This is a genomic window from Burkholderia cenocepacia, from assembly GCF_014211915.1.
In the GTDB taxonomy this organism is placed as follows: domain Bacteria; phylum Pseudomonadota; class Gammaproteobacteria; order Burkholderiales; family Burkholderiaceae; genus Burkholderia; species Burkholderia orbicola.
Genome location: NZ_CP060039.1, coordinates 1885807 through 2339719, shown reverse-complemented (window position 1 = coordinate 2339719; position 453913 = coordinate 1885807). Strand labels below are relative to the sequence as shown.

Annotated in this window: 425 protein-coding genes, 9 tRNA genes and 16 pseudogenes (2 of these 450 running past the window's edge); 159 read left to right on the top strand and 291 right to left on the bottom strand. The window is 66.6% G+C overall.

Annotated features, from left to right (window positions below; genetic code table 11):
- The 10 genes from SY91_RS11230 to SY91_RS11185 form a co-directional block, all read right to left on the bottom strand.
- Positions 1-1231: the 5' portion of an MFS family transporter gene (locus tag SY91_RS11230; protein WP_006476063.1), read on the bottom strand. Its footprint begins 74 nt before the window's first position; only the first 1231 of its 1305 coding nucleotides appear in the window; it begins with the start codon at positions 1229-1231; the stop codon falls past the left edge of the window.
- Positions 1232-1465: 234 nt separating this feature from the next.
- Positions 1466-3142, bottom strand: a complete 1677-nt coding sequence (locus tag SY91_RS11225; protein WP_185920906.1) for a SpoVR family protein — start codon at positions 3140-3142, stop codon at positions 1466-1468.
- Positions 3139-4407 carry a YeaH/YhbH family protein gene (locus SY91_RS11220; protein ID WP_006476064.1) on the bottom strand — a complete coding sequence of 423 codons (1269 nt, stop codon included), beginning with the start codon at positions 4405-4407 and terminating at the stop codon, positions 3139-3141. Before SY91_RS11220 ends, SY91_RS11225 begins: the two co-directional genes overlap by 4 nt.
- A gap of 125 nt (positions 4408-4532) precedes the next feature.
- Positions 4533-6455, bottom strand: coding sequence for a PrkA family serine protein kinase (locus tag SY91_RS11215; protein WP_006476065.1), 1923 nt, complete (start codon positions 6453-6455; stop codon positions 4533-4535).
- 542 nt (positions 6456-6997) lie between these two features.
- Positions 6998-8761 (bottom strand): methyl-accepting chemotaxis protein, encoded by a 1764-nt coding sequence (locus SY91_RS11210; protein WP_185920905.1) that lies wholly within the window; start codon positions 8759-8761, stop codon positions 6998-7000.
- Between the two features lie 298 nt (positions 8762-9059).
- Positions 9060-9995, bottom strand: a complete 936-nt coding sequence (gene rbsK, locus SY91_RS11205) for a ribokinase (protein WP_185920904.1) — start codon at positions 9993-9995, stop codon at positions 9060-9062.
- Positions 9992-11023, bottom strand: coding sequence for a LacI family DNA-binding transcriptional regulator (locus SY91_RS11200; RefSeq protein ID WP_006476068.1), 1032 nt, complete (start codon positions 11021-11023; stop codon positions 9992-9994). The genes rbsK and SY91_RS11200 overlap by 4 nt, the downstream gene beginning before the upstream one ends.
- Before the next feature lie 35 nt (positions 11024-11058).
- On the bottom strand, positions 11059-12078 hold the full coding sequence (locus SY91_RS11195; protein WP_006476069.1) for an ABC transporter permease: 1020 nt from the start codon (positions 12076-12078) through the stop codon (positions 11059-11061).
- Entirely contained in the window at positions 12075-13688 is a 1614-nt protein-coding gene (locus tag SY91_RS11190; protein ID WP_023474660.1) for a sugar ABC transporter ATP-binding protein, read from the bottom strand. The genes SY91_RS11195 and SY91_RS11190 overlap by 4 nt, the downstream gene beginning before the upstream one ends.
- Before the next feature lie 145 nt (positions 13689-13833).
- Positions 13834-14784 carry a sugar ABC transporter substrate-binding protein gene (locus SY91_RS11185; protein ID WP_011545349.1) on the bottom strand — a complete coding sequence of 317 codons (951 nt, stop codon included), beginning with the start codon at positions 14782-14784 and terminating at the stop codon, positions 13834-13836.
- A 207-nt stretch (positions 14785-14991) separates the two neighbouring features.
- Here SY91_RS11185 and SY91_RS11180 point away from each other — a divergent pair, with 207 nt between their 5' ends.
- Positions 14992-15249, top strand: coding sequence for a hypothetical protein (locus tag SY91_RS11180; RefSeq protein ID WP_185642945.1), 258 nt, complete (start codon positions 14992-14994; stop codon positions 15247-15249).
- A gap of 268 nt (positions 15250-15517) precedes the next feature.
- Here SY91_RS11180 and SY91_RS11175 read toward each other — a convergent pair whose 3' ends face one another.
- The 5 genes from SY91_RS11175 to SY91_RS11155 all read right to left on the bottom strand — a co-directional run bounded on the left by SY91_RS11175 (position 15518) and on the right by SY91_RS11155 (position 20593).
- Positions 15518-16444, bottom strand: coding sequence for a CysB family HTH-type transcriptional regulator (locus SY91_RS11175; RefSeq protein WP_006476072.1), 927 nt, complete (start codon positions 16442-16444; stop codon positions 15518-15520).
- Between the two features lie 75 nt (positions 16445-16519).
- A complete protein-coding gene (locus SY91_RS11170) occupies positions 16520-17578 on the bottom strand; it encodes a sulfate/molybdate ABC transporter ATP-binding protein (RefSeq protein ID WP_012328435.1) in 1059 nt (352 codons plus the stop codon).
- A gap of 13 nt (positions 17579-17591) precedes the next feature.
- A complete protein-coding gene (cysW, locus tag SY91_RS11165) occupies positions 17592-18536 on the bottom strand; it encodes a sulfate ABC transporter permease subunit CysW (RefSeq protein ID WP_006476074.1) in 945 nt (314 codons plus the stop codon).
- Positions 18536-19432 carry a sulfate ABC transporter permease subunit CysT gene (gene cysT, locus SY91_RS11160; protein ID WP_023474663.1) on the bottom strand — a complete coding sequence of 299 codons (897 nt, stop codon included), beginning with the start codon at positions 19430-19432 and terminating at the stop codon, positions 18536-18538. The genes cysW and cysT overlap by 1 nt, the downstream gene beginning before the upstream one ends.
- Positions 19433-19555: 123 nt before the next feature.
- On the bottom strand, positions 19556-20593 hold the full coding sequence (locus SY91_RS11155; protein WP_023474664.1) for a sulfate ABC transporter substrate-binding protein: 1038 nt from the start codon (positions 20591-20593) through the stop codon (positions 19556-19558).
- Positions 20594-20857: 264 nt separating this feature from the next.
- On the opposite strand from SY91_RS11155, the gene lexA reads away from it, so the two are divergent.
- The 3 genes from lexA to SY91_RS11140 are packed head-to-tail and all read left to right on the top strand — an operon-like array spanning position 20858 to position 22618.
- Positions 20858-21505: a transcriptional repressor LexA gene (gene lexA / locus SY91_RS11150; protein WP_006476077.1), complete on the top strand. Its 648-nt coding sequence runs from the start codon at positions 20858-20860 to the stop codon at positions 21503-21505.
- Positions 21506-21530: 25 nt separating this feature from the next.
- Positions 21531-21866 (top strand): hypothetical protein, encoded by a 336-nt coding sequence (locus tag SY91_RS11145; RefSeq protein WP_006476078.1) that lies wholly within the window; start codon positions 21531-21533, stop codon positions 21864-21866.
- Positions 21867-21895: 29 nt separating this feature from the next.
- Positions 21896-22618, top strand: coding sequence for a DUF2939 domain-containing protein (locus tag SY91_RS11140; protein WP_023474665.1), 723 nt, complete (start codon positions 21896-21898; stop codon positions 22616-22618).
- Between the two features lie 87 nt (positions 22619-22705).
- Here SY91_RS11140 and SY91_RS11135 read toward each other — a convergent pair whose 3' ends face one another.
- Positions 22706-23203, bottom strand: coding sequence for a universal stress protein (locus tag SY91_RS11135; protein ID WP_006476080.1), 498 nt, complete (start codon positions 23201-23203; stop codon positions 22706-22708).
- A 331-nt stretch (positions 23204-23534) separates the two neighbouring features.
- Between SY91_RS11135 and nodI the strand changes: the two genes are divergently transcribed.
- The gene (nodI, locus tag SY91_RS11130; protein WP_023474667.1) at positions 23535-24449 is read left to right on the top strand and encodes a nodulation factor ABC transporter ATP-binding protein NodI; all 915 of its coding nucleotides are present in this window, start codon (positions 23535-23537) and stop codon (positions 24447-24449) included.
- Positions 24450-24455: 6 nt separating this feature from the next.
- Positions 24456-25289: an ABC transporter permease gene (locus SY91_RS11125; RefSeq protein WP_023474668.1), complete on the top strand. Its 834-nt coding sequence runs from the start codon at positions 24456-24458 to the stop codon at positions 25287-25289.
- Between the two features lie 44 nt (positions 25290-25333).
- Here the strand turns inward: SY91_RS11125 and SY91_RS11120 are convergent, their stop codons facing one another.
- The 4 genes from SY91_RS11120 to SY91_RS11105 all read right to left on the bottom strand — a co-directional run bounded on the left by SY91_RS11120 (position 25334) and on the right by SY91_RS11105 (position 29066).
- Positions 25334-25756 carry a hypothetical protein gene (locus SY91_RS11120; RefSeq protein WP_006484198.1) on the bottom strand — a complete coding sequence of 141 codons (423 nt, stop codon included), beginning with the start codon at positions 25754-25756 and terminating at the stop codon, positions 25334-25336.
- A gap of 106 nt (positions 25757-25862) precedes the next feature.
- Positions 25863-26921 carry a permease gene (locus tag SY91_RS11115; protein ID WP_027809855.1) on the bottom strand — a complete coding sequence of 353 codons (1059 nt, stop codon included), beginning with the start codon at positions 26919-26921 and terminating at the stop codon, positions 25863-25865.
- Positions 26918-28048: a tRNA 2-selenouridine(34) synthase MnmH gene (gene mnmH, locus SY91_RS11110; protein ID WP_023474669.1), complete on the bottom strand. Its 1131-nt coding sequence runs from the start codon at positions 28046-28048 to the stop codon at positions 26918-26920. Before mnmH ends, SY91_RS11115 begins: the two co-directional genes overlap by 4 nt.
- Before the next feature lie 64 nt (positions 28049-28112).
- Positions 28113-29066 carry a LysR substrate-binding domain-containing protein gene (locus SY91_RS11105; RefSeq protein WP_023474670.1) on the bottom strand — a complete coding sequence of 318 codons (954 nt, stop codon included), beginning with the start codon at positions 29064-29066 and terminating at the stop codon, positions 28113-28115.
- Between the two features lie 163 nt (positions 29067-29229).
- On the opposite strand from SY91_RS11105, the gene SY91_RS11100 reads away from it, so the two are divergent.
- The gene (locus tag SY91_RS11100) at positions 29230-30651 is read left to right on the top strand and encodes a M20 family metallopeptidase (RefSeq protein WP_023474671.1); all 1422 of its coding nucleotides are present in this window, start codon (positions 29230-29232) and stop codon (positions 30649-30651) included.
- Between the two features lie 36 nt (positions 30652-30687).
- Positions 30688-31974 carry an MFS transporter gene (locus tag SY91_RS11095; protein WP_023474673.1) on the top strand — a complete coding sequence of 429 codons (1287 nt, stop codon included), beginning with the start codon at positions 30688-30690 and terminating at the stop codon, positions 31972-31974.
- Between the two features lie 88 nt (positions 31975-32062).
- Here SY91_RS11095 and SY91_RS11090 read toward each other — a convergent pair whose 3' ends face one another.
- Together SY91_RS11090 and SY91_RS11085 are read right to left on the bottom strand one after the other, a co-directional pair.
- On the bottom strand, positions 32063-33115 hold the full coding sequence (locus SY91_RS11090) for an NADP(H)-dependent aldo-keto reductase (protein ID WP_012328428.1): 1053 nt from the start codon (positions 33113-33115) through the stop codon (positions 32063-32065).
- Between the two features lie 147 nt (positions 33116-33262).
- Positions 33263-33700, bottom strand: coding sequence for a PaaI family thioesterase (locus tag SY91_RS11085; RefSeq protein ID WP_011545334.1), 438 nt, complete (start codon positions 33698-33700; stop codon positions 33263-33265).
- Between the two features lie 194 nt (positions 33701-33894).
- Between SY91_RS11085 and SY91_RS11080 the strand changes: the two genes are divergently transcribed.
- Together SY91_RS11080 and SY91_RS11075 are read left to right on the top strand one after the other, a co-directional pair.
- Positions 33895-34383: a winged helix-turn-helix transcriptional regulator gene (locus SY91_RS11080; RefSeq protein WP_043886424.1), complete on the top strand. Its 489-nt coding sequence runs from the start codon at positions 33895-33897 to the stop codon at positions 34381-34383.
- A gap of 344 nt (positions 34384-34727) precedes the next feature.
- A complete protein-coding gene (locus SY91_RS11075) occupies positions 34728-35351 on the top strand; it encodes a phospholipase D family protein (protein WP_043886426.1) in 624 nt (207 codons plus the stop codon).
- Between the two features lie 144 nt (positions 35352-35495).
- Here SY91_RS11075 and SY91_RS11070 read toward each other — a convergent pair whose 3' ends face one another.
- The 5 genes from SY91_RS11070 to SY91_RS11055 form a co-directional block, all read right to left on the bottom strand.
- Positions 35496-35723, bottom strand: coding sequence for a hypothetical protein (locus SY91_RS11070; protein ID WP_011545331.1), 228 nt, complete (start codon positions 35721-35723; stop codon positions 35496-35498).
- 443 nt (positions 35724-36166) lie between these two features.
- Positions 36167-36640 (bottom strand): VOC family protein, encoded by a 474-nt coding sequence (locus tag SY91_RS11065; RefSeq protein WP_023474678.1) that lies wholly within the window; start codon positions 36638-36640, stop codon positions 36167-36169.
- A 160-nt stretch (positions 36641-36800) separates the two neighbouring features.
- Positions 36801-37343, bottom strand: a complete 543-nt coding sequence (locus SY91_RS11060; protein ID WP_023474679.1) for a hypothetical protein — start codon at positions 37341-37343, stop codon at positions 36801-36803.
- A gap of 103 nt (positions 37344-37446) precedes the next feature.
- Complete coding sequence (locus SY91_RS35475) at positions 37447-37695, bottom strand: hypothetical protein (protein WP_124477254.1); 249 nt, start codon at positions 37693-37695, stop codon at positions 37447-37449.
- 40 nt (positions 37696-37735) lie between these two features.
- Positions 37736-38044 (bottom strand): phosphatidylserine/phosphatidylglycerophosphate/cardiolipin synthase, encoded by a 309-nt coding sequence (locus tag SY91_RS11055; RefSeq protein WP_023474681.1) that lies wholly within the window; start codon positions 38042-38044, stop codon positions 37736-37738.
- A 190-nt stretch (positions 38045-38234) separates the two neighbouring features.
- Between SY91_RS11055 and SY91_RS11050 the strand changes: the two genes are divergently transcribed.
- A complete protein-coding gene (locus SY91_RS11050; protein WP_043886427.1) occupies positions 38235-38978 on the top strand; it encodes a DUF695 domain-containing protein in 744 nt (247 codons plus the stop codon).
- A 767-nt stretch (positions 38979-39745) separates the two neighbouring features.
- Here SY91_RS11050 and SY91_RS11045 read toward each other — a convergent pair.
- The gene (locus tag SY91_RS11045) at positions 39746-40156 is read right to left on the bottom strand and encodes a hypothetical protein (protein ID WP_234620463.1); all 411 of its coding nucleotides are present in this window, start codon (positions 40154-40156) and stop codon (positions 39746-39748) included.
- Between the two features lie 286 nt (positions 40157-40442).
- Here SY91_RS11045 and SY91_RS11040 point away from each other — a divergent pair, with 286 nt between their 5' ends.
- Positions 40443-40907, top strand: a complete 465-nt coding sequence (locus SY91_RS11040; RefSeq protein ID WP_023474685.1) for a plasmid fertility inhibition factor family protein — start codon at positions 40443-40445, stop codon at positions 40905-40907.
- A gap of 94 nt (positions 40908-41001) precedes the next feature.
- Here SY91_RS11040 and SY91_RS11035 read toward each other — a convergent pair whose 3' ends face one another.
- A complete protein-coding gene (locus SY91_RS11035; RefSeq protein WP_043886429.1) occupies positions 41002-41517 on the bottom strand; it encodes a GNAT family N-acetyltransferase in 516 nt (171 codons plus the stop codon).
- Between the two features lie 406 nt (positions 41518-41923).
- On the opposite strand from SY91_RS11035, the gene SY91_RS35585 reads away from it, so the two are divergent.
- On the top strand, positions 41924-42373 hold the full coding sequence (locus SY91_RS35585; RefSeq protein WP_124591995.1) for a hypothetical protein: 450 nt from the start codon (positions 41924-41926) through the stop codon (positions 42371-42373).
- Positions 42374-42789: 416 nt separating this feature from the next.
- Here the strand turns inward: SY91_RS35585 and SY91_RS11025 are convergent, their stop codons facing one another.
- Positions 42790-43557 carry a hypothetical protein gene (locus tag SY91_RS11025; RefSeq protein WP_185920903.1) on the bottom strand — a complete coding sequence of 256 codons (768 nt, stop codon included), beginning with the start codon at positions 43555-43557 and terminating at the stop codon, positions 42790-42792.
- A gap of 143 nt (positions 43558-43700) precedes the next feature.
- Positions 43701-44408, bottom strand: a complete 708-nt coding sequence (locus tag SY91_RS11020; protein WP_023474687.1) for an SOS response-associated peptidase family protein — start codon at positions 44406-44408, stop codon at positions 43701-43703.
- A gap of 52 nt (positions 44409-44460) precedes the next feature.
- On the opposite strand from SY91_RS11020, the gene SY91_RS11015 reads away from it, so the two are divergent.
- Positions 44461-44952: a hypothetical protein gene (locus tag SY91_RS11015; RefSeq protein ID WP_043886431.1), complete on the top strand. Its 492-nt coding sequence runs from the start codon at positions 44461-44463 to the stop codon at positions 44950-44952.
- Between the two features lie 83 nt (positions 44953-45035).
- A complete protein-coding gene (locus SY91_RS11010) occupies positions 45036-45425 on the top strand; it encodes a hypothetical protein (protein WP_023474689.1) in 390 nt (129 codons plus the stop codon).
- A 25-nt stretch (positions 45426-45450) separates the two neighbouring features.
- Here the strand turns inward: SY91_RS11010 and SY91_RS11005 are convergent, their stop codons facing one another.
- From SY91_RS11005 to SY91_RS10985, 5 genes are all read right to left on the bottom strand, one after another.
- Complete coding sequence (locus SY91_RS11005) at positions 45451-45927, bottom strand: DUF2514 family protein (RefSeq protein ID WP_023474690.1); 477 nt, start codon at positions 45925-45927, stop codon at positions 45451-45453.
- Positions 45924-46472 (bottom strand): hypothetical protein, encoded by a 549-nt coding sequence (locus SY91_RS11000; RefSeq protein WP_023474691.1) that lies wholly within the window; start codon positions 46470-46472, stop codon positions 45924-45926. The genes SY91_RS11005 and SY91_RS11000 overlap by 4 nt, the downstream gene beginning before the upstream one ends.
- Before the next feature lie 65 nt (positions 46473-46537).
- Positions 46538-47314, bottom strand: a complete 777-nt coding sequence (locus SY91_RS10995) for a phage antirepressor KilAC domain-containing protein (RefSeq protein ID WP_023474692.1) — start codon at positions 47312-47314, stop codon at positions 46538-46540.
- The gene (locus SY91_RS10990) at positions 47314-47514 is read right to left on the bottom strand and encodes a hypothetical protein (protein WP_023474693.1); all 201 of its coding nucleotides are present in this window, start codon (positions 47512-47514) and stop codon (positions 47314-47316) included. Before SY91_RS10990 ends, SY91_RS10995 begins: the two co-directional genes overlap by 1 nt.
- A 90-nt stretch (positions 47515-47604) precedes the next feature.
- Positions 47605-47793 (bottom strand): Arc family DNA-binding protein, encoded by a 189-nt coding sequence (locus tag SY91_RS10985; protein WP_023474694.1) that lies wholly within the window; start codon positions 47791-47793, stop codon positions 47605-47607.
- A gap of 106 nt (positions 47794-47899) precedes the next feature.
- Here SY91_RS10985 and SY91_RS35580 point away from each other — a divergent pair.
- Positions 47900-48049, top strand: a pseudogene (locus SY91_RS35580) (Arc family DNA-binding protein); the annotation flags it as partial.
- Between the two features lie 472 nt (positions 48050-48521).
- Here the strand turns inward: SY91_RS35580 and SY91_RS10975 are convergent.
- Both SY91_RS10975 and SY91_RS10970 read right to left on the bottom strand, forming a co-directional pair.
- Positions 48522-49019 (bottom strand): lysozyme, encoded by a 498-nt coding sequence (locus SY91_RS10975; RefSeq protein WP_043886433.1) that lies wholly within the window; start codon positions 49017-49019, stop codon positions 48522-48524.
- Complete coding sequence (locus SY91_RS10970; protein WP_260632408.1) at positions 49012-49176, bottom strand: hypothetical protein; 165 nt, start codon at positions 49174-49176, stop codon at positions 49012-49014. Before SY91_RS10970 ends, SY91_RS10975 begins: the two co-directional genes overlap by 8 nt.
- Before the next feature lie 151 nt (positions 49177-49327).
- Here SY91_RS10970 and SY91_RS10965 point away from each other — a divergent pair, with 151 nt between their 5' ends.
- Complete coding sequence (locus tag SY91_RS10965; protein WP_043886436.1) at positions 49328-50380, top strand: phytanoyl-CoA dioxygenase family protein; 1053 nt, start codon at positions 49328-49330, stop codon at positions 50378-50380.
- Positions 50381-50564: 184 nt separating this feature from the next.
- Here the strand turns inward: SY91_RS10965 and SY91_RS35005 are convergent, their stop codons facing one another.
- From SY91_RS35005 to SY91_RS10940, 5 genes are all read right to left on the bottom strand, one after another.
- Positions 50565-52418, bottom strand: a complete 1854-nt coding sequence (locus SY91_RS35005; RefSeq protein ID WP_023474697.1) for a hypothetical protein — start codon at positions 52416-52418, stop codon at positions 50565-50567.
- Positions 52419-52479: 61 nt separating this feature from the next.
- Positions 52480-53142 carry a DUF2612 domain-containing protein gene (locus SY91_RS10955; RefSeq protein ID WP_023474698.1) on the bottom strand — a complete coding sequence of 221 codons (663 nt, stop codon included), beginning with the start codon at positions 53140-53142 and terminating at the stop codon, positions 52480-52482.
- On the bottom strand, positions 53142-54323 hold the full coding sequence (locus tag SY91_RS10950) for a baseplate J/gp47 family protein (protein WP_023474699.1): 1182 nt from the start codon (positions 54321-54323) through the stop codon (positions 53142-53144). Before SY91_RS10950 ends, SY91_RS10955 begins: the two co-directional genes overlap by 1 nt.
- On the bottom strand, positions 54320-54673 hold the full coding sequence (locus SY91_RS10945) for a hypothetical protein (protein WP_023474700.1): 354 nt from the start codon (positions 54671-54673) through the stop codon (positions 54320-54322). The genes SY91_RS10950 and SY91_RS10945 overlap by 4 nt, the downstream gene beginning before the upstream one ends.
- A 7-nt stretch (positions 54674-54680) precedes the next feature.
- Complete coding sequence (locus SY91_RS10940; RefSeq protein WP_023474701.1) at positions 54681-55430, bottom strand: Gp138 family membrane-puncturing spike protein; 750 nt, start codon at positions 55428-55430, stop codon at positions 54681-54683.
- Between the two features lie 9 nt (positions 55431-55439).
- Here SY91_RS10940 and SY91_RS10935 point away from each other — a divergent pair, with 9 nt between their 5' ends.
- Positions 55440-55985 (top strand): hypothetical protein, encoded by a 546-nt coding sequence (locus SY91_RS10935; protein WP_043886439.1) that lies wholly within the window; start codon positions 55440-55442, stop codon positions 55983-55985.
- On the opposite strand, the gene SY91_RS10930 is transcribed toward SY91_RS10935, so the two are convergent.
- The 22 genes from SY91_RS10930 to SY91_RS10830 all read right to left on the bottom strand — a co-directional run bounded on the left by SY91_RS10930 (position 55982) and on the right by SY91_RS10830 (position 73579).
- A complete protein-coding gene (locus SY91_RS10930) occupies positions 55982-56950 on the bottom strand; it encodes a phage protein (protein WP_023474702.1) in 969 nt (322 codons plus the stop codon). The two genes, SY91_RS10935 and SY91_RS10930, sit on opposite strands and share 4 nt — an antisense overlap.
- Positions 56947-57264, bottom strand: a complete 318-nt coding sequence (locus SY91_RS10925) for a phage baseplate plug protein (protein WP_023474703.1) — start codon at positions 57262-57264, stop codon at positions 56947-56949. The genes SY91_RS10930 and SY91_RS10925 overlap by 4 nt, the downstream gene beginning before the upstream one ends.
- Complete coding sequence (locus tag SY91_RS10920; RefSeq protein WP_023474704.1) at positions 57264-57839, bottom strand: phage baseplate protein; 576 nt, start codon at positions 57837-57839, stop codon at positions 57264-57266. Before SY91_RS10920 ends, SY91_RS10925 begins: the two co-directional genes overlap by 1 nt.
- Positions 57836-59923 carry a flagellar protein FlgJ gene (locus SY91_RS10915; protein WP_023474705.1) on the bottom strand — a complete coding sequence of 696 codons (2088 nt, stop codon included), beginning with the start codon at positions 59921-59923 and terminating at the stop codon, positions 57836-57838. The genes SY91_RS10920 and SY91_RS10915 overlap by 4 nt, the downstream gene beginning before the upstream one ends.
- Positions 59916-60047 carry a DUF6889 family protein gene (locus SY91_RS35575; protein ID WP_009927600.1) on the bottom strand — a complete coding sequence of 44 codons (132 nt, stop codon included), beginning with the start codon at positions 60045-60047 and terminating at the stop codon, positions 59916-59918. The genes SY91_RS10915 and SY91_RS35575 overlap by 8 nt, the downstream gene beginning before the upstream one ends.
- Before the next feature lie 59 nt (positions 60048-60106).
- Positions 60107-60670, bottom strand: coding sequence for a phage tail assembly chaperone (locus tag SY91_RS10910; protein WP_023474706.1), 564 nt, complete (start codon positions 60668-60670; stop codon positions 60107-60109).
- Between the two features lie 2 nt (positions 60671-60672).
- A complete protein-coding gene (locus tag SY91_RS10905; protein ID WP_023474707.1) occupies positions 60673-61113 on the bottom strand; it encodes a phage structural protein in 441 nt (146 codons plus the stop codon).
- A gap of 15 nt (positions 61114-61128) precedes the next feature.
- The gene (locus tag SY91_RS10900; protein ID WP_023474708.1) at positions 61129-62604 is read right to left on the bottom strand and encodes a DUF3383 domain-containing protein; all 1476 of its coding nucleotides are present in this window, start codon (positions 62602-62604) and stop codon (positions 61129-61131) included.
- Between the two features lie 9 nt (positions 62605-62613).
- Positions 62614-63204, bottom strand: coding sequence for an LIC_12616 family protein (locus SY91_RS10895; RefSeq protein ID WP_023474709.1), 591 nt, complete (start codon positions 63202-63204; stop codon positions 62614-62616).
- Between the two features lie 4 nt (positions 63205-63208).
- Complete coding sequence (locus tag SY91_RS10890) at positions 63209-63580, bottom strand: hypothetical protein (RefSeq protein ID WP_023474710.1); 372 nt, start codon at positions 63578-63580, stop codon at positions 63209-63211.
- Between the two features lie 61 nt (positions 63581-63641).
- Positions 63642-64121: a hypothetical protein gene (locus SY91_RS10885; RefSeq protein ID WP_023474711.1), complete on the bottom strand. Its 480-nt coding sequence runs from the start codon at positions 64119-64121 to the stop codon at positions 63642-63644.
- 28 nt (positions 64122-64149) lie between these two features.
- Positions 64150-64533, bottom strand: coding sequence for a DUF4054 domain-containing protein (locus tag SY91_RS10880; protein ID WP_009927900.1), 384 nt, complete (start codon positions 64531-64533; stop codon positions 64150-64152).
- Positions 64534-64596: 63 nt separating this feature from the next.
- A complete protein-coding gene (locus SY91_RS10875; RefSeq protein ID WP_023474712.1) occupies positions 64597-65064 on the bottom strand; it encodes a hypothetical protein in 468 nt (155 codons plus the stop codon).
- A gap of 1 nt (position 65065) precedes the next feature.
- Positions 65066-66157, bottom strand: a complete 1092-nt coding sequence (locus SY91_RS10870) for a DUF2184 domain-containing protein (RefSeq protein ID WP_023474713.1) — start codon at positions 66155-66157, stop codon at positions 65066-65068.
- 69 nt (positions 66158-66226) lie between these two features.
- On the bottom strand, positions 66227-66733 hold the full coding sequence (locus SY91_RS10865; RefSeq protein ID WP_023474714.1) for a hypothetical protein: 507 nt from the start codon (positions 66731-66733) through the stop codon (positions 66227-66229).
- Positions 66734-66742: 9 nt separating this feature from the next.
- A complete protein-coding gene (locus SY91_RS10860) occupies positions 66743-68203 on the bottom strand; it encodes a DUF2213 domain-containing protein (RefSeq protein WP_023474715.1) in 1461 nt (486 codons plus the stop codon).
- A gap of 171 nt (positions 68204-68374) precedes the next feature.
- Positions 68375-68659: a DUF6527 family protein gene (locus SY91_RS10855; protein ID WP_260632407.1), complete on the bottom strand. Its 285-nt coding sequence runs from the start codon at positions 68657-68659 to the stop codon at positions 68375-68377.
- A 10-nt stretch (positions 68660-68669) separates the two neighbouring features.
- Positions 68670-69425 carry a phage head morphogenesis protein gene (locus SY91_RS10850; protein WP_023474717.1) on the bottom strand — a complete coding sequence of 252 codons (756 nt, stop codon included), beginning with the start codon at positions 69423-69425 and terminating at the stop codon, positions 68670-68672.
- Positions 69422-70888, bottom strand: a complete 1467-nt coding sequence (locus tag SY91_RS10845) for a DUF1073 domain-containing protein (protein WP_023474718.1) — start codon at positions 70886-70888, stop codon at positions 69422-69424. The genes SY91_RS10850 and SY91_RS10845 overlap by 4 nt, the downstream gene beginning before the upstream one ends.
- 20 nt (positions 70889-70908) lie before the next feature.
- Complete coding sequence (terL, locus tag SY91_RS10840) at positions 70909-72462, bottom strand: phage terminase large subunit (protein ID WP_023474719.1); 1554 nt, start codon at positions 72460-72462, stop codon at positions 70909-70911.
- Positions 72413-72892, bottom strand: a complete 480-nt coding sequence (locus tag SY91_RS10835) for a DUF2280 domain-containing protein (protein ID WP_023474720.1) — start codon at positions 72890-72892, stop codon at positions 72413-72415. Before SY91_RS10835 ends, terL begins: the two co-directional genes overlap by 50 nt.
- A gap of 18 nt (positions 72893-72910) precedes the next feature.
- The gene (locus tag SY91_RS10830) at positions 72911-73579 is read right to left on the bottom strand and encodes a putative metallopeptidase (protein WP_043886446.1); all 669 of its coding nucleotides are present in this window, start codon (positions 73577-73579) and stop codon (positions 72911-72913) included.
- Positions 73580-73629: 50 nt separating this feature from the next.
- On the opposite strand from SY91_RS10830, the gene SY91_RS10825 reads away from it, so the two are divergent.
- Positions 73630-73992 carry a DUF6173 family protein gene (locus tag SY91_RS10825; protein ID WP_043886448.1) on the top strand — a complete coding sequence of 121 codons (363 nt, stop codon included), beginning with the start codon at positions 73630-73632 and terminating at the stop codon, positions 73990-73992.
- A 287-nt stretch (positions 73993-74279) separates the two neighbouring features.
- On the opposite strand, the gene SY91_RS10820 is transcribed toward SY91_RS10825, so the two are convergent.
- The 12 genes from SY91_RS10820 to SY91_RS10760 form a co-directional block, all read right to left on the bottom strand.
- Positions 74280-74939, bottom strand: a complete 660-nt coding sequence (locus SY91_RS10820) for a hypothetical protein (protein ID WP_023474722.1) — start codon at positions 74937-74939, stop codon at positions 74280-74282.
- A complete protein-coding gene (locus tag SY91_RS10815; RefSeq protein WP_023474723.1) occupies positions 74936-75262 on the bottom strand; it encodes a hypothetical protein in 327 nt (108 codons plus the stop codon). The genes SY91_RS10820 and SY91_RS10815 overlap by 4 nt, the downstream gene beginning before the upstream one ends.
- A gap of 11 nt (positions 75263-75273) precedes the next feature.
- Positions 75274-75744 carry a RusA family crossover junction endodeoxyribonuclease gene (locus SY91_RS10810; RefSeq protein WP_023474724.1) on the bottom strand — a complete coding sequence of 157 codons (471 nt, stop codon included), beginning with the start codon at positions 75742-75744 and terminating at the stop codon, positions 75274-75276.
- 163 nt (positions 75745-75907) lie between these two features.
- Positions 75908-76168, bottom strand: a complete 261-nt coding sequence (locus tag SY91_RS10805) for a hypothetical protein (RefSeq protein WP_023474725.1) — start codon at positions 76166-76168, stop codon at positions 75908-75910.
- Positions 76165-77268, bottom strand: coding sequence for a YdaU family protein (locus SY91_RS35000; protein WP_260632406.1), 1104 nt, complete (start codon positions 77266-77268; stop codon positions 76165-76167). The genes SY91_RS10805 and SY91_RS35000 overlap by 4 nt, the downstream gene beginning before the upstream one ends.
- Positions 77265-78242, bottom strand: a complete 978-nt coding sequence (locus SY91_RS10790; protein ID WP_185920902.1) for a phosphoadenosine phosphosulfate reductase family protein — start codon at positions 78240-78242, stop codon at positions 77265-77267. The genes SY91_RS35000 and SY91_RS10790 overlap by 4 nt, the downstream gene beginning before the upstream one ends.
- Positions 78239-79345, bottom strand: a complete 1107-nt coding sequence (locus SY91_RS10785) for a DNA-methyltransferase (RefSeq protein ID WP_023474728.1) — start codon at positions 79343-79345, stop codon at positions 78239-78241. Before SY91_RS10785 ends, SY91_RS10790 begins: the two co-directional genes overlap by 4 nt.
- Entirely contained in the window at positions 79342-80211 is an 870-nt protein-coding gene (locus SY91_RS10780) for a hypothetical protein (protein ID WP_023474729.1), read from the bottom strand. Before SY91_RS10780 ends, SY91_RS10785 begins: the two co-directional genes overlap by 4 nt.
- Positions 80208-80498: a hypothetical protein gene (locus SY91_RS10775; protein ID WP_023474730.1), complete on the bottom strand. Its 291-nt coding sequence runs from the start codon at positions 80496-80498 to the stop codon at positions 80208-80210. The genes SY91_RS10780 and SY91_RS10775 overlap by 4 nt, the downstream gene beginning before the upstream one ends.
- Complete coding sequence (locus tag SY91_RS10770; RefSeq protein ID WP_023474731.1) at positions 80495-80722, bottom strand: hypothetical protein; 228 nt, start codon at positions 80720-80722, stop codon at positions 80495-80497. Before SY91_RS10770 ends, SY91_RS10775 begins: the two co-directional genes overlap by 4 nt.
- On the bottom strand, positions 80716-80940 hold the full coding sequence (locus tag SY91_RS10765; protein WP_023474732.1) for a hypothetical protein: 225 nt from the start codon (positions 80938-80940) through the stop codon (positions 80716-80718). Before SY91_RS10765 ends, SY91_RS10770 begins: the two co-directional genes overlap by 7 nt.
- Positions 80937-81311: a hypothetical protein gene (locus SY91_RS10760; RefSeq protein WP_023474733.1), complete on the bottom strand. Its 375-nt coding sequence runs from the start codon at positions 81309-81311 to the stop codon at positions 80937-80939. Before SY91_RS10760 ends, SY91_RS10765 begins: the two co-directional genes overlap by 4 nt.
- A gap of 374 nt (positions 81312-81685) precedes the next feature.
- Here SY91_RS10760 and SY91_RS10755 point away from each other — a divergent pair, with 374 nt between their 5' ends.
- From SY91_RS10755 to SY91_RS10680, 16 genes are all read left to right on the top strand, one after another.
- A complete protein-coding gene (locus SY91_RS10755) occupies positions 81686-82159 on the top strand; it encodes a helix-turn-helix domain-containing protein (RefSeq protein ID WP_260632405.1) in 474 nt (157 codons plus the stop codon).
- 965 nt (positions 82160-83124) lie between these two features.
- Complete coding sequence (locus SY91_RS10750; RefSeq protein ID WP_023474735.1) at positions 83125-83496, top strand: hypothetical protein; 372 nt, start codon at positions 83125-83127, stop codon at positions 83494-83496.
- 43 nt (positions 83497-83539) lie between these two features.
- The gene (locus tag SY91_RS10745) at positions 83540-83977 is read left to right on the top strand and encodes a hypothetical protein (protein WP_023474736.1); all 438 of its coding nucleotides are present in this window, start codon (positions 83540-83542) and stop codon (positions 83975-83977) included.
- 2 nt (positions 83978-83979) lie between these two features.
- On the top strand, positions 83980-84297 hold the full coding sequence (locus tag SY91_RS10740; RefSeq protein ID WP_023474737.1) for a hypothetical protein: 318 nt from the start codon (positions 83980-83982) through the stop codon (positions 84295-84297).
- On the top strand, positions 84294-84608 hold the full coding sequence (locus SY91_RS10735) for a hypothetical protein (RefSeq protein WP_023474738.1): 315 nt from the start codon (positions 84294-84296) through the stop codon (positions 84606-84608). Before SY91_RS10740 ends, SY91_RS10735 begins: the two co-directional genes overlap by 4 nt.
- A complete protein-coding gene (locus tag SY91_RS10730) occupies positions 84601-84951 on the top strand; it encodes a hypothetical protein (RefSeq protein WP_023474739.1) in 351 nt (116 codons plus the stop codon). The genes SY91_RS10735 and SY91_RS10730 overlap by 8 nt, the downstream gene beginning before the upstream one ends.
- A complete protein-coding gene (locus SY91_RS10725) occupies positions 84948-85193 on the top strand; it encodes a hypothetical protein (protein WP_023474740.1) in 246 nt (81 codons plus the stop codon). Before SY91_RS10730 ends, SY91_RS10725 begins: the two co-directional genes overlap by 4 nt.
- Positions 85193-85369 (top strand): hypothetical protein, encoded by a 177-nt coding sequence (locus SY91_RS10720; protein ID WP_023474741.1) that lies wholly within the window; start codon positions 85193-85195, stop codon positions 85367-85369. The genes SY91_RS10725 and SY91_RS10720 overlap by 1 nt, the downstream gene beginning before the upstream one ends.
- A complete protein-coding gene (locus SY91_RS10715) occupies positions 85366-85533 on the top strand; it encodes a hypothetical protein (RefSeq protein WP_185920901.1) in 168 nt (55 codons plus the stop codon). Before SY91_RS10720 ends, SY91_RS10715 begins: the two co-directional genes overlap by 4 nt.
- Positions 85530-85673: a hypothetical protein gene (locus SY91_RS10710; protein WP_185920900.1), complete on the top strand. Its 144-nt coding sequence runs from the start codon at positions 85530-85532 to the stop codon at positions 85671-85673. The genes SY91_RS10715 and SY91_RS10710 overlap by 4 nt, the downstream gene beginning before the upstream one ends.
- 133 nt (positions 85674-85806) lie before the next feature.
- On the top strand, positions 85807-86106 hold the full coding sequence (locus SY91_RS10705) for a KTSC domain-containing protein (RefSeq protein WP_023474743.1): 300 nt from the start codon (positions 85807-85809) through the stop codon (positions 86104-86106).
- Complete coding sequence (locus SY91_RS10700; RefSeq protein WP_043886455.1) at positions 86103-86912, top strand: RecB family exonuclease; 810 nt, start codon at positions 86103-86105, stop codon at positions 86910-86912. The genes SY91_RS10705 and SY91_RS10700 overlap by 4 nt, the downstream gene beginning before the upstream one ends.
- 159 nt (positions 86913-87071) lie before the next feature.
- Positions 87072-88214, top strand: coding sequence for a hypothetical protein (locus tag SY91_RS10695; protein WP_260632404.1), 1143 nt, complete (start codon positions 87072-87074; stop codon positions 88212-88214).
- Positions 88215-88268: 54 nt separating this feature from the next.
- Complete coding sequence (locus SY91_RS10690) at positions 88269-89126, top strand: DNA translocase FtsK (RefSeq protein ID WP_260632403.1); 858 nt, start codon at positions 88269-88271, stop codon at positions 89124-89126.
- The gene (locus SY91_RS10685; protein WP_023474747.1) at positions 89123-90889 is read left to right on the top strand and encodes an AAA family ATPase; all 1767 of its coding nucleotides are present in this window, start codon (positions 89123-89125) and stop codon (positions 90887-90889) included. Before SY91_RS10690 ends, SY91_RS10685 begins: the two co-directional genes overlap by 4 nt.
- Positions 90886-91509 (top strand): hypothetical protein, encoded by a 624-nt coding sequence (locus SY91_RS10680; protein ID WP_023474748.1) that lies wholly within the window; start codon positions 90886-90888, stop codon positions 91507-91509. Before SY91_RS10685 ends, SY91_RS10680 begins: the two co-directional genes overlap by 4 nt.
- Positions 91510-92220: 711 nt before the next feature.
- On the opposite strand, the gene SY91_RS10675 is transcribed toward SY91_RS10680, so the two are convergent.
- Positions 92221-92865, bottom strand: a complete 645-nt coding sequence (locus SY91_RS10675; protein WP_185920899.1) for a hypothetical protein — start codon at positions 92863-92865, stop codon at positions 92221-92223.
- Between the two features lie 137 nt (positions 92866-93002).
- On the opposite strand from SY91_RS10675, the gene SY91_RS10670 reads away from it, so the two are divergent.
- Positions 93003-94784, top strand: coding sequence for a hypothetical protein (locus tag SY91_RS10670; protein WP_023474749.1), 1782 nt, complete (start codon positions 93003-93005; stop codon positions 94782-94784).
- A 282-nt stretch (positions 94785-95066) separates the two neighbouring features.
- Here the strand turns inward: SY91_RS10670 and SY91_RS10665 are convergent, their stop codons facing one another.
- Positions 95067-95303, bottom strand: a complete 237-nt coding sequence (locus SY91_RS10665) for a hypothetical protein (RefSeq protein WP_043886461.1) — start codon at positions 95301-95303, stop codon at positions 95067-95069.
- A gap of 74 nt (positions 95304-95377) precedes the next feature.
- On the opposite strand from SY91_RS10665, the gene SY91_RS10660 reads away from it, so the two are divergent.
- The 3 genes from SY91_RS10660 to SY91_RS10650 are packed head-to-tail and all read left to right on the top strand — an operon-like array spanning position 95378 to position 96430.
- Positions 95378-95680 carry a hypothetical protein gene (locus SY91_RS10660; protein ID WP_185920898.1) on the top strand — a complete coding sequence of 101 codons (303 nt, stop codon included), beginning with the start codon at positions 95378-95380 and terminating at the stop codon, positions 95678-95680.
- Positions 95677-95952: a hypothetical protein gene (locus SY91_RS10655; protein WP_023474751.1), complete on the top strand. Its 276-nt coding sequence runs from the start codon at positions 95677-95679 to the stop codon at positions 95950-95952. The genes SY91_RS10660 and SY91_RS10655 overlap by 4 nt, the downstream gene beginning before the upstream one ends.
- A complete protein-coding gene (locus SY91_RS10650) occupies positions 95945-96430 on the top strand; it encodes a DUF551 domain-containing protein (protein WP_023474752.1) in 486 nt (161 codons plus the stop codon). Before SY91_RS10655 ends, SY91_RS10650 begins: the two co-directional genes overlap by 8 nt.
- Here SY91_RS10650 and SY91_RS10645 read toward each other — a convergent pair.
- Together SY91_RS10645 and SY91_RS10640 are read right to left on the bottom strand one after the other, a co-directional pair.
- A complete protein-coding gene (locus tag SY91_RS10645) occupies positions 96415-96693 on the bottom strand; it encodes a hypothetical protein (protein WP_023474753.1) in 279 nt (92 codons plus the stop codon). The genes SY91_RS10650 and SY91_RS10645 overlap by 16 nt on opposite strands.
- A gap of 14 nt (positions 96694-96707) precedes the next feature.
- Positions 96708-96917, bottom strand: coding sequence for a hypothetical protein (locus SY91_RS10640; RefSeq protein WP_023474754.1), 210 nt, complete (start codon positions 96915-96917; stop codon positions 96708-96710).
- A 36-nt stretch (positions 96918-96953) separates the two neighbouring features.
- Here SY91_RS10640 and SY91_RS10635 point away from each other — a divergent pair, with 36 nt between their 5' ends.
- From SY91_RS10635 to SY91_RS34995, 8 genes are read left to right on the top strand one after another with little or no spacing between them, the layout of a single operon-like run.
- On the top strand, positions 96954-97514 hold the full coding sequence (locus tag SY91_RS10635) for a hypothetical protein (RefSeq protein ID WP_043886465.1): 561 nt from the start codon (positions 96954-96956) through the stop codon (positions 97512-97514).
- Positions 97511-97747 (top strand): hypothetical protein, encoded by a 237-nt coding sequence (locus SY91_RS10630; RefSeq protein ID WP_023474756.1) that lies wholly within the window; start codon positions 97511-97513, stop codon positions 97745-97747. Before SY91_RS10635 ends, SY91_RS10630 begins: the two co-directional genes overlap by 4 nt.
- Positions 97744-98124, top strand: a complete 381-nt coding sequence (locus tag SY91_RS10625; protein WP_023474757.1) for a hypothetical protein — start codon at positions 97744-97746, stop codon at positions 98122-98124. The genes SY91_RS10630 and SY91_RS10625 overlap by 4 nt, the downstream gene beginning before the upstream one ends.
- On the top strand, positions 98121-99101 hold the full coding sequence (locus SY91_RS10620) for a phage Gp37/Gp68 family protein (RefSeq protein WP_023474758.1): 981 nt from the start codon (positions 98121-98123) through the stop codon (positions 99099-99101). Before SY91_RS10625 ends, SY91_RS10620 begins: the two co-directional genes overlap by 4 nt.
- Complete coding sequence (locus SY91_RS10615; protein WP_023474759.1) at positions 99098-99295, top strand: hypothetical protein; 198 nt, start codon at positions 99098-99100, stop codon at positions 99293-99295. Before SY91_RS10620 ends, SY91_RS10615 begins: the two co-directional genes overlap by 4 nt.
- Complete coding sequence (locus tag SY91_RS10610; protein WP_043886467.1) at positions 99292-99990, top strand: hypothetical protein; 699 nt, start codon at positions 99292-99294, stop codon at positions 99988-99990. Before SY91_RS10615 ends, SY91_RS10610 begins: the two co-directional genes overlap by 4 nt.
- Positions 99987-100232, top strand: coding sequence for a DUF4224 domain-containing protein (locus SY91_RS10605; RefSeq protein WP_023474761.1), 246 nt, complete (start codon positions 99987-99989; stop codon positions 100230-100232). Before SY91_RS10610 ends, SY91_RS10605 begins: the two co-directional genes overlap by 4 nt.
- Positions 100229-101350, top strand: a complete 1122-nt coding sequence (locus tag SY91_RS34995; RefSeq protein ID WP_023474762.1) for a hypothetical protein — start codon at positions 100229-100231, stop codon at positions 101348-101350. Before SY91_RS10605 ends, SY91_RS34995 begins: the two co-directional genes overlap by 4 nt.
- A 10-nt stretch (positions 101351-101360) precedes the next feature.
- Here the strand turns inward: SY91_RS34995 and SY91_RS10595 are convergent, their stop codons facing one another.
- The 9 genes from SY91_RS10595 to ssuD all read right to left on the bottom strand — a co-directional run bounded on the left by SY91_RS10595 (position 101361) and on the right by ssuD (position 107231).
- A complete protein-coding gene (locus SY91_RS10595; protein WP_185920897.1) occupies positions 101361-101984 on the bottom strand; it encodes a hypothetical protein in 624 nt (207 codons plus the stop codon).
- A 144-nt stretch (positions 101985-102128) separates the two neighbouring features.
- Positions 102129-102204 (bottom strand) — tRNA-His (locus SY91_RS10590).
- 54 nt (positions 102205-102258) lie between these two features.
- The gene (gene dusA / locus SY91_RS10585; RefSeq protein ID WP_043886470.1) at positions 102259-103245 is read right to left on the bottom strand and encodes a tRNA dihydrouridine(20/20a) synthase DusA; all 987 of its coding nucleotides are present in this window, start codon (positions 103243-103245) and stop codon (positions 102259-102261) included.
- Between the two features lie 129 nt (positions 103246-103374).
- Positions 103375-103620 carry a hypothetical protein gene (locus SY91_RS10580; RefSeq protein WP_043886471.1) on the bottom strand — a complete coding sequence of 82 codons (246 nt, stop codon included), beginning with the start codon at positions 103618-103620 and terminating at the stop codon, positions 103375-103377.
- Positions 103621-103675: 55 nt separating this feature from the next.
- A complete protein-coding gene (locus SY91_RS10575; protein WP_185920896.1) occupies positions 103676-103903 on the bottom strand; it encodes a hypothetical protein in 228 nt (75 codons plus the stop codon).
- Between the two features lie 112 nt (positions 103904-104015).
- Positions 104016-104231, bottom strand: coding sequence for a molybdopterin-binding protein (locus SY91_RS10570; RefSeq protein WP_006476104.1), 216 nt, complete (start codon positions 104229-104231; stop codon positions 104016-104018).
- Positions 104232-104288: 57 nt separating this feature from the next.
- Positions 104289-105248: an ATP-binding cassette domain-containing protein gene (locus SY91_RS10565; protein ID WP_023474766.1), complete on the bottom strand. Its 960-nt coding sequence runs from the start codon at positions 105246-105248 to the stop codon at positions 104289-104291.
- Positions 105245-106057 carry an aliphatic sulfonate ABC transporter permease SsuC gene (gene ssuC, locus SY91_RS10560; protein ID WP_011545311.1) on the bottom strand — a complete coding sequence of 271 codons (813 nt, stop codon included), beginning with the start codon at positions 106055-106057 and terminating at the stop codon, positions 105245-105247. The genes SY91_RS10565 and ssuC overlap by 4 nt, the downstream gene beginning before the upstream one ends.
- Positions 106058-106073: 16 nt before the next feature.
- The gene (gene ssuD, locus SY91_RS10555; protein ID WP_011545310.1) at positions 106074-107231 is read right to left on the bottom strand and encodes an FMNH2-dependent alkanesulfonate monooxygenase; all 1158 of its coding nucleotides are present in this window, start codon (positions 107229-107231) and stop codon (positions 106074-106076) included.
- Positions 107232-107572: 341 nt separating this feature from the next.
- Between ssuD and SY91_RS10550 the strand changes: the two genes are divergently transcribed.
- On the top strand, positions 107573-108001 hold the full coding sequence (locus SY91_RS10550; protein ID WP_006484223.1) for a hypothetical protein: 429 nt from the start codon (positions 107573-107575) through the stop codon (positions 107999-108001).
- A gap of 134 nt (positions 108002-108135) precedes the next feature.
- Here the strand turns inward: SY91_RS10550 and SY91_RS10545 are convergent, their stop codons facing one another.
- From SY91_RS10545 to SY91_RS10535, 3 genes are read right to left on the bottom strand one after another with little or no spacing between them, the layout of a single operon-like run.
- Positions 108136-109290: an enoyl-CoA hydratase/isomerase family protein gene (locus SY91_RS10545; protein WP_023474768.1), complete on the bottom strand. Its 1155-nt coding sequence runs from the start codon at positions 109288-109290 to the stop codon at positions 108136-108138.
- Between the two features lie 31 nt (positions 109291-109321).
- Positions 109322-109654 (bottom strand): DMT family transporter, encoded by a 333-nt coding sequence (locus SY91_RS10540; RefSeq protein WP_371090929.1) that lies wholly within the window; start codon positions 109652-109654, stop codon positions 109322-109324.
- A 9-nt stretch (positions 109655-109663) separates the two neighbouring features.
- The gene (locus tag SY91_RS10535; RefSeq protein WP_006476110.1) at positions 109664-110161 is read right to left on the bottom strand and encodes a heme-degrading domain-containing protein; all 498 of its coding nucleotides are present in this window, start codon (positions 110159-110161) and stop codon (positions 109664-109666) included.
- A gap of 197 nt (positions 110162-110358) precedes the next feature.
- Here SY91_RS10535 and SY91_RS10530 point away from each other — a divergent pair.
- The 7 genes from SY91_RS10530 to SY91_RS10500 all read left to right on the top strand — a co-directional run bounded on the left by SY91_RS10530 (position 110359) and on the right by SY91_RS10500 (position 115662).
- Positions 110359-110435, top strand: a tRNA-Met gene (locus SY91_RS10530).
- A gap of 195 nt (positions 110436-110630) precedes the next feature.
- Positions 110631-111176 carry an NUDIX hydrolase gene (locus SY91_RS10525; RefSeq protein WP_006476111.1) on the top strand — a complete coding sequence of 182 codons (546 nt, stop codon included), beginning with the start codon at positions 110631-110633 and terminating at the stop codon, positions 111174-111176.
- An 11-nt stretch (positions 111177-111187) separates the two neighbouring features.
- On the top strand, positions 111188-111952 hold the full coding sequence (aat, locus tag SY91_RS10520; RefSeq protein ID WP_006476112.1) for a leucyl/phenylalanyl-tRNA--protein transferase: 765 nt from the start codon (positions 111188-111190) through the stop codon (positions 111950-111952).
- A 33-nt stretch (positions 111953-111985) separates the two neighbouring features.
- The gene (locus SY91_RS10515) at positions 111986-112816 is read left to right on the top strand and encodes an arginyltransferase (protein WP_006476113.1); all 831 of its coding nucleotides are present in this window, start codon (positions 111986-111988) and stop codon (positions 112814-112816) included.
- A 98-nt stretch (positions 112817-112914) separates the two neighbouring features.
- Positions 112915-113952 carry a quinone-dependent dihydroorotate dehydrogenase gene (locus SY91_RS10510; RefSeq protein WP_027807358.1) on the top strand — a complete coding sequence of 346 codons (1038 nt, stop codon included), beginning with the start codon at positions 112915-112917 and terminating at the stop codon, positions 113950-113952.
- A gap of 100 nt (positions 113953-114052) precedes the next feature.
- The gene (locus SY91_RS10505) at positions 114053-114847 is read left to right on the top strand and encodes a cystine ABC transporter substrate-binding protein (RefSeq protein WP_006476115.1); all 795 of its coding nucleotides are present in this window, start codon (positions 114053-114055) and stop codon (positions 114845-114847) included.
- Between the two features lie 122 nt (positions 114848-114969).
- Positions 114970-115662: an amino acid ABC transporter permease gene (locus SY91_RS10500; RefSeq protein ID WP_012328406.1), complete on the top strand. Its 693-nt coding sequence runs from the start codon at positions 114970-114972 to the stop codon at positions 115660-115662.
- A 61-nt stretch (positions 115663-115723) separates the two neighbouring features.
- On the opposite strand, the gene SY91_RS10495 is transcribed toward SY91_RS10500, so the two are convergent.
- The 6 genes from SY91_RS10495 to rnr all read right to left on the bottom strand — a co-directional run bounded on the left by SY91_RS10495 (position 115724) and on the right by rnr (position 122964).
- The gene (locus tag SY91_RS10495; protein WP_023474770.1) at positions 115724-116710 is read right to left on the bottom strand and encodes a Gfo/Idh/MocA family protein; all 987 of its coding nucleotides are present in this window, start codon (positions 116708-116710) and stop codon (positions 115724-115726) included.
- A gap of 101 nt (positions 116711-116811) precedes the next feature.
- On the bottom strand, positions 116812-117528 hold the full coding sequence (locus SY91_RS10490) for a FadR/GntR family transcriptional regulator (RefSeq protein WP_006476118.1): 717 nt from the start codon (positions 117526-117528) through the stop codon (positions 116812-116814).
- Positions 117529-117810: 282 nt separating this feature from the next.
- Positions 117811-118506, bottom strand: coding sequence for a ribose-5-phosphate isomerase RpiA (rpiA, locus tag SY91_RS10485; RefSeq protein WP_006476119.1), 696 nt, complete (start codon positions 118504-118506; stop codon positions 117811-117813).
- Positions 118507-118598: 92 nt separating this feature from the next.
- Complete coding sequence (locus SY91_RS10480; protein ID WP_023474771.1) at positions 118599-119468, bottom strand: N-acetylmuramoyl-L-alanine amidase; 870 nt, start codon at positions 119466-119468, stop codon at positions 118599-118601.
- A 120-nt stretch (positions 119469-119588) separates the two neighbouring features.
- On the bottom strand, positions 119589-120332 hold the full coding sequence (gene rlmB / locus SY91_RS10475) for a 23S rRNA (guanosine(2251)-2'-O)-methyltransferase RlmB (RefSeq protein ID WP_023474772.1): 744 nt from the start codon (positions 120330-120332) through the stop codon (positions 119589-119591).
- 148 nt (positions 120333-120480) lie between these two features.
- Positions 120481-122964 carry a ribonuclease R gene (rnr, locus tag SY91_RS10470; protein WP_023474774.1) on the bottom strand — a complete coding sequence of 828 codons (2484 nt, stop codon included), beginning with the start codon at positions 122962-122964 and terminating at the stop codon, positions 120481-120483.
- Between the two features lie 249 nt (positions 122965-123213).
- Here rnr and SY91_RS10465 point away from each other — a divergent pair.
- The 9 genes from SY91_RS10465 to SY91_RS10425 all read left to right on the top strand — a co-directional run bounded on the left by SY91_RS10465 (position 123214) and on the right by SY91_RS10425 (position 131298).
- Positions 123214-123300, top strand: a tRNA-Leu gene (locus SY91_RS10465).
- A gap of 187 nt (positions 123301-123487) precedes the next feature.
- A complete protein-coding gene (locus SY91_RS10460) occupies positions 123488-124477 on the top strand; it encodes an aliphatic sulfonate ABC transporter substrate-binding protein (protein ID WP_023474775.1) in 990 nt (329 codons plus the stop codon).
- 111 nt (positions 124478-124588) lie between these two features.
- A tRNA-Leu gene (locus SY91_RS10455) sits at positions 124589-124675 on the top strand.
- 263 nt (positions 124676-124938) lie between these two features.
- Positions 124939-125025, top strand: a tRNA-Leu gene (locus tag SY91_RS10450).
- A 292-nt stretch (positions 125026-125317) separates the two neighbouring features.
- Entirely contained in the window at positions 125318-126565 is a 1248-nt protein-coding gene (locus SY91_RS10445; RefSeq protein WP_012328402.1) for an ROK family protein, read from the top strand.
- Positions 126552-128105, top strand: a complete 1554-nt coding sequence (locus SY91_RS10440; RefSeq protein ID WP_023474776.1) for a sugar ABC transporter ATP-binding protein — start codon at positions 126552-126554, stop codon at positions 128103-128105. The genes SY91_RS10445 and SY91_RS10440 overlap by 14 nt, the downstream gene beginning before the upstream one ends.
- Before the next feature lie 43 nt (positions 128106-128148).
- Positions 128149-129186: an ABC transporter permease subunit gene (locus tag SY91_RS10435; RefSeq protein WP_006476124.1), complete on the top strand. Its 1038-nt coding sequence runs from the start codon at positions 128149-128151 to the stop codon at positions 129184-129186.
- 86 nt (positions 129187-129272) lie between these two features.
- Complete coding sequence (locus SY91_RS10430; RefSeq protein WP_023474777.1) at positions 129273-130217, top strand: ABC transporter substrate-binding protein; 945 nt, start codon at positions 129273-129275, stop codon at positions 130215-130217.
- A gap of 142 nt (positions 130218-130359) precedes the next feature.
- On the top strand, positions 130360-131298 hold the full coding sequence (locus SY91_RS10425; protein ID WP_043886490.1) for a carbohydrate kinase family protein: 939 nt from the start codon (positions 130360-130362) through the stop codon (positions 131296-131298).
- A gap of 22 nt (positions 131299-131320) precedes the next feature.
- Here the strand turns inward: SY91_RS10425 and SY91_RS10420 are convergent, their stop codons facing one another.
- The 3 genes from SY91_RS10420 to SY91_RS10410 all read right to left on the bottom strand — a co-directional run bounded on the left by SY91_RS10420 (position 131321) and on the right by SY91_RS10410 (position 134367).
- On the bottom strand, positions 131321-133051 hold the full coding sequence (locus SY91_RS10420) for a SulP family inorganic anion transporter (RefSeq protein WP_023474779.1): 1731 nt from the start codon (positions 133049-133051) through the stop codon (positions 131321-131323).
- 23 nt (positions 133052-133074) lie between these two features.
- Positions 133075-133701, bottom strand: coding sequence for a ParB-like protein (locus SY91_RS10415; RefSeq protein ID WP_023474780.1), 627 nt, complete (start codon positions 133699-133701; stop codon positions 133075-133077).
- Positions 133702-133824: 123 nt separating this feature from the next.
- Positions 133825-134367 carry a GNAT family N-acetyltransferase gene (locus tag SY91_RS10410; protein WP_023474781.1) on the bottom strand — a complete coding sequence of 181 codons (543 nt, stop codon included), beginning with the start codon at positions 134365-134367 and terminating at the stop codon, positions 133825-133827.
- Positions 134368-134647: 280 nt separating this feature from the next.
- Here SY91_RS10410 and SY91_RS10405 point away from each other — a divergent pair, with 280 nt between their 5' ends.
- From SY91_RS10405 to SY91_RS10390, 4 genes and pseudogenes are all read left to right on the top strand, one after another.
- Positions 134648-135868 (top strand): MFS transporter, encoded by a 1221-nt coding sequence (locus SY91_RS10405; RefSeq protein WP_011545290.1) that lies wholly within the window; start codon positions 134648-134650, stop codon positions 135866-135868.
- A gap of 215 nt (positions 135869-136083) precedes the next feature.
- Positions 136084-136904 (top strand): annotated as a pseudogene (locus SY91_RS10400) (TetR/AcrR family transcriptional regulator).
- 157 nt (positions 136905-137061) lie between these two features.
- Positions 137062-138816 carry a long-chain-fatty-acid--CoA ligase gene (locus tag SY91_RS10395; protein ID WP_023474782.1) on the top strand — a complete coding sequence of 585 codons (1755 nt, stop codon included), beginning with the start codon at positions 137062-137064 and terminating at the stop codon, positions 138814-138816.
- Positions 138817-138845: 29 nt separating this feature from the next.
- Complete coding sequence (locus SY91_RS10390; RefSeq protein WP_023474783.1) at positions 138846-139763, top strand: DUF1571 domain-containing protein; 918 nt, start codon at positions 138846-138848, stop codon at positions 139761-139763.
- Between the two features lie 26 nt (positions 139764-139789).
- On the opposite strand, the gene SY91_RS10385 is transcribed toward SY91_RS10390, so the two are convergent.
- Positions 139790-140071 carry a PXPV repeat protein gene (locus tag SY91_RS10385; protein ID WP_043886491.1) on the bottom strand — a complete coding sequence of 94 codons (282 nt, stop codon included), beginning with the start codon at positions 140069-140071 and terminating at the stop codon, positions 139790-139792.
- Positions 140072-140366: 295 nt separating this feature from the next.
- Between SY91_RS10385 and hfq the strand changes: the two are divergent.
- A pseudogene (gene hfq, locus SY91_RS10380) lies at positions 140367-140944 on the top strand (RNA chaperone Hfq).
- 80 nt (positions 140945-141024) lie between these two features.
- Here the strand turns inward: hfq and SY91_RS10375 are convergent.
- The 14 genes from SY91_RS10375 to SY91_RS10310 all read right to left on the bottom strand — a co-directional run bounded on the left by SY91_RS10375 (position 141025) and on the right by SY91_RS10310 (position 154484).
- On the bottom strand, positions 141025-141735 hold the full coding sequence (locus SY91_RS10375; RefSeq protein WP_023474786.1) for a DUF2968 domain-containing protein: 711 nt from the start codon (positions 141733-141735) through the stop codon (positions 141025-141027).
- Between the two features lie 54 nt (positions 141736-141789).
- Positions 141790-143181, bottom strand: a complete 1392-nt coding sequence (locus SY91_RS10370; RefSeq protein ID WP_011545284.1) for a sigma 54-interacting transcriptional regulator — start codon at positions 143179-143181, stop codon at positions 141790-141792.
- A gap of 13 nt (positions 143182-143194) precedes the next feature.
- The gene (locus SY91_RS10365; protein ID WP_023474787.1) at positions 143195-145021 is read right to left on the bottom strand and encodes a TadG family pilus assembly protein; all 1827 of its coding nucleotides are present in this window, start codon (positions 145019-145021) and stop codon (positions 143195-143197) included.
- Positions 145022-145033: 12 nt separating this feature from the next.
- Positions 145034-145360, bottom strand: a complete 327-nt coding sequence (locus SY91_RS10360; protein ID WP_023474788.1) for a DUF3613 domain-containing protein — start codon at positions 145358-145360, stop codon at positions 145034-145036.
- Positions 145361-145383: 23 nt separating this feature from the next.
- Entirely contained in the window at positions 145384-146211 is an 828-nt protein-coding gene (locus SY91_RS10355) for a Flp pilus assembly protein TadD (RefSeq protein WP_023474789.1), read from the bottom strand.
- Positions 146212-146240: 29 nt separating this feature from the next.
- Positions 146241-147239 (bottom strand): type II secretion system F family protein, encoded by a 999-nt coding sequence (locus SY91_RS10350; protein ID WP_023474790.1) that lies wholly within the window; start codon positions 147237-147239, stop codon positions 146241-146243.
- A gap of 4 nt (positions 147240-147243) precedes the next feature.
- On the bottom strand, positions 147244-148224 hold the full coding sequence (locus SY91_RS10345; RefSeq protein ID WP_023474791.1) for a type II secretion system F family protein: 981 nt from the start codon (positions 148222-148224) through the stop codon (positions 147244-147246).
- A complete protein-coding gene (locus tag SY91_RS10340) occupies positions 148217-149569 on the bottom strand; it encodes a CpaF family protein (RefSeq protein WP_006483500.1) in 1353 nt (450 codons plus the stop codon). Before SY91_RS10340 ends, SY91_RS10345 begins: the two co-directional genes overlap by 8 nt.
- 3 nt (positions 149570-149572) lie before the next feature.
- Positions 149573-150811 carry a fimbrial protein gene (locus SY91_RS10335; protein WP_043886472.1) on the bottom strand — a complete coding sequence of 413 codons (1239 nt, stop codon included), beginning with the start codon at positions 150809-150811 and terminating at the stop codon, positions 149573-149575.
- Positions 150812-150886: 75 nt separating this feature from the next.
- Positions 150887-152218: a type II and III secretion system protein family protein gene (locus SY91_RS10330; protein WP_027807341.1), complete on the bottom strand. Its 1332-nt coding sequence runs from the start codon at positions 152216-152218 to the stop codon at positions 150887-150889.
- A 22-nt stretch (positions 152219-152240) separates the two neighbouring features.
- Positions 152241-153146, bottom strand: coding sequence for a Flp pilus assembly protein CpaB (gene cpaB / locus SY91_RS10325; RefSeq protein WP_023474794.1), 906 nt, complete (start codon positions 153144-153146; stop codon positions 152241-152243).
- A gap of 95 nt (positions 153147-153241) precedes the next feature.
- Positions 153242-153736, bottom strand: a complete 495-nt coding sequence (locus SY91_RS10320; RefSeq protein WP_023474795.1) for a TadE/TadG family type IV pilus assembly protein — start codon at positions 153734-153736, stop codon at positions 153242-153244.
- The gene (locus tag SY91_RS10315; protein ID WP_023474796.1) at positions 153733-154227 is read right to left on the bottom strand and encodes a prepilin peptidase; all 495 of its coding nucleotides are present in this window, start codon (positions 154225-154227) and stop codon (positions 153733-153735) included. Before SY91_RS10315 ends, SY91_RS10320 begins: the two co-directional genes overlap by 4 nt.
- Before the next feature lie 86 nt (positions 154228-154313).
- Entirely contained in the window at positions 154314-154484 is a 171-nt protein-coding gene (locus SY91_RS10310; protein ID WP_023474797.1) for a Flp family type IVb pilin, read from the bottom strand.
- Positions 154485-155161: 677 nt separating this feature from the next.
- Between SY91_RS10310 and SY91_RS10305 the strand changes: the two genes are divergently transcribed.
- From SY91_RS10305 to SY91_RS10290, 4 genes are all read left to right on the top strand, one after another.
- Positions 155162-156850, top strand: coding sequence for a collagen-like triple helix repeat-containing protein (locus SY91_RS10305; RefSeq protein ID WP_043886473.1), 1689 nt, complete (start codon positions 155162-155164; stop codon positions 156848-156850).
- A 40-nt stretch (positions 156851-156890) separates the two neighbouring features.
- Positions 156891-158315 (top strand): collagen-like triple helix repeat-containing protein, encoded by a 1425-nt coding sequence (locus SY91_RS10300; protein ID WP_011545271.1) that lies wholly within the window; start codon positions 156891-156893, stop codon positions 158313-158315.
- Positions 158316-158459: 144 nt separating this feature from the next.
- Complete coding sequence (locus SY91_RS10295; protein WP_043886474.1) at positions 158460-160145, top strand: ShlB/FhaC/HecB family hemolysin secretion/activation protein; 1686 nt, start codon at positions 158460-158462, stop codon at positions 160143-160145.
- 174 nt (positions 160146-160319) lie between these two features.
- A complete protein-coding gene (locus SY91_RS10290) occupies positions 160320-160781 on the top strand; it encodes a DUF2147 domain-containing protein (RefSeq protein ID WP_011545269.1) in 462 nt (153 codons plus the stop codon).
- Between the two features lie 99 nt (positions 160782-160880).
- Here the strand turns inward: SY91_RS10290 and SY91_RS10285 are convergent, their stop codons facing one another.
- The 6 genes from SY91_RS10285 to typA all read right to left on the bottom strand — a co-directional run bounded on the left by SY91_RS10285 (position 160881) and on the right by typA (position 170574).
- The gene (locus SY91_RS10285; RefSeq protein WP_006476154.1) at positions 160881-161291 is read right to left on the bottom strand and encodes a transposase; all 411 of its coding nucleotides are present in this window, start codon (positions 161289-161291) and stop codon (positions 160881-160883) included.
- Positions 161292-161439: 148 nt separating this feature from the next.
- Positions 161440-162537, bottom strand: a complete 1098-nt coding sequence (gene zapE / locus SY91_RS10280; RefSeq protein ID WP_006476155.1) for a cell division protein ZapE — start codon at positions 162535-162537, stop codon at positions 161440-161442.
- Between the two features lie 100 nt (positions 162538-162637).
- A complete protein-coding gene (gene lpdA, locus SY91_RS10275) occupies positions 162638-164068 on the bottom strand; it encodes a dihydrolipoyl dehydrogenase (protein ID WP_023474802.1) in 1431 nt (476 codons plus the stop codon).
- Between the two features lie 81 nt (positions 164069-164149).
- On the bottom strand, positions 164150-165430 hold the full coding sequence (gene odhB / locus SY91_RS10270; protein ID WP_011545266.1) for a 2-oxoglutarate dehydrogenase complex dihydrolipoyllysine-residue succinyltransferase: 1281 nt from the start codon (positions 165428-165430) through the stop codon (positions 164150-164152).
- A gap of 135 nt (positions 165431-165565) precedes the next feature.
- Entirely contained in the window at positions 165566-168430 is a 2865-nt protein-coding gene (locus SY91_RS10265) for a 2-oxoglutarate dehydrogenase E1 component (protein ID WP_023474804.1), read from the bottom strand.
- A 317-nt stretch (positions 168431-168747) separates the two neighbouring features.
- The gene (gene typA, locus SY91_RS10260; RefSeq protein WP_023474805.1) at positions 168748-170574 is read right to left on the bottom strand and encodes a translational GTPase TypA; all 1827 of its coding nucleotides are present in this window, start codon (positions 170572-170574) and stop codon (positions 168748-168750) included.
- Positions 170575-170904: 330 nt separating this feature from the next.
- On the opposite strand from typA, the gene SY91_RS10255 reads away from it, so the two are divergent.
- The 4 genes from SY91_RS10255 to SY91_RS10240 all read left to right on the top strand — a co-directional run bounded on the left by SY91_RS10255 (position 170905) and on the right by SY91_RS10240 (position 175835).
- Positions 170905-171396, top strand: coding sequence for a MarR family winged helix-turn-helix transcriptional regulator (locus SY91_RS10255; protein ID WP_011545265.1), 492 nt, complete (start codon positions 170905-170907; stop codon positions 171394-171396).
- Positions 171397-171483: 87 nt separating this feature from the next.
- Complete coding sequence (locus tag SY91_RS10250) at positions 171484-172980, top strand: efflux transporter outer membrane subunit (protein ID WP_011694271.1); 1497 nt, start codon at positions 171484-171486, stop codon at positions 172978-172980.
- A 52-nt stretch (positions 172981-173032) separates the two neighbouring features.
- Complete coding sequence (locus SY91_RS10245) at positions 173033-174247, top strand: HlyD family secretion protein (RefSeq protein WP_006476162.1); 1215 nt, start codon at positions 173033-173035, stop codon at positions 174245-174247.
- 28 nt (positions 174248-174275) lie between these two features.
- On the top strand, positions 174276-175835 hold the full coding sequence (locus SY91_RS10240; protein ID WP_012328384.1) for a DHA2 family efflux MFS transporter permease subunit: 1560 nt from the start codon (positions 174276-174278) through the stop codon (positions 175833-175835).
- 96 nt (positions 175836-175931) lie between these two features.
- On the opposite strand, the gene truB is transcribed toward SY91_RS10240, so the two are convergent.
- The 9 genes from truB to SY91_RS10195 form a co-directional block, all read right to left on the bottom strand.
- On the bottom strand, positions 175932-176864 hold the full coding sequence (gene truB / locus SY91_RS10235; RefSeq protein WP_023474809.1) for a tRNA pseudouridine(55) synthase TruB: 933 nt from the start codon (positions 176862-176864) through the stop codon (positions 175932-175934).
- A 13-nt stretch (positions 176865-176877) separates the two neighbouring features.
- Positions 176878-177276 (bottom strand): 30S ribosome-binding factor RbfA, encoded by a 399-nt coding sequence (rbfA, locus tag SY91_RS10230; RefSeq protein ID WP_011545262.1) that lies wholly within the window; start codon positions 177274-177276, stop codon positions 176878-176880.
- Positions 177277-177390: 114 nt separating this feature from the next.
- Complete coding sequence (gene infB / locus SY91_RS10225) at positions 177391-180306, bottom strand: translation initiation factor IF-2 (RefSeq protein WP_012328382.1); 2916 nt, start codon at positions 180304-180306, stop codon at positions 177391-177393.
- Positions 180307-180397: 91 nt separating this feature from the next.
- The gene (gene nusA, locus SY91_RS10220; protein WP_006476166.1) at positions 180398-181873 is read right to left on the bottom strand and encodes a transcription termination factor NusA; all 1476 of its coding nucleotides are present in this window, start codon (positions 181871-181873) and stop codon (positions 180398-180400) included.
- On the bottom strand, positions 181873-182331 hold the full coding sequence (gene rimP, locus SY91_RS10215) for a ribosome maturation factor RimP (protein ID WP_006476167.1): 459 nt from the start codon (positions 182329-182331) through the stop codon (positions 181873-181875). Before rimP ends, nusA begins: the two co-directional genes overlap by 1 nt.
- A 453-nt stretch (positions 182332-182784) precedes the next feature.
- On the bottom strand, positions 182785-184545 hold the full coding sequence (gene rluB, locus SY91_RS10210; protein WP_185920895.1) for a 23S rRNA pseudouridine(2605) synthase RluB: 1761 nt from the start codon (positions 184543-184545) through the stop codon (positions 182785-182787).
- 60 nt (positions 184546-184605) lie between these two features.
- Positions 184606-185643 (bottom strand): SMC-Scp complex subunit ScpB, encoded by a 1038-nt coding sequence (gene scpB / locus SY91_RS10205; protein ID WP_043888376.1) that lies wholly within the window; start codon positions 185641-185643, stop codon positions 184606-184608.
- 272 nt (positions 185644-185915) lie between these two features.
- Positions 185916-187118: a pyridoxal phosphate-dependent aminotransferase gene (locus SY91_RS10200; RefSeq protein WP_043888374.1), complete on the bottom strand. Its 1203-nt coding sequence runs from the start codon at positions 187116-187118 to the stop codon at positions 185916-185918.
- A 76-nt stretch (positions 187119-187194) separates the two neighbouring features.
- Entirely contained in the window at positions 187195-188097 is a 903-nt protein-coding gene (locus SY91_RS10195) for a LysR family transcriptional regulator (RefSeq protein WP_012328377.1), read from the bottom strand.
- 430 nt (positions 188098-188527) lie between these two features.
- Between SY91_RS10195 and SY91_RS10190 the strand changes: the two are divergent.
- A pseudogene (locus SY91_RS10190) lies at positions 188528-188923 on the top strand (transposase); the annotation flags it as partial.
- A 201-nt stretch (positions 188924-189124) separates the two neighbouring features.
- Entirely contained in the window at positions 189125-189376 is a 252-nt protein-coding gene (locus SY91_RS10185; protein ID WP_023477379.1) for a hypothetical protein, read from the top strand.
- A gap of 196 nt (positions 189377-189572) precedes the next feature.
- On the opposite strand, the gene SY91_RS10180 is transcribed toward SY91_RS10185, so the two are convergent.
- Entirely contained in the window at positions 189573-189890 is a 318-nt protein-coding gene (locus tag SY91_RS10180) for a hypothetical protein (RefSeq protein ID WP_011545254.1), read from the bottom strand.
- Between the two features lie 160 nt (positions 189891-190050).
- Here SY91_RS10180 and SY91_RS10175 point away from each other — a divergent pair, with 160 nt between their 5' ends.
- From SY91_RS10175 to SY91_RS10165, 3 genes are all read left to right on the top strand, one after another.
- Positions 190051-190767 (top strand): YdcF family protein, encoded by a 717-nt coding sequence (locus SY91_RS10175; RefSeq protein ID WP_043888367.1) that lies wholly within the window; start codon positions 190051-190053, stop codon positions 190765-190767.
- A gap of 221 nt (positions 190768-190988) precedes the next feature.
- Positions 190989-191264, top strand: a complete 276-nt coding sequence (locus tag SY91_RS10170) for a hypothetical protein (RefSeq protein WP_006486101.1) — start codon at positions 190989-190991, stop codon at positions 191262-191264.
- 136 nt (positions 191265-191400) lie between these two features.
- Positions 191401-191658 (top strand): hypothetical protein, encoded by a 258-nt coding sequence (locus SY91_RS10165; RefSeq protein ID WP_006476176.1) that lies wholly within the window; start codon positions 191401-191403, stop codon positions 191656-191658.
- A gap of 47 nt (positions 191659-191705) precedes the next feature.
- Here SY91_RS10165 and SY91_RS10160 read toward each other — a convergent pair whose 3' ends face one another.
- From SY91_RS10160 to SY91_RS10145, 4 genes are all read right to left on the bottom strand, one after another.
- The gene (locus tag SY91_RS10160; RefSeq protein ID WP_006495355.1) at positions 191706-191996 is read right to left on the bottom strand and encodes a putative quinol monooxygenase; all 291 of its coding nucleotides are present in this window, start codon (positions 191994-191996) and stop codon (positions 191706-191708) included.
- A 534-nt stretch (positions 191997-192530) separates the two neighbouring features.
- Entirely contained in the window at positions 192531-193739 is a 1209-nt protein-coding gene (gene bamC / locus SY91_RS10155; protein WP_023477377.1) for an outer membrane protein assembly factor BamC, read from the bottom strand.
- A 140-nt stretch (positions 193740-193879) separates the two neighbouring features.
- Positions 193880-193956: transfer RNA gene (locus tag SY91_RS10150), tRNA-Pro, on the bottom strand.
- Positions 193957-194087: 131 nt separating this feature from the next.
- Positions 194088-194801, bottom strand: coding sequence for a class I SAM-dependent methyltransferase (locus SY91_RS10145; RefSeq protein WP_023477376.1), 714 nt, complete (start codon positions 194799-194801; stop codon positions 194088-194090).
- A gap of 393 nt (positions 194802-195194) precedes the next feature.
- Here SY91_RS10145 and SY91_RS10140 point away from each other — a divergent pair, with 393 nt between their 5' ends.
- Positions 195195-197405: a lipoprotein gene (locus tag SY91_RS10140; protein ID WP_043888400.1), complete on the top strand. Its 2211-nt coding sequence runs from the start codon at positions 195195-195197 to the stop codon at positions 197403-197405.
- A 96-nt stretch (positions 197406-197501) separates the two neighbouring features.
- On the opposite strand, the gene SY91_RS10135 is transcribed toward SY91_RS10140, so the two are convergent.
- The 13 genes from SY91_RS10135 to SY91_RS10075 form a co-directional block, all read right to left on the bottom strand.
- Positions 197502-197915 carry a MerR family transcriptional regulator gene (locus tag SY91_RS10135; RefSeq protein ID WP_043888365.1) on the bottom strand — a complete coding sequence of 138 codons (414 nt, stop codon included), beginning with the start codon at positions 197913-197915 and terminating at the stop codon, positions 197502-197504.
- Between the two features lie 55 nt (positions 197916-197970).
- Positions 197971-198357, bottom strand: a complete 387-nt coding sequence (locus tag SY91_RS10130) for an integration host factor subunit alpha (RefSeq protein ID WP_006486093.1) — start codon at positions 198355-198357, stop codon at positions 197971-197973.
- A 72-nt stretch (positions 198358-198429) separates the two neighbouring features.
- Positions 198430-200859: a phenylalanine--tRNA ligase subunit beta gene (gene pheT / locus SY91_RS10125; RefSeq protein ID WP_023477372.1), complete on the bottom strand. Its 2430-nt coding sequence runs from the start codon at positions 200857-200859 to the stop codon at positions 198430-198432.
- Between the two features lie 98 nt (positions 200860-200957).
- Positions 200958-201971, bottom strand: coding sequence for a phenylalanine--tRNA ligase subunit alpha (gene pheS, locus SY91_RS10120; RefSeq protein WP_006486107.1), 1014 nt, complete (start codon positions 201969-201971; stop codon positions 200958-200960).
- 149 nt (positions 201972-202120) lie between these two features.
- Complete coding sequence (rplT, locus tag SY91_RS10115; RefSeq protein WP_004192938.1) at positions 202121-202480, bottom strand: 50S ribosomal protein L20; 360 nt, start codon at positions 202478-202480, stop codon at positions 202121-202123.
- Between the two features lie 30 nt (positions 202481-202510).
- A complete protein-coding gene (gene rpmI, locus SY91_RS10110; protein ID WP_004191477.1) occupies positions 202511-202708 on the bottom strand; it encodes a 50S ribosomal protein L35 in 198 nt (65 codons plus the stop codon).
- 190 nt (positions 202709-202898) lie between these two features.
- Positions 202899-203423, bottom strand: coding sequence for a translation initiation factor IF-3 (infC, locus tag SY91_RS10105; RefSeq protein ID WP_071734130.1), 525 nt, complete (start codon positions 203421-203423; stop codon positions 202899-202901).
- 49 nt (positions 203424-203472) lie between these two features.
- Positions 203473-205380, bottom strand: coding sequence for a threonine--tRNA ligase (gene thrS / locus SY91_RS10100; RefSeq protein ID WP_006486105.1), 1908 nt, complete (start codon positions 205378-205380; stop codon positions 203473-203475).
- A 272-nt stretch (positions 205381-205652) separates the two neighbouring features.
- Positions 205653-205729, bottom strand: a tRNA-Val gene (locus SY91_RS10095).
- Between the two features lie 84 nt (positions 205730-205813).
- On the bottom strand, positions 205814-208051 hold the full coding sequence (locus SY91_RS10090; protein ID WP_023477371.1) for a RelA/SpoT family protein: 2238 nt from the start codon (positions 208049-208051) through the stop codon (positions 205814-205816).
- A gap of 49 nt (positions 208052-208100) precedes the next feature.
- Complete coding sequence (locus SY91_RS10085; RefSeq protein ID WP_006486103.1) at positions 208101-208454, bottom strand: RidA family protein; 354 nt, start codon at positions 208452-208454, stop codon at positions 208101-208103.
- A gap of 80 nt (positions 208455-208534) precedes the next feature.
- Positions 208535-209431, bottom strand: a complete 897-nt coding sequence (locus tag SY91_RS10080; RefSeq protein WP_043888338.1) for an alpha/beta fold hydrolase — start codon at positions 209429-209431, stop codon at positions 208535-208537.
- A 126-nt stretch (positions 209432-209557) separates the two neighbouring features.
- Entirely contained in the window at positions 209558-210466 is a 909-nt protein-coding gene (locus tag SY91_RS10075; RefSeq protein WP_023477368.1) for a LysR family transcriptional regulator, read from the bottom strand.
- A gap of 135 nt (positions 210467-210601) precedes the next feature.
- Here SY91_RS10075 and SY91_RS10070 point away from each other — a divergent pair, with 135 nt between their 5' ends.
- Genes SY91_RS10070 through SY91_RS10060 form a run of 3 tightly spaced genes read left to right on the top strand, consistent with a single transcriptional unit; the run spans position 210602 to position 212933 of the window.
- Positions 210602-211159 carry an ester cyclase gene (locus SY91_RS10070; protein WP_023477367.1) on the top strand — a complete coding sequence of 186 codons (558 nt, stop codon included), beginning with the start codon at positions 210602-210604 and terminating at the stop codon, positions 211157-211159.
- Positions 211160-211170: 11 nt separating this feature from the next.
- Entirely contained in the window at positions 211171-212181 is a 1011-nt protein-coding gene (locus SY91_RS10065) for a polysaccharide deacetylase family protein (protein ID WP_185920894.1), read from the top strand.
- Between the two features lie 38 nt (positions 212182-212219).
- The gene (locus tag SY91_RS10060) at positions 212220-212933 is read left to right on the top strand and encodes an SDR family oxidoreductase (protein WP_023477365.1); all 714 of its coding nucleotides are present in this window, start codon (positions 212220-212222) and stop codon (positions 212931-212933) included.
- Positions 212934-213007: 74 nt separating this feature from the next.
- On the opposite strand, the gene SY91_RS10055 is transcribed toward SY91_RS10060, so the two are convergent.
- Positions 213008-213649, bottom strand: a complete 642-nt coding sequence (locus tag SY91_RS10055) for a CoA transferase subunit B (RefSeq protein WP_023477364.1) — start codon at positions 213647-213649, stop codon at positions 213008-213010.
- Position 213650: 1 nt separating this feature from the next.
- On the bottom strand, positions 213651-214355 hold the full coding sequence (locus tag SY91_RS10050; RefSeq protein WP_011545238.1) for a CoA transferase subunit A: 705 nt from the start codon (positions 214353-214355) through the stop codon (positions 213651-213653).
- Positions 214356-214575: 220 nt separating this feature from the next.
- On the opposite strand from SY91_RS10050, the gene SY91_RS10045 reads away from it, so the two are divergent.
- A complete protein-coding gene (locus tag SY91_RS10045; RefSeq protein ID WP_012328362.1) occupies positions 214576-215121 on the top strand; it encodes a LuxR C-terminal-related transcriptional regulator in 546 nt (181 codons plus the stop codon).
- 117 nt (positions 215122-215238) lie between these two features.
- On the opposite strand, the gene SY91_RS10040 is transcribed toward SY91_RS10045, so the two are convergent.
- Both SY91_RS10040 and SY91_RS10035 read right to left on the bottom strand, forming a co-directional pair.
- Positions 215239-215679: an acyl-CoA thioesterase gene (locus tag SY91_RS10040; RefSeq protein WP_011545237.1), complete on the bottom strand. Its 441-nt coding sequence runs from the start codon at positions 215677-215679 to the stop codon at positions 215239-215241.
- Between the two features lie 32 nt (positions 215680-215711).
- Complete coding sequence (locus SY91_RS10035) at positions 215712-216494, bottom strand: SDR family oxidoreductase (protein ID WP_011545236.1); 783 nt, start codon at positions 216492-216494, stop codon at positions 215712-215714.
- A gap of 179 nt (positions 216495-216673) precedes the next feature.
- On the opposite strand from SY91_RS10035, the gene SY91_RS10030 reads away from it, so the two are divergent.
- Positions 216674-218347 carry an electron transfer flavoprotein-ubiquinone oxidoreductase gene (locus SY91_RS10030; protein WP_027810268.1) on the top strand — a complete coding sequence of 558 codons (1674 nt, stop codon included), beginning with the start codon at positions 216674-216676 and terminating at the stop codon, positions 218345-218347.
- Between the two features lie 148 nt (positions 218348-218495).
- On the opposite strand, the gene aroC is transcribed toward SY91_RS10030, so the two are convergent.
- The 3 genes from aroC to SY91_RS10015 all read right to left on the bottom strand — a co-directional run bounded on the left by aroC (position 218496) and on the right by SY91_RS10015 (position 222415).
- The gene (gene aroC / locus SY91_RS10025; protein ID WP_185920893.1) at positions 218496-219596 is read right to left on the bottom strand and encodes a chorismate synthase; all 1101 of its coding nucleotides are present in this window, start codon (positions 219594-219596) and stop codon (positions 218496-218498) included.
- A 289-nt stretch (positions 219597-219885) separates the two neighbouring features.
- Positions 219886-221820, bottom strand: coding sequence for an MFS transporter (locus SY91_RS10020; protein WP_185920892.1), 1935 nt, complete (start codon positions 221818-221820; stop codon positions 219886-219888).
- A 139-nt stretch (positions 221821-221959) separates the two neighbouring features.
- Positions 221960-222415, bottom strand: a complete 456-nt coding sequence (locus SY91_RS10015; RefSeq protein ID WP_006488504.1) for a CBS domain-containing protein — start codon at positions 222413-222415, stop codon at positions 221960-221962.
- 157 nt (positions 222416-222572) lie between these two features.
- On the opposite strand from SY91_RS10015, the gene SY91_RS10010 reads away from it, so the two are divergent.
- Complete coding sequence (locus tag SY91_RS10010) at positions 222573-222890, top strand: Mpo1-like protein (protein WP_006476203.1); 318 nt, start codon at positions 222573-222575, stop codon at positions 222888-222890.
- 16 nt (positions 222891-222906) lie between these two features.
- On the opposite strand, the gene SY91_RS10005 is transcribed toward SY91_RS10010, so the two are convergent.
- On the bottom strand, positions 222907-224235 hold the full coding sequence (locus SY91_RS10005) for a YihY family inner membrane protein (protein WP_124477979.1): 1329 nt from the start codon (positions 224233-224235) through the stop codon (positions 222907-222909).
- Positions 224236-224380: 145 nt separating this feature from the next.
- Between SY91_RS10005 and wrbA the strand changes: the two genes are divergently transcribed.
- From wrbA to SY91_RS09985, 4 genes are read left to right on the top strand one after another with little or no spacing between them, the layout of a single operon-like run.
- On the top strand, positions 224381-225001 hold the full coding sequence (wrbA, locus tag SY91_RS10000) for an NAD(P)H:quinone oxidoreductase (RefSeq protein ID WP_006476205.1): 621 nt from the start codon (positions 224381-224383) through the stop codon (positions 224999-225001).
- Positions 224998-225390, top strand: a complete 393-nt coding sequence (locus tag SY91_RS09995; RefSeq protein ID WP_074800057.1) for a DUF2069 domain-containing protein — start codon at positions 224998-225000, stop codon at positions 225388-225390. The genes wrbA and SY91_RS09995 overlap by 4 nt, the downstream gene beginning before the upstream one ends.
- Positions 225391-225408: 18 nt before the next feature.
- Positions 225409-226830 (top strand): FAD-binding oxidoreductase, encoded by a 1422-nt coding sequence (locus SY91_RS09990; RefSeq protein WP_053524007.1) that lies wholly within the window; start codon positions 225409-225411, stop codon positions 226828-226830.
- 25 nt (positions 226831-226855) lie between these two features.
- Entirely contained in the window at positions 226856-227686 is an 831-nt protein-coding gene (locus SY91_RS09985) for a metallophosphoesterase (protein WP_124477978.1), read from the top strand.
- Between the two features lie 58 nt (positions 227687-227744).
- On the opposite strand, the gene SY91_RS09980 is transcribed toward SY91_RS09985, so the two are convergent.
- Positions 227745-227897, bottom strand: a complete 153-nt coding sequence (locus SY91_RS09980) for a hypothetical protein (RefSeq protein ID WP_006476208.1) — start codon at positions 227895-227897, stop codon at positions 227745-227747.
- Positions 227898-228014: 117 nt separating this feature from the next.
- A complete protein-coding gene (locus SY91_RS09975; protein WP_006485634.1) occupies positions 228015-228956 on the bottom strand; it encodes a LysR family transcriptional regulator in 942 nt (313 codons plus the stop codon).
- 157 nt (positions 228957-229113) lie between these two features.
- On the opposite strand from SY91_RS09975, the gene SY91_RS09970 reads away from it, so the two are divergent.
- Genes SY91_RS09970 through SY91_RS09955 form a run of 4 tightly spaced genes read left to right on the top strand, consistent with a single transcriptional unit; the run spans position 229114 to position 233998 of the window.
- Positions 229114-230691: an efflux transporter outer membrane subunit gene (locus tag SY91_RS09970; RefSeq protein ID WP_185920891.1), complete on the top strand. Its 1578-nt coding sequence runs from the start codon at positions 229114-229116 to the stop codon at positions 230689-230691.
- 14 nt (positions 230692-230705) lie between these two features.
- Positions 230706-232910, top strand: coding sequence for an FUSC family protein (locus SY91_RS09965; RefSeq protein ID WP_185920890.1), 2205 nt, complete (start codon positions 230706-230708; stop codon positions 232908-232910).
- A complete protein-coding gene (locus SY91_RS09960) occupies positions 232907-233110 on the top strand; it encodes a DUF1656 domain-containing protein (RefSeq protein WP_006476212.1) in 204 nt (67 codons plus the stop codon). Before SY91_RS09965 ends, SY91_RS09960 begins: the two co-directional genes overlap by 4 nt.
- A 12-nt stretch (positions 233111-233122) precedes the next feature.
- Positions 233123-233998, top strand: a complete 876-nt coding sequence (locus SY91_RS09955) for an HlyD family secretion protein (RefSeq protein ID WP_006476213.1) — start codon at positions 233123-233125, stop codon at positions 233996-233998.
- 21 nt (positions 233999-234019) lie between these two features.
- Here SY91_RS09955 and SY91_RS09950 read toward each other — a convergent pair whose 3' ends face one another.
- Entirely contained in the window at positions 234020-235693 is a 1674-nt protein-coding gene (locus tag SY91_RS09950) for a methyl-accepting chemotaxis protein (protein WP_185920889.1), read from the bottom strand.
- Positions 235694-236098: 405 nt separating this feature from the next.
- Between SY91_RS09950 and SY91_RS09945 the strand changes: the two genes are divergently transcribed.
- Positions 236099-237337, top strand: a complete 1239-nt coding sequence (locus SY91_RS09945) for an MFS transporter (RefSeq protein WP_053524010.1) — start codon at positions 236099-236101, stop codon at positions 237335-237337.
- A gap of 72 nt (positions 237338-237409) precedes the next feature.
- Here SY91_RS09945 and SY91_RS09940 read toward each other — a convergent pair whose 3' ends face one another.
- Both SY91_RS09940 and SY91_RS09935 read right to left on the bottom strand, forming a co-directional pair.
- Positions 237410-238207, bottom strand: a complete 798-nt coding sequence (locus SY91_RS09940) for a 5'-methylthioadenosine/adenosylhomocysteine nucleosidase (RefSeq protein ID WP_124477975.1) — start codon at positions 238205-238207, stop codon at positions 237410-237412.
- Positions 238204-240567, bottom strand: coding sequence for a UvrD-helicase domain-containing protein (locus tag SY91_RS09935; protein ID WP_124477974.1), 2364 nt, complete (start codon positions 240565-240567; stop codon positions 238204-238206). Before SY91_RS09935 ends, SY91_RS09940 begins: the two co-directional genes overlap by 4 nt.
- Positions 240568-240802: 235 nt before the next feature.
- Here SY91_RS09935 and SY91_RS09930 point away from each other — a divergent pair, with 235 nt between their 5' ends.
- Positions 240803-243670 carry a valine--tRNA ligase gene (locus SY91_RS09930; RefSeq protein WP_185920888.1) on the top strand — a complete coding sequence of 956 codons (2868 nt, stop codon included), beginning with the start codon at positions 240803-240805 and terminating at the stop codon, positions 243668-243670.
- Positions 243671-243757: 87 nt separating this feature from the next.
- Positions 243758-244642: a UTP--glucose-1-phosphate uridylyltransferase GalU gene (gene galU, locus SY91_RS09925; RefSeq protein WP_006476218.1), complete on the top strand. Its 885-nt coding sequence runs from the start codon at positions 243758-243760 to the stop codon at positions 244640-244642.
- Positions 244643-244694: 52 nt separating this feature from the next.
- Here galU and SY91_RS09920 read toward each other — a convergent pair whose 3' ends face one another.
- The 8 genes and pseudogenes from SY91_RS09920 to SY91_RS09890 all read right to left on the bottom strand — a co-directional run bounded on the left by SY91_RS09920 (position 244695) and on the right by SY91_RS09890 (position 252078).
- Entirely contained in the window at positions 244695-245309 is a 615-nt protein-coding gene (locus tag SY91_RS09920) for a DUF4136 domain-containing protein (protein WP_011545219.1), read from the bottom strand.
- Positions 245310-245346: 37 nt separating this feature from the next.
- Positions 245347-245721 carry a sensor histidine kinase gene (locus tag SY91_RS35570; protein WP_409557529.1) on the bottom strand — a complete coding sequence of 125 codons (375 nt, stop codon included), beginning with the start codon at positions 245719-245721 and terminating at the stop codon, positions 245347-245349.
- 1152 nt (positions 245722-246873) lie between these two features.
- Positions 246874-247733, bottom strand: a pseudogene (locus SY91_RS35565) (CHASE2 domain-containing protein); the annotation flags it as partial.
- A 10-nt stretch (positions 247734-247743) separates the two neighbouring features.
- A complete protein-coding gene (locus SY91_RS09910; RefSeq protein WP_124477971.1) occupies positions 247744-249105 on the bottom strand; it encodes a FecR domain-containing protein in 1362 nt (453 codons plus the stop codon).
- A complete protein-coding gene (locus SY91_RS09905) occupies positions 249102-249806 on the bottom strand; it encodes a response regulator transcription factor (RefSeq protein ID WP_006490421.1) in 705 nt (234 codons plus the stop codon). Before SY91_RS09905 ends, SY91_RS09910 begins: the two co-directional genes overlap by 4 nt.
- Before the next feature lie 266 nt (positions 249807-250072).
- A complete protein-coding gene (locus tag SY91_RS09900) occupies positions 250073-250507 on the bottom strand; it encodes a hypothetical protein (RefSeq protein ID WP_011545215.1) in 435 nt (144 codons plus the stop codon).
- Positions 250508-250791: 284 nt separating this feature from the next.
- Positions 250792-251019 carry a sulfurtransferase TusA family protein gene (locus tag SY91_RS09895; protein WP_006402122.1) on the bottom strand — a complete coding sequence of 76 codons (228 nt, stop codon included), beginning with the start codon at positions 251017-251019 and terminating at the stop codon, positions 250792-250794.
- A 123-nt stretch (positions 251020-251142) separates the two neighbouring features.
- A complete protein-coding gene (locus tag SY91_RS09890; RefSeq protein ID WP_011545214.1) occupies positions 251143-252078 on the bottom strand; it encodes a LysR family transcriptional regulator in 936 nt (311 codons plus the stop codon).
- Positions 252079-252187: 109 nt separating this feature from the next.
- Between SY91_RS09890 and SY91_RS09885 the strand changes: the two genes are divergently transcribed.
- Positions 252188-253708: a CoA-acylating methylmalonate-semialdehyde dehydrogenase gene (locus SY91_RS09885; RefSeq protein WP_185920887.1), complete on the top strand. Its 1521-nt coding sequence runs from the start codon at positions 252188-252190 to the stop codon at positions 253706-253708.
- A 57-nt stretch (positions 253709-253765) separates the two neighbouring features.
- Here SY91_RS09885 and SY91_RS09880 read toward each other — a convergent pair whose 3' ends face one another.
- The 8 genes from SY91_RS09880 to SY91_RS09845 form a co-directional block, all read right to left on the bottom strand.
- Entirely contained in the window at positions 253766-254650 is an 885-nt protein-coding gene (locus SY91_RS09880) for a MurR/RpiR family transcriptional regulator (RefSeq protein WP_077180236.1), read from the bottom strand.
- Between the two features lie 282 nt (positions 254651-254932).
- Positions 254933-256105, bottom strand: a complete 1173-nt coding sequence (locus SY91_RS09875; protein ID WP_011545211.1) for a Gfo/Idh/MocA family protein — start codon at positions 256103-256105, stop codon at positions 254933-254935.
- 32 nt (positions 256106-256137) lie between these two features.
- Positions 256138-257064: a TIM barrel protein gene (locus SY91_RS09870; RefSeq protein WP_185920886.1), complete on the bottom strand. Its 927-nt coding sequence runs from the start codon at positions 257062-257064 to the stop codon at positions 256138-256140.
- Positions 257065-257093: 29 nt separating this feature from the next.
- Positions 257094-258107, bottom strand: a complete 1014-nt coding sequence (locus SY91_RS09865) for a Gfo/Idh/MocA family protein (RefSeq protein WP_185920885.1) — start codon at positions 258105-258107, stop codon at positions 257094-257096.
- A gap of 70 nt (positions 258108-258177) precedes the next feature.
- Positions 258178-259089 carry a sugar phosphate isomerase/epimerase family protein gene (locus SY91_RS09860; RefSeq protein ID WP_185920884.1) on the bottom strand — a complete coding sequence of 304 codons (912 nt, stop codon included), beginning with the start codon at positions 259087-259089 and terminating at the stop codon, positions 258178-258180.
- Positions 259090-259132: 43 nt separating this feature from the next.
- A complete protein-coding gene (locus tag SY91_RS09855) occupies positions 259133-260158 on the bottom strand; it encodes an ABC transporter permease (RefSeq protein WP_006476229.1) in 1026 nt (341 codons plus the stop codon).
- Positions 260159-260185: 27 nt separating this feature from the next.
- Positions 260186-261760, bottom strand: coding sequence for a sugar ABC transporter ATP-binding protein (locus tag SY91_RS09850; protein WP_077219990.1), 1575 nt, complete (start codon positions 261758-261760; stop codon positions 260186-260188).
- A gap of 68 nt (positions 261761-261828) precedes the next feature.
- Positions 261829-262755 (bottom strand): sugar ABC transporter substrate-binding protein, encoded by a 927-nt coding sequence (locus tag SY91_RS09845; protein ID WP_074800106.1) that lies wholly within the window; start codon positions 262753-262755, stop codon positions 261829-261831.
- Positions 262756-263072: 317 nt separating this feature from the next.
- Between SY91_RS09845 and iolC the strand changes: the two genes are divergently transcribed.
- From iolC to SY91_RS09820, 5 genes are all read left to right on the top strand, one after another.
- Positions 263073-265028 (top strand): bifunctional 5-dehydro-2-deoxygluconokinase/5-dehydro-2-deoxyphosphogluconate aldolase, encoded by a 1956-nt coding sequence (gene iolC, locus SY91_RS09840; protein WP_124477966.1) that lies wholly within the window; start codon positions 263073-263075, stop codon positions 265026-265028.
- Positions 265029-265074: 46 nt separating this feature from the next.
- Complete coding sequence (gene iolD, locus SY91_RS09835; RefSeq protein WP_185920883.1) at positions 265075-266958, top strand: 3D-(3,5/4)-trihydroxycyclohexane-1,2-dione acylhydrolase (decyclizing); 1884 nt, start codon at positions 265075-265077, stop codon at positions 266956-266958.
- 60 nt (positions 266959-267018) lie between these two features.
- A complete protein-coding gene (gene iolE, locus SY91_RS09830; RefSeq protein ID WP_027807884.1) occupies positions 267019-267948 on the top strand; it encodes a myo-inosose-2 dehydratase in 930 nt (309 codons plus the stop codon).
- Positions 267949-268004: 56 nt separating this feature from the next.
- Entirely contained in the window at positions 268005-268823 is an 819-nt protein-coding gene (gene iolB, locus SY91_RS09825) for a 5-deoxy-glucuronate isomerase (protein WP_124477964.1), read from the top strand.
- A gap of 125 nt (positions 268824-268948) precedes the next feature.
- Complete coding sequence (locus tag SY91_RS09820; RefSeq protein ID WP_053523995.1) at positions 268949-269443, top strand: heme-degrading domain-containing protein; 495 nt, start codon at positions 268949-268951, stop codon at positions 269441-269443.
- Positions 269444-269489: 46 nt separating this feature from the next.
- Here SY91_RS09820 and SY91_RS09815 read toward each other — a convergent pair whose 3' ends face one another.
- From SY91_RS09815 to SY91_RS09780, 8 genes are all read right to left on the bottom strand, one after another.
- Positions 269490-270236, bottom strand: a complete 747-nt coding sequence (locus SY91_RS09815) for an SDR family NAD(P)-dependent oxidoreductase (RefSeq protein ID WP_011545200.1) — start codon at positions 270234-270236, stop codon at positions 269490-269492.
- Positions 270237-270420: 184 nt separating this feature from the next.
- Positions 270421-271125: an ABC transporter ATP-binding protein gene (locus SY91_RS09810; RefSeq protein ID WP_124477962.1), complete on the bottom strand. Its 705-nt coding sequence runs from the start codon at positions 271123-271125 to the stop codon at positions 270421-270423.
- Positions 271122-271874, bottom strand: a complete 753-nt coding sequence (locus SY91_RS09805; RefSeq protein WP_124477961.1) for an ABC transporter ATP-binding protein — start codon at positions 271872-271874, stop codon at positions 271122-271124. Before SY91_RS09805 ends, SY91_RS09810 begins: the two co-directional genes overlap by 4 nt.
- The gene (locus SY91_RS09800; protein WP_185920882.1) at positions 271874-273100 is read right to left on the bottom strand and encodes a branched-chain amino acid ABC transporter permease; all 1227 of its coding nucleotides are present in this window, start codon (positions 273098-273100) and stop codon (positions 271874-271876) included. The genes SY91_RS09805 and SY91_RS09800 overlap by 1 nt, the downstream gene beginning before the upstream one ends.
- Positions 273093-274028, bottom strand: a complete 936-nt coding sequence (locus SY91_RS09795) for a branched-chain amino acid ABC transporter permease (RefSeq protein ID WP_078040879.1) — start codon at positions 274026-274028, stop codon at positions 273093-273095. Before SY91_RS09795 ends, SY91_RS09800 begins: the two co-directional genes overlap by 8 nt.
- Before the next feature lie 9 nt (positions 274029-274037).
- Entirely contained in the window at positions 274038-274475 is a 438-nt protein-coding gene (locus SY91_RS09790; RefSeq protein ID WP_027787751.1) for an acyl-CoA thioesterase, read from the bottom strand.
- Between the two features lie 145 nt (positions 274476-274620).
- Positions 274621-275157, bottom strand: a complete 537-nt coding sequence (locus SY91_RS09785; RefSeq protein WP_027805645.1) for an NUDIX domain-containing protein — start codon at positions 275155-275157, stop codon at positions 274621-274623.
- A 122-nt stretch (positions 275158-275279) separates the two neighbouring features.
- Positions 275280-276542, bottom strand: a complete 1263-nt coding sequence (locus tag SY91_RS09780; RefSeq protein WP_185920881.1) for a YbfB/YjiJ family MFS transporter — start codon at positions 276540-276542, stop codon at positions 275280-275282.
- 123 nt (positions 276543-276665) lie between these two features.
- Here SY91_RS09780 and SY91_RS09775 point away from each other — a divergent pair, with 123 nt between their 5' ends.
- Positions 276666-277580: a LysR family transcriptional regulator gene (locus SY91_RS09775; protein ID WP_185920880.1), complete on the top strand. Its 915-nt coding sequence runs from the start codon at positions 276666-276668 to the stop codon at positions 277578-277580.
- Positions 277581-277727: 147 nt separating this feature from the next.
- Here the strand turns inward: SY91_RS09775 and alaS are convergent, their stop codons facing one another.
- Complete coding sequence (gene alaS / locus SY91_RS09770; RefSeq protein WP_124701191.1) at positions 277728-280352, bottom strand: alanine--tRNA ligase; 2625 nt, start codon at positions 280350-280352, stop codon at positions 277728-277730.
- Between the two features lie 254 nt (positions 280353-280606).
- Between alaS and SY91_RS09765 the strand changes: the two genes are divergently transcribed.
- Positions 280607-281827 carry a CaiB/BaiF CoA transferase family protein gene (locus SY91_RS09765; protein WP_124477954.1) on the top strand — a complete coding sequence of 407 codons (1221 nt, stop codon included), beginning with the start codon at positions 280607-280609 and terminating at the stop codon, positions 281825-281827.
- A 96-nt stretch (positions 281828-281923) separates the two neighbouring features.
- Here SY91_RS09765 and SY91_RS09760 read toward each other — a convergent pair whose 3' ends face one another.
- Both SY91_RS09760 and SY91_RS09755 read right to left on the bottom strand, forming a co-directional pair.
- The gene (locus tag SY91_RS09760; RefSeq protein WP_027806370.1) at positions 281924-282472 is read right to left on the bottom strand and encodes an RBBP9/YdeN family alpha/beta hydrolase; all 549 of its coding nucleotides are present in this window, start codon (positions 282470-282472) and stop codon (positions 281924-281926) included.
- A 195-nt stretch (positions 282473-282667) separates the two neighbouring features.
- A complete protein-coding gene (locus SY91_RS09755) occupies positions 282668-282877 on the bottom strand; it encodes an ornithine acetyltransferase (RefSeq protein WP_006476248.1) in 210 nt (69 codons plus the stop codon).
- 254 nt (positions 282878-283131) lie between these two features.
- Between SY91_RS09755 and SY91_RS09750 the strand changes: the two genes are divergently transcribed.
- Entirely contained in the window at positions 283132-284841 is a 1710-nt protein-coding gene (locus SY91_RS09750) for a glutamine--tRNA ligase/YqeY domain fusion protein (RefSeq protein ID WP_011694261.1), read from the top strand.
- Positions 284842-284978: 137 nt separating this feature from the next.
- Here SY91_RS09750 and SY91_RS09745 read toward each other — a convergent pair whose 3' ends face one another.
- The 3 genes from SY91_RS09745 to SY91_RS09735 form a co-directional block, all read right to left on the bottom strand.
- Positions 284979-285449 carry an NUDIX hydrolase gene (locus SY91_RS09745; protein ID WP_011545186.1) on the bottom strand — a complete coding sequence of 157 codons (471 nt, stop codon included), beginning with the start codon at positions 285447-285449 and terminating at the stop codon, positions 284979-284981.
- Between the two features lie 11 nt (positions 285450-285460).
- A complete protein-coding gene (locus SY91_RS09740; RefSeq protein ID WP_011545185.1) occupies positions 285461-285847 on the bottom strand; it encodes a hypothetical protein in 387 nt (128 codons plus the stop codon).
- Positions 285848-285969: 122 nt separating this feature from the next.
- Positions 285970-287319 carry a cytochrome-c peroxidase gene (locus SY91_RS09735; RefSeq protein ID WP_185920879.1) on the bottom strand — a complete coding sequence of 450 codons (1350 nt, stop codon included), beginning with the start codon at positions 287317-287319 and terminating at the stop codon, positions 285970-285972.
- A gap of 220 nt (positions 287320-287539) precedes the next feature.
- Here SY91_RS09735 and SY91_RS09730 point away from each other — a divergent pair, with 220 nt between their 5' ends.
- Positions 287540-289126 carry an acid phosphatase gene (locus SY91_RS09730; protein WP_185920878.1) on the top strand — a complete coding sequence of 529 codons (1587 nt, stop codon included), beginning with the start codon at positions 287540-287542 and terminating at the stop codon, positions 289124-289126.
- 112 nt (positions 289127-289238) lie between these two features.
- On the opposite strand, the pseudogene SY91_RS09725 reads toward SY91_RS09730, so the two are convergent.
- The 6 genes and pseudogenes from SY91_RS09725 to SY91_RS09700 form a co-directional block, all read right to left on the bottom strand.
- Positions 289239-290743 (bottom strand): annotated as a pseudogene (locus tag SY91_RS09725) (alginate export family protein).
- A complete protein-coding gene (locus tag SY91_RS09720) occupies positions 290740-291438 on the bottom strand; it encodes a YoaK family protein (protein ID WP_185920877.1) in 699 nt (232 codons plus the stop codon). The pseudogene SY91_RS09725 and the gene SY91_RS09720 overlap by 4 nt, the downstream one beginning before the upstream one ends.
- On the bottom strand, positions 291435-292349 hold the full coding sequence (locus SY91_RS09715) for a glyoxalase (protein ID WP_185920876.1): 915 nt from the start codon (positions 292347-292349) through the stop codon (positions 291435-291437). Before SY91_RS09715 ends, SY91_RS09720 begins: the two co-directional genes overlap by 4 nt.
- A 26-nt stretch (positions 292350-292375) precedes the next feature.
- Positions 292376-292828 (bottom strand): DoxX family protein, encoded by a 453-nt coding sequence (locus SY91_RS09710; RefSeq protein ID WP_185920875.1) that lies wholly within the window; start codon positions 292826-292828, stop codon positions 292376-292378.
- Position 292829: 1 nt separating this feature from the next.
- Positions 292830-294719, bottom strand: coding sequence for an amidohydrolase (locus SY91_RS09705; RefSeq protein ID WP_185920874.1), 1890 nt, complete (start codon positions 294717-294719; stop codon positions 292830-292832).
- Positions 294720-294736: 17 nt separating this feature from the next.
- Positions 294737-294904: a DUF1427 family protein gene (locus tag SY91_RS09700; protein ID WP_011545177.1), complete on the bottom strand. Its 168-nt coding sequence runs from the start codon at positions 294902-294904 to the stop codon at positions 294737-294739.
- A gap of 98 nt (positions 294905-295002) precedes the next feature.
- Here SY91_RS09700 and SY91_RS09695 point away from each other — a divergent pair, with 98 nt between their 5' ends.
- The gene (locus SY91_RS09695) at positions 295003-295926 is read left to right on the top strand and encodes a LysR family transcriptional regulator (RefSeq protein ID WP_124478537.1); all 924 of its coding nucleotides are present in this window, start codon (positions 295003-295005) and stop codon (positions 295924-295926) included.
- A 74-nt stretch (positions 295927-296000) separates the two neighbouring features.
- Here SY91_RS09695 and SY91_RS09690 read toward each other — a convergent pair whose 3' ends face one another.
- Entirely contained in the window at positions 296001-296687 is a 687-nt protein-coding gene (locus SY91_RS09690) for a hydrolase (RefSeq protein WP_011545175.1), read from the bottom strand.
- 276 nt (positions 296688-296963) lie between these two features.
- On the opposite strand from SY91_RS09690, the gene SY91_RS09685 reads away from it, so the two are divergent.
- From SY91_RS09685 to SY91_RS09670, 4 genes and pseudogenes are all read left to right on the top strand, one after another.
- Positions 296964-297224 carry a XapX domain-containing protein gene (locus SY91_RS09685; RefSeq protein ID WP_124477476.1) on the top strand — a complete coding sequence of 87 codons (261 nt, stop codon included), beginning with the start codon at positions 296964-296966 and terminating at the stop codon, positions 297222-297224.
- A 25-nt stretch (positions 297225-297249) separates the two neighbouring features.
- Positions 297250-298832, top strand: a pseudogene (locus SY91_RS09680) (cation:proton antiporter).
- Positions 298833-298876: 44 nt separating this feature from the next.
- Positions 298877-299269, top strand: a complete 393-nt coding sequence (locus tag SY91_RS09675; protein WP_124477478.1) for an OsmC family protein — start codon at positions 298877-298879, stop codon at positions 299267-299269.
- A gap of 44 nt (positions 299270-299313) precedes the next feature.
- The gene (locus tag SY91_RS09670; RefSeq protein WP_185920873.1) at positions 299314-300195 is read left to right on the top strand and encodes a pirin family protein; all 882 of its coding nucleotides are present in this window, start codon (positions 299314-299316) and stop codon (positions 300193-300195) included.
- A gap of 237 nt (positions 300196-300432) precedes the next feature.
- On the opposite strand, the gene SY91_RS09665 is transcribed toward SY91_RS09670, so the two are convergent.
- The 11 genes from SY91_RS09665 to bcsB all read right to left on the bottom strand — a co-directional run bounded on the left by SY91_RS09665 (position 300433) and on the right by bcsB (position 316369).
- The gene (locus SY91_RS09665; protein ID WP_260632402.1) at positions 300433-301080 is read right to left on the bottom strand and encodes a hypothetical protein; all 648 of its coding nucleotides are present in this window, start codon (positions 301078-301080) and stop codon (positions 300433-300435) included.
- Positions 301081-301105: 25 nt separating this feature from the next.
- Positions 301106-301426 carry a hypothetical protein gene (locus SY91_RS09660; protein WP_124477481.1) on the bottom strand — a complete coding sequence of 107 codons (321 nt, stop codon included), beginning with the start codon at positions 301424-301426 and terminating at the stop codon, positions 301106-301108.
- Positions 301427-301611: 185 nt separating this feature from the next.
- Complete coding sequence (locus SY91_RS09655) at positions 301612-301809, bottom strand: hypothetical protein (protein ID WP_011694257.1); 198 nt, start codon at positions 301807-301809, stop codon at positions 301612-301614.
- Positions 301791-303347 (bottom strand): cellulose biosynthesis protein BcsG, encoded by a 1557-nt coding sequence (gene bcsG, locus SY91_RS09650; RefSeq protein ID WP_124477482.1) that lies wholly within the window; start codon positions 303345-303347, stop codon positions 301791-301793. Before bcsG ends, SY91_RS09655 begins: the two co-directional genes overlap by 19 nt.
- A 27-nt stretch (positions 303348-303374) precedes the next feature.
- A complete protein-coding gene (bcsA, locus tag SY91_RS09645) occupies positions 303375-305912 on the bottom strand; it encodes a UDP-forming cellulose synthase catalytic subunit (RefSeq protein ID WP_124477483.1) in 2538 nt (845 codons plus the stop codon).
- Positions 305909-306688 (bottom strand): cellulose biosynthesis protein BcsQ, encoded by a 780-nt coding sequence (gene bcsQ, locus SY91_RS09640; RefSeq protein ID WP_185920872.1) that lies wholly within the window; start codon positions 306686-306688, stop codon positions 305909-305911. Before bcsQ ends, bcsA begins: the two co-directional genes overlap by 4 nt.
- Entirely contained in the window at positions 306685-306921 is a 237-nt protein-coding gene (locus SY91_RS09635) for a hypothetical protein (RefSeq protein ID WP_185920871.1), read from the bottom strand. Before SY91_RS09635 ends, bcsQ begins: the two co-directional genes overlap by 4 nt.
- Positions 306918-308888 carry a cellulose biosynthesis protein BcsE gene (bcsE, locus tag SY91_RS09630; RefSeq protein ID WP_185920870.1) on the bottom strand — a complete coding sequence of 657 codons (1971 nt, stop codon included), beginning with the start codon at positions 308886-308888 and terminating at the stop codon, positions 306918-306920. Before bcsE ends, SY91_RS09635 begins: the two co-directional genes overlap by 4 nt.
- Positions 308889-308897: 9 nt before the next feature.
- Entirely contained in the window at positions 308898-312806 is a 3909-nt protein-coding gene (locus SY91_RS09625) for a cellulose synthase subunit BcsC-related outer membrane protein (protein ID WP_185920869.1), read from the bottom strand.
- The gene (gene bcsZ / locus SY91_RS09620) at positions 312791-314020 is read right to left on the bottom strand and encodes a cellulose synthase complex periplasmic endoglucanase BcsZ (RefSeq protein ID WP_043888683.1); all 1230 of its coding nucleotides are present in this window, start codon (positions 314018-314020) and stop codon (positions 312791-312793) included. Before bcsZ ends, SY91_RS09625 begins: the two co-directional genes overlap by 16 nt.
- Before the next feature lie 3 nt (positions 314021-314023).
- Positions 314024-316369, bottom strand: a complete 2346-nt coding sequence (gene bcsB, locus SY91_RS09615; RefSeq protein WP_023478078.1) for a cellulose biosynthesis cyclic di-GMP-binding regulatory protein BcsB — start codon at positions 316367-316369, stop codon at positions 314024-314026.
- Positions 316370-316668: 299 nt separating this feature from the next.
- Here bcsB and SY91_RS09610 point away from each other — a divergent pair, with 299 nt between their 5' ends.
- On the top strand, positions 316669-317862 hold the full coding sequence (locus SY91_RS09610) for a sensor domain-containing diguanylate cyclase (protein WP_185920868.1): 1194 nt from the start codon (positions 316669-316671) through the stop codon (positions 317860-317862).
- A 54-nt stretch (positions 317863-317916) separates the two neighbouring features.
- Here SY91_RS09610 and SY91_RS09605 read toward each other — a convergent pair whose 3' ends face one another.
- From SY91_RS09605 to SY91_RS09590, 4 genes are read right to left on the bottom strand one after another with little or no spacing between them, the layout of a single operon-like run.
- Positions 317917-318369: a hypothetical protein gene (locus tag SY91_RS09605; protein ID WP_185920867.1), complete on the bottom strand. Its 453-nt coding sequence runs from the start codon at positions 318367-318369 to the stop codon at positions 317917-317919.
- The gene (locus tag SY91_RS09600; RefSeq protein ID WP_185920866.1) at positions 318369-319784 is read right to left on the bottom strand and encodes a phosphatase PAP2/dual specificity phosphatase family protein; all 1416 of its coding nucleotides are present in this window, start codon (positions 319782-319784) and stop codon (positions 318369-318371) included. Before SY91_RS09600 ends, SY91_RS09605 begins: the two co-directional genes overlap by 1 nt.
- Positions 319781-321550, bottom strand: a complete 1770-nt coding sequence (locus SY91_RS09595; protein ID WP_023475564.1) for a bifunctional alpha/beta hydrolase/class I SAM-dependent methyltransferase — start codon at positions 321548-321550, stop codon at positions 319781-319783. The genes SY91_RS09600 and SY91_RS09595 overlap by 4 nt, the downstream gene beginning before the upstream one ends.
- A gap of 59 nt (positions 321551-321609) precedes the next feature.
- On the bottom strand, positions 321610-322215 hold the full coding sequence (locus SY91_RS09590) for a CDP-alcohol phosphatidyltransferase family protein (protein WP_023475563.1): 606 nt from the start codon (positions 322213-322215) through the stop codon (positions 321610-321612).
- A gap of 123 nt (positions 322216-322338) precedes the next feature.
- Between SY91_RS09590 and SY91_RS34990 the strand changes: the two genes are divergently transcribed.
- The 3 genes from SY91_RS34990 (at position 322339) to SY91_RS09575 (ending at position 324285) form a co-directional block, all read left to right on the top strand.
- Positions 322339-322581 carry a hypothetical protein gene (locus tag SY91_RS34990; RefSeq protein WP_260632401.1) on the top strand — a complete coding sequence of 81 codons (243 nt, stop codon included), beginning with the start codon at positions 322339-322341 and terminating at the stop codon, positions 322579-322581.
- A gap of 102 nt (positions 322582-322683) precedes the next feature.
- A complete protein-coding gene (locus SY91_RS09580; protein WP_012328301.1) occupies positions 322684-323316 on the top strand; it encodes a lysophospholipid acyltransferase family protein in 633 nt (210 codons plus the stop codon).
- 39 nt (positions 323317-323355) lie between these two features.
- Positions 323356-324285 (top strand): phosphatidate cytidylyltransferase, encoded by a 930-nt coding sequence (locus SY91_RS09575; protein WP_012328300.1) that lies wholly within the window; start codon positions 323356-323358, stop codon positions 324283-324285.
- Between the two features lie 227 nt (positions 324286-324512).
- Here SY91_RS09575 and SY91_RS09570 read toward each other — a convergent pair whose 3' ends face one another.
- The 4 genes from SY91_RS09570 to SY91_RS09555 form a co-directional block, all read right to left on the bottom strand.
- A complete protein-coding gene (locus SY91_RS09570) occupies positions 324513-326273 on the bottom strand; it encodes a ShlB/FhaC/HecB family hemolysin secretion/activation protein (RefSeq protein ID WP_043887094.1) in 1761 nt (586 codons plus the stop codon).
- A gap of 72 nt (positions 326274-326345) precedes the next feature.
- Positions 326346-326669 (bottom strand): Imm45 family immunity protein, encoded by a 324-nt coding sequence (gene imm45 / locus SY91_RS09565; protein WP_043887092.1) that lies wholly within the window; start codon positions 326667-326669, stop codon positions 326346-326348.
- Between the two features lie 119 nt (positions 326670-326788).
- Complete coding sequence (locus SY91_RS09560) at positions 326789-327259, bottom strand: hypothetical protein (RefSeq protein WP_043887090.1); 471 nt, start codon at positions 327257-327259, stop codon at positions 326789-326791.
- The gene (locus SY91_RS09555; protein WP_023475559.1) at positions 327256-327468 is read right to left on the bottom strand and encodes a hypothetical protein; all 213 of its coding nucleotides are present in this window, start codon (positions 327466-327468) and stop codon (positions 327256-327258) included. Before SY91_RS09555 ends, SY91_RS09560 begins: the two co-directional genes overlap by 4 nt.
- Before the next feature lie 167 nt (positions 327469-327635).
- Here SY91_RS09555 and SY91_RS09550 point away from each other — a divergent pair, with 167 nt between their 5' ends.
- Complete coding sequence (locus SY91_RS09550; RefSeq protein WP_185920865.1) at positions 327636-328730, top strand: IS5 family transposase; 1095 nt, start codon at positions 327636-327638, stop codon at positions 328728-328730.
- A 157-nt stretch (positions 328731-328887) separates the two neighbouring features.
- Here SY91_RS09550 and SY91_RS09545 read toward each other — a convergent pair whose 3' ends face one another.
- The 5 genes and pseudogenes from SY91_RS09545 to bcpA all read right to left on the bottom strand — a co-directional run bounded on the left by SY91_RS09545 (position 328888) and on the right by bcpA (position 342410).
- Entirely contained in the window at positions 328888-329757 is an 870-nt protein-coding gene (locus SY91_RS09545; protein WP_260632400.1) for an ATP-binding protein, read from the bottom strand.
- Positions 329758-330181: 424 nt separating this feature from the next.
- Positions 330182-331867: a ShlB/FhaC/HecB family hemolysin secretion/activation protein gene (locus tag SY91_RS09540; protein ID WP_185921151.1), complete on the bottom strand. Its 1686-nt coding sequence runs from the start codon at positions 331865-331867 to the stop codon at positions 330182-330184.
- Between the two features lie 74 nt (positions 331868-331941).
- Positions 331942-332124 carry a CDI system lipoprotein BcpO gene (gene bcpO, locus SY91_RS09535; RefSeq protein WP_226809489.1) on the bottom strand — a complete coding sequence of 61 codons (183 nt, stop codon included), beginning with the start codon at positions 332122-332124 and terminating at the stop codon, positions 331942-331944.
- 70 nt (positions 332125-332194) lie between these two features.
- A complete protein-coding gene (locus tag SY91_RS09530; protein WP_038712731.1) occupies positions 332195-333004 on the bottom strand; it encodes an immunity 49 family protein in 810 nt (269 codons plus the stop codon).
- A 9-nt stretch (positions 333005-333013) separates the two neighbouring features.
- A pseudogene (gene bcpA, locus SY91_RS09525) lies at positions 333014-342410 on the bottom strand (contact-dependent inhibition toxin BcpA).
- Positions 342411-342622: 212 nt separating this feature from the next.
- On the opposite strand from bcpA, the pseudogene SY91_RS09520 reads away from it, so the two are divergent.
- A pseudogene (locus tag SY91_RS09520) lies at positions 342623-342808 on the top strand (phosphatidate cytidylyltransferase); the annotation flags it as partial.
- A gap of 42 nt (positions 342809-342850) precedes the next feature.
- Here the strand turns inward: SY91_RS09520 and SY91_RS09515 are convergent.
- Positions 342851-343654: a hypothetical protein gene (locus tag SY91_RS09515; protein ID WP_023475554.1), complete on the bottom strand. Its 804-nt coding sequence runs from the start codon at positions 343652-343654 to the stop codon at positions 342851-342853.
- 51 nt (positions 343655-343705) lie between these two features.
- Positions 343706-344461 (bottom strand): hypothetical protein, encoded by a 756-nt coding sequence (locus SY91_RS09510; RefSeq protein WP_023475553.1) that lies wholly within the window; start codon positions 344459-344461, stop codon positions 343706-343708.
- A gap of 117 nt (positions 344462-344578) precedes the next feature.
- Here SY91_RS09510 and SY91_RS09505 point away from each other — a divergent pair, with 117 nt between their 5' ends.
- Entirely contained in the window at positions 344579-344710 is a 132-nt protein-coding gene (locus SY91_RS09505; protein WP_023475552.1) for a hypothetical protein, read from the top strand.
- A gap of 54 nt (positions 344711-344764) precedes the next feature.
- On the opposite strand, the gene SY91_RS09500 is transcribed toward SY91_RS09505, so the two are convergent.
- Genes SY91_RS09500 through SY91_RS09490 form a run of 3 tightly spaced genes read right to left on the bottom strand, consistent with a single transcriptional unit; the run spans position 344765 to position 347773 of the window.
- Positions 344765-345076, bottom strand: coding sequence for a hypothetical protein (locus SY91_RS09500; RefSeq protein ID WP_023475551.1), 312 nt, complete (start codon positions 345074-345076; stop codon positions 344765-344767).
- Positions 345076-346434, bottom strand: a complete 1359-nt coding sequence (locus SY91_RS09495; RefSeq protein ID WP_043887085.1) for an acyclic terpene utilization AtuA family protein — start codon at positions 346432-346434, stop codon at positions 345076-345078. Before SY91_RS09495 ends, SY91_RS09500 begins: the two co-directional genes overlap by 1 nt.
- Before the next feature lie 40 nt (positions 346435-346474).
- The gene (locus tag SY91_RS09490; protein WP_006476273.1) at positions 346475-347773 is read right to left on the bottom strand and encodes a CitMHS family transporter; all 1299 of its coding nucleotides are present in this window, start codon (positions 347771-347773) and stop codon (positions 346475-346477) included.
- Positions 347774-347870: 97 nt separating this feature from the next.
- Between SY91_RS09490 and SY91_RS09485 the strand changes: the two genes are divergently transcribed.
- The gene (locus SY91_RS09485; protein WP_023475548.1) at positions 347871-348767 is read left to right on the top strand and encodes a LysR family transcriptional regulator; all 897 of its coding nucleotides are present in this window, start codon (positions 347871-347873) and stop codon (positions 348765-348767) included.
- A gap of 37 nt (positions 348768-348804) precedes the next feature.
- Here SY91_RS09485 and SY91_RS09480 read toward each other — a convergent pair whose 3' ends face one another.
- Positions 348805-349395: a flavin reductase family protein gene (locus SY91_RS09480; protein ID WP_023475547.1), complete on the bottom strand. Its 591-nt coding sequence runs from the start codon at positions 349393-349395 to the stop codon at positions 348805-348807.
- Positions 349396-349526: 131 nt separating this feature from the next.
- A complete protein-coding gene (locus tag SY91_RS09475; RefSeq protein WP_023475546.1) occupies positions 349527-349952 on the bottom strand; it encodes a VOC family protein in 426 nt (141 codons plus the stop codon).
- 112 nt (positions 349953-350064) lie between these two features.
- Here SY91_RS09475 and SY91_RS09470 point away from each other — a divergent pair, with 112 nt between their 5' ends.
- Positions 350065-350952, top strand: coding sequence for a LysR family transcriptional regulator (locus SY91_RS09470; RefSeq protein WP_043887073.1), 888 nt, complete (start codon positions 350065-350067; stop codon positions 350950-350952).
- Between the two features lie 15 nt (positions 350953-350967).
- On the opposite strand, the gene SY91_RS09465 is transcribed toward SY91_RS09470, so the two are convergent.
- From SY91_RS09465 to SY91_RS09450, 4 genes and pseudogenes are all read right to left on the bottom strand, one after another.
- On the bottom strand, positions 350968-351717 hold the full coding sequence (locus tag SY91_RS09465; RefSeq protein ID WP_023475545.1) for a hypothetical protein: 750 nt from the start codon (positions 351715-351717) through the stop codon (positions 350968-350970).
- Between the two features lie 56 nt (positions 351718-351773).
- Positions 351774-353950: pseudogene (locus SY91_RS09460) on the bottom strand (TonB-dependent siderophore receptor); the annotation flags it as partial.
- Positions 353930-354137, bottom strand: a pseudogene (locus tag SY91_RS09455) (FecR/PupR family sigma factor regulator); the annotation flags it as partial. The pseudogenes SY91_RS09455 and SY91_RS09460, both read right to left, overlap by 21 nt.
- A gap of 3 nt (positions 354138-354140) precedes the next feature.
- Positions 354141-354650, bottom strand: coding sequence for a sigma-70 family RNA polymerase sigma factor (locus SY91_RS09450; protein ID WP_023475542.1), 510 nt, complete (start codon positions 354648-354650; stop codon positions 354141-354143).
- Between the two features lie 494 nt (positions 354651-355144).
- Here SY91_RS09450 and SY91_RS09445 point away from each other — a divergent pair, with 494 nt between their 5' ends.
- The gene (locus SY91_RS09445; RefSeq protein ID WP_043887071.1) at positions 355145-356305 is read left to right on the top strand and encodes a porin; all 1161 of its coding nucleotides are present in this window, start codon (positions 355145-355147) and stop codon (positions 356303-356305) included.
- 413 nt (positions 356306-356718) lie between these two features.
- Positions 356719-357944 (top strand): annotated as a pseudogene (locus tag SY91_RS09440) (transglycosylase SLT domain-containing protein).
- 137 nt (positions 357945-358081) lie between these two features.
- Here SY91_RS09440 and SY91_RS09435 read toward each other — a convergent pair.
- Positions 358082-358417 (bottom strand): hypothetical protein, encoded by a 336-nt coding sequence (locus tag SY91_RS09435; RefSeq protein WP_011694254.1) that lies wholly within the window; start codon positions 358415-358417, stop codon positions 358082-358084.
- Between the two features lie 272 nt (positions 358418-358689).
- Positions 358690-359436 carry a MipA/OmpV family protein gene (locus tag SY91_RS09430; RefSeq protein ID WP_011694253.1) on the bottom strand — a complete coding sequence of 249 codons (747 nt, stop codon included), beginning with the start codon at positions 359434-359436 and terminating at the stop codon, positions 358690-358692.
- 245 nt (positions 359437-359681) lie between these two features.
- On the opposite strand from SY91_RS09430, the gene SY91_RS09425 reads away from it, so the two are divergent.
- On the top strand, positions 359682-360407 hold the full coding sequence (locus SY91_RS09425) for a response regulator (RefSeq protein ID WP_011545135.1): 726 nt from the start codon (positions 359682-359684) through the stop codon (positions 360405-360407).
- Positions 360408-361793: an ATP-binding protein gene (locus SY91_RS09420; RefSeq protein WP_011694270.1), complete on the top strand. Its 1386-nt coding sequence runs from the start codon at positions 360408-360410 to the stop codon at positions 361791-361793. It abuts the gene before it with no gap.
- Between the two features lie 46 nt (positions 361794-361839).
- On the opposite strand, the gene SY91_RS09415 is transcribed toward SY91_RS09420, so the two are convergent.
- The 6 genes from SY91_RS09415 to SY91_RS09390 all read right to left on the bottom strand — a co-directional run bounded on the left by SY91_RS09415 (position 361840) and on the right by SY91_RS09390 (position 369685).
- The gene (locus SY91_RS09415) at positions 361840-362880 is read right to left on the bottom strand and encodes a FecCD family ABC transporter permease (RefSeq protein ID WP_023475538.1); all 1041 of its coding nucleotides are present in this window, start codon (positions 362878-362880) and stop codon (positions 361840-361842) included.
- The gene (locus tag SY91_RS09410) at positions 362877-363869 is read right to left on the bottom strand and encodes an ABC transporter substrate-binding protein (RefSeq protein ID WP_043887069.1); all 993 of its coding nucleotides are present in this window, start codon (positions 363867-363869) and stop codon (positions 362877-362879) included. The genes SY91_RS09415 and SY91_RS09410 overlap by 4 nt, the downstream gene beginning before the upstream one ends.
- Positions 363866-364651 carry an ABC transporter ATP-binding protein gene (locus tag SY91_RS09405; protein ID WP_043887068.1) on the bottom strand — a complete coding sequence of 262 codons (786 nt, stop codon included), beginning with the start codon at positions 364649-364651 and terminating at the stop codon, positions 363866-363868. The genes SY91_RS09410 and SY91_RS09405 overlap by 4 nt, the downstream gene beginning before the upstream one ends.
- A gap of 11 nt (positions 364652-364662) precedes the next feature.
- On the bottom strand, positions 364663-366753 hold the full coding sequence (locus SY91_RS09400) for a TonB-dependent receptor (protein WP_023475535.1): 2091 nt from the start codon (positions 366751-366753) through the stop codon (positions 364663-364665).
- A gap of 419 nt (positions 366754-367172) precedes the next feature.
- Complete coding sequence (locus SY91_RS09395) at positions 367173-367613, bottom strand: nuclear transport factor 2 family protein (protein WP_011545128.1); 441 nt, start codon at positions 367611-367613, stop codon at positions 367173-367175.
- A 47-nt stretch (positions 367614-367660) separates the two neighbouring features.
- On the bottom strand, positions 367661-369685 hold the full coding sequence (locus SY91_RS09390) for an FAD-dependent oxidoreductase (RefSeq protein WP_023475533.1): 2025 nt from the start codon (positions 369683-369685) through the stop codon (positions 367661-367663).
- Between the two features lie 151 nt (positions 369686-369836).
- Between SY91_RS09390 and SY91_RS09385 the strand changes: the two genes are divergently transcribed.
- Positions 369837-370403, top strand: coding sequence for a PadR family transcriptional regulator (locus SY91_RS09385; protein ID WP_043887067.1), 567 nt, complete (start codon positions 369837-369839; stop codon positions 370401-370403).
- A gap of 160 nt (positions 370404-370563) precedes the next feature.
- On the opposite strand, the gene SY91_RS09380 is transcribed toward SY91_RS09385, so the two are convergent.
- From SY91_RS09380 to wecB, 5 genes and pseudogenes are all read right to left on the bottom strand, one after another.
- On the bottom strand, positions 370564-371544 hold the full coding sequence (locus tag SY91_RS09380) for an NADPH:quinone oxidoreductase family protein (protein ID WP_043887066.1): 981 nt from the start codon (positions 371542-371544) through the stop codon (positions 370564-370566).
- Positions 371545-371685: 141 nt separating this feature from the next.
- A complete protein-coding gene (locus SY91_RS09375; RefSeq protein WP_043887065.1) occupies positions 371686-373512 on the bottom strand; it encodes an acyl-CoA dehydrogenase in 1827 nt (608 codons plus the stop codon).
- A 206-nt stretch (positions 373513-373718) separates the two neighbouring features.
- Positions 373719-376042 (bottom strand): annotated as a pseudogene (locus SY91_RS09370) (molybdopterin cofactor-binding domain-containing protein).
- A complete protein-coding gene (locus SY91_RS09365; protein WP_023475530.1) occupies positions 376039-376500 on the bottom strand; it encodes a (2Fe-2S)-binding protein in 462 nt (153 codons plus the stop codon). The pseudogene SY91_RS09370 and the gene SY91_RS09365 overlap by 4 nt, the downstream one beginning before the upstream one ends.
- Before the next feature lie 453 nt (positions 376501-376953).
- Positions 376954-378171 (bottom strand): non-hydrolyzing UDP-N-acetylglucosamine 2-epimerase, encoded by a 1218-nt coding sequence (gene wecB / locus SY91_RS09360; RefSeq protein WP_023475529.1) that lies wholly within the window; start codon positions 378169-378171, stop codon positions 376954-376956.
- A 1178-nt stretch (positions 378172-379349) separates the two neighbouring features.
- Here wecB and SY91_RS09355 point away from each other — a divergent pair.
- The 7 genes from SY91_RS09355 to glmS all read left to right on the top strand — a co-directional run bounded on the left by SY91_RS09355 (position 379350) and on the right by glmS (position 389249).
- On the top strand, positions 379350-380921 hold the full coding sequence (locus SY91_RS09355) for a glycosyltransferase family 2 protein (protein ID WP_023475527.1): 1572 nt from the start codon (positions 379350-379352) through the stop codon (positions 380919-380921).
- Positions 380922-380924: 3 nt separating this feature from the next.
- Positions 380925-381920 carry a polymer-forming cytoskeletal protein gene (locus SY91_RS09350; RefSeq protein WP_023475526.1) on the top strand — a complete coding sequence of 332 codons (996 nt, stop codon included), beginning with the start codon at positions 380925-380927 and terminating at the stop codon, positions 381918-381920.
- Positions 381921-381930: 10 nt separating this feature from the next.
- Positions 381931-382944, top strand: a complete 1014-nt coding sequence (locus SY91_RS09345; protein WP_023475525.1) for a YaiO family outer membrane beta-barrel protein — start codon at positions 381931-381933, stop codon at positions 382942-382944.
- A 13-nt stretch (positions 382945-382957) separates the two neighbouring features.
- Positions 382958-383728 (top strand): hypothetical protein, encoded by a 771-nt coding sequence (locus SY91_RS09340; RefSeq protein ID WP_011545113.1) that lies wholly within the window; start codon positions 382958-382960, stop codon positions 383726-383728.
- Positions 383729-384062: 334 nt separating this feature from the next.
- Complete coding sequence (locus tag SY91_RS09335) at positions 384063-386201, top strand: polysaccharide deacetylase family protein (RefSeq protein WP_023475524.1); 2139 nt, start codon at positions 384063-384065, stop codon at positions 386199-386201.
- A 92-nt stretch (positions 386202-386293) separates the two neighbouring features.
- Entirely contained in the window at positions 386294-387382 is a 1089-nt protein-coding gene (locus SY91_RS09330) for a hypothetical protein (RefSeq protein WP_023475523.1), read from the top strand.
- 49 nt (positions 387383-387431) lie between these two features.
- Positions 387432-389249, top strand: a complete 1818-nt coding sequence (gene glmS / locus SY91_RS09325) for a glutamine--fructose-6-phosphate transaminase (isomerizing) (protein WP_023475522.1) — start codon at positions 387432-387434, stop codon at positions 389247-389249.
- Between the two features lie 51 nt (positions 389250-389300).
- Here glmS and SY91_RS09320 read toward each other — a convergent pair.
- Positions 389301-389377 (bottom strand) — tRNA-Arg (locus tag SY91_RS09320).
- A gap of 160 nt (positions 389378-389537) precedes the next feature.
- On the bottom strand, positions 389538-390368 hold the full coding sequence (locus SY91_RS09315) for an undecaprenyl-diphosphate phosphatase (RefSeq protein WP_011545102.1): 831 nt from the start codon (positions 390366-390368) through the stop codon (positions 389538-389540).
- A gap of 479 nt (positions 390369-390847) precedes the next feature.
- Between SY91_RS09315 and SY91_RS09310 the strand changes: the two genes are divergently transcribed.
- The 5 genes from SY91_RS09310 to SY91_RS09290 all read left to right on the top strand — a co-directional run bounded on the left by SY91_RS09310 (position 390848) and on the right by SY91_RS09290 (position 396362).
- On the top strand, positions 390848-391759 hold the full coding sequence (locus SY91_RS09310; RefSeq protein ID WP_023475521.1) for a galactose mutarotase: 912 nt from the start codon (positions 390848-390850) through the stop codon (positions 391757-391759).
- Positions 391760-391890: 131 nt separating this feature from the next.
- On the top strand, positions 391891-392592 hold the full coding sequence (locus SY91_RS09305; RefSeq protein WP_006476318.1) for a peptidoglycan DD-metalloendopeptidase family protein: 702 nt from the start codon (positions 391891-391893) through the stop codon (positions 392590-392592).
- Positions 392593-392959: 367 nt separating this feature from the next.
- Complete coding sequence (locus tag SY91_RS09300; RefSeq protein WP_023475520.1) at positions 392960-394579, top strand: acyl-CoA synthetase; 1620 nt, start codon at positions 392960-392962, stop codon at positions 394577-394579.
- Between the two features lie 72 nt (positions 394580-394651).
- A complete protein-coding gene (locus SY91_RS09295) occupies positions 394652-394972 on the top strand; it encodes a DUF2288 domain-containing protein (protein ID WP_012328256.1) in 321 nt (106 codons plus the stop codon).
- 10 nt (positions 394973-394982) lie between these two features.
- Entirely contained in the window at positions 394983-396362 is a 1380-nt protein-coding gene (locus SY91_RS09290) for an MATE family efflux transporter (RefSeq protein ID WP_023475519.1), read from the top strand.
- A 19-nt stretch (positions 396363-396381) separates the two neighbouring features.
- Here SY91_RS09290 and SY91_RS09285 read toward each other — a convergent pair whose 3' ends face one another.
- Positions 396382-396564, bottom strand: coding sequence for a hypothetical protein (locus SY91_RS09285; RefSeq protein WP_023475518.1), 183 nt, complete (start codon positions 396562-396564; stop codon positions 396382-396384).
- Between the two features lie 136 nt (positions 396565-396700).
- On the opposite strand from SY91_RS09285, the gene SY91_RS09280 reads away from it, so the two are divergent.
- On the top strand, positions 396701-396871 hold the full coding sequence (locus tag SY91_RS09280; RefSeq protein WP_006476323.1) for a hypothetical protein: 171 nt from the start codon (positions 396701-396703) through the stop codon (positions 396869-396871).
- 204 nt (positions 396872-397075) lie between these two features.
- Here SY91_RS09280 and SY91_RS09275 read toward each other — a convergent pair whose 3' ends face one another.
- Together SY91_RS09275 and sixA are read right to left on the bottom strand one after the other, a co-directional pair.
- Positions 397076-397882: a GNAT family N-acetyltransferase gene (locus SY91_RS09275; protein WP_012328253.1), complete on the bottom strand. Its 807-nt coding sequence runs from the start codon at positions 397880-397882 to the stop codon at positions 397076-397078.
- A 170-nt stretch (positions 397883-398052) separates the two neighbouring features.
- The gene (sixA, locus tag SY91_RS09265) at positions 398053-398514 is read right to left on the bottom strand and encodes a phosphohistidine phosphatase SixA (RefSeq protein ID WP_043887064.1); all 462 of its coding nucleotides are present in this window, start codon (positions 398512-398514) and stop codon (positions 398053-398055) included.
- Between the two features lie 160 nt (positions 398515-398674).
- Here sixA and SY91_RS09260 point away from each other — a divergent pair.
- A tRNA-Pro gene (locus SY91_RS09260) sits at positions 398675-398751 on the top strand.
- 218 nt (positions 398752-398969) lie between these two features.
- Positions 398970-399407, top strand: coding sequence for a hypothetical protein (locus tag SY91_RS09255; protein WP_023475517.1), 438 nt, complete (start codon positions 398970-398972; stop codon positions 399405-399407).
- A gap of 123 nt (positions 399408-399530) precedes the next feature.
- On the opposite strand, the gene ppx is transcribed toward SY91_RS09255, so the two are convergent.
- Positions 399531-401045: an exopolyphosphatase gene (gene ppx / locus SY91_RS09250; RefSeq protein WP_011545094.1), complete on the bottom strand. Its 1515-nt coding sequence runs from the start codon at positions 401043-401045 to the stop codon at positions 399531-399533.
- A gap of 282 nt (positions 401046-401327) precedes the next feature.
- On the opposite strand from ppx, the gene ppk1 reads away from it, so the two are divergent.
- Positions 401328-403391: a polyphosphate kinase 1 gene (gene ppk1 / locus SY91_RS09245; protein WP_006476331.1), complete on the top strand. Its 2064-nt coding sequence runs from the start codon at positions 401328-401330 to the stop codon at positions 403389-403391.
- Positions 403392-403485: 94 nt separating this feature from the next.
- Here the strand turns inward: ppk1 and phoR are convergent, their stop codons facing one another.
- From phoR to SY91_RS09190, 11 genes are all read right to left on the bottom strand, one after another.
- Complete coding sequence (phoR, locus tag SY91_RS09240) at positions 403486-404805, bottom strand: phosphate regulon sensor histidine kinase PhoR (RefSeq protein ID WP_006476332.1); 1320 nt, start codon at positions 404803-404805, stop codon at positions 403486-403488.
- Positions 404806-404862: 57 nt separating this feature from the next.
- Positions 404863-405564, bottom strand: a complete 702-nt coding sequence (gene phoB / locus SY91_RS09235; RefSeq protein ID WP_006750313.1) for a phosphate regulon transcriptional regulator PhoB — start codon at positions 405562-405564, stop codon at positions 404863-404865.
- 29 nt (positions 405565-405593) lie between these two features.
- Entirely contained in the window at positions 405594-406298 is a 705-nt protein-coding gene (gene phoU, locus SY91_RS09230; protein WP_006476334.1) for a phosphate signaling complex protein PhoU, read from the bottom strand.
- 18 nt (positions 406299-406316) lie between these two features.
- A complete protein-coding gene (gene pstB, locus SY91_RS09225; protein ID WP_006490515.1) occupies positions 406317-407165 on the bottom strand; it encodes a phosphate ABC transporter ATP-binding protein PstB in 849 nt (282 codons plus the stop codon).
- A gap of 15 nt (positions 407166-407180) precedes the next feature.
- The gene (pstA, locus tag SY91_RS09220; RefSeq protein WP_011545091.1) at positions 407181-408074 is read right to left on the bottom strand and encodes a phosphate ABC transporter permease PstA; all 894 of its coding nucleotides are present in this window, start codon (positions 408072-408074) and stop codon (positions 407181-407183) included.
- The gene (gene pstC / locus SY91_RS09215) at positions 408071-409057 is read right to left on the bottom strand and encodes a phosphate ABC transporter permease PstC (protein ID WP_023475515.1); all 987 of its coding nucleotides are present in this window, start codon (positions 409055-409057) and stop codon (positions 408071-408073) included. Before pstC ends, pstA begins: the two co-directional genes overlap by 4 nt.
- Before the next feature lie 94 nt (positions 409058-409151).
- Entirely contained in the window at positions 409152-410186 is a 1035-nt protein-coding gene (gene pstS / locus SY91_RS09210; RefSeq protein ID WP_023475514.1) for a phosphate ABC transporter substrate-binding protein PstS, read from the bottom strand.
- Between the two features lie 442 nt (positions 410187-410628).
- Positions 410629-411984, bottom strand: a complete 1356-nt coding sequence (gene glmM / locus SY91_RS09205) for a phosphoglucosamine mutase (protein WP_023475513.1) — start codon at positions 411982-411984, stop codon at positions 410629-410631.
- Between the two features lie 31 nt (positions 411985-412015).
- Positions 412016-412957, bottom strand: coding sequence for a dihydropteroate synthase (gene folP, locus SY91_RS09200; RefSeq protein ID WP_043887053.1), 942 nt, complete (start codon positions 412955-412957; stop codon positions 412016-412018).
- A gap of 28 nt (positions 412958-412985) precedes the next feature.
- Positions 412986-414881, bottom strand: coding sequence for an ATP-dependent zinc metalloprotease FtsH (gene ftsH, locus SY91_RS09195; protein ID WP_011694248.1), 1896 nt, complete (start codon positions 414879-414881; stop codon positions 412986-412988).
- A gap of 166 nt (positions 414882-415047) precedes the next feature.
- Complete coding sequence (locus SY91_RS09190; protein WP_006476343.1) at positions 415048-415710, bottom strand: RlmE family RNA methyltransferase; 663 nt, start codon at positions 415708-415710, stop codon at positions 415048-415050.
- Positions 415711-415903: 193 nt separating this feature from the next.
- Here SY91_RS09190 and SY91_RS09185 point away from each other — a divergent pair, with 193 nt between their 5' ends.
- On the top strand, positions 415904-416428 hold the full coding sequence (locus tag SY91_RS09185) for a YhbY family RNA-binding protein (RefSeq protein WP_012328238.1): 525 nt from the start codon (positions 415904-415906) through the stop codon (positions 416426-416428).
- Between the two features lie 49 nt (positions 416429-416477).
- Here the strand turns inward: SY91_RS09185 and SY91_RS09180 are convergent, their stop codons facing one another.
- The 8 genes and pseudogenes from SY91_RS09180 to gloB all read right to left on the bottom strand — a co-directional run bounded on the left by SY91_RS09180 (position 416478) and on the right by gloB (position 426974).
- A complete protein-coding gene (locus SY91_RS09180) occupies positions 416478-416936 on the bottom strand; it encodes a DUF4149 domain-containing protein (protein ID WP_006497614.1) in 459 nt (152 codons plus the stop codon).
- 14 nt (positions 416937-416950) lie between these two features.
- A complete protein-coding gene (greA, locus tag SY91_RS09175) occupies positions 416951-417427 on the bottom strand; it encodes a transcription elongation factor GreA (protein WP_006476345.1) in 477 nt (158 codons plus the stop codon).
- A 118-nt stretch (positions 417428-417545) separates the two neighbouring features.
- Positions 417546-420800, bottom strand: a complete 3255-nt coding sequence (gene carB, locus SY91_RS09170) for a carbamoyl-phosphate synthase large subunit (RefSeq protein WP_023475511.1) — start codon at positions 420798-420800, stop codon at positions 417546-417548.
- 49 nt (positions 420801-420849) lie between these two features.
- A pseudogene (gene leuE / locus SY91_RS09165) lies at positions 420850-421508 on the bottom strand (leucine efflux protein LeuE).
- A gap of 36 nt (positions 421509-421544) precedes the next feature.
- On the bottom strand, positions 421545-422690 hold the full coding sequence (gene carA / locus SY91_RS09160) for a glutamine-hydrolyzing carbamoyl-phosphate synthase small subunit (protein ID WP_023475510.1): 1146 nt from the start codon (positions 422688-422690) through the stop codon (positions 421545-421547).
- A gap of 366 nt (positions 422691-423056) precedes the next feature.
- Positions 423057-424274 carry an MFS transporter gene (locus tag SY91_RS09155; protein WP_023475509.1) on the bottom strand — a complete coding sequence of 406 codons (1218 nt, stop codon included), beginning with the start codon at positions 424272-424274 and terminating at the stop codon, positions 423057-423059.
- A 150-nt stretch (positions 424275-424424) separates the two neighbouring features.
- Positions 424425-426001, bottom strand: a pseudogene (locus SY91_RS09150) (transglycosylase SLT domain-containing protein).
- Positions 426002-426152: 151 nt separating this feature from the next.
- On the bottom strand, positions 426153-426974 hold the full coding sequence (gene gloB, locus SY91_RS09145; RefSeq protein ID WP_011545080.1) for a hydroxyacylglutathione hydrolase: 822 nt from the start codon (positions 426972-426974) through the stop codon (positions 426153-426155).
- 18 nt (positions 426975-426992) lie between these two features.
- On the opposite strand from gloB, the gene SY91_RS09140 reads away from it, so the two are divergent.
- The 3 genes from SY91_RS09140 to dnaQ are packed head-to-tail and all read left to right on the top strand — an operon-like array spanning position 426993 to position 429020.
- The gene (locus SY91_RS09140; RefSeq protein WP_011545079.1) at positions 426993-427805 is read left to right on the top strand and encodes a class I SAM-dependent methyltransferase; all 813 of its coding nucleotides are present in this window, start codon (positions 426993-426995) and stop codon (positions 427803-427805) included.
- A complete protein-coding gene (rnhA, locus tag SY91_RS09135) occupies positions 427802-428245 on the top strand; it encodes a ribonuclease HI (protein WP_023475507.1) in 444 nt (147 codons plus the stop codon). The genes SY91_RS09140 and rnhA overlap by 4 nt, the downstream gene beginning before the upstream one ends.
- A gap of 40 nt (positions 428246-428285) precedes the next feature.
- Positions 428286-429020, top strand: coding sequence for a DNA polymerase III subunit epsilon (gene dnaQ, locus SY91_RS09130; protein ID WP_011545078.1), 735 nt, complete (start codon positions 428286-428288; stop codon positions 429018-429020).
- Between the two features lie 37 nt (positions 429021-429057).
- Here the strand turns inward: dnaQ and SY91_RS09125 are convergent, their stop codons facing one another.
- Positions 429058-429390 carry a YnfA family protein gene (locus SY91_RS09125; protein ID WP_011545077.1) on the bottom strand — a complete coding sequence of 111 codons (333 nt, stop codon included), beginning with the start codon at positions 429388-429390 and terminating at the stop codon, positions 429058-429060.
- Between the two features lie 538 nt (positions 429391-429928).
- Here SY91_RS09125 and proP point away from each other — a divergent pair.
- Positions 429929-431418 (top strand): annotated as a pseudogene (gene proP, locus SY91_RS09120) (glycine betaine/L-proline transporter ProP).
- Between the two features lie 108 nt (positions 431419-431526).
- Here proP and SY91_RS09115 read toward each other — a convergent pair.
- Both SY91_RS09115 and SY91_RS09110 read right to left on the bottom strand, forming a co-directional pair.
- Complete coding sequence (locus tag SY91_RS09115; RefSeq protein WP_006476356.1) at positions 431527-431733, bottom strand: hypothetical protein; 207 nt, start codon at positions 431731-431733, stop codon at positions 431527-431529.
- A 172-nt stretch (positions 431734-431905) separates the two neighbouring features.
- Positions 431906-432535 carry a glutathione S-transferase family protein gene (locus SY91_RS09110; RefSeq protein WP_023475183.1) on the bottom strand — a complete coding sequence of 210 codons (630 nt, stop codon included), beginning with the start codon at positions 432533-432535 and terminating at the stop codon, positions 431906-431908.
- A gap of 172 nt (positions 432536-432707) precedes the next feature.
- Between SY91_RS09110 and SY91_RS09105 the strand changes: the two genes are divergently transcribed.
- Positions 432708-433925 (top strand): Intracellular PHB depolymerase, encoded by a 1218-nt coding sequence (locus SY91_RS09105; protein WP_023475184.1) that lies wholly within the window; start codon positions 432708-432710, stop codon positions 433923-433925.
- Between the two features lie 7 nt (positions 433926-433932).
- On the opposite strand, the gene SY91_RS09100 is transcribed toward SY91_RS09105, so the two are convergent.
- The 11 genes from SY91_RS09100 to madL all read right to left on the bottom strand — a co-directional run bounded on the left by SY91_RS09100 (position 433933) and on the right by madL (position 442894).
- Positions 433933-434580 carry a phosphoribosyltransferase gene (locus SY91_RS09100; protein WP_023475185.1) on the bottom strand — a complete coding sequence of 216 codons (648 nt, stop codon included), beginning with the start codon at positions 434578-434580 and terminating at the stop codon, positions 433933-433935.
- Positions 434581-434704: 124 nt separating this feature from the next.
- On the bottom strand, positions 434705-435226 hold the full coding sequence (locus tag SY91_RS09095; RefSeq protein ID WP_043886766.1) for a phospholipase D-like domain-containing protein: 522 nt from the start codon (positions 435224-435226) through the stop codon (positions 434705-434707).
- Positions 435227-435343: 117 nt separating this feature from the next.
- Positions 435344-436276 (bottom strand): acyltransferase domain-containing protein, encoded by a 933-nt coding sequence (locus SY91_RS09090; RefSeq protein WP_023475187.1) that lies wholly within the window; start codon positions 436274-436276, stop codon positions 435344-435346.
- Complete coding sequence (mdcB, locus tag SY91_RS09085) at positions 436273-437139, bottom strand: triphosphoribosyl-dephospho-CoA synthase MdcB (RefSeq protein WP_185920864.1); 867 nt, start codon at positions 437137-437139, stop codon at positions 436273-436275. Before mdcB ends, SY91_RS09090 begins: the two co-directional genes overlap by 4 nt.
- Complete coding sequence (gene mdcG, locus SY91_RS09080; RefSeq protein WP_023478183.1) at positions 437136-437804, bottom strand: malonate decarboxylase holo-[acyl-carrier-protein] synthase; 669 nt, start codon at positions 437802-437804, stop codon at positions 437136-437138. The genes mdcB and mdcG overlap by 4 nt, the downstream gene beginning before the upstream one ends.
- Entirely contained in the window at positions 437791-438498 is a 708-nt protein-coding gene (gene mdcE / locus SY91_RS09075; protein WP_185920863.1) for a biotin-independent malonate decarboxylase subunit gamma, read from the bottom strand. The genes mdcG and mdcE overlap by 14 nt, the downstream gene beginning before the upstream one ends.
- A 198-nt stretch (positions 438499-438696) precedes the next feature.
- Positions 438697-439620, bottom strand: coding sequence for a biotin-independent malonate decarboxylase subunit beta (locus SY91_RS09070; RefSeq protein ID WP_023477914.1), 924 nt, complete (start codon positions 439618-439620; stop codon positions 438697-438699).
- Complete coding sequence (mdcC, locus tag SY91_RS09065; protein WP_006485317.1) at positions 439617-439931, bottom strand: malonate decarboxylase acyl carrier protein; 315 nt, start codon at positions 439929-439931, stop codon at positions 439617-439619. The genes SY91_RS09070 and mdcC overlap by 4 nt, the downstream gene beginning before the upstream one ends.
- Before the next feature lie 10 nt (positions 439932-439941).
- On the bottom strand, positions 439942-441588 hold the full coding sequence (gene mdcA / locus SY91_RS09060) for a malonate decarboxylase subunit alpha (protein ID WP_043888612.1): 1647 nt from the start codon (positions 441586-441588) through the stop codon (positions 439942-439944).
- A 131-nt stretch (positions 441589-441719) separates the two neighbouring features.
- Positions 441720-442487 (bottom strand): malonate transporter subunit MadM, encoded by a 768-nt coding sequence (gene madM / locus SY91_RS09055; RefSeq protein WP_023477912.1) that lies wholly within the window; start codon positions 442485-442487, stop codon positions 441720-441722.
- Positions 442488-442498: 11 nt separating this feature from the next.
- Positions 442499-442894: a malonate transporter subunit MadL gene (madL, locus tag SY91_RS09050; RefSeq protein WP_006485307.1), complete on the bottom strand. Its 396-nt coding sequence runs from the start codon at positions 442892-442894 to the stop codon at positions 442499-442501.
- A 329-nt stretch (positions 442895-443223) separates the two neighbouring features.
- Between madL and SY91_RS09045 the strand changes: the two genes are divergently transcribed.
- Together SY91_RS09045 and SY91_RS09040 are read left to right on the top strand one after the other, a co-directional pair.
- Positions 443224-444072 carry a LysR substrate-binding domain-containing protein gene (locus SY91_RS09045; RefSeq protein ID WP_012328224.1) on the top strand — a complete coding sequence of 283 codons (849 nt, stop codon included), beginning with the start codon at positions 443224-443226 and terminating at the stop codon, positions 444070-444072.
- 161 nt (positions 444073-444233) lie between these two features.
- A complete protein-coding gene (locus SY91_RS09040) occupies positions 444234-444515 on the top strand; it encodes a DUF4148 domain-containing protein (protein WP_006476367.1) in 282 nt (93 codons plus the stop codon).
- Positions 444516-444560: 45 nt separating this feature from the next.
- On the opposite strand, the gene SY91_RS09035 is transcribed toward SY91_RS09040, so the two are convergent.
- Positions 444561-445478: a 3-hydroxyacyl-CoA dehydrogenase NAD-binding domain-containing protein gene (locus SY91_RS09035; protein WP_023477911.1), complete on the bottom strand. Its 918-nt coding sequence runs from the start codon at positions 445476-445478 to the stop codon at positions 444561-444563.
- 246 nt (positions 445479-445724) lie between these two features.
- On the opposite strand from SY91_RS09035, the gene SY91_RS09030 reads away from it, so the two are divergent.
- Both SY91_RS09030 and SY91_RS09025 read left to right on the top strand, forming a co-directional pair.
- On the top strand, positions 445725-446165 hold the full coding sequence (locus SY91_RS09030; protein WP_023477910.1) for an Hsp20/alpha crystallin family protein: 441 nt from the start codon (positions 445725-445727) through the stop codon (positions 446163-446165).
- A gap of 17 nt (positions 446166-446182) precedes the next feature.
- Positions 446183-446593 carry an Hsp20/alpha crystallin family protein gene (locus SY91_RS09025; RefSeq protein ID WP_023477909.1) on the top strand — a complete coding sequence of 137 codons (411 nt, stop codon included), beginning with the start codon at positions 446183-446185 and terminating at the stop codon, positions 446591-446593.
- Between the two features lie 112 nt (positions 446594-446705).
- On the opposite strand, the gene SY91_RS09020 is transcribed toward SY91_RS09025, so the two are convergent.
- A complete protein-coding gene (locus tag SY91_RS09020; protein WP_023477908.1) occupies positions 446706-447008 on the bottom strand; it encodes a zf-TFIIB domain-containing protein in 303 nt (100 codons plus the stop codon).
- A gap of 90 nt (positions 447009-447098) precedes the next feature.
- Positions 447099-447854 carry a TerC family protein gene (locus SY91_RS09015; RefSeq protein ID WP_012328220.1) on the bottom strand — a complete coding sequence of 252 codons (756 nt, stop codon included), beginning with the start codon at positions 447852-447854 and terminating at the stop codon, positions 447099-447101.
- A gap of 110 nt (positions 447855-447964) precedes the next feature.
- On the opposite strand from SY91_RS09015, the gene SY91_RS09010 reads away from it, so the two are divergent.
- Positions 447965-448858, top strand: coding sequence for a LysR family transcriptional regulator (locus tag SY91_RS09010; RefSeq protein WP_023477907.1), 894 nt, complete (start codon positions 447965-447967; stop codon positions 448856-448858).
- Positions 448859-448974: 116 nt separating this feature from the next.
- Positions 448975-450126, top strand: coding sequence for a DUF2242 domain-containing protein (locus SY91_RS09005; protein ID WP_185920862.1), 1152 nt, complete (start codon positions 448975-448977; stop codon positions 450124-450126).
- A 252-nt stretch (positions 450127-450378) separates the two neighbouring features.
- Here the strand turns inward: SY91_RS09005 and SY91_RS09000 are convergent, their stop codons facing one another.
- Positions 450379-451299 (bottom strand): pyridoxal-phosphate dependent enzyme, encoded by a 921-nt coding sequence (locus SY91_RS09000; protein WP_023477715.1) that lies wholly within the window; start codon positions 451297-451299, stop codon positions 450379-450381.
- A gap of 161 nt (positions 451300-451460) precedes the next feature.
- On the opposite strand from SY91_RS09000, the gene SY91_RS08995 reads away from it, so the two are divergent.
- Positions 451461-452372, top strand: a complete 912-nt coding sequence (locus SY91_RS08995) for a LysR family transcriptional regulator (protein ID WP_023477716.1) — start codon at positions 451461-451463, stop codon at positions 452370-452372.
- A gap of 752 nt (positions 452373-453124) precedes the next feature.
- Positions 453125-453913, top strand: the 5' portion of a protein-coding gene (locus SY91_RS08990; protein ID WP_023477717.1) for an MFS transporter. 417 nt of this gene lie beyond the right edge of the window; the window shows 789 of its 1206 coding nt (coding positions 1-789); it begins with the start codon at positions 453125-453127; its stop codon lies beyond the right edge, outside the window.

Sequence of the window (453913 nt, the reverse complement as noted above, 5' to 3'; positions counted from 1 at the left end):
ACAGCACGGTCACGTACCAGTAGAAGGTTTCCTCGCTGCCGATCGACTTGAACCACAGCGCGACGTACTCGGCCGAGCCGCCGAAGATCGCGTTCGCGACCGCATACGACAGGCCCACGCCCATCGCGCGCACTTCCGGCGGGAACATCTCGGCCTTGATCAGGCCGCTGATCGACGTGTAGAAGCTGACGATCGCCAGCGCAACCGTGATCAGCACGAACGCGGCCACCGGGCTCGTCACGCCCTTCAGCGCATGCATCAGCGGCACCGTGCCGATCACCGCGAACGAACCGAACAGGATCATCGACGTGCGGCGGCCGATCTTGTCCGACAGCGCGCCGAACACCGGCTGCATCAGCATGTAGACGAGCAGCGCGACGGTCATCACGTTGCTGGCCGTCTTCGCGTGCATGCCGGCGGTGTTCACGAGGTACTTCTGCATGTACGTCGTGAACGTGTAGAAGATCAGCGAGCCGCCGGCCGTGAAGCCGACCACCGTGAAGAACGCGCCCTTGTGCTGCCACACGCCGCGGATCGTGCCGGCGTCCTTCTTGTCGCGCGATGCGCTCGTCGACGTCTCGTCGAGCGATTTGCGCAGGTACAGCGAAATCAGCGCGGCCGCCGCGCCGACCACGAACGGAATGCGCCAGCCCCACGCTTTCAGTTCGCCGGCCGACAGCGTCTGCTGCAGGATCACGAGCACCAGCAGCGCGCACAGCTGGCCGCCGATCAGCGTCACGTACTGGAACGACGCGAAGAAGCCGCGACGGCCCTTCAGCGCCACTTCACTCATGTAGGTCGCGCTCGTCCCGTATTCGCCGCCCACCGACAGGCCCTGGAACAGGCGCGCGACCAGCAGCAGCGCCGGCGCGAGCGCACCGATCTGCGCATAGGTCGGCAGCACCGCGATCACGAGCGACCCGCCGCACATCATCAGCACCGAGATCATCATCGCCGCGCGACGGCCGTGACGGTCGGCAATGCGTCCGAACAGCCAGCCGCCGATCGGACGCATCAGGAAGCCGGCCGCGAACACGCCGGCCGTGTTCAGCAGCTGCGTCGTCGTGTTGCCGCTCGGGAAGAATGCCGGCGCGAAGTACAGCGCGCAGAACGAGTAGATGTAGAAGTCGAACCACTCGACGAGGTTGCCCGATGAGGCGCCGACGATGGCGAACACGCGCCGCCGGGTGTCATGCGCGGACAGCGCAGCTTGGTCGGTCTGGACGTCCATGGGTTGGTCTGTTCCTTTTAGTGCTTTCTGGGCGAGACGGCCGGGGCCGCCGCGTGCGGTCGCACGTGGCACCGGTTCCGGCGCACGGCGCTACGGGATTTTAGCGAAATGTAAAGTAACAAGCGCTCCGGGTTCGTCCCGATGTAGAAAATTTTTCTCCCGGCGCGCGTTCGTCATATGAAAACGCCAGCCCGCAGGCTGGCGTCCGATGCAAACATTTCCGGCGTGCGGCGATCACAAGCGCACTTCGGGCGGCACGTAGCGGCACTCGTAGCGCTTGCGCACGGTGCCGGCCTCGTCGACGCTTTCCAGGTACACGTCGAACTGCCAGAGCCGCGCCATGTGCTTGAGCACTTCCTCGCTGTCGTTCGACAGGTGGCGGTTGTCGGTCATGAAGTGGCGCAGCGTGAGACTGCGGTCGCCGCGCGTGTTGACGGCCCACACCTGGATGTTCGGCTCGCGGTGATGGATGTCGTACTGCCGCGACAACGCCTGCCGCACGTACTGGTAGCCGGAATCGTCGTGGATCGCCGATACCTCGAGCGAATCGCGCATGTCGTCGTCGAGCACCGAGAAGAGCCGCATCTCGCGAATCAGGTTCGGCGACAGGTACTGCGCGATGAAGCTCTCGTCCTTGAAGTTGCGCATCGCGTAGTGCATCGCCGGCAGCCACGGCGTGCCCGCGATCTCCGGAAACCACTTGTAGTCCTCCTCCGTCGGCGCTTCGCAGATCCTTCGGATGTCGCTCATCATCGAGAAACCGAGCGCATACGGGTTGATCCCGCTGTAATACGGCTTCGTGACGGGCGGCTGGTAGACCACGTTGCTGTGCGAGTGCAGGAACTCCATCATGAAGCCGTCTTCCAGCTTCCCCTGGTTGTACAGCGTATTGAGCAGCGTGTAGTGCCAGAACGTCGCCCAGCCTTCGTTCATCACCTGCGTCTGCCGCTGCGGATAGAAATACTGGCCGATCTTGCGCACGATGCGGATCACTTCCCGCTCCCACGGTTCGAGCAGCGGCGCATTCTTCTCCGCGAAATACAGCAGGTTCTCCTGCGGCTCGGACGGATAGCGGTCGTCCTGCTCCTCCGTCAACTCGGGCTTCTTGCCCGGCAGCGTGCGCCACAGTTCGTTCACCTGCGATTGCAGGTACGCCTCACGCTCGCGCCGCAGCGCCGCTTCCTTCGACAGCGACGGTTTCTGCGGCCGCTTGTAGCGGTCGACGCCGTAGTTCATCAACGCATGGCACGAGTCGAGCAGTTCCTCGACGCGATCGAGGCCGTAGCGCTCCTCGCATTCCGCGACGTAGTTCTTCGCGTACACGAGGTAGTCAATGATCGCGTGCGCGTCGGTCCACAGCCGGAACAGGTAGTTGCCCTTGAAGAACGAGTTGTGCCCGTACGCCGCGTGTGCGATGACGAGCGCCTGCATCGTCATCGTGTTCTCTTCCATCAGATACGCGATGCACGGATTCGAATTGATGACGATTTCGTAGGCCAGGCCCATCTGGCCGCGACGATAGCTCTTCTCGGTCGCGAGAAAGTGCTTGCCGAACGACCAGTGACGGTAGTTGACGGGCATCCCGACCGACGCATACGCATCCATCATCTGCTCGGCGCTGATCAGTTCGAGCTGGATCGGGTAGATGTCGAGCTCGTATTGTTCGGCGACCTGCGAGATGTGCGTGTCGTATTCCTCGAGCAATTCGAACGTCCAGTCGGACGGGCACGGCAACGGCTTGCGTTCGGCAACGTTCATACGCGCTTCCTTTTGCCCGGAACCGGGCAAGTCGGCGGCCGGCGGCGGTTCGGCCTGCCCGCGTTGCTGCGGTGCGGCAGGGCCGGCCGTGTCGTCGCCGGAAGGGCGCGGCGCGTAGCCGCGCGACTCGTTGTGCAGATGGCGGGTCGTCATGACATTTCCACCTGCTTTTCGAACAATTCGCGAAACACCGGGTAAATGTCCGCAGCCGATTCCACTTTTTTCATCGCGAGATGCGGTTGCGACAAGGCCAGTTGCGCGTATTCCAGCCACAGATTCTGCTCTTCCGGCGCGACCTGGATATACGCGAAGTAACGCGTCTTGGTGAGGATATCCTCTTCCAGGATTTTGCGACACTTGGGCGAATCGTCAGTCCAGTTGTCGCCGTCGGACGCCTGCGCGCCGTAGATGTTCCACTCGGTCGGCGAGTAGCGCTCGTCCATCACCTTGCGCATCAGTTCGAGCGCGCTCGACACCACCGTGCCGCCGCTTTCGGTCGAATGGAAGAAGGTGTCCTCGTCGACTTCCTCGGCCCGCGTGTGGTGGCGAATGAACACCACTTCGATGCGCTCGTAGTTGCGCTTGAGGAACAGGTAAAGCAGGATGAAGAAGCGCTTCGCGAGGTCCTTGCGCTGCTCGTCCATCGAGCCCGACACGTCCATCAGGCAGAACATCACGGCCTGGCTCGACGGTTGCGGCTGCTTCACGCGGTTGATGTAGCGCAGGTCGAACGGATCGATGAACGGAATCCGCCAGATACGCCCTTTCAGGTGATGAATCTCGGCCTCGAGCGTCGCGATTTCCGCGCGGCGGTCCTCGGGGTCGCTCTTCAGCGCTTCGAGCTGGGCCTCGAGCTCGCGCAGCTCGTTGACGAGCGGCGAGCCGAGCGCGATGCGCCGGCCGAGCGCGCTGCGCAGCGAACGTACGACGTCGATGTTGTTCGGCGTGCCTTCCGCCGACCAGCCCGCGCGCACGTTCTTCCAGCTCGGCACCGTCAGCAGGTGCGTCTTCACGAGGCGCGGCAGTTCGAGATCGTCGAAAAAATACTGCATGAACTCGTCGCGCGACAGCTCGAACACGAAGTCGTCCTGCCCTTCGCCCTCGTTGCTCGCCTGACTGCCGCCGCCGCCCGAGCCGCCCTGCGGGCGCGGGATCTTGTCGCCGCGCACGTAGTCCTCGTTGCCGGGGTGCACGTACTCACGACGCCCGCCCGGCGCGTGCCGGAAATTCGGCTCCGCGATGTCCTTGCGCGGGATCGTGATGCTCTGCGTGCTCTGGATATCCTTGATGCTACGGTCGCGCACCGCGTCGGACACGGCACGACGAATGTAGTTCTTGACGCGACGCAGAAAGCGTTCGCGATTGGCGATGCTCTTGTTCTTGCCGGCCAGCCTGCGGTCGATGATTTGATGAAGCACTCCCGGTCTCCCGCTCGAAAGTCGATCTGCCGGGGCACTCGCCGCGCATGCCGTCTGCCGTCATGCGGGCGGCGCCTCTGAAAGCACCCGTACGGACTCGCCGTACGGGCGCGATACCGCGCGTGTCATGACGACTTGCGCACGCGCAGGTACCAGTCGCAAAGGAGCCTCACCTGCTTCGGCGTATAGCCCTTCGCGACCATCCGGTTCACAAAGTCCTCATGCTTGCGCTGCTCCTCCGCCGAACCCTTCGCGTTGAACGAAATGACCGGCAACAGTTCCTCGGTATTCGAGAACATCTTCTTCTCGATCACGACCCGCAATTTCTCGTAGCTCGTCCACACGGGGTTCTTGCCGGCGTTCGCCGCCCGTGCGCGCAACACGAAGTTCACGATCTCGTTGCGGAAATCCTTCGGATTGCTGATTCCGGCCGGCTTCTCGATCTTCTCCAGCTCCGCGTTCAGCGCGGCGCGATCGAAGCTCTCGCCGGTATCGTGATCGCGGAATTCCTGATCCTGGATCCAGAAGTCCGCATACGTGACGTAGCGATCGAAGATGTTCTGCCCGTATTCCGAATACGACTCGAGATACGCGGTCTGGATCTCCTTGCCGATGAACTCCGCGTACCGCGACGCGAGCACGTCCTTCACGAACGACAGGTACTTCTGCTCGGTTTCCGGCGGGAACTGCTCGCGTTCGATCTGCTGTTCGAGCACGTACATCAGGTGCACAGGGTTCGCCGCGACCTCGCTCGTATCGAAGTTGAACACGCGCGACAGGATCTTGAACGCGAAGCGGGTCGACACGCCGGTCATCCCTTCGTCCACGCCCGCGTAGTCGCGATACTCCTGGTACGACTTCGCCTTCGGATCGGTGTCCTTCAGGTTTTCGCCGTCGTACACCTGCATCTTCGAGAACAGGCTCGAATTCTCCGGCTCGTGCAGACGCGACAGCACCGAGAACTGCGACATCATCTTCAGCGTGCCCGGCGCGCACACGGCCTCGGCGAGCGACGAATTGCGGATCAGTTTCTCGTAGATCTTGATCTCTTCCGATACGCGCAGGCAGTACGGCACCTTCACGACGAAGATCCGGTCGAGCAGTGCCTCGTTGTTGCGGTTGTTGCGGAACGCCTTCCACTCCGACTCGTTCGAGTGCGCGAGAATCACGCCGTCGAACGGAATCGCGCCGAAACCTTCGGTGCCCTTGAAGTTGCCTTCCTGCGTGGCGGTCAGCAGCGGGTGCAGCACCTTGATCGGCGCCTTGAACATTTCGACGAATTCGAGCAGGCCCTGGTTCGCCAGGCACAGGCCGCCCGAGTAGCTGTATGCGTCGGCATCGTCCTGCGCATACTGTTCGAGCTTGCGGATATCGACCTTGCCGACCAGCGACGAGATGTCCTGATTGTTCTCGTCGCCCGGCTCCGTCTTCGCGATGCCGACCTGCCGCAGGATCGACGGAAAGCGGCGCACCACGCGGAACTGGCGGATGTCGCCGTTGTATTCGTGCAGGCGCTTGACGGCCCACGGACTCAGGATGCTCTTCAGGTAGCGGCGCGGAATGCCGTACTGTTCCTCGAGGATCGGACCATCCTCGTCGTAGTCGAACAGCCCGAGCGGCGATTCGTTGACGGGCGAGCCCTTCAGCGAATAGAACGGCACGCGCTCCATCAGTTGCTTCAGGCGCTCGGCGATCGACGACTTGCCGCCGCCCACCGGGCCCAGCAGATAGAGGATCTGCTTCTTCTCTTCAAGACCTTGCGCAGCGTGGCGGAAATATGCGACCACCTGCTCGATCACCTCCTCCATTCCGTAGAACTCACGGAATGCCGGATATACCTTGATGACCTTGTTCGCGAAGATCCGCGACAGGCGCGGGTCGTTGCGGGTATCGATCTGTTCAGGTTCCCCGATTGCTTCCAGCATGCGTTCACCCGCCGTCGCGTACGCGGATGGATCGTTCTTGCAGAGCGCGAGATACTCCTCCAGCGAGAGCTCTTCCTCTCGCGTTTTTTCGAAGCGGTTCGCGAAGCTGCTGTAAATATCCATGCTACCTCCCTCGCCTGAGTCTGAAGACGTGCCTGCCTTCGTATGACTGCGCAGAAGCAAGCGCGTTCGAATTCATCCTAAACCCTTTCTTATTTTTTTTCACGAACTCTTCGTATGAAGTTCGTCATTCTCGACAACACCGCTTGGACAACGCATTTCGTCGTTTTACAATCGACCTCCCGAGCCGCAGAAACTGCATCCGCCGCGTCTCGTCGAACATCGAAACGTCTCGTGCGTTGGACACCTCCGACGTCGCCACTTCCTCCCCTCATCCCTATACGTTCGAGCGGTCGCGTGCGATGACACGCCGCGTGCACCGTTACAAATTTTTTTCGCAGTCCCTTACGGACATACCCGTACGACGAACGCGGGAACGTGACGTGCACGCAGCGTCGCCGCGTATGCGTCGGTGCGCGGCGCAGGTGACGACGCACGATCGATCGTCCGCGCTGTCACATTTCGTCCATCGCTGAAACGACGACGCCCGCTAATCGCGGGCGTCGTTCGTCACCAAATGGGGATAGATACGCAGTGCCTGCGGATCAGAACGTCTCCCAGTCGTCGCCGGCGGTCGCGGCTACCGGCGCGGGGGCGGCCGATACGGCGGCGGGCTTGCGCGCCGGCGTCGCAACTGGTGCGCGTTTCGGCGCGGCGTCGCGTTCGACGCGCGCGGCAGCCGGTGCTGCGGGCGCCGCAGCCGGCGCGGAAGGCGCACGCGGCGCATGACGCGCCACCGCAACGACGGTGCCCGCGCGTGCTGCTTCGTCGTCGAGCTGGAATACCGCCGCCGTTTCGCGCAGGCGGGCCGCCTGTTCCTCGAGCGACTGCGCGGCGGCCGCGGCTTCCTCGACGAGCGCGGCATTCTGCTGCGTGACCTCGTCCATCTGCGCGACCGCGCGCGCCACCTGGTCGATCCCGCTGCTCTGCTCCTCGGACGCCGCCGCGATCTCGCCCATGATGTCCGTCACGCGCTGGACCGCGCCGATCACGTCGCTCATCGTGCGCCCGGCTTCGTCGACCAGCGTCGAGCCCGTCCGGATACGCTCCACCGACGCGTCGATCAGCGCCTTGATTTCCTTCGCCGCGCTCGACGAACGCTGCGCGAGGCTGCGCACTTCGCCGGCGACCACCGCGAAGCCGCGGCCTTCCTCGCCCGCCCGCGCGGCTTCGACGGCCGCATTCAGCGCAAGAATGTTGGTCTGGAACGCGATTCCCTCGATGATCGCGATGATGTCGGCGATTTTGGCCGAGCTGTCGTTGATTTCGCCCATCGTGCCGACCACATGGCCGACCACCGTATTGCCCTTGTTTGCAATGTCGGACGCATTCGCGGCCAGCGAGCTTGCCTGGCGCGCATTGTCGGCATTCTGCTTCACCGTGCCCGTCAGTTGCTCCATGCTCGACGCGGTTTCCTGCAGCGCGGCAGCCTGTTCCTCGGTGCGCGACGACAGGTCGGTGTTGCCGGCCGCGATCTGGCGGGCCGCGGTCGCGATCGACTCGCTGCCGCCGCGCACGGTGCGCACCGTGTCGACGAGCCCGCGCTGCATCCTCGCGAGGCCTTCCAGCATCTGGCCCATCTCGTCGCGCCGGTCGACGACGATCGGCCGGCGCAAGTCGCCTGCGGCAATCGCGTCGAAATGCGACAGCGCGTCGGCGATCGGGCGGCCGATCGCGCGGCTCAGCGTCAGCCACGACAGCACCGCTGCGCCGATCCCGGCCAGCAGCACCACGATCGACAGCACGCGCATCGTCTCGAATACCGATTCCGCCTGATCGAAGCGCGCCTGCGCATTGGTGAACTGGAAGCTGCGCAGCGCTTCACCGGCCGTGGCGAGTTCGGTATAGCGCGCCTGAAGCTGCTTCGCGCCGCCGCCGATCCGGTCGTGATCGCCCGCCCCGACCGCACTCGCGAACGCATCGCAACTGTCCTGCAGCACCTTGCGCCGGGCGGCGACGTCCTGTGCGAGCCGGTCCTCGTCGGCGTCGCGCGGCAGCGCAAGGTATTTCTGCCACCAGGCGTCCGATTGTGCCCGCATCGCGCGGCTGCGCTCGATGGCCGCCGCCGAGTCCGGCGTGCCGGCCAGCAGCGCCGCACGGTCGAGTGCGAGGCGCTCGCGCGCGGCGAACATTTCCGCCATCGCCACGTTGACCGCGCTCGGCATCTGGTTCGTGAAAATCTCGCGCGTCGAATCGTTCGCACGCGTCATCCCGTACAGACCGAGCACGCCGGTGACACCCAGCAGTACCGCCAGAAACGCCATCGTCAAACCGATGCGCGCACGAATCGTCAGGTTCCTGAACACCATCATCCATCCTGTGTTGCGTCGTCATGAACGGGCCGGGCCCGTTGGCTCGAAGCATTGCTTCGCTTGATTTATTTACGACCGCGCAACGCACAACTTGACGGATTTCAGACCATTTTTTCGAATTATTAGTCTGAACATTACAAATCACTGAACAAAATGGCGTAAATTCGGGCCAGTTCGACAACGGAAGAAAAAAGACCGGCGAGGCACCGGCAGGTTCAGGCAGGTGCGGCCGGCGAGGTGCGGCCGGCCGTTTCGTGCGACGAACCGGCCACGAGACGGAACCGCGATCCTGGGGTCAGGCCTGATCGGCCAGTTCGGAGCGCGTCGGAATCGACGGCTGAGCGCCCGCGCGCGTGACCGACAGCGCCGCCGCGCGTTGCGCGAAGCGGATGGCCGTGTCGACGTCCGCGCCGGCCGCGAGCCGTGCGGAAAAGCCGCCGATGAAGGTGTCGCCGGCAGCCGTCGTGTCGACCGCCTGCACGGCCGGCGCCGGATAGTGCCGCGCGGTGCCGTCGGCCGTCAACGCGAGCACGCCGCGTGCGCCGAGCGTCACCAGCACGTTGCGCGCGCCGCGGGCCTGGAGCGCCCGCGCGGCGGCTTCGGCTTCTGCCGGATCGCGCACGCGCAGCCCCGTCAGCGCGGCCGCCTCGACCTCGTTCGGGATCAGGTAATCGACGAGCGGCAGCCAGCCGTCCGGCAGCGGTGCGACGGCCGGAGCCGGATTGAGCACCACCGTGCGACCCAGCCGGCGTCCGGCCGACAGTGCCGCGAACACCGTGTCCGGCGGCGTCTCGAGCTGGCAGATCAGCACGTCGGCCGCCGCCAGCGCGGCCTCGTGCCGCGCGATCGTGTCGGTCGTGACCTCGCCGTTGCCGCCCGCGACGATCACGATCGCGTTCTGGCTCCCATCGTCGACGACGATCAGCGCGACGCCGGTCGACGCCGACGCGCTCGTCGCGAGCCCCGCGCAGTCGATGCCCTCGGCCTCGAGGCCCGCGCGCAGTGCCGCGCCGTGCGCATCCGCGCCGACGCAGCCGATCATCGCGACCTGCGCGCCGAGCCGGGCGGCGGCGACGGCCTGGTTGCCGCCCTTGCCGCCCGCGGCCTGCGCGAAGGCGTGCCCGGCGAGCGTTTCGCCCGGCAGCGGCAGCCGCGGCGCCCGCACGACGAGATCCATGTTGAGGCTCCCGACCACCGTCACGCGGCCGGCGCCCGTTACGGTCGCCGTCATGCGCGAGCGGCCGGCGCGGCCGGCTCACGGTAGATGGCCGTCGATTCGCGCAGCACGAGGCGCGGCGACACGACGCGACGGCGGCTCGGCACGGCGCTCGAACCGCCGCCGATCCGTTCGATCAGCGTCTGCGCGGCCATTTCGCCGAGCGCGCGCACCGACTGGCCGACCGTCGACAGCGCCGGATACGTGTAGCGGGAAAATTCGATGTCGTCGAAGCCGATGATCGAGCAGTCGTCGGGTACGCGCATCCCGCGCTCGGCCGCCGCGCGCAGCGCGCCGACGCCCATCAGGTCGTTGCCCGCGAAAATCGCGCTCGGCCGCACCGATTCGAACAGCCGCGACGCCGCGTGATAACCGCCCAGGCACGAGAAATCGCTTTCGGCGATCGCGCCCGGCACGATGTCGACGCCGCGTTCGGCCATCGCGCGGATGAAGCCGTGCACGCGCATCGCGCTGACGGCGGTGTCGGTCGGCCCCGTGATGCAGCCGATCTTCGCGTGCCCGAGTTCGAGCAGGTGGCGCGTCGCGAGATACGCGCCGCGCTCGTGGTCGATCTGCACGAGATCGGCCGCGAGCCCCTCGATGTTGCGGTCGACCACGACGAGCGGCGCATGGATATCCGCGAGCGTCTGCGCGAGCACCGCGTCCTCGCCCGCCGACGCGACGATCAGCCCGTCGATGCGCTTTTCCTGCAACACGCGCAGGTAGTTGCGCTGCTTCACGGGATCGTCGTCCGAATTGCAGAAGAACACGCAATAGCCGTTGGCCGCGCACTGATCCTCGATGCCGCGCGCAAGCTCGGCGAAGTACGGATTCGTGCTGTTCGGCACGACGAGGCCGATCGTCGCCGTCGCGCGCGCCTTCAGCGAGCGCGCCACGGCCGACGGCACGTAATTCAGCTCGCGGATCGCGCCCTCGACCTTCGCACGCACATCCGCGGACACCGGCCGCGAATTGTTCACCACGTGCGAGACGGTCGTAAACGACACGCCCGCCATGGCCGCCACATCCTTGATCGTCGCCATTTCCCGTTTCTCTCTGGTCTGTTCTGTCTGTCTTTTTACCGCACGCGCGTGCGCCGGCTGCGATACGTATCGAGCACGACCGCCACCACGATCACCGCACCCGTGATGATCCGCTTCGTCGGCTCGTTCGCCCCGATCTGCGCCAGCCCCGCGGCCAGCACGGAGATGATCAACACGCCGAAGAACGTGCTGATCACCGAGCCGCGCCCGCCCATCAGGCTCGTGCCGCCGATCACGACGGCGGCGATCACCTGCAGCTCGAGGCCCGCACCCGCGTTCGGATCGGCCGCCTCGAGCCGCGAAATCTGGAACAGCGACGCGAGCCCCGCGAGCGCGCCCATCAGCGCGAATACGAGGATTTTATACGGCCTCGGGTTAACCCCTGCAAGTCGCACCGCTTCCTCGTTCGTGCCGATCCCGACCAGATAGCGCCCGAACACCGTGCGCGTGAGCACGAACTGGGCCGCGATCATCACCGCGACCGCGATCAGGAACGCCGGCGAAATGCCCAGCGCGATCGGGTTCGACAGGAAATCGAACGCGTCGCCGATATACGCGGTGCGCGAATTCGTCAGCTGGTACGCGAGGCCGCGCGCGGCCTCCAGCACGCCGAGCGACACGATGAACGACGGAATCCGCCAGCCCACCGTGACCGCGCCCGTCAGCGCGCCCGTCGCGGTCGCGACCGCGATCCCGATCAGCGCGGCCGGCAGCGGCCCCCACTGCCATTTCAGCGCGGCGACGCTGACCATCGACGCGGCGAGCGCGAGCACCGAGCCGACCGACAGGTCGATCCCGGCGATGATCAGCACGAAGGTCATCCCGACCGACATCACGACGAGATCGGGAATCTGGTTCGCGATCGTGCTGAACGTGTCGTAGGTCAGGAAATGCGAGCTCAGCACCGAGAACAGCGCGATCATCGCGGCCAGCGCGCCGGCCAGCCCGAGATAGTTCGACAGGCCGAGCCGCGTGCCGGACAGCGTGCGCGCGCGGCGCCCCGTCACGTCCTGCTGCGCGCCTGCGTCGGTCGGGGATACGGGAGGCTGGGTCATTGCTGTGGTCCTGTCGTCGAAGTGCCCGGAGCGGCGCCGCGCGCCTGCCCCGCGTCCGGATGCTGCATGGCGGCCGCCGGCGTCTCGCGGCCGAAGCCGGCGAACGCCGCGGCCAGCAGCGCATCCTGGGTCCAGTTGCCGCGCTCGAATACGGCGGTCATGCGCCCGGCCGACATCACGCCGATCCGGTCGCAGATCAGCATCAGCTCGCGCAGGTCGCTCGATACGACCACCAGCGCGCGGCCTTCGCGCGCGAGCGCGCCCATCAAAGTGTAGATCTCGAATTTGGCGCCGACGTCGATCCCGCGCGTCGGCTCGTCGAACAGCAGCACGCCCATGTCGCGCGCAAGCCAGCGGCCGATCACGACCTTCTGCTGGTTGCCGCCCGACAGTTCGCCGACGGGCTGTGCCGCCCCGTGCGTACGGATTCGCAGCGCATCGATCTGCTGCTCGGCGAGCGCCGTTTCGCGTGCGGCATCGACGATGCCGCCGCGCGCGAGCCGGTCGAGCTGGCCGAGCGACACGTTCGCGGTGATCGACTGCGACAGCAGCAGCCCTTCGCCCTTGCGATCCTCGGTGATCAGCGCGATGCCGAGCTTCACCGCGTCGACCGGCGACGCGATGCGCGCCGGCTTCAGCGGCTGGCCGACCGCGATCGTTCCGGCATCCGGCGTATCGGCGCCGTAGATCAGCCGCAGCAGTTCGGTGCGTCCCGCGCCGATCAGCCCCGAGATGCCGAAGATCTCGCCCGCGCGCACCTCGAGCGACACGTCGCGCACCGCCGTGCCGCGCGTGAGGCCCGAGACCGCGAGCCGCGGCGCGCCGAAGCGGCGCTCGCCGAGATCGATGTGTTCGCCGACCTCGCGCCCGACCATCAGCGTGACGAGCCCGTCGGACGTCGTCGCCGCCATGTCCCCCGCGTGCACGAGCCGGCCGTCGCGCAGCACCGCGACGCGCTCGGCGACGCGCGCGAGCTCTTCGAGCCGGTGCGAGATGTAGACAATCGCGACGCCGCGCGCCTTCAGCCGGTCGATCTGCTCGAACAGCAGCTCGACTTCGCGCGCGGTCAGCATCGCGGTCGGTTCGTCGAGAATCAGCACGCGGCAGTCGCCGATCAGGTTGCGCGCGATCTCGACCATCTGCTGATGGCCGATGCCGAGCGCGCCGACCGGCGTATCGGGATCGACCGCATCGAGCCCGACCTGCGCCATCGCGGCACGCGCGTCGTCGCGCAGCCGCGCGCGATCGATGATCCCGAAGCGCCGCGGCAGGCGGTTCAGGAACAGGTTTTCGGCGACGCTCAGCGTCGGCAGCAGGTTCAGCTCCTGCATCACCATGCGCACGCCGAGCGCCTCGGCCTGCGTGCGGCTCGCCGGCGCGTACGCCTCGCCGCCGAGTTGCATCGTGCCGGTGGTCGGGTCGACGAGCCCGCCGATGATTTTCGACAACGTGCTCTTGCCGGCGCCGTTCTCGCCCGTCAGCGCGAGCGCCTGGCCCGCGTCGAGCGTCAGCGTGACGTCGGCGAGCACGGGTTCGGCATAGGTCTTGCCGATGCCGGATACGGACAGCACGGGATGGGCTGAACGGGAGGGTTGGAAGGTCGGTTCCATCGCGATCCTGGTTGCGGCCGCGCGCACGGGGCGCGCGGGTATGACGCTCACTAGTGCATGTGCATGCAGTGGCCGTGATCGCGCTCACACCGGATAACGGCCGCCGCGCCGGATTCTTGAGGGCGGCGGCCGGACCGGTGCGGCGTTACTTCGTCACGAGATCCACCGGCGTCTCGACCACGCCGGACATGTCGGCCTGCTTGCGATGCTCGGCGATCGCCTTGAGCGCGGTGTCGATGCCGAACACGGCCTGCTTCGCCGCGTACTGGTCGGCGGTCGCGAGCACGCGGCCGTCCTTCAGCATCGGCTTGATCGCGTTGATGTTGTCGTAGCCGACCACGAGCACCTTGCCCTGCTTGCCGGCTGCGCGCACGGCCGACACGGCGCCGATTGCCATGTTGTCGTTGCCGCACAGCAGCGCCTTCAGGTTCGGGTATTCGTTGAGCATCGCGGCGGCCACCGCATTGCCCTTGTCGATCTCCCATTCGCCCGACTGCACCGACACGACCTTCATCCCGCCCGCCTTCATCGCGTCCTGGAAGCCGGCCGTGCGCTGCTGCGCGTTGGTCGTCGTCGACACGCCTTCGACGATGCCGACCTGGTCGCCCGCCTTCAGCCGCTTCGCGAGGTAATCGCCGATCTTGCGCGCGCCTTTGCGATTGTCCGGGCCGACGAACGGCACGTTCAGGTTCTTCGACTTCAGCACGTCGGGATCGAGCCGGTTGTCGATGTTCACGACGACGATGCCGGCGTCCACGGCCTTCTTCACGACCGGCACGAGCGCCTTCGAATCGGCCGGCGCGAGCACGATCGCATCGACCTTCGAGACGATCATCTGCTCGACGATGCGGATCTGGTTCGCGGTGTCGGTCTCGTCCTTGATGCCGTTGGTGATCAGGTCGAACTGGTTCGCGTTGTGTTTCTGGTATTCCTTCGCGCCCGTTTCCATGGTCAGGAAGAACTCGTTGGCGAGCGACTTCATCACGAGCGCGACCTTCGGCTTGGCCGCGGATTGCGCGTGGACGGCCGGTGCGGCGGCCACCGCGACGGCGGCGAGCGCGGCGGTCAGGAAGCGACGGCGAAAGCGGACATTCATACACATCTCCTGGCGACTGGCCCGAAGGCCGGATTGTTATTCGACTGTTGTTTTAATGTGAGCAAACGTTTGCGCCACACTACCCGGGCAATGGCCATCGATGCTGCTGTCGGTACCACGGAATGGAAGCGAGGCAGACGGCCGACTGCCTGGCGCGTGCTGTCGTCGACGCGCCACCGCCGGCGGGACGCCGGCGGAGTGAAGGCTATGCTGTACCGATTCGCTTCGGCGCGCAACCTGTCTGATCAATATTTAAGGGTTTATTCGGAGCGCGCGAGCGCGCTTCACGACGCGCAAATACGACACTCGCAACGCCGACGGCGGATCGTCGAAGTGCTTCGTAGCAGGCTTGCCGGTGATGAGCGGGTCGTGCCGGATAGCGTGATCGCGTCGACGATCGGCACGAAGCCCGGCCTCGTTCGCCGTCGCGATATGTCGTCGACTGTGACGGAACCGGTGATTTGAACGCGCAGCCTTGTGAACGAGGACGACTGCCGATTGTGCGTTTCGCGCCGAGGTTCGGCGTCGCAGGTTGTTCTTGTTTTTCTGTTGGCTGAAAACATCGGCGATCGTCACCTGACGCGACGCACCTTGCGTGTTATCGCTCGGCGGATGCTTCAGCCGTGATGGCGGCAATCCCCTGCCGCCGCCCGGTGCCGTATGCGGCAACGCACACGTGCTGCAAGTCGCGCCATCCGCGGCAATGGCCCGGACGGCGCGCGAAGTACACCGGTCAAACGGCTTCGCGCAACAGCCCCGCGATTTCCGCTTCGTTCAGGTGCGGCGCGAACATTTCGATCAGTCGGTACGCATACGCACGCAGGAACGCACCCTTGCGCAGCCCGACCCGCGTCGTGCTCGCCTCGAACAGGTGTTGCGTATCGAGCGCGACGAGCCCCGTGTCGCGCTGCGGATCGTAAGCCATCGCCGCGACCACGCCGATCCCCATCCCGAGTTCGACGTAAGTCTTGATCACGTCCGCGTCGATCGCGGTCAGCACGACGTCGGGCACGGCGCCCGCCTGCGTGAACGCCTGGTCGATGTGCGAGCGGCCCGTGAAGTCCTGGTCGTACGTGATGATCGGGTACTCGGCGATTTCCTCGAGCGTCAGGTTCGCGCGGCCGACGAGCGGATGGCCCTTCGGCACGACGACCGTGTGGTGCCACGAATAGCACGGGAACGTCACGATGTCCGGATAGCGGTCGAGCGCCTCGGTCGAGATGCCCAGATCGGCCTCGCCGTTCAGGATCATCTGCGCGATCTGCTGCGGGCTGCCCTGGCGCAGCGCGAGATGCACCTTCGGGAACACGTCGGTGAACTGCCGGATCACCTTCGGCAACGCGTAGCGCGCCTGCGTGTGCGTCGTCGCGACGACGAGATGGCCGCTGTCCTGATCGGCGAACTGGCGCGCGACGCGGCGCAGGTTCTCGGCGTCGAGCAGCATCCGCTCGATCAGCTGGTGCACCGCCTTGCCGGGCTCCGTGAGCCCCGTCAGCCGCTTGCCGCGCCGAATGAAGATGTCGACGCCCAGCTCATCTTCCAGATCCTTGATCTGTTTCGACACGCCCGACTGCGACGTGTACAGCACGTTCGCGACTTCCGTCAGGTTCATGTTCTGGCGCACCGCTTCGCGCACGAACCGCAATTGCTGAAAATTCATGGGTATGCCTCTTAGGCTGTCGTTGTTTGATTGTTCAATCGGAGCGAAACCCGCCCTCTGCCCTGCTTTGTCTCGTCAACGCGCGGGAAATACCCGCACGGCGCGCGGCACGGCCGTTGCGCCGTCGCCGACCTGCAGCGACAGCGCCCGCCATGCGTCGCGATCGAGTTCCGCCTCGAGCGCGCCGCCCGCGCGCGCCTCGAGCTCCACCCGCACCGAACCGCCGAGCGGAATCACGCGCCGCACGTCCACCGCGATGCCGTCGCGATGCCCTTCGCCCGCCGGCCACAGCTGCAGATCGTGCGGCCGGACGTACGCGTTCGCGGGGCCCGCGAAATCGGCGTCGACCTCGATCGGCGCAGCCGCGCCCTCGGCGACGAAGCCGCGCCCGGCGACCGTACCCGGCAACCGGTTCGCCGCACCGAGGAACTCGTACACGAACGCGCTTTGCGGATGATCGTAGACGTCCTGCGGGCTGCCGACCTGCTCGACGTGGCCGCGATTGAGCACGACGATGCGATCGGCCACTTCGAGCGCCTCTTCCTGGTCGTGCGTGACGAAGATCGTCGAGATGTGCAGGTCGTCGTGCAGGCGACGCAGCCAGCCGCGCAGCTCCTTGCGGACCTTCGCGTCGAGCGCGCCGAACGGTTCGTCGAGCAACAGCACCTTCGGCTCGACCGCGAGCGCGCGGGCGAGCGCGATGCGCTGGCGCTGGCCGCCCGACAGCTCGGACGGATAGCGCTGCGCGAGCCAGTCGAGCTGCACGAGCTTGAGCAGTTCGTGCACCTTCTCGCGAATCGCGGCTTCCGACGGCCGCTCGCGGCGCGGCTTCACGCGCAGCCCGAACGCGACGTTCTCGAACACCGTCATGTGGCGGAACAGCGCGTAGTGCTGGAACACGAAGCCGACCTGGCGATCGCGCGCGCCGACCGACGCGACGTCGAGCCCCTGCAGCACGACCTGGCCGGCGTCCGCGTGCTCGAGGCCCGCGATCACGCGCAACAGCGTGGTCTTGCCGCAGCCGGACGGCCCGAGCAGCGCGACCAGTTCGCCGGGCGGGAAGTCGAGCGAGACGTTGTCGAGCGCCGTGAAATCGCCGAAGCGCTTCTGAAGGTTACGGACGGTGATACCCATTCTGGTTGCCTCTTTACGATTTCGACGAAACGGCGCCGACAGGGCCGGCATGTGCGGGAACGGCGTCGTGCGCGTCGGCCAGTTCGGCCGCCAGATGACGCTCGGCGATCAGCTTCAGCGCGAGCGTGACGAGCGCAAGCAGCGCCAGCACCGACGCCACCGCGAACGCCGCCGCGAAGTTGTATTCGTTGTACAGGATCTCCACGTGCAGCGGCATCGTGTCGGTCACGCCGCGGATGTGGCCGGACACGACCGATACCGCGCCGAACTCGCCCATCGCGCGCGCATTGCACAGGATCACGCCGTACAGCAGGCCCCACTTCACGTTCGGCAGCGTCACGCGGCGGAAGATCTGCCAGCCCGACGCGCCGAGCACGCGCGCGGCTTCTTCCTCGTCGGTGCCTTGCGCCTGCATCAGCGGGATCAGCTCGCGCGCGACGAACGGGAACGTGACGAAGATCGTCGCGAGCACGATGCCCGGCACCGCGAAGATGATCTGCACGTCGTGATCCTGCAGCCACGGCCCGAACCAGCCCTGCGCACCGAACAGCAGCACGTACACGAGGCCCGAGATCACCGGCGACACCGAGAACGGCAGGTCGATCAGCGTCGTCAGCAGCGCCTTGCCGCGGAATTCGAACTTCGCGATCGCCCACGATGCGCACACGCCGAACACGAGGTTCAGCGGCACGGCGATCACGGCGACGGTCAGCGTCAGCTTGATCGCCGACCACGCGTCGGGATCGGCCAGTGATTCAAGATAGAAGCCGATGCCCTTGCGCAGCGCCTCGACGAACACCGCGGCGAGCGGCACGACGAGGAAGAACGCGAGGAACGCCAGCGCGATGCCCGTGAGCAGCCAGCGCACGACGCGCGACTCGCTGACGGGGTCGAGCCGCTTCGCGGTACGCGCGGCCGGCGACGGGGTTTTCAGCACGACGGTGGCCTCCTGGGTCATTACTGGCCTCCTGCGGCGGCAGCAGCGGCGGTGATGGTGGCGGGCGCCGGACCGCTCGCGCCCTTGCTCGTACGACGCTGCAGATACCACTGCAGCGTGTTGATCAGCAGCAGCATCAGGAACGACACGACCAGCATCACGACCGCCAGCGCGGTCGCGCCCGCGTAGTCGTACTGCTCGAGCTTCGTGATGATCAGCAGCGACGTGATCTCGGATTTCATCGGCACGTTGCCGGCGATGAAGATCACCGAGCCGTATTCGCCGAGCGCGCGCGCGAACGCGAGCGCGAAACCGGTGAGCAGCGCCGGCAGCACGGCCGGCAGCACGACGCGGCGGAACGTCAGCCAGCGCGACGCGCCGAGGCACGCGGCGGCTTCTTCCTGCTCGCGCTCGAAATCCTCGAGCACCGGCTGCACGGTGCGCACGACGAACGGCAGCCCGATGAAGGTCAGCGCGACCAGCACGCCGGCCGGCGTGAACGCGATCTTGATGCCGAGCGGCGCCAGATACTGGCCGACCCAGCCGTTGGTCGCGTAGACGGCCGCGAGCGAGATGCCGGCCACCGACGTCGGCAGCGCGAACGGCAGGTCGACGACCGCGTCGACGAGACGCTTGAACGGGAACGTGTAGCGCACCAGCACCCATGCGACGAGGAAGCCGAACACGGCATTGATCAGCGCGCCGCCGAGCGCGGCCGAGAACGTCAGCCGGTACGACGCGAGCACGCGCGGCGACGTGACGGCGGTGACGAACTGGTCCCACGACAGCGTCGCGGTCTTCAGGAACGTGGCGGCGAGCGGAATCAGCACCACGAGGCTCAAATAGGCCACCGTGATGCCGAGTGTCACGCCGAAACCGGGCAGCGCGCTCGGCTTGCGAAAGGTGTACGTCGTCATCGGATGCTCTTGCTGGGTCGATGCTGCTCACGGGTCCGACGCAAACGCCGGCGCAGTGAATCGCGCCGGCGGCCCGTCGGGGGTGCGGCGCGCTGTCGTGGCGCGCCGCTTGTCGTTATGGCGTTACTGCGGCTTGTAGATCGAATCGAACACGCCGCCGTCCGCGAAATGCGTCTTCTGCGCATTCGTCCAGCCGCCGAACGTGTCGTCGACCGTGTACAGCTTCAGCTTCGGGAACTGCTTGGTCAGCTCCGCCGGCACGTTCTTCGAACGCGGCCGGTAGTAGTTGCGCGCCGCGATTTCCTGGCCCTGCGGGCTGTACAGGTAGTTCAGGTAGGCCTCGGCCAGCTTGCGCGTGCCCTTCTTGTCGACCACCTTGTCGACCACCGCGACGGGCGGCTCGGCCAGGATGCTCACCGACGGCACGACGATCTCGAACTTGTCGGTGCCGAATTCCTTGACCGACAGGAACGCCTCGTTTTCCCAGGCGATCAGCACGTCGCCGATCCCGCGCTGCACGAAGCTCGTCGTCGCGCCCCGCGCGCCCGAATCGAGCACGCCTGCGTTCTTGTAGAGCTTCGTGACGAATTCCTTCGCCGTCTGCTCGTTGCCGCCCGGCTTGTGCTGCGCGTAGGCCCATGCGGCCAGGTAGTTCCAGCGTGCGCCGCCCGAGGTCTTCGGGTTCGGCGTGACGATCGAGATGCCCGGCTTGGTCAGGTCGTCCCAGTCCTTGATCCCCTTCGGGTTGCCCTTGCGCACCAGGAACACGATCGTCGACGTGTACGGCGATGCGTTGTCGGGCAGGCGCTTCTGCCAATCCTTGTTCACGAGCCCCTTGTTCGCGAGCGCGTCGATGTCGTACGCCAGCGCCAGCGTGACGACGTCGGCCTGCAGGCCGTCGAGCACCGAGCGCGCCTGCGCGCCCGAGCCGCCGTGCGACTGCTTGAAGTTGACGGTTTCGCCCGTCTTCGCCTTCCACTCCTTGCCGAACGCCTGGTTGAAATCCTGATACAGCTCGCGCGTCGGGTCGTACGACACGTTCAGGAAGGTCGTATCGGCCTGGGCATGCGTCGCGACGCCCAGCGCCGCCGCCGCGCCCAGCGCGAGTGTTGCGATCAGGCGGCCCGCTCCGCCCACCAGCCCCGTATTGCGCTTCGCCATCCTTGGTTCTCCAGTGTTGTCGGTATTGCGATGTCGGGCCAGTCTATCGAACGGGTTACATGATTAAAAATAATCGTTCCTTATTTTTTAATACTCAAAAGTGCTAACGCAGACGGGATGGACGGTTGCGGCGGACGAACCGGCGTCAGGGCGTCGCGAAATCGCGCCGGAACCGCCGCGATCGCGTCGAACCTCAAGTAACACTTGAAATTCGCCAAGTACTGTATAAAAATACAGCTCACTGTCTATCCATACAGTTGAGCCATGACCAAACTCACCGCCCGTCAGCAGCAAGTGTTCGACTTGATCCGTCGCGCGATCGAGCGCTCCGGATTCCCGCCCACCCGTGCCGAGATCGCGGCCGAACTGGGCTTCAGCTCGCCGAATGCGGCCGAGGAGCACCTGCGCGCGCTGGCTCGCAAGGGCGTGATCGAGCTGGCCGCCGGCGCATCGCGCGGTATCCGGCTGCTCGGCATCGACGACGCCCCGCACCAGTTCACGCTGCCGCATGCCGGCCTGATGCAACTGTCGCTGCCGCTCGTCGGCCGCGTCGCGGCCGGTAGCCCGATCCTTGCGCAGGAACACATCTCGCAGCACTACGCGTGCGATCCCGCGCTGTTCACCAGCAAGCCCGACTACCTGTTGAAGGTGCGCGGCCTGTCGATGCGCGACGCCGGCATTCTCGACGGCGACCTCCTCGCCGTGCAGAAGCGCACGGAAGCGAAGGACGGCCAGATCATCGTCGCGCGTCTGGGCGACGACGTCACGGTCAAGCGGCTGATGCGCCGGCCCGGCGGCCTCGAGCTGATCGCGGAGAACCCGGATTACGAAAACATCTTCGTCAAGGCCGGCAGCGCGGATTTCGCGCTGGAAGGCATCGCCGTCGGGCTGATCCGCTCGGGCGAACTCTGACATTCCGTCTCTCCAGGAGAACATCATGGAACGCCTTGCCCGCCTGCTGCCTTTCCGTCAATTCGGTCGCCTGCGTCATCTGCGCGGCCGCACGCCCTGCGCACCGCTGTCCGCGGCGGCGCCTGTGCAAGAAGAAGTCGCAGTCGAACGGCAGGCCTCCCTGCTGCCGTCAGCGCTCCCCGCGTTCGCGCGGGTATCGCTGAACGCCGGTCTCAATCACGCGGAGCCCGCGCGCCGCGCGCCGGTGCGTGTCTATCACGGCCGGTCGCGCCTGATCATGGTGGGCACGATCGATGCCGTGTGCCGGATGATCGATCGCTGCATCGCAGAGGAACGATCGGCCACGCCGGGCGGTCTCTGATTGCGGAACCTTCCCGCACCGGAGGCAACGTGACTGGATCGTCGCGCCGCGCATGGCGACTCAAGCCCCTCCTGATCGTCGCGCTGGTCGTCGCCGTCCTTGCGACGCTCGGCTATGCATACGCGTCGCCGTATGTCGCGCTCGGTCGCCTGAAATCGGCGATCGATGCGCGCGACGCGCAGGCGATCAGCGAGTATGTCGACTTTCCGTCGCTGCGCATCAGCCTGAAGCAGCAGGTCACGGAAGAGTTGATGCGCCGGATCGACGCAGTGAAGAAGGACAATCCGTTCGCGGTGATCGGCGCACTGATCGGGTCCGCGCTGATCGGCCCGCTGGTCGATGCTTACGCGACCCCGGAAGGCGTCGCTGCGCTGATGAGCGGATTGCCGCCGCGCGGCAATCCGGGCGAGCGTCCGCCAGAGTGGTCGAATCAGCCGCCGGCGGGGAATGCCCCCGGCAACACACCTGCCGCGCCGCCCGCCGCCAATCCGGCGCCGGCAAGTGCTGCCGTACCGGGCAGCAATCCGGCCGTTCCGGCGGCATCGTCGCCGGCACCCGTGCCTGCCGCACCGGCCAGCCCGAGCGAAGCAACCCAAGCGCCGCACCAGCAGCAAACCAGCGCGGGCTACCGAAATATCGACGAATTCGTCGTGACATACCAGCGCAGTGCCGACGGCACGCGCTATGCGGCGATTTTCCACCGCTTCGGGCTGTTTTCGTGGAAATTGTCCGGGATCGACCTGCATGCATAGCAGGCCGCGTTCGATGCCCGCACTGCTGATGCAGCGCGCCGCCTGACCGGCCCGCATCGCCGGTCGGGCAGTCATCGAGCCTTTAGATCATTTGCCGTTCGCCGTAGCCGCTTCACGCTCGCGCGCGATTTCGGCCTTCTGCTCTTCCGCCGACGAACACGCCACCAGGATGCTGCAGTTCACGCGATCGAGCAGTTGCGTATTGCCCGACCCCATCCACCATCTCGACAATCCGCTGCGGCACCGGTGGCCGACGACGACGAGGTCGACCTTCAGCTCCGATGCGAGATTCGCGATTTCGTCGATCGGATAACCGAATGCGAAATGGCCTTCGGCCTGCACGCCGCGCTCGCGCAGCCAGTTCACGCCTTCCTGCAGGATTTCGCGCGCCGTTTCCTCGAAGCGTCCGCATGCGACATCGGTCAGCAAACCTGCACTTTGCGCAATGCTCGAACGCATGTCGACGACCGACAGCAAATGCGTTTCGGCCTTCAGGTCCATTGCGAGATTGGCCCCGTAACGCAGCGCCTTGCGCCCTTCGAGCGTGCCGTCGTAACACAGCAAAATCTTGTTGTAGCTAGCCATGAAGCCTCCCTATCGCGACAACGAGCCTACGCATTCATCATGGTGCGCCGCAATTCAAGACGCAAGGGATGGAAAACGCTGATTCGCCCCGCACGGCGCGTGCGCGATGATGCGGCGCACGATCGGTGCGCAATTGCATCACACCGGGCAGACATGCCCTGAAGCGATGCGGCCAATGCACTAGAATGGCCCGCTCGACCTCCAGCGGGCCACCGCGCGCCGGCGTCGTGCGCTTCGGTCATGCTCGTGTGACACCCCTGCGCCCGATCCGTTCGCAAACCGGCCACACACCGGGCAGCAGAATGCGCCCGCTTGAAACGACAACACGCCCATGTCCGTCGCACCGATCGATTTCCGCAATGTCGAAAAGCGCTATGGCGACAAGCTCGTCGTCAATGGTCTGTCCTTCAACGTGAAGGTCGGCGAATGCTATGGCCTGCTCGGGCCGAACGGCGCCGGCAAGACCACGACGCTGAAGATGCTGCTCGGCCTCGCGCATCCCGATGCAGGCACCATTGCGCTGTGCGGCGAACCGATTCCATCGCGTGCGCGACATGCCCGCCGGCGGGTCGGCGTCGTTCCGCAGTTCGACAACCTCGACCCCGACTTCACCGTGCGCGAGAACCTGCTCGTGTTCAGCCGCTATTTCGGGATGTCGGCGCAGGCGGCCCGCGCGCTCGTCCCGTCGCTACTCGAATTCGCGAAGCTGGAAAACAAGGCCGATGCGAAGGTCGGCGAGTTGTCGGGCGGCATGAAACGCCGCCTCACGCTCGCCCGCGCGCTCGTCAACGATCCCGATGTGCTGGTGCTCGACGAGCCCACGACCGGCCTCGATCCGCAGGCGCGGCACCTGATGTGGGAACGGCTGCGTTCGCTGCTCGCGCGCGGCAAGACAATCCTGATCACCACGCATTTCATGGAGGAAGCCGAGCGCCTGTGCGATCGGCTGTGCGTGATCGAGGAAGGCCGCAAGATCGCCGAAGGCGCGCCGCACGCCCTGATCGAATCGGAGATCGGCTGCGACGTGATCGAGATCTACGGGCCCGATCCGGCCGCGCTGCGCGACGAATTGTCGGCATTCGCGAAGCACACCGAGATCAGCGGCGAGACACTGTTCTGCTATGTGATCGATCCCGAACCGCTCACCGCACGACTCAAGGGCCGCCCGGGGTTGCGCTATCTGCACCGCCCGGCCAATCTGGAGGATGTGTTCCTGCGGCTCACGGGCCGCGAGATGCAGGACTGATCGACCATGGACGTTCGCAACTATTCCGCCACCACGCCGTCGGCCCCGCCGCGCGAGTCGCGCTTCGCGATCGCGATGCCGGCGAACGCAAGCAACTGGGTCGCCGTCTGGCGGCGCAACTATCTCGTGTGGCGCAAGCTCGCGCTCGCGTCGATGTTCGGCAATCTCGCCGATCCGATGATCTATCTGTTCGGGCTGGGTTTCGGGCTCGGGCTGATGCTCGGCCATGTCGACGGCGTGTCGTATATCGCGTTCCTCGCGGCCGGCACGGTCGGCTCGAGCGTGATGATGTCCGCGAGCTTCGAGTCGATGTATTCGGGATTCTCGCGGATGCACGTGCAGCGCACGTGGGAAGCGATCATGCATACGCCGCTCGCTCTCGGCGACATCGTGCTCGGCGAGATCGTGTGGGCGGCCAGCAAGGCGCTGCTGTCGGGCGGCGCGATCATGCTCGTCGCGGGCGGGCTCGGCTATGCGCAGTTTCCGTCGATGCTGGCCGCGCTGCCGGTGATCGCGCTGGCCGGCCTCGCGTTCGCCAGCATCGCGATGATCGTCACGGCGCTCGCACCGTCCTACGATTTCTTCATGTTCTATCAGACGCTCGTGCTGACGCCGATGCTGCTGCTGTCGGGCGTGTTCTTCCCGATCACGCAGTTGCCGCCGATTGCGCAGCACGCGGCGCAGGCGCTGCCGCTCGCGAATGCGGTCGAACTGATCCGGCCCGCGATGCTCGGCCGGCCGGCGACCGACATCGCGCTGCACGTCGCGGTGCTCGCCGGCTATGCGATCGGCGGATTCCTGCTGTCCGCGTGGCTGTTCCGGCGGCGGATGATGCGCTGACGGCCGGCGCGCCGGACACCGGGCGCCGGCTTCATGCGACGACGTTACTCGTCGTCGTCGCTCCACGGAATTTCGACGTCGGTCAGGAACGCGACGGTCGCGAGCGGACCGCCTTCCTGGCGGCCGAGCTTGCCGTCCGCGCGATGCCATTCCACACGGAACTGCGTGCCCGGATCGTCGGCCACCAGATAGACCGTGCGCAGTTCTTCCTTGTCGGCTTCGTCCACGGGGCCGTCGAACGACACCAGCATCTTCTGCGGCCACAGTCCGTTGACCGGATCGTAAATGCGATCGCCTTGCGGAATGTCGATGCTGGCCTCGACACCGATCGTTGCGGAGGCCTCGATGATCATCGTGCCGAGTGCTTGCAGCACGGCAGTCGCCCGCGCGGAATTGGCCTGGCGGATCGCGAGATCGCCGCGCGTCAGCGCCTTTTCGAGTCGAGGATGAATCTTCGGTTGGGTCATGCGTTTTCCTGTTTGCTTCTTGTAAAGGGCGCCGCACACGTGAAGCGGCGGCGCCGGATGAATACGAATGCGACGATTGCGCCGGGCCGGCGTGTCGCCCGCGTTGTCAGAACCCGAACGCGATCGCGAGCAAGCCGCTCACGATCCCGAATACGACGACGAGCGTCGCGACGATCGCCAGCATGTAAGGCTTGAACGAACGCGCGAGCATCGCCAGCGACGGCACGCTGATCGGCGGCAGCGTCATCAGCAGCGCGGCGGCCGGACCGACGCCCATGCCGAGCGACAGCATCGCCTGGATGATCGGCACCTCGCCGGCCGTCGGGATCACGAACAGCATGCCCGCGACCGCGAATGCGACGATCCAGCCGAGGTGATTGCCGATGTCCGGGCCGATATGCGGGAACAGCCACGCGCGCGCGGCGCCGAGCAGCAGCACCAGCACGATGTATTCGGGCACGAGCCGCACGGCCATGCGCGCGAGCAGCTTCATCCAGCGGACGAACGGATTGCCGGCCGCGGCCTGCTCGGCTGCCAGCGCGGCAAGCTGCGCATCGTCGATGCTGCGGTCTTCGGGACGCGCGATGCGGTTCAGCAGGTAGCCGATCCCGAACACCATCGCGATGCCGAGCACGAGGCGCAGCGCGCTCCAGTGCCAGCCGAGTACGAAGCCCATGAACACCAGCGCCGCCGGGTTCAGCACCGTGTTGCCGAGCCAGAACGCGACCGCGCCGCCCGGCGACGCGTGGCGCGCCCGCAGGCCCGCGACGACCGGCGCCGCGCAGCACGTGCACATCATCCCGGGCAGCGACAGCAGCCCGCCCGCGGCGACGCTGCCGAACCCCGTGCGGCCGAGCACGCGCGCCACCCAGTGCGCGGGCAGCAGCGCCTGTACGGCCGAGCCGAGCAGCAGGCCGAGCACCATCGCCTGCCAGATCGCCTTGCCGTATGCCCACGCGTAGTCGAGCGCCGCCTTCAGCGACGGCTCGGGCGCGGCTGCCGACGTGCCCATCAGGATCGACTGGCCGATCGAATGGTGCTCGGCGGCAACGAACGCCTTGTTGTAGTACGGGAACCATTTCACATAGAACAGTCCCGCGACCGCGATCAGCAGGAAGGTCATCCAGCCGAGGGCCGGATTCGGTTGAGTGCGTGTGGTCGTCATCGTGTGGTGGTCGTTGATGGATCTTTGTCGGTTTCGGATGTCGTGCCGGCGGCGAGCGCGGCCGATGCGGGCAACCCGGCTTGCGCAAGTTCGGCCAGCAGCAGGCGCGCCTGATCGCGCACGTCGGCCGCGTTGGGCCGGAACGTGAAGGTCAGCGCCCGGTTCGGCTTGTTGTACGTCGCGCGGTAAGTGCGCGCGTAGGCGGGATCGTAATGCCTGTCGATCAGTTCGGCGAACAAATCGGCCCGCGCGCCGGCATCGATCAGCCCCTTCCAGCGCGTCACCTCTTCGCGGCTGTGCAGGCCGATCAGCCGATGAAGCTGTGCCTTGAACGCATCCGGCTCGTCGAACAGGTGCGCGTAATCGTCGAGCAGGAACGCGATCCGCTCGTCGTGGGCCGCTTCGACCTGCACCCATGGGCCCGCGTGAAACGCTTCGATCAGCGCGATCGGCAGCTGCACGAGCCCGATCCTGCGGCTTTCCGACTCCACGAATACCGGCCATTGAGGGTCGAAACGCCCGAGCGCCTCCACGAGCCCCGAATCGAACCCCTTCTGCGCCGGTTGCGGCTTGCCCGGCAGCGCGCCGAGCAGCGAGCCACGATGGCACGCGAGCGCTTCCAGATCGAGCGTCTGCGCACCCACGTCGCGCAGCGCGTTCAGCAGGCGCGTCTTGCCGCAGCCCGTATGGCCGACGAGCGCGATGTAGCGAAAGCGTGTCGGCAGCGAGTCGAGCGTCGCGCATACCGACTGGCGGTACGCCTTGTAGCCACCGTCGAGCTGGCGCGCCTTCCAGCCGATCAGGTTGAACCAGGTCGTCATCGAGCCTGAGCGCTTGCCGCCGCGCCAGCAGTAGATCAGCGGCCGCCAGTTGCGCGGCCGGTCGGCGAACGTCGTGTCGAGATGGCGCGCGATGTTGCGTGCGACGATTGCCGCGCCGACACGCGTCGCCTCGTACGGCGACACCTGCCGGTACATCGTACCGACGAGCACGCGCTCTTCGTTGCTGAGCACGGGCGCGTTCAGCGCGCCGGGGATATGGTCCTCGGCGAACTCGAGCGGCGTGCGCACGTCGATGATCTCGTCGAACTCGCCGGCGCGATCGAGGGTGACAATCAGGTTCTTCAATTTGGCGTCGAACAGGGGCGATGCGGCTCGAGGAGCCGCATGGGCACGGAAGGCGGATTGACGATTATCTCACGGGCCGGCGTCCCGAGCCTCGCGCGGCGGTCGGCGGCGGCGAGGCGGCCTGCATCGCGTCGATCAGGTGGTCGCGAAATGCGCGTACCGACGCGGGCAGATCGCGCCCCGCCATCGTCTGCACCTGGATGCTGCGTTCGCGCAGTTGCGGGTTCGTCATGGGCACGACGACGAAGCCGTCCGCATCGGCACGGTCGCGCACCGACAGCAGCCCCGTGAACATCACCGCGCCCGTGCGCCGCGCGTAGCCGTACATCGCCGCGGTGTTGTTGCTCGTCAGCTCGGGCTCGAGCAGCAGCCCGTCGAGCGCGCACGCGATGTCGATCAGCTGGCGCACCGTCGTGCCGGCCTCGGGCAGCACATGCGCGTACCGCGCGACATCGGCAAGCGACACCGCGTCGCGCGCCGCGAGCGGGTGATCGTGGCGGACCAGCGCAAAGACCGGCGCGCGCTCGGTGTGGTCGACACGCACGCCCTTCTCCGGCGCGAGGCTGAAGGTCAACGCGATGTCTGCATCGCCGTCGCGCACGCGCCGGGTCGCGTCCGCTGGCGACACGACCCACACGATGAAATCGACGCCCGGGTGGCGCGCCTTGAAGCTCGCGAGCACGCCGGGCAGGAAATCGATCGCGAACCCTTCCGAGCACGCGATCTTCAGCAGGCTGCCGTGCAGCGCGTCGAGCCCGCCGATGTCCTTCATCACGTGCTCGGCCTCCAGCAGGCTGCGCTGCGCGAACGCCAGCAATCGCTCGCCAGCCTCCGACAACGCCATCCCGCGCGGCCGGCGCTCGAACAGCGGCGCGCCGAGCTCGCTCTCCAGCTTCGCGATCTGGCGGCTGATCGCCGACACGGCCACGTGCAGCCGCACGGACGCGTCGCTGATCGAGCCGGTACGCGCCACCTCGACGAAATACCGCAATGCCAGGCCGTGCAGGAAAGCCGCCATCGTCGTGTCTCCGCGCCGCATCCGGCCGCGCTGCTTTGCCTTTTCGGCAAAGAAAGGTTCGAAATTCGATCATTGTGACAAAAAAACCGGCTTTCTAGAATCGATCGCACTTCACGTTGCCTGCGCGGCCCGCGCACGGCGAACCCGACCGAGGAGACCCGATTTGAGCCGTACCGCCGCCATCCAGCACGCGCTGAACCAGTTCGAGTCCGGTGCGTTCTTCACGACCCTGAGTCGCCGCGTCGGCCTGCGCACCGAAAGCCAGGACCGCGGCAACGAAGCCGCGCTGCGCGCCTACCTGACCGACGAGATCGCGCCGGAGGCCGCCCGCCTCGGTTTCGCGTCGCGCATCGTCGACAACCCCGTCGACGGCGGCGGGCCGTTCCTGCTCGCGTCGCGCCACGAAGACGACGCGCTGCCGACCGTGCTGATCTACGGCCACGGCGACGTCGTGCGCGGCTACGACGCGCAGTGGCGCGCGCCGCTGTCGCCGTGGACGCTGACGGCCGACGGCGACCGCTGGTACGGCCGCGGCAGCGCCGACAACAAGGGCCAGCACACGATCAACCTGGCCGCGCTGGCGAGCGTGCTCCACGCTCGCGGCGGCCGGCTCGGCTTCAACGCGAAGCTGCTGATCGAGATGGGCGAGGAAACCGGCTCGCCGGGCCTCGACGCGCTGTGCCGCCGGGAGCGCGACGCGCTCGCGGCCGACGTGCTGATCGCGTCCGACGGCCCGCGCATCGCCGCCGCGCGCCCGACGGTATTCCTCGGCTCGCGCGGTGCGGTCAATTTCAAGCTGAGCCTGCGCGCCCGCGACGGCGCGCATCACTCCGGCAACTGGGGCGGACTGCTGCGCAACCCGGCGATCGTGCTCGCGCATGCGCTCGCGAGCCTCGTCGACGCGCGCGGCGCGATTCGCGTCGCGGGGCTGCGCCCGCCGCCGATCCCGGTCGCGGTGCGCGACGCGCTCGCCGATCTGTCGGTCGGCGGCGGCCCCGGCGACCCGGCGCTCGACGCCGACTGGGGCGAGCCCGGCCTGTCCGCGGCCGAGCGCGTGTTCGGCTGGAATACGTTCGAGATCCTCGCGTTCAAGGCCGGCAATCCGGAGCATCCCGTCAATGCGATCCCGCCCGCCGCGTATGCGCACTGCCAGTTGCGCTTCGTCGTCGGCACCGACTGGGAAGCGCTGCAGGCGCACCTGCGCGCGCACCTCGATGCGCACGGCTTCGCCGACGTCGAGATCGACGTCGAGCGCGGCGCACCGGCGACGCGCGTGCCGCCGGACGATCCGTGGGTGCGCTGGGCCGTCGCGTCGCTCGCGCGCACCACCGGCAAGAAGCCCGCGATCCTGCCGAATCTCGGCGGCACGCTGCCGAACGACGTGTTCGCCGACACGCTCGGGCTGCCGACGCTGTGGGTGCCGCACTCGTACCCGGCGTGCTCGCAGCATGCGCCCGACGAGCACCTGCTCGCGAGCGTCGTCAGCGAGGGGCTGCAGATGATGGCCGGCCTCTTCTGGGATCTCGGCGACGACGCGCCGCCCGTTCGCCGCGCGGCATCCGCCGCGGCCGGCGCCGCCCTGTAACGCGCTCCGCCCCTTTTCACGGGACCTGCACACACGATGAATACGACCACCCTGACCTCGCAGGACGCCGCGCGCCCCAGCGCCGCGAAGATCCGGCGCATCATCTTCGCGGCGTCGATCGGCAACGCACTCGAATGGTTCGACCTGATCGTCTACGGCTTCTTCGCGGTCACGATCGCCAAGCTGTTCTTCCCCGCCACGAGCGAAGCGACGTCGCTGATGCTGACGCTCGGCACGTTCGGCCTGTCCTACCTGATCCGGCCGATCGGCGGCTTCGTGCTCGGCGCGTACGCGGATCGCGCGGGCCGCAAGGCGTCGCTGCTGCTGTCGATCGCGATGATGATGGCCGGCACGCTGCTGATCGCGCTGATGCCGACCTACGCATCGATCGGCATTCTCGCGCCGCTCGGGATCATGCTGTCGCGGCTGATGCAGGGCTTTTCCGCCGGCGGCGAATTCGCGAGTTCGACCGCGTTTCTCGTCGAGCACGCGCCGCAGCGGCGCGGCTTCATGTCGAGCTGGCAGTTCGCGAGCCAGGGCCTCGCGACGTTGCTCGCGTCGGGCTTCGGCGCGCTGCTGACGGCCACGCTGACCACCGCGCAACTCGAAAGCTGGGGCTGGCGCGTGCCGTTCCTGTTCGGCCTCGCGATCGGCCCGGTCGGGCTGTACATCCGCCGCTACGTCGACGAAGGCGTCGAGTTCAAGACGCAGGCGCGCTCCGAAGCGCCGGTGCGCGAACTATTCGCGGACCAGAAGGTGCGCCTGCTGCTGTCGGTCGGCGCGCTCGTGATCTCGACCGCGATCAACTACATGATCCTGTACATGCCGACCTACGCGATCAAGCAGCTCGGGCTGCCCGCATCGACCGGTTTCGCGGCGACGCTCGCGACCGGCTTCGTGCTGACGCTCGTCACGCCGGTCGTCGGCCATCTGTCCGACAGCACCGGGCGAATCCGCATGATGGCGGCCGCGGCCGTGCTGATGCTCCTCACCGTGTGGCCGACGTTCGCCTGGCTCACGCGCCACGCGTCGTTCGCGACGATGCTCGCCGCACTGGTCTGGATCGGCGCGCTGAAGGCGATGTACTGCGGCGCGCTGCCGGCGCTGATGGCCGAACTGTTCCCGTCGCAGACCCGCGCCACCGGGCTCGCCGTCAGCTACAACACCGGCGTCACGCTGTTCGGCGGCTTCGCGCCGTTCGTCATCACCTGGCTGATCAGCACGACCGGCAACCGGCTGTCGCCGGCGCTCTATCTGATGGGGTGTGCGCTGCTGAGCCTCGCCGCGCTGTTCGTCGCGCGCACGCGGCTGAAAATGCGCTGACGCGAGAAACGACGGCGCAACGATGCTGCCGCCGAAACCGCCCGACTCGGCCCGTCGCGGCATCGCTGCCGCGCGGGCCGCGCGCCGTTTACGGCGCCGGGTTCGGCTGCCGTTCGTGCAATGCGTCGATCTCGGCGAGGATCTCGTCGGACAGCGTCACGTCGACGCTGCCGATGTTTTCCTTCAACTGCTCGAGCGACGTCGCGCCGACCAGGTTGCTGCGCACGAACGGGCGGCTGTTGACGAACGCGAGCGCCAGTTGCGCGGGCGACAGCCCGTGACGCTGCGCGAGCGCGACGTAACGCGACGTCGCCTCGACGGCCTGCGGCTTGCTGTAGCGCTGGAAGCGCTCGAACAGCGTGATCCGCGCGCCGGCCGGACGCGCGCCGTTCTCGTACTTGCCCGACAGCCAGCCGAATGCGAGCGGCGAATACGCGAGCAGGCCGACGCCGTCGCGATGCGTGAACTCCGACAGCCCGTTCTCGAACGTGCGGTTCAGCAGACTGTACGGATTCTGGATGCTCGCGATGCGCGGCAGCCCGAGCCGCTCGGCCGCGCGCAGGAACTGCGCGACACCCCACGGCGTTTCGTTCGACACGCCGATCGCGCGCACCTTGCCGGCCTTCACGAACTCCGCGAGCACGCCGAGCGTTTCCTCGATCGGCACCGTGTACGCGTCGTCGACCCACGGATACGCGGGACGGCCGAAGGTGGTCGTGCTGCGATCGGGCCAATGCAGCTGGTAGAGATCGACGTAGTCGGTCTGCAGGCGCTTGAGGCTGCCGTCGAGCGCTTCGGTCAGGTTCTTGCGGTCGAACTGGTTGCCCTCGCCGCGAATATGACGCGGATTGTGCGGCTGCCGCGCCGGCCCGGCGATTTTCGTCGCGAGCACGATGCGGTCGCGCTGCGCGCGATGCTGCGCGATCCAGGTGCCGATGTACTGCTCGGTGCGGCCCTGCGTGTCGGGCTTCGGCGGCACCGGATACATCTCCGCGGCATCGATCAGCGTCACGCCGTGTCCGAGCGCGTAGTCGATCTGCTCGTGCGCGTCGCGCTCCGAATTCTGCTCGCCCCACGTCATCGTGCCGAGACCGATCAGGCTGACCTCGATGCCCGAATCGCCGAGTGTGCGGTATTCCATGCTGTTCCTGTCGCGTCGGTGGAAAGCAGGAACGCTATCACATTGAAGCCACTGCTTCAGATGGGCCCCGCGCACGCTTACAAGCGGCCTTCGGCGCTGCTCCCCACGCTCACGCGCCCGCCCGGACGGGGGTGTCGCCCCCTCCCGTCACTGCGGCCGCTGGATGAAGCAGGTCGCCGACGCATGCGCGACGATCTTGTCGTCCGGCGTCTTCAGCGTGCCCTCCGCGACACCCAGCGAACGCGACAGGTGAATCACGCGCCCTTCCGCGATCAGCTCGACGTCGCGCGGCACGGGCCGCAGCATCTTCACGTGCAAATCGACGGTGCCGTAACCGACGCCCGCGTCGAGCATCGAATGCACCGCGCACCCGGTGACGGAATCGAGCACCGTCGCGGCGAACCCGCCGTGCACGCCGCCCAGCGGATTCAGGTGCCGACCGTCCGCCCGCGCCGAGAACTTCACGTAACCGAGTTCGACGTCGAGCGGACGCATCGGGATCGTCTCGGAAATCGATGCCAAGGGCGCGTCGCCCGACACGGCGGCGCGCAGCAGATCGAGACCAGACAGGGAAAGCGGGTTCATCGGGTTGTCTCCGGGTTGAAAGCGCGTCGCCGCGCGAGTAAGTTCTAAATTGGAACTCATTATTGTCAACGATGCCGGCCGTTGTCAACGCGGCCGCGCCCGTTGCGACCGAAGGCGGGTTCTATAATCGAACCCGCTATTTCGCTGAACCGCCGCACGACCGCCGCAAGAGGCAAGAGACAAGAGACTCGACGATGAAATGGGATGACATCGGCACGCTGAACTGTTCGGTCGCGCGCACGCTCGCCGTGCTCGGTGACCGCTGGACCATGCTGATCCTGCGCAACGCGTTCCTCGGCTGCCGCCGCTTCGATGCGTTCCAGACCCAGCTTGGCCTGACGCGCCACGTGCTGGCCGAACGGCTGGCGCGACTCGTCGACGAAGGCGTGCTCGTCAAGCGCGCGTACCAGGAGCGCCCGCCGCGCTTCGAATACCGGCTGACCGAAAAGGGGCTCGACCTCTACCCGGCCCTGCTCGCGCTCATGGCGTGGGGCGACCGCTGGAAGGACGACGGCCAGGGGCCGCCGGTGCAATTGCGCCACCGAACCTGCGGGCAACTGATGCACGCGGTGACCGTGTGCTCGGCCTGTGGCGAACCACTCGACGCACGCGACGTGCAGCCGGAGCCCGGGCCCGGGTGGATCGTGTCCGACGGGGCTGAGGCGCCTGCAGCCAGGGATTGACGGACGCGCTACACGCGGCTCGCGAATGACTGTCTGACGCACTCGCTGCACATACGCTTCGGCCATGGGCCGCATTGAGTCCAGGTCCCTCCAACCGAGCCGCGCGCGTTGCTTGCCACGCAAGCGCCTTGCAACGACGAACGCAATCGCATGCCATCGCGGCCCCATCTGCTATCCGTCGATCGCCCCGCTCGCACACGCGGGCTGCATGACGCAACTTTGCGTCACCCTCTCCACCCGTGCCGATCATCGCGTGGACCAGCGCTTCGCATCCGCACGTGACCGGGCCGCCACGCGTACGTTACACTCACGGCCCGCTGTCTCGAAATTATTCGCTGTCCAAGATGTTGTCGCGCAATCGCCTCGCTGCCGCCTGTCTCGCCGCTTCCCTGCTCGCCACTCCGTTCGCCGCCTTCGGCAAGACGCAAAGCGAATCGCTGCTCCAGCAAGCGATCGATCTCGTGTCTCGATGGCTGCCAGCCCCCACTCACGAAGCACCTGCGACCCAGGTCGTCGAATCGGCTTTCTCGCCGGACGGCGGCGCCGAGGCGCTCGTACTGAAAGCGATCGGCGCGGCGCGCAACTCGATCCGGGTTGCCGCCTACTCGTTCACGTCGCCGCCCGTCACGCGTGCATTGCTTGCCGCCAAACGCCGCGGCGTCAATGTCGCGGTGGTCGTCGACGACAAGGGCAACCGCGCGAAGAACAGCAAGCAGGCACTGAACCTGCTCGTCAACGCGGGCATTCCGACGCGCACGATCGACGCCTATGCGATCCATCACGACAAGTACCTCGTGATCGACGCCGAGCACGTCGAAACGGGTTCGTTCAACTACAGCGCGTCGGCAGCCAGCCGCAATTCCGAGAACGTCGTCGTGGTCTGGAACAATCCGCAACTCGCATCGCGCTACCTCACGCACTGGCAAAGCCGCTTCGACCAGGGCACGCCGTACCGCTCCGGCTACTGACGCGCGGCACGCGCTCGCCGCCCCACCGCTCACATTCGCGTCACCGTGTTGCAGATGATCGGCGAGCATGGCGCGATGTTCAATTCGGCCGAATGGCCAGTGCGCCGCGTCGCGAAGCGACCGTCACGCGCGACGACGCCGCGTTCAATGGATGTCAGGCACCCGCCCCGTCGCTGCGCCGGCATGCGCGCTCGACACGCAGCGGTTCGCGTGCCCGCCCACACCGCTGGCCGAATTCGCCGACGAGCCTTGGTCACCCATCGGCAGCACGCTGCGCACGCAATCGGTGCTGAACATCAGCGTGTTCTGAACCAGCGGGTAAATGAGATACAGCGCAAACGCGAGATAGCCCGCGTACAGAATTCGAACCATGGTGCGATGGGAGGCGATGAATGATTGGTCTCGTCCTGTTTACGGCGTGGCGACGCGCACCTTGAGGTATCGCTCGTCCGATTCCGCATCGAGACGAAACACGGGCCGATGACACCCGCTTCTTACCGCATCTTCACCGACGCTCACGAACCCGATCGCCGCCGCGGCGGGACGTGCAGCGAGGCGACGCATCGAGCCATGCGCAACACTGTTCGCCGTACGAACCATGACCAACCTGGCCGACGGGACAAGACAAGGCTCACGCAAATCGCACCGAAACCGGCCGACGACGCGGCTCGGTCGGGCATGTTGCCGATGATCCCGCACGCCATCGCACCGTCGCCGACCGGCTAACATCGGCCGATCGCCGGATGGACGAACACAAGCCGCGCGGCAGGACGGCCGGCGCATGGCCCGCGGACGAGCCAGGCCGGCGCGCCGGTTCAACTGCCGCAGGGCGGCGCGCTCGCCATTGCGTCCGCGATCTGCTCGGGTGTCAGGTCGCGCTGATGCGTCGCCAGCGACCAGCGATGCCCGAACGGATCCTCGACCTGCCCGTAACGATCGCCCCAGAACATGTCGGCGGCCGGAATCGTGACCGTCGCGCCGGCTTCGACCGCCTTCGCGATCGCCGCGTCGGTGTCCGGCACGTACAGATGCAGGCAGACGGGCGTGCCTTTCAGCGCCCTTGGCCCCAGCGCACCGTGCTCCGGCATTTCGTCCACCAGCATCAGCGTCGAATCGCCAATCGCGAGGCACGCATGCGCGAGCCGACCGTCGGGCATCGCGAGGCGAAACTGTTCGGTCGCATTGAATGCGCGCTTGTAGAAATCGATGGCCGCGGTTGCACCCGCACAGATCAGATGTGGGGTCAGCGTGCGCATCCCTTCCGGGATCGGCTTGACGGACGTGGGCATGGTGTCGCTCCTTCAGTCGGTTGTCGTATCGAAAATCGGGACGGACGCGCGATGCGCACGCCTCCGATGCTACGACGGACGACGCCGACGGAAATCGACACGGTGCCCAGGATTTTTTTGTTCGCCTGACTGATGGGGGCGCAGGACGCCGCATCGGGCGTCATCGGCCCGTTCGGTCGGCCGGTTCGTCCGGCTGGCAGAATTGACGGCGGCAGGCTTCCAGCAACGCGGCCACCGCGTCGAGCGGAAGATCGGCAAACCGGGCGATCGGCAGCATCACGCCGCCCGGCACCTTCGTGCGCGACGAATGGGCGGAGAACTGATAGCCGATGTAACGATTTCCGGCAACGCTGACGATCCGGAATTCAGTGACGTCACGCCACGGCGTGACGGGTTTTTCGCGCGCGGAGCCGATCAGCCGGAAGCCCGTCTCGTCGACCTGCAGCGCGAGCTTGCGCCGCGACGAGACGAACAACGCGGCACTGGCCAGCGCCAGCAACACGGCCAGCGCCGCCACCGGCCAGAGCGTCGGGGCGGCCACATAACCGCACAAGGTCGCCGCGGCGAGCCCTGCACACACGGCCGCCCTGCTTTTCAGGCTCCGGCTGTCGACTGCCAGCGTGACCGGCAACGAACCGGTGACCGTTCCCGCGACCGGATCGACGTGCCAGCCGGAATCCGTCATTTCGTGTGCGTCGTTCATTTCACGCGGGCTCGTGTCGACGGCCGTCGGTTCCTCAATGTGGGCACGATGTCGGGATGCCGATCCCGATGGCGCGAATCACGCGCCATTGCGCCGACGTCGGTCAATTGCATACCTTGACGGTACCGTTGGTCGTGCATTGCCCGATGGCCCAGTGGCTCTGCCCGGCCAGACGAGGTGCGACGCCCATGCCGCGAATCGGCGCGGCCGGCGGCGACGAGGCGGGAACGGTCGCCGACGCGGTCTCGGGCGACGGTTGCACGGGCGCCGGCCCGGACGCGGTCTGGCAGGCGGCAAGCGTCAGACAGAGCGCAAATGCCAGTGGGGCGATGGCGAATCTGGAGAGAATCATGGGTACGCTCGCGCGATTCGTTTTGAGTAACGGCCCGCAGTCAGATCTGCGGCAGATCGCGCAGCGTGCGCGACTCGCTCGTTGCATCGATGTCGAGCTCGATGCCTTCGGACGCATCGCGATACAGCACGCGTTTCAGCCTGGGGCCGATTGCGGTGGTGTCCGACGCCGAGAAGATCGCGCGGACATCGTTACCGGACGCGAGCGCGCGCGCCACGTCCGCCACCGGCGCCTCGCGGGGCGTCGCCGCCCACGAGCGATCGCCCGGGTTCACGGCCGCCCAGCGCACGTGCGTCACGCGCGCGCTGAGCGGATCGATTCGGACACCATTCACCGCAAACGTCGACATCGGCATCTCCCTTGAATTTTTTCGGCCGGCCGCATGCATGCGGCGCGCGGCGCGCTGCGACCAACCCGGATCTCGCCCGCGCGGCGCGCACGGCCTGCGATCGCGTGCGCTGCTTCGGCCAACGCGATTTTCGATGATACATTGGGACGCTTTGCAACCGTCAACAGACAATCGTGTACGGGAGAAATACATGAGCGACGCCTGGGGAACCTTCCCTGCCAGAATGGGCGACCATCAGGCTTTCATCAGCTTCAACCACGACTTCGCGGAAATCGCCGAAGGCGATCCGCGCACGTCGCTGCTCAGCGTGCGGATCCCCTTTGCGCATCCGTCGCCTGAAGGGCTGCCGACCGGCGACGAATTCGCCGATCTCGCGAAGATCGAGGATCTGCTCGACGCCGCGATCATCGCGAAAGGCGGCGTGCAGGTCGGCCGCATCACCGTCGACGGCAACCGGGATTTTCTTTTCTACGTGCCGTTCGACGAAGAGGCAGCCGCGGAAATCGTCGACTCGCTGGCCGACCAGACGACCTACGCGCTGCAGTATGCCCACCAGGACGATCCGGACAAGACAACATACTGGCAGACGCTCTACCCGACCGACGACGACTGGCAGATCATGCGCGACATGCGCACGCTGGATGCGCTGCGGCAGCAAGGCGACGCACCGGACGTGAGCCGGCGCGTGATGCACTGGGCATACTTCCCCGACCCGAGCGACGCGCACCAGTTCGCGGACTGGGCCGAAGCGAAAGGCTATCCGGTCGAATCGGTCGCGCCGACCGAAGACGGCAAGTCGGCGGTGCGGTTTTCGCACGAAGGCACGCTCGCGCTCGCCGACATCACGCGCCATACGGTCGCGCTCAGTCGCGAGGTACGCGCGCTCGGCGGGAACTACGACGGATGGGAAACCAGCGTCGAACAGGCAGATTGAGCGGAGTGCGTGCCGGTTGCGCGTGATGTGACGTCACGCATGCGACGCAAAAAACATCCCGGCAGCGTTGTTACGCGCCGCCGGGATCAAGGCATCGCCGGCAACAACCGGCGATGGGCCTGAGGGTTCGCTCAGGCACGAGGAAAGCAATTCGTACGGATCGGGCGAACGGATGTCGGCGTGCGAACGAGTGCCGTCGCACAGCCCGCCGAACGCCTGTCCGGTTCCGCCGACGCAACCTTCCGGCGTCGAGGGGCAAAAAGCCCCCGCTCCTGCGCGAGCGAGCGGGGAAATGGTTGACCGGGCCGGGGAAGAACGGTCAACCGGTCAAATTGTGATCGCCGGTCGCGCGACGGTCTGTGCGGCAACTCACCCTTTAGTGACAACGTGACGGCAACCGGCATGCTCGCGTCCCGGCGCATATCGTCATGATTCAAGCCCGACGCGCTGCCTGTCGGTATCGTTGACGAGGAACCGGTCGCGAGTTTCTTCGTATCCGCCGTCTTGGGACCGCATCGCAGTACAACCTGTCGGCCGGCGGCAGTCGTCATTGCGACGGCCATCGACAGCGTTCTTTTTTCATTTCTGACGTTTTATTTTGTATTAATTCAAGTGGAATTTTCAGACCCGGGCGCAGTTTCCGGTAAGTCGCGAGTATTGTCAAAGCAGGATTATTCTATTTTTTCACGCGAGGCGATTTCCACTCCGTTTTTTGTGCAGAATTTCGCGCACACAATGATCTGCGTCACGAAAACGCGCATTCTTCGCTACGACGAACCACTGCAAAACCAGTCGGGAACCCAAGCGATCCAGTCGAGATTGCTGACGATTTCAATGGCGGCATCGCCGACGATTCCGGCTGTCGACGAATCTGTCGCCACCGCCCCAGTTGCCACCGCGCTCGCCTTCGCAGTCCCGGCCGATGCGACGGGCCTCGGATTGGCAAGCCGCTCCAGCCACGCGACGATACTTGCGCGTGCGTCTTCTTCACCGGCGAAATCATTGCGCGCCACAAACCGATCGAACACGATCCATGCGAGCGTCTTGCTTCGCGTCTCGGATTCGAGCTGCCTGTCGACAACGACGGTACGACCGGACTCCGTGATTCCGAGCATCCCGGTGAAACGGTAATCGAGATATTCGATCGCGAGTTTCGACGACATGGCTTCTTCGCTCAATCCGCCCTCTCAATTTTTATGATGCCCGCGCCAGACGTGCTTCGCGACACTGTGTGAATCTTGCGTGAATTTCACTCGGGGTGCGATTCTCGCTGGCGTTATCGCGATATTCTCGCGAATTGTCGATATGAACGGTCGACGTATGACCGCTCTCGTCTTTTTTCCACTCTTCCGATGGCGCCGTCAGCCGCTCCGTTTTCCTGTTTCCGGTATCGACCTGCTCCGCAGCCGTCATCGCGCTGCTAAACTCGAATCACAAAGACCGCTTGCGCCACCAGAGGAAATCATGACGCTCGCTCACGCACGACAAAGCGGCGTAGATGTCTGGATCGTCCAGCTTCCCGGGCACGCTCCCTATGCCTACACGCACCTCAAGCGGGTATTCTCGTCCGACGACTCTCGACATCGGGTCGTGACGATCGACCTGAAGAAACTGCTGGCCTGCGCCGACCGCGACACCACCGACTATGTGCTGCCGTCGGTTCAGTGCTGGGCGCCTGGAAAGGCCGCGGGCATTCGCGAATTCCTCGATCCGAACCGGGAGCGAATTCCGGACATGCCGTTCATCACGTTTCGCGAGACGCGAACGCGGACATTGCTCGGCATTCCCGGCCTGTCGAAAATCGGCGTCGCATCGTTCCGTAACGGCCAGCATCGCGCGCGCTATCTCGCGCATGCCGGTGCGACGATCTTGCCCGTCGAAATCCACGAGACCGAAGCCGATTTGCTTGTGCGGTATTGCGGCGAGTGACGGCAAAGTCCGGGCGGCTTTCACCTGGCGCTTCCATTGCGGCCAGGCGCAGGCGCACTCGCTTGCCGTCGCTCGCGTCGATGTCGGCAAGCGTTCAAGCCCGGATCGCGTAAATCCGGTCGGTGACTTCCGTCTGGCCGATGCGGCTGGTTTCGACACCGGCCAATTGCCAGCCGTTGTGTTCGTAGAACCCGATCGCACGCACGTTGCCCTCCAGCACCTGCAGATGGACCTTGTCCACGCCGATCGACCGGGCCCACGCGCGAACGGCTTCGATCATGCGCTTGCCCGTGCCGCCACCGTGATGCGAAGGATGGACGTGCAGGCAGTCGAGCAACACACCAAGCGCCGGGTCGACGGGGCGTTCGGCGCTGACGAAGCCGACCGGCTCGCCATTCGACTCTGCAATCCGCACGAAGCCCCACTCGTTCTCGTTTCTATCGAAGTACTTGCGCCACCGGACCGCATGCTCCGTCGGCACCTCGTCGGACAGATAGCTGGCCGGAAGGATGTGGCTATAGGCGGTTTGCCAGCTCAGCGTGTGCAGGCGAGCGATGTGGTTCGCGTCGTGTGGCGTGGCCGCGCGCAGTGTGGTCCGGGTGTCCGGCATCGGTTGCAACTCCTTCTGCGGGTTCTCTTGATCGACATGTGTCGTCGCAAAATATACAGTGCTTTGCGAGATGCATTTCGCAGGGGCTCGTCGTCGAGAGGTCGTCGCGCGGGCAAAAAAAATCCCGACACCTTCTCCGGTCGTCGGGATCGAACGGCCCTGCAAAGCATGAGGGCACGAGGAAGGTCACACATTACACGCATGTAAGACTGTTGCGCTTTGTCGGTTTGTGCCAAACCTCTGTTCGATTCCGCCAATCAGTCGGTTATGAACGGGCGTAAACGAAAAAAGCCTGCCCGCGTTTGGCGCGAGCAGGCAAAGAAAACGGATCAGCATTCGAGGCACGAGGGCTGTCCAGGAAAGATAACGGCACGGCGCAGGGGAACCTTAGGCGGGAAAGGAAGCGATGCGGGCAAACTGGTACGAACGTTGTCGGCGCAACGACAAGGAAACGGAAACGCGAGACGAAGCAGACCCAGGCTTTCTTCGGCATCACATTGCAGATGCCGGACAAGCGGTGGTATCGGCCGATACCACGCACGAACACGCGCCCGACTTCGACACCCGTCCTCGTTGCTTCGTCCGATTTCCGATATTCGGTATCGAAGTCATATCGCCGCGGCGACTCGATTCCGTCTTTACTAACCAGAACGTTCGGCGTCCACATGCTGCCCGGCGCCGGCTGCACGGACTCGACGATGATTTCGTAACCGTCGAATTCCTCGCCATTGCATTTGATTCTCTTGTGCAGAGGGTGTCCCCTTACATGCACTTGATGTTGCTGTCGCGCAGCGCGCTTTACGCAATCGCTCTTTTGAAGCGCAAGGCCGAAATGGCATCGCGGTTGTTTCGTTGAATACCGGGATGCCACGTCGTTAAAAAACGCCGTGACCAAGACACACGACGGCTGTGTCCAAATGCCAGAAAGCAAAAAGCCCGGTTCATTGAACCGGGCTTTTTGCTTGAATTTGTTGGGGTGGCTGATGGGACTCGAACCCACGACGACAGGAATCACAATCCTTATACATTTTCCTTATATTTCATATGGTTAGATGGAAACATTGGAATATGTGGTATCGTGAGAGCCTTGTCTGACGTATCGAAAATCCCTCATCTTCCAGAGAAATTCGCCTCATTCGGCGGCCGCCGGCTCGGCCGCCATGTCCTCACCAGGTACAGTTGCAGCACTGCACGCGCCGCCTTGGCAGCTGCCGCCCTGCCTAACTTCACGGGCTACCCATCGACGCGAAACAGCGCCGACCACTTCGACTCCTAACTGCCACTCGCGAGGCATATTTTTTGCATTCTATTAATCACATCGACACATAGACCAAATAAATCCTGAACCTCTTGAATGTCATACATTTTATCCGGATGCTGAGTCGGATTGCGAAACGACACCCTGATATTATCCAACTGTCGATGCAACACATCATTAACTTTTGCACGTCGATGCTGTTGCAACGCTTGAATCATCGGATACCACAGCATTTTATCAATGCGATTGCGTCTAACATAGAAACAATAATACCCCCTCAAAACCTCTTCTGTCGCACGCATCAAATGAAATGCCGCTGCCGTCGGGCGCTCAAATGCAATACACCGCCCGGCCTCGGAAATATCATACTTAGCCACATCAGTGAGCGATTGATATACTCCCGGGGCAAATAGATGCTCAATGTCGTCCGTTAACTTTGCAACATCAAGACGCTTCGGCGATATTGTGTAGGCGTTTATTAGCTTTAACTCTGCCTCCATTGTCCGACGTAACTCAAAGATCAAGCTTCTTAATTTTGATGATTGCGCCTGAGTCATTTCTACATCATCATCCGACTCTCCGAGTTCCTTCCTAAACTCCTCAAGTTTATCGGCAGCATTGATTGTTACACGCAACTCCAATTCCCGCAAACGCAAAAACAGCGCATCAACATTTACTAAGACATTCCCTGAACCTTTAATTTTGTATCCCTCGCGAACATCCTGCAAATATCGGACCGTCGTACCGAACTGCCAAAACCTATATACAGGAACAGACTGCATCGCCAACCCCTTATTTTATAATTATAAAAGTCAATATTGAGTATTAAACACAAATCAAGGAAAATTTACCGCAGGCGCCAACAAATATATCACGCGTCCATCTACATCAGTCAATTCGAAAAACTCCGAAAGCACCGCCATATTCAGCCCGCAGCTTCCGCCGCCATGTCCTCCGCCGGGTATAACTGCAGCATCGCGCGCGCGGCCTCGACGTTCGACGTCGTGAGCCATTCCTCCCAGTCATCCGGCCGCAGGATCACGACCGACCGTTTCTCATGGCCTGGCTTGTGCATGCGCGACATCACCGGGTGGCCATCGGCGTTGACGGTAATCATCGCCATCGCATTGACGTCCGTGCCATCGCGGCGCCGCAGCGTTTGCCAGATGCCGGCGACGCACATCGTCGGGCGATCGATCACGCCGATGCGCTGCAATACGCATGGCCCGTCCACCCATTCCCCCTTCTCATCTTGATATGCCTCCGGATACGACGGCTCGACGACGAACTTGGCCGGGATCAGGCAGCGCCGACCGGCGCGCCAGGTGGGTGCGAACCACGACGACTTCCCGACGTTGTCGTCCCGGACATTCATCACGGTGCGCATGATGTCCGGCTTCTTGCCGGCCGCCTTCGCCGCTTCAATCCGCTCCTTCTGGATTGCGCGTGGCACGAAGCCGAAGCCCGCGATCAACGGCTTGAACTGCCCGTCGACGTAGCCGACGATCGGCGCGTCGTAGTCCTGGTAGATCTCCGGCTTCCACGGCGTCCAGCGGTACAGATCGCGGAAGTTGTCGATCTTGAGCTCGCTCAGGCCCGGATCTTCGCCTGGCGCGACGTAGTTCGTGCACATCGCCGTCCCCAATTTTCGATCTTGACGGCCCTATCTTACTCCGGGATACACTGTGTTTTTATACAGTGGTGCAGCCGTGATCAAGCCGCAGTGGGCATACATCTGGGAGTACGGATTCCAGGGCGAGAAGACGCGCCAGAGGACTCCGGTCGAGCTCACCAAACGCGAATTTGAGCACTGGATCGACGAGGACCCGCGGTCGGTGTTCCTGGGTACATCCGCACCGATCGAAGCGACCAGGATCGATCGCAACCGAGTTCCTCTGACGGATCCACGATTCAAGCTGCGACCGGAGGTGCCCGAATTCGATGCACCGACCGACGCCGAGCTGCGCACTCTGTGGCGCGAGTACACGGACCTTCAGGTGCGGTGGTTAATCCTCGAAATCCGTGCGCTGAGGAAGTCACTCGAGCGCATCGAGGACTGGTACCTCTACACCGACAAGAACGTCGCGAACAAAGGCGACCTTGCCGGCGCGCAGGGCCAGTTGTATCGGCTGATGCATCTGCTGCGCGACGAGATGCGGCGGGCCGGGATGCGGTAGTCCGGGGCTTTACGGGGCTCGGACGATCGCGCGATAGCGACGCACCTGTGGCATTCTGAACGTTCGTCGCACTGGAGGCCGATATGCGCACAATTGCGGAAGAATTCAGCGATTCCGACGACGACTGGTTTGGCTTCGCCTCAGCGCAAGACCGGAAGGACGGCCATTCGCTGCGGGCGTACCTGCTGCGCTACGCGGACCGCATCCCGGAACACCATGTCGTCGTGAACGTCGAGCTGGTGCTACGCACAGAGTATCCGCCTCGCGGCATTCGTCCGCCGTACCTGAGCGTCATCCATTTCGATCCGGGGCACTCGACCGACTTGCCGCTCACGTGGAAGCGCAATATCGAGGAACTCCGGTTCGATTCCATGACGACGTACGTCGAATGCGGATACGACATTTTCGACTCGTTCAGCGACATCACGATGGATCTGACGGCGCGCGGGTTCTACATCGAACCGCTCAACTAGCCCCCGACCGAGCGCCTGAGCGCCTTCACTTCGGCGCCGTCAGCGCGTCGTAGTCGCGCTCGCACTGCTGGCCGGCGATGCGGGCGCGGTCAGCGTATTCTGCCAGCTCGCCCGCGCGCTCGTCAGCCCGGCCGAGCACGTCGGCAAGCAGATCGAGGGCGTCGCCGGTTGCCGGGCCTCCGGCGGCAGCGGCGGGATGGCGGGCGGCGGCGACAAGCTGGTCGACGCGCTGCTGCAGGCTGCCAGCGGCAGCGCGAGCAGCAAAAGCATCCGCAAGCGCGGCAGTTCGTTGTTGGTTCGCATCTTTCGCAATCTCCGATTGGGCCGCGGTGCGGCGTTGTTCTTCCGTGCGCGCGGCCGCGACGGCGTCGAGCTGCGCCTTCTGCGCCGCGGCGGCCGTCGTACGCACGCCGTCGGCATGCCCCCTGAAGTAGCCGCCGGCCAGGCCGACGACAGCCGCCACGATGACGGCGAGCCAGACACGAGGATCGAACCAGGTCATTTCCGTTCCTTCGCATGCAGCTGCTTCATCTCGTCCGGCGAGTAGACGAAGCCCGGCAGCAGGAACGCCTGGACGCTCCAGACCGGGTCGCTTTCCTCGTGCCGGCCGTGACCCTTGCCCCGGTGATGGAGCGCGCACAGCAGCAGTTGGTTGTAGGTCGAGTCGACGAATGCCTCCGGCCGGGCCGGGTCGAACGCCTCCCAGTCGAATCCTTGCGTCAGCTTGATCACGTCCCAGATCGGGTGCTGGCGCGGGATCGGCACGGTCCGCTGCAGCTTGTGGCTGAACATCGTGTCGACCTGGTTAAGCGCGACGCCGCGGATCCACTTCCAGTCGATCGCGTGCGAGAACGCCCACTCGAAGAATCGGTGATGCGACTCGACGGCCTGGTCGTCGCCGCATACCGCGCAGACGTAGCCGCCGGCCGCCTTCATCTCGCGCTTGCTCGCGCGGAACGTCGGCGACTCGGTGCGCGGCTCGTGATCCGGGTAGAAGACGTCCTCGGAAAGCGTGCGCCGCGTTTCGTGAGATTCCTCAACATCCATAAAACCTCCAGGCAATAAAAAAGCCCCCGGGGATGCCGGGGGCCACGTAACAACGTCGGAACCAATCAGTGATGTGCGGAGCCGCGGTTCTCGCGATTGGTATATCCGGATGCTCGCCGCATCCGGCCTTGATCGCGCGGCACCAGCTCTCCGAGCCGCGTGAGCCCGCGCATCGTAATGCGCACCTGCTCGCTGACGCGCTCGTCGCCAGTCACTCGATCGGTGTAGGGGGTGCTCTTGTGAACCAGATAGCCAGCCTGCTGCTTGTCGTGATACGCGAGCCACCCAGACTTGCCGGCGCGATGGTAGATCCAACCATTCGCGCTCAGCCACGCCGTCAGCTTGCTCGGTTGCATCTGGAGCGAACTGGCAGCATCGCGGATACACATCGATCCTTCGGCGTCGGAAATCCGCTCGTACGTCTCGACCTTCGGCGCCGCAATTGCGAGTGCCTCTTCAGCCTTCGCCTTCTGGTCGGCCAAATCGGCCGCGAGGCGAAGTGCTTCGGGCAGCGTCTTGGGCAATGCGGCTGCGCCGCTTTCCAGTTCCTGCCACCGGTCCACCAGCCGGGCCGTGAACTGCGGCGAAAGCTGTGCGACCACGACGATGCTGTCGCGCTTCCCGCGTTCGCCGATGAACAGGTACTGCTGCGTGGTGTAGGTCCGGTTGTTGCCGCCGGTTTCTTGCACTTCCTCAATTTGAGGGCGTGCGATAACGCCTTGATTCACAAGGGCTCCGATGGTTCGCTTCACGTTGTCGTGGCGCTTCTCGACCAGGTCGGCAATTTCCTGGCTGGTCATCCGGAGCGCGGCATCCGAGCCGCCGAAGATAAGCGCGTTCATCAGTGCACCTCCCGGCTGACCGACAGCACGTCCGCGCAGCCCGCGTCGAACAGGTCTTCGGTGTTCTCGGCGACGAACTGGCCGAGTGCCGCGAGGTCAATGGCAACCTTCGAGGACTCGCCGGCCGTGGCCTTGATTGCGACGAAAAGCGCGTGCATGTAACGAAGGTGGTTGTCCATCATGCTCGACAGGTCGACCACGCGCCGTTCAAGCGGCCGGGATTGCTGAACCTTGTCATTACCCGATGTAGTGCTATCATGTCTCATGACCATTGTTCCTTACCAAGGGGTTCACTGCGTCACTAACGCCCGACCGGTTGCCGCCGGCCGGGCGTTTTCCGTTTGGAGGCTCAAAATCAACCTCGCGTTGATCTCCGCGCTCAAGCTGCGGAAATTCCTCTGCGCCGCCTCCTCCAGCACGCCTTTCATTTCCTCCGGCATGCGAATGTTCACCTGCGGCATCGATCTGGCACCTTTCATCAGACCTCCAGTTTGTAAACACCGTGCACACATCATAGTAGCCATTTGATATGATCGCAAGTGGCTATCATGGAAAAAATATCAAATGGCTAGTATTGTCCGCCCCATGAGCAAAGACACCAAAGCCCCGAGCCGTAGCGCCGACCAGTTTGTCGTGCGCTTACCGGACGGAATGCGCGAGCACATCGCAGAGCAAGCGAGGAAGAACAATCGATCGATGAACGCCGAGATCGTCGCTCGGCTCGAATTCAGCCTCGATCCGAACAACGACCCTGAGCGCATTGCGGCGCTCGATCAGGTTGCCGAGTACACAAAACGAGTACTGGAAGCGACCGACGGTGAAATCGCGGCAATGAGGCGACTAGTCGACGCACAAGAGGCGATGCTTTCCGTTACCGGCGGCTATTTGAAAGCAATGGCGGAAAGAGTGCCTCAGTCGGAAAACGAAGTGTCGAACGAACTTGTAGCCCTCATGGCAAACCTCGGATCCGCCTTGGCGGAATACGAAATCGAAGATGCGATTGCAGCCGTGCGACGGATGTCGGAACTCGGCACTACGTTGGGCATCCTGGAAAAAGATCCCGAGACCGGTAAATACAGGCGAACTGCTCTGGGCGAGAAAGTCCACGACACCCCTCGAACGTTGAAACGATCCGAAGATCAAGAAAAGTCGGCTGCTCCTCCTAAGCGACGTATGAATACACGACGACGCCCCTCCGAATAATCTGTCATAGGCCGCGCTCGCAGAGGGCACGCTCTTCAGCGCGACGTTTCACCAGACCCGGCAGCACGCGGCCGCCGGCGGTCACCCACTGCGGCCGGCCGTTGTCCGCCTCGTTCAGCGCGCGGCACGCGCCCTTCCAGTCGCCGGCGTTGAACCTCTTCGCCGTCGTGCTGCCGCAGTACGCCCCCGCGCCAACGTTGTAGGCGAAGCTCACCGCTGCCGCGAGCTGGTAGGTGTGCCCCTTCAGGACCGGCGTGCACTTCAGCACCGGATCGGCGTGCTCGATCAGCCGTTGTTCGAGGCGCGTGCGGCACTCTTCCGGCGTGAAGCGCTGGCCGGCGTGCACATCCTTCGTGTCGCCGTTGCACGCTGTGACGATCCCGATCGGGTCGGGCCGCGCGACGAGTTCGAGCCCCTCGAACTTCGGGACCATGGAAAAAAGAAGGGCTGCCGCAGCAGCCCCCACCACACCCGCCAGTGTCTTCTTCGGTACGTTAGCCATCGAGCAATGCCCTCTTCCCCTTGTTCTTGACCAGGTAGTACGCCTGCAGCCCGATATACGCGATCGTCGCGACGGCTACCCACCAGTTGATGTCGTGGCCGGTCAGCCACAGCCAGAAATTGCTTCCCACCGCCGGCGCCGCCTTGGCAGCACTCACCGCGAGATCGTTCTTCATCGATTCCCCGTAAACGAAAAAACCGCCTGGATGAGAAGGCGGCCTGCTATTCACCAACCAACTTGTAGCTTGCATTTCTCACACTGCAAATTAGAATCTCTCCGTTTGTTCATAAAACCACCAAAGGACCAACATGCAGGATAAATTCGTTAATCTACTGCCCGGGGTTCCGGCGGTGGAATCACCATTCTTCGAGAAGATATTCTCCAACCCGTCTATCGATAGCGAAACGCGGCGAATCGCAGCACAGTTGAACGAAAAGGGATATGCGATCATCGATTTCCCGGACGCTGAGTTTTCAAGCGTGGCCGATCGAATCAAGGCGAATCTTCGCGATGGGTACAACTGGCAGTATTGGATGGAGCGCGGCTATGAAGTCGGAGACGGCCTCCGTATTCAAGACGCGTGGACGTTCGACGCAGACGTCAAACGAATCGCCACGAACGAGCACATCATCAAGCTCCTGTCGACGTTGTTTGGTCGCCAGGCATGGCCGTTCCAAACGCTGAATTTCCCGGTCGGGACGCAGCAGCATATGCATACCGACTCGGTGCACTTCAGCTCTGCGCCGGAGCGCTTTATGTGCGGGGTGTGGACCGCCCTCGAAGACATCGGCCCCGATGCGGGCCCCCTTCTTTACTATCCGGGCAGTCACAAATGGCCGATTTTTACGAATGAACACATCGGCATTTGCGCAACGGACTTCGGTCAGAAGCCGAATCAATCCGTGTACGAGCCGATGTGGCGCGCGCTCGTCGATGCTCATGGCATAAAGCCGGAGACGTTCCACGCGAAGAAAGGTCAAGCACTCATCTGGCTAGCGAACCTCCTGCACGGTGGAAACAAACAGCGGGACAAATCGAAAACCAGATGGTCGCAGGTGACGCACTACTACTTCGAGGACTGCGCGTATTACACGCCCATGTGGTCAGATCCGTTCTACGGCACCATCGCGTTCCGCGAACTTCCGAACGTCATGACGGGAGAGATCACCCGAAATGCGTACCTCGGCAGACAGATTCCGATCGAAACGGTTGGCTCCGCACACATCACCCGGAGCCTTCCGGCCGATTTCGACCCAGAACAGTATTTGTCGGCCAATCCTGACGTCCGCGCTGCCGGAGTCGATCCAGCTACGCATTACCTGTCACACGGCTGGCGCGAGATGAGAAGTCTCCGCCCGTAACTGAATCAAGCGGCGGGAGCGGAGAATCCGCTCCCATCGTATAGGTATCCGATACCTACGGCATCCCCATCGCTAATGGGAATGGCTTCCGCATCGGGCGGGGGCTGCCAGACGCTTACATCCCCGTCCCAAACGATAATATTGGTAACCAAACCGCCTTCCACGATTGCATAGTTCATCGAGATCACCATTCGATAACAGCAAAACCCTGAGCACCGGATCCACCAGGAGCTCCGGTCGAGGAGCTTGTAGTGGTATTCCCACCCGCATAGTTGCCCCCAGCTCCGCCTCCCCCAGCGCCATATCCGTTTGCCGATTGACCAGGAAGCATTGCAGCCCCTGTTAGACTTCCGCGCCCCCCCGGTCCTCCACCACCAAACGGACCAGACGCCCCGATACCACCACTAGCCCCGATCCCAACCGGTCCCGTGTCTTGACCGTACGGCGCCGATGGGTATCCGCTTCCACCGTTCCCGCCAGCGGTGTAGCTCGAATAGGTGGCCGCATTGCCCGGGCTACCGCCAGTCCCTCCACCAAGACTGATCAATGTGCCCGATGATGACCCTACGATCGTCGTCGCGCCACCAGCAATCCCAGAGGAATTCGTTGCGCCGCCAGTACCAGCGGCGCCAATCGTGACCGTCAACGTTTCACCTGGCACGACGGTTACTCGCCGCCGAATCTCGGGCTGTCCCGCTGCACCACCGCCGCCTCCGGACACGATATTCGGATTTCCAACCGTTGCAGTTCCTCCACCGCCGCCCCCAGCAGCACATCCGCTCACGTAAAGAGTCGTGACACCAGTAGGCACAGTGAACGTGCCGCTGGAAGTGAATCGAGATACGCCCTTTCCAGAATACAGACCGTTCATCACGAAAGTCGTCGTCGCGAGCTTCGTGCTGTTGTCTCCAGCCCCTGCGGTAGTACCGGTGGTGTTCGGCCCAAGCGTGATAGCTTCATTCGAAACAATCCACGACCCGCCCGTGACATCCCATTCATTGCCGCTTCGGTTCGTGAGTTCGACCGTGTCGTTTGCGTTCAACGTCAAAGTCGTATTCGACGAACCCATCCCAGCGCCAGGAGCATAAATAAAGGCACCACCTACAGCTTGGATGGTGTACGTGGCACCTACCGCTCCTTGCGCATAGAAGCGGATCGTAGAACCGGGCTGCGCCCCGTTACCAGGCGGCAAAGTGATCGTGCACGATGACCCACTGATCTGAATCGCTGAGCCGAATGCAGTTGCGTCGAGCGTCGTATTGGTGCTTTGTACGAGCTTGATGCCCGAGAAGCTGCCGAGCGCCCGCTGAACGAAGGCCGTCGTCGCGAGTCTCGTGCTGTTGTCAAACTGCGGCTGGGTTTTCCAGCCCGGCCCGCTCATCACACCGGACGCCAGAAGCGACATCGAACCGCCAAACATCACCCACACACCCGACGAAACCAAGGTGACCGTGTCGCCGGGATTGAGTACGAGCGTGTTCGATGTAGTCCCGTTGAAAATCGTATCCGACCCAGCCCCGACCAACGTGTACGCGGTCGACCCGATGTTCGAGAATCGAATCGCCGCGCCGTTTATCCCCGAGGAAAGCGGCGGCAAGGTCACGTTGTACGGCGAACCTCCGAAGAGCGTATATGCGTTGCCCCATGCATTTGCGTTAAGCGTCGTTGCCGCACTGAGCCCGATCTGATTCCGGAAATTACCGAGCGCACCTTGAACGAAGGCGGTCGTCGCTTGCTTGGTAGTGCTGTCGAACTGCGCGGCTGTAATGCCTGCTGCATTGAGCGCCACTACGAAGTTAGCCAATAGCGTCGCCGTGGTGCCATCGTCGACCGAGTTCTGCCCGGAATAGTTTGCCGCGAACTGCGCAAGCACGGCGGCCATGATCGAGCTCTGGCGCCACACCTTGTTGAGCTGCGCCGACAGCGCGGTACCGGACTGAAATCCCGATAGACGGGCCGACAGCGCCGCGTACGTCGCCTGGTCGATAACGTTCGGGGAACTGCCTCCGCCGAACACGAGAAAATCGTTCGTTGCCATCAATGCTCCGAGCATAAAAAAAGCCACCCGAAGGTGGCTTGAAGACAAATCCGATTGGCGGTTAGACGGGCCTGCTCCAGGCTCCGACGTCGAACCCGGACACGAGCTGATTGCTCATGTCGAATCCAAACAGGGGCGATCCGTCGACGGTCGTGACGATCGTGTAGTTAACCCGAACACCCTCGGGCTTCAGGGGGATGTATCCGCCGGAAAGCAGTGCGAGGAACGTCGCCGGCGGCACCTTTCCGGCGATGCCGATTGTCATCGACATGTCTTGGTGGTCCTCAATGAACACGTGCGTGTCCGCATCGAAGATGCTGTTCAGGATCGCAGCACTCTGCTCGAGCGTCCCGTCCCAGTGGTTCGCGCCGATCTTCGCGCGGATGACCAGTCGGTACGTGTCGTCGTCGAGCACCGTGAGCCCCGTATCTGGGTCGAACGGCCCCTTCCAAGTGCCTTGATCGAAGCCAAGGCCCGCGATATCGAACGAGAAATAGATGCCCGTCAGTGGCGTGCGAATCTTCCGCGACACGCCGACCCACAAACCGACCGTATCGAGCTGGTCACCAACGGCGACGTCCAGGTCGAACTTGCCGGGCATGCTCTCGATCAGGTTCATCTGGTCGACGAGAGACTGCACAAGCGCGCTGACTGTCGCCATGAACCGCGGCTTGTCGCTGTGCTCGGACGTGATCAGCCCGGTGTATTCGGTAAGGTCAGCCATCAGGTCACCACCAGCGTCACGTTCGCAGGCGCGCACGACGCCGCTTCGTTGAACAGCAGCGCGACATCCGGCGTGCCGGCTCCACGCGGCCCAGTGAGCGTTAGCCCAGACAGCTTGAACGTCACCCCACCGCCGACGCTGTTCGCTGCGGTCAGGGCGTCACCCCATTCGACACTACCAGATAGTCCGCCGCCGATCTGCACGCCGTTGATGTAGTCCGACACGGCCTGTTGGATCTGCTGGCCCGTCTGACTGGTGTAGCCGGTGAGCGCCTTGATCGTTACGGTAGCCGCAGTCGGAGCGGACGCCGGCCGGAAGAAATTGATCGTGATCGGCCGGCCGTAGATGTCCGCGACGACGATCGACGTCGTGCCGAACGTGCCAGCGCCCGGGGTCTTCTTCGCCGCGATGGCGTTCGCGATCGCTGTCGCGTCCCCACCCTCGACGACGAGCGAAATCGAGTGCGACGGAATACCGTTGGCGTCGGTCGCGCTCGTGTCGTTTTCGTAGGCGGCATACCGGGTGACGCCCGGAACGTTCGCGACAGCGCCGATGATGCCGTCGAGTACCGTGAGCGATGGTAGTGCAGTCGACACCGTCTGCCGCTGACGCAGCACTGCGTCGGATTCGACTGGAGCACCCTCGGCCGCATCGGCCGGGTTCGTCACCGACTGCCAGCCAAGCGCCGGCGTCGCGATCTGGTTGATCGTGCCTGCGCGCGCTGAGATGTCGCCGATCGTCGCGCATGTGGCCGTGACCGTGATCGAGCCGCTCGGCGGAATCGTCACCGTTGCCGGCAGCATCCATTGCACACCGTTCGCGTCCTTCGCCGCGCCGTTCGTGATCGTCTTGCCAGCCTGCCCGACCAGTACTAGGTCGGCGCTCGAGTACGACGCGACCTTGCGCGCGATGCCGTTGATCTTGACGTTGCTCGACAGCGCGTCGCCCTGCGCCGTCGCGGGGCTGAACGACCGGTAGATCGCGATCGCAACCGAGTTGACATCGCTGATCGCCTTCGCGAACACGCCGAGCAGTTGACCGTCTTGGCTGTCCGGTTCCAGGTATGTGTCGGCGCCGTAGATCGAGCGGTACTGATCCTGCAGGAACGCGAGCACGTCAGCGTACGTCGGCGCGGTGATGCCGTTCGCGTCGATGGTGGGTGCGAGGGTCGTGATAGTCACAATGTCGCCTGTACCGTGGTGGTGCCGTAGATGGTGTCGATCGTCGCGGTGACGGTCAGTACGCGCGTCTCGGGATCGGCCGAGCTCGAGTAGCTTGTGAGCTCGGTCACGCCCTGCGTGCCGAGGACGCACTGACGGATCGATGCGTCGTACTTGCCGCTCGTGTACTTGCCGAGCACGTCGGTAGCCCAAGGCATGCCCGCCGTCGTGTCCAGAAACCATTCGCCGCGCAGCAAGCGCAGGCGCGTCAGCACGGCCTGAGCGACCGTCTCGGGCGTGTTCACGAGGAAGTCGGCCGCGCCGCCGCCGAAGACGTAGTCGCCGTCAGCGTCGAGTTTTCGGTATCGCATGGGAGTCTCAGTTGACTGGGCCGGTGTTGCCGCCCTGCGCATCCGGGTGCGTATGCGTGTCGTCGACGCGTTTGCCGTTCGCCGTGATCTGGCCGATCACGTTGAGGATGCCGTTGAACACCGCGGCGGCACCGCTCGCCGCGCTGCCGACCATGCCACCGACGAACGTCAGCAGCCCGGTGATCGTCACGGCCGCCGAGAACGTCGACAGCGGCGCGACGACATCGAAGCCGCCCGGCGCGACGATCTTGACCTTCTGCAGCGTCGGGTTCAGGTCGATGTACGTCGCGCCGTCGTCGCTGCGCAGCTGCGTCGAACTGCCGCTGACGCCAGCGAGAGCGCGCGGCCGCGATCGAAAGCCGAGCAGCACGAATCCATCCGACAGATCGTGCATGCGCAGCTCCGCCTGCTCCTGCACGCCGCCCGACTGCCACCAGGCGTCTATGCAGCGCGAGGCGAACACGACGAGGCACTCGTCACCGCGCGCTACCGGGAACGTCAACGTACAATTTCCTCCAGCGGGGAACTGGACCGGGCAGTCGACCAGGAGCGGAAGCGCGACGCTCTGGATCGTTCCGTCGATGCCGCGCACCTGCGCCTTGATGGCCGGCTGGACGCTGCAGGTCGGCGGCCGGTCGGCCGAGCTTTCGAACGACTGGATGATGCCGGGCAAAGCTGTCCAGATGCCCGCGCGCACGCCGTCGAACGCTTCACGCAGGGCAACCTCCGGGTCGCCTACCCTTTCACGTCTATCCATGGACTCGATATGAAACTGTTTGTTGCAGCCGTGCTGGCAATGACTGCCTGCTACGTTCAAGCCGCTGACGTTGAGGATTTGATCGCGAAGAATCGAGCGTTCGCGGCCGAACAGAATGAGGTACCGAAATGGAAAATCGCTCAGGAGCAGGAAGACGCAGCTATCCGCGCGAGATCATTTGACCGCTCAACTATTGGACAGTCGGCCTACGTTTTCGCGAAAACAGTCGATGACACGATCCCTCGCTCGGCAATGAGCTCGATCCTATACAGGAACATGCCGTGTCGCCTGCCTATCACCGATGCGCCCAACATGCGGGCGGCCGAATCGTTATATGGTCGAGCTCTCGTCGCCGCATGCTGGGGAAAAGTGCTCAGCCCCGCCAATGATTCCGTTCTAATCGTCACGAAGTTCGGAAACAGTCGACAAGATTCACTGATCAACTACGCAGAGGTGAAAATTCTCGACGACGGCTCAGGAAAGTTCGTGAAACGCGCGATCACTCCGGACGAAATCAGCAAAAGAATTTCGCAGTATCAGAAGGAACTTCGTTAGCCGAACCGCTTGATCACGTCGGCGGACGGCACCGCCGCCTTGTCCCTGAACGAATCGGGTAGCACGGTGACATCGGCCGCGAGGCAGGTCACGTTCGTGTACCACTCTTCGCCGCGCGTATCGCCACTGACTTCCGCGAGCATCACGTAGTAGAAGCCGTCGTCCTGCAGCTTCGCCTGCATCTCGATCCGCTCGTTCTCGGCCTGCTGGCCAACGTTCAGGCTGTATTCGTACTGCTGGATACTCGCGTTGTCGAGACAGATTAGTCGGCCGATCTTCACGCTCGGGTTCAGCAGCATCTTCACCTCGATGCCGTTCGCGGTCTGCTGCGGCAGACCGACCATGCCGGTATCCGACGTGATCACCGGAATGTCGCCGGGCATGTACGCGGTCTCCGGCACCAGCACGACCTTACCGTCCTGGATGCTCCAGACGGTCTGAGTGGTCCGTGCGGTCCATCTCATGAAGTCCCGCGCCATGCCGAACATCACCTTGCCTCGGGGCAGTGGGTTCGACGGCAGTTCGGGCAGATAGCCCTGCTGCACGCCATACTGGTTCATCGCAGTACACGCGGCCGCCACGTGGTCGGCCGGCGTTGAACCGGCCGCGAGCGTCGTGTTGACCACGGCGAAGTTGTACGCCGAGTCGCCATCCGCTGCCGTGATGTCGAGGAACGTGTCAGTCTGGCTTTCGCGCCCGCGCCGCACCTGCTTGATCTGGCCGTCGAATATGATCCCGTAGCTGCCTTCGTAGCCGGCCTGCAGCACAACGCGCGTGAATTCCTTCTGTGCGCGCCGGGCCGTGGTCGTCGACACGTTGTACACGCGAATCCGCGCCGAGTTCGGCGTCTGCAGGTCGCCTCGCTGCACGCGGAACACAATCCGAAGCTCGGACAGGTCGAGCGCTTCGCCACTGTCAAAGCCGATGATCAGCGATACCTTCCGGCCGAACTGCTGAACGCTCATTGATCCGTCACCCAGAAAACATGCGATCCGATACCGAGATCCTCGTACGTCGGAACGTCGTCTGGATCAGCGGCGCCCTGCACCCACAGCCGCCCTTGGAACCCCAGGTGCTTGTACTGGCCGAGCAGGTCAATGCCAGTCACCAACGGCAGGCCGGACACCAGCGGGTTGTCCTGCGCGTCCGCGACGTCGAGCACCCACCCCGCGCCGCCGGCCTTGCGGTACTGGACGGTCAGGCGGAAGTCGGTCCCGCTCAACGTCACGGTGAAGCGCTCCGGGCGCGGGGAAAAGGGAATCTCGAAGAAGCTCGGCATCACATACTCCCCGGCGGTACCGCGCCGCCCGGCGCTGGCGTCGCCGGCATGGCGGCCTTCGTGCCCCCGTTGCCCGTCTCGGCCGTCGACGCGGGATCGGCTTGGTTCTCGCGCGGCGGCAGCTTCGTCACCTGCGTCGACACGATGCGGATCTGCTTGAGCGTCGCCGTCAGGATCAGCGCGCTCGACGTCTTCTCATCAACCGTGAGCCGCAGCCCCTGCAGAAGCATGCTCTGGTAGGTCCGGCGGCTGGTCGTGACGTCGACCGGCGAGCGCGCCTGCTGCAGCGCCAGCAACTGCGAGTAGATCGCGTTGACGTACTGCGCCGACGGGAGGCCGCCGCCGTCGAACGTCGCCTCTGCCGCTCCGAGCAGTGCTTCATAGTCGGCGTTGCTCCAGCCGCACCGCATCGAGAGATCCGGCTGACGCTTGAAAGCGTGATCGGTGATCTGCGCCCCTTGCTCAACCGGATGCTCGGTAATTGTGAGCTCGTCGTTGTACACCTCTTCGATCGCGACCTGCACCGTGATGCTGCCGATCTTCTTCGGCGAGATCATGATCATGTCGAGGATCATGCAATCACCCCCTGCAGGTTGCGGACCATGTCGGCATTCACCGCCCGCTGCTCGCGCTCGACCGCGCGGCCGGCCGCCGAAGGATCGCTAGCGCCAGTCACATGGATCTGCGTGGACTGGTGCAGTTCGACCTTCGCCTCGCCACCGCGCGCTGCCGGTTGTGCGACCAGCGCCGCCGGCGGCTGGTAAGTCGCGCGAGTATTTCGCAGCGCGGCCGCCATCTCAGCGGCCGTGATGCTCGCACGGTTGTTGCCCTTGCCCGCGTAGTAGCTGCGTCCGGTATCCGGGTCTGCGACGCTCGCCCACTCGCGCGACGCCGCGCGCAGAGCGCCGCGCAGGTCGTCGCTACGCCCTTCGACGTAGTCGGCGATCGCACGACGCTTGTTGCGCACGAGGTACTGCTCGAAGATCCGGTCCTGCAGCTTCCGGTCGAACATCTCGGACCCGTTCAGCTTCAACCCGCGCGCAGCCTCGGCCAATGTGCTGCCGATGATCTGGTAGCGGCCCGCCGCGTTGAACTGTCCCGCGCGCTGCGCAGCCATGACCTGCGCAAGTGTCATGCCCTCGAGGTTCTCGGTGCCGGCACGGTAACCGCCGCGCGCGCCGCGGTTCACGCTGTTGTAGTCTCCCTCTCCGCGCGCGATCAGCTTGCCGAACGCTGTGTCGGCCAGTTGACCGAGACGGCCAACGAGACCGCCGTCGCCAGGAGCTGCAACACGCTCTGTCCATGACGCCGGTGCCGAAGTAGGCCGCGTCGTAGGATTCTGCGGACCGGTGGTTTGCGACGCCGGTACCGAACGTTTTTCGCCAGGCTGCGCGGGAGTCGACTGCTGTTCAGCGCGTGGCGGTGTCAGCTTCGCGCCGCCCCCGTCCTTCACGCTGTCGATTTCCTCCTGCGTGTAGCCGCCGGTCGCTTCCAAACCACGCCGATCCTTACCGGTCAGCACGTCCCAGAGCGAGCGGTACTTCCCGCCAGACAATTGCGTGATCAAGCCGTCGACCTTGTCGCGCACCGCGTCGCCGATCTTCCAGCCTGCAAACGCAGCTCCGACGGCCGCCACTGCCGTCGCGAGGCTGCCAAGCACGGAAAGCAATCCGCCACCGGCTGCGGATGCGGCAGTCGTGGCCGTGCCGGCCGCGCGCAGTGCCGCGACCATCTTCCAGATGCCGCCAGCGATCCGAAACACGCCGAGGGCATTCAGTGCTACACCTAGCAGCAGGATTTTCGTCGACCAGCCGTTCGTACCGTGGTCGAGCTCGACGAACTTGTCCGCAAGCCATGCCAGCGGCGGCCCCATCGCCGCGGCCGCCTTCACGACCGCGTTGGCGATGTCCGTGACCCGGTTCGCGATCTCATCGCCGTGCTCATCCATCCAACGCTGGAACCGTTCGAGCTGGGGGCCGATCTTCTGCAGCATCGCGCCCTCGACGCGAATGCCAAGGTTCTCAAACGACGTGCCGAGGCCACGCAGCTGCGTCATGAAGCGATGCGAGTCGTCGGCCGCCTTGTCCAGCCCGGTCGACTTCGACATCTCGCGGTACTGCGCCAGGAGCTTCTCGAAGTCCCCGTTGCGCATAGCGAGCATCAGGTTCTCGTCGATACCGAGAATGTTGCCGTACTGGCTCGCGAGCCACGTTGGCTCGTTCGCCAGCGACTTCCCGAGGTCGGACATGATGTCGACCGTGTCGCGCAGCTCGCCGTTTGCGTTGCGCGTCTGCACGCCGAGCGTCGCGAGATAGCCCTCGCCCGCCGGGTTGTTGCGCAGGAAGCGCGCAAGGTTCTCGATCGTGCCGGTCGCCGCCTCCGCCGAGACGCCCATGTTCCGTGCGGCGAATTCGAAGCCGCGCAGGTTGGTCGCCGACGCGCCGGTCCGCTGAGACACGAAGTACAGGCGCTCGAGCTTCGACGCGAATGCCGCGACGCCGGCGCTCACGGTGAGCGCGGCGCCGGACACCGTGGCGATCAGCTGCTTGACGCCCTTTGTCGTCCCTTCGACGCCTTCCTTGAAGTTCTTCAGGCCCTTCTCGTCGACCTTGAAGCCGAGCGCGACCAGGAACTCGCGGATGACGACCGAATCAGCCATTTTCTCTTTCCATCTTGCGGCGGTACGCCGCTTCGTTGTCCGCCCGGACGGCGAGTGAATCGTTCATGAGCGCGACGTCGGCCAAGCCGAGCGTCCCGTCGAGCAGCGACTCGTACCGACACATCTGCGCATGTACGGGCGCGAGCAGCCAATCCTCACCGCCGGGCAGCGTGCGGATCCAGCCTACGTCGCCGCCGGGCTGCTCGCTTGGCTGGTAAGCAGCCCGCTGATAAAAGGGCCGAGGTTTGCCACCACCACGCGCACGACCAGCGGCAGCATCACGTCGATGCCGATGTCGTCGAACATCGACGTCTTGTGCGCGACGTTCCAGACCTTCGCCCAGCCGGTCCCCTGCCACCGCTCGACGACCGACAGGCACGTGCCGAAGACGTATTCGGCGTCCTCGTCCTTCAGGCCGGCCAGCGCGTCGGCGAATGGCTGCAGCACCGGCGCGATTGCGTCGACCAGCGACAGCAGCTCGCGCGAGCGGTCGGCCTCGGGTGCCGGCGAGCCGTCGCCTGACACTTCCGTGCCACCGGCAGCTCCCGCGAGAGCCGCGAGCGCGGCGTTCGCGCGCGCCTGCTCGCGGGCCACGTCGGCCTGCTCGAGCTCGGCATAGAACTTCATCAGCACCGGGATCATCGGCGGGATGATCGGTGCGATGCGCCGCGACACGTGGAACTGCTGCATCGCGCTCAGCTTGCCGATCACGTACCGCGTGTCGTTGAGTTGAACTTCGGTCGCCATGCTCAGTACGTCCCGAGGATGTTATCGATCTTGATCGAGTCGAAGACCCATTCGACGATGTCGCCGTCCTTCGCGTACTTCAGGTCTGGAGCCTTCTTGAACGCGCAGCTGCGCGCGGTCAGCACGTCACCGGCCGCCGTCTGCCGAACCTCGATCAGGTTCTTGCCCCACAGGCGACTGTCGAGCGACTGCGCGTCGTAGAGCGCCATCAGCTTCGCGTTGATCGGCGCGGTCTTTAGGTAGCGCAGCGTGACCTGCCCGGACTTGTCGGCATGCAGGCTATGCATGCCTTCGCCGTCCGAGCCGATCGTCATCGTGTTCTTGTCGCCCGCGCGAGCGATCGTGATGCCTTCTTCCGCAGTCGCTTCGCCGTAGCCGAGCGAGAACGCGCCGCCCGGGCCGACGATCGTCGCCGCGACGTCCTGAAAGCTGTAAGTCGTCATGTTGAGATGCCCCTGTTAGCGGTTGACGTTGACGAGGATGTCGACACTGTGGATCGCGCCGGCTTCCTTCGCTGCGACCTGGAACGTGACCGACTTGCGTGCCTCCCGGTCGGCCTGCGACTGCGTCGCGATCGGCGGTGCATAGACGTAGTAGCCCTGGGCCAGCGTGTCGCCCTGATTCAGCGCGCCGAAGCCGGCCGAATTCCAGACGCCCGCCGCGAGGTAGCCGTTGTTCACCGCCGCCTCGCAGGCCGCGGAGATCGTGGCCGCGATCGTGGCGTTGCCACCGTCCGTCTGCGGGATCTTCGTCGGGCTCTGGTACAGCAGGTTGTAGACGTCCGTCTCGATCCGGTTGCGGAACCAGATCGCGTTGTAGACGGAGTCGGCGAACAGGCCGCTCGGCGTCACGCCGTACTGGATGATCGACGTGTTGTTGCTGTAGTTGACGAAGACGTTGCAGTTCTTCGCTTGCACCGTGTTCGCTTGGGTGCTGGTCAGCTGTTCCGCGGCGACGCTCGGCTCCTGCTTGAACATGAGCGTGATCGTCGTGTTGTTGCCGTTGAAGTTCACCGTCAGCAGCCTGCCGAGCAGAGACGACACCGCATACGGCGTCGCGCTGGAGTACTGCACGATGGAGTACTTCAGATTCAGTGCCTTCAGCTTGCTCGCGATGTCGGTCGACACCGTCGAGTCGAGCACCTGCGGGTTCTGCGTCGTGATGCCGTAGATATGGCGCTGATCGGCTTCAATGAGCGATGCGACAGCAATATGCTGTGCATCCGTGATCGACGCGTCAGCGAAATCGAGACCGAGGAACTGGTTCGCGAAGCGGTCGAGAAACACCGCGGCGGCGTCCACCGGCTGCTCGGGAGCGATGCCGGCGGCCGGCGTGCCGGCTAAGCTGCTGGTGAGGCCGAGCATCGACGAGACGTCCGTGCCACTGCCCGGTACGGTCGCATACCCGACGGTCGAACTGGTACCGGACGTGCTCGACGTCACCACGAACTGCGAGCCGTTCCACGCGATCGTCGCGCCGGTCAGCTTCGCGTTGATCACCGTCGCAACGCCGTTCAGGTTCGTCTGCGCGGAGAAGTCGAGCGCGGTGACTGTCTTCGCGTTGCCGTCGATCGTGATGTTGAAGGCACCCGTCGTGATCGCCTTCCAGGCGGTCATGTCCTGCTGCGCCGTCGACAGCACTCCGCCACGCAGCGACCCAGACGTCGCAGTCTTCGCCCACCGGCCGATCATCAACTGCTGCGGCTGCGGCACCTGGTTGAAATACAGCGCGGCCGCGAAGTACTCCGGCGTGTTCGTGCCGAAGTCGGACGTCACCTCGTCGATGCCGCCGTACGAGCGCGCGCGTTCGTTGGTGTCAATGATGGCTGACGGGCCGAGAATCAGCCCGGTGTTCATGTTCGCGCCCTGCGCCGCCAGCGCGGCGAGGTTGATCGTCACGTTGATCAGACGCGATACCGGCAATCCGTTGGACATGCTGGTCCCCTACGAGTGGATGTTTGAAACGCCGGCCACTGGCGTCGACGAGTCGGTCGTCGTCGCCACGGTGGCCGATTTGAGGTTGAGGACCGCGTAGGTCCGGGTGATCTTTCGGCGCAGTGTCACGGTCATGTCGTAGCGCCGCACCCATTGCTGGTTGACCAGGTCGGGCGCCGCTCGAATCAGGCCGACGCCGACGAACGCCATGTCCTGCAGTTGGAGTTGCTCGCGGTTCTGCGGGATCGCGAGCCCGTCAGCGAGCCGCTGCGCGTATCCCTTCGCGCGCGGGCCGTAGAACGTGCACATGACGTCGATGTCCTGGTGCCGGATGTAGGTGTCGTGCCCATCTCCAGTGCCGTCGTGCTGGATCGCCGGCCCTGCGTCCGGCTCTTGTTCCTGCACGCCGAACGCACACCAGTCGACGGAGGGCTCCGGCTGCTTCGGCACGGTCTGCTGCCAGCGCGGCCGCACGAGGTCAGGCGGCAGAGCCGTGATGCCCGCGATCAGGTCGTGGACCAGATCGTCAAGGGCATCGTCCTCGGCCGGCGGCGCATCGACGGCTGGCGCCAGATAACCGCCGGTCGAGCTGTCGTTCATGGGGTCATCCTGAGAGAGGCTTCAGGTCGCACGTCGCGCAAACGAAGCCGCGGCCGAAGTGCGAGTAGTCGTTCACGTTCACGACCGTGTAGGTGCGGCCCGCCCATACGACCTCGTCGGCGTCGTGGCCGACGCTGCCGTCTATCAGCCGGAACATCGTGTGCAGCGTGATCGAGCCGATGATTCGGCTGCCGTCCGCGTTGCGGTGCAGGATGTCGCCCTTGTCGCTCGTCACGACGGCGGCGAACGACGTCGACGCAGCGGTGTTCTGCGCGCGGCCGTGGCCGTCGACCGTTTGCGTCATGCGATTGCAGATCAGGCCCGTGTCCATGAAATCCGGATCGAGCAGGACCTCGGTTACGTCGAGGAAGGCCATATCGAGCGCACCAACGAAAAAGGGCCGCGCGTGGCGGCCCTTGGAGCTGGGAAACTGGAAACTACTTCTTGCGAACCACGTACGTGATCGCGTTGCGGTACTGGCCGGTGTCGACCAGCGTGTTCTCACGCGTGACGCCGCGGCGCCGGCGCGCGGCCAGCGTCGATTCGGCCAATTCGGGAGCGATGTTGCTGTTGATCTTCGCGCGCACGCCGTTTTGCCCGGCGAGACCGGCCAGCTTCAGCCTGCGCTCGACCTGTTCGAGATCGCCGTCGAGCGCCGCTTCGACGCCCTTCTGGAGCTGCGGCTCGAAATTCGGCCGCGCATCCTGCACGCCGGGCACCAGGTGCGGGCGCGCCGGTATGTTGTTGGCCGGCGAGCCGTTTTCCATGATGTAGCCGATCTCTGCGTTGCTGAGCGGTTCGCCCTCGTCCTTCCGGCCGGCAGTGCTATCGGGCACGCCGACCAGCACTTCCTTTTGCACCAGCCCGCTGATCGACTTCAGCACCTGGTCGAGGCGGTCGATTTTCATGCTGCCCATGGGATTCTCCCGATGGGCGGCGGTAGCATTACAGCTGGATGCCGCCCGAGCCCATCATTTGCGCGAGGCTGAGATAGCGAACGCCGTACATCGTGGCGTTCCAGAAGCCGCCGTCCTTGATGGCGACAGCCGCGGTGTCGTAGCTCGCGCTCACCTTGTCGACGGCCTTCGACGACTGCGGCCCGGTGACCTGCCCGGGCACGCCGCCGACTGCGGCCGTCTTCTGGTCCTTCAACGCGAGCGCGAGGTGGTGCGCGGTGACCAGCGCGACACCCAGATCCGTCAGCTCACGCCACCGGTCAGCATTGACGAGCGACACCGCGACGGTCATCCAAAACTGGACGAGCGAGTCGGGGTACGTCGTCGTATCGTTGAACTCGGGGAACGACTGTCGGAACTGGGCGATATCCACGTGTCACCTTGCCAAAATGCGGATGCCCGGCGCGCGCCTTCACGGCGCGGCGCCGGGAGGCCATTATGCCTTCTTCCCGCCGCCGGACTTCTGCGTCGCGCCGTCGGCTGCGCCGTCCTTCGCGGCCGCCGCGGCGTCCTTCTGGGCTGCCTCGAAGGCGGCCACTCGCGCGGCGAGATCCTGCACACCGGCCGCGACTGCCGCCTCATGCGCATCGAGCGCCGCCGCGCGTTCGTCCAGACCTTTGCTGAACGCCTCGAGCTCGACACGAAGCTTTTCGAGGCGGTCCGACTCGGCCTGGAGATCGGACTTCGCCGCGGCGAGCGCTGCAGCCTGATCGGTCGCGCCGCCTTGCGGGTCACCTACATCGCCGGATTTCTCCGGCAGCGGGCCCGTGTGCGCCTTCGCGTACCAGTGCTCGGCGATGAAGTCCTCGACCTCCTGCACACCGGCTTCGACTCGGCGGACGACCTCCTCGCCCTCGTGGAGCAACCGGATCGTGAACGCCGTCAGAACATTGATCTTCGCCATGTCAGATCCCGTCCCGGTAAGCGGCCGTCGTGCCGTAGCGCCATTCGACGCGACCGATACGCGACCAGTAGGTCGTGATCTGGAACAGCGAGCGGTACTCGAGCGGCGTGCGCTGCAGGTCCGTCATCGGGAACTGGACGTACTTCTTGTCGCTGTTGTACGCGACCATCCGGTCCACGGTGCCGAGCTGACCCTGCGTGCCGCCGGCGCCCGCGCCGATCAGCCACTTCAGCTCGAGGATTTCCAGCGGCGTGCCCTGCTGCGTGCAGATGTTGTTCTCGAGCAGGTACGTCAGGATCGACTTGTTGCCGGCGTCGCTCACGATCTGCGATGCAACCCAGCCCAGTTTCGCGGGCGGCAGCATGAGGCGGTTCGGCTTCACCTTCCAGCCCGACGCTTGCCACGCCGAAGTCAGGATCTCGTTAACGTCCTTGAGAATCTCCTTCGGCGTCTTCGTTTCCCACTGCGGCGTGCCGGCCGCGCCGTTCGCGACGTTCGAAACGCTCCCGACGGCGCCGGTCGAGTTCACCAAGCCGGTGAAGCTCATCTGCGGATCGCCGTAATAGACGATCTGGTCGAGGTCCATGTTGCGCTTCATGTTCATCGCCTCGACCTTCTGCGAGTCGATGGGCATGCCGAGCGCTTGCGACTTGATCAGTTCGGGCACCGTGTACTTGACTTCGGCACCCCAGAGCAGCATCGGCTGTGCGGTCTTGCCGATATCGACCGACGGGCCCGCCAGCGCGTTGCCCTCGTTCGAGATCCAGTTCAGACCGTTCGGGTTGATACCGCCGCTCATCCCGAACGCCGAGTTCGTGAACGACGCGACTTCGTCGGCCGCCGACACGTCGCTGCGGATGTAGATGTCGCGCGACCAGGTGTACTCGACGAGCGGCTCGTTGAGCGTCTGGTCGAGGCGCTCGAGCTGGCCGTTGAGAAATACGCCGGTCGAGTCGATCGTCGCACGATCGTACGTGTACTGCTGGTCCTGCGTACGCGCGCGGATCAGCCGGCGCGTCGCGTCTGCGACGGCCGCCGACATCGGGATCGAGGCCCCGGCCCGGCGCAGGTGCTTCAGTTCGGACATGTCCATGTAATGGCTCCAGAAATGCAAAAGCCCCGCGATGGCGGGGCTTCGGGTGAAGCGCTGTTCAGCGCCGGATCAGATGTTGACGGCGATTTCCACGATGCCGTATGCGTCGGCCGGACCGGTGAAGTACCAGTTCGAGGGCATCACAACGGTGTTCGTGCCGTCGGCCGCCGCTTCGAAGCCACCGAGCGGCTTGCCGGCGGCCGCTGCCGCGACGCGCACGTACACCGTACCGTTCTTCGTGGCCGGCGCGGTGCCGCCCAGCGCGGCATTGAAATAGCCGCGCTTCAGGATGTCGGTCGGACCGCTCGTCGGCGGCGTCGACGTGCCGAGCGGATCGTTGCCGTTGCCCTGGATCGGGTACGCGCGGAGGTTCACGCCGTAGACGAGCGCCGCCGTGTCGGCCGCGTTGTTGATCGGCTGGATCTTGCCGTTCACCATCTTCACCGACACGCCGAACGCCGTCGGCGGTGCCGCCGGGTCGATCAACTGCGGCTCGATCGTGGCGACTTCGGCGCGCTGGAGGTCGCCGGCAAAGCCTGCCGGCATGCGAAATTGATAAGCTTGCAACGAGGGCATGTCGGCTCCTTACTTGCGGACCTTCCAGAATTCCGCGTGGATTGCGTTGATGTCTTTCCGCTCGGTGTGAGCGGAATCGTTCGTCCGGCGCTGCGTGACGCCGGAGTTCTTGCTGCGCACGACCTCCGACGCTGCGTTGAAGAACGCCGCGACGGAATCGCAGGTCATGCTGGCGACGTTCGCGCCGCCGACCACCGACTTGACCAGTTCGGCGTTCTCGTTATCCAGTGCGGCGCGCAGCGCGCGCCGGCGCAGCACGCACATGGCGTCGACCGTCTTCTTGCGGACCGCCTTCGCATCGAACGTCGGCAGTCGCACGCCCGGCGCGAGGATCTCGGCGCGCGAGAGCGCGTCCTGAAACTGGTCGCGCAGTGCAGTGCTGTCGCCGGTACGCGCGCCGGTCTTGTCGTCGTCGCCTTCGCCGGTACCGCCGTTGTCCGTCGTTCCGGTACCGAGCAGGTCGTCGTCATCGTCGTCCGCGTCGCCCGTCTGCGTGCCGCCGCCTTCGAGCTTCGTCACGCGATCGGCGAGCGCGTCGATCTTGCCGTTGGTGGCATGGATCGCGTCGAGCACCTGCTTCAGCGGATCGCCTTCGCCACCGCCCGCGACATCGTCGCCCGTCGCGGAGACAGCCGCCTTCGGATCGGTGCCGGTACCGGGCATGTGGATGTGAATCTGGGGTTGGCCGTCGCCGCCCTCGCCGCCTTCGTCGCCGGTCATCTCGCTCGCGACCTTCTCGAACGCTTCGGAATCGCGCGTCATGAACGCCTTGCGCAACGCGTCGACGAACTTGGAGCCTTTCTTGGTTGCCATGCTTGCATCTCCTGTCGGGAGTAGGTTGGAACTGCTATCCCCGATCGAACACACGGGGCCACAGCGGGCGCTTTTCACGAGGGCGACGTGGTTGCCCACGATCACCACCTGTCGCGCCCGCCCAGGCGCAATCTGTTCGTAGTCGGCGTCGTAGCCGTTGCTGACTTGGTCGAGCGCGTCAGGGCCGTCGCTCTGCACGCGGCGGATCGCCTCGGCATCCTTGATCAGCAGGTCAGCCAACATAAGGTCCGACTGAGCGCCCTCGCCGCGCCGCACGTTGCGCACGTCGCCGCGGGACACCGACATGTAATTCGCCGGCGTCACGAAATCCGGCGGATGGTCGATCGTGATCGGCTTGCCTTCGAAGCTGGCGAGCGTCTCGGGGCTGAACAGCACGTCGGCCGTGCGCTCGGCGACGATGACACCGTCCTTCGCCTCGATCTCGGGCAGCTCGAAATAGGCGTAGTCCTGCGCGCCGACGCGCGCGATCGGCACGGCCTCGCAGAGCAGGAAACCTTCAGGCGTGATCGACTGCCGCTCGCCGAGCTGCTCGGCCGCGTACACGCCCGACGCGGTGATACCGTCGCGGGTATGCGCGCGACCGCGCGGCGCATGCGCGCCGCACGTGCACGCGTGGTCAGTGGTGAAAATGCGCATATCAGTCTTCAATGCTGGTTCGGACGCCGCGCGCGATGACGCCGCGGACTCGCTCGTAATCGGGCTCGGTGCGCGTGACCTGGCACCAGACGGCCAGGGATCGGAGGTAAAGCGGCAACCACCATGCGGTGCGCACTCGCACGCGCAACGTCGTTCGATGTGTCGGCATGCTCAGTCCATCCAGTCAGGAATCTCGACCGTCTGACCGGCCAGTTCATGCGTGCAGTCGCCGCAGAACTGGATGCGGCCATCCGTGATGAATGAATGGCAGACGTTCCGCCGGTCGCCGGGGCCGGGCCACGATACGAGGATCGACGGCGACAACGTCGGGGCATCCACGCTGCCGTTCCAGCTCCATCGCGCCGGGTTCGGAGAATCGCAGCCATGCGGATAGACGACGTGCAGTTCGCCGCACGGACACTCGAACAGCAACGATCCGCTGCTGTCTCGTTTCATCTTCGCCATATCAGTCCTTCGGAAGCACGACTTCGGCCCAGCACCGGCAGTTGTAGATGCAGCCAGGATGGGCGCGCGCGCCCGACCGCTTGTCCGCGACTGGCGGCTTGTCCCAGGTGAAAAACTTGCCTTCCAACTCGCGATGGTCCTCGCGCACGTCCGAGTCATCCGACGTCCGCCAGAAGTAGCCGGGGCTGCCGACATCGACGGCGCGCGCCTCGGTGAGGGTCGCGGCCGTGCGACTGACCTCCGTTCGCGCGATCGTGTCGGCCCGGCTTTTCGCGACCTGCCCTGACTCCTGAATCGCCTTCGAGATCTGCGCGGCGCGCGTGCTGTCGACGATTCCTTCCAGCGTGAGCCGGTGCACGCGCTCGGCTGCGTCGAGCGGGATCGACTTGATCAGCCGCACCTGCTCGGCCAGGAGAGCGTGCATCGTCTCGCCGGTGGCCGCGCCGCGTATCTCCTCGCGCAGCGCGCGCGACATGTCGGCGGCCTGCTTCATCCACATCTGCTCGTCGCGCCGATTCAGGTCGGCGATCATGCGCGCCGCGGTCGCCTCGGCCCACGGCGCGAGCGCCTCGGCATACCTGCGCAACAGCTCCTCAATCGTCGGCGCGTATGACGCGTCATCGGCCGGAAAGCCGTTCACGAGCACGCCGACCTGGTGGGCGATCTTTCGCAACTGGCTGCCGTACTTCCGCTCGGCACCGCTCAGCCGGACCGGGTTCTTGCGCCGGTCACGCTTTCGATCGAGGGTGAGGATCATCGACGTCGGAAAAGCCTGCGAAGCAGAGAATCGTTCGTGCGCGCGGCCGCGCCCGGCGCCGGGCCGACCGGAAGCGCCGGGTCAATTCCCGGCGGGTCTTCGCCCTCTTCATCGCGCTCGGCCTGCTCGATCGCTTCGTCGGGGATGTCCCCGAACATGCCGGTGTCGGGCGACGACGCCTTCAGCTCACGCATGCCCTGGCTGCGCGGAATCAGGTCGGCGTCGACGGCCTTCGTCACCGAGTCGACCGTCTTGTTGCCGATCTCCGCCTTCTCGGCGGCCGACATCTCCTGCAGCGGGTTGAACTCGTACGAGAAGTCCTCGGGCAACGGCTGGCCGATCTCCGACCGGCACATCACGTCGAGCAGCCCGTGCAGCGGGTTGCGCAGCCGACGCTCCTGCCGCGTGTGCACCTTCTCGTGGTACAGCAAGCGCGACCCTTCGCCGGTGTCGCTCAGGCCGGCCGGCTGCTGGCCAAACAGGCGATCGAGCGGAATGCCCGTCGCGCCGCTGAGCTGCATCGCAAACTGGAGCAAGACGTCGGACAGCCCGCTGAACGCGTACTGGTGCGTCTCGAACTTGTCGGTCGCGTCGATGAGGGTGATACCCTCGTTCGACTGCCCGAGCCGGATCATCTCGACCTGCTTCAGCAGGCCGTTGAGCGCCGGGCCGCCGGCCGCGATGATCTCGCGCAGCTTCTCGACGCTCAGCGTGCGCAGATGCGCCTTGTAGACAAGCTGGCCGGCGCCGACCGTCGCGCTGTCGAAGGCGATGAGCCGGTCCCACATCGGCTCGAGGATTGACAGACCCCAACCGTTCTCGCTGATGCGCTGGTAGAACGGCAGCGCTTCGCCATCCATTCGCAGCACGCGCGAGTGGTGAATGCGCCCCTGAGGCAAGCCGATCGCCGTCGGCAGCACGTCGTAGAACTTCGGCATGCCGAGATCGGGACCGAACTCGGTCACGACCTCGCCGACCGGCGGCGCAACCATCCAGCGGTCGAGCACGAGCAGGCCCTTGAACTGGCCTTTCCCGATGGTCTCGCGCCGAAGCTGCTGCGACATGTCCTGCCCGTCGATCAGCATCACTGCGATCGCGCCACCGTACAGCTGCGCCCACTTGCCGGTGTCGCAGAGCTGGTCCCAGATCGCCTTGCGCGTGAGCGCCGTCTCCATCTTCGACACGTCGGTCGGATCGAGCCCAGACATCTCGATGCCCTTGCGGGTCATGTCCTCCGGGATCGCGTCCACCGCGGCGCGCACGATCCACGATCCGCGGTACGCGGCTTCCAGCCAGACGCGGTTGCGGCTCTGGTACGACAGCGTGTACTGCGCCGCCGACGCCTGGTTGTCGGCGCCCCATCCGAGCCGCGCTTCGAAGTTTGCGAACGAGTCGACCGTGCGATGGGCGTGCGTCGCCGCCGGCGCGCGCGGCGGCCGGGTCTGTTGCTTCCGTTTCGACATTCCGGGAAATCCTGTCGTGCTCAACCGGCAAGCCGCTCCCAGACCGACAGGTCCTTCGCGCCTCCCAGCATGTCGTTGATTGCGTCGACCATCGGATCGATCTGGTCGTCGTGCATGTGCGTGTCGTCAGCTGTGAACGAGTCGCACTCGGTCAAGAAGTCGCTGACCCACGGGGCATCCAGCGGGATGCCGACGTTGCCGGCATCGATATGGCTGACGACATCCATGACGCGCGTCAGCTTGTCCTTCACGCGCTCGATACCCTCGATCGGGATGCCGCCGGCCGCCTGAATGTCCTGAATCAGCCCGGTACCGCTGGACTTGTCCTCTACCTTCATCTGGCGCAGCACCGGCGCGCCCGGGTCGCCGGCGCCGATCGCGTTGTGCTTGTTCCAGAAGTCGAGCGCACGCTGCTTCAGCTCCGGCGCCTTCCACTTTCCGCGGACCAGGTCGATCAGGTACAGGCGGTTGTCGTACCCAAGCCCCCAGCACTCGAACACGCTGTAGTCGTTCCGCTCGGCGGTCTTCTGCGCCGTGTCGGCGAAGATTTTCCGGTACTGCAGCTGCGGCAGCGCGCCGTAGCGCAGGAACTTGCCGCTCTGGATGATGCCGCCGCCCAGCGGCGACGGCCGCTGCATGTACTGGCCGTTGAACACGTACGCGTCGGCCTTCTCGGACGCGAGCAGTTCGTGCAGCGGTTCCTTGTACGGCCAGTAGCTGTACCGACCGTCCGCGTCTCGCTCGTCGCACTCGACGCGGTCGCGAATGTGCGCCGGCAGCTTCGCGACGTACTCGTCCGTGATCAGCGCCGGGATCTCGATGAATTCCCAGTCGCCCGGCAGCTTCCCGGCCTTGATGAAGCCCGTCGGGTCTTCCTCGGCGAGCCGCTGCATGATCACGATGATCGGCGTGTCCGGGCTAGCCTTTCGGCTCTTCACGGTCGACTGCAGCTTGCGGTTGGCTTTGTCCCGGTTCGTCTTGCTGTACGCATCTTCGACCTTCAGCGGGTCGTCGATGATGATCGCGCCCTGCCAGCCCTCGGCCATGTGCCCGGCCCGGAAGCCCGTGATTTGGCCGCCGAGAGACACCGCGTACACGCCGCCTGCCTTCTTCCCGTCGACGAGCACGTTCCAGCGCTTCTTCGACTTCGCGTCGTCAGCCACCTTCAGCGGCCAGAGCGCCTGGTACTCGTCGGATGCGACGATGTCGCGCGCCGTCTCGCTGTTCAACAGCGCGAGATCGTCCGAGTAGCTGATGTGCAGGAACCGCGCGCGCGGGTTCAGCGCGAGGCCGCGAGCGATCAGGTTGATCCCGACCAGCTCGGTCTTCGACGAGCCCGGCGGCACGTTGATGACGACGTTCTTCAGCGTGCCATCGATCACGCGCTGCACCGTGTCGGCGATCAGCACATGGTGCCAATTGACGCGGAACTTGATCGCCTGGCGATGCTTGAAAAAGTACCGGCTGAAAAACAGGTGATCCCGCTCGCACTTCGCCTTCAGGACGGCCCGCTCGATGGCGGGGTCAATACTCGTCTTCGAGCTTGGCGACAGCGGCTGCGACCTGGCTTTCATCGACGACGACCGTCCTGTTCTCGATCGGGCCGCCGTTCTCCCCAGTGTGTTCGAGGCGGCGCCGGTTCGTGTAGGCGTCGCCGGATTCCTTCGCAGCCTGTTCGAGCAGCTGCGCCATCAGCGGCAGGTTGTTGCGTCGCTCCGCTTCCGCGACGGCACGGTCGAGCGCGCGCAGGCGCACGGCGCGGTGCGACACGCCGATGCGCGACGTATCGTTGAGGAACTCCTCGCGCGTGCGCTCGAATATCTCGCGGTATTTCTTGCTGAGCGTCGATCCCGCGCGCTTCGTCGGGTCGTAGCGCTCGCACTGCTGCGGCGACACCTCGACGCCGAACTCATCCCGCACGGCCTTCGCGGTGCGCGAGATCGTGTCGAAGCACGCCAGCGCCTGCACGATAAACACCTTGATCGCGTCGGGAAGTGCTGCCATAGCGGGAAAACGTTCGGGTTATGCGGCCCGCAGGATGCAGGTGCCGCAGGCGCGGGCGATGTCGACATGGCCGACCTCGGGCGCCCGCCGTGCGGCGTCGACCAGCTTCGCTGTATCGCCCGCGCCGCCGGCCACGCCGTATCGCCGGACGATGCCGACGAACTCCTCGACGTCGTGCCCGCGGATGCCGAGCTTCGGCATGCCGTCCTTCGTGAAAGCCGGCGCGCCGAACTCGTCGGTGCGCTGGCCGATGTGATACAGCTCGTGCTCGACGAGCGCGCACCACTGCAGGTCGTTGCACTCGCGCGCGTAGTGCGCGTCGAGCGTGATCAGGAAGGCCGGCACGCGGCCGAACCATTCGAGGTACTGCTGTTCCTGCCTGGCGCGCTGCCAGCCGCCGGCGCGGATCGTCACCTCTTCGCACTGGCCGACGACGCGCCGCATCTGGCGCACGTTCTCGACGGCCGCCCAGAGGTAGGCGACGTCAGCGTCGATCAGGTGCTCGTGATCAGGGTTGTGCAGCGGCGCGCCGGCGCGGATGAGCGTCTCGTTCACCCACTCGGCGACGCCGTCGGCCGGCACGATGTGCCGGATCCAATTCGAGTCGTCGAATAGGAGGTCTGGAGGGACAGGGCGCGCGCTCATCGATGATGGAGCGGCTTCAACAAGATGAGTGCGGCGTGTCATACCTTAGAATCGAGAGGCGGAATGGCCGCGTCACAATTAAAGGAAACGTTATGAGCAGATCAGGCTTGATGTCAGACCCCGATCCGATCCCGTCGGGTACGCCGAGCCCATACGAGGTGATGGTGTCGCCCGGCCATGTGGCACTTCAAAATTTGATCAACGAAATCAAAGCATTTGAGTCCACTCTCACATCCACCGAAGCCGTCGGCGCTATGCTCGCCTCGTTTGGAAAAAGCATCACGCTTCAAATCACAGAGATTGCTGCGGCCGGCCAGTTCATTCGATTTACTGGCGTAACCGATGAAGGGATACCCGCGACTCTGGTCCAGCATTACTCCCAAGCCTCGCTACTCTTGACGAAGCTGACCAAGCCCCTGGCTCCGCCGAATCCCATCGGTTTCGTTCACAACTGACAGAGGCCGTACAACATAAGACCGATGTGCGCCCGCTCAGCGGGCTCAACATGTCTGGCGCCAGCAGGGCGGCGGAAACCCGTCTGCACCTTTCGGCGCGCTGGCTGATCACCTCGCTGCGTCTTTCCCGCCGGCGCAGCTAAGGCCGGGTCGAGTATAGCGCGCCACGCCACAACGAAAAAGCCCGCTGGCTTGTCGGCTCAGCGGGCTTTGGTCGCAACTCTGCAATCTGGCGAAAATCTACACCCCATCCGCCACATTTGCAAGGGGAATTTTCGCCGTACCCCTTACGCCTCAACGGCCTCCGCGATCGTTACGTTGTTTCGCTCGAAGAGCGGTGTCAGCCGCTTCACGGCCTGGTGTTCCAGCTCGACGAGTCGCTTCCGGATGATCTGCGCGTTGCGCTCCAGCGTCCGGACCGTGACGTGCGTCTCCTCGGAAATCTCCCGGTACGACAATCCGTCCTGGCGCAGCCGCGTTTGCGAATGGCCCGCGATCAGCGCCATGATCGCCTTGCCGTTCGTCACGGTGAGCGACGGCCGCAGGTACGTCCGCATCTCGACGAGCGCCCGCTTCCACTCGGCCGACGGCGGGATTCCAGGGTCCGCCGCGCGTGTGGCGCTCGCCGGCCGCGCCGGCATGCCGCAGGCATAGCGGAGCCACACCGCATTGCGTTCCGGCTTCAGCAGGTGATCGCGCACCGCGCCGACGACCATCGCGCACTGGGCCCGGATTTCGTCGCCGCTCAGCCCGTCGAAGTTGATCGTGCCCGACGAGGTACCGTACAGGTAGTCGAGGAATTCAGCCTGGCGCGTGCTGAGACGGCCGACCGATTCGAGGATCTGGATCAGCGCCAGGCGGAACTGCTGCTTCTGGCGTGGCGGCAGCGACGTCACCAGGAAACTGACGTGCAGCGCCTGCTGCGTGTTCTCGAAGATGGCGATCACCGGCCACCCCGCGTCATCATCGCCAGCGCCTGGCGCGTGTTGAGCTCGGCCATGTAGCCCGACAGGTTGCTCGTGAAGTCCGGCCGGACGCGCGTGTCGACGTGCGTGCCCGGCGAGCGGCTCGTGCCCGCGAGCGAGTACATCCGGCCGCGGCTCTCCGAATGGCAGTCGAGACGCGCGAGCGCGACGTCGAGCGACAGCAGCTGGCGCACCGACGAAACGGGATGCTTCAAGCGGCGTGCGAGGTCGTGCGCCGAGTACCGGACGCCGGGCTTCATGGCCCCGATCAGCCCGTTGATGGTGAGTTTGCTTTTTGCTTTCAAGGCCCCGCTCCTTATGCTGACTTCAAATTCAACTCGATCGCCTCGATGCGCACACCCGGCGTGCGCGCGTAGCGCTTCGACACCCAGAGGTCGACGACCTGGCCATCGTCGACGTACACCACCCCGTTCATGCCGTCCTTCAACGCCTTGACAACGTTGTCGGCGTCCGGCTTCTTCGTCGCGCCGATGGCGCCGGCGGCCGCTTCGCCCTGGCGCTTGTTCGACCAACTCGCCGGGATCGGCAGACCGATGTGCACGATCAGGCGGATGGGGCCGGCGTAGGGCGAGGCGCTGCGCATCGCCGCGCGTGCGGCCATCTTCACGAGGTTTTCATACCGTTCGGTCTTCTCGGGCGTGTAGGTCGTGACGTGCGCGCCGCGGCGCGCGAACTTCGGGCGCCCCTTCGCGACCGGCGTGCCGGGAACGACGAACTCGACGCGCTGCGCGATCGGCGACGCCGCGATGAGCGATTGCTGGGTCACTTCAGGCCCCTCCCGTATTGCTCGGCAGGCTCCCAATACGCCGACTTCCAATGCGCGTATGCCTCTTGTGGCGTGCTTCCCAAACCCGTTGCACCGTTCGAGCGACAAACCCACTCGAAACCGATGTACGAGCGAAAGATCGCGCGGAAAATGCGGGGCTTCGTCATGCCGACACCTCATCGCTCACGTTGTCCGTCACCGGCACGCCGCTGATCGGGCGCAGCCACGCATCGGGAATCCACCCCGTCTTGAGCTCACATGGCCGAAACGTGAGAACGTCCGTCCCCGGGATCGGCGTCGGTGCCTCGACGTACCAGCAGAAGCCGAAGCCCAGGTAGTCGCCGTAGGGTGCCTTCACCTCGACGATGCGGTCGCGGGCTTTGCCGCGCGTGATCACGGCCATGTCGCCGACTTTGCAGTTCATCGCCCTTCCCCCATCAAAGCGCCGGCCGCGACCGGGCCGGCAGTGTTGCGAAACGCGCGGTTGTGGTCGTCCCACCACGGGCCGTCGCCGGCCGCGTCGAACACGCGCAGCTTGAAATCGAACGGAGGTTCGTCGCGGCCCTGCTCGATGCCGAGCGCGAGCCCATGCTCGACGATGCCGGTCCACGAGCGCCACCAGTCGCCGACGGTGCGTGTCCCCGGCGCAGGCTTCGCGGCACGCGCGGCGAGCAGATCGCCGAGGATCAGCTCGAGCAAGCCGAGGTTCAGCGGCTGCTCGGAGCGCTCGCGCTCACGGCGCTTGCGGCCCGTACCAATGGCCGCACGCAGGTCGTCCGCCGTCACGCCGCGCCCGGGCCAGCTCACCAACCGCGCGTCATCGGCGGCGAAGCCGACGCCCGACGAGCGAAGGATTTCGACGAAAGCGGCGGCGGCGTTCAACGGGTCGTCGCCTACTGCGTGTGCTGTGCCGCCGCCGCTTGCTTTTAGGTTTACTTCTCCCTCTCCCTGTCCCTTGGATGCTGTTTCCCGGGGGACAGTTGGGGGGACATCACCAGCTTGTCCCGGGGGACGTTTTGCGGTTGTCCCCGGGGACGCCTTTCGTTTGTCCCTAGGGACAGGATCGCGATAATCGGGGGACAAAAACTCCTCGAACGTCGGGAACTCGATGTCGGTCCCATGGCGCTGGTTGTGCTTCTTGATGCGCGCACACTCGGTCTTGTACCGCTGCTCGTGCTTTGCGGCCCACGCGTCGCGCGCCTTTTCGGCGACGACGGGGTGATAGAGTCGGCCGTCGACGCACTTCAGCCAGCCGCGCAGTGCGCCGGCGCGCACCTTTCTCCATTCAGCGACGACGCGGCCGTAGCCGGCCAGTTGTGCGAGCACGCGATCATCGTCAGGAAGCGACGCCGCAGGCACCTGGTGCCACGACGCGCACCAGAGCAGCACCGCAGCGCGAAACTCCTCGGCCGTCGACAGTGCTGCGATGTCGCTGTCGCGCAGGCGCACGACGTCGAGTGGCATGAACGGAAAGGCGCGCAGGTCGCACGTTGAATCGGTGAGAGGATTCGGGAGATCGTTCATTCGCAAAGTCCATACGCCGAGGCGCATGCGGTCGCCGGCTCGGCGTCCGCGAGAAGGTCGTATTGGCGGCCGCCGCGAGTGGTCTTCGCCCATTCGACGACCTGCCAGATATGCGACTCGGCGCCGGTATGGCCGCCACGGCCGCTGAGATGCATGAATGTGGCCGGCGAGCGGGGACGGCAGACTGCGGTAACCAGACGCTCCCATTCAGCGATCCGCTCGATGTGTTCCGGAAAGCGTCGCGCGATCTCGCGCAACTCAGCCTTCGACGAGTTGATGCACGGCATGCAGCCGACGCGCGACATTCCCTGCCGATAAAGCGGATTCGGCCGGATGCCAACGAGCGCATGCGCCTCGAAGACGTCGGCCACGTTCCAGCGCAGGATCGGCCGGTAGACGGCGTAGTAGCCGCCCCGATCCTCATACGACGGCAACCAGCGCCGCGCCTCGCTTTCGTCCGCGCGCACACCCTGCCACGATTCGACAGCGAACCCACGGTCGATCAGTTCAAGCTGGTACTCGGTGATCGGGTTGCGCTTCAAATACTCGGTGCAGTATTGGCGCTTCCGCGACGGGAATCCGCCTTTCAACATGCACACGTCGAGGTACGGATTGCCCGTCGGATGCAGCAGCTCAAGCGCGCGCCCAGCGGCCTCGGCCGTCCAGGCATAGTTGAACTGCCGCTTACCGTAGACGGCCGACTCCGGCTCGCCCGCCGCGATCCGCGCGAGGTTCGCGCGCTTCGTCGCGAACTCGTCGGTGAAGTCGGCGCGCACCACGTCGACGGAGATGCCGAGCGCGCGCGGCAGGTATTCAAGCGCGTATTCGTACGTCGACTCGTGCTCGTTGCCGGTGTCGGCAAACACGGCGCGGACGTTCTCGCGGCCGTGCAGCTCGAGCGCGACGAGCAGCGTCGCGGTGCTGTCCTTCCCGCCGGACAGCGAGACGACGTGAAGGGTCGGCCGGTCCATCACGACATCTCCAACACGAGGCCGGGCTGCCGCAGGCGATCGCGCTGCAGCTGCTCGTAGTCCGGGTTCAGTTCGCAGCCGAGGAAGCGTCGGCCGAGCCGCTGCGCGACCTGGCCGACGGTGCCGCTGCCGAAGAACGGATCGAGCACGACGTGGCCCGGCCGGCTGCCGGCCATCACGCAGGGCTCGACGAGCGCTTCCGGAAACGTGGCAAAGTGCGCGCCGCTGTACGACTGCGTCGGGATGGTCCAAACGGAACGACGGTTGCGCTCGGTCGGCATGATCGCCATCGCCTCGTCGAAGCTGGCGTTGTTCTTCGTGCCGCCTTCGTCAGCCAGCTTCCGCTTCACGCGGCCGCGCGAACGCTCGTCAGCGTCGGTGCCGTGTCCCCAGCCAACGCCGCGGCCGACGGCCTTCATGTTCCCGTTCGTCTTCGCCCCGCCGTTCGCGCGCTCGCTGCCAATCTGCGACTGCACGTTCTGCGACAGGCGCGCGTGCGTGTTCGGGCTGACCGGTTCGAGAATCGCGGCCTGGTCGAAGTAGTACCGCTCGCTCTTGCTGAGCAGAAAGAGGTACTCGTGCGCCTTCGTGCAGCGATCGCGCACGCTCTCGGGCATCGGGTTGGGTTTGTGCCAGATGATGTCCTGCCGCAGATACCAGCCGGCGTCCTGTAGCGCGAACGCGAGGCGCCACGGCTGACCCATCAGGTCTTTCGTTTTCATCCCTGCCGCATGGGCGCGCGCCGACCCGATCAGCTCGTCGCTCCGGTTGTCCGACCATCGACCGTGATTCGACGACTTCGACGACGGCCGTCGCGCTGTCGTGCCAGTGTTGTACGCGTCGCCCATGTTCAGCCAGAGCGTGCCGTCATCGGCGAGCAGCTCGCGCGCGAGGTCGAACACGCCGACCAGCGTGTCGATGAACTCGCGCAGCGTCGGCTCCTGGCCGATCTCGCGATGCTTGTCCGGGTGGCCGTCGGGCAGATACGAGCGCAGGCCCCAGTACGGCGGCGAGGTCACGATCGTCTGCACGCGCACGCCGTCGGCGATCATCGCGCGCATCAGGTCGCGGCAGTCGCCGCGGTGGGAACGGTCGATCCAGTTCACACCACCTCCCGCGCGATGTGCGGCAGCGGCTCGGCAGCCGACTCGATCGCAGCCTGTATGCGCTCGAGCTGCTGACGGAGTCGCTTGACCTCGGAATCGATGCTGACGCGGCGCACGGCCTGCTTGCAGGCGCTGGCAATTTCCCATGCCCCAGCGCTCGCCGGCAGCCCGAGCGCACGCGCGAGCTCGCCGCGCGCGCTGTCGATTTGCATCGCGTCGCGCTCCGCATGCTCCTTCGCGCGATCGAGGATCAGCCGCCGTTCTTTTTCCGCCTCTTCGGCCAGGTTCTCGAGCCGCTCGGTGGCGGTCTTCAGTCGGCGTTCCGCATGCAGCTGGTCCAGCACGGCATCCGCGACGATGTTGCCGAGGCGCACGCGAAGCTTCTTTTCGATCGTCCATTCGTTGTACAGACCTGCACGCAGCTGGTCGTGGTTTTGATCCGCGAGCCGCGCGAGACCGTCGATGATCAGCTTGATCCACGCGTCGCGCGGCAAGTTGTCGACGTTCTTCAGCGTCGGGCCCTTCAGCGACCGCCAGCCATCCGGGCCGCGCACGATCAGGCCGCAGCCGGCGGGGATGTCTTCTTTCTTCAACAGCCCGGCGGGCGCGGCGAAGATCACGCCGGCGGCGAAGCGCAGGTACGACGTCCACTTGCCAGCCGTCACGTCTCGCCGGAAATCGGCGACGCTGATCTTGCATTCGTACGCGACCGGCTGGAACCGCGCGAACGAGCACGGCACCGTGTAGACGTCCGGCCGCGGCGATCCCGCCGGACCGAGCTGCATGTCGGTCCATACGAGGCGATCGGACGCGCCGCGAAGATGCGCGGCGAGATCCTTGGCGAGGTCGTCGTGCGCCCACGTCATGCCGTTACCTCGTCCAGCCATTCACGGTACCGCGCGATCTGTCGAAGCAGTCTGGCGCGGGCCTGCGTGCGTTTCTTCGCAGACAGCGCGTATTGCTCTTCGCACTCGTGCGGCGTGTCGTCGCTGCGCTCGGGGTCTTCGCTCCAGAGCTTGCGGGCGGCAATCAGCGACTTGCGCTCAGCATTCGCGTCGACACGTGCATGGTCATACTCGAGCGCGGCGAGGCCGATCGACGCCAGCCGGCTGACGTTTTCGCGGGCGATCGCGGCTTTCGATGGGCGCTTCACGCTGCCTCCTGATACGGCACAGCTGACGCCGCGCAGATGCCCTGCTCCCAGTCGTAGAAGCTGTACGGACGCGGGCAGTCGTTCGCCGCGGCCCAGCCGCGCCCCCACTGCTTCGCGAACTGCGCGAGCGCGCCGCGCAGCGGATTCTCGTGGAATGGGACGCCGGCGCGCGCGGCGCGCCAACCTGCGCGGAACGCCGCGCGCTCGAACAGTTGGGTCAGCACGAGCCGCCCTCCTTCTTGTTGCTGTCGATCGGCGCCGCCTCGGGACGCACGCGCTCGAGCATCCAGAGCTGGTCGGCCCGGAACGCGAGGTAGTCCTGTGGGGGATCGCGGAAGATGAAAAGGTGCTTTTCCTCGACGATGCCGAGGTACGTCATGGGGCGCCCGAGCTTGCGGGCGAAGTGCTTGCCGACGTCGCGGTGGCTGAGCGTCAACGTCATGCCGCCGCCTGGCGCTGGCCGAATGCCTGCTGGACGAACTCGCCGATCGCCTGCTGGCTGAGCCGCCGGTATTCCTCGATCGCCTTGCGCTCCTGGATGGCGAGCCACTGCCGCGGGTAGTCGCAGCCCGTGAACATGCAGAACAGGTGCAGCTTCGTCGCGTTGAACGGCCGGCGCCCGGCGATGACGTCATTGAAATGCGGATAGTGGATCCCGCAGTTGCGTGCGAGCGTCTTGCGATCGAAACGCCGCAGCCCGAGCTCGAGCGCATGCGCGAGGCAGTCCTCGAAGCTCATCGCTTCGATCTCCCCATCCGGCAGCGTCGCGGCCTGTACCCACGGCGCGAACATCCTGAATTCGGTCTGGTTCATACGAAAAATCAATCGTTACCCAGTTAGTTACCCACTTGCTTACCCAGTTGGCCCCGGGGCGAAATAAAGGCCAGGTCCAAACCTGGCCAACACCGACGAAACCAACCCCGTCGCGCCGAACAAATCGACTACGCCGAGAAAATCGGCGCGGCCGGATCGTCATTCAGCCCGAGGACACTTTCTTCGACACGCTCTCGGTAGATGCACACCGTTCCTTATGAAGTGCCCTCACGCGATCGGCGATCGCGTACGAAACGCGCGAGCCGCGGACTCCCCTGAGAAGTGCGGAAATGAGGGATTGCGAGCACGGAACGAGACCGGCCAGCTGGGATTGGGTGAGTCCCGAACCGAGAAGGTCGGAGACGGCTTTTTGGATGTCCATGGCCCAGTATCACATTTGTGTTTGCCACGGTCAACACAAATCGAATGGGTCGTTCTATTACGATTGTGATATGTACACGCTAGCCGACAGACTGAAATGGGCACGTGCCCGAGCCGGCCTATCCCAAGAGGAATTGGGCGCCAAGGCCGGCGTTTCCCAATCAACGATTGGGAATCTGGAAGCGGGAACGCGCAACAGCGCGCGCCGCCTCCCTCAAATTGCCGACACGCTCGGCGTGAGCGCACTATGGCTCGCCGAGGGGAAAGGCAAACCGACACCGGATGCCGATACCGCTGAAAGCTACGATTCCGCGCTAGTCACCGCGAGCGCAGGCGCGAAGGCGCTGATTGACGCGATCCTCAAGGCAGACAAGGCTGGTGAGCCGGCACAAACGTTCGCGCTGATGCTTCGGATGCTTCCGAATCCGGACGAGCCATTTCGCCTGGAAGACCCGACCCGCCGATAGGCGTCAAATTCCAGTCGTTTAGCAATGCACGCCGGCGCAGAGTAACCTCCCCTGTTACAGCGCCCCGCGCCCACACCCCTGGCCCCTGCAGCACTACGAGCCAGTCATGCTGCCCGTCCCAGCATCTCTCAATCACCCGCACCAATAGCCCGATCCGGTCGGCCACCCCGCATTTCGTCACGATCGCCAAATCCCCGGGCTTGCACCGCAGTCGCGCCTTCACTTCTTCTTTCATCAGTCGCCTCGCCTGTCAGCACCAAACACTGTATGAATGTACAGTAGTTTAGTACCAGATCCGTGCGGCTTTCAACTGGTGTCAGCAACTGCTTAACCGGCGGTCGTCTCCACGCCCCTCACCCTCCCTTGTTACAAATTTTTCCCGTCAAAATCACATTTGTGTTGACTGCGCTAAATCACGTATGTGATTATTCTCTCAACGCGGCACCGACGCCGCGCCACCGCCTAGGCGGATCGCTCTCTAACAATCGAAGGCAAGCCGGGACCGCACACGCGGAGCAACCGGCCGGCGCGATCAGCGTCGTGAGTCAGGACGGACGCTGCGGAAGACCGCAGCGGCATGCAATAACCGAGCGAACCTGACGCAAGACAGCCAGCAACACGTGACCGATGGCTTCGTAATCGGCACAAACCTCGCGCGGCCCGGAGCCGGCACGGCCGGGAGTAGCCGGGCGCGCGAGTGGTAGCAGTTTCATGGAGCCGGAATGCGCAGGCTGATGCGCACCTGGCGTAGCTGCCAGAGTCCCGAAGCCGGAGATCAGCACCGGCCCGGCTCCATGAGACTGAAACAGCTCTGACTGGTGGCGGTTCTTCTTCCGAGGCGTCACCAGTGAGAGCTGCGCATGCAGCGTTGCAGTTCAAGACTGCAATTTGATTAGCAATCCTTTATTTAATGGGAAGCGATGCACCCTCCTCGAACCAGTCGCAACAACATCCGCACTCTGCCCGTGCGGGTCGATCGACACGTCGACCAGCTGCAGGCCGCGGCGGACGAAGCAGCACTGGCCCGCGACGAGCGCAACGAAGCGATCGCCGACGGCGTCACGTTCGACGTGTTGCCGTTCTCGGCCGAGCAGATCGCGGTACTCGACACCGCACTGCGCCGCGGCTACATCGAGGACGTGTACGAGGTTTGGAGCGTCTGCAAGGCAGCCCTCGACGCGGAAATCGCGAAGCGCATCGCCGATGCTGATCTCGCCGCCGCCCCGCCGCATTTCGCCAACGTCTACTGCTCCGGATGCGGCCAGAAGTTCGGCCCGGGCAACGCCGGATTCTCCAGCTGCGCCGACCACACCGAGCGTCGCACGCTGGACGACTGACCCACGCCGCCCGCCCCGCGCGGGCCTCCCCTGGAGAAATAGGATGGACATCCAAAGCCTGAAGCTGGTGAGCGACGAGCGCGCCCTCGCGGTGATCCGCGCGTTCCTGCAACTGAACGAATTCGATGCGTTCCGCCCGAACCCCGCCGCGCTCGCGGTCGCGCTACTGGAGGACGCCGGCAAGCGCCTCGCCGCGGCGACTGCCCGCATCACCGCGCTGGAAGCCGAGAACGCCGGGCTCGCGCTCGACAAGCTCACCGCACCGCCCGCGCAGGACGGCATCAAGATCGCCCGCGCGGCCTTCGACGAGAGCGCGACGTACCAGCAGTACAACGCCACGCTCTCGGACGGCACCAAGCAACACTTCTGCGCGGTGCGCGTCGTCAAGAGGCTCAACGCGGACGGCCCGGATGCGCGCGAGGCGGACCACTTCGCCGCGATCGAGCGCCGCCTGCTCGCCGGCAACCCGGAGGAGGTCTGACGATGGACACGACCAAGACCGGCGGCCCGGCGTTCCCGACAGGGCTGAAGGCAACGCGCACCGAGATGGCCGGAGGCAAGTACGAAGGCACGCACGTGGCCGAGTTCGCCGCGGCGGCTGCGGGCATGACGCTCCGCGACTACTTCGCGGCGAAGGCGCTGGCGGGAATGTTGGCTGAGCCGCTCAGCGACGACATTGATCCGAGCTCGATTTTCTTCACCCCGAATTTCGACAAAGAGAACGCGCAGCCCGGCGACCGGATCGCCGCTGCTGCATACGTGCTCGCCGACGCCATGCTCCGCGCACGAGGTGAAGCATGAACGAGATCAAGCCTACCGACACGCAGGTTGCTGCCTTCGTGCAGGCGTACTTCGGCGCAGACAGCGACGGACAGGTCGGTCGCCACATCGCCGGATTGACGGCAGCATTGAATATCGATCCGCTGGCGTCCCGCGTGACCGAGTTGTTGCTGCTACTCAAAATGATCGCCGCGGATGCTGACGCCAGAAATGGCCGGCTGACATCGGGCGTACGCGCGATTCTCGATGACACGCTGATCAAGGCCGGCCGCAAGGAAGCGCCGGTGCCGGTGCGGCACGTCACGGTCGCAGGGGATGCCTCACATGAATGAGAACAAGCACACGGTCGGCCAAGCATGGCTGCAGCGCGCGAAGGAACTGGCGCAGGAACGGGCCGATTCGAGCTTCGCGTACGGTGAACTGCCGTCCGACGCGGGCGAAACCGAATCGGCCGACGCGTATGCGCGCTCGCTCGCGGCCGATCGGTCGCTCGACGCACACCTTCAACCGATGGCGCACCTGATCGACGCCCTGCACCTGGTCGCGTCGAAAACCGTGCTCACGTCCGGCATCCGCGCCGTAGTCGACGACGCGCTGGCGAAGGCAGGTTTCCGCGCGCCCATGCCTGTGTCGGATCCCGTTCGCCACATCACTATCGCCGGAATCGACCGATGAGCACCCTCAAATCCCCCGCCCAATGCGGCGACCTCGCTGAAAAGCTGATCGCCGACTACGTGCGCAACTGCGGCGCATACGGAAATCCGGATGCGCTCGCGAAAGTGATGGAAATGCTGATCAGCAAGGCGGCGCTCGGCATCGCCATGGTCGGCAGCGAGGCGATCGCGCAGCAGATCCTCACCCGGACAAAGCACAACGTCTCGACGTTTGCCGAGCGGAACCTGCGGAGGAACCAGTGATGCGTTCACCCCTCAACAGCTTGCAGCCTGTATCTCGTCAGTACAGGCAATCGCCTGTATCGCGCCTGCGCTACGTGCTCGAAGGATCGGCGTGGGCGATCGCATACGGCGTCGTGATCGGCGCACTCTGGTTCGGCGCTGATCTGGCCGGCCCCTACCTCCGGAGCCTCGGATGACGCCCTTCGACCTCCTCGGCGCGCTACTCGACCGGGTGTTCGAATGGAATCCCATAGCCGGTTACCTCGTCGCGATCACGATCGCCGCGGTGTGCACGTTCGTGCTTGCCAAGCTCAACGCGGACGGCACGGCCGTCGCCGCTTTCGTCATGAGGCCCTCATGAGCCGCTTCACCGATCACGCCGACCTCTTCGAGCGCCGACATCCGCGCGCCGCGCGGGTCCTCGTCGTCGCGATCCTCGTTGCGGTCGCCCTTCTCGCTGTCGCCGTCGACGGCATCAGCAAGCACTTCGGCATTCTGTAACGCCTCCAAGCGGCCCACCTTCGCAACCCGCGGAGTGCTGTTTCCGCTCACCCCGTCGAATCCAGTACCGCCGCGACACGGGTCTGCGTGCTGCCCGCGCACGCCATCGCCCCCTCTATCAGGAGCATCCGAGATGAAAACCATCGACACCCTCCCCGTCGAGTCGTCGCAGATCCATAGCATCGGCTACGACGCCGAATCCGAAACGCTTGCGGTCCGCTTCAAGGATCGCAAGACGAATACGCCGACGTCGCTGTACCACTACACCGGCTTCACGCAGGCGAACTTCGACGCGCTCAAGGGCGCCGACTCGCTCGGCTCGCACTTCTACAAGCACATCAAGCCTTTCCCCGACCGCTTCCCGTACGTGTGCATCGAGAAGATGCCGGTACCGGCCGCCGACGTCGACGCCGAAACCGCAGGTGCCGCATGACCCCCTCGGTCTACACCGTGCGGGCGTCGAGCTGGGGCGCACTTTTCGAGTGCGCCTACCGGTGGGAGGCAATCCACCTCCTGAAGATGCGCAACGTCGTCGGTCTGCGCGCCGCGCTCGGCACCGCGATCCACGCTGGCACGGCCGCTTATGACCAGAGCGTGCTCGATGGCTCTGGTCTGACCGTCGACGACGCGGCCGGAGCATTCGTCGACAAGCTGCACGATCCGTCGAACGAGTACAACCCGGCGAGCGACGATCTCAACCTGAAGGAAGCCGAGCGCATCGGCATCTCGCTCACGACGAAGTACTGCCTCGAAATCACGCCGCGGTACAACTTCGTCGCGGTCGAGATGGAAACGAAGCCGCTCGACATCGACTGCGGCGGTGGAATCGTGATCCGCCTCACCGGCACGATGGACCGTGCACGCGTCCGTCGCACCGCGCTCGGTCCGGGCATCGCCGACCTGAAGAGCGGATCGAAGGCTGTCGCGCAGGGCGTCGCTGTCACGAAGGGCCACGGGCCGCAGATCGGCACCTACGAGATGCTCTACGAGCACACGACTGGTGAATTGATCGCCGACACGGCCGAGATCATCGGGCTCAAAACGAAGGGCATGCCGGAGGTCGCGACCGCCCCGGTCAAGAACGCGAAGCGCGTGATGATCGGCACCGAGGAAACGCCCGGACTGATCCAGTTCGCGGCCGACATGTTCCGCTCCGGCCGCTTCTATCCGAATCCGAAATCGCTGTTGTGCGACAAGAAATACTGCCCGCGCTACGGCACCTGTCAATTCCACGAATAGCGAGAGCACATCAAGATGAGCACCCCCGTTCAACTGAAAGACGTCAAGGCCGCCGGCGGCGTCCCGTCCCTGACACCCGACCAGGCCGTCGACATGTTCACCGAGCGCGGTTTCTCGCTCGCGAACCGGATCGCGAAGGCGTATGCCAGCAGCGACGCCGTGCCGGCGCAGTTCCGTTCGCACAACCTGAAGAAAGGCGGCAACGAAGAGCACTGGGTGGAAAACCCGTCTGCGATCGGCAACTGCCTTGTCGCGATCGAAGTCGCGCGAGCCGTTCGCATGTCGATTACGGCCGTGATGCAGAACGCCGACATGATCGAGGGCAAGCTGCGCTGGTCCGGCAAGTTCGTGATCGCGGCCATCAATGCGTCGGGCCGCTTCACACCGCTGCGCTTTCAGATGGTCAATCGCGGACGGATCAAGGCCGTGTACAAGGAAAAGACCGGCTGGGATCGCGAAGCCCGGCGTCCGATCTTCGCTGAACGTGAAGTCGAGGTCGACGACATCGAGTGCATCGCCTGGGCACTTCCGAGGGGCACGCCCGAACCGCGCCTCGCGCCCGAACAGGTTCGCCAATACGCGGGCCGCATGCTCGACCTGTACCGGGACATCGGCATGCCGGTGATCGAATCGGCGCCGGTCAGCATGCGAATGGTCGTCGAGGAAGGCTGGTACGGAAAGGCGGGATCGAAGTGGCAGACTGGCCTGCGCACGCTGATGTTCCAGTACCGCGCGGGCAGCTTCTTCGGCAACATCCACGCGCCCGACATCGTCATGGGCATGGGTCGCACTTCCGAGGAAGAGGCGGACGTCGTCGACGTCTCTCCGGACGGTTCCTATACGGTCTACAGCACGACCATCGACGAGCTGCGCGGCGGCCGAGCCCAGCCGGCGGAAGAAGTCCCGCGCGGCGCAGCGCAGGCTCAAACGGAACCCACGACGGAATCGCACACGCACGGCACGTCGCCGGCGGCCGCCCAAGCCGATCCGGTCTACGACCAGGGCGGCCCGACAGAAGACGGCAACCATGGTCAAGGCGGTTTCGACTTCGACGTCGCCGGCCTCGTACGCGGCATCCGCGAGGACATCGAAAGCGCGAGATCGCCCGAAGACCTCGATCTCGCCCGCAGCGCGATCGCCGGTGTGCCGGACGAAACCGCCAAGGCCGAGCTGAACGCCCTCGCCTCGGCGCGCATGCGCGCCATCACGGCGGCAGCCGAACAGGCGGCCGCCGGCAAGGCAACCGCTCAAGCGACCGCGCCGGCCAGCCGCCGCCCGCGCAATCCGATCAACGCCGACTAACGCGCGCCTACCGCCGCCAAGGATTTCGACATGACCGACAAGAACGTGCTCCAGATGACCGCCGACAGCATCGGCAAAGACCTGCTTTCCGCGCTGGTGACCGAAATGAAGCTGATGCCCGATATCCGGGTGAAGCTGTCCGAGAAAAAGCAGAACGACATCATCGACCGCCTGCGGGCGCGCGTCGAGCACAACGTGAAGATGGCGACGCACTTGATCGCGAGCGATGGCCGCATCGTCGTCCAGGGTGACCTGGACCAGATCACGATCAAAGACGGCGTCAAGGCGGTCGTGAAATTCGGCGGTTCTCAGCCGAACCTGCACGAGCTCTACGAAGCGAGCGGGAAAACCGTTCTGGTCGTCGTCGCAAACCCGGGCGAGCACACCGGTGGCATGGACGAGATCCGCGGCGAATCGGATCAGCGCGGTTTCGACCTCGGCCGCGAGTACACGGACGGCGATGGTGATGGCATGGACGGCGACAAACCCGACAGCGACGTCGTCGACGCCGAGTTCCGCGAGGTGCCGAAGCTCGGCGACGGCCCGACGCAAGCGCAGATCGACGAACAGCATCAGGCCGGCCGGCAGGCGGCCGCCGACGGCAAGCCCGAAAGCGAATGCCCCGTGATGGCCGGCGAGCTGTGCATCGCATGGGTTAAGGGCTGGAAGGAGTGGCACGAGGAACAAGCCGCCTCCGGCAACGAAGATCCGCTGTACGCCCAAGTCGAAGCGTTCGTGATCGAGCAGCAGAAAGTGTCGATTTCGAGCGTGCAGCGCCAGTTCAAGATCGGCTACAACCGCGCCGCGCGGCTGGTCGAGCTGCTCGAAGCGAAGGGCATCGTCAGTGCGATGGATTCGGACGGCAGCCGCACGGTGCTGCACCCACGCGGAACGCAGGGAGAGGAATCGTGAAAATCACCGACATCTACGTGGCGAACGTCCTCGGGATCCGCACGGCGGACCTCCGGCTCGCGAAACCCGTCGCCCTCTTCACCGGCCCGAACGGCGCCGGCAAGAGCAGCCTGCAGGAAGCCGTGCGCATGGCGCTCACCGGGGACACCGTGCGCGTCGCGCTGAAGAAGGAATACGGATCGCTCGTCACCGAGGGAGCCGACGGCGGCCAGATCGTGGTCGCGTGCGGCGAACAGGCGAACAGCGTCATGCTGCCGTCCGGCAAGCTGAAGCGCGAGCTCGCCGAGGATCCGCGCCTTCCGCTGGTGCTCGACGCGCAGCGGTTCGCGCATCTCGGCGCGGCCGAGCGCCGTGCGTTCCTGTACGACCTGATGGGCGTGAAGATTGGCGTCGACGAAATGCGCGCTCGGCTGCTGGGCAAGCTCGGGTTCCGCGCCGATGCGGTGCCGGCGCCTGCCGCCGCGCGGCTCGCAGCCATCACGCCGATGTTGCGCGCCGGCTTCGAAGCGGCGCAGAAGGAAGCCGCCGACCGCGCGCGCGGCGCGAAGCAGTCGTGGCGCACCGCGACTGGCGAGACGTACGGCAGCCAAAAGGGAGCGACATGGCGGCCGGCGGCGGTCGAGTTCGACGAAGCAGCGTTGCGGAAGCTCACGGGCGACCGCGCGGCGCTAGACGACCGGATCGGCGACCTGCAGCAGCAGATCGGCGCAGCCGACGCAGCAGACACGGCGGCACGTGCGCGTGCGTCGAAAATCGCCGATCTGCGCACGCGCGCCGCCGGTTACGCGAAGGCGGTCGAGCTCGCGCAGCTCGCCGACGAGCAGGTCGCCGAGTTTCTGCCCAAGGTCGAAGCGCTTCGTGTGCTCGCCGGCGCGGCGCCGGCCGGCACCGAATGCACCTGCCCTGAATGCGGTGCGCTCCTGCGCTACCTCAACGGCGTCCTGTCGGCGGCGGCCGCAGCCGGCGCGCGCGACGCTGACGCGGCCGCGAAGCTGCCCGAGTACGAGCAGGGTTTGAAGACGCTGCAGAACGCAGCCGCGAATCGCAAACGGGACGTCGAAGCGGCGGACGCGGCTGCGACGCAGCTGCGGGCGCTCGAAGACGACGCAGAGGACAGCAGCGCGGCCGTCGCTCGCGAGAGCGGCGACGCCGCGCGTTCGGAGCTGGCCGACCTCCAGCGCCGCCGCAAGCAGCTCGACACCGACATCGCGACGCTACGCGAAATCGAACGGCGCGCCGCCGGCGCGGCCGATCTGGCAAAGCAGGCCGCGGCGCTGCACGAAGACGTCGCAGCGTACGAGGCGATCGCCGACGCGCTCGCGCCGAACGGCATCCCAGCCGACCTGCTCAGCGAAGCGCTGACGCCGATGAACGAGCGCCTCGTCGCGCTCGCCGAGATGTCCGAATGGGCTGACGTGACGATCACGCCAGAGATGGAGATCTTCGCCGACGGACGCGCCTACGCCCTGCTGTCCGAATCCGAACGCTGGCGCGTCGACGCACACATCGCCGCCGCGATCAGCCACTTCTCGGGCCTGAAGCTGCTCGTGCTCGATCGCGCCGACGTCCTGGTCGGCCCGGAGCGTGACCGGCTGCTCTACTGGCTCGACGACCTGGCCTACACCGAGCAGATCGACACGGCGCTCGTGTTCATGAGCCTGAAGACGCCGCCCGGCGCCCTGCCCGAAGCCATCGAAGCATTCTGGGTCGAGGACGGTCAGGTCGCGCCAGCCGCGCAGCACGCAATACGGGAGGCAGCGTGAGAGAGGACATCGAGAAGTATCTCGCCACGACATCGGAAGCTACGGCGAAGGCCGTGGCGACCGGAACCGGGCTCCCGCATCTCGACGTGACGAAGGAGCTGAACCGAATGCTCAGCGAGGCGATCGTCGAGCGCGAAAAGCGGGCCGGCGGCGGCAACGAGTACGTGTACTGGCTCGCGCGCGCTGCTCAGTCGGCCACGCTGGCCAGCGACGCGCCGCCGGCCGAAGCAGCGCCGGCGCTGTTGTCCGTCGGTCTGGTCGACGACTCGGTGGACCCGAATGTCGGAGTCGTCGACGTGGCCCGGATCATCGCGGACCTGCGCGCCGACGTTGAGCGCCTCACCGTCGAGCTCGACGCCGCGCAGCGACGAGCCGACACCTGGCGCGCGAACGCCGCGGCGCTCGAAGCGCGCATCGACGAGTTGACGCTTGGGCCCGTCGGCGCACGGGCGCCGCTGTTCGTGACGGTCGGGAGGTATTGCAAGCCACGGCGTCACGCATCGCTCGAGAAAGCCCAGAGGCGTGGCAGCGCGCTCGTACGCAGCGAGAAGGAATCCGAGGTGCTCGTGCTCGAACCGGTCGGCCGAATCGTGCGCGGCACGCAGTGGATGCCTCGATAAATCAAATTGGCCGGGCTCTGTCGAGCAGCGCAGGGCAATCAGCCGTCTTATGAGCACTCACGTGACTCCTTGTGATGCTACTCATTCCACGACTGTTTGCCTTGCTCAACCAGGAGATCCTTATAGACGTGCTTCACAGTATCGTAGCACTCGTATAGACCTCTGCCAGTGGTGATGGTTCTCATACCAGACACCCGGAGGATCTCAACTCCGCGCAGGAGCTGGACCCTCAGCGTGGCCAATTGTGCCCAGCGCTTCTTTCCTATGTCTGTCGCACGCGCTGCGGCGATTCTCTCGAGAATATCCGTCAGTTCAGTCTCGTTGTGACCGACCACTCCTGGCTGCTTGTTCCTCACGGCACCAATAGCTCTCTCCAAGAAGTCAACGGAGTCCGACGCTATCGCCAATACGTCAGCGGTCAATCGGACACGAGCCCGTTCTCGATCCTCATCTCGCAATATCTTGGCGTGCCGACGCTCATCGCGGGAAACCCAAATGGCACCGAGAATGGCCACGATCGATCCGACTGCTTGAACCCAAGATGCCCAATCTGATGAATGCATGGATCCCCAGTCTATCAACTCATAGCCGGCAACTCCCGCAATGACGCACATCACGACAACTGCGCATCCATACAAATTTCGCCTCATCGCATCTCCATATTTATTGGCACGAATTGCAGCGCGGTAGTCGCCACTTGAAAAAAATCACCTACCACGACTTAGGCACATCGTCATCAAATTCTTCTTCCGGAAGAAACGGAGTATACAGTTGATTCGGAACGATTCCGACCAAGTGCATTGCCCGCGCATAGCTGCGCTCGGCATTCTGGCAATGGTTCTTGATATGCATTAGCGGAGGCTTAATCTTTGCCTCAAGTGATCTATCCATTAGCTCTTGCGCAGCTCCAGCCTCATTGACCATCCCTATGATTCCTCGCACCAAATTGGGAGAGTGAAGTTCAATTAGGTCAATTGATTCTAGGCTCTTTATCGAAAACGTGAATTCCGACGAACGATAGTAAAAGGTGACATCAATGTAACCAATCGCGGCAGCATCCACGTTAACGCCCAAGCGATGACACAGTGAAGCCAGATGCTCCATCAACTCAGCAACTGTCATTTTCCGTTGATCTAACATCGCGGCAGCTTCTTCTTTAGCGATTCGCCGCTGAATTGCGGCCTCTCGATCAGAAATTCTGTATGCAGCCCATATTGCTGCGATAGACCCGACTGCTTGAACCCACGCAGCTGCACCGTCGCTGTGTGATCTGAAAGCGTAAACCAAGAAAGCTACGACGAGCGCGAGCGCGCACAGCGCAAACGCGACCTCAATCAACTGCGAAATTCTTTTCATCGCACCCCCGTCCATTTTGGCGCAAATCGTAGCACGATCAACTTACCCCAAGCCGCGCAAATTCCGTTGCCTCGGATGCGCGGCTTCTTTTATGGGCGGCCAGCACGGCGCCCGCTTTTTCAACGATTCCGACATCTATGAACGTTCAGCGCGTATACAACAGCTTCGGATTCTGCTGCGGCCTCGGCGGCGGCGCCAAGGGCTTCACCAAAGCCGCCTCCCGCGTCGGCAACATGACAGCGACGTGGCGCTGCATCGGCGGCATCGACAACGATCCGGCGGCCGCGCGCGACTTCGAGACGCTGGTCGGCACGCCGTGCACGGTCATGGACCTTTTCACGCGCGAGCAGTACACCGCGTTTCACGGCGTCGAGCCGCCGGCCGGCTGGCGCGAGGCTACCCCGGAAGACGTGCGGCGCGCCGCCGGCTACCAGCATCCGCACTGCGTGTTCATCTCCTCGCCATGCAAGGGCGCGTCCGGGCTGCTGTCGGAGACGCTCAGCCGCACGCCGAAGTACCAGGCGCTCAACGAGCTGACGCTGCGCTGCGTCTGGCTGATGTGCGAGGCATGGAAGGACAACCCGGTCGAGCTGATCGTGTTCGAGAACGTGCCGCGGCTCGCGACGCGCGGCCGCCATCTGCTCGACCAGATCGGCCAGCTGTTCCAGCACTACGGCTATGCCAAGAACGAGACGACGCATGACTGTGGCGTGATCGCCGGCCTCGCGCAGAGCCGCAAGCGCTTCCTGCTCGTCGCGCGGCACATGGAAAAGGTGCCGGCGTGCCTGTACGAGCCGCCGGTCAAGCGCCTGCAGGGCGTCGGCACGCTGCTCGGCCGCATGCCGCTGCCGGGCGACGTCGAGGCCGCCGGCCCGATGCACCGCGTGCCGTCGCTGCAGTGGAAAACGTGGGTGCGCCTCGCGTTCGTCGAAGCAGGCAGTGACTGGCGCAGCCTGAACAAGCTCGCGGTCGAGAACGGGCACCTGCGCGACTACCTGATCGTGCCCGAGCGCCGCGGCGGCCACCTTGGCGTCGTCGACTGGAACGAGCCGGCCGGTACCGTCGCCGGCGAGTCGCTTCCGACGAATGGTGCGTTCAGCGTGGCCGACCCGCGCGGGCCGGCCGACGCCGCGCAATACCAGCAGTACGGCGTACTCGACTGGAACGACCACGCTGGCACGATCACCGGCCAGAAGTCGCCCGGGCAAGGCACCTTCAGCGTCGCGGACCCGCGCCACCAAGGTCCCACCAAGCACAACAACGAATTCCGGATCGTCCCCTGGCGCGATGCCGCCGGCGCCGTCACCAGCGCGCACGGTACCGGTCAGTGCGTGCAGGATCCGCGGCCGCCGGCCGGTCCGCTCTTCAGCAAGTACAAGGTGACCGAATGGGCCGGCCACGCCGGCACGGTCATCGGTGGCGATGACCAGGGCGCGTACGCGGTCGCCGATCCGCGCCCGGGCATGCGCCGCGAGCGCGGCGACGCGTACCTGACCGGCGGCCACTACGGCGTGGTCGGCTGGGACCAGCACAGCGGCGCGGTGTCGGCCGCCGCCGGGCACGACAACGGCCGCTGGTCCGTCGCCGATCCGCGCATGCCCGCGGCGAACGAGAAGACCGTCGCCGTGATCCGGGCGCTCGACGGCACGTGGCACCGGCCGTTCACCACGCTCGAGCTGGCCGTCCTGCAATCGCTCGTCGAGCCGGAAGAGTACCTCGAGCTCGACGGACTGTCCGACCAGGCGTGGCGCGAGCGCATCGGCAACGCGGTGCCGCCCGACGCCGCGCAGGCGATCGCCGAGGTGATGGGCACCACGCTGCTGCTCGCCGAATCCGGCGAGACGTTCCAACTTTCGTCGACCCCAGTCTGGGTGCGCCCGATCGCGATCGCGCTGACCGTTGCGCCGCAGACCTTCTAAGGCGGAGGCACCTGATGCCCTGTACCCCGTTTCGCCTTCCCGGCGGCATGTCCGGAATCATCTGCACGCGCGGCCGCGCGCGCCAGCGCCGCTGCTCGGTCGACGGCTGCAACGCGCCGAGCGGCTTCCAATGCGATTACCAGACGAAGCCGGGTAAGACGTGCGATCGGCACCTGTGCGCGATGCATGCGCATCTGATCGGAGCCGATACCCACTTCTGCCCTACGCACCTCGCAGAGTCGAGCGGCAAAAAGCAGGGCGATCTATTCGCATAAGTGACACTCAATCGGGCGGCCCAAGCAGGACGTCAATCGCAGCCTGCCCGGCGATCTCAGCGACGAGATATGCCCAGCGTCGGGTGAACGGGCCGTTTCGAATTTTTATGCGGTGTCCGCGCGCCCCAAGGATACCGAGATTGTCATGCCCCTTTATCTGGAACGTGACGTCATACATGTCCTGAGCGGACGGGGTCAGTTGCACATCGATTTCAAAACCGCGGTACTCGATTGTCCGTTGCATGACTACCTCCGCTATTCGAGTTAGAGGCTAGCACGAATGCAAAACAAGCGTTCCGGCATCCAAAGGACCACACAATGACCACCCAAAACGGAAAAAGCCCGCTCACGCGGAACGTGAGCGGGCAAGAAAACGGAGCAGCAATCCAGGCACGAGCACTGTCCTCAGCAGATAACGGCTCGCCGTGCCAAAACTTTAGCCAAGGAAATGGTCCCGCTCCCGAACAAGCGAGCCACGCGGCGGATGAACGGACGATGTTCGTGAAGCGGATGGGCTACGACCGTCCCGAGACGGAAGGTGTCGCCGTTGACGTATGGGACAGCCAGCGTGCGACGTGGCTCGAAGCGCTCGCCTTTGCCCGCACCGGAGCCTCATCATGAAAGAGCCAATTCTGTCGCAAGAGGAAGCGGAAGCGATCTTCGAGGCGACCCCCAAGTGTATCGACGGCACGTTCAACTTTATTGGTTATGCCGCCGCCCTCGAATCAGCATTGCTGGAGAAGCTGTGCGGGGAGCCGATCTATCAGACGCGCTGGTCCTCCCCATACACCGTATGGGGAGATGTCCCGAAGGGAGTCCACGACGACTACCAATCACACGGCTATGCGGATCGCCGGATCGTCTATGAACTGAAGGAGAAGCACCATGGATGAGCACGGCCTGACGGCGGCTCGCGACGCTGCGACCGCATACGCCCGTGAGCATGCTCGCGAATTGGCCACTGAACTGCTGGAATGGAGCGATACCACTTTGCTTCGCGATGGCAGAGTGCGTGAACTTGCGCGGATGCTTCAGGTGCTCGACGCCGCACATGCTCTGACGCTCGCGCGCTCTTTTGCCGAACGCGCAGCGCTTGAACTGGCCGCTGGCCGCGCCGCGGCCGACAGGGAGGCATGGGTATGCGTTGACGAGAAGGTGCCGACCTGCAACCGGAAGGTCGGATCGCTCGGCGTCGAAGTGCTGATCTGGCCAGCAATGGAAAGCGGTGAACGCACGGCGTTTTTCGGTCGACGGATCAGCCATAAGCCGATGTTCTATCGCTACGGCGCCCCCGTTCACGGCGTTACCCACTGGATGTCGCTACCCGCCGAACCGCCCCGCGCGAAGAGCCCGGCTCACGATGAGCGATGAATCTGCGCGTAGATCTCGCGCATGCCTCGGTGGGTGCAGGGCCGCCCGGGCGCGACGTTCTCGATCGCTATGTTGATGTCGCGTGGAGATAGGTCTGGATGGCGCAGTCGATCGTACAAGGCGTCAATGTGATCGGCGTGGAGGAATTTCTGGCTTTTCTCGTTAAACCAGATCCGCTCCTTGCCGTCCTTCATCTCGTTGACGCACAAGCGTTTCGCCCTCGCGATTTCGAATACGAGAGTGCGAAATTCCGCCTTGGTCATATTGGACCTCCCGCTCATGCGTACCGGGTCAACCACTCTTCGGAAAACTGCTTCGCGTAGGCAACCGCTTCGGCTTCCGTGTCGAATTCGCCGAGTTTCCGAAACGCCGCCTCGCGACTGAATCCCACTTTCGTCACTTCGACCTGCGCGGCGAACTTGCCGTCGTCGGTCGGGCGTGGCGTGCAATTCATCTCGTACCCACGCATCAGGAAAACCGTTTTCATCTGGTGCTCGCTGGAAAAATCCGGAGGAATCGTAGCATGTCGACGTCGACGCACAACCTGTGGACGACCGCCGAGGCGCGCCTGCTCGCCCGCCTCTATCCCTCCCCCATCCCGTCCAAGGCTCTGTACGCAGCGTTTCCGCGTCATTCGCGTAAGTCAGTCCAGACCTTTGCCACCCGGGTGCTCAAGCTCAAGCGGGCGCAGCGCGACTACAGGTCGCGCGCGACGCCGGCGTGGGACAGGATGCGCGCCATTCTTGAGCGGGAGCGCCTGTCCGTTCGCGAGCTGGTGACACGCTGCGGTGTCTCGCAGCAGCGCGTCAGCGAGCTGCTGACGATTCACCGCACCGAAGTGCAGATCGTTGACTGGATCCCGCCCGAGGGCCGCGCTCAGTGGCGGCCGGTCTGGGCGGTCGGCGCCGGGCCCGATGTTCCGTGCCCGGCCGCCATCAAAACCGAAGCCGCTCGCGCGGCACGCGCCGCCATGAAGCGCAATCCGTTCCTCGCCGCGGCGGGCCTCGTGACGATCCCCGTCGGCGAGCGCGGCCGTGTCTTTCAGCAGCCCATGGATATCGACGACGAGGACCTCGCCGCATGAGCACCCGAACCATCCTCGAGGTCAACCACGACTTCCTGCTTCGACTGCTGGCCGATCCCCTCGGCCTCGCAGACACGCTGCGCTCGGTCTGCTGCGACCACCAGGCCGAGCTGAACGACGACAACGGCCGCGGCCGGCCGCTCGACCTCGGTGGCGGCATTCGTATCGTCTATCGCCGACACCACAGCGAGGAAGCGCGGCTCATCACTAAGTACGTGGACATCCAGATATGACCGCTCTTTTCTACCTTCAGGACAGCCGTTCGTTCGTCGGCAACGACGTGATGTGGTGGGCCGATCCCGACGGCTATACGACCGATCTGCGCAAAGCTCGGCTTTTCACCAGGGACGACGTGCAGCAGCACCACAACATCCGCGAGACCGATATCCCGTGGCCAAAGGAGTACATCGACGCCAAGACGCGCCCGGCCGTCGACGTGCAGTACATCAGGCGCGACGAGGCGCTGCACGGCACTGGGATCGCCCTGCAGCCAAAGCGCAAGTTCCCACGTGCGTACACCCTAAACTGCTCGGGCTGCGGCCGCTTCGTCAGCGATCAACAGCGATACCTTGAAAATTGCCGCCACTGCGGTGCAGACAACAGACCATGAGCGAGAACAGCAAAATCGAATGGACGGATCACACCTTCAATCCGTTCATCGGCTGCACGAAGGTGTCGCCCGGGTGCGACCACTGCTACGCCGAGCACATGATGGACACGAGGCTGCACAAGGTCGTCTGGGGGCCGCACGGTGAGCGCGTTCGCACGTCGGCGGCCACGTGGCGACAACCGCTTCGCTGGAACGCGCGGCACGCGGAGTTCTTCGCCGCGCACGGCCGGCGCCAGCGCGTGTTCTGCGCGTCGCTCGCCGACGTGTTTGACAACGCTGTCGATCCAGCGTGGCGCCGCGACCTGTTCGAGCTGATCGCGCGCACGCCGAATCTCGACTGGCTGCTGCTCACGAAGCGAATCGGCAACGCGCGCGACATGCTCAACGAGGTGGTCGACGAACTGTCCTGCGGGCTCAACACGTGGGACGAGTTGCCGTGGCCGACCGTCTGGCTCGGCGCGACGATCGTCAACCAGGCCGAGGCCGACCGCGACATCCCGAAGTTGCTAGCGATGCCCGCGCGCGTGCGCTTCCTGTCGATGGAGCCACTGCTCGGCCCAGTCGATCTCACGTCCATCCCGTGGGGCGGCTTGCGCGTGAGCGCCCTGCAAGGCTGGAGCAGCCCCGAGCATGGCTTGCACTGGGTGATCGTCGGCGGCGAAAGCGGCCCAGGCGCGCGGCCGATGCACCCTGACTGGGCCCGCGATCTGCGGGACCAATGCGCGGCCGCCGGTGTGCCGTTCCTGTTCAAGCAATGGGGCGAATGGGCGCCGGGCGAAAACTGCGGCGGGCCGCCGACGCGCACCGAGCGTGTCGCCGACTGGTTCGGCGACGAATGGTCGTTCAGCACGATGACGCCCGGCGAGCATGACGGCCTGAGCTACGACGACGAGCCGACTGTATATCGCGTCGGCAAGAAGACCGCCGGCCGCCACCTCGACGGCCGCACTTACGACGAATTCCCGGAGGCACGATGAAATCCGAGTTCAAGATTCAGCGGCCCGACGACGTGCCGATGACGCTCACCATGACGATGACGCTCGGCGAGTGGAAGAGGCTGCAGGAGCAGCTCGCGACCACCTACCCGTCGTGGAAGTTGTCGACGAACATCCGCGAAATGGTGCGCCTCGCGACGACGACGTTCGCCGAAGCGAAGGAGCTCGACCTGTGACGGAACGCCCTATCCTTTTCAGCGGCCCCATGGTGCGCGCCATCCTCGAAGGCCGGAAGACACAGACGCGGAGAATCATCAAGCTGCCTCACGATAATCCGCTCGGCATGTGGGAGCCGACGACAGCCGGCGGCGGATCCGTGAAATATGCCGGCGGAACGCCCGCGCCGGAGCTGGCCGCGATCTGGCACACACGCACCGGTGAATGTTACGTCTGTCCGCATGGCGACGTCGGTGACAGTCTGTGGGTGCGCGAAACGCATGAGGTGCGCCGCATCGGCACCGAGACGTTCGAAGGCAGCCGACCGACACGCCGCTATGCCGGCATCGCGTACCAGGCCGACGACGGCCGCGTCGAAGTCGACATCGACCTCAACACGTTCCAGGCGCTCGACGCCAAGGAATCGCGCGGCTGGACGCCGTCCATCCACATGCCGCGCTGGGCGTCGCGCATCACGCTCGAGATCACCGGCGTGCGCGCCGAGCGCCTCCAGAGCATCAGCGAGTCGGACGCGCGCGACGAAGGCGTGACGATCGCCGACCACCACATGCGCGGCCACGGCGGCGGAGCGTTCCGGCCGCCCAGCATCCGCGCCTTTCACGACCTGTGGGACAGCCTGAACGCCGCGCGCGGGCATGGCTGGGACATAAACCCGTGGGTATGGGTCGTGGCATTTCGAAGGATCGAATCATGAGCCTCTATCTCACCACTCCGGAGCTGGCCGAGCTGGTTGGCTGCAAGCCGCGTAGCCACGCCTGCATGAAACGCTGGCTCGAGCGCAACCATTGGCCGTACGCCGTCAACATTGCCGGCGTTCCGCTCGTCGCGCGCGAATACTATGACGCACGCATGAACGGCACCGCCCCCTCAACACCCGCGCGCCGGAACCGCCCCGCTGCGTCAGAAGAACCGAACTTCGCCGCACTGCGATCATGATCGGACGACGAAAACGTCCGGACGGCTTGCCCTTCCGGCTCTACGCCCACTACGGGAAACATAAGGTCAGCTTCGGCTACAAGCTGCCCAATGGCAGATGGGCATTCCGTCTGTCGGCCCCGGCCCACAACAAGGAAGCGCTCGCCGAAATCCGCAAGCAGGCGATCGAGCGCGCGGAGGCCTTGAACGGAAACGCCATCGAGCCGGGAACGGTCGAGGCGCTCGTCGCGCAGTATTTCGAGTGGCAAGACGGCCTGCCGCACACCGACGAGCGACGCAAGGCACAGTCCACGCTCGACGAGAACCGGGTCGAGTCGAAACGGCTGATCAAGGTCTTCGGGACGATGTCGCCGGCGGCCATTAAGCCGAAGCACGTGTACGGTTACCTCGACCAGCGCGCGCAGCTCGGCGCGCCGGCGAAGGCGAACAAGGAAATCGCCCTTCTATCCGCGATCCTCGAATACGGCCGGCGCCGCGGCGAGCTCGAAACGAACCCGTGCCGCGGCATCGAGTACAACCCGACGCGGCCGCGCCAGCGGTACGTGACGCAGGACGAAATCGAGCTCGCGGTCGAGGTCGCACGGTCGCGGCGAAGCGTTGGTGACCAACACCCCAGCTCGGCATACCTGATTCTCGCGCTGTGCGTGCAGGCCGCATACCTGACCGTGAGCCGGCCGACCGAGATGCGCGAGCTGCACCGCCAGGGCATCAAGCCGGAAGGCGTCGAGGTGCCGATCGGGAAACGGAAAGCCGGCGAGCAACAGCGTGTGAAGCTCGTGCTTTGGTCGCCCGAGCTGAAGGCAGTGATCGACGAAGCGCTCGCGCTTCAGCGCACGTCGAGCGTGCACGTGTTCGGCAACACCGCCGGCCAGGTGTACACGCGCAGCGGATGGAACACGAATTGGTCGCGGCTGATGGGCTACTGCGAGAAGGAAGCGCAGGCGCGCGGCGTGCCGTTCGAACGGTTCGCGCTGCGCGATATGCGCCCGGCGGCAGTCACGGATCGGCAGGAAGAAGGCGACGACCGGATTATCGACGCGACGGGCCACGCCGATGAACGCATGGTGAGAAAGACGTATGACCGGCGCCGGCAGAGAAAAGTACGTGCAACTCGCTGACGCCCTTCGATCACGACATCATCGATTGCGCAGCCTTCACTACGAGCCCGACCACATCGCCTCCATATTCCTTGATCCACTCCCGGAGACGGCTGCCACGAACGGCCTCCTCCTTTTCTTCTTGCGTACCACCTTTTACCTTACGGACAGCATCGAGAGCATCTTCGATCGCTTCATGCGGTGTTTCCGGCGGGAGAATTTTCTTGAGCTCGTCGACTATTGCATCACGCTCATTGATGCCATAAACGCCACCGGACACCGATGCTTTATCGCCGATCGCTATCTCCGTGCTGGAGTCATTCGGCACCGAAATTCCAGTATGGCCACCTACCACGTTGCTTTCACCAGAAATCGAAACTTTCATTGAGCTTTCCCCATCGTTTTTCCGATCACCGCTACCCTGCCCAACAACTACAACGCTCCGTGTGCCGCGCGAAACAACGTTGTGCAATTCAAGACCTCCAGGGAAGCCTTCCTCTATGTAGAACGCTGTCTCCGCATCGCCATCAGAAATGATCCCTATGTCCTTGATAACGACGCCTGCACGATTTGCGCGGCTACGAGATTTCGCGTTGGCTATATCAGCGGCCCGTTTCAATATCCATTGCTTTATGCCTTTACCGCGTGAGTTCATTGCCAATGTAACCCCAAATGTGCGGAACGCAAAAAGGCCCGCTCAGTGGCGGGCCTTGCTCGATACATCTTCCAAATTTTGGAATCTTATCTTCCAAAACTTGTAACACGTCAGCTTGATTCTGCTGCAAGTGCTTGAATTTGTTGGGGTGGCTGATGGGACTCGAACCCACGACGACAGGAATCACAATCCTGGACTCTACCAACTGAGCTACAGCCACCACTGATACTGCTTGCTTCGTTTCGCTGTTTTGTTTCAGCAGCGAAGAACAAGATTATACGAACACTTTTGAATCTTGCAAAGCCTTTTTTTCAAAAAATTCTTCGGCTTCGTTCAGATGCGCGCGGGCCTCGTCGAACACGGCCAGATCGCCGCGTGCGAGCCTCTTGTTGTCGGACAGCACGCGACGCCAGCCGCGCGCACCAGGCATGCCGCGATACAGCCCGAGCGCGTGCCGCACGATCGCGCCGAGGTAGGTTCCGCGCTTCAGTTCAGCCGCGCAGTATTCGATCAGTTGCGCTTCGGCCTCTTCGCGCGTCGGCACCGCTGCGGTCGACCCGTAGAAGCGCGCATCGACCTCCGCCAGCACGTACGGGTTGTGATACGCCTCGCGCCCGAGCATCACGCCGTCGACGTGCTCGAGATGCTGCGCGACTTCGTCGAGCGTCGTGATACCGCCGTTGATCACGATCTCCAGCGACGGAAAATCGCGCTTCAACCGATACGCATAGTCGTATTTGAGCGGCGGGATCTCGCGATTCTCCTTCGGCGACAGCCCCTTCAGGATCGCGTTGCGGGCATGCACGACGAACGTTTCGCAACCAGCCTCGGCCACCGTGCCGACGAAGTCGCGCACGAACGCGTAATCCTCGACCGCATCGACACCGATCCGATGCTTGACCGTCACCGGCACCGACACCGCATCGCGCATCGCCCGCACACATTCGGCGACGAGCTGCGGCTCGTTCATCAGACACGCACCGAACGCGCCGCGCTGCACGCGCTCGGACGGACACCCGCAATTCAGGTTGATTTCGTCGTAGCCCCACTGCTCGCCGAGTTTCGCCGCGCGCGCGAGGTCGTCCCGCTCGCTGCCGCCCAGTTGCAGCGCGACCGGCGATTCGCTCGGCGTGAACGCGAGATGCCGCTGGGCATCGCCGAACAGCAGCGCACCCGTCGTGATCATCTCCGTATACAGCCACGTATTGCGCGTCAGCGTGCGGTGGAACGAACGGCAATGGCGGTCCGTCCAGTCGAGCATTGGCGCGACCGATACACGGCGAGGGGAAAGCGAGGACGGAACGGACATGGAATTCGGGTACAGGCCAGGCGGCACGGAAACAACCGGGTATTTTACCGCAATACCGGCCATGCCCGCCCGACCCGCACGCTACCGGTCGTCCAGCTCAGCATCGATCGCCCGGCGCGCCTCGTCGAACACCCGCTCGATCACGCGCCGTTCGGTGAGCAGCATCCCGTCGACCTTGACCAGCCGCCAGTCGATCCGCACGGCATCGCCCTGTAGCACGCGATAGTGCGCATGCTCGCCGTCCCAGACCTGCTCGGTCTTCACTTCGATCTCGAAACCGCGGTACGGCTCGCTGAAATCGCCGAGGTCGCTGCCTCTGGGTTCCATCGCACGCTCCGTGGCGAAGCCGCGCCCGGCCGCCTGCGCGGCCGGCGCCGCGCGCTCAATCGTATTCGTCGGACAAAAATGACCGGCCATCGGCCGTCAGGTCGACCCGGTCGGCCGCCGCCTGATAGATCAGCCCGTCATTCAGCAACGCGTAGACGACGTCGTCGAATGCGGCGGGAACCGGCCGGCTGTCGCCGAACTGGTCGATCCATTTCAGCGCCTCGATGGCTTCGGGGGAAAGGATGGGGTCATGCGTTGGCCTCCGGCATCGGTGTCGTTCCATCCTAGCACTTCGTCCAGAAGTCGAATACCGAGGCAAACGCGCTGCGCGAATGCCATGCGGCGCCGCCGGGCACACTGCCCGCCGACGCCGCATGGGGGCGCGACCCGCGCGCTCAGAGACGCGCGATCGAGACTTCCGTCGACTTCACGAGCGCGACGACTTCGGCGCCGACCTTCAGTTCGAGTTCGTCCACCGAACGGGTGGTGATCACCGACGTGACGATGCCGAACGGCGTCTCGACGTCGACTTCGGAGACCACGGACCCGCGAATGATCTCCTTGACCTTGCCCTTGAACTGGTTTCGTACGTTGATTGCAGTGATGCTCATCGGGATGATCGCTCCGAAGAAAAAAGTCTCAGAACGGGCGGCCGGAGCCGCCCGGAATTAAACGGCCCAGCGGATCTGCCCGACCGGTCGAACCTTGTCTGCTTCATGCTCGGCGTCGTGATCGGCCGCGCCGGGGCCGCCGGCGAGCACGCGTTTCAGCACGCGATCCTCCAGCGCCGCGAATGCGGCCGACGCGCGGGCACGCGGCCGGTCGAGCGGCACCGCCTGGTCGAGCGCCACGCGCCCCTGCTCGATCAGCAGGATGCGGTCGCCGAGCGCGACGGCCTCCTGCACGTCGTGCGTGACGAGCAGCGCAGTGAACCGATGCTCGCGCCACAGGCGCTCGATCAGCGCATGCATCTCGATGCGGGTAAGCGCATCCAGCGCGCCGAGCGGCTCGTCGAGCAGCAGCAGTTGCGGCCGGTGCACGAGCGCGCGGGCCAGTGCGACACGCTGCCGCTGGCCGCCCGACAGTTGCGCGGGCCAGTCGTTCGCGCGTTCCAGCAGCCCGACTTCGTCGAGCACCGCGCGGGCCTGGTCGCGCGCACCGCGGCCGAGACCCAGCATCACGTTCTGCAGCACGGTCTTCCACGGCAGCAGGCGCGCATCCTGGTACATGATCCGTGTGTCGAGCACGCCGCCGCCCTCGCCGCGCGTCACGAGCGCGCCGCTGCTCGGCTGCTCCAGCCCCGCGACGAGACGCAGCAGCGTCGATTTCCCGCAGCCGCTGCGGCCGACGATCGCGACGAAGCTGCCGCGCGCGATACCGAGCTCGACGTTGTCGAGCACCGTGCGCGCGCCGAAGCGCTTGCTGACGCCCGACAGCGTGACCGCGTCGTCGGGTGCCGTGCCGCCCGCGCGCCGCCGCGCGAGCGGCACGACCGCTGCGCTGCCGTCACGTTCGAGGATCGCCGCGTCACGCGCATCGCTGTCCGCGACGCGGGCCTGCGCCAGTTCGGCCTCGAGGTCTGCGCCGGCGAGCGGGCCGTAGGCGGCCGCCGAAGTCGTCGCATTCATGCCTTTGCTCCTGATTGATAGGCGGGGTGCCAGCGCAGCGTCACGCGCTCGATCCATTTCGCCAGCACATCGGCCAGCTTGCCGAGCACCGCGTACAGCAGGATGCCGACCACCACCACGTCGGTTTGCAGGAATTCACGCGCGTTCATCGTCATGTAGCCGATGCCCGACTGCGCGGAGATCGTTTCCGCGACGATCAGCATCACCCACATCAGGCCGAGCGCGAAACGCACGCCGACGAGGATCGACGGCAATGCGCCGGGCAGGATCACGTCGCGGTACAGCGCGAAGCCGCGCACGCCGTAGCTCTTCGCCATCTCGATCAGGTTCGCGTCGACCGAGCGAATCCCGTGATACGTATTGATGTAGACGGGAAAGAACACGCCGAGCGCGACGAGGAACAGCTTCGCCTTCTCGTCGATGCCGAACCACAGGATCACGAGCGGGATCATCGCGAGCGCCGGGATGTTGCGGATCATCTGGATCGTCGAGTCGAGCGCGACCTCGGCGGCCTTCGACAGCCCGGTCGCAAGCCCCAGCGCAAGGCCCACGCCACCGCCGATCGCGAAGCCGAACAGCGCGCGCCACGTGCTCACTTTCACGTTCGCCCACATTTCGCCCGACGTCACGAGCGACCAGGCGGCGCGCACGACGGCCACCGGCTCGGGCAGCACGCGGGTCGACAGCCAGCCGGTGCGCGCACCGACCTCCCACACCACCAGCAACGCGAGCGGCACGAGCCACGGCGCGACGCCGCGCCACGCGCGGGCGGCCACGGCGACGCCCGTCGTCGACGTTTTCGTTGTCATCGCAAGCCTCCGTCGCTCAGCTCTGGCTCGTCTTCGGCAGATAGTTGTTGCCGACGATCTCGCCGAACGGCCCCGACAGCGGACCAGCCGCCTTCTTGACGCCCTCGCCCTTGATCAGCGGGAACACGAGTTCCGCGAAGCGATACGACTCCTCGAGGTGCGGATAGCCGGACAGGATGAACGTCTCGATGCCGAGATCCGCGTATTCGCGCATCCGTTCCGCGACCTGCTCGGGATTGCCGACGAGCGCCGTGCCGGCGCCGCCGCGCACGAGCCCCACGCCGGCCCACAGGTTCGGATAGACCTCGAGCGCCTCGCGGCCGCCGCGCTTGCCGCCGTGCAGCGCGGCCATCCGGCGCTGGCCTTCCGAATCCATGTTCGCGAACGCTTTCTGCGCACGCGCGATCGTGTCGTCGTCGAGCCGGCTGATCAGCCGATCGGCGTCACGCCATGCCTCGTCCTCGGTCTCGCGCACGATCACGTGCAGGCGGATGCCGAACTTGATCTTGCGGCCGCGCGCGTCGGCACGGGCGCGGATGTCGGCGATCTTCTTCGCGACGGCCTCGGGTGGCTCGCCCCAGGTCAGATAGGTATCGATGTGATCGGCGGCGATCGCGTGAGCGGCCGGCGACGAGCCGCCGAACCACAGCGGCGGATGCGGATGCTGGACGGGCGGATAAAGCGCCTTGCCGCCTTTCGACTGCAGGTGCTTGCCGATGTAGTCGAACCCGTCGTTGTCGTGCGATGCGGCGAGCAGTCCGCGCCAGATGTTCAGGAAATCGTCGGTGATCTCGTAGCGCGTGTCGTGATCGGCGAAGAGGCCGTCGCCCTCGAGCTCGGCCGCATCGCCGCCGGTGACGACGTTGATCAGCAGGCGGCCGCCCGACAGACGGTCGAAGGTCGCGGCCATCCGCGCGGCGAGCCCCGGCGAAGCGATGCCGGGACGCACGGCGACCAGGAATTTCAGGCGCTGCGTAGCCGGAATGAGGCTCGATGCGACGACCCACGCATCCTCGCAGGAACGGCCGGTCGGCAGCAGCACGCCGTCGTAGCCGAGCGTGTCCGCCGCCACGGCGACCTGCTTGAAGTAATCGTAGTCCGCGGCGCGCGCGCCTTCGGCCGTGCCGAGATAGCGGCTGTCGCCATGCGTGGGGATAAACCAGAACACATTCATCTGCTGCTCCTGCTTGACTGTCACTGCCGAAATTTGAAAAAAACGTCGCCCTGCTCGCGTCGCGGAGGAGCGACGCATGCATGGTGTGCATTCGAATCGGGATGGCTCGCCGGTCAGGCCGTGCAGCGGACGAGGACGCGATCGCACGGCTGTTTCTGAGGAATCAGTCTAGGGATCGGTACAGGGCTTTGGAACGATTTTTTTGAGCTTAGGTTTTCCGCTTTCGTGATTAGCACGACGCTGGAGCGAATATCGCCGCGGCCGGGCCCTATAATGGCGCACCTATCCGAATAACTTCGCGCATACGGCTTCGGCCGTGCGCGCCTGCGGTGCACTCATCGATGCAGAAAGTCATCCTGCCCTTCCTGTCCGGCTTCCTGGCCGCACTGTTCTTCCGCGAGGCCACGCTCGCCCTCCTCCACACGGCCGACCTGATCGCCGCAACCGGCTTCTCGACACAACCGTTCGCGCCGCTCGGCATTCCTGAATTTGTCGCGAATGCGCTGATCAGCGCGTGCTGCGCAATTCCGATGGCGTGGTTGTTGCGCGTGTCGCCGGAACGCGAAGCATCGTGGATCGGCGCGCTCGTGTTCGGCGGTATCGTGCTGACGGCCGCCCGCGTGTTCGCGATCGATCCGCTGCGCGGCATCTGGCCTTCGGGCAACATGATGCCCGTGCTCGCGGCCGGCTTCGCGGCGAACGCAGTATGGGGCTTCGGCGCGCTCGTGTTCATGCGCGCGTTCATGTCGGACGACGCGGGCGACGAATAACGCCAACGCGGGCGATGCGGCCTTCGGGCCCGGACCGGCCGACATCCATGAAAAAGGCCGCGTGCATCGTGCACGCGGCCTTTTCGTTTCTTCCCCGCGCGTCGCTCCTCCCGCGCGAATCAGCCTGATCGACGTCAGTCCTTCAGCGCGCGCAGCGGATGCGTGTCGGGCGTCCACGGGCTGTCGAACATCGCGAGCACGTCGGCGCGCCCGACGTCGGCGGCCGACTTGAAGCGCCACACCGGCTGGTGATCCTTGTCGACGATCAGCGCGCGCACGCCTTCGATCACGTCGCCGCGCGCGAAGGTCGAGCGCGTGAGATCGAGATCGCGCCGCAGGCAATCGGCCATCGTCGCGCCGCGCGCGCGTTCGACGACTTCGAGCGATACAGCCATCGACAGCGGCGACAACTGCTCGCGCATCGCGTGAGTCGCCTTCTCGACCCACCCGTCGACCGCCGCGCAATCCGGCTCGGCGTCGAGCGACGCGAGGATTGCGTTGAGGTCGGGCTGCGCGAAATGCCGGTCGATCCCGGCGCGCGCGTCGGCGAGCGCCGACGTGTCCGGCGTCGGCACGACCTTGTGCGCGGCCGCCGCGTCGGTCACGCACCCGACGGCCTGCGCACCGCTGTCGATGCGCGTGCCGCGCAGCGTGTCGAGCAGCGGCGGCAGCGCGGCATCGGGCAGATAGACGTCGGCGAGTTGCGCGTACAGCGCGCCGGCCGCGTCGAGCGTCGCGCCGGTCACCGCGAGATAGCGGCCGATCGCGCCGGGCGTGCGCGCGAGAAACCAGCTCATCCCGACGTCCGGGAACAGGCCGATGCGCGTTTCGGGCATCGCCATCTTCGTCGAGTCGGTCACGACGCGCAGGCCGCCCGTATGCCGCGCCGCCTGCGAAATCCCCATGCCGCCGCCCATCACGACGCCGTGCATCAACGCGATGTACGGCTTCGGATACGTGAAAATCGCATGGTTCAGCGTGTATTCCTCGATGAAGAACGTATCGACCGCATCGCGGTCGCCGCGCTGCCACGCATCGTGGAAGAAGCGCACGTCGCCGCCCGCGCAGAACGCGCGCGGGTGGGGACTGTGCACCACGACCGCGACGACGTCGGGATCGTCGCGCCACGCGTCGAGCGCCTGCTGCATCAGCCGGATCATGCCGATCGACAGCGCATTCAGCGCCTTCGGCCGGTTCAGTTCGAGAAAGCCGATGCGGTTCGCGACATAGGCGCGCACGTCGGGCTGGGCGGATTCGGCGGGAACGGCGGCGGAAAGGGAATCGGTCATGAAGGTCATCCGGCAAACGGCGGTCGCACGCTCAGTGCGCCTGCATCTTCGAGAACAGGTTCAGCACCACGACGCCCGCGATGATCAGCCCGAGGCCGATCACCGCCGGCACGTCCGGCACCTGGCGATAGAGCAGCATCGCGACGAGCGTGATCAGCACGATGCCGGCGCCCGACCAGACTGCATAGATGATGCCGACGGGCATCGTGCGCAACGTGAGCGACAGGCAGTAGAACGCGACGCCGTAACCGGCGACGACGAGCACCGACGGCCACAAGCGCGTGAAGCCGTCCGCCGCGCGCAGCGCGGACGTGCCGATCACTTCCGCGACGATCGCGATCGCGAGCCATGCGTAACCGGGCAATTGCATCGCTCAGCTCCTTGCGAGGGCCAGTACCGCGTAGTCGTGGCCGAGCTCCGCACACAGCGCCTCGACGACGAACTCGTGGTCCGCACGCTGCGGCAACCCGGACGCAGTGATCGAGCCGATCACGCCGGCACCGGCCACGGTCAGCGGAAACGAGCCGCCGTGCGACGCATACTCGGCGACCGGCAGCCCGTGCTTGTCCGCGAGGGTCGCGCCGGCCTGCTGCATGCGCAGGCCGATCGCGTACGAGCTACGGCGAAAATGCGCGACGACGTTGCGCTTGCGGCGCACCCAGTCGGCGTTGTCGGGCGTGGCTCCGGCGAGCGCCGCATAGAACAGCGGCTGGCCGAACGTGACGATGTCGATCGCGATCGCATGACCGCGCGACGTCGCGAGCGCATGCATCCGGTTGCCGAGCGCCCACGCGCGGGCCGGGTCGAAATGGGGAAACACGAGCGCCTGTTCCTGCGCGCCGATCGATTGCAGATCGTGAGCGATGTCCATGAATCCGTCGATGCAGTAATGAGAGTCGCAACGGCGCCGATGCGATCGCGCAGGGCCGCTGCAGGGATGACGACACAAACCGCTCGATTCTAGCGCACGCGCCTTCCCGTACCGGCCCCACCCTCGCTCGTCATGCGATTGTCAGAAAACACTTGCACGCATTCTGGTTAGCCCATATAATTCATTTCTTCGACGGACGCGGGGTGGAGCAGTCTGGCAGCTCGTCGGGCTCATAACCCGAAGGTCGTAGGTTCAAATCCTACCCCCGCAACCAACCGTCCAGAATTTCGCAAAAAGCCCGGTTTCGTGCCGGGCTTTTTGTTTTTACGCGTCCGGGCGCCGCGCCCTCTTCGCTCGCGCGCCCACCCGCGCCCCCACCGTTTCGCACGACTCGCCGCCCCATGCGCAGGCGTTCGAGAATGCCGCGGCCCGGTGATACACTCGCATCACCTCGTCCCTTCCATTCGACATGAAATTCTGCTCCGTCTGCGGTCACGAAGTCCTCGCGCGCATTCCTCCGGGCGACAACCGCGAGCGCTTCGTCTGCGATCACTGCGGCACGATCCACTATCAGAATCCGCGCAACGTCGTCGGCACGGTGCCGGTCTGGGGCGACCAGATCCTGCTGTGCCGCCGTGCGATCGAACCGCGCTACGGATTCTGGACGCTGCCGGCGGGCTTCATGGAAATGGGCGAGACGACCGCGGAAGCTGCCGCGCGCGAAACGCTCGAGGAAGCCGGCGCGCGCGTCGAGGTGCAGAACCTGTTCACGCTGCTCAACGTGCCGCACGTGCACCAGGTCCACCTGTTCTATCTTGCGCGGCTCACCGATCCGGGTTTCGAAGCCGGCGAGGAAAGCCTCGAAGTGAAACTGTTCGACGAAGCCGACATCCCGTGGGACGAGATCGCGTTCCCGACCGTCAGCCAGACCCTGCGCTTCTTCTTCGCGGATCGCGCCGCCGGCGACTACGGCGTGCACACCGGCGACATCTTCCGCTCGCTGCGCAACGGCTGAGCCCCGCACCCATGGTTCCCTGGCTCGGCCCGGACGATCCGTTTCCGTCCATCGAACGCGCGCTCGGTCCCGCGACCGGGGCGCCCGGGCTGCTCGCCGCGAGCGCCGACCTGCTGCCGTCGCGGCTCATCGACGCGTACCTGCGCGGCATCTTCCCGTGGTACTCGGACGGCCAGCCGGTGCTGTGGTGGAGCCCCGACCCGCGCATGATCCTCGTGCCGGCCGAATTCAAGGTATCGCCGTCGCTGCGCAAGACGCTGAAGCGCGTGCTGCGCGCGCCGGAATGGGAAGTGCGCGTCGATCACGATTTTGCCGGCGTGATGCGGGCATGCGCCCAGGCGCCGCGCCGCGGGCAGCGCGGCACGTGGATCACCGCCGAGATCATCGACGCCTATACGTCGCTCTACCGCTCCGGCAACGCGCACAGCATCGAGACGTGGCACGACGGGCGCCGCGTCGGCGGCCTGTACGGCGTGTCGTTCGGCCGGATGTTTTTCGGCGAGTCGATGTATGCGGACGTGACCGATGCGTCGAAAATCGCGCTGGCCGCGCTCATCGCGCACCTTCGCGAGCAGGGGCTGGAGATGATAGACTGCCAGCAGAATACGTCGCATCTAGCGTCGCTCGGCGGCCGCGAGATCGCACGCAAGGCCTTTGTCGCTCACGTGCGCAGCGCGGTAGCCGAACCGCCGATTCCGTGGCAGTTCGACAAGCGCGTGCTCGCCGCGCTGACGAGCCCCGCCGAAACGGCGGCGCCCACCGGGACCGAGCGCTAGCGCGGCACTCCTTCCCTGCATCGAGAGCTGCCCATGACTCACCCGACTGAGCTGCCGCTTTCACCGCTTTCGGCGCTGCAATTCTATGCAACGGCGCCCTATCCGTGCAGCTATCTGGACGGCCGCATCGCGCGCTCGCAAGTCGCGACGCCGAGCCACCTGATCAATTCCGACATCTACACCGAGCTCGTGAAGGCCGGCTTCCGCCGCTCGGGCGTCTTCACGTACCGCCCGTACTGCGACGGCTGCCGCGCCTGCGTGCCCGTGCGCGTGCCGGTCGGCGAGTTCGCGCCGACGCGCACGCAGCGCAGGATGTGGAAACGGCACCGCGCGCTGGTCGCGACAGTCTCGCCGCTGCACTACGACGAAGAGCACTACGCGCTCTACATGCGCTACCAGTCCGCGCGCCACGCAGGCGGCGGCATGGATCGCGACAGCCGCGACCAGTACGAACAATTCCTGCTGCAAAGCCGGATCAACTCGCGCCTCGTCGAATTCCGCGACCTCGACGCACCGGGCGGCGAACCCGGCAAGCTGCGGATGGTCAGCATGATCGACATCCTCGGCGACGGGCTGTCGTCGGTCTATACGTTCTTCGAGCCGGACGACCGGCACACGAGCTACGGCACCTACAACATCCTGTGGCAGATCGAGCAGGCGAAGAGCCTCGGGCTGCCCTACGTGTACCTCGGCTATTGGATCCGCGAGAGCCCGAAGATGGCCTACAAGGCGAACTTCCACCCGCTCGAAGGGCTGATCGACGGCCGCTGGAAGACGCTCGATCCGGAACGGATCGACCTGCCGCCCGTCGACGCGGCGCTGGCGCGCGCGCCCTTGCCGGGCGGGCATTCCGGCTCGGGCTGACGCACGCCGCGGCGGCTACGAAGCAAAGCACGCCCGTGCCGCGCAACTCCCGGTAAAATAGCGGGTTGTCATTCATTCCGGCTGTCCGCCCAACTCCCGTGTTCAGTTCCCTCTACCCGCTGGCCCGCGCATCCCTGTTCAAAATGGATGCGGAAGACGCTCACCACCTTACGTTGCGCGCGCTCGGCGCGGCCGGCCGCACGGGCCTCGCCTGCGCGCTGTCGGCCCGCGTGCCCGACGCGCCGCGCACCGTGATGGGGCTCACGTTCCGCAACCCGGTCGGCCTCGCGGCCGGCCTCGACAAGGACGGCGCGGCCATCGACGGCCTCGCGGCGCTCGGCTTCGGCTTCATCGAGGTCGGCACGGTCACGCCGCGCCCCCAGCCCGGCAACCCGCGCCCGCGGATGTTCCGGCTGCCGCAGGCCGAGGCGCTGATCAACCGGATGGGCTTCAACAACCACGGCGTCGACCAGTTCGTGAAGAACGTCCAGGCCGCCCGCTATCGCGGCATCCTCGGCCTGAACATCGGCAAGAACGCCGACACGCCGATCGAGCGCGCCGCCGAGGATTACCTGTACTGCCTCGAGCGCGTGTACCCGTTCGCGAGCTACGTGACGATCAACATCTCGTCGCCGAACACGAAGAACCTGCGCCAGTTACAGGGCGCGGGCGAGCTCGACGCACTGCTCGCCGCGCTGAAGGACAAGCAGCAGCGCCTGGCCGACCTGCACGGCAAGCTCGTGCCGCTCGCGCTGAAGATCGCGCCCGATCTCGACGACGAACAGGTCAAGGAAATCGGCGACACGCTGCTGCGCCACAAGATCGAAGCGGTGATCGCCACCAATACGACGCTGTCGCGCGCGGCCGTCCAGGGCCTGCCGCACGCGGACGAAGCCGGCGGTCTGTCGGGCCGCCCGGTGTTCGACGCGTCGAACGAAGTGATCCGCAAGCTGCACGCGGAAGTCGGCAACGACGTGCCGATCATCGGCGTCGGCGGCATTTTCTCGGGCGAGGACGCCCGTGCGAAGCTGGCGGCCGGCGCGGCGCTCGTCCAGCTCTATACCGGCTTCATCTATCGCGGCCCGGCACTCGTATCCGAATGCGTGAAGGCGATCGCCCGCGAACGCAGCGCGTAATATAGGCATAAACAAACTGTATTTAATGATTGATAGCGTTTTTGCTATCATCGGCTTCACGATCAGAATCATTGACCCGGACAGGGCAAGGACACACACGATGAAATTTTCGCTGCTGAAGAAGTTGCTGGTTGCCGGCGTGATCGGCACGTCGTTCGCCGCGGCGACCGCCCACGCGGCCGACCTCCTCGACCAGGTCAAGCAACGCGGCACGCTGCGCGTCGGCCTCGAGGGCACGTTCCCGCCGTTCAACTCGAAGAGCCCGCAAGGCGAGCTCGTCGGCTTCGACGTCGATATCGCGAAAGCCGTCGCCGCGAAGCTCGGCGTGAAGGCCGAGTTCGTGACGACCGAATGGAGCGGCATCATCGCGGGCCTGCAGGCCGGCAAGTTCGACGTGATCGCCAACCAGGTCGGCATTACCGACAAGCGCAAGGAAACGCTCGACTTCTCGCCGGCGTACACGTATTCGTCCGCGCAGCTGATCCAGCGCAAGGACGACACGCGCCAGTTCAAGTCGCTGGAAGACCTGAAGGGCAAGAAGCTCGGCGTCGCGCTCGGCACGAACTACATGGACATGGCGAAATCGGTGCCGGGCATCGACGTGAAGACGTACCCGGGCGCGCCCGAGTACCTGCGCGATCTCGCGGCCGGCCGCCTCGACGCGGCGCTCAACGACCGCCTGATGCTCGCGTACCTGACGAAGAATTCGCAACTGCCGCTGCGCCCGGGCGCGAACGTCGGTTCGGCGAACCCGTCGGGCATCCCGTTCAAGAAGGGCAACCCGAAGTTCCAGAAGGCGATCGACGACGCGATGGCGCAACTCGAGGCCGACGGCACGTTCACGAAGATCTCCGACAAGTGGTTCGGCATCGACGTGACGAAACCGATCAAGTAAGCACGCCTGCATTTCCCGCCTGACGGCGGGCCGGAAAGGGCGGCATCCGCAACGATGCCGCCCTTTGTTTTATCGGCCCGGTTTATGATTGCGCTTTCGCGCACGCATTCGATTCGCACTCCATGTCGACAACGTCCCTGCTCGTCCAATCGCTGCCGGTGCTCGCCCAGGGCGCCGTCCTGACCGTCAAGTTCGCCGTGCTGTCGATGGTGTTCGGCCTGCTTGGCGCCGTCGTGCTCGCGATGATGGGCATCCGGCAGAGCGAAGCGCTCGACGGCTTCGAACGCATCTGGGTCAACGCGCTCGCGTGGCTGGCACGCGCGTACGTGAGCCTGATGCGCGGCACGCCGCTGCTCGTGCAGATCTTCGTCATCTATTACGGGCTGCCGAGCCTCGGCATCTCGCTCGATCCGACGCCGGCCGGCGTCATCGCGCTGTCCGCGAACGTCGCGGCCTACATGTCGGAAAGCATGCGCGGCGCGATCAACGGGATCGCGCGCGGCCAGTGGCTCGCCGCGTACAGCCTCGGGCTGTCGTGGGGGCAGACGCTGCGCTACGTGATCGGCCCGCAGGCGCTGCGCATCGCGGTGCCGAGCCTGTCGAACAGCCTGATCAGCCTGATCAAGGACACGTCGCTCGTGTCCGTGATCACCGTGACCGAACTGCTGCGCAGCGCGCAGGAAGTGATCGCGGCGACCTATCAGCCGCTGCCGCTCTATCTCGCCGCCGCGGCCGTGTACTGGGTCCTGTGCCAGATCCTCGAATGGGTGCAGCGCTGGTACGAAAAGCGCCTGTCGCTGCCGTCGCGGCACTGAGCCGCGCCGTTGCGCCGGGCCGCGCTCGCGGTCCCGGCGCCCGCCTTCCCGCCTGTTCCGTCTATTCGCCCGAATAACGCACGCCGAGCACGGCGCGCGCCGCATCGGTCATCGCGATCATCTGCCGCGAATGGTCGTGCGTCATGATCGGGCTTTCGGTTTCACCCGCGCGCAGCAGGTCGCAGAAATGCGCGGTTTCGTAGTTCAGCCCGCCGCCTTCGGCCCGCGCATCGAGTTCGACGGTACGCCCGTCCGCATAGCGGATCGTCGCCCGCTCGGGGTTCCACCACTTCTCGTGAATCGTCACGTGGCCGCCCGCCGCGGCGATCAGCGCATCGCCGCGCCCCATCACGTCGAGGCCGCAAAAGAGCTGCGCGATCCCGCCGTTCGCATGCACGCTGTTCAGGCTCGCGAACAGGTCGACACCCGTCAAACCGACGCGGCCGAGCGTCTGCACGTCGTGCGCGGCGCCGAGCCAGTCGACGGCAAGAAACGCCTCGTAGATGCCGATGTCGAGCAACGCGCCGCCCGCATGATCGAGCCGATAGACGGAATGGTCCTCCGGCACCGACGACGATGCGCAACCCGCCCGCACGAGCCGGATCTCGCCGATCGGATCGTCACGCAGGTGCGCACGCAACTGACGGTACAGCGGGAAGAATGGCGGCTTCATCGCCTCCATGAAGAGCAGCCCGGCATCGCGCGCCGCGTGCAGCACCGTCTCGAGTTGCGCGGCGTTCAGCGCCGCGGGTTTCTCGCACAGCACGGCCTTGCCTGCAGTCAGCGCGGCCAGCGTGTACTGCGCGTGACTGTCATGAAGCGTCGCGATGTAGACCGCGTCGATATCGCTCGCGAGGAGCGCGTCGAGGCTCGCGGCAGGCGTGCCGCCGTATGTCTCGCAGAAAGCGGCCGCTGCGTCGGCGCGGCGGGCCCAGGCGCCGGCGAGCGTGGCGCCCGGCACGTGGGCGAGGCTTTGCGCGAAGCGGCGCGCAATGCTGCCTGCACCGACGATGCCGAAGCGCACCGGGCGATGGTCGTTGTCGTTCATCCTGATCTTCCGTGTCGGTCGTATGACGGTAGCCGGCACGCTGCCGGCCGGCCGTCATGATAAACGGCCCGGCGGCACACGGATGAGCGACACGTGCCGCGTCAGGCACGCACCGGCACGTCGACCGAGAAATCGCGCGAAATCTCGTCCGCGCTGAAATCGATCAGCGCGAGCGACGCCGCTTCGGCTTCGCGCGGGTCGCGTCGCTCGATCGCATCGACGACCCGCGCGTGCGCCTTCACCGCGATGTCGTGCGCGCCTTCCTTCTGCACGACGCGCGGATTCACGAGACGCACTGCTCCGCGCACGATCGCCGCCATCTGCTGGAAGAACTGGTTGCCGCTCGCCTGGACGATCCGCGTATGCAGCAACTCGTCTGCCGTGTCGTAGCCGGGGTCGCCCGGCTGCAGCACCTTGAACGCATCGAACGCTTCGCGAATGCCCGCAATGTCGGCCGCCGTCGCGCGCACCGCCGCCTGCGCGGTCGCGCGTGGTTCGATCAGCATCCGGAATTCGATGACGTCGCGCATGAACTGCGGATCGGGCTTTGCCCGAAATCGCCAGCTCACGACGTCTTCGTCGATCATCCGCCAGTCGCGCATCGGCCGCACGCGCGTCCCGACTTTCGGACGCACGTCGAGCATGTCGCGCGCAAGCAACATCGACAACGCTTCCCGCATCACCGTGCGGCTCACATCGAACTCTTTCGACAGCACGTCCTGTGGCGGCAAGATGCCGCCGTACTTGTCTTCGACGATACCCGCGACAAGCCCATCCATCACTTTGGCGACCAGTGACCGGTCTTTGCCCTGCTCCATGACACCTCCCCGTGCGTCGATTTGCGAACACCTGCTCCGCAGTTCCGCCGGCCCTGGTTACTACTCTGTTCTTATGATCTATAAGTTGATGAGTTCGACGATATTTCGCTATCTGGTAAACACCTGACAGGGTTATCCCTCTTTTGAACGAGGTGATTTATACGGCTAAAAAAAAGGCCCGGGAAGCGCGCCGCGCCTGCCGGACCCCGGTTTCCACAAGATTTAACCATCCAATCCATGACGGCCGATACCGCGCCGTTACGGACTGCTTCTCATTCAGTTTTAGCCAGCCGGATAAACGATCGTTTCAACGCCGTTTTCCGTGCCGAGCAAGCACAGATTCGCGCCGCGTTCGGCGAACAGACCAACCGTCACGACGCCCGGCCATGCGTTCACCTGCGCTTCGAAACCGCGCGGATCGGCGATCTGCAGGCCCTTCACGTCGATGATCTCGTTGCCGTTGTCGGTGATGTAGGGCGCGCCGTCCTTCGTCACGCGCAGCACGGGCACGCCGCCGAGCGCGGTCACGCGCCGGCCGATCGCCGTGCGCGCCATCGGCACGACCTCGATCGGCAGCGGGAACGCGCCGAGCACCGGCACGCGCTTGCTGGCGTCCGCGATGCAGACGAACGTGTCGGCCACCGACGCGACGATTTTCTCGCGCGTCAGCGCCCCGCCGCCGCCCTTGATCATCGCGCCGCCCGCGTCGATCTCGTCGGCGCCGTCGACGTATACCTGCAGCGACTCGATCTCGTTCAGGTCGAACACCTTGATGCCGTGCGATTTCAGGCGTTCGGTCGTGGCAATCGAGCTCGACACGGCGCCGCGATAGCGCGATTTGACGGCGGCGAGCGCGTCGATGAAGCAGTTGGCGGTCGAGCCGGTGCCGACACCGATCACGGCGCCTTCCGGCACGTTCTGGATCACGTAATCGGCGGCGGCCTGGCCGACGAGGCGTTTGAGTTCGTCTTGAGTCATGGCGTGGTAATGCTGCGGGATTGCGGAAAACCGCCAGTTTACCGGAGTCGGCGGACGTCCCCGCGTTTTTCGGCGTGCGCCGCGCCGCGTATTCAGGGTGTGTCCGCCGGCGCGGGATCGGCCGCTTGCGTGCCGGGGAAGTACTTGTCGAGCAGCGCCTGCGCGATCGCATCGCTTTCCGCGTCCGGATTGCCCGCGTAGTCGGACGGCCGGAAATGCATCTGGAACGCCGCGAACACGCGCCGCGTACGCGTGTCGAGCACGCCGTCGGTCGGCACGTCGTAGCCGTAGCGCGCGAGCTTGAGCTGCAGTTCGCGCACGTCGACCGGCGCGTGCGGGTCGCGGCCCGCGAGCCGCGCGGCGACGGTCGCGTCGTCCGGCCATGCGCCGACGCCGGCTTGCGCGAGCGCATGCCAAGGAAACAGCGGGCCGGGATCGATCTTGCGTTGAGGCGCGATATCGCTGTGCCCGACCACGCGCGTCGGCGGAATCCCGTAGCGCGCGACGATGTCCTTCGACAGGCGGGTCAGCGCGTCGACCTGTTCGGGCGGATATGGCTGCCAGGTGCGATGCTGCGGATCGAGCGGGCCGCGGTTCACGTTCTCGATGCCGATCGATACCGCGTTCAGTTCGGTCGTGCCCTGCCACTCGCTGACGCCCGCGTGCCACGCGCGCCGCGCTTCCGGAACGAGCTGGTAGACGACGGGCATCCCGCGTTCGGCGCGCGGCTGCGGCGGGATGACGTAATGCACGCTGACCGAGTCGCCCGTCAGCGTGCGCAGCGATTTCGTCTCGTCGCTTTCGGTGTAATGCATGACGAGAAAGCGGATCCGCGAATCGGCGCCGCGCGCGTGCAGGCTCGTGTCGGCGTAGTAGGTACCACGTTCGACGAGCGACGGCGACGTGCAGGCCGCCAGCAGGCCGAACACGGCGCAGCAGGCGCCAATACGAAACAGGGTCATCGGTCGCGGGTTCCGGAGAGCCGCGTGCCGCCTTGCGTCGGGGCACGCGTCGTTCGGGTCATTCGACGCCCGCGCATCGCGCGCGGGACGGGCGGGTCGGCCCCGGGTCAGCCCCGGGGTTCAGCCCTTCACGCGCCGCTGACGCACGGCTTCGTACAGGCAGACACCGCTGGCGACCGACACGTTCAGGCTTTCCACGCTGCCGGCCATCGGGATGCTCATCACTTCGTCGCAGGTATCGCGCGTGAGCCGGCGCATGCCTTCGCCTTCCGCGCCCATCACGAGCGCGACCGGGCCGTCGAGCTTCGTTTCGTAGAGCGTCGCCGGCGCCTCGTCCGACGTGCCAATGATCCATACGCCCGCTTCCTTCAGCTCGCGCAGCGCGCGGGCGAGGTTCGTCACCGTGATGTACGGCACCGTGTCGGCCGCGCCGCTCGCCACCTTGGCCGCGGTCGCGTTCAGGCCGACCGCGCGGTCACGCGGTGCGATCACCGCATGCGCGCCGGCCGAATCGGCGACCCGCAGGCATGCGCCGAGGTTGTGCGGATCGGTGACGCCGTCGAGCACGAGCAGCAGCGCGGGCCCGTTGATGCCGTCGAGCAGCTCGGACAGGTTCTGCGCAAGCGGCATGTCCTCGACGCGCGCGACGACGCCCTGATGACGCTCGGTATGCGCGAGGCCCCACAGGCGCGTTTCGTCGGCTGCGATCAGCCGCACGCCCGCTTCCTTCGCGGCGTGCAGGAAGTCCTGCATGCGGCGGTCGCGGCGCGTCTGGTCGTACAGCACCTCCGCCACCGTCGATGCATCGTGCCGCAAGCGTGCGGTCACCGCATGAAAACCGTAAAGAACCTTCAGACGTGACATGACTGGAACAACCTTCGATCAAACGTGCGGCCGCGCGACGTGCGCAGCCGCGATCCATGGAAAAGGAAAGCGCCGCGTGGCCGGCCGATGACCGGTGACGCGGCGTCTCTCGATACTGCAGGGCGTGCGCGTACGCCGCCCCGAACACTCAATACTTCTTGCGGGCGCGAGCCTTCTTCGCAGTCGGCTTCGCGGGTGCGCCACCGCCGGCACCGCCGCTCTTCTTCTTTGCGGCGCCACGCGCGGCGCGCGCTTCCTGCACCGCGACGCTCGGCGCGCTCGCGGCCTTCTTGCGACGCGGCACGGTCTCCTCCACCGGCGGCAGCGCACGCACGCGCGGGCCATTGCCATTGCCGTTGCGATCGATGCCGGCAGCCGGCGCGGGCGACGGACGCGGCGCCTTCACCGGCGTATCGCGCACGAGGCGGAAATCGATCTTGCGCGCATCGAGATCGACGCGGCTCACCTGCACGCGCACGCGATCCGACAGGCGATAGCGGATGCCCGTGCGTTCCCCGCGCAGCTCGTTCTTGATCTCGTCGTACTGGAAGTAGTCCGAGCCGAGTTCCGTCACGTGCACGAGCCCTTCGATGAACAGCGTGTCGAGCTGCACGAAGATGCCGAACGACGTCACGCCGTTCACCATCCCGCCATACTCCTCGCCGAGCTTGTCGCGCATGAAGTAGCACTTGAGCCACGCTTCGACGTCGCGCGACGCCTCGTCCGCACGGCGCTCGTTCGCCGAGCAGTGCAAGCCGAGCTCTTCCCAGATCGCCGTGTTCGAGCGCGAGCGGTTGCGCGCTTCGTCGTCGGCCTGCTGCATCGCGCGAGCGCGCGGCGACAGCGCGGTGTTCAGCTCGAAGCCTTCCGGCGCCTTCGGCGTGTACTTCTTGCCCGACAGGATCGCGTAGATCGCACGGTGCGTGAGCAGGTCCGGATAGCGGCGGATCGGGCTCGTGAAATGCGCGTACGCCTCGTACGCGAGGCCGAAGTGACCGATGTTGTCCGGGCTGTAGACGGCCTGCTGCATCGAGCGCAGCAGCATCGGCTGCAGCATCTGCGCGTCCGGCCGGTCGCGGATCTGCGCCATCAGCGCCGCGTAGTCGCTCGCATGCGGCTTGTCGCCGCCGCCGAGCGACAGGCCCATGCCGCGCAGGAATGCGCGCAGGTTCTCGAGCTTCTCCGGCGTCGGCCCCGCGTGCACGCGGTACAGGCCCGGATGCTTGTTGCGCTTCAGGAAATCGGCCGCGCAGACGTTCGCGGCCAGCATGCATTCCTCGATCAGCTTGTGCGCGTCGTTGCGCTGGCGCGGGACGATCTGCTCGATCTTGCCCTGCGAGTTGCAGACGATGTAGGTCTCGGTCGTGTCGAAGTCGATCGCACCGCGCTTTTGACGGGCGGCGAACAGCGACTTGTAGACGCCGTACAGATCCTGCAGGTGCGGCAGCAGATCGGCGCGGCGCGCGGCCTCCGGCCCCTTCGTGTTCGACAGCACGGCCGCGACTTCGGTGTACGTGAGGCGCGCCGCCGAATGGATCACGGCCGGGTAGAACTGGTAGGCCTTGATCTCGCCGCGCGCGGTGATCACCATGTCGCACGCGAGCACGCAGCGATCGACCTGCGGATTCAGCGAACAGAGGCCGTTCGACAGCTTCTCCGGCAGCATCGGAATCACGCGGCGCGGGAAGTAGACCGACGTGCTGCGCTCGAGCGCGTCGGCATCGAGCCCGCTACCCGGCTGCACGTAGTGCGATACATCGGCGATCGCGACGATCAACCGGAAGCCGTCGCCGCGGCCGACCTTGACCGGCTCGCAGTAGACGGCATCGTCGAAGTCGCGGGCGTCCTCGCCGTCGATCGTCACGAGCGGCACGTCGCGCAGGTCGACGCGGAAACGCAGGTCGGCCGGGCGCACCTTGTCGGGCAGCGCCACGGCTTCGTCGAGCGCCGGCTGGCTGAATTCATGCGGCACGCCGTACTTGCGCACCGCGATTTCGATTTCCATGCCCGGATCGTCGATATCGCCGAGCACTTCGACGACACGGCCGAGCGGCTGCGAATGACGGCTCGGGAAATCGGTCAGTTCGACGACGACGACCTGCCCGACCTTCGCCTTCTTCACGTTCTGGGTGATCAGGATGTCGTGGCCGATGCGCTTGTCTTCCGGCGCGACGATCAGCGCACCGTTCTCGTTCAGCAGGCGGCCGATCACGCGCTTGTTCGCGCGTTCCGTGACTTCGACGACGTGCCCTTCCGGGCGGCCGCGGCGATCGTAGCCCACGATCCGCGCGAGCACGCGGTCGTTGTGCATCACTTTCTGCATTTCGCCGTTCGGCAAGAACAGGTCGTCCTGGCCGTCGTCGCGGATCACGAACCCGTAGCCGTCGCGATGCCCCTGCACGCGCCCGGCGACGAAATTCGACGGATGGGTCAACTGGTAGTGGCCACGCTTGTCGAGGCGGATCTGGCCGTCGCGCTCCATCGCGGCGACACGCCGGAAGAACCCCTCGCGCTCCTGACGCTTGATCGACAGGGCTTCTGCGATGTCGTTGGCGGCCAGCGGCGCGTCGCTCGTACGCAGCACGCCGAGAATCTCTTCACGGCTCGGAATGGGGTACGGATATTTGCTCAAGGGTTTGTCGATGATTGTTCTCGTTGCGTTGACTGATGGTGCACGGCATCAACATAGAGGTGTCCGTCAGACAGTTCTATATTGACGGCGGCGGGTCATTCTATCACCCGCCTGTGTCGCCAAAAGGCGGGAATGCCGCCAGCACGCGCGGCGACGGCCTGTTTGCGGCGCATCGCAAAAAAGTGTTGACAGGGATAATTGGGGCGCTATAATTTCGCTTCTTTGCAGCAAGCAGCTACTGCAAAACGTGCCCAGGTGGCGGAATTGGTAGACGCACTAGGTTCAGGTCCTAGCGGTGGCAACATCGTGGAGGTTCGAGTCCTCTCCTGGGCACCACTTGATTTATAAAAAAGGTCGGCTTTTGCCGGCCTTTTTTCATTTCGGCGCTTGCATCGCGAGTGCCCGTCCTCGGCCCTTATGTCGGCCGCTCCGATCGATAGCAGAATTTATCGGTTATCAATCGCGCTCCCCGTTGTTACGTTAGCCGCCTCGCTTTCAACGCATCCAACGAGGAGCTTCCTTCATGACGTCGATGAACCGCCGCGCATTCGCGCGCGCGATGCTGGCCGCCGGCCTCGCTGCCGCCGGTGTCCGCGCGCACGCCGACAACGCGCCGGCCACGCTGCGCATCGGTTACCAGAAGTCGTCGACACTGATCACGCTGCTCAAGACGCGCGGCACGCTCGAGCAGGCGCTGACGCCGCTCGGCCTGCGCGTGTCATGGCATGAATTCGCGAGCGGATTGCCGCTGACCGAAGCGCTCAACGTCGGCGCCGTCGACTTCAGCGCGGACGTGGCCGATACGGTGCCGGTCTTCGCGCAGGCCGCGCATGCGCGTTTCGTGTACGTCGCGCAGGAGGCACCTTCGCCGAAGGCGCAGGCGATCGTCGTCAAGCAGGACAGCGCGCTGCGCACGCTCGCCGATCTCAACGGCCGGCGTATCGCGGTCACGAAGGCGGCCGGCAGCCACTACCTGCTGCTTGCCGCGCTCGCCCGCGCGAAGCTCGCGCCCGCCGACGTGGCGATCCATTACCTGACACCCGCGGACGGCCGCGCCGCGTTCGAGCGCGGCAGCGTCGACGCATGGATCACGTGGGATCCGTATGTCGCGTCGGTCGACCGGAATCCCGACGTACGGATTCTGGCCGACGGCGACGGACTCGCGTCGTACCAACGCTACTACCTCGCGTCGAGCAGCTTCGCCGCCGCGCGCCCCGATGTCATCCAGATCCTGTTCGACCAACTGTCGCACGCCGGCGCGTGGCTGCGCGACCATCCGCAGGAGGCCGCGAACACGCTCGCGCCGATCTGGGGGCTCGATGCCGCGACGATTGCACGTGCGAATGCGCGACGCAGCTATCTCGTCCGCGCGGTGGTCACGCAAAACTTCAGTGAACAGCAGAAGATCGCCGACACGTTCCTCGCGGCCGGGCTGCTGCCCGCCCGCGTCGATACGAGCCAGGCGCAGCGCTGGAATTTCACGACGAAGCGCGCGGAACCGGTCGGCGCGTGACGGTCGGCGGCGCAAGGCGCGCAATATTTTTGCCGCTCCGGATGAAATTGTGTTGACAGACTTCGCCGGCACGCTACAATAGCGGTCTTCGCACTGCAGTAAGCGAAACGTGCCCAGGTGGCGGAATTGGTAGACGCACTAGGTTCAGGTCCTAGCGGTGGCAACATCGTGGAGGTTCGAGTCCTCTCCTGGGCACCACTTGATTTATAAAAAGGTCGGCTTTTGCCGGCCTTTTTTCATTTCCGGTGCACAAATCGATATGCGCGCTCGCGTCGACGCATTTACCCCGTCGACATCACACCGCACATCGATAAGGCGCTTCCGCCGTCACAGGCCCATGCACTCGCCGGTTCGGCAATCATGCCGCCCAGATTAATATTTTCGTCCGCCCCTCAAATTCTGTTGACAGATTCTCCGGGCACGCTAGAATAGCGGTCTTCGCACTGCAGCAAGCGAAACGTGCCCAGGTGGCGGAATTGGTAGACGCACTAGGTTCAGGTCCTAGCGGTGGCAACATCGTGGAGGTTCGAGTCCTCTCCTGGGCACCACTTGATTTATAAAAAGGTCGGCTTTTGCCGGCCTTTTTTCATTTCCGGCCCCGGAATCGGACATGCTCCGGAATTTCCGTATCGCATATCTATCCCCTCTCATCGCCCTGCCCCGCAGTGCTTCGATCGGTTCAGCACCTTCATTCCTTCACTTCACTCCGCTCCGCACGAATCTCCCGTCGGAGAAAAACCGGGATTTCCCTAGGCTGACAGGCCGCCGCTCACGCGGTTAAATAAATCAACGTGATTTATTTAATGCGCCGCCGAACGGCGCACCATGGAAGGAGACGCCATGAGAAGCCCGCACTTCGGCCAGGGAAGCAATTCGGCCAACGTGCGCCGTTACAACGAGCGCCTGCTGCTGAAGACGCTGCGCCGCGCCGGCAGCGCGTCGAAGGCCGACCTCGCCCGTCTCGCGAACATGACGGGTACAGCGGTCGGCAGCATCATCGGGTCGCTCGCCGACGCGAAGCTGATCGAATTCGCGGGCCGCACCGAAGGCCAGCGCGGGCAGCCCGCATCGCTGATCCGCGTCGATCCGCGCGGTGCGTTCGGCATCGGCGTCCATCTCGACCGGATGCGCATCGAGACGGCGCTCGTCAACTTCGCGGGCGACGTGCTCGGCCGCCGCTCGCATGACACGCTGCTTCCCCCGCCCGCCGACGTGCTCGAGATCGTGCGTCACGACATCGACGCGATGCAGGCCCTCCTCCCCGACCATGAACGCGCGCGCCTGACCGGCGTCGGCGTCGCGCAGCCGTACAACCTCGGCGCGTGGATGCGCGAGCTCGGCCTCGCGCCCGACACGTTTCGCGCGTGGGAAGACGTCGATTTCGCCGCCGACCTCGGCCGCACGTTGTCGCTGCCCGTATTCGGCGAGAACGACGGCAACGCGGCCGCGATCGCCGAACTGTTCTACGGATACGGCCGGCAGTGCGACGACTTCGTCTACCTGTTCATCGGGCCGGCGATCGGCGGCGGCATCGCGATCGACGGCGACTGCCTGCGCGGCGTGACCGGCAATGCCGGCGACATCGCGGTGATTCCGGTGCCGCCGAGCCGGCTGGCCTCCGCGCCGCCGCCGCGCGGCCCGTGGGACATCCTGCTCGCACGCGCCTCTCTGCATGCGCTCGTGCGCCACCTGCGCCATCACGGCGAGACGGTCGAGAACCGTGCCGATCTCGAAGCCTGCATCGCCCGCGGCCTGCCGGCCGTCGACGAATGGATCGACGACTGCGTCGACGCGCTCGCACCGGCGTTGCGCGCGGTGCTGTGCGTGATCGACGCGCCGGTGGTCGTGCTCGATGCCGACACCGACGCAGGCCTGCTCGACGCGGTCACGACCCGCCTGCGCGCGGCGCTCGTGGCCACCGCGCCCGAGGCCCGCGGCACGCCCGTGCTCGTGCGCGGCACGTTCGGCGCCGACGCAGGCGCGATCGGCGCCGCCACGCTGCCGATGTTTTTCAACTTCTCCCCGCGGGCCGGCATCCTCAAGGGCGCCCGCACCGATTCGCAGGAGGTCCACCATGTCGCGTTCTGAGTCGCCCCGCCCGCTGCTCGAGATGCGCGGGATCAGCAAGACGTTCCCGGCCGTACGCGCGCTCGACAACGTCAGCCTGACCGTCTATCCGGGCGAAATCCATTCGCTGATGGGCGAGAACGGCGCGGGCAAATCGACGCTGATGAAGATCCTGTCGGGCGCCTACCGCGCCGACGCCGGCGGCGAGATCCTGATCGACGGTCAACGCATCGAGATCGACGGTCCGCTCGCCGCACGCGATGCCGGCGTCGCGGTGATCTACCAGGAGCTGTGCCTGTCGCCGAACCTGACCGTCGCGGAAAACATCTACGTCGGCCGCGAACTGCGCCGCGGCAACCGGCGCTGGGGCACGATCGACCGCGCGGCGATGGCGCGCGGCTGCCAGGACGTGCTCGCGCGCCTGGGCGCCCCGTTCGGGCCCGACACGCTCGTCGACACACTGTCGATCGCCGAACAGCAGCTCGTCGAAATCGCACGCGCCGTGCACACCCGCGCCCGCATCCTCGTGATGGACGAGCCGACCACGCCGCTGTCGTCGCGCGAAACCGAACACCTGTTCCGCCTGATCCGCCAGTTGCGCGAGGAAGGCCTCGCGATCATCTACATCAGCCACCGGATGGCGGAGATCTACGAGCTGTCCGACCGCGTGTCGGTGCTGCGCGACGGCGCGTACGTCGGCACGCTGGAGCGCGCCGCGCTGTCGGCCGAGCGGCTCGTCGCGATGATGGTCGGCCGCGACATCTCCGGTTTCTACAAGAAGGAACACGCGCCGTACGACCCCGGCCACCTGCTGCTGTCGGTCCGCGACATCGCCGACGGCGCGCGCGTGCGCGGCTGCAGCCTCGACCTGCATGCCGGCGAAGTGCTCGGCATCGCGGGGCTCGTCGGCGCGGGCCGCACCGAGCTCGCACGGCTGATCTTCGGGGCCGAACCACGCGTGCGCGGCGACGTGAAGCTGGGCGAGCGCACGTTCGGCGCGCACTCGCCGCGCGACGCGATCGACGCGGGCCTCGTCTACCTGACCGAAGACCGCAAGCGCCAGGGCCTGTTCCTCGACATGAGCGTGCGCGACAACATCAACATCTCGGTGTGCAACCGCGATGCGCGGCTCGGCGCGCTCGACCTCGCGCGCGGCGCCGAACGGGCGCGCGACGCCATCGCGTCACTGTCGATCCGGGTGCCGCACGCGAACGTCAACGTCGGCGCGCTGTCCGGCGGCAACCAGCAGAAGGTACTGCTGTCGCGCCTGCTCGAGACGAAGCCGCGCGTGCTGATTCTCGACGAACCGACGCGCGGCGTCGACATCGGCGCGAAATCCGAGATCTACCGGATCATCAACGAACTGGCCCGTGCCGGCGTGGGTGTGATCGTGATCTCGAGCGAACTGCCGGAAATCATCGGCGTCGCCGACCGCGTGCTCGTGATGCGCGAAGGCGAGATCGCAGGCGAACTCGGCGGCCACACGCATACGCCGATCACGCAGGAAGCGATCATCGCGCTCGCCACCGGCTCGCAGGCCGAACTGGCCGACGCGCACTGAGCGCCGCCCCTTTTCATTTCACTCTCACTTTCAGGCTACCGAAATGATCAACCCGACCAAGCAGCGGAACCTCGCTTCCGCGACCGCCCACCCGGTCGCCAACCGTACGCCCCTGATGCGCGGCGCCGATCATCGCGCCCGCATGCAATCGCTGATCCGCACGGCCGGCATGCTGCCGGTGCTGCTGGTCCTGTGCGTCGGCTTCGGCTTCCTGACCGACGGCTTCTTCACGCTGCAGAACCTGTCGATCGTCACGCAGCAGGCATCGATCAACATCGTGCTCGCCGCCGGCATGACGTTCGTGATCCTGACGGGCGGCATCGACCTGTCGGTCGGTTCGGTGCTCGCCGCCGCGGCCGTCGCGGCGCTCATCGCATCGACCATTCCCGGCTGGGGCTGGCTCGGCGTGCCGTTCGCGCTCATCGTCGGCCTCGTGTTCGGCGCGATCAACGGCGGGCTGATCTCGTTCCTGCGCCTGCCGCCGTTCATCGTCACGCTCGGCGCGATGACGGCCGTGCGCGGCGTCGCGCGCCTGATCGGCAACGACACGACCGTGTTCAACCCGCAACTGCCGTTCGCGTTCATCGGCAACGGCTCGATCCTCGGTGTGCCGTGGCTCGTCGTGATCGCGTGCGCGGTGATCGCGATCTCGTGGTTCATCCTGCGCCGCACGGTGCTCGGGATGCGGATCTATTCGGTCGGCGGCAACCCGGAAGCCGCGCGTCTGTCGGGCATCAACGTACGGGCGATCCAGATGTTCGTGTATGCGGCGTCGGGCCTGCTCGCCGGCCTCGGCGCGGTGATGTCGGCCGCGCGCCTGTATGCGGCCAACGGCCTGCAGCTCGGCCAGTCGTACGAGCTCGACGCGATCGCTGCGGTGATCCTCGGCGGCACGAGCTTCGTCGGCGGCGTCGGCTCGATCGTCGGCACGCTGATCGGCGCGCTGATCATCGCGGTACTGACCAACGGCCTCGTGCTGCTCGGCGTGTCCGATATCTGGCAATACATCATCAAGGGGCTGGTGATCATCGGCGCGGTCGCGCTCGACCGCTATCGCCAGCGCGACTCGGCCCGTACCTGACTCCCTTCCCTCATCGTTCAACCATCGGCGCGCAGGCAGGTCCTCCTGCGCGCGTTCACCAACAGACCTCACGGAGACACAACGACATGTTCAAGCACACCGCCGCCCTGACCGCCGTCGCCTGCGCACTCGCCTTCGGCGCTGCCGCCGCCCATGCAGCCGACAAGCCGCTGAAATCGATCGGCGTCACGGTCGGCTCGCTCGGCAACCCGTATTTCGTCACGATCGTGAAAGGCGCCGAAGCGCGCGCGAAGCAGCTCAACCCGAATGCGAAAGTCACGGCCGTCTCGGCCGACTACGACCTGAACAAGCAGTTCACGCAGATCGACAACTTCATCTCCGCGCACGTCGACATGATCCTGCTCAACGCGACCGACCCGAAGGCGATCGAGCCGGCGGTGAAGAAGGCGCAGGCGGCCGGCATCACGGTCGTCGCGGTGGACGTCGCGGCGGCCGGCGCGAACGCGACCGTGCAGACCAACAACGTGAAGGCCGGCGAACTCGCGTGCGACTACCTCGCGAAGAAGCTGAACGGCAAGGGCAACGTGATCATCGAGAACGGCCCGCAGGTGTCGGCCGTGATCGATCGCGTGAACGGCTGCAAGGCCGTGCTCGCGAAAAACGCGGGCATCAAGCTGCTGTCGAGCGACCAGGACGGCAAGGGCTCCCGCGAAGGCGGGATGAACGCGATGCAGGGCTACCTGACGCGCTTTCCGAAGCTCGACGGCGTGTTCACGATCAACGACCCGCAGGCGATCGGCAGCGATCTCGCGGCGAAACAGCTGAACCGCCCGAACATCGTGATCACGTCGGTCGACGGCGCGCCCGACATCGAGGTCGCACTCAAGTCGAACACGCTCGTGCAAGCGTCGTCGAGCCAGGACCCGTGGGCGATGGCGCAGCAGGCCGTCAACGTCGGCTACGGGATCATGAACGGCCAGAAGCCGGCCAATCCGATGATCCTGATCGAGCCGACGCTGATCACGCGCGACAACGTGAAGACCTACAAGGGCTGGAGCTCCCCGCGCTGATCGCGCCGATCACACCGATCGCCCGCGAGGCCGGGCAGTGCCGGGCCGCGTCGCCGCACGCGACGCCCCGCACCGCCCGGCTGTTCAGATTCAGATCAACCGCTGTACGGCCGCGCGCGATGCCGCGGCACAAGGTTTCCACATGACGACGACGTTTCCCCGCCTGATCGTGTTCGGCGAAGCGCTGACCGATTTCATCCGCGACGACGCGCAGCACTGGCACAGCGTCGCCGGCGGCTCGTGCTGGAACGTCGCGCGCGTCGGCGCGCGACTCGGCGTGCCGACGGCCTTCGCCGGCACGGTCAGCCGCGACACCTTCGGCGACGAGCTGATGCGCAAGAGCGCCGACGCGGGGCTCGACATGCGTTTCATCCGGCAAGTCGACCGCGCACCGCTGCTCGCGATGGTCGTCTCGAAGCAGCCGCCCCACTATTTCTTCATCGGCGAAAACAGCGCCGATCTCGCGTTCGATCCGGCCGATTTGCCGGTCGGCGCGTTCGACGCGGCCGACATCGTGCACGTCGGCTCGCTCGGCGTCGTGCGCGAGCCGCTCGCATCGCGCCTGATCGAACTCGCGCAGGCCGCACGGGCGGCCGGCAAGCGGATCTCGTTCGATCCGAACTTCCGTGCGCCGATGGCCGCGCCGTCGTATCGCGACACGCTGCGCCGGCTGACCGCGCTCGCCGACTGGATCAAGGTATCCGACGAGGATCTGCGCGGGCTGTTTCCCGAGCTCGACGAAGCGGCCGCGCTCGCGCAGTTGCGCGCATGGGCGCCCGACGCGACGATGCTCGTCACGCGCGGCGCGGCCGGCATGCAGCTGCTGCATCGCGATACCGAGCTGTTCCAGCCGGCGTTCCCGGCCGAGGTGGCTGACACGGTTGGCTGCGGCGATGCGAGCATCGGCGGCTGGCTCGCGAGCCAGCTCGCCCGCCCCGAGGCATCGGCCGCCGAGCATCTGCGCTACGCGGGCGCGTGCGCGGCCGTCGCTTGTGAACATGCAGGCGCCTATGCGCCGACGGCTGCGGAAGTAGCCGACATGATCGAACGCACCACCGCCAACGCCGCGCTTTCGCAATAGACGGCGCCGACGCGCCGCGCCGTTACGCGACGCCCGCGCCGTCGCCGCCGTCCGGCGGTTTGCCGGCCTGCAGCAGTTGCAGACTCTCGTCGACGCTGAGCTCCGACATCGCGTCGTCGTGCAGCGTGTCGTCCGCCGCGCGGCGCAGCGCATGCAGCGCGTGCGTCTTGAGCCGGACGAGCACGAGCCGCAGCCCGCGCGCCGCGCATTCGGCCGCGAACGTGCGCAACGATTCGATCGTCGTGCCGTCGACGTCCGGCGTTTCCTCGAGACTCACCATCACGGTATGCGTGTCCGGCGCGGCCTTCATCAGCGCCCGCACGCGATTGAGCATCCGGTCCGCATTCGCGAAGAACAGCTGCGCCTCGGGCCGCACGATCAGCACGCCGGGCACCGGTTTCGCATCGACGTGACTCGCGACGTCGACGAAATCGTGGCTGTCGCGCAGTCGGCCGAGCACGCTGACGTTCGGCTCGGACAGCTTGCGCAGCGTCAGCAGCAGGCTCACGCCGATCGCCGCGAGCAGGCCATGCAGCACGCCGAGCACGAGCACCGCGAGCAGCGCCGCGATCACGACGAGCCGGTCGCGATGCCAGACCCAGTACGGCCGGAACACGGACGGATGCAGCGAATGGCTGACCGCGAAGATCACGATCGCCGCGAGCACAGGCTCGGGCGTACGCGCGAGTTGCGGCAGCAGCAGCCAGACGATCAGCGCGACCACGCCGGCCGCCCACATCCCCGCCAAACGCGACTGCGCACCGGCCGCCTCGTTCGCCGACGTCGCCGAATAGCCGGCGCCGACCGGCATCCCGTGCAGCAGCCCCGACACGAGGTTCGCGCAGCCGAGCGCGACGAGGTCGCGGTTCGGCGACACGGTATCGCCGTGCTTCAGCGCGAAGTTGCGGATCGATCCGTACGACTCCGCATACAGGATCAGCATCAGCGCAAATGCGAGCTCGACTGTCTGCATCCACGCATTGCGGTCGAGATGCGGCAAGCCGAATTCGAGGTGCCGGAAGTCGATATGGCCGACGATCGCGATGCCGTACCGCTGCCAGTCGATCGCGTAACCCGCCGCGATCGACAGCACGATCACGACGAGCGTCGCGGGCACGCGCGCGCCGCGGCCGAGCACGAACAGCAGCGCGAGTGCCGTTGCACCGACCACGACGCTCGCGAGATTCGCGTGCGGCGCACCGGCGAGCAGGTCGAGCGCGACGTGCGGCGCATCGCTGTGCTGTACGGCAATCGCGAGAATCTTCGGCAACTGCTTGATGACGATCGTCAGCGCAAGACCGAACGTGAAGCCGCGCAGCACGGGCCGTGCGACGAAATCCGACATGCCGCCGAGCCGCGCGACACCGGCCAGGATGAACAGCACGCCGGTCATCGCGACGAGCGCCGCCGCGAGCGCGAGCTGCGCGGCCAGCGCCATCCCCGATTCGGCGAGCACGGTCGCCGCGAGCACCGCGGCCGACGACGATGTGGACGACACGATCGCGAAGCGGCTGCTGCCCGTCAGCGCATAGACGACGAGCCCCGACAGCAGCGCGATCAGGCCGGCCTGCGGCGGCAGGTTGGCGAGCCCCGCATACGCGACCGCCTCGGGAATCAGCAGGCCGGCAATCGACAGGCCGGCCAGCGCATCGAGGCCGACGCGCCGCGGACGCGGCGCGGGCGGCGTGTCGAGCGCGACGAAATGGTCCGGATGCTGCGGGCCGGCGTCGGGGCGAATCGGAGCGGTCGTCATGAGACGGCGGAGCCGTGCGCCGGTCAGGGCTTGACGGCAATCAACCCCGACCAGCCGGGCAGATAGCGCGCATCCTGCTCGTGCGCGCGCTGCAGCGCGACATCGAGCGCCTTCGCGAAGTTCTTGCGGATCTGGTCGAGCGACACGTGCTGGCGCAGATAGTCGGCCCACAGGAATTCGCTGAACGGCGTCGCGTCCTTCGCGTAGCCGCCCGCCGTGCGCAGTTCGCCGGCGAGGCTGCGGTACGGATCGTCCTCGAGCCCCGTCAGCACCTTCGGCAAATGCGAATAGTCGCGCCGCGAGCCGTCCGGGCCGAACGGATGCACCCACTGGTTGTGTTCCATCATCCGCCAGAAGATCGTGTCGTCGAGCCACGACAGATCCTTCAGCAGCATCGCGTTCACGCGCGCCTCGCCCTCCTCGATCAGCGCGAGGCCGAGATGGTGATGATCGGTGATGTAGTGGAGCCCGTCCGGGCCGAGCACGGCGGGGAACCAGTGCGATTCGATCGCGGCCTTGCGGGCGCGCTTGTTCAGCGCCTTCCAGTGCTTGCGCTTCGCCTTGACTTCGCGGTAGCCCACCGTCATCTGGGTCGGACGCAGCGCGTCGAGCCTGACGGGAATGAGATGAACGTCGTTGCCGAGTGCCATGGTCGTACCCCATGTTGCAAAATTCCGGCAACGATACTCCTGATCACGGGCGCCGTTAATCCGTCATGACCGCGATACGCGTCCGGTTGACGATCTCCGACACCTGGCCTGCACCACGCCGCGCTACGCGCGCAAATCGTCGCGTTCGAGACGATATCGAATGTAAGGAATGCCGTCGTGCACGATGCTCACGCGCCGCATGCCGAGCTTGCGCGCCACGTTCAGCGAGCCGCTGTTGGCCTCCGCGATATCGGCGATCACGCGCGGCAGGCGCACGGTGTCGAACGCGTGCCGCACGACGGCCGCCGCGGCTTCGCTCGCGATGCCGCGCCCCCATGTCGCACGCACGAGCCGCCAGCCGATCTCGACGTCGCGCGACCCGTCCTTGTAGTCGGGAATCAGCAGCATCCAGCCGATGAACACGTCGGGCACGGCCTTCTCGAAGATCGACCAGTAGCCGAGGCCCGGCGGATAGTCGCACGTGATCCGGTGCGTGACGAAGCGGCGATGCTCGACGGGGTCGTGCCACGGGCCCGCGATGTGGCGCGTGACCTCGGGATCGCGATCCATCTCGATGCACGCATCGAGATCGGCTAGCACGCGCGGACGCAGCCACAGCCTCGCGGTTTCGAGCACGGGCAACGTGTCGACGGAACGGTCATTCATCCGGACTCCTGAGTCGGTGACGATGCGCATCGAGCGCATTACAGAACGGATACAAAAAGCCTTCCGGAATGATACAGAGACCTGTCGCACACCTGGCGCAGCTCCGTTTCCATTTCCGAAACAGTCCATTTCGTAGGGATTATTCCTGATTCGCGCTTATCGCGCCCCACCTCGCGCAGCGCGGAAGCCTACACTCGATCAGTGCCCCCGCGCCGCGCGCGAGCCGGGCCGGCATCCGCATGCCTATCGCGAGCGCGCAAGCCAACGAGGAGACCCGGACATGAGCTGGACCCGCGAGCAACGCAACGTCACGATCGCCGCCTACCTGGGCTGGACGCTCGATGCGTTCGATTTTTTCCTGATGGTTTTCGTGCTGAAGGACATCGCCGCGGAATTCGCGTCGACGATCCCCGCCGTCGCGTTCGCGCTCACGCTGACGCTCGCGATGCGCCCGCTCGGCGCGCTGATCTTCGGCCGGCTCGCCGACCGCTTCGGCCGCCGCCCGACGCTGATGGTCAACATCGCCTGCTATTCGCTGCTCGAACTCGCGTCGGGTTTCGCGCCGAGCCTGACCGCCCTGCTCGTGCTGCGCGCGCTGTTCGGCATCGCGATGGGCGGCGAATGGGGCGTCGGCTCCGCGCTGACGATGGAAACCGTGCCGACCCATGCGCGCGGCTTCGTGTCGGGGCTGCTGCAGGCCGGCTACCCGAGCGGCTATCTGCTCGCGTCCGTCGTGTTCGGCCTGTTCTACCAGACCATCGGCTGGCGCGGGATGTTCATGGTAGGCGTGCTGCCCGCGCTGCTCGTGCTGTACGTGCGCGCACACGTGCCCGAATCGCCGGCATGGAAACAGATGGAGAAGCGAGCGCGCCCGAGCCTCGGCGCCACGCTGAAGCAAAACTGGAAACTCACGATCTACGCGATCGTGCTGATGACCGCGTTCAACTTCTTCTCGCACGGCACGCAGGATCTCTATCCGACCTTCCTGCGCGAACAGCATCACTTCGATCCGCATACCGTGTCGTGGATCACGATCGTGCTGAACATCGGCGCGATCGTCGGCGGCCTGTCGTTCGGCACGATCTCGGAGCGGATCGGCCGGCGCCGCGCGATCTTCATCGCCGCGCTGATCGCGCTGCCCGTGCTGCCGCTGTGGGCGTTCTCGAGCGGCCCGGTTGCACTCGCCGCCGGCGCGTTCCTGATGCAGATCTCGGTACAGGGCGCGTGGGGCGTGATACCGGTTCACCTGAACGAGATCTCGCCCGACGAGATCCGCGCGACCTTCCCCGGCGTCGTCTACCAGCTCGGCAACCTGCTCGCGTCGGGCAACGCGACGATGCAGGCGTCGCTGGCCGTGTCGAACCACGACAATTACGGCTTCGCGCTCGCTCTCGTGGCCGGTATCGTCGCCGTCGCGATCGCCGTGCTGATCCTGTTCAGCCGCGAACGGCGCGGCATCGACATGACGCAATCGGTCAATACGCGTAGCACCGTCGGGTGAACCCGCGCGTTGCGGCACCGCATCATCGCGCGCGCCCCGCCCCGCCGTGAGCGGGTGTCGCGCTTTCCGCACCCGCACATCGAACTAGAGGAATTGATCCAGATTCCGCGCTTGCCCGGTCCGGCCACGATTTTTTATCTTAATAAAAACGACTGTTTGAATCAGATAATCAAATCACCTGTTCGCGGCCGGGAAACCGGCATGGGAGGCGGAACATGGCAGTAAGTCAGGAGGGGCGGCCATCTGCGGGACGGCCGTCCGGGGCGCGGTCATCCGGCACACGGCAGACCGGGGGACGAAGGCGCGCATTCTCGATGCGGCCGAGGATCTGTTCATCGAGCATGGCTTCGAAGCGATGTCGATGCGGCAGATCACGTCGCGCGCGACGGTCAATCTCGCCGCGGTCAACTACCACTTCGGCAGCAAGGAAGCGCTGATCCACGCGATGCTGTCGCGCCGGCTCGACCAGCTGAACCAGGAACGCCTCGGCATCCTCGACCGCTTCGATGCGCAGCTCGGCACGCACATCACCTGCGAGCACGTGCTCGGCGCGATGTTCATTCCGGCGCTGAAGGCCTCGCGCGATCCCGAACGCGGCGGGCCCGGCTTCCTGCGGCTGATCGGCCGCGCGTACACCGACCCCTCTCCGTTCGTGCGCAACTTCCTGACCGCGCACTATGCGAGCGTCGCGGGCCGCTTCTTCGATGCCTTCCAGCGCGCGCTGCCGCACCTGCCGCGCACCGAGCTCGGCTGGCGGCTGCATTTCGCGATCGGCGCGCTGTCCGGCGCGCTCGCGGGCGCCGAAACGGAAAGCCTGATCGACGAATTCTCGCAAGGCCGCACGATGAACGACGTGCAGATGATCGCGCGGCTGTCGTCGCTGATCGTCGCCGCGCTGAAGGCGCCGATGCCCGACACGGCGCAACTGTCGATCTTCGCGGCGGTGCTCGACGACGCGGGCGCCAGCGAAGCGTTTGGGCTGCCGCAGTCGGGCGCGACGACCGCCGAGACGGCCACGCTGCATTCCACGAACTGAGCGCGCGAGGCCACGCGCGGCTTCCCGTTCACGATTTGATTGATACGCGCGGTCAGGCGCGGCGTCGAGACGCCCGCGCCGGCCGGCCGCGAAGCACGGGGCATGGGCCGGCGCTGCAGCGTCGACCCGCGCTGAGAGCCAAGACCGGAGACACGTCATGTCATCTTCCGCAGCAACCACCTCGGCCCAGATTGCGCCGAACACCGACGCCATCTGGTACGCGTCGTACCCGCCCGGCGTTCCGCACGAGATCGACGTCACGCAATACGCATCGCTCGTGCAGTTCTTCGACGAATGCACGACCCGCTTCGCCGACCGCGTCGCCTACGTGAGCGCCGGCGCGTCGATGACGTATCGTACGCTCGCGCAGAAGGTCGACGCATTCGCGTCGTATCTGCAAAGCCTCGGCGTGAAGCCCGGCGACCGCGTCGCGATCATGCTGCCGAACACGTTCCAGTACCCGGTCGCGCTGTTCGGCACGCTGAAGGCCGGCGCGATCGTCGTCAACGTGAATCCGCTCTACACCGTGCGCGAACTCGCGCACCAGTTGAAGGACAGCGGCGCGCAGACGATCGTCGTGTTCGAGAACTTCGCGCGCACGCTGCAGGACGCGCTGCCGGAAACGCAGGTGAAGCACATCGTCGTCACCGCGCTCGGCGACCTGCTCGCCGACGGCTTCAACGCGAAAGGACTCCTGATCAATTTCGTGCTGAAGCACGTGAAGAAGCTCGTGCCGGCCTACCATCTGCCGCAGGCCATCCGGCTGCGCTCCGCGCTCGCGCTCGGTGCACGCGGCAAGCCGCAGCCGGTGCAGACCACGCGCGACGATCTGGCGTTCCTGCAGTACACGGGCGGCACGACCGGCGTCGCGAAAGGCGCGATGCTCACGCACGGCAACCTGATCGCGAACCTGCTGCAGGCGAAGGCGTGGATCGCCGACCAGGTGTCGGGCGACGTCGAAACCGTGCTCACGCCGCTGCCGCTCTATCACATCTATTCGCTGACGGTGAACGCATTCATCTTCATGGGGCTCGGCGGGCGCAACATCCTGATCGCGAACCCGCGCGACATGAAGATGGTGATGAAGATCATCCGCCACGAGACGTTCACGGGCATCACCGGCATCAACACGCTGTACAACGCGTTCCTCGACAACGAAGAATTCCGCAAGCGCGACTTCTCGAAGCTCAAGCTCGCGATGGCGGGCGGGATGGCGATGCAGCGTGCGGTCGCCGAGCGTTTCCAGCAGGTGACGGGCCGGCCGGTGGTCGAAGGCTACGGCCTCACCGAGTGCTCGCCGATCGTCACGATGAACCCCGTGGACCTGAACGACATGGCCGCGTTCAGCGGGTCGATCGGGCTACCCGCGCCGTCGACCGTCGTGCGCTTTCGCCGCGAGGACGGCACCTGGGCCGCCATCGGCGAGCCGGGCGAGCTGTGCGTGCACGGCCCGCAGGTGATGCGCGGCTACTGGCAGCGCCCCGACGAGACGGCCAAGGTGATCGACGCCGACGGCTGGCTCGCGACCGGCGACATCGGCGTGATGGACGAGCGCGGCTTCATCCGCCTGATCGACCGCAAGAAGGACATGATCCTCGTGTCGGGCTTCAACGTGTATCCGAACGAGATCGAGGAAGTGCTGGTGATGCATCCCGGCATCAGCGAAGCCGCGGCGATCGGCATTCCGGACGAGGTACAGGGCGAACGGATCAAGGTATTCGTCGTGCGCCGTGACCCGTCGCTGACGGCCGAGGACGTGCTCGCGCACTGCCGCAAGAACCTGACCGGCTACAAGATGCCGAAGTTCGTCGAGTTCCGCGACGCACTGCCGCAGACGAACGTCGGCAAGATCCTGCGCCGCGCGCTGCGCGACGAGGAACTCGCCAAAATCAACGCCGCGAAGCAAGGCTGAACGATCCGTCGCCCCGGGAGACGCTGTCGATGAACGAAGGAATGAAGCGCCACGCACGGCATGTCGCCACGGCGGCCGTCGCGTGCGTGCTGTCGCTCGCGCAGGCAAGCCTGCATGCACAGGAAACGGCCGGCGCCGCGAGCGCGGCCCAGGCCGCTGCGCTGCCGGCGGATCTCGCGAAAGTCACGCACGAGCCGCTCGCGCAACAGGCGCGCTGGCTGCGCACGGCGGCCCAGCGCGGCACGCTCGCGCAACTCGACGACGCGACGCTCACTGCACTCTTCAAGGCGCTCGATCCGCTCGCCGTGCCGCTCTATATCCGCAATGGCCCGAACGGCTATCCGTCCTACCAGTTCACGATGGTGCGTCAGGAGCGCATCAGCGGAAAATGGTCCGACACGCCCGACCGCATGCTCGTGAAGACGACCCGCGAGCCGCTGCGCGTGTATGCGAAATGGCTGCCGGGCGGCGCGCATGCCGGACAGGAGACCATCTACGACACGACGCAGCGCAAGGACGAGATGTACGGCCATCTCGGCGGCCTGCTCGGCAAGATTCCGCTGTGGACGGCGATCGACGGCGCGCTGGCGCGCGCGCAGTCGAATCACCAGGTGAAGGATCTCGGCACCGAGTTCATCGCGAACCTGTACCTGACCGAAGGGAAGAAATACCTGGAAGCCGGCGTGCAGCGCCCGACCGACGTGGAAGCCAAAACGATCGGCGGCGTGCGCGTCGTCGCGCTCACCTACGAAACGCCGACCGGCCGGCCGCAGTTCTACGCGAAAAAGGAAGTGCTGGGGCTCGACCTGCATGCACCCTATTTCCGGACCGTCGAGTCCTATGACAACGACGGCAGGATCTTCGAGCGGATCGTCATCGAGAAAATCGCGCCGATGCCCCTCGACGACACCGCATTCGACCCGAAAAACCCCGACTACGCGTTCTGACGCGCGCCAGCGGGGCGGTCACGGGCTCAATCGTCATCGTCGTCGCCGTGGTGTCGACGCCAGTGCTTGTAATAGTGCTTGCGCCACTTGCGGTAGCGGTCGTCGTCATCGCCGTAATAGCCATACCCATAGCCCGGATAGGCGACGACGGCCGGCTGCGGCGCCACATAGACCGGCGCCGGCTCGACATAGACCGGTGCGACCGGGACGCCGATGCCGACCGACAGGTCCACGTGCCCCGCCATTGCACTACCGGAAACGAGCAACGCCATGCTCCCGAACACCGCTGCTACTTGCCTCTTGTTCATGCTCCGCATCCCTGATAAGCCGGCCCGTCCGGTTCACGCGGTCAATGTAAGCGCGGCGCGCGCACCCAGGTGATACGGGGCTGCGAGAGTCGTAACGCCACGTAACGAAACGAATTTGACCGTTCGGCCTAATCGCGAAAATGCGCCGGAACGTCTATAGTGGGTTACGGTTCGACACAATCACGACTGCGCGCTCCCTTATCGAACAGGGTAGAATTCCGCCAAACGGCTTGTGGACGAACACGCCACACACACGCACAACATATTCTCTGACGCAGGCTCCTGCCGCACCTCAATGGCCAATCCCGCAGAATCCCATCCGCAAAACGACTTCATCAATTCGGCGCGCAAGGAACGTAAGCGTGTTGAAATCTATCTCGTCAACGGCATTCGTCTGACGGGGTGTATCGAGTCGTTCGACCAGTATCTGGTGATGCTGCGCACCCCCGTGGGTCTGCAAGGCATCTACAAGCGTGCGATTTCCACGATCCAGCTCGACACGGGCGGCTCGCGCCCCGGCGGCGGCGGCCCCGCGGCCCGCGCACCGGTGGTCGCCCCGGCGGCCGTGAAGGCGGCGGTCACAGCCCGTACGGCTCGCACGGCGGCCCGCGCGAATCGCGCGGCGACGGCGGCTACGGCTCCCGCGAGCCGCGTGAAGGCTACGGTTCCCGCGAGCCGCGCGAGGGTTACGGCTCACGTGAGCCGCGCGAAGGCTACGGCGCCCCCCGCGAGCCGCGTGAACCTCGCGAAAACTACGGCGCGCCGCGCGACACCGGCGACGCATCCGGCAACGCCGCGCCGTCGGATTCCCGCGGCGGCAACGGGCCGGTCATCGTGACGCGCCGCCGGCGAATCGTGCCGGACGGCCAGTAAAACAAAAGGGCAAGCCAACCGGCTTGCCCTTTTCACTTGTACGGCCGGCGCGGCATGTCGCCACACCGTCGTTATTGGGTTCAGCGTGCCGTCGTCGGCAGGCCCGCGTCGGCCTCGCGCTGCAGCGAACGCACCTGCTGCTGCAACGCCCGCAGTTGCGACTGGAGTTGAGCCTGTTGCGCCTGCAACGCCGCCGTTTCGCTCCGCACGCTCTTCTGGCGATCCGCCACCGCCGCCTGCTGCTGGCGGGCGATCGAGATGTCCGCCTGCAGGCGCCGCGCGCGGTCCTGCGTGACCTCGATCTGCTTGTCCATTTGCGCCTTCTGCGATTCCAGCTTCGCCGCCCGCAACTCGTTGACGGCCAGACGCTCCGCCTGGTGCGAGAAATCGCGATAGATCGCTTCCGCACGCGTTTCGTCGTAAGTCTTGATCACGCGCCAGAACGCCTTCTGCTGGAACAACGCGACGAAATACGCACCGTCCTTGACGTTGAACAACAGGCTGGCGCCGTAGCTGCCGTTGTAGCTCGTGCGCATTTCCGTCAACGAGTGCGCCTGGATCTGGCGCTGCAAGTCGTCGACCGTGCTCGGCCCCGACGTCTCGCCGGCCTGCGGCTGCACCGACGTCTGTGCCTGCGAATCGATCACCGGAATCGCGGCCACCGGCGCCGACGCCTGCTGCACCGCCGACGGATCGCCGCCCGCCAGCCCCTGCGCGAACGCGCCTTGCACGCCTCCCGCCATGGCGAGCAGCAATACGCTCACCCGCCCCAACCCCGTCATATGGCTCATGAAGTTTTATTCCCGCCCGAGTCGTTGTAATTCACCGCGATTTTATCTCATTAATTACTCACTTTCGCGGGTCTCGGGCTCTTCGTCGAAGATCTGATATTTGCGCATTTTTTCCCACAATACCTTGCGGCTGATGCCGAGCTGCTGGGCCGTGTCCTGACGCCGCCAACCGTTTGCGTCGAGCGCCGAGATCACGCGGTTGCGCTCGTTCATGTCCCATTTGCTGCGATCGACGAACACCTCGGCCGCGCTCTCCGCCGGCACCGGCTGCGCCGCGCTGCGCGCATGCGCGATCAGCCGCTGCAGCCGCGCGGCATCCCAGCCGCCCGTCTGCCGCACCGTCACGCCGACCCGCTCGGCGAGGTTGCGCAGTTCGCGCACGTTGCCTGGGAAATAACTGTCCGCGACCGAATCCGTGAGCCAGTACGGCAGATCGGACAACTGGGCGAGCCGCTCCTCGCCCACGACCTGGGCGACGAACGACTTGAACAGCGCGATCTTGTCCACCGCACCGCGCTCTTCGAGCGACGGAATGCTCAGTTCGATCACCGCGAGCCGGTAATAGAGATCGGCGCGGAACAACCCTTCCTTCACGAGCTGCGGCAGCTTCTTGTTGCTCGCCGCGACCAGACGGAAATCGACCTTGACCGGCGCGGTCGCGCCGACCCGCAGCACCGCGCCGTCCTCGAGCACGCGCAGCAGCTTGACCTGCTGGTACAGCGGTAGATCGCCGACCTCGTCGAGGAACAGCGTGCCGCCGGCCGCCTGTTCGAAATAACCTTTATGCGCAACAACCGCGCCCGTGAACGACCCTTTCGCATGACCGAAGAACAGCGATTCGAACAGGCCGTCCGGAATCGCGCCGCAGTTCACCGGCACGAACTCGCCGTGCCGATAGCGCGAATGCTTTTCGTGCAGCAGTTGCGCGATGCGCTCCTTGCCGACGCCGGTTTCGCCGTGCAGCAGCACGTTGGTGTCGCAGTCGGCGAACGTATCGACTTCGTGCAGCAGCGCCTGCATCGATTCGGAGTGCGCGACGAGTTCCGACGGCTGCAACGTTTCGGCCGCGTGCGCCCGCAGTTGCGTGACGAGCTTGCCGATCATGCCGCGCAATTCGGCGCACGTGAAGTCGAGCGGCAGGATGTGCGAATACTCGGGCGGATACTGCGATGCGTCGTGGTCGCGCGCCGCGCCGACCCAGACCACCGGCATGCCGATGTTGGCCTGCCAGTCGCGCAGGAATGCCGCGCCGCCCTCGATCATCGTCACGCTGATGATCGCAAGCGACCGCCGCAACGCGGCGCGCTCGGGCGAGACCGCCGCGTTGTCGGCGCGGATCACTTCGACGTCGAAGCTCGCCATGCACCGGGCGACGCGGTCGACGATGTCCGCCTTGCCTTCCCAGACGTACAGGTCGAGCTCTTCGATTGCGGGCGTATTTCTCATCTGATCTGCTTCTTCAGTAAACCGTTTGGGCGACCCCGCAACTGAGCGAGATCTGATGGACCGTCGCCGCGCCGACCTGGACGCCAAGCAGATTCAGCAGCGGAACGAGGACTGCGTCAAGGCTGGACAGGAGTGGGTTGAGCAGACTGGTCAGAAAACCGAGCAATGTCGACGCGAGGGTCGACGGAATCGACAGCAGATCTGCGCCGAGCAAAGTAAGGGTGGCGGTGATCTGCGCGCCCGCGAGTTGCGTGAGCGCTGAACTGAGCGCCGAGCCGAGCGCATTCGAATTGACCGTCCAGTAGTTGGCGTCGATCCCCGGCACACCATTGAATGTGTGCTGTTGTGCCGCGCCCTGCACCTGGACCGATACGTTGGACATCGAGACTTTCAGGGTGGCAAGCTTCAGCCCGGCAAGGCCGAGGACAGTCGCATTGATCACCTGCGCAGGCGACGTGCAGCTGTATGCCGACGACAGACTGATCTTGCCCGACGAATCGAGCGGCGGCTGCCCGATGCACAGATTGGCAACCCCCGGCTGTGCGGTAATGACGACCGTGCTCGCTGCCTGTGTGGCCGCGCATTGCGTCGAGTTCAGCCACGCGGTACCGGTGCCGGCCTGCAGATAAATCGGCAGATTGACATCGACGCCCACGTTCAGCGCGCCCAGCAACGGCCCGACCAGCGGCAACTGCGCCGTCCCAAGATAGACATTCAGATACACGCCCACCGCCGCCGTCGACGCCTTCGTCCGCCACGTTCCCGTCGCCGGATCGATCCCGCCCTCGCCGACGCCGATCGACGGCGGGCTGATGATCTGCACCTGCAACTGCGTTCCCGTCAGCCCGCCGAGATTCAGCGACGGCACGTTGACCACGACCGCCGGCTTGCCCGTTGCCGCGATCTCCGCGCCGACCATCAACAGGTCGAGCAGATCCACCTGTGCGTTGAGTGCCGCCTGCGTATCCGCGAGCGCGACGTTCAGCAAGCCGCCCGCGCCGCCGAGGCCGATCGACGTCCCCGGAACGTTGGCGTTCAGGATCGCCTGCAGCGTGGCGAGGCTCGCCTGCAGGCTTGCGTTGACGACGGACGTCTGCGTGGCCGCCTTCACCATCAACTGGAGCAGTTGCGGCAACGTGAGCTTCAGCGCGAGCAGTTGATCGACCGTGCCGACGCCCGCCGCCACGACGAGGTCGCCGACCGTCACGTTCGTGCACGCAAGCGCTTGATACGATGCGATGTTCAGGTTCAGGTTGGCGCCGAGCAGCGCGCCGATCAGCCCGTTGACGAGCCCCGGATTGCCGGAGGTCGGCGCCGATCCGCCTGAGCAACCCACTCCGCCGAGCGCGGCCAGGGTCGCGCCGACCGAGAACGTATCGATGTTGGTCGACCGCGCGGTCGACACCGCGGACACCGTCTGCGGCGGTCCGACGAAGAAGAACGGCACTTGCCGCGTGACGACCACCTTGGCCGCGTTCAATTGCGTGGTTCCGGATGTCGCGGCAGCGTAGTAGCTGGGTGCCGGGTTGACCGACGTATCCCAGCGGCCACATTCGATGTTGATCGTGTCGCCGTTCGACGCATCGAGCCCGTTCGACTGTGCGTTGCTGGTCGCGGTGGAAGTGGGCTGCGAACAGGCGTCGTCCATCCGCTGCACGGCGGCGAGCGCGGCCATGTCGGCAATCCGCTGCACGTCCCGACGCTGGAAAAAGAGATTACCGACGCCAATGGCGCCAAGCGTCGTGATGGCGATCAGCGTCGCGATGATCGCCATCACCGAGAACGCGCCGCGCTGCCGTGACGCGCGGCGGATCGTGCCGCCACTGTGCCGGGTAGTCACCGTTTTGCTCCGTCAGCGCGCGAGGTCGCCACCGGAAAGGCCGCCGCCGCTACCACTGCTGCTGCCGCCGCCCGACGCCGACATCGTGCCGAACCACTGCGGAATCGGCGTCTTGAACGAGTCGATATAGCGCTGATAGGCATACGTGCCGGCCGCACCGTCGATCGGTTGCGGCGCGGCGGCCGCGCGATTCGAGCGCTGCACGTCGAGCAGCGCGCTGGTCGCATGACCGATTTCGGACGCCGGCGTGTCGTCTTGCGCATGCGCGACGCCCGCCCCGAGCGAGCAGGCGAAGGCGATGCCCACGGCCTGCACGCGGATTGAGGAAAGGTGAAACATGATGGCCTCCGTGAATATCGTCGTTATCGCGCGAAACGCTGCAGCAGCGGCACGGCAAGATCGAAATTGTCGCTGCTCGCCACCGACGGCACGGGCACGCTGGCCGGCGTATAGGCGACGGCGCGCTGCTTCGCGCGCATCGCGGCCGCGACCTTCGTCTCGTCGTCGCGAATCTGGTTGCGCACGGCGGGCGACAACTTCTGCTGATCCATCAGCCGCCGCGCGTCCTTCGCGTGACCGGTCGCGAGCAGGTAGAGCACGAAGTTGCTGAGGATCTTCGGGTTCTTCTGCTCGAGTTCGGCCGCCTTCAGCAGCGGCACGCGTGCCCCGGCCAGATCGCCGTCGCGCATCTTCGAATACGCAAGGTCGGACAACGTCGCCGCATCGGTCGGCGCAAGCGCCGTCGCCTGCTCGAGCTGCTGCGCGGCCAGCGCAAAATCGCCGCGAGCGCCGGCGGTCAGGCCGAGCCCGCGATAGCCGCGTGCCGCGAGCGGCGTCGTCAGCAACTTGGTATAGGCGGCCACGCCGGCGTCGTACTGGCCGGTCGCCCGCAACGCGTCGGCGCGCAGCAGGATCGTGTCCGGCGATGCGCCATATTGCTTCTCGTACTGATCGATGTGCGCGAGCGACGCGAAATACAGCCCTTGCCCCTGCATCCGCTCGATCAGGCCCAGATACATGCCCGGCGTATCGGGCGCCGCATTCTTGTCGGCCGCGGCCTGCATCAGCGCGCCGCGTTCGGCCTGCGCACCGATACCGTATCCGGACTCCTTGAACATCGCGCACCCGCTGGCGAGCAACGCGCACGCCGTCGCGCCTGCGATCGTGCGAACCCAACCCAATCGATTCATCTTGTGTCGCTCCTTCCCCTCATGCCGCATCAGCGCTGAAACGCAGCGAGCGCGGACAGCACGGTCATGATCCCCGGCCCCGCGGTCACGATCAACAATGCCGGCAACAGCGTGACGATCATCACGCCGGTCATCTTCACCGTCAGGCGGCCGATCTGCTCGCGCAGCGTCGCGCGACGCCCTTCACGCAGACGGTCGCCGAATTGCTTCAGCGGCTCCTGCACCGCGCCGCCATGCTTGTCGACCTGAATCAGCAAGCGCACGATCGCGCGCAGATCCTCGTTGTCGAAACTGTTCGTGAGGCGTTGCAGCGATTGCTCGCGCGTACGTCCGGCCGCGAACTGCCGCTGCGCGACGCCGAGCTCCCACGACAGCACCGGCAACATCGTCTGAAAATCGTGTGTGACCACCTGGATGCTCTGGTCGAGCGACAGGCCGACGCCCTGCAGCAGCCGCAACATGTCGACGAGCAGCGGCAGTTCGGCCGCAAGGCTCTGCCGACGCGCGGTCGCGCGCCGCCGCACGTAGATTTTCGGCAGCATGTAGCCGGTCACGAGCGCAATGGACAGCCACAACGGCCAGCGCGCTTGCTGTCCGCGGCCGATCAGTACCAGCACGGCCAGCGCCGGCAGCAGGATCGCGCAGACGATGCGCGCGCCGACGAACAGCGCTCTGGCGCGCACGTCGACGAAACCGCACTGCTCGAGCAATCGACGGTCTTCGTCGGCGATCAGATATCGGCTGAAACTGGTATCGAGCCACCGCATCCCGACGTCTTCGAAACGTTCGCGCAGCCTCGCGAAGCGAACCCGCGGCGCGACAGGTGCCGCTGCCTCGCGCGCCGCGTCGCCGGAACCGGCACGCGCGGCGGCCGCTTCGGCCGCGGCGGCCCGGCGGTCGAGCGCATGCAACAGCGCGCGCTCGGCACGCTGCACGAGCACGATGCGAACGATCGCGAGCGCGGCAAGCAGCAGCACGCCGACCGATCCGAGCACCAGCGCAAGCGCGCCTAAACGGTTTGCATCCATCCATTCACCTCAGCCGCGCGAGCCGGAACAGCCAGAAACCGCCGATCGCCTGCAGCGCGAACGCCAGGTAAACCAGCTGACGTCCGGCATCGTCGTTCCACATCGCCGTGAAATAGCGCGGGCTCGTGGCAATGACGAAGCTGCCGACCGCGATCGGCAACAATGCCAGCACCCATGCGGACAGCCGGGTTTCGGCCGACATCGCGGACAGTTCGCGCTCCGCCTGCTCGAGATCGCGCATGAAGGTCGACATCCGGTCGAGCATCACGTCCGCCCGTCCGCCATAGCGCACCGACAGACGCAGTACCGCGCCGACCAGTTCGAATTCGCGAATACGGTACGTATGCGCGATGTGCAGCATCGCACGATCGATGTCGACGCCGGAGCGCAGCATTCGCGACACGTCGTCGAGGCAGCGGCGCAGCGGCATTTCGGCCGTCTGAAGCGCCGACTGGAACGCCGCCGGCACGCTGTTCCCGAGCGTCACGAGCCGTACGATCCCGTCGAGAAACGACGGCAACTGACGGACGATCTTCAGGCGGCGCCGGCTGATGCGTGACGTGATCCACAGCACGACCAACACACTGCCCGCGACGAGCGCGGCCGCCGCGGCGAGCACGCCGCCGGCCATGCCGGCCCACAGTGCGAGCAGCACAACGATCGCCAGCGACAGCACGAGGCCGGCGCGGACTTCATCGAGGCCCGCACGGTCGGACAGCACGGTCCATGCGTTGAACGCCGACGCACGCCAGCGCGCGAACCCTTGTTCGGGCTCCTGCGGGTTCGCCGTACCGGCCGCCGGGGCGCGCGCGGTGCGTGTATCGCCAGCCGATGCGGCGGGGCGCGCGCCCTGTCCGACGCGGCTGTCGAAGAACCGCTGCGCATGCGCACGCCCTTCCCGCACCTGGCTTCCGCGCCACAGCAGCAGCCCGGCCGCCGCGCAAATCAACGCGAACATCAGCGCGAGCAAGGTGGCGCTAGACATTGAAGCCCCCGCCTCGCCCGAAGCTGCCACCGAACCCGCCACCACCGCCGCCCGCCGACACCAGCGTGCTGCGGAAACGCGCCAGCTTCGGCGAATGCGGATGAATGCCGAGCGATTCCCAATGATCGATCTCTTCGCCCTCCGGCGTGACGCGCGCTTCGTAGCGATACAGCTCCTGCGTCGATACGATGTTGTCCGACATGCCGGTGACTTCGGTGATCGACAGGATGCGGCGGCGGCCGTTGGACAGCCGGCCGATCTGCACGATGAAGTCGATCGCGTTGGCGATCTGCCGTCGCAGGCTTGCTTCGGTCCCCTGAAAACCGGCGAAACCCGCCAGCATCTCGAGCCGGTACAAACATTCGCGCGGCGAGCTGGCGTGCACGGTGCCCATCGATCCATCGTGGCCGGTATTCATCGCCTGCAGCATTTCGAGCACCTCGCCGCCGCGCACTTCGCCGACGATGATCCGGTCCGGCCGCATCCGCAGCGTGTTTCGCAGCAGGTCGCGAATCGTCACGACGCCGCTGCCGTCGAACCCGCCGGGACGACTTTCGAGCCGCACGACGTGCGGGTGATTCAGCGACAGTTCGGCCGTATCCTCGATCGTCACGACGCGTTCCGCCATCGGGATGTGGAACGCCAGCGCATTCAGCAGCGACGTCTTGCCCGAACTGGTGCCGCCCGACACGAGCACGTTGCAGCGCGCGTCGACCGCGGCCTCGAGCAACCGGCCGATTTCCTCGTTGTAGGTACCGTTGCCCAGCAGATCCTCGGGCTTCAGCGGGTCCTTGCGGAACTTCCGGATCGACACGACCGGGCCGTCGATCGACAACGGTTCGATCACGACGTTGACCCGCCCGCCGTCGGGCAGCCGCGCATCGACCATCGGATTCGATTCGTCGAGCCGCCGGCCGACCGGCGCGAGAATCCGTCGCACGATCCGCAGCAGATGCGCATTGTCGGTGAAGCGGATCGGCAGCTTCGACAGGATCCCGTGGCGCGACACGTAGATGTCGTTGTAGCCGTTGATCAGGATGTCCTCGACGTGCGGGTCCGCCAACAGGTCTTCGATCGGCCCGAAGCCGGCGAGCTCCTTCGTCAGCGCCTCGGCCACCGCACGCACCTCGCTCTCGTTGAGCGGGATGCGCCGCAACCGCACGAAGCTGTCGATTTCGAGGTCGACGAACTGGTTGATCGCCTGTCGCGACCAACGGCCGAATTCGGCGCCCAGTTCCTCGATCCGCGTGAGCAGATGCTCGTGCGCGGCATTCTTGATGTCGTGGAACTGTTGCGTTTGCGAGAACGGCGCTGCGCCGTCGGCAAATTGAATGTCGTGTGCCATCGCTTACGACCGCTTCGTAGAGGATTGAATGATTCGCTTGAGCGCAGAGAGGCCGCCGGCCGCACGCTGTGCCGCTCCCGGCGCCGATGCGCCCGCGAGCCGCTCGACCAGCGGCCCGAGCGCACGAACGTACGGATCGCGTTCCGCGACCTCGGCGATCAGCTTGCCCTGGTTCGCCGCATGGCCGATCGACACGCGCCGCGACGGCAGCGTCGCCAGCAGCGACAGATCGAGCCGTTCGGCGATCTGCGCGGGCATCAGCCCGAGCTCGGCATCGAACTGGTTGACGACGAGCCGGATCCGGTCGGTCGCGGCGCCTGCCTCGCGCAACCCGTCCAGCATCTCGACCGCCGATACGACCGATGCCACGCCCTGATCGCAAACGAGCCATGCTTCGTCCGCGAGGTTCACGACCTGCGCAATGAATTCGCGATTCGGGAAGCCGCCGAGATCGACGATCTGGTGATCGAAGAACGCCCGCAGCCGGTTCAGCAACGCCGCGCAAGACGCTGTCGCCACGTCGCGCAGCTCGGCGAGATTCGGTGGCAGCGTCGTCAGCGCGACGCCGCTCGAATGGCGCGCGAGTGCGGTGGTCACGAACGTGCGGTCGATCCGGCGCAGGTTGCGCACGGCCTCGACGAAATGGAATTCGCAGCGCGTGTTCAGGAACAACGCGCCGTCGCCGGCCGGCAGCCCGAGATCGAGCAGTGCCGCCGTGCGCGCGGGGTCGGCCGGCCGCCGCTGCATCAGCACCGACAGGTTCGCGGCGAGTGTGCTCACGCCCATTCCGGCGCGCGCGCCGAGCAATGCGGTGACCTTTCCGTGACGATTGGCCGGCTCGCCCACGTTGTCGAGCAACACGCGCGTGATCCGCAGCGCTTCGTCGGCCGGTGCGGAGAAATCGACGAAATCGCGCACGCCCGCGCGCAGCGCGGCGAGTGCCCCTTCCGGTTGTGCAAGCGAGCCCAGTGCGACGACCGGCACGCCCGGATGCGCCGCGCGTACCGCGGCGACCACCGTGCTTGCCGCCGCGCAGTCACCGGAAAAATCGATGAACACCAGCGCCGGATTCAACACGCCGATACGCTGCGACAGCGCGGCGCCATCGAGCGGCACCCCTTCGACCGCGCCGGCAGTCACCAGCGATTGCGACAGCCAGTGCACATGCTCCGCAAGCGAGGAAGCGCAGACGAAGTGGTCGGTAACGGCGGGCTCAGCCAAAGAGTAGGTTCTCGCATTCATCTTGGATACTCCCAATGAAGCAAGGCATCGCGTCGTGCGCGACGGCCTGCGCGGTCCGGTAACGATTCGGCGCGCTCATTTCGAGAACCCCGGCCCTGCGTCCGGCGATGCCATGCCGCCCAGGTACGAACGCCACACCGGACCGTCGCGCTGCTCGGACAGCTCGCCCGGCGTCGCCGGCAGCGGCGCGCCCTGCGCGATCGGTGCAACGAGATGCGGCGTCACGATGATCACGAGCTCCTTGTCGTTCTGCTGGTAGCTCAGATTCTTGAAAAACGCGCCGATGATGGGCAGATCGCCCAGGAACGGCACCTTGTTGACGTTGGACGTGGTTTCGCGGTCGATCAGGCCGCCGATCACGAAGCTTTCGCCGTCGCCGAGCTCGACTGTCGTGTCCGCGCGCCGCGTCGTCAGCGCGGGCACCTGCACGCTGTTGATCGTGATCGAATGCACGAAGTCGAGCTGGCTCGACTCGGGCGCAACCTTCAGCGCGATCCGCCGCGGACTCAGCACGGTCGGCGTGACCGTGAGCCCGACGCCGTAGGGTTTCCATTCGATCGAGATCGTGCCGAGCGATTGCGGCACCGGCACCGGGATTTCGCCGCCGGCGAGGAAGTTCGCGCTCTGGCCGGACAACGCGACGAGCGTCGGCTGTGCGAGCACGCGCGCCAGGTTGTTCGCCTCGAGAATCGACAGGTCAGCGAACAATCCGCGCGACACCGAATTGACGACGAGGTTGAACGCCGACGAAATCGGTACGCTCGTGTTGTAGGTGAGCGAGCCGCCCGGCGTACCGGTAATCGAGGTGAGCCCCGTCGGCGCGAAGGCGCCGAACGCAAAGCCGTTGCTCTGCTTGAAGAAGTTCAGGCCCGCCTGCTTCAGCACCGAGCGGCTGAATTCGACGACCCGCACATCGACCTGCACGACGTTCTTGCCGGAAATCGTCGACGCATCGAGCGTCGTCCCGTCCTTGCCGCCGACCGTCTTCGCCGCATGGACCGCCCGCTGATGCCCGTCGAGCGTTCCGGCCGCACCGCCGATCACCGTCGTGCCGCCATACGTATTCACGCTCGGCGACGTGCCGTCGAGCAGTGCCCGCGCCGCACCGCTCGTGACGTTCACGTTATAGACGGTCGGCTCGTCGCGGCCGCGCTCCCAGATCATCACGTTCGTCGCGCCGGCACTCTTCGCCACCAGCAGCACGCCGCCACGCCCGCCCTTCACGACGAGCACGTCGGCCACCGACGGGTCGCCGACAGCGACCCGCTGCAGCGCGCGCCCCGTCGCAATCTGCCGCTGCGCGCCGATCGCAAGGCTGATCGTGCCGCTCGTGTCGGCCGCGTCCGACAGCGGCGGCATCGCCAGCGCGCTCAATGCAATAGCCAAACCAATCAGTTTCTTTTTCATTGTTTTGCCGTCGTCGTCCTGCTCAATAAGCGACCGTTTCGGTCCGCCCACCCCGAATCACTTCGATGCTGCCGCCGCTCGGATGCCGCGCGACCACCCGCGGCGCCGCACGCGGGGCCGGTGCCGCCGTCGTCGCGCTCTTCGACAACTCGCTCAGCACCACGCCCGCCGCGGCAAGCGTCGACGGGCTCTTGTCGTCGCCGACACGGACCGCGACGGTTTGCGTCGCGACATCGTCGTCACGCGGGCTACGCAGCGCGAGCACGAGCCGGCCGCTCTGCTCGGCGAGCGTCAGCGCGTCCACCTGCGCGGTCGGCACCGCCAGCACCGCAGTCCGCGTCCCGACCACCGAACCGTTCGAGCTGTCGCGCTCGGTCGTCGCATCGCCGAACGACAGCACGCGGACCTTCGACATCAGCAGCCGCGCCTGGGTATTCACGATCTCCGCCGTCGACGTCCCGCCAATCGCCACGCCGGTCCCGTCGCGCTTCAGGTTCAGGAACACGTCGACATAGTTGCCGGGCCGCACGCGGTTGCCGACCGCGTTGGTCTCGTCGACCTTGATCGCGACGGCACGCTCTCCCGGTGCGAGCTGCTCGGCGAGGCCGGACGACAAGGCGCTCGCGACGACGGCCGCCTGCGCGGGGATATCGGCTGCCGGAATGCGGCCAACCAGTTGCAGCGGATCGGCGAACGCCCCCTGCGGCGCGGCGGTCGACTGCTGCACCTTCAGCGCCTCGGCCGGAATCGGCTGGCCGGCTTGCAACGGCCGCGTCGTCACGACGACCGGCACGCTCTGCGTCGCGACCGTCGCGGCAACCCGCGCGAGATCGGCCGGCTTGCGACCGAGCATCCACGCATAGACGCCGAGCAGGATCGCGATCGCGATCAGCAAGCCCGCAATGATCTTCGTCAGGTTGTTGGCCATGGTGTTGTTATGTTTCCCCGCTACTCACGATTGAATTCTCCACGCAGCATGGCCGACCGGGCGCCCTCGACCCGGCACGACGCCGTTGCTGCCGTCTATATGATGTTGACCGGGCTGATCTGCACCATCGCGGTTCCGGTGAGTGTCGACGGCACCGGCAACAGCGAACCGAGCAGCGGAAACGGCGGAATCAGCGGGCTCTGCGAGTAGGGATACGTCAGCGTGATCTGCACGCACAGCATCGTCGGGTCGTACGAACAGCTGCCTTGCTGCGTGGGTGAGCATGTCGACCCTTTCAGCCATGTGGTCAGGTTCGTCGCGGCCGTGCATGCGGCCTGGGCCCGCGCCGCCAGCGCGGCTTGCTGCGCCGCCTGCACCGACGCGGCCGCGCCGACCTGCTGATAGTTCAACGCGGCGCGAGCGCCTTCCGTGGCGGCAAGCGTCAGGTTTTGCTGGGCCGCGAAGATCATCCCGTACGTGATGATCGCGTACAGGATCAGGAAGAACACGGGGAGCACCATCGCAAACTCGATCGCCGTCGCGCCACGCTGGCGACGCCGCATGCCGGATGCCGGACGAACGGCCGTCATTGCATTCCCCCCGTCGCGATCCGGTACAGGCACCACAGCGCCGCGGGGATCACGAGAAACGCGGCATACGGCGACGCCCGGAAACCGGCGATCTGCATCGTCGGCGTACGCCGCTGCCACAACGCCGACACCGGCGTACGGGTGGCGAAAACCAGCGTGCCGGCATGCGCGAATGCCAGCAGGCTCGCAATGATCCAGAGCCACAGCAGCGCATGCGGGCCGCACCACGCGCCCAGCACCGCGAATACCTTGACATCCGCGGCACCCATTACGCGCAGCACAAAAAAGGGGAAAAGGCTGAGAAAGCCGATCAGCACGCCAATGAGCGCCTGATTCACGGATATGCCGAATGGATTATGCCCGGCGAGCACAAATGCAGATACGAATCCACCGATCACCAGTGAATTCGGTATACGCCTATGACGGATGTCCTCGAGCGCGACGAGCACCGCCCACGCGAGGAAAACCCCGACGCCAGTTAGCAGGATCATTTACGCCCGAACGGCAAAACTTACCGCGCGGATTGCCGAAGCAATCCGCGCCCCTAACAACAGGGAAATGAGCCGAAGCTCGTTCGTTATACCGACGGCAGCTTGCTCGCGATGTAGGTGAACGCCCCCGAGATGCCGGTTGTCAACGTGCTCATGGCCGTGACGAGAGCGACTGCGATAAGTCCTGCGATGAGTCCGTACTCGACTGCGGTAACCCCGTCTTCTTCCTTAAGGAAACGCTTGATGATTGCTTTCATTTTATTCCTCGTGCCTGTATTTACGTTTTCTGGCCTTTTATACGTATACGTCCCCGCATATCTGGCCGTTTGCCCCAACCGTTCGCCACATCTGCTGTAACGACAACCGGGTGCGCTTTCTTTATAGGTCGCCCCGAAGGGCATTGCTCACGATTTGATGCAAGTTAACATTCGCGATAGCGCTCCTCCTCGAACGTAGTGTACCGAACCGTACATTTGCTTACATCTGCTCCGGATTCTATATCCGATCCCATTTAAATTCCAACCTCTTTTAACCACTCTGACGGAAAAAAATGACCGGGAGCACAACGTATTTGTACGGCGTTTCGGTACGACTTACACATAGGATTTACGATAGGTTAGATGTGCACACCTAATCCACCAGTAAAACAATGGCCTCGTCCACCAAGCCTGCGGGGGGCCCATGTTACGCCGCACGCGTAACGCCAATGTTGTGACGTTACGTTACGAAACGGCCGAAACCGTTCTCATTCATCTGCATTTAAACAGATTCAACAATCTTTCAAGATCCGTAACTTCCTTTTCCGACAAGGAATTGCCTCGTTTAAAACCTGTTGTCGAACCGTCGGCCATCGAAATGGCACGACAGTTGCAGAGTAGTCCTCGCACCACTCAACACAACGCAGTTCACAACACATCTTTAATGCGAGGAAGAAATGGACATCAAGGTTATCCCTCATGGCGTGTTCCGGACGACTCTGATCGCGGCCACCGTTGCAGCCATGCTTTCCCTCTCCGCGTGCGGCGGCTCCGGCTCCATCAGCCAGGGTCTCGGCGGCGGCGGCTCGAGCTCCGGCGGCGGCGACACGATCTCCACGTCGGGCGGCAACGGCTCGAGCGGCACCTCGGGCACGAGCGGTACCTCCGGCACCAGCGGGACTTCGGGCACGAGCGGCACGTCCGGCACGTCCGGCACCAGCGGAACCTCTGGTACGAGCGGCACGTCGGGCACCAGCGGCACCTCGGGCTCGAGCGGGACGTCCGGCACCTCGGGTGTGTCGGCGAATCCGGTGGGAAATGTCCTCGCAGGCACCGGCAATATCATCACGAATACCGGCGGCACCGTCTCCGGTCTCGGCTCCGTCATCGGCAGCCAGACGCTGCCGGGCGTCAATCCGGCCACCACGCAAGCCGCGGGCGGCATCGTGCAAAGCGTCGGCGGCGCTGTCACCGCACTGGGCAACGGCCTCGGCAATGGGCTCGGCCAGCTCGGCGCGACGAAGGACCCGGTCGGCACCACGGTCGCCAGCACCGGCGGCGTGGTCAATCAGCTCGGCGGCGCAGTCACGCAAACGGGCAACCTGGTCACGAGCCTCGGCAGCGGCCCGCTGTCGCCGCTCGCGCCGGTCACCGGCGCCGTCGGCGGCCTCGTCACGACGCTCGGCGGCGCCGTGTCGAACGGCGGCACCACGCTCACCAATGTGCTGTCGACCGGCCCGATCCAGCAGGTCACGCAAACGGTCAGCTCGGCCATCACGCCGATCACGACGATGGTCGGCCAGACGACCCAGACGATCGGCACGGCAACCGGCCTCGGCGCACCGGTCAACACGCTGCTCGGCACGGTCGGCAACGGGCTGAACCAGGCCGGCGCCCTGCTCGCATCGACGGGCGGCAACCCGGTCACCACGGGTCTCGGCAACACCGTCTCGTCGACGGGCAACACCGTGAAGGCCGTCGGCGGCCTGCTCACGGGCGGCACCGGCGGCGTGACCAACCCGCTCGCCCCGCTCACGGGCCTCGTCTCCACGGTTACCGGCGCACTCGGTGGTGCGACGGGTGGCGGCAGCGGCCCGCTCGCTCCGGTCACGGGTCTCGTCTCCACGGTCACCGGCGCACTCGGCGGCGTAGCAGGCGGCGGCAGCGGTCCGCTCGCTCCGGTCACGGGTCTCGTCTCCACGGTCACCGGCGCGCTCGGCGGCGTAGCAGGCGGCGGCAGCAGCCCGCTCGCACCGGTTACGGGCCTCGTCTCGACGGTCACCGGTGCGCTCGGCGGCGTGGCAGGCGGCAGCGGCGGCCCGCTCGCCCCTGTGACAGGCCTCGTCTCGACGGTCACCGGCGCGCTCGGCGGCGCAACGGGCGGTACCAGCGGCGGCCCGCTCGCCCCGGTCACGGGTCTCCTCGGCGCAGTCACGGGCGCCCTCGGCGGCGCAACGGGTGGCGCAGGCGGCAGCAGCCCGCTCGCCCCGGTGACGAACGCCGTCTCCACGGTGACGAGCACGGTCGGCGTACCGGCACTGAGCGGCGGCACGGGTGCCGTCACGAACTCGGGCGCGTCGTCGAATCCGCTTGCGCCCGTCACGTCGCTGATCGGCGGCCTGCTCGGCGGCACGCACGGCAAGTAATCCGACATCCATTCATCGAAAAGACAGCGAGGAGTCCATCATGTCCCAGCAACGTTCCATCCCGACGGTCGCCCTGCGCCAGTGGCGCGCGCCCCTCACCGCCTTCGCCGCGGCGTGCCTGCTGGCCGCCTGCGGCGGCGGCGGCGTCAGCTCGCCGCCGACCAGCAGCAACGACAACAACAACCCGAGCACGAGCGGCACGTCCGGCACGAGCGGTACCAGCGGCTCGTCGACCGGCACCAAGGGTGTCATCAGCACGGTCGGCCAGACGGCCACCGACCTCGGCAGCACGGTCGGCAACATCAGCCTGCCGGGCCTCGGCGACGGCGTGACGAAGGGCGTCGGCAGCACGCTGTCCAGCACCGGCACGATCGTCGGCGCGGCAGCCGATGCGGTGAGCAACGGGCTGGGACAGATCGGCTCGACGAAGGACCCGGTCGGCACCACGGTTGCCGGTCTCGGCAACGTCGTCGGCGCAACCAGCAACACGGTGTCCGGCCTGAGCTCGACGGTCAAGGCGCTGGGCACGGGCCCGCTGGCACCGCTCGCGCCGGTCACGACGCCGGTCGGCACCGTGCTCGACACGGTCGCCAACGGCCTGACGGCCGCCGGCACGACGATCGGCTCGACGCTGTCGTCGGGCGCCGTGCAGCAGGTCACGCAACCGATCAGCTCGGCGATCACGCCGCTCGTGATCACCGCGGGCCAGGTCACGCAGCAGGTCGGCACGACGACCGGCCTCGGCCAACCCGTCTCGGGCCTGCTCGGCCAGATCGGCGGCGCCATCAGCTCGGCCGGCAAGCAGGTCGGCGGCACGTCGAGCCAGCCGCTCGTCGGCGACGTCGGCCAACTCGTGACCGCGGTCGGCAACACCGTGACCAACGCGGGCGGCCTCGTCAACCCGAACGGCCCGAATGGCGCGGCGCCGATCCCCGGCCTGATCACGAGCCTCGTCGGCGGCTCGACGGCAACCGTCCAGAACGGCTCGTCGTCGGGTTCCGGCTCGACGAACCCGCTCGGCGGCCTGCTGTCGGGTCTCGGCTCGACGCCGCTCGGTTCGCTCACGGGCGCCCTCGGCGGCGCAACGGGCGGCTCGGGCAGCGGCCCGCTCGCGCCGGTGACCGGCCTCGTCTCCACGGTGACCGGCGCACTGGGTGGCGCGGCAGGCGGCAGCAGCGGTCCGCTGGCACCCGTCACGAATCTCGTGTCGACGGTGACGGGCACGCTCGGCGGCGCAACGGGTGGCGCAGGCAGTGCAAACCCTCTCGCGCCCGTCACCGGTTTGCTGAATACTGTCACCGGAGCTGTTGGCGGTGCAGCGGGGTCCGGGGGTTCGAGCCCGCTCGCGCCGGTCACGTCGCTGGTCGGCAGCGTGTCGGGTACGGCATCGTCGGGCAGCGGTTCGACGGGCCTGCTGGCACCGGTCACGGGGTTGCTGGGTACGCTGGGTAGCGTCGGCAAGTAAGGAGGACGGTCGCGTCATCGCAGCCGGAGCGAATGGCGCGGCCGTACAAACACAACCGGCATGGCGGCACGCGGCGCGCGACACTCGGATGTCGCGCGCCGGCATTACAAAGAAGACGAAAAGCAAGGCCTACGAGGAAGAACAATGAAATCCAGACTCGACAGATGGATGATGCTGCTTGCCATCGCGGCGACAGGCACGGCACAGGCACAAACGCGCGTCGGCGGTAACCCGCTCGACTCCCTTCCCCAGATCAACGCACCGAAGACGGGCCCGAACGTCACCGTTCAGGTCGCGCCGCAAGCGCCGCAATTGCAAGAGCTGCTGTCGCGGCACCTGACGCCGAAGACGTTCCAGGTCGAAGGTGTGAAGTCGGTACCGTTCGAGGAAATCACGCGCCGCTTCACGCCGCTCGTCGGCAAGGACATCACGATCGGCGAGCTGATCGAAACCGCCAACGGCGTGACCAAGCTGTACCAGGAGCGCGGCTACGCGCTGTCGTTCGCGTTCGTTCCCGCGCAGACGTTCGAGGACGGCGTCGTGCGCATCACGGTGGTCGAAGGCTATGTGTCGGACGTCAAGGTCACCGGCAAACCCGGCGCGATGGAACCGAAGATTCGCGCGATTGCCGCGCACATCACGGCCGACCGACCGCTGCGCCGCGCGACGTTCGAGCGCTACGTGAACACGTTCGGCCTGCTGCCCGGCCTCACGGTGAAGGCGAATGTCCCGCCGCCGCAAACCACCGACGGCGCGACGACGCTCGAGCTCGCGGTCGATCGCAAGCCGTTCAACGTCAGCACCGGTATCGACTTCAACCACCCGGGCGTCCAGGGCCTCATCACCGCGACCGAAAACGGCCTGACGCGATTCGGCGAGCAACTGAGCATCTCGGCGCTCGCGCCGCCGGGACGCGACAAGCAAACCTACTTCGCGTTCAGCGGCGCCCTGCCCGTCGGCAGCAGCGGCCTGATCACGCGACTCGATGCCAGCACGTATCGCGGCAAGCCGACCGACAACCCGGGGTTGCCGTCGACTATCGAGCGCACCGTAAAGAACGAGAAATTAGGTCTTTCGGCATCCTATCCGATCTTGCTGAATAACCAGCGCAGCCTGCTCGGCACCGTGTCGGGTTATGCGTCGCATAACGAGGACCGCTACCAGAACAAGATCAACGGTGCGAGCCTCGACAACCGGTCGCAGGTTCGTGTTCTTCAATTGCAGTTTGACTACACGAGTGTCCAGCCGAAGCAGGTGCGCAAATTGAGCGTCAACGTTGCCAAAGCATTCGATATCCTCGGTGCATCGAAATCGCAGATCGGCACGAACGGCGGCACCACAACAAACTACGACGACCCGATCTCGCTGACCTTCGTTCGCACCGGCGCGACTTTCACGCAGACGAACGAATGGCCGTTCCGGATCGGCACGTCGGTTTCGGTGACCGGGCAATACAGTCCCGACTCGCTGCCGACGTCCGAGCAGATCTCGTTCGGCTCGACCCGTTACGCGCTCGGCTACCAGCCGGGCGAAACATCGGGCGACTCGGGCTGGGGGATGTCGCTGGAAGTCAACCGCGGCTTCACGCCGGGCTGGACGTATCTGAAATCGATCACGCCGTACATCGCATACGACATGGCGCGCGTGTATCTGCACTCGGGCACGCCGTCCCCGAACCGCATGTCGTCGGTCGGCATCGGCGTGCGGCTCACGGACAGCCGCTACTACAGTCTCGACCTGAACGTCGCCAAACCGGTGGGCGACGCACCGGTCGAAAGCGCGTCACGCAGCCCACGCATCAACGCCGCGTTCTCCTATCAGCTGAACTGATCGGTCACCAAAGCCTCGAAACAGCCCGCATCACGCGGGCTGTTTCGATTAGAGTCCCCTCTATCAAACGTGGCGCGCGGTTTCACGTATTCTGGCGAAGCTCGCAACATGCCCGCCCCATGCAGACGGGCGTGCGGGCGAATCGAACAGACATGCAAAACAAGGAGGATGACAATGATTCAACTGACCCGCCCGTTGCGTGCAATCGCCATTGCCGGCGCCCTGCTCGCGTGCGCAGCCCCCACCTTCGCGCAAGCCGACAGCCCCATCGGCATGTGGCAAACGATCGACGACAACACCCATCAACCGAAGGCACTCGTGCAGATCGCCGAGGACGGCGACGGCGCGCTGACCGGCAAGGTCGTCAAGGGCCTCGGCGCGAACGATACGCCCGATCGCCGCTGCACCGCGTGCACGGACGAGCGCAAGGATCAGCTCATCAAGGGCATGACGATCATCAAGGCGATGAAGAAGGACGGCGACCACTGGGACGGCGGCAACATTCTCGACCCGGAGAACGGCAAGGTCTACAAGTGCAAGATGACGCTTGAAGACGGTGGCCAGAAGCTCGTGGTGCGCGGCTACATCGGCGTGTCGCTGCTCGGTCGCTCGCAGACCTGGGTTCGCCAGCAATAACGCTCCACGCGCCAAAACGCGCGGCTCAATAAAAATCGGCCTGCGACAACGTCGTCAGGCCGATTTCTTTTGGTGCGCGCACAACGAAAAGCGATGGAATCACGCTGCGTGCTTCATTGCACCCGATGCATAGCTGCCTGGTGCCCGATACGCGGGTGCTGCGTTGCTACGCGCCTCCGCCGCTTTCGATTGCGTGTGCTTGCGCATCCGCGCGGAGAGTTCATTGCACAGATTCATGCCGGCTTCGCCATAAAGCTCACGCATCACATTCATCAGCGTGCCCGTTTCGTGCCACACCTTGAAGCGGCGATGGCATGTTTGATACGACGGGTAACGGCGCGGCATGGCCGACCAGGTTGCGCCGCTGTAGATCACCCAGAGCACCCCGTTCAGCACGGCCCGCGTATTGGCTAACGGCCGGCCGCGCAACTCGGTGCGCGGCTGCATTTCGGGCAGAAGCGGCGCGACGCAGCGCCATTCGTGGTCGGTCAAATCGCGATACGGTGTCATGGACATCTCCAGCCTTAATAACCATGACACCACAATATCGGCTCACCTCAACGATGAATATAAGACAAATCCGAAAATACCCGTAGATCGACTTGATTTAACCGAAATTGACGTTTAAATCCCGCCAATTACCCAAGCCCGCATCCACTCAGGTCAACGACGTATCGACGATGCGGCGCGGTGTTTCGAGATACTCCTTCGACTGCATCTCGACGATGCGCGAGACCGTACGCGCGAATTCGTTGGCCATCGGGCCTTCGACGTACAGTTCCTCGGCCGGCACCGCCGCGGACATCAGCAGCTTGACCTTGTGGTCGTACAGCACGTCGATGAGCCACGTGAAGCGGCGCGCCTCGGACGCCATCCGCGGCGACATCTGCGGCACCTCGGACAGCACGATCGCATGGAAGCGGCTCGCCAGTTCGAGGTAGTCGTTCTGCGAACGCGGGCCGCCGCACAGCGTCGCGAAATCGAACCACACGACGCCGTCCGCCTTGCGCAGCGCCTTCAGTTCGCGCTTCTCGATATGCAGGATCGGGCTCTCATCGGGCACGGCCGCGAGCTTGCCGAATGCATGGCGCAGTTCGCGATCGGCATCCGCGCCGAGCGGCGTGTGATACATCTTCACCTGCGCGAGCGTGCGCTGGCGATAATCGACCCCCGCATCGACGTTGAGCACGTCGAGCTTGTCCTTGATCAGCGCGATTGCCGGCAGCATGCGGTCGCGATGCAGGCCGTCCGGATACAGATCGTCGGGATCGTAATTCGACGTCATCACGAACTGCACGCCGTTGTTGAACAGACGATCGAGCAGGCGGTACAGGATCATCGCGTCGGCGATGTCCGACACGTGGAACTCGTCGAAACAGATCAGCCGGTAACGCTTCGCGATGCGTCGCGCGAGTTCGTCGAGCGGATCGGCCTGCCCTTTCAGTTCCTCGAGTTCGCGGTGCACTTCACGCATGAATTCGTGGAAATGCAGGCGCGTCTTGCGCTGCACGGGCACCACCGCGTAGAAGCTGTCCATCAGGAAGCTCTTGCCGCGACCGACACCGCCCCACATGTAGACGCCGCGCGGCAGGTCCGGGTGATTGATGAGCTTCTTGAACGCGTTCGAGCGACGCGCCTTGTAGTCGACCCATTCGTCGAAGCAGCGCTGCAGGCGATCGACGGCCGCGCGCTGAGCGGGATCGGACTGATAGCCGCGCGTGGTCAGTTCGCGCGTGTAGTATTCGGTGACGTTCATCGGGGCAAACCGGAAAAAACAAAGGCGAGCGGGAAAAACCCGCCCGCCTTCGTCATGAGACGGTTGCGCCAGCCGATGGCCGGCCGGCGCTATACCGCGCTCAGCTGTTCAGCGAGCGCTTGTCGACCGCGAGCGCCGCTTCGCGCATCACTTCCGACATCGACGGGTGCGGATGGCAGATGCGGGCGATGTCTTCCGACGCCGCCTTGAACTCCATCGCGACCACGGCTTCCGCGATCAGGTCCGACGCGTTCGCGGCGATCACGTGCACGCCGAGCAGCTCGTCGGTCTTCGCATCCGCGATCATCTTCACGAAGCCGTCCGGCGCGTTCATGCCGAGCGCGCGGCCGTTGATCGAGAACGGGAACTTGCCCGTCTTGATCTCGCGGCCTTCCGCCTTCAGCTGCTGCTCCGTCTTGCCGACCCATGCGATTTCCGGGTACGTGTAGATCACCCACGGAATGCAGTTGTAGTCGATGTGCGGCTTCTGGCCGTCGATCACTTCCGCGACCAGCACGCCTTCGTCTTCCGCCTTGTGCGCGAGCATCGGGCCACGCACCACGTCACCGATCGCGTACACGTTCGGCACCGCCGTGCGGCAGTGGTCGTCCACGTCGATGAAACCACGCTCGTTCGCCTTCAGGCCGATCGCCTCGAGGCCGAGGTTGTCGGTGTTCGGCACGCGGCCGACCGACACGATCAGGCGGTCGGCGTCGAGCGTCTGCGCGTTGCCGTCCTTGTCCGTGTAGGCGATCGACACGCCGTCGGCGGTCGTCTTCACGTCGCCGATCTTCACGCCGAGATGGATGTCGAGGCCCTGCTTCTTGAACAGCTTGGCCGCTTCCTTCGCGAGTGCCTCGTCGGCTGCGCCGAGGAACGCCGGCAGCGCTTCGAGCACCGTCACGTCGGCACCCAGGCGACGCCACACCGAGCCGAGCTCGAGGCCGATCACGCCCGCGCCGATCACGGCGAGCTTCTTCGGCACCGCGTCGAACGTCAGCGCACCTTCGTTGTCCGACACGATCTTGTTGTCGACCGGGATGTTCGGCAGGTGACGCGCCTTCGACCCCGTCGCGATGATCACGTTCTTCGCGGTGACGACTTCGGCTTCACCCTCGCCGCTCACTTCGATCTGCACGCCGGCGTCGGTCTTGCCGGTGAACTTGCCATGGCCCTTCAGCCAGGTGATCTTGTTCTTCTTGAACAGGAACTCGATCCCGCTCGTCATCTTCTCGACGATCGCATCCTTGCGGCCGAGCATCTTCGCGACGTCGATCTTCACGCCGTCGACCGTGATGCCGTGGTCGGCCAGGTGGTGCGACGTGTTCTCGAACTCTTCCGACGACGCGAGCAGCGCCTTCGACGGGATGCAACCGACGTTCAGGCAGGTGCCGCCGAGCTTCAGCGCGCCGGCCGGGTTCTTCCACTTCTCGATACAGGCAACGGTCTTGCCGAGTTGCGCGGCGCGAATCGCGGCGATGTAGCCGCCAGGGCCGGCGCCGATCACGACGACGTCAAATTCCTTGGACATGACAATCCTTTCTACTTGTACGCCCGCAGGTTCGCACGTGGGCGCGAACCTGCGGAACGGGTCGATGCGGTGAGACTCGGCTTACAGGTCGAGCAGCAGGCGTGCCGGATCTTCCAGCGCATCCTTCATCGCGACGAGCGACAGCACGGCTTCGCGGCCGTCGATGATGCGGTGGTCGTACGACAGCGCGAGGTAGTTGATCGGGCGGATCACGATCTGGCCGTTTTCGACGACCGGGCGCTCCTTCGTCGCGTGCACGCCGAGGATGGCCGACTGCGGCGGGTTGATGATCGGGGTCGACAGCATCGAGCCGAACACGCCGCCGTTCGAGATCGAGAACGTACCGCCCGTCATTTCCTCGATCGACAGCTTGCCGTCCTTCGCCTTCTGGCCGAATTCGGCGATCTTCTTCTCGATCTCGGCGAGGCTCAGTTGATCCGCGTTGCGCAGGATCGGCACGACCAGGCCGCGCGGCGAACCGACCGCGATACCGATGTCGAAGTAGCCGTGGTAGACGATGTCGTTACCGTCGATCGATGCGTTCACGAGCGGGAACTTCTTCAGCGCATGGACGGCCGCCTTCACGAAGAACGACATGAAGCCGAGCTTCACGCCGTGTTCCTTCTCGAACTTGTCCTTGTACTTGTTGCGCAGTTCCATGACCGGAGCCATGTTCACTTCGTTGAACGTCGTCAGGATCGCGTTGGTCTGCTGCGATTCGAGCAGACGCTCGGCGATACGCGCACGCAGGCGCGACATCGGCACGCGCTGTTCCGGACGGTCGTTCAGCCAGGTCGCTGCCGACGCCGGCACCTTCACTTCCGGCAGCGCCGGCTTCGCGGCGGCGGTCTTCGCCGGTGCGGCGGCCGGAGCAGCCTTCGGTGCGCTGCCTGCTGCCAGCGCGTCGCCCTTCGTGACGCGGCCGTCGCGACCCGAACCTGCGACGTCGCCCGTCGACAGGCCCTTCTCGGCCAGCAGCTTCGCTGCTGCCGGCGATGCGGCGGCCGAGCTCGATGCCGTTGCGGCTGCCGGCTGAGCGGCCGGTGCGGCGGCGGCTGCAGGCGCGGCTGCCGGTTTGACTTCGGCGGCGCCTGCCGCTGCTTCGGCAGCACCTGCCTTCGCTTCGGTGTCGATCGTCGCGATGATCTGGTCGGCCACGACCGTGTCACCGTCGTTCTGCAGCACTTGCGCGAGCACGCCCGCTGCCGGCGCCGGCACTTCGAGGACGACCTTGTCGGTCTCGAGTTCGATCAGGATTTCGTCCTGCGCGACTGCTTCGCCCGGCTTCTTCTTCCACTGCAGCATGGTGGCTTCCGACACCGACTCCGACAACTGGGGGACTTTGACTTCTACGATAGCCATGTGATTTTCCTGGATGCTTAATCTGGGGTGTGACGAGGTTCGTGCGATTCCTTCGGCCGGTGCGGCGCGCGAAGCGCCCGGCGGGCCAAAAGGAACGGGAAAGCGCCGCGCGCCTTCCCGTTTCGCTTCCGTCGGTTATTTCGCGATCGATGCGCTCTTCAGGCGGCCGAATGCCCCTTCGATCAGGGCCTTCTGCTGCTCGTAGTGCTTCGCGTAGTAGCCGACCGCCGGCGAGGCCGAAGCCGGACGGCCGCTGTATGCCAGCTTCTGCCCTTCCTTCATGCCTTCCTTCAGGTGGTGCTCGACGTAGAACCAGGGACCCTGGTTCTGCGGCTCGTCCTGCACCCAGACCACTTCAGTCGCGTTCTCGTACTTCTTCATTTCGGCTTCGAACTGCTTGTGCGCGAACGGATACAGCTGCTCGATACGGATAATCGCGACGTCGTTCGCCTTCGCTTCGCGGCGATGCGCGACGAGGTCGTAATACACACGGCCCGAGCACACCAGCACGCGCTTGACCTTCTTCGCGTCGATGCCGCCGTCGGTTTCGCCCAGCACCGGCTGGAACGAGCCCTTCGCGAGTTCCGACAGGTCCGACACCGCTTCCTTGTGACGCAGCAGCGACTTCGGCGTCGCGACGATCAGCGGCTTGCGGAACAGGCGGATCATCTGGCGACGCAGCAGGTGGAAAATCTGCGCCGGCGTCGTCGGCTGGACGACCTGCATGTTGTGGTCGGCACACAGTTGCAGGAAACGCTCGATACGCGTGGACGAGTGTTCCGGACCCTGGCCTTCGTAGCCGTGCGGCAGCAGCATCGTGAGACCCGACACGCGGCCCCACTTCACTTCGCCCGACGAGATGAACTGGTCGATCACGACCTGCGCGCCGTTGACGAAGTCGCCGAACTGCGCTTCCCACAGCACGAGCGTGTTCGGCTCGGCGGTCGAGTAACCATATTCGAAGCCCAGCACCGCTTCTTCCGACAGCACCGAGTCGATCACCGTGAACTTCGCCTGACCGTCGGCGATGTTCTGCAGCGGCACGTACGTGCCGTCGTTCCAGCGCTCGCGGTTCTGGTCGTGCAGCACCGCGTGACGGTGCGTGAACGTGCCGCGGCCCGAGTCCTGGCCTGTCAGGCGCACCGAGTAGCCCGATGCGACGAGCGACGCGAATGCGAGGTGTTCGCCCATGCCCCAGTCGAGCGGCTGGTCGCCGCGCGCCATGTTGCGGCGGTCGTTGATCACGCGCTCGACGAGCGGGTGAACCTTGAAGTTTTCCGGGACCGTCGTGATGCGTTCGCCCAGGCGCTTCAGTTCGGCGAGCGGCACGGCCGTGTCGGCTGCGTCCGTCCACTTGCGGTTCAGGAACGGCACCCAGTCGACCGCGTACTTGCTCTTGTAGTTCGACAGGACCGGATCGACGGTGTGGTGGCCGTCGTCCATCGCCTTGCGGTACGCCTTCACGTAGTTGTCGGCGTCTTCCGCGGTGATCACGCCCTGCTGCACGAGCTTCTCGGCGTACAGCGCACGGGTGCCCGGGTGCTGCGCGATCTTCTTGTACATCAGCGGCTGCGTGACCGCCGGCGTGTCCTGCTCGTTGTGACCCAGCTTGCGGAAGCAGACGATGTCGATCACGACATCCTTGTGGAACTGCATCCGGTAGTCGATCGCGATCTGGATCGCGAGCACGACGGCTTCCGGATCGTCGCCGTTCACGTGCAGCACCGGCGCCTCGATCATCTTGACGACATCGGTACAGTACAGCGTCGAGCGCGCGTCGCGCGGGTCGGACGTCGTGAAGCCGATCTGGTTGTTGATGACGATGTGCAGCGTGCCGTGGGTGCCGTAACCGCGCGTCTGCGCGAGGTTCAGCGTTTCCATCACGACGCCCTGGCCGGCAAAGGCCGCGTCGCCGTGGATCTGCACCGGCAGCACTTGCAGGCCGTCTTCGTCGCCGCGACGGTCCATCCGCGCCTTCGCGGAACCTTCGACCACCGGGTTGACGATTTCGAGGTGCGACGGGTTGAACGCGAGCGACAGGTGGACCGGCCCGCCTTCCGTCGACACGTCCGACGAGAAGCCCTTGTGGTACTTCACGTCACCGGCCGGCAGGTCGTCGACGTGCTTGCCTTCGAATTCGGCGAACAGGTCGGCCGGCATCTTGCCCAGCGTGTTGACCAGCACGTTCAGACGGCCGCGGTGGGCCATGCCGATGATGATTTCCTGCACGCCGCTCTTGCCCGCGTGCTGGACGACTTCGTCCATCGCGGCGATGAAGCTTTCGCCGCCTTCGAGCGAGAAGCGCTTCTGGCCGACGTACTTGGTATGCAGGTAGCGCTCGAGGCCTTCGGCGGCCGTCAGGCGATTCAGGATGTGCTTCTTCTTCTCGATCGAGAACGACGGCGTCGCGCGGGTCGATTCCAGGCGCTCCTGCCACCAGCGCTTCTGTTCCGGGTCGCTGATGTACATGTACTCGGCGCCGATCGTGCCGCAGTACGTGTCGCGCAGACCCTTGACGATGTCACGCAGCGAAGCCTGGTCGAAACCGAAGTACAGGTTGCTTGCGCTGTAGGTCTGGTCGAGGTCGCCTTCGGAGAAGTCGTAGAAAGCCGGTTCGAGTTCGGGAATGGCGGGACGTTCGCGACGCTTCAGCGGATCGAGGTTGGCCCATTGCGAGCCGAGGAAGCGGTAGGCGCTGATCAGCGACTGGACGTGCACCTGCTTGCGTGCGGTCGCGAGATTGCTGGTGCTTTCACGGGGGATGAAGGCATTGGCCTTCGCACGCTCGGCGAACGATTCGACGATCGGGAAGTGAGCGACGTCATTGGCATTCGAGCCGTCGGTTGCAGGCACGTTCTGCAACGCGTCGAAATACTCGCGCCAGTTCTCCGGCACCGATGCCGGATTGTTGAGGTATGCATCGTACAGTTCTTCAACGTACGAAGCATTGCCGCCGAACAGATAGGAGTTCAGCTGAAACTGCTTCATTACATCTGACATTTTACGCTCACCTTTCTTCGAGCTTCTCGAGAAATAGCGGGTTACTCAACCTTCCGCGACACGGCCTGACCGTTTAGCGGATTGCGAATCAAGTCTTGCTTGGAAGGACCTAAAACTTGCGTGCGCGCAGCATATCACAGAACCGATACCGGAGTTCACGGCGAAATGTGCCTGAAAGCGCCGCGCGGCGGGGTTTTGCCGGATTGCGGCGACCTGCGGGAACAGTGTTTTGCAGGCAATCCGGTTGCACGACGCGCAGATGCAAAAAAGGCTGCCCGAAGGCAGCCTTTTTCGTCGTGCTCGGGAACGATCGATGCTCAGTCGACCGCACCTTCGCGGCTCGCGCGGCGACGCTCGTGCTCCTTCAGGAAGCGCTTGCGCAGGCGGATCGACTGCGGCGTCACTTCGACGAGCTCGTCGTCGTCGATGAATTCCACCGCGTATTCCAGCGACATCTGGACCGGCGGCACGAGACGCACGGCCTCGTCGGTGCCCGACGCGCGCACGTTGGTCAGCTGCTTGCCCTTGATCGGGTTCACGACGAGGTCGTTGTCGCGGCTGTGGATGCCGATGATCATGCCCTCATACAGCGCGTCGCCCGGCTTCACGAACATGCGGCCGCGATCCTGCAGCTTCCACAGTGCGTAGGCAACCGCAGCGCCGTCGTCCTGCGAGATCAGCACGCCGTTGCGGCGCTCGAAGACCGAGCCGTCCTTGACCGGCGCGTACGAGTCGAAGATGTGGCTCATCAGGCCCGTGCCGCGCGTGAGCGTCAGGAATTCGCTCTGGAAGCCGATCAGGCCACGTGCCGAGATCTTGTACTCCAGGCGCGTGCGGCCGCGGCCGTCCGACGCCATGTCAAGCATTTCGCCCTTGCGGCGGCCGAGCTCTTCCATCACACCGCCCTGGTGTTCGTCCTCGACGTCGACCGTCAGCAGCTCGTACGGCTCGTGACGCACGCCGTCGATTTCCTGCATCACCACGCGCGGACGCGACACGGCCAGCTCGTAGCCTTCGCGACGCATGTTCTCGACGAGAATCGTCAGGTGCAGTTCGCCGCGGCCCGACACTTCGAACACGGTTTCGTCACCGGTATCCTTCACGCGCAGCGCGACGTTGTGGTTCAGTTCCTTCATCAGACGGTCGCGGATCTGGCGGCTCGTCACGAACTTGCCTTCGCGGCCGGCGAGCGGCGACGAGTTGACGAGGAAGTTCATCGTCAGCGTCGGTTCGTCGACGGTGATCATCGGCAGCGCTTCCGGCGTATCGACAGCGCAGATCGTCGCGCCGATGCCGACGTCTTCAATACCGTTGATCAGCACGATGTCGCCCGCTTCCGCCGAGTCGACCTGCACGCGCTCCAGCCCCTTGAACGACAGCACCTGGTTGATCTTGCGGTTCAGCACGTCGCCTTCCGGGCCGAAGCGCATCACGACCGGCTGGCCCGGCTTGATGCGGCCGCGCGTGATGCGGCCGACGCCGATCCGGCCGACGTACGTCGAATAGTCGAGCGACGTGATCTGGAGCTGCAGCGGCGCTTCCGGATCGGCCGGGCGAACCGGCACGTGCTCGAGGATCGCCTCGAACAGCGGACGCATGTCGCCTTCGCGCGCGGCCGGGTCGAGCGACGCGTAGCCGTTCAGGCCCGACGCGTAGACGATCGGGAAGTCGAGCTGCTCTTCGGTCGCACCGAGCTTGTCGAACAGGTCGAAGGTCTGGTTGATCACCCAGTCGATCCGCGCGCCCGGGCGGTCGATCTTGTTGACGACGACGATCGGCTTCAGGCCGAGCGCGAGCGCCTTCTTCGTGACGAAGCGCGTCTGCGGCATCGGGCCCTCGACCGCGTCGACGAGCAGCAGCACCGAGTCGACCATCGACAGCACGCGCTCGACTTCGCCGCCGAAGTCCGCGTGCCCCGGGGTGTCGACGATGTTGACGTGCGTGCCTTCGTATTCGACCGCGCAGTTCTTCGCGAGAATCGTGATCCCGCGTTCCTTTTCGATGTCGTTCGAATCCATCACCCGCTCCGCAATCTGCTGGTTGTCGCGGAAGGTGCCGGACTGGCGGAGCAGTTGGTCGACGAGCGTGGTCTTGCCGTGGTCGACGTGGGCGATGATGGCGATATTGCGAAGGGCGCGGGTCATAGAAACCTGGAAATCCGTTTGAACGCGCAAACGCGCGCGCTCGTTTTTCACGGGCGCGCGCCGTTGCAGCTTGGTGAGCCTCAAATTATAGCACGGGCGAGTGGCGAGAGCTGGCCTACACGTTGCAACGCAACAAAACGGGCCGCCCCGCCCTCCGCTCCCGACCCGGTCGAGCCTCTTCCGCACCACGACTGGCGCGCCGAAAAACCTTATCGAGACAAGGGATTCTCGCCGGACGGAGCGCGCGTTTCGCGGTTCGATTAACATTTGCCGCGGCAAGCAATTGTGCCTATACTGCTGCCTAGTCAACTATTGCAGCTTCAGGGTTTTATGTCGGATTCTCCTACCCCACCGCCCGTTTCGCCGCTCTCTACGTATCAGATGAACGACAGCGTCGGTTATCTGATGTCGCGCGTGAAGTCGGTGATGACCAATCTCGTCACGCAGCGCACGCAGGAAGAGCTGGGCATCACGGGCACGCAAGCGAGCATGCTGTTCATGATCGCGGTCGGCAAGTGCTCGACGGCCGCCGAACTCGCACGCGAATACGGCATCGACGCAAGCGCGGTCACGCGCCTGCTCGACCGGGTCGAGAAACGCGGCCTGCTGTCGCGCGTGCGGAGCGTCGAGGATCGGCGCGTCGTGCGGCTCGAGCTCACCGACGAAGGCCGCGCGCTGGCCGAACGGCTGCCGCCCATTTTCCGCAGCGTGCTCGACCAGGTGCTGGACGGGTTTACGCCGGAAGAAGTCGGGTTCCTGAAGAGCATGCTGCGCCGCATTCTCAGCAACTATTGCGAGACGACCGGCGGTAGCATCACGTAATAGTTGCCATAACAATTACTTTTGACAGATTAATGTAAGGAAATCCTTGCAGTGTCCATCATTCATTCCGAGTCAGGGGTTAGCGCGATGAAAACCTCCCCGTTGTCCGTGCGCGCCGGGTCGTGCCGTGCCGCCGTCGCCGCCGCGGTCGCCGCGCTGGCGCTGGCGGGCTGCGCGAATTACATCGGCATCAAGAGCGACAAGCAGATCGCCCCCGCGTCGCAATTCGAATCCGCCCAGAGCCTGCCGGCCCAGGGCGGCCAGTGGCCGGCGCTCGACTGGGCCAACCAGTTCGGCGATCCGCAACTGCCGAAGCTGATCGACGAAGCGCTGCAGGGCAACCCGTCGATCGCGCAGGCCCAGGCGCGCATCGCGAAAGCCTCGTCGTACATCGAATCGTCCCGCTCGAACCTGATGCCGAAGGCCGAAGCCAGCTATTCGTGGACGCGCGAGCTGTATTCGTCGAATGCACTGTTCCCGCCCCCATACGGCGGCCAGTGGTACAGCGAGAACAATGTGCTCGCGAGCGCCTCGTGGGAACTCGATCTGTGGGGCAAGAACCGCGAACGCCTGCACACGGCCGTATCGCAGGAAAAAGCCGCCGAAGCCGACATGCAACAGGCGCGCATCACGCTCGCGTCGTCGGTCGCGCGCACTTACAACTCGCTCGCGCAGCTCTATGCGCTGCGCGACATCGCGCAGCGCGAGATCACCAACCGCGAGACGGTCGGCAAGATCACCGACGGCCGCGTATCGGCCGGCCTCGACACCAACGTCGAGCGCCAGACGGCCCGCGGCAACATCGCGACGACCCAGGCTTCGCTGTCGGACCTCGACGGGCAGATCACGACGGTGCGCTACCAGCTCGCCGCGCTGCTCGGCAAAGGCCCGGATCGCGGGCTGCAGATCGCGGCGCCCGTGCTGAACCCGAGCGGCGACGTCACGCTGCCCGGCAACCTGCCAGCCGATCTCGTGTCGCGCCGCCCTGACATCGTCGCCGCGCGCTGGCAGGTCGAAGCCGCGATGCACGACGTGAAGGAAGCGAAGGCCGAGTTCTACCCCGACGTGAACCTCGCGGCCGGCTTCGGCTTCGATGCGTTCGGCTGGGGCAAATTCCTGAACTTCGCGAGCCGCCAGGCGCAGTTCGGCCCGGCGATCCACCTGCCGATCTTCGATGCCGGCGCGCTGCGCGCCCAGCTCAAGGGCCGCTACGCCGACTTCGACCTGTCGGTCGCGAACTACAACCAGACGCTGATCAGCGCGCTGAACGACGTCGCGACGCAGGTCGCGTCGATCCGCGCGATCGATCGGCAGATGGGCGACGCCCAACGTGCGCTCGACGCGTCGACGCGCGCGTACGATCTCGCGGTCATCCGCTACAAGGCCGGCCTGTCGCCGCAACTGCAGGTGCTGACGGCGGACAGCAACCGCCTCGCATCGGAGCAGACGGTGACCAACCTGAAGATGCGTCGCCGCGACATGCAGCTCGCGCTGATCAAGGCGCTCGGCGGCGGGTTCGACGCAACCGGCACGCCGCTCGCCGCGCCCGATGCCGCCACGCCGACCAAACAGGCCGCCAACTGAGCCGGCGCCACCACTACGCAGACACTCGAAATAACGGACGGAGAAAATCGCCATGAGCGACCAACAAAACGCCGCCAGCGCGCAGCCTCAGAACAACGGCAAGCGCAAACGAATGATGACGCTGCTCGTCGCGGTCATCGTGATCGCGGCCATCGCATACGGCCTGTACTACTTCCTCGTCGCCCGCTTCCATGAAGACACCGACGATGCATACGTGAACGGCAACGTCGTGCAGATCACGCCGCAGGTCACCGGCACCGTGATCGCCGTGAAGGCGGACGACACGCAAACGGTCAAGGCCGGCGATCCGCTCGTCGTGCTCGACCCGGCCGATTCGCAGGTCGCGCTGCAACAGGCGGAAGCCAACCTCGCGCAGACGGTGCGCCAGGTGCGCGGCCTGTTCGTCAACGACGACCAGTACCGCGCGCAAGTCGCACTGCGCCAGTCCGACCTGTCGAAGGCCCAGGACGATCTGCGCCGCCGCCTCGCCGTCGCGCAGACCGGCGCCGTGTCGCAGGAAGAAATCTCGCACGCCCGCGACGCGGTGAAGGCCGCGCAGGCATCGGTCGACGCCGCGCAGCAACAGCTCGCATCGAATCGCGCATTGACCGCGAACACGACGATCGCATCGCACCCGAACGTGATGGCCGCCGCCGCGAAGGTGCGCGACGCGTACCTCGCAAACGCGCGTAACGTGCTGCCGGCGCCGGTCACCGGCTACGTCGCGAAGCGCTCGGTGCAGGTCGGCCAGCGCGTGTCGCCCGGCAACCCGCTGATGTCGGTGGTGCCGCTCAATGCCGTGTGGGTCGACGCGAACTTCAAGGAAGTCCAGCTGAAGCACATGCGCATCGGCCAGCCGGTCGAGCTGACGGCCGACATCTATGGTTCGTCGGTCACGTACCACGGCAAGGTCGTCGGCTTCTCGGCCGGCACGGGCTCGGCGTTCTCGCTGCTGCCGGCGCAGAATGCGACCGGCAACTGGATCAAGGTCGTGCAGCGCCTGCCGGTGCGGATCGAGCTCGATCCGAAGGATCTCGACAAGCATCCGCTGCGTATCGGCCTGTCGATGCAGGTCGACGTGGACATCAAGGACGAACGCGGCGACCAGCTCGTCAACGCGCCGAACACCGTCTACGAGACCAACGTGTTCGCGAAATACGGCGACGAGGCCGACGCCGAAATCGCGCGCATCATCGCCGAGAACGCGGGCGGCAACGCATCGGCGCCGGTCGCGGCGAAGCAGAACACCGCCGCGAAAATGATGTAACCGTTCCGACTCCGGAAAGACAACCGACATGGCACAGGCTCCTGCCTCCTACCCGCCCTTGCAGGGCGGGCAACTCGTACTCGGGACGATCGCGGTGTCGCTCGCGGTGTTCATGAACGTGCTCGACACGTCCATTGCGAACGTCGCGATCCCGACCATCTCGGGCGACCTCGGCGTGTCGTCCGACCAGGGCACGTGGGTCATCACGTCGTTCGCGGTCGCGAACGCCATCTCGGTGCCGCTGACCGGCTGGCTGACCGACCGTTTCGGGCAGGTGCGCCTGTTCCTCGCGTCGATCATCCTGTTCGTCATCTCGTCGTGGATGTGCGGGCTGTCGCCGAACCTGCCGTTCCTGCTCGGCTCGCGCGTGCTGCAGGGCGCGGTCGCCGGCCCGATGATTCCGCTGTCGCAAGCGCTCCTGCTGTCGAGCTATCCGCGCGCGAAAGCACCGATGGCGCTCGCGCTATGGGCGATGACGACGCTGATCGCGCCGGTCGCGGGCCCGATTCTCGGCGGCTGGATCTCGGACAACTACTCGTGGCCGTGGATCTTCTACGTCAACATCCCGGTCGGCATCGCCGCCGCCGCCGCGACGTGGATGATCTATCGCAACCGGGAGTCGGCCGTGCGCCGCGCGCCGATCGACGGCGTGGGCCTCGCGCTGCTGGTCGTCTGGGTCGGCTCGCTGCAGATCATGCTCGACAAGGGCAAGGATCTCGACTGGTTCGCATCGACGACCATCGTCGTGCTCGCGCTGACCGCCGTCATTGCATTCGCGTTCTTCGTGATCTGGGAGCTAACCGCCGAGCACCCGGTCGTCGACCTGTCGCTGTTCCGCATCCGGAACTTCACAGGCGGCACGGTCGCGCTGTCGATCGGGTACGGCCTGTACTTCGGCAACCTCGTGCTGTTGCCGCTGTGGCTGCAGACGCAGATCGGCTACACCGCGACCGACGCCGGCCTCGTGATGGCGCCGGTCGGGCTGTTCGCCATCCTGTTGTCGCCGCTCACCGGGAAGTATCTGCCGCGCACCGATCCGCGCTTCATCTCGACGGCGTCGTTCCTGACGTTTGCGCTGTGCTTCTGGATGCGTTCGCGCTACACGACGGGTGTCGACGAATGGTCGCTGACGCTGCCGACGCTCGTGCAGGGCATCGCGATGGCGGGCTTCTTCATCCCGCTCGTGTCGATCACGCTGTCCGGCCTGCCCGGCCACCGCATTCCTGCGGCGTCCGGCCTGTCGAACTTCGTGCGGATCATGTGCGGCGGCATCGGCACGTCGATCTTCCAAACCGCGTGGGACCACCGCAACAACTTCCATCACGCGCAACTGGTCGAGCAGGCGAACCCGTACAACCCGACGTTCAACCAGGCCGTCACGCAGATGGGCAACCTCGGGCTGTCGCAGAGCCAGGCACACGGGCTCATCAACAACATGGCCACGCAACAGGCCGCGCAACTCGGCGTGAACGATCTGTTCTATATCTCGGCGGTGATCTTCGTGCTGCTGATCGCACTGATCTGGATCACCAAGCCGGAACGCGCGGGCGGCGGCGATGCCGGCGCGGCGGCGTCGGCAGCGCACTGAGCGGCCAGGTTCAAGGCAGCACACCAAACAAAAAGCCCGGTCGAAATCGACCGGGCTTTTTGCATTCTGCCACGCGCGCTTGCGTGCGTTGCTGCGTCATTGAGCCGTCACGACGAGCCGTTCCGGGGCAAGCACGCCATTCGCCTTGCGCGCCACGCCGAGCAACCGGGTGGCGTCGTACACGCGCACGCGCTCGCCATCGGCCGCGTCGATCGGCTCGAGCGCCGACAGCGGCAGACGCTGGCCGTGCAGGAACCGCTTCGCGCTGGCTTCGTCGAGACGCACCAGCGGAAACGTCGACAGCAGCGCATCGACCGGCTGAAGCCATGCATCGCGCGCCGCTTCGGCGGCGTCCGACAGCGCATCGAGCGTCACCGCATGCTCGAGCGTCAGCGCGCCGACGCCCGTACGGCGCAGCATCGTCAGATGCGCACCGCAGCCGAGCGCTTCACCGATATCTTCCGCGAGCGTACGCACGTAGGTGCCCTTGCTGCAGGTCACGCGAAACGTCACGTCGGGCAGGTCGCAAGCGAGCAGATCGAGCGCATGGATCGTTACGTTGCGGCCTTCCCGCTCGACGGTCTGGCCGGCCCGCGCATATTCGTACAGCGGCTTGCCGTCGCGTTTGAGCGCCGAATACATCGGCGGCACCTGCACGATGTCGCCGGTGAAGCGCACGAGCGCGGCCTCCACCGCCGCGCGATCGCATTCGACGGGCCGCGTGTCGATCACCTCGCCTTCAGCGTCGCCGGTAGCCGTGCGCTGGCCGAGACGCATCGTCGCTTCATACGTCTTGTCGGCGTCGAGCAAGTCCTGCGAGAACTTCGTCGCCTCGCCGAAGCACAGCGGCAGCAGGCCCGAAGCCAGCGGATCGAGCGTGCCGGTGTGACCGGCTTTCTTCGCGAAAAGCAGGCGCTTTGCGCGAATCAACGCATCGTTGCTCGACAGGCCGATCGGCTTGTCGAGCAGGAGAACGCCGTCCAGCACGCGCCGGGGCACGCGCGGACGTGGGGGTGCTGCATTCGTCATAGGCCGGTCGAGCTCAATCGTCCTTGGCAGGCGTGTCGGCCTCGTCGTCGTCCTTCGCGCGCGTCGAGTTCGCTTCCTTGATCAGGCGCGACATTTCGACGGCCTTCTCGATCGTCTGGTCGTAGTGGAAATGCAGCGTCGGCACCGTATGAATGTGCAAGCGCTTGAACAGCAGGTTGTGCAGGTGACCCGACGCATGGTTCAGCGCCTCCTGCGTCTTCTCCGGATCGCCGGTGAGCGCCGTGAAGTAGACCTTCGCGTGCGCATAGTCCGGCGTGAGTTCCACGCTCTGGATGGTCACGATGCCGATGCGCGGATCTTTGACTTCGCGCATGATGAGTTCGGACAGATCGCGCTGAATCTGATCGGCGATCTGAACGTTGCGATTGGGGGAAGTACGTTTCCTGGACATGATCGATCCGTGATCCGTTTATCAGGATGAAGCGGCGGCCGTTGTCAGCACGCCACCATGAAAATGGGCGGGACAGGCCCAAGCCTGCCCCGCCCAAGAGCCGATACGCGACGATTACAGCGTACGTGCGACTTCGGTCACTTCGAATACTTCGAACTGGTCGCCTTCGGTGACGTCGTTGAAGTTCTTCACCGACATACCGCACTCGAAGCCTTGCTTGACTTCCTTCACGTCGTCCTTGAAGCGCTTCAGCGATTCGAGTTCGCCCGTGAAGATCACGACGTTGTTGCGCAGCACGCGAACCGACGACGAGCGCTTGACGATACCGTCGGTGACCATACAGCCGGCGACCGTGCCGATCTTCGGTACCTTGAAGACCTGGCGCACCTCGACCATGCCGGTGATGACTTCACGCTTCTCCGGCGCCAGCATGCCCGACATCGCCGCCTTCACCTCGTCCACTGCGTCGTAGATGATGTTGTAGTAGCGGATATCGATGCCGTTCGCCTCGGCCAGCTTGCGTGCCTGTGCGTCCGCACGCGTGTTGAAGCCGATGATGACCGCCTTCGATGCCGTCGCGAGGTTGACGTCGTTTTCGCTGATGCCACCGACCGCGCTGTGCACGATCTGCACGCGCACTTCGTCGGTCGACAGCTTGAGCAGCGACTGCACGAGCGCTTCCTGCGAACCCTGCACGTCTGCCTTGATGATGAGCGGCAGGTTCTGCACTTCGCCTTCGCCCATCTGCTCCAGCATGCTTTCCAGCTTCGCGGCCTGCTGCTTCGCGAGCTTCACGTCGCGGAACTTGCCCTGACGGAACAGCGCGATTTCACGCGCCTTGCGCTCGTCCGGCAGCACGATCACTTCCTCGCCCGCGCCCGGCACTTCCGACAGACCCTGGATTTCGACCGGGATCGACGGGCCGGCTTCCTTCGTCGGTTTGCCGTTCTCGTCGAGCATCGCACGGACGCGACCGTAGGCCGTACCGGCCAGCACGATATCGCCGCGGTTCAGCGTACCGGACTGCACCAGGATCGTCGCGACCGGGCCTTTACCCTTGTCGAGCTTCGCTTCGATCACGATACCCTTGGCCGGCGCCTCGACCGGTGCCTTCAGTTCCAGCACTTCGGCCTGCAGCAGCACGTTCTCGAGCAGATCGTCGATACCTGCGCCCGTCTTGGCCGACACCGGCACGAACGGCGAATCGCCACCGTATTCTTCCGGCACGACGCCTTCCGCGACCAGTTCCTGCTTGACGCGATCCGGGTTCGCTTCCGGTTTGTCGATCTTGTTGATCGCGACGACGATCGGCACGCCACCCGCCTTCGCGTGGGCGATGGCTTCCTTCGTCTGCGGCATCACGCCGTCGTCGGCCGCCACCACCAGCACCACGATGTCGGTCGCCTTCGCGCCGCGTGCACGCATTGCCGTGAACGCTTCGTGACCCGGCGTATCGAGGAACGTGATGACGCCACGCGGCGTGTCGACGTGATAAGCGCCGATGTGCTGCGTAATGCCGCCCGCTTCGCCCGCGGCAACCTTCGCGCGGCGGATGTGGTCGAGCAGCGAGGTCTTGCCGTGATCGACGTGACCCATCACCGTGACGACCGGCGGACGCGGCAGCTGCTCCGCATCGGTACCGGATTCGCCTTCGACGAGCAGCGCTTCCGGATCGTCCAGCTTCGCGGCAACCGCGCGGTGGCCCAGTTCCTCGACGATGATCATCGCCGTTTCCTGGTCCAGCACCTGGTTGATCGTGACCATCTGGCCCATCTTCATCATCACCTTGATGACTTCCGAGGCCTTGATCGACATCTTGTGCGCGAGATCGGCAACCGACACGGTTTCCGGCACGTGCACTTCACGGACGATCGGTTCGGTCGGCGCCTGGAACGTCGAGCTGTCCTGGTGACGGCCGCGACCCTTCGGGCCGCCGCGCCAGCCGCGGTCGACGCCGCCGCTCGAGTCGCCGCGAGTCTTGATGCCGCGACGCTTCGCCGCGTCGTCCTGCCAGCCGCCCTTGCCTGCACCCGGCTTCTTGTTGCGGTCGCCCGCGCCTGCCGGCGCCTGCGTGGTGGCCGGAGCCGCCGCGCCAGCCGGCTTCTTCACGGCCGGACGCGCCTGCGCACCTTCCGGCTTCGCCGGCTTGTGCAGCGTGCCCTTCGCTTCGGCCGGCTTCGGCGGTTCGACCGGTTTCGGCGGCTCGACTGCCTTGACCACGGCCTTGCGCGGCGTGTTCATCATTTCGCGGATCGCGCGGGCTTCGGCTTCCGCCGCCGCGCGACGCTTGCTGATCTCTTCCTGCTCGGCGCGCGCCTTGTCGGCTGCCTCACGGGCAGCGTCCTCGGCCTTCTTCGCCGCTTCGCGCTGGGCCGCGCGTTCGGCGGCTGCGCGTGCTTCGTCCTGCGCGGACTGCGTCGGCGTCGCTTCCTGCTCGGCAGCAGCCTGCTGCGCTGCCGCCTGCTGCTGGGCTGCGGCGGCTTCCGCCGCGGCACGCTTCGTCGCCGCTTCTTCCTCGGCGCGACGGCGCTCGGCCTCGGCCGCTTCCTCGCGGGCGCGACGTTCGGCTTCCTCGCGTTCGAGGCGTTCCTGACGCTCGCGCAGCTCCTGCGCCTGCTTCTCGAGCAGTTCGGCCTCGCGGCGCGCCTCTTCCTCGCGACGCTTCAGTTCCGCATCGTCGTCCGCTTCGGCGACCTGCGCCTGACCCTGATCCGCACCTTCGGCCACGTCGTCGCGCTTGACGAACGTACGCTTCTTGCGAACCTCGACCTGAATGGTGCGAGCCTTGCCCGTCGCGTCAGATTGCTTGATCTCCGACGTATGCTTGCGGGTCAGCGTGATCTTGCGCTTGTCGCCGTCAGTTGCGCCGTGCGACTTGCGCAAATGATCGAGCAGACGCGCCTTGTCCGTTTCGGACAGCGCATCGTCTTCACTCGCTTTCTGGACGCCCGCTGCCTGCAGCTGTTCGAGCAGCACACCAGCAGGCATTTTCAGTTCCGCGGCAAATTGGGCTACGTTGTTACTCGCCATTCATTCCTCTTAGTGCAAGGACCGATTCCTTGCGGTTAGCATCGGGTCAGGCCATACGGCCGCCATCAAATCAGTGCGCCATGGTCATTTCTCACTGGAACCAATGTTCACGTGCTTTCATGATCAACGCCTTAGCGGCATCCTCTTCCATTCCGGTCATGTCGACCAGTTCATCTACAGCCAGCTCGGCGAGATCGTCGCGCGTCTGCACGCCGTGTTCGGCCAGCTTCGCGAGCAGCTCCGGCGTGATGCCGTCGAGGCTCTTGAGATCCAGCGCTGCGTTCTCGACCTTTTCTTCGTTCGCGATGGCCATTGTCAACAGCGCGTCGCGTGCGCGGTTGCGCAGTTCGTGCACGGTGTCCTCGTCGAACGCTTCGATTTCGAGCATTTCGTTGAGCGGCACGTACGCGATTTCTTCGAGGCTCGTGAAGCCTTCGTCGATCAGGATGTCGGCAACTTCTTCGTCGACGTCGAGACGCGCCATGAACAGCGCACGCAGCCGGTCGCGTTCTTCACCCTGCTTCAGGGCGGACTCGTCCGGCGTCATGATGTTGATCTGCCAGCCGGTCAGCTCGCCGGCAAGGCGAACGTTCTGACCGCTGCGGCCGATCGCGACAGCCAGTTCGTTCTCGTCGACGACGACGTCCATCGAATGCTTTTCTTCATCGACGACGATCGACTGGACGGCTGCCGGCGCGAGCGCGCCGATCACGAACTGGGCGGGATCCTCCGACCATAGCACGATGTCGATGTTTTCGCCACCGAGCTCGTTGCGCACGGCCTGCACGCGGGAACCGCGGATGCCGACGCAGGTGCCGATCGGATCGATCCGCTTGTCGTAGGCGATGACGCCGATCTTCGCGCGCACGCCCGGGTCGCGGGCAGCCGCCTTGATCTCGAGCAGGCCCTGCTCGATTTCCGGCACTTCCATCTCGAACAGCTTCATCAGGAATTCCGGCGCCGTGCGCGACAGCTCGATCTGCGGGCCGCGCGCGGTGCGGTCGACCTTCGCGATGTACGCACGCACGCGGTCGCCCACGCGGAGGTTTTCCTTCGGGATCAGCTGATCGCGGCGCAGCAGCGCCTCGACGCGGCCCGATTCGACGATGAAGTTGCCCTTGTCGAGGCGCTTCACCGTACCCGTCATGATCTTTTCGCCACGCTCGAGGTAGTCGTTCAGGATCTGCTCGCGCTCCGCGTCGCGCACCTTCTGCAGGATCACCTGCTTCGCGGCCTGCGCGCCGATGCGGCCGAATTCGATCGACGGAACGGGTTCCTCGACATACTCGCCGACTTCGACGTCGGGCTTCTGCTCACGTGCTTCGAACAGCAGGATCTCGCGATCCGGCTCCTGCAAGCCTGCCTCGTCGGGAACGACGAGCCAGCGACGGAAGGTTTCGTGCTCGCCGCTTTCGCGATCGATATGGACGCGGATTTCGGCGCCTTCGTCGAACAGCTTCTTGGAAGCGGACGCGAGCGCAGCCTCGAGGGCGCCCAGCACCACATCCTTGTCGACGTTTTTCTCGCGCGCCAGCGCATCCACCAGCATCAACACTTCGCGACTCATTATTTGCGGCTCCTAAAGTCAACTTGCGGAATCAGGCGGGCTTTGTCGATATCGGCCAGCGTGAAATCCAGCATGGCTGCCTCGCCCTTCTTCCCCTCAAATTCCAAACCGATCGTTTCGCCATTCGGCGCGTGCAGAATGCCCCGGTACGTCTTGCGCCCGTCCAGCGGCTTTTTCAAGGTCACGGAAACTTCGCTGCCGGCGAAGCGCTCGAAGTCGGCCAGCTTCTTCAACGGGCGGTCGAGCCCCGGGGACGAGACTTCGAGCCGTTCGTAATCGATATTTTCGACCGTCAAGACGTGCTGGAGCTGACGCGTAACCTTTTCGCAATCTTCGAGCGAGATGCCGGCAGGCTGATCGATATAGATGCAAAGCATGCCGCGCCCGGTGCGCTCGAGTTCCACCAGCTCGTAGCCGAGCCCGGTGACCGTGGTTTCTATCAGTTCCGTCAGTTGCACAGTGTCCTCTCAGGTGTTCGCGCCCGCCGCTCGCGATTCACCCGCGGGCGCGCGCCTTAGCCGGCGCAGGAAGCGCTACCCGAGATGCCTAACCGTTTCAGCAAAAAAAAATGGGCGGAACGCCCATCTTCTTACTGGTGGTCGCACCTGAGCCGCACATTGAATCCGTACGCCCAGCGACTCCGCGATTATAGCGATTTTTGGCGCAAACGCCAAGCCAGCCGGTAAAAGCAGCGCGTCGGCTGCCTTTACGGACCGAAAATGCGAAATCGGGCTACCCGATCGACCGGCACCACCCTACCGCACCGGTGATCGCCGTTGTCGCGGCACACGACATGGATGCAGCCGAAACCCGTCAACGCAATGCGCCGTATCGACAAAGCCGGCCGGATGCCGGCCACGCCGACGTATCGGCGGCTTTGCGCCGCCGTACGTACGCCAATCAACAGACGCTTAGCGGCTGCGCGTACGGCTGCGCTGCGGACGCTGACCGCCGCGCGGGCCGCCGTTGCCGGCGCCGTCGGCACGATTGCCGTTCGGATTGCGATTGCCGCCGCCCTTGCTGCCGCCGCGCTTGCCGCCCGCACCCTCGCGCTTGGGGCCTGCGCCATACGACGCGCGATTGCCGTCGACATCGCGACCGCCACCTGCACGGTTGCCGTCGCGGCCGCCGCCGGTACGATTGCCGTCACGGCCGCCGCCCGCGCGGTTGCCGTAACCCGACGGCGCAACCGGCAAGCTGCCGTAGCCGCTCAGGCCCGGCAAGCCCGGCCCGCCGCGTCGGCCACCGCCGCGACGCGGCTGGTCGAGTTGTCCGTGCGTCGTCAGCACCGGTTCGCGGCTGATGAAGCCCATCGACGTCTGCATCGGATCGGGCTGGCGACGCTCGGTCGGACCGGCAGCGCCGCCGCGCTTGCCCTTCTCCTCGGACGGCGCCTTCAGGCCGACGGTCGCCATCAGTTTGCGCACCTGTGCGTCGTCGAGCTCTTCCCAACGACCACGCTTCAGGCCGCGCGGCAGCGGAATCGGGCCGTGACGCGTACGGATCAGCCGGCTCACCATCAGGCCGACCGCCTCGAACATCCGGCGCACTTCGCGGTTGCGGCCTTCGGCCAGCGCGACGTGATACCAGTGGTTCGTGCCTTCGCCGCCGCCATCGCGGATGCGCAGGAAATTCGCCGGACCGTCGTCGAGCTCGACGCCGTGCAGCAGCTTCTGCCGCATGCCTTCGGCCAGCTCGCCGACGACGCGCACCGCGTACTCGCGCTCGACGCTGTAACGCGGATGCATGAAGCGGTTCGCGAGATCACCGGAAGTCGTCAGCATCAGCAGACCTTCGGTATTGAAGTCGAGGCGGCCCACCGCAAGCCATTTCGCCGTCTTCATCGGCGGCAGACGGTCGAACACCGACGGACGGCCTTCCGGATCCGCGTGGCTGACGATTTCGCCGGTCGGCTTGTGATACAGCAGCACGCGCGGCGGCTTGTTCGGCAGCTTGCGCTTGACCGGCTTGCCGTTGATCCGCACCTGGTCGGTCGGCATGATCCGCTGGCCGATGTGCGCGGGCTCGCCGTTCACCGACACGCGGCCGGCGACGATCAGCTCTTCCATTTCGCGGCGCGACCCCATGCCCGCTTCCGCGAGCACCTTGTGGAGCTTCGGCGCGTCGTCGTCCGGCGACAGCACGCGCTTGTTCGCCGGCTGGGCGCGGCCGCGGCGCAGCATCGGCGCACGCACGCCGCTGCCGCCCGCGGAGTTGTCCGCGTCGAAGGCGGGCGACGTCACGTATGCGAACAGTTCGTCCTGGGACGCATCGCCTTCCGCTACCTTCGCCGGGCCACCTTCAGCCTTCGCTGCACCGCGACGGCCCTGGCCAGCCTGGCCGCCCTTGGCCGCCGCCGCGCCTTCGCGCTTGCCGGCCGGCTTGCGACCGCCCTTGGCCGTGCCTTCCTTGCGCGGCGCACGCGCCGGCTGCACGTCGGCGGCCTCGGCCGGCTGCGCATCCGCGCCCTCGGCACCCTGCTGCTCGCCTTCGGCGCCCTTCGACTTGGCCGCCGCGCGACGCCGCGCGATCAGGCTACGCGGGCCGCGCCGCAGACCGCGGCGGGGACGCTCGTCGCCACCCGCGGCCGAAGCATCCTGCTCCGGCGCATCGTCGGCACGCGCTGCCTGCACGGCAGGCGCGGACGATTCAATATCGTGGATATCTGTCAAAACAACCTCAAAATGTCAGGTCTCGCGCCCGGCGCGGGCGCGGCAAGAAGTTGGCCGCGATCAGGCGCGACGCTGTTCGGGTTCTGCTTCGTCGTCCGGCAGCGCGTCGGCGCCGATGGGCGCACTGGCGCTTCGGACGGCATCCGCGAGACTGTCGGACGTGTCGTCCAGCGTCTCGTCGTCCGCGGGACGGGAGCGGGAGACGTCGGCCTGATCGGCCTCGCCGGGCATGTCGCCGGCCGCTTCCGCTCCGTCTCCGGCAGCCGCTTCGGCGGCCGGCTTGCGATCTTCCTCGCTCCAATCCGCACGCTGCGGCTCGGGCTGCACACCGGTCGGCACTGCTTCGGCGCCAACCTGTTCCATCTGTTCCGTTTGCCCGCGATCAGCATCGAGCGTATCGCGACTCGGAATTTCCTGCGTCGACGCGACGTCGGCCGCGGCATCGCCGGGCCCTTCGGCCGACTCGTCGGCGGGCGCCTCATCCGCCAGCGCCTGCGGCACGTTGGCCGCCGCGTCGTCGGCCACCACGACGTCACCGTCGAAATCCATGGCCTGCTGCGCGAGCAACGCGGCCTCGATGTTCGCGGCCGGCTCTTCGAGCGCCGGCAGGTCGTCGAGCGCCTTCAGGCCGAGATCGTCGAGGAACTGCTTGGTCGTCGCATACAGCGCCGGACGCCCCGGCACGTCGCGATGACCGATCACCTCGATCCAGCCGCGATCCTCGAGTTGCTTGACCACCTGCGTATTGACCGTGACGCCGCGAATCTCTTCGATGTCGCCGCGCGTGACGGGCTGCCGGTACGCGATGATCGCGAGCGTTTCGAGCACGGCGCGCGAATATTTCGGCGGCTTCTCGGGATGCAGGCGATCCAGATAATGACGCATCGCCGGCTTGCTCTGAAAGCGCCACCCGGTCGCCAGTGCCACCAGTTCGACACCGCGGCCGGACCAATCCTGTTTCAGATCTTCGAGTAACGTGCGGACCGTGTCAGCCGACACGCCGTCGGCAAAGAGCTTGCGCAAATCGCCGAGCTTCAGCGGTTCCTGCGCGCAGATCAAAGCAGTCTCGAGGACGATCTTCGCCTCTTGGGTATTCATGCAGCTAGGCCAGACCCTGTGGTCAAACGAACCGGATCAACAAACAGACGAAAGGAACGGAAGACGCGCTCGCCCGATTCTGATCGGTCATATTGATGGGAGCACGAACCGGGGGCGGCGAATCAACTTCAAGCCAGGCCCAAACCGGACGGAACAGCACGGCTCAACGACGGAACCGCGTGACTGAGCGCCATATTACGCAAAATTGCCCGGTGCGTAAAGATGAGCGAAACAGGCCGCCGCCCCGGCGGCACGCCCGCTCCGTCCCCGCTTCAGCGAACGCCCGCGCCGTGCGCGAGGAACCTGCGTAGTCGCTCCACGCCCGCGTCGAGCCGCGCCGGATCGCACGCATAACACCAGCGCACGAACCCTTCTCCCTCCGGGCCGAACGCTCGACCGGGCGCCAGGCCGAGCCCCGCGTCGCGCACCAGCGTCTTGCAGAACGCCAGGCTGTCGGTCGCGCCGGGCAGCCGCAGGAACAGGTACATCGCGCCGGGCGGAGGCGGCACCTCGACGCCCGGCAGCGTCCGCAGCGCGGCGACCAGGTGATCACGTGCGTCGCGCAGCGCCGTGACGAACGATCGCACGAACGGCTCCCCGTCGCGCAACGCGACCTCACCGGCGGCCTGCACGAAGCCCGGCGCGCACGACGTGTTGTATTCGACGAGCTTCGACAGGTCACCCATCACCGACGCCGGCGCAATCAGCCATCCGAGCCGCCAGCCCGTCATCGCCCACGCCTTCGAGAACGAATTCACGACCACGACGCGCTCGTCGCGCGACGCGATATCGAGAAACGACGGCGCGCCGCCCTCGTCGAACGCAAGCCGCTCGTACACCTCGTCGGCGACCAGCCAGATGCCGTGACGACGGCAATGGGCGAGCACGGCCCGCTGATCGTCGCGCGACATCGTCCAGCCGGTCGGGTTGTTCGGCGAATTGATCAGCAGCATCCGCGTATCGGGCGTCAGCGCCGCCAGCAGCCGACCGACGTCGAGTTGCCAGCCCGCGTCGCCGTAGCCGAGCGGCACGCAGTCGACCTGCGCGCCGAGGATCTTCGGAATCTCGACGAGATTCGGCCACAGCGGCGTGACCGCGACGACACGTTCGCCCGGCCCGACCAGCATCTGCGCAGCCAGCATCAGCGCACTCACGCCCGAACTCGTTACGGCGACCGTGTCGGCCGCCGCCGCACCGTGACGCGCGCTGACATAGGCGGCGATCGCGTCGCGCAGCGCCGCCGTCCCGAGATTGTGCGTGTAGAAGGTCGCGCCATTGCGCAGCGCCGCCGCCGCGGCGTCGCGGATGAAGTCCGGCGTCACGCGATCGGATTCGCCGAACCAGAACGGCAGCATGTCCGGCACGCCGAAGCCGGCGTTTGCGACCTCGCGGATCAGCGACGGCCGCAGCGCGTGCACCGCGGTGCGCGCCGCCGGCTCATCGTTCGCCGGGAAAAAACCTGCGGAATGCGTCATCGAAAACCACCGCCGAGGAACACGATCCGCGTAGTGTACCGGCCGGCAAGCCAGACCGGACGCACGCCAATATGCGTCAATCGAGATCCTCGGCCCTCGCCGGCATCTGCCGCACGAGCTCCCAGATCGCCTGCGCGGCGGGCGACAACGACCGGTCGCGGCGGCGCACCAGCTCGACGGTGCGCTCGGTGCGCGGCGTGAGCGGCCGCGCGACCAGCGTCGAGCCGGCAGGCAGCGGCAGCGACAGCCACGGCTGCACGCTTACGCCAACGCCGGCCTCGACCAGCCCGAACACGGTCGCCGAATGCCCGAGCTCCTGCATGACCGTCGCGTTGACGCGATGCGTGGCCAGCGCGGCATCGATCAGCGGCCGACTGCCCGATGCATGATCGAGCAGCACGAGGCGCTCGCCATCCAGCGCCGTCCACGGCACCTCGGCCCGTGCCGCGAGCGGATGGTCGGCGCGCGCGACGAGGCAGAACGAATCCGTCATCAGCGGCTCGCAGACCAGATCGGCGACCGTCAGCGGGCCGATCACGACGCCGAAGTCGACTTCGCTCGACTTCACCTTGCGCAACACGTCGCTCTGCACGTCATCGCGCAGGCCGAGCGTCACGAACGGGAACTGACGCTCGCACGACGCCACCACCCGCGGCATCAGCCTGCATGCGATCGTCGGGCTTGCCGCGACGATCACGCGCCCGCGGCGCTGCTCGCCGATCTCGCGAATCTCGCGCAGCGTGTCGTCGAGATCGTCGAGCAGACGCGACACGCTCGCGATCAGGTTCGCACCGACGTCGGTCAGCTGCACGTCGCGCGTCGTGCGGTCGATCAGCTTCAGCCCCAGTTCGGCCTCGAGCTCGCGCACGCAGCGGCTGACCGCGGACTGCGTGAGCCCGATCTCGTCACCCGCCCGACTGAAGCTCTTGAGCCGCGCGACTTCGATGAATACGCGGAGCTGGCGCAGCGTAACGTTCATGTCCCGGCCTCATCAATCGTCGATATCGATGCGCGATTTTAATGCGCGAAACTACTTCGATGAGTGAATGCGGCACCGGTCGCACATGTTTCGCTGCGGTGCAATACGTTCGCAAACGCACGTGGCATGGGCGGATTGCACAAGATTGGTGATTGTCCCGATTTGCTCACGGGTTATTTTGGCGTCTTATACGCCCCTAGCTGACTTAGCCGTTAGCTCGCTGCCAAGCGGCTCTCGAGGGATTTACCTCTGACATGGCACGCTTCGTGCATTACCTTGCGCACAGGGTGCAGGTTTCGTCGGACGGAAGAGTAGAAACGCCGCTGCCGGCCAACCGGACGCCCCCACCCGGCACTCGACGATCGAGTGCTTGAAGAGTGCGCGGCGCAGGGCAGCGCACCGGAGTTAGCTTCGCTGAGGTGAGGACATGATGCTGTTCGACGATTTGAGAGATAACGAATGGGCGCTGGTCGAGGGTCTGTTTTGCTCGGAGCCCGCACGGAGTGAGCGGCGTGGCCGCCCCCGCGTGGAAGCCCGATCGGTAGTCAACGCCGTGCTGTGGGTGCTGTCGACGGGTGAAGGCTGGTCGAAACTTCCGGGCCGCTATCCGTCCCCGCCGACCTGCCGCCGCCGCTTCGACGAATGGCAGGCGGACGGTACGCTCGCCGAAATCGTGAAACGACTCGGCACGAGCGGCCGTCAGATCTCGCTGCGCGGACGCATCGGCGCAAGCGCGGCGAAGCCGCCCGCACCGCCGAGCCGCGACCGGCTGCGCGGCGCGTTCTGGACCAATCCGGAATCCTGGCGCGCGCCCGTCAAGATGGCGTAACGAATGCTCGATCGGGCGGCTTCGGCCGCCCGGTTTCTTTTTGCGACGCGACTTCGTTGCGACGCATGCCTTGCCGTCGATTACCGTTGTCGTGCCGCGAAACATCTATTTACTAATATTTACAGCAAGCCTGCACTCCCACGCTTACCTTAGCGTCATATCAACAGGCCGCACTGACGGCTTGAAGGGAGCCCCGCCATGAAAACAATGTCACTGCTCGTTGCATGCGGCATTGTCGTTTCCGTGGCGCTGACCGCTCCCGTCCATGCCGACGATCGGGTGAAACCGCCGCATCGCCAGCAGGATCACCGCAACACCCTCCGCCAGCCGCCGTCCGCCAACCCGTCCAGCCGGCAAACCGTGCCACGCGGCGACTTGCGCGGCGACATCGCCAGCAACGCGCGAGCACGGATCGGCTCACAGCCACCGGGCATGTCGCGTCATCCGTAGTCCTGCCGATTTCGAGATTTCGCCAAAGAAAATGCCGGCATCCGGGAACTGCGCCCCACGCGGCGGGTCACATCGTTGCCATGAGCACAGCGTGGCAGCAGCAAAAGTATCCGGTACGCCCGTATCCTTGTGATACGGGCTTTTTTTGCATCGCCGGCCTGCGCGGCGATGCGCGGGACGGGATGAAGACCGACCGCTACAGGCGGCTTTCGAGAATCGCCACGGCGCTCGCTTCGCTCAATGCGTAGTCGTCCATGCGGCGATCAGTCCAGGAAAGTAATTTCTCGGCGCGCTCGAGGCGCGAGAATTCGGCTCGACCGCTATCGGTCAATACGGCAATGTCGACCGGGGCATGGAAGCCCGGCGCGGGGGCAACGGTCTTCTGCCTGACCGTGTCCATCAGCCCGAGCGAACGGAGATACTCGAACACGCCCGGGCGGCGTGCCCACGGTACCTGGCGGTACTGCACTCGTCTCAATGCGTCGAGCACCGCTTCGTTGGAATACGTGGCCATCTCGATTCTTTCTTAAAGTGCAGCGACAATGCGAAGCGGCGCGCCGGGCGGGGTCTCCGCCCGCCGAAACCGCCACCGATTCTGGAGGCCGACGTTGTTCGGCGTCGCGTCAGGGCCGTATCGTCAGCCGTCCATAAAAAGACACCATACCCCAATCAAATTGATTCTGTTCGATTCATTTGTACTTCTCTTCATCGGTTTCATGCTCTGCCGCAAGCAGCGTCGAACCATTTCGATCGTCGCCGCCGCGCTGTTCTGGCTGCTGGCGACGGGCTGGCTCGCAGCGCCGCTGATCGCCTGGAGCGAGGCCGGCGTCACGCCGGTCGAGCATCCCGACATGCACGGGCGAACCACGCTGATCCTCATCGGCGCCGGCACGCACCGCACCGACACCGGAGTGCAGCCACCGCCCGACGGCGTCGCGCGCATCCACAAGGTTGCGGCGCTCTATCACACGTGCCGGCAGCAGGCCGAACGCTGCACCGTGGTGATGTCGGGCGGCGACCCGCAGCATCACGGCGACACCGAGGCAGCCGTCTACGGGCGCCAACTCGTCGCTCAAGGCGTGACACCGGCCGACCTCGTGCTCGAACCGAACAGCCGCACAACCTACGAAAACGCGAAATTCACTGCATCTATACTACGCTCACAGTATGACGATGCGCGCGTTCTCGTCACGTCGTCGTACCAGATGCGCCGGGCGTTGCTCGATTTCCGCCGTTTCGGCATCGATCCGCAGCCCGTTTATGCGAATCTCCGACGCGCGCAAACGGGCTGGCTGCCCCGCTGGCGCAATGTGGCCAATGCCGAGCAGGCGCTGCACGAGCTGGTCGGGATCGCGCAATTCCACGTGTATCGTTGGCTCGGCTGGTTTTGACGACGGCGCGCAAACCTGCGCGAAAATCGCTGCACCACCCTGGATGGCAGACGCGTGACGAAGTGCGCGAAGTGTTGCGCGACTTCAACGGGGCCTTGCGTCGTGCGACGATCCGGTGCACATTGATCCGTCACTTTTGTTACACTCGACACGCACTCGATTGCAGTCGCCAGACGAAACGGCAACACTCGGGTTCATCACCACTTAGCGGAGGTAAAGCAATGAAGAAGACGTCCCTGGCTATCCTGGTAGCGATGTCGGCGCTGACTGGCGCAGCGTATGCGCAAGAGAGCACGCAGATTCAGACCATCACCGATCCGGCCAAGATCGCCGAGATCGAGCAGCGTGCACAAGCGCTGCAACAGCAGCAAGCGGCCGAAGCGGCTCAGCCGGCGGCGCAGGAAGAGCATCACCACGGCAAGAAGGCTGCGCATCACAAGGCAGCAGCGAAGAAGGCCGGCAAGAAGGCGAAGGCTGCAGACGCTGCCAGCCAGTAAGTTCGGCGGCACCGCTCCAGTAAAAAGCCGAATCCGGGTAACCGGGTTCGGCTTTTTTGGTTGCGGCGCCCGCGCGCTGTGCTAAAGTCGCGCACCGAAATTTTCCACCCGTGCGCACCCCGGTGCGGAGGACAGCATGAGCAACATTCAACTCGACATCGAGTGGACCGAAGCCGCCACTCGCCAGATCAAGCAACTGATGCCCCGCGGCTCGGACGACGCGTTTCTCGCGCTGCCGCCGATCGAATGCCTGCCGATGGAGGGCGACGTGCTGTTCCTCGGCCCGCAAGGCAAGCAGCAACCGTTCATCGTTGCCGAGCGTCAGTATCACCATGACGGCGATGCCGACTGGACGATCATCCTGATCCTCGACGTACCCAGCGCATCGCACTGACGCGCCGCCGCGACCGGACACGTCCGGTCGCCCTACCCGGCTCGGACTCAGACGAGCTTCGACAGCACGCGGATTTCGGAACGCTCGATCCAGTCCGCGGCCGCTTCGCGATAAGCGAGAATATGCGCGGAACGCGCATGGGCGGCCAGCGCCTCCTCGCTCTCCCAACGCTCGACGAATACGAACCGCGCGGGCTCCTTCAGATCCCGGTGCAGGTCGTACTGCAATGCGCCCGCTTCGTTGCGGGTCGGCTCGACGATTCCCTCGAGCACCGCGCGCAGCTTTTCCTCCGCGCCCGGCTTCGCCACGATCAGCGCCACGACTGCAATTTCCGCCATTCCCGCCTCCCTCATCCGAAAAAGTCCGAGAATACGCGAATCCCGCGCCACGCATCGGCTATGCCGATACGACAGGGCGATGGCACCAAAAAAATAGCCCGCGCTTCAGAGAAGCGCGGGCGAAACCGTCGCCCTACGAGGATAGGCGACGGGGCCATCGAGATCCGCACGCTGGCGCGGATCGTCATCTGTTGCGCCGACGCTTGGCGCGTCGGCATGTGAGGGTGTCGATGCCGTTGTTCAGGCGCTCGCGGCGCATTCCCGGCCTCTGACACCGTCCTCCCTGTTCTAACGATTCCAACGTATAAAGCAGGTTGCATGCCAGGCATCACGCGCTCAACATTCCATTGATTTATAAGGACATTTTTTCAGATCGGCGACAATGTGACACGTGTTCTGTCGTCGTAACGCTCGGATGTTACGTAACGTCACGAGAAGGGACGGGCCCCATCGAACAGGCGTACACGTCGGCGAGCGGCCATGAAAAAAGCCCGCCGGATGGCGGGCTTTTCAAGGGGGCGGAAAACGCCGGGATCAGCGAAGCTGATTCACGAGCAACCCCATGATCTGGCGAGCCGGCGACGACGTGTCGATTGCGCCCGCATCGTCGACGACCGCGACACGCGTCTGATCGGCCGTGAGCGCCTTCACGTTGACGCGATACTGCTTCGCCTGCTTTTCCTTCTTGCCGTGGAACAGCTGGCTCCAGAAACCCTGCTCGGCCGCGCTCAGATCCTTCGGATCGACGTAGCGCACGAAGTACAGGCCCTTCGAGCGATCGCGATCGTCAACCGTGAAGTTCGCGCGATCGAGCGCGAGACCGACGTGCAGCCACGACCGGTCGTACGGTTCGCCGAGCGTGACTTCGGACGGCACGGCCGCTTCAGCCGCGTCGCTGCCTTGCGCCGACGTGCGCGAGACGTTCTGGGCAGCGATCGCCGCGGCAGCCTTCGACGACGCGTCGCCATCGGCCTTCTTGTCCTTCGGTACCGCGTTGTCCTTGATGTTCGCGATCGGCGGCTCGCCGTTCTTCGCGCGCTGCTCGTTCTGCGCGAGCACGGCCATCAACCGCTTCAGGTATTCCGTCTCGAGCGCCGGATCGTTCGGCTTCGGTTCCCACTTGCTCGAATCGTTGTTCGCACCGGTGATCGCCTCGCGCATGCCCTTCTGGCTGATGAACACGTAGGTGCCGCCATTCGGCGCCGAATCGAGACGCGTGCGGTACTTGTTGCGCTCGGCCGTCACGTACGAATTGCCCATCGCCTTCGAGATCACGCTGCGGATCAGGCCGTCGTTGATCTGCGGATGGGTTTCGTTCCAGTCGGTTTCCATCACGCCCTTGTCGCGCTGGTCGACGACGAGCAGGAAGCCCTGCTCCTGCCAGAAACGGCGCACCTGCGGCCAGATCGCGGCGGGCTGCTTGCCGTCGATCACGAGCCAGCTTTCGGTGCCGTCGCGCTGGATATGCATGCCGGCCACGGCCGGCGCGACGGTGTCCAGCGCAGGCGCGGCCTGCTGGACCTGCTGGAGCGCGGACAGGGAAGTCGCGCCGCCCTGGGGCGGCAGCGAACGCTGATCGGCCGTCTCGTCGAGCATGTTGGGCGGCACTGCGAGCGACGCTTCCTTCGATTTCGAATCGCTCTTGTAGTCCACTTTCGTGGGCGACGACGTACCGCAACCGGCGACGAGCGCGCCGGTGGCGAGCACTGCAGCGAACCGCATGGTAAGACGAAGATCAGTCATGTTCGGGGAATCCTCTTCCGCTAAATCACGGCGCTTTCCGTGGATCAACCTTGCATTTTACCGGGGCCGCGCTGCGATGTGCAAAAAAGCGACGGCCAAGAAAAAACCCGCGCCAGCCTGAGCTGACGCGGGTTCTTGTCTGGTCGGGGCGAGAGGATTTGAACCTCCGACCACCTGCACCCCATGCAGGTACGCTACCAGGCTGCGCTACGCCCCGAAAGAAAAAAATTATAACAGACAGTTTCCCGGTTTAGAACGGGTCGCATGCACTTTGTGCATGTTCTCGTGAAATTTTTTGGCGTGACGACACCAATGCAAGCAACCCGCGGCACCGATCCCGCATCGCCGTCATCGCTTGCGCGCGACGCAGATGACCGTCAAGCCGGCGACGCGATTGAAGCGGAACATCGGCAGCTCGATACGACAGATCGTCTTGAGCAAGCCGTTGACGAACGGATGATGGCGGCGCAATTGCGACTCGGGCTCGCGCGGATGCGAACGCGCCCGCTCGCCGAGCCGCAATGCGGCCGCGAGCGGAAACGTGAGGCCGAAATAATAGGCGCCGTGCTCGACGTCGAGCCCCGCACGCCGGACCACGTTCTCGAGGCCGCCGAGCGTGTATCTGCGCTTGTGCTCGAGGAAATCGTCGTGGCCGCTCCACAGGAATTGGAACGCGGGAACCGTGATCAGGAACCGGCTACCCGAGGGCGCGCCCTTCACGTACTGCGTCAGCAGTCCGACGTCGTCGTCGACATGTTCGAGCACGTCCATCAGCAACACGAGATCGGCATCGAAGCGATCGACGGCGCGCCGAAAGTGGATCGGCTTGCCGGCCGCCTCGCCGTCGCTGTCGTCGGCGTAGCTCGTATCGACGCACCATGCTTCCGTCGCCTGCGTGCGCTCGAGCAGATGCTTCGAGAAAAAACCGGAGCCCGCCCCTACATCGAGTATCCGGTTCGCGCCCGATGCGCCGAGGAACCGGCGAATCGCGCTCGCCTTCGACGCGTAGTACCAGTGATCGCCCACCCCCGCACCGAGTACGTCGACTTCCTTCAGGTCCATGGTGCTTCCCCGTGATGGCTGCCGTGTTGTGATGTCGAATCCGCCACTGATGCCGATCTTACCTCGCCGCTGCCGCCGATCGTATCCGTCGATGCCCGGGGGCCGCGGCGCTTCGGCATCCGGTGAAACCCGCGCCGGCCAAGGCCGGCCGCGGATTTTCAGGGTCGCTTCGAAACACGCCTGGCGACGGCCCGGACAAACCAAACGACCGTTTGATTCAGCAGCTCGTCGACCGCGAATCCATTGTCCGGCAGTCCGCCGGCGCATCGCGTCCGGGCGCCCGTTGTTTGGTAACGCCGCTCTAGCACGCTATGACACACTGCACGGCATCGACGCTCGCGCCGTGCAGTGGCGCGCGCCGCCGTCGATCAAGACAAGACATGGAGACAGACGATGCGGAATACGGTCCGGCGCGGCCATCGCTCGCCTTTGGCAATTTTCGACTGGTTTTCCGGCCTGCGACGCACGGTCGCCCCAAGATCGCATACGATATCCCGCGTGTTCGGCTGCGGCGCGCTGGCGCTCGCCCTGCTCTGCGCCGGCTGCGCGGAATCGGCCACGCAGCGCGACAGCAACCCGTCCGCCGCATCGACGAAGATCGAACGTACCAAGGCCGAGCGGCTCGCGCGCGAGCAGCAGACCGCCCGCACCGTGCCGTCGCTCGCATCGATCAGCCTCACGCAGCCACGCCCGTTCACGCTGCGCGACTCGGGCCAGAACGGCGCGATGACGTTCCTGCGCGACGTCGATTTCCGCATCGTCAACAACCTCGGCTTCTTCATTCATCAGCTGTCGGCCACGCTCGTGCCGACGCAGGCCGGCGCACCGATCGTCTTCGACGATCCGACGAGCTTCGAGATCGACGTGCACGAAGGCACGGTCACGCTCGACAACGCGAAGCTGACCGCCCTCTTCAACACCTACATCTTCGGCTATCGCAACGCGCCGCTGCGCAAGCTCGCGGTATCGGCCGGCGACGGCGTGATCCATCTGCAAGGCGAGATGCAGCGCGACGGCTGGGTACCGTTCTCGCTGACCGGCACGCTCGCGATCCGCGACGGCAGCCAGCTCGTGTTCCACCCGACCGGCGTGCGCGTGTCGGGCCTCAACGCACAGCCGGTGATGCGCGCGGCCAACGTGAAAATGGCCGACCTGCTGAAGGTGCAGACCCCGATCGCGCAACTCGCCGGCGACGATCTCGTAATGGCGGTCGACAAGCTGATGCCGCCGCCGCGCCTGAAACTGACGATCACCGCCGTGCGCGTGACGCCGGCGGGCCTCGACCTGAAGCTCGACGACGGCTCGCGTGCCGGCTTCGCGATGCCCGCGAACGCACCGCAGCAAGCGATGTATATCCGCGGTGGCGACGTGAAGTTCATGCGCTCGATGCCGATGAACGCGGACATCCTGATCGGTCCGCTCGACGCGTCGAAGCGCGACCAGACGTTCGTGTTCGACCTGTATCACTATCGCGACCAGGTGTCGGCCGGCTACTTCAACTTCGACGAAAGCGGCGCGATGGCGATCCGGATGCCTTCGTATACGGGCCCGGCCAGCGGCGCGCTGCTCGGCAACGCGGCGGCGCGCCTGAACGACAGCTTCCTCGCCGCGCAGCAGAATGCGCTGCGCGACGTGCGCCAGCACTGGGAAGCGTACGCGCTCGCCGCAGACGCCGTGCGGCCCGGCATGCAGAAGGTCGCGATGCGGCGTACGTCGACGACGCCGTTCAACGAGCGGCACGTGTCGAACCGCAACCCGACGATCCATCTGCGCAACGTCGACTTCAACCTGTCTGGCGATATCGGCTTTCATGTCGAGGATCTCGACGTGGAACTCGTGTCGAAGCACCCGGGCGAACCCGTCGATCTCGACGATCCGAACCAGTACGACATCCGCATTCTCGGCGGCACGGTCGTCGAGTCGTGGAAGGCGATGTCGGCGCTCTTCAACAACTACCTGCTCGACTATTCGCCGCGTTCGCTGAACGACCTGCAATTGAGCGCGGACGGCCAGAACCTGCGCGTCCAGGGCGGCATCAAGCTGTGGAATCACGTACCGGGCGTCTGGTTGCCGACCGACATGAAGGGCTCGCTGACGGTGCTCGACGACCGGCACCTCGCCTTCAAGCCGTCTCAGGTGTCGGTGCTCGGCATCCCGCAGGCGACGCTGCTGCGCTCGCTCGGTATCGAGCTCGCATCGCTGACGCCATTGCAGCGGCGCGGCGCGGAACTGCGCGGCGACACGCTCGTGCTCGACCAGTACACCGTGTTCCCGCCGCCCGTGCTGAACGGCAAACTCGCCCAGGCGACGGTCGAGCCCGACGGATTGCGGCTCACGTTCCGGCGCGCGGCAGGCGCGCCCGCACCGAAGCGACCGCAGATCGACGCACCGAGCTACATGTGGATGGAAGGCGGCGACATGAAGATGTTCAACGTGCTCGAACTGAACGTGCGCGCGCTGATCCGGAATTCGGCCGAGGCCGGCCCGATGCGGTTCGACCTGTACGGATATCGCAGCCAGGTCGCGCAGGGCTCGGTGCGGATGCTGCCGGACGGCACGCTGGTCGTCGACATGGGGCGCAAGAATCCGCTCGCGTCACGCTGATTCCGTCGCGCTGCCCCCTGATGCGCGACCCGCATGAAAAAAGCCCGGTGGCAGGTCGCCAACCGGGCTTTCCGATGCATCCTGCGCGCCGTGCGCTCAGTCGTGTTTCAGTCCGTCGATCACATCCAGCAACGCCTGCCGCAACGCGATCACATCGACGTTTGCGCCCGGCCTGGCTGCGCCGCGCGCATCGACGGCCTGCGCGTCGGATTCGACCGGCCCCGCCGCGGCCCGCTCGCTGCCCGGCGAATCGAGCCGGTTGCGCGCGCCGTTGATCGTGAAGCCCTGCTCGTACAGCAACTCGCGAATCCGCCGGATCAGCAGCACTTCGTGATGCTGGTAATACCGCCGGTTGCCGCGCCGCTTCACCGGACGCAGCTGAGTAAATTCCTGTTCCCAGTAACGCAGTACATGTGGTTTGACCCCGCATAGTTCGCTGACTTCGCCGATCGTGAAGTAGCGCTTCGCGGGAATCGGAGGCAAGACGACTTTCTCAACCGTGGTGGTCATCGTCGGTTAACCGTCGGTAAGGGGGCGCGGCGGCCGCGCGGAGCGTGGGCGCGTATTACTCCGCGCCGTTTTCGACCAGCGCCTTCAGCTTCTGGCTCGCGTGGAAGGTTACCACCCGGCGGGCCGCGATCGGAATCGCCTCGCCCGTCTTCGGATTGCGGCCCGGACGCTGCGGCTTGTCGCGCAGCTGGAAATTACCGAACCCCGACAGCTTGACGCTTTCGCCGTTTTCGAGCGCGTCGCGGATCACTTCGAAAAACGCCTCGACCATGTCCTTCGCTTCACGCTTGTTCAGCCCGACGCTGTCGAACAGCAGCTCCGCCAGTTCCGCCTTCGTCAGCGTCGGCGTCTCGGTGGACGCCGGCGCCGACGCGTCGCGGTTCATCGCGCTGCGTTGCGCCGTCAGGAGGGCTTCGAATTCACTCGAGGTCATGTCGTTCATATCTGCCATACAGCGCGTTGAATCAAAACTTACGATGGAAAAAAGCCGCCCGCGAACGGGCGGGCCCTCTCCTTAGCCGCGCAGGCGCGCACCGGCACGAGCCATTCGCTCGACCAGCGTCTGAATCGCCTGATCGACGACCTCGTCCTGCAGCGTGCCAGCCGCGTCCTGCAGCGTCACGCGGAAGGCAAGGCTCTTCTCGTTCGCGGCAAGACCACCGGAAGTATTTGATTTTGCACGAAATTCGTCGAAGAGTACAACCTTCTGAACGAATCGGCAGGCCTCTTCGGCAAGCGCCTTCTTCATTTCGTCGAAAAGTGCCTGAACCTCGACCGCCTGATCGACGACAACGGCGATATCGCGACGGACCGGCGGGAATTTCGACACGTCGGTCGGCGCGGGCAGCGTACGGGCAATCAGCGCGTCCGCGTCGATTTCGAACATCACCGGCGGGTGCGGCAGCTCGTATTTCTGCATCAGGCGCGGATGCAACTCGCCGATCCAGCCGACCGCGCGGCCCTCGACTTCGATCCGTGCGCTGCGGCCCGGATGAAGGGCCGGATGCTCGGCTTTCACGAAACGCGCAACCGCTGGCGCGAGCAGCGCTTCGACGTCGCCCTTCACGTCGAAGAAATCGACCGCGCGGGTCGCCACGCCCCACTGCTCGTCGAGCGCCGGACCGTACGCCAGCGCGCCGACGCGCTTCGGCTGCGCATGACCTTCGACCGCCAGCTCGCCGGCCTTCACCGACGGATCGGCGACGAACACGCGCCCCGATTCGAACACGCGCACGCGATCGGCGCGGCGGTTCAGGTTGTGGCGCAGCACGGCGATCAGGCTGCCGAACAGCGTCGTGCGCATCACCGAAAGCTGGCTCGCGATCGGGTTCAGCAGGCGGATCGGGTTGTCGTTGCCCGCGAAATCGTGCTCCCACTCCGCATCGACGAAGCTGAAGTTGACGGTTTCCGCGTAGTCGCGCGCGGCGAGCGCGTGACGGATATCGTGGATCGAACGTCGCGTCTCGTGGGTCGCGCGCATTTCGCTCGTCGCGACCGGCGGCCGCGCCGGGATCTTCTCGAAACCGTAGATGCGCGCCACTTCCTCGATCAGGTCTTCCTCGATCTCGATGTCGAAGCGATGCGACGGCGGCGTGACGAGGAACGCGTCGTCTTCACGCTCGAACGGCAGGCCGAGGCGCGTGAAGATGTCCGCGATCTCGTCGGCGTCGATCTTCACGCCGATGATGCGGTTCGCGCGCGACACGCGCATCTTCACCGGTGCGCGCTGCGGCAGGTTCACCGCCTGATCGTCGACCGGGCCGGCCTTGCCGCCGCAGATCTCGAGGATCAGCTGCGTGATGCGCTCGACGTGCTCGACGGTCGTCGCGTAATCGACGCCGCGCTCGAAGCGATGGGCCGCATCGGTCGAGAAGTTGTACTTGCGCGCGCGGCCGCGGATGCTGTCCGGCCACCAGAACGCGGCTTCCAGGTAGATGTTGGTCGTATCGAGCGTGACGGCCGTGCTGTCGCCGCCCATGATGCCGGCCAGGCTTTCGACCTGACGGTCGTCCGCGATCACGCCGACCGTTTCGTCGAGTTCGACCGTGTTGCCGTTGAGCAGCTTCAGCGATTCGCCGCGCTTGCCCCAGCGCACTTCGATGCCGCCGTGGATCTTGTCGAGATCGAACACGTGCGACGGGCGGCCGAGTTCGAACATCACGTAGTTCGAGATGTCGACGAGCGCGGACACGCTGCGCTGGCCCGAGCGCTCGAGGCGCTCGACCATCCACTGCGGCGTCTTCGCATGCGCGTTCACGCCGCGGATCACGCGCCCCGAGAAGCGGCCGCACAGATCGGGCGCGGCAATGCGCACCGGCAGCGTTTCGTCGAGCTCGACGTTCACCGGGCGGATGTCGACCGGCGTCAGCGGCGCGCCTGTGATCGCGGCCGTCTCGCGCGCGATGCCGAACACCGACAGACAGTCGGCCTTGTTCGGCGTCAGCTTGATTTCGAAGATCGTGTCGTCGAGATTGAGGGTCTCGCGGATGTCCTGGCCGACCGGCGTGTCTTCCGGCAGGATCAACAGCCCGCTGTGATCCTCGGACAACTTCAGCTCGCGCGCCGAGCACAGCATCCCCTGGCTCTCCACGCCGCGCAGCTTCGACAGCTTGATCGCGAACGGCTTGCCGCCCTCTTCCGCCGGCGGCAGTTCCGCGCCCACCAGCGCGACCGGCACCTTGATGCCGGGCGCCACGTTCGGCGCGCCGCAGACGATGTTCAGCGTCGCGCCGGTGCCGGCGTCGACCTGGCAGACATTGAGCTTGTCCGCATCCGGATGCTTGACGACTTCGAGCACGCGGCCCACGACGATCTTCGACGTCGGCGGCGCAGCCTTGCTCAGCGATTCGACTTCGAGCCCCGCCATCGTCAGCGCGTGCGACAGCTCGTCGGTCGTCAGCTGCGGGTCGACAAAGGTTCTCAACCAGGATTCAGGGAATTGCATGGATGTCTACGTTCGAAACAGGTTAGATCGACGCCCGGGCCCCGTCGGAAACGTCCATCGGGGGCGTGCGCGGGCACAGGTCGGCGCGGCGAGCGGCGTTATGCGAACTGGCGCAGGAAACGCAGGTCGTTCTCGAAGAACAGCCGGAGATCCTGAACGCCGTAGCGCAGCATCGTCAGGCGCTCGAGGCCGCTGCCGAACGCGAAACCGATGTAGCGCTCGGGGTCGAGGCCCATGTTGCGGATCACGGTCGGATGCACCTGCCCCGAGCCGGAAATTTCGAGCCACTTGCCGGCGTTCTTGCCTTGCTCGAACATCATGTCGATCTCGGCCGACGGTTCCGTGAACGGGAAATACGACGGACGGAAGCGCACGAGGATGTCGTCGCGCTCGAAGAATTTTTTCAGGAAGTCGGTATAGACGCCCTTGAGGTCGGCGAAGCTGATGTTTTCGTCGATCCACAGCCCCTCGACCTGATTGAACATCGGCGAGTGGGTCGCATCGCTGTCGACGCGATACGTGCGGCCCGGCGCGATCACCTTGATCGGCGGACGGTTCATGCGCGCGTAACGCACCTGCATCGGGCTCGTGTGCGTGCGCAGCAGCAGCTGGCGGCCGTCGGCATCCTTGCCTTCGACGTAGAAGGTGTCCTGCATCGAACGCGCCGGATGGTTCTCCGGGCTGTTCAGCGACGTGAAGTTGTACCAGTCGGTCTCGATTTCGGGGCCGTCGGCCACGTCGAAACCGATCGAGCCGAAAATCTGTTCGACACGCTCCCACGTGCGCATCACGGGGTGCAGGCTGCCTGCGCCGGCGCCGCGGCCCGGCAACGTCACGTCGATCGCTTCGGCGGTGAGGCGCTGATTCAGCAGCGCGTCGGCCAGTGCCTGGCGACGGGCGGTGAGCGCGGCTTCAACCTGCTGCTTCGCGACGTTGATGCGTGCGCCTTCGGTCTTGCGTGCTTCGGGATCGAGCTTGCCGAGGCCCTTCAGCAACTCGGTCAGCGCACCCGATTTGCCGAGAAATCGTGCTTTCTCGTTTTCGAGCGTGGTGATGTCGGCAGCCTGTTCGAAGGACTGCTGCGCGTCGGCGACAATCTGGTCCAGATCCATAGATCCCATCATTTCCAACGTCATTCGGTCTTGGCGAGCGAAATGGCCTCGCCAAACAAAAAAGGGGCTCGGAAGAGCCCCGTTTTCGCTGCAGCGGCCGAGACTACCGGAACCTCGCTGCAACTAACCACGCAGTGCTAATTTCGCAATTAGGCTGCAACGGCGGCTTTCACCTGCTTGACGATCGCAGCAAAAGCAGCCTTGTCGAACACCGCCATGTCGGCCAGCACCTTACGGTCGAGTTCGATCGACGCCTTCTTCAGGCCGTTGATGAACACGCTGTAGGTCATGTCGTGCTGGCGAACTGCCGCGTTGATACGCGTGATCCACAGTGCGCGGAACACACGCTTCTTGTTGCGGCGATCGCGGTACGCGTACTGACCAGCGCGCATCACCGCCTGCTTGGCGATGCGGTAGACGTTATTGCGGCGGCCGCGATAACCCTTGGCCAGGTTGATGATCTTCTTGTGGCGGGCCCGTGCGGTTACCCCACGTTTGACTCGAGGCATGTTTCTCTCCTTGGAGTATCAGTTGAGGGGTTACGCGAACGGGAGCATCGCGCGGACGGAGTTCAGATCGGAATCATGAACTGCCGTTGCGCCGCGCAGATGGCGCTTGTTCTTCGTGGTTTTCTTGGTCAGGATGTGACGCTTGAAGGCTTGACCGCGCTTGACGGTACCGCCCGGACGCACCACGAAGCGCTTTGCAGCGCTCTTCTTGGTCTTCATCTTAGGCATGACGAACAACTCCAGTTTATTAGATGGCGATGGGTGTGCGGTTGGCTTGCGCCCTTGACCCGCCCTTCGAAACCCAGTCCACTTGTGTACGGCGAACCGCTTGCGCAGCCGCCGTCATCGTTGGCGCGCCGCCCTGACCGGGCAACGCACCGAACCACTGTCGAACCTGCGCGCGATGCGCGCGGGCCCGTTACTTCTTTTTCTTCGGCGAGAGCACCATGATCATCTGGCGCCCTTCCATCTTCGGCATCTGCTCGACCTGGCCGACTTCCTCGAGATCCGTGCGCAGACGCTCGAGCATCCGCATACCGATTTCCTGGTGAGCCATTTCACGGCCGCGGAAACGCAACGTGATCTTCGTCTTGTCGCCCTCTTCGAGGAAGCGCACGAGATTGCGGAGCTTGACGTTGTAATCCCCGTCATCGGTACCCGGACGGAACTTGACTTCCTTGACCTGGATGACCTTCTGCTTCAGCTTCGCTTCGTGCTGCTTCTTCGACTCCTGGTACTTGAACTTGCCGTAATCCATCAGACGGCAAACCGGCGGCACCGCTTGCGGCGCGATCTCCACCAGGTCAACATCCAGTTCTTCCGATTTACGGAAAGCGTCAGCGAGTTTTACGATACCGAGCGGTTCGTTCTCGATCCCGACCAGGCGCACTTCCGGCGCAGTGATTTCACCGTTGATGCGGTGCGACGACTTATCAGTAGCGATGTTACGTTTCCTCTAAAAATTAAAAAAACGAGCCGCGCTGCCAGGGCGGTTACTTGAACGAGCGCAGGTCTTCCTGCAGACGCTCAACGAAGGCTTCGACCGGCATTACGCCAAGATCGACGCCGCCACGGGCACGCACGGCTACCGTTTGCGCATCACGCTCCTTATCGCCCACGACGAGGAGATAAGGCACCTTTTCCAGCGTGTGCTCGCGTATTTTATAGCTAATCTTCTCGTTGCGCAAATCGGCCGCCACTCTAACCCCTTGTTTTTGCAACGATTGGGCCAGAGACTGCGCATATTCGGCCTGACTTTCGGCGATATTGAGCACAATTGCCTGATACGGCGCGAGCCAGACCGGCATTGCACCAGCATGGTGCTCGATCAAAATGCCGAGGAAACGCTCCATCGAACCGACGATCGCGCGGTGCAGCATCACCGGCCGGCGGCGGCTGTTGTCTTCCGCGACGTATTCGGCACCCAGGCGCTCCGGCAGCACCATGTCGAGCTGCAGCGTGCCGCACTGCCACGAGCGGCCGAGCGCGTCCTTGATGTGGTACTCGATCTTCGGGCCGTAGAACGCGCCCTCACCCGGCAACTCTTCCCACGTGAGACCACAAGCCGTCAGCGCATCGCGCAAACCTTGCTCGGCACGATCCCACGTCTCGTCCGTACCCGCACGCTGGTCGGGACGCAGCGACAGCTTGATGTCGATGTGATCGAAACCGAAGTCCTTGTACACGCTCATGGCCAGCGTGTTGAACGCGATCGATTCCGAGATGAACTGGTCTTCCGTACAGAAGATGTGCGCATCGTCCTGCACGAAGCCGCGCACGCGCATCAGGCCGTGCAGCGCGCCCGATGCCTCGTTGCGGTGGCACGAGCCGAATTCCGCGTAACGCAGCGGCAGGTCGCGATACGAGCGCAGGCCGTGCTTGAACACCTGGACGTGGCCCGGGCAGTTCATCGGCTTGATCGCGTAGTCGCGCTTCTCCGACTCCGTCGTGAACATGTTCTCGCGATAGTTCTGCCAGTGGCCCGACGCTTCCCACAGCGAGCGGTCCATGATCATCGGCGTCTTGATCTCGAGATAACCGGCTTCGTTGACGCGGCGGCGCATGTACTGCTCGACCTGCTGCCACAGCGCCCAACCCTTCGGATGCCAGAACACCATGCCCGGCGACTCTTCCTGCATGTGGAACAGGTCGAGCTGCTTGCCCAGCTTGCGGTGGTCGCGCTTCTCCGCCTCCTCGAGCATGTGCAGGTACTGATCCTGGTCTTCCTTCTTCGTCCAGGCCGTGCCGTAGATACGCTGCAGCTGCTCGTTCTTCGAATCGCCGCGCCAGTACGCACCCGCGACCTTCATCAGCTTGAAGACCTTCAGCTTGCCGGTGGACGGCACGTGCGGGCCGCGGCACAGATCGGTGAAGCCGCCGTGCGAGTACAGCTTGATTTCGTCGCTTTGCGGAATCGATTCGATGATCTCCGCCTTGTACTTCTCGCCGATGCTGCGGAAGTAACCGGCCGCCTCGTCGCGCGACACAACACGACGCGTGACCGGCTCGTCCTTCTTCGCGAGCTCCTGCATGCGCTTTTCGATCTTTTCCAGATCTTCCGGCGTAAACGGGCGGTTGTACGAGAAGTCGTAATAGAAACCGTTGTCGATCACCGGGCCGATCGTCACCTGCGCGTCCGGATACAGCTCCTTCACCGCATACGCGAGCAAGTGAGCGGTCGAGTGACGGATGATGTCGAGGCCGTCGGCATCCTTGTCCGTGACGATCGCGAGCGACGCGTCGCGGTCGATCACCGTCGACGTATCAACGAGCTCACCATCGAGCTTGCCACCAAGCGCAGCCTTCGCAAGGCCGGGACCGATCGAGGCCGCAACCTCGGCAACTGTCACCGGATGCTCGTATTGTCGAACTGAGCCGTCAGGCAAGCGTATCGAAACCATAGCAATCTCCGTGATGCCGACAGTGGGCGGCAGACCAGGTACGCGAGATCGAACTCACGCGTCAAAAAATTCGCGACAAAAAAAATGCGGCCCCGCTTTCGAGGGGCCGCATTCGATACTTCACTCAAACTGAAAGGGCGAAAACGTTCCTCGACTAGCGTCGCTCCGAAGTGGTTTCGGTCAACGTTCGCGGTGTCATAACCGTATTCGCCTTGTTCGCGTTGAGTTGTGTACTGCACTGAACACCCGGAGGCCGGGCATTCTCAATTCGTTGGTAGGCTCGATTGGATTCGAACCAACGACCCCCACCATGTCAAGGTGGTGCTCTAACCAACTGAGCTACGAGCCTAGAGAAGCTAAGATTATATGGAGCGGCTACCGACTTGGCAAGTGTTTTATGCGGTCGCAGCAAAACAATGCTGTTCCAACCCCATCACGATTTCCGCCCTGCCCGCACGACGCCCTGCACCTCGCCGAGCAGCGTGCACGCGCGCTGCACCTGCGCCGAATTCGATACCTCGACCGTGAACTGCATGAATGCCGCATTGCGGCGACTCTGCGTCTTCACGCCCACGACATTGATCTTTTCGCGTGCGAACACTTCGGAGATATCGCGCAGCAACCCTTGCCGGTCGCTCGCCTCGATCATCAGGTCGACCGGATACACGGACGCGCCGCGCCCGCCCAGCACGTCGGCCGACCAGGTCGTCTGCAGCACGCGCTCCGGCGCGCGCTCGACCATCCGGCGAAACGTCGGGCAGTCGCTGCGATGAATCGACATTCCCTTGCCGCGCGTGACGAAACCGCTGATCGGATCGGGCGGCGCCGGACGGCAGCAGCGCGCCAACTGCGTCAGCAGCGCGTCGACGCCCACCACCAGCACGCCGGTCGACGCGCCGTGCGCGACGCTCGCGCCGCTGCTGCGCTTCTCGAAATCGGCCGGCGCCTCGGGCGCCGGTTCCGGCGGCGGCGCATCGGACAGCGCGTGCTCGACGTTGCGCAGGCTGAACTCTTCCTTGCCGACGACCGAGAACAACTCCTCGGGTGACTTGAAGCCGAGCTTCGCGGCGAGGTTGTCCAGGTTGACCGACGTCTTGCCCTCGCGCTGCAGCGTCTTTTCGACGAGCGCGCGCCCGTGCGCGACGTTTTCTTCCTGCTCGATCGAGTTGAACCACGCACGCACCTTCTGCCGCGCGCGCGAGCTCTTCAGGTAACCGAGCTGCAGGTTCAGCCAGTCGCGCGACGGCCCGCCTTCCTTCACCGCGACGATCTCGACCGTCTGGCCGTTCGCCAGCGACGTGTTCAGCGGCACCATCACGCCGTCGACGCGCGCGCCACGGCAGCGATGGCCGAGCTCGCTGTGCAGGTGATACGCGAAATCCACCGGCGTCGCGCCCTGCGGCAACGCGATCACGCGCGCCTGCGGCGTCAGTACATAGATGTGGTCGTCGTCGAGCGACGTCTCGCGCAATTGCGCCCACGCCTGGTCGCCCGACACTTCGGTGCCGTCCTCGACGTCGTCCTTCCACGCGAGCAACTGGCGCAGCCACGCGATCTTCTCGTCGTACTTGTCGCTCGCGGAGAACTGGCCGCCGTAACCGCGCGCGCCGGCCTCCTTGTAACGCCAGTGCGCGGCGACGCCGTACTCGGCGAAACGATGCATCTCCTGCGTGCGGATCTGCACTTCGAACGCACGGCCGTCGTCGCCGATCACGACCGTATGCAGCGACTTGTAGCCGTTCGGCTTCGGCCGCGAGATGTAGTCGTCGAATTCCTTCGGCACCGGCTGCCACAGGTGATGCACGATGCCCAGCACCGCGTAGCAATCCTTGATGTCGGGCACGATCACGCGAAACGCGCGCACGTCGTACAGCTCGGAGAAGTCGAGCTCCTTGCCGCGCATCTTGCGCCAGATGCTGTAGATATGCTTCGGCCGGCCGCTCACGTCGGCCTGGATGTGCGCTTGCGCGAGCTCGTGCTGCAGCCGCGCGATCGCCTGCGTCACGTACGCCTCGCGCTCGATGCGCTTCTCGTCGAGCAGCTTCGCGATCCGCTTGTAGGTGACGGGATCCTCGAAGCGGAACGCGAGATCCTCGAGCTCCCACTTCAGTTGCCAGATACCGAGACGGTTCGCGAGCGGCGCATAGATCTCGAGCGTCTCGCGCGCGACGTCGGGCGGCGGATCGAGCTTCGCGGCCGCGTAGTAGCGCAGCGACTGCAACCGCGACGCGAGCCGGATCAGCACCACGCGGATGTCCTGCGCGAACGCGAGCAGCATCTTGCGCAGCGCCTCGATCTGCGTGCGCCGCTCTTCCGCCGCGTCGCGCCCGGAGTCGGGCTTCGCGGCATTCTGCGCGGCGCGCAGGCTGACGGTGCCGAGCCGCAACAGCTTGCGCACGTCGGACACGAGCCGCGCGACTTCGTCGCCAAAACGCTCGGTCAGCTCGCGCTCGGGGTCGCTCAGGTGCGGCGTCAGCACGAACAGCGCGGCGGCCTGCATCGCGGACGGATCGACGTTCAGCGTGCGCATGATCGCCGCCGTGCCCGCCGAGTGATCGGCGAGCAGCTCGCCGGACGACAGGCGCGCGTCGCCGGCCCGCTCGCGCACGAACGCAAGCACGTCGTCGAACGACGGCGCCGCGACGGGAGAGGCGGAAACGGATTCGGTCATTGCACGGCCTGCCGGAATACGGTCATCGTCGGATAACGCTCAGCTCAGCTCAGCTCCGCTGCGCGGCGACGACCACGATCTCGACGAGCAGCGCCGGATCGGCGAGCTTCGCCTCGACGGTGGCGCGCGGCGGCGTGTTGCCCGGTGCGACCCATGCGTCCCACTCCGCATTCATGCCTTCGAAGTTCGCGAGATCCGAGATGTAGATCTGCACCGACAGCAGATGCGCCTTGTCGCTGTTCGCTTCGGCGAGCAGGCGGTCGATGTGGCCGAGCACTTCGCGCGTCTGGCCGCGGATGTCCTGCGTGGTGTCTTCGGCGATCTGACCGGCCAGATACACGGTACCGTTGTGGATCGCGGTTTCGGAGAGACGGGCCCCGACGTGGTGACGAATGACTGCCATGAAAATGTTCCGGTCGTGATGGATAGGAAATCGGGCGGCGGCACGGCCCGCGTGCCGCCGAACCGCATATTATGACGCGTTTATGCGTCGCCTTCGACGAAAAACTGCCGTGCGAGCGCAATCTGGTCGGCGCTGACGAAGGCCGGCGCGTGGCCCGCCCCCGGAATCTCGACCTGCGTCACGTGCCGGCCGCGACGGACCATTTCGGCCGCCGTCTCGCGCGACAGCAAGTCGGACGTCTCGCCGCGCACGACGAGGAGCGTCGCATCCGTCGTCTCGATCGCGCGCCACAGCGCGGCCTCGCCAAGCGCGGCCAGTTCGGGCGTCGTCGCCTTGAACGGCTCGGCGATGCGCGGATCGTAGCGCATCGTCCAGCCGCCTTCGGGCAGTTCGTGCAGCAGCGGCCCGTTGATCTCGCGCCACTCGTCGGCGCTCAGCGCACCGAACGGCAGCGACAGCGACGTCAGGTAGTCGATCCCCTCCTGCTCGGTCGCAAAGCGCGGCTGCACGCCGAGGTACTCGCCGATGCGCGTCAACGAATCGGGCTCGATGCGCGGGCCGACGTCGTTGACGATCATCCGGCGCAGCGGCGAACCGGGGAGCCCGGCGAGCGCCATGCCGATCAGGCCGCCCATCGACGTACCGAACCAGTCGACCGATTCGACGTCGAGCCGTGCGATCAGCGTCACCATGTCGGCCACGTACTGCGGAATCGCATAGTGCCGCGGATCGGCCAGCCGGTCCGATTGGCCGCGCCCGACGACATCGGGGCAGACGACGCGATACGTATCGGACAGCGCAGCGGCAAGCCGGTCGAAATCGCGCCCGGAGCGGGTCAGGCCGTGCACGCAGACGAGCACGCGCGGATTCGCGGGATCGCCCCACTCGGTATAGGCGACGTGGTGAAGGCCGGCCGCGCTCGCACACTGCACGCGCCGCTGGCGGGGAACCGGGGGATTCGCTGGGATCGTTGGCATCGTTGGCATCCTGTCGAACGGGGGCGACGCGCGGGACAACGCTTGCGGCGCCCGATGCAAACGATTGTAAACCGCTTCGGAATGACGGGGCGTCACGCCCTCCCCGGCCCACCACCCGAGCCAGGTTCAATCGTGGCGGCGCCACGCATCCCGCAACCGCTCGCGCAGGAAATCGACGAACGTCCGCACCCGCAACGGCACATGGCGAGCGCCGGGATAAACGGCATGCAACGGCGCGGCGGATGCCTCGAAGGCTGGCAGCACACGCACGAGCCGGCCGGCGTCGAGATCGGCGCCGACGTCCCAGATCGACTTCAACGCAATGCCCGCGCCTTCGAGCGCCAGCGTACGCGCCGCGCCGCCGTCGTTCGTCAGCAGCGCGGCCGTCACCCCGACCGCCACGCCGCCTTGCGCGCCATCGAACCGCCATTCGGCACGCGGCTGGTCGCCCATCACGATGCATCGATGCGCACGCAGCTCGGCCGGATGGGCCGGCCAGCCGTGCGCCGCGAGATAGCCCGGCGACGCGCACAGCACGCGGTGATTCGGCGCCAGCTCGCGCGCGATCATCGTCGAATCGGCGAGATTGCCGATCCGCACGGCGACGTCGATGTCGGCCGCGAGCAGATCGACGACCGCATCGGTCAGCATCAACTGCACGGTCAATTGCGGATGCCGCTGCTGAAATGCCGCGACGAGCGGCGCGATTCGCAGGCGGCCGAGTTCGCCGGGCGCCGTCACGCGCAGCACGCCGCTGACCGTGCCGCGGCGGTCGCGCATCAGCGTTTCCGCATGCTCGACTTCGGCCAGGATGCGCAGCACCTGCGCATGAAACTGCGCGCCGTCGTCGGTGAGCGTCTGCTGCCGCGTCGTCCGGTGCAGCAGGCGCACGCCGAGCCGCGATTCGAGATGCGCGAGCCGCTTGCTGACGACCGACAACGACAGGTCGAGCTCGCGCGCCGCCGCCGACAGGCTGCCGGCCGATACGATCCGCGCGAAGGTATCGAGCGCGGGGAAATCGTCGATCAGCGTCATGGCGCCCGCCCCGCTCCAATCTTTCCTTTTTTCGAATAATCCATTCGCCGTTTGCCCGTATTTGCATTCAGAACGGAAACCTACCATACCTGTTCCGCGTCGTCGCATGACGCTCTTCACAGGACCCTCGCAACCATGTCGATCCGCCTTCGTTCAACCGCCCGCCCTGTCGCGCACGCCTTCGCGGCAGCCGCTTGCGTCGTGGCGCTCTGGCCCGCCGCCGCCCGTGCCGCCGATCTCGTCGCGCCGCACAGCCTGACCGTCGCGGCAGGCTTGCCGGCCGCGCAGGCCCGCGCGCAGATTCTGGCCGCGCGCCGCTACGGCAGCTTCTGGAATACCGGCGACCCCGCACTCGCCCGCGCGGCGCTCGCCGCCGACTTCACCGACCGCACGCTGCCGCCCGGCCGCGAACAAGGCGCAGCGGGGCCGCTCGCGGCCTCCAGCACGATGCGCGACGCGATCCCGGATCTGCGCTGCGACATCGAACAGATGATCGTCGCCGGCGACCGGGTCGTCGTGCACCTGCATTTCCGCGGGCATTTCACCGGCGCGTTCAACGGAACGGCCGGGCACGGGCAGGCAATCGACTTCATCGCGACCGATATCTACCGGATCGACCACGGCCGGATCGCGGAAAACTGGCATATCGAGGACAACCTGACGCTGATGCGTCAGCTCGGGCTCGTCGGCTGACGGAGGGGACGATGACTCACGGTAACGACACGCCCGCGACGCCGCTGCCGCGTCGCACCTTCCTGGCCCAGGCCGGCGCCGGGCTCGCGGCCGGCGTCGCGCTGGCCGCAGGCACGTCCGTGCGTGCCGCCGCCGCGACGGTGCCGGCGCCCGCGACACCGGGCGCCACGCCGTTTTGGCCGGACGGCGCGCGGCTCGTGATCTCGATCTCGATGCAGTTCGAGGCGGGCGGACAACCGCCCACGGGCGCGGACAGCCCGTTTCCGGCCGTCGCGTTTCCGCCGTCGGTGCCGGTCGATCTCGCCTCGGCCACCTGGTTCGCGTATGGCTACCGGGAAGGCATTCCGCGCCTGCTCGACCTGTGGGACCGGCACGGCGTGAAAGTGACGTCGCACATGATCGGGGAAGCCGCGCGCCGGCACCCCGAACTGGCGCGCGAGATCGTATCGCGCGGCCACGAAGCCGCCGCGCACGGCCCGACTTGGCGCGCCCAATTCGCGATGAGCCGCGACGACGAGCGCCGCTTCCTGACCGACGCGCGCGACATGGTCGAAGCGGCGACCGGCCAGCGTCCGACCGGCTACAACTGCAACTGGCTGCGGCGCGGGCCGCAGACGTTGTCGCTGCTGCAGGAACTCGGCTACACGTATCACATCGACGACGTCAGTCGCGACGAACCGTTCATCGAGACCGTCGACGGTCGCGATTTCGTGGTGGTCCCGTACACGCTGCGCAACAACGACATCCTGCTGATCGAAGGCCGCCACTACTCGCCGACGATGTTCGTCGAGCAGATCAAGCTCGATTTCGACCAGCTGTACGCGGAAGCCGGGCAGCGGCGCAGACTGATGTCGATCAGTGCGCACGACCGGATCAGCGGCACGCCGCAGATGGTCCGCGCGTGGGACGACTTCCTGCACTACGCTCGATCACACCCCGGGGTCGCTTTCATGCGCAAGGACGACATTGCGCGCTTCGCGCTGCACAGCCCGTCGACGCTGCGCGAGGCCGAAACGATCTGACCGGATTCCGTTCAACTCACCACCCAGGAGAGACTTTCATGGACGATCCGCTCCACGGAAAGACAGTACTCGTCGTCGGCGGCAGCTCCGGCATCGGCGCCGCTACCGCAGCAGCATTCGCGCGGCGCGGCGCGCGGGTGACGATCGCTTCGCGCGATCCACGCAGGTTCGACATCGACGCCCTGCCGGGCGCGCACGTGCGAACCGAAAAGCTCGACATCACCGATACGGCGGACGTCGATGCGTTCTGCGCACGCGCCGGCCAGTTCGACCACGTCGTGATTTCTGCCGCGAAGACGGCCACGGGCGCCGTCCGTGCGCTGCCGCTCGCCGACGCGCAGGCAGCGATGGACAGCAAGTTCTGGGGCGCCTACCGCATCGCCCGCGCGATCGATATCGCGCCCGGCGGCTCGCTGACGTTCGTGTCGGGCTACCTGAGCGTGCGGCCGAGCGCGTCGTCGGTGCTGCAAGGCGCGATCAACGCGGCGCTCGAAGCCCTCGCCCGCGGGCTGGCGCTCGAGCTGGCGCCGGTGCGCGTGAATACCGTGTCGCCCGGCCTGATCGCGACGCCGCTGTGGGACAAGCTTGCGCCCGACGCACGTGACGCGATGTACGCCGGCGCCGCCCAGCGGCTTCCCGCACGCAGGGTCGGCCAACCGGAGGATGTCGCGAATGCGATCCTGTATCTGGCGGCCACGCCTTATGCAACCGGTTCGACGGTACTGATCGACGGCGGCGGCGCGATTGCGTGACGCCTGCGCGCACGACAAAACGCCCGCGTTCCGTCAGGAACGCGGGCGTCAGGGATGACGCAACAGCGTGACGCTCAGGCCACGGCGCTGACGTCGAGCGGCGCGCCCGTCTTCGCCTGGATCTCGTCGGCGCTCACGCCGTCGGCCAGTTCGAGCACCTTCAACCCGGCCGGCGTCACTTCGATCACGCCGAGATCGGTGATGATCAGGTCGACCACGCCGACGCCCGTGAGCGGCAGGTTGCATTCGTCGAGGATCTTGTGCTGGTCGCCCTTCGCGACATGCTCCATCAGCACGACGACACGCCCCACCCCCGCGACGAGGTCCATCGCGCCGCCCATCCCCTTGATCATCTTGCCCGGGATCATCCAGTTCGCGAGGTCGCCCTGCTTGCTGACCTGCATCGCGCCGAGGATCGCGAGGTTGATATGGCCGCCGCGGATCATCGCGAACGAATCGGCCGACGAGAAGATCGACGAACCGGGCAGCGTCGTGACGGTCTGCTTGCCGGCGTTGATCAGATCGGCGTCGACTTCGTCCTCGGTCGGCGACGGGCCGATGCCGAGCAGGCCGTTCTCCGACTGCAGCCACACCTCGACGCCTTCCGGCACGTGGTTCGCGACGAGCGTCGGCAGGCCGATGCCGAGGTTCACGTAGAAGCCGTCCTGCAGTTCCTTCGCCGCGCGCGCGGCCATCTGGTCACGATTCCAGGCCATGTCAGTCTCCTTTCGCGCGTACGACGCGTTGTTCGATGCGTTTTTCGGGCGTCGCGTTCAGCACGATGCGCTGCACGAAGATCCCCGGCGTATGGACCTGATCCGGATCGAGCGTACCGTTCTCGACGATCTCCTCGACTTCGACCACGGTGATCTTGCCGGCCATCGCGCACATCGGGTTGAAGTTGCGCGCGGTGCGGCGATAGATCAGGTTGCCGGACTTGTCGGCCTTCCACGCCTTGACGAGCGCGACGTCGGCCGTCAGCGACGGTTCGAGCACGTAGTGGCGATCGCCGAACTGGCGCGTTTCCTTGCCTTCCGCGATCACGGTGCCGTAGCCGGTATTCGTGAAGAACGCGGGGATGCCCGCGCCGCCCGCGCGCAGCTTTTCGGCGAGCGTGCCCTGCGGCGTGAATTCGAGCTCGAGTTCGCCGGCCAGGTACTGGCGCTCGAACTCCTTGTTCTCGCCGACGTACGACGAGATCATTTTCTTGATCTGGCGCGTTTCCAGCAGCAGGCCGAGGCCGAACCCGTCGACGCCCGCGTTGTTGCTGATGCAGGTGATGCCCTTGACGGCCGAATCGCGCAACGCCGCGATCAACGCCTCGGGAATCCCGCACAGGCCGAAGCCGCCCACCGCGAAGGTCTGTCCGTCACGGACGATCCCCTCCAGCGCGGCAGCCGCGCTTGGATAGACTTTGTTCATCAGTTGTCCCTTCCTCTATGGAAACCAGCAAAACCGGTTCACGCGCCACGTGGCGCAAGCCCGCCGCACCATTCTATGCATGCGCGGCAATGCCTGCGTCGAAGCACGCTGTTTTTATGTCGCGACACACCGCCGCGAGATGCCTGAAAGGGTACGATGCGGCGCGGATGCGGCACAATACGCAAAAATACATAAGCATTTCCCTCCGCCTGCCTGCGCCATGCCCGATCTCGATTACCAGACCGCCTTCCACCTCGCGCCGCTCGGCCTCGTGCTGTCGCGCGACCGCGTGATCGAGGACTGCAACGACGCGCTCGCGTCGATCTTCCGCTGCGCGCGGGCCGACCTGATCGGGAAATCGTACGCGGTGCTCTACCCGTCGACGGACGAATTCCAGCGAATCGGCGAGCGCATCGCACGCGTGATGGTCGCGAACGGCGTCTACTCGGATGACAGAATCATGAAGCGCGCGGACGGCGAACTGTTCTGGTGCCACGTGACGGGCCGCGCGCTCGACCGCACGGCGCCGCTCGCGGCGGGCGTCTGGACCTTCGAGGATTTGAGCGCGACGCGCCGCGTCGCGGTCGAGCTGACCCCGCGCGAGCGCGAGATTGCCGCCCAGCTCGCGACCGGCAAGACCAGCAAGCAGATCGGGCGCGTACTCGACATCAGTTCGCGCACGGTCGACATCTACCGCGCCCGGCTGATGCGCAAATACGGGACGAACAATACGCCGGAGCTGCTGCAGCGCCTGCTCGGGCAGTGAGCGCGCATTGCGTCGCAGCGCTCGAATGACGATCGGCTGCACGCGGCGGCCGACCGGGGGAAACAACGGGCACGGCGCGCCACCGGCGACCCGGTGCCGGCCTGCCGGTATGCACGCTCAACCGACTTTCGCCGCGAGCGCGCGCTCGATCGTGTCGCGCAGCAGGGGCGGCAGCGGCACCGACTTGCCGAGCGCGTAGTCGACCCACACGCAGCGCGCGTTGCCGCGTGCGTAGACATGCTGCGGATCGTCCGCGCGCGTGAGCTCGAACCCGGTATCGAAACTGCTTCGGCCAGGCTTCGCGGCCGACATCCTCGCGATCACGTCGCCCGGATAGTGCAGCTGCTTGAGGAATTCCATCGACGCGGTGACGATGACGGGCCCCTGCCCCTCGCCGTTGCCGCCGGCAATGCCGAGTTGCTCGAACCACGAGATCCGCGCCTGCTCCATGTAGCGGAAATAGACCGTGTTGTTCACATGGCCGAACGCGTCCATGTCGCCCCAGCGGATCGGCATCGACATCTCAAAAACGGGGGAGTAATCGCTTGTTGCGCTCATTGCAGTCTTCTTTGTTGCTGAATGTCATCCGCTCAGGCGAGGCCGAAGCCGTCGTCCGCGGAGATGATCGAGCCATTGATGAACTGCGACTCGTCGGCCGCGAGCAGCAACAACAGCCCGTCGAGATCCTGCGGCTTGCCGACACGCCGGCGCGGCAGCATCGACTGCAGCTTCTGGCCCTGCTCGGTTTCCCACAGGTAATGATTGATTTCGGTATCGATATAGCCCGGGCAGATCGCGTTCACGTTGATCCCGTGACGGCCCCACTCCAGCGCCATCGCGCGCGTCATCTGCACGACCGCGGCCTTGCTCATCGCGTACAGCCCGATTTGCGGGAACACGCGCAGCCCGGCCACCGACGCGATGTTGATGATCCGGCATGGCGGCTTGCCGTTGCCGCCGCCGTTCGCGCGCATGATCATCCGCTTCGCGACTTCCTGCGCGACGAAAAATGCGCCGCGCGTGTTCGTATCGAACACGAACTCGAAATCCGCCGGCGTCACGTCGACGAGCTTCTGCATCGTCGACACGCCCGAATTGTTCACCAGGATATCAATCGTGCCGGCTTCCGTCTCCGCATGCGCGACGGCCGCCTTGATGCTCTGGACATCGGTCACGTCGAGCGACACGACGTGCGCGGCGCCACCCGCCGCCTCGATCTCCGCGCGCAGCTCCTTCAGGCGCTCGACGCGGCGGCTCGCGAGCACGACCTTCGCGCCGGCTTGCGACAGTACCTGCGCAAAACGCTGCCCGAGGCCGCTCGACGCGCCCGTCACCAGCGCAACCTTGCCTTCCAGATTGATCGATCGACCCATTTGACCATCCCCTTTCGATGTCGTTTCGCCAGCCCCGGCGGCACAGCCCGGGCGGCATTACCCTAGCACAAAAAATAGAACGATCGTGCTAATCTACCTGCATGTTGTTGCGGCAAGCGTTTCGTTTCGCAGACAATACGCTCCCGAATAAAAGCATTCTAACGGTTAGAGGAACGCCAATGACCCCCGCAAGCCTCATCGAGCAATACGGCCCGCGCGAATCGATGGAATACGACGTCGTGATCGTTGGCGGCGGCCCGGCCGGGCTGTCTGCCGCGATCCGGCTCAAGCAGCTGGCCGCCGAGAAAGGCACCGAGATCGGCGTGTGCGTGCTCGAGAAGGGTTCCGAGATCGGCGCGCACATCCTGTCGGGCGCGGTGATGGACCCGCGCGCGATCACCGAGCTGTTTCCCGACTGGAAGGAACGCGGCGCGCCGCTCGACGTCGAGGTGACGGAAGACCGCTTCCTGTTCCTGTCCGAGAAGAGCGCGGTGACCACGCCGAACTGGGCGCTGCCGGACAACTTCAAGAATCACGGCAACTACGTGATCTCGCTGGGCAACGTCACGCGCTGGCTTGGGGCACAGGCCGAGGCGCTGGGCGTCGAGATCTTCCCCGGCTTCCCCGCCGCGGAAATTCTTTACAACGACGACGGCTCGGTCAAAGGCGTCGCCACCGGCAACATGGGCGTGGGCAAGGACGGCGAGCCGACCGAGAACTTCCAGCTCGGCATGGAGCTGCATGCGAAGTACACGCTATTCGCCGAAGGCTGCCGCGGCCATCTGGGCCGCCAGCTGATCTCGAAGTTCAAGCTCGACGCGAACGCCGATCCGCAGGCGTACGGGATCGGCATCAAGGAACTGTGGGAAATCGACCCGGCCAAGCACAAGCCGGGCCTCGTGATCCACACGGCCGGCTGGCCGCTGAAGTCCGATACGTACGGCGGCTCATTCTTGTATCACATGGACAACAACCAGGTGGTGGTCGGCTTCGTGGTGGGCCTGGGCTACACGAACCCGTACCTGTCGCCGTTCGAGGAATTCCAGCGCTACAAGACGCATCCGTCGATCCGCGCGTTCCTCGAAGGCGGCAAGCGCGTGTCGTACGGCGCACGCGCGATCACGGCCGGCGGCCTGCTGTCGCTGCCGAAGACGGTGTTCCCGGGCGGCGCGCTGATCGGCGACGACGCGGGCTTCCTGAACGCGTCGCGGATCAAGGGCAGCCACGCGGCGATCAAGACCGGCATGCTCGCGGCGGACGCCGCATTCGACGCGGTGCAGGCCGGCCGCCAGTCGGACGAGCTCAATGCGTACCCGGACGCGTTCAAGCAATCGTGGCTGTACACGGAGCTGTACCGCGCGCGCAACTTCAAACAGTGGATGGCCAAGGGCCTGTACCTGGGCACGCTGATGGTGGGGCTCGAGCAGAAGGTGATGGGCGGCAACGTGCCGTGGACGCTGCATCACCAGCACGCGGACCACGAGATGCTGAAACCGGCGTCGCAGTGCGAGCCGATCGCGTATCCGAAGCCGGACGGCAAGCTGACGTTCGACCGGCTGTCGTCGGTGTTCATCTCGAACACGAACCATGAGGAGAACCAGCCGGCGCACCTGACGCTGAAGGACGCGAGCGTGCCGGTGAACGTGAACCTGCGCACGTACGCGGGGCCGGAGGCGCGCTTCTGCCCGGCGGCGGTGTACGAGTTCGTGAAGAACGACGACGGCGGCGAGCGCCTCGTGATCAACGCGCAGAACTGCGTGCACTGCAAGACCTGCGACATCAAGGACCCGACGCAGAACATCGTGTGGGTCACGCCGGAAGGCGGCGGCGGGCCGAATTACCCGAACATGTAACCTGCCGGAACGCGCCGCCACGAGCGGCGCGTTTTGCGTCGGTCACTGCGAACCGCCATAAACGAAACGGGGCGCTGCATCACGCAGCGCCCCGCTTGCATTCATCGTTCGACGGCCAAGGCGACACGCTGCGCCCCGGCCGCCTCTATCAGGTCGCGCTGCCGGCGATCTTCGGCGTCGACGTCTCGACGTCGCCGCACTGCGCGCGATGGCGCAGCGCATGGTCGATCAGCACCAGCGCGAGCATCGATTCGGCGATCGGCGTCGCGCGAATGCCGACGCACGGATCGTGGCGGCCGAAGGTTTCGACCGTCGCCTCGTCGCCGCTCTTCGTGATCGAGCGGCGCGGCGTGCGGATGCTCGACGTCGGCTTGATCGCGATCGACACGGTGATGTCCTGCCCCGTCGAAATCCCGCCGAGCACGCCGCCCGCGTGGTTGCCGACGAAGCCGGCCGGCGTCAGTTCGTCGCCGTGCACCGAGCCGCGCTGCGCGACGCTGTCGAAGCCCGCGCCGATCTCGACGCCCTTCACCGCGTTGATGCTCATCATCGCCTTCGCGATATCGGCATCGAGCCGGTCGAATACCGGCTCGCCCCAGCCGACCGGCACGCCCGACGCGACGACGTCGATGCGCGCGCCGATCGAATCGCCCTCCTTGCGCAGCGCGTCCATGTACGCTTCGAGCTCCGGCACGACGGCCGCATTCGGCGAGAAGAACGGATTCTCGTGCACGTGCGACCAGTCGACGAACGGCACGTCGATTTCGCCGAGGCCGCTCATGTAGCCGCGCACCTCGACCCCGAAGCGCTCGCGCAGCCACTTCTTCGCGACCGCACCGGCGCCGACGATCGGCGCGGTCAGGCGCGCGGACGAGCGACCGCCGCCGCGGTAGTCGCGGATACCGTATTTCTGCCAGTAGGTGTAGTCGGCGTGGCCGGGACGGAACGTCTCGACGATGTTGCCGTAGTCCTTGCTGCGCTGGTCGGTGTTGCGGATCAGCAGCGCGATCGGCGTGCCGGTCGTCACGCCTTCGAACACGCCCGACAGGATCTCGACCTCGTCGGCCTCCTGCCGTTGCGTCACGTGCCGCGACGTGCCCGGCTTGCGGCGATCGAGTTCGATCTGGATATCGGCTTCGGTCAGCCCCATCCCCGGCGGGCAGCCGTCGATCACGCAGCCGATCGCGGGACCGTGCGATTCGCCGAAGGTCGTGACAGTGAAAAGCGTGCCGAGGGTATTGCCGGACATGATGGAACCGCCCAAAAGAGAAATGGGCAAACCGATGCGCTGCCGGGGTCGCAGGCAGGCCGATCGTTTGCCGGTCGAGAAAAAGAGGTAAACCGCTATTATGCCAGCCGTCCCGGGCCCGCGGGCCGCGTGAACCGTTCAGACCACACGGGCCGGCGCGGATAAGGGCAGAGGCAACGCGGTACGGCGATCGCAGGCCCTCGGCGTTACGCGCGGGAGCCGCCGAACCGCGGCCCCCATCCCGGCCCGGCGCGCGGATCGATCATTCCGCGCCGAGCTCGGCGCCCGCCTACTTCCGCGCGCCGCGCAGTTCGGTCACCGCCGCCTGCAACGCCTCGGGCGTCGCCACCGAAGCGGGGATCGGCTCGCCGACCGCGAGCGTCAGCCGGCTCATCACGCCGCGCTTGATCGGCCGTGGCATCCGCGCATCGGAATGCCGCGAAAAATAGCTGCCCCACAGCCCGCGCAGCGCCATCGGGATCACCGGCGCCGGCGTGCGGCGCAGGATCTCGGTGATACCGTGGTGGAACGTGTTGATGTCGCCCGTCTTCGTCAGCTTGCCCTCGGGGAAGATACACACGAGCTCGCCGTCCTTCAGCGCGGCCTCGCAGAGGTCGTACGCACGCGCGAGCATCGCGGGATCCTCGTGGCGCGGTGCGATCGGGATCGCCTTCGCATGCCGGAATACCCAGCTCGCGAAACGCGTCTTGAAGATCCGGTGATCCATCACGAAACGAATCGGGCGCGGGCTCGCGGCGGCCAGCACGAGCGCATCGACGTAGCTGACGTGATTGCACACGAGCACCGCCGCCCCTTCCGCCGGAATCCGCTCCGCGTGCACGAGGCGAATCCGGTAGAAGGTATGCACGAGCACCCACGCGACGAAGCGCAGCAGGAACTCGGGCACGAGCAGGTAGATATACGTCGCGACCACGACGTTCAGCAGCGCGGTGACGAGGAACAGCCCCGGGATGTCGACACCGGCCTTGGTCAGCCCCATCGCCATCACGGCCGACAGGATCATGAACAGCGCGTTCAGGATGTTGTTCGCGGCGATGATCCGTGCGCGGTGCGTCGGCGCGCTGCGGCTCTGGATCAGCGCGTACAGCGGCACGCTGTAGAAGCCGCCGAACATCGCGAGCAGGAACAGGTCGGCGAGGATGCGCCAGTGGCGCGCACCGGCCAGGAATTCGCCGACCGACAGCAGATGGCCGGGCGACGGCAGCGCATGGCTCGCGAAATACAGCTCGATCGCGAACACGCTGATGCCGATCGAACCGAGCGGCACGAGGCCGATCTCGACGCGCCGCTGCGACAGCCGCTCGCACAGCAGCGAGCCGAGGCCGATGCCGACCGAGAACGTCGCGAGCAGGATCGTGACGACGTCGGGGCTCGCGGACAGCACGTCCTTCGCGAAATTGAAGAACGACGTGAGGAAGGTCGCGCCGACGAACCACAGCCACGAAATGCCGAGCAGGCTCAGGAACACCGTGCGGTTCTGGCGCGCGAGGCCGAGGTTGCGCCAGGTTTCGCTGACCGGGTTCCAGTTGATCACGAGGTCAGGCTGCGGCGCAGGTGTCGGCGGCACGCGCTGCGCGACGAGCCGCCCGGCCAGCGCGATGACGACGACGCTCACCGCAAGCACGCGCTCGCCGCTGCCTTCGATGCCGGCCGCCGCGCCGCCGATGATCGTGCCGATCAGGATCGCGATGAACGTGCCCATCTCGACGAGCCCGTTGCCGCCGACCAGCTCATGTTCGCCGAGATGCTGCGGCAGGTACGAATACTTGACGGGCCCGAACAGCGTCGAGTGCATCCCCATCATGAACGTGCACAGATACAGCAGCGTCGCGCTGTGCGTGACGAAGCCGGCCGCGCCGACCAGCATCAGCACGATCTCGAACGATTTCACGAAGCGCGTGAGGGTCGCCTTGTCGTATTTGTCGGCGATCTGGCCGGAGGTGGCCGAGAACAGCACGAACGGCAGGATGAAGATCGCGGAAATCAGGAACGCGGCCGTCTTCGCATCGACGCCCGAGAACCGCGCGGTGTGATACGTGACGAGCGACGTGAAACCGATCTTGAAGACGTTGTCGTTCAGCGCGCCGAGAAACTGGGTCGTGAAGAACGGCGCGAAGCGGCGCTCGCGCAGCAGGTCGAACTGCGATGCGTGGGCGCGACGTTCGTCGCGCTGCCCCGAAGTGGCTTGCGTGTGATCGCTCATGCGGAATACGCGCGCATCGTCTGGGCGATGCTGCGCGGGCCTCGTGTTGTCGTTGAAAAAACGGCGGCGCAGGACATGCCTGCGCCGCCGCGTGCCGGATGGCGGCGCCCATGCATCGACGTGCCGGGCGCGGCGCGATTCACGGCTTGTGCGCTTCGGCTTCCGATTCCGGCCAGTCGCGGATGTACGCCTTCAGCATCCGGTTCTCGAAGCTCTGCGCCTCGACGACCGTCTTCGCGACGTCGTAGAACGAAATGACGCCCATCAGCACCTTCTTGTCGAGCACCGGCATGTAGCGTGCGTGACGCTCGAGCATCATTCGGCGCACTTCGTTGACGTCCGTTTCAGGCGTGCACGTGAGCGGCTCGTCCATCACCTTGCGCACCTGCACGTCGCCGATCGCGCCGCCGTTCACGTGCAGGCGCAGGATGATCTCGCGAAACGTCAGCATCCCGACGAGATCGCCGTACTCCATCACGACGAGCGAACCGATGTCGTGTTCGGCCATCGTATCGACCGCTTCGCGCAGCGGCTTATCGGGCGTCACCGTAAACAGCGTGTTGCCCTTCACTTTCAGAATATCGCTGACGCGCATCGTAGTCCCCTCATGCTTGAATGCAAAATCTCTTTCGATCCTATCGGAAAGCCTGTCAAAAGGAAAGCACGGGCCGGCGCGGCGGCCCGCCACCGCTTGCGGACACGGGCCGCCGGCCGCACAATGGCCCCATGAACAGCGGCCCGAGGAGACGGCCATGGCGCATACGCATACGGAGCAATTCGCCAGCTTCGCTGACTTCTACCCGTATTACCTGAACGAGCACCAGAACCTGACGTCGCGGCGGCTGCACTTCATCGGCTCGCTCGGCGTGATCGGCTGCGTCGCGATGGCGGTCGCGACCGGCCACTGGCTGTGGCTGCCGGCGGCGGTCGTCTGCGGCTACGGGTTCGCGTGGGTCGGACACTTCTTCTTCGAGAAGAACCGCCCGGCCACGTTCCGGCACCCGATCTACAGCCTGATGGGCGACTGGGTGATGTTCAAGGACATCTGCACCGGCAAGATCCCGCTGTAGCCGGCGGGCCGCGCCTTTAGGCAGGCCGCGGCGGCTGCGCGTGCGCGTCGGCCACGCCCGGCGCCGGTGCGGCGCTGCCGGCCGGCTGCCCTCCCGCGAGCCGGTGCGCGGCGATCAGCGATGCGAGCGTCACGTCGAACCGGTCGTTCGACAGCACGTCGAGCAGCGCAGCCCCGTCGACGTGGCTGCGGCGTCGCTGGAGTTGGTAGGTCAGCTCGGTGCGATCGATCACCAGCACGTCGAACAGTTGCGCGAGCGTCAACTGCGCCGGATTCGCGAGCAGGATGTAGCGCGGCGTGGTTTCCCCTCCGCCGTCGAGCCGGGCGACCCATTCCCGCTCCTCCATCGTCGTCAGCAATCGCTGCGCGGTTTCCATGTCGCAGCGCAGCATCGTCGCGAGCCGCAGCGCCGTATAGCCGCGCTTGCCGGCTGCACGCGCTTCGGCCAGCCGCGCGAGCAGCTCGAGCGCGTCGAGCAGATCGCTGCCCGGATAGTGGATGCGGTGGAACTGGCCGACGCGAATCGCCGGCAGCGCCGATGCCACCATCGCGCCCAGCAGCGCGATGAACCAGCTCAAATACACCCACAGCAGGAACACCGGCAGCGCCGCGAACGCGCCGTACACCGCCGTATAGGTCGGAATGCGCCGCACGTAGTAGCCGAAGCCGCGCTTCGCGAGCTCGAACGCGATGGCCGCGAACAGCCCGCCGATCACCGCGTCGCGCCATGCGACCGTGCAGTTCGGCAGGTACACGTACAGCAGCGTGAACGCGAGCACCGTCAACGGCAGCGATGCGAGCGCGAGCAGCCACTCCACCATCGACGTGGACGGCCCCGCGCCGGTGAACGCGAGCGATTGCGTGAACAGGTACGACGAGATCGACAGGCTCACGCCGAACAGCAAGGGCCCGAGCGTGATCAGTGCCCAGTACGCGAGCACGCGCTGTGCGAACGGCCGCGGCTTGCGCACGCGCCAGATCAGGTTGAACGCCGATTCGATCGTCATCATGGTCATCACCGACGTGACGACGAGCACGATCAGGCCCGCCGTGGTCAGCCCCTTGGCCTTCGACGCGAACTGGTTCAGGTACTTGAAGATCTGGATGTTGAACTGCGCGGGCATCAGGTGATCCGCGAGGAACCCCTGCAGCGAGATCTGGAACGACGCGAACATCGGGAACGCGGTGAACAGCGCGAACGCGACCGTCAGGAGCGGCACGAGCGCCAGCAGCGTCGTGAAGGTCAGGCTGCCCGCCACTTGCGGGATGCGATCCTCGGCGCTGCGCCGGGCCGCGAACTGCGCGAGGCGCTTGATGGTGACGAGATCCACGCTCAACTTCGGCAAACGGCTTCTCCTTCTCGATGCTGCGCGCGTCACGGCGCGCCGCCGCCGCGCAGCGCGACGGCTTCAGCCCCTATAATAGCCGCTCGATTCCAGCAGGGGCCGACTGCACCGGGCACGCGCGCGGCCGCACGCGGCTCCGTCGCCCATGAAAGACATCCTCGTCCTCTATTACAGCCGTCACGGCGCCACGCGCGATCTCGCGCTCGCGATCGCGAACGGCATCGACAGCGTGCCGGGCATGCAGGCCCGCATCCGCACCGTGCCGCCCGTGTCGGCCGTCTGCGAAGCCACCGCCCCCGACATCCCGGCCGACGGCCCGCCCTACGCGGAACTGCGCGACCTCGAGGAATGCGCGGGCCTCGCGCTCGGTTCGCCGACCCGCTTCGGCAACATGGCCGCGTCGCTCAAGTATTTCCTCGACGGCACGACGCCGCAATGGCTGTCGGGCGCGCTCACCGGCAAGCCGGCGAGCGTGTTCACGTCGACGGGCAGCCTGCACGGCGGCCAGGAGTCGACGCTGTTGTCGATGATGCTGCCGCTGCTGCATCACGGGATGATGATCGTCGGAATCCCGTACACCGAATCCGCCCTCAGCACGACGCGTACCGGCGGCACGCCGTACGGCGCGTCGCACGTCGCGCAGCACGACCGCTCGGCGCCCGCCGGGCTGTCGGCGGACGAGAAGGCGCTCGCGGCCGCGCTCGGCGTACGGCTCGCACGCGCTGCCGCAGCCCTCGCCAGCGCCCAGGCCGCCGAGGCCGCATGAACGCCCCCGCCCGCCCCGCCATCGCGGCCCGGCCGCGCTACGCGCTGGCCGCCGCCGCGTGTCTCGTCGCGCTGATCGCGCTGTCGCTCGCGTGGGAGCTGTGGCTCGCGCCGCTGCGCCCGGGCGGCTCCGCGCTGATGCTCAAGGCCGTGCCGCTCGCGCTCGCGCTGCCCGGCGTCTGGCGGCGTAACATCTATACGATGCAGTGGGCGAGCATGCTGATCCTCGTCTATCTCGCCGAAGGCATCGTGCGCGGCATGTCCGATCGCGGGCTGTCCGCGACGCTCGGCTGGTGCGAGACCGCGCTTGCCGTCGGCTTCTTCGTGGCGGCGCTGGCTTACGTCGCGCCGTTCAAGCGCGCGGCGAAAAAACCGCGCGCCACGTCCTGACCCTTACGCGACAAGGTGATGATGTCCTCCGAAGCTTTCGTTTCCGCGTGCCGCGACGCGATCGGCGCCGATCACGTCCTGACCGATCCGCACGATACCGAACCGTTCCTGACCGACTGGCGCCGCCGCTACCAGGGCGCGGCGTGCGCGGTGCTGAGGCCCGCGAACACGGCCGAAGTCGCCGCGCTCGTGAAGCTCGCCAACGCGCACGGCGTCGCGCTCGTGCCGCAGGGCGGCAACACGGGCCTCGCCGGCGGCGCGACGCCCGATGCGAGCGGCAGCCAGGCCGTGCTGAGCCTGGCGCGCCTGAACCGCGTGCGCGCGCTCGATCCGCACAACAACACGATCACCGTCGAAGCCGGCGTGATCCTCGCCGACGTGCAGGCGCGCGCTCGCGAAGGCGGCCGGCTGTTCGCGCTGAGCCTCGCGGCGGAAGGCAGCTGCACGATCGGCGGCAACCTGTCGACCAATGCGGGCGGCACCGCGGTGCTGCGCTACGGCAACGCGCGCGAGCTGTGCCTCGGGCTCGAGGTCGTGACGCCGCAGGGCGAGATCTGGGACGGGCTGCGCGGACTGCGCAAGGACAACACCGGCTACGACCTGCGCGACCTGTTCATCGGCGCCGAAGGCACGCTCGGGATCATCACGGCGGCCGTGATGAAGCTGCATCCGCTGCCGGCCGCGCAGGTCACGGCGCTGGCCGCACTCGAATCGCCGCACGCGGCGCTCGATTTCCTCGCGCTCGCGCAGCGCGCGGCCGGGCCGCTGCTGACCGGCTTCGAGCTGATGTCGGATTTCTGCATGCAGCTGGTCGGCAAGCACTATCCGCAACTGCGCTACCCGTTCGCGCAGACGCATGCGCAAACGGTGCTGCTGGAGCTGTCCGACAACGAAAGCGAAGCGCATGCGCGCGCGCTGTTCGAGAAGCTGATGGAAGACGCGTTCGAGGCCGGGCTCGTGGTCGACGCGGTGGTGGCGGAGAACCTCGCGCAATCGCGCGCGTTCTGGGACCTGCGCGAGCACATCCCGCTCGCGCAGGCCGACGAAGGGCTCAACATCAAGCACGACATCGCGGTGCCGATCTCGTCGATCGCACGCTTCATCGACGAGACCGACGCGGCGATCCAGCAGGCCGCGCCGGGCGCGCGCATGGTCACGTTCGGCCACCTCGGCGACGGCAACCTGCACTACAACGTGCAGACGCCCGAAGGCGGCGATCCGAAAGCGTTCCTCGCGGAATTCCAGAAGCCGATCAACCGGATCGTCTACGACAACGTGCACCGCCATCACGGCACGATCAGCGCGGAGCACGGCATCGGCCAACTGAAGATCGACGACGCGCAACGCTACAAGTCGCCGGTCGAAACCACGCTGATGCGCACGCTGAAGACCGCGCTCGACCCGCGCGGCCTGATGAATCCCGGCAAGGTCCTGCGCTGACGCCGCCCACTCAGGAGCCAAGCCCGTGAAAGTCCGCGTCCTGTCCGACCTGCATCTCGAAAACAACCTGCCCGACGCGATCCCGCATGCCGACGCGGATCTCGTCGTGCTGGCCGGCGACATCCACAATCACGCGGAAGGCCTGCGCTGGGCCGCCGAGACGTTCGACCCGGCGGTGCCGGTGGTCTACGTGCCGGGCAACCACGAGTACTACGACGGGGAATTCGGCGCGCTGGAAACGGCGATGCGCGACGCGGCGCATGCGCTCGACAACGTGCATTACCTGAACAACGGCGTCTACGTCGATCCCGCCCAACGCTTTCGCGTGCTGGGCACGACGCTCTGGGCGGATTTTTCGCTGTTCGGCGGGGACGAAGCCAGCGTCGCGCGCACGATCGACGCCGCGCTGCGCGTGATGCTCGATTTCAAGGGACTGATCCAGGTGACGTGGCCGCACGATGCGGCCCTGCATGCGGCAGCGGGCGTGTCGGAACGGGATTTCGCGCCGGCCGACGCGATCGCGCTGCACCGGCGCGGCCGTGCATGGCTGGAAACGCAGCTGGCGGCGCCGTTCGCGGGCAAGACGATCGTCGTCACCCATCATGCGCCGCACCGGCGCTCGCTGGCGGAACGCTATGCGGAGGATCTGGCGTCGGCGGGGTTCGTCACGGACATGGCGGAACTGGTGCGGCCGCCGGTGGATCTGTGGCTGCACGGCCACACGCATACGTCATTCGACTACGTGGCGGACGGCGGCACGCGCGTGGTGTGCAATCCGCGCGGCTACCTTCACCGGCGCACCGGCGAATGGGAAAACCCCGCGTTCGCGTGGGACAAGGTCGTCGAGCTCGGCTGAGCGCCGGCCCGGGCAGCCGCGTGGCGCGGCGTTGCCCGTCTGAAGCGTGACGGCAGGATCAGCGGCCGGGGCGGCGCGGCTCGCGCACGCGGACCGGCACGGGCTTCATCTGCGCCTTCGCCTTCATCGCACGCAGCAGGTCGCGGGTCGCCGCCGCGGCGGCAGCCGCGCCCAGCAAGACGCCAAGGCCGATCATCAGGTGCGTATCCATCGCTACTCCGGTGTGGTGTATCTCGTTAATTCCAACAGTATCAAACTGTCTGACACACGTTCGTAAAAAAATGTTGCGTGAAGGACAAATCTCGTCAGATGGCGGCCGACCGCGCGGTCATGTCGCACGCGTGTACTGTTCGAGCGCCGCTTCGTCGGCTTCGAGCGTGAGCGGCAGCTCTTCGCGCAGGAAATCGACCCAGGTCCGGATTTTGGCGTCGAGGTACTGGCGCGACGGATACAGCGCATAGATGTTCATCACGTGCGACCGGTACTCGGGCATCACGCGCACGATGTGCCCGCTGCGCAGCCAGCCGATCGCCGAATAGAGCGGCAGCCCGCCGACCCCCATCCCCTCCCGCACGGCCACCGCGAGCGCCTCCGCGACGTTCACGCGGAACGGCGGCGCCGTGATCGGCACGACCTCGTCGCCGTTCGGCCCCGCCAGCGCCCACTCGTCGAAGTGAAAGCCCGGCGCGACCATCCCGAGGCACACGTGCTGCGCGAGATCGGCCGGCCGCTGCGGCACGCCGTGCGACTCGACATAGCCCGGCGATGCGCACACGACGCTGTAGCTCTCGCCGAGCCGCTGCGACACGAGCCCCGAATCGGGCAGATCGCGGCCGACGACGATCGCGACGTCGTAGCCCTCGTCGAGCAGGTCGGGCATCCGCTGCGCGAGCGTCAGCTCGACGTGCACGTCCGGATAGCGCTCGCGATAGCGCGCAATGGCCGGCACCAGATAGTGCTGGCCGAGGCTCGTGAAGCAATGGACCTTCAGCTTGCCGGACGGACGCGCGTGCGCGTCGCCCGCCTCGGCTTCGGCCTGGTCGACGTAAGCGAGGATCTGTTCGCAGCGCTGCAGATAGCGCTCGCCCGCCTCGGTCAGCGCGATCCGGCGCGTCGTGCGGTTCAGGAGACGCGTGCGCAGGTGGGCCTCGAGATCCGAGACCGCGCGCGACGCGTAGGCGGTGGTCGAATTCATCTGCTGGGCGGCCGCGGTAAAGCTTCCCGCGTCCACCACGCGGACGAATACCCGCATGTTTTGTAGCGTATCCATCCCATTACCCGTTTGAATCCGGAGGGATTGTTGCACAGGGTCCAACAAATATTATCTCAGGATTCGTAAAAATGACTTGCACCGTTGTCCGTTTATTCAGGAATCACTGAAAAATATAATCGCCTCCGACTCATCTATATCCGAAAGGGAGAAAATCGTGCAGTCTCCGGCGACAAAAGGGACGCTCGCACTGGCGGTTCTTGCAGTCTCATTAATAATGGCCGGTTGCGCGAGCATGGGCGACAACACAACCCAGTCCACTCGCATCGAAGCGGACGCACTCGACGCCGGCGCGGCCATCCGCGCGGCCGACCGAGACGCGGGCTGGCCCGCCGCCGACTGGTGGCGCGCGTACCGCGATCCGCAGCTCGATGCATGGATCGCCGCCGCCCAGGCCGGCAACCCGACCCTCGCGGCCGCCGAGGCCCGCGTGCGCGAAGCGCAGGCGATGGCGCGCGTCGCCCGCTCGGCCGAACTGCCGCAGATCAACGGCAACCTGTCGCTGATGCGCCAGCACTGGCCGGACAACGTGTACTACGGCCCGGGGCCGCTCGCGAACGCCGATACCTGGAACAATACCGGCTCGCTCGGCCTGTCGTACCACCTCGATCTGTGGGGCAAGGACAAGAACGCGACCGAGCGGGCGCTCGACACCGCGCATGCGACCGCCGCCGACGCGCGCGCGGCGAAGCTCGAACTCGAAGTCAACGTGGTGCGCGCGTATGTCGGCATGTCGATGAACTACGCGCTGCTGGACCTCGCGCACGAGACGTTCGAACGCCAGCGCTCGCTCGCCGATCTCGCGCGCAAGCGGCTGCAGGCCGGCCTCGGCACGCAGCTCGACGTGAGCCAGGCGGAATCGACGCTGCCGGACTACGAGCGCCAGATCGACAGCTACGAAGAGGCGATCCAGCTCGCGCGCCACCAGCTCGCCGCACTGGCCGGCAAGGGCCCCGGCGCCGGCGACACCATCAAGCGGCCGCAGCTTGCGCTCGATGCGCCGGCCGGCCTGCCGTCGGCGATGCCGGCCGACCTGCTCGGCCGCCGCCCCGACGTCGTCGCGGCGCGCTGGACGGTCGACGCGCAGGCGCGCGGCATCGACGTCGCGAAGGCGTCGTTCTACCCGAACATCGACCTGCTCGCGACGGTCGGCGGCTTCGGCGTGACCGCGCCGTTCACCGACTTCCTGCGCGCGATGAACGGCGGCTGGACGGCCGGCCCCGCGCTGTCGCTGCCGATCTTCGAAGGCGGTCGGCTGCGGGCGCAGCTCGGCGCCGCGAACGCCGGCTACGACCAGGCGGTCGAGCGCTACAACCAGACGATCGTCGGCGCGCTCAAGGACATCGCCGACCAGGTCGTGCGAATCCGCTCGCTCGATACGCAGAAGAAGGACGCCGCGCGCTCGGTGGCGGCCAACAATCGCAGCTATCAACTGTCGCGCGAAGGCTTCCGCCGCGGGCTGACCGATTACGTGAACGTGCTGGTCGCGCAGCAGCAACTGCTGCGCGCGCAGGAGACGGCCGCCCGCATCGACGCGGAACGCCTCGCCGCGCACGCGCAGCTGATGGCCGCGCTCGGAGGTGGAGTCGAGACGGGCAGCGACGTGCCGAAGGACGAAGCTGCCGCCGCGGTTGCCGCGCCCGCCGCCGCATCGGGCACGAAGCCCGCGGCAGCCGTCGCCCGGCCCGCGGAAGTCGCTACCACCGGCGCGTCCGGCGTGCCGGCCGCACGGTAACGCGGAGCGTCGCCATGTCAGCCTCCTCCCCCGCTTCAACGCCCGCCGGCGGCCCGTTCGCGGCCTGGTATGCCGCATTCGGCGACTGGGCCCGCACCGACGGCGCCGCGTGGCTCTATCTGTTCAAGGCGCTGCTCGCCGCGTTCATCGCGACCGGCGTGTCGATGCGGCTCGACCTGCCCGCGCCGAAAACAGCGATGACGACGGTGTTCATCGTGATGCAGCCGCAAAGCGGCGCGGTGCTCGCGAAAAGCTTCTATCGCGTCGCCGGCACGATCTTCGGATTGATCGCGACGCTCACCTTCGTCGGGCTGTTCCCGCAGCAGCCGCAGCTGTTCCTGCTGGCGGTCGCGCTGTGGGTCGCCCTGTGCACGGCCGGCGCCGCGCGCAACCGCAACTTCCGCAGCTACGGCTTCCTGCTGGCCGGCTACACGACCGCGCTGATCGGGCTGCCCGCGTCGCAACACCCGGACGGTGCGTTCATGAGCGCGATGACGCGCGTGGCCGAAATCATGGTCGGGATCGTGTCGGCCGGCGTGGTCAGCGCCCTCGTGTTTCCGCGGACCACCGGCGAGCAGATGCGCACGACAGTACGCAAGCGCTTCGGCAGCTTCGTCGACTACGTCGCGGCGGCGCTGTCGGGCCAGCTCGACCGCGCGCATATCGAAACCATTCACACGCGCTTCGTCGCCGACGTGGTCGGGTTCGAGGCCGCGCGCAGCATGGCCGTGTTCGAGGACCCGGACACGCGGATGCGCAGCGGCCGCCTTGCGCGGCTGAACAGCGAGTTCATGAGCGCGTCGAGCCGCTTCCATGCGCTGCACCAGTTGATGAACCGGCTGCATGCGGCCGGCGCGCAGGCCGCGATCGACGCGATCGAGCCGTACTTTCGCGAGATCGCCCCGCTGCTGCTGACGCCGGCCGGCGAACCGGTGCGCACGTCGGCCGATGCCGGCCACGCGGCCACGCAACTGCTCGCGTGGCGCGACGCGCTGCCGCGCCGCATCCGCGCGACGCGCGCGGCGCTCGAAACGCAGCCGGACTTTCCGCTGCTCGACTTCGATACGGCCGCCGAACTGCTGTACCGCTTCATCACCGACCTGCACGAATACGCGGCCACCTACGCGTCGCTGTCGAGCGCGACGCACGAACGCGAACGCTGGATCGAGCGCTACGAGCCGCGCACCAATGCAACGGCGATGGTGATCGCGGCGATTCGCACCGCGACCGTGATCCTCGTGCTCGGCTGGTTCTGGATCGAGACCGCGTGGCCGAGCGGCGTGACGATGACACTGACGGCGGCGGCCACCTGCGCGCTCGCGTCGTCGACGCCGCGCCCCACCGCGATGTCCGCGCAGATGGGCATGGGCACGGCGCTCGCCGTCTGCACGGGCTTCCTGCTGACGTTCGGCATCTATCCGCACATCGACGGCTTCCCGCTGCTGTGCGTCGCGCTGGCGCCGCTGCTCGCGATCGGCATCTTCATGACGCTGAAGCCGAAGCTCGCCGGCTACGGGATGGGCTACCTGATCTTCTTCAGCTTCCTCGCCGGCCCGGACAACATCACGCACTACGATCCGACCAGCTTCATGAACGATTCGCTCGCGCTCGTGCTGGCGATGCTGGCGTCGGCGATCGCGTTCGCGGTGCTGTTCCCGCCGACCGCGCCGTGGCACAAGAAGCGGCTGGTCGCGGACTTGCGCCACCAGGCCGTCGCGGCCGGCCACGCGCGGCTCGCGGGGTTGCGCACGCGCTTCGAAAGCGGCGCGCGCGACCTGATGTACCAGGCGCACACGCTGTCGGCCGACCAGCCCGACGTGCAGCGCGACGCGCTGCGCTGGATGTTCGCGGTGCTCGAAACCGGCAACGCGACGATCGACCTGCGTCACGAGCTCGCGACGCTGCCGGCCGACCCGCGCTATGCGCCGGCGATGCCGTGGCGGCGCGCGATCGACACGATGCGCACCGCGCTGTCGGCGTTGTTCACCCGGCCGAGCGCCGCGCGTTTCGACGCGACGCTCGTCGCGACCAATGCGGCGATCGACGCGACCCGGCAAACGCTCGATGCGGTCGAGCCGTCGCGCGACGAGCGCCACCGGCTGCAGCGCATCCTGAGCCACCTGCATTTCGTGCGGACCGCGCTGCTCGACCCGGAATCGCCGCTCGAGCCGCTCAACCGCAACCGCCCCGTGCATCCCCAACCAGGAGCCTCGTCATGATGCCGCGTGAAATCGCCATTCTCGATGCCTACATGCCGACGGTGGTGCTGATGTTCGTCCTCGGCGCGATCGCGACCTGGGCTGTCGACCGCCTGCTCGCCTATACGGGCCTCTACCGTCTCGTCTGGCACCCGTCGCTGTTCCGGGCCTGCCTTCTCGTCTGCATTTGCGGCGGACTGAGTCTTGCCGTTTACCGTTGATTCCGAACCATCATGATTCTCAGAAAACTCTTCGGCTTCGTCGCGACCGCCGTCATCCTTCTCGTCGCGATCCTGATCGGGCGCTCGCTGTGGGTGCACTACATGGATGATCCGTGGACGCGCGACGGGCGCGTGCGCGCCGAGATCGTCAACGTCGCGCCGGACGTGTCGGGCGCGATCGTCGAGCTGCCCGTGCATGACAACCAGCTCGTGAAGAAAGGCGACCTGATCATGCAGATCGACCCGTCGCACTACCAGATCGCGGTCGAGCAGGCGCAGGCGGCAGTGGCCGCCCGCCGCGCGGAACTGCAGATGCGCCGCGACGACGCGGCCCGCCGTGCGGACCTCGATGCGCTCGTCGTGTCGAAGGAAAACCGCGAGAACGCCGCGCACAGCGCGTCGAGCGCCGACGCGCAGTATCAGCAGGCGCTCGCCGCGCTCGACGCCGCGAAGCTCAACCTCGAGCGCACGCGCGTCGTCGCGCCGGTCGACGGCTACATCACGAACCTGCAGACCTTCAAGGGCAACTATGCGGTGGCCGGCCAGGCAAAGCTCGCGATCGTCGACAGCCACTCGTTCTGGGTCTACGGCTACTTCGAGGAAACCAAGCTGCCGCGCGTGAAGATCGGCGCACCGGCCGAAATGCGACTGATGAGCGGCGGCGTGATGAAGGGCCACGTGGAAAGCATCTCGCGCGGTATCTACGATCGCGACAACCCGCAAAGCCGCGACCTCGTTGCCGACGTGAACCCGACCTTCAACTGGGTGCGCCTCGCGCAGCGCGTGCCGGTGCGCATCAAGATCGACGAAGTGCCGGCCGACGTGGTGCTGTCGGCGGGCACGACCTGCACGGTCATCATCGATCCCGACAAGCAGAAGAAGTCGTAATCGCCGGGGCGTGCCGCATGCTCAGTGCGCGATGCGGAAACGCCCGACCAGCGCCTTCAGCGCCTGAGCCTGCTCGTCGAGCGCGTTCGCGGCAGCGGCTGCCTGTTCGACGAGCGCCGCGTTCTGCTGGGTGCCGGCATCCATCTGCGTGACCGCGCGGCCGATCTCGTCGATCCCCGCGCTCTGCTCGTCCGACGCCGCCGAAATCTCGCCGATGATGTCGGTCACGCGCTTGACCGCGCGCACCACGTCGCCCATCGTGCGGCCCGCGTCGTGCGCGAGCGCCGCGCCGTTGGCCACGCGCTCGACCGACGCGCCGATCAGTTCCCGAATCTCCTTGGCCGCGGTCGCCGAGCGCTGTGCGAGCAGCCGCACCTCACCGGCGACCACCGAGAAGCCGCGCCCCTGCTCGCCGGCGCGCGCGGCCTCGACCGCCGCGTTCAACGCGAGAATGTTGGTCTGGAACGCGATCCCCTCGATCGTGCCGATGATGTCGCGAATGTTCTTCGCGCTGTCGTCGATCTCGCTCATCGTCGCGACCACGCGCCCGACGACCTCCCCGCCCGTCTCCGCGACCGCCGATGCATTGGCCGCGAGCGTGCTCGCCTGCCGCGCGTTCTCGGCGTTCTGCCGCACGGTCGACGTGAGCTGCTCCATGCTGGCCGCAGTGCGCTCGAGTGCGACGGCCTGCTGCTCGGTGCGCCGCGACAGGTCGAGGTTGCCGGTCGAGATTTCGCCGGACGCGGCCGCGATGGCCTCGGCGCTCACCGCGATCTCGCCCACGGTGGCCGCGAGCCCCGTCTGCATCTCGGCCAGCGCGCGCACCATGCTGTCGCGGTCGTGGCGGGCGAGCGTGATCGGCCGCGTCAGGTCGCCGCGCGCGATGTCCGCGGCAATCTCCTTCGCGAGCGCGGGCTCGCCGCCGAGCTGCGACGCGAGGCGCCGCACGACGCGCTCGGCGATCACGACGGCCAGCACGATCAGCGCGGCCGTCATCGCCGCGATCATCGCGAACGACGACGAAAAAATGGTGGCGGACGCATCGAGTGTCGCCTTCGACTTCTCGCCACGCGTCTTCACGAGTTCGGCGACGAGTTTTTCGAGCTTGCCGGTTTCGACCAGCAGCGACACGTCCTGCGTGCCGACCTGCCAGTTCATCTGCGACAAGTCGAGCGGCTGGGCGCGCACCAGCGTGACGAAATCGCGCAGATGCGTGCTCCACGCGCCGACCGCCGTCGAGAAGGCGCGCAGCCGCGCCGAATCGCCGGCATCGGCCGGATCGGCATAGCGCTGCAGCGTGGCGAGCGCCTGGCCGATCGACGCGAGCCCCGCGCTCACCTCGGCGCCGAGTTCGTCGCGCTCCTTCGCGGTGGTCGCGGTCAGCAGCATTTTCTGCGCGCGGCTCGCGCGCAACACCTCGGCCCGCACCTCCGCCGCCGCGCGGCTCGCGACGTGGCCCTGCTCGTAGACCGACGCGATCGACGCGTTCAGCCGGCTGATCTGCCACAGCGAGAACACGCCGATCGCGAGCGTGCCGACCAGCAGGATCGCGAACGCGGCGCGCAACGTCGCCTTGACGGTCCACGGCCGACCCGTACGACGCGCCGCGCGCGTGCGCCGAGCGGCGCGGCCGGCGGCAACGGCGGGTGCGGCGGCGGCCGCACCGGGCTGTGGATGCAAAGATGCTGCTTTCATCGAACTATCCCCGTATGGATCACGCTGCCGGAAAGGTCGGTCCCGGCGGTCCCGCGATGGCAGGCCATGCCGCGCGTCCTGCGCCCGCCCGGCGGGTAGCCGGTGCGGGGCGCGGCGCGCCTGTTGTCATTGGGTCGTTCTACGGCCGCCACCGCCGTTTCTTGAGTCCGGAAAAACACGCACCGGGCCCCGGCGCGGCCCGCCTGAAGGACGGACGCGCCGCCAGCGTTATACCCGTCCAAAAAAGGACGCACCGGCCGATCCGTCACACGAATGTCCGATTCGCGATAAAACTTGGCCTGACATTCTCGATACGCCACATTACACTTCTTTGACGCATCAACGAATCGACAACGCGCCGATCCCCAACAGAGCGCGCCAGCCACCTCAACTCGATCAGCTCACATGGAAACCAGCCTCGACTCCGGAGCCGCCGGCGCAGCCGCCGCCCAGCCGTCCGCACCGCCCGTCGCCCGCACCATCTACCCGGTGCTCGGCGCGATCAGCTTCTCGCACATGCTCAACGACATGATCCAGTCGTTGATCCTCGCGATCTATCCGATGCTCAAGAGCCAGTTCGCGCTGTCGTTCGCGCAGATCGGCCTGATCACGCTCACTTACCAGATCACCGCGTCGCTGCTGCAGCCGCTCGTGGGCCTCTATACCGACAAGCATCCGAAGCCGTATTCGCTGCCGGTCGGCATGGGCTTCACGCTCGCGGGGCTGCTGCTGATGTCGGTCGCGCCGAATTTCCCGATGCTGCTGGTGGCCGCCGCGCTCGTCGGCTGCGGCTCGTCGGTGTTCCATCCCGAATCGTCGCGGGTCGCGCGGATGGCGTCGGGCGGCCGGCACGGGCTCGCGCAGTCGGTGTTCCAGGTGGGCGGCAATGCCGGCTCCGCGCTCGGGCCGCTGCTCGCCGCGCTCGTGATCATTCCGCACGGCCAGCACAGCATCGCGTGGTTCTCGGCTGCCGCGCTCGTTGCGATGATCGTGCTCACGCAGATCGGCCACTGGTACAAGAAGCATCCGTCGATGAAGAAGAAGGCCGCGTCGGCCGGCCACCCGACGCTGTCGCGTGGCCGCGTGATGGCCGCGATCGGCGTGCTGGTGCTGCTCGTGTTCTCGAAGTACTTCTACCTCGCGAGCATCAACAGCTATTTCACGTTCTACCTGATCGACAAGTTCCACCTGTCGGTGCAGGCCGCGCAGATCCACCTGTTCGTGTTCCTCGCGGCGGTGGCGGCCGGCACGCTGATCGGCGGGCCCGTCGGCGACCGGATCGGCCGCAAGTACGTGATCTGGGTGTCGATCCTGGGCGTCGCGCCGTTCACGATGCTGCTGCCGTACGCGAACCTGTTCTGGACGAGCGTGCTGACCGTGATCATCGGCGTCGTGCTGGCGTCGGCGTTCGCCGCGATCCTCGTCTATGCGACCGAGCTGATGCCCGGCAAGGTCGGGATGGTCGCGGGCCTGTTCTTCGGCTTCGCGTTCGGCCTGGGCGGCGTCGGCGCGGCCGTGCTCGGCCAGCTCGCCGATGCGACGAGCATCCCGTTCGTCTACAAGGTGTGCTCGTTCCTGCCGCTGATCGGCGTGCTGACGGTGTTCCTGCCGAACCTCGAAAGCAGCCGGCGCAAAAAGGCGTGACGAACGACCGGCCGCGGCGTGCACGCTGCGGCCGGTCGTCTGGTTCGAATGGGGAATTGTTCGACGGCGGCTTCAGGCCGCCGTCGTCGCATGCAGCGTCAGGAAGCGCTTGAGGATGCCGGACGAATAGCTGCTCGCGATCGCCGACAGGAAGTGCGAGAACGACTGCGTCGCGTGATCGTCGGCCGTATCGGAGATCGTGCGCACGAGCGCGAACGGCACGTCGTGCTCCGCGCACACCTGCGCGATCGCCGCGCCTTCCATCTCGACCGCGAGCGCGTCCGGCAGCGCGTCGCGCAGCGCGACGACCTCCTGCTCGCTCGACACGAACCGGTCACCGCTGATGACGAGCCCCGCGTGCAGCGCCGCGCCGGCGAGCCCGAAGCGCTCGGCGAACCGAGCGCCCTCCTCCTCGACGAACAGCGTGCACGCGGCCCGCAAGCGGGCCGTCAGCGCCGCGTCGGTCGCGAAGCGCGTGATGCCGAGCAAGGGCACCTCGTAACGCGGAAAGAGCGGCGACGCGTCGAGATCGTGCTGCAGCAGCGTATCGGCCACGACGACGTCACCAACCCGCACCGTGCGCGACACGCCGCCCGCGACGCCGGTGAACACCACGCCCGACACGCCGAACACGTGGATCAGCGCGCTGACCGTCGCGGCGGCCGCGACCTTGCCGACCCGCGCGAGCGTGACGACGCAGGCCGCGCCGTGCACGGTGCCGACGTGATAATCGCGGCGGCCGAGCGTGACCGTCTTCATCGCGCCGTCGGCGCGCATCGCGGCGATCAGGTCGCCGAGTTCCTCGGGCAGCGCGGCCAGAATGCCGAGCGGACGGGCGGCAGGCGTCACGACCACGTCGACGTCCATCATTCCACCGCCTGCAGTTTCGCGACCGCGAGCGCGAGCCATTTCTCGCCGTGGCGCTTGAACTTCACCTGCGCCTTCGCATCGGTGCCGTTGCCTTCGAGCGCGGTGACCGTGCCTTCGCCGAACTTGGTGTGGAAGACCTGCTGGCCGACCCGGAAGCCGGCGTCGGCCGCGCGCTGCTTGTCCGCGAACGCGGGCAGCGGCGCGGACACGGCCGCATCGACGATCTGCTCGCGACTGCCGCCGCCCGGCCGCGCGAACCAGTCGCGCCCGTACCCGGCGTTGTCCGAACGCCCGCCCCAGCGCGACCCGGCCTCGACCTTCGGCGTGAGCCACTTCAGCACGTGCTCCGGCAGTTCGTCGAAGAAGCGCGAGCGCACGTTGTAGCGGGTCTGGCCGTGCAGCATCCGGCTTTGCGCGAACGACAGGTAGAGCCGCTCCTTCGCGCGCGTGATCGCGACGTACATCAGCCGGCGCTCTTCCTCGAGGCCGTCCGATTCGAGCACGCTGTTCTCGTGCGGGAACAACCCCTCCTCGAGGCCCGTGATGAACACGGCCGAGAACTCGAGCCCCTTCGCCGCGTGCACCGTCATCAGCTGCACGGCGTCCTGGCCGGCCTGCGCCTGATTGTCGCCGGCCTCCAGCGACGCGTGCGACAGGAAGCCGGCGAGCGGCGTCATCGTGTCGGGGTTCTGTGACGGGTCGGCGGGCGACGCCGGGTCGAGCACCTCGACCGCCGGATCGTCGGTTGCGGTGCCGAGCTCGGGCGCTGCGATCGCGCCCGCGCGCAGCGGGATCGAGCGGGCCGGCGTGTCGAGCCCGTAGCCTTCCTCGGCGATGAACGCGGTGGCCGCGTTCACGAGCTCCTGCAGGTTTTCGAGGCGATCCTGGCCTTCGCGCTCGCCCTGGTAGAAATCGGCGAGGCCGCTCGCGCGCACGATGTGTTCGACGGTGTCGGGCAGGTTCATGTGCTGCGTGTCGGCACGCATCTTCGCGATCAGGTTCGCGAACCCGCCGAGGCTCGTGCCGGCCTTGCCGGTCACGTACGGAATCGCGGCGGCCATCGAGCAGCCGTACAGGCGCGCGGCGTCGGCCAGTTGCTCGATCGAGCGCGCGCCGATGCCGCGGGTCGGGAAGTTCACGACGCGCGCGAATGCCGTGTCGTCGTTCGGGTTGTCGATCAGGCGCAGGTACGCGAGCGCGTGCTTCACTTCCTGTCGCTCGAAAAAGCGCAGGCCGCCGTACACGCGGTATGGAATGCCCGACGACATCAGCGTGTGCTCGATCGAGCGCGATTGCGCGTTGCTACGGTACAGGACGGCCACTTCGCTGCGCGCCATCCCGGTATTGATCAGCGAACGGATCTCCTCGACGATCCAGCCGGCTTCCTGCGAATCGGTGCTGGCTTCGTACACGCGCACCGGCTCGCCGTGGCCAGCATCGGTACGCAGGTTCTTGCCGAGGCGGTGCGCGTTGTTCGAGATCAGCTGGTTCGCCGCGTCGAGGATGTTGCCGTGCGAACGGTAGTTCTGCTCGAGCTTGATCAGGTTGCGCACGCGGAATTCGTCTTCGAAATCGCGCATGTTGCCGACGTTCGCGCCGCGGAACGCATAGATCGACTGGTCGTCGTCGCCGACCGCGAAGATCGCGTTCTCGCCGCCCGCGAGCATCTTGAGCCACGCGTACTGCAGCTTGTTGGTGTCCTGGAACTCGTCGACGAGGATGTGCCGGAAGCGCGCCTGGTAGTGCGCGCGCAGCGGCGCGTTGTACGCGAGCAGCTCGTAGCAGCGCAGCAGCAGCTCGGGGAAATCGACGACGCCTTCGCGCTGGCACTGCTGGTCGTACGCCTGGTACAGCTCGACGAACTTGCGGTTGAAGTTGTCGGTCGCGTCGACCTTGTCCGGGCGCAGCCCCTGCTCCTTCGCGTTGTTGATGAAGTACTGGACGTTCTTCGGCGGGTACTTTTCGTCGTCGACGTTCGCCGCCTTCATCAACCGCTTGATCGCGGACAGCTGGTCGGCCGTGTCGAGGATCTGGAAGGTCTGCGGCAGGCCGGCGTCGCGCCAGTGCGTACGCAGCATCCGGTTGCACAGGCCGTGGAACGTGCCGATCCACATCCCGCGCGTGTCGATCGGCATCATCGCCGACAGGCGCGCCATCATCTCGCGCGCGGCCTTGTTCGTGAAGGTGACGGCGAGCACGGTGGGCGGCGACGCATAGCCCTGCTGGATCAGCCACGCGATGCGCGTGATCAGCACGCGGGTCTTGCCGCTGCCCGCCCCTGCGAGGATCAGCGCCGGTTCGTTCGGCAACGTGACGGCGGCGAGTTGTTCGGGGTTCAGATTGGCGAGCAGATCGGGCATGGAGCGGCAGCTGACGGGCGAGAAAAATGCGGACCCGACATTATAAGTCGGCCGCGCGATGCCGTTTCCGATCCGTTCGGTCGCACGCTGCCTGCATGTTGCGAGCGGATTGCGGACACGTTTCGGCCGCGTCCCGACAGGCCCGCGCCGGCAAGGCGATGGCTGGCCGATGGGCATCCATTTATAATTGTCAGATTCGGCATCCAATTCACGCATTTTTCGGCAGATTTCCAACATGAGCGACAACACGCTTGCGAAGAGCTTCGAGCCCCATACCATCGAGTCCCAATGGGGGCCGGAGTGGGAAAAACGCGGCTATGCCGCCCCGGCATTCGATCCGGCCCGCCCCGATTTCGCGATCCAGTTGCCGCCGCCGAACGTGACGGGCACGCTGCACATGGGCCACGCGTTCAACCAGACGATCATGGACGGCCTCGCCCGCTATCACCGGATGCTCGGCGAGAACACGCTGTGGGTGCCCGGCACCGACCACGCGGGGATCGCCACGCAGATCGTGGTCGAGCGCCAGCTCGACGCGCAGGGCGTGTCGCGCCACGACCTCGGCCGCGAGAAGTTCGTCGAGCGCGTGTGGGAGTGGAAGCAGCAGTCCGGCTCGACGATCACCGGCCAGGTGCGCCGCCTCGGCGCGTCGACCGACTGGTCGCGCGAATACTTCACGATGGACGACAAGATGTCGGCCGCCGTGCGCGACGTGTTCGTCACGCTGTATGAACAGGGCCTGATCTATCGCGGCAAGCGCCTCGTCAACTGGGATCCGGTGCTGATGACCGCCGTGTCGGATCTCGAAGTCGTCAGCGAGGAAGAAAACGGCCACCTGTGGCACATCCGCTACCCGCTCGTCGACGGCTCGGGCTCGCTGACGGTCGCCACCACGCGTCCCGAGACGATGCTCGGCGACGTCGCGCTGATGGTTCACCCGGAAGACGAGCGCTACGCGCACCTGATCGGCAAGCTCGTCACGCTGCCGCTGACGGGCCGCGAGATCCCGGTGATCGCCGACGACTACGTCGACCGCGAGTTCGGCACCGGCGTCGTGAAGGTCACGCCCGCGCACGACTTCAACGACTATCAGGTCGGCCTGCGCCACAAGCTCGCGCCGATCGAGATCCTGACGCTCGACGCGAAGATCAACGACAACGGCCCCGAGCAGTATCGCGGCCTCGACCGCTTCGACGCGCGCAAGGCGATCGTGGCCGACCTCGACGCGCAGGGCTTCCTCGACTCGGTGAAGCCGCACAAGCTGATGGTGCCGCGCGGCGACCGCACGGGCGTCGTGATCGAACCGATGCTGACCGACCAGTGGTTCGTCGCGATGACGAAGCCGGCGCCGGAAGGCACGTTCAACCCGGGCAAGTCGATCACCGAAACGTCGCTCGACGTCGTGCGCAGCGGCCAGATCAGGTTCGTGCCGGAAAACTGGACGACCACCTACTACCAGTGGCTCGAGAACATCCAGGACTGGTGCATCTCGCGCCAGCTGTGGTGGGGTCACCAGATTCCCGCATGGTACGGCGAGAACGGCGAGGTGTTCGTCGCGCGCGACGAGGAAGAAGCGCGTGCGCAGGCCGCGGCGAAGGGTTATGCAGGCGCGCTCAAGCGCGACGAGGACGTGCTCGACACGTGGTTCTCGTCGGCACTCGTGCCGTTCTCGTCGCTCGGCTGGCCCAACGAAACGCCTGAGCTGCAGCACTTCCTGCCGTCGTCGGTGCTCGTCACCGGCTTCGACATCATCTTCTTCTGGGTCGCCCGGATGGTGATGATGACGACGCACTTCACCGGCAAGGTGCCGTTCCATACCGTCTACGTGCACGGCCTCGTGCGCGACGCGGAAGGCCAGAAGATGTCGAAGAGCAAGGGCAACACGCTCGACCCGATCGACATCGTCGACGGCATCGACCTCGACACGCTGGTCGCGAAGCGCACGACGGGCCTGATGAACCCGAAGCAGGCCGCGACCATCGAGAAGAAGACGCGCAAGGAATTCCCGGACGGCATCCCCGCGTTCGGCACCGACGCGCTGCGCTTCACGATGGCGTCGATGGCGACGCTCGGCCGCAACGTGAACTTCGACCTCGCGCGCTGCGAAGGCTATCGCAACTTCTGCAACAAGCTGTGGAACGCGACGCGCTTCGTGCTGATGAACTGCGAAGGCCACGACTGCGGCAACGACAAGCCGGAAGTGTGCGGCGCGGGCGACTGCGGCCCCGGCGGCTACCTCGACTTCTCGGCGGCCGACCGCTGGATCGTGTCGCTCTTGCAGCGCACCGAAGCCGACATCGCGAAGGGTTTCGCCGATTACCGCTTCGACAACATCGCGAGCAGCATCTACAAGTTCGTGTGGGACGAGTACTGCGACTGGTATCTCGAACTCGCGAAGGTGCAGATCCAGAACGGCACGCCGGAACAGCAGCGCGCCACCCGCCGCACGCTGCTGCGCGTGCTGGAAACGGTGCTGCGCCTCGCGCACCCGGTCATCCCGTTCATCACCGAAGCGCTCTGGCAGAAGGTCGCGCCGCTCGCCGGCCGCTATCCGCAGGGCAAGGCCGACGGCGAGGCGTCGCTGATGACGCAGGCGTACCCGGTCGCGAACCTGCAGAAGCTCGACGAGGCATCCGAGCAGTGGGCGGCAGACCTGAAGGCGATCGTCGACGCGTGCCGCAACCTGCGCGGCGAGATGAACCTGTCGCCCGCGACCAAGGTGCCGCTGCTGGCGGCCGGCGACGCCGAGCGCCTGCGCTCGTTCGCGCCGTACGTCCAGGCGCTCGCGCGCCTGTCGGAAGTGCAGATCCTCGCGGACGAAGCCGCGCTCGACCAGCAAGCGCACGGCGCGCCGATCGCGATCGTCGGCCCGAACAAGCTGGTGCTGAAGGTGGAAATCGACGTCGCGGCCGAGCGCGAGCGCCTGTCGAAGGAAATCACGCGCCTGACGGGCGAGATCGCGAAGTGCAACGCGAAGCTCGGCAACGAGGCTTTCGTTGCGAAAGCACCGCCGGCCGTGGTCGAACAGGAGCAGAAACGCGTCGCGGAATTCCAGAGCATGCTCGAAAAACTGCGTGCGCAGCTCGATCGGTTGCCTGCGTAACAAACGGTAAGGTCATTTGCGTTCACTATAATGCGAACGTGAACATAGACCGTCTGACAAGTCGATTACAGGAATAAAGGTTCGATCATGTTGAAAGTCACCAAGGCGGTATTCCCCGTTGCCGGTCTCGGCACGCGGTTCCTCCCGGCAACGAAGGCGAGCCCGAAGGAAATGCTGCCGGTCGTCGACAAGCCGCTGATCCAGTACGCGGTCGAGGAAGCGATCGCGGCCGGCATTACCGAGATGATCTTCGTCACCGGGCGCAGCAAGCGCGCGATCGAGGACCACTTCGACAAGTCGTACGAGGTCGAGGCCGAACTCGAGGCGCGCGGCAAGGAAAAGCTGCTCGAACTCGTGCGCAGCATCAAGCCGAGCCATGTCGACTGCTTCTACGTGCGCCAGCCGGAAGCGCTCGGCCTCGGCCATGCGGTGCTGTGCGCGGAAAAGCTCGTCGCCGACAACCCGTTCGCGGTGATCCTCGCGGACGATCTGCTCGACGGCAACCCGCCGGTGATGAAGCAGATGGTCGACGTGTTCGACCACTATCACAGCTCGGTGATCGGCGTCGAAGAGATCCCGCCGTCGGAGACGAAGTCGTACGGGATCGTCGACGGCAAGGAATGGGAAGAGTCGATCGTCAAGATGTCGGCGATCGTCGAGAAGCCGGCGCCGGAAGTCGCGCCGTCGAACCTCGGCGTGGTCGGCCGCTACGTGCTGAAGCCGCGGATCTTCGATCACCTGCGCGCGCTGAAGCCGGGCGCGGGCGGCGAACTGCAGCTCACCGATGCGATCCAGGCGCTGCTCGCCGACGAGCAGGTGCTGGCCTACAAGTACCAGGGCACGCGCTACGACTGCGGCAGCAAGCTCGGCTACCTGAAGGCGACGGTCGAATTCGCGCTGCGCCACCCGGAAGTCGGTGCGGAATTCGAGACGTACCTGCGCACCCGCGACGGCGCCCAACCGACCGTCTGAACGCGGCAAGGGCGCGCTCCGGCGCGCCCGCCCTCACCTCACGGCCGCCGCTTCAGCGCGCGTCGGCCGGCTTCACGGAGACGACGCCCGGCATGCCGCCCGCGTCGTCTTTTTTCGTCTTGACCAGCCAGCCGCTGCCGTCGCCGAACGGCACCTTCGCCAGCGCGCTCTTCACGAGCGCCGGCGCGGCCTGCTGCGTACCGGGATCGCGATCGCGCAGCGACGCCGACACGCGATAGACGTCGGCGCCCGATTTCGCATCGACGAAGCGCAGCGTCAGCACGTGACGGTACACGCGGCCCATGAACGGCAGCGCGAACGGCGCGGGCCCGTCGACCGTCACGCACGCGCTGCTCGCCGCGCCGCACCGCTCGGCGCTCGCCGCGACCGCCGCCGGCTGCGTCGCGTACGCGATCGACAGCCGGTAACGCGCGTCCTTGAGCGGCTGCGCATCGAAGCCGCGACGCGCGAGCTCGTCGCGCACGAGCGTCTCGATCTGCCGGTATTCGGCGTCGTCCGCCTGTGCGGCCGTCCGCGCGAAGTCGTAGCCGTGCGCACCGGATGCAAACGCATTCGGCTGCCCGACCGCACTCACGCCGCTCGTCACGCCGGCGCAACCCGTCAACAGCGACGCCGCCAGCGCGGTCGCTGCCCATTGCTTTCTCATGACTTTCCCCAAATGCCTGCCGTCGCGCCCGGCCCTGTCAGGCGGACGGCTCGTCGATCGCGGGCAGCGACACCGTCACCGCGGTGCCGACACCCACTTCGCTGTCGACCGACACGCTGCCCCCATGGCGCGTGACGACCGTCTTCACGAACGCCATGCCGAGCCCGGAACCCGAGATTTCGGGCCGCTCGCCGGCATGGAATCGCTTGAAACGCTCGAACAGATGCCGCTGATCTTCCGGCGCAATGCCGTACCCCTGATCGCGAATCGTACAGAACATCCGCTTCGATGCGTGCTCGACCGTCAGCGTACACGTGATCACCGTGTCGGACGGACTGTATTTGACCGCATTGTTCAGCAGGTTCACGAAGGCGCGCGTGATCAGCGAGCGGTCCGCGCGCACCCAACACATGTCGGTGCCCACGCCGGTCTCCACGCGGATGTGCTTCGCCTGCGCCTGCGGCCACACCTCGTCGCTCGCGTCGATCAGCACGTCGACGAGGCTCGTCACCTCGAGCTGGTACGCCTGCGACTCGGCGCGCGCCAGTTGCACGAACTCGTCGGCGAGCGACAGCGCGCGGTGCGCATAGCGCTCGATTCGCGCGAGCAGCCCGCGCATCGCGTCGCTTTCGACGCGGTCGCGCTCGATCTCGACCAGTGCGAGGATCGACGACTGCGGCGAACGCATGTCGTGCGACAGCCGGTGCAGCGCTTCCTCGCGCTGCCGCTCGGCCGCGTGCAGCTCGGTCACGTCGACGAGGCCGGCAATCCAGCCGGTCACGCGCCCTTGCGCGTTCGTACATGCCGCGTAGCGTAGCAGATGGTCGAGCCCGTCGCGATCGCGCACCTCGATGCCGCGCGCCATCGCGTCGTGCTCGGCCTCGAGCGTCGGGTCGAGCACGGCCGGCCAGTGCTCGCGGATCGCCGCGTCGTGCTCGGCGTTGCCGTCGACGGTCTTCATGAACGTCAGCTCGCCGAGCGCGGTGCGCAGCGGCCGCCCTTCCGGCAGCGGCAGCGCGAGCCGCGACCCGTAGCGTTTCGCCGCATGGTTGGCGATCAGCACGGTGCCGGCGAGGTCGGTCACGAAGATCGGCTCGGGCATGCTGTCGAGGCTGTCCCACACGAAGCGCTTCATGTCCTGCACACGCTGTGCGGCCTGCGCCATCAGCGCCATCTGCCGCTCCAGCACGTCGCCGCCGACGCTGCGCGTGCGCGGCGCCTCGGGCAGCAGGTGCGGCTCGTCGGCGAGCTTCTGCAGCTCGCGGCGCAGGTACGACATCGTCATTTCCAGCCGCCGCCAATTCCAGATCGGGTAGACGGCGATCAGCCCGAAGATCGCGGGCGCCGGCGTCAGCCAGATGCGTGCCTCGAACAGCAGCGCCAGGCTCGCGACGACGGCGAGCGCGGCGAGGCTCAGCGTCAGCAGCAACGCACGCCACGGCGACAGCATCAGGAAGCCGCCCAGCAACACGGCGAGCGGCAGCAGCGACGCGACGAACAGCCCCAAGGGCGACGCGGGCGAGATCGCACTGCCGGTCGCCAGCATGTCGAGCACGTTGGCATGGATATACACGCCGGCGAGCGGGCCGAACTCGCCGGACACCGGCGTCGCGAAGCGATCGTACAGCCCGGACGCCGTCACGCCGACGACGACGATCTTGCCGCGCAACGCGTCGGGTTTCACGCGCCCTTCGAGCACGTCGTCGAACGACAGCGTCGGATACGCGGGCGTATTGCGGCTGAACGGAATCAGGTAGCGGCCCTCGCCCGCCGCATCACGCGACAGGTCGTGCGCGTCCGCGCCGGGCACGCCGCCGACCGGATGCAGCCGGCCGGCCTGGATCGCGCGATAGACGGGCACCATCAGTTGCGGCCAGCGCACGCGGCCGTCGCTTTCGAACAGCGCGACGCTGCGCACGATGCCGTCGCGATCGACTTCGAGATTGATATGGCCCAGCCCCGTCGCGCGCGCGGCAAGCGCGGCGACCGGCGGATCGACGGAGCGCGTGCCGTCCGCCTGCTCGGGCTCAACAGCACGGGCAGGAAGGTCGGCACGCGGCTCATCGCGTCCGCGAACGCACGATCCTCCGACGATGGTTCGGTAAACAGCACGTCGTAGACGACCGCGGCCGGCTGCGCGCGCGCAAGCGTGTCGAGCAGCCGCGCATGCACGTCGCGCGGCCACGGCCAGCGGCCGAGCGCGGATACGCTCTGGTTGTCGATGTCGACGACGACCACGTCGGGCGACAGCGGCAGGCTGCGCAGCATCAGCAGCCGGTCGTAGATCAGCCCGTCGACGCTCGACGACAGGCGGCCGAGCGCGCACACGAGAATCACCGCGATCCCGAGGCAGCCGATCGCGATCCATTCGATCAGGAAGCGGCGGCCGAGGTGCCGCCGCGGAGAAACGGAGTCGGGTTTCATGCGCCGCGGATCAGCGCGACAACGTGAACGCGCTGACCGGACTGGTCTTCTCGTAGAACTTGCCGCCTTCGAATTCCTCGACGGTCACGGCCCAGAAATAGTCGCCCGGCGGCAGGTGCGCGACGGTGATCTGGCGCGCGTGCAGGCCGACCTGGTCGACGACCGGCGCGCTCAGGTCCTTCGAGCGCGACAGCACGAACCGGTAACGCGCATTCTTGCCCGAGCCGTTCGGCGACCAGCGGAACTCGTAACCGCCCGCGCCCTGCGACGCGCTCGCGTCGAGCCCCATCACGCGGCGTTCGAACGCATAGGTGCGCGGCAGCCCCTCGAGGCCGTTCGCATCGATCGCGGCGATCCGCACGAAGTAGTTGCCGTTCGGCACGTCGCGGAACACCGCGCGCGGCGAATCGGTGCGCGTTTCGCGGAACAGGTCGAGCAGCCCCGCATCGTGCGCGAGCTGCACGCGATACGCTTGCGCCTGCGCGAGCGGCGTGACGTCGAATGCGACGTCGGGCTCGTCCTGCACCTTGTCGGGATGCGTAAGCGCGGGGGCGCCCAGCAGCTGGACGGGCGCGCCGACCGCGCCAGACGACGTCGCGACGCTGCCGAAGTTCGCATGCACGAGCGTCGCGTCGGCCGGCTGCCGGCCGCCCGCGACGCCGACGGTGCCGTCGAGCACTTCGACACGCGTCGTCGCAGTGCCGGCCGCGTCGTAGTTCACGCGAAAGCGCGTGCCGCGCACGCCGGCCACGACCGACGGCGAGCGGATCTGGAAGCGGTCGTCGCGTTTCTTCAGGTGGGTGACTTCGCTGTCGACCGAGCCGCGCGTGAGTTCGAACTCGCGATCGAGCGTGCCGGTCAGCACCGTGCGGCGCAGCGACTTCAGGTCGAGCTGGCTGTCGGGCGGCAGGCTCATGTGCGTGCCGTCGGCCAGCTCGATCGTCACGAAGCCGTTCGGGCCGGTGCGCACGCGATCGCCTTCGGCGAGCGTCGCATCGTTCGCGAGCGGCGCGAAAGCCGCGCCGGACGCACGCTCGGCCGTGCCCTGCACCGCGATCACGCGCGCGGTGAGCTTTTCCTTGCGCAGGCGCGCGACCGGCAGCTTCAGCGCGATGCCGGGCTGCAGGCGCTTCGGCGCCGGCACGCCGTTGATCTGCTGGAGCAGTTGCCAGTCGTCCGCGCCCTGCAGATAGCGCGCGGCGACGTCGTACAGCGTGTCGCCGGCCTGCGTGCGATAGACGACCGTCTTGCCCGCGGCGGCGGGCGGCTGCGCCGCGGCCTGCTGCGCGGCGAACGCCAACGCGACCGCGCAGGCCGCGCGCAGCGCCGCCGTGCGCAGGTTCACCGTGCGCTGCGTGATTCGCGTCGTCACTCCGGTTCCCCCTGGCCGACCCGTTCGAGCCGGTAGCCGTACCCGTAGATCGGCGCGAGACGGTAGCCGTTCTCGGGCCGCAGGCCGAGCTTCGTGCGCAGCATCGAAATGTGCGTATCCATCGTGCGCGACGGAATGTCGGTCGCCTGCTTCCACACGAGGTCGAGAATGTGCGCGCGCGACAGCGGCCGGTCCAGATGCTGGAACAGCAACAGCGCGAGCTCGAATTCCTTTTGCGTGAGGCTCACGGCCTTGTCGCCGACGTACGCCTGCTTCAGGTTCACGTCGAAACGGAACTGATCGAATTCGCGGACGGTCGCCTCGGCGTTGACCGGATACGCGCGGCGCAGCAGCGAACCGATGCGCGCGCGCAGGATCGGGCCGGACACCGGCTTGACCACGTAATCGTCGGCGCCGGCGTTGAGGATCTGCGTGATCCCCGCCTCGTCGTCGCGGCTCGTCATGAAGATGATCGGCAGGCTGTGCTCGGTCTGGTTGGCGCGCACCCACTTGAGCACTTCCTCGCCGGACATGTCGGGCACGTTCCAGTCGAGCACCAGCAGATCGAACGTCTCGCGCTGCAGGCGCTTCTTCAGGGCCTTGCCTTCCTTGAACGCATAGCACGTATGGCCAACGGCCGTCAGCGTTTGACTGACGAAATCCGTCTGGGCCGGATCGTCATCCAGTACAGCAATTCTCATAGCACCCCGCAAATCGAAGTCGATTCGTCCATTCGGCTCCCGCGCCTGCCCCGGCCGCGCAACCTGCGCGCGGCGGCGGATACCGGCCAGCGAGCCGTCGTTCGCCGCTCGCGCCACCTGCGCAAACCGGCGAGCCCGGCTAAATATCTCAAAAACGGGGCACGGACGAACCGGCGATTTCATCATAGTAGTATGAAATTCGCCAAGAAATTGCGCGGACTATCGCCCTTTCTTCGAATAATCCTTTCTGTTGCGCAACCGGACGCCTAATCGGCGCCCGCGATGCCGGCCACCGGCTCGGCAAAATCGTCGGTCGGCATCCGTGGCGACGGCGGCTCCGACAGCGGCGGTTGCGCCAGCATCCGCTGCAGCTGGCCGCGCACGCGCTCCCACGCATGGGCCGCGTAGTCGGGCTGGCCCGCCGCCCATGCCTGCGCCAGATCGAACACGCGTTCGATCGTTGCGCCACAGTAGGTCGGGCCCGAGCCGTCGTCCCGCGCGGCGTCGCGCAGCCGTTCGTCGAGCCACTCGGCCAGCCACGGCATTTCGGCCGCGGCCGAATCCGCGTACGCCTCCAGCGCGGCACGCGCGTGGCGGTCCTGCTGCGGATCGAGCTCGATCCGGCTCAATTCCGAGGTGCGCACGGGCGCGATGCTTTCCGCTCCGGACGGACTTCGAAGGGTCCCTGGTCTGAAGGACATGTCCTCTCCCCGTTGTACGACGGTAGCGTCAGGCATGGCCCCCGAGCCCGCCGTGCGACGTACCGTGGCCGGCGCCTCCGCTGGGAGCGGACGACCGGCCGGGTCAGTATACGCAGCCGGTCACGCAATGAGGTTTAAGAATTGTCAGAGAGGGACGCCCGGTTAGGGACGCCCGGTTAGGGGCGACCGGCTTCGGGCAACCGGCTTGGGGCGGTCGGCCAGGCGCGACTGCCGAGGCGCGGCCGGCCGGGAGCCCGGCACCGCGGGACGCGCGATGCGTGCCTTCAGCGGCGACGCATCAGGAACACGAAGGTCTTGTCCTGCGTCGTCGATTCGACGATCTCGTTGCCCGTCTGCTTCGCGAACGCGGCGAAATCGCGCTGCGAGCCCGGATCGGTCGCGAGCACCTTGAGGATCTGCCCGCTCTCCATATCGGCAAGCGCTTTCTTGGCACGCAGGATCGGCAACGGGCAATTGAGCCCGCGCGCGTCCACTTCCTTGTGAATCTGCATCGGCTGTCGACCTTCGAATGACGCGCCACACACGGCGCGGGAGGAAGCCGCGATTTTACCGCAGCGCCGCCGCGCCTGCCCGGCCGTCCACGGCCCCGCGCCCGCCGGCAGCCGGCAGCCGGCTCACGCGCCGGAGAAGCCGCCCGCGAGCCGCTCGCGCAAGTGGCGCACCAGCGCGCGCACCGCGCTCGGCACGACCGGGCTGTACGGACGAATCGCGAAAATGTGATCGCCGAACGCGCCCGACGGCCGCCAGCCGTCGAGCAGCGCGACGAGCCGGCCGGCGTCGAGATCGCGCCGCGCGCTGAAATCGGGCAGCAGCGCGATGCCGAGCCCGCCGAGCGCGGCCTCGCGCATCGCCTCGCTGTTGTTCGCCGCGAAACTGCCGCGCACCGGCACGCTCACGCGCTGGCGCCGGCGGCCGTCCGGCTCGAAGCTCCACGCGGCCGGCTCGTTGTCGCGCAGGTAGCACAGGCAGCTGTGATCGACGAGTTCGCTCGGGTGGCGCGGCGCGCCGCGCGCGTCGAGATAGTCGCGGCTCGCGACCAGCAGCGAACGCGTGTCGCACAGCTTCCACGCGACGTGGGTCTGCGGCGCTGTGGTCGTATGGCGGATCGCGAGGTCGAAGCCCTCCTGCGTCAGCGAATGCAGGCGGTCCGACAGATCGAGCTCGATCTGCACGCCCGGATGCTGGCGCAGGAAATCGGGCAGGTGCGGCACGACCTGCTGGCGCCCGAGCGCGACCGGCACCGTGACGCGCAGCAGCCCGCGCGGCTCGCCGGCGAGATCCTTCACCCGCGCGAAATGCTGGCCGATCGACTCGAACGCGTCGCGCGTGCTGTCGACCAGCGTCTGGCCCGCATCGGTGAGCCGCACGCTGCGCGTGGTGCGGCGCACGAGCGGCACGCCGGCCGCCTTTTCGAGATCGGCGATGCGCTGGCTCATCGCGGCCTTGCTGATGCCGAGCCGCTGCGCGGCAGCCGTGAAACTGCCCGCGGCGGCCAGCACCGTCAGCGAATGGATATGCGGCCAGAGCGCCTGGACATTTTGCTGATTCATCCACTGATTATTCAGAATTCTGAACAGTGAATCAAGTTTCGCGGCCTTCTCCCGCCCTGCCGGTTTCCCTAGACTAGGCGCTGTTGCCCCTCATCCCCAGGAGACACGCATGACCACGGTTCCCGCCTATACGTCCGACGCCGACGTCGGCCACTACCTCGACGGCGCACCCGTCGCCGGCCGCAGCGGCCGCTTCCAGGACGTCTTCAATCCGGCGCTCGGTCGCGCGGTGCGGCGCGTCGCGCTGGCCGGCAACGACGAAGTCGAACGGGCCGTCGCGTCGGCCCACGCGGCGTTCCCGGCCTGGGCCGACACGCCGCCGATCCGCCGCGCGCGTGTGCTGCACCGCTTCCTGCAGCTGATGAACGAGCACCGCGACACGCTGGCGGCGATCATCACGGCCGAGCACGGCAAGGTGTTCTCCGACGCGCAGGGCGAAGTCGCGCGCGGCATCGACATCATCGAATTCGCGTGCGGCGTGCCGCAACTGCTGAAGGGCGACTTCACCGACCAGGTCAGCACCGGCATCGACAACTGGACGATGCGCCAGCCGCTCGGCGTCGTCGCGGGCATCACGCCGTTCAACTTCCCGTGCATGGTGCCGTGCTGGATGTTCCCGGTCGCGCTCGCGACGGGCAACACGTTCGTGCTGAAGCCGAGCGAGCGCGACCCGTCGGCCGCGCTGTTCATCGCCGACCTGCTCACGCAGGCCGGCCTGCCCGCCGGCGTGTTCAACGTCGTGCAGGGCGACAAGGGCGCGGTCGATGCCCTTCTCGATCACCCGGACGTGCAGGCCGTCAGCTTCGTCGGCTCGACGCCGATCGCCGCCTACGTGCAGCAGCGCGCGGTGCAGTCGGGCAAGCGCGTGCAGGCGCTCGGCGGCGCGAAGAACCACCTCGTCGTGATGCCCGACGCGAACCTCGACCAGGCGGTCGACGCGCTGATCGGCGCCGCGTACGGCTCGGCCGGCGAGCGCTGCATGGCGATCAGCATCGCGGTGCTGGTCGGCGACGTGGCCGACAGGATCGTGCCGGCCGTGGCCGAACGCGCGCGCACGCTGGTGATCGGCGACGGGATGTCGCCGGAAGTCGAGATGGGGCCGATCGTCACCGGCGAAGCGCTCAAGCGCATCGAAGGCTATATCGAGCAAGGCGTGAACGAAGGCGCGCAACTGGTGGTCGACGGCCGCGGGCTGCGCGTGCCGGGCCGCGAGGCCGGCTTCTTCACCGGTGGCACACTGTTCGACCACGTGACCCCCGACATGCGGATCTACAAGGAAGAGATCTTCGGGCCGGTGCTCGGCTGCGTGCGCGTGAAGGATTTCGGCGAAGCGGTCGACCTGATCAACGCGCACGAGTTCGGCAACGGCGTGTCGTGCTTCACGAGCGACGGCGGCATCGCGCGCGAATTCGCGCGGCGCATCCAGGTCGGCATGGTCGGCATCAACGTGCCGATTCCGGTGCCGATGGCGTGGCACGGCTTCGGCGGCTGGAAGAAGAGCCTGTTCGGCGACATGCACGCGTACGGCGAGGAAGGCGTGCGCTTCTACACGCGCCAGAAGTCGGTGATGCAGCGCTGGTCGGCGAGCATCGGCAAGGGCGCCGAATTCGCGATGCCGACCGCGAAGTAAGCCGGCCGGTGCGCCCTCCGCCGATCCATTCGGCGGGCGGCGCACCGGCAGTCGCGATCAACCGGCCTTCGTGCCGTGTGCGCCGTCGGCGGTCGGCAGGTACGACAGCTCGAGCCGGTACGCGAGCGCGACGAACAGGCTCTGCGCAAGGCCCATCGTGGCCGTCAGCGCGCGAAAGCCGAACGTCGCGCTGTCCTGCACCATCAGCGTCACTTCCGCCTCCCGCGCAAGCGGGCTCATCCGGCTGTCGGTAATCGCGATCAAGCGTGCGCCGCGCTGCGCGGCCTGCTGCGCGACCTGCACGGTCTCGTCCGCATACGGCATGAACGAGATCGCGATCATCACGTCGCCCTCGCGCACCGAGCGGATCTGGCCGAGATGCATGCTGCCGAGCGCGTCGAACAGCCCGATGCGCTTGTCGGTGTGCTGCAGCGCATAGTCGAGATACACGGCGATCGGAAACGCACGCCGCGACCCGGCGATCCAGATCGCCTGCGTATCGGCGAGCAGGTCGACGGCCTGCGCGAGTGCCTGCGAATCGAGCGTCTGCCGCAACTGCTGCATCCCGGCAATGCTGCCCTTGATGAATTCGTCGGCGATCTGTTCGGGCTGCAGGCTCGACGAGCCGGCTTCGATCACGTCGCGCAGCCGCAGGTTGTACGCACGCCCCGGCGCGATCTGCTGCGCGAGCCCCTCGCGGAACAACCGCTGCATCTCGGAGAAACCGGAGAAGCCGAAGTGCTTCGCGAAGCGCACGACGGCCGACGGCTGGACGCCGCAGGCTTCCGCGAGCGACTGGATGCCTTCCAGCCCAAGCTGGTCCCGATGCGTTTCCACGTGGCGCGCGATCACCTTCAGGCGATTGCTGAGGCCGTCGTACTCCTGCGTCAGGTGCTGCAGGAACGCCTCGACGGTGGCGGGAGGTTTCTCGGATGAGCTCATCGGATAGCGCGAAGTTGACGGCCCCGATGCGCGCGCGCGGCTGGCCGGCGCGGCCCGGGGCTCGACTGGATACATGCATGAAGGGCGAATTTAATCACGTTTGCGGCACGACCCGCGCCGCCGGCTCGCTCCCACGCGCTCGGTCATCACTTGCACACGCTCCACGGCAAGACTGGAAACGATTGTCCAACGCGCTCGCGGCGTCGTAAAGATCAGGGTGTGTACCAAGGCCGGCTGCCGCGACAATCGCGACGAAGCGCCGCGCAGCCGGCCTTATCCAGTTCAACGATAGTCGACCCACACGCCGCCCGCATCGGCCGAACGCACGCAATTCTCGACCCAGCGCACGCCCTCGACGCCCGCGTGGACGTCCGGAATGCGGATGGCCTTCACCGCCGCGGCGTCGCCGCGATCGGCCGCATCCATCGCGAGTGCGAAGCGCGCGTACAGGTTCGACCATGCCTCGAACAGCCCTTCCGGATGCCCGGCGCCGATGCGGTCTTCGCGCGTGGCGTTCGGATGCAGGTACGGCATCCCGCGATCGAGCACCTGCGCGGGCTGCCCCTGGATTTCGTAGCGCAACTGGTTCGGATGCTCGTCCCACCATTCGACGCTCGCCTTCGAGCCGATCACGCGCACCTTCTGCCCGTGCATCGAACCGGCGTTCACCGCGCTCGACCACACGTAGCCGATCGCGCCGGTGTCGTACTCCATGATCGTGAACGCGTTGTCCTCGAGCGGCGCGCGGCTCTTCACGAAGCTCTGCCGCGAACACATCAGCCGCCGGATCTTCAGTTCCGGCGCCATCACCTCGGAGATGTACAGCGGATGCGTGCCGATGTCGCCGAGCACGTAGCTCGGGCCGGCGAACTTCGGATCGACGCGCCAGCGCGCGGCCGCGCTCGCGGCCTCGACGCCTTCACTATGGAAGCCGTGCGCGAACTGCATCTGCACGATGCGGATCTCGCCGAGGTCGCCGCGCGCGATCATTTCGCGCGCCTGCTCGATCATCTGGTGTCCGGAATAGCCGTACGCGACGCCGACGATCCGGTTTTTCTCGACCGACAGGCGCTGCAGCGCCTCGGCCTCCTCGGTCGTGAAGCACAGCGGCTTCTCGCAGACCACGTGCAGCCCGGCGTTCAGCGCGGCACGGCAGATCTCGAAGTGCGTGTTGTTCGGCGTCGCGATCGACACCGCGCGGATGCCATCCGGGCGGCGCGCCTCGGCGTCGAACATCGTCGCGTAGTCGGGATAGCAGCGCTCGGCCGCGACGCCGAGCTTCACGCCGAACTGGCGGCCGCGCTCGGGATCGATGTCGAATGCGCCGGCAACCAGCTGGAAGCTGCCGTCGCGCAGCGCGGCCGACCGGTGGCTGTAGCCGATCTGGCTGCCGAGCCCGCCGCCGACCATGCCCCAGCGAATCGAATGGCCAAGCAGAATCTGTCCGTCAATCATGATGGTGGTGTTCCTGGTGCGTGTTCAGGGGATCATGCAAAACCGGCCGACGCGAGAAACGCGCGGCTCGCGGCGACGTCGCGCAGGCTCGTGCCGGCGTTGCGCGGGTCGCGCTCCTGTTCGATCGTGATGTAGCCAGCGTAGCCGATGTCGTCGAGCGCGCGGCGGATCGCCGGGTAGTCGAGCACGCCAGTGCCGATCGGGCACATCACGCCGCGCGCGCAGGCCGCGAAAAACGCGATGTGCTCGCCCATCACCGTGTCGTACACGGCCGCGTCGATATCCTTGAAATGCACGTAGTCCAGCCGTGCCGCATGGCGGCGCAACCACGTTTCCGGGTCCATGCCCGAGTAATGCAGGTGGCCGGTGTCGAGACACAGGCCCGCCGTGTCGGCCGGAATGTCGGCGACGATCCGGTCGATCTCGTCCGCGAACTCGATGTAGCCGCCCGCATGCGGATGGATCACCGCGCGCACGCCGAACTCGTCGCGCGCGATGGTGGCGATCTGCCGGATATGGTCGACCATCCGCGCCCAGCGCTCGTCGGACAGCCGCGGCGCGCGATCGCCGTGGCCGGCCGCGTAGTCGCGTTCCTCGTGGCCCCAGTCCATCACGACCAGGTATGGCGCCGCATAGCGCTGGCCGTCCTGCGTCGGCAACTTCGGCAGCCGCGTGATCAGCGCGCAGATGTCGCGCGTCTGGCGCAGCAGGTTCGGCAGGTTCTCCGGCGACACGAGATCGTCGAAGATCGTGCCGGCCGTGATGCTCAGGCGCTGGCGATCCAGCTCGGCGCTCACCACGTCGAGTTCGAGCGGGATGTAGCCGTACGGCCCGAGCTCGATGCCCGAGTAGCCGGCCTGCGCGGCCTCGGCAAGCACGTGCCGCCACGGCGGCAGGTGCGGGTTCTTCACGTCGTCGACGCCCCAGCAGCAGGGCGCGCAGCCAATCTTCATCGTCATGTCGGTCTCTCCGGCAGGTAAGCGACCGGTCAGCCGCGATAGAACGCGGGACGCTCGGCCATCGCGATCGCCTCGACCGCGCCGCTCTGCTGGGCCCGCACGCACGCGTCGGCCGCGACCGCCGCCGCGTAGCCGTCCCACGCGGACGGCCCGGTCAGCGCGCCCTGCCGCACGCCGTCGATGAACGCCTGCAGCTCGACGTCGTACGACGCGATGAAGCGCTCCTTCCAGTCGGTCATGATCTCGACCGACTGCCGCGCCGCATGCTTGAGCCCGACGGCCGGCGGATCGGGCAGCTTCGCGATGCCCTGCTCGCCGACGACCTCGCACTGGATGTCGTAGCCGTACTGGCAGTTCACGAAGATCTCGACGTCGATGCGCACGCCGCTCGCGGTTTCGAGCAGCACGATCTGCGGATCGGCGAGATGCGCGGATGCATGGCGCGTCTTCTTCGGATAGACGACCTGCGCGCTCGCATAGTCCTCGCCGAGCAGCCAGCGCAGCACGTCGAGCTCGTGGATCAGCGTGTCGGTGATCGCCATGTCGGTCGTGTAGCGCTCGCCGACCGACTGGTTGCGGTGCGCGCAATGCAGCATCAGCGGCGCGCCGATCTGGCCGCTGTCGATCACGCGCTTGAGCGCGCGATAGCCTTCGTCGTACGGCCGCATGAAGCCGACCTGCACGAGCCGCTTGCCGTGCGCGACTTCGGCTTCGACGATGCGCATGCAGCCTTCCGCCGTCACCGCGAGCGGCTTCTCGCAGAACACCGGCTTGCCGTGCGCGATCGCGTCGAGCACGAACGCTTCGTGCGTCGGCCCCCATGACGTGACGAGCACGGCCTGCACGTCGGCGGCCGCGACCACTTCGTGGCCGTCGCCGTAGATCTCGGCGTCGAGCCCGTACTTCGTCACCGCGTCGCGCGCCTGCTGCGGATCGATGTCGTTGACGGCCACGACGCGCGCGCCGGACAGCGTGCGCGTCAGTCTGCGAATGTGGTCCTGGCCGATCGCGCCGCAGCCGATCACGCCGATTTGCAAGGTCATGCAGTTCTCTCCAGTCGTTCGTTCATCAGCGGCGCGGCCCGTGCCGCGCCGGTCAGCAATCGGTCATCAGTCAGCGCGCGGTGCGATCGAAATGGCGATCGACGTAGCGCTGGATCGCGTCGCGCATGTAGCGCGACGACGCTTCCGCGCGGTCCTCCCACGCGAACACGCACGACGACATCACGCCGTCGAAGCCGGCGGCGCCGAGCGCGCGGAAAAACAGGTCCCAGTCGATCTCGCCCTGCCCGATGTCGAGATGCTGGTGCACGCGGATCTGGTTCGAGCCGGGCGGGTTCACGATGTAGCGCAGCTGGCTGCTCTTGCGGTGGTCGAACGTGTCGGCCACGCGCACGTGCGCGAGGATCGGCGCGGCCTGCGCGATCATCGCGGCCATGTCGTCGCCGTAGTAGAACGTGTGCGGCGCGATATACGACAGCTTCAACGACGGCGAACCGAGATTCGTGACGATGTCGATCGCCGGCTGCAACTGCTCGATCCAGTCCTCCGGATGCGGCTCGACCGACAGCACGATGCGTTCGCGCTCGAGGATCGGCAGCAGTTCGTCCATCGAGCGGAACCACGCGGCCTCGCACAGCTCCTTCGGGTTCGCGCCCGGCCGCTCGCCGACCGAGCGCTCGGGCGACGCGCCGCGCCCGAACTCCGACACCATCAGCGGGCACTCCATCTCGACTGCCACCTCGATCGCCTTCTTCCAGCAGCGCACCGCCCATTGGCGCTCGTCGTCGAACGGGCTCGCCCAGCGGTACATCGGCTGCAGCGACGCGAGGCCCACGCCGCTCGCGCGCATCGCCTGGCGGAATGCGGCCATGCGTTCGCGGGTCGCGCGCGGCATCACCCACCAGTCGAGAAAGTCGCTGCGCGGCGACAGCTCGATCTGGTCGTAGCCGAGCTCGGCCACCGCGTGCGGCAGCCGGTCGAGCGGCAGGTGGCGAATCATGTAGGGGTCCAGCGCGATCTTCATCGGGTGTCCTTTGCGAAGTCTGATTTCTGGATCACGCGTGCGCTCAACGACGCGACTTCTTGTTGCGGTACTGGTCGGCGATCACGGCCGCGACGATGATCGCGCCCTTGACCATCTCCTGGTAGTACGCGTCGATGCGGATGAACGTGAAGCCCGACGTCATCACGCCGAGGATCAGCACGCCGATCACGGTGCCCGTCACGCGGCCGAGGCCGCCCGACAGCGACGTGCCGCCGATCACGACGGCCGCGATCGCATCGAGCTCGTACATCACGCCCATGCCCGACTGGCCGGAGATCGCACGCGCGGCCGTCACGGTGCCGGCGATGCCGCTCAACAGGCCCGCGATCGCATAGACGAAGATCAGGTGCCGCGTGACGTTGATGCCCGACACGACGGCCGCGTGGCGGTTCGCGCCGATCGCATAGGTGTACTTGCCGAAGCGCGTGTAGCGCAGCACGACGTGGAAGATCGCGGCCACCACCAGGAAGATGATCACCGGATTCGCCCCTGCGCCGATCGCCGCGAACGGGTCGGTCAGCATCGACACCGGCATCCCGTTGGTGAACCACTTCGCGAAGCCGCGCGCGGCGACCATCGTGCCGAGCGTCGCGATGAACGGCGGGATGCCCGTCAGCGCGATCAGCGTGCCGTTCAGGAGGCCCACCAGCAGCCCGACGCACACGCCGGCCAGCACCGGCCAGATGACCGGTAGGTCGGTGAGGTGCGGAAACACCGCGCGCGGGAAGTCGGACACCTGCGCGAGGCTCGCCGACACGACGGCGGCCGCCGCGACGACCGACCCGGACGACAGGTCGATCCCGCTGGTGATGATCACGAGGTTCACGCCGACCGCGATGATGCCGATCACGGCCATCTGCAGCACGATGATCTCGAGCCGCTCGGCATTGAACAGGAAGCTCTGGCCGACGACGATCCAGCCGACGACCTCGAAGAACAGGCTGATGCCGACCAGCACCAGGAAGATGCTCAGTTCGGGCGGCCACTTCGCATGCCGCGACTTGAGTGTCATGGTCTGCGCATCCGCGACCGGGTTCAGGTTGCCCATTTCAGTTGTCTCCAATCTTGTTGCGGCTCAGCGCGACGCGAGATCCATGATGCGGACCTGGTCGGCGTCCTTGCGATCGACGATGCCGGTCATGCGCCCTTCGTGCATCACCATCACGCGATCGCTCATCCCCAGCACTTCCGGCATTTCCGACGAGATCATCAGCACCGCGACGCCCTTGCCGGCGAGCGCGCTGACGAGCCGGTGAATCTCGGCCTTCGCGCCGACGTCGATACCGCGCGTCGGTTCGTCGAGGATCAGGATGCGCGGTTGCGTAAGCAGCCATCGGCCGATCAGCACCTTCTGCTGGTTGCCGCCCGACAGGTTCTGGATTTCCTCGTGCAGCCCGGGCGACTTCACGCGCAGCATCCGGCTCATTTCCTCGCAGTCGCGCTTCAACTGCGCCTGCTGCACGAAATTGAACTTCACGTAGCGGCGGCTCAGCACCGCCGCTTCCATGTTCGCGAGCAGGTCGAGATTCAGGAAGCAGCCGGAATCCTTGCGGTCCTCGGTGAGAAACGCCATCCCGTGTTTCATCGCCTGCGCGGGCGTCGCAATACGCACCGGCTTGCCGTCGATGCGGATCTCGCCCGAGGTGGCCGGCACGACGCCGAACAGCGCCTCCGCGACGTTCGAGCGCCCCGAGCCGACGAGGCCCGCGACGCCGAGGATTTCACCCGCGCGCAGCTCGAAGCTCACGTCGCGGAACACGCCGTCGACGCAGAGATCCTTCACCGACAGCACAACGTCGCCGATCGGCACGTCTTCTTTCGGGAACATCTGCGTGATCTCGCGCCCGACCATCATGCGGATGATGTCGTCGCGCGTGACGTCGCTCGACGCATGCGTGCCGATGTACTTGCCGTCGCGAAACACCGAGAACTCGTCGGCGATCTCGAACAGCTCGTTCATCTTGTGGGTGATGTAGACGATGCCCTTGCCCTGCTCGCGCAGCTGGCGAATGATCCGGAACAGGTGCGTGACTTCCTTCTCGGTCAGCGCGGAGGTCGGCTCGTCCATGATCAGCACGTCCGAGTCGAACGACACGGCCTTCGCGATCTCGACCATCTGGCGGCTCGCGACGGTCAGCGTGCGCACGTCGGTTTCCGGATCGATGTCGATCGACAGCCGCTCGAACAGCGCGGCCGTGCGGCGGCGCAGCTCGGCGTGATCGATCAGGCCGAAACGGTTCTTCGGTTCGCGGCGAATCCAGATGTTCTCCGCGACCGTCATGTACGGCATCAGGTTGAGTTCCTGATGGATCATCGCGATGCCGCGGTCGAGCGCATCGAGCGGGCCGTTCAGCACGACCGGTTCGCCGTTGATCAGGATTTCGCCCTGGTCGGGCGTGTAGACGCCCGCGATGATCTTCATCAGCGTGGACTTGCCGGCGCCGTTCTCGCCCATCAGCGCATGCACGGTGCCGCGGCGCACGCGGAACTGCACACCGTCGAGCGCGACGACGCCGGGAAAGGACTTGCCGACGCCGCGCACCTCGAGCACGCAGTCGGCCATGGGCGCACCGGACGAACCCGGCGCGGCGGACGACGCGGCCGGCGCGCTTTCGCTGGCCATCGAGCGCGCGATCCTGGCTGTAAACATGGACGTTCCTCGAAAATCGCGCGCGAACCCGGCCGCGCCGGGCCCGCGCAGTTCAGCGGAAAAACCGGTCAGTGCTTCGCGTACTGGTTCATGTTCTCCGGCGTCACGAGCTCGAACGGCACGTTCACGTAGCGATCGACCGGCTGCTTCTTCGCGAGCTTGAGCGCCGCGGCCACCGCCTGCGCGCCCTGCCCGGTCGCATTCTGGTAGACCGACACCTTCAGCTCGCCGGCCTTCATCGCCGCGAGCCCGTCCGGCGTCGCGTCGATACCGGCGACGACCGTCTTCGGCGTGAGCTTGCGCGCGGCCTTCAGCGCGTTGATCGCGCCGATCGCCATTTCGTCGTTGTTCGACACGATCGCGTCGAACTTCGTCCCGGAGCTCAGCCAGTTCATCGTGATGTCCTGGCCCTGCGTGCGGCTCCACTTGCCTTCGCGCTTGTCGACGATCTTCATGCCCGAGCATTCCTTCGTCGCGATCACGTCCTCGATGTCCTTGGTGCGCGCGCGCGCCGATTCGTTGGACAGCTCACCCATCAGCACCAGGAGGTCGCCCTTGCCGCCGAGCAGCTTGCACACCTGGCGCGCCTGCAGCGTGCCCGACTGCTTTTCGTCGGACGCGACGACCGCGACGCCGGCCGGCAGCTTGTCGAAGTCGACCGGCTTGCGGTTCACGTAGATGAGCGGAATCTTCGCCGCGGTCACCATCTTCGTGATCTTCGGCGTCGCGTCGGTATCGACCGGATTCACGATGATCGCGTCGACCTTCTGCGCGATCATGTTCTGGACCTGGCTCAACTGCTTGCCGACGTCATTGCCGCCGTCCTCGATCTGCACCGTCGCGCCGTCCTTCTTCGCCGAATCGGCGATGCTGTTGCGCAGGATGGTCAGGAACGTGTCGTCGAACGATGCCATCGTCACGCCGATCTTCTCGGCATGCGCGAGCGGCGCAGCCAGGATCGCGGCGGCCGCGACGGCCATCAGCTTGGTCTTCATGATCAATCTGTCTCCTCATCTCCGGGGGGCGGAAGACGGCGCGTTGCGCGCCGCCGGGCCGAGTCCGATCTGGTCCGATCGGGACTGAAGCATCCGGATGAAACTGTAGATCACTTCCTCGAAAATTTGGAAATTTATTTCTACGTGATTTCACCTAGGGAACTGTATTTCCAAAAAGTCTAGACTCCGTTCCGTAGCCCGACTCCCGGTGGCAGGCAGCCTCATGTCGTGCGGCATGGGCCGCGGACAGTCGCCACTGGATCGGTCCCCTAATCTGCCGGCAGCGCCGAACGCCGGCCGCGAGCGTGACACGTGATATGAGCCTGCTGAACTTTCCGAGTGACCGCCCCATCGATCTCGCCTGCCTCGGCCGCGTGGCCGTCGATCTCTATGCGCAGCAGTACGGCAGCCGCCTCGAGGACGCGCGCAGCTTCCAGATGTATCTCGGCGGCTCGTCGGGCAACGTCGCGTTCGGCGTCGCGCGGCTCGGGCTGAAGACCGCGATGATTTCGCGCGTCGGCGACGAGCAGATGGGCCGCTTCCTGCGCGAGACGCTCGAGCGCGAAGGCTGCGACACGAGCCAGCTGCAGACCGACCGCGAGCGCCTCACCGCGCTGGTGCTGCTCGGGCTGAAGGATCGCGATACGTTCCCGCTGCTGTTCGTGCGCGAGAACTGCGCGGACATGGCCGTGCGCGCCGACGAGATCAGCGAGGATTTCATCGCCGGTTGCCGCGCGCTGGCGATCACCGGCACGCATCTGTCGACGCCGGGCACGCGCGAGGCGTCGCTGACTGCGCTCGGATATGCGCGCCGCCACGGCGCGGTCCGCATCCTCGACATCGACTACCGGCCGGTGCTGTGGGGGTTGACCGCACGCGGCGCCGGCGAAAACCGTTACGTGCCCGACGCGCAGGTGACGCGGCAGCTGCAGCAGGTACTCGGCGAATTCGACCTGCTGGTCGGCACCGAGGAGGAATTCCTGATCGCGGGCGGCGTGCCGCATGACCTGATCGGGTCGTTGCAGGCGGTGCGCGCGATCACGAACGCGACGCTGGTCGTCAAGCGCGGCGCGCTCGGCTGCTGCGTGATCGAAGGCGACATTCCGGCCAGCATCGACGCTGCGCCGACCTTTCTCGGCGAGCGCGTCGAAGTGCTGAACGTGCTCGGTGCGGGCGATGCGTTCCTGTCCGGCCTGCTGTCGGGGCTGCTGCGCGGGCGCGACTGGGCCGAATCGACGCGCATCGCGAACGCGTGCGGCGCGATCGTCGTGTCGCGCCACGCATGCTCGGCCGCGATGCCGACGCCGGCCGAACTCGCGCACTGGTTCGACGGCAGCCGCAATCCGCAGGTCGACGCCGACCGTACGCTCGCGCACCTGCATCGCGTGACGGTACCGCGCCGCGAATGGGACGACCTGTGCGTGATGGCGTTCGACCATCGCAGCCAGTTCTACGAGCTGGCGGTGCAGGCCGGCGCGGACGAAGCGCGGATCAAGACGCTGAAGCGCCTGCTCGTGCGCGCGGTCGAACAGGTCGAGCGCGATCGCGGGATCGCCGGCCACGTCGGCGTGCTGATCGACGGCGGCGCATACGGCAGCGACGCGCTCGCGTCGGCCACCGGGCGCGGCTGGTGGGTCGGCCGCCCGGTCGAACTGCCGGGCTCGCGGCCGCTGCGCTTCGACGACACACGCTCGGTCGGCTCGTCGCTCACGCACTGGCCGACCGAACAGGTCGTGAAGTGCCTCGTCCACTATCACCCCGACGACCCCGTCGACCTGCGCGTCGAGCAGGAGCAGCGCGTGCTGGAACTGTGGGAAGCCACGCGCGCGAGCGGCAACGAGCTGCTGCTGGAAATGATTCCGCCGCGCGCGGTCACGCCGGCCGGCACCGAGGACGACGCGGTGCTGCGCACGATCGCGCGCTTCTACAACCTCGGCGTGAAGCCCGAATGGTGGAAGCTCACGCCGCTCACCGCCGACGGCTGGGCGCGGCTCGCCGCGCTGATCGCCGAGCGCGATCCGCACTGCCGCGGCGCGGTGATCCTCGGGCTGAACCAGCCGCTGCAATACCTGATCGACAGCTTCCGCTCGGCGACCAACCCGATCGTCAAGGGCTTCATGGTCGGGCGCACGCTGTGGGCCGATGCGTCGCTGAACTGGTTCGCGGGCCGGATCGACGATCAGGCGCTGATCGACGAAGTGGCCGGCAACTTCGCGCAACTGGTCGACGCGTGGCTGGGCCGACGTACCGCCGCGCGCGCCGCCGCAGCCTGATGCCCGTGTTCGTGACGACCACCCGACTTCTCTCTATCGACCGACGATGACCACCACCGTAAGACTGACCGTCAGCCAGGCGCTCGTGCGCTACCTGGCCGCCCTGCGCGCCGAAGTCGTCCAGCCCGACGGCCACACCGAGATCCTGCCGTACTGCGGCGGCGTGTTCGCGATCTTCGGCCACGGCAACGTGGCCGGGCTCGGCGAAGCGCTCCATGCGGAGAAAGACCGGCTGCCGACGTTTCGCGCACACAACGAGCAAGGGATGGCCAACGCGGCCATCGCGTTCGCGAAGGCGAATTTCCGCCAGCGGATGATGGCCGCGACGTCGAGCATCGGCCCCGGCGCCACCAACATGCTGACCTCCGCCGCGCTCGCGCACGTCGGCCGCTTGCCGCTGCTGCTGCTGCCCGGCGACGTGTTCGTGTCGCGGCTGCCCGACCCGGTGCTGCAGCAGGTCGAGGATTTCGAACAGGGCGACGTCAGCGCGAACGACTGCTTCCGGCCCGTGACGCGCTACTTCGACCGCATCACGTCGCCGGAGCAATTGCTCGTCGCGCTGCCGCGCGCGATCCAGGTGATGACCGATCCCGCACAATGCGGGCCCGTGTGTCTCGCGCTGCCGCAGGATGTGCAGACCTTCGCGTACGACTGGCCCGAGGATTTCTTCGCGCCGCCGCTGATCCGGATGCGCCGGCCGCCGGCCGACGCGCTCGAACTCGCCGATGCGCTCGACGTGCTGAAGGCCGCGAAGAAGCCGCTGATCGTCGCCGGCGGCGGCGTGCTGTACAGCCAGGCGTGGGATGCGCTGCGCACGTTCGCCGATACGCACGGCGTGCCGGTCGCCGAATCGCAGGCCGGCAAGGGCAGCCTCGCGTGGGATCACCCGCTGAACCTCGGCTCGATCGGCGTGACGGGCTCGCCCGCCGCGAACCGCGCGGCCGCGCAGGCCGACGTCGTGTTCGCGGTCGGCACGCGGCTGCAGGATTTCACGACCGGCTCGCACGCGCTCTACGGCGACGCGACGCTGCTGAGCCTGAACGTGCAGCCGTTCGACGCGGGCAAGAAGCGCGGCCGGCAACTGGTGGCCGATGCGCGCACCGGCCTCGGGCAACTGTCGGCCGCGCTGGCCGGCTGGCGCGCCGATCCGGCGTGGACCGCCGCGAACCGCGATCAGGCCGCCGCGTGGAACGCGCGCGTGACGGACCTGACCACCCGGATTCCGAAGGACACGCTGCCGTACGACGCCGAAGTGATCGGCGCGGTGCGCGACTCCGCGGCCGACGCGGGGCGCGACAGCGCCCGCGACGATCTGGTCGTGTGCGCGGCCGGCACGCTGCCGGCCGAACTGCACAAACTGTGGCGCAGCGGCATGCCGGGCAACTACCACATGGACTATGCGTATTCGTGCATGGGCTACGAAGTCGCGGGCGGCCTCGGCGCGAAGCTCGCGCGGCCCGAGCGCGAAGTCATCGTGATCGTCGGCGACGGCTCGTACATGATGCTCAATGCGGAACTCGCGACCTCCGTGATGCTCGGCCGCAAGATCATCGTCGTGATCCTCGACAACCGCGGCTACGGCTGCATCGAGCGGCTGCAACTCAATTGCGGCGGCGCGAGCTTCAACAACATGCTCGACGACTGCGTGCCCGAAGGCGGCGAACGCTCGACGATCGACTTCGCGATGCATGCACGCTCGATGGGCGCCGAAGCCGTGCACGTGCGCGACATTGCCGAGCTGCGCCACGAAATGAAGCGCGCGCGTGCGGCGACGACCAGCCAGGTGCTCGTGATCGACACCACGCACCAGCGCACGACCGACGACGGCGGCGCGTGGTGGGAAGTCGCGGTGCCGCAGGTGTCCGAACGCGCCGGCGTCGCGGATGCCCATCGCGCGTATCTCGACGCGAAAACCCGCCAGCGGCGCTGATCCGCCCGCCCTTTCCATCGGCCGCGCCGAGACAACAACATTCGAACCAGGAAACCCGTCATGAGCTGGAACGTCCGCATCGGTATCAATCCCCTGTCGTGGATGAACGACGACCTGCCGTCGCTCGGCGGCGAGACGCCGCTCGAAACGGCGCTGAAGGAAGGCGCCGAAATCGGCTATGCGGGCTTCGAGCTCGGCAACAAGTTCCCGAAGACAGGCCCCGAACTGAAAGCGAAGCTCGCCGAATTCGGGCTCGTATGCGTGTCGGGCTGGTATTCGGGCTTCCTCGCGGAGCTCGCGCCGGGCATGACCGACGCCGATGCGGTCGCGGCGGAAATCGAGCGCTGCCGCGCGCACATGACGAAGCTGCAGTACAACGACGTGAAAGTCGTCGTGTACGGCGAATGCGCGGGCACGATCCAGGGCAACATCGACACGCCGGTCGCGAAGCGGCCGCGTTTCGTCGACGACGCAGCGTGGCGGCGCTATGCGGCGCGCCTCGACGCATTCGGCGCGCACCTGCTCGACACGTACGGCATCAAGCTTGCCTACCATCACCACATGGGCGCGTACGTCGAGTCGCCGGACGACGTCGACCGGCTGATGGCGCTGACCGATCCGGCGAAGGTGTTCCTGCTGTTCGACACCGGCCACGCATATTTCGGCGGCGCGGCCGACCCGGTCGCGCTGCTGAAGAAGCACGTGTCGCGCGTCGCGCACGTGCATTGCAAGGACGTGCGGCCGCAGGTCGTCAACCAGGCGCGCAACGACGGCTGGAGCTTCCTGAACGGCGTGATCAACGGCACCTTCACGGTGCCGGGCGACGGCGCGCTCGACTATGACGCGACGCTGCGCACGCTGAAGGACGCCGGCTACGAAGGCTGGCTCGTCGTCGAGGCCGAGCAGGACCCGGCCGTCGCGCCGAGCTATGCGTATGCGAAGAAAGGCTACGAATCGCTGCGCGCGATCGTCGACCGGTTGAGCGCGTGAGCCGGCACGAAGGCGCGTGAGCGCTCGAGCCCTACCCTATTGCGGAGACCCATTTCATGACGATTTCTCCCCTGCTGGTCAAGGCATCCGCCGACCGCGAGATCTGCAACGTCACGCCCGAATCGGCGGGCTGGAAGCACGTCGGCTTTCGCGCGCTGCGCCTGAAGGCCGGCGATACCGAAACGCTCGACACCGGCACGCGCGAACTGTGCGTCGTGGTACTGACGGGCACGCTGCGCGCGGACGTCGACGGCGAAACCTATGATGCGCTCGGCAAGCGCGACAGCGTATTCGAGGACGTGTCGCCGGACGCGCTATACGTGCCGGGCGGCAAGACCGTCACGCTGGTCGCGACGCGCGATGCGGAAGTCGCGCTGTGCACCGCGCCGTACGCGAGCGGCGACAAGCGCGTGCTGCGCCTCGACGGCGAGCGGATGCGCCGCTCGGTGCGCGGGCAAGGCACCAACACGCGCTACGTATGCGACATCCTGATGGGCGACAATCCGGCCGCCGACCGGCTGCTCGTCGTCGAAGTCGTCACGCCGGCCAGCCATTCGAGCAGCTATCCGCCGCACAAGCACGACCGCGACGCGGCGCCCGACGAGACGTCGCTCGAGGAAACCTATTACCACCGGATCGATCCGCCGCAGGGTTTCGCGTTCCAGCGCGTGTACACCGACGATCGCAGCCTCGACGAGGCCTGCGCGGTCGAGAACCACGACGTCGTGATGGTGCCGCGCGGCTATCACCCGGTGGTCGCGCCTCATGGCTACAACCTGTACTACCTGAACGTGATGGCGGGCCCGAGCCGCGCGTGGGCGTTCAAGAACGATCCCGCGCACGAGTGGATGCTCGACGCGGCGCCGAAACGTTGAAGTGCTGAAGAAGTGCTGACGTGCTGAAACGCCGAAGCACTGAATGGAACACGGGCCCGCGCGCGGCCCGTGACGATGCGACGCCCGGCACGCGCGTACCGCGCCGGCCACGCTACGGAGCCGCCATGGTGACGCCCCCCTTTCGCCTCGCACCCCACGCCTTCGACGACGACGCGTCGAACCCGGCGCTGCCGCACTTCAATGCGGCCGTCGCACGTCGAATGGGCGAAATCGCGGTCAACCTCGCGTCGCGACGCGGGCTGCCGATCGCGGTCGGCATCGTCGGCGGCCACGCACCGCTGTTCTACTGCGCGCTTGACGGCAGCGGCGCGCACGACGGCGATGCGATCCGCCGCCGGCAAAACACGGTGCTGCGTTTCGGCCAGAGTTCGCTCGCGGTCGGCGCATGCTTTCGGCGTGCCGGCTGGTCGCTGCGCTCGCAAGGCCTGTCGGACGACGACTATGCGCTCGACGGCGGCGGTGTGCCGTTGCGGATCGCCGGCGCCGGCATCGTCGGCGCGATGACGATCGCGGGGCTCGGCTCCGAAGCCAATCACGCGCTCGTCGTCGAATGCCTGCGGTGGCACGTCGGCGCGAATGCGCTGGCGATGAGCGCGTAGTGGCGCGAACGGCGCACACGCACCGTTCGCGCGGTACCGCGGACGATCAGTTCAACCCCCCGCTCACGACGAGGTGCTCGCCGGTCATCCAGCGCGCATCGTCCGACGCGAGGAACACGGCGACCGACGCGATGTCGTTCGGCTCGCCGAGGCGGCCGAGCGGCGTCTGGCCGAGCACCTGCGCTTCCAGATCCGATCCGATGATGCCCGCGCTGTGCGTGCCTTCGGTCACGATCATCCCCGGGTTGATCGCGTTCACGCGGATCTTGCGCGGGCCGAGTTCGAGCGCGAGCACGCCGGTGATCGCGTCGACCGCGCCCTTCGTGCCGCTGTACACGGCGCTGGCCGGCGGCGTGATGCTGGTCACCACCGAGCTGATGTTGATGATGCTCGCGCCTTCGCCGAGATGCTTGACCGCGGCCTGCGTGGTCAGCAGCACGCCGAACACGTTCGTGTCGAACTGCCGGCGGTAGTGTTCCTCGGTGATCGCTTCGATCGGTGCGAATTCGTACACGCCGGAGTTGTTGACGAGCACGTCGAGACGGCCGTACGTGTCGATCGCGGTATCGACGATGCGCTGCGCATCGGCGGCCTTCGACACGTCGCCGCCGACCGCGACCGCGCGGCCGCCCGCTTCGGTGATCGCGCTCACGACCGCGTCCGCACCCGCCTTGCTGCTCGCGTAGTTGACGACGACCGCTGCGCCCTCGTCGGCCAGTGCCTTCGCGATTGCCGCGCCGATGCCCTTGGATGCGCCCGTGACGATCGCGACCTTGCCTGTCAGCTTGCTCATGATTTCATTCCTCAGTCCGAAGACGTTCGATGGATGGTGCCGGTTGCCGCGACGATGCGTTGACGCGTCGACGCGTTGTGATGGCGACCGGCCTGACTGGCAATGTACGTTGCGGCACCGCAGCGATAAAGCGGCTCGACGCGAATTGACTGGCGGAGTTTGCCGAACAATCGACCGGGCGCGGTCAGCCGGCGCTCAACCACGCATCGGCGACCTCGCCGCCCAGGCCGTCGAGCGCGCCGTCGTAGACGATCCGTCCGCGCCCCATCACCGCGACGCGCCGCGCGAGCCGCGGTGCGAGCTGCAGCCGCTGCTCGATCAGCACGATCGCGACGCCGTCGGCCTGCAGCGCGGCGAGGCATGCGCCGACTTCGTCGACCGCGAGCGGCGCGAGCCCCTCGGCCGGCTCGTCGACGATCAGCACGCGCGGGCGGCCGGCGAGTGCGCGCACCAGCGCGAGCACCTGCTGCTCGCCGCCCGATAATCGCCCGGCTTTCACGTCCGCGCGCGCGGCCAACAGCGGAAAACGCTCGAACAGACGGTCGAGCGCCGTGCGTTCGGCGGCGCCGCTCGCGCCGCGCAAACCGAGCCGCAGGTTGTCGCGCACGCTCAGCAGCGGAAACACGTCGCGGCTTTCAGCCACGTAAGCAACGCCGCGCCGCGCGATCTCGAACGTGCGCGCACCCGCGCATTCGGTGCCGGCGATGCGCACCGAGCCGGCCGTGCGTACGAGCCCCATCACGGCCTTCGCGAGCGTCGAGCGTCCCGAGCCGTTGCGGCCGAGCAGCGCGAGCGTCTCGCCCGGCGCGAGCGCGAGATCGACGCCGTCGAGCACGGGCTGCCTCCCGTACCACGCGCGCAGCCCGCGAATGTCGAGCACGGCGTTCATGCCGCGCCCTCGCCCAGGTACGCGGCACGCACGCGCGGATCGGCGCGGATCGCATCGGGCGCGCCGGTCGCGACCACCGCGCCGCGCACGAGCACCGTGATGCGTTCGGCGAAACCGAACACCGCGTCCATGTCGTGCTCGATCATCAGTACCGTGCGGCCCTGCGTCGTCGCACGGATCAGCGCGATCATCCGCGCCGCCTGTGCGCGGCTCATGCCGGCCGTCGGCTCGTCGAGCAGCAGCGTACGGGCACCGCTCGCGAGCGCGATCCCGAGATCGAGCGCGCGTTGCTCCGCGTAACTCAATTCACCGGCCGGCGTATCGCGCCGCGCGTCGAGGCCGATGTCGTGCAGCACGCGCGCGGCCGCGAGATCGACCGACGCCGATTCGCGCAACCGGTTCCACCAGCGCCGCCGCTCGGCCGGCGCATGCAGCGCCGCGCAGCGCAGGTTGTCGAATACGCTGAGGCGCGCGAATGCGCTCGTCTGCTGGAAACTGCGGCCGATGCCGAGGCGGCTCGCGACGACCGGCCCGCGCCCGCGCAGCTCGACGCCGTGCAGCATGACGCGCCCGCGCGTCGGGCGCATCGCCCCGGCGATCACGCCGAACAGCGTCGACTTGCCCGCGCCGTTCGGTCCGATCAGCGCGTGACGCTCGCCGGCCGCGATGCTCAGATCGACGCCGTCGAGCACGGTCTGCGCGCCGAAGCGCTGCACCACGCCGTGCAACGCGATCGCGTTGCCGTTCATCATGCGTCCTCCTGCGTGGCGACCGCCGCGCCGTGCCCGAGCCGCGCGCGCCAGCCCCACAGCAGCGTGCCGATGCCGGCCGCCGAAGCCGCGACGGCCCAGCCGACCGGCGTATCGGCGTCGATGCCCCATGCGCCGAACGCGAGGCCCGTGCCGTCGTCCTGCGCGAAGCGCCACGCATAGCCGAGCTCGGCCGCGCAGACGATCGCGGCGCCCCAGAACACGCACGCACCGATCGCGCACAGCACCCGCCAGCGCTCGGTCGCCGACACATCGCGCCGCAATGCATGCGCGAGCGCCTGCGCGATGCCGGCGATCCCGCCCGGCGCGGCCACGACGATTGCGACGAACAGCACGCCCAGATACAGCGCCCACGCACGCGACACGCCCGCGACGCCGATACTCAGCGCGGTCAGCACGGCCGCGCCGGCCGCCGGCCCGAAGAACGCACCGGTGCCGCCGATCACCGCGGCGATCAGCACGGTCGCCGAGCGCGCCATCGACACGCTGTCGGGCGTCGCGAGTTCGACGTCGATCAGCGTCAGCGTGCCGGCGACGCCGGCGAAGAACGATGCGCACGTGACCATCGCGAGCCGCACGCGGCGCGGATCGGTGCCGAGCGCCGCGACGCGCGCCGGGTTGTCGCGCACCGCGTTAGCGAGCCGCGCGAGCGGCGTGCGCGTCAGCACATGCATGGCCGCCGCCGACACGACGCACCACGCGGCGATCACCGCATACGCGTGGGCCGGCGCGCCGAAATACCCGTTGCCCCAAGGCGCGCCGCTCGCCCGGTCGATCGGCACGCCGCCGATCCCGCCGAACCACGCGGGCACGCTCCACGCGGCGGCCGCGACGCATTCGCCGAGCCCGAGCGTGATCATCGCGAACGCGGTGCCCGAGCGGCGCGTCGCCAGCAACCCGGCGACCAACCCGAAGCCCGCGCCGGCCATGCCGCCGACGAGCGGCAGCAGCGGCAGCGGGCCGCCGACGTGATTGAACCAGTGGGCGGCCGCGAACGCACCGAGGCCTGCGAACGCCGCGTGCCCGAACGACAGCAGCCCGGTCGTGCCGAGCTGCAGGTTGTACGACAGCGCGAGCACGACGAGCGCGGCCGTCTGCGCGAGATAGCCGAGCACCGCACCATGCGGCCACAGCCACGCGGGCAGCGCGACACACGCGGCGAACAGCGCCCAGCGCGCGCATCCGGCCACTGCGCGGCTATGCATCGACACGCTCGCCGAACAACCCACGCGGCCGCGCGACCAGCACCGCGACGAGCAGCAGGTACGGCACCAGCGGCGCCAGTTGCGCGATCGACACCGCTGCCACGCTGTCGGGCAGCGCGATGCCCGTCCATTGCGCGAGGTCGCGTAGCGACGTGCCGCTCGCGGCCGCGAAAGTCTGCGCGAAGCCGACCGCGAGCGACGCGACGAACGCACCGCCGAGCGAGCCGAGCCCGCCGATCACGACCACCGCGAACACGACCGACCCGACCGTCTCGGCGAGCGCCGGTTCGATCACCGCGAGCGGCGCGCCGATCACACCGGCCAGTGCCGCGAGCGCGGTGCCCGCGCCGAACAGCGCCGTCATCACGCGCGGCACGTCGTAGCCGAGCGCCTCGACCGCCGCGCGATGCGTGAGCGCCGCGCGCACGACGAGCCCGATGCGCGACGCACGCAGCAGCACGCCGAGCCCGACCAGCATCGTCGTGGACATCGCCATCATGAACAGCCGGTAACGCGGCAAGGCGAGACCGAACACGGTCACGGGCGCACCGTCGAACAGCGGCGGCACCGGCGCCGGCAGCGGTGCGAGGCCCCATGCGAGTTTCGCGCCCTCGCCGATCAGGTACGCGAGCCCGAAGGTCAGCAGCAGTTCGCTCGTATGGCCGCGCGCCTGCACGCGGCGCAGCAGCGCGCGTTCGCAGCCGGCGCCGAGCAGCCCGACCGCGAGCGGCGCGAGCACGAGCGCGGGCCAGAAGCCCGCCCAGGCCGCGATGCTGTAGCCGACGTACGCACCGAGCATGTAGAAGCTCGCATGCGCGAAGTTGAGCACGCCCTGCACGCTGAAGATCAGCGTGAGGCCGGCTGACAGCATGAACAGCAGCAGGCCGTAGCTGAGGCCGTTGAAGGCCTGGAGCGCGAACGCGTGCACCGCGCAGCGTCAGGCGGCGAGCGGTTCGAGCGCGGCGCGCAGCGCGTCGGGCAGCGGCACCGGACGGCGCGTGCCGCGATCGACGTATACGTGCACGAAATGCCCCTGCGCGGCGGGCGACGCATCGCCTTGCGCGAACAGCCCGACTTCGTAGCGCACGCTCGACGTGCCGAGCTTCACGACGCGCAGCCCCGCGTCGACCGATTGCGGGAACACGAGCGGCGCGAAATAGTTGCACTGCGTCTCGACGACCAGCCCGATCGTCTGCCCGTGCTCGACGTCGAGCACGCCCGCGCGGATCAGGTACTCGTTCACGACGGTGTCGAAGTAGCTGTAGTAGACGACGTTGTTCACGTGCCCGTAGACGTCGTTGTCCATCCAGCGGGTCGTGATCGGCAGGAAGTGGCGATAGGCGTCGCGCGGACGCGGCTGCGGCTTGTCGGACATGGCGATGGCGCTCAGGACGATGGAAGCGATGAGGATGGGGACGACGCGCGGCGGCCGAAGCACGCGGCGCGCCGGCAGGCAACGCGGCGCCGCGTCGCGATCGCGCGCGGCGCGGCGGACGACACGCCGCGGGCAGGCCGGCGCGTCACTGCCCCGGCCGGTCGACGAATTCGAAATCGAGGCCGCGCGCGCGCATCCAGTCGGCGAGCGCGACACCCGTGCCGGCACGCCACGGGCGTAGCAGCGGCGGATCGACGAGCTTGTATTCGAGCAGTTCCGGCGACAGCGACACCGTGCCCGACGCCCGCACGTGGTACGCGATGATCAGCTCGTTCTTGCGGATGAATTCGTACACGCCGACGAGCGACACGTGCTCGGCCTTCAGCGCGGTTTCCTCGAACACCTCGCGGGCGATGCCGTCCTCGGGCGTCTCGCCGTTTTCGAGGAAGCCGGTGATCAGCGCGAACATCCCTTCGGGCCACGCGGCGTTGCGCGCGAGCAGGATCTTGCCGTCGAGTTCGACGATCGCGGCGACGACCGGCAGCGGGTTGTTCCAGTGCACGTAGCCGCAGGTGTCGTCGGGGCAGGCCTGGCGGACGCGGCCGCCTTCATGGTCGGGATCGGCACGCTCGGTCAGCGGGCTCGCGCAGCGCGGGCAAAAGCGGTAGTCGGCGGTGGTCATCGATGGGGATCTGGCGAGCGCCGGGCATCGGCCTGCAGGCCGCGTCGGACACCCGCTCGGCGCGGGAAAGGCTTCATTCTAGCGAGTTTGCCCGCGCCCGAGACGATCCGGCCCCACCGGCGTCAGGGCGACCTGCGCCCGTGTGCGGCGGTCGCGGCGAAGCCGGCGGCGCCGATCAGCAGCGCGGCCACCGCGACCCACAGCGCGGGTGTGAACGACCCGAAGCGCGCGGCCAGCGGCGCCGCGACGAGCGGCCCGAGGATCTGCCCGACGCCGTACGACGCGGTCGCATAGCCCATCAGCCCGGCCGCGCGCTCGCCGTGCAGACGCCTTGCCTCGCGCATCGCGAACAGCGTGATCGCGGTGAATGGCAGGCCGAGCAACGCGCTGCCGATCGAGAAACCGGCCGCGTTCGGCCACACGATCCCGGCCGCGATGCCGAGCGCCTGCGTCGCGCAGCCGGCCGCCAGCAGCAGCCGGTTGTCCCAGTGCCCGGGCAGCCGCGCGGCGGTGATCGCGCCGACGATCAGCGCGGCGCCGAACATCGGCCAGAACAGGTCCGGCCAAGGAGAGGCGGCCGGCAGTGCGGCGCGCGCGATCACCGGCAGGAACGTCGCGGTGATGATGTAGCCGAAGCCGGGAGCGCCGTAGAGCACGACGAGCCACGCGGCGTCCGCGCGATGGCGTCGCGTGTCGGCCCGCGCCGCCGGGGTGGCGGGCGCGACGGTAGCCGCATGCGGCGCGGCAGCCGGCGGCGTGGGCTGCGCGTGCGCCGAGGCCGGCGCCACACCAAACGTGCGCCAGATCGCGACCGACAGGACGGCCGACAACGCCGCGAAACCCAGCCAGCCCACCGACGCACGCTGCCCGGCCAGCGCACTGCCGATCAGCCCCGTCACCACGATGCCGACGCCCGGCCCCGCGTAGATCACCCCGCTCCATTCGGGCGCAGCCAGCTCGGCCAGACGCCGCAGTCCCCATTGCGACACGAACACGAACGTCCATGCGCTGACGACGCCCGCGACGAAACGCACGACGAGCCACACCGGGAGCAGGTGGCCGACGCCCATCGCGGCGGTCAGCAGCACGGTCGCGACGAGCCCGAAGCGCACCATTCGCGCCGGCGCGACGCGCAGCGCCGCGCAACTGACCGCGCCGGCGAAGTACCCCGCGTAGTTCGCCGACGCGAGCCAGCTGCCGCCATTCAGCCCGATCGAGCCGTCCGCGAGCATCAGCGGCAACAGCGGCGTGAACGCGAAACGGCCGACGCCGAGCACGACGGCCAGGCCGACCATGCAGGCGAACGCGGCCGCGCGGGCACGGCGGTCGGCCTGGTCGGACGAAAGCACGCGGGCGGCGGCGGTCAGGGCATCGAAGCGGGACATGGCGGCATGGGCGGGCGCGTCGCGCGCCGGCCGGATCGGAAATCGGAATGGGTCCATCCTAACTTGACCAATCATTCTCGAAAAATGAATAATTAAGAATCGACCCATCCCTCGGAGAGAATCATGGACCTGGCGGCGCTGGCGATTTTCCGGGCGGTCGTGCGCGAAAACGGCGTGACGCGCGCGGCGGCCAAGCTCAATCGCGTGCAGTCGAACGTCACGACGCGCATCAAGCAGCTGGAAGAGGAACTCGGCGCGGCGCTGTTCGTGCGCGACGGCCGCCGGCTCGTGCTGACCCCAGCCGGGCAGACGCTGCTGCCGTATGCGGAGCGCCTGCTCGCGCTCGCCGACGAGGCGCGCGACGCGGTGCGCGAGGACACGCCGCGCGGCCGGCTGCGGCTCGGCACGATGGAAAGCACGGCCGCGAGCCGGCTGCCGACCCTCCTCGCGCGCTACCACCATGCGTGGCCCGACGTGTCGCTCGAGCTGCTGACGGGCACGACGGGCTGCCTGATCGACCGCGTGCGCGACTTCGAGATCGACGCCGCGCTGTTTGCGCGGCCGCCCGAGCCGGACACGCTGCCCGACACGTTCGAGACGGTGCCGATCTTCCGCGAGGATCTCGTGCTGCTCACGCCGCGCGGCCATCCGCCGGTGCGCACGCCGCGCGACGTGATCCTGCCGACGCTGATCGCGTTCGAGCGCGGCTGCGCGTATCGCAAGTACGTCGAACGGTGGTACGCGGCGCACGGCGTGAAGCCGGCCCGGGTGCTCGAACTCGGCTCGTATCACGCGATCGTCGCGTGCGTCGCGGCCGGCGCGGGCGTCGCGGTCGCGCCACGTTCGGTGCTCGATCTGCAACCGGAGACCGGCAACATCGCCGCGCACACGATTCCTGAACTCGAAGGCATCGACACGCTGCTCGGGTGGCGGCGCGGCTATGCGTCGGCGGCGCTCGCCGCGCTGCGCGATGCGCTCACCGACGCCGCGCGGCAGCCTGGGGACATGACAACGCCAACGGTGACCGTGCCGGCCTGACCCCTATGCGCGCGCCGCCGCATCGATCGACGCGCATGGACTGCACAAACGAAACGACCCGACCGGCGCCTGCCGATCGGGTCGTTCGTCGATTCACGCGATGCCGTCAGGGCGACGGCATCGCATCGGTCGTGCAACGATCAGGGATCAGAGCCGTTCTTCGACCCAGCCCTTCACGCCGGCCAGCGCGCCCGGCAGGTTCGCCGGCTCGGTGCCGCCGGCCTGCGCCATGTCCGGACGGCCGCCGCCCTTGCCGCCCACTTGCTGCGCGACGAAGTTCACGAGCTCGCCGGCCTTGACCTTCTTGCTCGCGTCCGGCGTGACGCCCGCGATCAGGCTGACCTTGCCGCCTTCGACGGCCGCCAGCACGATCGCCGCGCTCTTCAGCTTGTCCTTGAGCTTGTCGACCGTTTCGCGCAGCGTCTTCGCATCGGCGCCGTCGAGCGTCGCGGCCAGCACGTACACGCCCGCCACTTCGACGGCCTGCTGCGCGAGCTCGTCGCCCTGGCTCGACGCGAGCTTCGACTTCAGCGCGCCCAGTTCCTTCTCGAGCGACTTCACCTGGTCCTGCACCTGCGCGATCCGCTGCGTCAGTTCCGACGGCTGCGCCTTCAGCGCCGCTGCCGCTTCGTTCACGCGTGCATCGAGCTCCTGCACGTAGCGCACCGCGTTGTCGCCGGTGATCGCCTCGACGCGGCGGATACCGGCCGCGACGCCGCCTTCGACGACGATCTTGAACAGGCCGATGTCGCCGGTGCGGTGCACGTGCGTGCCGCCGCACAGTTCGCGCGAGAAGCCGAGGTCGAGCACGCGCACTTCATCGCCGTACTTCTCGCCGAACAGCGCCATCGCGCCGCCCTTCACCGCTTCGTCGTACGGCATCACGCGCACGATGCCCGGCGCGTTGGCGAGGATTTCATTGTTGACGATCTGCTCGACGCGACGGATTTCGTCGTCGGTCATCGGTGCGTTGTGCGCGAAGTCGAACCGGGTCTTGTCCGCGTCGACGAGCGAACCCTTCTGCTGCACGTGCGCGCCGAGCACTTCGCGCAGCGCCTTGTGCATCAGGTGGGTGGCCGAGTGGTTGCGCTGGGTGCGGGCGCGGCGCTGCGCGTCGATTTCCGCGCGCAGCACGTCGCCGACCTTCAGCGTGCCCTGCTCCAGCGTGCCGTGATGGCCGATCACGTCGGCCTGCACCTTCAGCGTGTCGGCCACCGCGAAGCGCGTCGCGGCGTTCGCGAGCACGCCCTGGTCGCCGACCTGGCCGCCCGATTCCGCGTAGAACGGCGTGTGGTCGAGCACGACGACCGCGTCCTGGCCGGCCTTCACCTCGTTGACGGCCGAGCCGTCGACGTACAGCGCGACGACCTTCGCGTCGTCGAACGCGATTTCCTCGTAACCGTGGAAGGTGGTCTTCGCGCCCGAGTATTCGAGGCCTTGCGTCGCCTTGAACTTGCCGGCCGCGCGCGCCTGCTCGCGCTGGCGCGCCATCGCGTCGTCGAATGCCGGCTCGTCGACCGTCATCCCGCGCTCGCGGCACACGTCGGCCGTCAGGTCCAGCGGGAAGCCGTACGTGTCGTGCAGCTTGAACGCGAGTTCGCCGTCGAGCACCTTGCCGCCCTTCGCCTCGACCTCCGCCAGCGCGGCTTCGAGGATCGACATCCCGTGCTCGATCGTCTCGAAGAAGCGCTCTTCTTCCTGGCGCAGCACGTCGGTCACGCGCTGTTCGGCTTCCTTCAGCTCCGGATAGGCAGTGCCCATCTCGGCGACGAGGTCGGCCACCAGCTTGTGGAAGAACGCGCCCTTGCGGCCCAGCTTGTAGCCGTGGCGGATCGCGCGGCGCACGATCCGGCGCAGCACGTAGCCGCGGCCTTCGTTGCCGGGGATCACGCCGTCGACGATCAGGAACGAGCACGCGCGGATGTGATCGGCGATCACCTTCAGCGAGTTGTTCGTGAGGTCGCTGATCTCGGTCACGCGCGCGGCGGCCTTGATCAGGTTCTGGAACAGGTCGATCTCGTAGTTGCTGTGCACGTGCTGCAGCACCGCGGCGAGACGCTCGAGGCCCATGCCGGTGTCGACCGACTGCTTCGGCAGGCGCGTCATGTTGCCCTGCGCGTCGCGGTTGAACTGCATGAACACGAGGTTCCAGATCTCGATGTAGCGGTCGCCGTCTTCTTCGGGCGACCCCGGCGGGCCGCCCCACACGTCCGGGCCGTGGTCGTAGAAGATTTCGGTACACGGGCCGCACGGGCCGGTGTCGCCCATCGTCCAGAAGTTGTCCGATGCGTAACGCGCGCCCTTGTTGTCGCCGATCCGGATGATCCGCTCGGTCGGCACGCCGACTTCCTTCGCCCAGATGTCGTAGGCCTCGTCGTCTTCCTGGTAGACGGTCACCCACAGCTTGTCCTTCGGCAGCTGGTAGACCGTGGTCAGCAGCTCCCACGCGAACTTGATCGCGTCGTGCTTGAAGTAGTCGCCGAACGAGAAGTTGCCGAGCATCTCGAAGAACGTGTGGTGGCGCGCCGTGTAGCCGACGTTCTCGAGGTCGTTGTGCTTGCCGCCCGCGCGCACGCTGCGCTGCGCCGTCGTGGCGCGCGAGTACGGGCGCGGGTCCGTGCCGAGGAAGACGTCCTTGAACTGGACCATGCCCGAGTTCGTGAACATCAGCGTGGGGTCGTTACCGGGCACGAGGCTCGACGAGCGGACGATCGTGTGGCCCTTCGATTCGAAGAATTTGAGGAATTTCTCGCGGATTTCGGCAGCTTTCATGGCGTGCGGGGACAGTCTGGCAAAGACGGCTTCAAACGCCGGCGCCCCAGGCGGGGCGCGCGGCGGCATGGATTCGGAAACGATCGATTATACGGGATCGGGGCCCGCTTCCGGGCAAAGCGCCGGCAACGCGGCTCGGCCATCCGGACGAGCCGCCTGGGCCACCCGCGCGGCCGATTCGCCTTAAGATGCTCGGCATGCCAATCGGCCTTGCCCGACAACGCAGGCCCGCCATGAAAGGAGACGATTCGACGATGGGTGCCCTGAGCCATATCCGCGTGCTGGACCTGACCCGCGTGCTCGCGGGCCCGTGGTGCGCGCAGACCCTTGCCGACTTCGGCGCGGACGTGATCAAGGTCGAGCGCCCGGGCGCCGGCGACGACACGCGCCACTGGGGGCCGCCGTACCTGAAGGACGCGGACGGCGCGGATACCGCCGAGGCCGCGTACTACCTCGCGGCGAACCGCAACAAGCGCTCGGTGACGATCGACATCGCAACGCCCGAAGGGCAGCAGATCGTGCGCGAACTCGCCGCGCAGAGCGACGTCGTGCTCGAGAACTACAAGGTCGGGCAATTGAAGAAGTACGGGCTCGATTACGACTCGCTGCGGGCGGTGAAGCCCGATCTCGTCTACTGCTCGGTCACCGGCTTCGGCCAGACGGGGCCGTACGCGCACCGCGCGGGCTACGACTTCATCGTGCAGGGGATCGGCGGCTTCATGAGCATCACCGGCGAACGCGACGGCCAGCCGGGCGGCGGCCCGCAGAAGGCCGGCGTCGCGATCGCCGATCTCGCGACCGGCCTCTATTCGACGATCGCCGTGCTCGCCGCGCTCGCGCATCGCGACCGCACGGGCGAAGGCCAGTACATCGACATGGCGCTGCTCGACGTGCAGGTCGCGCTGCTCGCGAACATGAACACCAACTTCCTCGCGAGCGGCAAGCCGCCGGTGCGCTGGGGCAACGCGCATCCGAACATCGTGCCGTACCAGACGTTCCAGACGCGCGACGGCTGGATCATCGTCGCGGTCGGCAACGACGGGCAGTTCCGCAAGTTCGTCGAGGCCGGCGGCCGGCCCGAGCTGGCCGACGACGAGCGCTTCGCGACGAACCCGTCGCGCGTGCGTCACCGCGACACGCTGGTGCCGATCCTCGCGGAGATGGTGAAGGCGCGCGGCAAGGCCGACTGGATCGGCGCGCTCGAGGCGGCCGGCGTGCCGTGCGGGCCGATCAACGATCTCGACGAGGTGTTCGACAACGAGCAGGTGGTCGCGCGCGGGATGCAGGTGTCGCTGCCGCACCCGTGCGGCGCGGACGTGAAGCTCGTGCGCAACCCGATCCGGATGAGCGCGACGCCGCCAGACGCGCGCACGGCCCCGCCGCTGCTCGGCGCGCAGACGGAAGACGTGCTGCGCGACATGCTCGGCTACGACGACGTGCGGATCGCCGCGTTGAAGGCGAAACAGGCGATCTGACGCGATTCGGGTGACGGCGTCGCGGCGGCTGCGGGCGCACGTGGCGTGCAACGACGGGATCACACGGCCGCGACCCGCGCCCGACCGGCAGGCTGACTAACGCCCGAGCGCATCGAGCCAGCCGCGCGCTTGCGGCCAGTCGCCGAGCCCGCTGTCCGCGTTGATGTGGCCGCGCGGGCCGAGGTCATGGAACGTGCTGCCCCACGCGTTCGCGCAGCCGCGTGCGAACGCGAGCGAACCGTACGGATCGTCGCTGCTCGCGACGACACAGGTGGGAAACGGCAGCCGCTCGTGGGGCACCGGGCCGAAGCCGTGTGCCTCTGCCGGAAACACCGGCCCGGCGGGATCGGGCAACGCGACGAGCAGCGCGCCGCGCACTTTCGCGAGCGCGGCCGGGCGTGCATAGCGGGTCGCCCACCAGACGGTGGTCAGCGTGCCGAGGCTGTGGCCGGCGATCAGCACCGGCCCACGCGCCGCCTCGACCGCACGGTCGAGCGCGAGACACCAGCCATTGCGGAATGCGCGGTTCCAGTCAGGCATCGCGACCCGCGAGAAGCGCGCATCCGCGCGCTCCCAGCGGCTCTGCCAGTGAAGCGGGCCCGAATTGGCATAGCCCGGCAGGACGAAAACGACGGGGTCGGTCATGGAAGGATTCGTCGACGAATGGAATCGTGTTGTAGCGTCGACGCAGTGTCGCACACCCGCCTCTCCCTGATGGTGCCTGTCAAAATCCGGGGGATGTGCGTGACCTTCGAGCGGGTCGTGACGCGCTCAGGCAGGCGTCACGACCGGCCGGCATGCAGTGGCGCCCGCGTCGCGGGCGCCAGCCGGCGTGGCAGATCAGCGTACGCCGGCGCCGACCAGGCCGCCTGCCGCCGCGCCGGCCACCGTGCCGATCGGGCCGCCCGTGATCAGGTAGCCGAGCGCGCCGCCCGCGGCCGCGCCGATCCCGGCGTTACGCTGCGTATGTGTCATCGCGCATGCGCCGAGTTGCGACAGGGCTGCGACGATCACCGCGGTACGAACGAGAAAAGTGGTCTTCTTCATCATGATTATTGGCTTCCTCCCGCCAGGCAAAAATTGCGAATGGCGGCATTGAATCGGTAAAGCGATCATAGGAAAACCCGAACGGTGCCGGCAATCCGATTTACGTCGTGTTACAGCCGACACACACTCGCTATATTGCGAAACACATCGCGAACCGACGGCAGCCGACCGGCAGGCCGCGCGGGACGGACCCCGGTCAGGTAGAATTACAGGATTAAACCGGCGCGACGCGCCGACACAACCCTGACGCCAACCGCATGAGCACCGAACGCAACGACGCCCCCGCGGCTTCCAATTTCATCCGCAACATCATCGACGACGACAACCGCACCGGCAAATGGGGCGGCCGCGTCGAAACGCGCTTCCCGCCCGAGCCGAACGGCTATCTGCACATCGGTCACGCGAAGAGCATCTGCCTGAACTTCAGCGTCGCGCGCGACTACGGCGGCGTGTGCCACCTGCGCTTCGACGACACGAACCCGGAAAAGGAAAGCGTCGAATACGTCGACTCGATCGTCGACGCGGTGCGCTGGCTCGGCTTCGACTGGCGCAAGGACGCGGTCGATCACCAGTATTTCGCGAGCGACTACTACGACAAGCTGTACGAGTTCGCCGAGCTGCTGATCCAGCGCGGCAAGGCGTACGTCGACAGCCAGAGCGCCGACGAAATGCGCGCGAACCGCGGCTCGCTGACCGAAGGCGGCAAGCCGTCGCCGTTCCGCGATCGCACGCCGGCAGAAAACCTCGACCTGTTCCGCCGCATGAAGGCCGGCGAGTTCAAGGAAGGCGAGCACGTGCTGCGCGCGAAGATCGACATGGCGTCGCCGAACATGAACATGCGCGACCCGGTGATCTACCGGATCCGCTACGCGCACCATTACCGCACCGGCGACGCATGGTGCGTGTATCCGATGTACGACTACACGCACTGCATCTCGGATGCGCTCGAAGGCATCACGCATTCGCTGTGCACGCTCGAATTCGAGGATCACCGCCCGCTGTACGACTGGGTGCTGAACGAACTCGCGGAAGCCGGCGTGTTCACGCGCCCGCTGCCGCAACAGATCGAATTCTCGCGGCTGAACCTCACGTACGCGATCACCAGCAAGCGCAAGCTGCTGCAGCTCGTCACCGAAGGCCACGTCGACGGCTGGGACGACCCGCGGATGCCGACGATCGTCGGCGTGCGCCGCCGCGGCTTCACGCCGGAAAGCATTCACCTGTTCTGCGAGCGGATCGGCGTGACGAAGATCGATTCGTGGATCGACATGAGCATCTTCGAAGGCGCGCTGCGCGACGACCTCGACGACAAGGCCGCGCGTACGGTCGCGGTGCTCGATCCGCTGAAGCTCGTGATCGACAACTATCCGGAAGACCTCGAGGAAGCCTGCACGGCGCCCGTGCATCCGCACCATCCGGACCGCGGCGTGCGCACGTTCCCGATCTCGCGCGAGCTGTGGATCGAGCGCGAGGACTTCGTCGAGAATCCGCCGAAGGGCTATTTCCGGCTGTTCCCGGGCAACAAGGTGCGCCTGCGCTACGGCTACGTGATCGAGTGCACGGGCTTCGACAAGGACGCCGACGGCAACGTGACGGCCGTGCACTGCAACTACTTCCCGGACAGCAAGTCGGGCACCGAAGGCGCGAACACGTACAAGGTCAAGGGCAACATCCACTGGGTCAGCGCGAAGCACGCGCAGCCGGCCGAAGTGCGGATCTACGACCGCCTGTTCAAGGAGCCGCACCCGGACGCGGGCGGCGCGAACTTCCTCGAGGCGCTGAACCCCGATTCGAAGAAGATCGTGCAGGCGTACCTCGAGCCGGGCAACGGCGACGTCGCGCCGGAAACGCGCCTGCAGTTCGAGCGCCACGGCTACTTTGTTGCAGACCGTGTCGATTCGAAACCGGGCAAGCCGGTGTTCAACCGGATCGTCGGGCTGCGCGACAGCTGGGGCAAGCCGGCCTGACGGCCTGCTGCACGCGGCGGCGTGCGGCTTCGCAAGCCGCCCCGCTGCCTGCCCATGAAAAAACCGGCTCGAGGGCCGGTTTTTTTATCGGCGTGCGCCGAAGGACGGATGGCTGCAGCGACAGCCGCGGCGCTCATTCACGCGCCAGACAACCGCCGATGCAGCTCCGCCAGCGACAGCTTCGTGCGAAACAGCCGCGCGAGACTGCGGCTCGCATAGGTGTCGACGTCGCCCGGCACGGTCCAGCGATACGCATCCATCTCGGGAATCATCGAGCCGTCGCGACGGCTCGGAAACAGCGACGTGCACGTACACCGCGCGGGATCGATCTCGCCTTCGGCCACCTGCACCGCGAACAGGTGCAGGTCCTTGTCGTGCCGGTACGCGAAGCGGCCGAGATCGAGCAAGCGTGCCGGCGCGAACTCGATGCCGGTTTCCTCGAGCAGTTCGCGCAGCGCGGCGTCGGCCGGCGTCTCGCCCGGTTCGCCCTGCCCCTTCGGGATGTCCCAGTGTGTGGTGTCCGTCGCGTGCGCGAGGAACACGCGGCCGGCCGTATCGAGGATCACGACGCCGCACGACACCGTGCGCGGCGCGCCGCCCCGTTTCATCATGCGCGTGCTCAGCGCTTCTGCAACTGCCACTTGCCCGCGGCCGTCTTGCAGTAGACGGGCTTGAGCGTCATCGTCTGACCCTTCGCGGCGATCTCGGTCGCGATTTCGCGGCAGGTCTTGCCGTCCGTCTCGGTCGTGCTCGGCGTGAGCTTCGCGTCGATCTGCGTGCCGCGGCCGTTGCTCTGCCAGGTCGTGGTTTCGCCGTCCTTGCCTTCGTCGCGCGCCTGCACGACCGCCTTGGAGAGCGACGCGCGATCGGTCTTGCTGAAATAGCTGATCGGCGTGTCGTTCAGGAAATTCAGGTTGTTCTGCGCATGGGCGGGCAGCATCGCGGCTGCGCACGCGGCACCGGCCAGCACACGCGTGACGATGGAAAGGGATGCACGCATCGACATGTTTTTCTCCTTGGATGTTCGATCGAACGGCGTGGCGCATGCCGGCGGACCAGGGGCCGGCCCTTCGGTACGCGCCACGCCCGTCAGCGAGCGAGCATAGCATGCGTGCTGCGGTGAATGCCTCAGGGTCTGGCTAACGCACCCGTTTGCTGATATCCATCAGTCAGCGTGCCCAGGAACGCGATCACGTCCTTGATCTCGGTCGCGTTCAGCGCCGGCTGGTCGCCGCGCTTGCGGTCGAACGGCGCTTCGCGGTTGATGTTCGGCCAGTAGCGCTTCGGCAGATCGTCGTAGATCTGCACCTTGCCGTGCACGACCGGATAGAACTTCTCCGGATGGATGTCGCGTTCGACGTAGAAGCGCATCACGTCCTCGAGCGAGTGATACACGCCGTTGTGGAAGAACGTCTTGCGCAGCGCGACGTTGCGCAGCGACGGCGTGCGGAACAGCCCGCAGAATTCGTCGCGGCCCTTCAGGTCGGTGCGCTCGGGGCCGCAGGCGCCGAGATCGTAAAAGCGCGGGTCGCGATTGACCGGCAGCGCGCGGTTGCGCGGCACCGCGATCGCGATCAGCCCGAAATCGCTGAACTGCGGCGGGCCGCCTTCGAGCGTGCGCTGGCTGATGTGGCAGCTCGCGCAGTTGCCCTTCTTCTCGTCGTTGAACAGCTGCAGGCCGTGCAACTCCGCGGGCGTGAGCTGCGCGTGGCCGGCCAGATACGCGTCGTACTTGCTCGTGTACGGATCGAACAGCGCCGGCTGCTGCTGGAATGCGTCGAGCGTGCGCAGCACCGCATCGAACGTCGCCCGGTCGTCGCCGAGCACCTGGTCGCCGAACGCCTTGCGGAACGCGTCGGCATACGGTGCGGCGCGAACCGCCTTCGCGACCCGCGCGGGCGAGCTGCTCATCTCGAACGGCGACGTGAGCGGAATGCGCGCCTGCGCATCGCGCGTATCGACGCGACCATCCCAGGTCAGCCCGCCGGTCGGCCCCGCGTCGATGCTTTCGTCACCTTCGTCCGGCGAATCGTGGAAGTGCTCGCTGAACGGCGGGATACCGCGCAGGTACTTCAGCGACGGCACCGCGCGAAAGCCGGTACGGTGCATGTCGTCGCCGCCCAATTGCACCGACAGCGCATTCGGCGGCCCGAATGCATGCTCGGCGCTATGGCACGACGCACAAGCGAGCTTGCCGGACCCAGACAGCGACGGATCGAAGAACAGCTGCTTGCCGAGCGCCGTCATCTGCTTCACGCCCTCGAACACCTGCGCGCGCGTCTGCGGCTGGCTGGCCGGCGCGACCGCCGGGGCGGCCGGGGCGGCCTGCGCCGCCGGTACGACGGACGCGGCCGACGCACTCGTGCCGGGCTGCGCATCGCAACCGGCCAGCGCCGCAAGCGCGCCAACCATCGCGAGCGTCGCCGCGGCGGGAATCAGCGATCGCGCGGACGCGAAGGATTTCAGAAGGGTGTGCATCGTTGTTCTGGTAGCGGTGGGCAATCGGCCGGAGCTTATGTCAGTTCCGTGACCGTTGGATGACGTTCAACCGACAGTCAATTGAAAGCGTCCCTACACCCGGCTGTCAAATCGGTTCCAGATAATGCGCGCAGCCGGGCGGTACCGCGAGGTTCGCGCGCCGGCCCTCCCGCCACCCGGTTCCCACACGCGACCAACGACGAATGAGAGAGAACATCGCATGAAGAAGCACGCCTGGATTCGCTACACGCCGATCGCCCTCGCGGCCGCGCTCAGCCTGACCGCCTGCGGCGGCGACGACGTCACGCAACAGGGCCTGTCGGCCGTCAAGAACGTCGTCGTGATCTACGCGGAAAACCGCAGCTTCGACAACCTGTACGGCAACTTCCCGGGCGCGAACGGCCTGCAGAACGCAACGGCCGCGAATTCGGTGCAGAAGGATCGCGACGGCTCGACGATGGCGACGCTGCCGAAGATCTGGGGCGGCCTCACCGCGACCGGCATCACGCCGGCGGTGACCGAGGCGATGACGGCGAACCTGCCGAACGCGCCGTTCGCGATCGACGATCCGAAAGGCTTCAACCAGTCGATGAGCATCGCGACGCGCGACATCGTGCACCGCTTCTACCAGGACCAGATGCAGATCAACGGCGGCAAGAACGACATGTACGCCGCATGGACCGACGCGGGCGGCCTGACGATGGGCCACTACACGGCCGATCCGTCGAAGCTGCCGCTGTGGAAGATCGCGCAGCAGTACGTGCTCGCCGACAACTTCTTCATGGGCGCGTTCGGCGGGTCGTTCCTGAACCACCAGTACCTGATCTGCGCGTGCGCGCCGTACTACCCGAATGCCGACAAGAGCCCGGCGGCCGGCAAGATCGCCGTGCTGAACGCCGACGGCAAATCGCTGAAGGTCGCGACGAATTCGCCGGCGTCCGCGCTGAGCGGCCCGCCGAAGTTCGTCAACGACGGCGCGCTCACGCCCGACTTCTACGGCATCAACACGATGCAGCCGGCGTATCAGCCGAGCGGCAACAAGGCGGCCGCGGGCGGCGATCCGCTGCTCGCCGACCCGGCCAATCCGTCGACGATGCCGCCGCAGACGGCGACCAACATCGGCGACCTGATGACCAACGCGGGCGTGTCGTGGGCGTGGTATTCCGGCGCGTGGGGCCAGGCGCTGCAGGCGAGCCAGAACGGCACGTCGAACGTGATCTACGGTGCCGACCTGTCGACGCCGAACTTCCAGCCGCACCACCAGCCGTTCAACTACTTCGCGAACCAGGCGCCGGGCACCGCGAGCCGCGCGCAGCACCTGCTCGACGGCGGCGCGAACGGCGCCGAGTTCATCAAGGCGATCGACGCGGGCACGCTGCCGCAGGTCACGTTCTACAAGCCGCAAGGCAACCTGAACGAGCACCCGGGTTACACGGACGTCACGTCCGGCGACCAGCACATCGCCGACGTGATCGCGCACCTGCAGGCGAGCCCGCAGTGGAAGAACATGGTCGTGGTCGTCACGTACGACGAAAACGGCGGCTTCTGGGATCATGCGACGCCGCCGAATGCCGACCGCTGGGGCCCGGGCACCCGCATTCCCGCACTGATCGTGTCGCCGTATGCGAAGAAGGGCTTCGTCGATCACACGCAGTACGACACGGGTTCGATCCTGCGCTTCATCACGCGCCGCTTCTCGCTGCCGCGCCTCGCGGGCCTGCAGCAGCGCGACGACGCGCTGAAGGCGAACAGCGCGCAGCCGATGGGCGACCTGACGAACGCGCTCGCGCTGTCGCCGAACCTGTAACGGCATCGCCATCACCGCGAACGGGCCGGCCACGCCGCCGGCTCGGACGAACGAAGGGCAGCCCCGCGGGGCTGCCCTCTTTCATGCGCGTGCGGGTTGCCGTGCGCCGCCGTCACCAGCCGTACTTCAGCTCGACGCCGACGTAATCCGCGTTGTGCCCGCCCGCCTGCCGGATCGCGTCGCCGACCTGGAAATGCACGGCCTCGATCGCGCCGATCAGGTTCGCGGCGATCGTCCAGTCCGCGCGCAGCTGCACGTACATGCCGGTCCACGACCCGCCCTTGCCCGCCGTGCCCGGCACCGGGATGCTCGGCTGCTGATAGACGGCGTCGCCGGTCGTCTCGCGCCACTGGAAACCCAGCGCGCCGAGCAGCGACAGGTTCGCCGACGGTTTCAGCGTCACCGACGGCTTCACGTGAATCAGGTTCGCGTAACTCGTATAGCCGGCCAGCGTGAAGTAATAGCCGTTCGGAAACAGCGGATTGAAGGTGCCGACGCGGCCGTCGTGCGGATGCCGGTCGCCCGATGCCGCGTCGACCTGCAGCGCGATGCGCGGCGACCACGGCGCGTCGAGCCTGTAGCCCGCGATCGAACCGACGGCCCACGCGCCGATCGTGGCGTTGCCGACCGTGCCGGTCTGCAGCATCGTTTCGAGATCCCAGTCGAAGCGCCCGTGCGTGCCCGCGTAGCGAACGTCCCATACGTCGCGATGCTCGGGGCCGCTCGCGTCGAGGAAACGCGCGCTGCTGCGGTTGTAGCGCGACCAGTAGCCGGACAGGTCGCCCGGCCCGACCGACTGCCGCTCGAAGCGCACGCCGCTGAACGTGAGATCGCGATTCGACACGTCGTCGAAATCGGACGCGTTGCGGTTCTGCACCGGCTGCGTCGCATAGCCGATGAAGCGCCACTTGCCGTATTCGTAATCGGCCCACACCGCATCGAACGCCTGCCGCACGTTCGGGCCGTCGCGCGCGGCGATGAAGCGCTGCAGGTCGAACGCCATCTCCTGCCGGCCGACGCGGAACTTGAGCGTGCCGCCGCCGAGCGCGCCCGTGTAGGTCGCGAACGCCTGTTCGAGATCGAGCGGGTTCCTGTCGACCGGCGACACCGTGTTCTTGCCGAACGCGCGTGCGTCCTGCAACTGCGCGAAGAACTGCCAGTGCGGGCCGAGATGCGCATCGGCGTGCACTTCGACGCGCTGGATCAGGTACGTATCCGATTGCGCGGAGCCGATGCCGAACAGCGGCGCGTCGTTGGTCTCGAGACGCTCCCGCAGGTTCACGCCGAGCGACAGATAGGAGGACGGATCGTGGCCGAGGGAAAGTTCAGCCCGTCGAGCGGCACGCGCGGCACGCACGGATTCGCGAGCACCGACCAGTCTTCCTGCCAGCGGTTGAACAAGACTGTCGGGCGTTTGGCGGTGCACGTCGAGGCCCGCGCCGAAGCCGATGACGCGGTCGACGCCGGCGCCGGTTCTTGCGTCGAAGTCGAAGTCGACGCAGTTGCCGTTTCCGCGCACACCGCGTCGGCGCCCGCGAACAGCAGCCCCGCGACGAGCGACACGCGCGCGGCCCGCTCGAAGCGGCGGCCGCGGCGTCGCCTCCGTCGCTCGATCATGCGCGCTCCTGCGTGGGGGCACCGGCCGATTGCGCCGCGCACAGCGCGAGCGTCGTGAGCGCGCCGACGGGCACCAGCAACGCGAGGAATCCGACATAACGGAATCCGAGCGCACCGCCCGCCGCACCGAGCGCGAACGCGACGATCGCCGGCAGCATCTTCGCGAAGCGTGCGCGCGCGGTGGCGCGCACGCCGTCCGCCGTGCCGGGCGACAGGATGTCGACGGCATCGAGGATCGCCTGCGTGACGTTGCCGGTCATCACCGTGTTCGGCACGCCGCCCGCGCGCGCGATCACGCGCGGATGCGCGTTCTGCACGCCCATCGCGAACGTGCCGACGATGCCGGCCACGAGCGCCGCCTGGCTGTCCGGCTGCGTGACGGGCGTCGCCCACACGCCGGCCGCGCAGAAGCCGAGCAGCAGCACGGCCTGCACCGTATGCAGCACGCGCGTGCCCTGCCACGCGGGCCGCGCGGCCATCGACCGCGCGATCAGGCTGCTCGCGATCACGCCGCACACGAACGCGGGAAACACGCTGAGCTTCAGCACGACGCCCTGGCCGAAGCCCGCGAGGCCCGCGCCGATCAGCACGAAGTTGCCGGTCACGTGCGCGGTGAACAGCCCGAACAGCGCGACGAAGCTCAGCGTATCGACGAAGCCGGCCACTGCGGCAAGGATCGTGTCCTCGTGCTTCATCGCGCCGCGCTCGTGTGGATTTCGGCGACGTAGCCGCCGGGGAACTGCACGAGCGCCGCGTCGCGGCCGTCCGACTCGAACGGCGGCACCAGCACCGTCACGCCCGCGGCTTCGGCCTGCTTCAGCGTCGCGGCGAGATCGGCGACTTCGTAGCCGGTCATCTCGCGGCCGAACGGGTAAGGCAGATGGCCGTCGGTCACCAGCACGGTCATCTTGCCGAAGCCCGATTCGATGCGAATGCGGCGGTACGTGTCGGCCGGCCGGCCGATTTCGATACCGGGCGCCTTCGGGTTGTCGGACACCACCTTGCCCTTCGAGAACTTAACGAAATCGTGCACGAACTTGCGGACGCTTTGCGGCGACACGTAGACGCGATTCTCGGGGATGGTCTGCAGCGCGTCGTAATTCGGCGCCTGCGTGTGCCAGTACAGTTGCATGTTCACGCCGCCCGCCCACGTGATGATCGCGTCGCGGCCGATCGGGTCGGGGAACGTGTCGACGATCACGTCGGCGCCGTGCTCGCGCGCCGACTTCACCGCGACGTCCATGTCGGTCACGAGATAACCGGTGCGCTCCGCGCAGAACGGATACGGGATCGGCGTCTTGAAGCCGAACACCGAGATCGTGCCGACCGGCGTGAGCACCAGTTGCGACATCGTCTGGCTCGGCGTGGGCGTGACCTGGAACACGCCCTGCTTCGACTTCTTGCCGCCGAAGGTCGCGACGAAGCTGTCGGTGAAGCGGTCGAAGTCTTCGGGGGCGACGCACACGTGCGTCGTGTCGTACTGCGGACCGACCGCCACCGTCGGCACCGCCGCGGGCGGCACCGGCGGTTTTGCGAACGTCACGGGGTCGACGGCGAGGCCGCCCGCGAGCATCGCGGCGAGCAGCACGGAACGAACGGATTTCATCACAGGATTTCCTGGTTGTTGCATCGTCATCGAATGGAACGGCCATCATCGGCCGATTGCCGCGCATCGTCGAGCATGGTCGCGAGCACGAGTGCTGCGATCAGCCCGAGATGTTCGAAAAAGCTGTTGAGCGCCATGAAATGTTCGGCGCCCGTCCGGTTCCAGAAATCGTTCGCCACGACCATCGCGACGAGCGTCAGCATGCCGAGACTGCCGGCGCCGAGCCACGTGAAGCGGCGAAACACCACGCACAGTGAGCCAATGATCTCGACCGCGATCGCGAGGGCCGCCCACAGCGCGGCCGGCTGCAGGCCGAAATGCGCCTGCTCCGCGACCGCGCCGGGGAAATCGAGCGCCTTCGCGACGCCGCCGAGCAGATAGGCGGACACCAGCGCGAGGCGCGCGAGCGGCAGGACCCACGGCTGCGACAGCAGCACGCGGACCCACGCGGGGGTGCCGTAGACGGAGCGCGTCGTCATGTCAGACCGCCCAGCACGAACAGCCGAACGCGCCCCAGAAACCCTTCGCGTCCGACGTCGGCAACGTGCGGCCCCACGCGCTCGCGTGCGCATGCTGGTGAACGTTGCATTCGTTCGCGCAGGCGCACATCGCGGCGGCCGCCGCGCGCTGCAACGGCGCGCCGTTGCGCTGCGTCGCGCCCCAGCCGCCATAGCCCCCGAACTCGCGCACCGGTGACCAGTCCGGCATCGCCGGCGGGATCGGCGCATCGTGCGACGCGAACGGCCCCGCGCCCCATACGATCTTCCCGTCGACCACCGTCAGCAACGCGGTCGTGCCGGCGATATCGGCCTCCGCGCACGCGAAGAAATCGCGATCCGGGACGACCAGGTCGGCGAGCTGCCCCACCGCGATGCGTCCTTTCTTGCCTTCCTCGTTCGAGAACCACGTCACATACTCGGTCCACATCCGCAGCGCGGTTTCGCGATCAAGCAGGTTGCGCTGCGGATACATCCTCAGGCCGCCGACCGTCTTGCCCGTCACGAGCCATGCAAGCGACACCCACGGGTTGTACGACGCGACGCGCGTCGCGTCCGTGCCGGCCGACACCTTGAGCCCCTTGGCGAGCATCTTCGCGACAGGCGGCGTCGCCTCCGCGGCTTGCGCGCCGTAGCGCTCGACGAAATATTCGCCCTGGTACGCCATCCGGTGCTGCACCGCGATACCGCCGCCGAGCGCGGCGATCCGGTCCATCGATTGCTCGGTGATCGTTTCCGCGTGATCGAAGAACCAGTTCAGCCCTGCGAGCGGGATGTCCTCGTTGACCTTCTCGAACACGTCGAGCGCGCGGCTGATGGTTTCGTCATAGGTCGCGTGCATGCGCCACGGCCAACGGTTTTCCGCGAGCACGCGCACGACGCCTTCGAGATCGTCCTCCATCTGCGCGGGCAGGTCCGGCCGCGCCACGCGGAAGTCCTCGAAGTCGGCCGCCGAAAACGCCAGCATCTCGCCCGCGCCGTTGTTGCGGAAGTAGTCGGTGCCGTCGTGGTACTTGACGCTCTTCGTCCAGTTCACGAAGTCTTCCTTCTCCGCGTTCGGCTTCTGCGTGAACAGGTTGTACGCGATCCGGATCGTCATCTCGCCCGCGTCGTGCAGCTTGCGGATCACTTCGTAATCGTCGGGATAATTCTGCGAGCCGCCGCCCGCGTCGATCACCCCAGTCACACCGAGGCGGTTCAGTTCGCGCATGAAATGGCGCGTCGAGTTGTACTGATACTCGAACGGCAGCTTCGGGCCTTTCGCGAGCGTCGCGTAGAGGATCGTCGCGTTCGGGTTCGCGAGCAGCAGGCCGGTCGGGTTGCCTGCGGCATCGCGCAGGATCGTGCCGCCCGGCGGCTCCGGCGTGTCCTTCGTATAGCCGACCACCCGCAGCGCCGCCGCGTTCAGCAGCGCGCGATCGTACAGATGCAGAATGAACACCGGCGTATCGGGCGCGACCGCGTTCAGTTCTTCGATCGTCGGCAGCCGTTTCTCCACGAACTGATGTTCGGTGAAGCCGCCGACCACGCGCACCCACTGCGGCGCGGGCGTGATCGCGACCTGCTGCTTGAGCATCTCCATCGCGACCGCGAGCGACGGCACGCCGTCCCACCGCAGTTCCATGTTGTAGTTCAGTCCGCCACGAATCACGTGGCAGTGGTTGTCGATCAGACCCGGCAGCACGCCGCGGCCGCCGAGATCGACCACCTTCGTCGCGCGGCCCGCGAGCGGCATCACGTCCGCTTCGCTGCCGACCGCGACGAAGCGGCCGTCCTTGATCGCGACGGCGGCGGCGATCGGGTTCGCACGATCGAGCGTCGTGATGCGCCCGTTGTGCAGGATGAGATCGGGTGGGGTATCGGTTGCGCTCATGAATGTCCTCGATGTGCTCAGAAACCGAGCCAGTGACGAACCGGCGCGATGGCCTGCGCGCCGACCAGCATGCCGGCGAGGCCGACCAGCGCGATCAGCGGCGGCGCGGGCGAGCGCACCTTGATCACGCTGTACACGACGCCGATCAACACACCGGCGCCCAATGAAATTAGATAAGATTCCATAATGTTTTTTCTCCCGGCCGGATTAGAATCCCCGGCATCGCGAGGCCGCCCGCACGGCGCATCGCATCCGTTTCGCTTCCCTGCCATCCATGCCGACCATGCAACATCTTCCTGATCTCGAAGCCTGGGCCATCTTCGCGCGCGTCGCGGAGACCGGTTCGTTCGCGAAAGCGGCCGACCTGCTCGGCATCTCGCAACCCACCGTGTCGAAAGCGATCGCACGCCTCGAAAAACGCCTCGGCGCGATGCTGCTGTACCGCACGTCGCGCAAGCTGTCGCTCACGCCGACCGGCGAATTGCTGCGCGACCGCGCGATCCGCCTGCTCGCCGATGCGGAGCTGATCGAGAACGAAGCGTCCGCGCAGGCGCTCGAGCCGCACGGCCTCGTGCGCGTGAATGCGCCGATGTCGTTCGGGCTGCGCCATCTGTCGACGGTGCTGCCCGCGTTTCTCGAGCGCTATCCGCGCGTCGACATCGATCTCGTGCTCACCGACCACATCGTCGACATCGTGTCGGGCGGCTTCGACGTCGCGATCCGCATCGCCGAGCTGAGCGATTCGACGCTGCGCTCGCGCCGCCTGTGCGCGGTGCGCCGGCCGCTCGTCGCGTCGCCCGCGTATCTCGACCGGCGCGGCCGGCCCGCGCATCCGCGCGACCTCGAACAGCACGTGTGCCTCACGTACACCAACCTGCCGACGCCCGAGCACTGGCGCTTCCGTCATCCGGCGTCGGGAGACGAAGTCGGCGTGTCCGTGCACGGGCGCATCCGCACCAACAACGCGGACGTGATCCTCCCGGCCCTCGTCGGCGGTCACGGCCTCGCGCTGCAGCCCGAGTTCCTCGTGTGGGACGAACTGCAGCGCGGCGCGCTCGAGGAAGTGATGAGCGACTGGAAGATCGCGGACATCAACGTGAACCTCGTCACGCCGCCCGGCATGCTGCGCGCCGCGCGCGTGACGGTGCTGCTCGATTTCCTCGCCGAACATTTCTCGCACGCGCCGTGGGCGCTGCCCACCGCCTGAACGCGTGATGGCCGCTTCATGGCCGATGACAGATGATCGCCGCGTCCGGCGCGGCGATCGCGGCCGGCGGCCCGTTACTTCGCCGGTACGGCCGGAATCGACTCGTGCGGCGTCGCGGTACGCTGCGCTGCCTTGTGGACCATCGTGTACGCGTAGTCGACGCCCATCCCGTATGCGCCCGAATGCTCCTTCGCGATCGCCATCACCGCGTCGTACGAGTCGCGGCGCGCCCAGTCGCGCTGCCATTCCAGCAGGACCTGCTGCCACGTGACCGGCACCACGCCGGCCTGCACCATGCGCTGCATCGCGAAATCGTGCGCGGCCTGCGTCGTGCCGCCCGATGCGTCGGCGACCATGTAGATCTCGTAGTCGCCTTCGAGCATCGCGCACAGCGCGAACGTCGTATTGCAGACCTCGGTCCACAGGCCCGACACGACCACCTTCTTGCGGCCGTTCGCGGCGAGCGCGTCGCGCACCTTCTGGTCGTCCCACGAGTTCATCGACGTGCGTTCGAGCGTCTTCTGGTTCGGGAACACGTCGAGCAGCTCGGGATAGGTGTGGCCCGAGAAGCTGTCGCTTTCGACCGTCGTGATCGTGGTCGGGATGTTGAAGACCTTCGCCGCCTTCGCGAGCCCGACGACGTTGTTCTTCAGCGTCTGCCGATCGATCGACTGCACGCCGAACGCCATCTGCGGCTGCTGGTCGATGAAGATCAGCTGGCTGTTCTGCGGCGTCAGTACTTCGAGTTTCGGGTTGCTCATGGCGCAAGGTGTCCTGTGAACGAAAAAAGGGGGGCATGCCTCGACCGTGAAAACGGGAGGAGCCTGAAATGCGTCGGCGCCGGATCGTCATCCGGGCCGAAATATTTAAGCCGCAAACGCGCGGCGCGAACACCCAAGGAATGGAATCGATCCGATTCCTGAACGAATGCCCGTCCGGGGCCGCCCGCCCTTTTTTTCTTCACGCAAACCCGCTACGCTTTCAAGACTCTGACGGCGCCGTTCCGGCGCCGCTCGGCCATCACGAGGCGCACCACCATGAAACCGTATGTCTTCTCGCTGCTCGCCGGCATCCTCGCCGGCGTGATCTACGGCGCGATCGGCGTGAATTCGCCCGCACCGCCGATCATCGCGCTCGTCGGCCTGCTCGGCATGCTGGCCGGCGAACAGATCCTCCCCGTCGCGCGCCGGATGCTGTCCGGCCATCGGCTGAACACCGCATGGCGCGACGCGCAGTGCAGCCAGCACATGTTCGGCGCGCTGCCGGGCGGCGCCGGGAACGACCGCAAGCCTTCTTGATCCACCCCATCGCCGCCTGCCGCGCATGACCAACGTCGAGCTGTTCCATTACCTGTTGCTGTTGATCTGCGGCGCGGGCGCCCTCACCTGGCTCGCCGAGCGCGTGTCGATTCCGCCGGCCGTCGTGCTGCTGCTCGGCGGCTGCGTGGTCGCCGTCGCCGGCAAGCGCGTGCCCGACATGGACCCGGCGCTGCTGCTCGCGGCCGTGCTGCCGCCGCTGTTGATGTCGAGCGGGTTCTACACCGCCTGGAAGGAATTCCGGCAGGAGCTCGCATCGATCGCGTCGCTCGCGCTCGGGGCCGTGGCGTTCACGACCGTCGCGGTCGCGCTCGCCGTGCATGCGGCGAATCCCGCGCTGCCGTGGGCCGCGTGCTTCACGCTCGGTGCGATCGTGTCGCCGCCCGACGCGGTCGCCGCGAAAGCGATCCTGCAGCGCCACCCGCTGCCCGCGCGGCTCGTCGCGGTGCTCGAGGGCGAAAGCCTCGTCAACGATGCGTCGGGCCTGCTGCTGTACCAGATGGCCGTATCGGCCGCGCTCGCCGCCACGATCACGACCGCGAGCGCGACCGGCCTGTTCTTCTCGCTCACGCTGATCGGCATCGCGGTCGGCCTCGCGTGCGGCCATGCGATGTGCTGGGTGCTGCAGCGCCTGCGCGAACCGATGCTCGGCATCGTCGTGACGTTCGCGATGGCATGGGGCAGCTACGGGATCGCGGAAGCCGTCGACGGCTCGGGCGTGCTGTCGGTCGTCACCTGCGGCCTCGTGCTCGGCGTGCGCCAGCATCGCGTGTTCGGCGCCGACATGCGGATCAAGGCGAAGGCGACGTGGGAAGCGATCGTGTTCGTGCTCGACGCGCTCGTGTTCATCCTGATCGGCCTCGCGCTGCACGCGATTCTCGCGGGCGTGAACCACGAAGGCGCGGTGCTGATGGCCGGCCTGCGGGTCGCGCTGCCGGCGACGGCCGCCGCGATCGGCGCGCGCGTGGTGTGGGTATTCGTCGCGATGTGGCTTCCGGGCCGCCTGCGCGCGCGGCGCGCGGGCCACGCGGCGTGGTCGTGGCGCGAAGCCGTCGTACTCGGCTGGTCGGGCATGCGCGGCGTCGTGAGCCTCGCGGCCGCGATCGCGCTGCCGGCCAACTTCCCCGGCCGCGACCTGATCCTGTTCAGCACGTTCCTGCTGATCATCGCGACGCTCGTCGTGCAAGGCGGCACGCTCGCGCCGCTGATCCGCGTGCTGAAGCTGCGCCCGGCCGCGCGCCGCACGATGTCCGAACATGCGGTGCGTGCGCACACGTTCGGCGCGGCGCTCGCCGAGCTCGATGCGCGCGAGCAGCGCGGCGCCGGCCTCGAACGCGCGTCGCTCGACCGACTGCTGACCGAATACCGGAGCCGCGTCGCGTTCAACGAGCACGCACATCGCGACGGCGCGGAGCCCGCGGACGTGCGCGCGCGCGGATGCTGCGCGTCGAGCTCGAGCTGGTCGGCGTGTCGCGCGACGCGTTGCTCGACCTGCATCGCGACGGCCGGGTCGACGACGCGGTGCTGCACCGCATAGAATCCGAGCTGGATTTCGAGGAGCTGCGGCTGCAGCGCCTGCTCGAACCGTAACGTTCGGCCTCCCCGGCCCGTCCCCTTTCCCACCTGGAACCACAATGAGCGAACTGTCCGTCGAAGCGAGCATCGGCCCGGTCGATTATCTCGTCCACTTCACCGATGGCGTCCACCAGTGGCGCGCCGACGAACCTGCGGCGCTCGGCGGCGGCGATGCGGCGCCGACGCCCGTCGCGCTGCTGCTGTCGAGCCTCGGCGCATGCACCGCGATCACGCTGAAGATGTATGCGCAACGAAAAGGCTGGCCGCTCGACGAAGTGCACGTGAAGCTCGCGCACGAATCGGGCAGCGCGGGCAGCACGATCGTGCGCCGCATCGCGCTCGACGGCGACCTGACCGACGAGCAGCGCGAACGCCTGCTGCAGATCGCGAATGCCTGCCCGGTGCACAAGATCCTCACGCATCCGATCACGATCGACACGGCGATCGCCTGAGCATTTCCCGCCACCGTCACCGCCACCGTCACGAGATTCCTGTCATGTCCGCCTCGATCAAGACCCTGCTCACGCCGCGCGAAAGCGACATCGGCAACCTCGTCGTGCGCCGCGTGCTGCCCGCGCGCGCCGCGCGCCTCGTCGGCCCGTTCATCTTCTTCGACGAGATGGGGCCGGCCGTGTTGCCGGCCGGGCGCGGCATCGACGTGCTGCCGCACCCGCACATCGGGCTCGCGACCGTCACCTACCTGTTCGACGGCTCGCTGATGCATCACGACAGCCTCGGCTTCCGGCAGAAGATCGTGCCGGGCGACGTGAACTGGATGACGGCCGGCCGCGGCATCGTGCATTCGGAGCGCTCGCCCGACGAGGATCGCCCGCGCGAGCAGCCGGTGCACGGCATCCAGACCTGGGTCGCGCTGCCGGTCGAGCATGAAGACACGACGCCCGCGTTCGTTCACCATGCGGCCGACACGCTGCCGTCGTTCACGCGCGACGGCGTGACCGTGCGCGTGATCGCGGGCACCGCGTTCGGGCTCGTGTCGCCGGTCGCCGTGTTCTCGCCGACGCTCTATGCGGTTGCGGAATTCGCGGCAGGCGGCACGTTGGCGCTCGATGCCGAACATGAGGAACGCGGCGTGTATCTCGTCGACGGCGACCTCAGCGTCGACGGCACGTCGCTCGCCCCCGCGACGATGGCCGTGCTCGAACCGGGCGCGAGCGTTGCACTAGCGAGTACGAACGGCGCGCGCGTGATGCTGCTCGGCGGTGCGCACCTGCCGGGCGAGCGGTTCATCGAATGGAATTTCGTATCGAGCGAGCGCGCGAAGATCGATGCGGCGCGTGCCGCATGGGCCGATCAGTCGTTCGGCAAGGTGCCGGGCGAAGAAAGCGAATGGACGCGCCAGCCAGCACGCAAGGCATAACGCAACGCGCAACGGGCGACCGAGGCCGCCCGGCGATGCAGGCTCAGCACGGCACGCGGCCCACGACTCCGCCACCCGACTGCGTACACCAGCGCTGTTCCTGCTGAGGCTGGCCCTGCGCTTGCGGCGGCGAGTACGGCACGGCCCTCGCCATGGCAAGCGCCTTGGCCAACTCCTTGGCCTCGACCTGCCGCTGTTGCTCGATCGACGCACGCTGCGCGTCGTCCGCCTGCTTCGTCAGCGCAACCAGCCTCGCATACCGGGAATCCCGCACGTCCTGGAATGGCGGCAGCGGCGGCGGCATCGGCACGGCAGGCGCGGTGCCGCGGTAGCGGGGATCGACATCTTCGAGGTCTTCCCCCAGATCGCCGCCTCGCCGATATCCCACATCGCCACCCGCATCTCGATCGCGTGTTCATAGCCGCGATCGACCTCGGCCGTCGTGGGCGTGCCCGTCGGCGCGGGAAGCGGCTGCAGGGACAGCGGCAGCGGCTGCAGCGCCGGATGGACGAGCCGCACCCAGTTCACGGCAGCCACCGAGTACTGATACAGGACGCGCTGGTAAGCGTCGAGTATTCTGGCGCGACTGTCGGGCGTGGAGGCCTGGGCGTTCGACACCAGCGCGATGAACGACGTCAGCGTCTGGGTATAGCGGGCGCCTTCTTCCTTCTGCGCCGCCACGCGTTCCGGCTGCGGACCGGACGAGGCGGCCAACATCCCCGCGCACCCCGACAGTGCGGCGACCGCGGTCACGCACACCGCTACCGTTCGGCACACGATCCGAATGTGATACGACATGGCAGCACCCGACCGACACAAGACAAACACAATGAATCCGCGATGACCGCCGGATCGCCGGACGGCCCAGACGACGGCGCCGGTCATTGGGCGGACCGTCCGACCTTTACATTCAAGAGAACGGGCCACCCTGGCGCGGCTGCCCCTTGCGGTTGCACACCGGCGGGTTCGTCATGCCGAAAGACAGCAGATTGCCGCCATTGATCGTGCACGCGAACTCCTTGCCGTCCCTGGCCTTCAGGTTGACGTAGGTATTCGTCCCTTCGGTGCGGCGGTTGACGATGACGAGTTCATCGGGCGAGTACCCCAGCGTGCCGGCGGTACTGGACTTGATCTTGTCGTCGGTCAGCATGTTGGTGCTGCCGGCGATACCCGCGCAGCCGGAAACCAGCAAAACCGTCAGCCCCACGAGAAAAGCGCTTGCCGAACGCATAGACCCTCCGTTATTTGACTTTTATCGCCCATTTGCCGAATAAAACATACGCACGGCTCGCGCGGCTATTCGACGGAATAGCCTGACACGTGCGCCAAGTGGACTGCGCCAAATGATATAGACCGGTCTAGTTTCGTGTCAACCATGCTCAATAAAACCCGGTATCCGGGCCGGCCGCGGTGCCTTCAGGCCTTCAATCCCATCAGCTTCGCGAGCGTCGGCCAGCGATCGAGCGACGCGTCGAACGCGCGGCGCGCCTGTTCGTCGACGTAGCGCTCGGGATCGAGCGCGGGCAGATGCCGCGCGAGGCCGATCACGTCGTTCGGTTGCGACAGGCGATCGTCGTCGCCTTCGCCAGCTATCGTCACTGTTCGTCGATCCATACACCGTCCGGCGTTTTCACCGCGTAACCCGCGGCCGTCTGCATCGTCACCGTGCCCTCGTTCTCGCCGATCATCCGCGTGCGCGGCAAATCGGCCGCGTATTGCGCGAGCGTCGCACCGGGCTTGAACGGGCTGTTCGACACGAGATTCGACAGCAACTGCGCGAGCGCGAGGAAGCTGGTCGGCTGCTCGATCACGGTCGTCGCGCCGTGGTTGCCGGCGAAGCCGACGAGCCGCACGCCGACCGGCCCGTGCACGATGCGCGGCGTCGGAATCTCGCGCAGCCCCGCGATCTGGTTCTTGTCGCCGCGCAATGCGGCGCCGTGCTCGGGCACGAACACGATCACCGCGCGGCGGCCCGATTGCGCGATCAGGTCGGCGAGACGGTCGAAGTCGGTCATCATTTTCGTCGCGCGCTGCGGATACGAGTCGATGCTCGTCAGCGCGCTGCCGACCACGCGGTTGCCGTCGTGCAGGCTGATCGTGTTGTAGTACAGCGCGACCGGCCCCGGCACCGATGCGCGCTGCGCGTACCAGTTCGCGAGCGTCGCATAGTCGTCCTTGATCGCCGAGCCGTCGAACGCGTGCATCGCGACCGGCGCGGCCGCGTTCGAGATCATCGGCGCATCGGCCACGCCGATGTTGTCGTGGATCACCTGCAGGAAATTGTCGAAATGGCCGTCATGGTTCAGCAACGACTGGACCGTGTAGCCGGCGCCTGCCAGTTGCGAGAACAGGTGGCACTGCTGCGGTGCGGGCTTGTACAGGTCCGCATGCGCCTCCTGCCCGCAGCTCGCGCGCAGCACGCGGATCGCGGCCGGCCCGCTGTAGCTCGCGGCCGTGCTGAAGTTCGTGAACAGATAGTCGAAGTGGCTCAGCATCGGGTGATTGCGCACCTTCGCCGCATCGAGGTCGTCCCACGACAGCGAGCAGATGTGCAGCACGATCACGTCGAACTGCGCGGCCGGATCGCTGCCGAGATGGCCGAACGCGACCTGCCGCTGCGACTCCTGCGCGCGGAACGTCGCGAGCGCCGCGTTGTGATCCTCGGGCTGGTCGACGCGCGTGGCGCCCGCCACGTTCGCCTGCGGCTGGGCCGGCGCGACGACGCGCGCCATCAGCCCGCTGCCGGCCTGCCACAGCGGCATCACCACCAGCACGGCCACCACGAACGTCGCGACGCGCAGCCAGCGATTGACGATGAAATAGACGATCAGCACGCCGACGATCGTCAGCGCCAGCACCGGCGGCAACAGGCGCGGCAGCAGCTCCATCCAGTAGTCGAGGCGGAACGTGCTGACTTCGCGCGCGGCCTCCGCGAGACGGGCGAGCGACGGCGCATGCAGCTCCCGCGCGAGCAACGGCACCGCGATCGCGACCGCCACGATCTGCCGGACGATGCGCCATGCGCGCGACCGGACCGGCGCACTCGCCACGAGCGCCACCGCGAATGCGAGGTTCGCGAGCCAGAACGGCTGCAGGCGCCCGGTCGCGAACAGCGCGAACTTCAGGATGAAATACAGATTCCAGAACGTCATCTAACCCACTCCATGATGCGCGCCGCGTCAGTCGCGCGCGCGATCGAGTTTCGGCGCGAGCATCGCCTGCACGCCGCGCGCCGCGCCCTTCCACATTCGTACATAGCCGTCCAGCCCGATCCGCAGCACTTCCTTGAGCCCGCCGAGCGGCGTGTCGGGCCGCGCGCCTTCGTGCCAGTCGAGCCACGCATCCGCGCGGCCGAACGTGCATTGCACGAGCTGACGTTCCTGTTCGAGCGTCAGTTCCTCGAAGCTGACGCCGACATGAGTCGGCGTCACCCGCGTCACGCGCACCGGGAACGGGAACGCCCGGTCGCCGCGCGTCACGCACACCGTCAACGTGTCGCCGGCGGCGAGCGGCAGCCCCGGCACCGCCTCAAGCCCGAGGCCGCCCGTCGAATAGTCGCTCGTGAAGCATGCGGCGGTCGAGCCGTCGGCGAGCAGCAGCATCGCCGGCACGCGCATCGCGATCCGGTGCGTGACGCGCACCTGCTTCGTCTCGCGCGCGACCGCCAGCGCCGCGCCGAGCATCGCGAGGTTGTACACGGTCCAGCCGAGCGTGATCAGGATGGTCGACGCCTCGTCGCCCTGGTCGGCCACGAGCCGCCACAGGCCGGCGACGATCGCGAGCACGTTCAGCGCGAACAGCACCAGATACGGCTTCGACGTCGACCAGTCGACGTAGCCTTCGTCGATCTTGCCGCCCTTGTCGGTCACGTTGAACTTGCCGTGCTTCGGGCTGAAGAACGCGACGGTGGTCGGCAGCGCGATGTACCACGCGAGCACCGATTCGTAGACCTCGGCCCAGAACGAATGCCGGTAGCGCCCCTGCATCCGCGAGTTCGCGACGTTCGCGAGCACCAGATACGGGATCACGTAGCTCGCGAGCGCGAGCGACGACGCGTTGATGAAGTACAGGTGGAAGAACAGGTACGCGAGCGGAATCGTCAGGAAGATCAGCCGCGGAATCCCGTAGAAGAAATGCAGCATCGCGTTGCCGTAGCAGATCCGCTGGATGAAGCCGAGCCCGCGCCCGAGGAACGGGTTGTCGATGCGGAAGATCTGCGCCATCCCGCGCGCCCAGCGCGTGCGCTGCTTCACGTGGCCCGCGAGGCTTTCGGTCGCGAGGCCGGCCGCCTGCACGGTCGGCAGGTACGCCGACGTATAGCCGCGCCGATGCAGCTTGAGCGCCGTGTGCGCGTCCTCGGTCACGGTCTCGACCGCGACGCCGCCGACCTCCTCCAGCGCACTGCGCTTGAGCACCGCGCACGAGCCGCAGAAGAACGTCGCGTTCCACAGGTCGTTGCCCGACTGCACGAGGCCGTAGAACAGGTTGCCCTCGTTCGGGATCTCCCGGAATGTGCCGAGGTTGCGCTCGAACGGATCGGGCGAGAAGAAATGGTGCGGCGTCTGCACCAGCGCGCACTTCGGGTCGCGCAGGAACACGCCCATCGTCGTCTGCAGGAACGAGCGCGTCGGCACGTGATCGCAGTCGAAGATCGCGATGTACTCGCCGTGCGTCTTCGGCAGCGCGCGGTTGATGTTGCCGGCCTTCGCGTGGCGGTTGTCGTCGCGCGTCAGGTAGTCGATGCCGGCCTCGGCCGCGAATGCCGCGAACTCGGGGCGGCGGCCGTCGTCGAGCAGGTACACGCGCAGCTTCGCGCTCGGCCAGTCGATGCTCTGGGCGGCGAACACGGTCGGCTTCACGACCGACAGCGGCTCGTTGTAGGTCGGGATATAGACGTCGACGGTCGGCCAGGTGTCCGGATCGTCGGGCAGCGGCACGATCGGCCGGTCGAGCGGCCACGCGGTCTGCACGAAGCCGAGCAGCAGGATCATCCACGTATAGGCTTCGGCGCCGTACAGCAGGTAGCCGGCGACGGCTTCGACCGGGCTGCGGAAGTCGAGCGTCTGGGTCGTGCGCCACCACACGTAACGCACCGTCGCGAGCAGCGCGAGCGACGCGAGCGCGAGGGTCGGCAGATGGCCCGGCAGGCGGCGCAGCGCGAGCGCGAGCACCGCGACCATCGCGAAGAACGCGAACTGCGCGCCGGGCATCAGCGGCGACATCCCGGCCGCGGCCCACAGCATCGCGCCGGCCACGAGCAGCAGCGGCGTGAGCCAGCGGCGCCGGCCGACGCCGTTCGCGCGCGCATCGAGCCAGCTGCCCCAGCGCACCCACGGCAAACGCTCGAGCATCGCGTTGATGCGCCGGCCGACCGCGCGCCCGGCCACGTAGACGGGCACCACGAACGTATCGAACCACGCGAGCGGATCGCGCGCGGGCCGGCCGTCGGCCGCGCGCGGCGCGCGCACGATCGCGCGCCACAGCCATTCGCGCACGCTGAGCGGCTGCAGCACGCCCCAGTCGTGCGCGAGCCGCAGGAACGCGACGCGCACCCAAAGGCGCACGTGATCGGGCCGGCCGGGCGGCGGTGCGTGGAAGAACAGCCGCACGAGCCAGTCCACCCGCGTGCGTTGCGCCGGCAGCCCGATGCCGCGCGCGCACCAGTCGGCCGCGCGACGGCCGAACGCACGCAGTCGCGCCCCGAGCGCGGCGTTCATCGCATGGCTCCGGCGCGGCCGGCAACGGCCGCCGTCAGCCACGTGTCGACCCAGTTCGCGACGCCGTTCAGGTCGTGCGACGCCTGCGAATACGGCGCGTCGTCGAAGATCCAGCTGCCGCGTGCGAGCGCTTCGGGCACGGCCGCGTCGACGTGGATGCGCTGTTCGAGCATCGACGCCGGCCCCGCGACCGCGCGCAGCATCGCCAGCGCGTCGCGCTGCATGTCACGCGCCGGATTCAGCCGGTTCACGACGATCTGCAGTTCGCCGCCGCCGGCCCGCAGCGCGCCGAGCCGCGCGGCCGTGGTCGCGCACGCGACCGGCTCCGGCGGCACGACGACGAGCGTCAGGTCAGCGCACCGGATCGCCTGTTCGGCCTGCGGCGACGGATAGCGCGCGGTGTCGACCAGCACGACGCCGTCGGCCGGCAACGCGATTTCGTCGAGCGCCCGCGACAGCCAGGCCGGATCGGCCACGAGCCGCGCATCGCACGCGGCGGCGCCGGCCGCATCGACTTGCCCGTACGGCACGAACAGCACGCCGTCGGCGTTGCGCCACGTATGCGCGTGCCACGGTTCGGGGCCGCCCAGCAAGCTGTGCGCCAGACCGTGCTCGGCCAGCGTATCGAGGCCGAGCGTCGCGCCCATCAGGTTCTGGGCATCGAATTCGACGGCCACGACCGGCCGGCCGCGACGCGCGAGCAGCACCGCGAGCGCGGCGGCGAGCGTCGTGCGGCCCGCGCCGCCCGTCGTCGACGTGAGGGCGATCGTCTTCATCGTGCCGCCTTGCTGTTGCGAGTGCCGGCTTCGGCGGCTTCGGCGCCGCCGACGCCCGGCAGCAGACGGCCGCGCAACGCGACCGGCACGAGCTCGCACGGTACCGCGTCGCGCCGGTCGATGCCGCGCGGCGCATGGAAGCCGCGGCCGATGCCGAGGTGCTGCGCGACGATCCACACCGGTACCGCAATCACGATACCGACGACGAAGCCGATGACGAGTTCCGCGATCATGCGTCCTCCTGCTTGCGCAACGGCATCGCGCTGCGGACGGCGCCGCGCGCCCGCGCGGCGGAAATGACGGGGTCCGGCGACGACGCGTCGACGGCGATGGGCACGGACGCCTGCGGCACGCCGATCGCGTCGAGCGCGACGACGGTATCGATCGCGTCGATCGCGTCGCTCACCTCGCCCGCATCGGGCAATGCCGCGCCGGGTTCGACGGGCGCGGCGGCTGCGCGTGCGGCGCCCGCCGGCCGCGTCGCCGCGAACAGGTCGCTGTAGTCGGCGATCGGCGCGCGGCGGTTCTCGGCCTTCAGCGCGCCGAGCTCGGTGTCGATGCTGCCCTGCCCGAGACACACGACGCGGTCGGACAGCGTATCGACCGGCACCTCGAAGATCCGCGCGAGCGCGTCCTCGGCGTCGACCGGCTCGCAGGCGAACAGGAATACGAACAGGTGCCCGGCATCGGCCGTCACGACGTCGCCCGCGCGGCGCGGCCGGCAGTGCCGCAGCGCGTCGACGTGCGATACGCCCGGCAACAGCGTGAGCTTCGCGAGCGTGTGCGGCAGCGCGAGCACCGCGCCGCGATCGAGCACCGCGCGAATCCGCTGGCAGAACGCGCCGACCGGCAGATAACCGAGCACCGAATCGCCGAGCGCGGCCGCGAGCGCCGCGCGGTAGTCGGCCGCGACGGGCCGCGCGTAGAGCTGGCCGTGCAACGCGTGCACGGCGGCCTGCATCCGCGAGACGGGCAGGTCGCGCGCGACGACCCGGTTCGCGCCGACGCTCAGCACCAGCATCTCGAACTGCTGGCGCAGCACCTCGCCACGCTCGACGACCGCGATCTTCAGCGCGCCGCCGCACTGCCGGCGCAGCGCGTGCACGTCCGCGCACAGCGCTTCGAGCTGCGCGTGCGAGCGGAACACGAGCACCGCGGTCGCGGCCTGCGCGCTCGCGCACGCGGCGACGACGGCCGCGTTGTCGTCGACGATCTCCCAGCCGTCCGGCACGCGGCTCGCGCCGTCGAGCACCGCGCGGCTGACCACCACGCGATCCTCGTCGCTCGCGAGCTTCATCCGCCGTGCCGGCTCGGTCGCGCCGCCATCGACGCTCGCCGACAGCCGGCCGCCCGGTGCGAAGCGCAGCGGCCGCACCTCGCCGGCCGCGAGCGTCTCGCCCGCGCGCCAGAAATCGATCACCCACAGCAGTTCGCCATGCGTGCGCTGCAACTGCGCGACGCCCGAACAGATTCCGTGGAAGCCGCTGCGCGGCGTGCGATCGGCATCGCGCACGAGCGGCGCATCGTCGGCGCGCGCGTCGCCGCCCGCGCGGGTCGCCTCAGGGTCGAGCAGCAGCACGAGCGCGATCCGGCGCGTGCGGCACCAGTCGGCCAGCGCGTGCGCTTCGTCCGCGAGCGCGGCCGGATCGTCCCAGCTGAACCAGCGCTGGGCGCCTTCGACGAAATACAGCGAACGCGCGTGAAATCCATAGCGCTTCATCGCGCGCAGGCCGCCGGTCAGCCGCGCGAACGGGCCCGGCGCCGCGCGGCGCGGTGCATTGCCGGCTGCGCCGGCGTCGGCACCGTCGTCAAACGGCTCGACCGCTGCCGGCATCGCCAGCACGTTCAGGTTGCGCGGCCAGCCGGCCGGCTGCGCGCCGCCCGCGAAGCCGAGCGATGCCATCTGCGCGGCGACGCGCGCCGGATCGCGCGCCAGCACGATCGTGACGTCGCGCGTGCGCGCCTGCCGCGCGCTTTCCCAGACGAGCGCATCGCAGGCCGGCGTACCGCCGGCCGCGTAGATCGCGTAAAGGCCGCCAGCTTCCAGTTGCGTCCAGGCATCGGGCAGGCCGTCGATCGCGAGCCGGCTCGATGCGCCGGCACGGCCGCCCGCCGGCCCCATGCGCAGCAGCGCGCGCAGGCGATCGGCCAGGCCAATGGCGCCGGGCGCGGAGCGGGTGGCATCGAATTCCGTAGTCACGGCGTTCCCCTAGTAATCCGAATAAAGCCGCACGGGTGTCGGCGTGACGAGCCAGCTGCGCGACGCGCGCGCGTCGAACGCATAACGCAGGTACACGAGCGCCGAGCTCGGCGCATAGTCGTGCGACCGGTCGATGTGCAATTGCGCGCCGACGCTCAGGTGCGGGTTCACACGATATTCCGCGATGCCGTTCACGCCGTACGAGAACGACACGCCGCGCGTCGAGCTGCCCGCGTACACGAAGCCGGCTGCCACCTGTTCGGCGCGCTGGCCGGAAAGCGTCGGGTAATACAGCGAATCCTTCTCGTAGCTGTTCGAGATCCCGCCCGTGACGGTCAGGTCCCACGACAGCGCATCGTGCCGCCCCGCCCATTCGATCGGCACGCCGAGCGACAGATAGCGCTGCGGGCTGTAGTAACCGCCCTGCCCGTACGTGTAGTAGCGCAGGTTCTGCGCGTAGTGCCACGCATTGCCGACCAGCCCCGTGCTGACCTTCATCGTTGCGCGTTCGTACACGGGCACCGTGAAGCCGGTGCGCAGCGTGACTTCCGCGTTGCGTTCGACGTTACGGCCCGACAGCACGCCCGCGCCGAGCTCCGCGAACAGGTTCGTGCGGCCGACGTCGACCGACGCGCGCAGATTCACGCCGTCGCGGCGCACGCCGCCCCACACCGCGCCCGTCCACGGGTCGCGCATCCCCGCGTACGACAGCACGCTGCTCGTTTCCGGCCGCCGCGACGCATTCACGGAGAAGCTCGCGGGGCCCGCGTCGAAGCGGTAGCGCACGCCGCCCACCAGGTAATGCACCGGGAAGCCGAGCGGCGACGTGCCGAGATCGAAGCGCCATGTATCGGACAGATAGCCGGCGCCGAGCGCGACGCCCGTCGTCGACTGGTGCAGCGAGCCCGGCGGATTCGCGATCAGCGCGGCCGCCTGCGGATTCTGCTGGAACGGCGGCGGCAGCCCGTTCGACGCCCTGAGCCCCGCGTACGTGCCGAACGTCTTGAGCGAATACGCGTCCGGCACGCTCGTATCGAGCGTGCCCGGATCGAGATGCACGGTGTCGACCTGCGCGAACACGTGCCCGTCGTAGCGGATCGGCATCTGCAGGTAGATCGGCACCTGCTGCGCGCGATACGACGAGATGCCTTCGTCGCCCGACTTGTACGCGGGTATCCAGCCGGTCTCGATCTCGGGATTGCGCCGCTGCTGCAGATCCGCGAACGCGGCCTGCGCGGGCGTCAGCCCGTCGCGGCCCGGGCTCACGCCCGTCGCGCGTTCCTGCGACTGCGACAACCGGTACAGCGACGCCGCGTCGTCATAGCGGCCCTGCGCCTCGGCCACGCGCCCGGCCGCGACCGTCACGTCGGCGCGGGCCGGATACGCGGCCTGCAGCCGCTCGGTCACCTGCGCGGCTTCGTCCGGCCGGCGCAGCGCGTTCAGCCGACGCACGGCCGACAGTTGCGTGTCGACGTCGTCGTCCGGTGTGCGCGCCAGCACGGCCTGCACGCGCTCGCGCGCGGCGGCACGGTTGCCGCTGTCCTCGTCGATCCGGGCCAGCGCGAGCTGCGTATCGGCGTCGTCCGGCGTGCGCGCGACGACCGGTGCGAGCGCATCGCGTGCTGCATCGTAATGGCCCTGCGCGCGTTCGAGATCGGCGAGTTCGAGCGCATAACGCTTGTCCGCGCGGCCGGCCGGGCTCGCGCGGTCGAGCAGCGTGCGCGCCTGCGCATAGTCCTGTCGCGCGATCGCGTCGTCGGTCTGCCGCAGCACGAGCCGCAGCGACTGATCCTCCAGTCGCGCCGTCTGCGCGGGCGTCAGCGCCGGGTCGCGGCGCAGCGTGTCGAGCCACGCAGCGAGCGCATCGTCGCGCCCCGCGCGGCCGAGCAGGTCGCCGTAGCGCAGCCGCACGTCCGCGTCGGCTTCGCGCGGATGCGCGGCGATCCAGTCGCGCAGCGGTGCGAGGCCGCGCTCCGGTTCGCCCGCGTCGATCCACTGCGCGCCGATCGCGGCGAGCATGTCGGGATCGTCCGGCGCGCTCGCCTGCGCGTGCGCGAGCGTGGCGGCGAAGGCCGCGCGGTCGCCGCGGGCATGTGCGCCGCGCGCGTCGGCCAGCGCGCTTTCCGCATCGAGCTTGCGCGCCAGCGCGCGCATCCCGTCCGAACGGTGCGCGTCGTCGACCGGTGCCAGCGCGGCTTGAGCGCCCGCGACATCGTCGAGCGAGTTGCGGTACAGCGCGTTCGCGTAACGCATCTCGGGCGTATCGCTCAGCGCCAGCCCGTCGTCCATCACCGTGCGGCCGAGCTGCGGCAACCCCATGTCGCGATACAGGCGTGCAAGCGCGAAACGCGTCCACGGCGCATCGGGCGCCGCGCGCACGGCCGCCTCGTAGCGTTGCGCGGCCGGCCCGCGCGCGCCCTTGTCGGCCAGCGCGCGCGCCTCGTTCGCGAGCACGTCGCCACGCAGGCCGTCGAGCGTGCGGCGATCGTCGGCGCCCGTCACGCGCCCTTGCAGCGCATCGAGCAGCGGCCCGATCCGGTCCGCGCGGCCGGTGTTTTCATACAGCGTGGCCGTGTCGCGCACGGCCGACAGGCTCGGCGAACGCGCGGCCAGCAAGCCGCGCAGCAACGGCTCCGCCTGTGCCCAGTCGCGCTGCGCGAGCAGCGCATCGGCGAGCTGCAGCTTCGCGTCCGGGTTGTCCGGCTGCATCGCGAGCGCCGCACGCGCGGCGCGCTCCGCATCGCGCGGGCGGCCCGCACTGGCCGCTTCGCGGCCTTGGGCGAGCAGCCCCCAGAACTGCGCGGTACGCGCGAGGCCTTGCCATTTGCCGCGCTGGTCGGTCGCACGCGCCGCGGCCCGCGTGAACAGCGCGCGCGCTTCGTCGTGCCGCCCTTCGCGCAGACGCAGCAGGCCGAGCCCGCCCAGCGCATCGGCGTCGTCCGGGCGCGCCCGCGCGGCGCGCGCGAGCAGCGGATCGGCGGCGGCCAGGTCGCCGCGCGCCAGCGCCTGCAACCCGCGCTGCTGCGCGATGTAGTCGGGGTCGCGTTCGAGCCGGCGTTGCGCGTCGCGCTGCTGGTCGAGGCCGGCGGCGCGATCGCGGAATTCGGTGTCGTCCGGCGCGAGCGCGAGATACGCGTGCAGCGCATCGAGATACGCGGGATCGCTGCCGGCCGACTGCAGCACGCGCCGCCACAGCGCCATCGCTTCCGTATGGTCCGCGTCGGCGCGCTTCGCGAGCGACCATGCGATCCGGTTCGCTTCCGCGCGCGTGTCGTCGCGCTGGTTCAACAGCCGCGCGAGCGCCATCGACGCGCTCGTGTCCCGCGGATCGGCGGCAACCGCGCGGCGCAGCGCGGCGATCGCCGGCTGGCGCCCGCCCGGCGCATTCGACACGATCTGGTAGTACTCGGCGCCGAGCGCGCCCGACGGCGCGCCGTTCGGAAACAGCGCGACGATCCGTCGGGCCGCCTCGTCGGCGCGTCCGCTGCGCGCGAGCAGCCGGATCTGCGCCATCTCGCCGCGCCCGCTCGTCGCGACGCGGTATTCGTCGGCCACCCGTTGCGTGACGGCGGCATTCGGCGACTGCGCCTGCAGCCGCGCCAGCGACGCCTGCGCGCCTTTCGCGTCGCCGAGCCGCAGCAGCACACGCACCTGTTCGGACAGCAGCTCGGGATCGCCCGGCGCGATCAGCAAGCCCTTGCGCAGCGCATCGCGCGCGAGGTCGTCGCGATGCTTGATGCCCCACATCCGCGCGGTGTCGAGCTCGCGCCGCGCATCGGCGGCAGCCGAAGTCGCCGGGTTCGCCGGGTTCGCGATCGCCGCGCCGGAGGCCGCGCCCGGCGCCGCCGCGCACACCGACGACGCGAGCCACGCGAATCCCGCGACGTGCGGCGCGGCACACTTCAGCGGGCGGCGCACGAACGGCCTCCCCAGCGGGTGTCGAGCGTGCCGTCCGCCCCGAACCGGTAGCGGCCGTCGCGCCAGCCGAGGCCGAACAGCGTCAGCACGCTCGTGTAATAGCCGGGCGCCGACTGGCGCGCGAGCGTATCGACGCGGGCCGCCTGGGCATCCGCGAGCGCGTGCTGGCCACGCGCGTCGAGAAACGGCACGGCGGCCGCGGAGAAGCCGCCGTTGCCGTCGTTCGGCCCCGCGACGCCCGTCGTCGTATCGACCTTCTCCGGCGGCGCACCGTGCGCGGCGACATGGTCGGCGAACGGCGCGAACTTCGCGAGCAGCGGCGCGGCGAGCGGATCGGCGTGGTCGAGCATGCCGGCCCACAGATACACGCGGATCGCGTTGTACGCGCTTTCCGCATGGGTCTGCGGATCGGGCCCGAAACCGTTGCCCGCGCGATACAGCGCCCAGTCGGGCGAAAAGCCCTTCGGCGCGGTGTCGAGCAGCACGCGAGCGGTGCTGGACGCCAGCGCGGCCCAGCGACGGTCGTCGGGCAGTCGTGCGCCGAGCGCGCGAATCACCTGCGGCGGCGAATAGCTCGGATTCACGCGCCATTGGCCGTTGGCCAGCTTGAACCCGGTGGGGCCCGGCAGCAGCGTGAGGCCGAGGCCCGGCACGGTCGCCGTCTCGGCGTCGAGCACGCGCTTCGCGAGCAGCGCGCCGCGCGCCGTATAGCTGCGCTCGTGCCACAGCCGCCCGGCCTCGACGAGCGCATACGCGATCCACAGGTCGGCGTCCGACGCCGGGTTCGCGTCGAGCACGCGCCACGCGCCGTCGGGCGCGCGGCCCCACAGCCACGCCGGCAGGTGCGCGCTCAGGTCGCCCTGCGCGAGGTTGTTCTCGGTCCATGCGAGGATCGTGTCGAACATGCGCCGGTCGTTCGCGACCAGCGCGAAGAAAAGTCCATACGCCTGCCCCTCCGATACCGTGCGCGAATCGGCCGAGCCGACGTCGATCACGCGGCCGTCGGCCGAGATGAAATCACGCTTGAACGCGTCCCAGCGCGGCCACGCCGCGCTGCATCCCGTGCTCGCCGCATCGGCTGCACCGGCCGCCGCCGCGTGCGTGCGCGTGGCCATGCCGGCCGCCGCGCACGTCACCGCGACCGCCAGCGCGAGCGTCGCGCCAACACGTCGCGCCGGCTGCGTTGCCCGTCGCTTCGTCATTGCCCGCGCCATCCGTTACATCCCCCGGCGACGCGCGGCGATTCGCTGCAGCACGCTGAACACGCCGAGCGCGAGCAGCAGCCCTGCGACGACGCCGACCGCGCCGAGCAGCACCGGATGCCGCGCCGCCTCCGTCCACACGCGCGCATACCACGGCACGAAGCCGACCACGTAAGGCTCGCCGACCCGCAGGCTGTCGACCTGCCCCGGCCGGACCAGCGCGAGGTCGCCCTGCAACTGCGACACGAGCCCGCCGCTCTCGAACACGTCGAGTAGATCGCCGAGGCGCGGCTGGTCGGTCGCCGTCAGCGCGACGACGCTGCGGCCGCGGCTACCGGGCAGCTCGAACCCGGCGAGCGCCGCGAGCGGGCCCGTCTGTTCGATATGCGCGCCGCCGTCGGCGAGGCCCACGCCGTTGCGCCAGCGCTCCTTCACCGTGAATGCGACGCGCGTCGCGCCACCGGCGCCCGCGCCGCCCTGCTCGCCGATCGCGAGCGGCAGCGCCGCGCGCCATTGCGCGAGCAGCGGCGACGCCGGCGAGCCGTCGATCACGAGCAGATCCTTGTGCCCCGACAGCGCGGCGACGTCGCCGGGTCGCGCCACCTGCACGCGCAGCGCCGGGAAACCGGTCCATTCGCCCATGTGGCCGAGCATCGTCAGGTAGGCCTCGAGTTCCTGCGGCGACGGCCGGTCGGGCAGCACGACGGCCGTCTGCGACAGGTCGGCGAAGCGCGTGAACGGGAAGCCGCTGTTCGCGAAGAACGCGAGGTTCGGCAATTGCGCGTAATGGACGAAGTGCGAGAAGTCGATCGTCGAATCGGGATCGATCGCCGCCCGTTGCGGCTCGGTGGCCGTGCTCGAACACAGGCCCGTCTTCTGCGAATCGAGCGTGAAGCGGAACTGCAGCTGGTTGCCGCTGCCGACGCGGAACGCGGGAATGTCGACGTCGCTCGTCACGCGCCCTTCCGGCACCGCCAGCAGCGGCAGCTGCATGCGGCCGTGCGCATCTTCGGCATGGGCCGGCCCGAGCCGGTACGACTTCACGAGCTGATCGTTGATCTCGACCGCGAGCGTCGAATTGTCCTGCACGGTCGGCGCCGTGTAGCGGTAGCGCAGCGTGATCGGCACGCCCGCGCCGTTCCATGAATGCAGATCGGCCGGCACGCGCAGGTTCAGCCGGATCGCGTCGGGCGTCGTGCCGCGCACCTCCAGCTGACGCGGATCGTTCACGAGTTCGCGGAACGCGATCGGCCGGTTCACCGGCAGCCAGCGCGGCGCGTCGTACGGCTTGCGCGGCGCGCCCAGATCGACGTGCGCGACCGTCGCCGCCTGCCCTGACAGCGCCGCGCGGCCGAGCACGAGCGTCGCGACCGCGTCGTCGACCTCGGCCGCCGTGCGGCCCGTGACGACCAGCAGCTTGCGGCCCGGGGCGGACGGGTTGTCCGCGACCGCGAGCAGCGGGCCGTTGATTGGCGGCAGCGCGAGACCGGCCGGCAGCGTCGCGGCCGTGCCGACCACGACGGCCTGGTCGTCGGCCGGCAGCGCGGTTGATACCGGGAAGCGCGCATGCCGGTAGTCGGCCAGCGCGCCGAACCACGACGCGAGCACGCCCGCGCTGCGCAGGGTGGCCGAATCGGGCGTCGCGGGCAGCACGAACGGCAGCCGCAGGCGGCCGTTGTCGCGCCGGTCGAAGAACGGCGCGGGCAGCAGCGCGAGATCGTTCGGCAGGCGCACCGGCGATTCGTCGAGGATCAGTTCGCTCGTCGGGCTCACGTCGGCCCACAACGCCGAATTCGTCGGGTCCTCGCAATGGTCGAGCGTGTAGTGCGCGATCAGGCGCAGGCCGATCTGGTTGAAATCCGAAAAGTAGCGCGGATCGATCGGAATCTCTTGCGTCACCGTGCGGCCCGCACGCGCGGCATCGAACGGGACGGTCGCGATCACCTCGCCGTTCACCGACACCTTCAGGTGCGACAGCGGAAAGACCAGCGACGGCGAATACGCGTAGGTCAGGCGCAAGCGCGCGCCCGTGATCACGCGGTCGAGCCGCACGCCGGCGTTGATCGTGCGTGCGTCGTCGGCGCCGCGCAGGCGCAGCGGATCGAACGCGCCGAGCGACGCGAACGGCATGCGCACGGTCGTCGCCGGCAGACCGGCGGCCGGCGCGCTGGCCGCCGCCGGCGTGGCCGGAGCGGTCGCGAGCACCGCCGCTGGCGCGGCATCCGGCACCGCTGCGTGATCGGCAGCGGCCGTCGAAGCGGCGGCCGGCACCGCCGGCAGCGGCGCGGCCGACAGCGCGGCCGTGTGGAAAGCGCCGGTCATCGCGGCAGCCAGGACGAACAGCGACACGGCCGGCTTCATGCGCCGCTCCGCTTCGTCACGATCGTCCGGTCATCCTGCGCGTCGAAACCGACGCGCGCAAAGCAGCTATGCCCGTGAGTGCACATCCCCTCTGCTTCCCCTCATTTATGGCCTGATTGCATTTATCGGAACGACGCGGCGGACCATTCAATGATCAGTTCGTCGCGCTGGAGGACGCCTGGCACCGGCGGCCGCCCATTTGTCACACTATCTCAAAAATAGAACAAAACTCACCGTGATTCGCGACTGAGAAGCGAAAAAATCTCAATTCGGTCGGAAATGCCGCGCAGGAAGAGTGAATGGCAAGAATTGCGCCGTTGCCGCCGGATGGCTGGAACGGCATACTGCCGGCGCGGTACGGCTGGCCGGGCACCGGCACCGTTGCGTTGCGAACCACCCGGCACGCGCTGCCGCGAGCGGCGCGTATGCTACCGCAAGCGCGCGCCGAGCGATGCACTTTTTCACGGAAAACTGACTTGAATCAAATCGCCGACGCCGCCACGCCATCCCCCGACACGTTGTTGCGCATCATCGCCGCGCAAGCCGAAATCGCGAAACTCGGCCTCGATCTCGGCAGCGTGATGGCCTACGTGACCGAACAGATGCCGCAGCTCACCGGCGCGAGCGCCGCCGCGGTCGAATTCGCCGAAGGCGACGACATGGTGTACCGCGCCGCGTCGGGCACGGCCGCCGGGATGCTCGGCCTGCGGTTGCGGCGCTCGGGCAGCCTGTCGGGCCTGTGCGTGCAGCAGGGCGAGTTGCTGCACTGTATCGATTCGGAAACCGACCCGCGCGTCGATCGCGATGCATGCCGCCGGGTCGGCCTGCGCTCGATGCTCGTGATGCCGCTCACGCACGCCGACACGACGGTCGGCGTGCTGAAGGTGATGTCGCCGAACGTCGACGGTTTCTCACCGGCCGACGCCGGCACGCTGCGGCTGATGGCGGACCTGATCGCCGCCGCGATGTTCCACGCGGCGCGCAACGAAGCGAACGAGCTGTACCTGCGCGCGACGCACGACGCGCTCACGGGCCTGCCGAACCGCGCGCTGTTCTACGACCGCCTGCGCCAGTCGATGCACACGGCGCTGCGCGCGAGCGGCCGGCTCGGCATTCTCAACATCGACATGGACGGCCTGAAGCCGATCAACGACGGGTTCGGCCACCGCGCGGGCGACGCCGCGCTGCGCGAGGTCGCCACGCGGATGCAGGCCGCGGTGCGGCGTTCGGACACGGTCGCGCGCATCGGCGGCGACGAATTCGCGGTGATCCTGCCGAACCTCGGCACCCGCGACGATGCCCGGGTGCAAAGCATGCGGCTCGCGCGGCAGGTCGGCGAGCCGTTCGAATTCGACGGGCATGCGCTGCGGCTCGGCGTCAGCGTCGGCATCGCGATGCTGCCGGACGACGGCACCGACATGAACGCGCTGATCGAGCATGCGGACCAGGCGATGTACGAAGCCAAGCGATCGCGGCGCACCGCGCACGCATGACGGCTGACGCGCGCCGGCCGGGCTGTTCCCGCCGATAGCCGGCTTGCGCCGGCGCTACCCGATGTGCGACACCGCGACCGCGATCCCGACGACGAGCCACTGCACGATCGCCACGAGCACGGCGGCCCGGCACAGCCCGACCGCGCCGCGCACGCGCGCGTCGAGCGTGCGCCCGACCTTCGCCGCATCGATCCAGCCCAGGTCGGCGAGCGCGCGGTCGAGCGCCGCGAGCGGACCGTCGACCGCCCCGTCGCCGTCCACCGCCCGCGCGAGCGTGGCAAACAGCCGCCGATCGATCGCGATGCGCACCGCGTACCACAGCGCCGCGATCCCCGACCCCGTGCTGACGACGGCCAGCAGCGCGCGGGCAAGCGTCGGCGCCGCCCCGCCCGCCGCGAGCCACCCGCCTGCGCCAGCCGCGACCAGCGCTGCCGCGAGCGCCCATGCGCCCGCATCGAGCGCGCCGCGTGCGGCGGCAATCCTGAACGGAGCGGACGGATCGCGCATCACCGCTGCCCCGCGTCGCGCCGGCGATCGATCCACTGCTGCAGCACGGCCACGCTTTCATCCGACCATACCGCGCGTGGCCGGACCGCGCGCACCGCGGCCAGCGCGTCGCGCGCATCGGTCAACCCGCGCCGCGCGGCGACCCACGCGGCCGCGCACAGCACGCTGCGCCCGTAGCCGAGCGCACAGCAGACCAGCACGTCGCGCCCTTCGCCGTGCAGGCGTTCGAGCGCCGCGACGGCCTGCGCGAGCTGCACCGCCGTCGGTGCGACGAGATCGAGCTGAGGCACCGACGCATACGCGAGCGATGCGCCGGCCGCCGCCCAACGCGGCATCTCGGCGGTCAGGTCGACCAGCGCGGTGAAGCCGTGGCGCCGGATGTCGCGCGTCGTCGGCGTCCGGCCGATCGACACGCGCTCGTCGATCCGCACCGGCGCGGGCTGCCGGCGCGTCCACAGCCGCGAATTGACGAATGCGCCGGCGATCGTCGGCGCGAGCAGCCAGCCGACGAAGACCGGAAACCGCCCGTGCGCATCCTTCTGGAACGCGCCGGGCGCGCCGCGCCGATAGGCCCACGCAACGCAGGCGAGCGCCAGTGCGACCCACCCAGCCGCCAGCGCCCAGCCCGGCGCGCGCGGCACGCACGCCAGCGCCACGAGTGCGACCAGCGCGGCGCCGAACGCATAGCGGCGCGCGAGCGCGCGAGCGGCCGCGGACGGCGACGCATCGGCGCCCGGCAGCCGGCCCGCGGCATCGCGCAGCGGAAACAGGAATAGCGCGAGACAGCCGACGGCCGCCCCGGTCGGCACGTCGATCGCGTGATGCTGGTAAGTCGTCAGCACCGACACGCCGATCGCCGCGAACCACAGATGCAGCACGACGCGCACGAACGTGCCGCGCAGATGCCTTGCATAGACGGCCCACAGCACGACGAGCAACCCGATATGCAGCGACGGCGCCTGGTTGAACGGCTTGTCGAAGCCCATCAGCAGCGTGAACAGCGCACCGGCCATGCCGCCCGCGTCGGGCCGCTCGAAGCCGAAGCGCAACGGCCACGCGATGAAGCACGCAACCGACACCAACTGCACGGTCAGCAGCCGCTTCACGTGATCGAGCAGATCGTCGCGGCGTGTCGAGAAGAAGAACGACAGCGCATACAGCAGGTCGATCGACCAGTACGGCACGATCGTCCACGGCACGAACGGGATCGCATGCTCCCAGCCGAACGCGAAGGTCGGCACCGCGGCGCGGCGCGCGGCGAGCCAGTTCGCGAAGCCGTACGTCGAGAAGAACACGGCGCCCATCGCCGCGAGCCAGCCGAAGCGCAGCACGAACGACGCGTCGCGCGCGCCGGCCGCCGGTTCGGCCAGCCCGTCACTCGCCTCCGCGCCCGCGCCGCCGCCCAGCACGCTCATGACGCGTCGACCCGCTGCGCGAGGCTCACCGTGAAGATGCCCATCTCGTCGATCCGCTGGTCGAGCTTGCGGAACCCCGCCCGCGCGACGAGCTCGTCCATTTCGGCCTGCGAACGGCGACGCATCACCCAGGTCGACTCGCCGCGATGATTGTTCAGCGCACGCGCGATGAATTCGAGCTGCGGATGCCACGGCTGCCCCGTATAGACCAGATAGCCGCCCGGCGGCACGGCCTGCGCGAGCCCGCGCAGCGAGCGCTCGATCAGCGCGTTCTCGCCGAACAGCTCGTACAGGCCCGACACGATCGCCAGCGTCGGCCGCGGCTCGAGCGTCGCGAGCGACGTCTCGTCGAACGCGTCGCCGCGCTCGAAGCGCGCGATCGGCTCGAGGCCGCGCTGCGCGATCAGCACGCGCCCGGCCTCGACGTTCGGTGGGCTGTAGTCGCGCAGCGTGATGTCGTCGGGCGCCGCGCCATCGCGCTCGGCGGCCAGCGCGATCGCATCGAGCACGTAGCGCCCGTGGCCGGCGGCGATGTCGACGATCCGCACCGGCGTGCCGTTCCCGCGCAGCCGGCCGATCGCCGCGCCGATCAGCTCCTGCAGATGCACCTTGCGCTGGCGGATGCCGACCCAGCCCGGCGAATCGAGATACGTGCGGTCGATCAGCGCGCCGATGCCCAGCCGCCCCTGCGCGCGGTTGCGGTACACGTAGTCGAGCGTCGAGCCCGAATCGAAGCCGAGCCGCAACCCGAGCGCGATGCCGTCCGACAGCGCGCCGCCGGCTTTCAGGCCGGCGCGCGTGAGCGCCCAGTACGCCCGTGCGAACACGTTCGCCGGCGGCCGGGAGAGCGCCGCGTATTCGTCATGGAAAGCGCCGAGCCGGTCGGCATCGGCGAGCGACACGCGCGGGCTCGGCGCATCGAACTCGCGCAGCACGAATGCACGCAGCGGCGCGAGCGCCTGCGCGCGGTCGCGCTCGCCGAGCGTGTCGTGATAGAAGCCCGGCAGCACGATGCGCTCCTTGCGCGCCGCGCCGAGCCGCTCGAAGAAACGGTCCTGCGGGCCGCGATGCACGACCCAGTCGGCGCCCGAGATCAGCAACAGCGTCGGCACGGTGATCGCGGCCGCGTCGGCGACGATGCGCTGCGCGGTATCGTGCAGGTCGAGCAGCATGTTGACCGCGATCGGCCGCGTGATCAGCGGATCGGACGCGTAGCTCGCGATCCGCTCGGGATCGTGCGTGAGGAATTTCGGCTTTACGTAGCTGTTCACATAGAACAGTCCGCGCAGCTTGTGCATCAACCGCAGCCCCGGCCGCGCGAACGGCACGTAGAGCTTGATGTGGAATGCCGGCGACGCGACCACGAGCGCGCGGATCGGCGGCGCGTAGTCGTGCACCCAGGTCGCCGCGAGCACCGCGCCGACGCTCTGGCCGACTACCGCCATCTCCTCGATCGCGATGCCGTGCGTGTCGCGGATATGCTCGACGAAGGTCTGCAGGTCGCGCACCGATGCGGCCGCGCTCGGGCTGTAGCCGCGCGCGCCCGGCGAGCGGCCGTGGCCGCGTGCGTCCCACGCGAAAAACGCGAAATCCGGCAGGTCGAGCTCGTCGACGAGGTGCGCGACGCGCGCCGAGTGTTCGTGCCCGCGATGCAGCAGCACGATGGCGCCGCGGCAGCGTGCGCCCGTCGCGGGCCAGTGACGATAGAACAGCGTTTCGCCGTCGTGCGTGATGAAGTCGGCCTCGCGGGCCGTGCGTGCGCTCATGCGATCTCTCTCGTTTCGTTATACGTATCGTGTGGCGCCGCCCTCCGGCGCCCGGCCCGTCAGCCGCCCGCTTCGGTGATCCCGGCCCGGACGCGCCGCACCACCGTCACGATCGACAGCACGATCAGCAGCCGCCACAGCCAGGCGGCGACGCTGCCGACCGGCAAACCGAAGCCGATCCACAGTGCGAACGCGCCGAGGGCCAGCGCCCGGTCGCTCTTGCCGAACGGGCCGTCGTAGCGGCGCGTCGCGCCGACGAGCGAGCCGATCAGCCCCGCGCATTCGACGATCACCGCCGTCAGCGCGAACAGCCAGACGTCCGCCGGAGCGAACGCGGGAATGGCGAGGAACGGCAGCACGAGCGCGACGTCCGACACGATGTCGCCCAGCTCGTTCAGGTAGGCGCCGAGCGTGCTCTTCTGCCCGTGCTCGCGCGCGAGCATCCCGTCGATCGCGTTGAGCGCCATCCGCGCGAACAGCCACAGCGGGATCAGCAGGAACAGCGCGCGGGCGAACACGCCGAGCCCGGCGAGCGCGCCGACGACGATCGAGCCTCCTGCCGCGAACAGCGTGACCTGGTTGGCCGTGACGCCGCGTTCGGCGAGCGAATCCGCGAATGGGCGCAGACGATTCTGGAATTTGGGTTTGAGTGCGTAGAGGCTCATCGTTTCGTATTCATTTTATTCGTGCGGCACGGTCGGATACGTTTCCCGCCGCCATGCCCCGGGCGGCGAAACGGCCTGCGTCGACCTGGATTGAACGGCCCTCATCGTCGCCGAGCGGCCTCGATGCGTCAAGCCTGCGGGCCGGTCCGCCCGCGCGGCGCCAATCTGGCGTTTTTCGGCGAAACTCGCGATAATCCGCTGGCCCGATCGCAGCGAGATCCATTCGAACTGCAGGCGGGCACTCGTGCAACAGCCGATTATCACGCCGCCGACCGGCGCATTCGCCGCGACGCGACAGCGTGCGACGGCGAATCGTCCGATTATCGCGGACCTGCGACAGGCAGCCACGAATTTGAAAAAATTTAAACCAGAGCCGTCCGGCGCGCATCCTGCCGCGCCGGCATTCCGGGGTTCCGCCCGCCGCGCATGCGCAGCGGGCCGGGCATGCACGCAGGAGGCCACACGCCGATGAACATCCTCAACGTCTGGCAGCGCGACTTCCTGCTGTCCATCGTGCGGCTCGTCGCCGGCGCGTATCCGGTCTGGCATCAGGCGCCGCCGTCCCCGACGCAGAAGATCTATTTCTCGAACCACACGAGCCACATCGACACGCTCGCGATCCTCGCCGCACTGCCGCGCGACGTGCGCGCGGTCGTGCGGCCGGTCGCCGCGCGCGACTACTGGGACAGCAGCGACCTGAAGCGCCACATCGCGCAGAAGCTGCTGAACGTCGTGCTGATCGACCGTCATCGCGAAAACGGCGGCGACCCGCTGGAGCCGGTGCGCGACGCGCTGCGACAGGGCCACTCGATCATCATCTTCCCGGAAGGCACGCGCGGCGCCGACGTGTTGCCGCAGCCGTTCAAGAGCGGGCTGTTCCATCTCGCGACCGAGTTCCCGGACGTCGCGCTCGCGCCCGTCTACCTCGAGAACCTGCAACGCATCATGCCGAAGGGCGCGATCTGGCCCGTGCCGCTGATCTGCAAGGTGCATTTCGGCGCGAACGAAGCACTCGGCGCTCAGGAAGACAAGCCGACGTTCCTCGCCCGCATGCGCGACGCGGTCATCGCGCTCGCGCCGCCGCAACGGCCGGCCGGCTGAACGCGGCGCGCCCCCTTCTCCCTTTTCCGGATACCAACCATGCGAACCCTCTTCTGGGAACTGGTCGCGGGCGTCACGGGCGTGCTCGTCGTCGCGACCGTGATCGGCGCGATCCTCGGCGCGCGCAGCGGCGGCACCAGCGCGACCATCGTCAATCTGAACCAGCGCATCCGTGCGTGGTGGGCCATGATCGCGATCATGGCCGTCGCGATCGGCCTCGGCAACAACGTCACGTACCTGGTGTTCGCGCTGCTGTCGTACCTGACGTTGCGCGAATTCATCACGCTTACGCCGACCACCGCGAGCGACCATACGACGCTCTTCATCGCGTTCTTCATCGCGATCCCCGTGCAGTACCTGCTGCTCGGCATCAACTGGTACGGGATGTATTCGATCTTCGTGCCCGTGCACCTGTTCTTCGCGATGTCGCTCGTGTCGGCGCTCACGCAGGACACGCGCGACTTCCTGAGTCGCAACGCGAAGATCAACTGGGCGCTGATGGTGTGCGTGTACGGGCTGAGCCACGCGCCGGCCGTGCTGATCCTCGACATTCCGCGCTACGCCGGGCAGAACGCACTGCTGCTGTTCTTCTTCCTGTTCGTCGTGCAGATCAGCGACGTGCTGCAATACGTGGTCGGCAAGCTGTTCGGACGCCGCAAGATCGCGCCGCAGCTGTCGCCGTCGAAGACGATCGAGGGCTTCGTCGGCGGCGGCCTGCTGGCCACGCTGTGCGGCGCGTCGCTGTATCGTGTGACGCCGTTCAGCTTCGGCGCGGCGTTCGGGATTTCGCTCGCGATCGTGATCGCCGGCTTCGTCGGCGGGCTCGTGCTGTCGGCCGTCAAGCGCTCGCTCGGCACGAAGGACTGGGGCTCGATGATCGCCGGCCACGGCGGGATGCTCGATCGCGTCGATTCGATCTGCTTCGCCGCACCGGTGTTCTTTCACTTGGTGCGCTATCTGTATGTGTGAGGCGCGGGCGGCGCTACACCGCCCGGCGTACGCCAATACTTGTCGCCGATCTAGCACTGTGCCGATTGTCCTGCCGAAGCAGCACTGGCAAGCCGGGCATTCGAATATCGATAGCCTGCCAACTGTTCGCGAACACGACTGCTACGATCTGCGCGGTCAGAAACGGTCCCCGATCCTCGTCGGCATTTTGAATCCATGAAGTGCCGAGCAGCTCGATCGCATATTCATCAAAACTGGGCCGTCAGCTGGAACCCGAGCGTGACCCGGTTCGTTGGAAAGCCGGACGGCTTGTACACCGGCGTACCGGCGAACAGGTCGTACCCGTACCCGCCGAAACGCGTCGCGACGCTCCCCTTCACGCCGATCACCGCGCCTGCCAGTTGCGTGCCAACCAGCGCGACCGGCTGCGGGCCCCATACGCGGCCATAGTCGAGGCCCGCGTAAACTGCCGTTCCCGTCTGTCCGATCGGCGCCTGGAGCTCGTTGCGCCAGTAGAACCCACGAGAAGCCGCCAGCATCGTCTCTCCATCGAAGCCGCGTACCGTGTAACGGCTTCCGATCGTCAGGTCGTCGATGTAGTAGAGGGTGTTGCCCGTGTACTGGCCGTGGAATGTCGTGACGAAGCGAAACGGCTGCTGCGCGATCGCGAACGGCACCGACAGGTTCGCATCGAGCACCGCCATCTTGTAGCGGTAAGTCGGGCCGCCGTCGGCCTCCAGTATGTCGTCCTGCGCGCCGAACGCGCCGATGCCCTGCCGGTACGCGAGCGTGCCGTCGAACTGCGCGTTGCCGAAGTAGTGACGATCGGTCAGGCCGAACTCGACGAACGTGTTGTTGCGGCGCTGCTGCGGGATCTCGGTGTCTTCGATGAAGCTTTGCCCGAACCGGCGCGACAGCCGGAACTGCGCACCGAACACGTCGTTCTGGCTGCGCGACAGCACGCGGTTCAGCTTGAAATCGACCGTCTTCGAATTGCCACTCGCAATGAACGTCTGGTTCACGCCGGCGATCTGCTGGTAGTACGTGCTCGTGTATGCGGAGAGCGTCGCGGTCCAGTAGCCCCACGGAATCGAATAAAAGCCGTTCCAGCCGTGCGAGCCGAGGCGCTTGTCACCAAATTCCAGATCCTGGCTCACGCCGACGTTGAAAATGTCGTTCAGGCCGAGCGGATTGTCGATGCCGAGCGACAGGTTGCCCTGCAGCCGACCGGTCGCCCGCGTGCCCGAGTTGTCGATCGAGGCGACAACCGTCCACGGTTTGCCGCGCTTCACGTCGAGCACGACGTCGCTTTCGCCTGGCACATCGGCCGGCACGATCTGCATCGATACGTCCTGGCTCGATACGCGCTTCATCTGTTCGAGGCCCTGTTCAAGCTCGCGCAGGTTCAGCAGCTCGCCGTCGCCGGTCGGAAAGGCGGTCTTCCAGGTGCCACGCAGTTTTTCCTCGGCGAAGCGCACGTGGCGGATTACGCCCGGAATCAGCGAAAGCTTAAGGGTGCCGCTCGACAGATCCTGCTCCGGTACGAGCACGCGCGTGGTGACATACCCACGCGCAAGGATCGCTTGTGACAGACCCTTGACCAGCACATCGATACCTTGCTTGCCGACGCACGCACCCGAGTAATGTTCGAGCCATTCACGTGCGAACGCGAAGCGATCGAGCGGCAATGCCGAAGCGCCTTGCGCCTTCACTGCGTTGGGCAACGTATCCGGTACGTCCAGCGCAAATCGTTCGATCCGAAAACAGGGCGTATCGGCCGGAATCGCAGGATATGCTTCGACACCCGGCACCTCGGAACGAACCAAAGGCGCACGCACAGCAGCGTCGCGCTGCTGCGCCTCGCGTTGCTGTTGCGCCTGGCGGTCCTGTTCCGCGTTCGCGCGCGCGGCGGCGGCCTGTTCGGCCGGTGATGGAACTTGTTGAGCCTGCACGGCGACCGACATCAAGGCGGCGAACGGCACAGTCGCTAGCCGTTTGACTATTTTCATAGTTGAGGTCTAGTTCTTCTTATTTATGGTAATCAAGTTGCACTTGGTGTCAATTACCTCTGTCGATTGCAACTACAGTTCCTGGGCTTCGAGGGGCGCACGAACTTTCACATCTTGCACATGCCCATCTGGCCAGACCCACATGGTCCAGTTTGCAATTAGCCAGCTCGCCGACAGCTCCGTTTGCGCGGCTTCCGCAGGAAATATAACGTAGCAGTTGATGCCGGCCTTATACCCCGTGATGGCGATCAATCCAAAGCGCCCCGACTTATCAGGCGCTTCACAAACCATCATGACGACCTCGTCCTCAAACGATTGACCAGCCGGAAACTTGAGGAGTGCCCCTCGCGAAATCACGGTGTCGGTGTATTCCAAAAGGTCTTTCCATTTTGTCATTTCACCCTCAGACCGAAGAAATCATGGCGCTCTTGAAATTGCCTACCGCGCCGAGCATCAACTAGAGATTCTGCGTATAGAGTTCAATTTTTACCATTCAGCAATGCGGCCATTGATTTTCACAAAACGCTGCTCATCAATATGGCCTCTGGATATTTATTTATCTCGCCTGGATCGATAAATTTCTGCCCGACGCGATTTAAATGAAATCGAAACGTGCATACCTCACCAAAATCATCATCCTCCTCATAGGTCAGGATAACGATTGCCTCGTCCCCGAATTTCCCCCTCCAGACCTCAGAGAAATAACTAACGAACTCCATGGCACTCCCGAGGACATTTTCCTCGCAGTAATCTTCAACGTGGATTTTGTTGACTGCGCACTCATACCCTGTCAAATCGCCATAAGCCCGAATCAAGAATTGATCGGATGGCAGACTCGTTTCTTTAAAAAAAGAAGAAAATAAAATGCACTCGCCAATTCGCACGAATCCAGCATTTAGAATTTCTTTGAGCCCATCTGGCACGCCGACTTCAACCGCCGACTTCCGTTGAAGGAGAAGGTGCATCTTGTCATTCATGGCATTCATCGCTTCGCTCCAAGATAACCGGTTAGCGCCTTATCAATTGCCTTCGAGAAGGACGAATCCTTCATCAAATTTTGCACACTCTTCGGGGCCAGTTCGCCAGTTTTTTGATCGAAAAACACTTGCGAGTTAGGATCATAATAGTACTTGGTGCCGTTGGCATCTTGATAGTGAATCTGTCCCGGGCGCACGCCGGGAGCAGGATTTTCCACATCAATTCTTTCCTGACCGCTACCTCTCCAAATGGATTTGCTTGCGGTCTGTGTGCCATTTTCCCCTAGCAGGCTGTTGAAATTGGATACGGTGTAAACGGGCGTTGCGAGCGGTGCGTTAGAGATATCGTGTTCATGATCTTGGGCAGACGAGAGCAATGCGCGGAATGGACGAGATGCAAGAACCGCTGTTCACGACGGTGAAGCTGGAAGACTTCGTGCCGGCCGATCACCCGTTGCGGCCGCTTCGGCTACTGGTCAATCAAGCGCTGAAGCGGCTCAATGGGCTGTTTGGCACGATCTACGCGGATAGCGGCCGTGCGTCGATTGCGCCGGAGAAACTGCTGCGTGCATTGCTGCTGCAGGTGCTGTACTCGGTGCGCAGCGAGCGCATGCTGATGGAGCAGATGCGCTACAACCTGCTGTTCCGCTGGTTCGTCGGACTGGCGATCGAAGACGCCGTCTGGGACCACTCGGTGTTCTCCAAGAACCGGGATCGTCTGCTCGAGCACGAAGTGGTCGAAGCGTTCTTTACCGAAGTCATGAGCTTGGCCGACAAGCAAGGGCTGCTCTCCAGAGAACACTTCTCGGTCGATGGCACGTTGATCCAGGCGTGGGCCAGCCACAAGAGCTTCCGGCCCAAGGACGGCTCGGACGATCCACCAGCCGGCGGTGGTCGCAATGTCGACACCGACTGGAAGGGCAAGCGGCGCAGCAACGATACGCATGAATCGAGCACCGATCCGAACGCGCGCCTGTTCCGCAAGGGGCGGCAAAGCGGAGCCGTCCTTTGTTATCAGGGGCACATCCTGATGGAGAACCGCTCGGGTTTGGTGGTCGGCGCGGTGGTCAGCCACGCTGACGGTTTCGGCGAACGCGCAAGTGCGTTGCGCTTGCTCGATTGCGTGCCGGGCCGTCACGCCAAGACGCTCGGCGCCGACAAGGGTTACGACGTGCGCGACTTTGTGCGGGACTGTCGTGGGCGCAAGGTGACGCTGCATGTCGCGCGCAACGACGCGCATCAAGGCGGTAGCGCGATCGATGGCCCCACCTCGCGGCACGCCGGTTATGGCATCAGCCAGGTGATTCGCAAGCGCATCGAAGAGCACTTCGGCTGGGGCAAGACCGTCGGCAGGATCCGACAGACCGCGTATCGCGGCATCAAGCGAGTCAACCAGCACTTCAAGCTGACGATGCTGGCGAGCAACCTGACTCGAATGGCTCGAATACTGGCAGCGGTGCCGCAGGGAGCAGCGCGATGAGCCGCCCAACCGTAGCTGTTGGGCGGCAACGCGCCGGCCGGCCCGCTCGCAAGCGGGGCATCCGGCACGATTCGTCAGCAACTCAGCGGCCAATCGCATACGAAACCCTTTTAAACAGTGCCCCGGCCATCAAAACGAGGCGCTTTTCAACAGCCTGCTAGGTCCATGGGATCCGGCCCCTTTGCTGGATCCAGAGGCTTGGCGTAGTAGCTTCTGAGTTGTTCAGAGAGTCGTGTACCACCCGCCGAGGTTTGAAGCTCACCCTCGTCTTCGCCCCCATTCTCTCGCCAAAGCCGCGTTGCGCAGGGATGTCATGCACCTTAATCAGGCCACTGAGAGGATCGCCCTCGATCGGCAATGCCGATGCCGGAAGCAACTGCGGCAAGGCCCGAAGCTTTTCAGGGTTGGCAAGTAGCGCTGGATCCAGCGGATAGGCCCGGATCGTGAACATCGAGGTTAACCGCTTGGAGAGGAAGTCGACCAAGGTTTCGGGCCAGACCGTCAACTTGGGTGGGGGCGCCGCGCCAGCAGCCTTGGCAGCTACGGCAGCCGCAGCTGCTGCGCGCATGGCATTGGCTTCAGTGACCGCGGTAATGAACTCTTTAAACAGCGCCTTCATGTCTTTGGGCTCGTAGCGCAGTCGCACTCCCAGCCGCCCGCCGGTCCAGTCCATGAGCGGGACCAAATCTCGGACCCGGTGGACCTCGTCCTCCTTGACCTGCAGCCACAGATCCAAGGCCGGCAGCGCTTGCACCCAGGGATCCAGGGTGAGGTCAGTCGCGACACCCTCCAGGTTCGCCTGAAGCCACGTTTCGCCAATGTCCACGAGCGCTGGCAAGTGGCACAACGTGAAGTCGTGGATGTCAAACGGACAGCGGCGAGGCGTTAGGAAGCGCCGTAGGGCCAACATAGCTGACGTCTTGCCGCTGTTGTTCGCGCCGACGAACAGCGTTGTCTTGAGCGACAGATCCACGCGAGCCGACAAGAGCTTCCTGAAATTCGCGATCTCGACGAATTCGATATGCATTTCGCACCATCCCCTCTGCATGTAATTTTTGTAACGTTAACCGAAGCATGACGCAACTGATAGCTGGGGCGAGGCCTCGGAATCAGTTCAGTTGCGGTTCTCGCCACAGGTCAACGTCTCGTATTGGACGCAGCGGACATTTGAAGCCAAGAATCGAGCGACTACATCCAGTTGCGGATTCAACCCGTCGATGCAACACACTTGAGGCTGCGTAGCAGGTTATCGTGCCTCGCATCGCGACCGCGCCTACGCGAGTGAAGTCATGGCCCGATTCCCGGCGGAATTCATAGTAGGGCTTCACCCCGCGCCATTCGAGCGTCAGAAGCGTACGTCCCCGTTTGGCGGCAGCCTCGACCAGACGAGCATATGCAAACATCGGGCTTGCGACAGGTACGTGTCGGAGAAGTACCTTGGCTCATTGTCTTCAGAATTGGGCAGTCACCTGAAAACCGAGCGTCACTCGCGCGGTCGGAAAACTCGACGGCTTGTAGACAGGCGTACCCGCGAAGAGATCGTACGCATAGGAGCCGAATCGCGTGCCGACACTCCCCTTCACGCCGATCACAGCACCCGCCAGTTGCGTGCCGACGAGTGCGATCGGCTGCGGCCCCCATACGCGGCCATAATCGAGCCCCGCATAGAGCGCCTGCCCCGTCTGCCCGATCGGCGCCTGCAATTCGTTGCGCCAGTAAAAGCCACGGGCTGCGGCGAGCATCGTCTCGCCATCGAAACCGCGCACTGTATAGCGACTGCCAATCGTCAAGTCGTCGATGTAGTAAAGCGTGTTACCGGTGTACTGGCCGTGGAATGTGCCGACATAGCGGAATGGCTGCTTACCGATGGCAAACGGTACCGACAAGTTCGCGTCGAGCACCGCCATCTTGAAGCGATAGGTCGGCCCGCCACCCGCCGCTAACACATCATCCTGCGCGCCCAACCCACCGACACCTTGACGATATGCAAGTGAGCCGTCGAACTGCGCGCCGCCGAAGTAGTGACGATCGGTCAGGCCGAGTTCGATCATCGTGTTGTTGCGGCGCTGCTGCGAGATCTCGGTGTCTTCGATAAAGCTTTGTCCAAACCGGCGCGACAGGCGAACGTACGCGCCGAACACATCGTTCTGACTACGCGACAGCACGCGGGCCAGCTTGAAATCGACCGTCTTCGAATTGCCGCTCGCGACGAAGGTCTGATTCACGCCAGCAATCTGCTGGTAGTACGTATTCGTGTAAGCGGACAGCGTGGCCGTCCAGTAGCCCCACGGGATCGAGTAGAAGCCGTTCCAGCCGTGCGAACCGAGTCGCTTGTCGCCGAACTCGAGATCCTGGCTCACGCCAATGTTGAAGAGGTCGTTCAATCCGAGTGGGTTGTCGATGCCGAGCGACAAGTTGCCCTGCAAGCGGCCGGTCGCGCGCGTACCCGAGTTGTCAATCGAGGCGACGACCGTCCACGGCTTGCCGCGCTTCACGTCGAGCACGACGTCGCTCTCGCCCGGCACGTCGGCCGGCACGATCTCCATCGACACGTCCTGGCTCGACACGCGCTTCATCTGCTCGAGGCCCTGTTCGAGATCGCGCAAGTTCAGCAGTTCGCCGTCACGTGTCGGGAAGGCAGTTTTCCACGTGCCGCGCAGTTTTTCATCGGCGAAGCGCACATGGCGGATGACACCGGGGATCAGTGAGAGCTTCAGCGTGCCGGTGGAGATATCCTGTTCGGGCAGCAGCACGCGCGTCGTCACGTACCCACGCGCCAGGATGGCTTGCGACAGGCCCTTGACTAGCAGGTCGAGCCCCTGTTTGCCGACGCACTGGCCAGCGTAGTGCTCGAGCCATTCGCGCGCGAAGGCGAAACGATCCATGGGTAACGCCGACGCGCCTTGCGACTTCAGCGAGGCAGGCAGCGCATCGGGCACGTCGAGCGCAAAACGATCAATGCGAAAGCACGGCGTTTCGGATGGTAGCGCTGGATACCCTGCGCTCGCCGTTACGCTCGAACGCACCCCGGGCGCTGTGACGGTCCGTTCGCGCTCGCGCGCTTCTTCCTGCTGTCGGATTTGCTGGTCGTTGCCCGAAATGATCGGGCGAGGAGCTTCTTGCGCCGACACGGCCATTGGAATCAGCCATGCGGCCGACAGCAGCACGACCGGGTACGGATTGTCATAAATGTGGTCTTGTTCGTTCGATTTTATGGCTTGGGTGCTAAATGCCCCGGAATCCAAACCCATTCGGTACCGCTCCATTTCCAGAAGCCCATGACCCAGATTGTGCTCGACCACGATGGCAACACGGGCTCCATTTCCGGTTTCGGCGGAGGACGCGGAGGAGCATCAGGTGGCACGGTCTCGCATGCCGCGAGAAGCGCTGACATAGCAAACGCCAGAGCCGCCGACCATTTAGCTTTCTTCATCATTACCTCAGCGTCACGGGACGTCGATCGATCATGTCTTAAACCACCGGGAAACGCGGCCGATCAGTCCTTGCGGAGGAGGCATCCAACCGGGTTTCAGAAAGTCGTAGACGTCATCGTAGTGATCGAGAGGCTTCACCGGCATCAGCTCCATTGGCACCAGCGGATGATCGACTTCGACAAAAACACCTCGGCGCCAGCACAGTTTCGCCTCCAGTACGGCCAAGAATGAAAAATAATCCTCTGTATACACGTGCTCCGACTTGCGTGAAGCGTCAGTGCGAATGATTTGTTCAAGCCCTTCTTTATCGCCACGAATCAACGTTGAGAAAAAATCCTCACCACGCTCGCATTCAGTTCTCAGCGGCTTCCGTCCGTTCTTCGCCATTCGGCGAATCTTGTCAGCTAGAGAAACATCGTCGCCCATCATAGCCAACTGAAGCATGTGAACATAGAACTGGTTATTTAATGGATCTTCTCTTGCACTCACGAATCCCTGAGGTGAGGCGACCGAGAACGCCTGGACCATCGCATTGGAGTCCGACATCATCGAGTACAATAAGTAATCTGGTGTTTGCAGCTCGAAGCGATCCTCGCTTATGGCGAGGGAAGTCAACTTGAGAACACACGAAACGTATAAATTATTTTTGAGCGATGGCATATCGCCATTGACAAAATAATCATAAAGTCCGACCACGGAGTGATCTCTCGAAAGTCCATCATAACAGCGCTTCAAATCAATAGGCTTGATCCGATTACGGATCTTTCCTGAAATCTCCGGAATATGCCGCATGGCCGCATCAAATCCAAAAGATTTCCGCTTAATCGCCTCTTCATCCATTTCGACACCTTATTTTATCTTCACAAGTGTTGCACCATTAGAATTAACACCCGTAACGACCTTTACAAGTTTGCCACTATCAATTGCCTTCTGGATCACGTCGGCGGTTGCCCTTTGATTTGCATCTCCACTTCGAAGACGGGCAACTGCGCTATCAATCCATCCATCAGTCATTTGCGTTGGCAAGCTACCGGATGGGCCATTAAGCTGGACCGATCCGTTCGCGTTCAATGGCTTGACTTCGTTGATATATACCGTGTCACCCTTGATGTAGACGCCGTCAAAGCAATTGACGCCACACTTACCATCCAGTGGAGTAAAGCCGTTGCGCACGAAGTAGTTGTTCGCCACATATTCACGGGCCTGCCCCTGCAAATCCTTCGACGGCAGCTGGTCGAGTTGTGATAGCACGCCTTGTTCCGCGGTATTCAATTTCACCGGCATGCTCTCCATCGTTACCTTGCCAGTGCTGATGAACCCTTTGCCCGTCGGATTCACCGGCCCCGCCAACCAAACATCAATCGACTCACCCACGCGGGCGACCGTCGACGCGATCTTGTTGGTTAGGATACCGCCGATGACCGTTTCCTCGATCGTGTAATCGGGTTTCACGGAGCCGTTTTGCGTGGCGAAGGAATCCACTCGACTCTGGTCGCGCTGGCTTCCGCCCGGCACGATAGAGTCGGGCAGTGTACCCAGGGTATTCAGATACGGGTTCGAACGTTGCGCAGGCGTCGCGCTGAAATACGTCTCCGGCGAACCGGCAGAAAATATGGGCGAACCGCGTACCAGAATCGGCTTGCCCATATACTGCGACAACATGTCTTGCGCTGTCTGAAGGTTCGCCAGGTAAGAGCTGAGGCCTCCCATTGCGCCTTCGCTGGTCGGATTGTTCGCCGTCTGGATCAGCGTCTGGAGATACGCCATGTTTTCCTTGTTGGCGGTGTCGTCGACCATTCCCTTCGCCGCGCGCTCGAGCATGTCGGTCCAGTAAGTCGTTGCCTTCGCCACGCAACTTGAATCGCCGCGGCATACCGCCTGCGCCTTTTCCTTCGCGAGCTGCTCGACAACCTTCACCTCTTCTACGTGAAGCTGCCGATTGTAAAGCTCGTTGTTGACGGCCGACCCTGCACCGGCCAGCGCACCGGATGCCCCCCACCAGCGACAGCGCCAGCCGCCGCACCGCCCGCCGTCGCCACGATCTCGTTCAACGCATTCCGCGCGGCGGCTTGCGCGCTCAGCGGCAACTGGCTCACAGTCTGATCGATGATCGGCTGCGCCAGGGACTGCAGTACATCACCGGCCAGTGAACCCGCGACCGCTCCGCCGATGTTGCCACCCGACAGCGCTGCCCCGATCGCCGCCACTGCGGCGTGCAGCGCGTCGCGACCCGCACCGCCTTCGCCGAACAATGCCTTCATCTGCGGGCTGCTGTTTTCCAACTGAGTCGCCGCTTCCGCCACCGCGAACGTCGCGACCTTGCCGAACGCCTGCGCAAAGGCCATATTGTTCTGGACCTTCTGCAGGTTGAATGTGTTCTCCACCGTCTGGTTCGCGTTCGCGGTGTCGCGCGACAGCCCGGCCGTGCTGTCCGTGCCGTTCTGTTCATCCGACTTCACGACGATCTTCGCCGGGCTCACCGCGGCGTGCGTGACGCCGCTCGCGCTATCACCCGTCTGTGCAAAGCTTGGGCCGCCCGACGTCGAAAAACCTTCCGACGATCCCGAATACGACATCTTGTTCTGGATGTCGGTAAATCCGAGGCTACCGGTCGTCAGCGTATTGCTGTCTGCCGGCGCCGCGCTCGCGATCTGTGCGCCGTTGAGCTGTGTATGGCCCGCCACGTTGACATCAAACCCTTCCTTGCCAGCCACGATGCCGGTTTGCTGGTTCACCGACGCATAATTCGCGTCGATGCTGGTGTGGCCGATCGATGCGTCAACGCCGCCACCATAGCCGAATGTAAAGCTGCCGCTGACGCCCGTGTTGTGCTGGTTGCTGCTGTAATTCGACGTATCCTGAAGGCTCGTCATCGTCAGGTCGCCGCCGACATCGACCTTGACCTTGTCGCCTGAAACCTTGGCGCCCGACAACGTCGTGTCACCGCCCGACTTCATCGTCAGCGTGTTGCCAGCCGCCACCGTCGTATTGGTTTGCGTGACGCTGTCGCCGTTGCCCTGTCCGTGCGAGTTCGAGCCATTCGCGAAGACGCTGATCCCCGTATTCTTGCCCACACCGATCGCCACGCCTGCATTCCAGCCGGTCGAACTGTTCGAGCTCGTACTCTGTTCGGTGCTCTGCGCACTTTGCAGCGTGATCGCGTTGTTGGCGTCGAGCGCGACGTTCTTGCCGAGCACTGACGCTCCGGTCATCGCAATGTTTCCGGTGCCCGCCTGAGCATTTCCGTTTGCGTCCGGCGTGCCGGTCGCCGTGATGGAGACGTTGCCGTTGCCGATGATTGACGAACCTTTCGCGCTCGAGATCGATGCCGTCGCATTGCTGCTGCTATGGCTCGACCCGATGCTGAGCTGTACCTGAACGCCCTTGGCAGCTTCGCTCACGTTCCCGTTCGACAGGGCATTGGCCGCGTCCTTGATCCCGCCGCGGTTCTGGTAAGCCTGTTCGGCAGCCGCCACGGCCTGTACTGCAGCGAGGCGCGAATCGCCCGACTGCTGGCCTTGGCGGACGGCGCCTGCCATCGACTGTCCGAGTCCGACCAGGCCGCCGCCCAATCCGACACTCAAACCCGACTGGCTGAACTGCTGCGACTGCGCGTCCTTGTAGGTGTCGTACGCGGCATTTACCGTCACGTTTTGAGCGGCGATTCCGACATCCCGGCCTGCCACAATCGTGCTACCGGTAATCGTGGCATCCTTTCCGGCCTGGATCGTGACATTGCCCTGCGATGACCCGATCACACTCCCCTTATTCGTCACCGAGCTGCTTTGGTCTTGCTGCGCGGCCGAGCGCGAACCTACCGTCACCGACAAACCACCATTCGTCAGAAGACCCGATTCCTTCTTGTCGAAATAGCTGGACGATTGAGTCGTGTCTTGCGAGGTCGTGATGTTGACGTTGCGCGTCGCCTGCAACGTCACGTCGTTCGTGCCAACGACGTTGCTGCCCGCCACGTTGATGTCGCGGCTGCTGACGATGTTGACGCCGTCGGCCGACACCGTGCTGCCCTGGCTGTAGGTTGCCGTCTGGTCGATCCCGCTGGCGACCTTCACGCCGCTTACGACATTGCTGTGGCTGTGCGTTTCGTGCGAATTCAGCTCGTGCGTCTCGGTTGCCGCGCCGATATTCACATCGCCGGCCGCCATCAGGTTCGCATTGCCTTTATCCAGGCTGACCGTGCTGCCGCTGATCGTGAGATCCTTGCCCGACGCCAATGTGACGGTATCGCCACCCTTGAGCGTCGTGCCGGTCAGCGCCTGATCGGACGTGTGCAACGTCTCCGCGTAGCTGCCATGGCTATCGCTACCCGAACTGTTGCTGTTCACCGTCGACGTCGTGCTCGCCGCGCCGAGCGTCACATTGCCCTTGGCCGCGATCGTCCCCCCTGGCCGAGGTCGATCTGCGCGCCGCGCGCGGCCAAATCGCCGCCGACGCCGATGCTCGATTGTCCGCCAACGCTAACGGAGCTCCCGACCACCTTGTTGATGTCGGTATTCGACACGCCGTTCGCCCGCTGCACGATCTTGTGCTCGCCCGTCTGCACCGCACCGAGATCCCAGTTGCCGCCGACGTTCATCCCGAGATTGCCGCCGACCGACAGGTTACCCGCGTTCTGCTGGAAGTTGCCGCCGGTGACGATCGACGCATTGCCCGCGACGTCCAGCTTCGCAGTCGGCCCGAGGGTGGTCACGACGCTCGTCGCACCGTCGCGGCTCACGCGCGTGTTCGTCTTCGTCGCCGTATCGAGAATCAGGTCCTTGCCGGCATCCAGTTGCAAACTGCCGGCCTTCACGTTCGCCGACGTCAGATCGATGTTGTTCTCGGTCTTCAGCGACATCAGCCCGCCGCTTTGCAGCGCGCCGAATGCGTTGTCGATCTGCTTGCCCTGGATCGCCAGCGTGTTGTCCGCCTTGATCGTGCCGCTGTTCGTGAACGACTGTGCGTTCTGGAAATCGATATTCGTCGCGCTGATCAGCGGGCCGTTGACATTCTGCTGGTTCGCCTGCGCGAGATACACGACCGGAACGAGCACCGACTGCCCGTCGACCACCCGTGTTTCCATCATGATCACGTTGCCGGTCAGCTTCGACACCTGCTCGGCCGACAGGCTCGCGCCCATCGGCAAATCGAGCGACTTCGACAGATCCGCACCTGCCGTCATCAACGACTGGTACATCGTTTGCAGATCCGCGTACGGCCCCAGCACCGCCTTGCCGGTCAGCGCCGTCACCTGGTTGCGCACGAGCTGCTGCTCATAGAAGCCGTCACCAAGCCGCTTCGGAATATGCGTGAGATCAACGCCGAGCTGTCCGAAGAAGTAGTCGCTCGAAATGAAGTTCTTCTGGTTCGTGAACGCCGGATTCGTCTCGATCACGTAGTTCGCATTCGGGGCGGTAGTCGGCCGGTAGAGCCCGCCCTGCGGAATCGTGAGGTTGTTCAGCACGTTCAGCGCCGTCGCACTGGCGATGATCGGATTGACCGGCGCCGGCGGACCGCCGTGCACGGACGATGCACCCGATTTCGCGCCGCTCGCGTTACCGCTCAGGTTGGTGGGCGTGAGGCCTGGCACCGACTGTCCCGGCAGCAAGCCGAGCGACGGAATCGATGCGTTGCCCGCCGTATTGCTAACGCTGACGCCCGTCCCCGAGATCGTGCCGTTGGAACTCATCGTCGAGAAGTAGCCCGGCAGCGTGTAATCCTTGATCGACGCCGGTGCCGCCTGCGTGTAACCGCCCGGACGACCCGTCACGAACGGCGCGTTGCCGAATGGCAGTTGCCAGTCGTGTTCGGAATTGTCGTAGTTGTTGTAGTGATACTGCCCCGAGTAGGAAACCGTCACGCCCGGCAGTTTCTGCCCGGACGCCGCCCAGCCGTCGGCGTCATAGTGCGCCGGCATCTTGATGTCGCCGACCGCGGCGATGTTGCTCCAATAGTTTTGCAGCGTGCCGACCGACGACGCATCGATCTTGCCGCCCGACACGATCTGCGCGGCCGGGCTGATGTCCGTTACCGTCGTCGCCGTCGCGCTGTCCGCATAATAGGTCGTGAACTGATACGTGCTGTTCCACTGACCGCCGTGAGGTGGCTCGGTGTAGACGCCGCCGATGCTGTCCGGATCCTTCACGCCAACCTGGCCAGTACGGCCGCTGATCGGAATACCGAACTGGCCGAGCAGCGATGGATCGATCGAACTCGTCGAGGTCTTCATCACGCGGCGCGTGCTCGTGATCTTGTCCGCATGCAGTTCCATGTCGCCGCCGGACTGAATCAGCGCGGACACGTTGTTGACGAGCGCCGCATTCGTGTAGTTGCCGCTGGCGTCCTTGCCGCCTGCCAGCACGACCTTGCCCATGCCGAAGATCGCCGTCGTCGCCATCGAATCGGTCGCGGTCGCGTCATCGCGGTTTTCGATGTCGTGCGCGAGGATTTCCAGCGTACCGTTGCTGTCCGATGCACCGATCAGCGCAGTCGGCCCGAGGTTCGAGATCGTATTCGTCGCGTTGAGCGAGGCACTGGCGCCCACGAGCGCGCCGGTATTAATCAGGTTGGTCGATTGCGTGTGCAGCAAGCCGCCAGCAGTCAGGGCGCCCACGTTGACGATGTTGCCCGCGTTGACGCTCAGGTTGTTGACTGATTGCAGGTTCGCGTTGTTCGTGAAAGTGCCGGGCAGCGTGAAGGCAAGATCGTGACCGACGTTGAACTGGGTGCCGGCCGTCGCCGTGTAGTCGCCCTGCAGATTCACGTTCGCGTCGTGCGTTGCGCTGTAGGTGCCGCCACCCTGCAGCGTGGCCGCCGTGACCGACAGGTCGTGCGTCGAGCTGATCTGACCGTTCGTGTTGGTGATCGCACCGGTCGTCGTAACGTTCACGTCGCCGTTCGAATTCGTGACATTGCCGATCGTGCCGCCGCTGTTGTCCAGGGTGTTGCCTTGAACATGCAGCGATGCGCCGCTGATCTGACCGCCTTGCGTGTTGCTGATCGACGCGGCGCTGACCGTCACATCGCCGTTGCCGGTAATCGCGCCCATGCCCGCTACGCCGCCGGCGTGACTGTTGGCGATCTGGCTGCCGCCTTGCACCGTCATCTTGCCCGCGCCGAGGTCGACAATGGCGCCGTCCGCGTTGTCGATCGAGGCCGATTGAATGTCGAGCGTGCTGGTGTCGCCCGCAACCGATTGCCCGGCCTGGATGTGGCCACCTCGGTTTGATAGAGCGCCGCCGTTCTTCAACGACAGCGACGCGTCCGATCGCAGCAGGCCCTGCGCGTTGTTCACGTCACCCGCAATCGTGGCGTTGATGCCGCGCTGCGCGGCGAGGATACCGCTCGCGTTGTTCCAGGTCGCCGCGTTGACGATGGCTTGCCCCTTCGTCACGATGGTGCCCGACGCGTTGTTCAGCGCGCTCGATCCATTGCCCGGCGCGATCGTCAGCGTGCCGGTGCCGGCATGCGTAATGGTGCCGCCTGCGTTGTTCAACTCAGCCGGCGTGAGCGTCAGGTCCGTGCTGTTGGTCTGGATCACGCCGGCGGCCGAGTTGTCAAGTGTGCCGCTGACGTTCATCCCCATCGCTGACGATCCATACTGCGTGATCGTACCGCCGTGGTTCACGAGGTTCGCGGCCGCCAGCGCAAGCTGATTGGCCTCGAGCTTGCCGCCGCTGTTGTCGAGCGTCGAATCGGCGGTGACCGACAGGTTCGGCGCGACGATCGAACCGCCCTGGTTCGTCATCGAGCCGGTGTGGATCGTCGCGTTCGCGCTCGCGCCGATCTGGCCACCGTCGTTCGCGAGCGTACCGCTGGTGACGCTCAGATCCGTGTTCGACAACAGCTTGCCGCTCGCATTGTTCAGCGTGCCGGCGACGGTTGCCATCAGTCCGTTCTGCGCGTTGATCGAGCCCGATGTGTTGTTCAGCGCGCCGGTTTGCGCGACGACGCGCCCGTTGCTCGCGATCGAACCGCCTACGTTCGACACCGAGCCTGAACCGTTGCCGAGCGTCAGCGTGCCGTTGCCCGCATGCGTGATCGTGCCGCCATCGTTGACAAGCGCGGCAGGCGCGAGCATCAGATCGGTACTGTTGGTTTGCAGCGTGCCGCCATTCGAGTTGTCGAGCGTGCCAGACACGTTCACGCTCATCGCACCGGCGCCGGTCTGCGTGATCGTGCCGCCGTGGTTCACGAGGTCGGTCGTGTTCAACGACACTTGGCTCGCCTGCAAGGTGCCCGCGCTGTTGTCGAGCGTTGTTCCACTGATCGTTGCCGTCTGGCCGGCGATCGAGCCGCCGTTGTTGACCAAGCGCGCGCCCGCGTCGACGGCCACCTTTTGCGCAGCCTGCAGCGTGCCGCTGCCGTTGTCGACCGACTGGCCCGATACCCGCAGATTCGTGTTGGATGTAATCGCGCCGCGATTGACAACGTTTGCGCCTTGGACCGACACATCGCCGTTGCCGCCGATCACGCCGCCTTGCGCGCCGTTCGCAGTGGTGCCCGCCGCATTGGTCAACTGGCCGCTCGCCGTCACCGACAGGCCATCACCGTTGAGCGACGTAATTCGGCCCGCCGTATTATCCAGCGACGCACCGGCCACCGTCATGCCGGCCGCGCTTTGCAGGGTGCCCTGGTTGTTCGCGATGGCGCCGCCACGCACGTCAGCCGTGCTTTCGGATACCAGTTCGCCGGACTGGTTGGCGATCTGGCCGGCCACGTTGACCGACAGCGGCCCCTGCGACGAAACCTTGCCGCCCTGGTTCGACAGATTGCCGCCGGTCAGCGTCGTGCTCCCACCGCTCGACAGGTTGCCGTGATCGTTGATCACGGTACCCGATGCATTCGCTTGAATAGCGCCTTGCGCGCTCGTCGTCGCGTTCGACAGGTTCACATCGCCGGCCGTCGCGTTCAGCGACAGATTGCCGTTCGCCGCCGTCTGGCTGCCGGCGAGATTCACGCTAGCACCCGTCAGCGACGCATTGCCGCCCGCCACATTCTGGCCGGTCGCGGTCAGTTGGCCCAACGCACTCAGGTTCAGGTCGCCGCTGTGCGTGACGGAACCGTCGTTGTTCACGCCGGCGCCGAGCGTGCCGGTCGAGTTGACGCTGCCAGCGTTGACCGTTGTATTTTGCTGCGCTGCGAGCGTGCCGGTGTTCGTAAGATCGGCGCTTGTGCTGGCCGACAGCGATTGCTGCGCGTACGTGGTGCCGCTATTCTGGATGCCGCTGGCGGCCGACAGCGCGAGGTTGCCGCTTGCCGTGGTCTTGCCCGTGAGCACGAGCCGGCCATCCGATTGCAGCGTCAAATCGCCTGCCTGCGCCGCGATCGTCCCGGCATTCGCGACGCCCACGCCTGCGGAGTTGCCAACCAGAAACACCCTATTGGCATACATGCCACCTAACTGAGCCACGTCAATCGCGACAGCCGGGGCAGGACCGTCGCCGGCAATCTGCGTCGCGGCAAGCGTGTCGTGATTAACCTGATTCGTACCGGCAATTACATTGAGATTCTTCGCGTAGACCGACGCGTTCACCTGTACCGCGCGGGCGATAATGTCTACCTGATCGGTACCGGTTGCATTCAAGCCAGCACCCGTGACGGTCACGAGCCCGCGGTTGACGTTGTATCCGGCGAGCGAGCCATCGGCGCCGTAGTACGGCACGCCAGTCGTCAAGGTTGCGCGGCTGGTATTCAGGAAGGTTCCGCCGTCCACGAAGATCCCGGACGGATTCGCCAGGATGAGTTCCGCGCGAGCGCCTGCTATCTCCAAAGCGCCGCGAATTTGAGAGGGGTTCGGACTGTTGACCTGGTTGACGATGATCCGCGCGGCCTGCCCGGCACCGTAGTTCGGGTTGCCGTTGATCCAGCCCGCCTGCTGGGTCTGAACCATCGTGGCCGAGTTGTTCAGGATCGCGCCAGCCTTTTGTACGTCGAACTGATTGTAGGTGTTGACCGATACGCCGGCGCCCGAAGGCTTGGCCACGTTGACCTGAGGCAAGCCGTTCGGCGTCTGGATCACCTGCGTGCTGGTGCCGGGCGTGGGGATGATCTGCGCATCGGACAGGGTGGGTAACATGCCGAGCGCCGCGACGCCCGCCATCACAACGCCAGCGCCAGACGTCGACGATCGCCGCCTCGCGCGCACCTCACCCGTTGCCGACTTCCCCTCGGCCGTCGCCGTCTCCGAAACGGCCACCACCATACCCCGAAGCCTGGAAAACACCAGGCGGTGCGTATTCTTGTTCATTCTCACTGACGCGGCCCGCGTCCGTTCGTTTGATTATTGAACGCGAGCTTACCGAAACCCTTGCGAACGACTGTCAAATATTGCCAAGCTGTTGAAGGAGAACCACAAATCCCGTATTTCGGACCTGTCTAATTGACGTGCACTGACGTACGACTTAGAAAGCCACCAATCGAACGAGAAGTCTCTACATCCCACGCGAATTGGCTGTTTTAATTTCGCTCGCGATCGTGATCGCCGGCTTCGTCGGCGGGCTCGTGCTGTCGGCCGTCAAACGCTCGCTCGGCACGAAGGACTGGGGCTCGATGATCGCCGGCCACGGCGGGATGCTCGATCGCGTCGACTCGATCTGCTTCGCCGCGCCGGTGTTCTTTCACTTGGTGCGCTATCTGTATGTGTGAGGCGCGGGCGGTGCGATACCGCCCGTTCCTGCGCGCGAAGGATCAGTACCCGTCGCGCAGCGCCTTCGGCACGACGTAGCGGCCGCGCGCGGCGTCGAACTTCACCGTGTAGCGTGCGTGGATCGCCTTGTCGCCGCGCGTACCGGTTTCCGTGACCATCAGCGGATAGACGTCGCCCGTGCCGGTCGTGTCCGGCGCGATCTCGAAGCGACGTTCCTCGCAGCGCGCGCGAACATGCGCGCATTCCGTCGACTCGGCATTGTCGAGCGCCTCGTCGATGCGCGCCGCCGCATGCACCAGCGCGTTGCCGTACGGCAGCCAGATCGAGCGGAAGCGTTGCGTGTAGCCCTGCCGCGTGTCGCTTTCGCCGATCACGAACCCGAACAGGTGCGGCCCGAGCCGCTCGATGCGCACCGTGCCCGGTTCGCCTCGCTCGCCCGATGCGATCTCCGTTTTCTTCGCGATCGGTTCGAGCGTCCTGCCGTCCGGCGAAGGCTGCAGCACGTACAGGTCGATCGCGCCCGGTGTCGCGTCCGAATCCATACCCGGCATCCCGTTCTGCACCGCTGCCTCCGTCTCGCCGCACATCGCGAGCAGCGTGCGCGGGCCATCCGCGGTCGCCACGCGCAGCACGCCGCACGGCGAATGGATGAAATCGCCCTCGTCCGCCTGCCAGCCCTTGCGGTCCGCACGCCAGTCGCCGTATGTGCCGTGGATGAAGGTTTTCAGTTGACGGTCGGGCTGGGCCGGCTCGGCGGCATGAACGGGCGACAGCGCGGCGAGCGCCGTGAGTGCGCCAAGGGCGGCGAGCGGCTTAAGACGGCGGTTCCGGTTCTGGAGGGCCATGACGAGATCAGTTCGGATTGATATGTGGCGAATTGTTGCAGACTCAACGGATCAAGGTTGCCGGGGCGCGATGCCGGTGCCGTCCGGCTTCAGCCGCGCGGTGCGCACCCACCCTTCGGCGATGCCGCGTGTGCGCGGATTCAGGTAGACGATCGACGTGAAGCGGCCGTACTCGGTCCGCGCATCGACGTGGTCGTGCTCGACGATGAAGAGCCCATCGATCCCGCATGCGTCGTCCGGTGCGGAAAAGAACGGTAGCCGCCCGTTGCCGATGACGACGCGCCCGGCGTCGCTGCCCATCACGTAATCGCCTTGCGCCTGCGCACGGCGGTTCAGCGCATCGCAATCGACGGCACTCTGTACCGGCGTCGCCGATACCGCGCACGTCGCCACGAAATGCGACAGCGCGCGCCGGTCGATCCTGAGCACGTCCGGCCGATCAGGATCGCGCGTGACGTCGAGCGCTTGCATCGCGTGCGTATCGAGCGTCACCCAGCCGACCGTCGCTTCGCGATTCGGCGTGCCCGGATGGTCGGGGCTCGTGAACAGGCGGATCCGGTAAACGTCGCCGTTGCGCTCCTCCACGGCGGCATGGATGTCGCGCCGGGCGAACGCGGTCTGCGGCAGTGCAGGCACGATCAGTGCCGTCAGTCGTTCGTTGCACGACGACGCCGGCGCGGCGGCGGCGACCTGCACGGCCAGCGAGCCGACACACGCGAGCGCGACGCGCACCGCGATGGCCGCGCACCGGCTTCGCCGTCCGGCCCCGCCCTTCGCGCCGGTCGGCGTTACGATCTCGTTCTTCACTCCAGGCTCCGTTCGGTACGCGCGGGAATCGACCCGCGAGGCCGTAGCGTACACGCAGGCGCGACGAGCCACATCCACCGACACCGGCGATGAACCTGAAGCGCGACATCGTCCAGCTTGCCGACCGCGACGGCGACACGCACGACAACCTGCTGCACGATCCTCGACTATCGTCGGGATCAGCACCTGCACGTCGCCGGCGAGCGCATCGCGCACGCGGACGGGCATCGCGAACTGCTGATCCCGTGAGTCCGAATGTGACTGTGAACGCGCGCCCGGTTGACTATGCACACGGTCACGCCGTCACACCGGATCCGGCACCTCGATCGCCAGCAACGCCGAACTGACCGCCTTGCCGTGCGCGTCGAGCGCGAGCGAGCGCGTGACGCCGCCGCCGAGCGCATCGCGCAGCACGAAGTTGAACGCACCAAGCGCCGGCAATTCGTGGCGCACGACGTCTCCGTGCACGATGCCCGCGAGCCACGTCTTCACCGCTTCCGCATCCAGATGCATGCACAGATGGTCGTAATGACGCGGATCGCGGCAGATGACCGACACGTTCAGCGTATTGCCCTTGTCGCCGGTGCGCGCATGCGCGAGTTCACGCAGTTGCATCAGGCCTCCACGAATGAAAACGACGGCGTCACGGCCGCGCGCGGCAGCAGCACCGACTGCACGGCGATCACCTCGCGCGTCGACTTGAACGCGCCGCCGCCGCCGGCCGGCCCGTTCGTATAGAGCGTCTCGACTTCGTTGCCGATCCGCGCGGCTTCGGCGGCGTTCGCCGTACGGCCGGCTACCCGCACGCGCACCTCGGCCGGCTCGCCGCGAACGGCCGGCGTCGCGTCGCCATACAGCGCATCGACGCCGATCAGGTCGAAGCGCAGCTCGCTCGCCGCGACGCCGGTCAGCGCGAGCCGCTCGCGAACGATGTCGAGCGCCAGACGCGCACGCGCGAGCGCGCCCGGGCCGCCGTACGAGATCTGGCCTTCGCCGATCCAGCCGTCGACGTAAGCCACCGACACCTTCAGCGTATCGGGCCGCGCGGTGCCGCGCCCGCCCGTCACGCGCACGCGATCGGCCTCCTCCTCGGTAACCGTCACGCGCGTGAAATCGGCCACGACATCGGGCTGCAGATACCGCGCCGGGTCGTGAATCTCGTAGAGCAGCTGTTCCTTGCAGGTCGCCGCGCTCACGCGGCCGCCCGCATGCGGCACCTTCGTGATCACGACCGAACCGTCGGCCGCGACCTCGCCGATCGGGAAGCCGAGCCGCGCGAGATTCGGCACGTCCTTGTAGCCGGGATCGGCGAAATAGCCGCCCGTCACCTGCCCCGCGCATTCGAGCAGATGGCCGACGACGGTCGCAGCGCCCAGCGTGTCCCAATCGTCCATCCGCCAGCCGAACGCATGGATCAGCGGCGCGGCGAACAGCGACGGGTCGGCGACGCGCCCGGTCAGCACGACGTCCGCGCCGGCCGCGAGCGCGTCGACGATCGGCGCGGCGCCGAGATACGCGTTCGCCGACACGATGCGGTCGCGATACGCGGCGACGTCGTCGCCCGATTCCTCGAACCGGAACGCGCCGCGCAGCACGACGTCGAGCACGTCGTCGCCTTCGACCGCCGCGACCTTCAGCCCCGCGATGCCGAGCGACTGCGCGATCTGCGCGGTACGCCGTGCGGCCGCGCGCGGATTCGCCGCGCCCATGTTCGACACGATGCGCACGCGTTTTACCGCCGCTACCGGCAGCACCGCCTGCATCCGCGCGTCGAGCAGCGGATCGTAGCCGAGCACCGGATCGTTGCGGCGCGCCTGCTGCGCGATCGCGATCGTGCGCTCTGCCAGGCATTCGAAGACCAGGTAGTCGAGTTGCCCGTGTTCGGCCAGTTCGACCGCGGGCTCGATCCGGTCGCCCGAGTAGCCGGCGCCCGCGCCGATGCGCACGCGCCGTTCAGGTTGCTTTGCTGTCATGTCCGTACCGTCGTCCGGCGAAATGCGCCGCCGGGAAGAATCAAAACACGCCGAGCACGACGCACGCGATCGTCATCACGATCGACGCGCCGAACAGCAGCGGAAACGTGAACTTCTGATGCTCGGCCAGCTCGATTCCGCACAACCCGACGACGAGGAACGTCGCCGGTGTGAGCGGGCTGACCGGAAAGCCCGTCGTCATCTGGCCGAGCAGCGCCGCTTGCCCGACCTGCACGGCCGGCACACCGAGCTGGCCGGCCACTTCGGCGATCACGGGCAGCACGCCGAAGTAGAACGAATCGGGATCGAACAGCATGCTGAGCGGCATCGACGCGAGACCGAGCGCCACCGGAATGTGGCCGGCCATCGACGGCGGCACGAAGCCGACCGCCGCCTGCGCCATCGCCTTCAGCATCCCGCTGCCCTGCATGATCCCGGTGAACACGCCCGCCGCGAGCAGGATGCCGGCCATCATCAGCGCGGCACGCGCATGCGCGTCGATGCGCTTTCTCTGCATGTCGACGTCGGGGTAATTCACCATCAGCGCGATGCACAGCCCGACCATGAACATGATCGCGGGCGGAATCTTCTCGCCCATCACGACCATCGTGCCGAGCACGACGAGCGTCAGCACGAGGTTGAACCAGAACAGGTGCGGCCTGCGCAGCGCCTGCTCGTCGGGCGTCAGCTCGCGTTTGGGCAGCGGAATCGACGCATCGTCGCGCGACAGGCCGAGCCGCTTCTCCTCGCGGCGCCCGAGCCAGTACGCGACGCCGAACACGAACACGAGCCCGATCGCCTGCACCGGAATCAGCGGATTGAACAGCGCCGACACCGGCAGGTGCAGCGAGGCCGACGCCCGGATCATCGGGCCCGTCCACGGCAGGAAGTTGATGCCCGCGGCCATCGACACGGCGGCGGCCAGCACGCGCCGGTCCATCTTCAGCCGGTCGTACAGCGGCAGCACGGCCGGAATCGTCACGAGAAAGCACACGGCGCCCGAGCCGTCGAGGTGGATCAGCAGTGCGAGCAGCGTCGTGCCCATCACGATGCGCGTGGGCCGCGTGCCGACTGCGCGCAGGATCCGGTCGATGATCGGGTCGAGCGTGCCGGCGTCGGTGATCGTCCCGAAATAGAGGATCGCGAACACGAACATCCCGACGACGGGCGCGAGCCCCTTCAGCCCGTCGATGACGAACTTGCTGGTGTGCAACCCGAAGCCGCCGAGCAGCGACGCGGCGATCGGCACGATGATCAGCGCGACGAGCGGCGACATCCGCTTCGACAGAATCGCGGCAAGCAGCACGACGATCGTGCCCAGCCCGAGTAACGGCAGCATCCGTGTCTCCTACCTTGTCTTTTGTTGGAGACGAGCGTAAGGTCGGCGCAGCGATAGCACAATTGAAATGATTTGATCGCAGCAATCACGAATCGTTATGGATCTGAATCTTCGCGACATTCGCGCGTTCGTCACCGTCGCGCACGCCGGCAACTTCACGCGTGCGGCCGCGCGGCTGCATCTGTCGCAGCCGGCGCTGACCGTGCAGATCCGCCGGCTCGAGGACATCGTCGGCGCACGCCTGTTCGACCGCAACAGCCGCAGCGTCGCACTCACGCAGACCGGCCGCGAGTTGCTACCGCTGTTGCAGCGCTCGCTCGACGACATGGAACGCGTGCTGCGCGATGCGCGCGCGCTCGGCGAAGGCGCGAGCGGCACGGTCCGGCTCGCGTGCCTGCCGACCTTCGCGTCGAGCGTGCTGCCGGAGCTGATCCAGTCGTTCCGGCGCGACGTGCCGCGCGCGGGCTTCGAGATCCGCGACGGCGTCGCGAGCCTCGTCACCACGCTCGTGCGCACCGAGGAAGCCGATCTCGGGCTGACCGGCGGCGATACGTTCGATGCGTCGCTGGAGGTGCTGTATGCGGGCGCCGACCGGCTCGTCGCCGTGTGCCCGAAGGATCATCCGCTCGCGCGCAAGCGCCGTGTCGGCACCGCCGACGTCGCTGGCGTGCCGCTCGTGCTCACCGCGCAAGGCACGAGCGTGCGCAGCGTCGTCGATGCCGCGCTGGAAGCGGCCGGCTGCACGCCCGACATCGCGTGCGAACCGACCTACATGATGACGGCGGTCGCGATGGTGCGCGGCGGCCTCGGCGTGACGATCCTGCCCGCGACCGCGCGCGAGGTGCACGCCGAGTCCGAACTGGTCGCGAAGCCGATCGACGATCCCGCGTTCGTGCGGCCGATCGCGCTCGTCGCGAAGCGCGGGCGCACGCTGCCGCGTGTCGCGCAGGCGTTCGCCGACCTCATGCTGGTGGAATTGAAAAAGCGCGCATGACGCGCGCTCCGGTGAGGAATGGCCGACCGTCCGACGCTTACTGCGCGTCCGGATCGACGTCGACATGGAGCGATTCGCCGATCGCATAGAAATTGCCGCCCGCGATGTAGTGCAGGCTGCGCAGCGCGGGATCGGCCGATTCGAAATACCAGTGGCCGTCGCGGAACACGCGCGTGTCGGACCACGCGGCGACCACCTCGCCGATGAACAGGTCGTAGGTTTGCTGGTTGTGCGGCTCGGGAATCAGCCTGCACGCGAGCCAGCCCGAGCAGCCGGCGACGAACGGCAAGTCGTGGCCGTCGACGTCGAACAGCGTGACGCCCGCCTCGCGCAGCTTGTCGGGCCGCTGCGCGAGGCTGTGGCTGCCGACCGCATGCGCGAGCTGCAGTTGCGCGGCCGTCGGCACCTGGATCACGAACGTGCCGCTGCGCTCGACGAGTTCGCGCGTCTTCGCGGATTTGTCGAGCACGACCGTCAGCTTCGGCGGCAGGAAATCCAGCGCGCACGCCCAGGCGGCGGCCATCACGTTGTCGACGCCGTCGTGGCGGGCCGATACGAGCACGGTCGGGCCGTGATTGAGGAGACGGTAGGCCTTGTTCAGCGCCACTGGCGCGATGTGACTGTCCATACGGGTTCCTTTGAGAACGGCGCGCACGGACGGATGCCGTGCGGCGCGGCGCCGGTCGCCGCAACTGCGCGCGGCCGGGCCGAAGGCCGCATTCTCGCACCCAATGTCGATCGGCGCTGGCGCCGCGGCCGTCACTTCGCGAACAGCTGGCCGATGTCGCGGAACGCCTTGAATTCGAGCGCATTGCCGCACGGATCGAACAGGAACATCGTCGCCTGTTCGCCGACCTGCCCCTGGAACCGCACATACGGCTCGATCACGAAGGTCACGCCGAACCCGCGCAGCCGCTCGGCCAGCGCTTCCCAGCTCGCCCAGTCGAGCACGATCCCGAAATGCGGCACCGGCACGTCGTGGCCGTCGACCGCATTCGTATGCGCGCCTTCCTGCGATGCGGTTTTCGGATGCGCGTGGATCACGAGCTGATGCCCGTAAAAGTTGAAATCGACCCACTGCGCGCTCGAGCGCCCCTCTTCCAGCCCGAACACGCGGCCGTAGAAATCGCGCGCGGCCGGCAGGTCGTAGACCGGAATCGCCAGGTGAAACGGGGAAAGACTCATGATGGCCTCGTGAAGAAACGCTCGCGTGACGCGAGAACGGCATCATGGTAGACAACGCCGAGCAAAAATTAAATCAATATATAGTTTTGCGATTCACAAATGGAATCGATGAATGATCCGCGAACTGAAAACCCTCGTCGCCGTCGCCCGGGAAGGCACCTTTGCCGCCGCCGGCAATCGTATCGGGCTCACGCAGGCGGCCGTGAGCGCGCAGATGCAGCGCCTCGAGGCCGAGCTCGGCTTCGCGCTGTTCGACCGGCAAGGGCGTTCGGCGCGGCTCAACGAGCGCGGCCATCACGTGCTCGACCAGGCGCAGGCGCTGATCGGCCTGTACGAGAACCTGAGCTCGACCGCGCCCGGCTCGCCGGCCGCCGTGCGCGTGACGATCGGCGCGATCGCATCGGTGCAGAGCGCGCTGCTGCCGGCCGCGCTGGCCGATTTCCATCGCCGGCACCCCGCGTGCCGGACGCGCGTGATACCCGGACTGTCGATCGAGCTGGTCAACCGGGTCGACGCGGGCGAGCTCGACATGGCCGCGATCATCCGGCCGCCGTTCGCGCTGCAGAGCGACCTGCACTGGACGACGCTCGCGCGGGAGCCGTTCCGGCTGATCGTGCCGCGCGGCGTGAAGGGCAAGGACTGGGCCGCATTACTCGCGAACGCGCCGTTCGTGCGCTATGACCGCGCGTCGTTCGGCGGCCGGCAGGTCGACCGCTTCCTGCGCAAGATGCACATCGCGGTGCGCGACACCTGCGAACTCGACGAGCTCGACGCGATCGTCAAGCTGGTCGAGAACGGCGTCGGCGTCGCGATCGTGCCGCAGACCGCCGCGTATCGTCGCTGGCCGGCCGGCGTGCGCGCGATCGACCTCGGGCATCACACGTTTCACCGCGACATCGGGCTCGTGCATCGCGCGCGGCGCACGATGTCGGAGCCCGCGCAAGCGCTGGCGCGACTGATCGAAGCGGCGTCGCGGCGTCGCTCGCCGCCGGCCGCGTGAGCAACGCGTGGCGGCTCAGCGCCGTCCGGCCGCCCAGTCCACCGCCGCGTCGAACAGCGCGACGCCGGCCGGCGACAGATTCGTGAACGTGTCGTTGTCGAGGAAGAACATCACACGACGCGCCGGCGCAAGCGTTTCGTAGTCCATCGTCGCGCCCTTCTCGTACGCGAAGATCGCGGCCTTGTCGGGTTGCCCGTAGACGGTCGCGATGGTGATCGCGCCGAGCCCCGGCTTACCCCAGCTCATCGGCGCCTGCTTGCCGTACGCGTTCGTCGCGCCGGCCGGCAGCCCGGCCGCGATCGGATGCGGCGCATTGACGAGCCACAGGTAGCGCTCCTTGCCCGTTTCGCCGAAGTCGACGTCGTGCCGCTTGCCCGTCATCGCGAGATCGTCGAGCAGGTCGTTTTCCCAGGTCACGAGCGGCTTGTCGAGCATGCGCCAGCCGGGCCGCACGTTCTTCGACGATACCGTCGACGAGATCACCACCAGATCGGCGTCGCGCGCCGCATCGGGCGTGGCCGACTCGTCGATCAGGCGCACCGCGTAGCCGCGTTCGCCGAGATGCTGGCCGATGCGTTCGTCGACCTTCAGGTTCGGGCCGTGCAGTTGCACGAGCATCGCGACGCGCGTGACGGCCGGCGACGCATCGGCGGCGAACGCGGACGCCGAGACACCGGCGCCAACAACCGCGAACCACGCGAGCGCCGAACCCGCGATCGCGTGCAACAGGCGGCGACGCGCGCCGCCCTTCATCTTCAGATTCATCTGGATTCCTCTCCGAAGCCGCGCGCCGACGCAAAGGCCGCGCGGCGATTGCATGGTCAGAACTGCAGCGTGGTCAGCAGCGACATCTGGCGCGCATCGCCGACCGCGACGAAGTAGCGGTTCGCGCTCGACGGGTAGTACGTGCGGTTGAACAGGTTCTTCACGTTGAGCTGGAACGACAGCTTCTGCTTGCCGATCTGCGTGTCGTAGGTCGCGAACGCGTCGGCGAGCACGTACGACGGCAGCGTGAAGCTGTTCGCCGAATCGCCGGGCCGCGCGCCGACGTAACGCACGTCCGCGCCGATGCGCAGATCGTCGCCGCCCGCCACCGTGCCGAAGTCGTAGACGGCCGCGAGCGATGCGGTGTGACGCGCGACGTTCCACAGCTGGTTGCCCGCGTACAGCGGGTCCTCGGTCGTCTTCGCGTCGATGTACGCGTAGCTCGCGATCACGTTCACGCGCTCGCCGAGCTTGCCGGAGACGTCGAGCTCGACGCCGCGCGAGCGCGCCTTGCCCGACGTGCGCCAGTCGGTCAGCTTCGTCGCGTCGTTGTACTGCGACACGAGCACGTTCTTCTTGTCGATGTTGAACAGCGCGAGCGTGCCGGTCATCCCGCCGGCCAAGTCGAGCTTGCCGCCCACTTCCCACGCGGTCGCTTCCTCGGACGGCGTCGCGCCGTCGATGATGTAGCCCGTCATCGGCGCGATCGACGACGACGGCTTCAGCGATTGCGAATAGCTGCCGTACAGCGAAAACGCATCGGTCCACTTGTAGACGATGCCCGCGCGCGGCAGCCACTTCGAGCCGCTGAGATCGGTGTTCGCGACGAACGGCCGGCCGCGCCCCGCCACCTGGTTGTACGTGATGTAGCGGAGGCCGCCCGACACGATCCACTTGTCGGTCAGGTGGACCGTATCCTGGAAGAACGCGGATGCATCGTGCAGCGTGTCGGTCTGGTCGCTGTCGCTCGCGGACACCGTGCTCGACGGCGGCAGCAGCCCGTACACCGGATCGATATAACTGAACGGCGTCTTCACCGCCTGACGCAGCAGGTCCTTGCGATAGATGCGGCGGTATTCGGTATCGAAGCCGACCTGCACGTCGTGCCGCATCCCCGCGAGCGTCAGCTTGCCCGTCACGTAGCCGATCCCGTAGCTGTCGGTGCTGAGCGAGCCGTGCGTCGCATCGTTGCTGCGCGTCATCGTGCCCTTCACAGGGTCGACGCCGGTCGTGCGCAACTGGTTCGCATCGTAGGTCTCGCGGTTGTAGCTGTAGCCGAAATGCGCGCTCCAGTCCGCGTTGAACTGGTGATCGACGCTCAGTTGCGCGAGCTGCGATTCGCCGTCCATGTTGTTGAACGGCTCGTCGATACGCCGCCGTGCGGGGATGTCGAGCGGCGCATTGGTGCGCGGGTCGAGCGCGGTGCCGCGATCGAACGGCGAATGGAACTTGCGGTACTGGTACGACACCGCGACCTGCGTATCGCGGCCGTACCACGCGAGCGACGGCGCGACGAAGGTCTGCCGGTACTCGCCGAAGTTGCGCCAGTACTGTTCGTTCGACTGGTCGACGATCAGCCGGTACGCGAGCCGCGAATCGCCGACCGGCCCGGTCGAATCGAAGGTCGCGCTGCCGCCGTTCTTGCCGTGCCCGAACGTCGATGCGCCGAGCGAGATCGCGTTGTAGCGCACGAGCTGCGGCTGCTTGGTGACGACGTTGACCACGCCGCCCGGGTCCATCAGCCCGTACAGCAGCGACGTCGGCCCCTTCAGCACCTCGACGCTGTCGGTCGCCGCGTTGAACGCGCGGCCCTGCACGAGCGGCATGCCGTTCTGCATGATCGAGCCGTCGCGGTTGCCGCCGAAACCGCGCTTCATGATCGTGTCCTGCGTGCCGGCGAGCGTGTTGCCCTGCGTGATGCCGCTCACGTTGCCGAGCGCATCGTCGAGATTGCGCGGCCGCTGGTCGCGCAGACCTGCGCGGGCACGATGTTGACGGCCTGCGCGGTGTCGAGCAGCGGAATGTCGGAGCGCAGCACGCCCGCTTCCTTCGGCGCGCGATAGCTTTCGGCGCGCAAGGCGCTGGAGCGCACGTCGATCGTCGGCAACTCGGCGGCTGGCGCGACGCCGGCCGCCACGGGGCCGGCCGCCGAGCCGTCGGCGCGCATCAGCGTGTAGCCCCCGCCCGGCTGACGCAGCGCGACGAGCCCCGTGCCGGCCGTCAGCCGGCCGAACCGGCCCTGCATCGCTTCGATGTGACGCCACGCCGCATCGTGCGCCGGATCTTCCGCACGCCAGCGCGCGAGCGCGGCGGTGAACGCGTCGTCCGTGCGGCCGGACTGCCGGTCGACCCACCACTCGACTGCGCGACGTGCGACGTGCGACGTGCGGCGGCACCGCCGACGCTCCCGGGGCGGCCATCGGTCAGGCCGCCATCGCGAAGAAGCACTGCGTGCCGGCCTTCACGAGATAGCGCTTCACCGTCGCGAGCGACACACCGAGCTCGCGCGCGATCTCGACCTGCGTGAGCCCGTCGAGCTGTGCGAGCAGGAACGCACGCTTCGCCGCGGGCGGCAGGCCGTCGAGCAGCCGGTCGATCTCGAGCAGCGTCTCGACCACGACGGCCCGCTCTTCCGGCGACGGCGCAACCGCTTCCGGGCGCTGCGCGAGCACGTCGAGATACGCGCGCTCGATCTGCTCGCGCCGCCAGTGGTTGCTCAGCACACGCTGCGCGACCGTGGTCAGGAACGCGCGCGGCTCGTCGGCGCCGATCGGCTCGTCGCGTGCGAGCAGGCGCACGAACGTGTCGTGCGCCAGGTCGGCCGCGCGGTGCGCGCAACCGAGCTTCCGGCTCAGCCAGCCGCGCAGCCACGCGTGGTGGCCGACATAAAGGGCGTCGATTTCTCGATGGAGGGACAGCTTGTCAGCGGACATGGCCGGGTTCCGGGTGCGCGAGCGTCAGCGATTCCGTAAATGAGAATGATTATTATATGCAAAAGTAAGATAGCGACCGCGGTTTCGATGCGCCGGTGGCGACGCTGACGCGAAGTGGAGGATGGCGAAGCCGCGTGAGTGTCGCCCCGCGGATGGCGGACCGCATGCGGCTATCACACTCGTTCCAGCCCGGCCAATTCGATTCGTTAAATAATGATTTGACGGATCGATAACAATATTGAGATTGCGGGAATTCACGCGAAAATCGCGCCGAATTATCACGCCCCATGCAAACCGCGCTAAAAAAAACGCGAAACAGAAACCCATTGATACGCAACGATCAATAATTCAGATCCCTCAAAAATGAATTTCCGGGAATGTGCCTGTCGACATCAGGCCACAACGAAGAATTTCATTTTTGCCGTTTTATCGCGGCTCGGTAGTCTCCTGCCATTCCGGATCAAGGACCCCCACCCATGCGCCAAGGAGATGACATGAAACGCACGACCCTCTCGCTGATTTCGCTCGCGTCGTTCGCGGCGATGCCCGTCGCGCATGCGCAATCGAGCGTCACGCTGTATGGCGTGATCGACACGTCGATCACCTATGTGAACCACGCACAGGGCAAGGACAACGCGTGGATGCTCGGCAACAGCAGCGCGGGCAACCTCGCCGGCAGCCGCTGGGGCGTGAAAGGCACCGAGGATCTCGGCGGCGGGCTGAAGGCGCTGTTCCAGCTGGAGAACGGCTTCGACCCGAGCAACGGCCGGCAGGGCCAGGGCGGCCGCCTGTTCGGCCGTCAGGCCTTCGTCGGCCTGACGAGCGACCGCTACGGCACGCTCACGTTCGGCCGCCAGTACGACCCGCTCGTCGACCTCGTGCAGGGCATCACCGCCGACAACTACCTGGGCAGCGTGTTCGCGACGCCGGGCGACGTCGACAACTACGACAACAGCTTCCGCGTCGACAACGCGGTGAAGTACACGTCGGCCGTCTATTCGGGCCTGCAGTTCGCGGCGATGTATTCGTTCGGCGGGATCGCCGGCAGCACCGGCGCCGCGCAGTCGTACTCGGCCGCCGTGTCGTACAACAACGGGCCGTTCAGCGTCGCCGGCGGCTACTTCCACGCGACCAACAGCCCCGCGTTGAACGGCGTGCGCAACGGCTGGACCAGCTCGTCGGACGGCACGTTCGACGGCCCGATCAACAGCGGCTATGCCAGCGCGCACTCGTTCGGCATCGCGCGCATCGCGGGCCAGTACGTCGCCGGCCCGTTCACGTTCGGCGTCGGCTACAGCAACGCGCAGTACCGCCGCGACGCGAGCTCGGTGTTCGGTTCGAACGAGCACTACAACACGGGGCAAGGCTTCGTGAACTACCAGGCGACGAACGCGCTGCTCGTCGGTGTCGGCTACAGCTACACGCGCTCGGGCGGCGACACGTCGGCGACCTATCACCAGGTATCGGCCGGCGCCGACTACAGCCTGTCGAAGCGCACCGACGTCTACCTGACCGCCGCGTACCAGCACGCGAGCGGCCAGACCGGCGACGGCAATGGCGGCTCGATGGCCGCGCAGGCATCGATCGGCTCGTACGGTTATGCGGGCACGAGCTCGCAGACGATGGTCAACCTCGGCCTGCGTCACCGCTTCTGATCGCGATATTGCGATACCCGGAGACGGCCGGTTGCGCTCCGCGCGGGCCGGCCGACTCCGCGTTGCACATAAGGCGGCTTCGGCCGCCGATTTTTTGCCGCTTCCTTTTGCGCCACGAACGGCTGGCGCGCGATTTTCTCTTTCGCTCGCTTGATTGCCGGTTTCACCCTGCGAATGACGTAATACGTCAGGTTCCGGTCGCCGCCATTGCATCGGCATTCGCGCCAATGCCGGCCATTCTTGCCGATCCCGCACCGCCTCGGACCCTGATCCGGCGCGATACAAATGCGCGTCGAACGCGCGGATAAATGCAAAGGAAAGTTTGACGCGAGCCATTTGCCCGGCTGCTATGGCACACTTCGCGTCTGCGTAATTTCCTTGCACCGGGCGCCCGGATTCCGCCCCATCCTGCCATGCCGCGTCATACCACTCGCCTGTTCGGCCGCCACTCGCTGCCCTTCGCCTCGACGATCGCGCTCGCGTGCGCGCTCTGCGGCGTCGCGCGGGCCGATTGCCTGGACGACGCGGCCGCGTTCCAGCACGTGAGCGTCAGCCTGATGCGCGGCATCGCGCAAGTCGAATCGGGGATGAATCCGAACGCCATCAACACGAATACCAACGGCACGGTCGACATCGGGCTGATGCAGATCAACAGCACGTGGCTGCCGACGCTCGCACGCGAAGGCATCACGCGGGAAAGCCTGTTCGATGCGTGCACGAACGCGTACGTCGGTGCGTGGATCCTGTCGCAGAACATCCGCCAGCTCGGCCCCAACTGGAACGCGATCGGCGCGTACAACTCCGCGTCGCCCGACAAGCGCCTCGCCTATGCGCGCAAGGTCTATGATGCAATCCGGACCATGCCGGATTCGCCGGATACTCCCATGCCCATCCTTCCACCCTCCTTCACGCCGCCGCAACAGGCGCAGACGTACAACCCGTTCGCGAGCCTGAGCGTGTCGGCGCCGCCCGTCACGCGCGCACGGACGATCTCGCCGGCCTCGCCGCCGGCGCCGCCGCAGGGGGCCCCGCCGGCCCGGCCGGTACGTACAACTTCGGATGGACGGTCACCGGCGCCGACCAGGCCAAGCCGACCCAGGTGTTCGACGACGGTGCGCGGGTCTACGTGCAGTTCAGCGACATGAAGCACGTGCCGGCGATCTTCACCGAGACGTCGGCCGGGCGCGTGCTGATGTCGTGGGAGCTGCAGTTTCCCTATGCCGTCGTGACGCGTCCCGCGCAAACGTTGATCTTTCAGCTCGGGCCGTTTGAAGCGCGCGCGCAGCGCAGTGCGGCGACCGCAGGCATGACCGCGCAGGCCGGGACGGCGGGCACGGCGACGGCCGGCGCATCGGCCCCACCATCGAGGAAGCCGGCCGGTGCGGCAGCGAATGCCGCGACGAACACGGCATCCAATACGGCAGCGAAACGCACCGCCTCGGCCGATGCGCTGTGGTACGTGAATACGCCGTCCACGTCGGGAACGGCGGCGGCCTCGCCTTCGACCGCGAATATTCCTGCCACCCTGCCGACGGCCATCACGTCGAACACGCCGCCACCCGCGCCGGCTCAAGCACCGGCTGCGGCCGCTCAGCCGTCGCGCGCCAGCGCGGACGCGCTGTGGTACATCTCGAAGTAACGCGCGTCCGATCGCACGCGTATCGCGGCGATCATTTCCGTGCGGTCAGCGGCAGTTCGGGCGCGCCGCGCTTCATGACATACACGCGCAGATCGCGCGACGTCGACGATTCCGGTGACGCAATCGTCACACGGCCCTCACCCGCGCCGCACCCAGATCACCTTGCCGTCGCGAATGCCGAGATTGCGGCGCTCCTCGCGGTAGTCCATCGTGCCCGGCAACGACTTGCCGTCGCGCTCGAGCACGCGCCACAGGCAGCCGTCGAGCAGCGCGGTCGCATCGGCCTCGGTCTTGCCGACCAGCGCATCGTCCGGCGCGGCGTCCGCCTTGCATGCCTGCGCGGCGCCCGACTGCAGAGGGGGCCTGGCCGCGCCGCCCGCGGTGGCGTTGGGGTGTTTCGTGTCCATGTCCGCACATCCTGCAAAAGTTGCACTCGCAACGAGTGCAACGAGCATCGCGATCGTGTTCTTCATCGGTTTCTCCCTGTCGCGGGCCCGGCGGTCCATGTGCGGCACTCGTGCATGGCCGGGCATCGCATGCATGATCGATTCCGCATGCTGCCGGCCGTTTCCTGACGGAGCCGGCCAGCGCATGGCGGCCTTTCGCGACCCGGCCGAGCCGCCCCGGCGCACCCGCGTCGCAGGCCCGGCCTGACGCCGAACCCGAGCGCATGTTACCGCACGCGGTTCGCGGCGACGGCGCGACGCCGACGCATCGCGTGCGCCCGGCACGCGCGGCAATCCGTTCAGAACTTGTACGTCACGCCCGCGATGCCGTAGTAGTTGCTGCGCGACTGCACGATCGGGCTGTCGCCGGCGCGGCCGAGCAGCCGCGTCACGCCGCCGGTCGCGAGCACCGACCAGTGCCGCGACAGCGTCCAGTTCCACGCGACCGCCATCGATGCGCTGTCGATCCCGCCGCTCACCGAATACGGCCGAAACCGGCTCGTCATCGACTGTGCGTCGGTCACGCCGTAGAAGGTCTGCATGTAGCGTCCCGAGCCCGCGTGCACGGTGCCCGTCACGATGATCTCGTGCTGCGACGTCTTGAGCACCGGCACCGCGAGATCCACGTGCCCCGACACGCCGCGCGACGTATGCGTCACGGGAGTATCGATCGTGACGCTCAGCTCCGCCGCATCGAAGAGCGTCACGCCGGCACGCACGCCGACCAGCACCGAGCCCGGAATCCGCCCCATTCCCTTCAGATAGTCCGAGCCCGGCAGGTCGAAGCGGTTCTCGTCCGCGCGGCCCGCGTCGTAGCTCACCGCCGCCGACACGAACGCCCCGTGCGGCAGGTCCAGCCGGTAGCCGGCACCCTCCGTGCTGTCGACGAAGAAGCCATTGCCGAACTTCGCGGAAAACGACGGCGCAACCACGCCGCGATACTGTTTGCTGCCCTGGTAGCGCGGTGCGAACCCGCCGCCGAGCGACAACGAATACTGGTTTTCCGCGTGGGCGGCGGCGGCGAGGGTCAGGCCGGCGAGCGGCATGCAATAGCGGTAGCGGCGAAGTAATGGGCGCACAATATTGAGATAAAAGTGACGAAGCCCGCAGTCTAGGTGCCGCCCCGCGCCGAGACTGTCCTGAATGTGCGGCGAATCTGTGCGCAATTGTGTTCGATTGTTGGAGATTGTCGCCCCGCTGCCCCGGCGGTCGATCGGCCGGATAGAATTCGCGTGCCGCGCCGCGCATCGGTCTGCCGGGTGGGAGATGGCGCGTGCATCCTGAGGAGTCCATGAACGAAGTTCCACTCAAATACCGTGTGCTGCTGATCGAGGACGACGATCGCCTCGCGCAGCTCGTCCGCGAATACCTCGACGGCTATGAATTCGCGGTGACGGTCGTGCGGCGCGGCGATCTCGCCGTCGCGGCGGTGCGCGAGCACCAGCCGGCCCTCGTGATCCTCGACCTGATGCTGCCGAATCTCGACGGCATGGAAGTCTGCCGGCGCATCCGCGCGTTCACCAACGTCCCGGTGCTGATCCTGACCGCGCGCGCGGACGTGTACGACCAGGTCGCCGGGCTCGAGACGGGCGCCGACGACTACGTGACGAAGCCGATCGAGCCGCGCGTGCTCGTCGCCCGCGCCCGCGCGCTGTTGCGCCGCGCGCAGCCGGCCGCGGCGGAAGCGCCCGCGGTCGCGCCCGACGCGCTCGTCTTCGGCGAGCTCGCCATTTCGCCGCCGAACCGCACCGTCACGTGGCGCGGCGAGCCGGTCGAGCTGAAGACCGCCGAATTCAACCTGCTGCTGATCCTCGCGCGTGCGGCCGGCACCGTGCTGAGCCGCGACGACATCCTGAAGCAGTTGCGCGGGATCGAATTCGACGGGCTCGACCGCTCGGTCGATTCCGGCATCTCGAAGCTGCGCCGCCGCTTCGAGGATGCGTCATCGGAGCCGCACAAGATCAAGACGATCTGGGGTCGCGGCTACCTGTTCAGCCCTTCTGCGTGGGACGAGTAAATGCTGCGCCCGTTGCTCCGGTTGTACCTCGTCGTGATCCTGTTCGTCGGCGCGTCGATCATCTTCATCCAGCTGTCGTTCGACCGGATCTTCTATGAACGCGGCGCGCAGGCGCAGCGCGATTCGCTGACGACCTATTCGTTCGTGCTGAACGACTACCTCGAACGCCATCCGGGCGCGCAGCGCGAGCTCGCATTGCGCGAACTCGCGCTGCATGGCCGCGAAGGATTCGGCTTCATGTCGATGGCCGACGCGCGTGCGCAACTGAGCGGCGCGCCGTTGCGCGATCTCGATGCCGGCAGGATCGCGATCAGCTACAACGGCAAGGATTACTACATGCCGCTCGCGGACGGCTCGGTGCTGCATGCCCGCCCGATCGAGGCGCCCGACCTCGACATCCGGATCTATGCGTACATGCTGCTCGCGCTCGCGACGCTGTTCGCGGTGGTGCTGTGGATTCACTATCATTGGCGCGACATTCGCCGGCTGCAGGATGCCGCGCGCGCGTTCGGCGCCGGAATGCTGTCGACGCGCGTGAAACTGTCGGGCAAGTCGAACATCTACGAGCTGTCGCAGCAGTTCAACGACATGGCAGCGCGTATCGAGGCGTCGATCAAGCAACAGCGCGAAATGATGCACGGCATCTCGCATGAACTGAAAACGCCGCTCGCCCGGCTCGAATTCGGGCTCGCGTTGCTCGCCGACGCCGACGAGACGGGCCGGATGCGCGAGCGCCGCGACGCGCTGCGACGCGACGTGCGCGAACTCGACGAGCTCGTCACCGAGTTGCTGACGATCGGCCGGCTCGAACAGGGTGCGAGCGAGCTCGCGCCGATGGAAGTCGTCGTCGATGCGCTGATCGACAGCGTCGCCGGCAACGTCGCGGACGACATCGCCGATCGCGGCATCGCGCTCGACGTGTCGACGTTCGACGCGCCCGCGACCCACGTCTGCGATCCTAAGCTCGTCGCCCGCGCGCTGCTGAACCTGATTCGCAACGGCGCCCGCTATGCGTCGCGCAAGGTCGTGCTGGCCGCGACCCGCGACCCGTCCGGCGCGCTCGTGCTGAGCGTCGACGACGATGGCCCCGGCATTCCGGCCGCCGAACGCGCCCGCGTGTTCGAGCCGTTCCAGCGGCTGGATTCGAGCCGCGACCGTCAGACCGGCGGTTTCGGGCTCGGGCTCGCGATCGTGCGGCGCGTCGCGCAGGTGCACGGCGGCGACGTGCGGCTCGAGGATTCGCCGCTCGGCGGCGCGCGCTTCGTGATCACGCTGCCCGTGCGTGCGCTGCCGGACAGTCTGTTCGACGTCGCGCAGCACGTGGAAAGCACGCATGCCGATGCGCGCCGCCGCAGCGGCACGGGCACGGTCGTCCCGCTTCGATGAAAACGGCGGCGGGCGGCTACCCGCCCCCGCGTGACCGTGCCTTCGCTCAGCGCCGGCGCAACAGCGCGACGAAGAACAGGCTGCCGAACAGCGCGGTCACGATGCCGATCGGCAGGTCCTCCGGCGCCGCGAGCGTGCGCGCGGCGACATCGGCCCACACGAGCAGGATCGCGCCGGCCAGCGCGGCGACCGGCAGCAGCCGGCCGTGCTCCGCGCCGACGACGCGACGGCACAGATGCGGCGTCACGAGCCCGACGAAGCCGATCGCGCCGCTCACCGCGACCATCGCGCCCGTCGCGAACGACGCGACGACGAACACCTCGCGCCGCATCCGCGCGCTCGGCACGCCGAGCGACGCGGCGGCGACGTCGCCCGACATCAGCGCATTCAGTTCGCGTCGGCGCGCATGGAGCGCGCCGCCGGCGAGCACCGCGCATACGGCCGGCACCGGCAGCAGGTCCCAGCGCGCGAGCCCGACGCCGCCGAGCATCCAGAACAGCACCGACGACGCGGCGCGCTGGTCGCCGAGATACAGCAGCAGGTTGCCGAACGCGGCCATCATGAACGACACCGACACACCCGCGAGCAGCAGCCGGTCCGATTCGAGCCGGCCGCTCCGGTAAGCGAGCGCGACCACGCACGCGGTCGCCGCGAGCGCCCCTGCAAACGCGGCGGCCGACAGCGTGAACGGACCGAACGCCGCGCCGGCCACCACCGTCACCGCGATCGCGCCGAGCATTGCGCCCGCGCTCACGCCGAGCAGGTGCGGATCGGCCAGGCGGTTCGCGGTCGCCGCCTGCAACGCGACACCGACCGTCGCCAGCGTCGCGCCGACGAGCGCGGCCAGCAGCGCACGCGGCATCCGGATCAACCACACGATGCTGTCGTCGCCCGGCGCCGCCGCAAACGCATCGGCGCCGCCGAACGCCGACGCGACGTGCGCGGCGACGATCCGCACCGCGGCCGGCATCGCGATCGGCGCGGGACCGAACGCGGCCGACACGACGATCGACACGATCAGCAGCACGGCCAGCCCCGGCAGCACCACGCGCATGTCGAGCCGCGCCGCCTGCCCGCGCACGCTCATCGTGCCGCTCCGGCGAATGCGGCCGGATACAGCGCGCGGGCCAGCGTCTCGACCGCCGCGACGTTCTCCGGGCCGGGCGTCGCGGCATCGTACGGAATCACGACGAAGCGCCGGTCGCGAATCGCGGCCACGCGCGCGAGCGCCGGCTGGCTCGCCAGGAACTGCTGCTTCTGCGCGGCCGTGACCGCCGAATAGTCGACGATCACGATCACCTGCGGATCGCGCGCGACCACGCTTTCCCAGCTCACCTGCGTCCAGCTGCGCGGCAGGTCGTCCATCACGTTGCGCGCGCCCGCCGCCGCGAGCAACGCGGTCGGCATCGCGAGCCCGCCCGCGGTCATCGGCTTGTCGGTGCCGCTGTCGTACACGAACACGCGCAGCGGCGCCGGGCGCCCGATCGCGCGCGACACCGCCGCGAGCCGCGCGCGCATCCCGGCGACGACCTGCGCGGCGCGCGCATCGACACCGAAGATGCGACCGAGATTGGTCAGGTCGCGGAACACGTCGTCGAACGACGCGGCCGACTGCTTCATCACGTGCGAACACGATTCGGTCAGTTCGTAGGTGCGGATGCCGAACGGCGCGAGCGTCGCCGGTGTCACCGGCCCGCCGACGTGCATCCCGTAGTTCCAGCCCGCGAGATAGAAATCGGCGCGCGCGGCGGCCAGCACTTCCAGCGACGGATACTGGCTCGCCAGTTCGGGCACGCCGCGCAACGCGTCGCGCACGCGCGCGGTGCCCGTCTTCCAGCCGCCGATGCCCGTATAGCCGACGAGCCGGTCCTTCAGGCCGAGCGCGAGCATCATCTCGGTCAGGTTCACGTCGTTGCTCACCGCGCGCGTCGGTGCGCGCTCGAACGTCACGTCGCGATCGCAACTGCGCACGGTGACGGGATAGGCGAGCGCGTGCGCGGCCGCGCCGCCGAGCACGGCAGCTGCGACCAGCCGGCGGGCGACGAAAGACAGGAGAGGAAACGGCATGGTGGTCATTCCGGATGAAGCGGCGTGATGCGCGGGCGGCCCGTGGCGGGATGGCGATCGACGAGTGCGGCGACGCCGAACACGTCGCGCAGCAGCGCTTCGGTCAGCACGTCGTCCGGCGCGCCGGACGCGACGACGCGGCCGTGCGCGAGCACATGGAGCCGGTCGCAATACGCGGCCGCGAGATTGAGGTCGTGAATCGTCGCGAGCGTCGCGATGCCGAGGCGGCGCACGCGCGCGAGCAGTTCGAGCTGGTGACGCAGGTCGAGATGGTTGGTCGGTTCGTCGAGCAACAGCAGCTCGGGTTGCTGCGCGAGTGCGCGGGCCAGCAGCGCGCGCTGCTTCTCGCCGCCCGACAGCGACGCAAAACGCTGCGCGCGACGCTCGACGAGGCCCACATCGTGCAGCGCGGATTCGACGATCCGGCGGTCGTCGGCCGACTCCGCATCGAACGCCCGCTTGTGCGGCGTGCGGCCCATGCCGACCAGCTCGTCGACCGTCAACCCGAAATCGTCGGGCGCTTCCTGCTGCAGCACCGCGATGCGCTGTGCGACTGCGCGCGGCCGCATGCGCCACACGTCCCGCGCGTCGAGCGCGACGCGGCCCGCGTCGGGCTGCGCGTAGCGGAACACGCAGCGCAGCAGGCTCGTCTTGCCGCTGCCGTTCGGGCCGACCAGCCCGACGAACTCGCCTTCGGCCACCGTCAGCGTCACCGAATCGAGCACGTCGACCGCGCCGCCGGGAGACCAGCTCACGCGTTCGATGTCGAGCATGTGTTTGACGGGACGCATGTCGTGCCGCCCTAGAAGCGCATCGTCGCGACGAGCTCCGCCGAGCGCGACGGGCCGAGCAGCCATTGCTCGCCGCCGTTCGACGTCGTCACCGCGTACGTGCGGTTCGCGAGATTGCGCAGATACAGCGCGAGCTCGGTGCGCGACGTCGGCTGCCAGCGCAGCGACGCATCGAACACCGTATACGACGGCACCTGCACGCGATTCGCATCGTCGCCGTAGGTCGCGCCGACGTAACGCACGCCCGCATTCACGTGCCAGCGCTCGGCGAATGCCCAGCCGAGCCACAGGTTCGCGGTCTGCTGCGGCACGCTCGACGGCACGTTGCCGGCCCGCGACACCGTCGCGCCGCCGACCGTCTGGTTGAATGCGTCGTAGCGCGCACGCAGCAACGCGACGTTCGCCTCGATCGTCCAGCCGTGCGGCAGCCGCGCGCCGCCGGTCAGCTCGACGCCGCGCGACGACTGCCGGCCGACCTGCTGGCGCAGCGCCGGATTGAACGGATCGGTGCTGAGCAGGTTGCGCTTCGTGATGTCGTACACCGCGAACGTCCAGTACGCGCGCCCGTCGAGCAGCGTCTGCTTGAGCCCGGCTTCCCACTGTTCGCCGGTCGCGAGCCGGACGTTCATCTGCGACGCGGACAGCGTCACGAGCGAGCCGACGCCCTCCGCGCCCGTCGTGTACTGCGCATAGGCGGTGAACGTCGGCGCGATGTCGAACACGACACCGGTGCGCCAGCCGACGTTCGCGAACCGCTTGTCGAAGCCCGCGCCGGTCTCCGCCTGCTCGCGACTGAACGCGATATGGTCGTAGCGCAGGCCACTCACCCACGCGAGCCGCGGCAGCACCTCGAGCCGGTTCTCCGCGAATACCGCCGCCTGCCGTGCGCGCGTGCTGAATTGCGGCACGGTCGGATCGGGGCTCGTGAACACACCAGGATCGAAGCCGTGCGCGGGCACCGTCGTTTCGCCGCCGTACGGCGAATTGTTGGTACCGCTGAACGTGATCTGGCTGAATTCCGTGCCGACGACGAAACGGTTCGCGCGACCGAACAGCATCCCGTCGAAACGCGCGCTCAGCCGGTCGCCGATCTGCCGCTGATGATGGCCGATGTCGAGATAGTCGCCGCGCGTGACGCGTCCCGTCGCGGGGTCGAGCACATATGACTCGGCGTTACGCCAGTGACGGTTCGATGTCAGGTAGTAGAGCTGGTTGCTGATCGTCACGCCGGGCGCGGGCCGGTAGCTGGCCGACAGGCGCGTCCACTGGTCGTAGTACGAAATCGTCGCGTCGCCGACCGTGTAGTTCAGCTTGCGCAGCGACGGATCGAGCACGCCGTGCGGCGCCGGCACGCCATAGTAGGTCGCCGGCATCTGACGCCCGTAGTCGTAGTCGAGCGTCAGCGTGAGCTGCGGGCTCACGTCGAACGTCAGCGCGCCGCCGATGGCCGTCGTATGCGTGTCGGCCCGCTCGGCGAGACCGTTCGCACGCGCATCGCTTGCGTAGAAGCGGTACGACAGCCGCGGGCCGAGCGCGCCCGTCGTATCGAACGCGAAGCGCTTCGCGCCGTCGGGGCCGACGCCCGCCTGCAGCGTCGTCTCGCGCGTGCGCTGCGGCCGCTTCGGCACCACGTTCACGACTCCGCCGATCGCCCCTTCGCCGTACAGCACCGATGCCGGGCCGCGCAGCACCTCGATGCGCGCGACCGACCACGTGTCGAACGGAAACGTGATCGTGCCGGCCGCCGGCATCAGCCGCACGCCGTCAAGCAGCGTCATCACCGATTCCTGCCCGCTGAAGCCGCGCACGCTCAGTGCGGTGCCGCCGGTGCCCGGTGCGATCGCGCTCGCAAAGCCGGCCGTGCGCGTGACCGCGTCGAGCACCGTGCGATCGCCGCGTGCGTCGATCGTGTCGGCCGTGACGGTTTCGACGCTCGCGGGCGTGTCGAGACTGGCAAGCCCGAGCCGCGAGCCCGTTTCGAGCGGTTGCGTCAGCGGATCGGCCGGCGCGGACGACGCGGTGACGTTGATCGCCGGCAGCGCGTGCCGGTCATCCGGCGCCGACGCCGCAGCTTCGGCGGCCAGCGCGCCGGTGGTGGCCATCGCGCAGCCCAGCAAGGTCGTGCACCTGCGTGCCGCGCGAGTGCGCCAGGCGCCCGTGGTCCGGCGCGGCGCGGCATGGCGCCGCTCCCCGCGCGCCGGGGTATGTCCGGTTCTCGTCACGTCGTATCGATCTTCGTTGGTGTCGCCGCACGCGGCCGGCCCGGGTAGCCCGGCCGGCCGGCGACGAAAACGTCAGATGATACAATATATCAACTTGATCCGTCAGGGTTTCGACAGCTTGAGTTATCGCCCCGCGCGGCTACAGCGGGAAGCCGAACTTGTCGCGCTACGGCCGGTTACGTGCCGCGAATGCGAGCATCCGCGCACGCGCATGCTCGCCGCGCGCCTCGTCGAGGCCGCGCACAACCTCGCGCGCGGGGCTCCGCAACGAGTCGGTTGCACGCTAGCCGCCACCCCGCTCAACCGCCGGTCTTGAACGCCGGCAACTGCTGCCCGAGCCGCGCGCCCATCTCCGCGCCGAGCGCCTGCAGCGCATTGAACGGCCGGATCATCACCTCGAAGTCGACGATCCGGCCGTCGTCGTCGAAGCGGATCATGTCGATTCCCTTCAACGCCTTGTCGCCGATGGTCGCGCCGAACTCCAGTACGACGCTCTTGCCGTCGTCGGTCGCGAACTGGCGGTGATACGTGAAGTTCTCGAGGATCGTGATCACCGTGCGCAGCGCCATCAGCAGCGCGGGTGCCGGCCCGTACGGCTTGAACGCCATCGGCGAACGGAACGTGGCGTCCGGATGGACGATCGATTCCAGCGTGCCGAAATCCTTGCGTTCGACCATCGCGTGCCATGCGTCGAGCGATTTCGCGACGGCAGGATGAACATTCAGCGGCGAGTGCGTCATCGCAGTCTCCAGTAACGTGGTTGGACGGGGGAAGAAACGAATCGGTATCAAAGGGTCGCGGCCAGCGTCGTGCCCTGGTGAATCGCGCGCTTCGCATCGAGCTCGGCGGCCTCGCATGCGCCGCCGATCAGATGCACGCGGCATCCGGCTGCCTGCAGTTGCTCCGCCAGCTCGCGCGACGGCTCCTGCCCCGCGCAGATCACCACGTTGTCCACCGGCAGCATCTGCTCGACGCCGTCGATCGTCACGTGAAGACCTTCATCGTCGATGCGCCGGTACGTGACCGCCGACGACATCCCGACGCCGCGCGCCTTCAGCGCCGTACGGTGAATCCATCCGGTGGTCTTGCCGAGCCCGTCGCCGACCTTCGACGCCTTGCGCTGCAGCAGATGTACGTGCCGCGCCGCCGGCTCGGGCCGCGCGACACCCAGCCCGCCGGCATTCGCATACGACCGGTCGACACCCCATTCGCTGAAGAACCGGTCAGCGTCGACACGTTCGCCAGCGTCGCGATGAACGAGATATTCGGCGACGTCGAAGCCGATGCCGCCCGCGCCGACGATCGCGACGCTGCGGCCCACGGCCTTGTCGTCGCGCAGCACGTCGAGATAGCCGAGCGCTTTCGGATGCCCGATGCCGTCGATCGGCGGCGTGCGCGGCACGATGCCCGTCGCGATCACCACCTCGTCGAATTCGCCCTGCAGCAGCATCTCGGCGGTCGCACGCGTGTTGACGTGCAGCGCGATGCCGCGCAATTCGATCTGCCGGCGGAAATAGCGCAGCGTCTCGTTGAACTCTTCCTTGCCCGGCACCTTCTTCGCGATGTTGAACTGGCCGCCGATCTCGGCGCCCGCTTCGTACAGCGTGACCGCATGACCGCGTTCGGCCGCCGTGACCGCGAAGCCGAGGCCCGCCGGCCCGGCGCCGACCACCGCGATCCGCTTGCGGCGCGGCGCGGGCTGGATCACGAGCTCGGTTTCATGACACGCACGCGGATTCACGAGGCACGACGTGATCCTGCCGCTGAACGTATGGTCGAGGCACGCCTGGTTGCAACCGATGCACGTGTTGATTTCGTCCGCGCGCCCTTCCCGCGCCTTGCGGACGAACTCGGCATCGGCGAGAAACGGCCGCGCCATCGACACCATGTCGCAATAGCCGTCGGCGAGCAGTTGCTCGGCGACTTCCGGCGTGTTGATCCGGTTGGTCGCGACAAGCGGGATCCCGACCTTGCCCATCAGTTGCCGCGTCACCCACGCATACGCGGCGCGCGGCACCTTGGTCGCGATGGTCGGAATGCGCGCCTCGTGCCAGCCGATGCCGGTATTGAGGATCGTCGCGCCGGCCGCCTCGATCGCCTGCGCGAGCCGGATCACCTCGTCGAGCGTCGAGCCGCCTTCGACGAGATCGAGCATCGACAGCCGGTAGATGACGATGAAGTTCGTGCCGACACGCTCGCGCACCCGCCGCACGATCTCGACCGCGAAGCGGATGCGGTTCTCGTACGCGCCGCCCCATGCATCGTCGCGATGGTTCGTGCGTGCGGCGATGAATTCGTTGATCAGGTAGCCCTCGGACCCCATGATCTCGACGCCGTCGTAGCCCGCATGCTGCGCGAGCGCCGCGCATCGCACGAAATCGGCGATCGTCTCGTCGACCTCGTCGCTCGTCAACGCATGCGGCGTGAACGGGTTGATCGGCGCCTTCAGCGCGCTCGGCGCCGCGAGCGCCGGGTGATACGCGTAACGCCCGAAATGCAGGATCTGCAACGCGATCCTGCCGCCCTCCGCGTGCACCGCGCGCGTCACGACACGATGGCGTTCGGCTTCCGCTTCGGTCGTCAGCATCGCGCCGCCCGGCGCCGGACGGCCGCGCTCGTTCGGCGCGAAGCCGCCCGTGACGATCAGGCCGGCCTCGCCGCGCGCGCGCTCCGCATAGAACGCGGCCATCCGATCGAAGCCGTTCGGCGCCTCCTCGAGGCCGACGTGCATCGACCCCATCAACACGCGGTTCCGGAGCGACGTGAAGCCGAGTTCGAGCGGGGTCGTCAAATGCGGATAACGGGAAGCCATCGGGTGTCTCCATGTTTATGCAACAAGTTGCATTGATGGTAGCTCGCCGGCTTTGTTTATGCAACATGTTGCATAAAAGCATCCGCGTCGTTTGTGCTGCGGCCCCGATATGGCAAGATGCGGTTCATTCCGCAGCCTTCGCCGATTCGACATGTCCCTGCCGCACGCGCTTCTCACCGCCCTCGCCGAACGCCCCGGTTCGGGGTCCGAGCTCGCCGATCGCTTCGATCGTTCGATCGGCTATTTCTGGCAGGCGACGCACCAGCAGATTTATCGCGAACTCGGGCGTCTCGAGGAAATGGGCTGGATCGAATCGCTGCCCGCCGAGTCCGGTCGCGGCCGCAAGCGCGCGTACCGGATCCTGCCGGCCGGCAAGAAGGAATTGCGCCGCTGGATCGCCGAGCCGGAAGATCCGACGCCGCTGCGCGAAGCGTTGATGGTGCGCCTGCGCGCGGAAGCCGTGCTCGGGCCGGCCGGCCTCGAGCACGAGATCCGGCGGCGCATCGCGCTGCATCAGGAAAAGCTGGACTTGTATCTGCAGATCGAGGCGCGTGATTTTGTGGCGCCCGGCGATCCGGCGACCGGCGATCCGGCGGCCGCCGATTCACGCACGAAGCGCCTGCAGCATCTGGTGCTGCAGGCCGGCATCGCGAACGAGCGGTTCTGGGTCGAGTTTTCGCAGCATGCGCTCGAGACGCTGCGCCTGCCGAAAGATTGAAGGGGCTGACGAAGCAGGCGCGTTGTTCGTTTCACCGCCGATCGAAATCGCGCGCCGGTGTAGCGGAGCGCAGCGCTTTACAGCAGGTCGCGCGCCGCGCCCAACGTCGTGAAAAATCCGCCGCCCGGCCAGCATTGAATTGCCGCGCGGCGAGCCCCGATCAAGCGTCCGGAAAAATCACCACCTTGCCCTTCACCTGCCGGTTGGCCATCCGCGCGATCGCGTCGGCCGCGCCGTCCAGCGACACGCGCTCGGTGATCGCGGGCCGCACCTTGCCGGCTGCGAACCATTCGGCGAGCAGCCGCATGTTCGCGGCATGCTGTGCCGGGTCGCGCCGCACCGCATCGCCCCAGAACACGCCGAGAATGTCGCGCTCCTTCAGCAGCGCAAGGTTCAACGCAATCTTCGGAATCTCGCCGGCCGCGAAACCGACCACGAGGAACCGGCCGCGCCACGCGGTCGCGCGCAGCGCCGCTTCGCTGTACGCGCCGCCCACCGGATCGTAGACGACGTCGGCGCCGCGCCCGCCGGTCAGTTCGTCGACGCGGCGGCGCAGGTCTTCGGTCGCATAGTCGATCGCCTCGTCGGCGCCCGCTTCGCGGCACAGCGCGAGCTTGTCCGCGCTCGACGCCGCCGCGATCACGCGCGCACCGAGCGCCTTCGCGATCTCGATCGCGGCGATCCCGACGCCGCCGGCCGCGCCCAGCACGAGCAGCGTCTCGCCCGCCTGCAGGCGCGCACGCTGTTGCAACGCGTGCAGCGACGTGCCGTAGGCGAGCACGAGCGCCGCGCCCTGCTCGAACGTCATGCCGGGAGGCAGCGCGGCGAGCTGCCGCGCATCGGCCACGCACTGCTGCGCGAACCCGCCGTGCCCGGTAAACGCCATCACCGAATCGCCGGGCCGCCACGCGGTGACGCCCTCGCCGACCGCGTCGATCACGCCGGCAAATTCGGCGCCCGGCGAAAACGGCAGCGCCGGTTTCACCTGATACAACCCCTGGACGATCAGCGCGTCGGGAAAATTGAGCGAGGCCGCCTTCACCTGAATCCGGACCTGCCCGGCAGCCGGTTCGGGAATCGCGACGTCCTCGATGCGCAAGCGGTCGATCGGGCCGAATGCGGTACACAACAGGGCTTTCATGCGCTTCTGTCTCCTTGCGCGGCGTGGCCGGGCATCGGTACGGGGTGCGGGATGGCCCCGCGCGGCCGGTTCACGACGTGCATGCGATGACCATTGCATCGGCAAGATCGTCGGTATTCCGGAATGTCGTTGAAACCACGTTCAGAACCACGCGTCGCGCATGTCGAGCGTCGTCGTGTCGACGCTCGACAGCAGGTCGAGCTGCGCATCCACCTTCGGCAGTTCCCAGCGGAAGAAGTAGCGGGCCGCCGCACGCTTGCCGTCGTGGAAATCGCCGTCGTGTCCGTGCGCGGCGAGCGTCACGTCGAGCCACAGCCACGCAACGACGAGATGGCCGAACGCTTCGAGATACACGCTCGCGTTCGCCAGCCGTGTCCGCGGATCGCCGATCGCGTTCAACTGATACGTCACGTCGCACAGTCTCGCCCAACGCTGCGCCAACGCATCGGCCTGCTCGCACGCGCCGGCATCCAGTGCTCGCGCGCGCTCGACCGTCGCGCCGATCCGCGCATCGAGCGCGCGCAGAGACGCGCCGTCGTCCTGCGTGACCTTACGGCCCAGCAGATCGAGCGCCTGGATGCCATGCGTGCCTTCGTGAATCGGATTCAGGCGGTTGTCGCGATAGAGCCGTTCGACCGCGTAGTCGCGCGTGTAACCGTAGCCGCCGTGCACCTGGATCGCGAGATCGTTCGCGGCCAGACACCACTGCGACGGCCAGCTTTTCGCGATCGGCGTCAGGATGTCGAGCAGGCGCGTAGCTTCGGCGCGCACCACCGCATCGTCGTGCGCGCGCGCTTCGTCGACCAGCCTCGCGCAGTACAGGATCAACGCGAGCCCGCCTTCGACATAGGCCTTCTGCGCGAGCAGCATGCGCCGCACGTCCGGATGGTCGACGATCGGCGCCTGCGGCGCGGCCGCATCCTTGGCCGCAGGCCCGAGCGGGCGCCCCTGCGGACGGTTGCGCGCGTAGTCGAGCGCGTGCAGATAACCGGTGTAGCCGAGCGCCACCGCGCCCGCGCCGACCCCGATACGCGCCTCGTTCATCATATGGAACATGTAGGCGAGGCCATGATTCGGCTGGCCGACCAGATAACCGATCGCGCCCGCGCGCCCTTCCGGCCGATAACGCGTGCCTTCGCCGAAATTCAGCAGGCAGTTGGTAGTGCCCCGATAGCCCATCTTGTGGTTCAGCCCGGCGAGCACGACGTCGTTGTGCTCGCCGCTCGCGCCATCGGTGCCGGTCAGGAACTTCGGCACGATGAACAGCGAGATGCCGCGCGTGCCGGGCTGCAGCCGGCCATGTTCGTCGGGGATCTTCGCGAGCACGAGGTGGACGATGTTTTCCGCCAGCTCGTGCTCGCCGCCGGAAATCCACATCTTGTTGCCGGTCAGCCGGTAGCGCGGGCCGAGCGGCGAAGCGCCTTCGAAATCGGCGCGCGTCGCGATGTCGGACAGCGACGAGCCGGCTTGCGGTTCGGACAGGCACATCGTGCCGAGGAAACGCCCTTCCAGCTCCGGGCGCGCGAACGCGTCGATCTGCGCGGCGCTGCCGTGCGCGACGAGCAGGTTCGCGTTGGCGACGGTCAGGAACGGATATGCGGCGGTCGCGATGTTCGCGGCCTGGAAGAACAGGAACGACGCGGCTTCGACGAGCTTCGGCAAGCGCATGCCGCCGAGCGCTTCGTCGTGACCCGCGGCGATCAGGCCGGCGTCCGCGAACGCGCGCACCGCCGGTTCGACTTCCGGGATCAGCGTCACGCGTTCGCCGTCGAACCGCGGCTCCTCGCGATCGCCGCGCGCCGCGTGCGGCGCGAACAGGTCTTCGGCGATCCGCTCGCTGGTGTCGAGCACCGCGTCGAAGGTCTCGCGACTGTGCTCCGTGTAGCGCGGCAGCGCGACGAGCGCTTCGGCGTCGAGCCAGTCATACAGCAGGAACGCGAGATCGCGTCGCGACATCAACAGACTCATCGTGCTGCCTCCCCGGGGTGCCGGCCGTGTCAGCCGAATGAAGGGTTGCGTGACTGCAAGCGCTGGCAGGAATTTAGCACGGTCGTTCGCAAACGACAACGACGCGCAAGCTAGTCCGCGTATCCGGGATTACGTCGATCGAGCCGGCGCAGGGCTCGAAGTGAGCCGGGCCGCACGATGCGGCCCGGCGCGGGACAAATGCTGCGTCAACCGGCCTGCGGTTTCGCGAGCTGATCGGCCACCGGCAAGCTGCGGATGCGCGTGCCGGTCGCCGCGAAGATCGCGTTGGTCAGCGCCGGCGCGACGGGCGGCAGGCCCGGTTCGCCGACACCGCCGAGCGGCGTCGCGTAATCGTCCGGCGCGACGAGATGCACGCGGATCTCGCGCGGCGCCTCGTTCATCCTCAGCACCTGGAAGCCGTTGAAGTTGCTCTGCTCCGGGCGGCCGTCCTTGAACGTGATCTCGCCGTGCAGCGCGATGCCGAGCCCCATCACCACCGCCCCCTCGAGCTGCGAGCGCACGCGCTCCGGATTGACCTGCGGCCCGCAGTCGATCGCGATGTCGACGCGCGGCACCGAGATCTTGCCGTCCGCGTCGACCTGCACTTCACACACCGCGGCCGTGTACGACACGAAGCTGCGATGCGCGGCGATCCCGAGCCCGTGCCCCTTCGGCAGCTTGCGCCCCAGCCGGCTTCGCGCGCGACCGTCTCGACCACGCGCCGCAGCCGCCCCGTATCGACCGGATACAGCGCGGGGTCCTCGCCGTAGTTCACGTTTTTCACCGTGATGTGCGGCTCGAAACGCCGTGCGGGCCCGATCAGGTCGAGCAGGAAATCCTTCGGATCACGGCCGGCCGCATGCGCGAGCTCCGACACGAAACTCTGGATGCCGAACGCATGCGGAATGTTGTACACCGAGCGGAACCAGCCGATCCGCGTGTGCGCTTGCGCGGCCGGATTCTCGATCCGCACGTTCGGAATCGCGAACGGCAGATCCGCGATGCCTTGCGCGAGCTCGCCCGGCTGCTCGTGCACGACGCCGGGCCGGAACGTCGACTGGATCGATGGCGCGACCGTGCGATGCTGCCACGCGACCACCTTCCCGGACGCATCGATCCCGCCGTCGAACGCTTCGAGCGACACCGCGTGAAAGTAGTCGTGCGCGATGTCGTCCTCGCGCGTGAAGGTCAGCTTCACGGGCGCGCCGACCGCCTTCGACAGCAGCGCGGCCTCCACCACGTAATCGGGCTTGGACTTGCGGCCGAACCCGCCGCCGAGCAGCGTCACGTTGACCGTCACGCGCTCCGTCGGCAAGCCGAGCGCCTTCGCGATTTCGTCGCGCGTGGTCTGCGGCGCCTGCGTGCAGGTCCATACTTCGCAGCGGCCGTCGGCCACCCGCGCGACGGCCGCGGGCGGCTCCATCGTCGCGTGCGCGAGATGCGGAATGTAGTACGTCGCGCGCACGCGTTTCGCGGCACCGGCGAGTGCCGCCGCCGCGTCGCCGTCGTTGCGGATCACGTCGCCCGGCTGCGCGGCAGCCGCTTCGAGCGCCTTGCGATATTCGGCCGAGTCGTAGCCCGCGTTGGGTCCGTGCTTCCAGTCGATCTTCAACTGCGCGCGTGCCTGGATGGCCGTCCACGTATCGTGCGCAATCACGGCTACGCCGCCGAGCGGCTGGAAGCCGGAAGGCAGCGGCGTCGACGCCAGTTGCACGACCTTCACGACGCCCGGCAGCTTCCCGGCAGCCGATGCATCGAACGACGCCACCGTATCGCCGTAGACCGGCGGGCGCGCGACGACCGCGTACAGCATGCCGTCGAGCCGCGTATCGATCCCGTACTGCGCCCGCCCGCCGACGATGTCGCGTCCGTCGATCAGCGCCGTCTTGCCCTTGCCGATATAGCGGAATTCGGCCGGCGCCTTCAACGCCACGCTTTTCGTATCGGGCACCGGCAGCGCGGCGGCTTTCGCGGCCAGTTCGCCGAAGCCGAGCTTGCGGCCGGTTTTCGTGTCCACGACCTCGTGCACCGTCGCCTTCACCTGGCGCACGTCGACGCCCCACGTCGCTGCCGCGGCTTGCTCGAGCATCGTGCGCGCGGCCGCGCCCGCTCGGCGCAGCGCGGCGAAGCTCTGGCGCAGGCTGCGCGAACCATCGGTGTTCTGGTTGCCGTAGCGCGGCTCGTCGCCTACCGCTTGCGCGACCTTCACGCGTGCCCAGTCCGCGCCGAGCTCGTCGGCTACCACGAGCGCCACACTCGTGCGCACGCCTTGCCCCATCTCGGAGCGGATGCAGGTCACCGTGACGGTGCCGTCCGGGGCGATCGCCACGAACAGGTTCGGATCGTCGCGCAAGCCGTGCGGCATCCCTGCGCCGCCGTACTGCGGATTCGCGCTGACGGGCGGCTGCACCGGCGCGGCCGCCTGCGCGAGCGACGGCACGCCGAACGCGAGCAACAGCCCGCCCGATGCGAAGCCCAGCAGCAGCGCGCGACGGCTTGCGTTGTGCACGGAGAGTTCGGACGCGCTCATGCGGCACCTCCGCGGCGCACGGCCAGCCGGATCGCCGCGCGAATGCGCGTATAGGTGCCGCAGCGGCAGATGTTGCCGGACATCGCATCGTCGATGTCGGCGTCGGTCGGATGGGGATTCGTCTTCAGCAGCGACGCGGCCTGCATGATCTGCCCGGACTGGCAGTAGCCGCATTGCGCGACGTTCAGCTCCTGCCACGCCTGCTGCAGCGGGTGCGTGAGCTCCGTCGACAAGCCTTCGATCGTCGTCACGCGCTTGCCGGCGGCGACCGCGACGGGCGTGATGCACGCGCGGATCGCCACGCCATCGAGATGCACGGTGCATGCACCGCACAGCGCCATCCCGCAGCCGAACTTGGTGCCGGTGTGGCCGAGCACATCGCGCAGATACCAGAGCAACGGCATGTCGGGATTGCCGTCGAAGTGCTGCTCGCTACCGTTGACGGTCAGCGTGATCATCGTTCACCTCCTGGTTGCGATGCCCGCCGGGCAGGCATCGGGTGGGGATTCGAACGGCGCGGCGCACATTCCGAACGATCAGGCAGGCGTGGCACCGTTTCGTCGACCGTGTCGCGTGCAGCACGGTCGGGCTGATGCTGCGAACGATGCTGTCGGCCTGTTGCCTGCGCAACCTTTCAACGTCACGCCGGCCAGACGCTCGTCCGCATGGATCGCCGTCCGCATTATCGAACCATTTCGGATTTGACGTCGGATCGACGCGGTTCGGGAGTTTTAGGCAAGCGGGGAGAAAATATGGCGGAGAACAGGACGTGTCGACGGCGTGACTTTCGAATGCATCGGGACCGTGCGTTCCGGACCGCCCACGTGCAAACATCCGGCCGACCTCGCGGCCGGACCGGATGTTTGACGCCTGCGTCGAACGCGCCGGCAGGCGCTACCGCGCGTCCTTCTTCACGGCGAGCGCAACGCCTGCAAGCCGAGCGTGAGCGCGTTGAACGGCATTTCCGCGGCGCCCATCGCAAAACTCGTCGTCTTCGTCGGCACGCCGGGCGTGCGCATCAGCGCGTGAACGATCCGCTCGCTCGCATGGCCGTCGCCGTACGGATTGCTCGCGCGCGACATTTCCTCGTAAGCGCTCTCGCTGTCGAACAGCCGCGACGCCTCCCACACGATCCGCTCCCGGTCGGTGCCGACGAGCCGCGCGGTGCCGGCCTGAATCGCTTCGGGCCGCTCGGTCGTCTCGCGCGTGACAAGCACCGGCTTGCCGAGCGCCGGCCCTTCTTCCTGAATGCCGCCCGAATCCGTGATGATGAAATACGCGCGCGACATCAGGAATACGAACGACAGATATTCCTGCGGCTCGATCAGGTAGATGTTGGGGACGCCGCCGAGCCGTGCGCGTGCCGGCTCCCGCACGTTCGGGTTCAGGTGCAGCGGATAGACGAACTGCGCATCGCGATAGCGGCTCGCCAGTGTGCACAGCGCGTCGCAGAAATGCCGGAACGGTTCGCCGAAACTTTCACGGCGATGGCCGGTGATCAGCACGACGCGCCGCGACGGTTCGAGGAACGGGAAGTAGGCGGCGATCCTGTCCGACAGCGCGGCGGTGCGATCCAGCATGCGCTTGACCTCGTGCAACGCATCGATCACGGTATTGCCGGTCAGCGAGACCGCCCCGCCCGGCACGCCTTCGCTCAGCAGGTTGTCGCGCGCCTGCCCGGTTGGGGCGAAATGCCATGACGACACCGCATCGGTCACGCGGCGATTCAGTTCCTCCGGCCACGGCGACCAGATGTCGCCGCTGCGCAAGCCGGCTTCCACGTGACCGACCGGCAGATAGCGATAGAACGCCGCCAGGCTCACCGCGAGCGTGGTCGTCGTATCGCCGTGCACCAGCACGATGTCCGGTCGCAATTCGTCGAAGACCATGCCGATCGCCTGGAGGATGCCGGTCGTCACGTCGGTCAGCGTCTGGCCTTGCCGCATCAGGTTGAGATCGTAGTCGGGCTTGATGTCGAACAGCGTCAGCACCTGGTCGAGCATTTCGCGATGCTGCGCGGTCACGCACACCCGGGCGTCGACATCCGCCTGCGCCTTCAGCGCGCGCACCAGCGGCGCCATCTTGATGGCCTCCGGCCGAGTCCCGAACACAAGCAAGATCTTCTTCATCGTTATCCTCGTTTAGCCACTTCGCGCCTGGCGATCCGGCACGTGGCGCGAAGCATGTATTCGGGCGGCGCATCCCGTACTCGCACGCGATCAACACGCGGCGGTGTCGCGGGGCGAGCGCGCCACCTCGTTCGCACGGTCGAAGCCGCGCGAATCGTCGTACTACCGGCGTCCCGTCGTACTGGATCGATCACGTCATGAGCCGTTCCTCGCTGCGTCGAGCATCAGGTCCTCCCACTACAGCAATATTCAAACCAACCGGCCCGCCTCCCGGCCCGCTTCGTTCCGCGACCATCGCGTGCGAACAGCGCGTCGCGGAATGTTTCACAACTGCTACGGGCACACGCATCGCCGGATCGACACGACAACGATAAACAGCCGGACGTGCGCGCGATCCGTCTGACGACGTCGTCCGATGAATCGTGCATGCATGTCGAGCGCGCGTGACGCGGCGAATCGCATGCATCTTTCGACGCGCGTTGCGTCGTCTCGATTCGACGCTTTCGTCTGTGCAGCGTGCAGCGCGCACGCGACCGTCGTCCACCCTCGCGCGCACCGGATTTCCCACGCACACGACGGTGCTTGCCTCACACGAATCCGTGCGCGGGAAATGTTGCGAATGTGTAACGCCACGCCCAAACCGGCAAATACATCGGAGTCCGGTCCATTTGTCTCATGTGAAAGCAGCGTTCGTTCAGCGCGCCGGACCGTCTCGCACACGACGCACGACACACGACGGTCAGCCATGCCAGGCTGCGCCGACAATGCGGCACGACAAGTTGGACCGCCCCGGTCGCCGCGCGACATGTTCGAATGCGTGCGATCGCCCCTGCGGAGTCGAATGCGGCGCGCGCACGCTGATTCGTCAGTGAATCAAAACACGCCGTCCGCGCGCGTCGCGCATTCGCCTGCGGCGCTCGCCCCCTTGTCGCGCGGGGCATACCGGCAGATGGCGCACGCCTTGCTTAATGTCAGACAGGCGCGTCCCGAAGCACTCGCACGGCAGCAAACAGATGGGGACGCCAAAGCAACGAAGCCGGGAGGCGACGCGTCCGTCCGGGGCAACCGACAACCGCCCCTGTGCGACGAACGCGTCACCGCCTTCCATTGACATCCGCGCGATCCACGGAGCGCCTTCAGCTCTCATCGGTCGTCGTCGCGGGCACGGGGACCAGGACATGACGAAAACGCGGGCGGCGTCACTCTGCGAGCAAGGCATCCTGCTGCTGATCGTGCTGGCCTGCTCGCTGATCGTGCGCGACACCGGATCGCGGGCGATCGCCGAACCGGCCCGCTTCAGCGTGCCCGCCGCCAACATCACGACTGCCGCGAACGCCGCGAACCTCGCGATCGCGATGGAGCGCACCGCGCTCGACAGCGTGACGCTTTCGCTCGCCGCACAGGCCGCGACCGACACGGACGCGTCGCTCGAACCGCCGCCCGCCACCACGGCGGGCATCACGTTCGATCCCGAGCTGCTGCTGATGCCGTGCGTGGCGTACCTGTGGCTGTTCACGCTGCTGACGTGCGCGTATGCCGCGCGGCATTACGTATTCAGCCTCGATCGCCTGTTCAAGCCGCAGCACGCGCCTTACCGGACGATGACCCACGGCGATTGGCCGCGGCTCACGGTATTCGTCGCCGCCCACAACGAGGAAACGGTCATCGTCGATTGCCTGATGGCGCTGCTGGCCACGACCTACCCGCGCGACCGGCTCACGATCATCCCGGTCAACGACCGCTCGACCGACAACACGCGCGCGTTGATCGACGAGGTCCGGGCACTCGCGCCCGAGCTGATCCAGCCGTTTCACCGCGAAACCGGCAAGCCGGGCAAGGCAGCCGCGCTGAAGGATGCGCTGCGGTTCATCCGCGGCGACATCATGGTGGTATTCGACGCCGACTACCTGCCTCGACCGGGGCTGCTGAAGGAACTCGTCGCGCCGTTCTTCGACCCGGAAGTCGGCGCGGTGATGGGCCGTGTCGTGCCGCAGAACGCCGACAGCAACCTGCTCGCGCGGCTGCTCGATCTCGAGCGCGCGGGCGGCTATCAGGTCAACCAGCAAGCCCGCAACAATCTCGACCTGGTGCCGCAGTACGGCGGCACGGTCGGCGGCATCCGCAAGGGTGCGCTCGACGCCGTGGGCGGCTGGTGCGACGACACGCTCGCCGAAGATACCGACATGACCTACCGCCTGCTGCTGAGCGACTGGCGCACGGTCTATCTGAACCACGCCGAATGTTATGAGGAAGTGCCGGAGCGCTGGGCCGTCCGCGCCCGGCAACTGACCCGCTGGGCGAAGGGCCACAACCAGACGATGCTGCGCTATCTGGTGCCGGTGCTGCGCAATCCGCTGATCTCGCGGCGCTGCCGGCTCGACGGCGCACTGCTGCTCGGCGTATTCGCGATGCCGGCGCTGCTCGCGATCGCGTGGAGCGCCGCGCTCGCGCTCTACCTGTTCAACGGCGTCAACTCGACCGCGCTCGGCCTGCTCCTGTCGCTGTTCGCACTGTTCTCGTTCAGCACCTTCGGCAACTTCGGCGTGTTCTTCGAGATCGTCGTCGCCGCGCGGCTCGACGGCCGCGCGACGCGCCTGCGGCTCGTGCCGGTCAACGTCGTCGGCTTTTGCGTGACGATCGCGGCGGTCGTCTCCGCGCTCTGGGGGCTCGCGCTCGACGCCGCGTTTCGCCGCGAACTGAAATGGGACAAGACCGAGCGTTTTCGCCGGCAGTTGAAACCGGAGCGATAAGCGATGACGACCTTCAATGTGATGGTGCCGGTGGCCAGCGTACTCGCCCTGCCGTTCGTGCCGATGCTGCATGAACTGATCCGGCGCAGCGACGTCGCGGCACTCCCGATCGGCGACGGGCCGTTCGTCGATCAGGCGCTGCTCGCCGCGCGCTGGCACGACGCGCTGCGTGCCCACGTGGCCGGCACGCCGCCGGCGGATGCGTCGGCCGTGCCGCCGTGGCAAACGCTCGGACTGGCCGTGCAGCACGCGGACGCGATCCACGTCGCACGTGACGCGCATCGCGACGACGTGCTCTACGCCGATCGCACGATCACGCTCGACGAAGGCGCGCAGGCCGCGTACGCGTTCGCCGACGAGCACATCGACATCCATGCCGGCGCGACGATCGGCACGCTCGCGCATGCGCCGCTGATCGACGTCGACGACGCGGTGCTGCGCGGCGTCGTGGTCGGCGACACCGTGCGCCTGCGCGGCGCCGGCGGCTTCGCGTGCCTGTATGGCGAGCCGCTCGTCTTCGGCGCGGCGCCCGGCCCGCGACCCGCTGACACACTGGCCGCCCCGCGCCGCGCGATCTCGCTCACCCGCCACTTCGCGTCGCTGCCGCATCGCTTCCTGCACGGCCGTTACCTGCTGCCGTGCGACGTTCGCCTGCCCGCACACACGGTCGTGCAGGGCAACCTGATCGTCGAAGGCGCGCTCGTCCTCGGTGAAGGCTGCGTGCTGCGCGGCAGCGTCAAGGCGCATCGCGTCGAACTCGAACGTCATGCGTTGCTGCACGGTGCGGTATTCGCGCGCGACGACGTGTTGCTCGCCCACGCGAGCTGCATCGACGGCGTCGTGTCGGCCGGCGGCCTGCTGCGACTGACTGGGGCGCGCATCGGCGTCGCCGGCCATCCGGTCAGCGCGTGCGCGCGCGACGTCTCGATCGTCAATCATGCCTGCGTGCATGGCGATCTCGTGGCGTGGCGCAGCGGCTGGTTCCACACATCCCGTTAAGGAGCGCCTCATGTCCGATCGCCCCAGCCATCGCGGCCCGCGCGTGCCGGTTGCCACCCTCGCGATGCTGTGCGGCGTCGCCTTCGGCGCGCCCGCGGCGCTGGCGGAGCAGCCTGACGATGCCGCCGCCACGCCGGCCGTGCAGCCTCCGGCCCCCGCGACCGTCATCACGCCACGGATGCGCGACGAGTCGATGTTCGTGCGCGTGGACGCCGAAGGCCTGCCGGACGGCGTGCCGCTCGCCGAGTTCACGCCCGAGGATACGAACCGCCCGCCGCTGCCCGATGCAGTCGTCACGCATGTGCAGGCGCCGCAGGAATCGCACACCGAATTGACGCTCGGCTATTCGAACGCACACCTGACGCACGGCTACGGCGACTGGTACGGCGTGCATCTGCGCGGCGTCTACCAGGATGGCGGCCGCACCGTGCTAGGCGAATTGGCGCAACTGCACCGCTTCGGCGAGAACACGCAGCTCGGCGCGCTGACCTACGTGCAGGACCTCGGCCCCGACTGGTTCAGCGGGATCGGCTTTTCCGGCACCACATCGGGCACGATCCTGCCGAGTGCGCGCGTCGACGTGTCGATCAACCGCAAGCTATTGTCCGATCGTTCGCTGGTCGTGTCGCTCGGCGCCGGCTACGCATGGAACCGCAGCGGCCACCGCGATCAGCTGTATCACGCCGGCGTGATCTGGTATGCATTGCCGAAGTGGATTTTCGAGGCGGGCGCGAACTATACGATCGATTCACCCGGATCGGTGAAGGCGCCGGCGTACTACGGCGCCGTCACCTACGGCGAAGTCGGCAAGAGCGTGATCGTGCTGCGCGGCGGCGTTGGCCGCGAGGCGTATCAGGTCACCGGGTCCGGCACGCAGATCGCGGATTTCCGCAGCCACGAGATCACCGCGAAATGGCGCTACTGGTTCACGCGCAAGTGGGGAACGCAGCTCGAATTCGACTATTACCACAACCCTTACTACTCACGAATCGGTGGCGAGCTCAGCGTCTTCTATCGCTGGTAACCGGGCGGGCGCCATGCACACGCATCCCGTCCGTCCTCCCGTCGATCGTTCGCTGCGCACCCACGCGTACCCGCAGCGCTGGCTTTCGTCGATCGCGCTGCTGACGCCCGCGCTGTACGCGTCGCTGTGGTTCGGCTTGCCGCTGGCGTGGCGCTACTGGCGCTCGGTCATGGCGTGGGGCGCGCACCAGCTCGATCCGGCGCTTCACGTGATCGTGATCGGTTACCCGCCCGACGCCCCGCGCGTGCCGCTGCTGTCGATCGATGTCGCGGCCCGCATGCCGGGCGGCATGCTGCTGGCCGCCACCACCGCGCTCTGCGCGACCGGCTTCGCCGCATCTTTCATCCGGCGGGCGAACTGGTTGCCTGTTGCATATCTGTTACGTATCGCGAGCTTCACCCAGCTGCTGATCTGCGCGTACTTCTGGCTCGCGCCCGGCACGTTTCCGTATGTCCCGCAATTGCACCTGCGCGACATGTTCGTGCTGTACGGCGCGGCGATCGCAGTGATCCCGCTGGTGATGGCCGCGCTGTACTACCCGCTCGATTTCTCGCTGCTGCAAAAAGCCGTCGCGTCGCTGCTGGTGCTCGGCTACTTCGTGTTCGCGCTGCCGTTCGTGATGCTGCTGCACGCGACGATCATCCATCACGGTTCGCTGCTGTTCCTGCCGTTCTGCTATTTCCTGCTCGGCGGGCCACTGCTGATCGGCCTGCTGGTCACGCTCTATACCTACTGCGCAAGCTGGCCCGGCGCACTGACGCGCGATCGCGATTCCGTCTGCTGATAGCGCGTTCAAACGCGCCGTATCAGCGATGAAACGAATCCGCCGCGTTTCCGGCCCTGCCGCCCGGCCCGCATCGCAGGAAGCCAGCAGGACCGGGCCTCCTGCGTCAATGGCACGTTGTTCGCTTCTTTCAATACGTCGCATCGAGTCCTCTCATCGGCGAAGGCAGCGCGGCGCCCCGGCGCCCTGGCGCAATCCGTCCGCCGTCGACATGCACCGCTCGATACCCGACGAACCGGACAGCCGCACACACCTACGGGGCTGGATTGGTCGACCTGGCGGCACGCGCATTCCGGCTGCCGCACGCCCCCATTCCTTGAGCGAGGAGCACACCATGTTGGCAAAGTCAGGCAAGTTCTTGCGGATTCTGTTCGCGCTGTTCGCGCTCGCGTTCGCATTCAGTCCGGGCGGCGTTCAGGCGGCCACCAACCAGCTCCTCCTGCTGGTGCCCGATACGCTGACGCTGCCCGATTCGCGCGTGTCCGCATGGCTCGACAGTGCGCAGGAAGAAGGGCTGCAGATCAAGGTGATGACCGACAGCCAGTTCATGGCGGCCGGCGCATCGCTGTCGCAGTATCCGGGCCTGATTCTGCCCGACCAGGTGCACACGACGGCCAGCGACACACTCGTGACGGCGATCCAGAACTACGCGTTGAACGGCGGCAAGGTGATGCTCGTCTACGATTTCGGCGTGCTGAATTCCGCCGGCTTCTACGTCAGCCCGAAATCGCGCTTCAGCAGCATGGTCGGTGTGGACTATGTGCTGTATGACCAATACGGCGGCAACATGATCGGCCTCGGCAACGTGACCGGCATGAGCAGCTGGCTGCGCACGCTCCAGGTGCCTCCCGGCAAGTCGATGGCATGGACCACGGCTTCGTCGAGCACCACGACCGCGACCGCGCTCGCCTCGACGAGCACCTCGGGCACGTCGACGAACACGTCGTCGGGCAGCGCGCAGTTCCTGGCCGCCAGCCCGTCGAACCCGGGCGGCCTCGCCAATTACAACCACGACGCATGGTTCAAGTACACGACGCCGCCCACGGGCAGCGGCGTGCTGAACCAGACGACGCCGAAGCTGACCGGCACCGTGACCGGCAAGCTGAAGAAGACCACGACGTATACCGCCAATTCGCTCCTGAGCACGTCGACCGGCAAGACGGCCAACACGCTCGCGTCGACGCTGGCCACCACCAGCGACACGCTCGAAGGCATCTCCGGCTACGTGTACGGCTTCCTCACCTATCCGAGCTTCGTTACGCAGGGGACGTACACCGGCACGACGATCCTGACCTCGCCGACCTTCGGGCTGGTGTCCGGCTACAACACGTACGGCAACGGCGGCGTGCTGTTCGTCAACCTGCCGCTCGCCTACCTCGACGGCCAGACCGACGGCATGCTGATCCACGGCTACCTGCATTATTTCGGCACGCAGATGCTGAACCTGCCGTCGCTGTCGCCGCTGCCGAAGGCGATGGCCGGGCTCGTGTTCAACTGGCACTTCTGCGCGGGCGACCAGATCCAGCCGGCGCTCTACCTGAAGAGCCTCGGCGTGTGGAACAACGGGCCGTTCTCGCTCGTGGTCACGGCCGGCCCCGATGAAGCGGCCTTCGGCGACGGTGGCGGCATCAATCTCGCCAACAACCCGTCCGCGCAGAATCTCCTCAAGTATTTCGTGAGCAAGGGCCATCGCGTCGGCAGCCACGGCGGCTGGATTCACGACTACTGGGGGGCGAATGCGAGCGAAACCAACGCGAGCACGTTTACGCAGTACCTGGTGATGAACCATCAGGCCGTCCAGGCCGCGACCGGCCAGCCGGACGTCGAGTACGCGGCGCCGGAAGGCAACACGCCGACGTGGTCGGTCAACTGGCTCGAAAGCAACGGCTTCAACGGCTACTACTTCACCGGCCACACCGGCTCGGCACCGACCCGCGCATACCGCAACGGCGCGCTGCTGAACCCCGGCCTGTGGGCGTACCCCGTGATGCCGTTCGGCAAGTACGCGACGTTCGAGGAGTTCCAGCAATACGCGGTGCCGACGGCCGACGTGAACAACTGGTACGCATCCCTGATGAACTTCGTCGTCGCGAACCGCACGAGCCGGCTGATCTACGCGCATCCGCTGGGCGCGTCGTCCTACACGTCGACGTTGTCCGCGATCTTCTCGCAAGCCAATACGCTGAAACTGACGGGTCAGTTCAAGTGGTACACGATGAGTGACATCACGACCTTCGATCGTGCACGCCTGAACGTCACGTGGTCGGCCACCGACACGGGCAGCGGCTGGACGTTCGCCGCCAGCCATCCGACCAGCCTCGCGAACATGACGTGGCTCCTGCCGAAGAAGGGCTTCGCGCTGCCGATCATCACGCAAGGCTTCGGCAGCGTCGTCATCACCGACTCGACGTACTGGCTCGTGACCGCGAACAGCGGCACCAGTCTCAAGTTCACCAGCGCCAAGGTGCACTGAGCCGCGACATCGACCCACCCGCCGGCGCGCGGCGCGGCCAACGCCGCGCGCGGCGGGATTTGCGCAGGACCATCGCGCAGGAGCCCCCCATCATGAACCGGCCCGCGCTTTTCCCGGCCGCACGCGCACGCGTGGCGGCCACCGCCCGGCTATGCCGCCTCTGGTGCGTCGCCTGCTGTGTCGCCGCGTGCGGCGTCGCGCTGCAGGCGAGTGCCGCCGAACTCCAGCTCAACGGACTCTACCAACGCCCCGACGGCGCGATCACCGTGCGCCTGAACGGCGCCGGCATCGATCCTTATTTCGCGGCGAAGGCGCTGCTCGGCGCCGCCGACGCCGGGCTCGACGCCCATCAGGCCGCGCTCGCCTGGATCGCGTGGCTGCTGCCGCGCCAGCGCCCGGACGGCGGGTTCGATCGCTACTGCGTGAAGAGCGGCCAGTACAGCTCATGCGCCGAAGCCGACGCCGACGATGCGATGATGGCGACCTGGATCGAGCTGCTCGCGCGCTTCGCACCGCCCGAGGGTCTGCCCGCCGCATGGGAACTCAGCCTCGATCGCGCGGCCGCGCACCTGGACGCGCTGCTCGGCAAGCCCGCGGGCGTCTATCAGATCTCGTCGACGCTGCATGTCGCGCTGCTGATGGACAACGTCGAGGTCCACAGCGCGTTCCAGGCGCTCGCCGCGTATTACGTGCGGCATGGCGACGCCACGCGCGCCGGCCCGTGGAGCCAGCGCGCCGACCGGCTCGCGTCCGCGATCCTGAAGGTGTTCTGGCGCGGCACGCAGTCCGGCTTTCGCGCGAGCACGCAGCGCATCAGCGACACGACGTTCTATCCGGCGAAAGTCGCGCAGGTCTTTCCGCTTCTTTCCGGCATTCAGGTTCCCCAGCAATCGAACGAGACGATCTATGCGCAGTGGATGCAGAAGTACGGCAAGACCTGGCTGCAACTCGCCAGCTCCGATTATCCGTGGGGCTTGATCGCACTGGTCGCATTCAAGATGAACGACATGAACACGGTCGCGTGCTGGCATGCACGATCGGGCCCGTACCGGCACGGCGCGCACTGGAACGTACTGGAGGAGGCGCTTTACCTGGCATTCGAAAGCCGGATGGCCGACCCGGTCGCACCCGCTCGATGCGGCTTCACGACGGCGGCGACAACGGAGACCGCGTCACGCTGATCCACGCGTGCGCACGGTCCGGGGAAATCTACTGGGAAGGAGACGTGTCATGTGTGGCATCGTCGGCGCGGTCGCGCAACGGGATATCGTCCCGATTCTGATCGAAGGTTTGCGCCGCCTCGAATATCGCGGCTACGATTCATGCGGAGTGGCGACCGTCGTCGACGGCCAGGCACGCCGCGAGCGCAGCATGTCGCGCGTCGCCGATCTCGACGCCCACGTGCGCAGCGCCGGCCTCGCCGGCAACACCGGCATCGCGCACACGCGCTGGGCAACCCACGGCGCGCCCGCGACGTGCAACGCGCATCCGATCTTCTCGCGCGACGAAATCGCGCTGGTGCACAACGGCATCATCGAGAACCATGAAACGTTGCGCAAGCAACTGTCCGACGAGCACTACGAATTCGACGGACAGACCGACACCGAGGTGGTCGCGCATCTGATCCACAGCAAGTATCGAGGCGACCTGCTCGCCGCCGTGCGCGATGCGACCTCGCAACTGCACGGCGCCTACGCGATCGCGGTGTTCAGCAAGCACGAGCCGCAGCGGCTGATCGGCGCACGGGCCGGCTCGCCGCTCGTCGTCGGCGTGAAGGACGGCGAATGCTTTCTCGCGTCCGACGCGCTCGCGCTCGCCGGCATCACCGACCGCTTCATCTTTCTCGAGGAAGGCGACATCGTCGAGCTGACGCCGGGCGGCGTGCGGGTACTCGATCGCACCGGCGCGCCGATCGAACGCGCGATACAAACCATTTCGTCCGCGCAGGGCGTGGTCGAGCTCGGCCCCTACCGGCACTTCATGCAGAAGGAAATTTTCGAGCAGCCGCAGGCCGTGGCCGCGACGATCCCCGATGCCGGGCTGTTCGATCCCGCCGTATTCGGCCCGGACGCCGCGCGCGCGTTCGAGCAGATCGACAACGTGCTGATCCTCGCGTGCGGCACGAGCCACTACTCCGGCCTGACCGCACGCCGCTGGCTCGAGACGATCGCACGCATCCCCGCGCAGGTCGAGATTGCGAGCGAATACCGTTACAGCGACGCGCTCGCGACGCCGAATACGCTGGTGGTCAGCGTGTCGCAATCCGGCGAGACCGCAGACACGCTCGCCGCCCTCAAGTACGCGCAGGCGCTCGGCCACATCGACACGCTGGCGATCTGCAATGTGCCGACCAGCGCGATGATGCGCCAGACCGGACTGCGCTTCCTGACGCGGGCCGGCCCGGAAATCGGCGTCGCGTCGACCAAGGCGTTCACGACGCAGCTCGTCGCGCTGTTCATTCTCGCGGTGACGCTCGGGCGACTGCGCGGCTACGTCGACGATGCGCAACTCGCGCGCTATACGACGCAGTTGCGGCGCCTGCCCGGCGCGCTCGAAGACGTGCTGGGGCTGGAGTCGCAGATCGCGCGCTGGGCGGCGGAATTCTCGCAGCATGAAAACGCGCTGTTTCTCGGGCGCGGGCTGCACTACCCGATCGCGCTCGAAGGCGCGTTGAAGCTGAAGGAGATTTCGTATATCCACGCGGAAGCGTACCCGGCGGGCGAGCTCAAACACGGGCCGCTCGCGCTCGTCACGCACACGATGCCCGTTGCGACGATCGCGCCGAACGATGCGCTGCTCGAAAAGCTCAAGTCGAACATGCAGGAGGTGCGGGCGCGCGGCGGGCAGCTTTACGTGTTCGCGGATGCCGATACGCGGATCGACAACGGCGAAGGCGTGTCGGTATTGCGGATGCCGGATTATTACGGGTTGCTGTCGCCGATTCTGCACGTCGTGCCGTTGCAGTTGCTCGCGTATCACGCGGCGTGCTTGCGCGGCGCGGATATCGACAAGCCGAGGAATCTCGCGAAATCGGTGACGGTGGAGTGATGCGCTCGCGTAATCCGGGGTGGCCCCGGGAAGATCGCCCAGTGATCAAACTGGCCCGCCCTACACGATTCGAACGTGTGACCTACGGCTTAGAAGGCCGTTGCTCTATCCAACTGAGCTAAGGGCGGTCGGGGGAGAAAAGACATGGCCTGACACGGACCGCATTCGGCATCGGGGTTTTGAGCAACAACAACTCAAAGCCCCGAAACAAAACGGGCCCGACACGAAGCCGAGCCCGAAATTATACCCGATCATCGCGCCAGATCACGCGAGATCGGCGCCGCCGCATCAAACCGGCTGCGGATGCAGCATGAACCAGCCGAGACAGAACACGCCGGCGATCACGCAATACACGCCGAACGACGCGAGCCGGCCGCGCCCTTCGAAATAGCGCATCAGGAACCGCACGCTCAGGTACGCGGCGATCGCCGTCAGCACGCCGCCGAGCAGCGCGTCCGCGAGCTGGTCGCGCGCATGGAACAGCTTCGGCAGTTCGAGCACGCCCGCGGCAAAGATGATCGGCGTGCCGAGCAGAAACGAGAATTCCGCCGCCTTTTCCGCCGTCAGCCCGGCCACATTGCCGGCAATCATCGTCAGCCCGCTGCGCGAGAAGCCCGGAATCAGCGCGCCGATCTGCGCGAGCCCCACGAAGAACGCCTGCTTGAACGTCATTTTCTCGGGCGCCTGATGCGCGCGGCTGCGCTGGATGCGATCGCCGAGCCACAGCAACACGCCGTTGACGATCAGCGCGATCGCGACGATCCGCAGATCGTGAAACACGCGCTCGATGCGCTTCTCGAGCAGCAGCCCGACGATGCCGGTCGGGATCGTGCCGATGATCAGCGCCCACATCAGGTGGCCGTCGTCGTTCTTGCGGCCGCCGAGCTGCGCGAAGAAACCGCCGATCAGCGCGATCCAGCGCGCGCGGAAATACCACAGCAGCGCCAGCGCGGTGCCGAGGTGGAGTGCGACGAGGAACGGCAGCAGTTGCGGCGCGTGCTTGTCGATGTGCATGCCGAACAGCGCCGGCACGAGCAGCGTATGGCCAAGGCTGCTGACGGGGAAGAGTTCGGTGACGCCCTGCAGGACGCTCAGGAATACCAGAAACCAGAGGCTCACGCGTCGGTCCTTTTAGTGAAGATTAAGCGGGAAGGAAGGCGGACGACGCGATGCGCGTCCTGGAAAACGCGCCCCGATTATGCCGAGCCCGGATTACTGCGCCAAGGCATTTGGCAGGATATTGCGGCGCTGCACACAAACGCTTGCAATTTGTAAGCGCCCAGAAAGCAAAAAGCCCGCCATTTGCATGGCGGGCCTGTCGACTTCGGCAGAAATTGCCGTCAGCGGCCGAGCTGATAGAAAAATAATACCGTGCTGCCGGTAAACATGCCGAACAGTGCGATTCCCATTGCCATTGCCAGATCCATGGCCCCCTCCACGAAGTGTCATGACCCGGCAACATCACCGGTTTAGAGGCATTATCCCGACCGTCGACAATGTTAAAAACTCGCAGTTTCCCGAGAAGGGTTTTCCCCGACCGGCTGCGGCCCGATAATGGAACGCCCGTTGCTCCCGTCACCCGCCCAACCCGATTCGCCATGCCGATCTTCCAGCAACACGACATTCACGAACTTCACGCCGGCCCGTCGCTCGTCCGGGTCGCCCCGCAATTCGGCGGCCGCCTGCTGTCCTGGCACGTCGATGGCGAACCGGTGATCTTCTGGCCGGAAACCGCCGACTGGAGCAACCTCGCCCGCGTGCGCGGCGGCAATCCGCTGCTGTTCCCGTTCCTCGGCCGCCACCGCGTCGACGGCGAGATCGGCCGCTGGCGCGACGCCGCCGGCGTGGTCCGCGACTTGCCGATGCACGGCTTCGCGCGCGATCTGCCGTTCGACGCGCAGCCGTCGGCCGACGGCGCCGCGCTGTCGATGACGCTCGACGCGAACGACGCGCTGCGCGCGAGTTACCCGTTCGATTTCCGGTTCGACATCACGTACCGGCTGGCCGACGCGCATACGCTCGACGTCGCGCTGACGACGACCAATCGCGGCGACACGCCGCTGCCCTACTACGCCGGCCACCATTTCTACTTCGCGCTGCCGCACGGCGAGCGGGCCGACACCCTCCTCGAGTTGCCGCCGACCCGCCGTTGCCAGCAGCGCGCGGACGGCTCGATCAGCCCGCCCGAACCAGGTGAAGCCCGCTACCGCCTCGACGATCCGGACATCCTCGACCGCTTCCACTGCCTCGACGGTACGCCGTCCACGCCAGTGCGCATCGTGATGCCGGGCCGCCGCCGCACGATCGAGATCGCGCTGGACGTGCCAGGCTCGATCCCGTGGTACGCGGTCACCACCTGGACCGAAAAGCCGGATTCGGACTTCTATTGCGTCGAGCCGTGGCTCGGCCTGCCCGATGCGATCCACAACGGCCTCGGGCTGCGCACGCTCGCGCCGGGTGCGACCGAAACGGCCACGCTGCGAATCCGCGTGACCCCGCTGGCCGGCTGATTCGACCCGCACCGATGCGGGCGCGACAGCAGCGCCAGCGCCCGAAACTGCGGTGCGCGGGTCGAACCCGTTAAAATCGGACGTTTTGTGTTGCCTGCCGCGTCACGCGCGGCAGGGTCTTGCGAGGTTCAATGTTCGGAACAACAACGAAGCGACTCTTCGCAGCCGCCTGCGCCGCGCTGCTCGTCGCGTGCGGCTCCGCGCCCGTCGGCCCCGGGTTCTATCGCGTCGAGCGTGGCGACACGCTCTACAAGATCGCGCGCGACAACCGCACGTCGGTACAGAGCATCGTGCGCTGGAACCAGATGACGAACCCCGATGCGATCGAAGTCGGCCAGGTGCTGCGCGTCGCGCCGCCGCCCGGCACGACCACCGCATCGACGCCGTCGACCACCGGCACCGGCAGCGCCGGCCGTGCGCGCCCGGCGCCTTCCGCACCGGTCGAATCGGCCGTGAAGCCGGCCACGAGCATTGCGCTGATCTGGCCGGCGGCCGGCAACGTCGTGCGCACGTTCGACGGCTCGAAATCGAAAGGCATCGACATCGCGAATTCGCCGGGCACGCCGGTGGTCGCGGCCGCGCCGGGTGTCGTGGTCTATGCCGGTAACGGGCTGCGCGGCTACGGCAACCTGATCATCCTGAAGCACAACGCCGATTACCTGACGGCCTACGCGCACAATCGCGCGCTGCTGGTGAAGGAAGGCCAGTCGGTCACACAAGGGCAATCGATCGCCGAGATGGGCAACAGCGACAGCGATCGTGTCGCACTGCATTTCGAGCTGCGCTACGGCGGCCGCTCGATCGATCCGTCACGCTACCTGCCGGCGCGCTGAGCGCACGACAGACGACACGCGATGCCGGCGCGCATCGCGTGTCGTCGCGGCGAAAACGGAACACATCAAGTCAGCGCTTGCGCAGACGTCCGGTGAAACGGCCGGACAACGGATCGACGTGACGAGCAAACGCCACCAGCACCCCGATTCCGATCAGGCTGAACCCCGCAGCTATCAGAAGCAAATCCATGGTCACACCACTGTTTTGTCTTGATCTTATGCGTCATTGTGGAATCGTGCACTGAGCCTTGCCTATTGGACGAGTCCGAACATTCCCTATCAGCAAACACCATTGTGGATTCGTCTGCGTGAAATCCTGATGTAAGCCGTTCACCCGACGCCACGCTCGACACCAGGAGAGCACGCGATGCTGCCCGCCGCCGACCGCTACGATCACCTCCTCTCCCGCTTCCGCTGGGACATTCCGGCGCGCTACAACATCGGCGTGGACGTGTGCGACAAATGGGCCGACGGCAGCGGACGCGTCGCGCTGATCCACGAAACGGCGCAAGGCGACGTTTCCCGCCTCACGTTCGACGACCTGAAGCATGCTTCTAACCGGCTCGCGAACAGCTTTGCGCGTGCCGGCCTGCGGCGCGGCGACCGGATCGGCATCTTTCTCGCGCAAGGCCCCGAAACGGCCATCGCACACCTGGCCGCGTACAAGTTCGGCGCGATCGCGGTACCGCTCTTCACGCTGTTCGGCGTCGATGCGCTCGAGTACCGGCTCGCGAACAGCGAGGCGGCCGCGCTCGTCACCGACTCGGCCGGTTACGCGAAGATCGCGCCGCTGCGCGCGCAACTGCCGGCGCTGCATACCGTCTACTGCATCGGCGACGATGCGCCCGACGTGCCCGGCGTGCTGCGCTACGATGCGGCGCTCGCCGCCGAGGCGCCGGATTTCGTGCCGGTGGATACGGCCGCAGACGATCCGGCGCTGATCATCTACACGTCCGGCACGACGGGCAAACCGAAGGGCGCGCTGCACGCGCATCGCGTGCTGCTCGGCCATCTGCCGGGCGTCGAGATGTCGCAGCAGTGCTTCCCGCGCGACGCGCGCCTGTTCTGGACGCCCGCCGACTGGGCATGGATCGGCGGGTTGCTCGACGTGCTGCTGCCGTCATGGCATCACGGCGTGCCGGTGCTCGCGCACCGCTTCGAGAAATTCGACGGCGACGCGGCGTTCGCGCTGATGGCGCGGCACGGCGTCACCCACGCCTTTCTGCCGCCCACCGCGCTGAAGCTGATGCGCGCCGTCGTGGCGCCGCGCGAACGCCACACGCTGGCGCTGAAATCGGTCGCGAGCGGCGGCGAATCGCTCGGCACCGAACTGACGGCATGGGGCCGCGATGCGCTCGGCGTAACGATCAACGAGTTCTACGGGCAAACCGAATGCAACATGGTGCTGTCGTCGTGCGCGGCGCTGTTCGATGCGCGGCCCGGCGCGATCGGCAAGGCGGTGCCCGGTCATGCGGTCGCGATCGTCGATGCGCACGGCACGCCGCTGCCGCCCGGCGTCGAAGGCCGCATCGCGGTGCGCCGCCCCGACCCGGTGATGTTTCTCGAATACTGGCGCAACGCCGACGCGACGCGCGACAAGTTCGCGGGCGACTACCTGCTCACCGGCGATACGGGCACGATCGACGCCGACGGCTTCGTGCGCTTCGTCGGCCGCGACGACGACGTGATCACGAGCGCCGGTTACCGGATCGGCCCCGGCCCGATCGAGGACTGCCTGCTCACGCATCCGGCGGTGCGGATGGCCGCCGTCGTCGGCGTGCCCGACGCGACGCGCACCGAGATCGTCAAGGCGTTCGTCGTGCTGAACCCTGGCCACGTCGGCGACGCCGCGCTCGTCGGCGCGCTGCAGGCACATGTGCGCACGCGGCTCGCCGCCCACGAGTACCCGCGCGCGATCGCGTTCGTCGACGCCCTGCCGATGACCGCGACCGGCAAGATCGTCCGGCGCGCGCTGCGCGACGCGTGAGCGCCCCGCTGCCGCTCGGCCCGCCCGGCCGGATGGTTTATAGTGGCGCCACGCAGTCTTTCCAAGAAACCGATGTCCTCTGATCAACACGCCGCGGGCGCGTCGCACAGCCCGCTCTACGCCAAACTCCTCGGCGAAACCGCCAAGATCGACTGGTGCGATCTCGAACGCTTCTTCGCGCAGGGCAAGCTGCTGTCGATCGCGCGCGACCTCGATCTCGTCAGCGTCGCGGAAGCGGTTGCCAGCGACGATGCCGAACAGGTTACGCGCTGGCTGTCGTCCGGCCTCGTCGCGCGCATGCCGGCCGAAACCGCCGCCGACTACGCGGCGCGCAATCCGGAGCTGTGGGCGGTCGTCGTCTCGCCGTGGGTCTGCGTGCAGGAACGCGCCTGACGCATCCGTCATGTCCGAATCCGCCTTACCGCTCGGGGCCGGCAGCACGTCGGCCGCCGTCACGCATCGGCGCGTCCTCGCGCTCGCGTTCCCGATCGTCCTTGCGAACCTGACCCAGCCGATCCTCGGCGCCGTCGACACGGCCGTCGCCGGCCACCTCGACGGGACGCAATATCTCGGCGGCGTCGCGCTCGGCGGGCTGTTCTTCAATTTCGTGTTCTGGGGCTTCGGCTTCCTGCGGATGGGGACGACCGGCCTCGTCGCGCAGGCGCATGGCGCCGGCGACGCCGCCGGAATCCGCCTGAACCTGCTGCGCGCGCTGATCGTCGCGTTCGCGCTCGGCGCCGCGGTGCTGGCGCTGCAGGTGCCGCTGCTGTCGTTCGCGCTGTCCGCGCTCGGCGGCAGCGATGCCGTCCGCGCGACGGCGCTCGCATACAGCCACGCACGGATCTGGAGCGCACCGTTCGCGCTCGCGAACTACGTGGTGCTCGGCTACCTGCTGGGCGTACAGCGCGTCCGGCTCGCACTCGTCGCGCAGGTGTTCATCAACGCGGTGAACATCGGTGCCGTGCTGCTCTACGTGTACGGCTTCGGCTGGGGCATCGCCGGCATCGGCGCCGCGACCGCCACCGCGGACGCGTGCGGTTTCGCGCTCGGCGCGTGGATGCTGTGGCGGCTGCGGCCGCGCGGCCTTGCACCGCTCGCGGTACGCGCGCTTGCCGACCGCGTCGCGCTCAAGCGGCTGATCGCGCTCAATCGCGACATCTTCCTGCGCACGCTGTGCCTGCTCGGCGCGTTCGGCTGGTTCGCGCATCTCGGCGCAAAACAAGGCGACGCGACGCTCGCCGCGAACGCGCTACTGCTGAATTTCCAGACCTTCATGGCGTACGGCCTCGACGGCTTCGCGCATGCGGCCGAGGCGCTCGTCGGCGCGGCGGCCGGCGCGCGCGATCGCCGCGCCTTCCGGCAAGCCGTGCGCGTCACGCTGTTCTGGTCGGCACTCGGCGCGCTGCTGTTCGCGCTCGTTTACTGGGCGGCGGGCGGCTGGATCGTCGCGCGCCTGACCGACCAGGCCGAGATCCGCGCCGTCGCGCTGCGCTACCTGCCGTGGGCCGCGATCTCGCCGATCGTGTCGGTCTGGGGTTTCCTGCTCGACGGCGTGTTCATCGGCGCCACGCAGACGCAATCGCTGATGCGCGCGATGGTCGTGTCGTTGTCGATTTTCGTCGCGGCGACGCTCGCCGCCGTCGGCACGTTCGGCAATCATGGCCTCTGGTTCGCGCTGCTGCTGTTCATGGCGGCACGCGGCGCGACGCTCGCGCGTTACCTGCCGGCGCTGTTGCGGCGCGTTGGCGCCGCACCGCAAGCCGCGCCCGCGGCCCGCGCGTGACTACGGGCCCGGCCGACCGTTACTGCTGCTGCACGGGTTTCGGCGGCGGCGCGTCGAGCATCGACGGCGGCGTCATGTCGGTCGGCACGCCGTGATAGTCGGCCGGATCTTCCGGCGGGTGACCGCGGCGGGCCTGACGAGGATCGCCGCTGCAGGCGGCAAGAAGGGATGCGGCCAGCACGGCCAGCACGAAACGGGTCATCAGGTAGGGCTCCGGAAAACGGCGCGCCCATCGCACGCCGGGACCGCGCCGAGTCTAGCGGAAATCCGGTTTCGGGGTTGCGCCGCGCATGTCCTACTATGTACGCATGGCGCTGTGCCGTTGAAAGGAGGCTGCCATGTCGTCTGAGGAAATTGCGGGCCTGATCGGCCTGTTCATCGGTCTGATGGTGCTGGTCGCCCTGTCGTACTTCGAGTCGCGCGAATACAAGCGCAGCCACGAAGGCGAAGGGATGATCCACCACTGGATGGCGGAACACCACCTGCTCGACTGGCGGCGCAAGCACTGAGCGCGCCGCTGTCGTCCGGCCCTCCCACGGGCCGTCGCGGACGTGCCGCCACGCGGCACGGTGGCTGTTGCGTATCGCTGAAATTATCGGGGCCCGATACGCAGACACGGGCCGGATACACGAACGCCGTCGCACGGCAGCTACCGTGCGACGGCGTTCGCTTGTGTGCGCCCCACCTCGGAGGTGCGGCGCGATTCGGATCGCTCAGCCCAGGAAGTGGCGGGCGTAGCGCGCGTTGATGTCTGACAGACGGAACAGCGTCAGGAAATCCGCGCAGTTGAAATCGGGATCCCAGGCCGGGGCGCCGCAAATCTTCGCGCCGAGACGCAGGTAACCCTTGATCAGCGGCGGCGGTGCGACGACGGTGCCCGTCTGCAGTTCATCGACAGGCAGGGCCGTGTGCGGGAATGCGCGATACTCGGGCGCCGTCAGCGAGCCCGCCGACAGCGACTGGTACAGATTCGCCGCGTAGTGGCCGCCGTCGGCCATCGACACGCTCGCGCAGCCGAGCATCGTCTCGTAGCCGTTCTGCATCATGTATGCGCCCAGACCGCCCCACAGCGCCATGATGACGGCGCCGCTGCGGTAGTCGCTGTGCACGCACGAGCGGCCGACCTCGACCATCTTGCCGCGCAGGTGCGTGAGGCGCGACAGGTCGAATTCGCCTTCGGCGTACAGGCGGCCGACACGCGCCGCCTGGTGCGGCGGCAGCACGCGGTACGTGCCGACGACTTTCAGCGTGTCGAGATCGCGGACCAGCAGGTGGTCGCAATACACGTCGAACGGATCGACATCGAGACCGGACGGGCCGCTGACCTGCGCGCCCATCTCTTCGGCGAACACGCTGTAGCGCAGGCGCTGGGCTTCGCGCAATTCGTCTTCCGTACGCGCCCATGCGGCGCGCAGGCGATACTCCGATGTGACGGTTTCACTGGCGCGCGGCAGGTGGCGTCGCGACGTGTCGAGGGGCAGCGAGGCAAAAGGGAGCGTAGGCGTCGGCAGTTCTCGCATTAGGCTTTCCTGGTCGTAAGGAATAGGACGACATGCCCGCCAATGTAGTAACCGGCCGTGACCGTTATGTGGCACGACCGTGTCCTTTCAATGACGTGTCGCCGAATTGACTTTAGCAGAAAGCTTGCGAAACCGTACGATCAATCCCTTCAAACCAATTCAGGCGGGCTTTACACCAGTTCCGGCGTCAAAACCGCCCGCAATACGGCCTGCCTGCTGCCGTCGCGCGTGCGGCTCGCCAGCCACACGATTCCGCCCTTCTTGATGCTCCAGCTGTCGTCGCTGCCGGCGACCAACTGCGCGGCAACGCTGCCGAGCGTCGGCTGATGGCCGACGATCACGACCGTCGGTGCGATACCGTCCGGCCAACCGGCCGCCGCCAGCACGTCGTCGACACTGCCGCCCGGCGCGAGGGCGTCGACGGTCCGGTACTGGTCGGTCAGCGCCTCGACGGTCTGCACGGTGCGCGCCGCCGGGCTCGCGACAATCACGGTATTCGTCTCGAGCCGGCCGCGCAGCCATTTGGCCATCGCCTGCGCGTCCTTGCGGCCGCGCACGGTCAGCTGGCGCGCGAGATCGCTCGTCGCGTAGTCTTCGGCTTCCGCGTGGCGCCACAGGATCAGGTTCATCATGACGTTCTCCTTGCTTCGGCGAGCGCCCGCGCGCGCATGCGCGGGGGCGGCCGATCATCCTGTGAATTGTCGCAAATCGCGGACCGCTCGCCGCCGCGGCATTTACCCGCATATCGTGATTGACCGATGCGGTCATTCGACGTTATTATCTTTGGCTCGTCGGAGCGTAGCGCAGCCTGGTAGCGCATCTGATTTGGGATCAGAGGGTCGTAGGTTCGAATCCTATCGCTCCGACCAAGGAATCAAGGGGTTACGGTTGAACACCGTAGCCCCTTTTTCCGTTTACGGGTGTTTTTTACCGGCCCTTGAATCGTCCGCCGTTTTCCGGGCTCGCCGCGATGCGGGCCAAGCCCGGCTCAACCGCCGCGTCGACGCACCCACGCTCCCCCACGAGGCCCGCGCACGGAACTTGCTGGAACACGCGATAATACGTGTGAAACAACCCGCAACCGCGCATGAAAAACAACGTTCTCAAGCCAGCCCTCTGCGCGTCGCTGCTCGTGCTCGCGACCACCGCCGGCACCGCGTCGGCGAAAGCGCTCGACGACGCGCTCGACTGTCATTCGACCGGCCACAAGTTCGTCGCGCCGCTGCTCGCCGCCGGCGACATCCAGTCCGAGCCGATGCACGTCGAATCGAATTCGGTCAACGCGTTCCGCACGAACCGCTCGCTGACGGCCTACGGCTTCGGCGTCTACGTCGTGCTCGGTTACCAGGCGAACGATCCGATCTTCCGTCCGGGCGACGGCACGCCGATCGGCGACTGGGCCTACGGCGTCGTCGTGCGCGGCACGAAGAGCGCGGTCGAGGAAGCCGTGCGCAAGGCCGGCAGCGATGCAACCGTCAAGCAGGCGTTCCCGTTCCTGATCGCGATCGTCTGCTCGTCGGATTGAGCCGACCGTCGGCACCCACGTTGCGCGGCCCTGACGATCGTGCGGCGCCGCGCCTGACGGGCGCCTCACCCGCACATCCATCCACCCGGCGCCCGGAGCACCTCCCGGGCCCGCTATCGCCCGTCACGCGCCGGTATAAACCACGCGATACGGGATACCGACCTTCTCCCACTCCGCCGCCTCCTGGCTGAGGCTGTAGTCGGTCAACGGGTTCTGCTCGACCCAGGCGCTCGGCAGACGCACCTCGTACCCGCCCTTCTTCATCTGCGAAACGGAAATGTCGGGCAGCCCCGCATCGGTCCGGCGCCGGCACAGCAGCGCCGCGAGCCGCAGGCAGAACAGCAGCGGCCATTCGACCTCCCGCGCCTGCGACAGCTTGCCGAGCTTGCCCGCATGGCCGAGCACGAGCGCGGCAAGCCGCGCCTGGTCGGTACGCGAAAAACCCGGCATGTCCGCATTGCTCGCGATATAGGCCGAATGCTTGTGATACGCGCTGTGCGAGATCGACAGGCCGATCTCGTGCAATGCGGCCGCCCAGCCGAGGAACATCCGCCCTTCCTCGCGCGCTTCCTCGTCGTCTTCCTCGAGCTCGTCGTAAAAACGCGCGGCGAGCGCCCCGATCCGCTCGGCCTGTGCGCGATCGACGCCGTAGCGGCGTGTGAAACCCTCGACGGTCACCGCGCGCATGTCCTCGTGCTGGGTCCGGCCGAGCAGGTCGTACAGCACGCCGAGGCGCAGCGCGCCGTCGGTCGTGTCGACGTAGTCGACGCCCAGCTCCTCGAACACCGCCAGCATGATCGCCAGGCCGCCCGCGAGTACCGGCACGCGGTCGGGCTTCAGCGCGATCAGCTTCAGCCGGTTGACGTTCTCCGACTTGATCAGCGCACGCTTCAGCCGCTCCAGGCCGCCGCGCGAAATGCCGTGCGTGATGCCCGGATCGTTGAAGCCGTTCGCCTCGACGAGCTCGGCGAGCGCGCGTGCGGTGCCGGACGAGCCGATCGCCTGGTCCCAGCCAGCCTTCTTGTATTCGCTCGAAATGATCTGGATCTCGCGCTTGGCCGCGAGTTCGGCCTGCCGCATCGTGTATTCGTCGACGTTGCCGGCCGGAAAGAAGGTGCGGCTATGGCTCACGCAACCGATATAGAGGCTCTCCATCACGATCGGCGTGTAGTGCGAGCCGATGATGAATTCGGTCGAGCCGCCGCCGATGTCGACGACGAGCCGCTTGCCGGCGCTCGCCGGCACCGAGTGCGCGGCGCCCGCATAGATCAGGCGCGCCTCTTCGCGGCCCGCGATCACTTCGATCGGGAACCCGAGCGCCGCCTCGGCCTCGCCGAGGAATTCGGCGGCGTTCTTCGCGACGCGCAGCGTGTTGGTCGCCACCGCGCGCACATGATCGGGATGGAAATCGCGCAGGCGCTCGCCGAACCGCTTGAGCGCCTCCCAGCCACGCTCCTGCGACGCGCGATCGAGCATCTTGTCGCTCGACAGGCCCGCGGCGAGCCGAACCGGCTCGCGCAGCGCGTCGACGGGATAGATCTGGCTGCCCGCCGGCGTTTCCTCGACGCGCCCGACGATCAGCCGGAAGCTGTTCGAGCCGAGATCCACGGCAGCCAGCAAGTGGGGAGTTGTAACCATCAGAAGGGGGCTCCGTGCGCGTTCTTCCGCGGCAGCCGTTCCTCCGGCAACCGCGGGCGATCAATCAAAGGCGACATTTTAAGCGTGGAACGCTTGCCGTTGCCACGCTTCACGGGCATGCACACTGCTCGATTCCATATAGCCGAAACATTTATGCGACGAAAGGGTTACGGCGTAGAATTTCCCGATATAAAACCATTATTGTCATCAGCACGTCATCGTACCGTGAGAGTTTCCGAGCGTCCTTTCGAATCATCGCCTGAATTACCTCCTACTCTGCCGATGTCCGTCCGTTACCCGCTTCTCAACCGTGAACTCGGCATCCTCGGTTTCAACGAGCGCGTGCTGGCCCAGGCGGCCGATCCGCAAGTCCCTTTGCTCGAGCGCCTGCGCTTCATCTGCATCACCAGCAGCAACCTCGACGAATTCTTCGAAGTCCGGATGGCCGGCCTTCAGGAGCAGATCCGCGACAATCCCGGCGCGCTGACGCCCGACGGCATGTCGCTGCAGCACGCTTACGATCTCGTCGTCGAACGCGCGCAGCGGCTCGTGCATCGACAGTACACGATGCTGCACGAAACCGTGCTGCCGGCGCTCGAACAGGAAGGCATCTACTTCCACGCGAGCGACTCGTGGAACGACGAGCAACTCGAATGGGCGCGACGCTACTTCCTCGACGAACTGCTGCCGGTGCTGACGCCGATCGGCCTCGATCCGGCCCACCCGTTCCCGCGCGTGCTGAACAAGAGCCTGAACTTCGTCGTCGAGCTCGAAGGCCGCGACGCGTTCGGCCGCCAGGCCGTGATGGGCATCGTGCAGGCGCCGCGCGCGCTGCCGCGCGTCGTGCGCATGCCGCATGCGCTGTCGGGTTTCGAGCACGGCTTCGTGCTGCTGAGCTCGTTCATGCAGCGCTTCGTCGGCGAACTCTTCCCGCAACTCGTCGTGAAGAGCTGCAACCAGTTCCGCATCACGCGCAACAGCGAGCTGTTCGTCGACGAAGACGAAATCACGAACCTGCGTGTCGCGCTGCAGGGCGAACTGCCCGCGCGCCACCTCGGCAACGCGGTGCGCCTCGAAGTGTCGGCCGACACGCCGCTGCACATCGTGCGGCGCCTGCTCGAGGAAAGCGAACTCGGCGACAAGGACTGCTACCGCGTGGCCGGGTCCGTGAACCTCGTGCGCCTGATGCAGATTCCCGACCTCGTCGACCGCCCGGACCTGAAGTTCACGCCGTTCACCGCATCGACCCCCGCGGTAATCGCCAACGCGCCGACGATGTTCGACGCGATCGACGCCGGCGACATCCTGCTGCACCACCCGTACGAGAGCTTCCAGCCCGTGCTCGAACTGCTGCAGCAGGCCGCGAGAGACCCGAGCGTCGTCGCGATCAAGCAGACGATCTATCGCACCGGCACCGACTCGCCGCTGATGGACGCGCTGATGGAAGCCGCGCGCAACGGCAAGGAAGTGACCGTCGTCGTCGAGCTGCTCGCGCGCTTCGACGAGGAAACCAACATCAACTGGGCGTCGCAGCTCGAAGCCGTCGGCGCGCATGTCGTGTACGGCGTGGTCGGCCACAAGTGCCACGCGAAGATGATGCTGATCGTGCGACGCGTCGTGCAGGCCGGCAAGGCGTCGCTGCGCCGCTACGTGCATCTCGGCACCGGCAACTACCATCCGCGCACCGCGCGCCTCTACACCGACTTCGGGCTGATGACGGCCGACCAGAAGATCTGCGAGGACGTGCATCACGTGTTCCAGCAACTGACCGGGATCGGCGGCGAACTGACGCTGCACGAGCTGTGGCAGTCGCCGTTCACGCTGCATCCGCGCATCATCGAGTCGATCCGCGCGGAGATCGACAATGCGCAGGCCGGCAAGCGCGCGCGCATCGTCGCGAAAATGAACGCGCTGCTGGAGCCGTCGGTGATCGCCGCGCTGTACGAAGCGTCGCAGGCCGGCGTCAAGGTCGACCTGATCGTGCGCGGCGTCTGCGCGCTGAAGCCCGGTGTGCCGGGGCTGTCGGAAAACATCACGGTGCGCTCGATCGTCGGCCGCTTCCTCGAACACCACCGCATCTACTATTTCCATGCGGGCGGCGCCGAGGACGTCTATCTGTCGAGCGCCGACTGGATGGACCGCAACCTGTTCCGCCGCGTCGAAGTCGCGTTCCCGATCCGCGAGCGCAAGCTCAAGCGGCGCGTGATCGCCGAAGGACTGTCGGTGTGCCTCGGCGACAACCAGTCGGCATGGCAGATGCACAGCGACGGTCACTATCGCCGGCGCCGCACCGGCAAGACGATCCGCAACGCGCAGCTCGGGTTGCTCGCGAAGTTCTGTTCGTGAACCGTCGGCGCGATGCAGATCGCGCCGACGCATCGCCATGAAAAAAAGCAGCCCGCGGGCTGCTTTTTTTGAACGCCGACGAGCCGCTACACGATCATGCTTCGTAAGCAGCCGGCCGGATCGCGATGACGCGCGAGCCAGGGAACCGCGCGGTGAACGTACTGCCGCGCCCTTCCTCGCTCTGCACGTACAGATGCGCATCGTGCCGCTGCAGCACGTGCTTGACGATCGCGAGCCCGAGGCCCGTGCCGCCGGTATCGCGCGAACGGCTGCGGTCGACCCGGTAGAAGCGCTCGGTGAGCCGCGGCAAATCGGCGGCCGGAATCCCGAAGCCGCTGTCCGTGACGGAAAACACGCCTTGCGCGCCCTCGCGCCGCCACGACACGACGATCTTGCCGCCGTCCGGCGTATAGCGGATCGCGTTCGTGACGAGATTCGCGAACGCGCTGAACAACTCCGTCTGAGCCCCCGTGACGCCGAGCGTCTCGTCGATCGAGAACGCGATGTCGTGATGCCCGTTCGACAGCGTCTGCGCATCCTCCTTCAGATGATCGAACACCGCCCGCATGTCGATCGCGTGATCGACCGGCGGCTTGCTCTCGCCTTCCAGCTTCGCGAGCACCAGCAGGTCGGTCACGATGTGCCGCATGCGCGACGCCTGCTGCTCCATCATGTCGAGATAGCGCGCGCGGTCCTCCTCGTTCAGCGGCAGCTCACGCATCGTCTCCAGGAAACCCGACAGCACCGTGAGCGGCGTCTTCAGCTCGTGCGACACGTTCGCGACGAAGTCGCGCCGCATCGCGTCGGTGCGTTCGAGCTCGGTGATGTCCTGCGTGAGCAGCAGCTTGCGGTTCTCGCCGTACGGAAACACCTGCACGGCCAGCACGTTCTGTCGCGAATCGCCCATGCCGCGCATCAGCAGCGTCTCGTCGTAATGCTGCGCATTGAGGTAGCGGACGAAATCGGGGTGGCGCACCAGGTTCGTGATGTGCTGGCGCAGGTCGCGCTTCGCATCGAGGCCGAAATGGACTTCGGCGATCGCGTTGCACCACTCGATCTGGTCATGGTCGTCGAGCATCGCGACACCGTTCGGCGAGGCCTGGATCGCCTGGATGAAACGCGAGTGCTGCTGTTCGACCTGCCGCACCTGCGCATGCCACTGCTTCGCGAGCTTGTGCAGCCGATAGTAGATCTCGCCCCAGATGCCCGGCGCGCTCGGCACCTCGCCGTAGACGGGCGCATCGAGCAGGCGCCACAGACGCTGCGTATGGAAGGTGCTGAAAAAGCCCTGCGCGACCAGCATCACGACCACGAACACGAGGCCCGCGGTCGGGCCGGCGAAGACGCCGACCAATACGCCGATCAGCACGAGCAGCACGAGCGACACCAGAAAGCGCGCCCAGATGATGTTCATGATTCAGCGTCCGAAAGAAGGAACGGCACGCCGCGTCACGCGGCATGCCCGAATACGTTACGCGTGCTTGGCGAGGCGGTAGCCGCTGCCGCGCACGGTTTCGATCATCGCATCGCAGCCGGCCGGTTTCAAGGCCGCGCGCAATCGTTTGATGTGCACGTCGACGGTACGCTCCTCGACGAACACGTGGTCGCCCCACACCTGGTCGAGCAGCTGCGTGCGGCTGTGCACGCGCTCCGGATGCGTCATGAAGAAATGCAGCAGGCGGAACTCGGTCGGGCCGAGATCGAGCTTGATCTCGCTGCCGTCGCCGTGCGCGGCGACGCGATGCGTGGCCGGGTCGAGGCGCAGCCCGTTGATCGACACGACGTCCTCGGTCAGCTGCGGCGCGCGGCGGCGCAGCACGGCCTTGATGCGCGCCATCAGTTCCTTCGGCGAGAACGGCTTCGTCACGTAATCGTCCGCGCCGATTTCGAGGCCGAGCACCTTGTCCTGCTCGTCGCCGCGGGCGGTGAGCATGATGATCGGGATGTGCTTGGTCCGTTCGTTGTTGCGCAGGTCGCGCGCGAACGCGATGCCGGACTTGCCCGGCAGCATCCAGTCGAGCAGCACGAGATCGGGCAGCACGTCGCTGATCAGGTTCTGCGCCTGTTCGGCGTTGTAAGCGCGGATCGGGCAGTGACCGGCGTGCTGGAGATTCACCGAGATCAGTTCGGAAATCGCGGGCTCATCTTCAACGACGAGAATGTTGCTGGGCATCGGCACCTCTGTTCTTCCTATGGAGTCGATTAACTGTTGGCTTCGCGATCGAGCGTGTCGCGCGGCTGGTGCCGCACGTCGGTGCCCTTCACGATGTAGATGATGAATTCGGCGATGTTCTTCGCGTGGTCGCCGATCCGTTCGATCGCCTTCGCGATGAACAGGTAGTCGAGGCCGACCGAGATCGTGCGCGGATCTTCCTGCATGTACGACACGAGCTTGCGCACGAACGCGCGAAATTCCATGTCGATTTCCTTGTCGTCCTTGACGATCTGCGCGGCGGCCACCGTATCGAGGCGCGCGAACGCGTCGAGCGCGCGGCGCAGGATCGTCACGGCCATCTCGCCCGACACCTTGATCTCGGCGATGTTGACCGCACGCGCGGCCGGCTCGTCGACCAGGCGGCGCACGCGCTTGGCGATCTTCTCTGCCTCGTCGCCGGCGCGCTCGAGGTTCGTAATCGTTTTCGAAATCGACATCAAAAGACGCAGGTCACGTGCGGCAGGCTGTCTCCGCGCGATGATGTTGCCGCATTCCTGGTCGATGTCCACTTCCATCGCGTTCAGCGTTTCCTCGGCCGCGATCACCTTCTCGGCCGTATCGCGATCGAATTCGTTCAGCGCGCGCATCGCGCCGACGATCTGCGACTCCACGAGTCCGCCCATTTCCAGCACTTTCGACGACACGGCATTCAGGTCCGCGTCGAACTGGCTCGACAGATGTTTATCCGACATGGTTGTTGTTCTCCGTCATCAGCCGAAGCGGCCGGTGATGTAGTCTTCCGTTTCCTTGCGCACCGGCTTGATGAAGATCTTTTCGGTCTCGCCGAACTCGATCAGCTCGCCCAGGTACATGTAGGCCGTGTAATCCGAGCAGCGTGCGGCCTGCTGCATGTTGTGCGTGACGATCACGACCGTGTAGTCGCTCTTCAGCTCCGCGATCAGCTCTTCGATGCGGCCCGTCGAGATCGGGTCGAGCGCCGAGCACGGCTCGTCGAGCAGCAGCACTTCCGGACGGATCGCGATGCCGCGCGCGATGCACAGACGCTGCTGCTGGCCGCCCGACAGCCCATAGCCGCTCTGGCCCAGCTTGTCCTTCACTTCGTTCCACAGCGCGGCCTTCGTGAGCGCCCACTCGACGCGGTCGTCCATTTCCGAACGCGTGAGCTTTTCGAACATCTTCACGCCGAACGCGATGTTGTCGTAGATCGACATCGGGAACGGGGTCGGCTTCTGGAACACCATGCCGATCCGCGCGCGCAGCAGCGAGATGTCGCGCTTCGTCGTCAGCAGGTTCTCGCCGTCCATCAGGATTTCGCCTTCGGCGCGCTGCTCCGGATAGAGCGCGAACATCTTGTTGAACGTGCGCAGCAGCGTCGACTTGCCGCAGCCCGACGGGCCGATGAACGCCGTCACCTTCCCTTCGGGAATGCGCAGGTTGATGTTCTTCAGCGCGTGGAACTTGTTGTAGAAGAAGTTGAGGTTGTTGACCTCGATCTTCGCGTTCAGCGGCGCGAGCGGACGGCCGTGCGCCGCGTCTTGCGTGCCGGCGGGCGCAGCGGTGCGCTCGACGGGATTCAGGTGGCTTTCTGCCATATTCATCGGATTGCTCCGCCGTTACTTTTTCGAGAAGATCGAGCGCGCCAGGACGTTCAGTCCGAGCACCCCGAGCGTAATCAGGAACACGCCCGCCCACGCGAGCGACTGCCATTCCGCGAACGGGCTCATCGCGAACTTGTAGATCGTGACCGGCAGGTTCGCCATCGGCTGGCTCATGTCCCACGAGAAGAACTGGTTCGACAGCGCGGTGAACAGCAGCGGCGCCGTTTCGCCGGCGATCCGCGCGACCGCGAGCAGTACGCCCGTCACGATCCCGCCAACCGATGCGCGCAGCGTGATCTTCAGCACCATGCGCCACTTCGGCGTGCCGAGCGCGACGGCCGCTTCGCGCAGCGCATTCGGCACGAGCTTCAGCATGTTCTCGGTCGTGCGGATCACGATCGGGATCTGCAGCAGCGCCAGTGCGATCACGCCGGCCCAGCCCGAGAAGCGCCCCGACTTCGCGACGACGATCGCGTACACGAACAGGCCGATGACGATCGACGGCGCGGACAGCAGGATGTCGTTGATGAAGCGGATCGTGCTGGCCAGCAGGTTCTTCTGCCCGTATTCGGCGAGATAGACGCCCGCGAGGATACCGATCGGCGTGCCGACCAGCGTGCCGAAGCCGCACAGCAGCAGGCTGCCGACGATCGCGTTCGCGAGGCCGCCGCCTTCGGTGTTCGGCGCCGGCGTCGATTCGGTGAACAGTTGCAGCGACAGGCCGCCGACGCCGAGATGCACCGTCGTGTAGAGAATCCACACGAGCCACAGCAGGCCGAACGCCATCGCGCCGAGCGACGCGGTGAGCGCGATCGCGTTGACAGCCTTGCGCTTGCGCTGCAGGCGGTTGCGCATCGCGTCGAGCGCGGCGCCGTCCGGCCCCGGGAAATTCATGATGGGCTCGCTCATTTCTTGCCCTCTCCCTTCTCGAGACGAAGCAGCAGCAGTTTGGAGATGGACAGCACGATGAACGTGATCACGAACAGGATCAGGCCGAGTTCCATCAGCGCCGACGTATGCAGGCCCGGCTGCGCTTCCGCGAATTCGTTCGCGAGCGCCGACGTGATGCTGTTGCCCGGCGCGAACAGCGACACGCTGTCGAGCAGGTTGGTGTTGCCGATCACGAAGGTCACGGCCATCGTTTCGCCGAGCGCGCGGCCGAGGCCGAGCATCACGCCGCCGATCACGCCGGTCTTCGTGTAGGGCAGCACGACCTTCCACATCACTTCCCAGGTCGTGCAGCCGATCCCGTATGCCGATTCCTTCAGCAGCACCGGCGTGACCTCGAACACGTCGCGCATCACCGATGCGATGTACGGGATGATCATGATCGCGAGGATCACGCCGGCCGCGAGGATGCCGATGCCGATCGGCGCGCCGGACGTCAGCGGGCCGAGCACCCACACGTCCTTGAGCAGGCGGCCGAGCGGCTTCTGGAAGTATTCGGCGAAGATCGGCGCGAACACGAGCAGACCCCACATGCCGTACACGATCGACGGAATCGCGGCGAGCAGCTCGATCGCGATGCCGAGCGGACGGCGCAGCCACACGGGCGCCAGCTCGGTGAGGAACAGTGCGATGCCGAAACTGACCGGCACCGCGATGACGAGTGCGATCAGCGACGTCACGATCGTGCCGTAGATCGGCACGAGTGCGCCGTAGATGTCCGAGTTGGGGTCCCACTCGGATTGCCACAGGAAGCCGACGCCGAACTTCTGGATGGTCGGCAACGACGCAATGATCAGGGAAACGATGATCCCGCCCAGCAGTAGCAGGGTCACGATCGCGGCCAGCCGCGCAAGGCCGCCGAACAGGACATCCCCGAGACGGCTCGGCGCGCGCTGCTGCGCGCTGTCGGGCGATCGGGAGGACGTGTATGAAATATCAGACATGGGTGCCTGCTTTTGATCGCCGGGCGCCGTAACGCCCGGCTTTACCGCACACACTGCCCGACCGGCACGGCCGGGCAGCGAACCGCTGGATGGCTTACTCGGCGGCGACCGGCTTGCCCGAAGCGTCCGTCACCTTCGTCTTCCACTGCTTGCGGATTTCCGTCTCGACCGTCGCCGGCAGCGAGATGTAGTCGAGGCTGTCGGCAGCCTTCTCGCCGTTCTTGAACGCCCAGCTGAAGAACTTCAGCGTTTCCGCGCCCTGCTCCGGCTTGTCCTGCTTCGCGTGCAGCAGCACGAACGTCGCGCCGACGACCGGCCACGCTTCCTTGCCCGGCTGGTTCGTCAGGATCTGGTAGAACGACTTCGACCAGTTCGCGCCTGCCGCTGCGGCCTTGAACGTTTCCGTCTTCGGCTCGACCACCGTGCCCGTCGAATTCTTCAGCGCAGTGTAGGTCATGTTGTTCTTCTTCGCGTACGCCCACTCGACGTAGCCGATCGCGCCCGGCAGGCGCTGCACGAAGGCCGCGACGCCGTCGTTGCCCTTGCCGCCCGTGCCCGTCGGCCAGTTGACCGTCGTGCCTTCGCCGATCTTCGACTTCCACTCGTCGTTGACCTTCGACAGGTAGTTCGTCCAGATGAAGCTCGTGCCCGAGCCGTCAGCGCGGCGGACCACGGCGATGTCCGTATCCGGCAGCTTGAGCTTCGGGTTCAGCGCGGCGATCGCCGGGTCGTTCCACTTCTTGATCTTGCCGAGGTAGATGTCGCCGAGCACCGGGCCCGACAGCGTCAGTTCGCCGGCCTTCACGCCCGGCACGTTGACGACCGGCACCACGCCGCCGACCACCGTCGGGAACTGGAACAGGCCTTCCTTCGCGAGTTCTTCGTCCTTCAGCGGAGCGTCCGAACCGGCAAAATCGACCGTCTTCGCGACGATCTGCTTCAGGCCGCCCGACGAGCCGATGCCCTGGTAGTTGACCTTCGAACCGCCGGACTGCTGGTAGTCCGCAGCCCATTTCGTATAGATCGGCATCGCGAACGTGCTACCTGCGCCCGTGATGTCGGCAGCGTGGGCGGCGACGGCGAAAAGCGCGCCAGCCAGGCCGGCAATCGCGGTTTGCATCAATTTCATGAGACCTCCAGTGTGTGAGCGGATGACTACGGCACCGCGAAGGTTAGGGGCTGCTCATGACGATAATGTGACAATCGATGAAACTGGCGTGACAGTAACATGACTGGTTGAAAGGGAATATCGGGCGGCGCGTCGGGACGCCGGAGCGGCGGTGGCGGCAAGAATTGCCTGGCTCGGAGGGAGGGGATGGCGTCTGTCTTCGAGGGCGTGCTGACCCATCGTAGCGCAGCGTCAGCCGGGCGGGAAGCCGGTTTCGCGGTCGCTGAAATTGTGGGGTCGGATACCCGATGAGATCGGAATAATGCGTTTGCCGAAGTACGTTACTTATAGGTATGGCAAACCTTTGCGTCTGAGAAAAACGACGGCGCCCGAAGGCGCCGCATGCGAATTCGCCGGAAGCCGGCGCGCGGGCGGCCGGACCGCCGCGCGCGCCTGCCGCTGGTCAGGTCGTTGCCGCCCGCACCGCGTCGGCGATCGTCTCCGCATGGCGCACCGCATCGGCCGCCTGCTGCGCTTCGACCATCACGCGCAGCACGGGCTCCGTGCCCGATGCGCGGATCAGCACGCGGCCGCTGCCCGCGAGCGCGGCTTCGGCGGCATCGATCGCGGCGCGAATCGACGCGCTGCCCTTCCAGTCGGCACCCGGCTTCATCCGCACGTTGATCAGCTTCTGCGGGAACAGCGTGACGCCGTCGAGCATCTGCGCGAGCGTGCGGCCGCTGCGCTTGAGCGCCGCCAGCACGAGCAGCGCCGACACGATGCCGTCGCCGGTCGAATGCCGGTCGAGCGACAGGATGTGGCCCGACCCTTCCGCGCCGAGCTGCCAGCCGTGCTCGCGCAACTGCTCGAGCACGTAGCGGTCGCCGACCGCCGCACGGACGAACTTCACGCCCTCGCGCTGCAGCGCGACTTCGACGGCGAGGTTCGTCATCAGCGTGCCGACCGCGCCGTCGACCTTGCCGTCGGTCGCGATCCGGTCCTTCACGAGCACGTAGAGCAGTTCGTCGCCGTTGTACAGGCGGCCGGTCGCGTCGACGACCTGCAGGCGGTCGGCGTCGCCGTCGAGCGCGATGCCGAGATCGGCATGGTTCGCCCGCACCGCGCGCACCAGCGCGTCCGGCGCGGTCGCGCCGACGCCGTCGTTGATGTTGAAGCCGTTCGGCGCGACGCCGATCGGGATGACGTCCGCGCCGAGTTCGTGGAACACGTGCGGTGCAATTTGATACGCGGCGCCGTGCGCGCAATCGATCACGAGCTTCAGGCCGCGCAGGTCGAACGCGGCCGGGAACGTGCTCTTGCAGAACTCGATGTAGCGGCCGGCCGCGTCGTCGAGGCGACGCGCCTTGCCGAGACCGTCGGACGGCGCGCATTCGAGCGGCTTGTCGAGCCACGCTTCGATCGCGGCTTCGGTGTCGTCGGGCAGCTTGTTGCCGTCAGCCGAGAAAAACTTGATCCCGTTGTCGTGATACGGATTGTGCGACGCGCTGATCACCACACCGGCCGACAGACGCAGCGCACGCGTCAGGTACGCGACGCCGGGCGTCGGCATCGGGCCGGCCAGCATCACGTCGACGCCGGCCGCCGAGAAGCCGGCCTCGAGCGCAGCTTCGAGCATGTAGCCCGACACGCGCGTGTCCTTGCCGATCAGCACCGTCGGACGCGAGCCTGCCGCGACGTCGGCCGAGCCGGCCAGTACCTTGCCGGCCGCGTAGCCGAGGCGCAATACGAAGTCCGGCGTGATGGGCGCTTCGCCCACCGTGCCGCGAATGCCGTCCGTGCCGAAATATCGACGTCCCATGAGTCCTTCCTCCTTCGTCTTTCTGACTTGCTTATCGTTGCCGTGCGACTGCGCGCACGGTATTCCATACTTTCAGCGCATCGACCGTCGCCGCGACGTCGTGCACGCGCACGATCGCGGCGCCCCGCTCGACCGCGCACACCGCGGCCGCCACGCTCGCCGCGACGCGTTCCATCGGCGGCTTGCCGCCGATCACCGCACCGAGCATCGACTTGCGCGACATGCCCGCGAGAATCGGATAGGCGCGCCCGTCGGGGCGCGCCGGCGCCGTGTCCGGCAACGCGGCCAGCAGCGCATAGTTGTCGTCGACGACCGCCTTGCCGAATCCGAAGCCGGGGTCGACGCAGATGCGCTCCGCCGCCACCCCAGCGTTGCGCAGCGCCTCGGCACGCGCAGCGAGAAAATCGCGCACGTCGGTCACGACGTCGCCGTAGTCGGGCTCGCCGACCTGCATCGTCTGCGGCTCGCCGAGCATGTGCATCGCGCACAGGCCGCTGTTGCCGTCGCGCACCGCATCGATCGCGCCTGGCTGGCGGAACCCCCAGATGTCGTTGATCAGATCCGCGCCGGCGGCCAGCGCCGCGCGCATCACGGCCGGCTTGTAGGTATCGATCGACAGCGGCACGTTCAGCGGCCGCAGCGCCTCGACGAGCGGAATCACGCGCGCGAGCTCCTCGTCGAGCGGCACCGGCGGCGCACCAGGGCGCGTCGATTCGCCGCCGATGTCGAGCAGGTCCGCGCCGTCGGCGATCATCCGCTCGGCCTGGCGCAGCGCATCGTCGCGCGCGAGGAAGCGGCCGCCGTCGGAGAACGAATCGGGCGTGGCGTTGAGGATGCCCATCACGAGCGGGCGTTCGAACGTCAGTTCGAAGCGGCCGCACTGGAGCGGCGCGGGAATGGACGGGGACACAGCGGAATCGGACACGAGCAACGGGCGTGGATGAATGCAAAACGGGCCGGTGTGAAGCCACACCAGCCCGTGAACGGCGTTAAAGCGGAGATTATGCCGCCGGCGTAGCCGGCGCCGGCGCGCTGCCGGGCTTGACCTCGGCGCTGCCGCCGCCCGACGAATCGCCGCCGACAGCCGGCGAGCTCTTCGGCGAGCGCGGCGGACGGCCTTCCATGATGTCGTTGATCTGATCGGCGTCGATCGTCTCCCACTCCATCAGTGCGGCCGTCATCGCCTCGACCTTGTCGCGGTTGTCTTCGAGCAGGCGGCGTGCGAGGTTGTACTGTTCGTCCAGCACGCGGCGGATTTCCGAGTCGACCTTCTGCTGCGTCGCTTCCGAGATCGTACGCGTGAAGCCGCGGCCGAACGGCGACGCATCGTTCTCGTCGTCGACGTAGACCATCGGCCCGAGTGCGTCGGTCATGCCGAAACGGGCCACCATCGCACGCGCGGTCTGCGTGGCCTTGTTGAAGTCGTCCGATGCGCCGGTGCTGACCAGGTTCATGAACAGCTCTTCGGCCACCCGGCCACCGAACAGGATCGCGAGGCGGTCCAGCAGGTAGTCCTTCGAATACGTCTCGTTGTCATGCTCCGGCAACTGCCACGTGACGCCCAGCGCGCGACCGCGCGGGATGATCGTGACCTTGTGCACCGGGTCGGCCTTCGGCAACAGCTTCGCGATCACCGCGTGGCCCGACTCGTGATAAGCGGTGGCGCGCTTCGCTTCCTCGCGGATCACGGCCGATTTGCGCTCCGGACCCATGAAGATCTTGTCCTTCGCGTCCTCGAAATCCTGCATCTCGACGATGCGCTTGCCGCGACGGGCCGCGAACAGCGCAGCCTCGTTCACGAGGTTCGCGAGATCGGCGCCCGAGAAGCCCGGCGTGCCGCGTGCGATGACCGCCGCGTCGACGTCGTTCGCGATCGGCACCTTGCGCAGGTGCACGCGCATGATCTGCTCGCGGCCGCGGATGTCCGGCAGGCCGACATAGACCTGGCGGTCGAAACGGCCCGGACGCAGCAGCGCCTTGTCGAGCACGTCGGAACGGTTGGTCGCGGCGATCACGATCACGCCCGAATTCGCCTCGAAGCCGTCCATCTCGACGAGCATCTGGTTCAGCGTCTGTTCGCGCTCGTCGTTGCCGCCGCCCATGCCGGCGCCGCGGTGACGGCCGACCGCGTCGATTTCGTCGATGAACACGATGCACGGTGCATGCTTCTTCGCCTGCTCGAACATGTCGCGCACACGGGCCGCGCCGACGCCGACGAACATTTCGACGAAGTCCGAACCCGAGATGCTGAAGAACGGCACCTTCGCTTCACCCGCGATCGCGCGGGCGAGCAGCGTCTTGCCGGTACCCGGAGGGCCGACCAGCAGCACGCCGCGCGGAATGCGGCCGCCCAGCTTCTGGAATTTCTGCGGATCGCGCAGGAAGTCGACGAGCTCGGACACTTCTTCCTTCGCTTCGTCGCAGCCCGCGACGTCGGAGAAGTTCACCGCGTTGTTGTTCTCGTCGATCAGCCGCGCACGCGATTTCCCGAACGAGAATGCGCCGCCTTTGCCGCCTCCCTGCATCTGCCTCATCATGTAGAACCAGAACACGATGATCAGGATCGTCGGCCCGAGATAGTACAGCGCGGACATCAGCGCGTTCGGCTCGTCGTCGGCCTTGCCGCTGACCTGCACGCCGTACTTCATCAGATCGCCGACCATCCAGATGTCGCCGGGCGACACGATCTGGTATTTCTGGCCATCAGCCGGAGTGACGGTGAGGTTGCGCCCCTGAACGATGACGTTCTTGACCTTGCCGTTCTTGGCGTCGTCCATGAACTGCGAATAGGACACGCCTTCCTGGACGCGGGGCTTGTCGAACTGCTTGAACACCGTAAACAGCACCAGTGCGATCACCAGCCACACCGCTGCCTTCGAAAACATATTGTTGTTCAAAGCACCACTCCTTCACTCGTAGACGAGCGCCTACATTTTCCTTGCGGCGCCCCTCGGTCATTCTAATCCAGTCCGACCACCCCCGCCATAAGCATTGACAACCGCCGCGATAGCGCTTCGCTTGTCTGGCAAGGGCCGGAGCCCGTTTGCGGCACCGCACTCCGCATCAGCGCGGATGCTTCAGCTGCCGACCCAAAATGAACGTTTCGGACGATTTGTCGCGGGATGCCTTGGGCTTGCGCGGCGCGACAACCTTAAACTGCTGTTTGAACTTCTCGACGATCTGGCTGTAGCCGCTACCGTGAAAGCACTTCACGAGCAGCGCACCGTCCGGCTTCAGATGGTTCTGCGCGAATTCGAGCGCCAGATCGCAGAGATGCTCGATGCGCGCCGCGTCCGCCGACGCCACGCCGGAGAGGTTGGGGGCCATGTCGGAAATAACAAGGTCCACCGCGCGGCCTTCGAGCACTTCTTCCAGCTGGTGGAGGACGTCGTCCTCGCGGAAGTCGCCCTGCAGGAAGTGGACGTCGGCGATCGGCTCCATCGGCAGGATGTCGAGCGCAACGATCGTGCCGTCGATGCCGCCTTCGCGCTCCGCGTCACGCTTCTTGCCCTGCGCGAGCTTGTTGCGGGCATACTGGCTCCAGCTGCCCGGCGTGGCGCCGAGATCGACGATCACCTGGCCGGGACGGATCAGCTTGTCCTGCTCGTCGATTTCCTTCAGCTTGTACGCGGCGCGCGCGCGATAGCCCTCCCGCTGCGCCATTTTGACGTACGGGTCGTTGATGTGGTCGTGCAGCCAGTGCTGGTTGAAGCGGTTTTTTGCCATTCGAGAGAGAGATTGCTGCCAATTGCTTCGTGAAGCCGCGCTTTTAGCGGATAATACGCGTCTTCTTCGCGCGGCTGCGGCCCCTTTTCAGGCCCAAGCCGCGATTTTACGTGGTTTCGGCGCACGGCTGACGCGGGAACGTCCCGCGATCGCTTTTCAGTCAGCGCGCCCTTATTTAGATTTCGACATTTCCATGCCCGCCCTTTCGCTTTCTCCCGCCGAGCGCTCCGCGCTGCGCTCCCAGGCCCATGCGCTCAAGCCCGTCGTGCTGATCGGCGCCGAAGGGCTGACCGACGCCGTGCTGAAGGAAATCAAGGTGCACCTCGACGCGCACCAGCTGATCAAGATCCGCGTGTTCGGCGACGAGCGCGACGAACGGATCGCGATCTACGACGAGATCTGCGACCGCTTGAACGCGGCCCCGATTCAGCATATCGGCAAGCTGCTGGTGATCTGGAGGCCCGAAGCCGCAGCGGCCCCGGCCCGCGGCCGTCGTGCCGGTGCGCTGCCCAGCGCGGCCGAAGCCGCCGATGACAAGAAAGGCCGCGCCCCGCGCACCGTCAAGGTCGTCAAGGTGTCGCCGAACGCAAGCCCCGTGCGCCGTCCGAGGCCGGTGAAGGTCACGGTGCGCGGCAACGAACGCGTGACGGCAGGCGGCACCGTGAAGCGTGCGAAAAAGCGCCAGGCCAGCACCAAGCGGCCGTTCCAGGACAAGTAATCCGCCGGTGCGGCACGGATTCCCGTGCCGCCCTGCCCCAGCGCGGCGCTCAGGCGTCGCGCGCCGGCAGACGCCAGATCAGCATCAGCCCCAGCACGCTTTCGACGAGATAGAACACGCTCGAGACGCCGTGCAGCATCCCGAAGCGGCTCGCATACGGCGAATTCGCGATATCGGTGCCCGCATCCATCGCGGCCACGCGCAGCGCATTCATGAACGGCTGCAGCGCAAAATACCCGACCAGCACGCATACGACCATCGCGGCGACGATCCAGCGCACACGGCGATACTCGCTGCTGCCGCGCCGCACCTGCTGATTCGACAACGCGAGCAGCAGCACGCCGCACACGACGCCGAGGATCGCCTCGATACGGAACAGCTGGGCGGCGACCGAACCGGCCGTCATCCGTTCCAGCGTCTTGAACAATACGGGCGCGACCGCATACCCGATCGTCAGCAGGCTGCCGACCCATACGGCCGACAGCAGACGGAACACGCGATGCGGCATCACGTCGCCCCGCTTCAGATGTAGCTGACCGAGATGATTTCGTACTCGCGCACGCCGCTCGGTGCCTGCACGGCCGCGACGTCGCCTTCGGACTTGCCGATCAGCGCGCGTGCGATCGGCGAGCTGACCGAGATCAGGCCGTGATCGATATCGGCTTCGTCGTCGCCGACGATCTGGTACTTGACGGTGTCGCCCGACTCGAGATCCTCGAGTTCGACCGTCGCGGCGAACACCACGCGGCCATCGGCGTCGAGCACCGTGGGATCGATGATTTGCGCGGCGGACAGCTTGGATTCGAGTTCCGCGATGCGGCCCTCGATAAAGCCCTGCTTTTCCTTCGCTGCGTCGTATTCGGCGTTTTCGGACAGATCGCCCTGTGCGCGGGCCTCCGCGATCGCGTTGATCACGGCCGGCCGCTCGACGGACTTGAGGCGCTGCAATTCATCGCGCAGTTGCTCTGCGCCACGCTTTGTCAACGGAATGGTGCTCATAAACGGCTCAATCGCTAAAAACGGCTATAAAAAAAATCACCGCGATTAAGCGCGCTTCCGATGCACTGGAAACACCGCCTAATCGCGGCACGTGTTGCTTCGACAGGTAACTGACCGCTTAGTTTAGGCGAGCGTGAAGACCTTGTAAATCATAGACTTCCAGATCCTTCAGGTAGCGCAAGCCTTCAACGGCCGCGCGCGCGCCCGACATCGTCGTGTAGTACGTGACCTTGTGCGCCTGCGCGCTCATGCGGATCGAACGCGAATCGGCGATCGCCTGGCGCGTCTCGTCGACCGTCGTGAACACGAGTGCGATCTCGCCGTTCTTGATCATGTCGACGATGTGCGGACGGCCGTCCTTCACCTTGTTCACGACCTTCACCGGCACGCCGGCCGCTTCGATCGCGGCAGCCGTGCCCTTGGTCGCGACGATCGGGTAGCCGAGGTCGTGCAGCATGCGCGCGACTTCGACGGCCTTCGGCTTGTCCGCGTCCATCACGGTCAGCAGCACCGTGCCCGACTCCGGCAGACGCGAACCGGCCGCGAGCTGCGACTTGAACAGCGCTTCGCCGAACGTCTGGCCGACGCCCATCACTTCGCCGGTCGAGCGCATTTCAGGCCCGAGGACCGGATCGACGGTCGGGAACTTGATGAACGGGAACACCGCTTCCTTCACGCTGAAGTACGGCGGCTCGACTTCCTTCGTCACGCCCTGCTGCGCGAGCTTCTGGCCGACCATCGCGCGCGCCGCGATCTTCGCGAGCGGCAGGCTGGTCGCCTTCGACACGTACGGCACCGTGCGCGACGCGCGCGGGTTCACTTCCAGCACGTAGATGATGTCCTGCTTCGAGCCGTCCGCCTGCGGTACCTGCTGGATCGCGAACTGCACGTTCATCAGGCCGACCACGTTCAGCGCCTTCGCCATCGCGCCCGTCTGGCGCTTCAGCTCGGCCACGGTTTCCTTCGACAGCGAGTACGGCGGCAGCGAACATGCCGAATCGCCCGAGTGGACGCCCGCCTGCTCGATGTGCTCCATCACGCCGCCGATGAACACGGCTTCGCCGTCGCAGATGCAGTCGACGTCGCACTCGATCGCATCGTTCAGGAAGCGGTCGAGCAGCACCGGCGAATCGTTCGACACCTTCACGGCCTCGCGCATGTAGCGCTCGAGGTCGCGCGGCTCGTGGACGATTTCCATCGCGCGGCCGCCGAGCACGTACGACGGACGCACGACCAGCGGGTAGCCGATTTCGTCGGCCAGCGCGAGCGCTTCGTCTTCGGCGCGCGCGGTGCGGTTCGGCGGCTGGCGCAGGCCGAGGTCCTGCAGCAGCTTCTGGAAGCGTTCGCGGTCTTCGGCCGCGTCGATCATGTCCGGGGACGTGCCGACGATCGGCACGCCGTGCGCCTCGAGGTCGAGCGCAAGCTTCAGCGGCGTCTGGCCGCCGTACTGGACGATCACGCCGACCGGCTTTTCCTTGTCGACGATCTCGAGCACGTCCTCGAGCGTCAGCGGCTCGAAGTACAGGCGGTCGGACGTGTCGTAGTCGGTCGACACCGTTTCCGGGTTGCAGTTGACCATGATCGTTTCATAGCCGTCCTCGCGCATCGCGAGCGCCGCGTGCACGCAGCAGTAGTCGAACTCGATGCCCTGGCCGATCCGGTTCGGGCCGCCGCCCAGCACCATGATCTTCTTGTTCGTGGTCGGCTGCGCCTCGCACTCTTCCTCGTAGGTCGAGTACATGTAGGCGGTTTTCGTCGCGAACTCGGCCGCGCACGTGTCGACGCGCTTGTAGACCGGGCGCACGTTCAGTTCGACGCGACGCTTGCGGACGTCTTCCGGCGTCGCGCCGAGCAGCTTCGCGAGGCGGCGGTCGGAGAAGCCGCTCTGCTTCAGGTAGCGCAGCTCGTCGAACGTCAGCGACGCGAGCGTGCGGCCCGACAGCGCCTTTTCCTTCAGGATGATCTGCTCGATCTGCTCGAGGAACCACGGATCGATCGCGGTTTCCGCGAAGATTTCCTCGGCCGTCATGCCGATGCGGAACGCATCGCCGACGTACCAGATGCGGTCCGGGCCCGGCTCGTGGATCTCGATCGCGATCTCGTCGCGGTTGGTCGACTTCTCGTCGAGGCCGTCGACACCGACTTCGAGGCCGCGCAGCGCCTTCTGGAACGATTCCTGGAACGTGCGGCCGATCGCCATCACTTCGCCGACCGACTTCATCTGCGTGGTCAGGCGCGAATCGGCTTCGCGGAACTTCTCGAACGCGAAACGCGGAATCTTCGTGACGACGTAGTCGATCGTCGGCTCGAACGACGCCGGCGTCTGGCCGCCGGTGATTTCGTTCTTCAGCTCGTCGAGCGTGTAGCCGACCGCCAGCTTCGCCGCGACCTTCGCGATCGGGAAGCCGGTCGCCTTCGATGCGAGCGCCGACGAACGCGACACGCGCGGGTTCATCTCGATGACGACCATGCGGCCGTCCCGCGGGTTGATCGAGAACTGCACGTTCGAACCGCCCGTGTCGACGCCGATCTCGCGCAGCACCGCGAGCGATGCGTTACGCAGGATCTGGTATTCCTTGTCGGTGAGCGTCTGTGCAGGCGCTACCGTGATCGAGTCGCCGGTATGCACGCCCATCGGGTCGAGGTTTTCGATCGAGCAGACGATGATGCAGTTGTCGGCGCGGTCGCGCACGACTTCCATCTCGTATTCCTTCCAGCCGAGCAGCGACTCTTCGATCAGCAGCTCGCGCGTGGGCGACAGGTCGAGACCGCGCTTGCAGATCTCTTCGAACTCTTCGCGGTTGTACGCGATGCCGCCGCCCGAGCCGCCGAGCGTGAACGACGGGCGGATCACGACCGGGTAGCCGCTGCCGCCCGTCTCCGCCATGATCTCGGCGTGCACCTTGGTCGCCTCTTCCATCGAGTGCGCGATGCCCGACTTCGCGGAACCGAGACCGATCTTGGTCATCGCTTCCTTGAACTTCTGGCGGTCTTCCGCCTTGTCGATCGCTTCCGGCGACGCGCCGATCAGCTCGACGCCGAACTTCTCGAGCACGCCGTGGTGGTGCAGGTCGAGCGCGCAGTTCAGCGCGGTCTGGCCGCCCATCGTCGGCAGGATCGCGTCCGGGCGCTCCTTCTCGATGATGCGTGCGACGACTTCCCACGTGATCGGCTCGATGTAGGTCACGTCGGCCGTGTTCGGGTCGGTCATGATCGTCGCCGGGTTGCTGTTGACGAGAACGACCTTGTAGCCCTCCTCACGCAACGCCTTGCAAGCCTGCGCGCCCGAATAGTCGAACTCGCACGCCTGGCCGATGATGATCGGGCCGGCGCCGATGATGAGGATGCTCTTGATGTCTGTGCGTTTTGGCATGGCTTGTGAATTCAATAAGTAATCGTTGTCGTGGGTCGGCCGGCGGCGCTCAGCTCATGGTCGCCAGCGCCAGTTTCACCGAGAAACCGATGAACAGGCCGCCCACGCTGCTCGCCGCGCCTGCCGCGAGCTTGCGGCGGCGGCGGAAGTGCTCGGCGAGCCGCGCCCCCGCGAAGATCAGCGTGCTCAGGTACAGGAAGCTCGCGCATTGCGCGATCGCCCGAGCACGACGAACGACAGCGCGGGATGCGGGAATGCCGGGTCGACGAACTGGATGAAGAACGAGATGAAGAACAGGATCGCTTTCGGATTCAGCAGGCTCACGATCAGCGCTTTCCGGAACGGCCGCTCGCCGTCGACCGCCTGCGGCGCCTCGACCGGCGCATCGCCGCGCGCGCGCAGCTTGCTCCACGCGCCGCGCAGCATCCCGGTGCCGATGTACAGCAGGTAGGCGGCGCCGCCGTACTTGACGACGGAGAACAGCAGCGGGTTCGCCTTCAGCAGCGACGCGACGCCCGCGGCGGACAACACCATCAGCACGGTATCGCCGACGAACACGCCGCAGGCCGCGCGATAGCCGGCCTTCACGCCGCGCTGCGCGGCAAGCGACAGCACGTACATCGAGTTCGGCCCCGGCAGCAGGATGATGAAGATCACGCCGAACACGTAGGTCCAGATATCCGTGATGCCGAGTGCGTGGCCGAACATGATGTGAATCTCCCGTTCTTCGGTTGCGTCAGTGACTCAGGCGTTGCGCTGCTTCGCCGCGTCCATCAGCGCGGTGAAACGGTCGAACAGATAGCCGATGTCGTGCGGGCCGGGCGACGCTTCCGGGTGGCCCTGGAAGCAGAACGCAGGCTTGTCGGTCAGCTCGAAGCCCTGCAGCGTGCCGTCGAACAGCGACACGTGCGTCACGCGCGCATTGGCCGGCAGCGAATCGGCGTCGACCGCGAAGCCGTGGTTCTGCGACGTGATCACGACCCGGCCGTCGCCGAGATCCTTCACCGGATGGTTCGCGCCGTGGTGGCCCGTCTTCATCTTGAGCGTCTTCGCGCCGACCGCGAGACCCATGATCTGATGGCCGAGGCAGATGCCGAAGGTCGGCACGCCGCGCTCGATGAATGCCTTGGTGGCCGCGATCGCGTAATCGCACGGCTCCGGGTCGCCAGGGCCGTTCGACAGGAAGATGCCGTCCGGATTCAGCGCGAGCGCATCTTCCGCACTGGCCTGGGCCGGCAGCACCGTCACGTGGCAGCCGCGCTCCGCGAGCATGCGCAGGATGTTGTACTTGACGCCGAAGTCGTACGCGACGACGCGGTACTTCGGCGCTTCCTGCATGCCGTAGCCGCCTTCGAGACGCCATTCCGTCTGCTTCCACTCGAACGGCTTGGTGGTCGACACGACCTTCGCGAGATCCATGCCGGCGAGGCCCTCGAACGAGCGCGCGAGCTCGATCGCCTTCGCTTCGTCGTCAGAGCCCGTCAGGATGCAGCCGCTCTGCGCGCCCTTGTCGCGCAGGATGCGGGTCAGCTTGCGGGTGTCGATGCCGGCGATCGCGACGACGCCCTCGTCGCGCAGATAGTCGCCGAGCGTGCGGTCCATGCGGAAGTTCGATGCGAGCGTCGGCAGATCGCGGATGATCAGGCCGGCGGCATGGACTTTCGTGGCTTCGACGTCTTCGGCGTTGACGCCGACGTTGCCGATATGCGGGTAGGTGAGCGTGACGATCTGGCGCGAGTAGCTCGGATCAGTCAGGATTTCCTGATAGCCGGTGATCGCGGTATTGAACACGACTTCGCCGATCGTATGGCCTTCGGCCCCGATCGAATAACCACGAAAGACCGTGCCGTCGGCGAGTGCAAGCAAGGCGGGAGAAAAAGACGGCAACACGGGAGGCTCCTTGGGGAACACCCTGCTGCCGACCTGTTTACCCTGCCGCGCGAGCGCCGCGCTGCGTGGGCGCGCGCGGTCGCTAGCTGGACGCGGCCTGCGTTGTCGAGACGCGAACCCGGCGCGTGGCGCACGAGGCTTCGCGGCATCGCCCGGCAGGCGGCGTGCGGCGGATGAACGGGATGAATGAGGTAGGCGCTAGGGTGCGAGGTTGATCAGCACAAACTTTCAAATTATAGCCTGAAAATGGCCCTATCTTCAATTGATATGGCCGTCCGATCATGCGCGCGCCACGAGCGGCGGGCGCAGCGCACCGTGCTGCGGCCCTGTTTTCGCGGCCGCCGTACCTGTCAGCGTACCGCCGGATCAGTGCGCTTGGCCAGCGCCGCGCGTGGGCCAGACGTACCAGACCGCGCTCGCGAGTTGCAGCGCGAGCAGTGCGCCCCAGGCGGTGAAGTGCGCGGCGGCCGGATAACGGCCGTCGACCGCCGGCCAGTGCGACAGCACGGCGCCGACGCCGATCTGGAACGCGAAGATCAGCAGGAAGATCACGAGCGTGAGCGTCGTGTTCGCGCGACCGATCAGATGGGCGGGAAAGTGGCCGGCCATCACCGCGTAGGTCAGGATGCCCACGCCGCCGAACATCCCGTAGGCGGCCCACGGCACGGCGGGCGGCAACGGCACGCGCGCGACGATCGCGAGCTGCGTCGCGACGAACAGCGCCATGCCGATGCCGCACGTCGCGTAGACCGACACGCCGCGCCGCTCGAGCACGCGTGCCGCCGCGCCGAAGCCGACGCAGCCGGCCATCATCGCGAAGCCGAGCACCGACACGAGGCGCGCGGCATGCGGCGCGTCGAATCCGCCGACGTCGCGCAGATACGGGCCCACCCACAGCGACTGCATCGCATAGAACACGCCCTGCGTGACGACAGAGAACGACGCAATCTTCCAGAACGCGCGGCTCGCCAGGATGTGCCACGTGCCCTTGAACTGGCTGACGAGGCCGCCCTGGTGGCGCGCCTGCTGCGCGTCGGGCGCCCCGAAGCCGATCGACGCCGCGACGGCCACGGTCAGCACCGCGAGGCCGAAACAGATCGTGCGCCAGCTCGCCCAGCCGAGCAGCCAGGTCAGCGGCGAGCCGACCATTACGCCGCCGAGGCCGCCCACGGCCATCACGAGACCGTTGACGAGGGGCAGCCGGCCGACCGGGAAATGCTGCGCGAGCGCCTTGAACGCCGCACCCAGACACACCGATACGCCGACGCCGATCAGCAGCCGGCCGACCATCATCGTGCCGATGCCATGCGCCGCACCGAACACGGCCGCGCCAGCCGCCGCGAACAGCAGCATGCCGGCCGTCACGCGCCGCGGGCCGAAGTGGTCGAGCATCACGCCGGCCGGGATCTGCGCGCCCGCGAAGCCGAGGAAATAGAGGCTGGTGAGCAAGCCGAGATCGGCGGCGGACAGCCCGAGCTCATGCGTGACGAACGGCGCGAAGCCCAGATTGACGCCGCGAAAGACGTACGACACGAAATACCCGACCGAGAACAGCGCGAGCACCCTCACCTGCACCGACGACATCGCTCCCCTTGTTCGATGAAGACGCGCGACGTTACGCCGCGCGCAAACGAAAACGCCGTCACCTCGGTGACGGCGTTTCGTCGAATTCGTCGGATGATAGCGCAATCGCGCAGGCCTCACCGGCCGCCACGTTGCGCGCGGCAGCCGCGCTTACTTCTTCTTGCCCTTGTGCGCGGCGGCCTTGGCCGGCGCGGCTTTCGCGGGCGCAGCCTTCGCCGCCGGCCGGGCCGACGACTTGGCGGCGCCGCGCTTGCCGCCGTGCGACTTGCCGCCCACCGCCAGGCTCGCGCGCTCGATGTGCGCACCGCCCGTCGACGTCGCGATCCGCTCCGGACCGGGTTCCGCCGGCACCGAACGGCCGACCGGCACGTGCAGCACGAGCGCCTGGCCCGGCATCGCGAGATCGCGGTGCGTACGGTTCCACGCCTTCAACTGGCCGACCGACACGCCATAGCGGCCGGCGATCGCCGCCATCGACTGCTTGCGGCGCACGCGAATCAGCATCTTGCGCGTATCGGGGACGTCCGGCTCCATCGCGAGCGCGCCGTTTTCGGCGACGTCGGCGCTGATGTCCTCGTCGTCGTCATTGCCGCGCGGCACGACGATCGTCGAGCCCGGCTTCAGGCGCATGCCGGCCGGAATCTTGTTGACCGACATCAGCGTGTCGGCGTCGACGCCGATCTTCTCGGCGATCGCGGCCGGGCGTGCACGCTCGCTGACCGTGTAGGTGGTCCACGACGACAGCTGGCCGTTGTACGCTTTCAGGCTCTTCTCGAACGCGGATGCGTTGTCGAACGGCAGCAGGATCTGCGGCTCGGTCGCGCCGAGGATCACGGGCTTCGAGAACGACGGGTTCAGCGAGCGGAACTCGTCGAGCGGCAGGTTCGCGAGCTTCGCGGCCACCGCCACGTCGATGTCGCGCGACGTCGTGACCGTCACGAAATACGGGTGGTTCGGGATATCCGGCAGCGCCAGGCCGTACTGCTGCGGGCTCGCGATGATGTTCTTCACCGCCTGCAGCTTCGGCACGTAGTTGCGCGTCTCGTTCGGCATCCGCAGGTTCTGGTAGTCGGTCGGCAAGCCGGCCGCCTGGTTGCGCGCGATCGCGCGCTGCACGTTGCCTTCGCCCCAGTTGTACGCGGCCAGCGCCAGATACCAGTCGCCGAACATGTCGTGCAGGCGGGACAGGTAGTCCAGCGCGGCGCTCGTCGACGCGAGCACGTCGCGGCGCTCGTCCTGCCACATGTTGCGCTTCAGGTTGTACGTGCGGCCGGTGCCGGGCATGAACTGCCACATGCCGGCCGCCTTCGCGACCGACAGCGCTTGCGGGTTGTACGCGGACTCGATGAACGGCAGCAGCGCGAGCTCGGTCGGCATGTGACGCGCCTCGAGCTCCTCGACGATGTGATACAGGTACTTCTGCGAGCGCTCGGTCATGCGCTGCACGTAATCGGGACGCTGCGTATACCAGGTCGTCTGCATGTCGACGAGATCGCTCTGCAGGTCGGGCATCTGGAAGCCGCGGCGAATGCGCGCCCAGAGATCGGAGTCTGCAGTGGTCAGGTCGCCGACGGATTGCTTGTCGACGTCGACAGTTTCTTTGGCGGTGGCTGATTTACGGAGGTAGTTGGACGTCGCCTGCGAATCGGCGGCGTTGTTGGCGACAGGGGCTGGCTCGCACAAGCGGCGAGTAGCAGCACCACCATCGCACTCAATATAAGTCGCATGAAAATCTCGGCTTCCGACGGCTGGAAATTGCAGGCGATACTACGGAAGTGCGTGCTTCACGTCAATAAAAACACCGAAAACTCAGCGAAATCCTACATTTGGAGCAATTTTTACAGACACCGCTTGAGCTTTGGAGTCCTCCGGAAAACATCACCGGAACCGGTTTTTCCATTCGCGCATCAGCGTGAACGCCGCCAGACGATCCGTCACCGTTTCGTGCAGCTCGGCCTCGAGCGTCGCGTGAATCGCCGCGCTGTCGGCCCGCATGAACGGGTTAACGGCACGCTCGTGCGCGATCGTAGTGGGCAGCGTCGGCACGCCGCGCGCGCGCAGCGCCTGTGCGTCGTCGCGCCACGCGGCGAGTGCCGCATTGCCCGGCTCGCACGCGAGCGCGAAGCGGATGTTCGACAGCGTGTATTCGTGTGCGCAATGCACGCGGGTGTCGCCCGGCAGCGCCGCGAGCGCGTCGAGCGACGCGAGCATCTGCGCGGGCGTGCCTTCGAACAGGCGGCCGCAGCCGCACGAGAACAGCGTGTCGCCGCAGAACACGTGCGGCACCGCGTTGCCCTGCCCGGCCGCGCCTTGACCGGCCGCCTGAAAGTAAGCAATGTGGCCGCGTGTATGGCCCGGCACGTCGAGCACGTCGAACGCGACGGCCGGCGCGTCGAGCGTCACGCGATCGCCGCCCGACAGCGGCCGCGTGACCACGCCGATCGCTTCGGCCGCGGGGCCGTAAACGGTGAGCGGAACATCGGCCGGTTGGCTATGCTGCAGCGCCTCGACACCGCCGACGTGGTCGGCGTGGTGGTGCGTGAGTAAAATAGCGGTCAACCGCCAGCCTCGTTCGGCAAGAACCCGGCGTACGGGCGCGGCTTCACCCGGGTCGACGGCGATCGCATCGCGGCCGTCCGAGACGAGCCAGATATAGTTGTCTTCGAATGCCGGAACCGGCACGTATTCCAGCTCGTTCATAGGCGCGCAATCATCGTTATGTCTGACCGTCAAATTATAGACTGGCCCGCCTGGACCGACTCGCCGCCCGGCCGTTACGTGCTGGGCTGGGAGCAGGCACAGCTCGACCGGATCGTATCCGACGTCTTCGGCTTCCACGCGCTGCAGCTCGGCCTGCCGCAGCTCGACGCACTGCGCGAGAACCGCATGCCGTATCGCGGCCTCGTGCTCGACCCGGCGAGCGGCGCGAGCGCGCCGTATCAGTATCCGTGGGCGCGCGAAGCACACACGGCAGCCCACGCGCCCGCCGATCGCAGCACGACGTGGTGCGACCTGCTCGACCTGCCGTTCGAGTCGCAGAGCGTCGACCTGATCGTGATGCCGCACACGCTCGAATTCACGTCCGACCCGCACCGTTTGCTGCGCGAGGCCGAGCGCGTGCTGATGCCGGAAGGCCAGCTCGTGATCACCGGCTTCAATTCGCTGAGCCTGTGGGGCATGCGGCAGTCGTTCGGGCGCATGGCGAACCGCCCGTTCGTGCCGGCCACGCGCGACCAGATCGCGTTCATCCGGCTCAAGGACTGGATCAAGCTGCTCGGTTTCGACCTCGAACGCGGCCGCTTCGGCTGCTACCGGCCGCCGCTCGCCACCGACCAGTGGCTGGCCCGCTACGGCTTCATGGAGGCTGCCGGCGACCGCTGGTGGCCGATCTTCGGCGCCGTCTACATGGTGACGGCCGTCAAGCGCGTGCGCGGCATGCGCCTCGTCGGCCCGATCAAGATGAAGAAGCCCGTGCTCGCACCGGGCCTGACGCCGGCGGCCTCCCCGACCACTCACCAAGAACGTTCATGACAACCGACACCATCGACATCTATACCGACGGCGCCTGCAAGGGCAACCCCGGCCCCGGCGGCTGGGGCGCCCTGCTGCGCTACGGCAGTCAAGAAAAGGAACTGTTCGGCGGCGAGCCGAACACGACCAACAACCGCATGGAGCTGATGGGCGTGATCGCCGCGCTCGAAGCGCTGAAGCGGCCGTGCCGGGTGATCGTGCATACCGACTCGCAATACGTGCAGAAAGGCATCAGCGAGTGGATCCACGGGTGGAAGAAGAAAGGCTGGGTCACCGCGGCGAAGACGCCCGTGAAGAATGCCGACCTGTGGAAGCGGCTCGACACGCTCGTCGCCCGGCACGAGATCGAGTGGCGCTGGGTCAAGGGTCACGCGGGCCATCCCGAAAACGAGCGCGCGGACGCGCTCGCGAACCGCGGCGTCGAATCGCTGGCCGCCTGAACCCCGGCCGCCCTCTCCTGTTTTCGTTGCTTTTCCCGATATGCGCCAGATCATTCTCGATACCGAAACCACCGGCCTGAACGCCCGCACGGGCGACCGCCTCATCGAAATCGGCTGCGTCGAACTGCTGAACCGGCGGCTCACCGGCAACAACCTGCACTTCTACGTGAACCCCGAGCGCGACAGCGATCCGGGCGCACTGGCGGTGCACGGCCTCACGACCGAATTCTTGAGCGACAAGCCGAAATTCGCGGAAGTCGCCCACCAGATCCTCGACTTCGTGAAGGACGCCGAGCTGATCATCCACAACGCGCCGTTCGACCTCGGCTTCCTCGACGCCGAATTCGCGCGGCTCGGCCTGCCGCCGTTCACCGAGCATTGCGGCGGCGTGATCGACACGCTGGTGCAGGCCAAGCAGATGTTCCCCGGCAAGCGCAACTCGCTCGACGCGCTGTGCGACCGCTTCGGCATCAGCAACGCGCATCGGACGCTGCACGGCGCACTGCTCGACTCGGAGCTGCTCGCCGAGGTCTATCTCGCGATGACGCGCGGCCAGGACAGCCTCGTGATCGACATGCTCGACGACGCGGGCGCCGACGGCGGCGCGGCGAACGGCAAACGCGTGTCGCTCGCCGCGCTCGACCTGGCCGTGGTGACTGCAAGCGAAGACGAGCTGGCCGCGCACCAGGCTCAGCTCGACGAGCTCGACAAGTCGGTCAAGGGCACATGCGTGTGGCGCCAGCCCGCCGACACGGATACCGCCGAAGCAGCCTGATGCACGCGGCACGCGGCACGCGCCGCGGCCGCGCCGCTCAGGCGCGCGGCTGCAGCGCGATGACGGCCATTCCGCCGAGCGCGAGCACCGCGCCGGCCACGTCCCAGCGGGTCAGCGCGACACCGTCGACCACCCGCAGCCAGATCAACGCCACCGCGATATAGACGCCGCCGTACGCGGCATACGTGCGCCCCGCCGCGCTCGGGTGCAGCGTGAGCAGCCACGCGAACAGCGCCAGCGACAGCGCGGCGGGCACCAGCAGCCAGGCCGGGCGCCCGGCCTTCAGCACGAGCCACGGCAGGTAGCAGCCGACGATTTCGGCCAGCGCGGTAGCGGCGAACAGCGCCGCAATCCTCATCAGTTCGGTCATCCGGTTCCTCGCGAATTCAGCCCCGTCGCGGCGGGCGGCACGGCCGCGCCGCGCGCCGCCGATCATACCCGAGCGGGCTCCCCGGGATGCCCCACCAGACGGGCGATTCCGGGCAATTTGCACGATCGTCAGTCATCGTGCTATCATGTCGCCTGTTTCAACATTCAATCTCTGTCTTTTCGATTTTGAGAGAAGTCCGTCCGCACGTTGCGGCCCGGTGCCTCGATCGAAATTGCATCCACAGGAAAGCCCGCCCGACAGGCCCGCTTTTCTCGTTTCGCTGCCCCTCCGGGGCGTTGCCGGCACGCCGGACCCATCGTCCGCACCGGCATCCGCCGCCTGCATCACGCGGCCCATTCTTCATGAGCGCACTGTCGCGACGGCCCATCGGGCCCGCGTCGAAGCAGCCCCTTGGCCCTTTGCTGCCCCCTGTGCAGTAAGTGCTTAATGGTCTGCCCCGACGCGCAGCACACGACACCGCGCTCGCCGGCAAACCGTGTCGGACGGCCCGCCCGTTCCGGCGCTGTCAAAGGAGTGCATGACCTTGACCGCAACACACGTCAGCCCGACCGCTGTCTCTTCCCCGCTTCGTCGTCCGGCGAGGCCCCGCTCGCCGCGGACGACATCACCGTCGTCGACCAGAGCCTGCTCAAGCGCGCCGTCAGCGCAATGGCCATCGGCAATGCGATGGAATGGTTCGACTTCGGCGTCTACAGCTATATCGCCGTCACGCTCGGCAAGGTGTTCTTCCCGTCCAGCAGCCCGTCCGCGCAGTTGCTGGCCACCTTCGGCACGTTCGCGGCCGCGTTCCTCGTGCGCCCGCTCGGCGGCATGGTGTTCGGCCCGCTCGGCGATCGCATCGGCCGCCAGCGCGTACTCGCCGCCACGATGATCATGATGGCCGTCGGCACCTTCGCGATCGGCCTGATCCCGAGCTATGCGTCGATCGGCATCATGGCCCCGATCCTGCTGCTCGTCGCCCGCCTCGTGCAGGGCTTCTCGACCGGCGGCGAGTACGGCGGCGCCGCCACCTTCATCGCCGAGTTCTCGACCGACAAGCGCCGCGGCTTCATGGGCAGCTTCCTGGAGTTCGGCACGCTGATCGGCTATGTGCTGGGCGCGGGCGTCGTCGCACTGCTCACCGCGTCGCTGTCGCAGGAAGCGCTGCTGTCGTGGGGCTGGCGCGTGCCGTTCCTCATCGCCGGGCCGCTCGGCCTGATCGGTCTGTACATCCGGATGAAGCTCGAGGAAACGCCCGCGTTCAAGCGCCAGGCCGAAGAACGCGAAGCGCAGGACAAGGCCGTGCCGAAGGCGCGCTTTCGCGAGACGCTGCTGCGTAACTGGCGTGCGCTGCTGCTGTGCGTCGGCCTCGTGCTGATCTTCAACGTGACCGACTACATGGTGCTGTCGTACCTGCCGAGCTTCATGTCGTCGACGCTGCACTTCGACGAATCGCACAGCCTCGTGCTGGTGCTGATCGTGATGGTGCTGATGATGCCGATGACGCTGTACGCCGGCCGCCTGTCGGACAAGGTCGGCCGCAAGCCGGTGATGCTCGCCGGCTGCGTCGGCCTGCTGGTGCTGTCGATCCCGTCGCTGATGCTGATCCACACGGGCACCACGGCGTCGGTGTTCGGCGGCCTGCTGATCCTCGGCGTGCTGCTGTCGTGCTTCACCGGCGTGATGCCGTCGGCGCTGCCCGCGCTGTTCCCGACCGAGATCCGCTACGGCGCGCTCGCGATCGGCTTCAACGTGTCGGTGTCGCTGTTCGGCGGCACGACGCCGCTGGTGACCGCGTGGCTCGTCGACGTGACGCACAACCTGATGATGCCCGCGTACTACATGATGGGCGCCGCGCTGATCGGCATCGTGTCGGTCGTCGCGCTCGCCGAAACCGCGCGCCAGCCGCTGAAGGGCTCGCCGCCGGCCGTCGCGACGCGCCGCGAAGCGCACCAGCTCGCGCGCCAGTTGCGCGAGGACGACGACGAATCGGAAGTCTACGGCGTCGCGACTCCCGCCCGCGCGTAAGCGCCGCGCAATGAAAAAGCCCCGGCCGAAGCCGGGGCCCGATCGAACCCGATCCGCCCGACCGGCTTGCGCCGGCCGGGCTTTTTCATTCAGTCGGCGCGAACGCCTTCATGCCTGCGCTTCGCAGTGACGGCAGAAGATCAGCGCGCGCGACCGCGACACGGCAGCCTGCGCACCGCGCGCCGCGACGATCATCCCGACCTGGCCGAGATTGAAATCGCGCTCGACCATCAGCTGCGTCAGCCCGGCAAGCGCCAACACGACGGACGGGTGGTACAGGCTCGATTCGATCAGGGCTTTCATCATCGGCTCCATCTGGCAATGCGTGATTTGATGGAGTGGATTCTAGGGATCGGTCGCCTCCGGATAAACAGCGCGAATGCGAAGTCACTTGTCAGCCGCCGAGAACAATCGGCAGCGGCTTGCCGGACAAGCGCGAGCGGCGGCCGACAGCGGTGCGCGACAGTCCGGCGCCCCGCTTCGAAACCTAGACGAGCGGCGTTTCGACGAAAGCCGGCAACGCTTCCGCCCGCGCGGAATGCGCGGCGAGCGCCGGATAACGGGCCGGATCGATCCGCGCCAGCACCGGGTAATCGGCCGCCATGAACTGCGTGAAGCGCCACGCCACCGCGACCGTCACGTCCGACTGCAGCAATCGCCCGCCGCCGAACCAGCCGTTGGCGGCCGCGACCAGCGGCTCCAGCGCGCCGTATGCGCCTTCGAGCTGGCTCAGCACGCGATCGACCCACGGCTCGTGCTGCTTGTCCGACGGACGCAGCGCCTGCTCGTAGACGACCTGCACGGTTTTCTCGGCGGCGGCCAGCGCGAAGCCGATCGGCACCAGCGCGCGCAGCCGGGCCTCGCCGGCGTCGGGCAGCAGGCGCCGCTCAGGTGCTGCCAGGTGGTCGAGATAGTCGACGATCAGCGACGAATCGAGCAGCGTCGCGCCGCCGTCGGTCACGAGCGTCGGCGCCTTGACGACCGGGTTGAGCGTCCTGAACCGCTCGATATGACGAAACACCGAGATCGACTCGTGTTCGAACGGCAGGTCGAGCAGCTTCGCCGAAATGGCGACGCGGCGCACGAACGGGGAATCCAGCATGCCGATCAGCTTCATCGCGAACGCTCCGCTTCGAGGGAATGGGACTGACGACTGTAGCAGCGGCGCGCGGCAGCGCCTAGCGTGACCCTGCGCTTGACGCGCGTCAGCCGGCCGTACATCGGGCTCCCGCTGCCCGGCCGCTATGACCATAATGGAGGTTCACGCTCCTTCCGCCCCAGGGTCCGCCATGTGGTATGCCGTCGTCGAGCAGCAGCGGGAATGGATGCGCGCATGGCGCGCGGCGACGCGATACGCGTTCGACGCATGGCCCGCGGCGTCGCTGCCGCACGCCGCGTCATCGTGCTACGACGACCTGTTCGAACCGCTGCTCGGGCCCCAGGCCGCGCCGCCGGGCTTCGACCTCGCGTGGCCCGCCGTCAGCGAGCAGATCGTCGCGCACACGCCGTTTTGCGACTTGCGGCGCTTCGCGCACGCCGATGCGCACCGCACGGTGCTGCTGTGCGCGCCGCTCGTCGGACATGCGGCCGTGATGATGCGGGAAACCGCCGAAACGCTGCTCGCCGATGGCGACGTCTGCGTGACCGACTGGCGCAATGCGCGCGACGTGCCGCTTGCGGCAGGCCGTTTTGGACTCGACGAATACGTCGCGATGCTCGACGGCTTCGTCGGCACCCTCCAGCACGACGAGCGGCCGCTGCACGTCGTCGCCGTTTGCCAGGCGACCGTACCGGCGCTCGGCGCCCTGGCGCTGCGCGCCGCGCGCGGCCTCGCGCCGCCCGCGAGTATCACGCTGATCGGCGGCCCGATCGATGCCCGCCTGAACCCGAGCCCGCTCGGCACCGCGGCCGCGGCCCATTCGCTCGACTGGTGCCGGCGCCATCTGATCGACATCGTGCCGCCCGGCTTCGCCGGGCATGGCCGCCACGTGTTCCCGACCTATCTGCAACAGGGCGAGATCGCGCTCCTGTATCCGCAACGCTTCCTGACGCTGATCGAGACCTACGCGCTGGCAGCTTCCCGCTTCGACATGACCGGGCTCGCCGACGCCCGGCGGGCACTGCGCGAATACACGGCGCTGCTCGACATGCCGGCCGACTATTTCCTCGACACGGTCGACGTCGTGTTTCAGCGCATGCTGCTCGCGACCGGCGCGTGGCATGTGGACGGCCGGCGCGTCGAACCGGCCGCGCTGCGCGATGTCGCGCTGCTGACCGTCGAAGGCGCCTGCGACGGGGTCACGGGCGCCGGGCAGACGCATGCGGCGCTCGCACTGTGCAGCGGCCTCTCGGCCCACGAGCGCCATCGCGTCGATATCGACGATTGCGATCACTACGGGCTGTTTACGGGGCCACGCTGGCACGGCAACGTCCATCCGGCGCTGCAGCGCGTGTTCGCGCTCGCGGAAGCCGGCCGACCGCGCCCGCGCCGGAACCGGCAAACCTGACGCCGCATCACGGGCGCGCCGCGTCGAGCAGCGCGCGCACCTCGTCGTCGCTCGTCTGCGCGAAGTGCGCGTAGAACTGGCTGATCCCGAAGAACCGCGCCGGCTGCGACACCGTGACGAACGCGTCGGCCAGGCCGTCGAACGCATGCGCGGCGCCCGCCGGCGCGACCGGCACGGCCGCGACGATGCGCGCCGGGTGACGCTCGCGCAGCACCTGCAGCGCGACGCGCATCGATGCGCCGGTCGCGACGCCGTCGTCGACCACGATCGCGATGCGCCCGTCCACCGCCAGCGGCGGCACCGCGCCGCGATACAGCGCCTCGCGACGATGCAGTTCGGCCGTCTCGCGCGCGATCACGTCGGCGAGTTGCGCATCGGATACGTCCATGTCGCGGATCACCGAACGTTGCAAATGCGTCCCGCCGCCCGTCGCGATCGCGCCCATCGCGAGCTCGGGGTCGAACGGAACGCCGAGCTTGCGCACGACCAGCACGTCGAGCGGCGCGCGCAGCGCACGGGCGACCGGATACGCGACGGGCACCCCGCCGCGCGGCAACGCGAGCACGACGACATCGCTTCGCCCCGCGTATTCGCGCAACGCATCGGCCAGCTGGCGACCGGCATCGGCGCGATCGGCAAAACTGCTTTCGATCACGATCGACTCCCTGCCATTGCGCCCATGCGCGAAAGCCGCGCCAGCGCCTGTCAACGAGGATGGTTCATCGGTCGCGCCGATGCAAGCAGGGTCACACCGGCGCGCAATGCGCCGCAGGAAGGGGTCAGAGGCCGCCGGCCTGCCGGTATAGCCGCCAGAACGATTGCGCGTAGGACTGCGCGAGTTCGGGCGCGCGCCGGAATACGTTGACCGTGTCGGCCTGCTCGGCCGCGCCGTCGGACAGCGTCGTCAGCGCGACGCTGTCGTCGACGATCACGAAACGCGACGCGGGGCCGCCATGCCGCGAATCGATCGCGACATCGATACCCGCGGATTTCAGATAGCCGGCGCCGCTGTACCTGCCCGCACGCGGCGGGCGCACCAGCACCACGCGCACCTCGATCCCGCGTGCTCGGGCCGCGCGCAGCGCGCTCGCGACAGCCGGCGGCACCTGCGTATAGCCGGCCAGCAGCACGCGGCGCCGCGCCTGTTCGATCAGATCGACGGTCGCGTCGGCCGCCGCGTTGTCATACGAAAAGTACGTGCCGACCGATGCGGCGTCGGACAGAATCTGGCTGGCGTGGACGCTCGTCGCGCAGCAGAACGCGGCGAGGAAGAAGGCGGCTGGTCTCATGGCGGGCGCCATTGTAGCGACGCCAATTCGCGTGGCAAGGGGCGGCTGCGGCGCTGCTGCGCCGGCGCAACACACAGTGCCGAACCGGTACCCGGACGCTGTGTTTCGAGCCGGGTTTCAGCCCGTCGATCAGCTGGGCGCGACGCGTGCGAGCCAGCTCGTCACGCCGTCGACGGAACGGAAATCCGCGAGGCTGCGCGCCGGCAACGCGGGATACGCGCCGCCGGCCATCTCGGCCAGCGCGCGCCCGGGACCGAGTTCGAGAAACGCGGTGGCGCCCGCCTCCACGCATGCGGCAAGACAACTCGCCCACTCGACCGGCTCCGCGATCTGCCGCGCGAGCTTGTCGAGGCCCGTGTCGACATCGAGCACCGACGCGCCGTCGATCCCCGAGAACAGCCGCGTGCCCGGCAGCGGCCGGCGCACGCGCGTCGCGGCCAGCGTCGCGCGGAAGGCCGGCACGGCCGCCGCGAGCCGGCGCGTGTGCGACGCGATCCGCACGCAGACGGGCGCGACGCGCAGCGCGCCGGCATGCGTCGCGTCGCCGGCCACCGCATCGACATCGGCGTGCCGCCCCGCGACCACGAACGCATCGCCCGGGTTCGCGATCGCGATGGCCGCGTCGCGACCGTCGCACAGCTGCGCCAGTTGCGAACGCGTCAGGCCGCGCACGAACACCATCCGCTCGTCGCCGCCGCTTGCGGCATCCATCGCGCGTGCACGCGCATCGGCCAGGTCGAGCGCGTCGTGCGGGTCGATCATCCCCGCGACGCTCCACGAGCCGACCTCGCCGACGCTGTAGCCGGCGACGCAGCGCCGGCGCGGCCACACCGCATCGAGCAGCGCGGCCGCCGCGAGCGCCTGGACCGTGCAGAGGATCTGCGCGGCCCGGTTTTCCCGCAGCGCGTCGGGGCCGGCCTGCCGGACCCAGGCGCGTGGATCGTCGCCGAGCAGCCGGCCCGCATGCGCGAACAATGCGTCGGCTTGCGGCGCCGAGCCGGTCAGGTCGAACATGTCGGCGCGCTGCGCGCCTTGCCCCGAGCACAGGATGGCGAGCGTCATCGTGCGTGCCCTTCGGCTTCGAGCGCATCGACGAACACGCTCATCGCGAGCAGGTCGGCCGCCCCGCCCGGGCTCAGCCGGCGTGCGACGAACGCCCGATGCGCGGCCGCCGCGCGCAGCCGCCAGTCTGGCGCCCGCACGCCGCCGCGCGCGACGAAGGCACGGGCGGTCGCGCGGGCGAAATCGAGGCCGGGCTGCCCGCCCCGGTGCAGCAGATTCGTGTCGTCGAGCGCGGCGATCAGCGCGAAGCACGCGGCGACCCGCGCGGCTTCCGGATCGTCCGGCAAGTCGCGCCGGGCGCGGCGCAGCGCGGGCAAGCCGATCGCGTACACGGTCGGAAAGCCGTCGGCCGCCTCGCGACGCGCACCGCCCACACCGTAGCGGCGGCTGGCGCGCTCGCCGTGGCTGTCCGGCAAACGCGGGCCGCCGAGGATCTCGACGCCCCAGCGGCACGATACGAACGCACCGAGCGTCGTTCCGGCCGACACCGCGCCCGGCAGCGCGCGCCGGCCGGCAGCCGCACACAGCAGCCCGAGCCCGAAGATCGCGCCGCGATGCGTATTGACGCCGCCGGTCGCGGCGAGCATCGCGTGCTCGGCACGCAGGCCGATCTTGCGCAGTACGGCCATGTCCGCGTCGCGTGCGCCCGCATCGGCGAGTTCCGCGAAGTACGGCCGCAGCACGGCGGCGCTGCGCGCGAACGTCGCGGCATCCATATCCGTATGACTGCCGGTGTCGACGTGACTGACGAGGCCCGGCTTCGGATAGGTGTCGATCTCGAGCACGAGGCTGCGCTCGGCCAGCGCCGCGATGCGTTCGGCATCGGACGGCGCCGCTACGCGGCAGGCAGCCCGTGCGTTCATCGCGGGCCTCCGGTGAAGGCATCGGCGCGCATCAATTCGACCGCAATCGCGGTCTTCACCGCGACTTCGGGCAAGCGCGCGTGCAGTTCGCGCCAGTTGACGCCTGCACCGTCGTCGCGCAGCAGCTCGCCGTCGATGCGCATCGGCGCGCGCGCGTCGATCGCCGCGAGACCGTCGAGCAACGGTGCAAGCAACGCAGCGTCCGGTAGCGGCAACACGATGTCGAGATCGGACGATGCGCTCAGGTAGGGCTCGCCCGTCAGCGCCTGCCACGCGAGGCTGCCGAACACGCGGCCCTGCACGCCGCAGCGCGCGCCGAGTGCATCGAGTTCGCGCAATGGCGCATGCCACGCGGCGGGCGCGGCGGCGAGCACGTCCGTCAAGGTCGGCAGCGGGCCGACCGTCGCGAGCGCGTCGGCGGCCACGTTCAGCGCGATGCGCCGCTTGCCCGCCGACGGCGGCAGCGGCAGACCGAGCGGCACGCGGCCGGCATCGGCTTCATCCGGCGATGCGCGACGCACGATCAGCGGCCAGCCACGTTCGGCCCATGCACGCACGAGCGGATCACCCGCGAGCGCCGGGTCGCGGGCGAATGCCGCGCCCCACCCGCCCGCCGTCAGCGTGACGAGCGTGTGGCGGCGCAGCGGCAGCTCAGCGTGCGGCACGCGCGAGTGCCTCGACGCGGGCGGCGACGTCGGTCGCGACCGGCCGGCCGCGCGCCGCGCGCCGGTCGATGCGCTCGGCCGGCTTGCCGAGCCATTCGCCGACCTGCGCGTCGAGCGCCCGGGACGGATCGAGCACGGCGTCGACGGCGCCCATCTTCACGAGGTTGTCGAGCCCCGGCGCGAACACCGGTGTCGAACGCGCCATCTCCTTCAGCACGTCGATCGGCAGCTTGGTCACGCGCGACATCGACGGCAGGTCCATCACCTCCGGCTCGGCGCCCGGCACCGCGAGCAGCGTGCGCGTCGCGAGCGCGGTCGCGATGAACGCGCCGGCGGCCGTGTGGCCGTACAGCACGCCGATCGTCCGGTGTCCGGCGAGATCCGCGTGCATCAGGCATTTGGCGAGATGCGACAGCCCTTCGTTCAGGCCCAGCAGTTCGTCGCGCTTGCTCATCCGCTGGCTGTCGCTGTCGACCAGCACGAGGATCGGCGTGTCGCCGCCGCGCGCGACCGTGTCGAGCACGCGCGACGCGAGCATCAGCGCCTCGTCGATGCCGAACGGCAGGCGGTCGGCCACGCCGATCACGTCGACGCGCATGCCGGCCAGTTCCGCGTGGCCCGTCAGAAGGCCGCCATTGCGCACAATCGAATGGCCCGCGGGAAACAGCGAGTTCAGTACTTCATCGAGCGTCATGCTGCCTCCCGCCGGGCCGCCCCAAAGGGCGTAGCGGGGAATTCGCGGAGCATCGCTCCGCGCCCGCGTAGCCGGCCGGCTTTGCAAAGCCGGCCGTGGACGGCAGGCACCCTCTCGGGGGAGCCGTGCATGGGACCGGAGTAAGCGCTGAAGCGCCAACTCCGGTCGACAGCGAACGAAGTGAGCGTGGGGGTCGTTTCATTTCTGCTCCTGTAACTGGTCGGCGAGCTTCGCGAATTCGTCGTCGGGCATGCCCGGAATCGCTTCCGGCGCGTCGGCCCCGAGCGCACGCCACACGTCGAGCGCATCCTGGCAGCCGCCGAACCGCTCGATCCGTGCTTCGAGACGCGCCTGTTCCTCACGCAGCATCGCCGCATCGAACGTGGGCGCGCGGCCGATCAGGTCGAGCGCGGCCGCGCGAAACGCGTCCGGCGTATCGGCCACGTAACGATCGGCGCCGCCGATCAAGCGCCGATGCTTGCCGCCCATCGTGCGCCAGATCAGCGCGCGATCCTTCGAGTCGAATTCCTCGACGCCGCGATTGGTCTCGATCACTTCAGGCCCCGACACGCTGATGCGCCCCTGCTCCGACACCGCGAGCGCCGAACAGCACGCGGCGAGCAACCCGCCGCCGCCGTAGCAGCCCGCGCGCCCGCCGATCAGCCCGATCACCGGCACGCCGGCCGCCCGCGCTTCGACGAGCGCACGCATGATCTCGGCGATCGCGAGCTCGCCCGCATTCGCTTCCTGCAACCGCACGCCGCCCGTGTCGAACAGAATCAGCACCGGCTTGCCGACGTCACGCGCGGCGCGCAGCAACCCGGTGAGTTTCGCGCCGTGCACCTCGCCGAACGCGCCGCCCATGAAACGGCCCTCCTGCGCGGCGACGAACACCGGCTTGCCATCGAGCCGGCCGTGCCCGACCACCATCCCGTCGTCGAACTGCTGCGGCAGCGCGAACAGCGGCAGGTGCGGGCTCGTCACGCGCTCGGCCGGCCCGAGGAATTCCGTGAAGCTGCCCGCGTCGAGCAACCCGTCGATGCGTTGCCGCGCCGACGCTTCGTACCAGCTCGCCGCATTCGCGACGAACGCCGGCGCATCGTGGATCACGTCGCTCATCATGCGTCTCCCTCGATCGCGCGCACGGCCTGCGCGAGCCGCAGCGACACCATGTCGGGCCGCGCGCCGCCGTCGTTGATCGACAGCTTCAGGCCGCCCGGCGTGCGCCGTTCGACGAAATCCGATACGACCGCCTGCCAGACCGCGCCGAACCCGACGGCCGCGGTGCGGATGTCGATCTCGCATTCGTTGCCAGGCAGCACGCGTTCGACCAGCACTTCGAGATTGCCGGACGCGACCACGCCGACGAGCGCCGCGGCCTGCTCGCCCTTCGCGCGTTCGCGCGCGGTGAAGCGATAGTTCAACTGTTCCATGCCCTCTTCCTCACCAGTTGCGGAACCGGGCCGGCGGCGCATAGAGCCCGCCCGACCAGTGCACCAGATCCTTGATCGACCGCGCGGCGAGCCAGCGGCGGTCGGCGTCGAGCGGATCGATACCGAGATCCTCCGGGCGACGGATCACGCCGCGTTCGCGCAGCCGCTCGACCAGCTTCTTGTCGCGGCCGCGGCCGACGTCGGTATAGCCGGCGACGCCGCGAATCGCGTGCTCGCGTTCGTCCTTGTCGCGGCACATCAGCAGATTCGCGATCCCTTCCTCGGTGACGATGTGCGTGACGTCGTCGCCGTAGACCATGATCGGCGCGAGGTCGAGCTGCAGCTTGTCGGCGAGCTTCAGCGCGTCGAGCTTCTCGACGAACATCGGCACGTTCTTGTCGCCGAACGTCTCGCCGATCTGCACGACCAGCTTGCGGCCGCGCCGCAGCGCCGCTGGCGTGTCCGGGTCGGCTTCCGCGCCGGCCTTCAGCCACGGCTCGCTCGGATGGCGGCGGCCGCGCGCGTCGCTGCCCATGTTCGGCGCGCCGCCGAAGCCGGCGATCCGCTCGGCCGTGACCGTCGACGAATGGCCGGACAGGTCGATCTGCAACGTCGAGCCGATGAACATGTCGCATGCATAGAGGCCGGCCGTCTGGCAGAACGCGCGGTTCGAGCGCAGCGACCCGTCGGGGCCGGTGAACCACACGTCGGAGCGCGCGCGGATATAGTCGTCCATCCCGACCTCGGAGCCGAAGCAGTGGACCTGCTCGACCCAGCCCGATTCGATCGCGGGAATCAGCGTCGGGTGCGGATTGAGCGCCCAGTGCGTGCAGACCTTGCCCTTCAAGCCGAGCTTCGCGCCGTAGGTCGGCAGCAGCAGCTCGATCGCGGCCGTGTTGAAGCCGATCCCGTGGTTCAGGCGCTTGATCCCGTACGGCTCGTAGATGCCCTTGATCGCGAGCATCGCGGTGAGGATCTGCGTTTCGGTGATCGCGGCCGGATCGCGCGTGAACAGCGGCTCGACATAGAACGGCCGGCCGGCCTCGACGACGAAATGCACGCGATCGCCCGGGATGTCGACGCGCGGCACCTTGTCGACGATGCGGTCGACCTGCGCGATCACGATGCCGTCCTTGAACGCGGTCGCCTCGACGACGGTCGGCGTGTCCTCGGTGTTCGGGCCGGTGTACAGGTTGCCGTCGGCGTCGGCGCTCACGGCCGCGATCAGCGCGACCTGCGGCGTGAGGTCGATGAAGTAGCGGGCGAACAGTTCGAGATAGGTATGCACCGCGCCGAGCGCGATCTTGCCGCCGAACAGCAGCTTCGCGATGCGCTGCGACTGCGGGCCCGAATACGCGAAGTCGAGGCGCTTCGCGATGCCGCGCTCGAACACGTCGAGATGCTCGGGCAGCACGACGCCCGACTGCACCATGTGCAGGTCGTGGATCTTCGCGCTGTCGACGTCGGCGAGCGCGGTGGCGAGCAGATCGGCCTGCTTCTGGTTGTCGCCTTCGAGGCACACGCGATCGCCGGGCCGCAGCACCGCTTCGAGCAACGCGACGGTGTCGCGCGCATCGACCCGCTTGCCCTGCGCGTATGCCGCGCCGGCCGCGAGGCGTGCATCGCGCGCCTGCCGCGCGTGATTCCATCCGGTCATGAACAGTTCTCCGCTTCGAGGGTTCAGCGGCATTCTAAGCCTGGCGCCGCCGCCGATTGATGATGTTGCAGAATGCGACTCAGAGGACGCGGCGATGGATGCGGCCCGCGCGCGGGCCGCGTCGCAGGGCCCTACGCGCCGACCAGCGCGCGCGTCGTGAAGAACAGTACCGACGGCCCGAGCAGGCAGCCGACGCCGGTATGGAACGTCGCGACCAGCGCACCGTACGGCACGAGCCGGCGATCGGTCGCGGCAAGGCCCGCGCTCACGCCGCTGACGGTGCCGGCCAGCCCGCCGAAGATCATCGCGGAGCGCGGCGTCTTCAGGCCCATGAAATTGGCCGCGACCGGCGTGCCGACCATCACGATGATCGCCTTCACGAGCCCGGTCGCGATGCTGAGCGCGATCACGTCGGAACTCGCACCGATCGCCGCGCCGGTGACGGGCCCGACGATATAGGTGACGGCGCCCGCGCCGATCGTCGTCATGCTGACCGCGTCGGTGTAGCCGAACGCGCGCGCGACGCACGCGCCGACGATGAACGGCAGCACGGTGCCGAGCAGCAGCGACGCGACACCGACGAGCCCGGCCTTGCGCGCCTCGGTCGGCTGCACTTCGAACGCGGTCGCGACGATCGCGAAATCGCGCAGCATCGCGCCGCCCATCAGGCCGATGCCGGCGAACAGCTTGACGTCGGCCAGCCCCTTCTCGCCGCCGGTGAATGCGCCGCCGACGTAGGCGAGCACGAGACCGATCACGATCGCGATCGCCGAGCCGTGCACGCGGCCGAACGTGAGCTTGCGCGACGCGATCGACGACAGCCACATGATCAGGCCGACCAGCGCGAACGACGCGACGAGCCCGTTGTGGGCGACGGTTTTTTCGAGCATCTGCAGCATGGCGGCCTCCGTTATTGTTCTTCGAATTGCGGCACGCCCGCGAAGGCCGTGTCGTCGCGCCCGGTGCGCGCGAGTACCGCAATGCAGCATGCGCAGATCGCGACCGCCCCGACGGCGGCCAGCAGCGCGACCGGCCCGCCTTTGAGCGCGGCGACGACGTTCTGGTTCGCGGCCATCGCGACGACGACCGGGATGTACATCGCGCCCCAGAAACCGACGCCCGCCTCGGTCTCCTTCGGCAGCCAGCCGCGCCGGTGCAGCCACAGGCGCAGGCAGATCAGCAGCAGCATCGCGATGCCGACGCCGCCGACATTGGTCTTCACGCCGATCGCGCTGCCGAGCAGGTCGCCGAGGAACAGTCCGGCCAGGTGGCAGAACGCCAGCAGCGCGGTTCCGTAGATGATCATGAGTCGTCTCCAGTCTCTTCGTGACGGGCGCCTGACGCATGCGGGAGTCAGGCCCGCACGCCGATCCCGGGCGGACTGTCTGTCTCCTGCGGCGGGGCGCCGCGGCCCGGCGGCTCGTCGTGCGAGCACGTTCTCGGGGTCGATGGGATGATGCGGATTCGGGCCGGACGCCGGATGGCTTAGACTGACCGATGCAGCCGGCGGCGCGACACGGGCTACGCGTCTGGTGCCCCTCGTTGGCGGAGGCCGCACTGGCGCGTGATCCGATACTAGCGCCGCATAATCCGGCCATTTATGAAGTTGTCGAAACCGATTCAGTGGATTTAGCAATGCGTCCGTTACCGCCCGAACTGCTGCGCAGCTTCGTCGCCGTCGCCCAGTCCGGCAGCTTCACCGCCGCGTCCGAGCGCGTGAACCTGTCGCAGTCGACCGTCAGCCAGCATATCCGCCGCCTCGAGGAGCTGCTCGACCGGCCGCTGTTCGAGCGCGACACGCGCAACGTGCACCTGTCGCAGCACGGCGACGCGCTGTTCCGCTACGCGGTGCGCATCCTCGAACTGATGGACGAGGCCGTCACGTCGGTCTGCGGGCCGCCGCTGTCGGGCAAGGTGCGGCTCGCGATGTCGGAGGATTTCGCGTCGGCGCACCTGACGGCCGCGCTCGCGAGCTTTGTGCAGCGCAACCCGGACGTCGAGCTCGCGATCTCGACCGGGCTGTCGGGCGACCTGTTCGACGCGCTCGACGAAGGCCGGCACGATCTCGTGTTCGCGAAACGCATCGCCGGCAGCCGGCGCGGCCGCGTGATCCGCAGCGAACCGCTGTACTGGTGCACCGGCCCCGATTCGCGGATCACCGGCCACGAGGCCGTGCTGCCACTCGCGATGCATCCGGAGCCGAGCGTGTCGCGCCGCCGCGTGCTCGAATCGCTCGAAGCCGTCGGGCGGCCTTACCGGATCGCCGTCGTGAGCAGCAGCATCGCGGTGCTGCGGGCGGCCGCGAGCGCGGGGCTCGGCGTCAGCGCGTTCGCCGGCTACGTGATCCCGGCCGGGCTCGCGCGGCTCGACGCGGGGCTGCCGGAGCTCGGCGAACTCGAATACGTGATCGATCGCCCGGCGGCCGCGTCGCGCTCCACACTCGCGCTCGAAGCCACGTTGATCACGGCGGCGGCCGAGTTGTAACGGCACCGCGCTCAAGTCACGCGGACGCGCCCGCACCTGACAGCTTTGCCCGGAACGCGTCATCGTCCGCGCAGCACCCGGTCGCGACAATGGGACCCATCCGAACGCACCGCGCATCGCCGCGCGCGCCCGGTACCCCGTCCCCTTGATCGGAGCCCGCCATGAAAAACGTCCTGCGATTCGCCGTCGCGACCGCCGCAGCCGCGCTGCTGTCCCCCGCCTTTGCCCAGACCGACGCATCAGCCCCGGCGCAGGGCCTGACGCGCGCGGAAGTCATCGATCAGCTCAAGCAGGCCTATCTCGACGGCGAACTGCCGACCAACGACGGCAACTATCCGCCGAACGCCGCGACGCGTGCGCGCAACCGCGAACTCGTGCAGGCCGCGAGCCCGGCCTGGCTGGCCCACGTGCCGCCCGCCAGCCAGGCGACGTCGCAGCAATGACCGGTGGCGCCGCTGCGCGCGACCGGATCAGAATCAGGATCACGATCAGGGCAGGAAGCTGCGGCGCCGTGCGTCGATCAGTTCGACGAGCAGCCGATCGCGCTCCGCTGCCAGTTCCTGCATCGAGCGCTCGCCCTGGATCGCGCGCAGCTCGTCGGTCAGCTTGCGATCGACTTCCGGATCGAACGACGGCGTGCCGAGGTCGTCCCACCAGCTCGTGATCGGCCCCGACAGGTGTTCGAGGAAGTGCGCGATCCCGCCCGCGCCGCCGCCGAGGTGATAGGTCAGGCACTGCCCCATCAGCCCCCAGCGCAGGCCCGGCCCCCACGCGACGGCCTTGTCCGCATCGGCGACGCTCACGACGCCTTCGCCGACCAGGTGATACACCTCGCGGAACAGCGCGGCCGCAAGCCGGTTCGCGACGTGGCCGGTCATCTCCTTGTTCAGCACGATCGTCTGCTTGCCGAGCGCATCGTAGAACTGCTTCACGCGCGCGATCACGTCCGGGCTGGTCGCGTCGCCGCCGACCAGCTCGACGAGCGGGATCAGGTGCGGCGGATTGAACGGATGCGCGATCAGGCAGCGTTCCGGATGCTTCGCGCAGGCCGTCTGGATCTCGGACATCTTCAGGCCCGACGAGCTGGACGCGATCGGCACGTGCGCGGGCAGCACGTCGTCCATCTGCCGATAGAGCGCACGCTTCAGGTCGAGTCGCTCGGGGCCGTTCTCCTGCACGAAATCGACGCCGTCGAGCGCGCGCACGAGATCGGCGTCGAACGACAGCCGCTCGCAAAGCTCGGCGGCCCGCTCGCCGAGGAATGCGGCGAGCGCGTCGCGCAGCCGTGCATCGGCCTGCGGCGCCGGGTCGGTCGCGACGACGTCGAAGCCCTGCGTCAGGTAGAAAGCGGCCCAGCTCGCGCCGATCACGCCGGCGCCGACGATCGCGATACGTCGAATGTCCATGGTTGTCCCGTGTGGTTGGTCTGCGGATATGCCGCGGCGATTGTCGCATCGAATCCCGCGCGCGGGCGTCGACGCGGGCTGCAGATTCCCTCTTGAAATGCGCGGCGACGGCCACTAATTAATCGTCGTCGGGCAGTGCCGCATGCCACGCACCGCCCCCGTATCGACCCAGTGGAGCCACCCGTCGCGCCCGCCGCAGGCGACGCGCGGTCACGTCTCCCGCGTTCCCTGTTCAGGAGGACCAACATGAGCGGTATCCATTTCGGCCACGATCTGTTCGACGAATTCGCCCGCGTGCAGCGGCAGATGGCGAGCCTGCTCGGCGAACGCCCGTCGGGCATCCGTGCAGGGCGCGCCGGCGCGTTTCCCGCCCTCAACGTCGGCGCGACCGACGACGCGATCGAGATCGTCGCGTTCGCACCCGGCATGGCCGCGGCCGACTTCGACGTATCGATCGACAAGGATCTGCTGACGATCAGCGGCGAGCGCAAACCGGCGCCGCGCACCGAAGGCGACGACGTGCGCGCGTATGCGCAGGAGCGCTTTCACGGCGCGTTCCGCCGCGTGGTCGAACTGCCGCGCGATGCGGACCCCGACCAGGTCAGCGCCCGCTACGAAAACGGCTGCCTGCTGATTCGCGTCGGCCGGCGCGAGGCCTCGAAGCCGCGTGCGATCACCATTCAGTAACCCTTCAGGATACCGACATGAACACGAACCCGACCCTGGCCGAACACCAAACCACCCCCGTTCACCCGGCCGCCGCGGAAGCCGCGCGCCGGCCCGCGATCACCCCGTCCGTCGACATCGTCGAGGATCAACGCGGCGTCACGCTGCGCGCCGACCTGCCCGGCGTGCCGCGCGAGAATCTCGACGTGAAGGTGCACGACAACACGCTGACGATCGAAGCCGCGACGCAGTTCGACACGGCGGCCGACCTGCGCGTGCGGCACGCGGAAATCCGTTCGACGCGCTATGCACGGTCGTTCGTGCTGAGCGCCGACCTCGACACGTCGCGGATCGACGCGAACCTGCGCGACGGCGTGCTGACGCTGACGATCCCGCGCCGCGAGGAAACGCGCCCTCGCCGCATCGACGTGACGGCCGGCAATGCGTGAGCGTCGACGCGTGTCCTGACGTGACACGCATGAAAAAGCCCCGCTCCGGCGCGATGCCGGGCGGGGCTTTTTTGCATCGGGCCGCGCGCGCTCAAGTGCGCGGACGGCAGATTCAATCGAAATCGAACAGATCGAACACCGACTTCTTGCGACGCCGGCCGTCGTGCCGGTCACGCCCGTCGTGCGAGCGCGCGTCGCGCCCCCAGCCGTCGTCGCGGCCGCGCGGCGCGTGCGCGTCGTGCTGCACTGGCGCCGTGTCGCGTCGCGCCGGCGCGTCACCGGTTTCGTGGGCGATCAGCTTGTCGAGTTCGCCGCGATCGAGCCACACGCCGCGGCAGGTCGGACAGTAGTCGATCTCGATCGACTGGCGCTCGGCCATCAGCAGGTCGGGCGTCTTGCAGACAGGGCATTTCATCGCGGTTCTCCTTTCCGTGCGAATTTCATCCGGATTCCATATGAGGTGCGCGAGCCGGCCGCCACAGCGGCCGGCATCACGCGCGCCGGCTCAGTCGCGCGCCACCTGCGCCGCCCGCTTCGCCTTGGCCCGCCGCGCCAGCATGTTCATGCCCTCGACGAACGCCGAGAACGCCATCGCCGCATAGATGTACCCCTTCGGCACGTGCGAACCGAACCCTTCGGCGATCAGCGTCATGCCGATCACGACCAGGAACGACAGCGCGAGCATCACGATCGTCGGGTTGCGGTCGATGAAGCGTGCGAGCGGCTGCGCGGCGAACAGCATCACGCTCACGGCGACGATCACGGCGACGAACATGATCGGAACGTGCTCGGTCATGCCGATCGCGGTCACGATGCTGTCGATCGAGAACACGATGTCGAGCATCACGATCTGGCCGATCGCGGCCCACACGGTCAGGCCGGCCGCGCCGGCGGCCCCGCCCGCGCCGTCGCCGTCGTGCGACACGTGGTGATGGATCTCGGTGGTCGCCTTCCACACGAGGAACAGGCCGCCCGACAGCAGGATCATGTCGCGCCACGAGAACGCATGGTCGAACAGCGTGAACACGGGTTCGGTCAGGCTCGCGATCCACGCGACGCTGCCGAGCAGCGCGAGGCGCATCACCAGCGCGAGCGCGATGCCGAGACGCTGCGTGCGGGCGCGCTGCGCTTCGGGCAGCTTGTTGCTGAGGATCGAGATGAAGATCAGGTTGTCGATGCCGAGCACGACTTCCATCACGACGAGCGTCAGGAGCGCGGCCCAGACGGCGGGGTCGGTGGCAAGCGTCAGCAGGTAGTCCATGGGCGGGGCCGATACGAAAGTGGAAAGCCTGATGATATGACACCCCGAACTTCGCAAAAATCAGAGAGAATCTGATTTTAGGTTCGGTTTTTTCGATATATCGCGCGCCGATGCTCAATTTCCGACATCTGTACTATTTCTGGGTCGTGGTGAAGGAAGGCGGCTTCGCGCGTGCGGCCGAGCGGCTCGACATGGCCGTGCAGACGATCAGCGCGCAGGTGCGCGAACTGGAGAAATCGCTCGGGCACCAGCTACTGCGCCCGGCCGGGCGCGGTGTCGCGATGACCGATGCCGGGCAGGCCGCCTTTGCACGCGCGGAAATCATCTTCGAGATGGGCCGGCTGATTCCCGACGACGTGCGCGCGGCGGCCAGCCAGCCGACCGTGCGGCTCGCGGTCGGCCTCGCGGACGGCATCTCCAAGCTCGCCGCGCACGCGATCCTGGCCCCCGTGCTCGACACGCCCACGCTGCGGCTGCTGTGCCACGAGGGCGAGCACGACGCGCTGCTCGCGGAACTCGCGCTGCATCATCTGGATCTCGTGCTGGCCGGTCAGGGCGCGCCGTCCGGGTCGAACCTGCGCGTGACGAGCGAGCGGCTCGTCGCGTCGCCGGTCGACTGGTACGGGCCCGCGGCACTCGTCACGCCGGCCGCGCGTCAGCGCTTTCCGCAGTGCCTGGCCGACCTCCCGGTGCTGCTGCCGACCGCGCATTCGGCATTGCGCGCCCATCTCGACCGATGGCTGGAAAGCGAGCGGATCGTGCCGCGCGTGGCCGGCGAATTCGAGGACAGCGCGCTGATGGCCGTGTTCGCGGCGCGCGGCCTCGGCGTGTTTCCACTGAGCGAACTCGGCGCGAACGATGCGTCGCTGCTGCGCGGGCTCAGGCGGCTCGGGCGCGCGGGCGACGTGACCGAGGAGATCCACGCGATCCGCTCCCGGCGCGGCGAACATCATCCGCTGACGGCGCAATTGCTTGCCGCAGCGCGCGGCGCGCCGGCCGACTGAAGCGAGCGCGACATCAAACGAAACTATAATGTCGCCCCGGCCATACGAGATGTGCGCGCGCATCGATCCGGGCACTCCCGTTGCGCCGCCTCTCGCCGAGCCTTCTGAAAGACGCCATGCACAACCGATTTCGCCTGTTTTCCGTTTCGTGCGCGCTCGCGGTCGCGACCGTGCTGGCGGCATGCTCGTCGCCGCCCAAGCCGATCTACCAGCAGGAACAGTTCGACGCGACCACCAGCCCGTATGCGCACACGTTCCACTCGAAATCCGACGCGGCCTGCGAGGCCGCGCGGCGCGCGCTGCTGAGCCAGGGCTACGTGGTGTCGTCGTCGCGCAACGACGCGGTCGACGGCAGCAAGAATTTCCAGCCGAGCAACGACATGCACGTCGTGATCGAGTTTCACGTCGTGTGCGCGGACGCGAACGCGGACGGCTCGTCGAGCATCGCGTACGTGAACGCGGTACAGGACCGCTATACGCTGAAGAAGTCGAATACGTCGGCCAGCGTCGGCTTGAGCGTGTTCGGCTCGCTGTCGCTGCCGATCGGGTCGAGCGACGACGCGCTCGTCAAGACCGCGAGCGAGACGATTCCCGCCGGCGTGTTCTATGAGCGCTTCTTCACGCTCGTCGACCATTTCCTGAAGATCGACCCGGCGCGCCGCGATCGCGCGACCGTGAAGGCCGCCGAGAAGGAACCCGTCGCGCCGCTGCCCGAACCCGCGCCGACGCCGCAGGGCGAACCGCTGAAGATGACGACACCGGTCGTGCCGACGCCGCCCGCGGCGCCGGTGCCGCTTTCGGCGCCGGGGGTCGCGCCTGGATCGGGCGCGAATGCCGTGCCGGCCGCGGCATCGGCCGTGGCGGCGCCGGCCGCGATGCGGGCTGTCGCGCCGACGGCGGCGTCCGGGGCGGGGGCGGTTTCGGGGACAGCGCCTGCGTCTGCACCCGCGCCGGCTTCGGCTGGCGGCCCGGCGCCTGCGTCGGCGCCTGCACCCGCTTCGGTGCCTAAGCCGGTTTCCGGTCCGGCAACCGCACCGGCGCCTTCGTCGACCTCCGGTTCGACGGCCGTGCCGGCTTCCGCACCCGCACCCGCGTCTGCTTCGGCTCCGGCGCCGGCCACCGCCACGCCGTCATCGCCCGCGCCCTCGTCTGCAGCATCGACGCCCGCATCGACCTCGGCGCCGTCGAGCGCATCGCCTGCGCCGGCTGCCGCGAACCCGGTTGCATCGTCCACGCCGTCCGGCGCGAGCGCACCCGCCGCGAACTGACCGCGCTCCCGTATCGTCGCGCCCGGCCGCATGCGGCGCCGCGCGACGGTACGCAGCCCTTTCGTATCATTCCCTGAAGTCGTTCCCGCCCGTCCGGCTGTGCGCCGGCCGCGGATAGCCGCGCGGGATTGACGACAACGCAACGCGGACGCGTCACGGTCAGCCTTGCGCGCCTCATCCCCACAGTCGGCCCACGCGGAAACCGCAGGCGGCCCAGCGTCTCGCAACTGCGCTGCGCGCCTGCGCCCTCACCTACCGCAACGTCGCACGCAGCGTCTGCAGATGCTCGGCGGTCGTGGTCACGCCGCCGCAGACGATCACCGCGATGTCCGACGCCGATGCGAGCACCGGCACCGGGCGCTCCAACGCGGCCAGGGCAGCGCCGCACGCGGGCTCGACGACGATCCGGTGTTCATCGACAAACCGCAGCGACGCAGCCACCGCGTCGGCATCCGACACGACGACCGGATGAATCGCGTGGCGCGTCGCCCACTCGACCGCCGCGTCACATGGCCGCTTCGCGCCGAGCGACGTCGCGATGCTCGCGATGGCCGCCAGTTCGACCGGACGCCCCTGCGCGACCGAGCGCGCATAGCAGTCGGCGCCTTCCGTCTCGGCCGCGACGACCGGCACGTCGTGCCAGCCGTTGCGCGCCAACCCTTCCAGCACGCCGCACAGCAAACCGCCACCGCCGACCGCGAGCACGACCGCGTCGGGCTTCGGGCCGGCCGCCGCCATCTCGTCGATCATCGTCGCGTGGCCCTGCCACAGCACGCGGTCGTCGAACGGATGCACGAACGCGTCGTGCTCGTCGAGCGTCGATTGCGCGAACGCATTTGCCTCGGCCCAGCTCGCGCCGTGCACGACGAGGTCCGCGCCTTCGATGCGGATGAGCTCGCGCGCCCGGGTCGATGCGCTTTCCGGCACGACGACGCGCACCGGCACGCCGAGTTCGCGGCCGCAATACGCGACCGCGATGCCCGCGTTACCGCCCGACGACGACACGAACCGCCGCGCCCCGGCCGCATGGCGTGCCTCGCAGACGGCGCCGATGCCGCGCAGCTTGAACGAACCCGATGGCTGCAGCGCGTCGAGCTTCAGCCGGACGGTCCTGCCGAGCCGGCGCGACGCGATGGGGGAGCGGATATAAGGGGTCGGGATATGGAGCGGCATGGGGCGGAACGCAGTGGGGACGGAGGAAACACACGCGACTCCGGAGGAAGCGAGCGCGGCGATGACGGTCATCGTACGGCAGGCCGGTCATGCCTTCCAATACCATCGAATGGCGTTTGCTATGCTTTACAGGCATATCCATCCACCGAACCGGACACCGCATGCGCCAGATCGAATTGCGTCACCTTCGCTACTTCGTCGCCGTCGCGCAGGCCGGCAGCGTGATGGCCGGCGCCCGCGCGGCCGGCATCGTGCAGCCCGCGCTGTCGCGGCAGATCCGCGAGCTGGAGGACGCGATCGGCACGCCGCTGCTGATCCGTCGCGCGACGGGCGTCACGCTCACCGCGGCCGGCACGAGCTTTCTGCACGATGCGACCGGCCTGCTCGCGATGCTGCAGGACAGCCGTGAGCGCGCGCTGCGCAGCGCGGCCGGCCAGCTCGGCGAACTGCGGCTCGGCGCGCTGCCGAACTGCCTGCCGTTGCCGGTCGTCGCGAACGTCCTCAAAACGTTTCGCGATGCGTGCCCGGACGTGAAACTGTCGATCGCGCCGATGCTGTCCGCCGAGCAGGCCAGCGCGCTGATGCGCGGCCAGCTCGACGCCGGAATCATGGCGTGGCGTCGCGAGGAAGCGCCGCACCTGACGGGCGTGCGGCTGCTGAGCGACCGCTTCGTGCTCGCGATGCCCGCACCGTCGGGCGGTCGCTTCGTCGCGCCGCGCACGCTGGCCGACGTCGCGAACGAGCCGTTCGTCTGGTTCGATGCGCAACGTTCCGCCGCGCACCACCGGTTCCTGATGACGCAGTGCCAGCAGGCCGGTTTCACGCCGCGCATCGCGCAGATCGGCAGCGACATCCCGACGCTGATCGGCCTCGTCGCGGTGGGGATGGGTTGCGCGTTCGTGCCGGAAAGCGCATCGCCGACCTGCCCGAGCACGGTTCGGCTCGTCGCGCTCGACGAACTCGCGAGCCGCTTCGACATCGAGTTCGTGTTCGACGGCGCGGCGACGACGCCGTCGCCCGTCGTCGCGCGGTTTCTCGCGGCGGTCCGCGATGCGGCCGGCGAACCGGGCTGAACGCACGCTGGACGCATCGACGCGCGGTCGGGCGATGCGACTTGCCGCGCCGACCGACCTGCCGAGTTCAGTTCCGCGATCGCAGCGTTTTCGATGTCTTTACACACGAAGCGACACCGTCGTGTCATCGAAAAATCTTTCAAAACGCCGACGTCCGACGCCGCGATACCGCTATTTTCAAATTGGCACCAAAAACGGTCGTTTAACGCCGATTCGAATCGTCCTGCCCCGAAATATACTGCGCGCGCATCCAACCCTCGTGCCAAAGAGAGGATGCGTTTCCGCCCCGGCCATGGTCCCCCTGTGGTCGGGGCTTTTTTACTGTCGCGCCTTGCAGCGAAAGGCTTTCCGGACATTGCGCCCGGCCGGCGACGGCAGAATCGCCTGTCGCAGGGCAACGCGTCCGGCCAGGCAGCCGCGTGTCATCTCATGCTCGCCGGCCGACTTCCCGAGCGTCTCGCAAGATACCTCCGCATGAGCCGCGAACCGTCACCGCGTCGCAGCCCCCTGTCCGGAAGTTGCGCACCTCTTCATTACAAAAAGCTTTCTAGAAATCCTTGGCGTTCGTCCATCCCGCCAAAACACGGGCTCACAGGTCACGCACACCCGCGTCGCCCGCGCGCTGCATTGTTGACATGAAATCAAGATAATTTCGTCCGCATACGGCTTTTTCCGCAAAAGTAACGCAGGCACACTTCACGCTGTCCTCAACGGCCTCGTGCCGTCGTCCCCCGCTTACAGGAGTCCACCACGTGACCACCACGACTTCCTCTCCGTCCCGCCCCGGCGGCAGCGCCGCGCTGCCGCTGCTCGCGCTCGCCGCCGGCGCGTTCGGCATCGGCACGACCGAGTTCTCGCCGATGGGCTTGCTGCCCGTGATCGCCGACGGCGTGCACGTGTCGATTCCGCAAGCCGGCATGCTGATCAGCGCGTATGCGATCGGCGTGATGGTCGGCGCGCCGCTGATGACGCTGCTGCTCGCGCGCTGGTCGCGCCGCTCCGCGCTGATCGCGCTGATGTCGATCTTCACCATCGGCAACCTGCTGTCGGCCGTCGCACCGGACTACACGACGCTGCTGCTCGCCCGCCTCGTGACGAGCCTCAATCACGGCGCGTTCTTCGGCCTCGGCTCGGTGGTCGCGGCGAGCCTCGTGCCGCGCGAAAAGCAGGCCAGCGCGGTCGCGACGATGTTCATGGGGCTGACGATCGCGAACGTCGGCGGCGTGCCGGCCGCGACCTGGCTCGGCCAGATCATCGGCTGGCGCATGTCGTTCGCGGCGACCGCGGGCCTCGGCCTGATCGCGATCGCCGGCCTGTTCGCCGCGCTGCCGAAGGGCGAGGCCGGCAAGATGCCTGACCTGCGCGCCGAACTCTCCGTGCTGACGCGCCCGGTCGTGCTCGGCGCGCTCGGAACGACGGTGCTCGGCGCCGGCGCGATGTTCACGCTCTATACGTACGTCGCGCCGACGCTCGAACACCTGACGGGCGCGACACCCGGCTTCGTGACCGCGATGCTCGTGCTGATCGGCGTCGGCTTCTCG

What these genes read in the sequence shown, in the direction of transcription:
- SY91_RS11225 (WP_185920906.1), bottom strand. Translation starts at nt 3,142, where the DNA reads ATGACGACCCGCCATCTGCACAACGAGTCGCGCGGCTACGCGCCGCGC.
- SY91_RS11215 (WP_006476065.1), bottom strand. Translation starts at nt 6,455, where the DNA reads ATGGATATTTACAGCAGCTTCGCGAACCGCTTCGAAAAAACGCGAGAG.
- SY91_RS11210 (WP_185920905.1), bottom strand. Translation starts at nt 8,761, where the DNA reads ATGGTGTTCAGGAACCTGACGATTCGTGCGCGCATCGGTTTGACGATG.
- rbsK (WP_185920904.1), bottom strand. Translation starts at nt 9,995, where the DNA reads ATGACGGCGACCGTAACGGGCGCCGGCCGCGTGACGGTGGTCGGGAGC.
- SY91_RS11200 (WP_006476068.1), bottom strand. Translation starts at nt 11,023, where the DNA reads ATGGCGACGATCAAGGATGTGGCGGCCATGGCGGGCGTGTCGTTTACG.
- SY91_RS11195 (WP_006476069.1), bottom strand. Translation starts at nt 12,078, where the DNA reads ATGACCCAGCCTCCCGTATCCCCGACCGACGCAGGCGCGCAGCAGGAC.
- SY91_RS11190 (WP_023474660.1), bottom strand. Translation starts at nt 13,688, where the DNA reads ATGGAACCGACCTTCCAACCCTCCCGTTCAGCCCATCCCGTGCTGTCC.
- SY91_RS11185 (WP_011545349.1), bottom strand. Translation starts at nt 14,784, where the DNA reads ATGAATGTCCGCTTTCGCCGTCGCTTCCTGACCGCCGCGCTCGCCGCC.
- SY91_RS11180 (WP_185642945.1), top strand. Translation starts at nt 14,992, where the DNA reads ATGCTGTACCGATTCGCTTCGGCGCGCAACCTGTCTGATCAATATTTA.
- SY91_RS11175 (WP_006476072.1), bottom strand. Translation starts at nt 16,444, where the DNA reads ATGAATTTTCAGCAATTGCGGTTCGTGCGCGAAGCGGTGCGCCAGAAC.
- SY91_RS11170 (WP_012328435.1), bottom strand. Translation starts at nt 17,578, where the DNA reads ATGGGTATCACCGTCCGTAACCTTCAGAAGCGCTTCGGCGATTTCACG.
- cysW (WP_006476074.1), bottom strand. Translation starts at nt 18,536, where the DNA reads ATGACCCAGGAGGCCACCGTCGTGCTGAAAACCCCGTCGCCGGCCGCG.
- cysT (WP_023474663.1), bottom strand. Translation starts at nt 19,432, where the DNA reads ATGACGACGTACACCTTTCGCAAGCCGAGCGCGCTGCCCGGTTTCGGC.
- SY91_RS11155 (WP_023474664.1), bottom strand. Translation starts at nt 20,593, where the DNA reads ATGGCGAAGCGCAATACGGGGCTGGTGGGCGGAGCGGGCCGCCTGATC.
- lexA (WP_006476077.1), top strand. Translation starts at nt 20,858, where the DNA reads ATGACCAAACTCACCGCCCGTCAGCAGCAAGTGTTCGACTTGATCCGT.
- SY91_RS11145 (WP_006476078.1), top strand. Translation starts at nt 21,531, where the DNA reads ATGGAACGCCTTGCCCGCCTGCTGCCTTTCCGTCAATTCGGTCGCCTG.
- SY91_RS11135 (WP_006476080.1), bottom strand. Translation starts at nt 23,203, where the DNA reads ATGGCTAGCTACAACAAGATTTTGCTGTGTTACGACGGCACGCTCGAA.
- nodI (WP_023474667.1), top strand. Translation starts at nt 23,535, where the DNA reads ATGTCCGTCGCACCGATCGATTTCCGCAATGTCGAAAAGCGCTATGGC.
- SY91_RS11125 (WP_023474668.1), top strand. Translation starts at nt 24,456, where the DNA reads ATGGACGTTCGCAACTATTCCGCCACCACGCCGTCGGCCCCGCCGCGC.
- SY91_RS11120 (WP_006484198.1), bottom strand. Translation starts at nt 25,756, where the DNA reads ATGACCCAACCGAAGATTCATCCTCGACTCGAAAAGGCGCTGACGCGC.
- SY91_RS11115 (WP_027809855.1), bottom strand. Translation starts at nt 26,921, where the DNA reads ATGACGACCACACGCACTCAACCGAATCCGGCCCTCGGCTGGATGACC.
- SY91_RS11105 (WP_023474670.1), bottom strand. Translation starts at nt 29,066, where the DNA reads ATGGCGGCTTTCCTGCACGGCCTGGCATTGCGGTATTTCGTCGAGGTG.
- SY91_RS11095 (WP_023474673.1), top strand. Translation starts at nt 30,688, where the DNA reads ATGAATACGACCACCCTGACCTCGCAGGACGCCGCGCGCCCCAGCGCC.
- SY91_RS11090 (WP_012328428.1), bottom strand. Translation starts at nt 33,115, where the DNA reads ATGGAATACCGCACACTCGGCGATTCGGGCATCGAGGTCAGCCTGATC.
- SY91_RS11085 (WP_011545334.1), bottom strand. Translation starts at nt 33,700, where the DNA reads ATGAACCCGCTTTCCCTGTCTGGTCTCGATCTGCTGCGCGCCGCCGTG.
- SY91_RS11080 (WP_043886424.1), top strand. Translation starts at nt 33,895, where the DNA reads ATGAAATGGGATGACATCGGCACGCTGAACTGTTCGGTCGCGCGCACG.
- SY91_RS11075 (WP_043886426.1), top strand. Translation starts at nt 34,728, where the DNA reads ATGTTGTCGCGCAATCGCCTCGCTGCCGCCTGTCTCGCCGCTTCCCTG.
- SY91_RS11070 (WP_011545331.1), bottom strand. Translation starts at nt 35,723, where the DNA reads ATGGTTCGAATTCTGTACGCGGGCTATCTCGCGTTTGCGCTGTATCTC.
- SY91_RS11065 (WP_023474678.1), bottom strand. Translation starts at nt 36,640, where the DNA reads ATGCCCACGTCCGTCAAGCCGATCCCGGAAGGGATGCGCACGCTGACC.
- SY91_RS11060 (WP_023474679.1), bottom strand. Translation starts at nt 37,343, where the DNA reads ATGAACGACGCACACGAAATGACGGATTCCGGCTGGCACGTCGATCCG.
- SY91_RS35475 (WP_124477254.1), bottom strand. Translation starts at nt 37,695, where the DNA reads ATGATTCTCTCCAGATTCGCCATCGCCCCACTGGCATTTGCGCTCTGT.
- SY91_RS11055 (WP_023474681.1), bottom strand. Translation starts at nt 38,044, where the DNA reads ATGTCGACGTTTGCGGTGAATGGTGTCCGAATCGATCCGCTCAGCGCG.
- SY91_RS11050 (WP_043886427.1), top strand. Translation starts at nt 38,235, where the DNA reads ATGAGCGACGCCTGGGGAACCTTCCCTGCCAGAATGGGCGACCATCAG.
- SY91_RS11040 (WP_023474685.1), top strand. Translation starts at nt 40,443, where the DNA reads ATGACGCTCGCTCACGCACGACAAAGCGGCGTAGATGTCTGGATCGTC.
- SY91_RS11035 (WP_043886429.1), bottom strand. Translation starts at nt 41,517, where the DNA reads ATGCCGGACACCCGGACCACACTGCGCGCGGCCACGCCACACGACGCG.
- SY91_RS35585 (WP_124591995.1), top strand. Translation starts at nt 41,924, where the DNA reads ATGCGGGCAAACTGGTACGAACGTTGTCGGCGCAACGACAAGGAAACG.
- SY91_RS11025 (WP_185920903.1), bottom strand. Translation starts at nt 43,557, where the DNA reads ATGCAGTCTGTTCCTGTATATAGGTTTTGGCAGTTCGGTACGACGGTC.
- SY91_RS11020 (WP_023474687.1), bottom strand. Translation starts at nt 44,408, where the DNA reads ATGTGCACGAACTACGTCGCGCCAGGCGAAGATCCGGGCCTGAGCGAG.
- SY91_RS11010 (WP_023474689.1), top strand. Translation starts at nt 45,036, where the DNA reads ATGCGCACAATTGCGGAAGAATTCAGCGATTCCGACGACGACTGGTTT.
- SY91_RS11005 (WP_023474690.1), bottom strand. Translation starts at nt 45,927, where the DNA reads ATGACCTGGTTCGATCCTCGTGTCTGGCTCGCCGTCATCGTGGCGGCT.
- SY91_RS11000 (WP_023474691.1), bottom strand. Translation starts at nt 46,472, where the DNA reads ATGGATGTTGAGGAATCTCACGAAACGCGGCGCACGCTTTCCGAGGAC.
- SY91_RS10995 (WP_023474692.1), bottom strand. Translation starts at nt 47,314, where the DNA reads ATGAACGCGCTTATCTTCGGCGGCTCGGATGCCGCGCTCCGGATGACC.
- SY91_RS10985 (WP_023474694.1), bottom strand. Translation starts at nt 47,793, where the DNA reads ATGAAAGGTGCCAGATCGATGCCGCAGGTGAACATTCGCATGCCGGAG.
- SY91_RS10975 (WP_043886433.1), bottom strand. Translation starts at nt 49,019, where the DNA reads ATGGCTAACGTACCGAAGAAGACACTGGCGGGTGTGGTGGGGGCTGCT.
- SY91_RS10965 (WP_043886436.1), top strand. Translation starts at nt 49,328, where the DNA reads ATGCAGGATAAATTCGTTAATCTACTGCCCGGGGTTCCGGCGGTGGAA.
- SY91_RS35005 (WP_023474697.1), bottom strand. Translation starts at nt 52,418, where the DNA reads ATGGCAACGAACGATTTTCTCGTGTTCGGCGGAGGCAGTTCCCCGAAC.
- SY91_RS10955 (WP_023474698.1), bottom strand. Translation starts at nt 53,142, where the DNA reads ATGGCTGACCTTACCGAATACACCGGGCTGATCACGTCCGAGCACAGC.
- SY91_RS10945 (WP_023474700.1), bottom strand. Translation starts at nt 54,673, where the DNA reads ATGCGATACCGAAAACTCGACGCTGACGGCGACTACGTCTTCGGCGGC.
- SY91_RS10940 (WP_023474701.1), bottom strand. Translation starts at nt 55,430, where the DNA reads ATGGATAGACGTGAAAGGGTAGGCGACCCGGAGGTTGCCCTGCGTGAA.
- SY91_RS10935 (WP_043886439.1), top strand. Translation starts at nt 55,440, where the DNA reads ATGAAACTGTTTGTTGCAGCCGTGCTGGCAATGACTGCCTGCTACGTT.
- SY91_RS10930 (WP_023474702.1), bottom strand. Translation starts at nt 56,950, where the DNA reads ATGAGCGTTCAGCAGTTCGGCCGGAAGGTATCGCTGATCATCGGCTTT.
- SY91_RS10925 (WP_023474703.1), bottom strand. Translation starts at nt 57,264, where the DNA reads ATGCCGAGCTTCTTCGAGATTCCCTTTTCCCCGCGCCCGGAGCGCTTC.
- SY91_RS10920 (WP_023474704.1), bottom strand. Translation starts at nt 57,839, where the DNA reads ATGATCCTCGACATGATCATGATCTCGCCGAAGAAGATCGGCAGCATC.
- SY91_RS10915 (WP_023474705.1), bottom strand. Translation starts at nt 59,923, where the DNA reads ATGGCTGATTCGGTCGTCATCCGCGAGTTCCTGGTCGCGCTCGGCTTC.
- SY91_RS35575 (WP_009927600.1), bottom strand. Translation starts at nt 60,047, where the DNA reads ATGTGTCGGTACGAGTCGCTGCTCGACGGGACGCTCGGCTTGGCCGAC.
- SY91_RS10910 (WP_023474706.1), bottom strand. Translation starts at nt 60,670, where the DNA reads ATGGCGACCGAAGTTCAACTCAACGACACGCGGTACGTGATCGGCAAG.
- SY91_RS10905 (WP_023474707.1), bottom strand. Translation starts at nt 61,113, where the DNA reads ATGACGACTTACAGCTTTCAGGACGTCGCGGCGACGATCGTCGGCCCG.
- SY91_RS10900 (WP_023474708.1), bottom strand. Translation starts at nt 62,604, where the DNA reads ATGTCCAACGGATTGCCGGTATCGCGTCTGATCAACGTGACGATCAAC.
- SY91_RS10895 (WP_023474709.1), bottom strand. Translation starts at nt 63,204, where the DNA reads ATGAACGACAGCTCGACCGGCGGTTATCTGGCGCCAGCCGTCGATGCG.
- SY91_RS10890 (WP_023474710.1), bottom strand. Translation starts at nt 63,580, where the DNA reads ATGGCCTTCCTCGACGTAACCGAGGTCCTGCTCGATCCGGATTTCATG.
- SY91_RS10885 (WP_023474711.1), bottom strand. Translation starts at nt 64,121, where the DNA reads ATGGGCAGCATGAAAATCGACCGCCTCGACCAGGTGCTGAAGTCGATC.
- SY91_RS10875 (WP_023474712.1), bottom strand. Translation starts at nt 65,064, where the DNA reads ATGGCGAAGATCAATGTTCTGACGGCGTTCACGATCCGGTTGCTCCAC.
- SY91_RS10870 (WP_023474713.1), bottom strand. Translation starts at nt 66,157, where the DNA reads ATGGACATGTCCGAACTGAAGCACCTGCGCCGGGCCGGGGCCTCGATC.
- SY91_RS10865 (WP_023474714.1), bottom strand. Translation starts at nt 66,733, where the DNA reads ATGCCCTCGTTGCAAGCTTATCAATTTCGCATGCCGGCAGGCTTTGCC.
- SY91_RS10860 (WP_023474715.1), bottom strand. Translation starts at nt 68,203, where the DNA reads ATGCGCATTTTCACCACTGACCACGCGTGCACGTGCGGCGCGCATGCG.
- SY91_RS10855 (WP_260632407.1), bottom strand. Translation starts at nt 68,659, where the DNA reads ATGAAACGAGACAGCAGCGGATCGTTGCTGTTCGAGTGTCCGTGCGGC.
- SY91_RS10850 (WP_023474717.1), bottom strand. Translation starts at nt 69,425, where the DNA reads ATGATCCTCACCCTCGATCGAAAGCGTGACCGGCGCAAGAACCCGGTC.
- SY91_RS10845 (WP_023474718.1), bottom strand. Translation starts at nt 70,888, where the DNA reads ATGTCGAAACGGAAGCAACAGACCCGGCCGCCGCGCGCGCCGGCGGCG.
- terL (WP_023474719.1), bottom strand. Translation starts at nt 72,462, where the DNA reads ATGAAAGCCAGGTCGCAGCCGCTGTCGCCAAGCTCGAAGACGAGTATT.
- SY91_RS10835 (WP_023474720.1), bottom strand. Translation starts at nt 72,892, where the DNA reads ATGGCAGCACTTCCCGACGCGATCAAGGTGTTTATCGTGCAGGCGCTG.
- SY91_RS10830 (WP_043886446.1), bottom strand. Translation starts at nt 73,579, where the DNA reads ATGACACGCCGCACTCATCTTGTTGAAGCCGCTCCATCATCGATGAGC.
- SY91_RS10825 (WP_043886448.1), top strand. Translation starts at nt 73,630, where the DNA reads ATGAGCAGATCAGGCTTGATGTCAGACCCCGATCCGATCCCGTCGGGT.
- SY91_RS10805 (WP_023474725.1), bottom strand. Translation starts at nt 76,168, where the DNA reads ATGAACTGCAAAGTCGGCGACATGGCCGTGATCACGCGCGGCAAAGCC.
- SY91_RS35000 (WP_260632406.1), bottom strand. Translation starts at nt 77,268, where the DNA reads ATGAACGATCTCCCGAATCCTCTCACCGATTCAACGTGCGACCTGCGC.
- SY91_RS10780 (WP_023474729.1), bottom strand. Translation starts at nt 80,211, where the DNA reads ATGACGTGGGCGCACGACGACCTCGCCAAGGATCTCGCCGCGCATCTT.
- SY91_RS10765 (WP_023474732.1), bottom strand. Translation starts at nt 80,940, where the DNA reads ATGACGTTGACGCTCAGCCACCGCGACGTCGGCAAGCACTTCGCCCGC.
- SY91_RS10760 (WP_023474733.1), bottom strand. Translation starts at nt 81,311, where the DNA reads ATGAACCAGACCGAATTCAGGATGTTCGCGCCGTGGGTACAGGCCGCG.
- SY91_RS10755 (WP_260632405.1), top strand. Translation starts at nt 81,686, where the DNA reads ATGTCCATGGCCCAGTATCACATTTGTGTTTGCCACGGTCAACACAAA.
- SY91_RS10745 (WP_023474736.1), top strand. Translation starts at nt 83,540, where the DNA reads ATGGACATCCAAAGCCTGAAGCTGGTGAGCGACGAGCGCGCCCTCGCG.
- SY91_RS10740 (WP_023474737.1), top strand. Translation starts at nt 83,980, where the DNA reads ATGGACACGACCAAGACCGGCGGCCCGGCGTTCCCGACAGGGCTGAAG.
- SY91_RS10735 (WP_023474738.1), top strand. Translation starts at nt 84,294, where the DNA reads ATGAACGAGATCAAGCCTACCGACACGCAGGTTGCTGCCTTCGTGCAG.
- SY91_RS10730 (WP_023474739.1), top strand. Translation starts at nt 84,601, where the DNA reads ATGAATGAGAACAAGCACACGGTCGGCCAAGCATGGCTGCAGCGCGCG.
- SY91_RS10725 (WP_023474740.1), top strand. Translation starts at nt 84,948, where the DNA reads ATGAGCACCCTCAAATCCCCCGCCCAATGCGGCGACCTCGCTGAAAAG.
- SY91_RS10720 (WP_023474741.1), top strand. Translation starts at nt 85,193, where the DNA reads ATGCGTTCACCCCTCAACAGCTTGCAGCCTGTATCTCGTCAGTACAGG.
- SY91_RS10715 (WP_185920901.1), top strand. Translation starts at nt 85,366, where the DNA reads ATGACGCCCTTCGACCTCCTCGGCGCGCTACTCGACCGGGTGTTCGAA.
- SY91_RS10710 (WP_185920900.1), top strand. Translation starts at nt 85,530, where the DNA reads ATGAGCCGCTTCACCGATCACGCCGACCTCTTCGAGCGCCGACATCCG.
- SY91_RS10705 (WP_023474743.1), top strand. Translation starts at nt 85,807, where the DNA reads ATGAAAACCATCGACACCCTCCCCGTCGAGTCGTCGCAGATCCATAGC.
- SY91_RS10700 (WP_043886455.1), top strand. Translation starts at nt 86,103, where the DNA reads ATGACCCCCTCGGTCTACACCGTGCGGGCGTCGAGCTGGGGCGCACTT.
- SY91_RS10690 (WP_260632403.1), top strand. Translation starts at nt 88,269, where the DNA reads ATGACCGCCGACAGCATCGGCAAAGACCTGCTTTCCGCGCTGGTGACC.
- SY91_RS10675 (WP_185920899.1), bottom strand. Translation starts at nt 92,865, where the DNA reads ATGAAAAGAATTTCGCAGTTGATTGAGGTCGCGTTTGCGCTGTGCGCG.
- SY91_RS10670 (WP_023474749.1), top strand. Translation starts at nt 93,003, where the DNA reads ATGAACGTTCAGCGCGTATACAACAGCTTCGGATTCTGCTGCGGCCTC.
- SY91_RS10665 (WP_043886461.1), bottom strand. Translation starts at nt 95,303, where the DNA reads ATGCAACGGACAATCGAGTACCGCGGTTTTGAAATCGATGTGCAACTG.
- SY91_RS10660 (WP_185920898.1), top strand. Translation starts at nt 95,378, where the DNA reads ATGACCACCCAAAACGGAAAAAGCCCGCTCACGCGGAACGTGAGCGGG.
- SY91_RS10655 (WP_023474751.1), top strand. Translation starts at nt 95,677, where the DNA reads ATGAAAGAGCCAATTCTGTCGCAAGAGGAAGCGGAAGCGATCTTCGAG.
- SY91_RS10650 (WP_023474752.1), top strand. Translation starts at nt 95,945, where the DNA reads ATGGATGAGCACGGCCTGACGGCGGCTCGCGACGCTGCGACCGCATAC.
- SY91_RS10645 (WP_023474753.1), bottom strand. Translation starts at nt 96,693, where the DNA reads ATGACCAAGGCGGAATTTCGCACTCTCGTATTCGAAATCGCGAGGGCG.
- SY91_RS10640 (WP_023474754.1), bottom strand. Translation starts at nt 96,917, where the DNA reads ATGAAAACGGTTTTCCTGATGCGTGGGTACGAGATGAATTGCACGCCA.
- SY91_RS10635 (WP_043886465.1), top strand. Translation starts at nt 96,954, where the DNA reads ATGTCGACGTCGACGCACAACCTGTGGACGACCGCCGAGGCGCGCCTG.
- SY91_RS10630 (WP_023474756.1), top strand. Translation starts at nt 97,511, where the DNA reads ATGAGCACCCGAACCATCCTCGAGGTCAACCACGACTTCCTGCTTCGA.
- SY91_RS10625 (WP_023474757.1), top strand. Translation starts at nt 97,744, where the DNA reads ATGACCGCTCTTTTCTACCTTCAGGACAGCCGTTCGTTCGTCGGCAAC.
- SY91_RS10620 (WP_023474758.1), top strand. Translation starts at nt 98,121, where the DNA reads ATGAGCGAGAACAGCAAAATCGAATGGACGGATCACACCTTCAATCCG.
- SY91_RS10615 (WP_023474759.1), top strand. Translation starts at nt 99,098, where the DNA reads ATGAAATCCGAGTTCAAGATTCAGCGGCCCGACGACGTGCCGATGACG.
- SY91_RS10605 (WP_023474761.1), top strand. Translation starts at nt 99,987, where the DNA reads ATGAGCCTCTATCTCACCACTCCGGAGCTGGCCGAGCTGGTTGGCTGC.
- SY91_RS34995 (WP_023474762.1), top strand. Translation starts at nt 100,229, where the DNA reads ATGATCGGACGACGAAAACGTCCGGACGGCTTGCCCTTCCGGCTCTAC.
- SY91_RS10595 (WP_185920897.1), bottom strand. Translation starts at nt 101,984, where the DNA reads ATGAACTCACGCGGTAAAGGCATAAAGCAATGGATATTGAAACGGGCC.
- dusA (WP_043886470.1), bottom strand. Translation starts at nt 103,245, where the DNA reads ATGCTCGACTGGACGGACCGCCATTGCCGTTCGTTCCACCGCACGCTG.
- SY91_RS10580 (WP_043886471.1), bottom strand. Translation starts at nt 103,620, where the DNA reads ATGGAACCCAGAGGCAGCGACCTCGGCGATTTCAGCGAGCCGTACCGC.
- SY91_RS10575 (WP_185920896.1), bottom strand. Translation starts at nt 103,903, where the DNA reads ATGGAACGACACCGATGCCGGAGGCCAACGCATGACCCCATCCTTTCC.
- SY91_RS10570 (WP_006476104.1), bottom strand. Translation starts at nt 104,231, where the DNA reads ATGAGCATCACTGCAATCAACGTACGAAACCAGTTCAAGGGCAAGGTC.
- SY91_RS10565 (WP_023474766.1), bottom strand. Translation starts at nt 105,248, where the DNA reads ATGAATGCGACGACTTCGGCGGCCGCCTACGGCCCGCTCGCCGGCGCA.
- ssuC (WP_011545311.1), bottom strand. Translation starts at nt 106,057, where the DNA reads ATGACAACGAAAACGTCGACGACGGGCGTCGCCGTGGCCGCCCGCGCG.
- ssuD (WP_011545310.1), bottom strand. Translation starts at nt 107,231, where the DNA reads ATGAATGTGTTCTGGTTTATCCCCACGCATGGCGACAGCCGCTATCTC.
- SY91_RS10550 (WP_006484223.1), top strand. Translation starts at nt 107,573, where the DNA reads ATGCAGAAAGTCATCCTGCCCTTCCTGTCCGGCTTCCTGGCCGCACTG.
- SY91_RS10545 (WP_023474768.1), bottom strand. Translation starts at nt 109,290, where the DNA reads ATGACCGATTCCCTTTCCGCCGCCGTTCCCGCCGAATCCGCCCAGCCC.
- SY91_RS10535 (WP_006476110.1), bottom strand. Translation starts at nt 110,161, where the DNA reads ATGGACATCGCTCACGATCTGCAATCGATCGGCGCGCAGGAACAGGCG.
- SY91_RS10525 (WP_006476111.1), top strand. Translation starts at nt 110,631, where the DNA reads ATGAAATTCTGCTCCGTCTGCGGTCACGAAGTCCTCGCGCGCATTCCT.
- aat (WP_006476112.1), top strand. Translation starts at nt 111,188, where the DNA reads ATGGTTCCCTGGCTCGGCCCGGACGATCCGTTTCCGTCCATCGAACGC.
- SY91_RS10515 (WP_006476113.1), top strand. Translation starts at nt 111,986, where the DNA reads ATGACTCACCCGACTGAGCTGCCGCTTTCACCGCTTTCGGCGCTGCAA.
- SY91_RS10505 (WP_006476115.1), top strand. Translation starts at nt 114,053, where the DNA reads ATGAAATTTTCGCTGCTGAAGAAGTTGCTGGTTGCCGGCGTGATCGGC.
- SY91_RS10500 (WP_012328406.1), top strand. Translation starts at nt 114,970, where the DNA reads ATGTCGACAACGTCCCTGCTCGTCCAATCGCTGCCGGTGCTCGCCCAG.
- SY91_RS10495 (WP_023474770.1), bottom strand. Translation starts at nt 116,710, where the DNA reads ATGAACGACAACGACCATCGCCCGGTGCGCTTCGGCATCGTCGGTGCA.
- SY91_RS10490 (WP_006476118.1), bottom strand. Translation starts at nt 117,528, where the DNA reads ATGGAGCAGGGCAAAGACCGGTCACTGGTCGCCAAAGTGATGGATGGG.
- rpiA (WP_006476119.1), bottom strand. Translation starts at nt 118,506, where the DNA reads ATGACTCAAGACGAACTCAAACGCCTCGTCGGCCAGGCCGCCGCCGAT.
- SY91_RS10480 (WP_023474771.1), bottom strand. Translation starts at nt 119,468, where the DNA reads ATGACCCTGTTTCGTATTGGCGCCTGCTGCGCCGTGTTCGGCCTGCTG.
- rlmB (WP_023474772.1), bottom strand. Translation starts at nt 120,332, where the DNA reads ATGTCACGTCTGAAGGTTCTTTACGGTTTTCATGCGGTGACCGCACGC.
- SY91_RS10460 (WP_023474775.1), top strand. Translation starts at nt 123,488, where the DNA reads ATGACGTCGATGAACCGCCGCGCATTCGCGCGCGCGATGCTGGCCGCC.
- SY91_RS10445 (WP_012328402.1), top strand. Translation starts at nt 125,318, where the DNA reads ATGAGAAGCCCGCACTTCGGCCAGGGAAGCAATTCGGCCAACGTGCGC.
- SY91_RS10440 (WP_023474776.1), top strand. Translation starts at nt 126,552, where the DNA reads ATGTCGCGTTCTGAGTCGCCCCGCCCGCTGCTCGAGATGCGCGGGATC.
- SY91_RS10435 (WP_006476124.1), top strand. Translation starts at nt 128,149, where the DNA reads ATGATCAACCCGACCAAGCAGCGGAACCTCGCTTCCGCGACCGCCCAC.
- SY91_RS10430 (WP_023474777.1), top strand. Translation starts at nt 129,273, where the DNA reads ATGTTCAAGCACACCGCCGCCCTGACCGCCGTCGCCTGCGCACTCGCC.
- SY91_RS10425 (WP_043886490.1), top strand. Translation starts at nt 130,360, where the DNA reads ATGACGACGACGTTTCCCCGCCTGATCGTGTTCGGCGAAGCGCTGACC.
- SY91_RS10420 (WP_023474779.1), bottom strand. Translation starts at nt 133,051, where the DNA reads ATGACGACCGCTCCGATTCGCCCCGACGCCGGCCCGCAGCATCCGGAC.
- SY91_RS10415 (WP_023474780.1), bottom strand. Translation starts at nt 133,701, where the DNA reads ATGGCACTCGGCAACGACGTTCATCTCATTCCCGTCAGGCTCGACGCG.
- SY91_RS10410 (WP_023474781.1), bottom strand. Translation starts at nt 134,367, where the DNA reads ATGAATGACCGTTCCGTCGACACGTTGCCCGTGCTCGAAACCGCGAGG.
- SY91_RS10405 (WP_011545290.1), top strand. Translation starts at nt 134,648, where the DNA reads ATGAGCTGGACCCGCGAGCAACGCAACGTCACGATCGCCGCCTACCTG.
- SY91_RS10395 (WP_023474782.1), top strand. Translation starts at nt 137,062, where the DNA reads ATGTCATCTTCCGCAGCAACCACCTCGGCCCAGATTGCGCCGAACACC.
- SY91_RS10390 (WP_023474783.1), top strand. Translation starts at nt 138,846, where the DNA reads ATGAACGAAGGAATGAAGCGCCACGCACGGCATGTCGCCACGGCGGCC.
- SY91_RS10385 (WP_043886491.1), bottom strand. Translation starts at nt 140,071, where the DNA reads ATGAACAAGAGGCAAGTAGCAGCGGTGTTCGGGAGCATGGCGTTGCTC.
- SY91_RS10375 (WP_023474786.1), bottom strand. Translation starts at nt 141,735, where the DNA reads ATGAGCCATATGACGGGGTTGGGGCGGGTGAGCGTATTGCTGCTCGCC.
- SY91_RS10370 (WP_011545284.1), bottom strand. Translation starts at nt 143,181, where the DNA reads ATGAGAAATACGCCCGCAATCGAAGAGCTCGACCTGTACGTCTGGGAA.
- SY91_RS10360 (WP_023474788.1), bottom strand. Translation starts at nt 145,360, where the DNA reads ATGTTTCACCTTTCCTCAATCCGCGTGCAGGCCGTGGGCATCGCCTTC.
- SY91_RS10355 (WP_023474789.1), bottom strand. Translation starts at nt 146,211, where the DNA reads ATGAATCGATTGGGTTGGGTTCGCACGATCGCAGGCGCGACGGCGTGC.
- SY91_RS10350 (WP_023474790.1), bottom strand. Translation starts at nt 147,239, where the DNA reads ATGGATGCAAACCGTTTAGGCGCGCTTGCGCTGGTGCTCGGATCGGTC.
- SY91_RS10345 (WP_023474791.1), bottom strand. Translation starts at nt 148,224, where the DNA reads ATGTCTAGCGCCACCTTGCTCGCGCTGATGTTCGCGTTGATTTGCGCG.
- SY91_RS10340 (WP_006483500.1), bottom strand. Translation starts at nt 149,569, where the DNA reads ATGGCACACGACATTCAATTTGCCGACGGCGCAGCGCCGTTCTCGCAA.
- SY91_RS10335 (WP_043886472.1), bottom strand. Translation starts at nt 150,811, where the DNA reads ATGAATGCGAGAACCTACTCTTTGGCTGAGCCCGCCGTTACCGACCAC.
- SY91_RS10330 (WP_027807341.1), bottom strand. Translation starts at nt 152,218, where the DNA reads ATGAAAAAGAAACTGATTGGTTTGGCTATTGCATTGAGCGCGCTGGCG.
- cpaB (WP_023474794.1), bottom strand. Translation starts at nt 153,146, where the DNA reads ATGGCCAACAACCTGACGAAGATCATTGCGGGCTTGCTGATCGCGATC.
- SY91_RS10320 (WP_023474795.1), bottom strand. Translation starts at nt 153,736, where the DNA reads ATGACGGCCGTTCGTCCGGCATCCGGCATGCGGCGTCGCCAGCGTGGC.
- SY91_RS10315 (WP_023474796.1), bottom strand. Translation starts at nt 154,227, where the DNA reads ATGATCCTGCTAACTGGCGTCGGGGTTTTCCTCGCGTGGGCGGTGCTC.
- SY91_RS10310 (WP_023474797.1), bottom strand. Translation starts at nt 154,484, where the DNA reads ATGAAAGCAATCATCAAGCGTTTCCTTAAGGAAGAAGACGGGGTTACC.
- SY91_RS10305 (WP_043886473.1), top strand. Translation starts at nt 155,162, where the DNA reads ATGGACATCAAGGTTATCCCTCATGGCGTGTTCCGGACGACTCTGATC.
- SY91_RS10300 (WP_011545271.1), top strand. Translation starts at nt 156,891, where the DNA reads ATGTCCCAGCAACGTTCCATCCCGACGGTCGCCCTGCGCCAGTGGCGC.
- SY91_RS10295 (WP_043886474.1), top strand. Translation starts at nt 158,460, where the DNA reads ATGAAATCCAGACTCGACAGATGGATGATGCTGCTTGCCATCGCGGCG.
- SY91_RS10290 (WP_011545269.1), top strand. Translation starts at nt 160,320, where the DNA reads ATGATTCAACTGACCCGCCCGTTGCGTGCAATCGCCATTGCCGGCGCC.
- SY91_RS10285 (WP_006476154.1), bottom strand. Translation starts at nt 161,291, where the DNA reads ATGACACCGTATCGCGATTTGACCGACCACGAATGGCGCTGCGTCGCG.
- zapE (WP_006476155.1), bottom strand. Translation starts at nt 162,537, where the DNA reads ATGAACGTCACCGAATACTACACGCGCGAACTGACCACGCGCGGCTAT.
- lpdA (WP_023474802.1), bottom strand. Translation starts at nt 164,068, where the DNA reads ATGTCCAAGGAATTTGACGTCGTCGTGATCGGCGCCGGCCCTGGCGGC.
- odhB (WP_011545266.1), bottom strand. Translation starts at nt 165,430, where the DNA reads ATGGCTATCGTAGAAGTCAAAGTCCCCCAGTTGTCGGAGTCGGTGTCG.
- SY91_RS10265 (WP_023474804.1), bottom strand. Translation starts at nt 168,430, where the DNA reads ATGTCAGATGTAATGAAGCAGTTTCAGCTGAACTCCTATCTGTTCGGC.
- typA (WP_023474805.1), bottom strand. Translation starts at nt 170,574, where the DNA reads ATGACCCGCGCCCTTCGCAATATCGCCATCATCGCCCACGTCGACCAC.
- SY91_RS10255 (WP_011545265.1), top strand. Translation starts at nt 170,905, where the DNA reads ATGTCGGATTCTCCTACCCCACCGCCCGTTTCGCCGCTCTCTACGTAT.
- SY91_RS10250 (WP_011694271.1), top strand. Translation starts at nt 171,484, where the DNA reads ATGAAAACCTCCCCGTTGTCCGTGCGCGCCGGGTCGTGCCGTGCCGCC.
- SY91_RS10245 (WP_006476162.1), top strand. Translation starts at nt 173,033, where the DNA reads ATGAGCGACCAACAAAACGCCGCCAGCGCGCAGCCTCAGAACAACGGC.
- SY91_RS10240 (WP_012328384.1), top strand. Translation starts at nt 174,276, where the DNA reads ATGGCACAGGCTCCTGCCTCCTACCCGCCCTTGCAGGGCGGGCAACTC.
- truB (WP_023474809.1), bottom strand. Translation starts at nt 176,864, where the DNA reads ATGACGAATGCAGCACCCCCACGTCCGCGCGTGCCCCGGCGCGTGCTG.
- rbfA (WP_011545262.1), bottom strand. Translation starts at nt 177,276, where the DNA reads ATGTCCAGGAAACGTACTTCCCCCAATCGCAACGTTCAGATCGCCGAT.
- infB (WP_012328382.1), bottom strand. Translation starts at nt 180,306, where the DNA reads ATGGCGAGTAACAACGTAGCCCAATTTGCCGCGGAACTGAAAATGCCT.
- nusA (WP_006476166.1), bottom strand. Translation starts at nt 181,873, where the DNA reads ATGAGTCGCGAAGTGTTGATGCTGGTGGATGCGCTGGCGCGCGAGAAA.
- scpB (WP_043888376.1), bottom strand. Translation starts at nt 185,643, where the DNA reads ATGAATACCCAAGAGGCGAAGATCGTCCTCGAGACTGCTTTGATCTGC.
- SY91_RS10200 (WP_043888374.1), bottom strand. Translation starts at nt 187,118, where the DNA reads ATGACGCATTCCGCAGGTTTTTTCCCGGCGAACGATGAGCCGGCGGCG.
- SY91_RS10195 (WP_012328377.1), bottom strand. Translation starts at nt 188,097, where the DNA reads ATGAACGTTACGCTGCGCCAGCTCCGCGTATTCATCGAAGTCGCGCGG.
- SY91_RS10185 (WP_023477379.1), top strand. Translation starts at nt 189,125, where the DNA reads ATGAAAACAATGTCACTGCTCGTTGCATGCGGCATTGTCGTTTCCGTG.
- SY91_RS10180 (WP_011545254.1), bottom strand. Translation starts at nt 189,890, where the DNA reads ATGGCCACGTATTCCAACGAAGCGGTGCTCGACGCATTGAGACGAGTG.
- SY91_RS10170 (WP_006486101.1), top strand. Translation starts at nt 190,989, where the DNA reads ATGAAGAAGACGTCCCTGGCTATCCTGGTAGCGATGTCGGCGCTGACT.
- SY91_RS10165 (WP_006476176.1), top strand. Translation starts at nt 191,401, where the DNA reads ATGAGCAACATTCAACTCGACATCGAGTGGACCGAAGCCGCCACTCGC.
- SY91_RS10160 (WP_006495355.1), bottom strand. Translation starts at nt 191,996, where the DNA reads ATGGCGGAAATTGCAGTCGTGGCGCTGATCGTGGCGAAGCCGGGCGCG.
- bamC (WP_023477377.1), bottom strand. Translation starts at nt 193,739, where the DNA reads ATGACTGATCTTCGTCTTACCATGCGGTTCGCTGCAGTGCTCGCCACC.
- SY91_RS10145 (WP_023477376.1), bottom strand. Translation starts at nt 194,801, where the DNA reads ATGGACCTGAAGGAAGTCGACGTACTCGGTGCGGGGGTGGGCGATCAC.
- SY91_RS10140 (WP_043888400.1), top strand. Translation starts at nt 195,195, where the DNA reads ATGCGGAATACGGTCCGGCGCGGCCATCGCTCGCCTTTGGCAATTTTC.
- SY91_RS10135 (WP_043888365.1), bottom strand. Translation starts at nt 197,915, where the DNA reads ATGACCACCACGGTTGAGAAAGTCGTCTTGCCTCCGATTCCCGCGAAG.
- SY91_RS10130 (WP_006486093.1), bottom strand. Translation starts at nt 198,357, where the DNA reads ATGAACGACATGACCTCGAGTGAATTCGAAGCCCTCCTGACGGCGCAA.
- pheT (WP_023477372.1), bottom strand. Translation starts at nt 200,859, where the DNA reads ATGCAATTCCCTGAATCCTGGTTGAGAACCTTTGTCGACCCGCAGCTG.
- pheS (WP_006486107.1), bottom strand. Translation starts at nt 201,971, where the DNA reads ATGGATCTGGACCAGATTGTCGCCGACGCGCAGCAGTCCTTCGAACAG.
- rplT (WP_004192938.1), bottom strand. Translation starts at nt 202,480, where the DNA reads ATGCCTCGAGTCAAACGTGGGGTAACCGCACGGGCCCGCCACAAGAAG.
- rpmI (WP_004191477.1), bottom strand. Translation starts at nt 202,708, where the DNA reads ATGCCTAAGATGAAGACCAAGAAGAGCGCTGCAAAGCGCTTCGTGGTG.
- thrS (WP_006486105.1), bottom strand. Translation starts at nt 205,380, where the DNA reads ATGGTTTCGATACGCTTGCCTGACGGCTCAGTTCGACAATACGAGCAT.
- SY91_RS10090 (WP_023477371.1), bottom strand. Translation starts at nt 208,051, where the DNA reads ATGACCGAATCCGTTTCCGCCTCTCCCGTCGCGGCGCCGTCGTTCGAC.
- SY91_RS10085 (WP_006486103.1), bottom strand. Translation starts at nt 208,454, where the DNA reads ATGGCAGTCATTCGTCACCACGTCGGGGCCCGTCTCTCCGAAACCGCG.
- SY91_RS10080 (WP_043888338.1), bottom strand. Translation starts at nt 209,431, where the DNA reads ATGCCAACGATCCCAGCGAATCCCCCGGTTCCCCGCCAGCGGCGCGTG.
- SY91_RS10075 (WP_023477368.1), bottom strand. Translation starts at nt 210,466, where the DNA reads ATGACGCTGATCGACGATTTCCCCGCGCTCGATACCTTCGCGCGGATC.
- SY91_RS10070 (WP_023477367.1), top strand. Translation starts at nt 210,602, where the DNA reads ATGTCGATCCGCCTTCGTTCAACCGCCCGCCCTGTCGCGCACGCCTTC.
- SY91_RS10065 (WP_185920894.1), top strand. Translation starts at nt 211,171, where the DNA reads ATGACTCACGGTAACGACACGCCCGCGACGCCGCTGCCGCGTCGCACC.
- SY91_RS10060 (WP_023477365.1), top strand. Translation starts at nt 212,220, where the DNA reads ATGGACGATCCGCTCCACGGAAAGACAGTACTCGTCGTCGGCGGCAGC.
- SY91_RS10055 (WP_023477364.1), bottom strand. Translation starts at nt 213,649, where the DNA reads ATGGCCTGGAATCGTGACCAGATGGCCGCGCGCGCGGCGAAGGAACTG.
- SY91_RS10050 (WP_011545238.1), bottom strand. Translation starts at nt 214,355, where the DNA reads ATGAACAAAGTCTATCCAAGCGCGGCTGCCGCGCTGGAGGGGATCGTC.
- SY91_RS10045 (WP_012328362.1), top strand. Translation starts at nt 214,576, where the DNA reads ATGCCCGATCTCGATTACCAGACCGCCTTCCACCTCGCGCCGCTCGGC.
- SY91_RS10040 (WP_011545237.1), bottom strand. Translation starts at nt 215,679, where the DNA reads ATGAGCGCAACAAGCGATTACTCCCCCGTTTTTGAGATGTCGATGCCG.
- SY91_RS10035 (WP_011545236.1), bottom strand. Translation starts at nt 216,494, where the DNA reads ATGGGTCGATCGATCAATCTGGAAGGCAAGGTTGCGCTGGTGACGGGC.
- SY91_RS10030 (WP_027810268.1), top strand. Translation starts at nt 216,674, where the DNA reads ATGACCCCCGCAAGCCTCATCGAGCAATACGGCCCGCGCGAATCGATG.
- aroC (WP_185920893.1), bottom strand. Translation starts at nt 219,596, where the DNA reads ATGTCCGGCAATACCCTCGGCACGCTTTTCACTGTCACGACCTTCGGC.
- SY91_RS10020 (WP_185920892.1), bottom strand. Translation starts at nt 221,820, where the DNA reads ATGAGCGATCACACGCAAGCCACTTCGGGGCAGCGCGACGAACGTCGC.
- SY91_RS10015 (WP_006488504.1), bottom strand. Translation starts at nt 222,415, where the DNA reads ATGCGCGTCAGCGATATTCTGAAAGTGAAGGGCAACACGCTGTTTACG.
- SY91_RS10010 (WP_006476203.1), top strand. Translation starts at nt 222,573, where the DNA reads ATGGCGCATACGCATACGGAGCAATTCGCCAGCTTCGCTGACTTCTAC.
- wrbA (WP_006476205.1), top strand. Translation starts at nt 224,381, where the DNA reads ATGAAAGACATCCTCGTCCTCTATTACAGCCGTCACGGCGCCACGCGC.
- SY91_RS09995 (WP_074800057.1), top strand. Translation starts at nt 224,998, where the DNA reads ATGAACGCCCCCGCCCGCCCCGCCATCGCGGCCCGGCCGCGCTACGCG.
- SY91_RS09990 (WP_053524007.1), top strand. Translation starts at nt 225,409, where the DNA reads ATGATGTCCTCCGAAGCTTTCGTTTCCGCGTGCCGCGACGCGATCGGC.
- SY91_RS09980 (WP_006476208.1), bottom strand. Translation starts at nt 227,897, where the DNA reads ATGGATACGCACCTGATGATCGGCCTTGGCGTCTTGCTGGGCGCGGCT.
- SY91_RS09975 (WP_006485634.1), bottom strand. Translation starts at nt 228,956, where the DNA reads ATGGATACGCTACAAAACATGCGGGTATTCGTCCGCGTGGTGGACGCG.
- SY91_RS09965 (WP_185920890.1), top strand. Translation starts at nt 230,706, where the DNA reads ATGTCAGCCTCCTCCCCCGCTTCAACGCCCGCCGGCGGCCCGTTCGCG.
- SY91_RS09960 (WP_006476212.1), top strand. Translation starts at nt 232,907, where the DNA reads ATGATGCCGCGTGAAATCGCCATTCTCGATGCCTACATGCCGACGGTG.
- SY91_RS09955 (WP_006476213.1), top strand. Translation starts at nt 233,123, where the DNA reads ATGATTCTCAGAAAACTCTTCGGCTTCGTCGCGACCGCCGTCATCCTT.
- SY91_RS09950 (WP_185920889.1), bottom strand. Translation starts at nt 235,693, where the DNA reads ATGAAAGCAGCATCTTTGCATCCACAGCCCGGTGCGGCCGCCGCCGCA.
- SY91_RS09945 (WP_053524010.1), top strand. Translation starts at nt 236,099, where the DNA reads ATGGAAACCAGCCTCGACTCCGGAGCCGCCGGCGCAGCCGCCGCCCAG.
- SY91_RS09940 (WP_124477975.1), bottom strand. Translation starts at nt 238,207, where the DNA reads ATGATGGACGTCGACGTGGTCGTGACGCCTGCCGCCCGTCCGCTCGGC.
- SY91_RS09935 (WP_124477974.1), bottom strand. Translation starts at nt 240,567, where the DNA reads ATGCCCGATCTGCTCGCCAATCTGAACCCCGAACAACTCGCCGCCGTC.
- SY91_RS09930 (WP_185920888.1), top strand. Translation starts at nt 240,803, where the DNA reads ATGAGCGACAACACGCTTGCGAAGAGCTTCGAGCCCCATACCATCGAG.
- galU (WP_006476218.1), top strand. Translation starts at nt 243,758, where the DNA reads ATGTTGAAAGTCACCAAGGCGGTATTCCCCGTTGCCGGTCTCGGCACG.
- SY91_RS09920 (WP_011545219.1), bottom strand. Translation starts at nt 245,309, where the DNA reads ATGAGAAAGCAATGGGCAGCGACCGCGCTGGCGGCGTCGCTGTTGACG.
- SY91_RS35570 (WP_409557529.1), bottom strand. Translation starts at nt 245,721, where the DNA reads ATGTGTTGGGTGCGCGCGGACCGCTCGCTGATCACGCGCGCCTTCGTG.
- SY91_RS09905 (WP_006490421.1), bottom strand. Translation starts at nt 249,806, where the DNA reads ATGAGAATTGCTGTACTGGATGACGATCCGGCCCAGACGGATTTCGTC.
- SY91_RS09900 (WP_011545215.1), bottom strand. Translation starts at nt 250,507, where the DNA reads ATGTCCTTCAGACCAGGGACCCTTCGAAGTCCGTCCGGAGCGGAAAGC.
- SY91_RS09895 (WP_006402122.1), bottom strand. Translation starts at nt 251,019, where the DNA reads ATGCAGATTCACAAGGAAGTGGACGCGCGCGGGCTCAATTGCCCGTTG.
- SY91_RS09890 (WP_011545214.1), bottom strand. Translation starts at nt 252,078, where the DNA reads ATGAATCAGCAAAATGTCCAGGCGCTCTGGCCGCATATCCATTCGCTG.
- SY91_RS09885 (WP_185920887.1), top strand. Translation starts at nt 252,188, where the DNA reads ATGACCACGGTTCCCGCCTATACGTCCGACGCCGACGTCGGCCACTAC.
- SY91_RS09880 (WP_077180236.1), bottom strand. Translation starts at nt 254,650, where the DNA reads ATGAGCTCATCCGAGAAACCTCCCGCCACCGTCGAGGCGTTCCTGCAG.
- SY91_RS09875 (WP_011545211.1), bottom strand. Translation starts at nt 256,105, where the DNA reads ATGATTGACGGACAGATTCTGCTTGGCCATTCGATTCGCTGGGGCATG.
- SY91_RS09870 (WP_185920886.1), bottom strand. Translation starts at nt 257,064, where the DNA reads ATGACGATGAAGATTGGCTGCGCGCCCTGCTGCTGGGGCGTCGACGAC.
- SY91_RS09865 (WP_185920885.1), bottom strand. Translation starts at nt 258,107, where the DNA reads ATGACCTTGCAAATCGGCGTGATCGGCTGCGGCGCGATCGGCCAGGAC.
- SY91_RS09860 (WP_185920884.1), bottom strand. Translation starts at nt 259,089, where the DNA reads ATGAAGATCGCGCTGGACCCCTACATGATTCGCCACCTGCCGCTCGAC.
- SY91_RS09855 (WP_006476229.1), bottom strand. Translation starts at nt 260,158, where the DNA reads ATGGGCAACCTGAACCCGGTCGCGGATGCGCAGACCATGACACTCAAG.
- SY91_RS09850 (WP_077219990.1), bottom strand. Translation starts at nt 261,760, where the DNA reads ATGTTTACAGCCAGGATCGCGCGCTCGATGGCCAGCGAAAGCGCGCCG.
- SY91_RS09845 (WP_074800106.1), bottom strand. Translation starts at nt 262,755, where the DNA reads ATGAAGACCAAGCTGATGGCCGTCGCGGCCGCCGCGATCCTGGCTGCG.
- iolC (WP_124477966.1), top strand. Translation starts at nt 263,073, where the DNA reads ATGAGCCTGCTGAACTTTCCGAGTGACCGCCCCATCGATCTCGCCTGC.
- iolD (WP_185920883.1), top strand. Translation starts at nt 265,075, where the DNA reads ATGACCACCACCGTAAGACTGACCGTCAGCCAGGCGCTCGTGCGCTAC.
- iolE (WP_027807884.1), top strand. Translation starts at nt 267,019, where the DNA reads ATGAGCTGGAACGTCCGCATCGGTATCAATCCCCTGTCGTGGATGAAC.
- iolB (WP_124477964.1), top strand. Translation starts at nt 268,005, where the DNA reads ATGACGATTTCTCCCCTGCTGGTCAAGGCATCCGCCGACCGCGAGATC.
- SY91_RS09820 (WP_053523995.1), top strand. Translation starts at nt 268,949, where the DNA reads ATGGTGACGCCCCCCTTTCGCCTCGCACCCCACGCCTTCGACGACGAC.
- SY91_RS09815 (WP_011545200.1), bottom strand. Translation starts at nt 270,236, where the DNA reads ATGAGCAAGCTGACAGGCAAGGTCGCGATCGTCACGGGCGCATCCAAG.
- SY91_RS09810 (WP_124477962.1), bottom strand. Translation starts at nt 271,125, where the DNA reads ATGAACGCCGTGCTCGACATTCGCGGGCTGCGCGCGTGGTACGGGAGG.
- SY91_RS09805 (WP_124477961.1), bottom strand. Translation starts at nt 271,874, where the DNA reads ATGAACGGCAACGCGATCGCGTTGCACGGCGTGGTGCAGCGCTTCGGC.
- SY91_RS09800 (WP_185920882.1), bottom strand. Translation starts at nt 273,100, where the DNA reads ATGCATAGCCGCGCAGTGGCCGGATGCGCGCGCTGGGCGCTGTTCGCC.
- SY91_RS09790 (WP_027787751.1), bottom strand. Translation starts at nt 274,475, where the DNA reads ATGTCCGACAAGCCGCAGCCGCGTCCGCGCGACGCCTATCGCCACTTC.
- SY91_RS09785 (WP_027805645.1), bottom strand. Translation starts at nt 275,157, where the DNA reads ATGACCACCGCCGACTACCGCTTTTGCCCGCGCTGCGCGAGCCCGCTG.
- SY91_RS09780 (WP_185920881.1), bottom strand. Translation starts at nt 276,542, where the DNA reads ATGTCCCGCTTCGATGCCCTGACCGCCGCCGCCCGCGTGCTTTCGTCC.
- SY91_RS09775 (WP_185920880.1), top strand. Translation starts at nt 276,666, where the DNA reads ATGGACCTGGCGGCGCTGGCGATTTTCCGGGCGGTCGTGCGCGAAAAC.
- alaS (WP_124701191.1), bottom strand. Translation starts at nt 280,352, where the DNA reads ATGAAAGCTGCCGAAATCCGCGAGAAATTCCTCAAATTCTTCGAATCG.
- SY91_RS09765 (WP_124477954.1), top strand. Translation starts at nt 280,607, where the DNA reads ATGGGTGCCCTGAGCCATATCCGCGTGCTGGACCTGACCCGCGTGCTC.
- SY91_RS09760 (WP_027806370.1), bottom strand. Translation starts at nt 282,472, where the DNA reads ATGACCGACCCCGTCGTTTTCGTCCTGCCGGGCTATGCCAATTCGGGC.
- SY91_RS09755 (WP_006476248.1), bottom strand. Translation starts at nt 282,877, where the DNA reads ATGATGAAGAAGACCACTTTTCTCGTTCGTACCGCGGTGATCGTCGCA.
- SY91_RS09750 (WP_011694261.1), top strand. Translation starts at nt 283,132, where the DNA reads ATGAGCACCGAACGCAACGACGCCCCCGCGGCTTCCAATTTCATCCGC.
- SY91_RS09745 (WP_011545186.1), bottom strand. Translation starts at nt 285,449, where the DNA reads ATGAAACGGGGCGGCGCGCCGCGCACGGTGTCGTGCGGCGTCGTGATC.
- SY91_RS09740 (WP_011545185.1), bottom strand. Translation starts at nt 285,847, where the DNA reads ATGTCGATGCGTGCATCCCTTTCCATCGTCACGCGTGTGCTGGCCGGT.
- SY91_RS09735 (WP_185920879.1), bottom strand. Translation starts at nt 287,319, where the DNA reads ATGCACACCCTTCTGAAATCCTTCGCGTCCGCGCGATCGCTGATTCCC.
- SY91_RS09730 (WP_185920878.1), top strand. Translation starts at nt 287,540, where the DNA reads ATGAAGAAGCACGCCTGGATTCGCTACACGCCGATCGCCCTCGCGGCC.
- SY91_RS09720 (WP_185920877.1), bottom strand. Translation starts at nt 291,438, where the DNA reads ATGAAGCACGAGGACACGATCCTTGCCGCAGTGGCCGGCTTCGTCGAT.
- SY91_RS09715 (WP_185920876.1), bottom strand. Translation starts at nt 292,349, where the DNA reads ATGAAATCCGTTCGTTCCGTGCTGCTCGCCGCGATGCTCGCGGGCGGC.
- SY91_RS09710 (WP_185920875.1), bottom strand. Translation starts at nt 292,828, where the DNA reads ATGACGACGCGCTCCGTCTACGGCACCCCCGCGTGGGTCCGCGTGCTG.
- SY91_RS09705 (WP_185920874.1), bottom strand. Translation starts at nt 294,719, where the DNA reads ATGAGCGCAACCGATACCCCACCCGATCTCATCCTGCACAACGGGCGC.
- SY91_RS09700 (WP_011545177.1), bottom strand. Translation starts at nt 294,904, where the DNA reads ATGGAATCTTATCTAATTTCATTGGGCGCCGGTGTGTTGATCGGCGTC.
- SY91_RS09695 (WP_124478537.1), top strand. Translation starts at nt 295,003, where the DNA reads ATGCAACATCTTCCTGATCTCGAAGCCTGGGCCATCTTCGCGCGCGTC.
- SY91_RS09690 (WP_011545175.1), bottom strand. Translation starts at nt 296,687, where the DNA reads ATGAGCAACCCGAAACTCGAAGTACTGACGCCGCAGAACAGCCAGCTG.
- SY91_RS09685 (WP_124477476.1), top strand. Translation starts at nt 296,964, where the DNA reads ATGAAACCGTATGTCTTCTCGCTGCTCGCCGGCATCCTCGCCGGCGTG.
- SY91_RS09675 (WP_124477478.1), top strand. Translation starts at nt 298,877, where the DNA reads ATGAGCGAACTGTCCGTCGAAGCGAGCATCGGCCCGGTCGATTATCTC.
- SY91_RS09670 (WP_185920873.1), top strand. Translation starts at nt 299,314, where the DNA reads ATGTCCGCCTCGATCAAGACCCTGCTCACGCCGCGCGAAAGCGACATC.
- SY91_RS09665 (WP_260632402.1), bottom strand. Translation starts at nt 301,080, where the DNA reads ATGACCGGCGCCGTCGTCTGGGCCGTCCGGCGATCCGGCGGTCATCGC.
- SY91_RS09660 (WP_124477481.1), bottom strand. Translation starts at nt 301,426, where the DNA reads ATGCGTTCGGCAAGCGCTTTTCTCGTGGGGCTGACGGTTTTGCTGGTT.
- SY91_RS09655 (WP_011694257.1), bottom strand. Translation starts at nt 301,809, where the DNA reads ATGGATCGACGAACAGTGACGATAGCTGGCGAAGGCGACGACGATCGC.
- bcsG (WP_124477482.1), bottom strand. Translation starts at nt 303,347, where the DNA reads ATGACGTTCTGGAATCTGTATTTCATCCTGAAGTTCGCGCTGTTCGCG.
- bcsA (WP_124477483.1), bottom strand. Translation starts at nt 305,912, where the DNA reads ATGAACGCCGCGCTCGGGGCGCGACTGCGTGCGTTCGGCCGTCGCGCG.
- bcsQ (WP_185920872.1), bottom strand. Translation starts at nt 306,688, where the DNA reads ATGAAGACGATCGCCCTCACGTCGACGACGGGCGGCGCGGGCCGCACG.
- SY91_RS09635 (WP_185920871.1), bottom strand. Translation starts at nt 306,921, where the DNA reads ATGATCGCGGAACTCGTCATCGGCTTCGTCGTCGGTATCGTGATTGCG.
- bcsZ (WP_043888683.1), bottom strand. Translation starts at nt 314,020, where the DNA reads ATGGCGCGGGCAATGACGAAGCGACGGGCAACGCAGCCGGCGCGACGT.
- bcsB (WP_023478078.1), bottom strand. Translation starts at nt 316,369, where the DNA reads ATGAAGCCGGCCGTGTCGCTGTTCGTCCTGGCTGCCGCGATGACCGGC.
- SY91_RS09610 (WP_185920868.1), top strand. Translation starts at nt 316,669, where the DNA reads ATGGCAAGAATTGCGCCGTTGCCGCCGGATGGCTGGAACGGCATACTG.
- SY91_RS09605 (WP_185920867.1), bottom strand. Translation starts at nt 318,369, where the DNA reads ATGCGCGATCCGTCCGCTCCGTTCAGGATTGCCGCCGCACGCGGCGCG.
- SY91_RS09600 (WP_185920866.1), bottom strand. Translation starts at nt 319,784, where the DNA reads ATGAGCGTGCTGGGCGGCGGCGCGGGCGCGGAGGCGAGTGACGGGCTG.
- SY91_RS09595 (WP_023475564.1), bottom strand. Translation starts at nt 321,550, where the DNA reads ATGAGCGCACGCACGGCCCGCGAGGCCGACTTCATCACGCACGACGGC.
- SY91_RS09590 (WP_023475563.1), bottom strand. Translation starts at nt 322,215, where the DNA reads ATGAGCCTCTACGCACTCAAACCCAAATTCCAGAATCGTCTGCGCCCA.
- SY91_RS34990 (WP_260632401.1), top strand. Translation starts at nt 322,339, where the DNA reads ATGCGTCAAGCCTGCGGGCCGGTCCGCCCGCGCGGCGCCAATCTGGCG.
- SY91_RS09580 (WP_012328301.1), top strand. Translation starts at nt 322,684, where the DNA reads ATGAACATCCTCAACGTCTGGCAGCGCGACTTCCTGCTGTCCATCGTG.
- SY91_RS09575 (WP_012328300.1), top strand. Translation starts at nt 323,356, where the DNA reads ATGCGAACCCTCTTCTGGGAACTGGTCGCGGGCGTCACGGGCGTGCTC.
- SY91_RS09570 (WP_043887094.1), bottom strand. Translation starts at nt 326,273, where the DNA reads ATGAAAATAGTCAAACGGCTAGCGACTGTGCCGTTCGCCGCCTTGATG.
- imm45 (WP_043887092.1), bottom strand. Translation starts at nt 326,669, where the DNA reads ATGACAAAATGGAAAGACCTTTTGGAATACACCGACACCGTGATTTCG.
- SY91_RS09560 (WP_043887090.1), bottom strand. Translation starts at nt 327,259, where the DNA reads ATGAATGCCATGAATGACAAGATGCACCTTCTCCTTCAACGGAAGTCG.
- SY91_RS09550 (WP_185920865.1), top strand. Translation starts at nt 327,636, where the DNA reads ATGGACGAGATGCAAGAACCGCTGTTCACGACGGTGAAGCTGGAAGAC.
- SY91_RS09545 (WP_260632400.1), bottom strand. Translation starts at nt 329,757, where the DNA reads ATGCATATCGAATTCGTCGAGATCGCGAATTTCAGGAAGCTCTTGTCG.
- SY91_RS09540 (WP_185921151.1), bottom strand. Translation starts at nt 331,867, where the DNA reads ATGGCCGTGTCGGCGCAAGAAGCTCCTCGCCCGATCATTTCGGGCAAC.
- bcpO (WP_226809489.1), bottom strand. Translation starts at nt 332,124, where the DNA reads ATGTCAGCGCTTCTCGCGGCATGCGAGACCGTGCCACCTGATGCTCCT.
- SY91_RS09530 (WP_038712731.1), bottom strand. Translation starts at nt 333,004, where the DNA reads ATGGATGAAGAGGCGATTAAGCGGAAATCTTTTGGATTTGATGCGGCC.
- SY91_RS09515 (WP_023475554.1), bottom strand. Translation starts at nt 343,654, where the DNA reads ATGGCCCTCCAGAACCGGAACCGCCGTCTTAAGCCGCTCGCCGCCCTT.
- SY91_RS09500 (WP_023475551.1), bottom strand. Translation starts at nt 345,076, where the DNA reads ATGCAACTGCGTGAACTCGCGCATGCGCGCACCGGCGACAAGGGCAAT.
- SY91_RS09495 (WP_043887085.1), bottom strand. Translation starts at nt 346,434, where the DNA reads ATGACAGCAAAGCAACCTGAACGGCGCGTGCGCATCGGCGCGGGCGCC.
- SY91_RS09490 (WP_006476273.1), bottom strand. Translation starts at nt 347,773, where the DNA reads ATGCTGCCGTTACTCGGGCTGGGCACGATCGTCGTGCTGCTTGCCGCG.
- SY91_RS09485 (WP_023475548.1), top strand. Translation starts at nt 347,871, where the DNA reads ATGGATCTGAATCTTCGCGACATTCGCGCGTTCGTCACCGTCGCGCAC.
- SY91_RS09480 (WP_023475547.1), bottom strand. Translation starts at nt 349,395, where the DNA reads ATGGACAGTCACATCGCGCCAGTGGCGCTGAACAAGGCCTACCGTCTC.
- SY91_RS09475 (WP_023475546.1), bottom strand. Translation starts at nt 349,952, where the DNA reads ATGAGTCTTTCCCCGTTTCACCTGGCGATTCCGGTCTACGACCTGCCG.
- SY91_RS09470 (WP_043887073.1), top strand. Translation starts at nt 350,065, where the DNA reads ATGATCCGCGAACTGAAAACCCTCGTCGCCGTCGCCCGGGAAGGCACC.
- SY91_RS09465 (WP_023475545.1), bottom strand. Translation starts at nt 351,717, where the DNA reads ATGAATCTGAAGATGAAGGGCGGCGCGCGTCGCCGCCTGTTGCACGCG.
- SY91_RS09450 (WP_023475542.1), bottom strand. Translation starts at nt 354,650, where the DNA reads ATGTCCGCTGACAAGCTGTCCCTCCATCGAGAAATCGACGCCCTTTAT.
- SY91_RS09445 (WP_043887071.1), top strand. Translation starts at nt 355,145, where the DNA reads ATGAAACGCACGACCCTCTCGCTGATTTCGCTCGCGTCGTTCGCGGCG.
- SY91_RS09435 (WP_011694254.1), bottom strand. Translation starts at nt 358,417, where the DNA reads ATGAAGAACACGATCGCGATGCTCGTTGCACTCGTTGCGAGTGCAACT.
- SY91_RS09430 (WP_011694253.1), bottom strand. Translation starts at nt 359,436, where the DNA reads ATGCCGCTCGCCGGCCTGACCCTCGCCGCCGCCGCCCACGCGGAAAAC.
- SY91_RS09425 (WP_011545135.1), top strand. Translation starts at nt 359,682, where the DNA reads ATGAACGAAGTTCCACTCAAATACCGTGTGCTGCTGATCGAGGACGAC.
- SY91_RS09420 (WP_011694270.1), top strand. Translation starts at nt 360,408, where the DNA reads ATGCTGCGCCCGTTGCTCCGGTTGTACCTCGTCGTGATCCTGTTCGTC.
- SY91_RS09415 (WP_023475538.1), bottom strand. Translation starts at nt 362,880, where the DNA reads ATGAGCGTGCGCGGGCAGGCGGCGCGGCTCGACATGCGCGTGGTGCTG.
- SY91_RS09410 (WP_043887069.1), bottom strand. Translation starts at nt 363,869, where the DNA reads ATGACCACCATGCCGTTTCCTCTCCTGTCTTTCGTCGCCCGCCGGCTG.
- SY91_RS09405 (WP_043887068.1), bottom strand. Translation starts at nt 364,651, where the DNA reads ATGCGTCCCGTCAAACACATGCTCGACATCGAACGCGTGAGCTGGTCT.
- SY91_RS09400 (WP_023475535.1), bottom strand. Translation starts at nt 366,753, where the DNA reads ATGGCCACCACCGGCGCGCTGGCCGCCGAAGCTGCGGCGTCGGCGCCG.
- SY91_RS09395 (WP_011545128.1), bottom strand. Translation starts at nt 367,613, where the DNA reads ATGACGCACTCGCCGCTGAATGTTCATCCTGCCGTCGCGAAATCGCTC.
- SY91_RS09390 (WP_023475533.1), bottom strand. Translation starts at nt 369,685, where the DNA reads ATGGCTTCCCGTTATCCGCATTTGACGACCCCGCTCGAACTCGGCTTC.
- SY91_RS09385 (WP_043887067.1), top strand. Translation starts at nt 369,837, where the DNA reads ATGTCCCTGCCGCACGCGCTTCTCACCGCCCTCGCCGAACGCCCCGGT.
- SY91_RS09380 (WP_043887066.1), bottom strand. Translation starts at nt 371,544, where the DNA reads ATGAAAGCCCTGTTGTGTACCGCATTCGGCCCGATCGACCGCTTGCGC.
- SY91_RS09375 (WP_043887065.1), bottom strand. Translation starts at nt 373,512, where the DNA reads ATGAGTCTGTTGATGTCGCGACGCGATCTCGCGTTCCTGCTGTATGAC.
- SY91_RS09365 (WP_023475530.1), bottom strand. Translation starts at nt 376,500, where the DNA reads ATGATCACGCTGACCGTCAACGGTAGCGAGCAGCACTTCGACGGCAAT.
- wecB (WP_023475529.1), bottom strand. Translation starts at nt 378,171, where the DNA reads ATGAAGAAGATCTTGCTTGTGTTCGGGACTCGGCCGGAGGCCATCAAG.
- SY91_RS09355 (WP_023475527.1), top strand. Translation starts at nt 379,350, where the DNA reads ATGACGAAAACGCGGGCGGCGTCACTCTGCGAGCAAGGCATCCTGCTG.
- SY91_RS09350 (WP_023475526.1), top strand. Translation starts at nt 380,925, where the DNA reads ATGACGACCTTCAATGTGATGGTGCCGGTGGCCAGCGTACTCGCCCTG.
- SY91_RS09345 (WP_023475525.1), top strand. Translation starts at nt 381,931, where the DNA reads ATGTCCGATCGCCCCAGCCATCGCGGCCCGCGCGTGCCGGTTGCCACC.
- SY91_RS09340 (WP_011545113.1), top strand. Translation starts at nt 382,958, where the DNA reads ATGCACACGCATCCCGTCCGTCCTCCCGTCGATCGTTCGCTGCGCACC.
- SY91_RS09335 (WP_023475524.1), top strand. Translation starts at nt 384,063, where the DNA reads ATGTTGGCAAAGTCAGGCAAGTTCTTGCGGATTCTGTTCGCGCTGTTC.
- SY91_RS09330 (WP_023475523.1), top strand. Translation starts at nt 386,294, where the DNA reads ATGAACCGGCCCGCGCTTTTCCCGGCCGCACGCGCACGCGTGGCGGCC.
- glmS (WP_023475522.1), top strand. Translation starts at nt 387,432, where the DNA reads ATGTGTGGCATCGTCGGCGCGGTCGCGCAACGGGATATCGTCCCGATT.
- SY91_RS09310 (WP_023475521.1), top strand. Translation starts at nt 390,848, where the DNA reads ATGCCGATCTTCCAGCAACACGACATTCACGAACTTCACGCCGGCCCG.
- SY91_RS09305 (WP_006476318.1), top strand. Translation starts at nt 391,891, where the DNA reads ATGTTCGGAACAACAACGAAGCGACTCTTCGCAGCCGCCTGCGCCGCG.
- SY91_RS09300 (WP_023475520.1), top strand. Translation starts at nt 392,960, where the DNA reads ATGCTGCCCGCCGCCGACCGCTACGATCACCTCCTCTCCCGCTTCCGC.
- SY91_RS09295 (WP_012328256.1), top strand. Translation starts at nt 394,652, where the DNA reads ATGTCCTCTGATCAACACGCCGCGGGCGCGTCGCACAGCCCGCTCTAC.
- SY91_RS09290 (WP_023475519.1), top strand. Translation starts at nt 394,983, where the DNA reads ATGTCCGAATCCGCCTTACCGCTCGGGGCCGGCAGCACGTCGGCCGCC.
- SY91_RS09285 (WP_023475518.1), bottom strand. Translation starts at nt 396,564, where the DNA reads ATGACCCGTTTCGTGCTGGCCGTGCTGGCCGCATCCCTTCTTGCCGCC.
- SY91_RS09280 (WP_006476323.1), top strand. Translation starts at nt 396,701, where the DNA reads ATGTCGTCTGAGGAAATTGCGGGCCTGATCGGCCTGTTCATCGGTCTG.
- SY91_RS09275 (WP_012328253.1), bottom strand. Translation starts at nt 397,882, where the DNA reads ATGCGAGAACTGCCGACGCCTACGCTCCCTTTTGCCTCGCTGCCCCTC.
- sixA (WP_043887064.1), bottom strand. Translation starts at nt 398,514, where the DNA reads ATGATGAACCTGATCCTGTGGCGCCACGCGGAAGCCGAAGACTACGCG.
- SY91_RS09255 (WP_023475517.1), top strand. Translation starts at nt 398,970, where the DNA reads ATGAAAAACAACGTTCTCAAGCCAGCCCTCTGCGCGTCGCTGCTCGTG.
- ppx (WP_011545094.1), bottom strand. Translation starts at nt 401,045, where the DNA reads ATGGTTACAACTCCCCACTTGCTGGCTGCCGTGGATCTCGGCTCGAAC.
- ppk1 (WP_006476331.1), top strand. Translation starts at nt 401,328, where the DNA reads ATGTCCGTCCGTTACCCGCTTCTCAACCGTGAACTCGGCATCCTCGGT.
- phoR (WP_006476332.1), bottom strand. Translation starts at nt 404,805, where the DNA reads ATGAACATCATCTGGGCGCGCTTTCTGGTGTCGCTCGTGCTGCTCGTG.
- phoB (WP_006750313.1), bottom strand. Translation starts at nt 405,564, where the DNA reads ATGCCCAGCAACATTCTCGTCGTTGAAGATGAGCCCGCGATTTCCGAA.
- phoU (WP_006476334.1), bottom strand. Translation starts at nt 406,298, where the DNA reads ATGTCGGATAAACATCTGTCGAGCCAGTTCGACGCGGACCTGAATGCC.
- pstB (WP_006490515.1), bottom strand. Translation starts at nt 407,165, where the DNA reads ATGAATATGGCAGAAAGCCACCTGAATCCCGTCGAGCGCACCGCTGCG.
- pstA (WP_011545091.1), bottom strand. Translation starts at nt 408,074, where the DNA reads ATGAGCGAGCCCATCATGAATTTCCCGGGGCCGGACGGCGCCGCGCTC.
- pstC (WP_023475515.1), bottom strand. Translation starts at nt 409,057, where the DNA reads ATGTCTGATATTTCATACACGTCCTCCCGATCGCCCGACAGCGCGCAG.
- pstS (WP_023475514.1), bottom strand. Translation starts at nt 410,186, where the DNA reads ATGAAATTGATGCAAACCGCGATTGCCGGCCTGGCTGGCGCGCTTTTC.
- glmM (WP_023475513.1), bottom strand. Translation starts at nt 411,984, where the DNA reads ATGGGACGTCGATATTTCGGCACGGACGGCATTCGCGGCACGGTGGGC.
- SY91_RS09190 (WP_006476343.1), bottom strand. Translation starts at nt 415,710, where the DNA reads ATGGCAAAAAACCGCTTCAACCAGCACTGGCTGCACGACCACATCAAC.
- SY91_RS09185 (WP_012328238.1), top strand. Translation starts at nt 415,904, where the DNA reads ATGCCCGCCCTTTCGCTTTCTCCCGCCGAGCGCTCCGCGCTGCGCTCC.
- SY91_RS09180 (WP_006497614.1), bottom strand. Translation starts at nt 416,936, where the DNA reads ATGCCGCATCGCGTGTTCCGTCTGCTGTCGGCCGTATGGGTCGGCAGC.
- greA (WP_006476345.1), bottom strand. Translation starts at nt 417,427, where the DNA reads ATGAGCACCATTCCGTTGACAAAGCGTGGCGCAGAGCAACTGCGCGAT.
- carB (WP_023475511.1), bottom strand. Translation starts at nt 420,800, where the DNA reads ATGCCAAAACGCACAGACATCAAGAGCATCCTCATCATCGGCGCCGGC.
- SY91_RS09155 (WP_023475509.1), bottom strand. Translation starts at nt 424,274, where the DNA reads ATGTCGTCGGTGCAGGTGAGGGTGCTCGCGCTGTTCTCGGTCGGGTAT.
- gloB (WP_011545080.1), bottom strand. Translation starts at nt 426,974, where the DNA reads ATGAACGAGCTGGAATACGTGCCGGTTCCGGCATTCGAAGACAACTAT.
- SY91_RS09140 (WP_011545079.1), top strand. Translation starts at nt 426,993, where the DNA reads ATGTCTGACCGTCAAATTATAGACTGGCCCGCCTGGACCGACTCGCCG.
- rnhA (WP_023475507.1), top strand. Translation starts at nt 427,802, where the DNA reads ATGACAACCGACACCATCGACATCTATACCGACGGCGCCTGCAAGGGC.
- dnaQ (WP_011545078.1), top strand. Translation starts at nt 428,286, where the DNA reads ATGCGCCAGATCATTCTCGATACCGAAACCACCGGCCTGAACGCCCGC.
- SY91_RS09125 (WP_011545077.1), bottom strand. Translation starts at nt 429,390, where the DNA reads ATGACCGAACTGATGAGGATTGCGGCGCTGTTCGCCGCTACCGCGCTG.
- SY91_RS09115 (WP_006476356.1), bottom strand. Translation starts at nt 431,733, where the DNA reads ATGGAGCCGATGATGAAAGCCCTGATCGAATCGAGCCTGTACCACCCG.
- SY91_RS09110 (WP_023475183.1), bottom strand. Translation starts at nt 432,535, where the DNA reads ATGAAGCTGATCGGCATGCTGGATTCCCCGTTCGTGCGCCGCGTCGCC.
- SY91_RS09105 (WP_023475184.1), top strand. Translation starts at nt 432,708, where the DNA reads ATGTGGTATGCCGTCGTCGAGCAGCAGCGGGAATGGATGCGCGCATGG.
- SY91_RS09095 (WP_043886766.1), bottom strand. Translation starts at nt 435,226, where the DNA reads ATGGCGCCCGCCATGAGACCAGCCGCCTTCTTCCTCGCCGCGTTCTGC.
- SY91_RS09090 (WP_023475187.1), bottom strand. Translation starts at nt 436,276, where the DNA reads ATGACGCTCGCCATCCTGTGCTCGGGGCAAGGCGCGCAGCGCGCCGAC.
- mdcB (WP_185920864.1), bottom strand. Translation starts at nt 437,139, where the DNA reads ATGAACGCACGGGCTGCCTGCCGCGTAGCGGCGCCGTCCGATGCCGAA.
- mdcE (WP_185920863.1), bottom strand. Translation starts at nt 438,498, where the DNA reads ATGACGCTCGATGAAGTACTGAACTCGCTGTTTCCCGCGGGCCATTCG.
- SY91_RS09070 (WP_023477914.1), bottom strand. Translation starts at nt 439,620, where the DNA reads ATGATGAGCGACGTGATCCACGATGCGCCGGCGTTCGTCGCGAATGCG.
- mdcC (WP_006485317.1), bottom strand. Translation starts at nt 439,931, where the DNA reads ATGGAACAGTTGAACTATCGCTTCACCGCGCGCGAACGCGCGAAGGGC.
- mdcA (WP_043888612.1), bottom strand. Translation starts at nt 441,588, where the DNA reads ATGACCGGATGGAATCACGCGCGGCAGGCGCGCGATGCACGCCTCGCG.
- madM (WP_023477912.1), bottom strand. Translation starts at nt 442,487, where the DNA reads ATGCTGCAGATGCTCGAAAAAACCGTCGCCCACAACGGGCTCGTCGCG.
- madL (WP_006485307.1), bottom strand. Translation starts at nt 442,894, where the DNA reads ATGATCATCTACGGAACCGCGCTGCTGGCGTTCTGCCACCTGGCCGGA.
- SY91_RS09045 (WP_012328224.1), top strand. Translation starts at nt 443,224, where the DNA reads ATGCGTCCGTTACCGCCCGAACTGCTGCGCAGCTTCGTCGCCGTCGCC.
- SY91_RS09040 (WP_006476367.1), top strand. Translation starts at nt 444,234, where the DNA reads ATGAAAAACGTCCTGCGATTCGCCGTCGCGACCGCCGCAGCCGCGCTG.
- SY91_RS09035 (WP_023477911.1), bottom strand. Translation starts at nt 445,478, where the DNA reads ATGGACATTCGACGTATCGCGATCGTCGGCGCCGGCGTGATCGGCGCG.
- SY91_RS09030 (WP_023477910.1), top strand. Translation starts at nt 445,725, where the DNA reads ATGAGCGGTATCCATTTCGGCCACGATCTGTTCGACGAATTCGCCCGC.
- SY91_RS09025 (WP_023477909.1), top strand. Translation starts at nt 446,183, where the DNA reads ATGAACACGAACCCGACCCTGGCCGAACACCAAACCACCCCCGTTCAC.
- SY91_RS09020 (WP_023477908.1), bottom strand. Translation starts at nt 447,008, where the DNA reads ATGAAATGCCCTGTCTGCAAGACGCCCGACCTGCTGATGGCCGAGCGC.
- SY91_RS09015 (WP_012328220.1), bottom strand. Translation starts at nt 447,854, where the DNA reads ATGGACTACCTGCTGACGCTTGCCACCGACCCCGCCGTCTGGGCCGCG.
- SY91_RS09010 (WP_023477907.1), top strand. Translation starts at nt 447,965, where the DNA reads ATGCTCAATTTCCGACATCTGTACTATTTCTGGGTCGTGGTGAAGGAA.
- SY91_RS09005 (WP_185920862.1), top strand. Translation starts at nt 448,975, where the DNA reads ATGCACAACCGATTTCGCCTGTTTTCCGTTTCGTGCGCGCTCGCGGTC.
- SY91_RS09000 (WP_023477715.1), bottom strand. Translation starts at nt 451,299, where the DNA reads ATGCCGCTCCATATCCCGACCCCTTATATCCGCTCCCCCATCGCGTCG.
- SY91_RS08995 (WP_023477716.1), top strand. Translation starts at nt 451,461, where the DNA reads ATGCGCCAGATCGAATTGCGTCACCTTCGCTACTTCGTCGCCGTCGCG.